The 333387-nt window shown below is 31.1% G+C and carries 320 protein-coding genes, 5 tRNA genes, 1 other RNA gene and 1 riboswitch; of the genes, 209 read left to right on the top strand and 117 right to left on the bottom strand.

Annotated features, from left to right (window positions below; all coding sequences use genetic code 11):
• Window positions 1-56: 56 nt before the first annotated feature.
• The 3 genes from ACFQ1U_RS09065 to folP are packed head-to-tail and all read right to left on the bottom strand — an operon-like array spanning window position 57 to window position 2432.
• Complete coding sequence (locus tag ACFQ1U_RS09065; protein ID WP_386107516.1) at window positions 57-761, bottom strand: GLPGLI family protein; 705 nt, start codon at window positions 759-761, stop codon at window positions 57-59.
• Window positions 762-793: 32 nt separating this feature from the next.
• Entirely contained in the window at window positions 794-1576 is a 783-nt protein-coding gene (gene cdaA, locus ACFQ1U_RS09060; RefSeq protein ID WP_386107513.1) for a diadenylate cyclase CdaA, read from the bottom strand.
• Between the two features lie 34 nt (window positions 1577-1610).
• Window positions 1611-2432 (bottom strand): dihydropteroate synthase, encoded by an 822-nt coding sequence (gene folP, locus ACFQ1U_RS09055; RefSeq protein ID WP_386107511.1) that lies wholly within the window; start codon window positions 2430-2432, stop codon window positions 1611-1613.
• A gap of 90 nt (window positions 2433-2522) precedes the next feature.
• Here folP and ACFQ1U_RS09050 point away from each other — a divergent pair, with 90 nt between their 5' ends.
• The 7 genes from ACFQ1U_RS09050 to ACFQ1U_RS09020 all read left to right on the top strand — a co-directional run bounded on the left by ACFQ1U_RS09050 (window position 2523) and on the right by ACFQ1U_RS09020 (window position 8014).
• The gene (locus ACFQ1U_RS09050; protein ID WP_386107509.1) at window positions 2523-3065 is read left to right on the top strand and encodes a DUF1599 domain-containing protein; all 543 of its coding nucleotides are present in this window, start codon (window positions 2523-2525) and stop codon (window positions 3063-3065) included.
• A gap of 23 nt (window positions 3066-3088) precedes the next feature.
• On the top strand, window positions 3089-4081 hold the full coding sequence (locus ACFQ1U_RS09045) for a DoxX family protein (protein WP_386107508.1): 993 nt from the start codon (window positions 3089-3091) through the stop codon (window positions 4079-4081).
• A gap of 51 nt (window positions 4082-4132) precedes the next feature.
• Window positions 4133-5149, top strand: coding sequence for an SRPBCC family protein (locus ACFQ1U_RS09040; RefSeq protein WP_386107506.1), 1017 nt, complete (start codon window positions 4133-4135; stop codon window positions 5147-5149).
• Between the two features lie 60 nt (window positions 5150-5209).
• Window positions 5210-5575: a fluoride efflux transporter CrcB gene (crcB, locus tag ACFQ1U_RS09035; protein WP_386107504.1), complete on the top strand. Its 366-nt coding sequence runs from the start codon at window positions 5210-5212 to the stop codon at window positions 5573-5575.
• A gap of 3 nt (window positions 5576-5578) precedes the next feature.
• The gene (locus tag ACFQ1U_RS09030; RefSeq protein WP_386107502.1) at window positions 5579-6283 is read left to right on the top strand and encodes a crotonase/enoyl-CoA hydratase family protein; all 705 of its coding nucleotides are present in this window, start codon (window positions 5579-5581) and stop codon (window positions 6281-6283) included.
• A 152-nt stretch (window positions 6284-6435) separates the two neighbouring features.
• Window positions 6436-6774 carry a P-II family nitrogen regulator gene (locus ACFQ1U_RS09025; RefSeq protein WP_386107500.1) on the top strand — a complete coding sequence of 113 codons (339 nt, stop codon included), beginning with the start codon at window positions 6436-6438 and terminating at the stop codon, window positions 6772-6774.
• Between the two features lie 7 nt (window positions 6775-6781).
• Entirely contained in the window at window positions 6782-8014 is a 1233-nt protein-coding gene (locus ACFQ1U_RS09020; protein WP_386107498.1) for an ammonium transporter, read from the top strand.
• Between the two features lie 65 nt (window positions 8015-8079).
• On the opposite strand, the gene ACFQ1U_RS09015 is transcribed toward ACFQ1U_RS09020, so the two are convergent.
• Window positions 8080-8691 carry a DUF1684 domain-containing protein gene (locus ACFQ1U_RS09015; RefSeq protein WP_386107496.1) on the bottom strand — a complete coding sequence of 204 codons (612 nt, stop codon included), beginning with the start codon at window positions 8689-8691 and terminating at the stop codon, window positions 8080-8082.
• 3 nt (window positions 8692-8694) lie between these two features.
• Complete coding sequence (locus ACFQ1U_RS09010) at window positions 8695-9228, bottom strand: DUF4252 domain-containing protein (RefSeq protein WP_386107494.1); 534 nt, start codon at window positions 9226-9228, stop codon at window positions 8695-8697.
• A 284-nt stretch (window positions 9229-9512) separates the two neighbouring features.
• Here ACFQ1U_RS09010 and ACFQ1U_RS09005 point away from each other — a divergent pair, with 284 nt between their 5' ends.
• The 3 genes from ACFQ1U_RS09005 (at window position 9513) to ACFQ1U_RS08995 (ending at window position 11435) form a co-directional block, all read left to right on the top strand.
• Complete coding sequence (locus tag ACFQ1U_RS09005) at window positions 9513-10712, top strand: MFS transporter (RefSeq protein WP_386107492.1); 1200 nt, start codon at window positions 9513-9515, stop codon at window positions 10710-10712.
• Between the two features lie 140 nt (window positions 10713-10852).
• Window positions 10853-11179, top strand: a complete 327-nt coding sequence (locus tag ACFQ1U_RS09000) for a nucleotide pyrophosphohydrolase (protein WP_386107490.1) — start codon at window positions 10853-10855, stop codon at window positions 11177-11179.
• Between the two features lie 7 nt (window positions 11180-11186).
• Window positions 11187-11435 carry a hypothetical protein gene (locus ACFQ1U_RS08995; RefSeq protein WP_386107488.1) on the top strand — a complete coding sequence of 83 codons (249 nt, stop codon included), beginning with the start codon at window positions 11187-11189 and terminating at the stop codon, window positions 11433-11435.
• A 28-nt stretch (window positions 11436-11463) separates the two neighbouring features.
• Here the strand turns inward: ACFQ1U_RS08995 and ACFQ1U_RS08990 are convergent, their stop codons facing one another.
• Window positions 11464-14571, bottom strand: coding sequence for a VPS10 domain-containing protein (locus tag ACFQ1U_RS08990; protein WP_386107486.1), 3108 nt, complete (start codon window positions 14569-14571; stop codon window positions 11464-11466).
• 42 nt (window positions 14572-14613) lie between these two features.
• Between ACFQ1U_RS08990 and ACFQ1U_RS08985 the strand changes: the two genes are divergently transcribed.
• The 4 genes from ACFQ1U_RS08985 (at window position 14614) to ACFQ1U_RS08970 (ending at window position 18836) form a co-directional block, all read left to right on the top strand.
• A complete protein-coding gene (locus tag ACFQ1U_RS08985) occupies window positions 14614-15849 on the top strand; it encodes a 3-phosphoshikimate 1-carboxyvinyltransferase (RefSeq protein WP_386107484.1) in 1236 nt (411 codons plus the stop codon).
• Between the two features lie 66 nt (window positions 15850-15915).
• Entirely contained in the window at window positions 15916-16965 is a 1050-nt protein-coding gene (gene queA / locus ACFQ1U_RS08980; RefSeq protein WP_386107482.1) for a tRNA preQ1(34) S-adenosylmethionine ribosyltransferase-isomerase QueA, read from the top strand.
• Between the two features lie 69 nt (window positions 16966-17034).
• Window positions 17035-18075 carry a 23S rRNA (adenine(2503)-C(2))-methyltransferase RlmN gene (gene rlmN, locus ACFQ1U_RS08975; RefSeq protein WP_386107480.1) on the top strand — a complete coding sequence of 347 codons (1041 nt, stop codon included), beginning with the start codon at window positions 17035-17037 and terminating at the stop codon, window positions 18073-18075.
• Window positions 18076-18077: 2 nt separating this feature from the next.
• Window positions 18078-18836, top strand: a complete 759-nt coding sequence (locus ACFQ1U_RS08970) for a hypothetical protein (RefSeq protein WP_386107478.1) — start codon at window positions 18078-18080, stop codon at window positions 18834-18836.
• On the opposite strand, the gene ACFQ1U_RS08965 is transcribed toward ACFQ1U_RS08970, so the two are convergent.
• Window positions 18814-19368, bottom strand: coding sequence for a hypothetical protein (locus ACFQ1U_RS08965; RefSeq protein ID WP_386107476.1), 555 nt, complete (start codon window positions 19366-19368; stop codon window positions 18814-18816). The two genes, ACFQ1U_RS08970 and ACFQ1U_RS08965, sit on opposite strands and share 23 nt — an antisense overlap.
• A 58-nt stretch (window positions 19369-19426) precedes the next feature.
• Between ACFQ1U_RS08965 and ACFQ1U_RS08960 the strand changes: the two genes are divergently transcribed.
• From ACFQ1U_RS08960 to ACFQ1U_RS08945, 4 genes are all read left to right on the top strand, one after another.
• Window positions 19427-20404: a polyprenyl synthetase family protein gene (locus ACFQ1U_RS08960; RefSeq protein ID WP_386107529.1), complete on the top strand. Its 978-nt coding sequence runs from the start codon at window positions 19427-19429 to the stop codon at window positions 20402-20404.
• Window positions 20405-20445: 41 nt separating this feature from the next.
• A complete protein-coding gene (locus tag ACFQ1U_RS08955) occupies window positions 20446-20865 on the top strand; it encodes an HYC_CC_PP family protein (RefSeq protein WP_386107474.1) in 420 nt (139 codons plus the stop codon).
• A 72-nt stretch (window positions 20866-20937) separates the two neighbouring features.
• Window positions 20938-23181, top strand: a complete 2244-nt coding sequence (locus tag ACFQ1U_RS08950) for a TonB-dependent receptor (RefSeq protein ID WP_386107472.1) — start codon at window positions 20938-20940, stop codon at window positions 23179-23181.
• A 53-nt stretch (window positions 23182-23234) separates the two neighbouring features.
• A complete protein-coding gene (locus ACFQ1U_RS08945) occupies window positions 23235-23603 on the top strand; it encodes a heavy-metal-associated domain-containing protein (RefSeq protein ID WP_386107470.1) in 369 nt (122 codons plus the stop codon).
• Window positions 23604-23636: 33 nt separating this feature from the next.
• Here ACFQ1U_RS08945 and ACFQ1U_RS08940 read toward each other — a convergent pair whose 3' ends face one another.
• From ACFQ1U_RS08940 to miaB, 11 genes are all read right to left on the bottom strand, one after another.
• Window positions 23637-24881, bottom strand: coding sequence for a sulfate adenylyltransferase subunit 1 (locus ACFQ1U_RS08940; protein ID WP_386107468.1), 1245 nt, complete (start codon window positions 24879-24881; stop codon window positions 23637-23639).
• 108 nt (window positions 24882-24989) lie between these two features.
• Entirely contained in the window at window positions 24990-25895 is a 906-nt protein-coding gene (gene cysD / locus ACFQ1U_RS08935) for a sulfate adenylyltransferase subunit CysD (RefSeq protein WP_386107466.1), read from the bottom strand.
• Between the two features lie 10 nt (window positions 25896-25905).
• A complete protein-coding gene (locus ACFQ1U_RS08930) occupies window positions 25906-26514 on the bottom strand; it encodes a phosphoadenosine phosphosulfate reductase domain-containing protein (protein WP_386107464.1) in 609 nt (202 codons plus the stop codon).
• Window positions 26511-26765, bottom strand: a complete 255-nt coding sequence (locus ACFQ1U_RS08925; protein ID WP_386107462.1) for a DUF2061 domain-containing protein — start codon at window positions 26763-26765, stop codon at window positions 26511-26513. The genes ACFQ1U_RS08930 and ACFQ1U_RS08925 overlap by 4 nt, the downstream gene beginning before the upstream one ends.
• A 235-nt stretch (window positions 26766-27000) precedes the next feature.
• Entirely contained in the window at window positions 27001-28638 is a 1638-nt protein-coding gene (gene groL, locus ACFQ1U_RS08920) for a chaperonin GroEL (protein ID WP_386107460.1), read from the bottom strand.
• Between the two features lie 83 nt (window positions 28639-28721).
• Window positions 28722-28997, bottom strand: a complete 276-nt coding sequence (locus ACFQ1U_RS08915) for a co-chaperone GroES (RefSeq protein ID WP_386107458.1) — start codon at window positions 28995-28997, stop codon at window positions 28722-28724.
• A 182-nt stretch (window positions 28998-29179) separates the two neighbouring features.
• On the bottom strand, window positions 29180-29521 hold the full coding sequence (gene secG / locus ACFQ1U_RS08910) for a preprotein translocase subunit SecG (protein WP_386107456.1): 342 nt from the start codon (window positions 29519-29521) through the stop codon (window positions 29180-29182).
• A complete protein-coding gene (locus ACFQ1U_RS08905; RefSeq protein WP_386107453.1) occupies window positions 29521-30237 on the bottom strand; it encodes a hypothetical protein in 717 nt (238 codons plus the stop codon). Before ACFQ1U_RS08905 ends, secG begins: the two co-directional genes overlap by 1 nt.
• On the bottom strand, window positions 30231-30737 hold the full coding sequence (locus ACFQ1U_RS08900; protein WP_386107451.1) for an LptE family protein: 507 nt from the start codon (window positions 30735-30737) through the stop codon (window positions 30231-30233). The genes ACFQ1U_RS08905 and ACFQ1U_RS08900 overlap by 7 nt, the downstream gene beginning before the upstream one ends.
• Before the next feature lie 21 nt (window positions 30738-30758).
• On the bottom strand, window positions 30759-31985 hold the full coding sequence (locus ACFQ1U_RS08895; RefSeq protein ID WP_386107449.1) for a sigma-54 interaction domain-containing protein: 1227 nt from the start codon (window positions 31983-31985) through the stop codon (window positions 30759-30761).
• Between the two features lie 74 nt (window positions 31986-32059).
• Window positions 32060-33514, bottom strand: coding sequence for a tRNA (N6-isopentenyl adenosine(37)-C2)-methylthiotransferase MiaB (gene miaB, locus ACFQ1U_RS08890; RefSeq protein WP_386107447.1), 1455 nt, complete (start codon window positions 33512-33514; stop codon window positions 32060-32062).
• 201 nt (window positions 33515-33715) lie between these two features.
• Between miaB and topA the strand changes: the two genes are divergently transcribed.
• The 7 genes from topA to ACFQ1U_RS08855 all read left to right on the top strand — a co-directional run bounded on the left by topA (window position 33716) and on the right by ACFQ1U_RS08855 (window position 43163).
• Window positions 33716-36202 (top strand): type I DNA topoisomerase, encoded by a 2487-nt coding sequence (gene topA / locus ACFQ1U_RS08885; protein WP_386107445.1) that lies wholly within the window; start codon window positions 33716-33718, stop codon window positions 36200-36202.
• A gap of 34 nt (window positions 36203-36236) precedes the next feature.
• Complete coding sequence (locus ACFQ1U_RS08880; protein ID WP_386107442.1) at window positions 36237-37397, top strand: formimidoylglutamase; 1161 nt, start codon at window positions 36237-36239, stop codon at window positions 37395-37397.
• 92 nt (window positions 37398-37489) lie between these two features.
• Entirely contained in the window at window positions 37490-38869 is a 1380-nt protein-coding gene (gene porK, locus ACFQ1U_RS08875; RefSeq protein ID WP_386107440.1) for a T9SS ring complex lipoprotein PorK/GldK, read from the top strand.
• Between the two features lie 59 nt (window positions 38870-38928).
• Window positions 38929-39576: a type IX secretion system motor protein PorL/GldL gene (gene porL / locus ACFQ1U_RS08870; protein WP_386107438.1), complete on the top strand. Its 648-nt coding sequence runs from the start codon at window positions 38929-38931 to the stop codon at window positions 39574-39576.
• A gap of 38 nt (window positions 39577-39614) precedes the next feature.
• On the top strand, window positions 39615-41147 hold the full coding sequence (gene porM / locus ACFQ1U_RS08865; protein ID WP_386107436.1) for a type IX secretion system motor protein PorM/GldM: 1533 nt from the start codon (window positions 39615-39617) through the stop codon (window positions 41145-41147).
• A 21-nt stretch (window positions 41148-41168) separates the two neighbouring features.
• Window positions 41169-42047 (top strand): type IX secretion system ring subunit PorN/GldN, encoded by an 879-nt coding sequence (porN, locus tag ACFQ1U_RS08860; protein WP_386107434.1) that lies wholly within the window; start codon window positions 41169-41171, stop codon window positions 42045-42047.
• 72 nt (window positions 42048-42119) lie between these two features.
• The gene (locus tag ACFQ1U_RS08855) at window positions 42120-43163 is read left to right on the top strand and encodes an NAD(P)/FAD-dependent oxidoreductase (RefSeq protein ID WP_386107432.1); all 1044 of its coding nucleotides are present in this window, start codon (window positions 42120-42122) and stop codon (window positions 43161-43163) included.
• Here ACFQ1U_RS08855 and ACFQ1U_RS08850 read toward each other — a convergent pair.
• Window positions 43144-43554 (bottom strand): DUF983 domain-containing protein, encoded by a 411-nt coding sequence (locus ACFQ1U_RS08850; protein WP_386107429.1) that lies wholly within the window; start codon window positions 43552-43554, stop codon window positions 43144-43146. The genes ACFQ1U_RS08855 and ACFQ1U_RS08850 overlap by 20 nt on opposite strands.
• Before the next feature lie 121 nt (window positions 43555-43675).
• On the opposite strand from ACFQ1U_RS08850, the gene ACFQ1U_RS08845 reads away from it, so the two are divergent.
• From ACFQ1U_RS08845 to ACFQ1U_RS08830, 4 genes are all read left to right on the top strand, one after another.
• The gene (locus ACFQ1U_RS08845) at window positions 43676-45592 is read left to right on the top strand and encodes an ABC-F family ATP-binding cassette domain-containing protein (protein WP_386107427.1); all 1917 of its coding nucleotides are present in this window, start codon (window positions 43676-43678) and stop codon (window positions 45590-45592) included.
• Between the two features lie 380 nt (window positions 45593-45972).
• Window positions 45973-46917, top strand: a complete 945-nt coding sequence (locus tag ACFQ1U_RS08840) for a 1-aminocyclopropane-1-carboxylate deaminase/D-cysteine desulfhydrase (protein ID WP_386107425.1) — start codon at window positions 45973-45975, stop codon at window positions 46915-46917.
• A complete protein-coding gene (locus ACFQ1U_RS08835; protein WP_386107423.1) occupies window positions 46914-47747 on the top strand; it encodes a glucosaminidase domain-containing protein in 834 nt (277 codons plus the stop codon). Before ACFQ1U_RS08840 ends, ACFQ1U_RS08835 begins: the two co-directional genes overlap by 4 nt.
• Window positions 47747-48262 carry a gamma carbonic anhydrase family protein gene (locus ACFQ1U_RS08830; RefSeq protein ID WP_386107421.1) on the top strand — a complete coding sequence of 172 codons (516 nt, stop codon included), beginning with the start codon at window positions 47747-47749 and terminating at the stop codon, window positions 48260-48262. Before ACFQ1U_RS08835 ends, ACFQ1U_RS08830 begins: the two co-directional genes overlap by 1 nt.
• Window positions 48263-48398: 136 nt before the next feature.
• Here the strand turns inward: ACFQ1U_RS08830 and ACFQ1U_RS08825 are convergent, their stop codons facing one another.
• The gene (locus ACFQ1U_RS08825) at window positions 48399-48866 is read right to left on the bottom strand and encodes a hypothetical protein (RefSeq protein WP_386107418.1); all 468 of its coding nucleotides are present in this window, start codon (window positions 48864-48866) and stop codon (window positions 48399-48401) included.
• 89 nt (window positions 48867-48955) lie between these two features.
• Between ACFQ1U_RS08825 and ACFQ1U_RS08820 the strand changes: the two genes are divergently transcribed.
• Window positions 48956-49936, top strand: a complete 981-nt coding sequence (locus ACFQ1U_RS08820) for an endonuclease/exonuclease/phosphatase family protein (RefSeq protein WP_386107416.1) — start codon at window positions 48956-48958, stop codon at window positions 49934-49936.
• A gap of 32 nt (window positions 49937-49968) precedes the next feature.
• On the opposite strand, the gene ACFQ1U_RS08815 is transcribed toward ACFQ1U_RS08820, so the two are convergent.
• Window positions 49969-50041, bottom strand: a tRNA-Phe gene (locus ACFQ1U_RS08815).
• Window positions 50042-50100: 59 nt separating this feature from the next.
• Window positions 50101-50173 (bottom strand) — tRNA-Phe (locus ACFQ1U_RS08810).
• A gap of 111 nt (window positions 50174-50284) precedes the next feature.
• Between ACFQ1U_RS08810 and ACFQ1U_RS08805 the strand changes: the two genes are divergently transcribed.
• The 8 genes from ACFQ1U_RS08805 to ACFQ1U_RS08770 all read left to right on the top strand — a co-directional run bounded on the left by ACFQ1U_RS08805 (window position 50285) and on the right by ACFQ1U_RS08770 (window position 58697).
• Window positions 50285-51016, top strand: coding sequence for a type III pantothenate kinase (locus tag ACFQ1U_RS08805; RefSeq protein WP_386107414.1), 732 nt, complete (start codon window positions 50285-50287; stop codon window positions 51014-51016).
• Window positions 51009-52280: a hypothetical protein gene (locus tag ACFQ1U_RS08800; protein ID WP_386107413.1), complete on the top strand. Its 1272-nt coding sequence runs from the start codon at window positions 51009-51011 to the stop codon at window positions 52278-52280. Before ACFQ1U_RS08805 ends, ACFQ1U_RS08800 begins: the two co-directional genes overlap by 8 nt.
• A gap of 13 nt (window positions 52281-52293) precedes the next feature.
• Window positions 52294-53619, top strand: a complete 1326-nt coding sequence (locus ACFQ1U_RS08795) for a hypothetical protein (protein WP_386107411.1) — start codon at window positions 52294-52296, stop codon at window positions 53617-53619.
• 9 nt (window positions 53620-53628) lie between these two features.
• Complete coding sequence (lptC, locus tag ACFQ1U_RS08790; RefSeq protein ID WP_386107409.1) at window positions 53629-54201, top strand: LPS export ABC transporter periplasmic protein LptC; 573 nt, start codon at window positions 53629-53631, stop codon at window positions 54199-54201.
• Entirely contained in the window at window positions 54201-54398 is a 198-nt protein-coding gene (locus tag ACFQ1U_RS08785) for a hypothetical protein (RefSeq protein WP_386107407.1), read from the top strand. The genes lptC and ACFQ1U_RS08785 overlap by 1 nt, the downstream gene beginning before the upstream one ends.
• The gene (locus ACFQ1U_RS08780; RefSeq protein ID WP_386107405.1) at window positions 54398-55690 is read left to right on the top strand and encodes a hemolysin family protein; all 1293 of its coding nucleotides are present in this window, start codon (window positions 54398-54400) and stop codon (window positions 55688-55690) included. The genes ACFQ1U_RS08785 and ACFQ1U_RS08780 overlap by 1 nt, the downstream gene beginning before the upstream one ends.
• Before the next feature lie 105 nt (window positions 55691-55795).
• Window positions 55796-57928: a peptidylprolyl isomerase gene (locus ACFQ1U_RS08775; protein ID WP_386107402.1), complete on the top strand. Its 2133-nt coding sequence runs from the start codon at window positions 55796-55798 to the stop codon at window positions 57926-57928.
• A gap of 205 nt (window positions 57929-58133) precedes the next feature.
• A complete protein-coding gene (locus ACFQ1U_RS08770) occupies window positions 58134-58697 on the top strand; it encodes a hypothetical protein (protein WP_386107400.1) in 564 nt (187 codons plus the stop codon).
• A gap of 53 nt (window positions 58698-58750) precedes the next feature.
• Here ACFQ1U_RS08770 and lpdA read toward each other — a convergent pair whose 3' ends face one another.
• Entirely contained in the window at window positions 58751-60151 is a 1401-nt protein-coding gene (lpdA, locus tag ACFQ1U_RS08765) for a dihydrolipoyl dehydrogenase (RefSeq protein ID WP_386107398.1), read from the bottom strand.
• Between the two features lie 98 nt (window positions 60152-60249).
• Here lpdA and ACFQ1U_RS08760 point away from each other — a divergent pair, with 98 nt between their 5' ends.
• Window positions 60250-60699, top strand: a complete 450-nt coding sequence (locus ACFQ1U_RS08760; protein ID WP_386107396.1) for a heme-binding domain-containing protein — start codon at window positions 60250-60252, stop codon at window positions 60697-60699.
• Window position 60700: 1 nt separating this feature from the next.
• Window positions 60701-61933 carry a glycosyltransferase family 4 protein gene (locus tag ACFQ1U_RS08755; protein ID WP_386107394.1) on the top strand — a complete coding sequence of 411 codons (1233 nt, stop codon included), beginning with the start codon at window positions 60701-60703 and terminating at the stop codon, window positions 61931-61933.
• Window positions 61934-61961: 28 nt separating this feature from the next.
• On the opposite strand, the gene ACFQ1U_RS08750 is transcribed toward ACFQ1U_RS08755, so the two are convergent.
• From ACFQ1U_RS08750 to ACFQ1U_RS08735, 4 genes are all read right to left on the bottom strand, one after another.
• Window positions 61962-63983 carry a M3 family metallopeptidase gene (locus ACFQ1U_RS08750; protein ID WP_386107392.1) on the bottom strand — a complete coding sequence of 674 codons (2022 nt, stop codon included), beginning with the start codon at window positions 63981-63983 and terminating at the stop codon, window positions 61962-61964.
• A gap of 179 nt (window positions 63984-64162) precedes the next feature.
• Window positions 64163-64642: a 5-(carboxyamino)imidazole ribonucleotide mutase gene (gene purE, locus ACFQ1U_RS08745; RefSeq protein WP_386107390.1), complete on the bottom strand. Its 480-nt coding sequence runs from the start codon at window positions 64640-64642 to the stop codon at window positions 64163-64165.
• 61 nt (window positions 64643-64703) lie between these two features.
• Window positions 64704-65867 carry a 5-(carboxyamino)imidazole ribonucleotide synthase gene (locus tag ACFQ1U_RS08740; RefSeq protein WP_386107388.1) on the bottom strand — a complete coding sequence of 388 codons (1164 nt, stop codon included), beginning with the start codon at window positions 65865-65867 and terminating at the stop codon, window positions 64704-64706.
• Between the two features lie 63 nt (window positions 65868-65930).
• The gene (locus ACFQ1U_RS08735; protein ID WP_386107386.1) at window positions 65931-66338 is read right to left on the bottom strand and encodes a Rieske (2Fe-2S) protein; all 408 of its coding nucleotides are present in this window, start codon (window positions 66336-66338) and stop codon (window positions 65931-65933) included.
• 109 nt (window positions 66339-66447) lie between these two features.
• On the opposite strand from ACFQ1U_RS08735, the gene greA reads away from it, so the two are divergent.
• Both greA and ACFQ1U_RS08725 read left to right on the top strand, forming a co-directional pair.
• Window positions 66448-66921 carry a transcription elongation factor GreA gene (greA, locus tag ACFQ1U_RS08730; RefSeq protein WP_386107384.1) on the top strand — a complete coding sequence of 158 codons (474 nt, stop codon included), beginning with the start codon at window positions 66448-66450 and terminating at the stop codon, window positions 66919-66921.
• 83 nt (window positions 66922-67004) lie between these two features.
• Entirely contained in the window at window positions 67005-67397 is a 393-nt protein-coding gene (locus ACFQ1U_RS08725) for an HIT family protein (protein WP_386107382.1), read from the top strand.
• A 23-nt stretch (window positions 67398-67420) separates the two neighbouring features.
• Here ACFQ1U_RS08725 and ACFQ1U_RS08720 read toward each other — a convergent pair whose 3' ends face one another.
• On the bottom strand, window positions 67421-68575 hold the full coding sequence (locus ACFQ1U_RS08720; protein WP_386107380.1) for a sensor histidine kinase: 1155 nt from the start codon (window positions 68573-68575) through the stop codon (window positions 67421-67423).
• A 78-nt stretch (window positions 68576-68653) separates the two neighbouring features.
• On the opposite strand from ACFQ1U_RS08720, the gene ACFQ1U_RS08715 reads away from it, so the two are divergent.
• Both ACFQ1U_RS08715 and ACFQ1U_RS08710 read left to right on the top strand, forming a co-directional pair.
• On the top strand, window positions 68654-69514 hold the full coding sequence (locus ACFQ1U_RS08715) for a flavin reductase family protein (protein WP_386107378.1): 861 nt from the start codon (window positions 68654-68656) through the stop codon (window positions 69512-69514).
• Between the two features lie 7 nt (window positions 69515-69521).
• Window positions 69522-69887, top strand: coding sequence for a DUF3127 domain-containing protein (locus ACFQ1U_RS08710; RefSeq protein WP_386107376.1), 366 nt, complete (start codon window positions 69522-69524; stop codon window positions 69885-69887).
• Between the two features lie 48 nt (window positions 69888-69935).
• Here ACFQ1U_RS08710 and ACFQ1U_RS08705 read toward each other — a convergent pair whose 3' ends face one another.
• The 3 genes from ACFQ1U_RS08705 to ACFQ1U_RS08695 all read right to left on the bottom strand — a co-directional run bounded on the left by ACFQ1U_RS08705 (window position 69936) and on the right by ACFQ1U_RS08695 (window position 72466).
• On the bottom strand, window positions 69936-70196 hold the full coding sequence (locus ACFQ1U_RS08705) for a DUF1456 family protein (protein WP_386107374.1): 261 nt from the start codon (window positions 70194-70196) through the stop codon (window positions 69936-69938).
• Between the two features lie 11 nt (window positions 70197-70207).
• On the bottom strand, window positions 70208-70840 hold the full coding sequence (locus ACFQ1U_RS08700; protein WP_386107372.1) for a YqaA family protein: 633 nt from the start codon (window positions 70838-70840) through the stop codon (window positions 70208-70210).
• A 63-nt stretch (window positions 70841-70903) separates the two neighbouring features.
• Entirely contained in the window at window positions 70904-72466 is a 1563-nt protein-coding gene (locus ACFQ1U_RS08695; RefSeq protein ID WP_386107370.1) for an NAD(P)/FAD-dependent oxidoreductase, read from the bottom strand.
• A 64-nt stretch (window positions 72467-72530) separates the two neighbouring features.
• Here ACFQ1U_RS08695 and ACFQ1U_RS08690 point away from each other — a divergent pair, with 64 nt between their 5' ends.
• Window positions 72531-73910 carry a short-chain fatty acid transporter gene (locus ACFQ1U_RS08690; protein ID WP_386107368.1) on the top strand — a complete coding sequence of 460 codons (1380 nt, stop codon included), beginning with the start codon at window positions 72531-72533 and terminating at the stop codon, window positions 73908-73910.
• The gene (gene aat / locus ACFQ1U_RS08685; RefSeq protein WP_386107365.1) at window positions 73911-74552 is read left to right on the top strand and encodes a leucyl/phenylalanyl-tRNA--protein transferase; all 642 of its coding nucleotides are present in this window, start codon (window positions 73911-73913) and stop codon (window positions 74550-74552) included. It abuts the gene before it with no gap.
• Window positions 74553-74576: 24 nt separating this feature from the next.
• Here aat and ACFQ1U_RS08680 read toward each other — a convergent pair whose 3' ends face one another.
• The 3 genes from ACFQ1U_RS08680 to ACFQ1U_RS08670 form a co-directional block, all read right to left on the bottom strand.
• A complete protein-coding gene (locus ACFQ1U_RS08680; protein WP_386107363.1) occupies window positions 74577-76160 on the bottom strand; it encodes a hypothetical protein in 1584 nt (527 codons plus the stop codon).
• A 104-nt stretch (window positions 76161-76264) separates the two neighbouring features.
• Entirely contained in the window at window positions 76265-78193 is a 1929-nt protein-coding gene (locus ACFQ1U_RS08675) for a CocE/NonD family hydrolase (RefSeq protein ID WP_386107361.1), read from the bottom strand.
• Window positions 78194-78311: 118 nt separating this feature from the next.
• Window positions 78312-80816: a zinc-dependent metalloprotease gene (locus tag ACFQ1U_RS08670; protein ID WP_386107359.1), complete on the bottom strand. Its 2505-nt coding sequence runs from the start codon at window positions 80814-80816 to the stop codon at window positions 78312-78314.
• Between the two features lie 191 nt (window positions 80817-81007).
• Between ACFQ1U_RS08670 and ACFQ1U_RS08665 the strand changes: the two genes are divergently transcribed.
• Window positions 81008-82957 (top strand): YgiQ family radical SAM protein, encoded by a 1950-nt coding sequence (locus tag ACFQ1U_RS08665; protein ID WP_386107357.1) that lies wholly within the window; start codon window positions 81008-81010, stop codon window positions 82955-82957.
• Window positions 82958-83044: 87 nt separating this feature from the next.
• Here the strand turns inward: ACFQ1U_RS08665 and ACFQ1U_RS08660 are convergent, their stop codons facing one another.
• From ACFQ1U_RS08660 to ACFQ1U_RS08625, 8 genes are all read right to left on the bottom strand, one after another.
• The gene (locus ACFQ1U_RS08660; RefSeq protein ID WP_386107355.1) at window positions 83045-83722 is read right to left on the bottom strand and encodes a type 1 glutamine amidotransferase domain-containing protein; all 678 of its coding nucleotides are present in this window, start codon (window positions 83720-83722) and stop codon (window positions 83045-83047) included.
• A 71-nt stretch (window positions 83723-83793) separates the two neighbouring features.
• Window positions 83794-84387, bottom strand: a complete 594-nt coding sequence (locus ACFQ1U_RS08655) for a Crp/Fnr family transcriptional regulator (RefSeq protein WP_386107353.1) — start codon at window positions 84385-84387, stop codon at window positions 83794-83796.
• Window positions 84388-84391: 4 nt separating this feature from the next.
• Window positions 84392-84934, bottom strand: a complete 543-nt coding sequence (locus ACFQ1U_RS08650) for a sigma-70 family RNA polymerase sigma factor (RefSeq protein WP_386107351.1) — start codon at window positions 84932-84934, stop codon at window positions 84392-84394.
• A gap of 342 nt (window positions 84935-85276) precedes the next feature.
• Window positions 85277-86890, bottom strand: coding sequence for an amidohydrolase (locus tag ACFQ1U_RS08645; RefSeq protein ID WP_386107349.1), 1614 nt, complete (start codon window positions 86888-86890; stop codon window positions 85277-85279).
• Entirely contained in the window at window positions 86890-87243 is a 354-nt protein-coding gene (locus ACFQ1U_RS08640) for a DoxX family protein (protein WP_386107347.1), read from the bottom strand. Before ACFQ1U_RS08640 ends, ACFQ1U_RS08645 begins: the two co-directional genes overlap by 1 nt.
• Window positions 87244-87245: 2 nt before the next feature.
• A complete protein-coding gene (locus ACFQ1U_RS08635; RefSeq protein WP_386107344.1) occupies window positions 87246-88682 on the bottom strand; it encodes a M20/M25/M40 family metallo-hydrolase in 1437 nt (478 codons plus the stop codon).
• A gap of 40 nt (window positions 88683-88722) precedes the next feature.
• Window positions 88723-90492, bottom strand: a complete 1770-nt coding sequence (locus ACFQ1U_RS08630) for a hypothetical protein (RefSeq protein WP_386107341.1) — start codon at window positions 90490-90492, stop codon at window positions 88723-88725.
• 7 nt (window positions 90493-90499) lie between these two features.
• Entirely contained in the window at window positions 90500-93517 is a 3018-nt protein-coding gene (locus ACFQ1U_RS08625; RefSeq protein ID WP_386107339.1) for a tetratricopeptide repeat protein, read from the bottom strand.
• A 125-nt stretch (window positions 93518-93642) separates the two neighbouring features.
• On the opposite strand from ACFQ1U_RS08625, the gene ACFQ1U_RS08620 reads away from it, so the two are divergent.
• Entirely contained in the window at window positions 93643-94329 is a 687-nt protein-coding gene (locus tag ACFQ1U_RS08620; protein ID WP_449343028.1) for a cell division ATP-binding protein FtsE, read from the top strand.
• On the opposite strand, the gene ACFQ1U_RS08615 is transcribed toward ACFQ1U_RS08620, so the two are convergent.
• From ACFQ1U_RS08615 to asnB, 8 genes are all read right to left on the bottom strand, one after another.
• Entirely contained in the window at window positions 94319-95428 is a 1110-nt protein-coding gene (locus ACFQ1U_RS08615) for a hypothetical protein (protein ID WP_386107337.1), read from the bottom strand. The two genes, ACFQ1U_RS08620 and ACFQ1U_RS08615, sit on opposite strands and share 11 nt — an antisense overlap.
• Before the next feature lies 1 nt (window position 95429).
• Window positions 95430-96500 (bottom strand): glycosyltransferase, encoded by a 1071-nt coding sequence (locus ACFQ1U_RS08610; protein WP_386107335.1) that lies wholly within the window; start codon window positions 96498-96500, stop codon window positions 95430-95432.
• A gap of 195 nt (window positions 96501-96695) precedes the next feature.
• Window positions 96696-97178, bottom strand: coding sequence for a GNAT family N-acetyltransferase (locus tag ACFQ1U_RS08605; protein ID WP_386107333.1), 483 nt, complete (start codon window positions 97176-97178; stop codon window positions 96696-96698).
• 75 nt (window positions 97179-97253) lie between these two features.
• Window positions 97254-98180 carry a malate dehydrogenase gene (gene mdh, locus ACFQ1U_RS08600; protein WP_386107331.1) on the bottom strand — a complete coding sequence of 309 codons (927 nt, stop codon included), beginning with the start codon at window positions 98178-98180 and terminating at the stop codon, window positions 97254-97256.
• Window positions 98181-98301: 121 nt separating this feature from the next.
• Complete coding sequence (locus ACFQ1U_RS08595) at window positions 98302-100146, bottom strand: hypothetical protein (protein WP_386107329.1); 1845 nt, start codon at window positions 100144-100146, stop codon at window positions 98302-98304.
• A gap of 107 nt (window positions 100147-100253) precedes the next feature.
• Window positions 100254-101288 carry a DUF6588 family protein gene (locus tag ACFQ1U_RS08590; protein ID WP_386107327.1) on the bottom strand — a complete coding sequence of 345 codons (1035 nt, stop codon included), beginning with the start codon at window positions 101286-101288 and terminating at the stop codon, window positions 100254-100256.
• Window positions 101289-101397: 109 nt separating this feature from the next.
• Window positions 101398-103335 carry a DNA topoisomerase (ATP-hydrolyzing) subunit B gene (gene gyrB / locus ACFQ1U_RS08585; protein WP_386107325.1) on the bottom strand — a complete coding sequence of 646 codons (1938 nt, stop codon included), beginning with the start codon at window positions 103333-103335 and terminating at the stop codon, window positions 101398-101400.
• Window positions 103336-103622: 287 nt separating this feature from the next.
• A complete protein-coding gene (asnB, locus tag ACFQ1U_RS08580; protein ID WP_386107323.1) occupies window positions 103623-105284 on the bottom strand; it encodes an asparagine synthase B in 1662 nt (553 codons plus the stop codon).
• A gap of 368 nt (window positions 105285-105652) precedes the next feature.
• Between asnB and ACFQ1U_RS08575 the strand changes: the two genes are divergently transcribed.
• The 10 genes from ACFQ1U_RS08575 to trpA are packed head-to-tail and all read left to right on the top strand — an operon-like array spanning window position 105653 to window position 113466.
• Window positions 105653-107044, top strand: a complete 1392-nt coding sequence (locus ACFQ1U_RS08575) for an anthranilate synthase component I family protein (RefSeq protein ID WP_386107322.1) — start codon at window positions 105653-105655, stop codon at window positions 107042-107044.
• Window positions 107045-107056: 12 nt separating this feature from the next.
• Window positions 107057-107602 carry an alpha/beta hydrolase gene (locus ACFQ1U_RS08570; protein WP_386107320.1) on the top strand — a complete coding sequence of 182 codons (546 nt, stop codon included), beginning with the start codon at window positions 107057-107059 and terminating at the stop codon, window positions 107600-107602.
• Complete coding sequence (locus ACFQ1U_RS08565; RefSeq protein ID WP_386107318.1) at window positions 107580-108161, top strand: anthranilate synthase component II; 582 nt, start codon at window positions 107580-107582, stop codon at window positions 108159-108161. The genes ACFQ1U_RS08570 and ACFQ1U_RS08565 overlap by 23 nt, the downstream gene beginning before the upstream one ends.
• A gap of 5 nt (window positions 108162-108166) precedes the next feature.
• Window positions 108167-109153: an anthranilate phosphoribosyltransferase gene (trpD, locus tag ACFQ1U_RS08560; RefSeq protein WP_386107316.1), complete on the top strand. Its 987-nt coding sequence runs from the start codon at window positions 108167-108169 to the stop codon at window positions 109151-109153.
• A 1-nt stretch (window position 109154) separates the two neighbouring features.
• Complete coding sequence (gene trpC / locus ACFQ1U_RS08555; RefSeq protein WP_386107314.1) at window positions 109155-109943, top strand: indole-3-glycerol phosphate synthase TrpC; 789 nt, start codon at window positions 109155-109157, stop codon at window positions 109941-109943.
• Window positions 109944-109954: 11 nt separating this feature from the next.
• The gene (locus ACFQ1U_RS08550) at window positions 109955-110464 is read left to right on the top strand and encodes a hypothetical protein (RefSeq protein ID WP_386107313.1); all 510 of its coding nucleotides are present in this window, start codon (window positions 109955-109957) and stop codon (window positions 110462-110464) included.
• A complete protein-coding gene (locus ACFQ1U_RS08545) occupies window positions 110461-111090 on the top strand; it encodes a phosphoribosylanthranilate isomerase (protein ID WP_386107311.1) in 630 nt (209 codons plus the stop codon). The genes ACFQ1U_RS08550 and ACFQ1U_RS08545 overlap by 4 nt, the downstream gene beginning before the upstream one ends.
• A 42-nt stretch (window positions 111091-111132) precedes the next feature.
• Window positions 111133-112308, top strand: coding sequence for a tryptophan synthase subunit beta (gene trpB / locus ACFQ1U_RS08540; RefSeq protein WP_386107309.1), 1176 nt, complete (start codon window positions 111133-111135; stop codon window positions 112306-112308).
• 42 nt (window positions 112309-112350) lie between these two features.
• Complete coding sequence (locus ACFQ1U_RS08535; RefSeq protein WP_386107307.1) at window positions 112351-112647, top strand: GIY-YIG nuclease family protein; 297 nt, start codon at window positions 112351-112353, stop codon at window positions 112645-112647.
• A 51-nt stretch (window positions 112648-112698) separates the two neighbouring features.
• Window positions 112699-113466, top strand: a complete 768-nt coding sequence (gene trpA, locus ACFQ1U_RS08530; protein WP_386107305.1) for a tryptophan synthase subunit alpha — start codon at window positions 112699-112701, stop codon at window positions 113464-113466.
• A 53-nt stretch (window positions 113467-113519) separates the two neighbouring features.
• On the opposite strand, the gene ACFQ1U_RS08525 is transcribed toward trpA, so the two are convergent.
• Entirely contained in the window at window positions 113520-114164 is a 645-nt protein-coding gene (locus ACFQ1U_RS08525; protein ID WP_386107303.1) for a DsbA family oxidoreductase, read from the bottom strand.
• A 136-nt stretch (window positions 114165-114300) separates the two neighbouring features.
• On the opposite strand from ACFQ1U_RS08525, the gene ACFQ1U_RS08520 reads away from it, so the two are divergent.
• The 3 genes from ACFQ1U_RS08520 to recQ all read left to right on the top strand — a co-directional run bounded on the left by ACFQ1U_RS08520 (window position 114301) and on the right by recQ (window position 120283).
• On the top strand, window positions 114301-114849 hold the full coding sequence (locus ACFQ1U_RS08520; RefSeq protein WP_386107301.1) for a TlpA family protein disulfide reductase: 549 nt from the start codon (window positions 114301-114303) through the stop codon (window positions 114847-114849).
• An 81-nt stretch (window positions 114850-114930) separates the two neighbouring features.
• Window positions 114931-118098, top strand: a complete 3168-nt coding sequence (locus ACFQ1U_RS08515; RefSeq protein WP_386107299.1) for a S41 family peptidase — start codon at window positions 114931-114933, stop codon at window positions 118096-118098.
• A gap of 79 nt (window positions 118099-118177) precedes the next feature.
• Window positions 118178-120283, top strand: a complete 2106-nt coding sequence (gene recQ, locus ACFQ1U_RS08510; RefSeq protein ID WP_386107527.1) for a DNA helicase RecQ — start codon at window positions 118178-118180, stop codon at window positions 120281-120283.
• 51 nt (window positions 120284-120334) lie between these two features.
• On the opposite strand, the gene ACFQ1U_RS08505 is transcribed toward recQ, so the two are convergent.
• Together ACFQ1U_RS08505 and ACFQ1U_RS08500 are read right to left on the bottom strand one after the other, a co-directional pair.
• Window positions 120335-120955 (bottom strand): hypothetical protein, encoded by a 621-nt coding sequence (locus ACFQ1U_RS08505; protein ID WP_386107297.1) that lies wholly within the window; start codon window positions 120953-120955, stop codon window positions 120335-120337.
• A complete protein-coding gene (locus tag ACFQ1U_RS08500; protein WP_386107295.1) occupies window positions 120939-121421 on the bottom strand; it encodes an RNA polymerase sigma factor in 483 nt (160 codons plus the stop codon). Before ACFQ1U_RS08500 ends, ACFQ1U_RS08505 begins: the two co-directional genes overlap by 17 nt.
• A gap of 123 nt (window positions 121422-121544) precedes the next feature.
• Here ACFQ1U_RS08500 and ACFQ1U_RS08495 point away from each other — a divergent pair, with 123 nt between their 5' ends.
• The 6 genes from ACFQ1U_RS08495 to ACFQ1U_RS08470 are packed head-to-tail and all read left to right on the top strand — an operon-like array spanning window position 121545 to window position 124713.
• On the top strand, window positions 121545-122051 hold the full coding sequence (locus ACFQ1U_RS08495) for a GbsR/MarR family transcriptional regulator (RefSeq protein WP_386107293.1): 507 nt from the start codon (window positions 121545-121547) through the stop codon (window positions 122049-122051).
• Window positions 122052-122089: 38 nt separating this feature from the next.
• Window positions 122090-122437, top strand: coding sequence for a hypothetical protein (locus ACFQ1U_RS08490; RefSeq protein ID WP_386107291.1), 348 nt, complete (start codon window positions 122090-122092; stop codon window positions 122435-122437).
• 14 nt (window positions 122438-122451) lie between these two features.
• A complete protein-coding gene (locus tag ACFQ1U_RS08485) occupies window positions 122452-122850 on the top strand; it encodes a DoxX-like family protein (RefSeq protein WP_386107289.1) in 399 nt (132 codons plus the stop codon).
• A complete protein-coding gene (locus tag ACFQ1U_RS08480; protein WP_386107287.1) occupies window positions 122834-123571 on the top strand; it encodes a DUF2071 domain-containing protein in 738 nt (245 codons plus the stop codon). Before ACFQ1U_RS08485 ends, ACFQ1U_RS08480 begins: the two co-directional genes overlap by 17 nt.
• The gene (locus ACFQ1U_RS08475; protein WP_386107285.1) at window positions 123562-124314 is read left to right on the top strand and encodes a class I SAM-dependent methyltransferase; all 753 of its coding nucleotides are present in this window, start codon (window positions 123562-123564) and stop codon (window positions 124312-124314) included. The genes ACFQ1U_RS08480 and ACFQ1U_RS08475 overlap by 10 nt, the downstream gene beginning before the upstream one ends.
• Window positions 124315-124317: 3 nt before the next feature.
• Window positions 124318-124713, top strand: coding sequence for a hypothetical protein (locus ACFQ1U_RS08470; RefSeq protein ID WP_386107283.1), 396 nt, complete (start codon window positions 124318-124320; stop codon window positions 124711-124713).
• A 205-nt stretch (window positions 124714-124918) separates the two neighbouring features.
• On the opposite strand, the gene ACFQ1U_RS08465 is transcribed toward ACFQ1U_RS08470, so the two are convergent.
• The 4 genes from ACFQ1U_RS08465 to ACFQ1U_RS08450 form a co-directional block, all read right to left on the bottom strand.
• Window positions 124919-125434, bottom strand: coding sequence for a DUF4348 domain-containing protein (locus tag ACFQ1U_RS08465; protein ID WP_386107281.1), 516 nt, complete (start codon window positions 125432-125434; stop codon window positions 124919-124921).
• 98 nt (window positions 125435-125532) lie between these two features.
• Entirely contained in the window at window positions 125533-128958 is a 3426-nt protein-coding gene (locus ACFQ1U_RS08460; protein WP_386107279.1) for a methylmalonyl-CoA mutase family protein, read from the bottom strand.
• Between the two features lie 70 nt (window positions 128959-129028).
• The gene (locus ACFQ1U_RS08455) at window positions 129029-129352 is read right to left on the bottom strand and encodes a hypothetical protein (RefSeq protein ID WP_386107277.1); all 324 of its coding nucleotides are present in this window, start codon (window positions 129350-129352) and stop codon (window positions 129029-129031) included.
• A gap of 18 nt (window positions 129353-129370) precedes the next feature.
• Window positions 129371-130264, bottom strand: coding sequence for a LysR family transcriptional regulator (locus ACFQ1U_RS08450; protein ID WP_386107276.1), 894 nt, complete (start codon window positions 130262-130264; stop codon window positions 129371-129373).
• 77 nt (window positions 130265-130341) lie between these two features.
• Here ACFQ1U_RS08450 and hutH point away from each other — a divergent pair, with 77 nt between their 5' ends.
• The 3 genes from hutH to ACFQ1U_RS08435 are packed head-to-tail and all read left to right on the top strand — an operon-like array spanning window position 130342 to window position 134391.
• Window positions 130342-131832, top strand: coding sequence for a histidine ammonia-lyase (hutH, locus tag ACFQ1U_RS08445; RefSeq protein WP_386107274.1), 1491 nt, complete (start codon window positions 130342-130344; stop codon window positions 131830-131832).
• Window positions 131833-131846: 14 nt separating this feature from the next.
• Window positions 131847-133841, top strand: a complete 1995-nt coding sequence (locus ACFQ1U_RS08440) for a urocanate hydratase (protein WP_386107272.1) — start codon at window positions 131847-131849, stop codon at window positions 133839-133841.
• Window positions 133842-133854: 13 nt separating this feature from the next.
• The gene (locus ACFQ1U_RS08435) at window positions 133855-134391 is read left to right on the top strand and encodes a DUF4136 domain-containing protein (RefSeq protein WP_386107270.1); all 537 of its coding nucleotides are present in this window, start codon (window positions 133855-133857) and stop codon (window positions 134389-134391) included.
• An 89-nt stretch (window positions 134392-134480) separates the two neighbouring features.
• Here ACFQ1U_RS08435 and ACFQ1U_RS08430 read toward each other — a convergent pair whose 3' ends face one another.
• Window positions 134481-135566 (bottom strand): hypothetical protein, encoded by a 1086-nt coding sequence (locus tag ACFQ1U_RS08430; protein WP_386107268.1) that lies wholly within the window; start codon window positions 135564-135566, stop codon window positions 134481-134483.
• A gap of 257 nt (window positions 135567-135823) precedes the next feature.
• On the opposite strand from ACFQ1U_RS08430, the gene ACFQ1U_RS08425 reads away from it, so the two are divergent.
• The 3 genes from ACFQ1U_RS08425 to ACFQ1U_RS08415 all read left to right on the top strand — a co-directional run bounded on the left by ACFQ1U_RS08425 (window position 135824) and on the right by ACFQ1U_RS08415 (window position 136957).
• On the top strand, window positions 135824-135988 hold the full coding sequence (locus ACFQ1U_RS08425; protein ID WP_386107266.1) for a DUF5522 domain-containing protein: 165 nt from the start codon (window positions 135824-135826) through the stop codon (window positions 135986-135988).
• An 8-nt stretch (window positions 135989-135996) separates the two neighbouring features.
• Window positions 135997-136701 carry a DUF4197 domain-containing protein gene (locus ACFQ1U_RS08420; RefSeq protein WP_386107264.1) on the top strand — a complete coding sequence of 235 codons (705 nt, stop codon included), beginning with the start codon at window positions 135997-135999 and terminating at the stop codon, window positions 136699-136701.
• A 70-nt stretch (window positions 136702-136771) separates the two neighbouring features.
• Window positions 136772-136957 carry a Lacal_2735 family protein gene (locus ACFQ1U_RS08415; protein ID WP_386107262.1) on the top strand — a complete coding sequence of 62 codons (186 nt, stop codon included), beginning with the start codon at window positions 136772-136774 and terminating at the stop codon, window positions 136955-136957.
• Here the strand turns inward: ACFQ1U_RS08415 and ACFQ1U_RS08410 are convergent.
• The gene (locus ACFQ1U_RS08410) at window positions 136937-137728 is read right to left on the bottom strand and encodes an ABC transporter substrate-binding protein (RefSeq protein ID WP_386107260.1); all 792 of its coding nucleotides are present in this window, start codon (window positions 137726-137728) and stop codon (window positions 136937-136939) included. The genes ACFQ1U_RS08415 and ACFQ1U_RS08410 overlap by 21 nt on opposite strands.
• Window positions 137729-137764: 36 nt before the next feature.
• On the bottom strand, window positions 137765-138538 hold the full coding sequence (locus ACFQ1U_RS08405; protein ID WP_386107258.1) for a LytR/AlgR family response regulator transcription factor: 774 nt from the start codon (window positions 138536-138538) through the stop codon (window positions 137765-137767).
• Between the two features lie 237 nt (window positions 138539-138775).
• Between ACFQ1U_RS08405 and ACFQ1U_RS08400 the strand changes: the two genes are divergently transcribed.
• Together ACFQ1U_RS08400 and ACFQ1U_RS08395 are read left to right on the top strand one after the other, a co-directional pair.
• Window positions 138776-141997 (top strand): SusC/RagA family TonB-linked outer membrane protein, encoded by a 3222-nt coding sequence (locus ACFQ1U_RS08400; protein ID WP_386107256.1) that lies wholly within the window; start codon window positions 138776-138778, stop codon window positions 141995-141997.
• Window positions 141998-142008: 11 nt separating this feature from the next.
• Window positions 142009-143499 (top strand): RagB/SusD family nutrient uptake outer membrane protein, encoded by a 1491-nt coding sequence (locus ACFQ1U_RS08395; RefSeq protein ID WP_386107254.1) that lies wholly within the window; start codon window positions 142009-142011, stop codon window positions 143497-143499.
• Window positions 143500-143753: 254 nt separating this feature from the next.
• Here the strand turns inward: ACFQ1U_RS08395 and pyrF are convergent, their stop codons facing one another.
• Window positions 143754-144566, bottom strand: a complete 813-nt coding sequence (pyrF, locus tag ACFQ1U_RS08390) for an orotidine-5'-phosphate decarboxylase (protein ID WP_386107252.1) — start codon at window positions 144564-144566, stop codon at window positions 143754-143756.
• Window positions 144567-144627: 61 nt separating this feature from the next.
• Between pyrF and ACFQ1U_RS08385 the strand changes: the two genes are divergently transcribed.
• From ACFQ1U_RS08385 to ACFQ1U_RS08345, 9 genes are all read left to right on the top strand, one after another.
• Window positions 144628-145701 (top strand): ABC transporter permease, encoded by a 1074-nt coding sequence (locus ACFQ1U_RS08385; RefSeq protein ID WP_386107250.1) that lies wholly within the window; start codon window positions 144628-144630, stop codon window positions 145699-145701.
• Window positions 145702-145717: 16 nt separating this feature from the next.
• A complete protein-coding gene (locus ACFQ1U_RS08380) occupies window positions 145718-146203 on the top strand; it encodes a TlpA family protein disulfide reductase (protein WP_386107248.1) in 486 nt (161 codons plus the stop codon).
• A 35-nt stretch (window positions 146204-146238) separates the two neighbouring features.
• Window positions 146239-146730, top strand: a complete 492-nt coding sequence (locus tag ACFQ1U_RS08375; RefSeq protein ID WP_386107246.1) for a TlpA family protein disulfide reductase — start codon at window positions 146239-146241, stop codon at window positions 146728-146730.
• 15 nt (window positions 146731-146745) lie between these two features.
• Window positions 146746-147258 (top strand): TlpA family protein disulfide reductase, encoded by a 513-nt coding sequence (locus tag ACFQ1U_RS08370; RefSeq protein WP_386107244.1) that lies wholly within the window; start codon window positions 146746-146748, stop codon window positions 147256-147258.
• Between the two features lie 2 nt (window positions 147259-147260).
• Window positions 147261-148022: a triose-phosphate isomerase gene (gene tpiA / locus ACFQ1U_RS08365; protein WP_386107243.1), complete on the top strand. Its 762-nt coding sequence runs from the start codon at window positions 147261-147263 to the stop codon at window positions 148020-148022.
• Window positions 148023-148856, top strand: a complete 834-nt coding sequence (gene prmA, locus ACFQ1U_RS08360) for a 50S ribosomal protein L11 methyltransferase (RefSeq protein WP_386107241.1) — start codon at window positions 148023-148025, stop codon at window positions 148854-148856. It abuts the gene before it with no gap.
• Between the two features lie 7 nt (window positions 148857-148863).
• Complete coding sequence (locus ACFQ1U_RS08355) at window positions 148864-149139, top strand: ATP-dependent Clp protease adaptor ClpS (protein WP_386107239.1); 276 nt, start codon at window positions 148864-148866, stop codon at window positions 149137-149139.
• Window positions 149140-149143: 4 nt separating this feature from the next.
• Entirely contained in the window at window positions 149144-149416 is a 273-nt protein-coding gene (locus ACFQ1U_RS08350) for a hypothetical protein (protein ID WP_386107237.1), read from the top strand.
• A 1749-nt stretch (window positions 149417-151165) separates the two neighbouring features.
• Window positions 151166-151999, top strand: coding sequence for a M57 family metalloprotease (locus tag ACFQ1U_RS08345; protein WP_386107235.1), 834 nt, complete (start codon window positions 151166-151168; stop codon window positions 151997-151999).
• Between the two features lie 53 nt (window positions 152000-152052).
• On the opposite strand, the gene ACFQ1U_RS08340 is transcribed toward ACFQ1U_RS08345, so the two are convergent.
• The gene (locus tag ACFQ1U_RS08340; protein ID WP_386107233.1) at window positions 152053-152451 is read right to left on the bottom strand and encodes a hypothetical protein; all 399 of its coding nucleotides are present in this window, start codon (window positions 152449-152451) and stop codon (window positions 152053-152055) included.
• A gap of 429 nt (window positions 152452-152880) precedes the next feature.
• Here ACFQ1U_RS08340 and ACFQ1U_RS08335 point away from each other — a divergent pair, with 429 nt between their 5' ends.
• The 5 genes from ACFQ1U_RS08335 to ACFQ1U_RS08315 all read left to right on the top strand — a co-directional run bounded on the left by ACFQ1U_RS08335 (window position 152881) and on the right by ACFQ1U_RS08315 (window position 157488).
• Window positions 152881-154137, top strand: coding sequence for a tyrosine-type recombinase/integrase (locus ACFQ1U_RS08335; RefSeq protein WP_386107231.1), 1257 nt, complete (start codon window positions 152881-152883; stop codon window positions 154135-154137).
• Window positions 154138-154176: 39 nt separating this feature from the next.
• The gene (locus ACFQ1U_RS08330) at window positions 154177-155856 is read left to right on the top strand and encodes a hypothetical protein (RefSeq protein ID WP_386107229.1); all 1680 of its coding nucleotides are present in this window, start codon (window positions 154177-154179) and stop codon (window positions 155854-155856) included.
• A 90-nt stretch (window positions 155857-155946) separates the two neighbouring features.
• Entirely contained in the window at window positions 155947-156315 is a 369-nt protein-coding gene (locus tag ACFQ1U_RS08325; RefSeq protein ID WP_386107227.1) for a helix-turn-helix domain-containing protein, read from the top strand.
• Window positions 156305-156592, top strand: coding sequence for a hypothetical protein (locus ACFQ1U_RS08320; RefSeq protein ID WP_386107225.1), 288 nt, complete (start codon window positions 156305-156307; stop codon window positions 156590-156592). The genes ACFQ1U_RS08325 and ACFQ1U_RS08320 overlap by 11 nt, the downstream gene beginning before the upstream one ends.
• Window positions 156593-156594: 2 nt before the next feature.
• Window positions 156595-157488 carry a hypothetical protein gene (locus ACFQ1U_RS08315; RefSeq protein WP_386107223.1) on the top strand — a complete coding sequence of 298 codons (894 nt, stop codon included), beginning with the start codon at window positions 156595-156597 and terminating at the stop codon, window positions 157486-157488.
• 19 nt (window positions 157489-157507) lie between these two features.
• On the opposite strand, the gene ACFQ1U_RS08310 is transcribed toward ACFQ1U_RS08315, so the two are convergent.
• From ACFQ1U_RS08310 to ACFQ1U_RS08290, 5 genes are all read right to left on the bottom strand, one after another.
• Window positions 157508-157762 (bottom strand): hypothetical protein, encoded by a 255-nt coding sequence (locus ACFQ1U_RS08310; RefSeq protein WP_386107221.1) that lies wholly within the window; start codon window positions 157760-157762, stop codon window positions 157508-157510.
• Window positions 157763-157999: 237 nt separating this feature from the next.
• A tRNA-Arg gene (locus ACFQ1U_RS08305) sits at window positions 158000-158073 on the bottom strand.
• Window positions 158074-158133: 60 nt separating this feature from the next.
• Entirely contained in the window at window positions 158134-158361 is a 228-nt protein-coding gene (locus ACFQ1U_RS08300; RefSeq protein ID WP_386107219.1) for a putative signal transducing protein, read from the bottom strand.
• Window positions 158362-158372: 11 nt separating this feature from the next.
• Window positions 158373-158525 (bottom strand): SsrA-binding protein, encoded by a 153-nt coding sequence (locus ACFQ1U_RS08295; protein ID WP_386107217.1) that lies wholly within the window; start codon window positions 158523-158525, stop codon window positions 158373-158375.
• Between the two features lies 1 nt (window position 158526).
• The gene (locus ACFQ1U_RS08290; protein ID WP_386107215.1) at window positions 158527-158832 is read right to left on the bottom strand and encodes a hypothetical protein; all 306 of its coding nucleotides are present in this window, start codon (window positions 158830-158832) and stop codon (window positions 158527-158529) included.
• A 550-nt stretch (window positions 158833-159382) separates the two neighbouring features.
• Here ACFQ1U_RS08290 and ACFQ1U_RS08285 point away from each other — a divergent pair.
• Window positions 159383-160324 carry a calcium/sodium antiporter gene (locus ACFQ1U_RS08285; protein WP_386107213.1) on the top strand — a complete coding sequence of 314 codons (942 nt, stop codon included), beginning with the start codon at window positions 159383-159385 and terminating at the stop codon, window positions 160322-160324.
• A 68-nt stretch (window positions 160325-160392) separates the two neighbouring features.
• Here the strand turns inward: ACFQ1U_RS08285 and ACFQ1U_RS08280 are convergent, their stop codons facing one another.
• Window positions 160393-161406 carry a glutamine synthetase beta-grasp domain-containing protein gene (locus tag ACFQ1U_RS08280; RefSeq protein ID WP_386107211.1) on the bottom strand — a complete coding sequence of 338 codons (1014 nt, stop codon included), beginning with the start codon at window positions 161404-161406 and terminating at the stop codon, window positions 160393-160395.
• Between the two features lie 631 nt (window positions 161407-162037).
• On the opposite strand from ACFQ1U_RS08280, the gene ACFQ1U_RS08275 reads away from it, so the two are divergent.
• The 10 genes from ACFQ1U_RS08275 to rpsU all read left to right on the top strand — a co-directional run bounded on the left by ACFQ1U_RS08275 (window position 162038) and on the right by rpsU (window position 171528).
• Complete coding sequence (locus ACFQ1U_RS08275) at window positions 162038-162940, top strand: hypothetical protein (RefSeq protein WP_386107209.1); 903 nt, start codon at window positions 162038-162040, stop codon at window positions 162938-162940.
• Between the two features lie 61 nt (window positions 162941-163001).
• Window positions 163002-163907: a hypothetical protein gene (locus ACFQ1U_RS08270; RefSeq protein ID WP_386107207.1), complete on the top strand. Its 906-nt coding sequence runs from the start codon at window positions 163002-163004 to the stop codon at window positions 163905-163907.
• A 54-nt stretch (window positions 163908-163961) separates the two neighbouring features.
• Window positions 163962-164414: a hypothetical protein gene (locus ACFQ1U_RS08265; protein WP_386107205.1), complete on the top strand. Its 453-nt coding sequence runs from the start codon at window positions 163962-163964 to the stop codon at window positions 164412-164414.
• 6 nt (window positions 164415-164420) lie between these two features.
• Complete coding sequence (locus ACFQ1U_RS08260) at window positions 164421-165167, top strand: CsgE family curli-type amyloid fiber assembly protein (protein WP_386107203.1); 747 nt, start codon at window positions 164421-164423, stop codon at window positions 165165-165167.
• Between the two features lie 45 nt (window positions 165168-165212).
• The gene (locus tag ACFQ1U_RS08255) at window positions 165213-165620 is read left to right on the top strand and encodes a curli assembly protein CsgF (protein WP_386107201.1); all 408 of its coding nucleotides are present in this window, start codon (window positions 165213-165215) and stop codon (window positions 165618-165620) included.
• Window positions 165621-165630: 10 nt separating this feature from the next.
• Window positions 165631-166971, top strand: coding sequence for a CsgG/HfaB family protein (locus tag ACFQ1U_RS08250; RefSeq protein WP_386107199.1), 1341 nt, complete (start codon window positions 165631-165633; stop codon window positions 166969-166971).
• An 11-nt stretch (window positions 166972-166982) separates the two neighbouring features.
• Complete coding sequence (locus ACFQ1U_RS08245) at window positions 166983-168491, top strand: carboxypeptidase regulatory-like domain-containing protein (RefSeq protein ID WP_386107197.1); 1509 nt, start codon at window positions 166983-166985, stop codon at window positions 168489-168491.
• Between the two features lie 101 nt (window positions 168492-168592).
• The gene (locus tag ACFQ1U_RS08240; protein ID WP_386107195.1) at window positions 168593-169771 is read left to right on the top strand and encodes an AIR synthase related protein; all 1179 of its coding nucleotides are present in this window, start codon (window positions 168593-168595) and stop codon (window positions 169769-169771) included.
• 254 nt (window positions 169772-170025) lie between these two features.
• Window positions 170026-171102, top strand: a complete 1077-nt coding sequence (gene prfA / locus ACFQ1U_RS08235) for a peptide chain release factor 1 (RefSeq protein ID WP_386107193.1) — start codon at window positions 170026-170028, stop codon at window positions 171100-171102.
• A 237-nt stretch (window positions 171103-171339) separates the two neighbouring features.
• Window positions 171340-171528, top strand: a complete 189-nt coding sequence (gene rpsU / locus ACFQ1U_RS08230) for a 30S ribosomal protein S21 (protein WP_386107191.1) — start codon at window positions 171340-171342, stop codon at window positions 171526-171528.
• A 473-nt stretch (window positions 171529-172001) separates the two neighbouring features.
• Here rpsU and ACFQ1U_RS08225 read toward each other — a convergent pair whose 3' ends face one another.
• Window positions 172002-172688 (bottom strand): hypothetical protein, encoded by a 687-nt coding sequence (locus ACFQ1U_RS08225; RefSeq protein WP_386107189.1) that lies wholly within the window; start codon window positions 172686-172688, stop codon window positions 172002-172004.
• A 341-nt stretch (window positions 172689-173029) separates the two neighbouring features.
• On the opposite strand from ACFQ1U_RS08225, the gene ACFQ1U_RS08220 reads away from it, so the two are divergent.
• The 9 genes from ACFQ1U_RS08220 to ACFQ1U_RS08180 all read left to right on the top strand — a co-directional run bounded on the left by ACFQ1U_RS08220 (window position 173030) and on the right by ACFQ1U_RS08180 (window position 181207).
• Window positions 173030-173200 (top strand): hypothetical protein, encoded by a 171-nt coding sequence (locus ACFQ1U_RS08220; RefSeq protein WP_386107187.1) that lies wholly within the window; start codon window positions 173030-173032, stop codon window positions 173198-173200.
• Window positions 173201-173243: 43 nt separating this feature from the next.
• Window positions 173244-174920, top strand: coding sequence for an ATP-binding protein (locus ACFQ1U_RS08215; protein WP_386107185.1), 1677 nt, complete (start codon window positions 173244-173246; stop codon window positions 174918-174920).
• A 4-nt stretch (window positions 174921-174924) separates the two neighbouring features.
• Window positions 174925-175590 (top strand): response regulator, encoded by a 666-nt coding sequence (locus ACFQ1U_RS08210; RefSeq protein ID WP_386107183.1) that lies wholly within the window; start codon window positions 174925-174927, stop codon window positions 175588-175590.
• A 237-nt stretch (window positions 175591-175827) separates the two neighbouring features.
• Complete coding sequence (locus ACFQ1U_RS08205) at window positions 175828-176202, top strand: hypothetical protein (RefSeq protein ID WP_386107181.1); 375 nt, start codon at window positions 175828-175830, stop codon at window positions 176200-176202.
• A gap of 151 nt (window positions 176203-176353) precedes the next feature.
• Window positions 176354-176749, top strand: a complete 396-nt coding sequence (locus tag ACFQ1U_RS08200) for a TerB family tellurite resistance protein (RefSeq protein ID WP_386107179.1) — start codon at window positions 176354-176356, stop codon at window positions 176747-176749.
• A gap of 3 nt (window positions 176750-176752) precedes the next feature.
• Window positions 176753-178030: a beta-carotene 15,15'-monooxygenase gene (locus tag ACFQ1U_RS08195; protein WP_386107177.1), complete on the top strand. Its 1278-nt coding sequence runs from the start codon at window positions 176753-176755 to the stop codon at window positions 178028-178030.
• Window positions 178031-178034: 4 nt separating this feature from the next.
• A complete protein-coding gene (locus ACFQ1U_RS08190; protein WP_386107175.1) occupies window positions 178035-178988 on the top strand; it encodes a hypothetical protein in 954 nt (317 codons plus the stop codon).
• Between the two features lie 578 nt (window positions 178989-179566).
• Entirely contained in the window at window positions 179567-179875 is a 309-nt protein-coding gene (locus tag ACFQ1U_RS08185) for a TM2 domain-containing protein (protein ID WP_386107173.1), read from the top strand.
• A 231-nt stretch (window positions 179876-180106) separates the two neighbouring features.
• Complete coding sequence (locus tag ACFQ1U_RS08180) at window positions 180107-181207, top strand: type I restriction-modification system subunit M (RefSeq protein WP_386107171.1); 1101 nt, start codon at window positions 180107-180109, stop codon at window positions 181205-181207.
• 50 nt (window positions 181208-181257) lie between these two features.
• Here ACFQ1U_RS08180 and ACFQ1U_RS08175 read toward each other — a convergent pair whose 3' ends face one another.
• On the bottom strand, window positions 181258-182340 hold the full coding sequence (locus ACFQ1U_RS08175; protein WP_386107169.1) for a hypothetical protein: 1083 nt from the start codon (window positions 182338-182340) through the stop codon (window positions 181258-181260).
• A gap of 95 nt (window positions 182341-182435) precedes the next feature.
• Between ACFQ1U_RS08175 and ACFQ1U_RS08170 the strand changes: the two genes are divergently transcribed.
• Window positions 182436-182699 (top strand): helix-turn-helix domain-containing protein, encoded by a 264-nt coding sequence (locus ACFQ1U_RS08170; RefSeq protein ID WP_386107167.1) that lies wholly within the window; start codon window positions 182436-182438, stop codon window positions 182697-182699.
• On the opposite strand, the gene ACFQ1U_RS08165 is transcribed toward ACFQ1U_RS08170, so the two are convergent.
• Complete coding sequence (locus ACFQ1U_RS08165) at window positions 182675-182992, bottom strand: hypothetical protein (protein ID WP_386107165.1); 318 nt, start codon at window positions 182990-182992, stop codon at window positions 182675-182677. The genes ACFQ1U_RS08170 and ACFQ1U_RS08165 overlap by 25 nt on opposite strands.
• Window positions 182993-183122: 130 nt before the next feature.
• Here ACFQ1U_RS08165 and ACFQ1U_RS08160 point away from each other — a divergent pair, with 130 nt between their 5' ends.
• Genes ACFQ1U_RS08160 through ACFQ1U_RS08130 form a run of 7 tightly spaced genes read left to right on the top strand, consistent with a single transcriptional unit; the run spans window position 183123 to window position 195325 of the window.
• Window positions 183123-185540, top strand: coding sequence for a type I restriction-modification system subunit M (locus tag ACFQ1U_RS08160; RefSeq protein WP_386107163.1), 2418 nt, complete (start codon window positions 183123-183125; stop codon window positions 185538-185540).
• On the top strand, window positions 185531-186811 hold the full coding sequence (locus ACFQ1U_RS08155) for a restriction endonuclease subunit S (RefSeq protein ID WP_386107161.1): 1281 nt from the start codon (window positions 185531-185533) through the stop codon (window positions 186809-186811). The genes ACFQ1U_RS08160 and ACFQ1U_RS08155 overlap by 10 nt, the downstream gene beginning before the upstream one ends.
• Window positions 186802-187287 carry a hypothetical protein gene (locus ACFQ1U_RS08150; protein WP_386107159.1) on the top strand — a complete coding sequence of 162 codons (486 nt, stop codon included), beginning with the start codon at window positions 186802-186804 and terminating at the stop codon, window positions 187285-187287. Before ACFQ1U_RS08155 ends, ACFQ1U_RS08150 begins: the two co-directional genes overlap by 10 nt.
• 3 nt (window positions 187288-187290) lie before the next feature.
• Window positions 187291-189108: a DUF262 domain-containing protein gene (locus ACFQ1U_RS08145; protein WP_386107157.1), complete on the top strand. Its 1818-nt coding sequence runs from the start codon at window positions 187291-187293 to the stop codon at window positions 189106-189108.
• A complete protein-coding gene (locus tag ACFQ1U_RS08140) occupies window positions 189101-191578 on the top strand; it encodes a GmrSD restriction endonuclease domain-containing protein (protein WP_386107155.1) in 2478 nt (825 codons plus the stop codon). Before ACFQ1U_RS08145 ends, ACFQ1U_RS08140 begins: the two co-directional genes overlap by 8 nt.
• A complete protein-coding gene (locus ACFQ1U_RS08135; protein WP_386107153.1) occupies window positions 191575-194604 on the top strand; it encodes a type I restriction endonuclease subunit R in 3030 nt (1009 codons plus the stop codon). The genes ACFQ1U_RS08140 and ACFQ1U_RS08135 overlap by 4 nt, the downstream gene beginning before the upstream one ends.
• Complete coding sequence (locus ACFQ1U_RS08130) at window positions 194594-195325, top strand: M48 family metallopeptidase (protein WP_386107152.1); 732 nt, start codon at window positions 194594-194596, stop codon at window positions 195323-195325. The genes ACFQ1U_RS08135 and ACFQ1U_RS08130 overlap by 11 nt, the downstream gene beginning before the upstream one ends.
• Here the strand turns inward: ACFQ1U_RS08130 and ACFQ1U_RS08125 are convergent.
• Window positions 195285-195671 (bottom strand): hypothetical protein, encoded by a 387-nt coding sequence (locus ACFQ1U_RS08125; RefSeq protein WP_386107150.1) that lies wholly within the window; start codon window positions 195669-195671, stop codon window positions 195285-195287. The two genes, ACFQ1U_RS08130 and ACFQ1U_RS08125, sit on opposite strands and share 41 nt — an antisense overlap.
• A gap of 384 nt (window positions 195672-196055) precedes the next feature.
• Window positions 196056-196453: a transfer-messenger RNA gene (gene ssrA / locus ACFQ1U_RS08120) on the bottom strand.
• 283 nt (window positions 196454-196736) lie between these two features.
• On the opposite strand from ssrA, the gene ACFQ1U_RS08115 reads away from it, so the two are divergent.
• Window positions 196737-197945: an NAD(P)-dependent oxidoreductase gene (locus ACFQ1U_RS08115; protein WP_386107148.1), complete on the top strand. Its 1209-nt coding sequence runs from the start codon at window positions 196737-196739 to the stop codon at window positions 197943-197945.
• A gap of 34 nt (window positions 197946-197979) precedes the next feature.
• The gene (locus ACFQ1U_RS08110) at window positions 197980-198198 is read left to right on the top strand and encodes a DUF3820 family protein (protein WP_386107146.1); all 219 of its coding nucleotides are present in this window, start codon (window positions 197980-197982) and stop codon (window positions 198196-198198) included.
• Here the strand turns inward: ACFQ1U_RS08110 and ACFQ1U_RS08105 are convergent.
• The 4 genes from ACFQ1U_RS08105 to ACFQ1U_RS08090 form a co-directional block, all read right to left on the bottom strand.
• Window positions 198185-198817, bottom strand: a complete 633-nt coding sequence (locus tag ACFQ1U_RS08105; protein ID WP_386107143.1) for a DUF1361 domain-containing protein — start codon at window positions 198815-198817, stop codon at window positions 198185-198187. The genes ACFQ1U_RS08110 and ACFQ1U_RS08105 overlap by 14 nt on opposite strands.
• Window positions 198818-198879: 62 nt before the next feature.
• Window positions 198880-200247 carry a cell envelope integrity protein CreD gene (gene creD, locus ACFQ1U_RS08100; RefSeq protein ID WP_386107141.1) on the bottom strand — a complete coding sequence of 456 codons (1368 nt, stop codon included), beginning with the start codon at window positions 200245-200247 and terminating at the stop codon, window positions 198880-198882.
• A 52-nt stretch (window positions 200248-200299) separates the two neighbouring features.
• On the bottom strand, window positions 200300-200599 hold the full coding sequence (locus ACFQ1U_RS08095; RefSeq protein WP_386107140.1) for a winged helix-turn-helix domain-containing protein: 300 nt from the start codon (window positions 200597-200599) through the stop codon (window positions 200300-200302).
• 11 nt (window positions 200600-200610) lie between these two features.
• Window positions 200611-201219: a hypothetical protein gene (locus ACFQ1U_RS08090; protein WP_386107138.1), complete on the bottom strand. Its 609-nt coding sequence runs from the start codon at window positions 201217-201219 to the stop codon at window positions 200611-200613.
• A gap of 130 nt (window positions 201220-201349) precedes the next feature.
• Between ACFQ1U_RS08090 and ACFQ1U_RS08085 the strand changes: the two genes are divergently transcribed.
• Entirely contained in the window at window positions 201350-201655 is a 306-nt protein-coding gene (locus ACFQ1U_RS08085) for a DUF1801 domain-containing protein (RefSeq protein WP_386107136.1), read from the top strand.
• Here ACFQ1U_RS08085 and ACFQ1U_RS08080 read toward each other — a convergent pair.
• Complete coding sequence (locus tag ACFQ1U_RS08080) at window positions 201652-202608, bottom strand: transglutaminase domain-containing protein (protein ID WP_386107134.1); 957 nt, start codon at window positions 202606-202608, stop codon at window positions 201652-201654. The two genes, ACFQ1U_RS08085 and ACFQ1U_RS08080, sit on opposite strands and share 4 nt — an antisense overlap.
• Before the next feature lie 26 nt (window positions 202609-202634).
• On the bottom strand, window positions 202635-203453 hold the full coding sequence (gene kdsA / locus ACFQ1U_RS08075) for a 3-deoxy-8-phosphooctulonate synthase (protein WP_386107132.1): 819 nt from the start codon (window positions 203451-203453) through the stop codon (window positions 202635-202637).
• A 67-nt stretch (window positions 203454-203520) separates the two neighbouring features.
• Between kdsA and ACFQ1U_RS08070 the strand changes: the two genes are divergently transcribed.
• The 3 genes from ACFQ1U_RS08070 (at window position 203521) to ACFQ1U_RS08060 (ending at window position 206713) form a co-directional block, all read left to right on the top strand.
• Window positions 203521-204489 (top strand): M20/M25/M40 family metallo-hydrolase, encoded by a 969-nt coding sequence (locus tag ACFQ1U_RS08070; RefSeq protein WP_386107130.1) that lies wholly within the window; start codon window positions 203521-203523, stop codon window positions 204487-204489.
• A 108-nt stretch (window positions 204490-204597) separates the two neighbouring features.
• Window positions 204598-206085, top strand: coding sequence for a S8 family peptidase (locus ACFQ1U_RS08065; RefSeq protein ID WP_386107128.1), 1488 nt, complete (start codon window positions 204598-204600; stop codon window positions 206083-206085).
• Between the two features lie 109 nt (window positions 206086-206194).
• Entirely contained in the window at window positions 206195-206713 is a 519-nt protein-coding gene (locus tag ACFQ1U_RS08060) for a DUF4136 domain-containing protein (RefSeq protein WP_386107126.1), read from the top strand.
• Between the two features lie 37 nt (window positions 206714-206750).
• Here ACFQ1U_RS08060 and ACFQ1U_RS08055 read toward each other — a convergent pair whose 3' ends face one another.
• From ACFQ1U_RS08055 to ACFQ1U_RS08035, 5 genes are all read right to left on the bottom strand, one after another.
• Complete coding sequence (locus ACFQ1U_RS08055; RefSeq protein ID WP_386107124.1) at window positions 206751-207224, bottom strand: hypothetical protein; 474 nt, start codon at window positions 207222-207224, stop codon at window positions 206751-206753.
• A gap of 19 nt (window positions 207225-207243) precedes the next feature.
• Window positions 207244-213591, bottom strand: a complete 6348-nt coding sequence (locus ACFQ1U_RS08050) for an alpha-2-macroglobulin family protein (RefSeq protein WP_386107122.1) — start codon at window positions 213589-213591, stop codon at window positions 207244-207246.
• A gap of 142 nt (window positions 213592-213733) precedes the next feature.
• Window positions 213734-215806 (bottom strand): OmpA family protein, encoded by a 2073-nt coding sequence (locus ACFQ1U_RS08045; protein ID WP_386107120.1) that lies wholly within the window; start codon window positions 215804-215806, stop codon window positions 213734-213736.
• A gap of 12 nt (window positions 215807-215818) precedes the next feature.
• The gene (locus ACFQ1U_RS08040; RefSeq protein ID WP_386107118.1) at window positions 215819-216772 is read right to left on the bottom strand and encodes a PorP/SprF family type IX secretion system membrane protein; all 954 of its coding nucleotides are present in this window, start codon (window positions 216770-216772) and stop codon (window positions 215819-215821) included.
• Between the two features lie 18 nt (window positions 216773-216790).
• Window positions 216791-219685: a gliding motility-associated C-terminal domain-containing protein gene (locus tag ACFQ1U_RS08035; RefSeq protein ID WP_386107116.1), complete on the bottom strand. Its 2895-nt coding sequence runs from the start codon at window positions 219683-219685 to the stop codon at window positions 216791-216793.
• Between the two features lie 213 nt (window positions 219686-219898).
• On the opposite strand from ACFQ1U_RS08035, the gene ACFQ1U_RS08030 reads away from it, so the two are divergent.
• Window positions 219899-221251: a UDP-N-acetylmuramate--L-alanine ligase gene (locus ACFQ1U_RS08030; RefSeq protein WP_386107114.1), complete on the top strand. Its 1353-nt coding sequence runs from the start codon at window positions 219899-219901 to the stop codon at window positions 221249-221251.
• Here ACFQ1U_RS08030 and ACFQ1U_RS08025 read toward each other — a convergent pair.
• The 7 genes from ACFQ1U_RS08025 to trkA form a co-directional block, all read right to left on the bottom strand.
• Window positions 221226-222293 (bottom strand): nucleotidyltransferase family protein, encoded by a 1068-nt coding sequence (locus ACFQ1U_RS08025; RefSeq protein WP_386107112.1) that lies wholly within the window; start codon window positions 222291-222293, stop codon window positions 221226-221228. The two genes, ACFQ1U_RS08030 and ACFQ1U_RS08025, sit on opposite strands and share 26 nt — an antisense overlap.
• Window positions 222283-223407: a hypothetical protein gene (locus tag ACFQ1U_RS08020; RefSeq protein ID WP_386107110.1), complete on the bottom strand. Its 1125-nt coding sequence runs from the start codon at window positions 223405-223407 to the stop codon at window positions 222283-222285. The genes ACFQ1U_RS08025 and ACFQ1U_RS08020 overlap by 11 nt, the downstream gene beginning before the upstream one ends.
• Window positions 223408-223468: 61 nt before the next feature.
• Window positions 223469-223636, bottom strand: coding sequence for a hypothetical protein (locus ACFQ1U_RS08015; protein ID WP_386107108.1), 168 nt, complete (start codon window positions 223634-223636; stop codon window positions 223469-223471).
• Window positions 223637-223652: 16 nt separating this feature from the next.
• Window positions 223653-225806, bottom strand: coding sequence for a T9SS type A sorting domain-containing protein (locus tag ACFQ1U_RS08010; protein WP_386107106.1), 2154 nt, complete (start codon window positions 225804-225806; stop codon window positions 223653-223655).
• 75 nt (window positions 225807-225881) lie between these two features.
• Window positions 225882-226574: a phage tail protein gene (locus tag ACFQ1U_RS08005; RefSeq protein WP_386107104.1), complete on the bottom strand. Its 693-nt coding sequence runs from the start codon at window positions 226572-226574 to the stop codon at window positions 225882-225884.
• 100 nt (window positions 226575-226674) lie between these two features.
• The gene (locus ACFQ1U_RS08000; protein WP_386107102.1) at window positions 226675-228174 is read right to left on the bottom strand and encodes a TrkH family potassium uptake protein; all 1500 of its coding nucleotides are present in this window, start codon (window positions 228172-228174) and stop codon (window positions 226675-226677) included.
• Window positions 228174-229520, bottom strand: a complete 1347-nt coding sequence (trkA, locus tag ACFQ1U_RS07995) for a Trk system potassium transporter TrkA (protein WP_386107100.1) — start codon at window positions 229518-229520, stop codon at window positions 228174-228176. The genes ACFQ1U_RS08000 and trkA overlap by 1 nt, the downstream gene beginning before the upstream one ends.
• Window positions 229521-229645: 125 nt before the next feature.
• Here trkA and radC point away from each other — a divergent pair, with 125 nt between their 5' ends.
• The 4 genes from radC to ACFQ1U_RS07975 all read left to right on the top strand — a co-directional run bounded on the left by radC (window position 229646) and on the right by ACFQ1U_RS07975 (window position 233089).
• Window positions 229646-230332, top strand: a complete 687-nt coding sequence (gene radC / locus ACFQ1U_RS07990) for a RadC family protein (RefSeq protein ID WP_386107098.1) — start codon at window positions 229646-229648, stop codon at window positions 230330-230332.
• 54 nt (window positions 230333-230386) lie between these two features.
• Entirely contained in the window at window positions 230387-230773 is a 387-nt protein-coding gene (locus ACFQ1U_RS07985; RefSeq protein WP_386107096.1) for a hypothetical protein, read from the top strand.
• A 106-nt stretch (window positions 230774-230879) separates the two neighbouring features.
• Window positions 230880-232187, top strand: a complete 1308-nt coding sequence (locus tag ACFQ1U_RS07980) for a polysaccharide deacetylase family protein (protein ID WP_386107093.1) — start codon at window positions 230880-230882, stop codon at window positions 232185-232187.
• On the top strand, window positions 232184-233089 hold the full coding sequence (locus ACFQ1U_RS07975; protein WP_386107091.1) for a hypothetical protein: 906 nt from the start codon (window positions 232184-232186) through the stop codon (window positions 233087-233089). The genes ACFQ1U_RS07980 and ACFQ1U_RS07975 overlap by 4 nt, the downstream gene beginning before the upstream one ends.
• Here the strand turns inward: ACFQ1U_RS07975 and ACFQ1U_RS07970 are convergent.
• Together ACFQ1U_RS07970 and ACFQ1U_RS07965 are read right to left on the bottom strand one after the other, a co-directional pair.
• The gene (locus tag ACFQ1U_RS07970; RefSeq protein WP_386107088.1) at window positions 233069-234337 is read right to left on the bottom strand and encodes an oligosaccharide flippase family protein; all 1269 of its coding nucleotides are present in this window, start codon (window positions 234335-234337) and stop codon (window positions 233069-233071) included. The genes ACFQ1U_RS07975 and ACFQ1U_RS07970 overlap by 21 nt on opposite strands.
• Window positions 234334-235440 carry a glycosyltransferase gene (locus ACFQ1U_RS07965; protein ID WP_386107086.1) on the bottom strand — a complete coding sequence of 369 codons (1107 nt, stop codon included), beginning with the start codon at window positions 235438-235440 and terminating at the stop codon, window positions 234334-234336. The genes ACFQ1U_RS07970 and ACFQ1U_RS07965 overlap by 4 nt, the downstream gene beginning before the upstream one ends.
• A 65-nt stretch (window positions 235441-235505) precedes the next feature.
• Between ACFQ1U_RS07965 and ACFQ1U_RS07960 the strand changes: the two genes are divergently transcribed.
• From ACFQ1U_RS07960 to ACFQ1U_RS07945, 4 genes are read left to right on the top strand one after another with little or no spacing between them, the layout of a single operon-like run.
• Window positions 235506-236195 carry a YjjG family noncanonical pyrimidine nucleotidase gene (locus ACFQ1U_RS07960; protein WP_386107084.1) on the top strand — a complete coding sequence of 230 codons (690 nt, stop codon included), beginning with the start codon at window positions 235506-235508 and terminating at the stop codon, window positions 236193-236195.
• A 33-nt stretch (window positions 236196-236228) separates the two neighbouring features.
• Entirely contained in the window at window positions 236229-236771 is a 543-nt protein-coding gene (locus ACFQ1U_RS07955) for a hypothetical protein (protein ID WP_386107082.1), read from the top strand.
• 2 nt (window positions 236772-236773) lie between these two features.
• The gene (locus ACFQ1U_RS07950; protein ID WP_386107080.1) at window positions 236774-238168 is read left to right on the top strand and encodes a DUF5723 family protein; all 1395 of its coding nucleotides are present in this window, start codon (window positions 236774-236776) and stop codon (window positions 238166-238168) included.
• Window positions 238169-238173: 5 nt separating this feature from the next.
• Entirely contained in the window at window positions 238174-238911 is a 738-nt protein-coding gene (locus ACFQ1U_RS07945) for a hypothetical protein (protein ID WP_386107079.1), read from the top strand.
• Window positions 238912-238934: 23 nt separating this feature from the next.
• On the opposite strand, the gene ACFQ1U_RS07940 is transcribed toward ACFQ1U_RS07945, so the two are convergent.
• Entirely contained in the window at window positions 238935-240206 is a 1272-nt protein-coding gene (locus tag ACFQ1U_RS07940; RefSeq protein WP_386107077.1) for a replication-associated recombination protein A, read from the bottom strand.
• 78 nt (window positions 240207-240284) lie between these two features.
• On the opposite strand from ACFQ1U_RS07940, the gene ACFQ1U_RS07935 reads away from it, so the two are divergent.
• Entirely contained in the window at window positions 240285-241010 is a 726-nt protein-coding gene (locus ACFQ1U_RS07935; protein ID WP_386107075.1) for a rhomboid family intramembrane serine protease, read from the top strand.
• A gap of 12 nt (window positions 241011-241022) precedes the next feature.
• On the opposite strand, the gene rlmB is transcribed toward ACFQ1U_RS07935, so the two are convergent.
• From rlmB to ACFQ1U_RS07900, 7 genes are all read right to left on the bottom strand, one after another.
• On the bottom strand, window positions 241023-241760 hold the full coding sequence (gene rlmB, locus ACFQ1U_RS07930; protein ID WP_386107073.1) for a 23S rRNA (guanosine(2251)-2'-O)-methyltransferase RlmB: 738 nt from the start codon (window positions 241758-241760) through the stop codon (window positions 241023-241025).
• 73 nt (window positions 241761-241833) lie between these two features.
• On the bottom strand, window positions 241834-242715 hold the full coding sequence (locus ACFQ1U_RS07925) for a hypothetical protein (RefSeq protein WP_386107071.1): 882 nt from the start codon (window positions 242713-242715) through the stop codon (window positions 241834-241836).
• A gap of 16 nt (window positions 242716-242731) precedes the next feature.
• Complete coding sequence (locus ACFQ1U_RS07920) at window positions 242732-244129, bottom strand: RagB/SusD family nutrient uptake outer membrane protein (protein WP_386107069.1); 1398 nt, start codon at window positions 244127-244129, stop codon at window positions 242732-242734.
• 3 nt (window positions 244130-244132) lie between these two features.
• Window positions 244133-247258 (bottom strand): SusC/RagA family TonB-linked outer membrane protein, encoded by a 3126-nt coding sequence (locus ACFQ1U_RS07915; RefSeq protein ID WP_386107067.1) that lies wholly within the window; start codon window positions 247256-247258, stop codon window positions 244133-244135.
• 133 nt (window positions 247259-247391) lie between these two features.
• Entirely contained in the window at window positions 247392-248876 is a 1485-nt protein-coding gene (locus tag ACFQ1U_RS07910) for a SusD/RagB family nutrient-binding outer membrane lipoprotein (RefSeq protein ID WP_386107065.1), read from the bottom strand.
• Window positions 248877-248892: 16 nt separating this feature from the next.
• The gene (locus ACFQ1U_RS07905; protein ID WP_386107063.1) at window positions 248893-252063 is read right to left on the bottom strand and encodes a SusC/RagA family TonB-linked outer membrane protein; all 3171 of its coding nucleotides are present in this window, start codon (window positions 252061-252063) and stop codon (window positions 248893-248895) included.
• An 89-nt stretch (window positions 252064-252152) separates the two neighbouring features.
• Window positions 252153-253748: a hypothetical protein gene (locus tag ACFQ1U_RS07900; protein ID WP_386107061.1), complete on the bottom strand. Its 1596-nt coding sequence runs from the start codon at window positions 253746-253748 to the stop codon at window positions 252153-252155.
• Between the two features lie 177 nt (window positions 253749-253925).
• Between ACFQ1U_RS07900 and rpsL the strand changes: the two genes are divergently transcribed.
• The 48 genes from rpsL to ACFQ1U_RS07660 all read left to right on the top strand — a co-directional run bounded on the left by rpsL (window position 253926) and on the right by ACFQ1U_RS07660 (window position 286609).
• Window positions 253926-254306, top strand: coding sequence for a 30S ribosomal protein S12 (rpsL, locus tag ACFQ1U_RS07895; protein ID WP_105004300.1), 381 nt, complete (start codon window positions 253926-253928; stop codon window positions 254304-254306).
• 30 nt (window positions 254307-254336) lie between these two features.
• Window positions 254337-254813: a 30S ribosomal protein S7 gene (gene rpsG / locus ACFQ1U_RS07890; protein ID WP_320417894.1), complete on the top strand. Its 477-nt coding sequence runs from the start codon at window positions 254337-254339 to the stop codon at window positions 254811-254813.
• 5 nt (window positions 254814-254818) lie between these two features.
• Complete coding sequence (gene fusA / locus ACFQ1U_RS07885) at window positions 254819-256936, top strand: elongation factor G (protein ID WP_386107059.1); 2118 nt, start codon at window positions 254819-254821, stop codon at window positions 256934-256936.
• Between the two features lie 4 nt (window positions 256937-256940).
• On the top strand, window positions 256941-257246 hold the full coding sequence (gene rpsJ, locus ACFQ1U_RS07880) for a 30S ribosomal protein S10 (RefSeq protein WP_075342599.1): 306 nt from the start codon (window positions 256941-256943) through the stop codon (window positions 257244-257246).
• A gap of 306 nt (window positions 257247-257552) precedes the next feature.
• Complete coding sequence (gene rplC, locus ACFQ1U_RS07875; protein ID WP_386107057.1) at window positions 257553-258170, top strand: 50S ribosomal protein L3; 618 nt, start codon at window positions 257553-257555, stop codon at window positions 258168-258170.
• Window positions 258170-258799, top strand: coding sequence for a 50S ribosomal protein L4 (rplD, locus tag ACFQ1U_RS07870; protein ID WP_386107055.1), 630 nt, complete (start codon window positions 258170-258172; stop codon window positions 258797-258799). The genes rplC and rplD overlap by 1 nt, the downstream gene beginning before the upstream one ends.
• 8 nt (window positions 258800-258807) lie before the next feature.
• Window positions 258808-259095 (top strand): 50S ribosomal protein L23, encoded by a 288-nt coding sequence (gene rplW, locus ACFQ1U_RS07865; RefSeq protein ID WP_386107053.1) that lies wholly within the window; start codon window positions 258808-258810, stop codon window positions 259093-259095.
• Window positions 259096-259110: 15 nt separating this feature from the next.
• A complete protein-coding gene (gene rplB, locus ACFQ1U_RS07860) occupies window positions 259111-259935 on the top strand; it encodes a 50S ribosomal protein L2 (protein WP_386107051.1) in 825 nt (274 codons plus the stop codon).
• A 6-nt stretch (window positions 259936-259941) separates the two neighbouring features.
• Window positions 259942-260220 (top strand): 30S ribosomal protein S19, encoded by a 279-nt coding sequence (gene rpsS / locus ACFQ1U_RS07855; RefSeq protein ID WP_386107049.1) that lies wholly within the window; start codon window positions 259942-259944, stop codon window positions 260218-260220.
• 7 nt (window positions 260221-260227) lie between these two features.
• Window positions 260228-260632, top strand: a complete 405-nt coding sequence (gene rplV / locus ACFQ1U_RS07850) for a 50S ribosomal protein L22 (protein WP_386107047.1) — start codon at window positions 260228-260230, stop codon at window positions 260630-260632.
• 11 nt (window positions 260633-260643) lie between these two features.
• Window positions 260644-261357: a 30S ribosomal protein S3 gene (gene rpsC, locus ACFQ1U_RS07845; protein ID WP_386107045.1), complete on the top strand. Its 714-nt coding sequence runs from the start codon at window positions 260644-260646 to the stop codon at window positions 261355-261357.
• A 20-nt stretch (window positions 261358-261377) separates the two neighbouring features.
• Window positions 261378-261809 (top strand): 50S ribosomal protein L16, encoded by a 432-nt coding sequence (rplP, locus tag ACFQ1U_RS07840; protein ID WP_386107044.1) that lies wholly within the window; start codon window positions 261378-261380, stop codon window positions 261807-261809.
• Window positions 261810-261820: 11 nt separating this feature from the next.
• Entirely contained in the window at window positions 261821-262012 is a 192-nt protein-coding gene (rpmC, locus tag ACFQ1U_RS07835; RefSeq protein WP_386107042.1) for a 50S ribosomal protein L29, read from the top strand.
• An 18-nt stretch (window positions 262013-262030) separates the two neighbouring features.
• A complete protein-coding gene (rpsQ, locus tag ACFQ1U_RS07830; protein WP_075342609.1) occupies window positions 262031-262288 on the top strand; it encodes a 30S ribosomal protein S17 in 258 nt (85 codons plus the stop codon).
• A gap of 1 nt (window position 262289) precedes the next feature.
• On the top strand, window positions 262290-262658 hold the full coding sequence (rplN, locus tag ACFQ1U_RS07825; protein WP_386107040.1) for a 50S ribosomal protein L14: 369 nt from the start codon (window positions 262290-262292) through the stop codon (window positions 262656-262658).
• Between the two features lie 14 nt (window positions 262659-262672).
• Window positions 262673-262981, top strand: a complete 309-nt coding sequence (rplX, locus tag ACFQ1U_RS07820) for a 50S ribosomal protein L24 (RefSeq protein WP_386107038.1) — start codon at window positions 262673-262675, stop codon at window positions 262979-262981.
• 2 nt (window positions 262982-262983) lie between these two features.
• The gene (gene rplE, locus ACFQ1U_RS07815; RefSeq protein WP_386107036.1) at window positions 262984-263535 is read left to right on the top strand and encodes a 50S ribosomal protein L5; all 552 of its coding nucleotides are present in this window, start codon (window positions 262984-262986) and stop codon (window positions 263533-263535) included.
• Window positions 263536-263539: 4 nt separating this feature from the next.
• Complete coding sequence (gene rpsN / locus ACFQ1U_RS07810; RefSeq protein ID WP_068363324.1) at window positions 263540-263809, top strand: 30S ribosomal protein S14; 270 nt, start codon at window positions 263540-263542, stop codon at window positions 263807-263809.
• 344 nt (window positions 263810-264153) lie between these two features.
• Entirely contained in the window at window positions 264154-264552 is a 399-nt protein-coding gene (gene rpsH / locus ACFQ1U_RS07805; RefSeq protein ID WP_386107033.1) for a 30S ribosomal protein S8, read from the top strand.
• A gap of 19 nt (window positions 264553-264571) precedes the next feature.
• A complete protein-coding gene (rplF, locus tag ACFQ1U_RS07800; RefSeq protein WP_386107031.1) occupies window positions 264572-265117 on the top strand; it encodes a 50S ribosomal protein L6 in 546 nt (181 codons plus the stop codon).
• A 14-nt stretch (window positions 265118-265131) separates the two neighbouring features.
• Window positions 265132-265482: a 50S ribosomal protein L18 gene (rplR, locus tag ACFQ1U_RS07795; RefSeq protein WP_386107029.1), complete on the top strand. Its 351-nt coding sequence runs from the start codon at window positions 265132-265134 to the stop codon at window positions 265480-265482.
• A gap of 8 nt (window positions 265483-265490) precedes the next feature.
• Entirely contained in the window at window positions 265491-266015 is a 525-nt protein-coding gene (rpsE, locus tag ACFQ1U_RS07790; RefSeq protein WP_386107525.1) for a 30S ribosomal protein S5, read from the top strand.
• An 11-nt stretch (window positions 266016-266026) separates the two neighbouring features.
• Window positions 266027-266209 carry a 50S ribosomal protein L30 gene (gene rpmD / locus ACFQ1U_RS07785; RefSeq protein WP_386107027.1) on the top strand — a complete coding sequence of 61 codons (183 nt, stop codon included), beginning with the start codon at window positions 266027-266029 and terminating at the stop codon, window positions 266207-266209.
• 11 nt (window positions 266210-266220) lie between these two features.
• The gene (gene rplO, locus ACFQ1U_RS07780; RefSeq protein ID WP_386107025.1) at window positions 266221-266673 is read left to right on the top strand and encodes a 50S ribosomal protein L15; all 453 of its coding nucleotides are present in this window, start codon (window positions 266221-266223) and stop codon (window positions 266671-266673) included.
• A 12-nt stretch (window positions 266674-266685) separates the two neighbouring features.
• Complete coding sequence (gene secY / locus ACFQ1U_RS07775; protein WP_386107523.1) at window positions 266686-268008, top strand: preprotein translocase subunit SecY; 1323 nt, start codon at window positions 266686-266688, stop codon at window positions 268006-268008.
• Between the two features lies 1 nt (window position 268009).
• Window positions 268010-268225, top strand: coding sequence for a translation initiation factor IF-1 (infA, locus tag ACFQ1U_RS07770; RefSeq protein WP_015482241.1), 216 nt, complete (start codon window positions 268010-268012; stop codon window positions 268223-268225).
• A 12-nt stretch (window positions 268226-268237) separates the two neighbouring features.
• Window positions 268238-268354 carry a type B 50S ribosomal protein L36 gene (gene ykgO, locus ACFQ1U_RS07765; protein ID WP_010181906.1) on the top strand — a complete coding sequence of 39 codons (117 nt, stop codon included), beginning with the start codon at window positions 268238-268240 and terminating at the stop codon, window positions 268352-268354.
• Window positions 268355-268356: 2 nt separating this feature from the next.
• A complete protein-coding gene (gene rpsM / locus ACFQ1U_RS07760) occupies window positions 268357-268722 on the top strand; it encodes a 30S ribosomal protein S13 (RefSeq protein ID WP_386107021.1) in 366 nt (121 codons plus the stop codon).
• Window positions 268723-268757: 35 nt separating this feature from the next.
• A complete protein-coding gene (gene rpsK, locus ACFQ1U_RS07755) occupies window positions 268758-269144 on the top strand; it encodes a 30S ribosomal protein S11 (protein ID WP_068703467.1) in 387 nt (128 codons plus the stop codon).
• A gap of 80 nt (window positions 269145-269224) precedes the next feature.
• Window positions 269225-269830, top strand: a complete 606-nt coding sequence (gene rpsD / locus ACFQ1U_RS07750) for a 30S ribosomal protein S4 (protein WP_386107018.1) — start codon at window positions 269225-269227, stop codon at window positions 269828-269830.
• Between the two features lie 98 nt (window positions 269831-269928).
• Window positions 269929-270921 carry a DNA-directed RNA polymerase subunit alpha gene (locus ACFQ1U_RS07745; protein WP_386107016.1) on the top strand — a complete coding sequence of 331 codons (993 nt, stop codon included), beginning with the start codon at window positions 269929-269931 and terminating at the stop codon, window positions 270919-270921.
• A 63-nt stretch (window positions 270922-270984) separates the two neighbouring features.
• Complete coding sequence (gene rplQ, locus ACFQ1U_RS07740; protein ID WP_386107014.1) at window positions 270985-271482, top strand: 50S ribosomal protein L17; 498 nt, start codon at window positions 270985-270987, stop codon at window positions 271480-271482.
• Window positions 271483-271573: 91 nt separating this feature from the next.
• Window positions 271574-272689 (top strand): glutamine-hydrolyzing carbamoyl-phosphate synthase small subunit, encoded by a 1116-nt coding sequence (gene carA, locus ACFQ1U_RS07735; RefSeq protein ID WP_386107013.1) that lies wholly within the window; start codon window positions 271574-271576, stop codon window positions 272687-272689.
• A 126-nt stretch (window positions 272690-272815) separates the two neighbouring features.
• A complete protein-coding gene (gene eno / locus ACFQ1U_RS07730) occupies window positions 272816-274102 on the top strand; it encodes a phosphopyruvate hydratase (RefSeq protein WP_386107011.1) in 1287 nt (428 codons plus the stop codon).
• A 188-nt stretch (window positions 274103-274290) separates the two neighbouring features.
• The gene (locus tag ACFQ1U_RS07725; protein WP_386107009.1) at window positions 274291-275577 is read left to right on the top strand and encodes a citrate synthase; all 1287 of its coding nucleotides are present in this window, start codon (window positions 274291-274293) and stop codon (window positions 275575-275577) included.
• Window positions 275578-275636: 59 nt separating this feature from the next.
• A complete protein-coding gene (locus ACFQ1U_RS07720) occupies window positions 275637-276551 on the top strand; it encodes a dimethylarginine dimethylaminohydrolase family protein (protein ID WP_386107007.1) in 915 nt (304 codons plus the stop codon).
• 65 nt (window positions 276552-276616) lie between these two features.
• A riboswitch (TPP riboswitch) is annotated at window positions 276617-276712 on the top strand.
• Between the two features lie 64 nt (window positions 276713-276776).
• On the top strand, window positions 276777-276980 hold the full coding sequence (gene thiS / locus ACFQ1U_RS07715; protein WP_386107005.1) for a sulfur carrier protein ThiS: 204 nt from the start codon (window positions 276777-276779) through the stop codon (window positions 276978-276980).
• Window positions 276981-277015: 35 nt separating this feature from the next.
• Window positions 277016-278875, top strand: a complete 1860-nt coding sequence (gene thiC, locus ACFQ1U_RS07710; protein WP_386107003.1) for a phosphomethylpyrimidine synthase ThiC — start codon at window positions 277016-277018, stop codon at window positions 278873-278875.
• A gap of 65 nt (window positions 278876-278940) precedes the next feature.
• A complete protein-coding gene (locus ACFQ1U_RS07705; protein ID WP_386107001.1) occupies window positions 278941-279540 on the top strand; it encodes a thiamine phosphate synthase in 600 nt (199 codons plus the stop codon).
• A 9-nt stretch (window positions 279541-279549) separates the two neighbouring features.
• Window positions 279550-280320 (top strand): hydroxymethylpyrimidine/phosphomethylpyrimidine kinase, encoded by a 771-nt coding sequence (locus ACFQ1U_RS07700; protein WP_386106999.1) that lies wholly within the window; start codon window positions 279550-279552, stop codon window positions 280318-280320.
• Window positions 280313-280960, top strand: a complete 648-nt coding sequence (thiE, locus tag ACFQ1U_RS07695) for a thiamine phosphate synthase (RefSeq protein WP_386106997.1) — start codon at window positions 280313-280315, stop codon at window positions 280958-280960. Before ACFQ1U_RS07700 ends, thiE begins: the two co-directional genes overlap by 8 nt.
• A gap of 17 nt (window positions 280961-280977) precedes the next feature.
• Window positions 280978-281748, top strand: a complete 771-nt coding sequence (locus ACFQ1U_RS07690; RefSeq protein WP_386106995.1) for a thiazole synthase — start codon at window positions 280978-280980, stop codon at window positions 281746-281748.
• A 6-nt stretch (window positions 281749-281754) separates the two neighbouring features.
• Window positions 281755-282864 carry a 2-iminoacetate synthase ThiH gene (gene thiH, locus ACFQ1U_RS07685; RefSeq protein ID WP_386106993.1) on the top strand — a complete coding sequence of 370 codons (1110 nt, stop codon included), beginning with the start codon at window positions 281755-281757 and terminating at the stop codon, window positions 282862-282864.
• 11 nt (window positions 282865-282875) lie between these two features.
• Window positions 282876-283931, top strand: coding sequence for a molybdopterin-synthase adenylyltransferase MoeB (gene moeB / locus ACFQ1U_RS07680; RefSeq protein ID WP_386106991.1), 1056 nt, complete (start codon window positions 282876-282878; stop codon window positions 283929-283931).
• A 62-nt stretch (window positions 283932-283993) separates the two neighbouring features.
• Window positions 283994-284929, top strand: a complete 936-nt coding sequence (gene ctlX, locus ACFQ1U_RS07675) for a citrulline utilization hydrolase CtlX (RefSeq protein ID WP_386106989.1) — start codon at window positions 283994-283996, stop codon at window positions 284927-284929.
• Between the two features lie 72 nt (window positions 284930-285001).
• Window positions 285002-285676 (top strand): PrsW family intramembrane metalloprotease, encoded by a 675-nt coding sequence (locus tag ACFQ1U_RS07670; RefSeq protein WP_386106987.1) that lies wholly within the window; start codon window positions 285002-285004, stop codon window positions 285674-285676.
• Between the two features lie 78 nt (window positions 285677-285754).
• Window positions 285755-286117 carry a hypothetical protein gene (locus ACFQ1U_RS07665; protein ID WP_386106985.1) on the top strand — a complete coding sequence of 121 codons (363 nt, stop codon included), beginning with the start codon at window positions 285755-285757 and terminating at the stop codon, window positions 286115-286117.
• 108 nt (window positions 286118-286225) lie between these two features.
• Complete coding sequence (locus ACFQ1U_RS07660) at window positions 286226-286609, top strand: hypothetical protein (RefSeq protein WP_386106983.1); 384 nt, start codon at window positions 286226-286228, stop codon at window positions 286607-286609.
• A 52-nt stretch (window positions 286610-286661) separates the two neighbouring features.
• Here the strand turns inward: ACFQ1U_RS07660 and pafA are convergent, their stop codons facing one another.
• Window positions 286662-288296, bottom strand: a complete 1635-nt coding sequence (gene pafA, locus ACFQ1U_RS07655) for an alkaline phosphatase PafA (protein ID WP_386106981.1) — start codon at window positions 288294-288296, stop codon at window positions 286662-286664.
• A gap of 140 nt (window positions 288297-288436) precedes the next feature.
• On the opposite strand from pafA, the gene ACFQ1U_RS07650 reads away from it, so the two are divergent.
• The 6 genes from ACFQ1U_RS07650 to ACFQ1U_RS07625 all read left to right on the top strand — a co-directional run bounded on the left by ACFQ1U_RS07650 (window position 288437) and on the right by ACFQ1U_RS07625 (window position 294327).
• Window positions 288437-289177 (top strand): MlaE family ABC transporter permease, encoded by a 741-nt coding sequence (locus ACFQ1U_RS07650; RefSeq protein WP_386106979.1) that lies wholly within the window; start codon window positions 288437-288439, stop codon window positions 289175-289177.
• Complete coding sequence (locus ACFQ1U_RS07645; RefSeq protein ID WP_386106977.1) at window positions 289177-289938, top strand: ABC transporter ATP-binding protein; 762 nt, start codon at window positions 289177-289179, stop codon at window positions 289936-289938. The genes ACFQ1U_RS07650 and ACFQ1U_RS07645 overlap by 1 nt, the downstream gene beginning before the upstream one ends.
• 127 nt (window positions 289939-290065) lie before the next feature.
• Window positions 290066-290138, top strand: a tRNA-Lys gene (locus ACFQ1U_RS07640).
• 40 nt (window positions 290139-290178) lie between these two features.
• Window positions 290179-290261: transfer RNA gene (locus tag ACFQ1U_RS07635), tRNA-Tyr, on the top strand.
• A gap of 136 nt (window positions 290262-290397) precedes the next feature.
• Entirely contained in the window at window positions 290398-292803 is a 2406-nt protein-coding gene (locus ACFQ1U_RS07630; protein ID WP_386106975.1) for a TonB-dependent receptor, read from the top strand.
• Between the two features lie 48 nt (window positions 292804-292851).
• Window positions 292852-294327: a DUF389 domain-containing protein gene (locus tag ACFQ1U_RS07625; RefSeq protein WP_386106973.1), complete on the top strand. Its 1476-nt coding sequence runs from the start codon at window positions 292852-292854 to the stop codon at window positions 294325-294327.
• Window positions 294328-294414: 87 nt separating this feature from the next.
• Here ACFQ1U_RS07625 and ACFQ1U_RS07620 read toward each other — a convergent pair whose 3' ends face one another.
• Genes ACFQ1U_RS07620 through pdxH form a run of 3 tightly spaced genes read right to left on the bottom strand, consistent with a single transcriptional unit; the run spans window position 294415 to window position 296483 of the window.
• Window positions 294415-295308: a Ppx/GppA phosphatase family protein gene (locus tag ACFQ1U_RS07620; protein ID WP_386106971.1), complete on the bottom strand. Its 894-nt coding sequence runs from the start codon at window positions 295306-295308 to the stop codon at window positions 294415-294417.
• Window positions 295309-295316: 8 nt separating this feature from the next.
• A complete protein-coding gene (locus ACFQ1U_RS07615; RefSeq protein ID WP_386106969.1) occupies window positions 295317-295805 on the bottom strand; it encodes a SixA phosphatase family protein in 489 nt (162 codons plus the stop codon).
• Between the two features lie 30 nt (window positions 295806-295835).
• On the bottom strand, window positions 295836-296483 hold the full coding sequence (gene pdxH / locus ACFQ1U_RS07610; RefSeq protein ID WP_386106967.1) for a pyridoxamine 5'-phosphate oxidase: 648 nt from the start codon (window positions 296481-296483) through the stop codon (window positions 295836-295838).
• Window positions 296484-296613: 130 nt separating this feature from the next.
• On the opposite strand from pdxH, the gene ACFQ1U_RS07605 reads away from it, so the two are divergent.
• The 4 genes from ACFQ1U_RS07605 to yaaA all read left to right on the top strand — a co-directional run bounded on the left by ACFQ1U_RS07605 (window position 296614) and on the right by yaaA (window position 300790).
• A complete protein-coding gene (locus ACFQ1U_RS07605) occupies window positions 296614-298770 on the top strand; it encodes a TonB-dependent receptor (RefSeq protein WP_386106965.1) in 2157 nt (718 codons plus the stop codon).
• A gap of 98 nt (window positions 298771-298868) precedes the next feature.
• Window positions 298869-299288: a DUF2141 domain-containing protein gene (locus ACFQ1U_RS07600; RefSeq protein ID WP_386106963.1), complete on the top strand. Its 420-nt coding sequence runs from the start codon at window positions 298869-298871 to the stop codon at window positions 299286-299288.
• 1 nt (window position 299289) lies between these two features.
• Entirely contained in the window at window positions 299290-299910 is a 621-nt protein-coding gene (locus ACFQ1U_RS07595) for a tetratricopeptide repeat protein (protein WP_386106961.1), read from the top strand.
• 121 nt (window positions 299911-300031) lie between these two features.
• Complete coding sequence (yaaA, locus tag ACFQ1U_RS07590) at window positions 300032-300790, top strand: peroxide stress protein YaaA (protein ID WP_386106959.1); 759 nt, start codon at window positions 300032-300034, stop codon at window positions 300788-300790.
• A gap of 37 nt (window positions 300791-300827) precedes the next feature.
• Here yaaA and ACFQ1U_RS07585 read toward each other — a convergent pair whose 3' ends face one another.
• The gene (locus ACFQ1U_RS07585; RefSeq protein ID WP_386106957.1) at window positions 300828-302255 is read right to left on the bottom strand and encodes an L-serine ammonia-lyase; all 1428 of its coding nucleotides are present in this window, start codon (window positions 302253-302255) and stop codon (window positions 300828-300830) included.
• Window positions 302256-302340: 85 nt separating this feature from the next.
• Window positions 302341-302682 (bottom strand): DUF2853 family protein, encoded by a 342-nt coding sequence (locus ACFQ1U_RS07580; protein ID WP_386106955.1) that lies wholly within the window; start codon window positions 302680-302682, stop codon window positions 302341-302343.
• A 251-nt stretch (window positions 302683-302933) separates the two neighbouring features.
• On the opposite strand from ACFQ1U_RS07580, the gene ACFQ1U_RS07575 reads away from it, so the two are divergent.
• On the top strand, window positions 302934-304274 hold the full coding sequence (locus ACFQ1U_RS07575) for a tetratricopeptide repeat protein (RefSeq protein ID WP_386106953.1): 1341 nt from the start codon (window positions 302934-302936) through the stop codon (window positions 304272-304274).
• On the opposite strand, the gene ACFQ1U_RS07570 is transcribed toward ACFQ1U_RS07575, so the two are convergent.
• From ACFQ1U_RS07570 to ACFQ1U_RS07560, 3 genes are read right to left on the bottom strand one after another with little or no spacing between them, the layout of a single operon-like run.
• Complete coding sequence (locus tag ACFQ1U_RS07570) at window positions 304271-304951, bottom strand: leucine-rich repeat domain-containing protein (RefSeq protein ID WP_386106951.1); 681 nt, start codon at window positions 304949-304951, stop codon at window positions 304271-304273. The genes ACFQ1U_RS07575 and ACFQ1U_RS07570 overlap by 4 nt on opposite strands.
• Window positions 304948-305529, bottom strand: coding sequence for a hypothetical protein (locus ACFQ1U_RS07565; RefSeq protein WP_386106949.1), 582 nt, complete (start codon window positions 305527-305529; stop codon window positions 304948-304950). Before ACFQ1U_RS07565 ends, ACFQ1U_RS07570 begins: the two co-directional genes overlap by 4 nt.
• Window positions 305530-305546: 17 nt before the next feature.
• The gene (locus ACFQ1U_RS07560; protein ID WP_386106947.1) at window positions 305547-307271 is read right to left on the bottom strand and encodes a sodium:solute symporter family protein; all 1725 of its coding nucleotides are present in this window, start codon (window positions 307269-307271) and stop codon (window positions 305547-305549) included.
• 126 nt (window positions 307272-307397) lie between these two features.
• Between ACFQ1U_RS07560 and pfkA the strand changes: the two genes are divergently transcribed.
• From pfkA to ACFQ1U_RS07545, 3 genes are read left to right on the top strand one after another with little or no spacing between them, the layout of a single operon-like run.
• Window positions 307398-308384, top strand: coding sequence for a 6-phosphofructokinase (pfkA, locus tag ACFQ1U_RS07555; RefSeq protein ID WP_386106945.1), 987 nt, complete (start codon window positions 307398-307400; stop codon window positions 308382-308384).
• Between the two features lie 28 nt (window positions 308385-308412).
• The gene (gene gap, locus ACFQ1U_RS07550; RefSeq protein ID WP_386106943.1) at window positions 308413-309405 is read left to right on the top strand and encodes a type I glyceraldehyde-3-phosphate dehydrogenase; all 993 of its coding nucleotides are present in this window, start codon (window positions 308413-308415) and stop codon (window positions 309403-309405) included.
• A gap of 45 nt (window positions 309406-309450) precedes the next feature.
• Window positions 309451-309813, top strand: coding sequence for a methylglyoxal synthase (locus tag ACFQ1U_RS07545; RefSeq protein ID WP_386106941.1), 363 nt, complete (start codon window positions 309451-309453; stop codon window positions 309811-309813).
• Here the strand turns inward: ACFQ1U_RS07545 and ACFQ1U_RS07540 are convergent.
• From ACFQ1U_RS07540 to ACFQ1U_RS07530, 3 genes are read right to left on the bottom strand one after another with little or no spacing between them, the layout of a single operon-like run.
• On the bottom strand, window positions 309810-310721 hold the full coding sequence (locus ACFQ1U_RS07540; RefSeq protein ID WP_386106939.1) for a glutaminase: 912 nt from the start codon (window positions 310719-310721) through the stop codon (window positions 309810-309812). The genes ACFQ1U_RS07545 and ACFQ1U_RS07540 overlap by 4 nt on opposite strands.
• Before the next feature lie 8 nt (window positions 310722-310729).
• On the bottom strand, window positions 310730-311110 hold the full coding sequence (locus ACFQ1U_RS07535) for a RidA family protein (RefSeq protein WP_386106937.1): 381 nt from the start codon (window positions 311108-311110) through the stop codon (window positions 310730-310732).
• Window positions 311111-311120: 10 nt separating this feature from the next.
• The gene (locus ACFQ1U_RS07530; RefSeq protein ID WP_386106935.1) at window positions 311121-313898 is read right to left on the bottom strand and encodes a putative LPS assembly protein LptD; all 2778 of its coding nucleotides are present in this window, start codon (window positions 313896-313898) and stop codon (window positions 311121-311123) included.
• Window positions 313899-314004: 106 nt separating this feature from the next.
• Between ACFQ1U_RS07530 and ACFQ1U_RS07525 the strand changes: the two genes are divergently transcribed.
• The 12 genes from ACFQ1U_RS07525 (at window position 314005) to ACFQ1U_RS07470 (ending at window position 325103) form a co-directional block, all read left to right on the top strand.
• Entirely contained in the window at window positions 314005-315228 is a 1224-nt protein-coding gene (locus ACFQ1U_RS07525; RefSeq protein ID WP_386106933.1) for an N-acetylmuramoyl-L-alanine amidase family protein, read from the top strand.
• A 66-nt stretch (window positions 315229-315294) separates the two neighbouring features.
• Complete coding sequence (locus ACFQ1U_RS07520; protein ID WP_386106932.1) at window positions 315295-316260, top strand: MlaD family protein; 966 nt, start codon at window positions 315295-315297, stop codon at window positions 316258-316260.
• 6 nt (window positions 316261-316266) lie between these two features.
• On the top strand, window positions 316267-317583 hold the full coding sequence (locus ACFQ1U_RS07515; RefSeq protein ID WP_386106930.1) for a 4Fe-4S dicluster domain-containing protein: 1317 nt from the start codon (window positions 316267-316269) through the stop codon (window positions 317581-317583).
• Between the two features lie 127 nt (window positions 317584-317710).
• A complete protein-coding gene (locus ACFQ1U_RS07510; protein ID WP_386106928.1) occupies window positions 317711-318490 on the top strand; it encodes a (Fe-S)-binding protein in 780 nt (259 codons plus the stop codon).
• Window positions 318491-318503: 13 nt separating this feature from the next.
• Window positions 318504-319115 (top strand): hypothetical protein, encoded by a 612-nt coding sequence (locus ACFQ1U_RS07505; RefSeq protein WP_386106926.1) that lies wholly within the window; start codon window positions 318504-318506, stop codon window positions 319113-319115.
• Between the two features lie 8 nt (window positions 319116-319123).
• Window positions 319124-320017, top strand: a complete 894-nt coding sequence (gene menA / locus ACFQ1U_RS07500; protein ID WP_386106924.1) for a 1,4-dihydroxy-2-naphthoate octaprenyltransferase — start codon at window positions 319124-319126, stop codon at window positions 320015-320017.
• 22 nt (window positions 320018-320039) lie between these two features.
• On the top strand, window positions 320040-320861 hold the full coding sequence (locus tag ACFQ1U_RS07495; protein ID WP_386106922.1) for a DUF4349 domain-containing protein: 822 nt from the start codon (window positions 320040-320042) through the stop codon (window positions 320859-320861).
• A gap of 4 nt (window positions 320862-320865) precedes the next feature.
• The gene (locus tag ACFQ1U_RS07490) at window positions 320866-321543 is read left to right on the top strand and encodes a metal-dependent hydrolase (protein WP_386106920.1); all 678 of its coding nucleotides are present in this window, start codon (window positions 320866-320868) and stop codon (window positions 321541-321543) included.
• Window positions 321544-322059 carry an SRPBCC family protein gene (locus ACFQ1U_RS07485; protein ID WP_386106918.1) on the top strand — a complete coding sequence of 172 codons (516 nt, stop codon included), beginning with the start codon at window positions 321544-321546 and terminating at the stop codon, window positions 322057-322059.
• Between the two features lie 6 nt (window positions 322060-322065).
• Window positions 322066-323097, top strand: coding sequence for an o-succinylbenzoate synthase (locus ACFQ1U_RS07480; protein ID WP_386107521.1), 1032 nt, complete (start codon window positions 322066-322068; stop codon window positions 323095-323097).
• 10 nt (window positions 323098-323107) lie between these two features.
• Window positions 323108-324064 carry a CPBP family intramembrane glutamic endopeptidase gene (locus ACFQ1U_RS07475; RefSeq protein ID WP_386106916.1) on the top strand — a complete coding sequence of 319 codons (957 nt, stop codon included), beginning with the start codon at window positions 323108-323110 and terminating at the stop codon, window positions 324062-324064.
• On the top strand, window positions 324045-325103 hold the full coding sequence (locus tag ACFQ1U_RS07470) for an AMP-binding protein (protein ID WP_386106914.1): 1059 nt from the start codon (window positions 324045-324047) through the stop codon (window positions 325101-325103). Before ACFQ1U_RS07475 ends, ACFQ1U_RS07470 begins: the two co-directional genes overlap by 20 nt.
• 9 nt (window positions 325104-325112) lie before the next feature.
• Here the strand turns inward: ACFQ1U_RS07470 and ACFQ1U_RS07465 are convergent, their stop codons facing one another.
• The 4 genes from ACFQ1U_RS07465 to ACFQ1U_RS07450 all read right to left on the bottom strand — a co-directional run bounded on the left by ACFQ1U_RS07465 (window position 325113) and on the right by ACFQ1U_RS07450 (window position 329755).
• Window positions 325113-325715 carry a hypothetical protein gene (locus ACFQ1U_RS07465; RefSeq protein ID WP_386106912.1) on the bottom strand — a complete coding sequence of 201 codons (603 nt, stop codon included), beginning with the start codon at window positions 325713-325715 and terminating at the stop codon, window positions 325113-325115.
• A gap of 98 nt (window positions 325716-325813) precedes the next feature.
• Window positions 325814-326536 (bottom strand): YebC/PmpR family DNA-binding transcriptional regulator, encoded by a 723-nt coding sequence (locus tag ACFQ1U_RS07460; protein WP_386106910.1) that lies wholly within the window; start codon window positions 326534-326536, stop codon window positions 325814-325816.
• 37 nt (window positions 326537-326573) lie between these two features.
• On the bottom strand, window positions 326574-328217 hold the full coding sequence (locus ACFQ1U_RS07455; protein ID WP_386106907.1) for an acyl-CoA carboxylase subunit beta: 1644 nt from the start codon (window positions 328215-328217) through the stop codon (window positions 326574-326576).
• Between the two features lie 59 nt (window positions 328218-328276).
• Window positions 328277-329755, bottom strand: a complete 1479-nt coding sequence (locus ACFQ1U_RS07450) for a helix-turn-helix domain-containing protein (protein WP_386107518.1) — start codon at window positions 329753-329755, stop codon at window positions 328277-328279.
• Window positions 329756-329882: 127 nt separating this feature from the next.
• On the opposite strand from ACFQ1U_RS07450, the gene aceB reads away from it, so the two are divergent.
• Entirely contained in the window at window positions 329883-331478 is a 1596-nt protein-coding gene (aceB, locus tag ACFQ1U_RS07445; protein WP_386106905.1) for a malate synthase A, read from the top strand.
• 81 nt (window positions 331479-331559) lie between these two features.
• Window positions 331560-333182 carry an isocitrate lyase gene (locus tag ACFQ1U_RS07440; RefSeq protein ID WP_386106903.1) on the top strand — a complete coding sequence of 541 codons (1623 nt, stop codon included), beginning with the start codon at window positions 331560-331562 and terminating at the stop codon, window positions 333180-333182.
• Window positions 333183-333387 lie beyond the last annotated feature (205 nt).

Here is a 333387-nt window from a genome sequence, read left to right as displayed (position 1 = left end):
ACCAGAGAAGCTAGCTTCTCTGGTTTAAATATATTTTTTAAAACTGTCAACCTATTTTAGGACGACTCATCCCTGTATCTTTTTATTCTCATCATTTTAGTCATTTCATCGGAACTTAATTCTTGACCTTGTGGCAAATCTAATGGTATATCTGTGCAGCTATTAATAATTATTTTTTCAGCATAATAAGAAGCTGTTTTTCCTTTATGAAATTCTAAGATAACACCAGGTAAGCCTCCAAAACCAATTGGGCCATACGAGTGAGGTATTTCTTCTGTAAACCAAGCGTAGTTGGTAATATATTTACCACTTCTTTTATTAAAAATTTTATTATATGCTTTTTTACAAACATATCCTTTAATATTTTTTTGTTCTTCAGTTATTACCCAATTAGTAGTTTTTTTAACTTGACTTACGTTATAATGTTGGTAATCTAAAAGTTTTGTGTAATAAGACTGTTTTTTTTGATTTTGATAAAAAGGTGAATAGTATCCAAGTAATACTCTAGTTAATTTAGGACTAGTGCTAATAGTTGTATCAAGTGAATTGTCTATTAATAAGTTTTCAATGTATTTAAAGTATGATTTCTCTTTATTAAAAAGAAGTTCAAACTTCATGTAAGAGGCGTTTTTAGTGTGTGTTTTTATAAAATCTGCCTTAGATTTTTTTGGATTGTGTAAGTTTGCTGAATAAGTAATTTTAGAATTTTGAGAGCTTACTGCAATACTTGTAAAAAGTAAAAAAATAAATAGATGTTTCATAGCTTGTAATTTTAATAACAAGTTATGAAATATTATTCAGATAAATCTTTTTTTAACTTTTCGTTAAGTTGATCTTGGTTTTTATAAAGAACAAATTCTCCGTCTTTTATGTAAGAAATTTCTCCTGTTTCTTCAGAAACTAAAAGACATACAGCATCTGTTTTTTCAGTAACACCAATAGCAGCTCTGTGTCTTAACCCAAACCGAGCAGGTATTTTTGAGTTTTCAGATACAGGTAAAATTACACGCGTAGCAATAATGTAGTTATCTCTAATAATAGTGGCACCATCATGCAAAGGGCTATTTTTATAAAAAATACTTTCTAAAATAGCATCGGTAACTAAGGCATTCATTTTATCACCAGAATTAGCTATAAAATCAAGCTTATTAGTTCTTTCTATAACAATTAAGGCGCCTGTTTTTTCTTTAGAAAAAGCAGTGAATGTTTTTAAAATAGTATCAACATCGGTATCAGCATTAATTTCTGATTGTAAAAATTTTAATTGATTTAAAAATCCACGTTTAGTTTTAAAGTTAGTGGTACCAATCATTAATAAAAATTTACGTATTTCTTGTTGAAAAACTATAATTAAAGCAATTACACCACCAGAAAGTAAATACCCTAAAATACCACTTAACATTTCCATTTGTAAAGCTTGAGTAACTTTCCAAATTAAAAAAATTAAAGCAATACCTATTACAATATTAATAGCAACGGTACCTTTTAATAGTTTATAAATGTAGTAGAGTAATACAGCAACAAGAATGATATCTAAAACATCTAAAAAGGAAAAGTGTAAAAAGTCTAAATTCATTCTTGTAAATAGGTTTTAGGTAAATGTACTAATTTTATTGAATTTTACTTACAATTTTTACAGCTTCAACTGCTTCTTTTACATCGTGTACACGTAAAATATTAGCACCGTTTAAAAGGGCAATGGTGTTGGCAACTGTAGTTGCGTTTAAAGCATTAGCAGCATCAGTATTTAATGTTTTATAAAGCATTGATTTTCTTGAAACACCTGCTAAAATTGGAGCGTCCAAACTTTTAAATAATGATAATTTTTGGAGAAGCTCAAAATTATGATCAATGGTTTTTCCAAAACCAAAACCAACATCAATAATAACATCATTAACTTTTAAATTGTGTAATTTAAAAAGTTGTTCTGCAAAAAAAGTAATAAGTTCTGTAGTTACATTTTTATATTGCGGATTTTGTTGCATGTTTTGCGGGGTGCCTTGCATGTGCATTAAAATGTAAGGAACTTGATGTTTTGCAATAGTAGCAAACATGTTATTATCCATTTTACCACCAGAAATATCATTAATTACAGCGGCACCATGTTTAAGTGTAGTGTCAGCCACTTTACTTCTAAAAGTATCTACCGAAATAACAATGCTTTTAAAATTGTTTACAAGTAAATCTATAATTGGAACTATACGTGCTAATTCTTCTTCTTCGGAAATATGAGCTGCTCCGGGTCTAGATGAATAGGCACCAACATCTATAAAAGTTGCACCTTGTTGTAACATAGTATCAACTTGTTGCAATATTTCATCGTTATTTTTGTATTTTCCACCATCATAAAAAGAGTCGGGAGTAATATTTAAGATTCCCATAACCTTGGGAGATGAAAGATCAATTAAATTACCAAGGCAATTTATGGTCATAATTGTATAGTTTTTTGTAAATTTTCAGGTAAAAATAAATGATTAACTTTTGTTTTGCTATTTTTACATGATTTTTTCAGAAGATAGCTAATGCAAAATACATCAAAACAGTACGATACGGTAATCCAGGAATGTAGAAGTTTATTTGTTAAAAAAATGAGCGATTATGGAAGTGCATGGAGAATTTTACGTTTACCATCATTAACCGATCAAATTTTTATCAAAGCACAACGTATTCGTCAATTACAAGAAAATGATGTAAGAAAGGTTGATGAAGGGGAAAAATCTGAGTTTATAGGTATTATTAATTATTCAGTTATGGCTTTAATTCAGCTAGAATTAGGTGTGGTAGATCAGCCTGACTTAACTACTGAGGAAGCAACTAGCTTGTATGATAAGCAAGTTACCATAACTAAAGAGTTAATGGAAAATAAAAATCATGATTACGGTGAGGCTTGGAGAGATATGCGTGTAGCTTCATTAACTGATTTAATTTTACAAAAACTATTACGAGTAAAACAAATTGAGGATAATAAAGGTAAAACGATAGTGTCTGAAGGAATAGATGCTAATTACCAAGATATGATAAATTATGCTGTTTTTGCAATGATTCATCTTTCTGAAGAAAAATAAACAAAATTTAATTCCCCATAATTATGTTAAAATTACTTACCCACATTTCTAGAGTTCTTGTAGGACTTTTATTTATTTATTCTGGATTTGTAAAATTGGTAGACCCTATTGGATCTCAATACAAATTTGAAGAATATTTCAGTGCAGATGTATTAAACTTAGAGTTTTTAATACCAGTTGCCCTTGCTTTTTCTGTGTTGTTAATAGTTACAGAATTAGTTTTAGGTGTTATGTTACTAGTTGGTTATAAGCCAAAATTTACGGTTTGGAGCTTGTTTGGTTTAAATCTTATATTTTTATTTTTAACCTGGTATTCATACGCATATAATAAAGTTACAGATTGTGGTTGTTTTGGAGATGCAATTAAGTTAACGCCTAAAGAAACATTTTATAAAAACATTATTTTTATGGTTTTTATTATCATTTTAATAGTGGGTGTGCGCTTCATAAGGCCATTAATGTCAAAAAAAATAGCCTCTTATGCTACTTTCGGTTCTGTAGTTATTTCATTATTAATAGCATTTTATGTATTAAATCATTTGCCTATTATTGATTTTAGAGCCTATGCAGTGGGAACAAACATAGAGGAAGGAATGATGTTTGGACCTAACGGAGAAGAACCAAAAATTCATGACTTTGAAATTGGAACTGGAGAAGGTGATATGATGGAAGAAATGTTGTCTCAAGATAAAGCTCTCTTAGTTTTAATGACTACTGTTAAAAAAGTTAATAAAGAAGGATTAAAGGCCGTTTCAGAAGTAGCCGCTAAAGCTCAACAAAACGGTTATAAAGTGTACGTGTTATCATCTGCAGAAATGGTTTTTGATGCTAATTATGGTGAAACAGCAAAGTTAGATGCTTTCAAAAAAGAGTATAATTTACCATACACATTTGGTAGCTGTGATGAAAAGGCTATAAAAACGGCTGTTAGAGCTAATCCTGGTATTATTGCAGTTCATAAAGGTATTATTGCAGCGAAGTATAACTGGAATGATGCTGATGAATTAGAGTTTTAATATTCATTTTATTTTGTACATTTAGGCTGATTAACTTAAAATCAGCTAACTATGAAATTTCTAAAATACCTTTTGTTACTTATTTTGGCGCTTGTGGTAATTGGTTTGTTGTATGTGTCAATGCAACCTTCTGATTACAATGTATCTAGGTCAAAAGTAATTAACCGTCCTGTTTCCGATGTTTTCAACACAATTAATGATCTAAAAACTTGGGAAAAGTGGGGGCCATGGCACGATGAAGATAGTACTATTGTTATTACTTATGGAGATAAAACTGTAGGTGTTGGAGCAAGTGATAGTTGGACTAGTAAAGATGGACCTGGAAGTATGACTACTGTTGCTTTAGAGCCAAATAGTTCAATTTTACAAGAAATGCGTTTTGGAGATAATGAACCAAGTGAAACACTCTGGAACTTTGAAGAAACGTCTGAAGGAACTAAAGTTACTTGGACCATGAAGGATGATAAAGCTCCTTTTATGTTTAAAATATTTTCTGCGATATCTGGTGGTTGGGATGCAATGTTAGGTCCTATGTTGGCTAAAGGATTAGATAATTTAGAGGCTTATATTGAAACTATTCCAGTTAAATATACATTAAGTAAAATTGAAGAGAAACAAACGGAAGATCAATATTTTATAGGGTATAGACATGCTATGAAAATTGATCAAGAAGCTATTATGAAAACTTTTAACGATGATATGCCAAAGGTAATAGAGCATTTGGTTGCTTCTGGAATCAGTTATGATAGCTTTACATCTGGAGCTTTGTACTTTAATTGGGACGAAGAAAATGGAGAAACAGAAATGGTAATCGGAGCAGCAATAAATAAAGAAGTTCCAACCAAAGATAGTATGGAGTTACTAAAAATTCCAGCATCAAAAGTAGTTACTTTAAGTAAGTGTGGAGGTTATGGTGATGGAGATTATGAAGCTCACACTGCTATTAATACTTACTTATCTAAAAATAATTTGGAAATTAACCTGCCAATTTATGAGTTGTATGTTAATGATCCCTCAAAAGTAAAACCATTAGAGGTGCAAACGGATATTTATTATCCTGTAAAATAAAATACAGATACTTTTTTGAAAACCTCACAGAATTGTGAGGTTTTCTTATTTTCGTAACTTATGAAACAGCTATTATTAGTTTTTGTTGGAGGTGGAATTGGTAGTACAGCTCGTTACTTTGTTAGTAAGCTTTTAAACAACTCACAAGTACTACCATTAGGTACAATGCTTGTAAATGTAGTTGGAAGTTTTTTAATAGGAGCTATTTTAGGTTATGCCATAAAACAACCAACACAACAAAACTTAGTGTTATTGTTAGCAACGGGGTTTTGTGGTGGTTTTACCACATTTTCTACCTTTGCTTATGAAAACCAGTTATTATTAAAGTCGGGAGATTACACCTCATTTCTATTCTATACTTTCGGAAGTGTTATAGCTGGTTTAATCGCAGTTTTTTTAGGAATTTTATTAGTAAAATATTTATAAACAATGAACAATTTAGTACACTATTCATCAGAAGATAATTATGCAATTATAACTATTAAAAATGGTAAAGTAAATGCTATTTCACATGAGGTAATTGCAGAAATAAATGAGTGTTTAGATAAGGCATTAGAAGATGAAAAAGTAGTAATTTTAACAGGGCAACCAGGTATTTTATCTGGTGGATATGATTTAAAGGTGATGACTCAATCATTAGATGCGGCTAAAGAGCTTGTTTCTAAAGGATCAGAATTGTCACACAGGTTATTATCTTTTCCATTACCTGTAATTGTAGCATGTTCTGGTCATGCAGTAGCAAAAGGAGCCTTTTTATTATTGTCTGCAGATTATAGATTAGGAATAGACGGAGATTTTAAAATTGGTTTAAATGAAGTAATGATTGGTATGACAATGCATAATGCAGGTATTGCAATAGCTAAAAATAAATTAACGTCAGTTTATCTTGATAGAAGTGTTAATAATGCTGAAATGTATTCACCAAAAGATGCTGTTGCCGCTGGTTTTATAGATAAAACTGTTCCTCAAGAACATTTATTACCAACAGCTATAAAAGTAGCACAAATGTTTGGTCAATTAAACTTAAAAGCCCATGCAGCAACCAAGTTAAAAGTTAGGAAAGAATTTTTAGAGAATTTGCAACTTTCTATTGATTTAGATAAAAAAGAAGAGTTATCTTTCAGTAAAAAGTAAGAATATCATAAAAAAACACCATGTAATTTAATAACTCCTTTTTTTAAGGGGTTATTTTTTTTGATTTAATAAAAATGAAGTAACAGTCTCATTTTCTTTTGATTATATAGGGGCTTCTGCTATTTTTATGGCTTCTTTAACAGATCTTAACAATGAAAAAAATTGAAGCCATTATTCGCAAATCTAAGTTTGAAGAAGTTAGAGATGCGCTCCATGAAATTGAAGTAAACTTTTTAACGTATTGGGATGTAACAGGTGTTGGTAATGAACAAAAAGGACATGTTTATCGCGGTGTTACTTATAGTACTACAGATATTCCAAGAAGAATGTTGTCTATTGTTGTTTCTGATCATTTTTTAGATAAAACATTAGAGGTTTTATTAAAGGCAGCCTATACAGGCGAGGTAGGTGATGGGAAAGTTTTTGTATTACCAGTAGAACAAGCTTACAGAATTAGAACTCAAGAAAAAGGTACAGAATCACTTCAATAATAATAACATGGACAATACACTTTTTACAGCAAATAATATTTGGATGATGTTATGTATTGCATTAGTTTTTATAATGCATTTAGGTTTTTCACTGTTAGAAATAGGATTAACTAGAGCCAAAAATACGGTTAACATATTATTTAAAAACGTTATCATTATTATAATAGGATTGCTAACCTATGCTTTACTCGGATTTAATTTAATGTACCCCGGAGCTGAATTTGCTGGAGGTTTTGCTGGCTTTTCTGGTTTTGGATTATCATTACCAGAAAATGGTTTAACTGCCGCATATTATAACGGACAATATACATATTGGACAGAGTTTCTTTTTCAAGCAATGTTTGCTGCAACAGCTGCTACTATAGTTTCTGGGGCGGTTGCAGAACGTGTTCGTATAGATAGTTTTATTATATTTTCAACTATTTATGTAGGAATCATCTATCCAATAGTAGGTATGTGGAAATGGGGTGGAGGATTTTTAGAAAAATTAGGTTTTTATGATTTTGCAGGTTCTACCATTGTGCATTCGGTAGGTGGTTGGGCAGCTGTAGTAGCTGTTTGGTTGCTTGGAGCAAGAATTGGTAAGTTTAAAAAAGGTAAAATTAGTGTAATTGCAGGACATAATTTACCATTGGCAACTGCAGGTGTATTCTTACTTTGGTTTGGTTGGTTTGGCTTTAATGGAGGTTCCGTTTTATCAGCAGATCCTGGTAAAACCTCATTAGTATTAGTAACAACTTGTTTGGCAGCTGCAGCAGGTGGTTTTGGTGCTTTTTTAGTTTCATATTTAAAGTACAAGCAAAACGATTTATCAATGCTTTTAAACGGTGTACTAGGTGGATTAGTAGGAATTACTGCTGGAGCAGATGTAATGGGTGTTTCAGATGCTATTATTATTGGTTTTATTGCTGGAGTTTTAATTGTATTGGCAGTAGCCGCAATAGATCGTTTAAAGTTAGATGATCCAGTTGGAGCAATTTCTGTACATCTTGTATGCGGAATATGGGGAACTTTAGCAGTTGGTATTTTTGGAAAATTAGCTGGTTTTAATCAGTTCTTAAACCAACTTATAGGTGTAGGTGCTGTAGCTGTTTTTTGTGTGTTAACTTCTTTTATCATTTTATATGCGCTTAAGTTATCTATAGGTTTAAGAGTAAGTCAGCGTGAAGAGTTAGAAGGGTTAGATATTCATGAACATGGTATGGAAGCTTATTCAGATTTTAGAATGAATGGGCATTAATGCTCTTTTATATAGTTAGTGTGGTAAAAATAAAGCCTTCTTTGTATAAGAAGGCTTTATTGATTTTATGGTTTTTCATAAGCTTTTACTCCAGCTTCAATAGGTATATCTAAGTAATTTTCTGAAGGGGTTATCGGGCATGAATATTCTTTATTATAAGCACAATATGGATTATAAGCTTTGTTAAAATCAATAGTTATTTGTGTACCTTCTTTGTTTTCATCAGTAGTGAGAATTTCCACATATCTACCTCCTTTATAAGTTGACCTTCCGTTAGTTTTATCTAAAAAAGGTAAAAATAAATAGTCTTTATAAATTGGTTCTGGAGCTTCATCTTTATAAATATTTAAAGAAAAATTTTTACCATCAATATTAAAACTAACAACGCCGTACTTTTTGTATGCTACAATTCTTTCTGTAGTAGTTTGAAATGGGATAACAGGACTGTTAGGTGTTTTAGTTAATTGAGCTGTTATCTTAAATTTATTATCAATAGGAAAAAAAGCTAATCCTTTAAATTTTTTTAAATCTGTTTTGGTAAGTGGTGATTTTGATGCGTCTTTAAAATCGCTATTCATTTTTTTTTGAAACGGAGAATCACCTATAATAGTTCTTTTACCATTTGAGTCACATGAAATAAGTAAACAGCTTACTATGAATATAAAAAAAGATCTCATAAGTTATTGTTGATACGGATTAAATCCTTTGTTTATAGGAGTTTGAAAGTTATTCTGAATTAATTTATCTGAAAGTTCTTCAAACTGATTGGTTTCTGAAATACGCTGAAGCTCATTGGGGTTAAAATTACCTTTTAAATAAAAAGCAGACGCTTTTTGTGGCGTTGCATTAAAAATTATAGCCTGTTTAACAATATCGCCATGTTCTATTACAGCTACAATTTTGGTTTTTTCTACACTATTTTTTCTAATAATATCTTTGTAATTGGATGTTACTAGATTTATTTGTTGAATTAATTCTTGTTGTTTAGCAGGTGTTATCTCATTAAATGTAATAAACTTAAAGTCGTTTACCTTTCCAAATAAACCGTTCATTTCTGGAGAGATAGAGCCTAATAGTGTTTTCATAAAGTTTGGAACTTGAAAAGCAGTAACGCCTATATCGTTTTTATGTTCATTAAAAAAAGATTGAAAGCTTTTTGTACTTCCGCAGGCAATCAATGCAATAAAAACAGATAAGAATAATAATTTTTTCATCAGTAAAAATTTAACAAAAACAGGTGTTTAAGCGAATTTCTATAAAATTCAGTTAAGAAACAAACATTTAATATACAACCAATAGATATTTTACTTATGTTTGCTTTGTAAAATATTAGAAATGAGAACAATTTGTACATATAAGCAATGGGAATCGGTAGTTAAACTACCATTAAGTAGGGCTTTTTATGTATAAATTATAATTTTATAAACATTACGATTATATACAAGTCCGACTTATTTAAGTCGGACTTCTTTTTTTATATACCTAACAACTAAAAACTATGAAAAATTTAATTTCTAACTATGTAAATACTTTCAAGGGGTTATCGAAAGAAGTTTGGTGGTTATCATTAATAACACTAATTAATAGAGCAGGAACAATGGTTATTCCTTTTTTATCATTGTATTTAACTCAGAGTTTAAACTTTACATTAAAAGATGTAGGTTGGATTATGTCTTTTTTTGGTTTAGGTTCTGTTGTAGGTTCATGGTTAGGAGGTAAGCTAACAGATCAAATAGGTTCATATAAAGTGATGTTAGGAAGCTTGTTATTAACAGGTGTTTTATTTGTTTTGTTGCAGTTTGTTACAACTTTTGAAGAGTTTTGTGCTTCTATTTTTATATTGATGCTGGTGGCTGATACTTTTAGACCAGCTATGTTTGTAGCGCTTAGTGCTTACAGTAAACCAGAAAACAAAACAAGATCGGTAACACTAATTCGTTTAGCTATTAATTTAGGTTTTTCTGCGGGGCCAGCTGTTGGCGGATTCATTATAACAACCTTAAGTTATAAAGGTTTGTTTTGGGTTGATGGAGTTACTTGTGCATTAGCAGCAATATTATTACTTAATGTTTTAAACCCTAAAAAAGCAAGAGTATTAGATGAGGTTAAAAATGATAATCCTGTTTCAGTGTATTCAGATAAAATATTTTTAGTTTTCTTAATAGCAATGATGATTTTTGGAGTAGTGTTTTTACAATACTTCTCTACTATTCCGTTGTATTACAAAGAAGTACATTACTTGTCAGAGTTCCAAATAGGACTGTTAATGGGAATGAATGGTTTTGTAATTTTTGCTTTAGAAATGCCATTGGTAAAATGGCTAGAAAATGGAAGGTATACCAAAATAGGGCTTATGATTTTTGGAGGTATTCTACTGGCATTAAGTATATTGGTTTTTAACGTAACAAGTTGGTCGGGAATATTGGTAATAGGTATGCTAATGATGACAATAGGAGAGATGATTGCTTTTCCTTTTTCTAATGCTTTTGCAATGGAGAGCGCAAAAAAAGGAAATCAAGGTGAATATATGGCATTGTATAGTGTAGCATTCTCTATTGCTCATATTTTTGGTCATAATTCAGGTATGCATCTTGTAGAAGAGGTAGGTTTTGAGACTACTTGGTATGTAATTTTTGCATTATCATTATTAAGTGGAGTTTTTCTTTTAATAGTTAAAAAGGCTAAAAAGAAATCTTAACTTAAAATCAGGTTATTTTTAAGTTTAAAAAAGTACTATCTCTCTATGTCTTTTAAATTTAAAAAGATATAATTAATAAGAAGTAATTAACTATGCGTTTTAAATCAAGAATATTATTTTTGACTTAGAAATTTAGAATTATGAATATACAAGACGCACAAAAACAAGTTGATGATTGGATAAAAAATCACGGAGTTCGTTATTTTAATGAGTTAACAAACATGGCTCAGCTTACTGAAGAAGTAGGAGAAGTTGCTCGTATTATTGCTCGCAGATACGGTGAACAAAGTGAAAAAGAGAGTGATAAAAATAAAGATTTAGGTGAAGAACTTGCCGATGTTATGTTTGTAGTTTTATGTTTAGCCAATCAAACAGGTGTTAATTTACAAGAAGCGTTTGATAAAAAGTTAGACTTAAAAACTAAACGAGATCACGATCGTCATCACAATAACGAAAAATTAAAGTAACACATTTATGAGATTATTAGATAAGTTTCAGCAAAAAGCTTTTTGGATTAATGTATTTAAAGTTGGACTCCCGTTTTTTTTAATAGTTACCGTTTTTTCTTTGTTAATGGCGTCATACGGTAATTTTTCATTAACAGATTTTGAAGCAATGAACGAAACATTATTTTCCGAAGGAAAATGGATTCGTTTTTGGTTGTCAAAAATAGTTATTAGTTTAGGGTACGGAATGTATGTTACCAATAAAAATATGAAATAAAAAAAGCGACCAATTGGTCGCTTTTTTGTTAATTTAATTGAATAAAATCTATTTGACTTTCTTTAATTTTTTGGTTTAAGGTAGCTACCTTAGTATTAAAAATAGTTGAAAGTTTATCAAGCTCTATATTGATCTCTTTAGTAATTTCATTTTTAAAATCAATAGCTTGTTGAGTTGGAGCATAATTTCCAATTCTAGTCAAAGAATTTAAATGAGCTAACTTATTGTTTAAACGAATAGGGTAATTTAAAGGGTCTTGTCCGCTTTTACTTTTAGTTTGATATAATGTTTCCTCTATAACAGTTATTTCTTTCACTAAATCATTGGCATAAGTTATTAGTTCTTTATGTTTTTCTTTGTCTTTTATTGATTTTTTTAAGGTTTCTACTTGTTTTTTTATGCTTTGAACATTTTTTAAAGCTTTGTGGATTTCAGTCATTTTTGAATTAATATCGTTAATAAAATCAAACTGAGCTTTCATGTCTGCCAAAGTAGCTTCAGAAGTAGGGTTTCTTAGTATCGAAAAGTTTTTACTAACAGATGTGTCGTTATGAGTTAAGGTAACTTTATAATTTCCTGGTAAAGCCATTGGTCCTGACAATGAAGCCCACCATAAAATCATGCCTTTTACTCTTTCTGCACCAGGGTACATCATGTTCCAATAAAAAATACTATTTCCTTCTTTTACAGTAAGTTTTTCTTCATCTTTATCAGAATTTGGTTTGTTGCTATATTTTTTAATCAAATTATTTTCACTGTCATAAAAAGATAAAGATACTGTGTCTTTTTCATCTACTTTAGGCAAGTAATAGTTAATAGCAACGCCACCAGGGTGGTTTGTTCCTTGAGTTTTAGATGTTCTTCCTCTGCCTCCGGCTAAATTAAAAGCATCTTTAGGTTGATATAAAATAACTGCCTCATTTTTATGCATGGTTGTAGCTTGATGCAACGGGGTTAAATCATCAATAATCCATAATGATCTACCTTGCGTAGCCGCAATTAAATTATCATTTTTTATGGTTAAATCTGTAATTGGAACAATAGGTAAATTTTGCTGAAAAGATTGCCAGTTTTTACCATCATTAAATGAAATGTACATTCCTTTTTCTGTACCGGCATACAATAATCCTTTTCGTTTAGGGTCAGCACGTAGAGCACGAGTAAAATCTTCCTCTGCAATTCCTTTTGTGATTAGTTTCCATGATTTTCCATAATTTTCTGTTTTGTATATATATGGTTTGTAGTCACCAGATTTGTATTTTGTACCTACAATATAGGCACCTCCTTTAGTAAATGGATCAACTTCAATACAATTAATCATCATCCAATCAGGCATTTGTTTTGGGGTAACATTGGTCCAGTTTTCTCCATTATTTTTAGAAATATGTACTAATCCATCATCAGAACCAGTCCATAGTAAACCGTTTTCATACGAAGATTCAGTTGCAGCGAATATTGTGCCGTAGTATTCAACACCAGTATTATCTTTAGTAATAGGCCCTCCAGACGGTCCTAGAGTTTTTGGGTCGTTTCTTGTTAAATCAGGACTAATAACTTTCCATGATTGTCCTTCATTTTCGGTAACATGTAAATGATTAGAGGCAGCGTATAATCTTTTTTTGTTATTAGGAGAGAAAAAGATAGGGAAGTTCCACTGAAAACGGTATTTAAAATCTTCAGCACCATGTCCCATTGGGTCGTCTGGCCATACATTAATAGCTCTCGTTTCGTTAGTGGTATGATTTTTTCTAGTTAATAATCCACCATAACTACCACCATAAACAATATCATTATTTAAAGGGTCTACTGCAATATGAGCACTTTCACCACCAGCAGTACTTTCCCAGTCAGATTCTGATATAAAGCTGCCTTGAGTTCTGTGAGCTATTCTAATGGTAGAGTTATCTTGTTGTGCGGCATAAATTCTGTATGGAAAATGATTGTCTGTAGTAACTCTGTAAAATTGCGCTGTTGGTTGATTATAGTATGTGCTCCAATTCTCACCAGCATCAAAAGAAATTTGTGCTCCACCATCATCACCAATAATCATTCGTTGATTGTCTTCTGGAGCAATCCACAGGTCGTGGTGATCACCATGAGGAGCATTGTACGTTTTATAGGTCTTACCACCATCAGTAGATTTATGATATCTTACATTTAACACGTATAAAATATTTTCATCTTGACTATCTGCGTATAAACGAGTGTAGTACCAAGCACGTTGTCTTAATTTTCTTTCTTTATTGATTAGTTTCCAAGTTTTTCCTGCGTCGGTAGATTTATAAACTCCACCATTTTCATTTTCAATAAGTGCCCAAACAATATCAGAGTTTACCGGTGAAACTGTAATGCCACTTATTCCCCAAATTCCTTTAGGTAATCCATTGTTAGCAGAAATGATTACCCAAGTTTCACCACCATCAGTACTTTTCCATATTCCTGAACCTTCACCACCGCTTGATAAGCTGTAAGGAGTTCTTCTTACATTCCAAGTAGAGGCATATAAAATTCTTGAGTTATTAGGATCGATAATTAAATCAACTGCACCAGCATCTTTACTAGAAAACAAAACTTTTTTCCAGGTTTTTCCTCCGTTAGTTGATTTGTAAACCCCTCTTTCATTTGTTGGTTTGTATAAATCACCCATTACAGCGGCGTAAACAATGTCTGGGTTTTGAGGATGTATTCTTACACGAGCAATATGTCTTGAATTAGGAAGTCCCATATGTTGCCATGTTTTACCAGCGTCTATAGATTTCCAAATGCCGTCGCCAGATGATACATTACCACGAACCGTTTTTTCACCCATACCAACATAAATCACATTATTATCCCATTCGCTCACAGCTATAGATCCTACTGAGCCACCAAAAAATCCATCAGAAATATTTTGCCAAGTATTACCCGCATCGTTAGTTTTCCATACACCACCACCAGTACTTCCCATGTAAAAGAGGTTGGGCTTCTTAGCAACACCAGTTACAGCGCAACTTCTACCACCTCTAAACGGACCGATATTTCGCCAAGTAATTGCACTAAAATGTTCTTTAGAAAATTGGTTATCGTTTTTTTGAGCATTAACTTTGTTGTTTGGCCAAAAGAGAAGACCGCACAACAGTATTAGTAGTTTTTTCATTTTTGAGTTAGTTGATTAAAAGCTAAATATAAAATTTTATTGATGGATTTATTGTTAAAGAAAACTAAAAACGAGCTGGATGTTAATGAAATAACTATTTCTGGTTCTAAAAGTGAGAGTAATCGATTGTTAATTTTACAGAAATTATATCCGGAAATAACTATAGAAAATCTATCAGATTCAGATGATACAGTACATTTAAAACATGCTTTAACCACAAATGACAAAATAGTAGATATTGGTCATGCAGGTACAGCTATGCGTTTTTTAACTGCATATTTTGCACGTACAGAAGGAGTTGTTAAGACACTTCAAGGTTCGGAAAGAATGCATAACAGACCAATTGAAATTTTAGTAAATGCACTACGAAGTCTGGGAGCAGAGATATCTTACATAGAAAAAGAAGGATATCCACCACTAGCCATTAAAGGAAAGGAAATAACAAAAAAATCAGTTGTTATTAATGGAAATGTGAGCAGTCAATACATATCAGCGTTATTGTTAATAGCCGCTAGTTTACCAGAAGGATTGATTATAACATTAGAGGGGGAAATAACATCTGTACCTTATATAAAAATGACATTAAGCTTGTTAGAACAAGCTGGTATAAGCACAATATTTACTAACAATGTTATTGAAGTAAAACCTCAAAAAGAAATATCGAATCAAGTAATGACTGTTGAAGCAGATTGGAGTTCAGCTTCTTACTGGTTTTCATTCATAGCATTGAGTGAGGTTGGTGCAAAAGTTACCTTATCTGCTTATAAAGAAGAAAGTTTACAAGGTGATAGTTGTTTAGTGGCTATTTATGAAAAATTAGGAGTTACTACAAAATTTGAAAAAAACACTATTACTTTAACAAAAAATAATGCAGTAGATACTTCTTTAGAATTAAATATCGATTTAAAAAATGCACCAGATATTGCGCAAACTATAGCTGTAACTTGTTTTGGGTTAGGCATAGCTTGTAATTTAACTGGATTACACACCTTAAAAATTAAAGAAACAGACAGGTTAGAGGCGTTAAAAGAAGAATTAACAAAGTTGGGCGCAACAATAACTGTAACAGATGAAAGTTTACACTTAAAACCATCAACAGAAATTAAAGAAAATATAGCAATTGCTACTTACAATGATCATAGAATGGCAATGGCATTTGCACCGTTAGCTTTAAAAGTACCAATAAAAATATTAGATGCAAAAGTGGTAACAAAATCTTACAGAAGTTTTTGGGATCATTTTCAAAAAGTTGGTATTCAACAAACAATTGTAAAATAAAAGTAAAAATGCTTGACAACGCCTGTCTCGAAGTCGTATATTTGCCCTCGTTAATTAAATAATACAATGAAATTATCTCAATTTAACTTTGACTTACCAGCTGAATTATTAGCTGAATACCCATCAGAACATAGAGACGAGGCTCGTTTAATGGTATTAAACCGTAAAGAGCAAACTATAGAACATAAATACTTCAAAGACTTAATTAATTATTTTGATGAAGGAGATGTAATGATGTTAAATAATACCAAAGTTTTTCCAGCTCGTATGTTTGGTAATAAAGAAAAAACCGGAGCTAGAATTGAGGTGTTTTTATTACGTGAATTAAACGCTGAACATAGATTATGGGATGTGTTAGTAGATCCAGCACGTAAAATTCGTATAGGAAATAAGTTATTCTTCGGTGAAGATGAAAGTTTAGTAGCTGAGGTTATAGATAATACAACTTCAAGAGGAAGAACTTTACGTTTTTTATATGATGGATCATATGAAGAGTTCCGTAAAAAATTATTAGAATTAGGAGAAACTCCATTACCAAAATATATTAAAAGAGAGGTTGAGCCAGAAGACGAAGATCGTTACCAAACAATCTTTGCAAAGCACGAAGGTGCTGTAGCAGCTCCAACAGCTGGGTTACACTTTTCTAAACACTTAATGAAGCGTTTAGAAATTAAAGGAGTAGATTTTGCAGAGATGACATTACACGTTGGTTTAGGTACATTTAACCCGGTAGAGGTAGAAGATTTATCTAAACACAAAATGGATTCTGAACAAATTATTATTACTGAAGATGCTTGTAAAACAGTAAACAACGCATTGGAAGAAAAACGTAAAATTTGTGCTATTGGTACTACAGTAATGCGTACAGTAGAATCTTCTGTATCAGCAAGTCATCGTTTAAATCCGTATAATGGTTGGACTAATAAATTTATTTTTCCTCCTTATGATTTTAGTATTGCTAACTGTATGGTAACTAACTTTCATACACCGAAATCTACATTATTAATGATGGTTTCTGCTTTTGCAGGGCATGATTTTATAATGAAAGCATATGAAGAAGCCGTAAAAGAAAAGTATAAATTCTATTCTTATGGTGATGCAATGTTAATTTTATAATAAGTACAACATTTATAATATCAACCTCACAGTGTAATTACTGTGAGGTTTTTTCATATTTTTACAGTAATGAAGCCAAAGAAAAAAGATATACGAGCCTTAACTAAAGAACAATTAAGAGATTTTTTTGTTGAACATGGTGATAAAGCTTTTAGAGGAAATCAGGTTTATGAGTGGCTTTGGCACAAAGCAGCACATACTTTTGATGACATGACTAATATTTCTAAAGCTACAAGAGAAATGTTAGACGAACACTTTGTGATAAATCACATTGAAGTAGATGCTATGCAAAAAAGTAATGACGGTACTATAAAGAATGCCATTAAGTTACATGATGGTTTAGTGGTAGAGTCTGTTTTAATACCAACAGATACTAGAACAACAGCTTGTGTATCAAGTCAAGTAGGTTGCAGTTTAGATTGTAAGTTTTGTGCAACAGCACGTTTAAAAAGAATGCGAAACTTAAATCCTGATGAAATTTATGATCAGGTTGTAGCTATTGATAAACAAAGTAGGTTATATCATAATCATAAATTAACAAATATTGTATTTATGGGAATGGGAGAACCTTTAATGAATTATAACAACGTTATAAAAGCTATAGATAAAATTACTTCTCCAGAAGGTTTAGGTATGTCTCCAAAAAGAATCGTAGTTTCTACATCAGGAGTACCAAAAATGATTAAAAAAATGGCTGATGATGAGGTTAAATTTAACTTAGCAGTATCACTTCATTCTGCTATTGATGAGGTAAGAACATCAATAATGCCTTTTAATAAAAACTTTCCGTTAATAGATTTAAAAGAAGCTTTAGAGTATTGGTATGCAAAAACCAAACGAAAAGTAACTTATGAGTATGTTGTTTGGAATGGTATTAATGATAGAAAAGAAGATATTGATGCTTTAGTTCGTTTTTGTAAATACATACCATCTAAAGTAAACTTAATAGAATATAATCCGATAGACGATGGTGAGTTTCAACAAGCTTCAGAAAGAGCTTTGAATAATTATATCTCTAATTTAGAGATGAATGACATTACAGTTAATGTTCGTAGGTCTAGAGGGAAAGATATAGATGCTGCTTGTGGTCAATTAGCAAATAAGCAATAACTATGACAAAGCTTACATCAAATTTTATATCAGAAGTTATTAAAACATTAGGGGTTTTAATGGTTATTGTAGCTTTAGGTTTATTTATTGATAGTAAGTATGTTGCTGAAAATATTTTTAAACACGCACAATGGATTAATAACGTATTGGTAACCCTAGTTTTTGGGGTTTTGTATTACCAAGCTACTTCAAGAACAAGAGAACAGTTATTATATGCCTTAGTAATAGCCATTGTAGGAGAATATTTGTTTTCAATTGTTTTTGGAATGTATACTTATCGTTTAGGGAATATACCCCACTATGTTCCTCCAGGACACGCAATAGTATTTGTATTGGTGTATTATTTTAGTAGAAAACCAAAGATTAAGGCAAATAGAAAAAAAATAGAACAATTATGTGCCTATTTAATTATTCCTTTTTCACTTTTTTTTCTGTTTTTTTATAAAGATGTATTTGGTTTTATATGCACAATATTAGTTTTTTATTGGTTAAGAAAATATCCAACAGAACGAATGTTTTATTTAACTATGTATTGCGTTGTTGCAATTTTAGAATTAATAGGAACAAGTTTTGAATGTTGGAAGTGGCCTGTGATTGCCTTTAATACTTTTGATTTTTTACCAAGTGCAAATCCTCCAGCTGGCATAAGTTTATTTTATTTTGGACTGGATAGAGCTACCGTTTCTATTTATAAAAGAAGACATAAAGAAACTTGGAAACGATTTAAAAGAATACAATCTATAGCTGTTTTATCAAAGTAGCAGTCTGGAAAACGGTAATTGGGTATCCATAAACTTTTGGAATACTATCAGCAATACCACCAGTTTTTATTTTTTGTAATGTAGGTGCAAAAATTATCTCAAAAGCTACTTTGTCATCTAAAAACTCCATACGAGTGTTTAGTAAGTTTCCTTGAACTTCAAAAAAACTATGTAACGTATTTTTATGATAGTAAGACGGTAAAATAATACCATTATTTTCATCAATATTAAATAAACCGTTTTTCTGGTCTTTTATCACCAAAGTATAATTTCTAGGTTGATTATTGTAAATAAGTGAGTATTCATATTTATGACTACTATCGGTCTTTTTTAAATGATACTCCATTGGTATTTCCTGTTTACCTTTTAACGTTTTTATAAACAAAGTACCTTTATAAATGCCGGTATAATCATTAGGAAAAATAAGTGTTTTATTTTTTTCTTCAGATGAAATATTGCTGTTTTTTTTAGTTGAATTGCATCCTAAAATTAGAATACTGTTAATTAATAGTATAAATTTTACTAATTTCATAAGAAAGTATTTTTTCAAAGATAACCAATCGAAATATATTTTCTACTTTTGATGATTGATGAAAGCAGTTGAGCAAATAAAACTTCCCATTGCTAAAGAAATGGAGCTCTTTGAAACAAAATTCAAAGACGCAATGTTATCTAAGGTCCCTTTATTAAACCGAATAACCTACTATATTGTTCGTAGAAAAGGAAAACAAATGCGACCAATGTTTGTGTTTTTAGTAGCCAAAATGGTATCAAATGGAGGCTTCGATGAACGTACATACAGGGGAGCTTCTATAGTAGAACTTATTCACACAGCCACTCTTGTTCATGATGACGTAGTTGATGATAGTAATCAACGCAGAGGTTTTTTCTCTATCAATGCACTCTGGAAAAATAAAATAGCCGTTCTAGTAGGAGATTTTTTACTATCAAAAGGGTTATTACTTTCTATAGATAATGAAGATTTCGATTTGTTAAAGCTTATCTCAATAGCTGTTAGAGAGATGAGTGAAGGTGAGCTATTACAAATAGAAAAGGCCAGAAAGTTAGATATTACAGAAGATGTTTATTTTGAAATAATACGTCAAAAAACAGCAACGTTAATAGCAGCTTGTTGTGGTATAGGTGCAGCATCTGTAGGGGCAAAAAATGAAATAGTGCAACAAATGCGTAAGTTTGGAGAATACATTGGTATTGCTTTTCAAATTAAAGACGATTTGTTTGATTATACTGATGATAAAATAGGCAAACCTACAGGTATAGATATTAAAGAACAAAAAATGACGTTACCTTTAATTTATACACTTAACAATGCAACCAATGAAAAAAGAAAATGGTTAATTAACTCTGTAAAAAACTACAATACCAATAAAAAACGTGTGAAAGAAGTTATAGCTTTTGTCAAAGAAAGTGGAGGCTTAACTTATGCAGAAAAAATAATGTATAGTTATAAAGATAAGGCAGTTGCAATTTTAGAGAATTACCCAGACTCTGATTATAAAAAATCATTATTGCAAATGATTGATTACGTGGTAGAAAGAAAAATTTAACACTATCATATTTACAAATTTTGTATTTTTGTATCCCCAATATGAAACAATACATAACTAAAATAGCATCTATAACCATAGCATTTTTGGTGTTTCTCTCAACGTTTTCATTAACGATTGAGAAGCATTTTTGTGGTGATTTTTTAGTAGATGTTTCCTATTTTGGAAAAACAAAAGGTTGTAATCCAGCTTTGGATGTCGACGATTGTGATTCACCAGAAATTATTAAACAGAAAGGTTGTTGTAAAGATGAAGTTCAAAAAATAAAAATTCAGGATGAACTACAACTTCAAAAAAATAAAAAATTTGAGCTAGAACAGCAACAGTTTATTTTAGCTTTTAATTTAAGCTATGCAAATTTATTTGTTGATTTATCACAACAAATAATTCCTCACAAATATTATTCCTCACCTCCAATAATTACTGATATTCAGTTGCTTCACGAGGTATTTATCATATGATTCACATCCTTTACAAGACTACATAGTCTATAAAACAGGATGTTTATTAACAATGATAAATAACAATTAACAATGATAAAAAATATTTTATTCAGTGCTTTAGCACTGTTTACTGTGCAAGTGTTTGCACAACAAACCTTTAGGGGAATGATAATGGATAAAAATAACCCTAAAGATAATTTGGGAGTTATGGGAGCTAATGTATATTGGTTAAACACTTCTGTAGGAACTACAACCAATGAAAAGGGATGGTTTGAGCTTCCTTATAAACCAACGTATAAAAAATTAGTAGTCAGTTTTGTGGGATATAAGACTGATACTTTAGAAATTAATGATTTAAAGCCAATTCATCATTTTATTACTGAAAACACAACTTTAGATGAAGTGGCAGTAACAGTTCAAAAGAAGGCAACAGCAAAATCATATTTACAAACTCAAAATGTATTCACTGTAAATAGTGATGAATTGCTAAAAGCAGCGTGTTGTAATTTAGCTGAAAGCTTTGAAACTAATCCATCTATAGATGTCAATTTCTCTGATGCTTTAACAGGAACTAAGCAAATTCAAATGTTAGGTTTAAATAGTCCTTATTTAATGATTGCACAAGAAAATATACAGATGGTTAGAGGTGCTTCTCAAGTATATGGATTAACATTTACACCTGGTACTTGGATAGAGAGTATACAAATTACTAAGGGAGCAGGAAGTGTTGTAAATGGCTACGAAAGTATTTCTGGACAAATTAACGCTGAATTAGTAAAACCTTTAACAGATGATAAACTATTTGTTAATGGTTACGGAAATTTAAATGGTCGTTACGAAATTAATACGCATTTAAATAAAAAGCTTTCTGAAAAATGGCAAACAGGTCTATATGTTCATGGAAATTATAGGGGTGAGAAGTTTGATAATAATAACGATTCTTTTTTAGATATGCCGCTAGCAGAACAAATAAACGTTATGAACAGGTGGCAGTATGCCAATAATGAAACGGGTTGGGTTAGTTTTTTAAATATTCGATATTTAAATGATGCTAAACAAACTGGTCAGATTAATTTTAATCCATTTCAAGATAAAGGAACTACAAACGCTTGGGGAAGTGAGATAAATACAGAACGTATAGATACTTCAGTAAAATTAGGTTATGTTTTTCCTGAGATGCCTTTTCAAAGCATGGGTTTACAATTAGCCTACAGTAATCACGATCAAGATTCTTATTTCGGATTAAGAACATATAATATTCAGCATCAGAGTGTTTATTCTAATTTTATTTTTAATTCTATTATTGGAGATACTCGACATAAATTTAAAACAGGAGTAAGTTTTACTCATGATAATTATGATGAATATGTGGTAAATGATAATTTTAGAAGGTCAGAGAATAGCATAGGAGCTTTTTTTGAATACGCGCATGACAATAATGATAATTTTAGTTTAACAGCAGGTTTGCGTTTAGATCATCATAATCTACTTGGTACTTTTTTAACTCCACGCTTACACGCACGTTATGTTCCTTGGGAAAAAGGAGTGTTGAGAGCTTCTGTTGGAAGAGGTAAAAGAAGTGCCAATATATTTGCCGAAAATCAACAGTTGTTCGCTTCATCAAGAAATATCATAATTAATAATGAAGGTGGAAATATTTATGGTTTAAACCCAGAAACAGCTTGGAATTATGGAGTTTCATATTTACAAGGGTTTAATTTGTTTCAAAGAAAAGGTGATATCACTTTTGATTTTTACCAAACTAACTTCGATAATCAAATTGTAGTAGATTGGGAGAATCCACAACAAATTTCATTTTATAATTTAAATGGAAGTAGTATTGCCAATAGTTTCCAGGTAGAGATAAATTATGAACCTGTTAAGCGTTTAAATATAAGAACAGCATATAAATATTTTGATGTTTCTACAGACTATGCTTCTGGAAATTTATCTAAACCACTACAACCTCAAAATAGATTTTTTGCCAATGTTTCTTATGATACCAAACAGGAAGCTAGAGAAGGTCATTGGAGATTTGATGTAACATATAATTTTAACGGAGAGCAAAGATTACCTAATACAAGTAGTAATCCAGAGGCGTATCAATTACCTTCAAATGCACCAACATACAGTTTATTAAATGCACAAGTAACAAAAGTGTTTTCTAATAAATTTGAAGTGTATGTAGGAGGTGAAAATATTACAAACTACAAACAGGTGAATCCTATTTTAGGAGCTGATAATCCATTTGGAACCAATTTTGATAGTACTATTATATATGCTCCAATATTTGGAAGTGGATATTACGCTGGTTTCCGATTTAACATTGATTAATAAAGTATAGTATAACATTTTCAAAACCTTAGAAAAAATAAAATTTAATACGTATGAAAAAAATAGTCACAATTTTAGTAATAGTGCTAACCATAGTAACTGCACAAGCTCAAAAAAAGAAAAAAAATGCCAAAGTTGCTGTTGAAGTTAACGGCGTTTGTATGATGTGTAAAAGTAGAATAGAAAAAGCTGCACTAAACACAAAAGGAGTAAAGTTTGCTAATTGGGATGTAAGCTCTCATCAGCTTACCGTTATAATGGATGAACGTAAAACCAATAAGCAAACCCTTTGTACTAACGTAGCTAATGTTGGGCATGATAATGAACTCGCAAAAGCGCCTCAAGATGCTTATGACAATTTACACGGGTGTTGTAAATATAGAGATGAAGAGATTTTAAAAGATCATCAAAAGAAAGATTAAAAAAAACTCCCAAGTGAAAGCTTGGGAGTTTTTTTATTTTATAAAACCAACACCCGCAGTGTTGTTAGTTTTAGCATCTATAAGTATAAATGCACCATTAGATTTATTGTTCTGATAACTATCAACAAATAATGGTTTACTAGTTTTTAAGGTGATTTCTCCAATTTCATTTAAAGTTAGTTCACTCGGATTTTCTTCTTTACCAGAGAAATCGGTATGAATTAAAGAAGTTAAACTAGTAATTTTAGCTTGAGCATCATTTATACCATGCTTAATATAGTATTTATTAAAAGCCTGTAATGGTGTTTTGTCCATCCAACAAATAGTAGCTTCTATTTGTTTGGTAATATTTGGTTGTTGTCCGTTTTTAACAATCATATCACCACGGCTTACATTTACATCATCTTCTAAAGTAACAGTTATAGAGCTTCCACTTTTAGCAGTAGTAAAACTTCCATTAAAAAATTCAATTGATTTTACTTTAGATGAAGTTTCAGAAGGTAAAATTATAACATCATCTCCAACACTTAAGTCGCCACCATACAATTTACCTGCGTATCCTCTATAATCATGATATTCTTCAGTTTTAGGTCTTATAACCGTTTGAACAGGAAAACGAGCCTGGGCAGTTTTTTGATCACTAACTTCAATGGCTTCTAAATAGTCTAGTAAGCTTTTTCCAGTATACCAATTAATGTTTTTAGAAGTAGCTACTACATTATCCCCATGAAGCGCAGAAATAGGTACAAAATGGATATTTTGGTCTTTATAATCACTTTTTTCAGCCAAAGCAAGTATTTCATTTTTTATGCTAATGAATTTTTCTTCAGAATAATCTACTAAATCCATTTTGTTTACTGCTACAACAATATTTTTAACACGTAAAAGATTGTTGATAAAAAAGTGTCTGTAAGTTTGTTCAACCACACCGTTTCTGGCATCTATCAAAATAATAGAAGCTTGAGAGGTAGAGGCACCGGTAACCATATTACGCGTATATTCAACATGGCCTGGTGTATCTGCAATTATAAAACTTGTAGTATTGGTTGAAAAATAAATATGAGCAACGTCAATAGTAATTCCTTGTTCACGCTCGGCAACCAGACCGTCTGTAGCTAAAGAAAAATCTAAATAATCAAAACCACGTTGCTTACTTTTATCTTCTATTTCTTGTAATTTATCGTCTGTTAAAGATTTGGTATCATATAAAATCCTACCAATTAATGTACTTTTTCCGTCATCTACGCTTCCAGCGGTTGCTATTTTTAGTACGTTCATGTTTTTATGCTGTAAGCCTTAAGCTATTTGCTATTGGCTATTTTTTAATTCTTAATTTGTTTTAAGCTTTAAGCATGTACCCTAAAGCGAAATTTTCAAAAGAAAATTTTAAAAATACCCTTGTTGTTTACGTTTTTCCATGGCAGCCTCTGATCTTTTATCATCAATACGAGCTCCTCTTTCTGAAATTGTTGATGCTTTAATTTCATTAACAACAGCGTTAATATCTATTGCGTTGCTTAACACAGCGGCAGTGCAACTCATATCACCAACGGTTCTAAAGCGTACCATACGCTCTTCAACTTTTTCTTCCTCATCACGGTAAACAACATCGTCGTTTACAGACCAGATTAAACCGTCTCTTACAAAAGTTTCTCTTTTATGAGCAAAGTAAATAGATGGAATTTCAATGTTTTCTTTTTGAATGTACGACCAAACATCTAACTCTGTCCAGTTAGAAATTGGAAATACACGTACATTTTGACCTAAATCAATACGTCCGTTTAACATATCAAATAGCTCTGGACGTTGATTTTTTTCATCCCACTGCCCAAAATCATCTCTTACAGAAAAAATACGCTCTTTTGCTCTAGCTTTTTCTTCATCTCTTCTAGCACCACCAATACAAGCGTCAAAGCCAAATTCTTCAATAGCATCAAGTAGAGTTTCTGTTTGTAGCATATTTCTACTCGCGTATTTACCCGTTTCTTCTTTAACTTTACCAGCGTCTATATTGTCTTGTACATTTCTAACAATAAGTTCAACTCCGAGTTCTTTTACTAATCGATCTCTAAAATCTATAGTTTCAGGAAAATTATGTCCGGTGTCAATGTGCATTAAAGGAAAAGGTATTTTAGCAGGGTAAAAAGCCTTTTGAGCTAACCTTACTAGGGTAATACTGTCTTTTCCTCCAGAAAATAATAAAACAGGTTTTTCAAACTGTGCTACTACTTCGCGAAATATATATATTGCTTCACTTTCTAAGGTTCCTACTCTCAATATATCGTTATTCATAATTTAGTTTTTAAGCATGTAATCCACATTCTCTGTTGTTTTCTACTTTTGTTGGATCAAAATATTTAAATTCGTTGGGTAAATCATTATCGGAAAGATAGGTGTCTAAATCTTCATCAGTCCAATTATAAAAAGGACTCACTTTTAAAATGCCATCTTTACTTTTAGATACGATATCAATACTATTTCTAAAAGCCGTTTGTCCTTTTCTAAGGTTTGTAAACCAAACATCCGGTTGGTGCTCAGCCATAGCTCTACTAAAAGGCTCTAGTTTAACTTGATCTGTAAATAAAGCATGCTTAGGATCGTCAATAGTTGGTAATCCAAGTGTAATATTTCTATGTGCTACCGTTTGTTTTGGAACATATAACTGCACATTTAATTGTAATTGATGAATTACGGCTTCTGCATGTTTATAAGTATGTGGTGTATTATAACCAGTGTCACACCATATAACTTTAATATCCTCATTTTGTTGAGTAACCAAATGCAAGATTGCTGCTTCGTATGGTCTGAAATTTGTTGTGATCACAGGTTTTTTAGCATTTGATAATGCCCATTCAACAATTTCTTGAGGTGTTTTATGCTGAAGTTCTTTGTTTATTGTTTCTAAGTTCATTTTCTGCCCCATTTTATGTTGTTCCAAATTCGTTCATGAAAAAAATAAAGAATCATTTTTGATATTAATTCTATACCTCCAATTGATAAAGCAGTGTTAATTTGTCCAGTAATAAACCATGATATGGTTATGGTATCTATGGTGCCGAGTAAGCGCCAACTAACAGATTTTACAATGCTTCGGACGGGAGACTCTGAATGTTTATCTTCTTTATAGTTTGTGTTTTTATCTACTAATTGATCTAATATCATTTTAAACTCTCCCTTTTTAATTTAAGGATTTTAAAATCCGTCAAATATACATATTAATCTAGAAGAAGCCAGTGTTTTTACCTTGTCTAAATAAAAATAAATGGTTGAACTTCTAAGATTTTATCATAGTTTTAATAGAACTGTAATTTTAGGTATGTTTTTTTCAAGAATTCAAAAAAAATGAGACTGAATTTTCACTCAGTCTCATTAAAAATTTATGTTAATTCTGTGAATTTTACATCATTCCTGGCATTCCACCACCCATTGGAGGCATTCCACCACCAGCTGGTCCTTCTTCTTTAATATCTACTAAAGCACATTCAGTAGTTAAAATCATGCCTGATACAGAAGCTGCATTTTCTAATGCAACACGGGTTACTTTTTTAGGGTCGATAATACCCGCTTCTAACATATCTACATACTGCTCAGTTTTTGCATCGTATCCAAAGTTAGTAGCACCTTCTAATACTTTGTTAATTACAACTGAACCTTCTCCACCAGCATTCTCAACAATAGTTCTTAATGGAGCTTCAATAGCTTTGTTTACTATTTGAATACCTGTAGTTTCGTCTAAATTGTCAGAAGTTAATGTTTCTAATACTTTTTTAGCACGTACTAAAGCTACACCACCACCGGCAACTATACCTTCTTCAACAGCAGCACGAGTAGCGTGTAAAGCATCATCTACACGGTCTTTCTTTTCTTTCATTTCTACTTCAGAAGCAGCACCAACGTATAATACAGCAACACCACCTGCTAATTTAGCTAAACGCTCTTGTAATTTCTCACGGTCGTAGTCAGAAGTGGTAGTTTCAATTTGTGCTTTTATTTGGTTAACACGAGCTTTAATTTGCTCTTCGTCACCAGCACCGTTAACAACAGTTGTATTGTCTTTATCAATAGTTACTGTTTCAGCAGTTCCTAATAAATCTAAAGTTGCGTTTTCTAAAGAGAAACCTCTTTCTTCAGAAATTACAGTACCACCAGTTAAAATAGCGATGTCTTCTAACATTGCTTTTCTTCTATCGCCAAATCCAGGCGCTTTAACAGCAGCGATTTTTAATCCACCTCTTAATTTGTTTACAACTAAAGTAGCTAACGCTTGTCCGTCTACATCTTCAGCAATAATTAATAATGGACGACCAGATTGCGCTACTGGTTCTAAAATTGGTAAAATCTCTTGTAAGTTAGAAATCTTCTTATCAAATAATAAGATGTATGGGTTTTCTAACTCAGCGATCATTTTATCAGCATTTGTTACAAAGTAAGGAGATAAATAACCTCTATCAAATTGCATTCCTTCTACAACATCCACATACGTATCTGTTCCTTTTGCTTCTTCAACAGTAATAACTCCTTCTTTACCAACTTTTCCAAAAGCAGTAGCGATTAAATCACCAATTACTTTGTCATTATTTGCTGAAATAGAAGCAACTTGTTGAATTTTTTCTGAAGAATCACCAACTTCTTTAGCTTGCTTAGCTAAATCTTCAGTTAAAGCTGCTACAGCCTTGTCAATTCCTCTTTTTAAATCCATTGGATTTGCTCCAGCAGCAACGTTTTTTAATCCTTCCTTAACGATTGCTTGTGCTAAAACGGTAGCAGTTGTTGTACCATCACCAGCTAAATCGTTAGTTTTAGAAGCAACTTCTTTTACCATTTGTGCTCCCATGTTTTCAAGAGCATCTTCTAATTCTACTTCTTTTGCTACAGAAACTCCATCTTTAGTTACATGAGGAGCTCCAAAAGATTTAGAAATAATTACATTACGACCCTTTGGTCCTAAAGTTACTTTTACAGCATTTGCTAATGCATCTACACCACGTTTTAATCCGTCGCGAGCTTCAATATCAAATTTTATATCTTTTGCCATTTTATTAAGTTTTAGGGTTTCAGTGTTTCATTTTATAATAAACATTGAAACAAATTGGTGAATTGTTTGTTACATTAATTGATTTAGATGATCGCTAAAATATCAGACTCTCTCATCATTAAATAATCAGTACCTTCTAATTTTAATTCTGTTCCAGAATATTTACCATATAATACAGTATCGCCAACTTGAACCGTTAAAGGTTCGTCTTTTTTACCGTTACCAACGGCAACAACAGTTCCTTTTTGTGGCTTTTCTTTTGCGTTATCAGGTATAATAATTCCTGAAGCTGTAGTAGTTTCTGCTGCAGCTGGTTCTACTAGAACTCTATCTGCTAAAGGTTTAATGTTTAATCCCATTTTTTTATTATAAAATTTATGATTAGTCTATTTTTTTAAACAGTTTATATGTTTTCAGAAATTATGCCAACTACTAAAAACTGACATTTTTTCGGAGATTGATTTACCTTGTTTTCTAGTGATAAAAAAAAATGCCAACGTGTCATTTACGTTGGCATTTTAAAATATTTTTTTCTGAAAGACTATTGAACAGAATCAGTAGCTGTTTCTGTAGTAGTTTCAGCAGGAGTAGTGGTAGTTGCTTCAATACCATCTAATGTTTCTTCTAATTGAGGTGCGTTAGCGCCATTTCCTCTTGGAATAGCAAAGTTTGATATTAAAATTAAAGCAAACATAGCAATAGCTAACGTCCAAGTAGTTTTATCTAAAAAGTTGTTGGTGTTTTGTACACCACCAATGTTTTGACCACCACCGCCAAATGTTGAAGACAATCCTCCTCCTTTAGGATTTTGAACCATTACAATTAAAATTAGTGCTACTGCCACTATCAATATTAAAACTAAAAGTAAGTTATAGGTTGTCATTATTTTATATTTTGTAAAATTTGAATTCTTTTAATCTGGTCTGCAAAGAAACTACTTTTTTCTGGATATTTCAAACTTAAAATTTCGTATGCTTTTACAGCACTGTCATATTTCTTTTGTTCTAAGTAAACTTTGGCTAAAGTTTCTGTCATTAACTGAGGTTTAGCACTCGTTTCTAGTGGCTTTAAAGGGGCAGTTTTACTAACAGGTGCAATTTTAGGATTACTTGCTATAAAACGTTCTATTATTTTATCTTTTTCAGATTTTTCTTCAGGTTTCTCTTCATTTTCACTTCTGATGATGGGACTTGCAGTAGTAGCTAACTGAAGCCATTGGTTAAATGAATGTGTTTCTGATTTTGTAAAAGGAATTGGTTTACCTATTTCTAGATCGATACTTGCTTTTTCTTCTTCAGAAACAATAATTTCATTATTATCTGCTACACTATTTTCTTTTTCATTAGAGGTACTTACTTTAGAGAAATCATTATTTGTAATAAAATTAAAAAGTACAGATCTGTCGGTAGTGTAAGCGGCCGTAGCTTTTAGCTCATTGTTGTATTTAAAACTAGCTTGCTGCTGTAAATACTTAAGATATACAGCTCTTGCAGCTTGAAAATACGGATGTGCATCAATAACCAATTTGATTTCTTTGGCTTGTTGCGAGGTAACGGTTAATGGATTAGTTATGGTATGTAAAAAATCTGATTTTACCATTTTGCAACCGAAGCGTTAAAGATATCTTGTGTTATACGTTCAATAATTTCATCAAAAGCAGAATCTAAAACAGCGCCTGTAAGCTGTTGAGATGCGGCATAATCAAAATAAAAAGAAAATCTTTTTTCAAAATTGTCTTTCTCTACTAACTTATTTGTAAATCTTACATTTACCGTAATAGTAAGCCTGTTTTGAGCAGCTGTTTGATTAGAGGTTGCACTCATTGGCGTAATTCGATAGTCAACAATTTCTCCTTCAAAATGTAAATCACCACTATTATTAACTAGTGTTAAATTAGTTTGACGTGTAAATAAATCTTGTAAATCTTGAGTAAAACGTTGACTTAGAGAAGGCTCAATTAAAGGGGCCTGATTCGGAAAAAAATCTACTTGAATTGTTTTAGCATCACCAGTATCTCCTCCTGTAAAAGAGTATACACCACAACTAATAATGGTTGTTAAGGTTACTAATAAAACAAGTATGTGTTTAATTTTTTGCATGAAGTAAATGTAACAAATTGATTATAACTCGTATTGTTTAATTTTTCTGTATAGGGTTCTTTCAGAGATACCTAATTCTTTTGCAGCTAATTTACGCTTACCGTTATTTTTTTCTAAAGATTTTTTTATCATTTCAATCTCTTTGTCTTGTAATGATAAGCTTTCATCTTCTTCTATAGTTTCAGCAAAATCATAAGTAGATGTACTTTCTGTTTTAGGAATAGGAACAACTTCTATATCATGGTGTAGTTGTTCTTGATCTTCGTAAATACGTTGAATTAAATGACTGTTTTCTTCTTTAACCTCTTTAATACTTCCAGTTTGCATTAAATCTAAGGTTAATTTTTTTAAATCATTAATATCATTACGCATGTCAAACAAAATTTTGTACATAATATCTCTTTCTGTAGCAAAATCATGTTGATTGTTATTGCTTCCTCCAACAATTGCTGGCAAGTTCGGACTGTAACTTGGTAAATAATTGCTTAAAATTTCTGCTGAGATTAGCCTGTTTTCTTCCATAATTGAAACTTGTTCGGCAATATTTTTTAATTGACGAATGTTTCCTGGGAAACGGTAGCCTAATAGCATTTTAGCAGCATTATCATCTAATCGGATGGCTGGAAATCTATTTTTTTGAGCAAAGTCCGAAGCAAATTTTCGAAATAGTAAATGAATATCTTCTCCTCGTTCACGTAATGGAGGTAGTGATATTTCTATAGTACTTAATCGATAATATAAATCTTCTCTAAATTTATTTTTGTTGATAGCCTCTTGCATGTTAACATTAGTAGCAGCAACAATTCTAACATTTGTTTTTTGTACTTGAGAAGAACCAACTTTTATAAACTCACCATTTTCTAAAACGCGTAATAAACGTACTTGTGTAGTTAATGGCAACTCACCAACCTCGTCTAAAAAAATGGTTCCGCCATCAGCAACTTCAAAGTAACCTTTACGGGTTTGTGTTGCTCCTGTAAATGCACCCTTTTCGTGTCCAAAAAGTTCACTATCAATAGTTCCTTCTGGGATAGCTCCACAGTTTACGGCAATATATTTTGCGTGTTTTCTGTGAGATAATTGATGAATTATTTTAGGAATACTTTCTTTACCAACACCACTTTCACCAGTAACTAGTACAGAAATGTCTGTAGGAGCAACTCTCACAGCTTTTTCAATAGCTCTGTTGAGTTGAATGTCGTTACCAATAATTCCGAAGCGCTGTTTAACTGCTTGTAAGTTTTCCATATCTTTTTTTATAGCCTAAAAGAAAAGAGAAAGAGACAGGTAAAGCTTTACGTTGCTCTTTCCCTTTTCAAATATTAGTTATTATCAGAGTACCCTACGGCGGTACCTTTTAAAGTGGTTGAAGTACAATCTTCAATTTTTACATTCACAAAATCTCCCATTTTATAATGTTCTTTAGGAAAAACAACTACAGTGTTTTGTGTGTTTCTTCCTTTCCACTCATTTTCATTTTTCTTAGAAGTTCCTTCGATTAAAACTTCTTGAATTTTACCAACATGTTCTTTAGCTCTAAATAAACTATGCTCTTGTTGTAAGTTGATAATTTCTTGTAAACGACGTTTTTTAACTGCTAAAGGTACATCATCTTCCATTTTTTTAGCAGCCAATGTTCCAGGTCTTTCAGAGTAAGCAAACATAAATCCAAAGCTATATTTTACTTTTTCCATTAGGTCTAAAGTATCTTGATGGTCTTCTTCTGTTTCACCACAGAAACCAGCAATCATATCTTGACTTAAGTTCATTTCTGGAATAATTTTATAGATGTTTTCTACTAATTCTATATATTCCTCACGAGTATGTAAACGGTTCATGGCTTTTAACATGTTATTACTTCCACTTTGAACTGGTAAGTGAATGTATTTACAAATGTTTTTATGTTTTGCCATTACATGAATTACATCTAATGTCATGTCTTGAGGATTAGAAGTAGAAAAACGAAAACGCATTTTTGGAAACTCTGTAGCACACATATCTAATAATTGTGCAAAATCTACAGCAGTAGCTTTGGCCATTTCTGAAGCGTTTTTAAAATCTTTTTTTAATCCGCCTCCATACCATAAATATGAATCTACGTTTTGACCAAGCAAAGTAATTTCTTTAAAATTCTTTTCTTGCATAGATCTTATTTCTTCGATAATACTTTGCGGATCACGGCTACGTTCACGGCCACGTGTAAATGGTACTACACAAAAAGTACACATATTATCACATCCGCGGGTAATAGACACAAATGCAGAAACTCCGTTTGAGTTTAAACGTACAGGAGAAACGTCTGCATAGGTTTCTTCTTTGGATAAAATAACATTTACCGCATCTCTTCCTGCTTCAACTTCTTCCACTAAGTTAGGTAAATCCCTGTAAGCATCTGGCCCAACCACCAAGTCAACTATTTTTTCTTCTTCTAAAAACTTAGCTTTTAAACGTTCTGCCATACAACCTAACACACCTACTTTCATGGTTGGATTGTGCTTTTTTGCATGATTGTATTTTTGCAGTCTGTTTCGAACTGTTTGTTCTGCTTTTTCACGAATTGAACAAGTGTTAACTAAAACTAGGTCGGCCTCGTTAATATTTGATGTAGTGTTAAAACCATTATCAGATAAAATAGAAGCAACAATTTCGCTATCGTTCATATTCATTTGGCAACCATAACTTTCTATAAAAAGTTTTTTGGTATTACCTTCCTTGACCTCTGTTAATAAAGGTTTTCCTTGTTTCTTTTCGTCTATAACTTTTTCAGTCTGTTCCATATTCGTAAAATCACTCTAAATAGTCCGCAAAGATACAACCAAAAATGATATACAATGACAAATTGTCATAAAATTAACAGGTAAAATTTACTTTAAATTGAAGTTAATTCTTTCAAAAAGAGTTTCAATAAAAAAAAACTCTCTACTTTTGCAGTGTAAAATCGCCTAATTTAGGCGGTAAATTAGTTAATTGATACGTACATGGCAAAGAATTTAGTGATAGTTGAGTCACCAGCAAAAGCAAAGACAATAGAAAAATTTCTTGGTAAAGATTATCAGGTAGAGTCAAGCTTTGGGCATATTGCAGACTTGCCTTCTAAAGAGTTGGGAGTTGATGTTGAGAAAGATTTTAAACCAAAATATATTGTTTCTTCTGATAAAAAAGCAGTTGTTAAAAAATTAAAAGACTTAGCAAAAAAAGCAGAAACTGTTTGGTTAGCTTCCGATGAGGATCGAGAGGGAGAAGCTATAGCATGGCATTTGGCTGAACAATTAAAACTTACTAAAGAAAACACGAAAAGAATTGTTTTTAACTCAATTACTAAAAATGCTATTTTAAAAGCCATAGAGAATCCGCGTACAATTAATTATAATTTAGTAGATGCTCAACAAGCACGTAGAGTTTTAGATAGAATTGTTGGTTACGAATTATCTCCTGTTTTATGGAGAAAAGTTAAGGCAGGTTTATCGGCAGGTAGAGTGCAATCTGTGGCAGTACGTTTAATAGTAGAGCGTGAACGTGAAATAGAAAACTTCACACCAATAGCATCATACAGGGTAGATGCAGAGTTTGTTAATGAAGATGGTAAATCATTTAAAGCTAAGTTGCCAAAGAATTTTGAAACAAAAGAAGAGGCAGAAAAGTTTTTAAGCTCATGTTTGTCGGCATCTTTCAAAGTTGATGACTTACAAACTAAGCCTGCAAAAAAGTCACCAGCAGCACCGTTTACTACATCCACACTACAACAGGAGGCTTCTAGAAAACTTGGTTTTCCTGTAGCAAAAACAATGATGGTTGCTCAGCGCTTATATGAGGCCGGTTTGATTACTTACATGAGAACAGATAGTGTAAATTTATCTAATGAAGCAAAACAAGCTGCAGAAGAAGAAATTACAAAATCATATGGTAAAGAGTACAGTAAGCCAAGAAATTACGCTACAAAGGCAAAAGGGGCTCAAGAGGCTCACGAGGCCATTCGCCCTACTAATATGGGACAGCATGAAATTTCTGTTGATTATGATCAGAATAGATTATACAGTTTAATTTGGAAGCGAACCTTAGCTTCTCAAATGAGCGATGCCCAATTAGAAAGAACAAGCTTAAAAATTAGTAACGATAAAAATAAGCAACGTTTTTCTGCAAACGGGGAGGTAATTACATTTGAAGGCTTTTTAAAGGTTTATCTAGAAGGTACAGATGATGAAGATGTAGAGCAAGATGGAATGTTACCGAAAATGAAAGTAGGAGAAAATTTAAATAATGAATTTATAACTGCTACTGAAAGATATACAAGACCACCAGCAAGATTTACAGAAGCATCTTTAGTAAAACGACTAGAAGAACTTGGAATTGGTCGTCCATCAACATATGCGCCAACCATTTCAACAGTTCAAAGAAGAGGTTATGTAGAAAAAGGAACTGCTGAAGGTACCGAAAGAAATTATGCACAGTTAGTTTTAAAAGACGCTTCGGTTTCTGAAAAACAACTAACAGAAAAGGTAGGAGCTGATAAAGGAAAGCTAATGCCTACAGATATTGGAAATATTGTAAACGACTTTTTAGTTGAGAATTTTTCAAATATTTTAGATTATGGTTTTACTGCAAAAGTAGAATCAGATTTTGATGAAATTGCAGAGGGTAAAGAAGATTGGACCGCAATTATTAAAGATTTTTACAAAGATTTTCATCCTACAGTAAAAGATGTTGAAGAAAATGCAGAAAGAGCAAGCGGACAGCGCTTACTTGGGGTAGATCCAGAATCTGGTAAAAATGTATATGTGCGTTTAGGTAGGTATGGAGCAATGATTCAGATAGGTGAGGTTACAGATGACGAAAAACCAAAGTTTGCAAGTTTGCAAGGAGATCAAAATATGTCAACCATCACTTATGAAGAAGCGATGGATTTGTTTAAGCTTCCTAAAACAGTTGGAGAGTATGAAGGTACAGAGGTTGTAGTTTCAAATGGAAGATATGGGCCATTTGTTAAGTTTGACTCTATGTATGTTTCTCTTGATAAAAATGAGAATCCAATGTCTGTTGATTTAGATAGAGCCATCGAGCTCATAGAAGCTAAAAGAAAAGCAGATGCGCCAATAGCACATTATGAGGATTTACCTGTGCAAAAAGGAGTGGGAAGATTTGGGCCTTTTTTAAAATGGAACGGAATATTTATCAACGTAAATAAAAAGTACGATTTTGATAATCTGTCTCAACAAGATATTGAAGAGCTTATAGAAGATAAAAAGAAAAAAGAGCGAGAAAAGGTAATCCATAACTGGGAAGATGTTGGTGTTAGAGTTGAAAAAGCAAGATGGGGTAGGTTTAATGTGATTAAGGGTAAGATTAAAGTAGAGTTGCCTAAAACCACAGAAATAGAAAAACTTACGAAAGAAGAGGCTGTGAAAATGATTGATGAAAAAACACCAAAGAAAAAAACAACCAGAAAAAAAACAACAAAAAAGAAATAAATTTATATATTGCGTTCATTCATAATCCCCAATAATGAATCAAGATTTTTTATCACCTATTAACGGCCGAGTGGCTGAAAACATAACGTTTCAGTCCGATAACTGTTTTGGAAAAACAGTTCGTATCTACACGGACCAATCTGGGTTTCCAGAGTTGGATGGTGTTGCTTTGGCAATTTTAGGAGTTAAAGAAGGAAGGAATTCTATTGATAACGAGGGTTGTGGTGAGAACTTATCTGCAATTCGTGAAAAACTTTATGGTCTATTTCCTGGTAATTGGTCAACTCAAATAGCTGATATAGGTAATATAGAGCCTGGAAATACTGTTGAAGACACTTACTTTGCAGTTTCAAATACAATTAGTGAGCTTTTAAAACTTAATATACTGCCTATCGTTATAGGTGGAGGTCAAGATATAACCTATGCCAATTATAGAGCATATGATGTTTTAGAGCAAACCGTAAATTTAGTGTCAGTTGATAGTCGCTTTGATATTGGGTTATTGAGTGATGAATTAACATCAAAATCTTTTTTAAATAAAATTATTATGCAAAAGCCTAATAATTTATTTAATTACAGTAATATTGGCTATCAAACTTATTTTAATCCTCAGGAAGAAATAGAATTGCTACACAAACTGTATTTTGATGCTTATAGATTAGGTGAGGTTAAAAACCTTGAATTAGTGGAGCCTATCATGAGGGATGCAGATATTGTTAGTATTGATATTGGAAGCGTAAGGCAAAGTGAAGCGCCTGCTAACAACAATACATCACCTAATGGGTTTTATGGAGAGGAGTTATGTGCAGTAGCTCGCTATGCAGGAATAAGTGATAAAGTGACATCATTTGGTGTTTATGAATACAATCCAAGGTATGATGTTAATAATCAAACAGCACATTTAATAGCACAAACTATATGGTACTTTATAGAGGGTGTAAATCAAAGAGCAAATGATTACCCATATGCTACCAAAGAAAGTTATCAAAAATTTAGTGTGGTTCTAGAAGATGACGACCCAATAAATTTTTATAAAAGTGATAAAAGTGGGCGCTGGTGGATGGAAATAAATTTAATTACAGATAATAAATACAAAAGACATGCGTTAATACCATGTGCGTATCAAGATTATATGAGAGCATTGGAACAAAAAATTCCAGATAGATGGTATAAAGCATTACAAAAGCTAACATAAATAATTTATATTTGTAGTTCGTAGTTTCAGATATAGTTACTTAATTAGAAAGAAATTAATTTAAAAGTTACGAGCTTTTTAAGAAAAAAAATATGAAGAAAGTAGTATTACTTACACTATTGGTGGCGATCGTTTACAGTTGTGGTTCCAACGGCGACAGAGGAGAGTTAGTAGGAGTGAAATCAAAGAGAAAATGGTTTGCAGAAAAACCATACGGAATGGTTTACATTAAAGGAGGGTCGTTTACGATGGGTAAACAAGATGAAGATCCATTAGGTGCAATGAATGCTCCAACAAGAACAGTTACTGTTCAACCCTTTTATATGGATGAAACAGAAGTTACTAATAGTGAATATAAATCTTTTGTTTTTTGGGTTCGTGATTCCGTAACTAGAACAAAGCTTGCCTATCAGGCAGAATTTGTGTCTGGTGTTAATGGAGATCCAGCTGCAGGAGGTAACTCTAAACCGCAAGGGATTCAATTATATGCTTTTGCGTCTAACGATACTGTTAAAGAGTCTGCTTATGATAAATACATGAGAGAAAACTATTATGAGTTGTCAGAAGGTATGGATTCTTTAAGACCTTTAAATTGGGAAGAAGAAATTATTTGGGATAGAGAAGAATTTCCTGATGCAGATTATGTAGAAGTAATGGATTCTCTATATATCAAAAAAGATGAAGCTTTAAACGGTATAAGAACTTTTAATACAAAGTTGTTAAACTACAGGTATTACTGGTTTGATAATGAGGAAGCAGCTCGTACAGGAAAAAATAGGAAGGATTTCTTAAAAAGTGAAGTGTTAAACGTTTACCCAGATACTACAGTTTGGATTAAAGACTTTAATTATTCATATAATGATCCAATGCATCAAGAGTACTTTGCTCACCAAGCTTATGATGAGTATCCAGTAGTTGGTGTAAGTTGGAAACAAGCAAGAGCTTTTTGTCACTGGAGAACCAAGAAGAAAAATGCGTATCAAAGAACTCGTAAAGGTTTAGGTTTAGTGTCAGCATTTAGATTGCCAACCGAAGCAGAATGGGAATACGCAGCTCGTGGTGGTTTAGATTATGCTAAATATCCATGGGGAGGCCCAAGTACCACAAGTGATAGAGGTTGTTTCTTAGCAAACTTTAAGCCTGTACGTGGAGATTATGCTGCTGATGGCGCCTTGTATACAGTTGAAGCAATGTCATACAATCCTAATGGTTTTGGATTATATAATATGGCAGGAAACGTAGCAGAATGGACAAATACAGCTTATAATCAAATGTCTTACTACATGGGGTCTACAATGAATCCAAATGTAGAAAATAGAGAAAATCAACGTAAAATTGTACGTGGAGGTTCTTGGAAAGATGTAGCTTATTTCTTAGAAGTAGGTTCTCGTGATTGGGAATATGCAGATACAGCTAGAAGTTATATTGGATTCAGAACTGTACAAGACTATTTAGGAACTAAGAAGAATTAGACAAACAAGAAAAATCATAAATAAATATTAATAAATCCCTTAATTAAAAATCAAAAATTATGGCACAATCAAAAGCAACTAAAAAAGCGTTTAACATGGCTTACGGTTTCGGAGCCGCTATCGTAATTGCAGGAGCATTATTTAAAATTATGCACTGGCCATTTGGAAACCTAATGTTAATAATTGGAATGACAGTTGAAGCATTAGTATTCGCATTATCAGCATTCGAACCAGTAGAAGATGAATTAGATTGGACAAAAGTTTACCCTGAATTAGCTGACGCATCAGCTTCATCAGCAAGAGGTAAGAAAACTAAAGAAGCTACTCCTGAAGAAGCTCAATCTTTATTATCTCAAAAGTTAGATAATATTTTAAAAGACGCTAAGTTAGATGCTCAATTAGTATCTAGTTTAGGTGATAGTATTAAAAGTTTTCAAGGTGCTGTTGAGCCATTAGCATCTGCATCTCAATCTATTTCAGCTACTAATAGCTATAACGAACAAATGTCTAAAGCTGCATCTCAAATGGCATCTTTAAACAGTTTATATCAAACTCAGGTTGAAAACGCTTCTAAACAAGCAGAGTTAAATTCAGCTATGGTTGAAAATTCTCAACGTTTACAAGAGCAAATGCAATCTTTAGCAACTAACTTATCTTCGTTAAACGGAGTATATGGTGGAATGCTTTCTGCAATGGCTACTAAATAATTAGTAATTTTATTAACCATTAAAAACTAATTAATAGTATGGCAGGAGGTAAACAGTCACCAAGGCAGAAGATGATTAACTTAATGTACCTTGTATTCCTTGCAATGATGGCAATGAGTATGGGTAAAGAAGTTTTAGCTGCCTTTGGTTTAATGAATGAAAAGCTTATAGATGCTAATCAAAGAGCAACTGAGCAAAACCAAAAAGCTTATCAAAGTTTAGCGTTAAAAGCTGCAGAGCAAGCTAAGCAATATGGTGAAGCAAAAGAGAAAACAGATGCTTTAAAAGTTAAAGCAAATGAATTATATGCATACGTAGATGATTTAAAGTCTAAAATGACTGCGGATGTAGAGGACAAGAATGATTATCAAGTAATGGATAAATCAGACTTCTTAGATTCATATTTCTTTGAAGGTGGCACTATTACTGCAAAAGGAAAAGAATTTGTTTCTAAGATTGATGAATTCAGAAAATCTGCATTAGAGATTTTAGGAGAATCTGATATAGCTTCAGTAGTAAAATCTCGTTTCGATACAGATCCTGTAACAAATAGAGAAGGTTTACAGTTAAACTGGTTAAATTATAACTACGAAGGGTTTCCTTTAATTGCTTCATTAACTAAGTTAACTCAAATTCAAGCAGATGTTAAAGCAACAGAATCAGATGCTTTATCAACTTTATTAAGAGGAGAGTTAGAAAGTGCAGTTTCTATGACTAACTACGATGCAATGGTAGTTTTTGATAAAAATGCATACTATCCTGGTGAACAATTATCTGGTAAGATTGTATTAGGTAAAAATGACCCTAATTTAACAGCTGAAAAAGTTGTAATTAATGGTAAAGATTGGCCAGAAGATAAAATTAAAGCAGGACAAGTTATATTAGATGGTGCTGCTGGTGGAGTAGGTGATAGATCTATTGAAGGTAGTTTTTTCTTTAAAGAAAATGATTCTTTAGTTGAAATTCCAATCAAAGGTGGTTATTCGGTTATCCCACGTCCTAACGAAGCAGTAATTTCTGCAGATAAAATGAATGTTGTATACCGTGGTTTATCTAACCCAATTACAATTTCTATGCCTGGAGTTCCTTCAAATAAGGTTTCAGCTTCTGCAAAAGGATTACGTAGAGTTAAAGGAGATAGTTACATGATGACTCCAGGAGGAGGAAATGAAGTGACTATAAACGTTACTGGAACTTTACCTGATGGTAAAAAAGTAACTTCAAGAAAGAAATTTAGAGTAAAGGATATTCCACCAGCTGTAGGTATGGTTAGAGGTCAGTATGGTACTGTTCCTATGCCTAAGTCTAGTGCAGGAAAAACAAGAATTGCAGCAGGTTTGCCAGATTTCTTATTTGATTTAAAATTAAACGTATCAAGTTTTAAGATAAAAGTACCAGGTCAGGTAGCAATTCCATGTTCAGGTACAACTTTAAATGCTAGAGCTAAAAAAGCTTTACAAAAAGCTAGAAGAGGAGACGATGTAACAATTTTTGATATTAAAGCATCTGTGTCTGGCTCTAATTATAAAATTAAAAAGGTATTACCTGTAGTAATTAACATTACTAATTAATAGTAAATTAAAAAGAATAGTATGAATTGGAAGCGTTTTTATGTGGTTATTATAGCTCTAGCTACTACTGGAGTAGTGAATGCTCAAGCCAACCTTTTAAATGCTAAAAAGGTAGAAGAATTGGGTAAAAAGACTCAAGCAGAAATTGACTCTGACGATGATAAGCCATTACCATATGGTTATATTAGCGATAGAGACGTGCTTTGGTCTAAAGTGGTGTGGGAATATGTAGATTTAAACCAGAAAATTAATTTACCATACTATTATCCAGTTGATACTGCTAGTGCATTAAGTACACGTAGATCTTTATTTGATACTTTAATGAAAGGTATTAAAAACGGAGATATTACAGAAGTGTATGAAGACTCTTACTTTACTACCAAAATCGGTTACGATGAAGTTAAACAGATGACTGTTAACGAGCGTGAAATTGATGGTGGTGTAGAGCAAGGAGGATACGTTGATGTATATAATGTAAAAGCTCAAGATATTAAAGGATACTTGATAAAGGGTATTTGGTATTTTGATAAGCGTGGTGGAGAATTGAAATACCGTATGCTTGCTATTGCACCAATGGGTCCAGATGTACAAGTAATGGGAGTCGCAGAAATTGATGATTCTGATGAAGTTTTTGAATTGTTCTGGGTATTTTTCCCAGATGCACGTGAAACACTTCATGCATCTAAAGTTTTTAATCCTAAAAACTCTGCACATCCAATATCTTATGATAACTTGTTAAATGCACGTAGATTCAATTCTACTATTGTTAAAGAAGAAAACCTTTACGGTGACCGTAAAATTGAAGATTATGTTCGTGGGAATTCATTATTCCAGTTACTTGAAGCGGACAGAATTAAAGAAGGAATACGTAACCGTGAAATGGATATGTGGAATTATTAATTCTACAAATAATATTATTACAAAAGGACTCTATTTTAGAGTCCTTTTTTTATTAATATGTATTTTTGCAGCATGAATGTAGATTATATTGTGGTTGGTTTAGGTTTGGCCGGATTGGCTTTTGTAGAAGAGTTAATTAATCAAAATAAATCATTTATAGTTTTTGAAGATGCTTCACAAACTTCTTCTTTAGTTGCAGGTGGAATGTACAATCCTGTTATTTTAAAAAGATTTACTCCAGTTTGGAATGGTCATGAGCAACTTCAGCTTGCACTTCCTTTTTACAAGAAATTAGAAGATAAATTTAATACACAATTTGATTTTAAGTTCACAACAAAAAAAATGTTCACTTCAGTTGGAGATGAAAATAATTGGTTTATAGCTTCAGATAAGCCCGTTTTAGCTCATTATATGCTGCCTAATGTAAAAAAGGATGTTATACCAGGTGTAATTGGAGAATACGGTTATGGTGAGCTAACAGGAACTGGAAGAGTAGACACAGATTTACTATTACAAACCTACAGAAGTTATTTAACAGAAAGAAATGAGTTAATTACAAATTCTTTTGATTATTCTTTGTTGAATATTGAAGCCAATTATTATGAATATAATAGTATCAAAGCTCAAAGAATTGTTTTTAGTGAAGGGTATGGTTTGTCAAAAAATCCATTTTTTAACTATTTACCATTAAACGGAACAAAAGGAGAGCTTATTACTATTCATGCACCAGGTTTAGATATTGATTTTTTGTTAAAATCAACACTATTTGTTTTTCCACTTGGAAATAACTTTTTTAGAGTTGGAGCAACTTTTAATTGGACAGATAAAACGGGTACTCCTACCGAAGAAGGAAAACAAGAATTAATAGAAAAACTAGAAAAGGTAATTAATGTACCTTACCAAATAATTAAGCAATCCGCAGGTATTCGCCCAACCGTTAAAGATAGAAGACCATTAGTAGGTGAACATCCAACACATAAAAACATGTATGTTTTAAATGGTTTAGGAACAAGAGGGGTGATGATTGCTCCAACCGTTGCTAAACAGTTATTTAATACTATTGAAAATAATATTCCATTAGATGATGAAATAAATATTACTCGTTTTGAAGAGTAGATTTTTCAGAAGTATTTGAATATTTCTCATCATAACTAACAAAAATATTAATCCATATAATTCTTGACAATCGTAATGTAACTGGACCAAGAATTAAAGATATAATTACAATGCTAATAAAGCTGTGTAAAATACTCATGCCTAAAAAAACTTTAGCTATTATGAATATGGCTATAAAAAGCGCAACTGCTAAAGCATAGTTTACATACATGGCTCCAAAGAAAAAAGAAGGTTCCATCATGTATTTTAAGTTACAATTAGGGCAGTTATCTTCAATTACAGCAACTTTTTTAGGGTTATAAGAAAGTTTGTGTTTATAAAAAGCACCTTCATGACATCTTGGGCATTTATAATTCAAAATACTGTATAATTTATTTCCTTTTTTAAACATAGTTTTTTAGTTAAAAATATTAGGTTAAGTGTGTGTTTTGTAAGTTTGTGCAAATTTCATCAAAAAATAGATATTTCTGGGTAACAACTGTTACAAAAGAAATAAATAATAACATAGTTTTATGCTTAATGTACATAATGTAGGAGTTAGTTTTATGGGGTCTGATTTGTTTTCGGGCATTACTTTTAAATTGAATAAAGGCGATAGTGTTGGTTTAATTGGTAAGAATGGTGCCGGAAAGTCTACATTACTAAAAGTCTTATCAAAAGATATAGAGCCTAGTACTGGAGATTTAGCTTTTGATAAAGACATTAAAATTGGATTTTTACGTCAGGATATTGATTTTGTTCAAGGAAGAACTATTTTAGAAGAAGCCTATCAAGCTTTTGAGGAAATTAAAGAAATAGAACAACAATTAACAGTAATAAACCAACAACTAGCAGAAAGGACAGATTATGAAAGTGAAAGTTATAATCAATTAATTATTGATTTGAACGAACTCACAGAACGTTATGAATTATTAGGAGGTTATAATTACCAAGGAAATACCGAGAAAATTTTACAAGGACTAGGTTTTCAAAGAGATGATTTTGACAAATTAACAGATACTTTTTCTGGAGGCTGGAGAATGCGTATAGAATTGGCAAAATTATTATTACAAAACAATGATATTTTACTATTAGATGAGCCTACCAACCACTTAGATATTGAATCGATTATTTGGTTAGAAGGTTTCTTAAAAAATTATTCAGGAGCAATAGTTTTGGTATCTCATGATAAAATGTTTTTAGATAATGTTACCAATAGAACCATTGAAATATCATTAGGTCAAATTTACGATTATAAAAAGCCTTACTCAGAGTTTTTAAAATTACGTGCTGAAATAAAAGAGAAACAACTTCAAACTCAAAAAAATCAACAAAAAGAGATTGAGCATACAGAAAAGTTGATAGAAAAGTTTAGAGCTAAGGCAAGTAAAGCTGCCATGGCACAATCATTAATAAAAAAACTTGAAAAAGTTGAACGTATAGAAGTAGACCAAGACGACAATGCGGTAATGAATGTTCGTTTTCAAGTATCTAAAGAGCCTGGAAAAATTGTCGTTGAAGCAGAAAAAGCTTGCAAAAGTTACGGCGATAAACATGTGTTAGAAAATGTAGATATGATGATTGAACGTAACGCCAAAGTTGCGTTTGTAGGTCAAAACGGACAAGGAAAATCCACCTTAGCTAAAATGATGGTTGGTGAAATACCATATACCGGAAGTATAAAATTAGGACATAATGTAGAAGTAGGATACTTTGCTCAAAATCAATCTGAATACTTACCGCAGGAAAAAACAGTATTAGAAATCATGGAAGATGCTGCAAATGATTCTAATCGAGCACGAGTACGAGATTTATTGGGGGCTTTTTTATTTAGTGGAGAATCTGTAGATAAAAAAGCAAAAGTATTATCGGGAGGTGAAAGAAACCGTTTAGCTTTATGTAAGTTATTATTATCGCCATTTAACGTGTTGATAATGGATGAGCCTACTAACCACCTAGATATTGCTTCTAAAAACGTTTTAAAACAAGCATTACAAAATTTTGATGGTACTTTAATTGTGGTTTCCCACGATCGTGATTTTTTACAAGGTTTAGTAAATAAAGTTTATGGTTTTAAAGACAAAGAAATTAAAGAGTATTTAGGAGGTATTGATTTCTTTTTAGAGCAACATCAAATAGAAAGCTTACGTGAAGCCGAAAAAAGAACTGTTGTAAAATCAGGTAATGATACCACTAAAAAAGAAGCTTATAAACTATCAAAAGAACAAGAAAAAGAGCTGAAAAAATTAAAAAATAAATCTTCAAAAATAGAAAAGCAAATAGCCGATCTAGAAGAAAAAATAACCAAAATTGATTTAGAATTAGCTCAGAATTATGAAGAAGTATCTTCTAAACCTAACTTTTTTGAAAACTATAAAGCTAAAAAAAGTGAATTAGATAATTTAATGTTAGCTTGGGAAGAAGTAGAGGAGCAAATAGCTAGTTTTTAGGGTTTATGAGTAATTATTAGACTAATTTTCAAAGAAAATTTATTTTTTAGGTGTAAAAGTCCATTCATTTAGTTTTCCTGATATTAAATAATAGAGCCAAATTATAACGCTATAAATAACTGCTGTATAGATTTTTAATTCTGTTACATTTTCATTTTTAATAAATGAAAAAGCTATACTTATTGACACACTAATAAAACAAGCAAGAAACAGAAATAATATTTTGTTAATTATGTTTTTCATAATAATCAAGTTTAACTTCTGGTTTATGAATTTCAATTCTCGATTGGGTTTAAGTTTATTATCCAAATATATTGAAATAAATTAGTCATTTAATCAAATATATTTTTACATAATTAAAACAAATGGTTTTTCAGATCATGAATTTTTTTACTCAAACAATACCAACTCAAAATCAACAAATACATCTTCCTTTATTAAAAGATAAAGAAATAGAATTGTGGATTAAAAGAGAAGATAAAATTCACGAATTTGTATCCGGAAATAAGTTTAGAAAGTTAAAGTACAATATAGCTTTAGCAAAAGAAAGTAAAAGTAATACTGTAATTACTTTTGGAGGAGCATACTCCAATCATATCGTAGCAACAGCAGTTGCAGGAAACATGAGTAATATTGATACTGTTGGGATTATTAGGGGAGAAGAATTAGCTAATCAGTTTGATAATTTACTTAAAAACAATCCAACAATTCAAAAAGCTCATGAAAACGGAATGAAGTTTGAATTTATTTCTAGAGCACAATATAAAGAGAAGTCAAGTAAAGCTTTTACGTCTTATTTATTAAACAAATACCCAAATGCTTATATTGTTCCAGAAGGAGGTACTAATGATGAAGCAATTAAAGGTTGTGAAGAAATCTTGACACAACAAGATCAAAATTTCAATTATATTTGTGTGCCTGTTGGTACAGGAGGAACAATTTCGGGGTTGATTAATACTGCAAAATTTAATCAAAAAATAATTGGCTTTCCTGCGTTAAAAGGTGATTTTTTAAATGATGATATTCAAAAGTTAACAACAGTAAAAAATAATTGGAGTATAAATACAGACTATCATTTTGGGGGTTATGCAAAATACAATAGCGATTTAATTCGTTTTATTAACGAGTTTTATCAAAAAACAAGCATTGCTTTAGATCCGGTTTATACAAGTAAAATGCTATATGGAATTATAGATATGATTGGTAAAAATTATTTTAATAAAGGAACCAAAATATTAGCAATTCATACGGGAGGTTTACAAGGAATTAAAGGGTTTAATTCAATGTTACAAAAAAAGAATTTAGAGATAATTAAGGTTTCATGAAGTTAAGAATATTCTTATTAATTGGTTTAGCAATAACAGCCGCAAGTTGTGGATCAAAAAAAGTAGTGACTACAACACCAAGAACAAAAACAGTAGTTGTAAAAGACAATCCTATTCCGTTAAATAAAACAAAATTACCAGTTTTAACACCCGAAAAAAGAACGGCTAAAACTACTATAAATAACACGCAAGATTATGTAAATAAATTTGCTCCAATTGCTATTAGAGAAATGCATAAGTATAAAATACCAGCAAGTATTACGTTAGCACAAGGTATTTTAGAGTCTGGAAGTGGAAGAAGTCCATTAGCAATTAGATCTAATAATCATTTTGGTATTAAATGCCATAAAGGATGGAAAGGTAAAAGTGTTACTCATGACGATGATGAAATAGCAGAATGTTTCAGAAAGTATAAGTATCCAGAAACATCTTATGAAGACCATTCTCAATTTTTAACCTCAAGAAAAAGATATGCTGGTCTATTTAGATTAAAAACTACCGATTATAAGAATTGGGCTTATGGCTTAAAAAAAGCGGGTTATGCTACGGACAGAAAATATCCGGTTAAACTAATCAGTTTAATAAGAAAATATAATTTACATCAGTATGATTATGTAACACCTAAGCAATTAGAGTTAGGAGCCTATGGTAAAGTTCCAACAGAAACAAGATCGGAGTCTACAGCTCAAAAAAATTATCATACTGTGGTAAAAGGCGATACGTTGTATTCAATTGCTAGAAAATACAATACAAGTGTAGCTTCAATAAAAAAAGCCAACGGTTTACGAAGTAATACTATAAGTATAGGACAACAATTAAAAGTTAACTAATGCCAGTAATTTTACCAGTAAAAGATAAATACCCACAAATTCCTACAGATTGTTTTTTGGCACCAAATGCAACCATAGTGGGTGATGTAAGTATGGGAGCCAACTGTAGTATTTGGTTTAATGCAGTTGTAAGAGGTGATGTTCATTTTATAAAAATGGGAAATCAGGTAAATATTCAAGATGGTGCTGTTATTCATGCTACTTATCAAAAATCACCCACAACAATTGGTAACAATGTATCTATTGGCCATAATGCTATAGTTCATGGTTGTACAATTCATGATAATGTTTTAGTTGGTATGGGAAGTATTATTATGGATGATTGTATAGTGGAAAGCAATACCATAATTGCCGCCGGAGCTGTAGTTACTAAAAATACCGTTGTTAAAAGTGGAAGCATTTATGCGGGAGTTCCTGCTAAAAAAGTAAAAGATATTTCACAGGAATTAATATCTGGAGAAATAGATAGAATAGCTAATAATTATGTAGAATATTCAAGTTGGTTTAAAAAATAAGTATTTTGGGCGTTCCCTTCGGTGCGGGCTTTTCGCGTTACACGGTAACTTGCTGCAATCCCTAACGCAAAAACCGTAACACATAAAAGCATTACGGTTTTTAAAAATCAAAATATTAATCAACCAATTAAATCTATTATTCTTGATCAGGTGCATCATGATGTGAACGCTGATGCTTTTTGTGTTTTCCTTTTTTCATTCTTTTTTTCTTACCATGCTCTTTTCTAGCCTGCATTTTTTCAAAACGTTCATATTGTTGATTATTTAAAATACGCTTCATTTCTTTTTTAAAAGCAATTTTTTGATCCAACATTTTGTTTTTGATGTCAAATTGTTCATTTAAGCTTGGTTTTTCATTGTTTTCCCTCGCTTTTTTTCTTTGTTCATGTAATTGCTTTTTAAAAGCATATTTTTCAGCTAGTATAGGTTTTATTTTAGCTTGTTGATCTTGCGATAAATCTAATTGTAAAGTCATTTTTTTTACAGCAAGTTCTGTTTGTTGTGCTACGGTAAATTTTTCTTTGTGGTCTTTCTTTTTTTTCTGTGCTTGTGTAGAGAAAATTACTCCGGTAATTAAAACTACTAAGGTTATAATTTTTTTCATGCTTTAGGAATTATGATATTTATACTTAAGACCTTCTTAATTTAAAAAGGTTTAAATTTGGTAAAAGCTTTAACACTATTTTATCAATTATGAAAAAACTATTCAAGTTTATACTATTTACTACTTTACTGGTAATGATATTAGTAGTAATATTCTTTTTTTGGGCATCTTCACCAACTTTATCTTCTAGAGCGTATAGCGAGTTAAAAGAATATGAAACAAGTCAAATAAATGAAAATGACAGTGTTTTTAAAGTAGTAACCTACAATATTGGCTATTTAAGTGGAATGACTAATAATAGGGCTGTAATAAAGCCCAAAAAGTTATTTGATGATAATTTAAACCTGGTTATATCAGAATTTAAAAAAGAAAATCCATCTATAATTGCATTTCAAGAAATTGATTATGATGCTAATAGGTCTTTTAATGTAAATCAAGAAAAAGAAATTAGCCAAAGTTTAGGCTATCAGTATGCAGCAAACTCAATTAATTGGGATGAAACCTATTTGCCATTTCCATATTGGCCACCAAGCGTTCATTTTGGTAAAGTTTTATCTGGGCAATCGGTTATAAGTAAATGTCCAATTATATCACAAGAAAGAGTTGTTTTAGAGCGTGTAAAAGAGAATCCTTTTTACAGGGAAGCTTTTTATTTAGAAAGGTTAGCACAAGTTGTAAAAATGTTAATTAACAAACAAGAAGTGGTTTTAATTAATGTCCATTTAGAAGCGTTTAATTCAACAACAAGAAGAAATCAGTATAAAAAAGTAGTATCAATTTTTAAAAAATATGCAAAAGAGTATCCAACAATATTGTTAGGAGACTTCAATTCAGAAGCAAGAAATAAAAAAGGAGCTATTCAAGAACTTTTATCAGATAAAGATGTTGGATGTGCTGCTTTTAATTTAGAAGAAATTAAAAACACGTTTAATAGCATTCAGCCAGATAAAAGAATAGATTATATTTTTTTTACAAAAAATACGATACAGTATTTAGAAGGAGATGTTTTAGAGAGGTTTGGAGAGGCTTCAGATCATTTACCTGTAGCAATGAGCTTTAAATTAAAATAAAAAAAACCGAACATTTGTTCGGTTTTTTTATGTGGTGCCTCCAGGAATCGAACCAGGGACACAAGGATTTTCAGTCCTTTGCTCTACCAACTGAGCTAAGGCACCAGCTGTAATCAAAAGCGCTTGGTAAAATTAAGCTCGTAATAAACTACGAGCTTAATTTGTGGTGCCTCCAGGAATCGAACCAGGGACACAAGGATTTTCAGTCCTTTGCTCTACCAACTGAGCTAAGGCACCAATTAGCTGCTTTTGTTTAGCGGATGCAAATATACAATCGTTTTTTAATTTTACAAAGTAATTACTTTAAAAAAATGTATTGTAAATTTACACACTTCATAAAATTAAAGAATGAATTTAATATTAGATGTAGGGAATACAAGAGTTAAACTAGCTGTTTTTAAGGAGGATACTTTAATGGAACAGGAGGTTTTTGATAAGGAGGAAATTGTATCTGAGGTTCAAAAAAAATGTAATAAAAATAAAATTTCAGGAGCTATTATCTCTTCCGTAGCAAAATTATCAGATGATAAAATCAAAAAAATAGAAGAAATTGTACCGTTGGTAATATTAAATCATGCTACAAAAATCCCTTTTGTAAATAAATATGCTACTCCAACTACTTTAGGAGTAGATAGAATAGCGTTGGCTGCTGCTGCAGTAGTAAAATATCCTAAACAAAATGTTTTAGTTATAGACGCAGGTACATGTATAACTTTTGATTTTATAAATGAAAAAGGAGAGTTTTTAGGCGGGGCAATTTCACCAGGTTTAAAAATGAGGTACGAAGCGCTTCACAATTATACAGCTAAACTTCCTTTGTTATCAGCAGAGATACCAAAAAATTTTATTGGAGACACTACCGTAAGCGCAATTCACTCAGGAGTAGTTAACGGTTTGTGCAATGAAATAAAAGGAATAATTCATCAGTATCAACAAGAATTTTACAATTTAACAGTAGTTTTAACAGGAGGAGATACAAATTTCTTGGCTAAACAATTAAAAAATGGCATATTTGCCCATCCAAATTTTGTTTTGGAGGGATTACAAACAATTTTGAATTATAATACAACGAATGATTAATAGACTTCTTGTAGCCTTTTTAGTGCTTACAACAGTAAGCTTGTCAGCGCAAAGAAACAACTCGTCACCATATTCTTTTTTTGGGATAGGTGAAAACTTCAAGCCTAAAACTGTTGAGCAAGCTTCAATGGGAGGAATTGGAGTAGCTATGAAAGAAAACCAATACTTAAACTTTATAAATCCTGCTGCAACGGCAGATATCCGTGTTTCAACTTATGGTTTAGGAGGTTTAGTTTCTTTTTTAACCTTAAAAGAAGCTGATGCATCACAATCTGGTAACACAACAAGTTTACAATATATAGCTTTAGGTTTTCCTATCGGTAAAAAAGCTGGTTTTTCTGCTGGTTTACAACCCTCAACTACTGTTGGATATTCTTTAATTAATGAGATGTTAGATGTAGATGGTGAAATTACTGAAATTACCAGAAATTCTGGAAACGGTGGTACTACAAGATTGTACGGAAGCTTTGGAATGTATGTTTTTGATGGTTTTTCATTAGGTATTGAAGCAGCTTATACGTTTGGTACTATTGAAAGAGAAGTATTAAACCAAAGAGCCAATGTAGCTCTAGCTACTAAATATTACGAAGAAACAACTATTCGTGGCGGAGAAGTTAAATTAGGTGCACAGTATAAAACCAAACTTAAAAAAGGTTTAGAGTTAAGTACAGGAGCTGCAATTAAATTTTCTAACGAATTAAATCAAACAGGTAATAAAAGCTTATACAGTTTATCTTTTAGTAATAGCGGATTTGAAATTCCTAGAGATACTGTTTACAGCGACCCTTATAAAGGAACCTTTAAAAACCCTATACAAACAATTATCGGATTTGGTTTAGGTAAGCAAAATAAATGGTATGTGGGCTTAAATTCAGAATTCCAACAAGCATTTCAAGATACTTCAAACAGTGCCAACTATGCTTTTGAAAACTCAATTAGAACATCTATTGGTGGGTATTATATTCCTAAAATAAATTCAATATCTAGCTATTGGGATAGAGTTACATATAGAGCTGGATTACGTATTGAAAATACTGGTTTATTAATCAGAAATGGAAATAATTATGAGCCAATAAATGACTTTGGCATAAATGTTGGTTTAGGGTTACCATTGCCAAAACAACTATCTAATTTAAATTTAGGTTTTGAATACGGGCAAAGAGGAACAACCAACAATAATTTAATTAAAGAAAACTATTTTAATGTTCGATTAAGTTTATCTTTAAACGATATTAATTGGTTTAAAAAGAGAGAAATAGATTAACGAAAACTGATATATGATGAAACAACTTACGTATGTAATAGCAAGTTTATTTTTGTTTGTAGGTGTTAACAATATTAACGCACAAGCAAGTCAAGATTGTACTATTAAGTATAATTTATTAAAAGGAGATGTTAAAACTAAAAAGTATGCTGAAGCAAAAAAGAATTTACACCCTTTAATGGCAAACTGTCCAACATTATCAGTTAATATCTATAAGTATGGTGCTATTGCCGCTGAGAAGACTAAAGATCATGCACTAGTTACTAAAGTTTATGAAACAAGGTTAGCAAACTTTCCAAATAAAGATGCTGCAAAAGCACATAGTGATTATGCAGATTATTTAATTAAAAATAATTTATCTACAGATGATGAAATTTTTGCAATTTTAGAAAAAGCATATAAAATTTCTCCTAAAGATATGAGTGTAAAAAATATTTACAGATATTTCCAAGGAGTAACTGATAGATATAAAGATACTGACCCGCAAAGAGTTTTTAATGCGTATGATGATGTAATGGAGTCTGTTGAAGAAAAGTTAGATGATTACACTAAAAAATTAGCACCGTTACAAGCTAAAGAAGAAGCAGGAACTTTAGATGCCAAAGAAACAAGAAAATTAAAAGCTTACACTATTAACTCTAAAGCGTTAGGTAAAGTTGAAAGTGGTTTAGATAATATGATTTCTGAAATAGCAACTTGTGAAAGATTAATACCTATTTACTCTAGAGATTTTGAAGCTAATAAAACAGATGGAGTATGGTTAAAAAGAGCTGTGTCTAGAATGTATAACAAAGGTTGTCAAACAGATCCTTTATTTGAAAAGTTAGCTACAGCTTATGCAGATGTAACTCAATCTGCAGATGCTTATAACTTTTTAGCAGGAGTTTTAGATAAAAATGGAGACGCTAATGGTGCTGCTCAAATGAGAGAAAAAGCATTTAACTTAGAAACAGATCCGTTTAAAAAGGCTAAATTGAAATTAATTGCAGCGCAAGAATCTAGAGATAGAGGTAGGTTAAGTAAAGCAAGAAGTTTAGCTTATGAAGCTTTAAAATACAATCCTAACTTAGGTAAAGCATATTTATTAATAGGAGCAATGTATGCACAGAGTGCTAACTCATGTGGTAGTGATGAATTTGAAAAGCGTATGGTTTATGTAGCTGCATTAAACATGGCTTACAAGGCTCAAAGAGTAGATCCTAGCTCAAACGCAGGAAGATACATTAAAAATTATAAAGGTAATGTACCATCTAAAAAGTTGATTTTTACCAAAGGTGTTGCTTCTGGTAGCTCTCATAAAATTGGATGTTGGATTGGTGAAACAGTTCGTGTACCATAATCTATTTACATGAATAGTTTTTCAAGAAATACTATAATTAACATTGCTGTCATTAGTTTGATAGCAATGTTTTTTTCTTGTACTAATAATACACAAAAGGTTCGAGATTTTTTAGCAGATAAAAATATGCCAATAGGGATATCTAAAAATGCTTACCATGTTTACAAAGATTCTGGGCGAATAACTTCTCGATTAAAAACACCTCTTTTACACGATTTTTCTAATAGGAAAGAACATCCTTATAAAGAGTTTCCAAAAGGAATATTAATAACTACCATTAGTGATAATGGTTTAGATTCTACAACTGTTTCTGGAAACTACGCTATAACCTATGACAATACTGCGATATCTGAAATAAAAGGAAATGTAGTGGTGTTTAATCATAAAGACAAGATAAAACTTGAAACCAATCAACTTTTCTGGGATCAAAAAGAAGCCTATTATTTTACAGAAGATGGTTTTAGATTAACTACACCAAAAGACACTATTAATGGTTACGGTTTTGAATCTAGTCAAGATTTAAAAAAATGGATAGCTAAAGATATTACAGGTGATATAGAGGCAGATCAAAACGAATTATAATGAATAAATTTTGGAAATATGTACAGTATGGCTATGTTGTTGTAGCTGTAGTGTTACTAATAGATGCAATACTAAACTGGAATACTAATAGAGGACAATCTTATTTTAGTATTGGTTTTGCTATTTTTATGTTGTTAGTTTTCTTATTTAAACGTAATTTTAGAAGAAAATTAGAGCAAAGAAATAAGCAACGTTAATGACTGTAGACTTAATTATAATTTTTATATCTATTTTATTTTCAGCCTTCTTTTCAGGTATGGAGATAGCGTTTGTATCGGCAAACAAATTACACATAGAATTAGAGAAAAAGAAAGAAGGTTTTCTTCCAAAGATTCTTTCAAAAATAACAGAGAAGTCATCTAAATTTATTACCACCATGCTAGTCGGTAATAATATTGCTTTGGTTATTTACAGTTATTTTATGGGAGAGGTGTTAATGACTTGGTTTCAGTCTTTCTTACCTACCAATTATACGTTAATTAATTATTTATTAAATGATATTCAGTTAATAACCCAAACATTAATTTCTACACTTTTAATTTTAGTTACTGCTGAATTTTTACCTAAAGCAATTTTTAGAATCTACGCTAACGAAGCATTAAAATTGTTTTCGCTACCAGCATATTTCTTCTTTGTTTTATTTTATTTCATAACAGAGTTTATCAATAAAATTTCTGACTTCTTTTTACATATCTTATTTAGAGCAAGAGAAGATGAAGTTCAAACAGAGTTTAGTAAAGAAGAATTAGGAAACTATATTTCGGAACAATTAGATTCTGGTAATGATGATGATATCATGGATTCTGAGATACAAATATTTCAAAACGCACTGGAGTTTAATAAAGTTAAGGCACGTGAAATTATGGTGCCAAGAACAGAAATTCTAGCGGTTGAAGTACATGAAACGGTAGCCAATCTTAAAAATTTATTTATAGAAAGCGGATATTCTAAAATACTAGTCTATAAAAGTTCATTAGATGATATTTTGGGATATGTAAATGCATTTGAGTTGTTTAAAAGGCCTAAATCAATCAAATCCATTCTGTTGCCAGTTGAAATAGTACCAGAATCAATGATGATTAATGACGTTTTAAACAGTTTAATGAAAAAAAGAAAAAGTATTGCCGTAGTTGTTGATGAATACGGAGGTACATCAGGTATTATTACTGTTGAAGATGTTGTAGAAGAATTATTTGGTGAAATAGAAGATGAGCATGATAGTCAAGAGTTATTAGAAGAACAAATTAGCGAATCTGAATATCATTTTTCTGCACGTTTAGAAGTTGATTATGTTAATGAAGAATATGGATTAAACATACCTAAAGAAGATGCATATGAAACTTTAGGAGGCTTCATAATAAACCATACAGAAAATATTCCTGAGCAAGGGGAAGAGTTGGTTATAGACAATTTTCATATCAAAATAACCAATGTAAGTTCTACAAAAATAGATTCAATTTATTTTTCTTTAGATCCTAATGAAGATTAAAACACTTCACATATCTATTAAACAAGCTGTAAAACAGCCAAAAAAACATTGCATTATTAAATGTGAAATTGTATTTTCGCACACTGTTAATAAAATAAATCACATATGGCAATTTTATCGAAAATTAGAGAACGTTCTTTGTTCTTAATTCTTGTAATAGGTTTAGCGCTATTTGCGTTTGTATTAGATCCATCTACTTTAACCGACTTTTTTAGCGCAAGTAAAGTAAACGAAGTAGGAGAAGTAAACGGAGAATCAATCTCGCGCCAAGAGTTTGCAGAAGCTTTAGAAAACTATAAAGCTCAAACAGGAAATCAACTGTCTGAAATGCAAGCTGCAAAAAATGTATGGAATAATTTATTAAGACAAAAAATATATGAAACTCAGTTAGCAGAAGCAGGTATTACTGTGGGTGAAACTGATATCATGAATGCTTTATACGAAGCACCATCTGTACAAAATGATCCAAGATTCCAAACTTCAGGAATTTTTGATAAAGATAAGTTGAAAGAACACTTAGCTACAATTAAGGCAGATAACAATACTGAGTGGAGTGCTTGGCAAAACTATATGGCCTCATTAAAGAGTAACCTACAAAAAACAGCTTATGATAATTTAGTGGCTGCAGGTTTAGGGGCATCTTTAAAAGAAGGAGAAGCTCAATACTTTACAGAAAATACAAAAGTATCTGGAAACTTTGTTTATGTTCCTTTTACATCTGTTGCTGATAGCTTAGTTCAAGTAAAGAAAAGTGAAATTGAAAGTTACATTAATAACCATGCTAACGAATATCAAGTTGAAGCATCTAGAGACGTTAAATACGTGAAATTTGATATTACAGCTACTCCAGAAGATGAAGAAGCAATTAAAACTGAGGTTGCAAAGTTATTAGAAGATAGAGAAGAGTATAGTAATGTTACCAAAGGTAATATTACCGTTAAAGGTTTAAAGTCGGTTACAGATTATAAAACGTTTTTAGATGAAAACAAATCAGACTTACCATTAAACGAAAGCTTACAATTTAAAGTTCAAGTTCCTCAAACTATTGCAGAAGATATTTTCAATGCAAAAGAAGGAGATGTTTTTGGGCCATACAAAGACAACGGATACTTTAAAATTTCTAAAGTAACTAACATTACACGTGTACCAGATTCAGTAAAAGCTAAACATATTTTAATACCATTTGTGGGGTCTCGTTCAGCTAGTGCAGAAACTACGTTAACTGAAGATCAGGCAAAAGCACAAGCTGATAGCTTACTAGCTGTTGTTAAGGCTAACAAATCTAAGTTTGCAGAGTTAGCTAAAGAATTATCTGCTGATAAATCAAATGCTGAAAAAGGTGGTGATTTAGGTTGGTTTACCTATAACACAATGGTACCTGAGTTTAGAGATTTTGCTTTTGAAAGTGATAAAAATGAAATGGGTGTTGTTAAAACAGCTTTTGGTTTCCATATAATTCATGTTGAAGATCAAAAGAATTACCAAAATGCAGTTAAGTTAGCTACATTTGCTCGTAAAATAGAAGCTTCAGAAGCTACAGAAAATAAAATTTTCCAAGATGCTGAGACTTTTGCGCAAGGTTTATCTAACGGAGGAGATATTGATGCTTTAGCTAAAGAAAGTAATGTAAGTGTTTTACCAGCTGTAGGTTTAAAAGTTTTAGATGAAAATGTACCTGGTTTAGGAAATGAAAGACAACTTATTTCTTGGGCTTTTGGAAGTGATGTTGAAATAGGAGATTTCAAAAGATTTGATGTAAATGGAGGATACGTTGTAGCTACTGTTACAGATAAAACAGCTAAAGGATTAATGCCAGTTGACAAAGCAATTAGTAAAGTTCGTCCTATTATAGCAAACCAAAAGAAAGCAGAGATTATTAAAGGTAAGTTAACAGGTAGCACACTTGAAGAAATAGCGTCAGCAACTAAACAAACTGTAAGAACAGCTTCTGATGTAAACTTACAGTCTCCAACAATTACTGGTGTAGGTTTTGAACCAAAAGTAGTTGGAGCGATGTTAAATGCTAAAGAAAATGAGTTGTTTAACAAAGTAGTGGGTGATAGAGGTGTATTTGCTTTTGTAGTTACTAAAAAAGAATTACCAACAAAATTACCTAACTATGATTCTTACAGAAAAAGAATCGCTAACCAAAGAAAAAATCAGACTTTCATGATGTATGAGGCAATTAAAAAAGCCGCTAAAGTAGAAGACAATGTTGGTTCTTTTTATGGTTTATAATTTTAATTCAATTTAAATGATAAAAATCCGAGTATCAATACTCGGATTTTTTTATGCATAAAATCAAACAATCCATTTATAAAGAGAATCAATGTGTATTTTTAATTAAACAATATCTTATTGTTAATTTTGTATTTAAAATCTTAAATTAAATGATAATATTTGATTTAAATGGGTTTTTATTGTTGATTTAATAATTTAGGTTTTGAATGCAGTTTTTATTTACGGTAAACAATACAAAAGAGAGTTGCTATTACCTCACAAAGAAGTAGTGAGACTTCAAAACTTTCTTAAATCCACTACAGGTAATGATGTGCTAATTCTCAATACAAACTTGGGGGTAGAAATCTATTATGAATGTATTGTAGATTGTTCAGAAATGATTGTTAGTTCATTTTTGTTACATATCTCAAAAATTGATAAGAATCGTAATAATTTTAGAATTGTTACTATAAAATCTGATAAAGAAATTTTAAATAGAGCTGAGTTAATATTTTCTAAACTAGTTATGATGCCTATTATTTTTAAGAGTTATACAAAAAGTACCTGCTGTCAATTAAATAAGAGTTATGAGACAAATAAACTACTTACAAACAAATTGTTTGTATTATGGAAACAGGTTTTACAGCAGCAATTAACACGTAAGTTACACTATGGAAAAACTAAAGAGTTTTTAGACAATTTACATGATTTATATTTAGAAAATTCATGCAAAACAGCTATAAAATCACTAATAATAAAAGCAATGAGTAGTGTAAGGTATAATTAATAAAAAAGCGGCTGTATAAGCCGCTTTTTTAATTTAATAAGATATCATGTATCTTAACTATTTAAAGGTTTTCCATCCCATGCTGCTTTAGCCGCTTCTTTAACAGCTTCTGAGTATGTAGGATGACCATGACAAATACGAGCAATGTCTTCAGCAGAAGCTCTATATTCCATAGCAACAGCCATTTCCATAATTAAATCTGCTACACGAGCACCTACCATGTGTACTCCTAAAATTTCATCAGTATTTTTATCAGCTAACACTTTAACAAAACCATCAATATCTCCACTGGCTCTAGATCTACCTAAAGCACGCATTGGAAATTTACCAGCTTTATATTCAATTTTAGCATCTTTTAATTCTTGTTCTGTTTTTCCAACAGCAGCAACTTCAGGCCAAGTATACACAATACCTGGAATTAAGTTGTAATCAATGTGTGGTTTTTCTCCAGCTAAATGCTCCGCTACTACTACACCTTCTTCTTCAGCTTTGTGAGCTAACATTGCACCTCTTACAACATCACCAATAGCATAAATATTACTTACATTAGTTTGTAAATGATCATTAACGTCAATTTGACCTCTTTCATTTACTTTAACACCTGCATTTTCTAATCCTAAACCTTCTGTATAAGGTTTACGTCCTACAGATACTAAACAATAATCACCTGTAAAAGTTACTTCTTCTCCTTTTTTGTTAGTTGCTTTAACAATTACTTCTTCACCGTTTCTTTCAACAGAAGTAACACCATGACTAACATTAAATTTCATTCCTTGTTTCTTTAAAACTTTTTGAAGTTCTTTAGAAACATCTTTATCCATTGTTGGAGTAATGCTTGGAGCGTATTCAATCACGCTAACTTCTGCTCCTAAACGCTTATACACAGAGCCTAATTCTAATCCAATTACTCCACCACCAATTACTAATAAATGTTTTGGAACTTCTTTTAATTTTAAAGCTTCTGTAGAGGTGATAACACGCTCTTTATCTATAGAAATAAAAGGTAAAGTAGATGGTTTAGAACCAGTTGCTATAATAATATTTTCACCTTCAATTACTTCAGAAGAACCATCGTTTTTGGTAACTTTTACATGAGTAGCATCTTCAAAAGAACCTAAACCTTCGTAAACATCAATATTGTTTTTGTCCATTAAAAACTTGATACCGCCAGTAGTTTGCTCCACTACTTTAGCTTTACGATCTACCATTTTGCCAAAGTCAAAAGTTGGATTTTCAACAGAAATTCCATGCTCTTCAAAATGGTGAACAGCATCATAGTAGTGGTGTGAACTGTCTAATAATGCTTTTGAAGGAATACAACCAACATTTAAGCATGTACCACCTAATGTTGCGTATTTTTCTATAATTGCTACTTTTTTACCTAATTGTGAAGCTCTAATCGCAGCAATGTAACCACCAGGACCAGAACCTATAACGATGATATCGTATTTCATTTTTTAATATGATTTTTTCATTACAAAAGTACAATTATTTACCTTAAAAAAACAATCAAGATTATTTACTATTTTTGAGCAACTAACAAAGAACAATTATGAGCAAATTTGAAAAATTAGCCTTAGCGATAGTCGCTATTTTAATAACGGTACAATTTATTCAGCCAGAAAAAAATCAAGGTAATTATGACTTAAAACCCTTTTTAGCTGAAACTACTCCAAGTAATGAGGTGAAAAGAATGTTATTTAACGCTTGTTTTGATTGTCATTCTAACAACACCCAGTATCCTTGGTATTTCCAAATAACTCCGCTTAATTTTAGAATAGCACACCATATTGAAGAAGGAAAAGAACATTTAAATTTTTCTGATTGGAATAGTTATAATAAAGACCAAAAAGAACATGCTTTAGAAGAGGTGATTGAAGTTATGGAAGAGCATGAAATGCCTTTAAAAACATACACTTGGTTACATAAAGAAGCTAAATTAACAGAGGCTCAGGTTACACAAATTATTGATTGGGCGAGAGCAGCAAAAGCACAACAATAGCTTGAAATCTGTTTTAATTATAGGTTTTGTTTGGTTAGAAAAAACAACGGGAGCAGGTAATAGAATGTTTCAGTTGATAGAAACTTTTTTAGCCCAGAATTACGAGATAACATTTGCTTCAGCCGCGCAAAAAACAGTATATTCTATTGATTTATCAAATCTTGGAATTAATGAAAGACCAATTACATTAAATTCGGATTGTTTTGATGATTTTGTAAAAAACTTACAGCCAGATTTTGTTGTTTTTGATAGATTTATGACGGAAGAGCAATTTGGATGGCGAGTTTCAGAATACTGCCCTAATGCTATCCGAATTCTAGATACTGAAGATTTTCATGCATTACGAAAAACAAGGCAGGAAATAATTAAAAAAGAGGAAAAATTTGAGTTAAATCATTTATTAGAAAGTGATATAGCTAAAAGAGAAATAGCCTCTATTTTACGTAGTGATATCAGTTTAATTGTATCTTCTTTTGAAATGAAAATTTTAAAAGAGTTTTTTAAGATTGATGAAAATTTGGTATTTCATTTACCATTTATGTTGTCAAGTATAAATGATGAAATAAAATTAAATTGGGCATCATATGAAGAAAGAGAACACTTTGTGTTTGTAGGAAACTTTTTTCATCAACCAAATGTAGATACAGTTTTACAGTTAAAAAAGCTATGGAAACTTATAAGGAAGCAATTACCTAAAACTGAAGTTCATATATACGGAGCTTATGTTTCACAACAAATACATCAATTACACAAACCAGAAGAAGGATTTATTATTAAAGGTTTTGCTGAGGACGCTTTAGAAGTTGTGAAAAAAGCGCGTGTAGTTTTAGCACCAATCCGATTTGGCGCAGGAATTAAAGGAAAGCTTACTGAAGCTATGCTTTGTGGAACACCAAGTGTAACCACTTCACTAGGTGCAGAAGGAATGCATGAAGATTTACCTTGGAATGGTTTTGTTGAGGATGATTGGAATAATTTTGTTGATAAAGCTGTTGAGTTGTATTCCAATAAAACCATTTGGACAGCATGTCAAAAAAACGGAATTGAGATCATCAATCAGTTATATGATAAAGAAAGATTAAGAAAGACTTTTATTGAAAGAATTGAATCAACACAACAAAACCTAACTGAACATAGAAAACAAAACTTTTTAGGTAGTTTGTTACAACATCAAACATTGCAAGCCACAAAATATATGAGCAAATGGATTGAGGAAAAAAATAAAAAACAGTAATAGTAATTATTACTGTTTTTTATTCATATTATTTTAATAATCCAGCTCTTTTCAGTAAGGCTTCTGGTTTTGGTTCTTGTCCTCGGAAACGTTTGTATAAATCCATAGGTTTTTCGGTTCCACCTTTAGATAAAACATGTGTTTTAAACTTATCTGCTACTTCTTTATTAAAAATTCCTTTTTCTTGGAAATACTCAAATGCATCAGCATCTAAAACTTCTGCCCATTTGTATGAATAATATCCAGCAGAATATCCTCCTTGAAAAATATGAGAAAATGCTGTGCTCATACAGTTCTCTTCTACATCAGGGTATAATTGTGTAGTAGCAAAAGCTTCTTTTTCAAATAGTTTAACATTATTAATGGTGTCAGGAGCTTCATGTGTATGCCACCTCATATCTAACAAGCCAAAACTTAACTGACGTAATGTTTGCATGCCTTCATTAAAAGAAGCAGATTCTTTAATTTTTTCTATGTATTCAATAGGAATAGTTTCTCCTGTTTCGTAGTGTTTTGCAAATAATTCGAGCGCCTCTTTTTCATAACACCAGTTTTCTAAAACCTGGCTTGGTAATTCTACAAAATCCCAATACACAGAGGTTCCTGATAAACTTTTATAAGTAGTGTTAGCAAGCATTCCGTGTAAAGCATGACCAAATTCGTGAAATAATGTGGTTACTTCATTAAAGGTTAATAATGATGGTTTTGAGGCTGTAGGCTTTGTGAAATTACAAACAATGGAAACTTGAGGACGTTCATTAACGTTATTCTTAATTTCTTGAGATTTATAGGAAGTCATCCAAGCTCCGTTTCGTTTTCCTGATCTTGGATGAAAATCAGCGTAAAGGTATGATACAAATTGACCGTCTTTATCAGTAACATTATACGTTTTTACATCTTTATGATAAACATCAATAGAATTGATCTCTTCAAACTGTAAACCAAACAATTTCTCTGATACGGTAAATACACCATCAATTACATTCTCAAGCTTAAAATAAGGTTTTAAGGCTTCTTGATCTAAGTTGAAAAGCTCTTTTTTTAGTTTTTCTGCATAAAAAGCACTATCCCATTTTTGGAGTTTATCAATATTGTCTAACTTTTTTGCATAGGTTTCAAGTTTCAAGAACTCTTCTTCGGCAGCAGGTTTCGCTTTTTCTAATAAATCATGTAAAAAGGAGAAAACCTTATCAGGTGTTTCGGCCATTCTTTCTTCTAAAACAAAATGCGCATGTGATTTGTAGCCTAATAAATTGGCTCTTTTATGACGAAGTTTAACAATGTTTAAAACAATTTCTTCATTATTAAATTCATTGTTTTGGAATCCTTTTTTACCAAAAGCTATCGATAACTTCTTACGTAAGTCTCTATTTTTAGCATACGTCATAAAAGGAATGTAACTAGGGTAATCTAAGGTAATTATCCAACCGTCTTTATCTCTTTGCTTGGCTATTTCTCTAGCAGCTTCTTTGGCATTATCAGGCAAACCATCTAAATCATTCTCATTTGTTAAATGCATTTCGAAGCTATTCGTTTCTGCTAAAACATTTTCGCCAAATTGTAAAGATAATTTTGCTAACTCGGTATCTATTTCACGTAATTCAGCTTTTTTATTTTCTGCTAAATTAGCGCCATTTCTAGAAAAACTTTTATAGTTTTTCTCTAATAACATTTGTTGTTCTGTGGATAAATTTAAATTGTTGCGTTGTTCATATACGTTTTTAACTCTATCAAACAATGCCTCATTTAACATCATATCGTTTTTAAATTCGCTTAACCATGGAGAAATTTCTTTAGCAATAGTCTGAATTTCTTTATTGGTTTCTGCAGAATTTAAATTGAAAAAAATACTGGTAATTCTACCTAGTTTTTCACCTGCTGCATCAAGCGCTTCAATGGTGTTTGAAAAATTTGGTTTTTCAGCGTTTTTAGTAATAGCCTCAATATCAGCTTTTGCTAAAGCAATAGCTTCTTTGATAGCAGGTTTATAATCTGTTTCTTTTATAGAAGAAAAAGGAGGTGTATTAAATTTTTGTAATAATGGATTCATTTTAAAGCTTTTTAATAATGATTAGTTAGCTCTTAAAACAAAGTTATCAATTAAAAAATGAATAGTAAGGTATAATTTATGGATTATATAAATTCTAACACTTTATAAATTTAAAGATGTAAACATGAAATTTAAATATAAAGAGTGTAAAAAACGCAAGCTAATCAGCTTGCGTTTTTTTATTTTTTTACTCGTTCAGAAGCTTTTTCAACTTTAAGTTTTAACCCTTCTTTATAGGCAATAATTTTATCTAATATGCACTTGTCAGAAGCGCCAATAATTTGTGCGGCTAATATTCCTGCATTTTTTGCGCCATCTAATGCTACAGTAGCTACAGGAACACCTCCTGGCATTTGTAAAATAGATAACACAGAATCCCAACCATCAATAGAGTTTCTACTTTTTACAGGAACTCCAATTACAGGTAATGGACTCATACTTGCTACCATTCCTGGTAAATGAGCAGCACCACCAGCACCAGCAATAATAACTTGAATTCCTCTTTTATGAGCATTATTAGCATAATCAAAAAGTTTTTCTGGAGTTCTGTGAGCAGAAACAATATCTACTTCTATTTGAATGTCCATACTTTCTAATATATCAATAGCCTCTTGCATTATAGGAAGATCTGAATCGCTTCCCATGATAATTCCTACCATATTCTTATTTTTTATTAAACACAATTAATACAATTGTGCTATATAATGAGTTAGTTGTGATTTAGTTTTGTTTTGAAATTACTCGTACCGTTTCTTTTACTTGTTGCGCTATTTCTCTTGCGTTGTTAATGTTTTCATGTACAATAGTTACATGCCCCATTTTTCTGAAAGGTTTAGTTGTTTTTTTACCGTATATGTGAGGAGTTACTCCATCTATGGCAATAATTTTTTCAATGTTTTCATAAATTACATCTCCAGTATAACCTTCTTCACCTACTAAATTTACCATAATACCTGCAACTTTACTATTAGTATTGCCTAGTGGAAGGTTTAAAATACTGCGTAAATGTTGTTCAAATTGGTTTGTGTAACTAGCTTCTATACTGTAATGTCCAGAATTATGAGTTCTTGGAGCAACTTCATTAACTAAAATTTCATCGTTTTGTGTTTGAAACATCTCTACCGCAAGTAAGCCAACAAAATCAAAAGCATCTGCAACTTTTAGCGCTATTTCTCTAGCTTTTTTAGCAACAGATTCATCTATTCTAGCAGGACAAATTACGTATTCAACTTGATTTGCTTCTGGATGAAACTCCATTTCTACAACGGGGTAAGTTTTTATTTCACCACTTTTATTACGAGCAACAATAACCGCTAATTCATTTTTAAAAGGAATTAATTTTTCAGCAATACATTCTGCTGTTGGTAAGTGATCTAAATCTGATACTTTTTTTATAACCTTTACTCCGTTACCATCGTAACCAAAACGTGCAGATTTCCACACAAAAGGTAAGGAAACCGCATCATTATTTATTGCATGTTTTAACTCTTCTATAGATGCAAAGCGAGAAAAATCTGCTGTTGGAATATTATGATCTTTATAAAAAAGTTTTTGAGAAGCCTTGTTTTGAATAGTTTTGATGTTTCTCGGTTTTGGATAAATGGTTAGCCCTTCTTTTTCTAGTTTTTCAAGAGCTTCAATATTAACATTTTCAATTTCAATAGTTAATACATCTACTTTTTTACCAAAATTATAAACGGTATCAAAATCTAATAAATCACCTTGATGAAATTCGTTGCATATTTTAGCACAAGGTGCCGTTTCAGAACTGTCTAAAATAGCGGTATAAACATCAAATTTTTGAGTTTCCGATAGTAACATTCTTCCTAACTGACCGCCACCAAGAACGCCCAGTTTAAAGTTTGACGAAAAATAATTTTTCACGTTGTATTGTTTGTTGTGTTGTTAGCACAAAAATAACAATCTTATTGGGTTGCAGAAATGATTTTAGCGAGTAATTTGAAGCCTATCACTACCGGTTTGAGAAACGGTATACTCTAAGGCAGAGCAGCCTTCACCATCTTGAGGCACTCCTCCTTGTAAATAATTATATTGTTTTCCGCTGCAAGAACACTCTAAAATTAAGCCATCAAATTGCATAGGAGTGTTACAGTCACGTTCTGGGCATTGTAAATCGAAAGCTCTATATCTAGAGTTTCCACGAATTAGCAATATTCTTCTTCCGCTTAAATTAGTTTCAGTATATCCGTTGGGTACTTGTAAATCTACAAACTCTGGATTACTCAAATTAACGGTTGCATTTATGGTAATACCTTCAAAACAGTTATTAATAATTGGTCTGTCACTGCAACTAAGTAATACTAAAAGAATGGCTAAAACCGCTAAATTTTTCATAAATGTTATTAGATAGGTAATTTTACAACGCAACGAATTTACAAATATTTTGTACATTTGTTACAGATCTCATTCCAAACGGTATGAGATTTTTTAAATTTTAGAGCTTATGAGTAACGTATCATATTACACGGAAGAAGGATTAAAAAAATTAAAAGACGAACTTGCACACTTAGAGCAGGTAGAGCGTCCGAGAGTATCACAAGAAATTGCAGACGCAAGAGATAAAGGAGATTTAAGTGAGAATGCAGAATATCATGCAGCTAAAGAAGAGCAATCTTTATTAGAAACTAAAATCGCTAAACTTAAAAATGTAGTTGCCAATGCAAGAATTATTGATGAAAGTCAATTAGATACATCAAAAATTTTAATTCATTCGAAAGTAAAATTAAAAAACACTACTAACGGAATGGAGTTTAACTACACGTTAGTTGCGGATAGTGAGAGCGATGTTAGAAATGGTAAATTATCTGTAAATTCACCTATTGGTAAAGGTTTACTAGGAAAAACTGTTGGTGAAATTGCAGAAATTCAAGTACCAAACGGTTTAATGAAATTTGAAATTGTAGAAATTTCAAGATAATAATTATTACCATTATATTTCATCGGGTTTTAGTGTTTTACTAAACCCGATTTTTTTATTTTTACAAGTAAACGAATCATATTATGGCAAGTATTTTTACAAAAATTATAAATGGTGAGATACCATCTTATAAAGTAGCAGAAGATGATAGGTTTTTTGCTTTTTTAGATATTAACCCAAATGCAAAAGGGCATACCTTGGTTATACCGAAAAAGGAAGAAAATAAAATTTTCGATTTATCTAAAGATGATTATTTAGCATTAAATGATTTTGCATACAGAGTTGCAAAAGCGATAGAAAAAACAGTTTCTTGTGAGCGCATAGGAATGAGTGTAATAGGTTTAGAAGTACCTCATGTTCATATTCACTTAATACCAATTAACGTTATGGATGATATGCGCTTTATTAATAAAGTAAAGTTAACAGATGACGAGTTTAAGACGTTAGCTAAAGAAATTGCAGCCAATTTTAAATAGTATAAGAAACCTAAAAACTACTTTTAAATTGCTTTATTTAAAACAATTTCAAAAGTAGTTCCTTTGTTGGGTTCAGACTTTAATACGTGAATTTTTCCTTTATGGTAATTGTTAATTATTCTTTTAGATAAAGACAGTCCTAAACCCCAACCTCTTTTTTTAGTAGTAAATCCAGGTTTAAAAATTTGTTTAAATTGTGATTTTGGAATTCCTTTTCCGGTGTCGCTCACAAAAATTTTAACCTGCTTTTCATATTCTTTAATTATCACATTAATTTTACCTTTTCCTTGCATGGCATCTACAGCATTTTTAATTAAATTTTCTATAACCCATCCATAAAGTTCATTGTTAAGTAATACATTAATGATAGAGTTTTGGGCTTCAAAATTAAAACTAATTTGTGTTGAGGTTCGAGACTTTAGATAATCATATGCTTTTTTTGTTTCCTCTACAATATTTTGTTTTTGTAACTCTGGAAGTGATCCTATTTTTGAAAAACGATTAGCTATTGTACTTAATCTATATACATCTTTTTCAATTTCTGAAATATAATCTTTACTAACATTTTCTGTTTTTAAAATGGCTATCCAACCTAGTAAAGATGATAAAGGTGTACCTATTTGATGTGCGGTTTCTTTAGCCATTCCTGTCCAAAGTTTATTTTGTTCAGCTATTTTGTTAGAGCTAAAAAACTGATAAACTACAGATAAAAATAAAACAAGAATTAATAATAAAGCTATAGGATAATAGGTTAACTTGTATAATAAATCTGAATTTCTATAATAAACAAATTGCTTTTTATCTTTTACATAATTAATAGTAATAGGAGCGTTTTGTCTTTTCATAACCAATAGTTGTTTTTTTAAATAAATACTATCGGTAGCTTTTTTTTCATTTAAGTTATGATAAGAAATAATTGCATCATTTTCATCAGTCAGGATTAGCGGGATTCCTTTAATTTTTTCAAGTACTTTATTTTCAAGATTAAAACTAGCATTTAAATCAGTATTACTTTCAAATTCTTTAATAGCAGAGGCAAAGATTTCCATTTTACTTCTTTCATCTTGTTTAAAACGCTGAAAAAATACGTAGGTATTCCATAATATTAATGAAACAATAATGAATGAAATAATCATTGCAAAACGCTTAAACCAGAAAGTATTGTTAAAATAACTCATCAATCAAATATAAACTATTCTAGTTATAACTTAATTTCTAAAAGCGTAGTATATTTACAGTAACCAAAAAAACAAAACATGTTAACAATAAATCCTAAAGATATATCAACAGGTAAATTACATGGATATTTACTAGGATCGGTAGCACCTAGACCAATTGCTTTTGCGAGTACTGTAGACGTCGATGGAAATCCTAATTTATCACCATTTAGTTTTTTTAATGTTTTTGGAGCCAATCCTCCAACATTGGTGTTTTCACCAGCAAGAAGTGTAAGAAATAATACCACTAAACATACTTTAGACAATGCAGAAGCTACTAAAGAAGTTGTAATTAATGTAGTTAATTATGATATTGTACAACAAATGTCTTTAAGTAGCACCATGTATCCTAAAGGGGTTAACGAATTTGAAAAAGCCGGTTTAACCATGTTACCTTCAGATGAAGTAAAACCTTTTAGGGTAGCAGAATCTCCTGTACAGATGGAATGTAAAGTGGTAGATATTATTTACACAGGATCTGAAGGTGGTGCGGGTAATTTAATTGTTTGTGAGGTAGTAAAGCTTCATATAAATGAAGATGTTCTGGATGAAAACGGACAAATAGATCATTATAAAATTGATTTAGTAGCCAGAGCAGGAGGGAATTTTTATTCAAGAGCCAGAGAAGGTTTTTTTGAAATTCCAAAACCACTGACTACTTTGGGTATTGGAGTAGACCAAATGCCAGAACCCGTAAAAAATAGTTCTATATTAACAGGTAATAATTTAGGGGTTTTAGGAAACGTAGAAACATTACCTAGCCAAGAAAGTGTTAATAACTTTAGTAAAGAACATCCAGAGTTTGTTGGTATTTCAGAAGAAAAAAAACATACATTTGCACAGCAATTTTTAGAAAAAAATGATGTAGAAAGTGCTTGGAAGGTACTTTTAATTAAATAAATAGGAAATGGAAGTAATTGGGAAAATTAAGTTAATTAACGAAACACAAACTTTTGGAAGTAACGGGTTTAGAAAAAGAGAGTTAGTAGTAACTACTGATGAGCAATACCCACAAATGTTGTTAATTGAGTTTATTCAAGATAAATGTGATTTATTAAACAGCTTTCAAGTTGGTCAAGATGTAAAAGTATCTATTAACTTACGTGGTAGAGAGTGGATTAATCCACAAGGTGAAGCAAAATACTTTAACTCTATTCAAGGATGGAGAATAGAAAGTTTAGCAGCAGGTGCGCCGTCTAACGTGCCACCAGCACAATCTTTTGAACCAGCTCCAGATTTATCTGCAGATGAACCGGACGATTTACCTTTCTAAAATATAAATATTAGAAAAAAATAAAAGAGCGCTATGAGCGCTCTTTTTTTATGTTGTTGTTTTTTTATTGTTAGGCTTCTTTTCAGGCATTGGACCTCTTAAATGAATAATTAATCCGTTTAAAAAGTTTCGTAAAAATTGATCACCACATTTCATGTATTTAGGGTGATCTTCTTTTCTGAAAATTGCGTTTATTTCAGATTTGGATACTTTAAAATCTACCAATGCACAAATTTCTATAATATCTGTATCTTTTAGTTTATGAGCTACTCGTAGCTTTTTAAAAACATCGTTATTTGTTAATGCCATATTTTTTAAGTTTAACTTACCATATTAAAAATTGCCCAAGCATAAATTGCAAAACGAACAAAACGAAAAAGTCCAAAAGCAACTACACTTTTAAAAGGATATTTAATCATACCTGCGGTTAAACAACTAATGGCAAATGGTAAGGGTAAAAGTGCACCTACTAAAATTAAAAAACCACCCCATTTGCTGGTGTTTTTTAGGTGCATTGCCATTTTAACTTCTAAATAATTTTTAACGGCTGCTATTTTTAATGATGCTCTACCAATAAAATATGCTGTTAATCCTCCAAAATAAGATAATGTAGCTAAAATAGCTAAATTAATTACTGGCTCAGGAGTTTTTTTAGACCAAGCAATAAAAATTTCAGGAGGAATTAATCCTAAAATAGTTTCAGAAATAAAAAATGTAATTAAAACACCAACTCTTGAAAAGGTTTCGGTCATCGTTTGTAAACCATCATTAATATTGTAAACATATTTGTTAAACAATACCAAAGCAACAACAACTATAACTATTGGCCAAAAAGCTTTTTTTAAGCTTTCCCATATAAACATATAAAACCCCGTTCGCTGATAATAATTATGCAAACGTTTCATATGCGGATTTTTATTTCCTTTTTTCTTCTTTTTAGGTTTGTTAGTCATTATTAGACATCAAAAAAAATTAAAAAGCAAAAATACCACCAAATCTAACGTTTCACCAAATAATTAACGTTTATATTTTGCGGTGGCCGCTTCTGCACATCGCTCACCATCCATAGCGGCAGAAATAATACCTCCCGCATAGCCGCCTCCTTCACCACAGGGAAAGAGTCCTTCAATAGTGGGATGTTCTAAACTCTCATTTCTTGGAATACTAATTGGTGATGAGGTTCTTGATTCTACCCCAATAATATTAGCTTCAGAAGTATAATAACCGTGCATTTTTTTGCCAAAAGCAGCAAACCCTTTACGTAATCGTCCTCCAATAATTTTAGGCATTAAAGAGTGTAATGGAGCAGAATTTAAACCAGGTTGATAAGAAGTTTCGTTTAAACTTGTTGAAAATTTACCTTCTACAAAATCTGTTAATCTTTGTGCTGGAGCTACTTGTGTTTTGCCACCTGCATTAAAAGCTAGTTTTTCTAAATCTTTTTGAAATTGTAAACCTTTTAAAGGTCCCAAGTGATCATATTTGGGTAAATCTTTATCAACATTAATTTCAACAACAATTCCTGAATTAGCAAATTTATTATTTCTTCTAGATGGAGACATCCCGTTTACTACAACTTCTCCATTAGCAGTTGCTGCTGGAACTATAAAACCACCAGGACACATACAAAAAGAGTATACCCCTCTGTTATTTACTTGATGTACTAAACTATATGCCGCTGCTGGCAATAATTCATCGCGCTCACCACTACAGCTATATTGAATTTGATCTATTAGTGTTTGTGGGTGTTCCACACGAACTCCCATAGCAAATGATTTAGCTTCGATTAAAATATTTTTCTTGTGAAGAAGTTCAAAAATATCACGCGCAGAATGTCCAGTAGCTAAAATAACACTAGTAGCACTCATTTCTGTTGTGTTATTTAAAATTAAAGCTTTAACTGCATTTTGTTGAATTATAAAATCGGTTACACGAGTGTTGAAGTGAATTTCACCACCATATTTTAAAATTGTTTCTCTAATATTTTGAATGATTTTAGGAAGCTTATTGGTCCCAATATGCGGGTGTGCATCTACCAAAATTTGATCAGTTGCACCATGGTAAACTAAGTTTTCAAAAATTCTTCTAACATCGCCACGTTTTAAACTTCGGGTATATAATTTACCATCAGAGTATGTACCTGCACCACCTTCACCAAAACAGTAATTAGAATCACTATTTACATCATGAAATTGATTTATAGCTCTTAAATCTCTACGACGGTCTTTTACATTTTTTCCGCGTTCTAATACAATAGGTTTATAACCAAGTTCTATACACCTCAGTGCAGCATACATTCCAGCAGGTCCAAAGCCAATAATATGAATTTCTGGAGCATTGCTTACATCTTTATAATCAAAAATATAATCTGGAGTTGTAGGTATTGGTTCATTTACATAAACGGCTATTTTGTAGTTAAAAACAACTTCTTTTTTACGAGCATCTATAGATTTTCGTAAAACTTTAACTCCTGAAATAGTTGTTAAAGGAATGTTTAGCTTTTGAGCCGCTTTTTTTTCTAGTATTGAAGTTTTACGTTCCTCAACTAAATTAACACGGACTTGAATCTCTTTTACCATGCTGCAAAATTAGTTAAAAACCAATTGAGTGTATTTATTATTTTAGCAAAACAAATGATAATGCATGAAAGTTACGCAACGCATAGAGTATTTTTTTGAAAAATATTTACCTTCACCTTTAACAATAGCAGTGTTGTTAACCTTGCTAACTATGGTGTTAGCTATTTTTTTTACAAAACCTGAAAGTACTTCATTAAGTAGTTATAGTTTAGAGGTTTTAGGTTATTGGCAGCAAGGAATTTGGTCTAATAATTTGCTTGTTTTTGCATATCAAATGATGCTTATATTGGTTTTGGGACACGTTTTAGTACTTAGAAAACCTGCAAGTAACCTAATATTAAAAATTACAAAATATTGTAATGACACAGCTTCTAGTGCAGCCATTGTAATTGTAGCTACGATGTTGGTGTCTTTTTTTAATTGGGGGTTGGGTTTAATTTTCGGAGCATTATTAGCCAGAAAAGTGGCAGAGCACGCCCAGCAAAATAATATACCATTAAACTACCCTATAGTTGGAGCAGCAGGTTATATTGGATTTTTGGTTTGGCATGGAGGAATTTCTGGATCAGCTCCAATAAAAATTAATGAAGATGGACATTTGCTTAGTTTAATGAAATCTGTTTCATCTGAAAAAATATTAACTCAATTACCACAAAACATTCGTTATAGCGATACTGTTTTTAGTAGTTGGAACCTTATTATATTTTTTACAGTATTAATTACAGTAGCGTTTACTTTTTATTTTTTAGGGAAGAAAGCGAATCCTACAATTATTAATCTACCTAATTATGAGATGAATAAAGAAATTAAAATAACTACTAATGCTGAAAAATTAGATGCTTCAAAATGGATAGCATATTTTTTTGGAGGTGTAATTTTTATTAGTTTTATATATGTTTATAGGTTAGATATCTTACAACTTAAAATAACCCCTAATCTAATTAATTTTTTCATGTTAGGTTTAGGCTTAATCTTACACGGAAGCATTCAAAAGTTTAGTAATGCTGTTGGTGAGGCCATATCTGATATTTCAGGAATTTTAATTCAATTTCCGTTATACTTTGGAATTATGAGTATAATGAACACCTCTGGAATGGTAGGGTTAATCGCCAATTTTTTTGTGTCTATTTCAAACCCAACAACACTTCCAATATTTACTTTTTTTAGTGCAGGTTTAGTTAATATTTTTGTGCCAAGTGGAGGTGGACAATGGGTGGTTCAGGGGCCAATTGTAGTAGAATCAGCATTAACTTTGGGAGTTCCATTACCAAAAGCTATTATGGCTTTAGCTTATGGAGACCAAGTTACTAATATGTTACAACCATTTTGGGCACTTCCGTTATTAGGAATAACAAAATTAAAAGCAAGAGAGATTTTACCATATACTTTAATTGCAATGGTGGTTGGAAGTATGGTATATTTATTAGGATTAATAATTTTTTAAATGTATTGGATAGGAGAGGAGTTGGTATTTCCACCTCATGAACTAGCAACTGAGGATGGTGTATTAGCTATTGGTGGAGATTTATCTGTAGAAAGATTAGTTTTTGCTTATGCAAACGGAATTTTCCCCTGGTTTAATGAGGGTGAGCCTATTGTTTGGTATTCGCCGTGGGAGCGTATGGTTTTATTTCCAGAATCCGTAAAAGTTTCTAAATCGATGAAGCAAATTATCAAAAAAGGAACTTTTACAATTACAGAAAATACAGCTTTTAAAGAGGTGATAAAAAACTGTAAAATAATAGAAAGAAAAGATCAAGAAGGCACCTGGATTACTAATGATATGGAAGAAGCATACCTTAGTTTGTACAACAAAGGTTTTGCAAAATCGATAGAAGTTTGGCAAACTAATCCAGATTCCTCTAAAATACTAGTAGGAGGTTTGTATGGTGTAGATTTAAAAAATGGTGTTTTTTGTGGAGAGAGTATGTTTAGTAAAGTAAGTAACGCCTCAAAATTAGCATTTATCCATTTAGCAACTAAAGGAGGTTATCGATTAATTGATTGTCAGGTTTACAATAGTCACTTAGCTAGTTTGGGAGCTGATGAAATACCCAGAAAAGAATTTTTAAAATTTTTAGAATAAAAAAGCCGCATATAGCGGCCTTATTTAAATACTTAATTTTAGAATTTGAGAATTCTTATTCTTTTTTCCTAAAAATATAATTTCTTGTTTGTTAGATGAAATCAATCCATTGTACACTTTATAATATACTTTAGAGTCTTTCCTATCTATTAGTTTTTTAAAATCAATTTCTCCATTATTACTAACAGAAATTACATAAAGATTTGAGTTTTTAGCAGAAGTATCTCTAAACGAAATTCGATCACCACTTAATTTTTTAATTCTATCTGAACAATTGATAAAAAAGTAAGTTTTATTTCCAGCAGAAAATGGTGTAAATGATGAATTTAAAGTACCTGTTTGCGCTTTATTTATATTTCTTGCCCATTTTAACTTACCAGCAGTATCTAAACGAAAAGATATAATGTCATCAAAATGATGAACAGTAGTAGTACTAACAGAGCCATTAGGTCCAGAAGTAGTGTGAACAGTAATATAATCTTCTTCTGCATTGATGACTAAATCACCATTATCTAGCCTTTCAATGTTTTTAAACTTAATATTTCCTAATCCTTTTTTCATTTTTCTTTTTTTCTTACCGGCTCTATCACCATATTTATCTGTCATAAAAGTTTCAGAAAAAGGATTAAACACTTTAGTATTCATTGATAAATTTGTAGGATCTAAATTAAAAATACAAACACCATTATATACGGCTTCTTTTCTGTTTCCATAAAATCCTACACAAGATAATTTTCCGTTATTTTTAACTATAGATAGACTACCAATAAATTTATCAGGAGTTTTAAAACTTACGTTATTTTCACTGTCTTTATCAATTTTAGTTAATTCAAAGTGATAATTAGATTTTCCATCTTTTTTAGCTTTTCTACTATTGTTTTCATAAGATTTTCCTAAGAAATATGCAGCGCCATTATCATCGTCTACTTCTAGGTTATTGTATACAAAATACTTGTCTTTTATGTTTTTAGATATTAGTTTGCTGTATATTAATTCTAAATCATTGTTAAAAACAAAGACTTTATTTCTCTCTGTATTTTTATCTTTTAAATCAAAATTTATGGCAAAGTAATTTTTATTTTTAGACATAATTACTTCTCCTAAATGATTTTTATCGTATTGGTTTTTATGATTTTTGTAAAAGAAGGGTATTAAGGCTAAATCTAAGTAATCATTTATATTATCTTTAGAAATAGATATAAGTTCTTTGGTGGTAAATGAGAGTTTGTTAATATCAGAGATTAATACGTTGTATTTTACATTACTCTCTTTATCAAAACGATTTCTAATATATTCTATTAAATGTATTTTATTGTTTTTAATAAATGCACCTTCAATAGAGCCCCAGTCTACTTTATGTTCAACTTCATCAATGAGTTTTAAGTTTTTATCGAAATGTTGTATAAAATAACCTTTTACTCTTCTTGCAGGAAATCCTCCTAAATAACCTCTTACAGTAATAATACCGCCATTTCCATCTTCAATAGTTTCACTAAGAAAACTATGTTTTTTTCGGTCTTTAAAGATGTCACTTTTTGTTATTTTAAAATCTTGACTGAAAGTAGCTCCAGTAATTAATGCAAAAAAAAGAAGAATAATTTTTTTCATAGATTTTTTAATTTTTATTAGGGCAAAAATATTATTTGATTTTAAAACACCAAACCCTTAAACAATAATGTTTAAGGGTTTGGAAATATCTTTTTAAATAAATATTATTCTATAACTGTAAATTCAATACTAGAGTCTGTAAAAACAGTATGAGTTTGAGTTTTAAAGTCCTTTTCATCTGCCTTATAAATATTGTCAACATAGGTTTGTGGATTTAAATCTATTAAAGGAAACCAAGTACTTTGAACTTGAATTTGAAGTTTGTGTCCTTTTTTAAACGTATGAAAAACATCTTGTAATTTTACATTTACACTTGTTTTTGTATTGGGTACAAAAGGTTCTGGTTTTTCAAAACTATTTCTATACCTACCTCTTAAAACTTCACTTCTTACCATCATGTGGTAATTACTCATTTTTAAGTGATTTTGCATTTTATCATTAGTTTCTTCGGCATCAGAAGGGTGAACATCTATCACTTTTACAATCCAATCTGCTGCAGAACCTGTAGTAGCTACTTGTAATTTAGCTAAAATATCTCCAGCCATTGTTAGGTCTTCTTCTAAAACAGGTGTTTCAAAAACCAATACATCTGGTCTTCTTGCAGCAAAACGCTGGTCATCGGTCATGTATTTACGTGGCGTAAATACTGTTTTGATATCTTCAGAATACGGAACAGGATTTTTAACATCACTAACAAAATTAATTTTTGAAATTCCTTTAACAGATGAGGTTAATGTATTATTGTCAGCTAAATAAAAAGATTTTTTCTTAGCATTTTTTGGAGGCCAAACATCATATGATTTCCATGATTTTTTACCTGTATCAAACACATAGGCTTCAGGTAACCCTGAGTTTTTATCGCCTTCACCTTTTAAGAAATGAGTAAAGAATGGAGTTTCTATTTCTTTTTGATAATTTATAGAAATTGAGTCACCAAAATAATAATTACCTACAATATTTTGAGGTTTTGTTCTCGCCCAGCCACCATGATCCCATGGTCCAAAAACTAACGTGTTATAATTTTCTGGATTGTGTTTTTCAATATTTTTATAGGTTTCTAAAGGTCCGTATAAATCTTCTGCATCAAACCAGCCACCAACAACCATGGTAGCTACACTTGGTTTTACGTTTTTTAAATGCTGAATAATACCTTTACTTTGCCAAACACTATCGTAATTTGGATGCTCTACTATCTCTTTCCAAAAGAAATCATCAATTTTATCGGGGTTATTATTTGCGGTAGGATTGTCTACTTTATCGTATTGAAAAAACGTGTTTAAATTTTTTAAAGGGCCAGCGTCTAAAAAGAATTGATATTGATCTTTTGTACCTAAACTAGGTAACGAGTACCATGCAGAGTCTGTTGGAGCATCTTTATAAGTTCCAAATAATGAAACAGCTCTAAAATAACTCAACATAAAAGCACCATTATGATGGAAATCATCAAAGTAAAAATCACCAATACATGCTTGAGGTGAAGAAGCTTTTAAAGCAGGGTGCGCATCTATAACAGAAACAGTTGCATAATGACCTGGGTACGAAATCCCCCAAGTACCCACGCGGCCGTTGTTATGTGATACATTATTAACTAACCAATCAATAGTGTCATAAGTGTCGGATACTTCATCTGATTCTTTTTCAGATTTATTAGGTTTGTAAGCACGCATATTGTCATAAACTCCTTCACTTAGCCATCTACCACGAACATCTTGATAAACAATAATGTATCCATCTTTCATTAAGTGTTCATTAGGCCCTATACGTTTTCTCATTTTACCTTCACCATAAGGTCTTCCACTGTAGGGAGTTCTTTGTAGTAAAATTGGGTAGTTTTGCGTAGTGTCTTTTGGTTTGTATATGGTGGTGTGTAATTTTATACCGTCACGCATTGCAATATCTACCTCTGTTTTGGTATAATTATCTTGTACGTACGTGTCTTTTTTTTCTGTTTCTACAGATGTTTTTTCTGTCTTTTTTTCACAGCTCAGAAATAGGAGGCAGGTGATAGCGAGTAGTTGTATGTATGTTTTCATAATAATTGATAAGATTAGAGATGGTTATAAAAGTAGCAATTCTTTTTTATAATTTTTTAAAAGAAAAAAGCACCAGTAAAATAATATTTACTGATGCTTTTAAAGTTGGGGAACTTGATTATTTCTTTGGGTTTAAAATAGCTTCAATTCTATCTGAAGCATCTTGTAAATGGTAACGAGTCATTGTATTTCTAGCATTAGGAATACTTCTTTTAATATCTCGCTGTAGCCTTTTTAATTCACCTCTAACAACTGGTTTAATATCAGATTGACTAATATTTACAGCTGTTTGTTTAAAGTAACCACCAGAAGACCTTGGGCTTCTTTGGTCTTTAGCTTCGTTTAATAAATAATTTAAACGATCTAAATGAGCACGTTGTAAGTTTCTTCTATACGGGTCAATAGTTTTGTTATTGTAAAGTTCTGACCAAATACCTTTTCTTAAATCGGTCATTAGCTCTAAAATAGTGTACGCTTTCTTATCATTAATAACTTCATTTTCAATAACACGAGTTAATCTTCCTGTTTTTAAAATTCGGTTTAATGTTCTTACTTGTAATCCTCTAATTCTTTCTACAGAACCTGAATATTGAGTTTTAGAAATGATATTTTGATCTATTAACCAATTTGGAGTTGCAAATAGCTCTTTATTTACAAAGCTCATGGCTCTTTTCTGGTGTTCTTTAGGAACATGAGTATATACAGCTCCTGATTGATCAGAAGTTTTATAGTATTCATATACACCACCAATATTAGAGCTTACGTGTCCCATGTATCTGTTAAACTGACCAATAAGCTGTCCATACATGGTTTTTAACTCATCATAGTTTTCACCATCTTCAGAAGTCCATTCTTCTAAACGAGGTAAAATTCTTTGTAAGTTTTTAATACCATAGCTACTAGCTTTCATTGCATCTGCACCTAAATCTTCAGTTTGAGAACTAGGATCAATAATATTTCCTGCTTGTTGATGTCCAAAACGATATAAAGGATCTCCAGCCTTTTCTTTAATCCAACCTTTTAAAATAGGTTTTTCTTCTTCTGCTGAGGTGTTTAAAATTGGGCGGTACCCCCAATTAATAGCGTATTTATCATAAGGTCCAATATTTGGCATAAGCGCTACACCCTTGTCTTCTGGTTGAGCTACGTAATTAAAACGTGCATAATCCATAATAGATGGCGCAGTTCCATACTTTTGAGTAAATGTAGCTGAGCGTAAAGAATCAACAGGGTACGCTACAGAACTCCCCATATTGTGTGGCAAACCAATAGTGTGACCAACTTCATGAGCAGATACAAAACGAATTAAACGTCCCATAATTTCATCCTTAAATTGATTACTTCTTGCTTCAGGATTAATAGCAGCAGTTTGGATAAAGTACCAGTTGTGTAATAAGGTCATTACGTTATGATACCAGTTGATGTCAGATTCTAAAATTTCACCTGAACGAGGATCGCTCACATGAGGACCATTTGCATTTGGTATTGGAGAAGCTAAATATCTTACCACAGAATAGCGAACGTCTTCTGGGCTCCAATCTGGATCTTCTTCTTTACTTGGAGGATCTTTAGCAATAATTGCGTTTTTAAATCCTGCTGCTTCAAAAGCAACCTGCCAATCTTCAATACCTTGTTTTATGTATTTACGCCATTTTTTAGGAGTGGCTCTATCAATATAATAAACAATAGGTTTTTTAGGTTCAACTAATTCACCTCTGTTAAATTTAGCAATGTCTTCATCTTTAACCTCTAAGCGCCATCTGTCTAAATAAGTTACAGATTTACTTTTTTGTACATCTAGACCATAATCAGTTTGTGAACTTGTAAACCATCCAACACGTTCGTCAAAATAACGTCTTTTCATAGGTGTTTTAGGTAATAAAATCATAGAATTACTTAATTCCATGGTTACAGAACCAACACTAGAATTAGCTGGAGGATTGCCCGCTACATAAGTTTTTACGTTTCTTACTTCAATATTTTGTGGATAACTGCTAATTCTATCTATATAAGATCTAGACTTATCCATTTTAGATATTTTGTAAGATTTTCTTCTTCTTTGAGGAAAACCAATGGCTTTTACATCTCCATCAAATAATGGAGATGCGTCAATAACGGTAGCTGTTGAATCTTTACTAAATGCTTTAATAGGAAAAGCAAATAAAATTGGCTCAAAGTTAGAGTTTACTACAGCTTCGTGAACAGGTAAAATGGTATCTGCAACAACATTATGAGATACTACTTTTAATAAAATTTGTTTTTTGTTTTTTACCCAACGTAATACCTGAGTGTTTTGTTTACCACCGCCAAAACCAATACCGCTTGCTGTTTTAGCAATTCTGGTAACCATTAACATTTCTCTGTTTAGTAATGAGTCAGGAATTTCAAATAGGTATTTATTGTCTAGTGAATGTACTTTAAATAAACCATCATCAGTAGTATGTTTTTTGGTTACTACCTTAGCATAAGGTTGTATTCCTTTTTTAGGTTTACTATCTTTTTTAGCAGCTACAGGAGGCTTTTTTTTATCGTTTTTCTTTTTTCTTCTTTGTGCTTCAGTAGGTAAGGTGAAGCTTAAGAAAAAGGCTACGATAAGAACTTTTGAGAGTAATTTTCGTGTCATTATTAATTGTTTGAATAAAAAACCGAAATTACCTAAAAACTCTTGCTAGCTATCTTAATGAAATGTTAAACCATTTAATAATAATTTAACATTTAGCTGTTTTTATTGAAAAATGAATAATTTTAAAATTAAATAGAGTTCTATCATGATTGTAACGGTATGTTATTAAAACGTTGTACCTTTGCAACGGCATGAGAATGAGACGACTTTCAGATTGGTTACCAACTACAAAAAAGGAGGTAGATTTAAGAGGATGGGATGAATTAGACGTAATCCTGTTCAGTGGAGATGCATATGTAGACCATCCAGCATTTGGGCCGGCAGTAATAGGCCGTATCCTAGAAAGCTATGGGTTAAAAGTAGCTATTGTACCACAACCTAGTGTACACGATAACTTACAAGATTTTACAAAATTAGGTAGGCCAAGATTATTTTTTGGTGTTACTGCTGGTTGTATGGATTCTATGGTAAGTAACTATACTGCTAGTAAGCGTAGAAGAGACAAAGATGCATATACTCCTAACGGAGATAAAGGTTTTAGACCAGATTATGCAACTACGGTTTATACTAAGATATTAAAAGAAAAATTTCCTGATGTTCCTGTTTTAATTGGAGGAATAGAGGCTTCATTAAGACGTGTAACTCATTATGATTACTGGTCTGATAAGCTATTACCTTCTATTTTAGAAAGTTCTGGAGCTGATATGTTAGTGTATGGAATGGGAGAACAACCTTTACGCGAGTTAGTAGAGTTGCTTGAAAGAGGTGTGCCATTTGAAAGTTTAAAAACAATCAAACAGACAGCCGTTTTACTACATGAGGATGAAAAAATACCAAAAAATAAAAATTGGAAAGATGTAGAAATAGCTTCTCATGAGGTTTGCTTGAAAGATAAAAAGGCCTATGCTTCTAATTTTAAGATAATCGAGCAAGAGTCTAATAAATTATATGCCCGAAGAATTTTTCAAAAGGTAGGTAGTAAAACTTTAATGATAAATCCTCCGTTTCCAACTATGACAGAGGAGGAGATTGATGCTTCTTTCGATTTGCCATTTACTAGAATGCCGCATCCTAAATACAATAAACGTGGACCAATACCAGCTTATGAAATGATTAAGTTTTCGGTAAATATTCACAGAGGATGTTTTGGAGGATGTAGTTTTTGTACAATTTCAGCACACCAAGGTAAATTTATAGCAAGTAGAAGTCAAGAGTCTGTTTTAAAAGAAGTAGATGAACTTACTAAAATGGAAGGCTTTAAAGGGTATTTATCGGATATTGGTGGGCCATCTGCAAATATGTATAAAATGAAAGGTAAAGTACAATCTATATGCGATAAGTGTGTAGCGCCAAGTTGTATTTCACCTGTAATTTGTAGTAATTTAGATACTTCTCATAAACCATTAACAGAATTATACAAAGCTGTAGATTCTCATCCAGATGTTAAAAAATCATTTATAGGAAGTGGTATTCGTCATGATATGTTGGTGCCTGAGTTTAATAAAAACGCAGATCCTAAAGAGTTAGATGATTACACAGAAGAAGTAATGACAAAACACGTTTCTGGTCGTTTAAAAGTAGCACCAGAGCATACATCTGATCCTGTTTTAAAATTAATGCGTAAACCATCATTTACGTACTTTCATAAGTTTAAAGAACGTTTTGATAAAATTAATAAGCGTAAAAAATTAAATTTACAATTAATACCTTATTTTATATCTAGTCATCCTGCGTGTGAGCCTGAAGATATGGCAAATTTAGCAGCAGAAACAAAAGATATGGGCTTTCAGTTAGAGCAGGTACAAGATTTTACACCTACACCAATGACTGTTGCTACGGTAATTTACTATAGTGGATATCATCCATATACATTACAACCAGTAAATACACCAAAAACAAGAAAAGAAAAGTTAGATCAGCACAAGTTTTTCTTTTGGTATAAAAAGGAAAACAGAAAGTGGATTAAAGATACTTTAACAAAGGTGGGAAGAACAGATTTGTTAAAGAAATTATTACCAGGTGATGATTCTTGGAGAAAAAATAAACCAGGAAAAACCAAAAATACGTTTAATGATACGGTTACAAGTGTAAAGGAATCTAGAAGACGTAATAAAGGGTTTAAAAAGAAAAGAAGACGTTAAAAATAAAAAGGCTATCAATAATTTGATAGCCTTTTTGAAAAATAATAGTCTCCCCTTTAATTAAAATATAGTTTGTGTGGCACTATATTAATTAAGCTTTTTTAACAAGTATTCTGCAACTAATTCAGAAGAAGCAGGGTTTTGCCCTGTAATTAAATATCCATCTTCAATGGCAAAAGGTTTCCAATCGTCAACTTTACTGTAGTTACCACCGTTTTCTTGTAGCATATCTTCTACTAAAAAAGGAACTACATTAGTAAGTTGTACAGCTTCTTCTTCTGTATTACTAAATCCTGTTACATTTTTATTTTTTACTAATGGCTCACCATTAATTTTTGTGTTTTTAAATATAGCCGGAGCATGACATACTGCACCTACTGGCTTGTTATTGCTATAAAACTGTTCAATTAATTCGATAGAATTTTTATCCTCAGCTAAATCCCATAAAGGACCGTGTCCGCCTGGATAAAAAACAGCATCAAAATCGCTTTCTTTTACAGAAGACAAAGTAAGGGTGTTCGCAATTTTACCTTGTAACTCCATGTCTTTGTAATATCTTTCTGTAGCAGGTGTTTGAAAATCTTCCAATTCACTTTTTGGATCAATTGGAGGCTGACCACCTTTTGGAGAAGCAAGAGTAATATCTACGCCATTATCTGCTAAATAATAATAAGGGCTTGCAAATTCTTCTACCCAAAATCCAGTTTTTTCGTTGGTATCTCCTAATTGATCATGACTAGTTAATACAAATAATACTTTTTTCATAAGAGTTGGTTTTAATTTATATGCAAAATTAAAAAGCTTCCCTCTTTTAAAAATTGATGTATGGTAATTAATCAGTTTTTGGCAATTTCTTTCCTTATTCTACTTAAGCTTTCTGTAGTAATACCCAAGTAAGATGCTATATGATAGTTTTTGATGTGTTTTTCGATATCGGGATATTTTTTTAAAAATAAAAGATATCTTTCTTTGGCACTATTGGTTAGGTTTGCCAGTATTCTTTTTTCGTGTCTAACTAATGCTTTTTCTATTTTTTTTCTGAATAGACGTTCTATTTTAGGACTAAAATTATAAATGGCTTCAAAATTAGCTTTAGTTATTTTAAACAAATATGCGTCTTTAATACATTCTGTATATAAAACAGCTTTTTGATCTCCAAAATAGGCTATATAATCGCTAATCCACCAGTGTTGAATTGCAAACTGTAATGTATGTTCTTTCCCATGTTCATCTATATAATAAGTGCGTAAACATCCGTCATGTACATAATATTGATAGTTTATATGATCTTCTTGTTTAAAAAGTATTTCATCTTTTTGTACTACAACTGCTTCAATCTTATCATAAATAAAATTTTTTTCTTCTTCAGATAGAGTTACTCCGTAGAAAATATCATCAAACGGAATGGTATGTGTGAGTGGTGTTTTCAAATAATTAAGAATTACAAACTTTACAATCTTCTTTTTCTTGTATTTCGCCTACTAATTTACCTTTTTTATTAATTTCAAATCCACAACAATCAATAAAACCTTTAGCAATTAGTTTTCTTGCTCTTTGAATTTGCGATTTTGTAGTTGGTATATTTTGATGTAATTTTTTGGCTACTTCTTCTTGTTTTAGCCCTTTAATATCAGCTAAAAAAAGAGGCGTTCTATATTTTTTTGGTAAGTTTTTGATTATACCTTGTAAGCAATCTTTTTCTGTATGTTGATTTAAGAGAGTTTCTGAAACTTGCTCAATAACTGGTGTAGCTATTTTGTTTTGATTCTTTTTAAAATAGTCATTAACGGTATTTCTAGCAATGCTGAAAATCCAAGATTTTACAGCCTGTTTATTTTTTAACGTATTTAGTTTGGTGTGCACTTTAATAAAAACATCTTGCAGTAAATCATCAGTCACAAAATGATGATGCGTTTTGCTAAAAATGAATTGTTTAACATCATTATGATATTCTTGCCAAATTTGCTGTGTTGTCATTTTATAAATTTACTAAAAATGGATGAGTAACTAAAAAAGAGAATTGTATTAAACTCAATACAATTCTCTTGATTTCAAATACTAACAATTACAGTTAGTACAAGTACAATTTACACATGTGCAATTTGAACAATTTCCTGATTTACATCCGTTGCAATTACAATTGCAATTGTTTTTATAATGTGTCATAACATATTAAATTTTTATTATTTATTAAGTAGACACTTTTTTTGTAAAAAAGATGCAAAAAAATATGATTTTCTTGCAAAGTTAGCGTGCAGTCTTTTGGCTAATCATGTTTTCCCTTAATTATAACCCAACCACACGCCAACAGCAATACTATTATTTAACTTTTTCTCCATTAATATAAGTTGCTAAAACTTTAGTTTTTGGAACATCGTTAACTGTTATTTTCATAATATCTTGATCTAATAGTATAAAGTCTGCAAACTTTCCTGGTTCAATACTCCCTTTTTCATTTTCTTCAAAATTTGCATAAGCATTCCAAATAGTCATACCTTTTAAGGTTTCTTCTCTAGTTAAAGCATTTTCCATTTGGTATCCGTTTTCTGGATAATTGTTTAAATCTTTACGAGCTACAGCTGCATAAAAAGTTAAAAATGGATTTACGTTTTCTACCGGATAATCGGTACCTAATGCTACTTTGCCGTAGGTGTTTAATAATTTTTTAAAAGCATATCCGCCTTTAATTCGTTCTTTTCCTACTCTGTCTTCTGCCCAATACATATCTGATGTTGCATGTGTAGGCTGTACAGAAGGAACTACATTTTTAAATAAATCAAAGTCAGGAGCGTCTACAATTTGTGCATGTTCAATTCTCCATCGTCTATCAGTTTTGTTTTTTAAAACATCTTGATATGTTTTTAAAATTAAGTAATTGGTAGAATCACCAATAGCATGCGTATTCATTTGATAGTCAGAAGCAGCAATTTGCTCAGCTATTTCCTTGTACCTTTCTGGAGGATAAATTAAAGCTCCAAAATGATTGTCACGATCTGTATACGGTTTTTTCATGGCAGCGCCTCGTGAACCCAATGCACCATCACCATACACTTTAAAAGAACGTACATTTAGTCTATTTGTTTTAATAATTCCTTTTTTTGTGTAATAATCAAGGTTTTTTTGAGTGGCAGATACCATAGCGTACATTCTTATTTTTAAGGTGTTACTGTTTTGTAAGCTATCTATTAACTCAATTACAGGTTGATCTAAACCAGCATCTACTACAGTAGTTAATCCGTAGTCAAAATTAATTTTTTCAGCATCTAATAAACCTTGTATTTGTTGTGATTTAGTTGGGGCCGGAACTTTAATGAAATCCATTGCGTTGTCTATTAAAACACCGGTTAGCTTTCCGTTTTCTTTAATAAACTCGCCACCCTCAACAGTAGCATTTGCAGAAATGTTAGAAATTTCTAATGCTTTTTGGTTTACTAACATAGCATGACCATCTACACGAGTAATGGCTACAGGTGTATCTGGAAATATACTGTCGAGTTTGTTTTTTGTAGGAAACTCTTTAATTTCCCAGTCATTTTGATCCCAACCGCGACCAGTAATGAAGTTAACATTTTTTTCTTTTTGAAAATCAACCAATTTTTGCAGAACTTCATCATAACTTTTAGTGCCAGTAACATCTACTTTTTGTTGTTGAAGTCCTAATCTATAAAAATGACAGTGTCCATCAATAAAACCAGGAAATACGGCTTTATTATTTGCATCAACAATATTATTTGCGCTATATTTTTCTTGGATTTCTTCATTAGATCCAACAGCTATAAATTTTCCGTCTTTAACAGCAAAACTTTGGGCAGTTTCAAAGTTTTTATTAACGGTATAAATAGTAGCATTTTTTACAATTAAGGAAACTTCTTGTTTTGAATTACAAGAAAAAAGTAGTCCTATGGTTGTTATGGTTAATAATATTTTTTTCATTAGTTTGAATATATTAGATAAGCTATGTATAGTAGTACAAATTGAAAAGGTAATCGGATATAGGCTATTTTTTTTGAACCAATTGCAGGTTTTTCTCTAAAAACATCCCAAACATGTAATGGTAAAAAAATCAACATTAAAATAAAGAATCCAATACCAGCTTTGTTATAAGTTTGAGGTAGTAAAAGGCCAACACCGACTATAATTTCAAAAAGGCCGGCAATATAATTTACCCATAGTTTAGGTAAAAAATTAGGGATGAATCGATTAAAAATTTTAGGTTTAATAAAGTGCATTACTCCAGCAAACACTAAAAAAGATCCTATTACAATTCGTAAAATAAGTATTAACATTCTTAAGGCTTTACTTTATCATCAGTATATAAATACTTGTCCATTAAATAAACTAAACTAGCCATAGATGCACTTCCTAGTTCAAGTTCACGTTTGTTTACTTTATCAAAAGTATCGGTTACAGTATGATGATAATCAAAATAGCGTTGAGAGTCTGGACGATATCCTACTAAAGTAACTTCATTATTTTTTAAAGGAGAAATATCTGCACCACTACCACCTTTTATTAAATCATGTAAGCCATAAGGAGCTAATAATTTTTTCCAGCTTTTAACGAGTTCTGTGTTATTCTTGTTAGCATCTATAGAAAAACCTCTTGGTGTATGACCACCTGCATCACTTTCTAAACCTGCCACATGAATTTCGTTATTTAATTTAGCTTGCTTAGCATATTCTTTCGCTCCACGAGTTCCGTTTTCTTCGTTCATGAAAAATACTACTCTGATTGTGTTTTTTGGTTTGATGTTATTTTTTTTCAATAAATAAGCAACCTCTAATGATTGAACTACACCTGTTCCGTCATCATGAGCACCTTCTCCTAGGTCCCAAGAATCTAAGTGACCGCCAACAACAATAATTTTTTCTGGATTTTCAGTACCTTTTATTTCTCCAATAACATTATGTGAAGGAGCATCTGGTAAGGTTTTACAACTTTGTTTAAAATAAAATTGTAAGTTTGGATTTGCTTTTAAATCGTTACTTAGGTTTTCAGCAGCTCTGGAGCTAATTGCTGCTGCAGGTATTTGTTTATCTTCAGGTAAATCACCATAACTCATTGTACCGGTATGCGGATAATCGTTAATACCATTGGTCATAGATCTTACTATAACAGCTTTAGCACCTAATTCACCACATACACGCGCACCTGAAAAACGTTGTCCAACACAACCGCCATATGCTTGAAAAGTATTTATTAAAGTTTCATCAAAGGCACCATTGAAAAATACAATTTTTCCTGAAAGTTGATCCCCCATTTTTTTAGCCTCATCAAGACTTTTAACTTCAACAACCTCACCAGTAATACCATTTTCTGGAGTAGCAATAGAGAAACCTAAAGCACATATTGGTACTTGCTTTTGTTGATTGTTTATTGTGTAGTATGCCTGTTCTTTTTCACCACGAACCCAATGTGGCACCATAACAGGTTGAAGCCATACAGAATCTAATCCAACATTTTTCATTAATTGCTCACCCCAAACTACCGCTTTGGCTGCTTCTGGAGATCCAGATAAACGTCCGCCAATATTTTGAGTTAAATCTCGCAACCACTCATAAGATTTACCTTCGGTAAGAGCAGTATTAAAGAATTGTTTTATGTGAGTGCTATCTTTTTTTTCTTCGGAAGATAAAGCCGATGTAGTAATAGTATTAGTTGAATTTTTTTCTGCACATGCACCTAAAATGGCAATGGCAGAAACTAGGGTTATAATTTTTTTCATTGTAGTTGATTTATAACCCTAAATCTACGAAAAAAGTGGCTTAAAAAATAGCGTCAAATTTCCAGACTACTCCACCAATTATTTGAACTCCTTGTACATTAAAGTTTATATGCTTTTCATAGCTATTATTCATAATATTATTAGCTCTTAAAAACACTGAAAAAATATCGTTAATATGATATCCACCATTAACATTTATATCAATATAACTTTCTAAGTTAATATCACTAGGGTTGTTATCATTAAAAGAAATACTAGGTCTATCTCCTACAAAATAGATATTTGCACCAGCATACCATTTACTTGTTTTATAATGCCCAAAAACATCTGCTTTTATTTGAGGTAATCCCCAAGGGTCTGTTTGTAGGTCTGTAGTATAGTTATTAAACTCTGTATGTAAACCTAAGGTTAGCTCTTTACTATAATCATAGTTAATTTCACCAGTAATACTAAGGGTGTTTATATTATCGTAAATAGTGGTAAAAGAGTTTCCATATTCGTAACTTTTATAAGAGAAACCATTAATATCTCCAGTTGTGATACCGTTAGATTTAGATCTATTAACTACAAATAAAGCTTTATTTTCTTCGTTTTTGAAACTAGCCTGTACATTATAGTTTATTTTACTAGATAAAATTCCTCGTAATCCACCAAAGGCATTAAAAACCTGGTTGGTTTGCTGAATGTTTTGAGTAGGAGATAGGTAGGGCATTTCACGTGATAAGCTTCTGTAAGAGTTTGTATATAAATCACCATTAGCACCTATATATAAATTTGCCAATTTACCAATAACAGGATAATTTACTTCAACATCTGGATAAATGAAAAATTGATTTTTACTATTTGCTACATCCATACTAAAATATCCTTTAGCTCCTACTTTAATATCAAATTCATTAAAAGCAAAGTTGTAAAAAGGATGGATGCCTACATTAAAAAACTGATGTTTTATTTCATTAATATCATCATAAGAACGAGCAAAAGTACCTCCTAAAAAGTTAAGGGATGTTTTAACTTGTAAGTCTTCTAATTCTAATCCATACCTACCTAAAGGAAAAGCAAAATCAGCGGTTAATAAAGCGTTTAATTCACTGCTTTCATAATCGTCAGAAAATAAACTTATAGCCGCATCTACTTTATTTATATAACTATCTTGTAATGAAACTCCTCCAAAAAACTTGTAATTTTTATAGGTTTGTTGACTTTCTATGCTGTTAATAACAAATTCTTGGAAATCATATCCTTTAGGTAGTCCGTACCAGTTATACATATCTCTTTCTCCCTTAAAGCCCATATGCCAATCGAAGTAACGTTGCTCTTGTTTAAAAAATAAATCAACGTCTATGTTATAATAACTACTACTTAATATAGTTTCAGGAACCGGATCATTAGTATAAATAAAATTTAGTCCAACAGCATATTCACCATCATATGGAGTGTAGTTATGCATGTACATTTCTACGAAAGGAGTTGTGTTGTTACCAAAGCCAGCAGAAAAATAATTATCGAATAACCTTTCTTGTTTTCCAACATCAATTCCTTTTAATGTTCCGCTTTTAGGAACGAATGTAGAAGCTACAGGAACAGATTTAATTTGATAGTTAAGTTCTTTCTTTTGGATGTCTTTAGATAGGCTAACTACAGGTTTTCTTTTTATTTTAAAGGCATCTGTAACTTTTGGAGCATATGTTGTAATTACATTTACGACCTCAGTTTTTATGGTGTCTTTTTTTTGAGTATTAGGTGTTTGTTCTTGAGCAAAAACAATGCTTCCAATAAACAAACATACTAGTGTTATTGTGTTTTTCATTACCAGATTAGTTTTGAGAGTTTATTGATTCGTTTGTTTTAGCTTCTTTATTTTTAATATTATTAAGTTCATTTTTAGCCTCTTCTACTAAGTCTTTAAACTGCGTAAAGTTTTTAATAATGTTTTCTAAAATATAAGTTGCTTGATAGGCGTCTTTTAATGCGTAGTAATTTTTAGCCATAATTATATAGCTTTTTACACCCCAATACTTATAGTTTGAATAATTAGCAATTAAATTTTGAATTTCCTCGTTAGATTCCTGATATGCTTCAGTATCGTGTAAAAAATAGGCTTGATAATATAATGCTTCAGCTTTTAACTCACCTGTAGCGGTTTTATTAACTTCATTATAATATTCTTCAGCAGTAAAAAAGTCGTTAGTTTTAAAAGCAGAACGAGCTATAATAATTTTAGCATCTTCTTCTACAATTTGATCAATCTTTCCGCTGGTTAACACCTTTTCCGCATAGGCTACAGCTTGCTCGTAATTATCACTTAAATAATATCCTTTCATAAGGTTACTTTGAGCGTAAATTTTATTTTGAGCATAATTTGCTTCTTTGTCTAGTCTAGCTAATAAAGTCATTGCATTGTCCCAATCTTCAGACTCTAAATAGATTTGAGATAATTTAGATAAAGACTCTTCGGTAAATTCATTTTTTTCCTTTCCTACAACATAGGTGTAATGCGGGATAGCCCTGTTACTTTCTTTAGATTTTATATAAGATTGAGCTAAGTAAAAATGTGCTTTTAATGCATGCAAACCATTAGGAAAATCTAATAAGTATGTGTTAAAACCGTCAATAGCTTTGGAGGTATTACCTTCTAAAAATTTATTTTCGGCGGCTTCATAACTAGCGTTGTCAATATCGCTATTACTAACATTTACAAACTGAATGTTTTTAACCCAAGCGGCATATTCATCAACTTTACTAATATCTATATATACATTTCGTGCATTTGTAACTGCTTGTTTTGCTTCTGAAGCATTCGGGTATTTTTCTACCACTTCTTTAAATTTTTCAATAGCAGCTGTGTATTTACCTTGGCCATAAAATAATAAACCTTGGCGAAGTAATACCGAAGGTATGTAACTGCTACTAGGATGGTTATTTAAAAGTTGGTTATATGTTTTATTTGAAGCTGATGTTTTGCCTAAACTTGTGTATGTATTGGCTAACTCAAACAATGCATCATCTTGCAAGTTAGAGTCTTCATAATTTTTAATTAATAATTGAAGATTTTTTGTTTTAGCAAAAGCATCTCCAGCTAAACCAGTACTCATAGCTTTTTGATACAAAGCATAATCTGCACCTGTACCTGCTTCATCAATAACTTTTTGGTAAGCTTTAATAGCATCGGAATAGTTTTTAGAAGCGTAATACGAGTCTCCTAAACGGTTAGATGCATCATCATTTAAATCTGTATCTTCAGACTTTTGATTTAAAAAAGCAATAAAAGCATGTGTTGCCTTATCATAGTCTTTAAGTTTAAAATAAGCATATCCTTTATTGTATTCTAATGTTTTAATTTCTTCAATAGAGCTATCGTTAACCTTGTTAAAGGCTGTAACAGCTTCAGAGAAATTACCTAATAAATAATCTGTTTCAGCAAGCCAAAAATAGGCTTTACTTTGAATGTCACTTTTAATAGCTTTAGTTGCTGCTTTAAAATATGGCTTAGCTTGATTTAATTGCTGTAAATTAAAAAGTTGAATTCCTCTGTATAATGAAATTTCATTAGCTAAATTATTATTAGCTTCAGAGCTATTGTTTTTTAAGTACGATAAGGCTCCTTGATAATCTTGTTGATATAAATAAGAGGTAATTAATAAATTACTAATTTCTTGTTTGTTTTCTGAAGTTGGATATTTAGCCAGGTATTCTTTTAAAACCTCTGGAACACTTTTGTAAGGATTTCCTTCTTCATAACTTAATTTTGCATAGTTAAAATCAGCATCTGCAGTTATTTGTGGATCATAATCCATTTCAGCAGCATTTTTAAAAGCGTTTAGAGCTTCTGATTTTTTATCTGTTTGAAGGTAACATTCACCTAAATGATAGTAAGCATTTTGAGAAACTTTACTTTGACCGCCAATAATTTTGGTAAAGTAAGTTACAGCATTTTCAAAGTCGCCTTGTTTATAATAGGCGTAACCTAAGTAGTAAAAATCAGTATTATTCCATTTCCCTTTTTTTCCTTTATAATTTAATAAATGCGGGATGGCTTTATCATATTTACCAAGGTTAAAGTAACTTTCTCCAATAACTTTAGAAATATCAGAGATTTGCTTTTTTTCTGCTGTAGGTAAGATTTTTTCACCAATCTGAACGGCTTTTTCAAACTTTCCGCCCTTAAAAGCCATATCTAACAAGTAATAATTCGCTTTAGATTTGTAAGTTTCATTATCTGCTAATTCACTCAAATTATCTTCAGCCTCACCAAAGTTTTCTTGTTTATAAGAGATATAACCATAATAATAACGTGCATCATTACCATACAAAGGGTTTCCTAAAAGTTTACCAAATCGTTCTTTCGCATCTGCTAGATAGTTAGAAACTAATAAGGCGTAGCCCATTTTATAATTCATTTCATTTCTATCTTCAATACTTAATAAACTCTCGTTTACTTTTTGATACCATTTAAGCGCATGAGAAGCTTTTCTGTTTGCAAAGTAATAATTACCAACATTTAAAAAAGCCATCTCTTTTTTACTACTGTACGGATGGTTTTTTACAAAAGCCATCACTTTATCTTCAGCATTAATTTGTCCTATTTTAATAGCACACATAGCCTCATAATAATCGGCATCAGTTTTTAAATTATTTTGTTTATCGATGTTTTTAGAAACCGATTCAAATAATTTTTGTGCACCTGCATAGGCTTTATTATTGTATAAAGCAACAGCTCTGTGATAATCGGCTATAGTATTGGTTTGAATTTCTGTTTGTTGTCCCCAAGTTGTCAGAAACCAAAATCCGGCTAATAAGCTAGTTACGAATTTTTTAATTGGTTTTAATATCATAGTAATCGTTATGTAAGGTTTATAACGTAATTTTATTCAATTTGTTGGATAATTTTTATTCAAAAATATAAAATGTACCGATAAATCAATAATAAATAATAGATTTGTAAAAACCGATTATTTTTATGCAAGAACCAATTTTACAGCTAGAGAATGCAGATATTTATCAACGTGATAACTTAGTGTTGTCAAAAGTAAACTTTACCTTAAATAAAGGCGATTTTTATTATTTAATTGGTAAAACAGGAAGCGGTAAAAGTAGTTTGTTAAAAACATTGTACGGTGATATTCCTTTACAACGCGGGTTAGGTAGTATTGTAGGCTTCGATTTAAAGAAATTAAAAGAAAAAGATATTCCTTTTTTAAGAAGAAATTTAGGTATTGTTTTTCAGGACTTTAAACTATTAAATGATCGTAATGTATTTGATAATTTAGAATTTGTACTTAAAGCTACGGGTTGGAAAGATAAAAATGAGCGTAAAGACAAAATTTATGAGGTTTTAGATAAAGTAGGAATGAAAGAGAAGTACTACAAAAAAACTTTTGAGTTGTCTGGAGGAGAACAACAGCGTGTTGCCATAGCACGTGCGCTATTAAATGATCCTGAATTAATTTTAGCAGATGAGCCAACGGGAAATTTAGATCCTAAAACATCATTAGAAGTAATGGAGTTGTTAAACGAAATTCACCAGAGTGGAAAAACAATTTTTATGGCTACACATGATTATCAGTTAATTGTGAAGTTTAAACAAAAAACTGTTAAATGTGAAGGAGGTAAGTTATTTGAAGTAGTTCAACAAGCTACTGTTTAAAAATAACTTGTATGATTTTTTTTGCTGATTCAGTAGGTGAAAAGTTAATCATATTTTTTTTGCGTTTTTCGATGTTCTCTGATGTAAAATCTTGATTCATTAAGTTTTTAACATGATATAAAAACTCCTCTTTAGTGTTCGCTAAGTAACATAAGTTCTCAAGACCAGTATCACTAAGTATTTTTGAATTTCCAATGATATGTTTTCCTTTGTATAAGGCATTTATTAACTTTAGTTTGATGCCTGTTTTTTGGAACGTATACAGTAGGTTTATATGACTATTTTCAAAAAGTTTATCAAAATCTTTATTGTTGTTAATTCTTACAAATTCAATATTAGGGTATCGTTTTATCGTATTTTGAATTCTTGAGTTTATTGTGCCGCTAGCAATTTTTAAAGGATACTCAGCGTTTTTAAAAATATCAATTAAAAATAATGCAGCATTAACATTATCTGAGGTTCTTAAATCTCCGTGCCATAATAAGTATTTGCCTTTTTTGCTTAAATGATTTTTAAATTCAGAATTATGAAAAACAGGTATGTAAGTTGATTTTTTACCATATTTATTAAGGAAATAGTCTTGTTCTGAATGGGAGATGGTTAAAATACCTGTTGTTTTATTTATTATTTTTTCATAAAGTTTTAGTTTCCAAGACTCTGTTATGAAAAATATTTTTTTAATAATATTTTTCTCACTGTAAGCTAATCCTTTGTAATACAGATGCTCAATGTTATGTGTTCTTACATATGTTTTTTTTGATAAATACTTACAATAAAAACTAGTATGTAGGCCTTCAAATAATACAGGATAGTTATCGTTTTGTAAGTTTTCTAAAAGCTTTTTATTAGTTCTAGATTTAACTATGTAAGGAGTAGTGGAGAAAACTAAAAAAGGAGAATTTTTTCTTTTATAGTAGGTTATACTTTTGCAATATTTTTCTAGTTCTGTGCTTTTTTCACGACTGTATTCAAATAGATGTAAATGAATTTTTATTCCAGCACTATGTAAGTGTTTAATTTTGTAATACACATCAATAATACCACCGTAATTTGGAGGATAAGGTATGTCAAATGAAACTATATGTAGCGTTTTATCCAATTTAATTAAAAAATCTAGTAAGTTTTTTAGCTTCTTTCTCCCAAATTAATTCCTTTTTTGCTTTTTGTAATTTTGATAAGAAATTTATAGTACACATTTGGGTAATTTGATTTGCCAATTGTTGAGGTTCTCTTGAATACACAATTTCACCAATATTATACTGTTTAACTATCTTTTTCATTTCGGGTAAATTTGAAACTAAGACAGGAACTTCAGCCTGTACGTAATCAAAAATTTTATTAGGTAATGCATAACGATAATTCAGTCCTAAATCTTCTTCTAAAGAAATACCAAGACTTGCATTTGGGGTGATTTTTTTTAATTCTTTTGGGGTAACTTTTCCATAAAAAAGCACTTTGTTTTCTAGTTTTCTCTTACTAACATGATTCTTTAAATCGCTTATAATGTCACCATCGCCAATAATTAAGAAAATATAATTATCTAAAAACTCCATAGTGTCTATCATAAGCTCCAAACCACGCCCTATGTTTACAGCACCCTGATAAATAATTATGTTAGAGTTAATTTCTATCTTTTTTATATTTAATTGCTTTTGATAGTAAGGTAGGTTTTTTATGGTGATGAAGTTAGCGTTGTAATTTTTTTGATAATAATTGGCGATGCTATCACTCACAGTAATACCATTTTTGATTTTAGGTATTAAAAATGATTCTAGTTTTTTCCAGAACCATTTAATTCTTTTCCTGTAAACTAGTTCAGGTATTTCTGAAAACAACTCGTGGCTATCAAAGATTAATTTTTTATTTTGAATTTTACTAACTAAATAATTAGGGAGTAAGGTATCTAAATCATTTGAGAATAAAACTTCTTTTTTATGTGTTAAGAGATAGCAAAATAACCTAATGTTATATTCAATATAAAAAAGAGGACCTTTGTTGAAAAGTAAATTAAAACGCTTGGTAGTATAGTTTCTTTTTATTTCTGTACTTTGATTTAATAACCTTCCAATTAAAACTACCTCATAATCATTTGCATGTAAAAAATTACATGTTTTCATAACTCTTTGGTCAGTTGTTAAATCATTAGATACAGATACTATAATTCTTTTCAAAATAGTACTTTTTGGCTTAAAAATATAAAGAAAAACCCGCTTCAAATACATGAAGCGGGAAAATTGCTATGAAAAACTATGAAAAAGAAACTAAAAGAATGTTTCTCAATAGTTTAGACGAATATGTTGTTGTATTCTTACAGGAACTTTTTATTTTAACAAAAAATTAGCCTTTTGTGATTGATATTTAGAACTCTAAAGCTTTTTAAGCATCCATACATCACAAGATGAATGTCCTGAATTACCTAGCGGACTACTTAAATACTCAAAACCAGCTTCTTCATACATTTGTATGGCTTTTTTAAACAAAGGTAAACTTTCTAAGTAAATGGTATTATATCCTAACTCTTTAGCAGATTTGATTGATTTTAAAAGTAATTCTTTACCAATTCCCAAACCTCTAGCTTTATCAGATAAGTAAAACTTAACCAATTCTCCACAATCATTATCCAATCCTTCAGTAGGGAAGATGCCACAACATCCAACAGCAATATTATTAACTTCTGCTACCCACATTATTGACTTTTTCGTTTTAAAAAGTTCAAACAAAGCGTCTGTAGAGGTATCAGTATACACTGTACCTTCTTTAGGAGCATCAAATTCATAAAAAACATTACGAATCATAGTGGCTAAATCTTTGTTGTGATTTGGTTTTATAGTTGTGTAGTTAATATTCATTTTTTTAGTTTTAAAAATAATAAAAAAAGCAACCTAACTTCTAGGTTGCTTTTTAAATTTTATAATGAGTTAGTTTTATAATTCTAACGCTTTATTGTTGTTTTTAACTGCTTCAGCAGAGGCTGCTAAGTTTTCTTTTTCAGCATCACTTAAGTTGATTTCAACAATTTTTTCAATACCATTCTTACCTAAAACAACAGGTACTCCAATACATAAATCAGATAATCCGAACTCTCCGTCTAATAACGTAGAACATGGGAATATTTTTTTTGTATCACAAGCAATAGCTTGTACCATTCCAGATACAGCAGCTCCAGGTGCATACCAAGCTGAAGTTCCTAATAACCCAGTTAAGGTTGCACCACCAACTTTAGTATCTTGTTTTACTTGCTCTAATCTTTCTTCTGATAAAAATTCAGAAACAGGTACAGAGTTACGAGTAGCTAAACGTGTTAAAGGAACCATACCCTTATCAGAGTGACCACCAATAACCATTCCGTCAACATCAGAAATAGGAGCTCCTAAAGCTTCAGCTAATCTATATTTAAAACGAGCAGAATCTAAAGCACCACCCATTCCAATAATTCTATTTTTAGGTAAACCAGTTGTTTTGTGCACTAAATACGTCATAGTATCCATTGGGTTAGAAACTACAATGATAATTGTATTAGGAGAGTTCTCAATTAAACTAGCAGATACTGATTTTACAATACCAGCATTAATACCTAATAATTCATCACGAGACATACCAGGCTTACGAGCAATACCAGAAGTAATTACACAAATATCAGAGCCAGCAGTTTTGCTATAATCTCCTGTAGTTCCAACAATTTTAGTATCGAAACCATTTAATGAAGCAGTTTGCATTAAATCCATAGCTTTACCTTCAGCAAAACCTTCTTTAATATCTACTAATACTACTTCAGAAGCGAAATTTTTAATAGCAATGTACTCGGCACAACTAGCACCTACAGCACCTGCTCCTACAACTGTTACTTTCATTTTATATGTTTTTTATTGAAAATTATTTTTAAGAATAACAAAAATAGCTATTTACCCAATGATATAAAAGAAAACCCATTGATATTTCAATGGGCTTTTACTTTAATAGATTAAAAAACTTTTAAAATTTATGAGCAGAGATTAAATGATTTTTCTCATTTAAAAATACTACATTGTCTACCTCATCAATTACATAGTTAGGTGTTTTGTCTAGTAATTTGATTTCGGTTTCTATTTTACCAGTAGCCTTATTTACTTTGATTATTTTATGATAAGAAGGAGCGTCTTCTTTTTTTATTTTAGTAACAATAAACTGACTGTCTTTTGTTTTTTTAGAGTTAAAATAACGTGTATTTGTAACATTGAATAACTCTGTGTTACCTACAGAAGCACTAACAACATTTGAGCTTTCAGATCTACTGTCGTTTTGGTCTGATGAAGTCATATAGGCTCCGTTAGATAAGCTGCTTAATGTTTTTATGTTTTCCATAGAGCCTTTGATGTCAAGATCCACTCCAGCCATGTTTAAACCAAATTGAGCCACACTCATTAAACCATTGATAGAAGAAGCTGGCTTGTAATAGTCAGAATATTTTACAGTACCATTAGGTTGTAGTAATGACATGTGTTGATCTGTATGTAATAAATATCCAGCACCTTTAATGTATTCAGCTTCTAAAGGTGTTTTTCTTTTAACTTCTTTAAGTTGAATATCTTCAGCAAATAATTCAATTTCACCAGTATTTAAGTCAAATTTGTATCCTTTTTTATTTTCAAAAAGAATTACTTTTTTCTCCGTTTCATCAAATGTAACCGCTGGAATAGATTTAAATTTAACATCTCTTCTCCAAACATCTTTACCCTTTTCAAAATCTAAAATATTAGATCTTTCTGTAGAAATATATAAAACTCCTTTATCTGTTGGAGTAATGTAATATGCATATCCTTTAACATCTGTATCCCATATTTTTTTTCCTTCTTCAGATACAAGGGCTATAGATCCTTTCTTTTCATCTTTACCAATGGCAATCATTCCTTTTTCATGAGGGATTACTTCTTGTAAAAAATCGATTTTAAAACTTTTTTTCCACTTAAATTGATTAGTTTCTGGAATAATTATATTAAAACCTTCAGTTTCAACTAAAATTAATTCCCCTGCTTTGTTAGGTCTTACATCAATTAAAGTTCCTCTTAGTTTTAACTTACCAGGAGTGATGTCTTCTCCGTTATCAGGGTTTAAAACTTTTAATTTATTTGATTTTTTTACACCAACATATAAGTTGTTGTTTTTATTTGAGTAAACTAATGCATTTACTCTTTTTTTAGCTTTGTATTTCCAAAGCTCTTTTCCGTTTGTAAAATCAAGTCCATAAATTTCGTCTTTTAAACCAACAACTAAGTTGTTTTTGTTTGTGAAGTAAGGACCATGATCTATAAAAGAGTTTCCTAAAAGTTTTTTAAACAAACCACTCACTTGACCTAAATCTGTAATCCACTTAACGCTACTTGAGTTTAAGTCGAAGTTCATAAGTTTACGATCTTTGTCAGCTAAAAGTTCAAATAAAATAACTCCTTTTTCACGTAGAATAGTGTAATCTTTAATTCTATAATTTTCATCTTTAGTATCAAAAACTACCTCACCATTACTTGAGTTTAATATAAGCCCTCTAGTTTTTCCTATAATTGGACTGTATTCTATATAAAAAAACGGAAGTCCATCAATGTTTATAAATGAGTTTTTATCTACTGCTTTAAACTCATTGTTTTTCCAAATAACTTCACCTGTTTTATTATTTAAAACAACTAATCCTTTTGCTCCAGAAGCAATAATGTTTCCGTCACTACATTGTTCTATCCATCCAACTTCATAAAGTTCTTTTTTTAGGTCTAATTCCCATAGTTTATCTTGTGCATTTGATAAAAAAGATGAGATGAAAATAAATAACAATAAAATGTTCTTTTTCATGTTTGTGTGTGTTTAAATGTTTTTAAAGTGCGAATATATTTATAATTAATTTTATAAAAAAAAGCTCATTGAATAACAATGAGCTTTTGACTTTTTATTTTTTAAAATTATCTAAAACTAAAAGCAATACCTGCGTTTACCGCATTGTATTCTTGTAAAGTATAATCTGCAAATATTTTAAAGAAACCTAAACTTATTCTCGCTCCTAAAGTTGTTCTAAAACCATTAGCATCAAAATCTAAATTTAGTGGATCTTGTAACGTTCTTTCAGTGTTACTTAGGTTGTATCTTACTGTATAAGTACCTAACATATCTAAAGAAGAAGAACCACCAGTATATCCAATACCACCGTATAAGTTAATTACAGGGAAGTTTAAAGATGCAATAGCTTGAACAGTGTATGCGTTTAAGTTGAAATCTACAAGACCATTTTGAATGTCAATATTATCGCTAGGATCGTCATCTGTAATAGTGTAATCAACTCCCATAGTTGTATATGTTGCTAATAACGATACATGCAAAGGTGTTTTATCCATTGGTCCAAACCAATCTGTAATTTCTTTTTTTAAACCGATACCGAACAGGCCTCCTTTAACATCATCATTACCAACTTTTGGAACAAACCTAAGGATTACGTCAGACTTGAACGGTAAGCCTAAGCTTGCTTGAATTACAGGTGTAGGTACAGCGTTGCCTGGTAAATCTTCTTTTATACCACCTGGCATGTCGAAAGTTCCAGTATATTGTATTGTTGTTCCATTAAAATCTTCTTCAAAAGTAACAGTTGCAGAACTACCGTCGTTTTCAGAACCAGCAATGGTGGCAGATGTAATGTTTCCTCCGTTTAACTGATTAACCGAAGTTAAATTTGATAATGAAAACATTTCATCCTCAGAAGGAATAAATGATCCGTTTAAGCTGAAAGAAAAGTCAAATCCAAACTTCTTATGAACTTTAGCTGTATGGTACCATCCGTTATTCATACCGTAAATAAGTCCTTTCATTGCAGGATTCATATATGCATTTGTAAGTCTATTTGCATCTTCTTTACTAGCAAATAATAAACCTTCAGGACCATTTTGAGCAAAAGAGTTTATACTAACTGTTGCTACCAATAAGAATAAAAAAATATTTTTTCTCATAATTTGAGGGGGTGTTTAATTTATAGCTAAAATATAAAAAGTTTTGTTAATGCTTTTTTCATTTTTGTTGTTAAATAAAAAACCTCATCAGTAAAGATGAGGTTTTGGGTTAAGCATCAATATTTGCATATTTTGCATTCTTTTCTATAAATTCTCTACGAGGAGGAACTTCGTCTCCCATTAACATAGAAAATACTCTGTCTGCTTCTGTTAAACTATCAATAGTTACTTGGCGTAAGGTTCTAAATTCAGGATTCATAGTAGTATCCCATAATTGTTCGGCATTCATCTCTCCAAGACCTTTATAACGTTGAATGTTAACACTTCCGCCCATTCTTTGCGCTATTAAATCTCGCTGATTATCATCCCAAGCATATTCTCTTTTTTGTCCTTTTTTAACTAAATATAAAGGAGGGGTTGCAATATAAACATAACCTTGTTCTACCATTTCTCTCATGTAACGGAAGAAGAATGTTAAAATAAGTGTTGCAATGTGAGAACCATCTACATCGGCATCACACATAATTACAACTTTATGATAACGTAATTTGGTTAAGTTTAATTCTCTTGGATCTTCTTCTGTACCAATAGATACTCCTAAAGCTGTGAAAATATTTTTTATTTCTTCATTTTCAAAAACTTTATGTTGCATTGCTTTTTCTACGTTTAAGATTTTACCTCTTAAAGGAAGAATGGCTTGGAAGTTACGGTCACGACCTTGTTTTGCAGTTCCACCTGCAGAATCACCCTCTACTAAGAATATTTCACAAGTAGCTGGATCTGTTTCAGAACAGTCAGATAATTTACCAGGTAAACCTCCAATGCTCATAACTGTTTTACGTTGCACCATTTCACGGGCTTTACGTGCGGCGTGACGAGCTTGTGCTGCTAAAATTACCTTTTGCACAATAGTTTTAGCATCATTAGGGTTTTCTTCTAAGTAATCAGTAAGCATTTCTGATACTGCTTGTGATACTGCTGAAGTTACCTCGCGGTTTCCTAATTTAGTTTTTGTTTGTCCTTCAAACTGAGGTTCTGCAACTTTAACAGATACAATTGCTGTTAATCCTTCACGGAAATCATCACCCGCAATGTCAAACTTTACGTTTTTTAGTAACCCAGATTCGTCTGCATATTTTTTTAAAGTACTTGTTAGTCCTCTTCTAAAACCAGATAAGTGAGTACCACCTTCGTGTGTATTAATATTGTTTACATAAGAATGTAAATTTTCTGCATAAGAAGTGTTGTAAACCATGGCAACTTCTACAGGAATACCATTTTTTTCTCCTTCCATGGCAATTACACCTGCTGTAAGTTGCTCACGAGTGCTGTCTAAATATTTTACAAATTCAGATAAACCTTCGTTACTGTGAAATGTTTCAGAAATAAAGTTTCCTTCATCATCTTTATTTCTTTTATCTGTAATAACTACAGTAATTCCCTTATTAAGGTAAGCAAGTTCACGCATACGAGCAGCTAAAGTGTCGTATACAAATACTGTAGTTTGTTGAAAGATAGATTTGTCTGGTAAAAAAGTAACTTCAGTTCCTGTTTTATCGGTTTCTCCAACAGTTTTTACAGGGTATAAAGTTTTACCTCTTTCATATTCTTGTTCCCAAATTTTACCTTCTCTATGAACGGTTGCTTTTAAGTGGTCAGATAAAGCGTTAACACAACTTACCCCAACTCCGTGTAAACCTCCAGAAACTTTATAAGAATCTTTATCAAATTTACCACCAGCACCAATTTTAGTCATTACAACTTCTAATGCAGATACTCCTTCTTTTTTGTGTAATCCAACAGGAATTCCACGTCCGTTATCTCTAACAGTAATAGAGTTATCTTCATTTATATCTACAGAAATCTGATCACAGTGCCCTGCTAAAGCTTCATCAATAGAGTTATCTACAACTTCGTATACTAAATGGTGTAAACCACGTACACCAACATCACCAATATACATGGATGGACGCATACGAACGTGCTCCATTCCCTCAAGTGCTTGAATACTATCGGCGGAATAATTATGTTTTTTCTCTTCGCTCATTATGTCAATAAATTTTGTTATTGCTATTCAAAAAAAAATCGCTCCTAAAAGCGATCGATTTCTTACAAATTTACATTTTTAAATGATTAAAACTAGCTTTTTAAGAGTTTTTATTAGTTAGTTATCAACATTTGTGGTGTGATTTAAAAGTGTCTTAAAACGCATTAAAATAGTGTTTTGATGCAAATGAAGAGATTTTAAACGTGTGAGTTTTTTTATAGATGAAAAAAATCCCGCAAATGCAGGATTTTTACACAACTAAAATTTAAAAATTTTACCGAGCGTTGTTAATATGCGTCTTCATGAACCATTTTTATTGCTCGGCCACTTGGTTCATTTTGGTTTCTAAAACTTTCATCCCAAGCTAAAGCAGTAGGAGTACTACATGCTATAGACGGAACAGATGGTGCTGTTAAGGCAGCAGTTTCACTAGGAAAGTGTTCTTCAAAAATAGAACGATAATAATATTCCTCTTTAGTTCTTGGTGTTTGAACCGGGAAACGATGATGTGCATTTTTAATCATTTCATCCGTTACTTCTTTTTCTACTAAATCCTTTAAGGTATCAATCCAGTTATAACCAACACCATCAGAGAATTGTTCTTTTTGTCTCCAAGCTACTTCTTTTGGTAAATAGCTTTCAAAGGCTTTACGTAACACCCATTTTTCCATTCGTTCACCATTAATCATTTTATCTTCTGGATTAATTCGCATGGCAACGTCCATAAATTCTTTATCTAAAAACGGTACTCTACCTTCAATTCCCCAGGCCATTAGGCTTTTGTTGGCTCGTAAACAATCGTATTGATATAGTTTATCTAACTTTCTAACGGTTTCTTTGTGGAACTCTTCTGCGTCTGGAGCTTTGTGGAAATATAGATATCCACCAAAAATTTCATCAGCGCCCTCACCAGATAGTACCATTTTAATTCCCATAGATTTAATAACACGAGCCATTAAATACATTGGAGTAGATGCTCTAACTGTGGTGATGTCGTATGTTTCTAAATTATAAATAACATCTTTAATAGCGTCTAATCCTTCTTGTATGGTAAAAGTGATTTCATGATGGATTGTTCCAATATGGTCAGATACCTTTTTAGCAGCTGCTAAATCTGGAGAGCCTTCTAATCCTATAGAAAAAGAATGTAATTGTGGGTACCATGCTTCGTCTTGATCTCCACTTTCTACTCGCTTTGCTGCATATTTTTTAGCAATTGCTGAAGTGATAGAAGAATCAAGTCCGCCAGATAGTAATACTCCGTATGGTACATCACTCATTAACTGACGGTGAACTGCTGCTTCTAAAGCATCCCTTAACTCATCAATACTTGTTTGATTATCTTTAACGGCTTGGTATTCCATCCAATCTCTTTGATACCATTTCTGCAAACCATCCTCACGCGTATAATAATATCCAGGAGGAAATACTTCTATTTTATTGCATACACCTTCTAAAGCTTTTAATTCTGAAGCTACATAAAATGTTCCTTTTTTATCCCAGCCCATATATAAAGGAATAATTCCCATATGGTCTCTTGCTATCAAATATTCGTCAGTTTTTGCATCGTAAACTGCAAATCCAAAAATTCCGTTTAAATCATCTAAAAATTCAACTCCTTTTTTTTGATATAATGCAATGATAACTTCACAGTCTGATTTTGTTTGAAATTCATATGAATCTTCAAATTGCTTTCTTAATTCATTATGATTGTATATTTCTCCGTTTGCAGCTAAAACAAACCTTCTGTCTTTACTAAATAATGGTTGTTGTCCAGAAGTTGGATCTACTATTGCTAGTCTTTCATGAGCCATGATGGTTTTGTCATCACTATAAATACCGCTCCAGTCTGGACCTCTATGTCTGATTTTTTTAGACATTTCTAACAATTGAGGTCTTAAATCTTCTGATTTTTCTTTTAGGTCAAACGCACATACAATTCCACACATGATATTATATTTTTTTAATTATATCCTTATACTTACACTGCAAATAACAATATTTTAATTATTTTTTTAAACTGAATTTTAATTTTTAGTTAAAAAAATAAACTTTTTATAGTTTAATAGTTTCATAATGAAATTAATTATTGAGGTTAGGGGTGTTTTGACTTAAGAATGTTAATTTTAAATTTTTACATTCAAAAACTTGCGCAAAATCATTTTGGTTTTTAAATTTGCTGCATATGAAAATGTTACAATCAAATAACTGGTGGTGGAAATCTCTTAACTTACGTTAGTGAGACCACTTGTTATATATATAAATATTAACTAAAAGGCTTATCTCATGATAAGCCTTTTTTTATTTTACAAAACCAATGACAGCATTACAATTTAAAACACTTTGTAAAGAAAAAATTTCGGATACAGTAACGCCAGTAGGGTTGTATTTACGCTTAAGAGATAAATATCCTAATACCTTGTTGCTAGAAAGTTCAGATTATCATAGTAAAGAAGAAAGTTATTCTTTTATATGTATTGAGCCAATGGTTTCTTTTAAAGCTGATAAAGATGAATTTACTATAGCGGTTGATACTAAAGAAGTGGCTAAGCATACCATTAATAATAATTTTAATGATTTGTTTACAGATTTTTCAAACATGATTAGTTTAGATTGTGATGAAAAATTAAAAGCTTTCAACGGTTTATATGGATATACTACTTATGATAGTGTACAGTACTTCGAAACTATAAAATTATCAAATCCAGATGCGCCTTCTGCAATTCCTATGATGCAGTATAGTTTTTACAGGTTTGTTATTGCAATTAATCATTTTAATGATGAAATGCAACTACTTGAAAATTTAAAAGAAGGAGAGGTTTCTAGAATACATGAAATAGAAACTATTATAGAAGCACAAACATTCAATACTCAAAAGTTTGAAATTAATGGCGATGAAACTTCAAATGTAACTAGTGAAGAGTTTATTGAAAATGTAAAAAAAGCCAAAGCACATTGTAAAAGGGGAGATGTTTTTCAGTTAGTATTATCAAGACAGTTTCAGCAACAATACAAAGGAGATGATTTTAATGTTTATAGAGCATTAAGATCCATAAATCCTTCACCTTATCTATTTTATTTTGATTATGGTAGTTTTAAATTAATGGGGTCTTCACCAGAAGCACAAATAAAAATTAATGATGGAAAAGCTATTATCAATCCAATTGCAGGTACTTTTAGAAGAACCGGTAATATGGCAGAAGACATTAAGCTAGGTAAAAAATTATCTGATGATAAAAAAGAAACAGCTGAACATGTGATGTTGGTAGATTTAGCTAGAAATGATTTGAGTAAGCATGCAGAAAATGTAACTGTAGAGGTGTTTAAAGAAGTACAGTATTTTAGTCATGTAATACACTTAGTATCTACAGTACAAGGACAATTAAAAGGAGATCCTATAAAAATAGTAGGAGATACCTTTCCAGCCGGGACTTTGAGTGGAGCTCCTAAATACAAGGCTATGCAATTAATAGACCAATATGAAAACCAATCTCGTGGATTTTACGGAGGAGCTGTTGGTATTTTAGGGTTAAATGGCGATGTGAATTTAGCAATTGGTATTCGATCTTTTGTAAGTAAAAATAACGTATTGTATTATCAGGCAGGTGCAGGAATTGTTATCCACTCTAATGAAGAAAGTGAACTACAAGAAGTAAATAATAAGTTAGCTGCCTTAAAAAAGGCATTAACGTTAGCAGAAAAAATATAAAAAGTAAAAAACTTGAAACCTAAGCTACTTATAATTTCTGATTTATGGGGATTTTCAAATTCAAATTGGATATCTATGTATCAAAAGTTGCTAGTCAATTCCTATGATATTGTTTTGTATGATGCTCCAAAATTAGCAGCTATCAATGCTACTAATTTAACAGAAGAAGAAATACATAAACAGTTTGTAAATGGCGGAATTAAAAAAGCTGTAGACAAATTAGTAGCTACAGAAACTGAAAAAATAGATGTTTTAGCATTCAGTATTGGCGGAACTATTGTTTGGAAAGCTGCTTTAAAAGGGTTGAAAGTTAAAAGTTTACTATCAGTGTCATCCACTAGGCTGAGAAAAGAAACTAAAAAACCAAAAACAGAAATTCAACTTTTATTTGGTGAAAATGATATGTATAAGCCAGGTAAAGATTGGTTTAAGACCTTAAAAGTAAATTATAAAGTGATAGAAAAATTAAATCACAATATGTATAAAGAACAACAAATAGCAAACCTAGTTTGTGAAAACCTAAACATAACTCATCATGAAAATATTAATATTAGATAATTACGACTCTTTTACATACAATTTGGTACATATGGTAGAAAAAATTACCAATAAATATCCAGATGTATATAGAAATGACGAAATTTCTATTGAAGAAGTAGGTGCTTATGATCTTATCATGTTATCTCCAGGACCAGGTATTCCCGATGAGGCAGGTATTTTAAAAGAAGTGATTAAAACTTATGCAGGAAAAATTCCAATGTTTGGAGTATGTTTAGGTTTACAAGCCATAACAGAAGTCTTTGGTGGAACTATAATTAATATGAATAAAGTTTTTCATGGAGTAGCTACAGATATGAAAGTAACTAAACCAGAAGCTGTAATTTTTGAAGGTGTTCCAGAGGTTTTCCCTGCAGCACGTTATCATTCTTGGATTGCTTCTAAAGAAAACTTACCAACAGCGTTGGAGGTTACTGCCATAGATGAAGAAGGTGGAATTATGGCTATTAGACATAAAGAATATCAAATTAGTGCAGTTCAATTTCATCCAGAAAGTATTTTAACAGAGGTTGGAGAACAGTTAGTACGTAATTTTATTAATTCAGTTTCTAAAAATTAGTGTAAATGAAATCAATTTTAAATGATTTATATCAACATAAAAGATTATCAAAATCTGAAGCAAAACAGGTTTTAATCAATATTGCTAAAGAAACATATAACGATGCACATTTAGCTTCTTTTTTAACTGTTTTTATGATGCGCCCTATAACTGTGGATGAATTGTCAGGGTTTAGAGAAGCATTATTAGAGTTAGCAATAAAAGTTGATTTATCAGAATTTAATACCATTGATATTGTTGGAACTGGTGGTGATGGAAAAAATACATTTAATATCTCAACACTAACTTCTTTTATTGTAGCTGGTACAGGACAAAAAGTTGCCAAACATGGTAATTATTCGGTATCATCTCAGTCAGGATCTTCTGATATGTTAGAGAGTTTTGGTTATCAGTTTACGAATGATGAATCGGTATTAAAAACTCAGTTAGAAAAAGCAAATATTTGTTTCTTACATGCACCTAAGTTTCACCCGGCTATGAAAGCTGTAGGTCCAACAAGAAAAGCATTAAAGTTGAAAACCTTTTTCAATATTTTAGGACCATTAGTAAATCCTAGTTTTGCACAAAATCAGTTATTAGGAACTTTCAATTTAGAAGTAGCACGTTTATATAACTACATTTTACAAGAAGAAGGCACTAATTACGGTATTGTTCATGCATTAGATGGTTATGATGAAATTTCATTAACCGGAGCATTTAAGTTATTTACAAAAAAAGGAGAGCAACTAATTACTCCTGAGAGTTTAGGATTACAAAGGGTAGCACAATCAGCTATTTTTGGAGGAGACTCGGTAGCAGATGCGGCTAAAATTTTTAAAACTATTTTAAATGGAGAAGGCACAGAAGCTCAAAATAAAGTGGTTTTAACCAATGCTGCATTTGCCTTAACAATTATAGATGCTAAAAAAGATTTTTTAAGTGCTTTTGAAGAGGTGAAATCGTCTTTATTTGGAGGGAAAGCGAAAGAATGTTTACAAAAATTAGTGAGTTAAAATGACAATTTTAGAAAAAATAATAAATTTTAAAAAGCAAGAAATTGCTAAAATAAAATCAGAAATTCCAGTTAAAAAACTGGTTGAAAGTCCAAACTTTAAAAGAACACCAATATCATTAAAGGCATCTTTAACAGCGCAAAATTCAACAGGTATTATTGCAGAGTTTAAAAGACAATCACCATCTAAAGGTATTATTAACGATAAAGTTTCTGTTGCTGAGGTAACCAATGGATATTTAAATGCAAATGTGGCAGCACAGTCCATTTTAACAGATACTTCTTTTTTTGGAGGTACCATGGCCGATTTAATGGAGGCAAGAACTATAAATCAAATCAAACCAATTTTAAGAAAAGATTTTGTTATTGATGGCTTTCAAATTGTTGAGGCAAAAGCTATTGGAGCAGATGTTATTTTATTAATTGCGGCATGTTTAACCCCAGATCAATTAAAAAATTATGGGCAATTAGCTAATGATTTAGGATTAGAAGTTTTATATGAGGTTCATAACCAGGAAGATTTGGATAAAATTTCGGATTTAGATAATAAAATAATCGGAATTAATAATAGAGATTTAAAAACATTTAAAGTAGATCTTGAACACTCAATTGCATTAGCAAATCAAATTCCTGATTCGGCAATAAAAGTTTCAGAAAGTGGAATTAGTGATCCAAGAATTGTCACAGGACTAAAAGAATACGGATTCCAAGGTTTTTTAATTGGAGAAAACTTTATGAAAACCGATAACCCAGGAGTTTCGTGTCAAGAGTTTGTTAATCAAATTAGATAAACGAAAGTATTTTGAAAATAGAAAGTTATAAAATAGTTGGTTGGGATAATTTTGAAACAGGAATATTATTAGATGAAAATGCTGATTGGATTTTAATAAAATCCGTCCCTGAAAATTATCAAGTAGATGGATATAAATTCTTAAATAAAAATCATATAGAATCAAGGTTTGAAGCTGAAAACTCTGATTTAACTCGAAAAGTTTTAGAATTAAAAGGAATTGAAATTATAAAACCAAATATATTAAAACTTACAGATACTATTGAAATCCTTCAAAGTATAGAAGAAAAGTATGGTTGTTTTGAGTTTCAAGATGATGTTGAAGATGAATTGTTTTATGGTGTATTAGGAGATTTTAATAAAGAAAGTTTTTCAATAGATTTTATTAAATCGGATGGTACTATCGATTATGAGTTTGATGAAGTTTTTGAAGTAAATGAAGTTCGTACAATTACTTTTGATTCAGATTATTTTAATTCAATAAGACTATTATATAATTATTTTAAAGAGCATAAAAAATGAAGTTGAAAGTATGTGGAATGAAATATGTAGAAAATATAGAGCAAGTAGCAGCTTTAGAACCAGATTATTTAGGGTTTATTTTTTACGAGAAATCAAAAAGAAACTTTGAAGGAATTATCCCAAAAATTCCTAAAAACATAAAAAAAACAGGTGTTTTTGTCAACGAATACCCTGAGATAGTAATTTCATTAGTAGAAGAATATGGTCTAAAAGCGCTTCAATTGCATGGAGATGAAACACCATCATATATAGAAAACATAAAAAAACATTTGCCAAAGGTTGAAATAATAAAAGTTTTTGGAATTAAAGACTCATTTGATTTTTCAAAATTAACTCCATACGAATCTGTTGTTGATTATTTCTTGTTTGATACCAAAGGAAAAGAACGTGGCGGAAATGGTGTTGTTTTTAACTGGCAAGTATTATCAGGATATTCTTCTGAGAAACCGTTTTTTTTAAGTGGCGGAATAGGTTTAGATGAATCTTCGGTATTAACAGCATTTTTTAAAAGGGACGTATCTAAAAAATGTGTAGCCATAGATGTAAATAGTAAGTTTGAAATAGAGCCAGGTTTAAAATCTATTAGCAAACTAGAGGAGTTTAAAAGTAATTTATCAAAAATATAAAGTTACCTACCAAGTGTAACATATAAGAAAAGTAAATTTATCATGAAATATAATCCAGATAAAAATGGGTACTACGGACAATTTGGAGGCGCATTTATTCCAGAATTGTTACACCCAAATGTAAAAGAGATTGAAGATAATTATATTCAAATTATAGAATCTTCAGCATTTCAAGAGGAATATAAAGCATTGTTAAAAGACTATGTTGGTAGACCCAGTCCGCTATATTTAGCAAAGCGTTTATCTGAAAAATATGGAGCAACTATTTATTTAAAGCGTGAAGATTTAAATCATACTGGAGCTCATAAAGTAAACAATACTATTGGTCAGATTTTAATCGCAAAAAAATTAGGTAAAACTAATATTATTGCTGAAACAGGAGCAGGTCAACATGGTGTAGCAACTGCAACAGTTTGTGCTTTAATGGGATTAGATTGTACCGTGTTTATGGGGGAAGTTGATATTGAACGTCAAGCACCAAACGTTGCCCGTATGAAAATGCTAGGAGCAAAAATTATTCCTGCAACTAGTGGAAGTAAAACGTTAAAAGATGCAACTAACGAAGCCATTCGTTATTGGATTCAAAACCCAGAAACGTTTTATTTAATTGGTTCAGTTGTTGGTCCGCATCCACATCCAGACATGGTAGCGCGTTTACAAGCTATTATTTCAGAAGAAATGAAATGGCAGTTAAAAGAGAAAACAGGTAAAGAAAATCCAGATACTATTATTGCTTGTGTTGGAGGAGGAAGTAATGCAGCCGGAGCTTTTTATCATTACTTAGAAGATGAAGAAGTAGAATTAATTGCTGTTGAAGCAGCTGGTTTAGGAGTGAATTCTGGGGAAAGTGCAGCAACTTCTCAATTAGGTGAAGTAGGTGTGATTCACGGAAGTAAAACCATTTTAATGCAAGATGAATACGGACAAATTGTTGAACCTTATTCTATTTCAGCAGGATTAGATTATCCAGGAGTTGGACCATTACATGCTTTTTTACATGATACAAAGAGGGCTAAGTTTATGAATGCAACAGACGATGAAGCATTACAAGCTGCGTATGAGTTAACTCGTATTGAAGGAATTATTCCAGCGTTAGAAACTGCTCATGCTTTAGCGGTTTTACCAAAAATGGATTTAAAGCCAGATCAAACAGTGGTAATTAACTTATCAGGTAGAGGAGATAAAGATTTAGAAACTTATATCAAGCATTTGAAATAGATTGTCATTCCTGCGTAGGCAGGAATCTAAAAAAGGTAGGTTATGTTCAAGACAGTTCATCAATATTACGTGTATTTAATTACAAATAGAAAAGATGGCGTTTTGTATATAGGTGTCACTAACAATCTAGAAAGACGCATGTTTGAACATAAAAATAAATTAGTAGAAGGTTTTTCTAAAAGATATAACCTTACCAGATTGGTTTATTTTGAAACTTATCCTCAAATAACTAATGCTATTTTGAGAGAAAAAAGATTAAAAAAATGGAAAAGAAATTGGAAAATTAATTTAATAAATAAAGAAAATCCTAATTGGAATGATTTAGCTTCTGATTGGTAGAAGTAATAAATAGATTCCTGCCTACGCAGGAATGACAAAAAAACATTGAAAATGAACTCAATTCAACAAATATTTCAAAAACAAGAACATAATTTATTATCTATATTTTTCACTGCAGGATTTCCAGAATTAAATCAAACTGCTGAAATTATAGATAAATTAGGAAGTAACGGCGTAGATTTTATCGAAGTTGGTTTGCCTTTTTCTGATCCGTTAGCAGACGGACCAACAATTCAACATAGTAGTACTGTTGCTTTAAAAAATGGGATGAACCTAGATGTTGTTTTTGAACAATTAATAGCCATAAAAGATACAAATACTACTCCATTAGTATTAATGGGATATGTAAATCAAATCATAAAATACGGAGAAGAAGCTTTCTGTCAGAAAGTAGTAGCTTGTGGTATTGATACGTTAATTCTTCCAGATTTACCAATGGTAGAATACGAATCTCATTATAGAGCGTTATTCAAAAAATACGGATTAACAAATGTATTTTTAATTACACCGCATACCTCAGAAGAAAGAATTAGAAAGATTGATGATTTAACAGAATCTTTTATCTATATGGTAGCTTCTTCTGCAATTACAGGTGCTAAAGGAGAAATTTCTCAGCAACAAATCGATTATTTTGAGCGTATTAAAACCATGAATCTTAAAAGTAAGTTGATTATTGGTTTTGGAATCTCAGATAACAAAACATTTTCAAAAGCTTGTGAATATGGAAATGGGGCTATAATAGGTTCTGCTTTTATTAAAAATTTAGATGAAAATGGTGTTGAAGGCATTGAAGACTTTGTAAAGAAGATTAAAGGATAAATTATCTTCTTAAAAATAAACCTCATCATAATAAATTGATGAGGTTTATTTTTTTAATTCTGGGTGAAATCTGTAAGTATTTTCTTGAAAATTTCAACAGGTTGAGCACCAGTTACAGCTTCTTTTCTGTTAAAAACTATGGTTGGTACTGATGTTACTCCTAAATTTTGCCATTGTTGTCTAACGCTTTGTGTTTCGAAACGAGCATCATCATTATCTAACAGGGCCATTCCCTCGTCAGTATTTAAACCAACATCAGACAAAGCTTGTTTAAGAATAGTACGATCAGAAACATCTTTACGTTCACTAAAGAACATAGTTGTTAAACGCATTTTCAGTTCAGTTTGTTTATTAAACTTTTTAGCATATTCAAGTAAAATATGTGCTTCAAAAGTATTTACCATGCGCATACCTTCAAAATAATCAAAAGTAAAGTCAACATTTTTACCAGCTTCAATCATTCGTTGTCTTGAGGCTTCTTGTTGTTCAATTGTTGATCCATATTTTTGGGCAATATGCTCGGTTAAATCTTGCCCTTCTTTAGGCATTTGAGGATTTAATTCAAAAGGTTGCCATTCAATATCAATTTGATCTTCTATGTTTAGTTCATCTATGGCTTTTTGTAAATGTTTGTAGCCAATGGTACACCAAGGGCAAACAACATCAGAAACAATATCTATTTTTAAAGTTTTTTTCATGTAAGCTTCTATTTTAAATAGAACAATATTTTTTGTTCTAACACATTAGTAGTAAAATGGTCTGTTTTCTTACAAACATTTGTTAGTTTTATAAAGTTATTCAGACAAATTTTTCACAAACTTAAAACCATTAATTTTGAAAAAACATATTACTTGGTCAAACTTAATATTTGTAATAATTATATGCTTATTCTTTTATAAACCTTCAAGAGTTTGGTTTACTAGAAAATTGTCTTTTTCTCCATCAGTAAATAAAATATCTGCAGATAAAAAGATTACTAATTACAATTGGAATTTAAAAGGTTTAAATACAAATGATATCAATTTTGATAGTACAAAAGGTAAGGTAGTTTTTTTAAACTTTTGGGCTACTTGGTGTCCTCCATGTATAGCAGAATTTCCTTTTGTTCAATCATTTTATAATGATTATAAAAATAAAGTTGATTTCATTTTTGTTACTAATGAAAATTGGCCTGAGGTAGCGATTTTTTTTGAAAAAAATGGTTATGATGTTCCTACTTATCAAACGTTAAATGGTTACCCGTTAGGTTTACCTAATGTTAGCTCTATACCTACTACCTTTATAATTGATAAAAATGGAAATATTAGATTGGAAAAAACAGGTTCTGCAGATTGGAATAGTGAAAGTTTTAGAAAACAAATAGATAAAATGCTTAACGAATAAGCTATAAGTGTTAAAAAATCTTAAAAAATTTAACATCCTTTTATAAAACTTTAATTTCGTTAGTAAGAAAAAACAAACGAAATGCAATTAAAACAACTATTATCTGTTGCAGCGCTACTTCTTTCAAGCGTTGCTTTTTCCCAAAACAATTTTGTAGGAAATCCAGCTATTAGTCCAGATGCATCACAAATGGCATTTAGTTATGCTGGTGATATTTGGACTTATAACTTCAATACAAAACAATCTAAAAGATTAACGGTTCATGAGACCTATGATACTAGTCCTGTTTGGCATAGTGATGGTAAAACATTAGCCTTTTCATCTTCAAGAAAAAACAATAATAATATTTTTATAACTACCACATCAGGTGGCGTACCAACACAACTAACTTTTTACCCAACATCAAATGTGCCAACAGCTTGGAACAATAACGATGTGGTTTTTACAACAAAAAGAGTGTACGCAGGTCCAGAATGGGATGCACAGATTTACTCAGTAAATAAAAATGGAGAAACCCCTCAACGTTTAATTACTGCTTACGGAGCAATGGCATCTGTTTCACCAAATGGTAAGTTGATAGCTTATGTAAAAGGAGCTTGTAGAATTGCTAGAGAAGATTACGAAGGTTCTGCTCAAAGAGATGTATGGATTTACAATACACAAACAAATCAGTATAACAGAATAACAAATAGTAAAAAAAATGATCATACACCATTATGGGACGCTCAAGGAAACTTGTATTACATTAGTGCTAAAAGTGGTCGTTACAATATTTATAAACAGAAAATTTCAGAAAACGGAACTGCAGCAGGTGAACCAACTGCTTTAACTTCTCAAAAAGAAGATGGAGTTCAAACGTTTTCTGTAAGTAACAATGGAACTATTGTATATACTGTTGGTGTTGATACTTATAGGTTACAAAATGGAAAAGCGTCAGTTATAGATTTAGATTTACAATCAGACTCTCATTTTAATGAAGAAGTAACTAAAACTACTTCTAAAGGAGCAGATTCTTACGCGATATCTCCGGATGGTAAAAGCATAGCTTTTTCTGTAGATGGAGAAGTATTTGTAAAAGAAAATAATAAAGAGAAAAAAAGAGGAAACAATGTTAGTAAACATTTCTTTAGAGATAAAAGTGCAGGTTGGTTGGATGATAATACAGCAGTGTTTTTATCGGATAGAGACGGAATGTTTCAGTTGTATAGTGTAAAATCTGCTGATAAAAAAGTAAGCTTACATAGAGGATTAAAGTTAACTACCACTAAGTTAACAAATGAGAAAGAAGACGTTGAATCGTATATAGTATCTCCAGATAACAAAAAAATAGCTTATCAAGTTGGTAGAGGTAAGTTAATTATTGCAGATATTACTGATGGTAAAATTAAAAATAAAGTTGTTTTTGCAGATAGTTGGGATGCACCATCAAACGTATCATGGAGTCCAGACAGTAAATGGATTGCTTATTCTCAACAAGATTTAAATTTTGATAGCGAAATTTTTATTCAATCAGTCTCTGATAAAAATAAAAAAATGAATATCAGTATGCATCCAAGAAGTGATAGAAGTCCTGTTTGGAGTAAAGACGGTAAAAAATTAGCGTTTTTATCTAATAGAAGCGGAATTAATTATGATGTTTGGATGTTATGGTTACAAAAAGAAGATTGGGAGAAATCTAGAGTAGATCATTTAGAAGGAGATTATTTTGAGGCAACAGAAGATGAAGAGTCTAAAGATCAACAAGCTAAAAAGGATAAGAAAAAGAAAGAAGTAGTTGTAACTATAGATGAAGATAATATTTACGACAGGTTGGTTCAAGTAACTTCTTTACAAGATGATGAATTTGGATTAGCTTTTGCTAATGATAGTGAATTTTTATACTATTCAGCAACAGATCCATCAACCAAAAGAAGAAGTCTTTATAAAATAAAATGGGATGGAACTAAACCTAAAGCTGTAAAAGGTACAGCAAGAGCAGCTGGTTTAACTTTAACAAATGGCAAATTATACTTTATGTCGGGCGGTGTATTAAAGCAATTAGATACTAAGTCTGATAAAGTTACCACTTTAGCTCATAGTGTAACCTACACTAAAAATTATGCAAAAGAGCGCGAACAAATTTTTGAAGAAGGAATTAGAGCATTAACAGCAGGGTTTTATGATCCAGATTTTCATGGATATAATTGGAGCAAATTAGTAGCTAAATACAAACCTTGGGCTTTAAATGCCTCAACTTTTGAAGATTTTAGTTATTTCTACAACTTATTATTAGGTCAATTAAACGCAAGTCATATGGGGTATAGACCCTCTCGTTTATATGCAGAAGGTACTAATGAAAAAGTTGGTTTATTAGGCTTAGATGTTACAAACGTAGCTAAAGGTGTTAGAGTAAATTATGTATTACCTAATTCACCTGCAGATAAATTAAAAAGTAAATTAAATTTAGGAGATGTAATTACTCAAGTAAACGGTGTTAACATCAATAAAAACAGTAATTTTTATAGTCTGCTTAAAAATACTCAAGGAAATGAAGTTTTGTTAACATTACAATCTGGAAAAGAAGTTGTAATTAGAGCAACAAGAAGTATAAGAACTCAACAATACGAAGCCTGGGTAACTCAAAGAAAAGAATTAGTAAATAAATTTTCTAATGGACAATTAGGGTATATTCATATACAAGGAATGAACATGCCAAGTTTCGAACGTTTTGAACGTGAGCTAAAAGCAAGTGGTTATGGTAAAAAAGGAATTGTAATTGATGTTCGATATAATGGTGGAGGATGGACCACAGACAGATTAATGGCAGTTTTAAATGTAGATCAACACGCATATACCGTTCCTAGAGGAGCTACAAAGTCATTAAATAACAATAAAAAATTTGTAAACAATTATCCGTTTAATGAGCGTGCAATATTATCTGTAAACACTAAACCAGTAGTTGCAATGTGTAATGAAAACAGTTATTCTAATGCAGAAATTTTTTCACATGCATTTAAAAGTTTAGAATTAGGTAAGCTAGTTGGGCAACCTACTTTTGGTGCTGTTATTTCTACAGGAGGAAGAAGTTTACAAAACGGATATATTAGGATGCCTTTTAGAGCATGGTATGTTAAAAAATCAGGTAAAAATATGGAGAATGAGGCACCTGCGGTTCCTGATTATCTAGTTGAAAATAAACCAGGATGGAAAGATAGAGGAGAAGATGCTCAATTACAAAAAGCAGTAGAGGTTTTGCTACAGCAAATTTAATTTTCACTATTTTATAAATTCATTAAAGCGTAGTCATACAAGACTGCGCTTTTTTTATTAGTACTTTTGCCTTATGGAAATGATTTTGGAGAAAGATCTTTTAGCAAGATTAAAGTCGAATTTTGGATATGATAGTTTTCGATTAGAACAACAGAAGATTATTGAAAATATACTATCGAAGAATGATACGTTGGTGATTATGCCAACTGGAGGAGGAAAGTCAATTTGTTTTCAATTACCTGCACTATTTTTTGAAGGAATTACCTTGGTTATTTCTCCGCTTATCGCCTTGATGAAAGATCAGGTTGATAGTTTGAAAGCCAACGGAATTCCCGCAACATATTTCAATAGCAGTCAGTCTGACGAAGAACAAAAAGCAGTTTTTGATGCTGTTGTAAATAAAGAGGTAAAGTTGTTATATGTGGCTCCTGAAAGCTTATCTTTTCTACAAAATATTTTACATCAAAATTACATCAATTGTATTGCCATTGATGAAGCGCATTGTATTTCTTCTTGGGGGCATGATTTCCGACCTTCATACAAGCAATTGGCTTTCTTAAAAAAGTCGTTACCGGAAGTTCCTGTGGTAGCATTAACGGCGACAGCTGATAAAGCTACTCAGGAAGATATTTTAGAACAATTGGCTATTCCAAATGCTACTCGATTTATAAGTTCTTTCAATAGAGAAAATATTGCTTTAGAAGTTCGTCCAGCTAATGACAGAGTACAACAGATTGTGAAATTTATTGAAAGAAGACCGAACGAATCTGGTATTATTTATTGTTTAAGCAGAAAAGCTACGGAACAGTTAGCTGGCAAACTTAGGCAAAACGGAATTGATGCATTAGCTTATCACGCTGGTTTATCATTTGATGAAAGAGCAAAAACTCAGGAAGATTTTATCAAAGATGATGTTCAAATTATTTGTGCTACCATTGCCTTCGGAATGGGAATCGATAAATCAAATGTGCGTTGGGTGATTCATTATAACATGCCGAAAAACATTGAAGGTTATTATCAAGAGATAGGAAGAGCGGGAAGAGATGGATTGGCTTCTCATGCGTTGTTATTTCATAGTTATGCCGATGTAATTCAACTTCGTCAGTTTATTGCAAATACTGGAAATCAAGAAGTACAAGAGGCTAAACTTGATCGAATGAAACAATTTGCTGAAGCAACGGTTTGTAGAAGGCGAATTTTATTGAGTTACTTTGGTGAGTTAGTCGATACGAATTGTGGAAATTGTGATGTGTGTAAAAATCCACCACAATTTTTTGATGGAACTGTAATTGCTCAAAAAGCCTTATCTGCAATTTATAGATTAAAAGGAAAAGAAGCAATGGGAACTGTTATTGATGTTTTAAGAGGAGCAAATAATGCGTCAATCCACGAAAAAAACTATCAGCAGTTAAAAACCTTTGGAGTTGGTAGCGATATTTCTTGGAGAGATTGGCAACATTATCTAATTCAATTGATTAATCAAGGGTTTTGTCAGATTGCTTTTCATTTAAATAATGCTTTACAACTGACATCTTTTTCTGAAAAGGTATTATTTCAAGGTGAAAAAGTTCAATTAACAACACCAGTTGAGGTAACTAAAGAAACTCCAGCAAAAGTAAAAGCTACGAAAAAGAAGAGTGCAACGAAGGATAGTTTATTTGAGCGATTACGAAAGTTACGCTATCGAATTGCACAAGAGGAAGATATTGCAGCTTACCTTATTTTTAGTGATGCGACCTTACGAGAGTTAGAAACGCAACGTCCACAAACAGATGATGAATTTTTAGCGATTAGCGGAGTCGGACAGCGTAAATTGGAAGTTTATGGAGGAGAGTTTATGGAGGAAATTAAATCATTTATAAAAGAGAAGAAAAAGGGAAAAAAGGATACAACATTAGAAACGTATAAATTATATCAAGAAGACTTTACCATTGAGGAAATAGCTATTAAACGAGGATTAAAAGAGCAAACCATCTTTTCTCATTTGGCAAAATTATATTTAGAGGGAAAAGATATTAATCTTGATAAATTTATTGATGTGAATACCTTGAAGCTAATTCAGAATGCAAAGAAAGTCTTACAAAATGAAACAGCGTTAAAACCGTATTTTGAGTTTCTTGAAGAAAAGGTTTCTTACGAACAAATTAGAATCGGATTGACAATACTTCAAAAAAAGTCAATATAAAATACAAAGAAAAACCGTCAGCTTATTTTTTAAGATGACGGTTTTTTTCTCTTAATCTTCTTTTAAATTTTCAATTTCGTGTATTAAATCATTCAGTTTTGAAACTAATGTTCCGTATAGTAACTGATTCGAAACTTTAAAAACAAATAGACAAATAATTGCAATAATTAAGGCTACTGAAGCTCCTATTCCTAAAATTTCAATGAATGTAGTATCAGAAGAGATAAATCGTGATAAGAAGCTTTCTTCCTTCAGAAAAAATCCGAGAATAAAAATGGATAATACTAAAAGCGGTAGCACAAAAATGAACATTCTTTTAGTAGCTTTAGTTACCGAATTCATCACATCTCTATAGTTTTTTAAATAGGTTAAATTATCGGATTTTACATCCAGTTTTTCAAACCTGCTTAATAACTTAGTGTTAAAATAATACAAGCATAAAATTAAGATAGTTCCGTAGAGTCCAATGATAGTTTCATTTAGAAGAATTCCACCAATGGCTACAATTCCGGAAATGGGCAATAATCCTTTATTATCAAATTCATAGGTTCGTTTAATTTTATGAATAATTGATTTTGATTTTTGATTGTAAAGATTATTAATTTTTGGAGCTACGATAGCATTTTCATTGATAAACGCTTCGTTCCATATTTTTTCAATTGATTTTTCCATCTAGTAATTCTTTTAATTGTTTTTTAATTCTGTTTATGCGAACTGCAATATTGTTAGCGCTTGTTCCAATAATAGCAGCAATTTCTTTGTACGGATTTTCCTCTAAATGAAGAAGAATAATAGCACGATCTACTTCTGATAATTTTTTGATAGCATCGTACAGCAAATTCAAGTCTTCATTCTCAAAAGCATGATTGTTTTCTGAGGATTCAGTGAATGAATCACTTGGATACGGTTTGTTTTTGTTCTTCTTAGAAAGTGTCAAGCAAACATTTAAGGTCACTCTGTAAATCCATGTGGACCATTTTGATTTCTCTTGAAACGCTTCTCTACTTTTCCAAATTTGTAAACAGGCTTCTTGATAAAAATCTTCAAAATCCTCCTGTGAATCAGTATAAGCTCTGCAGATTTTTATAATAATTCCAGCATACGGTATAATTGAAGAGGTGTAAAAATCAGTACTCAAAATTTATTGTTTACAGGGTTAGTAAATTCAGAATTAAAAATATTACAGGAAAGGTAATTAAATTTAAAATATTTTATTTTCAATAATTTTTGAAAGTTTAGAATTTAGTTCTATATTTGTCCTATGAAATTAGAAGACGCAAAAATAAAATACATTCATACTTGGGGTAGTTTAGCTACAAGTTGGGGAATTAATAAAACCATGGCACAAGTTCATGCGTTGTTATTAAGTTCAACAAAACCTTTGTCTGCTGAAGAAATTATGGAAGCGTTAAAAATTTCAAGAGGGAATGTGAACATGAACGTTCGTGCATTAATTGATTGGGGAATTGTTCGTAAGGAATTGGTTGTTGGAGAGCGAAAAGAATTTTTCGTTGCTGATAAAGATATTTGGGAACTTTTTAAGCAAGTAACGAAAGAACGTAAAAAAAGAGAGATAGAGCCAGTTCTAAAAATCCTAGATGAATTGAAGAGTGGAGTAGAGGAAGATTCAGAGGAAGCCGAGACTTTCAAAAAGTTAATGAATGATCTATCAACTGTTACCAATACAGTAAATGGAATTTTGGATAAAGCGATTAAGGCTGATGAGCATTGGCTTTTATCGAATTTTACCAGAATGATAAAAAAGTAAAAAAATTTAAAATTAAACTTTCAATAATTTCTGAAACTATGAAAATAATAAATAGAGTTTTAGTGGTGATTTTATCATTTTTAATAATAGCTGCAGTATTTGATCAAAATTATCTAGCAATTGCAGCATTATTAGCTATTCCGTTAGGGTTTCTTCAACTGTTATATTGTATATCGTTAGGACTAAAATGGGAAACGTTAAAGATTAAACAAAAGTATTTTGTAGGAATATATTTACTAACTGTGTTAGCTTATTTTATTTTTTTATTTAAATCATCTAATGTTAATTTTAATAGTACACTTGTAGAAATAATACTTTTAGGTCTACCTATACTTCTAGCTTTTAGTTTAACTGTTTTTTGGGAGTTAAATAATAAAGATGCTTAATATTATGTATTCTGATGAGATATAAGATAGTCTATAAAATTATAAAACTAATAAGTGTTTTAGTTTGGTTTGTAAATGGAATTTATTGTAAAATATTGGATCAAGTTCCTAGGCATCAAGAAATAGTGAAGAAAATTATTAATGAAGAGTATTCAGGAGAGCTTACTTTAATAATAGGTTTACTTGAAGTTGTAATGGTTGTATGGATACTATCAAATTACAAATCAAGATTAAATGTAATTATTCAAATAACTGTAGTAATGATTATGAATATTGTAGAGTTACTATTAGTAAGAGATCTTTTGCTTTGGGGTAAATACAATGTAGTTTTTGCAATCTTATTTACAGTTATACTTTATATAAATGAATTTCAATTAAAGTCAAAATTAACTAAGTATGTTACCATCACTTAAAAATCATCCTTTTTCCGTAGAAGCTTTTTTTGAAAGTTCAATAGTCATAACATTTGCTATTCCAAAAGAGCATCTAGAAAATTTAATTCCAAATTGTTTAGAGTTGGAAACTTTTGATAATAAATGGGCTTTTTTAGCTGTAGCAATGGTTCAAACAAAAGATTTAAAACCTAAAGGCTTCCCAAATTTTTTAGGAAATGATTTCTTTTTAATAGGGTATCGTGTTTTTGTAAGGTATTACAATCAAAAAGGAAAAAGATTTAGAGGGTTATACATTTTAAAATCAGAAACAGATAGTAAAAAAATGAAATTTGCAGGTAATATCTTTACTCATTATAATTATTCAACAACAGATATACATAGGAAAGAAAGTAAACAATTAAATCAGATTTATTCTAAAAAATCTGATTTTCAAATAACTTTTAATAAAAATAAAAGTGATATTTCTTTACCTAAAAATTCACCTTTTTCAACATGGAAAGAAGCAAGAAAATTTGCAGGACCACTTCCTTTTACATTCACTGTAAACAAAGAAAAAAATGAGGTATTGATTATTGAAGGACTAAGAAAAAACTGGAAACCTAAGCCTATAGAAATAATTGATAGTAATTTTTCATTTATAAGAAATTTAGGTTTTACTAATGCAAAAATTGCAAATGCATTTATAATCGAAAATATACCATATTATTGGAAAAAAGGGAAAGTTGAATTATGGAAATAAAAAGAAGGAAATTTCAAGGAGTTTTAAATATACTCAGCTTTAATAGACAATTTTATTTTTTTGGTCTTTTAGTATTAGGTTTAATTATGCTGTTTCAATATGTTTTTAACTGGGAGTTTGAGTTAGTATTATTGATAATCGTTGGTTTTTTATATGGCTTGTTAGCACCACTTTTAGTTTCTGCTTATGTGTATGATTTTTCAAAATTCTATGAATTTAATTGGTTGAATGATTTACAATTAAATAAAAATAATAATTTAAACATAGTGAATATTAATGCTGGGTTTGATGAAACAAGTTTTATTCTAAAAAATAAGTTTCAACAATCAAATTTAAAAGTATTTGATTTTTATGATGAATCAAAGCATACAGAGCAAGCGATAAAAAGAGCTAGAAAAGTAAGTTTGGTCTATCCAAATACCCAAAGAATAAATACTAATGCTATTCCGATAAATGAAAATACAGTGGATATACTTTTTTTACTTTCATCAGTTCACGAAATTAGAAAGAATAAAGAGAAAATTGTTTTTTTCAATGAGTGTCGAAGAGTTTTGAAGCACAATGGAAAAATCGTAATTGTAGAACACTTGAGGGATTTGCCAAATTTCTTAGCCTTTTCAATCGGTTTTACTCATTTCTTTTCAAAACAAACTTGGAAAAAAGTATTCAAAAAAACTAACTTAAAATTAAAAGAAGAAATAAAATTTACACCATTTATGTCGGTGTTTATCTTAAATAAATAAAAAATGGAAATTCATCTAAATATTATTGGTTATATGTTAATGCTTCTAGCTTTTATACATATTATTTTTCCAAAATATTTTAATTGGAAAGAAGAGCTAAAACATCTCAGTTTAATGAATAGACAAATGATGTTTGTTCACACTTTTTTTATAGCGCTAACCGTATTTTTAATGGGATTAGCTTTAGTATTAGAGAGTGACGATTTAATCAATACTAAACTTGGAAGAAAAATTATTTTTTGTTTTGCAATTTTTTGGTCTATCAGGTTATTTATGCAATTATTTGTGTATTCACCTAAACTATGGAAAGGCAAAAGGTTTGAAACTATTGTGCACATTTTTTTTACAGGTTTTTGGGTGTATATAAGCGCAGTTACATGGATGATATGGAATCAATAAAATTTAAAAAGGTATGAGTTTTTTAAAAGCAGAATGGAGAAAATTAATAATGGTTAACTATGAGGTTAATCCTAATGTTATTAGAAGGTTCTGAAATTACGGTCGAAAATAAAATTATATTATAAAAAACAAAAACCTCACAAATCTGTGAGGTTTTGAAGTGATAAAAATATATTATGAAAGTAAAACTTAATTGTGGGAACTATTATATTCCAGAATCCCATTTTTTTATTAAGAACCATTTTCCATTAAACCCTTTAAAATAATACTTTGAATTACCTCCAGATTCAACACCGTACCAATGTAACATTCTCTCGTTTGTTGGTTGAAACTTTAAATCATAATTGTCATAAATTTGAGTTCTTTCACTAGCACTATTAATATAAAATGAATTGTATTTCCATTCGTCTTTGTTAATTTTAATTAAAATTTCTTTCATTGAATCAATGTTAGTTGTACGATATTCTAGAGGGAATTTAACTCGATTCTTTTGAAATATTGAATCTACCATAAATGAGTAAAAAAAATTATTAAAATCTTCATTTTTGTATGTTTTTATGGTTGTAATTTCAATTCTATTTTTTAATTCTTGATTATCCTGCTTTAACAAATTTAGTTGAGTTTTAAGACTATCAATTGTTTTATGATGTTTTCTTTCATTATTTATTCCTTTACATCCTGTTAAAAATGTAAAAAGAAAAATTAAAATCAAATTTTTCATTTTATTATAATTATAGACGGCAATATAGATTAAATATAAAAAACAAAAAACCTCACAAATCTGTGAGGTTTTTAATAATTATCTAAAGGCATTGCCTTTTACATGTTTCGTCTGTATTGACCACCCACTTCAAATAACGCTGAGGTAATTTGACCTAAAGAACATACTTTGGTAGCTTCCATTAGCTTTTCGAAAATATTTTCATTTTGAATGGCTGCTTGTTGCACTTTGGCTATTTCTTTAGTCACCTTTTCTTTATTGGCCTTATTTAGGCTTTCCTTAGTCTTAATTTGGAATTGCTTCTCCTCTTCCGTAGCTCTAATCACTTCCGCAGGCTGAACCGTTGGAGATCCTTTAGAACTTAAGAAGGTGTTTACACCAATAATTGGGAATTCACCTGTATGCTTCAACGTTTCGTAATATAAACTCTCTTCTTGAATTTTAGAACGTTGATACATGGTTTCCATTGCTCCTAAAACTCCACCACGTTCAGTAATTCTATCGAATTCAGTTAATACTGCTTCCTCAACTAAATCGGTTAATTCCTCAATAATAAATGAACCTTGAATTGGATTCTCATTTTTAGCTAATCCTAATTCTTTGTTGATAATTAATTGAATTGCCATTGCTCTACGTACACTTTCTTCTGTCGGCGTTGTAATCGCTTCATCATACGCATTTGTATGTAATGAATTACAGTTATCATAAATCGCATATAATGCTTGTAACGTAGTTCTAATATCATTGAAATCAATTTCCTGAGCATGTAACGAACGTCCAGAAGTTTGAATATGATATTTCAACATTTGTGCACGTGCGTTGGCTCCGTATTTATATTTTAAAGCTTTTGCCCAAATCTTACGAGCAACACGTCCGATTACAGCATATTCTGGATCGATACCATTTGAGAAGAAGAACGATAAGTTTGGTCCAAACTTATTTATATCCATTCCTCTTGATAAATAGTATTCTACATAGGTAAATCCGTTAGCTAAAGTTAATGCTAATTGCGTAATAGGATTTGCTCCAGCTTCTGCAATATGATAACCAGAAATCGATACAGAGTAGAAGTTACGTACGTTTTTCTCAATAAAATATTCTTGAACATCTCCCATTAAACGTAAAGCAAATTCCGTAGAGAAAATACAAGTATTTTGAGCCTGATCTTCTTTTAAAATATCTGCCTGAACTGTTCCTCTTACTTGCGATAATGTACTGGCTTTAATTTCAGCATATACATCAGCTGGTAAAACTTGATCTCCAGTAATACCTAATAATAACAATCCTAATCCATCATTTCCTTCTGGTAAGTCTCCATTATATTTAGGTCTGTCAATTCCTTTATCGTCGTATAACTCTTTTAGTTTTGCTTCAACTTTATCTTCTAAACCGTATTCTTTTATGTATTTTTCACAATTCTGATCAATAGCAGCATTCATAAAGAACCCTAAAAGCATTGGTGCTGGTCCATTGATTGTCATTGATACAGAAGTCATAGCATGACTTAAATCGAATCCAGAATATAATTTCTTCGCATCATCTAAACAGCAAATAGAAACTCCGGCATTACCAATTTTTCCATAAATATCTGGTCTGTGTCCAGGATCATTTCCATAAAGTGTTACAGAGTCAAATGCAGTAGATAAACGCTTTGCTGGCATTCCTAAACTAACATAGTGGAATCGTCTGTTGGTACGTTCTGGTCCACCTTCACCAGCAAACATTCTAGTCGGATCTTCTCCAGTTCTTTTGAAAGGATATAATCCTGAAGTATATGGGAATTCTCCAGGAACGTTTTCCTGTAAATTCCAGCGTAATAAATCTCCCCAAGCTTGATATTTCGGTAAAGCTACCTTTGGAATTTGACTATGTGACAGTGACTCGCTGTGGGTTTCAATTTTAATTTCCTTATCCCTAACTTTAAACGTGTAGATAGGATCTTTATATTTTTGAACTTTAGTCGCCCAGTTTAAAATGATTTCCCAGTTGTATGGGTCTAAATTCATTTTTACGCGATCGAACTCAGCAACTAATAATTTTAAAAAGTCGCTATTATCATCTGTTTTTTGAAGAGAAGTTTCATCAATTCCAGATTTATCTATAGTCACAGTTCCTTCAGAAACACTTTCAATGGTTTTGAAGATTCCGTATAATTTTTGAGCTACTTTCTCTTGTTCATCAACAGTTTTATCATAAGCCCTATTGTTCTCAGCAATTTCTGATAAATAACGAGTTCTTGCCGGTGGAATTACAAATATCTTTTCAGACATTTCTTTTGTAATTTCAAAAGTAGATTTTAAATCAGCTCCCGTTTTCTCAACAACTTTATCCATAATCGCTTTATATAACGAGTTCATTCCTGGATCGTTAAATTGAGAAGCAATAGTTCCAAAAACTGGCATTTCATCCATTGGAATATCCCAAAGATTGTTATTACGCATGTATTGTTTCTTCACATCACGTAACGCATCTAACGCACCTCTTTTATCAAATTTGTTGATAGCCACTAAATCAGCAAAATCAAGCATGTCGATTTTCTCTAGCTGAGTTGCAGCCCCAAATTCTGGAGTCATCACATATAAAGAAGCATCTGAATGTTCGATGATTTCAGTATCAGATTGACCAATACCTGAAGTTTCTAAAATGATTAAATCGAACTCAGCAGCTTTTAAAACTTCAACAGCTTCGTTCACATATTTGGATAACGCTAAATTAGACTGACGAGTTGCTAAAGAACGCATATATACACGTTCATTATTAATAGCATTCATACGAATTCTATCTCCTAATAAAGCTCCACCTGTTTTTCTTTTTGAAGGATCAACAGAAATTAAACCGATTGTTTTTTCTGGGAAATCAATTAAAAAACGACGAACTAATTCATCCACTAAACTAGACTTTCCTGCTCCACCTGTTCCTGTAATTCCTAAAACAGGAGTTTTAGATTTTTCATTTTTTTTATGGATAAGATCCATAGATTCTTTGGCTACTTTAGGGAAGTTTTCTGCAGAAGAAATAATTCTCGCAATACTACCTACATTTTTTTCTTCTAAATGGTTAATCTCTCCATTTAAAACATCACCAATGGCGAAATCAGATTGTTGTACAAGGTCGTTAATCATACCTTGTAACCCCATTTCACGTCCATCATCAGGAGAATAGATACGGGTAATTCCGTAATCCATTAATTCTTTAATTTCTTCAGGAAGAATAACGCCGCCGCCGCCGCCGAAAATTTTAATATGACCAGCGCCTTTTTCTTGCAGTAAGTCATACATGTATTTAAAGTACTCGTTGTGTCCACCTTGATAAGAAGTCATTGCAATAGCATTTGCATCTTCTTGAATAGCACAGTTTACTACTTCTTCAACACTTCTATCATGTCCTAAGTGAATAACTTCAACTCCTGTAGATTGTATAATTCTACGCATGATATTAATTGCTGCATCATGACCATCAAATAATGAAGCTGCTGTTACAATTCTTACTTTATGCTTTGGTTTATAAGGTGTAATTTGTTCCATTCGTAAATTGAGTTGTTTGTAAGACCTGCAATTTACGGATTTATTAAAAAATGTACCGAATTTTAAAAGATTATAAATACTTTATAAATGCCCATTTTTTTCTTTCTTGTAGGTAATTTAAGTTGTTTTCATGCCTATATGCTTCGCGTTCAAAGCTTAAGTTTCTGTAAGCTAGGTCTTTGTTTTTGTATATGATGAGTTTAAAACACCATTCAAAAAAATATAAAAAGTAAAAAAAGACGATAAAAAGTTCTAATTGTTGTTTTAAATGAATCTTTTCGTGGTTAATTAACTTAGCATCTTCCTTCAAATCTTTCCTTTTTAAAAAGATAAAAGGATAAAACGTAAGTCCTTCATAGCCTTTTGGGACGATATATTTTGAGATAAAAATCAAAATTTAGTCATTTTTTATTCAAATATATAAAGATTTAATGGTTTCTATAAGTGATTCTAAAACAGGATTCCGATTATGTTCATCCCAAACTACCGACAATGTTGTATGTTGATTGATGTTATCCAATTCAATAAATTGAACATTCATATTATATCCTAATCGTAAAGATTTCGGTACAATAGATAATCCAAAACCGTTTTCTACTAATTTATATATCGACGCTGCATGTATTGTATTATGTGAAACAATTGGAGCAAATCCACTATCTGTAAAAATTTGCATCACTTTTTCATAATAAGAAGGACTGTAAGAAGGATCAAATAGAATGAAAGATTCATTTTTTAATTCTTGTAAACCTTTAAAGTTTTGAGAACTGATTTGATGATTTTTGGGTAGCACCAAACAAAAGCTCTCTTTAAGAATAGGTTGAATAGTTAAGCCTCTAGGGACGGTATCTAATCTCACAAAACCAATATCTATTTTTTGATGCAATAAATTATCAATTTGTTTTTGGTTGTCCATTTCCGTTAAACCAAACTGAACATTAGGGTGTTTTTCTTTGAATTTTACTAAAACGTTTGGAATAATTTCTTGCATGGCAGATCCTACATAACCAAACTCTAATTTTCCTTGTTTTCCATCATGAATAAGCTTCGCATGATTAATAATGTTATCTAAATTTTTCAAGTTCCGGGTAAGTTCAGACTTCAAATACCTTCCAGAAGGAGTCAAAACAACCTTTCTGTTATGTCGTTCAAATAACTGGACACCTAAATCATCTTCCATTTGTTTAATCTGTCTACTTAGTCCAGGTTGAGATATAAACAATCGATCAGCTGCTTTTCTAAAGTGTAATTCTTCAGCTACAGCCAAGAAGTATTTCAGATGTCTTAATTCTAATTGATAACTCATAATTATTAAATATTGATAAAAATGATATTATTAAGCATCAAAAATAAAGGTAATTTTGTATAAAACGAACTAGAAACATGTTTAAATACGGAATAGATCACCTAACAGTAGATAAAGTTTTAGCTATTGCAAATGGTAATTTGAAAGCAGAAATTACTGATGAAGCTAAAAAGAAAGTGAATGAGTGTAGAAAAAAGGTTGAAACCATGGCAAATTCTAATGCTGCGGTTTATGGAATAAATACAGGATTCGGACCTTTATGTGATGTACAAATTACACCTGAAGAAACAAGTAAACTTCAAGAGAATTTATTGATTACACATGCTGTTGGTGTGGGTGAACCTATTGATAAGTTATTATCCAAAATCATGATGATTTGTAAAGTACATGCATTGTGTCAAGGGTTTTCAGGTGTGCGTTTAGAAATGATCAATCGTATTATTTATTTCATAGAAAGTAACATTTTACCGGTAGTTCCAGAGCAAGGTTCAGTTGGTGCTTCTGGAGATTTAGCTCCTTTATCTCATTTATTTTTACCATTGTTAGGAGAAGGAGAATTTTGGGTTGAGGATCAGATTTTACCTGCAAAAGAAGTTTTAGCTAATCATAATTTAGAGCCTTTAACCTTAATGGCTAAAGAAGGATTAGGATTAATTAACGGAACCCAGTTCATTTTATCACATGCAATTATTGGGTTAAAGAAGATGGAGTATCTTTTAGATTTAGCTGATGTTGCTGGAACAATGAGTTTAGAAGGGTTTCAAGGAAGCGCTTCACCGTTTAGAGCAGAGCTTCATACTATTCGTCCTTTTGAAGGAAATATAAAGGTAGCAGAGCGAATTCGCATGTTATTAAAAGATTCTCAAAATGTTGAAAATCATTTAGAATGTGATCGTGTGCAGGATCCATATTCTATCCGTTGTATGCCTCAGGTTCATGGAGCATCAAGAAATGCATTCAATCATTTGAATGAGTTAGCTGAAATAGAAATGAATTCGGTGACAGATAATCCAATTGTATTGAGTGAAACAGAAGCAATATCTGGAGGAAACTTTCACGGCCAGCCTTTAGCAATGGTTTTAGATTATGTTTCTATTGCTGCTGCTGAATTGGGTAATATTTCAGATAGAAGATGTTATTTATTATTAGAGGGAAAGTATGGTTTGCCAAGATTGTTAACTGAAGCGGGAGGTTTGAATTCTGGATTTATGATTCCTCAATATACTACAGCAGCTTTGGTAACAGAGAACAAGTCTCTTTGTTTTCCGCCTTCGGCTGATAGCGTTCCAACTTCATTAGGACAAGAAGATCATGTTTCAATGGGAAGTATTTCAGGAAGAAAATTCAATCAGATTTTAGGTAATTTGGAGAAAATATTAGCCATAGAATTAATGTATGCAGCTCAAGCTATGGAATTCAGAAGACCGAATACATTTTCAGAAATTATTGAAGAAAATTTCAAATTAATTAGAAGTAAAGTTGCTAAGTTAGAAGAGGATCGCGTATTAAAAGATGATATTAATGCAATGATTAGTTTAGTGAAAGAAAAAGTATTTATTGTAGCATAAAAAGTAAGTAAATCATGACATTTAAAGAACAGATTAAACAAGGAATACCAAGTGTTTTACCATCAAAAAAAGAGTATGATACAACCATTAATCATGCTCCAAAAAGAAAAGAAATACTTACTAAAGAAGAAAAGCAATTAGCTTTAAGAAATGCCTTACGCTATTTCGATAAAAAACATCACGAAGAATTATTACCTGAGTTTTCTGAGGAACTAGAAAAGTATGGTAGAATATACATGTATCGATTCCGTCCTGATTATGAAATGAAGGCGAGAGCAATTGAAGAGTATCCAGGAAAATCTACGCAAGCAAAATCTATTATGCTGATGATTCAGAATAACTTAGATTATGCAGTTGCACAACATCCTCATGAATTAATTACGTACGGTGGAAATGGTGGAGTTTTCCAAAACTGGGCTCAATATCTATTAACAATGCAATACTTATCTGAAATGACAGATGAGCAAACGTTAGTAATGTATTCTGGTCACCCAATGGGATTATTTCCATCTAATAAAAATGCTCCGAGAGTCGTAGTTACCAATGGAATGATGATTCCTAATTATTCTCAACCAGATGATTGGGAAAAGTTCAATGCGTTAGGTGTTACTCAATACGGACAAATGACAGCGGGAAGTTATATGTACATTGGCCCGCAAGGAATTGTTCACGGAACAACAATTACTGTTTTAAACGGATTTAGAAAAATTGGTAAATCTCCAAAAGGAAATGTATTTGTTACAGCTGGTTTAGGAGGAATGAGCGGTGCACAACCAAAGGCAGGAAATATTGCTGGGTGTATTACGGTTTGTGCGGAAGTAAATGAAAAAGCAGTTCATACGCGTCATTCTCAAGGATGGGTTGATGAAGTGATTTCTGATGCAAATCTTTTAGTTGAAAGAGTTCAAAAAGCCAAAGAAAATAAAGAAGTAGTTTCCATTGCCTATTTAGGAAATGTTGTAGAGGTTTGGGAAAAGTTTGATGAAGCAAATGTGTATGTTGATTTAGGTTCAGATCAAACTTCTTTACATAATCCTTGGGCAGGAGGTTATTATCCGGTTGGATTATCATTCGAAGAAGCAAATGATATGATGGCGAATAATCCGGAAGAATTCAAATTAAAAGTTCAAGAATCTCTTCGTAGACAAGCAGCAGCTATCAATAAGCATACAGTAAAAGGAACCTATTTCTTTGATTACGGAAACGCCTTTTTATTAGAGTCGAGCAGAGCAGGAGCAGAGGTAATGAATGACAACCCAACATTAGGAAGGGAATTTAAATATCCGAGTTATGTTCAAGATATTATGGGTCCAATGTGTTTTGATTATGGGTTTGGTCCATTCCGTTGGGTTTGTGCTTCAGGAAAACCAGAAGATTTAGCAAAAACCGATCAAATTGCATGTGAAGTTCTAGAGGAAATCATGAAAGATTCTCCAAAAGAAATTCAGCAACAAATGGCGGATAATATTCAATGGATTAAAGGGGCTCAAGAAAATAAATTGGTTGTAGGTTCTCAAGCAAGAATTTTATACGCTGATGCAGAAGGGAGAATTAAAATTGCCAAAGCATTTAATAAAGCAATTAAGAAAGGAAAAATTGGTCCAGTTGTTTTAGGTAGAGACCACCACGATGTTTCTGGAACCGATTCTCCTTACAGAGAAACTTCTAACATTTATGATGGTTCTAGATTTACCGCAGACATGGCTATTCATAACGTAATTGGAGATAGTTTTAGAGGAGCAACTTGGGTGTCAATTCACAATGGAGGTGGAGTTGGCTGGGGAGAAGTAATTAACGGAGGATTTGGCATGCTTCTTGATGGTTCTAAAGGAGCGTCAAAGCGTTTAAAATCGATGCTTTTTTGGGATGTAAATAACGGAATCGCAAGAAGAAGTTGGGCTCGAAACGAAGAAGCTGTTTTTGCAATTAAACGTGCTATGCAGGCAGAGAAAAAACTTAAAGTTACTTTGCCTAACCTAGTAGACGATTCTTTGTTTAACAATTTTTAAAAACTCTATTATTATGAAGTATGTAAAAATCTTACCTATTTTATTGGTGTTAATTACTTCTTGTAGTTCTGTTAAAGTAGCTACAGATTATGATACAAAAGCAAATTTTAATAAATATCAAACATTTGCTTTTTATAAACCTGGTATCGATAAAGCTCCTATTTCAGATTTAGATAAGAAAAGAATTATGAGAGCTATTGAGGCTGAATTAATTGCCAAAGGAATGCAAAAATCCTCAACTCCTGATGTATTGGTAAGTATTTTTACAAAGTCTAGAGAGCGTGTTAATATTAACGATAATAACTGGGGGTACGGTTATGGTTGGGGATGGAACCCTTGGATGTGGAATGGAGCTAATAGATTAAATGTAAACCAATATACTGAAGGAACTTTATTCCTTGATGTTATAGATGCAAATAAAAAAGAACTAGTTTGGCAAGGTATAGGAACTGGAGCATTATCTCTTAGAGATGTAGAAAGAAAAGAAGAAAAAATTAAAGAATTTGTGAAAGAAATTCTATCTAAATATCCTCCAGGATCAAAAAAATAATTTGACATAATAATATAATTACAATAAAACGCAAGATGTATATCTTGCGTTTTATTGAATATTCTAAAAATTCATGTTTTTAAAATATATTAGTCTTGATATATTTTAATAACGCTAATTGTATTTCCAATATAGTTTGATACAAAAGCATGAGTACCATCAGGGCTGATAGAAATTGCTCCAGGAGCTTGTCCTACATTGATTGTTTTAGCATATAGTTTGTTAGTGGCTAAATCAATAACATTTACAGTTCCTTGGCCTGCTGTTAAACCAGTAAAACTTGGTGCTCCATCTCTGTATAATGTATTATAATTAGATACAAGACCGTATTTACCATCTTTAGTAATAGCAAATCCAGAAGGTTGTATACCACTTGTAGAGATTTCTTTTATCGTATTACTTTCAAGGTTTAAAACACTAACTGTGGTACCGTAAGGAGCAAAATTATTACTTCCGAAATTTGTAATATATGCGTTTTTACCTTTAGCATCAATTTCAATAGAAAAAGGACCAAAAAAGCCTTTAATTTCATTAACAATTTCATTTGTATTTGTAGATATCTGTAATACAGTTCCTGTGTCTGGGTTACCAGTAACATAATTTGCTACATAAATAGAATCTCCGTTTGGAGTAATTGCTATAGAGGCTGGAGCAGCAGGGAATACTCCATATGGATGTAGTTGTATTCTTTTGGTAATAACCTCATTGTCTAAGTCAACAACAGAAACTGTATTTCCTTCACCAGAAGGTCTAGTTGAAATAGCTCCGTAATTTATAACATAGCCAGTACTTCCGTTAGGAGTTATAACCATTGCAGAAGGACCGTTAAATCCATCAATAACATTCATAACTTTATTAGTATCTGTATTTATTACACTAATAGTTGTGCTGTTTGAATTTAGTACGTATAACTTTTTTTCGTTTTTTGATAAGGTAAGGCCAAAAGGTTGATTAAAAGATTCATCGGCTATTGTTTCTAAAGGCATGAAGTTCTTTGCATCGACGAGTGTTACAGTATCACTACCGTCTATAGAGTAATTGTTACTATTTGCTACATAAAGATTTTTAGAGTCAGATGTGATAGCCATAGCAGCAGGGCTAACACCTACATTAGTAGTGCCTATAACTTCTCCACTTAAATTATCGTCAATAATAATGATTTCGTTTTTACTCATTTTAAAAAAGTTTAGTTATTCATATTCCTTATGGCTTTTCAGATTTCGCCATGTAATCAGAGATCTATTTGTGATTACTATCCAAATTTGAAAAAATTAAAGATTGAATTATTTAAAAAGATAATAAACGCTACTATTAAAAGTATAAGAGATGTTAATTAAGGTATAAAAAAGAGAAGGAATCGATTTTGTATAGTTATTTTAAAGATACAGTATATAAATTTTTAGTTTTAGCGTATCTTTTTAATATTTGTAATATGAAAAAAATCTTAAAACCAGAACCCCACGAATATTATGTAAATGAACAAGGTTATAGGGTTTTTAAAGAAGAATATCATTTAAGACGAGGATATTGTTGTAAAAGTGGTTGCAAGCACTGTCCATATGGTTATGATAAAAACACAGATACCTTTAAAAAATAATACATATCATGAAAAAAATTACAGTAGTTTTAACTTTATTACTTTTTGTAGGTTGTAATGAATTGCAACAAATTGTTAACCAGTTACCTCAAGGAGGTTTGTCCCAAGAGCAAATAGGCCAAGGTTTACGTCAGGCTTTAAATAATGGTATTGAGCATCAAGTAACAAAACTAACCGCTAAAAACGGTTTTTATAAAAACAATCTAGTTAAAATATTATTACCTAAAGAATTGAAAGTGGTAGATGATGGTTTGCGTAAAATAGGTTTAAGTAGTTTGGCAGACGAAGGTATTAAAGCCTTAAATAGAGCGGCTGAAGATGCAGTTAAAACAGCAACTCCAATTTTTGTGAGTGCTGTTAAAGACATTACCTTTACAGATGCTAAAAATATTTTATTAGGAGATAAAAGAGCAGCAACTTCTTACTTAGAGAGTAAAACTACTACGGCGTTATACAATAAGTTCAATCCTGTAATCAAAAATTCTTTTTCAAAAGTAGGAGCAGATAAGATTTGGGCTAACTTAATAAATAAATACAATAGTATACCTTTTGTAACTAAAGTGAACCCCGACCTAACAGATTATGTTACTAATGAGGCTTTAGATGGAGTATTTACAATGATTGCAGTAGAGGAAGAAGGTATTAGGACAAAAGTTGGTTTAAGAGATACAGATTTATTAAGAAAAGTTTTTGCACTTCAAGATAAATATTAATTATAGTTAAACACTTGGTTTTCAATTAAATATTTTATTATATTTATATGAAAGTTTAAGTTTTAACAGTATGTCACGTGTAAATCAATTAAGTAGGTACAGAAAGCATCTAGAGGAGCGCTACCATAAATTGGTAGAGCGTTCAAATGAATATAGATATATTGATGAAGTTCAAAGTGATTTGGCTTCCTACAAAGCAATGAAAGTTTTAGAAAAAATTAACAGAGTCAGGTATTTAGATAATTCTGTTATGTAATTTTTTGAAATAATCAAATGCTTTTAATAACCTAGATCCATACCATGAAAACATTTCACCATCAACAAAAATAGTTTTAGCATGGTGTGTGAATCTGCCTATTTCAAAAGCATGTTCTTCTTTAAAGGGATAAGGCTCAGAAGATAGTAATACAAAGTCGGGATCTCCTTCTAGCCTAATTTTTTTTAACTCAATTTCAGGATATCTACTTTTTGAATTATAAATATTATCAAAGTTATTTAAAGTTAATAAATGATTGATAAAATTATTATTTCCAGCAACCATCCAAGGATTTCTCCAAATAAAATATGCTACTTTCTTTTTGGGCATGTTATGGATGAATGTTTTAAAATCGTTAAGTTTAAAGTTTATTTTCTGAGTAATTTTATCAGCTTCTGTTCTACAATTAAATAAGTTTCCATATTGATGAATAAGCTCCAAACAATCATCCAAAGTGTAAATGTCGGAAACATGAACAGGTGCAATTTTTTCACATTCAGCTACAATTTCCTCAGTATTTTCTTCTTTGTTACATAGAATTATATCAGGATTAAGTTTTTTTATAACATTAATCTTAATATTCTTTGTGCCACCAACAATTTTTTTATTTTGTTTCAGGTAGTATGGATGAATGCAAAATTTAGTTATCCCCACAACTTTTTCTTCCAATCCTAAGTCAATTAGTAGTTCTGTTTGACTGGGTACTAATGAAACAATTCTTTGAATAGGTTTTTTAATAATTAATTTTCTTTTTAGCTGATCTGTATACATATTGCAAAAATAGCAGATTATTGCAATTAAACAGATTTACTTAACCCCCATGTATTCTTGAAAATCTTTTTTGTAACCTTTACTTACTCTAAAAGTAGCTTTAGTATCTTTAATTTTTACATCTGTTTCACCATAGTTAGAAGATATAATTTCTTCTATAAAATCAGAATTAATAATTGTAGACCTATGAACTCTAATAAATTTATTTGAATTTATCCTAGAATGGATACTCGCTAGCGATTCACGTAATAAGAATTTTTTATTATCTTCTGTGAAAATTTCAATATAATAACCTGATGCTGTAATATATTTGATACTATCAGGTTCAAGAAAATATATTTTATTTCCAGATTTGATATTAATTTTTTTGCATTCAGAGTTTTCATTTCCCTTTACAATAGATAAAATGTCTTCTAAACTAGATTGAACCTTAATGAGTTCTTCTTTACGTTTATATTCTTGAATCTTTTCAATGGTTTTATTCAAACGTTCTTTTTCAAAAGGTTTGGTAATAAAATCAAAAGCAAAATAATCAAAGGCTTTAGATGCGCACTCATTATTAGAGCTAACGAAAACAAATAAAGGTTTTATAGTAGCAGATATTTTGTCGATTATATCGAATCCTGAAATATTTTTAATTTCTGTATCTAAAAAAACTACATCTGGTTTAAGATAATTGATGTAATCTATCGCTTCAACACCGTTTGAAAATTCTCCAGCGATTTCTATAAAACCATAGCTATTTAATATTGTTTTAAGATTTTTTTTAGCGATTTCATTATCATCAATAATAATGCATTTAATATTCATTTTTTATGGGGTAAAAAAGTTGATTAAAAGTGCGCTAATGTACTAAAGAATGGGGGTTTGAGCGATATACATAGTTTTATTTAACATTCCAATAACTAATAATTAACAAGCTTTTTGTTTAACTGTTAAAGTTAGTTTTCTGCTTCAAAAAACAAGTTGTTTGCATCAAAGTAGTGTTAATATCAATTAGGTGAAAATATATTTAGAACCTCTTAATCAATAAAAACAAATAATTTTATGAATTTATGTATTAAAAAAGCAATGCATTTGCTGTTTTTTTTAGGTATTATACTTAAAGTACATGCACAAGAAAAAACGGTAAGCGGAACTGTATCTGACGTTGCGGGTCCATTACCAGGTGTAAGTGTAATAGTTAAAGGAACCACCAAAGGTGTTGAGTCTGATTTTGATGGTAGGTATACTATTAAAACACAAGTAGGAGCAACATTGGTATTTAGTTTTGTAGGAATGCAAACTACAGAGGTTGTTGTTACAGAAAGTAATGTAATTAATGTAGAGTTAAAGGAAGATTCAAATGTTTTAGATGAAGTTGTAGTAGTAGGATATGGAACTACAACTAAACAGTCATTTACAGGTACAGCTAAAGTTGTTAAAACCGAAGATTTAGAAGCAAAAAGTGTTTCTAACGTTTCTCAAGCATTAGCTGGAGAGGTTGCTGGTGTAAATGTGATTAATACATCTGGACAGCCAGGAACTGTAGCTACAATTCGTATTAGAGGTTTTGGATCAGTAAACGGTAACAGAGATCCTTTATATGTAGTTGATGGTGTTCCTTTTTCTGGTTCAATAAATTCAATTAATCCATCAGATATTGCTTCTACTACAGTATTAAAAGATGCATCTGCAACGGCTATTTATGGTTCTAGAGGAGCGAATGGTGTAATCATGATTACTACAAAAGCTGGTAAATCAGGCGCTACTTCTGTTGAGGTTGATTTAAAAACAGGTGTAAACTTTCAGTTTTTACCAAGATATGATGTAATTAGTTCACCAGATGAGTATCTTGAATTATCATGGCAAGCAATGGCAAATAGAGGTTTAGATATTGATCCTACTACAGATCCAGTAGCTTATGCTAACGCAAATTTATTTTCAGGTAACACGGGAATAGGAATCCCAAGAACTTTTAACTATTTTACATCTTCTGATGTTTCAGAGATTATAGACCCAGTAACTGGAAAGATTAGACCTCAAGCAAGAAGAAAATATACACCAGAAAATTGGAATGATTATGCATTTCAACCTTCTATAAGAACAGAGGCAAATATAAAAATGAGTGGTGGTGATGAAAAAACTAAATATTTTAGTTCTTTTGGTTACTTGGATGATAAAGGATACTCTATTAACTCAGGATATAAGAGATATGCTTCAAGATTAAATTTATCACACAAACCAGCTGAATGGTTAACAGCTAAAGCTAATATAGGATATACTTTAGGTAAAAGTATTCAAAATGGTCAATCAGAAGATTCAGGTAGTATTTTCTGGTATGCTGATAATATTCCTTCAATTTATCCACTATTTTTAAGAGATGCTGATGGGAATTTTGTGGAAGACCCTAAATATGGAGGAAATCAATATGACTATAGAGATAGAGGCTTTGGTGGAGGTACTAATGCTATTGGAAATGCTGTTCTTAACTATATTGGGTCTGAGCGTCACTCGTTAAATGGTAACTTTTCATTTAAAGTTGATTTAGCGGAAGGTTTAGAGTTCGAAACTCAATATGGAGCTCAGTACTATAGTGATATTTACAACAATGTTCAAAATCCTTTTTATGGTTTTGCTGTACAACAAGATGGTTCTCTATACCAAGAAAAAGCTAGTGCTTTAACACAAAACTTTTTAAATATCTTTAGGTATAATAAAACTTTTGGAGACCATAATATTTCAGCTTTAGTTGCTCACGAAACAAACCAAACAGAATATGAGGTAAGTACGTTGAGTAAAAATAAGATAGTGAATTTACAAGGTGGGTTAACTGATGCTAATAATTATGTAGTAACATCTTCACCTTCAACTGGTTTTTCAACTAAAACAGCATTAGAGAGTTATTTTGGACAGGTTTCATATAACTATTTAAGAAAATATTATTTTTCGGGTGCTATTCGTCGAGATGGTTCTTCTAGATTTTTTACAGATAAGTGGGGGACATTTGGTTCTTTAGGGGCTTCATGGGTAATTTCTGAAGAAAGCTTTATGTATGATGTAAAGTTTATAAACTTTTTAAAGTTAAAAGCTAGTTATGGTATTTTAGGAGACCAAGCAGGGGTAGACATTTACTCTGGGCAAAATACGTATACTATGGGTAATTTAGGAGGTGAAATTTCTTTAAGACCTAACGCTGTTCAGAACCCTAACTTAACATGGGAAACTTCAAAGATGTTCCAAACTGGTTTAGAGTTTACTTTATTTAATAATATTATTGATGGATCTGTTGATTACTACATTAAGAATACAGAAGATTTAATTTTTGAAACAAGATTATCACCATCTACTGGAAACGCAATTTTGGATGTTAATGATGGTAACCTAGTTAACTCTGGATTTGAATTTGATTTAACAGCTCATTTAGTTAAAAAGGAGAATTTTAAGTTAGATTTTGGCGTAAATGGAGAGATGTTTAACAACGAATTAAAAGAAATGCCTATTGATCCAGCTAACGGAGAAAGAAAAGTATTGGATATTTCTGGTGTTTATGGTAGAGCTAAAGGTAGAGGTATTTATGATTTCTACATGAGAGAGTGGGCTGGTGTTGATCCTCAAACTGGAAATCCTTTGTGGACTCAATATTATCATGATGCAAATCGAAACGAAGCCTATGATGAAGGAGAAGGAATAGGAAGTTTGTATGAATATCAAGCTTTAAACCCAGGTAATGCTATTAGTAAAACCACTACTAGTACCTATAGTGATGCAACTCAAAAGTTTTTAGATAAATCTATTATTCCAACAATTAGAGGTTCTTTTAGATTTAATGCTAAAATTCACGATTTTACAGTAAGCACCTTATTTGGATATAGCTTAGGAGGTCACTCATATGATGGGGTGTATGCAGGTTTAATGGATAATGATCAAATAGGAGCTAATAACTGGCATACTGATATTAGAAACAGCTGGCAAGAACCAGGTGATGTTACAGATGTTCCTAGGTTAATGAGTGATAGAAATGTACAGGTGAACTCTACATCGTCAAGATTTATTACTTCTACAGATTACTTATCATTGAGTAATGTTAGAATAGGTTATACAATACCTTCTAATTTTATTGAAAATTCTGGAGTTAAGTCTTTAGATTTATGGGTTTCTGGAGACAACTTGTTCTTATTAAGTGCTAGAGATGGATTTAATCCTACTACATCAGAAACAGGTGCTTCTGACGTATATCGTTACCAACCTTTAACAACTTTAACTTTTGGAGTTAGAGCTAAATTTTAAAATAAATGAAAATGATTAAAAAGTATATAAAATCAATAGTTTTAGCAACTTTTGCCTTAACGGTTTCAAGTTGTGGGGACGAATTGCTAACAGAAACTCCTACAGAAAACGTTTCTGTAGATGATGTTGTTTCTAGTGGTGAAATTTATCCAGATGTATTAGATGGAACTATTAGAGGTATTTATGAAATGATGTTCCAAACAGGAACAGGTGGTACAACTGCTCATGAAGATTATGGTCAAAAAGGTTATGATGTAATTTCTGATTTATTATCAGGAGATGTAGCTTTAGCAAGAAATACATATAATCGTTACAGTAGAGTTGCTCAATTAATAGCAACAGAAGACTTTACCATAAATACCCCTAATTATATTGCTTGGAGATATTATTACAGAGTTATAAATGCGTGTAATTTAGTAATTGAATCACTAGGCGGAAATGAAGCTGTTATCACAGATGTAAATAGAGAACCTATTGGTCAAGCGAAAGCAGTAAGGGCTTATGCGTATTTTTACTTAAGTCAGTTATATATTAATGAATATTCAGCAGCATCAACAGTATTACCAGTTTATATTGAAGGTAATGATAATGCAAAACCTCAAAGTACAACTCAAGAGGTTTATGAGTTAATGATTAGTGATTTGGAGCAATCAATTGTGTTGTTAGATTCTTATTCTAGAAGCTCATTATATCAAGTTAATAAAGATGTTGCTAAAGGTTTATTAGCTTATGTATATGCATCAAGAGGTGAAGGAGAGGATAATTTAAAAGCTAGAACTTTAGCAGAAGAAGTTATTAATTCAGGAGCTTATCCTATAACATCTAGAGAGAATGTAGTAGGAGGTTTTAATAATGTAGAAGAAAACCCGAGTTGGATGTGGGGAGTTGACTTAACCATAGATAATGGATTAGATTTAATTTCTTGGTGGGGTCAAATGGACTATTTTACTTTTAGTTACCAATCATTTGGAGATAGAAAAGTTATTGACAAAGGATTGTTTGATGCTATTAGAGATAATGATATCAGAAAAACTCAGTTTTATAACGATGCTACATCTTCAGCTTATTTAATGCCTTTAAATAAATTTTATCATGAAGATAGGACTTTTAGAGGTCAGAGAAATATAGAAGCTGATTATATCTACATGAGAGTGGATGAAATGTATTTGCTTTCTGCAGAAATGGCAGCTAAAGAAGGTTTAGAAACAGAGGCTAAAAATCGTTTAAAAGATATTTTAGCTGAAAGATTTGAAGATCCTGCTGATTATGCTTACGTAGATGCTTTATCTGGTCAAGATTTATTAGACGAGATTTATTTACAAACTAGAATTGAGTTTTGGGGAGAAGGGAAAAGTTATTTAGCTTTAAAACGTAACAAAGAAACTTTAACTAGAGGTGAAAATCATATCTATTTAAGTGGAGAGTCGATTGAATATAATGACGATAGATTAACGTTAGAAATTCCTCAGTCGGAAGTTCAAAACAATCCATTCATAAATTAATTTTGCAGTATTAATTGCAAGAGATAATCCCCCAATACTAATAAAAAGCCGAGATTTAATCTCGGCTTTTTTTATTCGTATGTTAAAAATGTTTGCTTAATTCAAATTATAGGTAAAACAAATCAAATTGAATGGCTTGAGCACAAAGTCCTAGTACTTTTGAAGTAGTTAAAACCATTAAACTTTTGTCTTCATTGGTTTAACTATTTGAATTAATTAGGTTAAGTCAAGGTATTCTCATGCTTTGACTTTTTTTATTCTAAAATAGTCTGCATTTGCGCTTGTAGTTGTTGTGCGTTTTTAGCAGCTGCCTCGGCAAAATCATCTTCATTAGAGGCGTAAATTATACCACGAGATGAATTGATTAATAATCCTATAGAGTCATTCATTCCGTATTTACAAACTTCTTCTAAATTACCACCCTGAGCACCAACTCCTGGAACTAATAAAAAGTTATCTGGAATAATTTGTCTGATTTCTTTAAAGTACTTAGCTTTTGTTGCGCCAACAACGTACATTAAATTATGTGCGTTTTTCCAGGTTTTTGAGGTTTTTAAAACTGTTTTGTAAACTTCCTCACTATCAATTTTTTGAGTCTGAAAATCAAATGCACCTTGATTTGAAGTTAGTGCTAATAAAATAGTATGTTTATCTTCAAAAGCTAAAAAGGGTTCTACAGAATCTTTTCCCATATATGGTGCTACTGTAACAGAATCAAAAGAAAGATCTTCAAAAAAAGCTTTAGCATACATTGTTGAAGTGTTACCAATATCACCTCTTTTTGCGTCAGCTATTGTATAAATTTCAGGGTATTTATGGTTAATGTAGTTAATTGTTTTTTCTAAAGATTGCCAGCCTTTTATACCGTAAGCCTCGTAAAATGCGGTGTTTGGTTTGTAAGCGACACAGAGATGATGGGTAGCATCAATAATGGCTTTGTTAAAAGTGAAAATAGGATCTTCTTCTAAAAGTAAACGTTTGGGTATTTTATTAATATCTACATCAAGTCCTATGCATAGAAATGATTTTTTTCTATGAATTTCATCAATTAATTGTTGTGTTGTCATGGTTGTTGTTAAAAGTTGAACAAAGGTAATTATTTTAAACTTTCTACTATATTTGTTTTTAATGTTTCAATTTATACTTAATAAACTTTTTTACGGGTTTTTAACACTTTTTGGAGTGGTAACGGTTGTTTTTTTGTTGTTTAACGTTTTGCCGGGCGATCCTGCGAGAATGCTTTTAGGACAAAGAGAAGATTCCGAACAATTAGAAAATATTAGAAGAAAATATGGATTTGATAAACCTGTATTTACGCAATACTTATACTATTTAAATGATTTATCTCCACTTTCTTTTCATAGTTCGAATATTGACGATTATACACATTTATCTACTGATAAATATAACTTTATCTCGCTTGTTTCTGTAAGTAATGTTGATGTTGTATTAAAATCCCCTTATTTAAGAGAGTCTTTTCAGAAGAATGGAAAAAAAGTAAGTTCAGTAATATCAGAAACTTTACCCAACACAGCAATTTTAGCATTTGTTGCTATTGCTATAGCTATAGTTTTAGGGGTTATATTAGGTGTTTTTTCTGCATTGTTTAAAAACTCTATTTTAGATAAGTTAATTGCAGTTTTTAGTACGCTTGGTATGAGTGTTCCTTCCTTTTTTTCAGCCATTTTATTTGCTTGGTTTTTTGGTTTTGTGCTTCATGAATTTACAGGCTTACAAATGACTGGAAGTTTGTATGAGGTTGATGATTTTGGAGAGGGAGTTTTTATTCAATGGAAAAATTTATTATTACCAGCCCTGGTTTTAGGAATTCGGCCACTAGCTGTCATTATTCAATTAATGAGAAACTCATTACTAGAAACCTTGTCTCAAGATTATGTAAGGACGGCAAAAGCAAAAGGACTAACGCCCTATCAAATTATTAAAACACACGCTTTAAAGAATTCTTTAAATCCAGTTATTACCGCTGTTTCTGGATGGTTTGCATCTATGTTAGCTGGAGCTGTTTTTGTTGAATATATTTTTAATTGGAATGGTCTAGGTAAAGAAATAGTAAATTCGTTAAATATGCTAGATTTACCTGTTATTATGGGAGCTGTTTTAGTAATAGCAAGTCTTTTTATAGTTATTAATATTTTAGTAGATATTCTTTATTCTTGGTTAGATCCGAGAGTAAGATTATAAACAATCAATTTATTTTATGAAACAAATTTTTATGTATCTGGTAATGGCTTTAACAAGCTGTTCAACAGAAAATCCTGTTGTTTTTTCAGAAAAGGCATTAAACGATACTTTTATTACTCAAGACAGTAAAAAAATAAGGTTTGAACAAATAATTAACCAATACAAAGGAAAAAAAGTAGTAATTGATGTATGGGCTTCTTGGTGTGGAGATTGTATTAAAGGAATGCCAAAGCTTCAACAATTACAGCAAGATTTTCCAGAGGTAGTTTATTTGTTTTTATCATTAGATTATACGATAGATGAATGGAAGTTTGGAATTAAAAAATATCAGGTTCAAGGAGCGCATTATTTAATGCAGTCTGGCTGGAAAGGAGATTTTGGGAGTTTTTTAGGTTTAGATTGGATTCCAAGGTATATTGTGATAGATGAAACTGGGGAAATAGCAGTTTTTAAGGCTGTTCATGCCGATGATGAAAGAATACTTGGTGCTTTAAAAAATTAATGTACATTAGTACGAAACACATAAATCCCTTAAAAATGAGAAAATTATTAGCAATTGTAACCATTTTTGTTTTGGTAGGCTGTATCAATACAAAAGAAGAACCAGTACCGTTTTCTAGTGAAGCATTAGCAGATACTTTTATTGGAGAAGATGAACAACCAATTACACTTCAAGAGGTGTTAAACAAGTATAAAGGAAAAAAAGTAATGCTAGAAGTTTGTGCTTCTTGGTGTAAAGACTGTATTTTAGGTTTACACTACGTAAATAAATTAAAAGAAAAATACCCAGATGTAGCCTTTGTATTTTTGTCGTTAGATAGAACTTTACCAAGATGGAAACGAGGTATTGAACGATTTGATTTTAATGGGGATCATTATTTCTTAAAATCTGAATGGGACGGAGCTTTTGGTGAATTTATCAATTTAGATCAAATTCCTAGATACATGGTAATTAATGAAGTTGGTAATATATCATTAATGAGAGCCCATAAACCACAAGATCCTAAATTAGAGAAAGCCCTTCAATAAACAAAAATATATATCATGAAAAAACTAACCATCATAAAATCAATATTAGCAGTATTAACAATTTTCGTATTTACAGCTTGCGGAACTTCTTCAAAAGGAGAAAAATTACCAACAGGCGCATTAAAAGGTAAATTTTTGACTTTAGATGAAGAAGAAATTCAGTTTAAAGAAATTATGCAAAAATACGAAGGTAAAACTGTTTTTGTAGAAGTATGTGCCTCTTGGTGTAAAGAGTGCATACTAGGTTTACCACATATTAACAAGTTAAAAGAGAAGAATATCGATGCAGTATTTGTATTTTTGTCGATAGATAGAGATGTAGCACAATGGAAAAGAGGAATTGAGCGATTTGATATCAAAGGAGAGCATTACTTCTTGCCAAGTGCATTAAAAGGAAGTTTTGCTCAAAGTCTTCAAATTGATAAAATTCCAAACTACATGGTCATCAATAAAAAAGGAGAAATTGTGGTTTCTGGAATAACAGATCCTACTGATACTCAACTTAAACAAGCTTTAGAAAACAACTAACTATGAGACATAAAATTGTTGCAGGTAACTGGAAAATGAACAATAACCTTATTGAGACAGAAGAACTTATTAAGGATTTAAAAAATGAATTAAAAACAGTAAAGCTAAGTGAAGAAACTAGGGTAATTATAGCGCCAAGTTTTGTAAACTTACATGCAGCAACAAAAACAACAGAGGAAAGTTTAATTGAGGTTGCTGCGCAAAACATGCATTTTGCTGAAAATGGAGCCTACACAGGAGAAGTGTCTGCAGCAATGTTAACCTCTCTAGAGGTAAAAACTGTAATATTAGGTCATTCAGAAAGAAGGTCTTATTTTAATGAGGCAGATGATATTTTAGTTAAAAAAGTAAATACTGCATTGAATAATGAATTAGAAATTATTTTCTGTTTTGGTGAAAGTTTAGAAGATAGAGAGCAAGATAATCATTTTAAAGTAGTAGAATCTCAGCTTAAAAATGCATTATTTCATTTAAAATCATCAAATTTTACTAAAATAGTGTTGGCTTATGAACCAGTATGGGCTATTGGAACAGGTAAAACGGCGAGTGCAGATCAAGCTCAAGAAATGCATAGTTTTATCAGAAAATTACTAGCAACTCAATACAATCAAGAATTAGCAAACAGCGTTTCTATTTTATACGGAGGTAGTGTAAAGCCTGCTAATGCCGAAGAAATTTTTTCTAAACCAGATGTTGATGGAGGTTTAATAGGAGGAGCATCATTAAAAGCAAAAGATTTTACAGCAATAATAAAAGCAATTTAATTGGATAATATTTACATAGAGTACAATTTTACAGTACAACCAAAAGAGCCAGCAACCGAAATTTTAATAGCAGAACTAGGTAATGTTGGTTTTGAAAGTTTTGTAGAAAATGAAGAAGGAGTAACAGCTTATATTCAAAAAAACGAATGGAGTGAAGCTGTTTTAGATGATATTTTTGTGTTAAACTCACCTGAGTTTACAATTGAATTTACATTAAAAGAGGTTGAACAAACCAATTGGAATGCAGAATGGGAAAAGAATTTTAGTCCTATTCAGGTAGATAATATTGTAAGTGTAAGAGCACCCTTTCATGAAAATCCAAACTTACCCTATGACATTGTTATAGAGCCAAAAATGAGTTTTGGAACTGGTCATCATGAAACTACACACATGATGTTGCAACATTTAATCGATTTAGATTTAGAAGGTAAAAAAACATTAGATATGGGTTGCGGAACAGGTATTTTAGCAATTTTTGCTGAAATGAAAGGTGCTCAGCCAATAGACGCTATTGATATAGATAATTGGTGTTATATCAATTCATTAGAAAATGTTCAACGTAATAAATGCAATCAAATAAGCGTTTATGAAGGAGACGCAGCTTTATTATCAGAAAAAAAATATGATGTTATTATTGCAAATATTAACAGAAATATTTTATTGCATGATATGCAAACATATACCAATTGTTTAAATAACAACGGGGTTCTTCTATTAAGTGGTTTTTATAAGGAAGATATTCCTATTATAGATGAAGAAGTAAGTAAATATAATTTAACACAACATAAAGTTATTGAACGTAATAACTGGGTTGCTGTTAAATATGTTAAATAAGATGAAGATGAGTACAATTGAAAAAATTCAAGAAGAATTAGATGTTCTTTTACAAGAAGAAAAAGAACATGAAATCATTTTGTATAATGATGACGTTAATACTTTCGATTTTGTAATTGATAGTTTAATAAGTGTGTGTGAACATACCTTAGAGCAAGCAGAGCAATGTACAATTTTAGTACATTATAAGGGTAAATGTACTGTAAAAACAGGATCTTATAAAGATTTAGAACCTCGATGTTCTATGTTGTTAGATTTAGGATTATCAGCAGAAATTCAATAATTAAATGGAAAATGTTTTAAGATATTATGAGTTTTCTGATTTTTTTAAAGATGAATCTGGAACTTTTTCAGGAAATAATATAGCGTACACAGAGCTTAATAGTGAACATTTTTTAATTTTTGAGCAAGAAAATGAAAACTATAACCTATATGTATCAAAGTTTTCTTCAAAAAATGAAATTGGTAAATCTTCACCAGAAATTTTAGAAACACTTGTAAATAAGTATGATAAATCTAAATCTGAACATAGGGTTGTTTTAAGAAAGTACTTATATTAAATTTTTAAAACGTTTTTTTGAAAGTTTTTTACTTTTTATGTGACCAATTAAAAAATATGGTGTCATAATAGTGTAATACATTAAAAAAGACGTTCATTAAAATACATAATCCCCAAGGCAAGCTTCTTTAAGTAAGTGTCTTAGATAATACATATTCTGAACAAAGAAGCTTTTTAAAAAGACAAAACAATATTTAAAATAGTAGTAGTTAGTTTTTATACTAAGTTTGGTTAGACGAAGGGCCTTGAGCGAAAGTTCAAGGTCTTTTTAATTTATTTAAATATTGTTGTGACCAATTAAAAAATAATGTGTCTTACTAATGTAAGAGAAAAATAAATGTTCATTAAATAATATAGTATTTCAAATAATCCCCAATTATTTAAATACACACAATCCCCAAATCAAGCTTCTTTAAGTAGGTTACTTAGATAATATATATTCTGAACAAAGAAGCTTTTAAAAAGACAAAACAATATTTAAAATAGTAGTAGTTAGTTTTTATACTAAGTTTGGTTAGACGAAGGGCCTTGAGCGAAAGTTCAAGGTCTTTTTTAGTTTATTATAAATATTGTGACCAATTAAAAATAATGCTTCTTATTAATATAAGAGATGATAAACGTTCATTAAAATTATACCATTATAAAGTTTAGACAAGAAACTTTTACATTAATAGAAATTATTTTTATTATAATTAATCTATGTGACTTTTTAAAAATTAATGTGTCTTAAAAGTGTAATAATATTGTAAATGATCATTTGAATTATTTGAATATATGTTTTTAATAATCCCCAAGAACTTTAAATGCATTTATTTCCCACTATAAGCTTCTTGAAGTGAGTAAGTTTTTATGAAGAAGAGTAAAGAAGCTTTTTTTAATTGAATAGTTATAGTAGATTTAAAAATAGTAGTAGTTAGTTTTTACACTAAGTTTGGTTAGATAAAAGATCTTGATTTTTTTTTCAAGGTCTTTTTTTGTGACTTTTTAAATATTTAAGGGTCTTAATTATGTGATGTTACTTTAGTGTTTTCATAAGTTTAAAATTTTATCATCATATATCTCCATATATTAGCTTCTTTTAGTAGGAAACCCCTTGGTTGGTATATTATTTACTACCCTCTGAAAAAAGAAGCTTTATTTTTTAAATAAATTTTTATACTTAATTAATGAGAAGGGTGTGTACATGTATTTTAAATACCAAGGAATAGTTATTTAACTTGGTAGTTATTATTCAGTTTTCATTGCGTATAATTTCTGTTTGTTTTTTAACAAAACTTTAATGTTTAATTTTTTAGTAATTAATGTATGTTAATTTATTTTAACAAATATGTTATGTTATTTTTTATTTTTTTAAATATTAGGGTGAAAATTGTTATTAGTATAAAGTTTGCATTTTGAATTTATAAAATTATTGGTCCTTTTGATTTTTGGTAAGATAATTTGTTTGGAAATATTATTCTTTTAAAGCTCTATTAAGTTTATTTCATGTTTGTATTTTTTAAATTCTGATTATTAGTTTTTTAAATGTGTTGTGTAGGCTTTTATTACAGCTTGCTTTATTTGTTGTATGATGAGTTAATTTTTTTTACAAGTTTTTTTTATTTCCTTTTTGTTGTAATATTAAACAATTAAGTTCTATTTTAAACATTTATCATAAATATGTTAGTATTTTAACTTATGTTAATTTGTTAATATATTCGTAATATATTTGTTAAAATTCTAATTATTAACAATCAAATATTTAAAAACAATGAAAAACTTTAGAATTCCCCGAGTGGCGCTATTATTATTAGGAGCAAGTTTCTTTGCTTGTCAATCTGAAAAAACAGAAATGCAAGAAGATTTGCAAAATGGAATTTCTCCAGAAATTGTATCTAAGTTAGCTGATTATGACATGAACACTAACGGTGTTACAAAGGTAGACTTTTTGTTACCTGACGGAAGTACTCAGCCAATGTATCAAGTAGAAGGAGATATTCACATGACTGAAAAACAAATCAAAGGTTTAAATTCAGTACAAGGATTATCAGCTAGAAACTACCATACTAATAACTTAGTAAACCAAAACACAACAATCAATATAATTGGTTACACTGGTGGAGGTGGTTATGGTTTATCTAGTAAAGAGAGAACTGCTTTACAATGGGCTGTAAACAATTATAATAGATTAAACTTATCTATTAGTTTTAACTTAACTTATGGAACAAATTATGGTCCACAAGATATGGTTGTGTATCACAATCCAAATCAAAATGGTGCTGGAGGTTCTGCTGGATTCCCAGAAGGAGGTAAGCCTTTTAAGTTTGTACAAATTTATGGTTTAAACAATTACGACACTAATGTTGTAGAGCACGTAATAACTCACGAGATTGGTCACTCTGTAGGTTTCCGTCATACTGATTGGTTCTCTAGACAAAGTTGTGGACAAAACGTAAACGAAGGTACAGCAGGTGTTGGTGCTAACCCAATTCCAGGAACTCCTTCAGGTTACGATCCAACTTCTGTAATGATTGCTTGTTTCAATGGTTCTGATGATGGAGAGTTTGGTCAGTACGATATTGTAGCGTTAAACTATTTATACTAATTAGTTTAGTTAATTTAGAAAAGAAATCCCGAGCAATGCTCGGGATTTTTGTTTTAATAGAAAACTTTTTGAGAAAAATCAACTACTTGATAGTTTTTATCTAATAATTTTACCTTAATCATTGGGTATTTTATGGAGTTGTCTGGGTTTTCAACACTTAAATTAATGTCTTGCGTATTTACTTCAGTTTCTTCTTCGTTTTTAATTAAATAATATTTGTTGTTTTTAAAACGAAGAGTCACTAAATTAGAAGCTAATTTTACTTCATCTTCATTAAATAATTCAACTTCAATGTATTCTGTGCCATGCATTTCATAAATGTCAACCTGAACATTATAACTTTCTTCGGTTCTTTCTACATAAGAATAAAAAATAGTTCCGTCTCTATCTTGAGAAAAGATACTTGTTATTGAGGTTAGGGATAAAATTAATAAAAGGGTAATTTTTTTCATTATTAAATTTTTTACAATGTTAGTAGAAAAATTAAAACTAACAAAAGCATTTGTTTTATAATTACAAATAGTGTTCCAAAGTAGATGCAAAATATTTTTTTGGAAGAGTTGAAGAAATTAAAAACTTAAGGGTTTGTTGAAAATAATAGCTTAAAGTAAATTCTTAAACCAAAAAAACCATACAATTTATTGTATGGTTTTTGTAATTTGTGACCTCGGCAGGATTCAAACCTGCAACCTCTTGAGCCGTAATCAAGAGGATTGATATTATTTCTTTATGTTTTTTGTTTGATTCACTTGAATAAGCCTTGGTTTTAAAGGGTATAATTGTTTTCAAATATAATTCTATTATTTGTTTGTTTTGTAGTTTTTTGTGCAAATGTTATGCAAATTTTGTGCAAATGGTTATTTTTATAGAAAATGTAAAGCATGGTTTTAGCACGAATATCAATTGTTTTAGATACTAGAAGAAAAAAACTAAATGGAGTTTATCCTGTAAAAGTTAGGGTTTATCATAAAGCAACCCAAAAAACAAGACTTTACAGCTTAGGGATAGATTTAAACAAAGATGATTTTGAAGATATTTGGAAAAAAAGAGATTCAGTTAGAGGGCGAAAAAAGAAAATTAGAAGATTATTTCAAGAGGCTGAAAACAGGGCAAATGATTTAATTGATGAAATGGATGTTTTTGATTTCGATATATTCGAGATGAAGTATTTTAGAAAATCAACAGATAAGAATAGTGTTAAATACCATTTTGAAAGAATAATTCAAGGTAAAAAAGAACTAAATAAGATTAACACAGCAGATTCTTACAAGTACACAATAGCATCATTAAAAGAATATAGTGAAGAATACGCAAAAAATAATGTAGGTATTGAAAAGCTTACTTTTAATCATATTACGGTAGATTGGTTAAAGGGGTATGAAAAATCAATGTTAGAAAGAGGAAAGTCAATTAATAGCGTTGGTATCTATTTAAGAACCTTAAAGGCTGTTTTTGGCTATGCAGTAGATTGTAAAGATATAAGTGAAGATATAATTCCTTTTGGTAGTGCAAAAAAAGGAAAGTATCAAATCCCAAAAGAAACTAAAGTAAAAAAGGCATTAACTTCTTTACAATTAAAAACATTTTTTGATGCTGAGGTGTTAAATGATAGTGAGCAGGAGGCAAAAGATTTTTGGTTTTTTAGTTACTTTTCAAATGGTATGAATTTTAAAGATATTCTATTACTTAAACATTCCGATTTAGATAGTGAAAAATTTAGTTATTACAGAGCTAAAACCATTGATAGACTAGCTGAAAAACAAGCAATAAATGTGTATTTAAACGACTTTACCAAGCAGGTTATAAGTAAGTATGCTAACAAAAATAAAAACGGCTATTTGTTTAATATAGTAAGCTTAAAAGATGATGTAAATGAAAGTCATAAAAAAGTTAAAAACTTTACTCGAAAAGTAAATACATACATTAAAAGAATAGCAAAAAGAAACGGTTTACCAAATGATATTTCGACCTATTGGGCAAGGCATTCTTTTGCAACTAATTCTATTAGAAAAGGCGCATCAATGGAGTTTATGATGGAAACATTAAATCATAGTAGCTTAGATGTAACCAAAAAGTATTTTGCAGGGTTTGAGGATGAAACCAAAAAAGAGTTTGCAAAACGATTGTTAGATTTTTAAAAGTATCAATATCTTTATTGCTAAAGAATAAAAGACGTTATGAATAAGGAGATTTTTAAAGATGGTTTTATTAATTGTCTAAACTTATTTGAAATACCAGAAAAATATAATTTATGTTTTTTAGGAGTACAAACTGAAATATTTGAACAGTTTGAGCATTATGATTTTTTAAGTGTAAAAGAGTTATTAGATAAAGAGGTAAATGTTGTTAATGAAATTCGGTATGTTAATAATTTATCTATTCGTGATTTATTAAATGAGTTTATAGATGATGAGGATTTGATAAAGAATATGATTAACAACGATACTGGATTTGTAAAGTGCTATTTTATTACTGGCGTAATACAAGATTTATTAATTGATATTTATAAAAAAGGTAAAGGTTTAGCAATTTTACCTTTTAAAATGTATGAAAATGAATATTCTAATTTATTAAAGGGGTATTTAAAAAATAGTTTTGATAATGACGAGTTAGATTTTATAAAACAAGAATTAAGTAAGATTGATTTAATAACTGTAGAGTTAGATAAATCAATTTATAATAAAGTTTTTATTAATGGAGTAGGAGATGAGGATTGTGATTTTAAAATCATGTTAAAGTCTAGTTTAGAAAAAAGAAAAAGGTTTTTAAATAGTAGAAAAGAATATGTCTTGAATATTGTTAAAAAGGAACTTTTATTAAAAAATGATAATAAAAGAAACTATCTCCAAAAAATAGAACATTATAAGGAGTCTTACAGTTTTTTTGCTTTAGAAATAGTTAAAGATAAATTCAATGAAGATAAGCAGATTAATAGTTTATACTATTTGGATAATTTAAATCATTTCAAATCCGATTTGTTAAAAAGGATTGAAGTAAATAAGGTAATAAATGTTCAAGTAAAAACAGAGCTAAAATTCTTTTGCAATGATATATTTAAAATATTTAATGATATTTTCAGTCTTTTTAACATTATAAACAATTATTCTTTAAATGAAGATAATAGCCAAAACTTAAAAAATGGGATTAATAGGTATGAAAGTTATATTGAAAATGATTTCAATGATTTAGAACGATATGTTAATTACTTAAAATCATGTTTGTTTTATTATTCTAGTAAAGAAGTATTGTTTATAAAGGGTTTTTTTACTACTTCAATTAATGAATTGATTTTCTTTTTTAAAACTGAATTTGGTATTCGATTAAATGATTCTCCATTAAAATTAAACATAAGTAACTTTTTAACTGCTGTTGAAAATAGTGTTTCGGTTAGTGAATTAAAGCTGTTAGATAAAGATGTGACAATAAGTAGTAATAAACCAAGTGAAAAACAAAACAATGTTTTGGAGTCTTTAAAAGATGTGTCAAGTATTGATTTAAGAAAAAAGATAGAAGATTATTATAGCTTTTTGTTGGAGGAAGATGAGAATAAAAAGAGACAAAGATTATCAGATTCAGATTTTAATAAATTTGTTAATTGGTTAGTTTATTTTTATGAAAACGATTGTAAAGTGCCTGAAATAGACGAACCAATCAATGATATCTATGCTAATAAAGGACTTATAAGATTCTCGTTAATGGACTTTTACAAAAATAAGATGGCTAAAGGTAACTATTGTGATGCTTTATTTGATTTTTATAGGTGTGTCTTTTATCCTTATCGTAATGAAAATACGGATACTATAAAGAAAAACAGAGTGCTTCCCGAATACAGAAAAATAGTCAATAGCTCTAATTAATTCCAAAGGTTACGTAAAACCGTAAACTCGTATAATTTAACCGTATTTACGTTTTGAAGCTTTGTGTTATAACATTTAAAACAATAACACATGAATTTAGAAACGTTATCTTTTGAAATGCTACCACAGGCAGTAGCAATCTTACTTAATGAGGTAAGTGAATTAAAAGGTTTATTAAAAAAAGAAAAAGAAACTAAGCCAAGTCAAGAACCCGAAGAACAATTTTTTAATGTTCAACAAACTGCTAATTTTTTAGGCTTAACCACAGCAACCATTTACTCAAAAGTTTCAAGAAATGAGCTGCCAGTAATGAAAAGAAACGGACGTTTATACTTTTCAAAATTGGAGTTATTAGCTTATTTAAAAGAGGGGAAAGTAAATCAAGAAAACTCATCAATTACAGATGAGCTTGAAGAATTATTTAACTTAAATAAAAAAGGGTTGCGCAATGGAAAATAACCAAATGAACAACCCGAATAAAAGACAGGGTAAAGTTAGTGAATTAAAAGCAGTTTATAAGGCTTTTTTAGAGAAACCCCGCACGATGAAAGAGGTAACTATTGTTACTGGCATTGTAAGAGAATCAATATGTTGGTATTGTAAAGAATTAAGGGAATCAAGCAGGTTGTTTTTTTTAAGAAAACGTAGGTGTACTATTACAAAAGAATTAGTTAATGAGTATACTACAAACCCTGATTTAGTTGAAGATGATAATCAATTAGATTTGTTTGATTAGTTATGCCAGTAGATTATACAACCTTATTACTAAGGGGGTGTAACGCTGATGAGGTATTAAATAACCCTTTGCTCGATTTTAGTTTGAATTATAATGAGCATGGGGTTGTTATTGATAATAAAAGAGTTGCAAAATATCATTTTTGTAAAGTAATTGTTTTTGATAATGGTACGGTATTGTTTAAAGGTAGTTTGCATAAAATGTATAACTCAATAAAAAATATACGTGCGCCAAATTTTAGTTTAAATAATACTTATAATGGTTTTAATGGTAATACATTTACCTTAGAAAATATCAATTTTATTATCATGCACCTTGAAGTGTTATTTCAGTTGTCAAGGCATAATTTTGTAATAAGAAAAATAGAAATAGGGTTGAATATTCAAGTTTTTTTCAATCCTAAATTATTAATAGATGGACTTTTAGAGATAGGAGGTAAACCGTTTGAATTTAAGTATAATAATCATTTTGCAGTTTGTGAAAAAAGTGAGTATTACTTAAAAGTTTATGATAAAAGTAATCAATACGGTTTAGAAACCTCAACTATAAGAATAGAGCTTAAATCAAGAAAAACAAGGGTATTTCAAAAGGCTAACTTTAATACATTGGCAGACTTAACGGCTTGTAATTTAGATGTTTCTTTAAATAAGCTTTTAGATTGTTGGAATAAGGTTTTAATGTATGATTTTACAATAAATGAAACATTATTAACTACAAGACAAAAAAACGCTTTAAATAATAAATTTCAGCACGTTAAATACTGGCAAAGTTTATCATCAAATAATAAAGATAAGCCAAGAAAAGCCTTTAATGATATAGTAAAAAACTATTCAGATAATATTCAAGAACAAATAGCTCAAACAATAAAAATGACTAAGATTTCACACTTCAATTAGATAGTGATTTCTTAGTCTTTTAATGCATCCTTTCTGTATAAATTAGAAAATAAATAACTCCTATTATACTTGGGATTACAATTAAAAAGGTAACAAGTAAATTAGTGTTTCTTCTTACTTTTTCCATCTTACTAACTAATAATTGATTAGTAAGTAAAATTTCTTTTTGGATTTCGGTTTCAGTATAATCTTGATATTTCTCAAGAAAAACTTTTTTTCTAGGGCTTAATTTTTCTTTCCCTTTTTTATATTCAACTTTTTTAGAATTTTCCATAGTTATATTATTAGTTCGTTTTGTTGCTAATTTACAAACTAAATAATTGATAGTTAATAGGTTTTTCCCTTTGTTTTTCGCACTATAAAAAGATTAAAGATTTTTTTCAGATACCTTATGCGTGTAAGAGTGGAAAGGTTTGTTTTAAAAAGCTAAAAAATGCTTTTTGTGTCAAATTTTGTGCAAATGGAAAATAAAAAAAGGGCTTCAATCTCTTGAAACCCTTGTAAACGTTAGTGACCTCGGCAGGATTCAAACCTGCAACCTCTTGAGCCGTAATCAAGTGCACTATTCAGTTATGCTACGAGGCCGTTTTGCGGGTGCAAATATAAGAATGTTTTTTAAAATGTAAAATATAAATTAAGTTTTTTTTAATTTTCTACTTCTAATTTAAAATCTTCAACAGTTTTTCTAGCTTTTTCAAGGTCTGAATCTAAAATAAACACTTCTACAGATTCTTCTAAAACCCCAAAACCAGCAAGTCTACCAGATTCTTTTTTATCTTTAATAATACTTTTTACACCTATTTCGTCTAACATTAATTGTAGTTTGTTTACTAAAATGCCAGACCCTGTATATACTTTTATATGTTTGCTCATAATTATAATTTTTAATCTAAAGCATTCATAGTTACATACGCACGCCAACCAATAAGGGCGAGTTGTAGTTTTGAAGCTTTAGCAATGTCTATTTCTTTTTTAGTTAAAGAAGGCAGTAAGCTTTTATTTAACTTTGCAATCAATTTAAAGATTTGTTTTTTCATCTTACTTTAAATTAATAACAATAACTCCATTTTTGCCTTTTTCACCATATTTATCTGTTGCTTTTTTATCTTTCAAAACAGTAAGGCTGCTAATAGCCTTAGGATTGATTTTTTTCAACCTTTCATATGGGTATTCAATACCGTCAACAATATATAATACCTCATTAGCATTTTTAATACCGCTATTTAAAAGTGTTTTTTGATGTTTATCGGTTTTAATATTTTTAATTTTTAAGCTGTCAATTTCTTGCCCATAAAAAGTAAAAGAGGTTAGTAAAAGCGCAATTATAAATATAGATTTTTGCATAAAAATTCATTTTATATAAAGTTACACAAAATGAATTAAAGTACGAAGAAAAAGACTTCGTACTTTTTAATTCCAAATAATTAAACGTTTGTTTTTTAAAATATACTGGTAATAAAATCAACAGTAGCATTAGCAATTTCAAGTATGATAATAATCATGTTTTTAGTAGTTTTTAGTTAGTAATTTAGTTTAATTCCGGAATTGTTTTTTCAATATATAATTTAGCAAGCTTAGCGTCCAAATATTTATATAAAAATTAATTATTTTGAGTTGTTTTCTGAAGTGTAAAATGAGTATATGGTTATAATTTAATACTATTATACCTTTATTTATGTTTTATTTTGTAATTGTAAAATTTAATTTATATATAAAAATGTAATATTCTAAAGGGCTTTTTTTAAGCCAGATTAAAAAGTAAAGGGATTTATATTATTAAAAAGTGTTTTTTTGCCAAATTCATCATTTATATTTTTAAAAATGATATAAATTCAGTTTGTAATTTGGGTACTTGGCTTTGGTCAAAAAAGTTATCTTCGCAAAAAATATTTTTATGAGTATTGTATATATTATTGGAGGTTTAATTTTATTAGTTTTAGGAGGTAATTGGTTGTTAAAAGCAGCTGTTGGATTATCATTAAAATTAAATATTCCAAAAATTGTTATTGGTATGACGGTAGTTTCTTTTGCTACCTCTGCTCCAGAATTAATAGTAAGTGTTAAATCAGCTCTAAACGGAGCTACAGGTTTAGCAGTGGGGAATGTAATAGGTTCTAATATTGCTAATTTGGCTTTAGTTTTAGGAGTCACTACCATCTTGTCTAGTATTGATGTAGAAAAAAGTTTTTATAAAACAGATTGGCCAGTAATGATGATAGCTTCTTTAATGCTGTATTTTTTCATTGTATTTGATCGAACAATTCAGCAATACGAGGGAATTATTTTATTTGTAACATTAATCGCTTTTTTAGTGTATTTATTAAGATTTCAAAAACAAGCGGTTGTTGATGAAATGCCAGAAGATGATGAAGCTTTGCCATTATTTAAAATAGTTTTGTTTTTAGCAATAGGAGGTTTTGGCTTATGGGCTGGTTCTGAATTATTAATTAATGGCTCAACAACACTTGCAAAAAAAATGGGTGTTTCTGATGCTGTCATTGGTGTAACAGTTGTTTCTGTAGGGACAAGTATACCTGAGTTAGCAGCTTCTATTATAGCGGTTCTGAAAAAAGAAAAAGCAATTTCTTTAGGAAACCTAGTGGGATCAAATGTATTTAATATTTTGGCAGTTTTAGGAATTACAGCCATTATTACACCAGTAGAAGTAAAAGAAGATGCTTTAAGCTTAATAAATAATGATATTTATTGGATGTTAGGAATTTCATTTGCAGTATTACCATTGGTTTTCTTTCCGAGAGGTATGCGTTTAGGTTGGCGTGATGGAATTATTTTATTAATATCTTATGTTATTTTTGTATCACTTACCATTATGTAACATCTTGTAAAGTTTAAACATAAAAAAAACCTGCTGAAAGCAGGTTTTTTTATGTTTATAAGACTAGCTTATTTAATGTTTGCACTTTTTACAGTTTCAACAATTCTACCAGCTACTTTATATGGATCAGCGTTAGATGCTGGACGACGGTCTTCTAACCAACCTTTCCAACCTTTCTCAACAGTAATAATAGGAATACGGATTGAAGCACCTCTATCTGAAATACCATAACTAAAATCGTTAATAGATGCAGTTTCATGTAATCCTGTTAAACGTTGGTCGTTATATTCACCATAAACAGCAATATGTTCTTTCGTAACAGGTCTAAAAGCTTCGCATACTTTCTCATAAATTTCTTGGCTACCACATGTTCTTAATAATGTGTTAGAGAAATTCGCGTGCATACCAGAACCGTTCCAATCACCTTTAACTGGTTTTGGGTGGTATTCAATATAATAACCGTATTTTTCTGTTAATCTATCTAATAAGTAACGAGCAACCCAAATTTCATCACCCGCTTTTTTAGCACCTTTAGCGAATAATTGGAATTCCCATTGTCCAGAAGCAACCTCTTGGTTAATTCCTTCAAAATTTAATCCAGCAGCTATACATAAATCAGCATGCTCTTCTACAAAGTCTCTTCCGTGAGTGTTTTTACCACCTACAGAACAGTAGTACATACCTTGTGGTCCTGGATATCCTCCAATAGGGAAACCTAAAGGTAACTGAGTATCTTTGTCCATGATAAAATATTCTTGTTCAAAACCGAACCAGAAATCATTATCATTATCATCAATTTTAGCTCTTGCATTAGTAGGGTGAGGAGTTCCATCTGCACTTAAAACTTCGGTCATAACTAAAAAACCGTTTTCACGTGCAGGGTCTGGATAAATGGCAATTGGTTTTAATAAACAATCAGAATCATTACCTTCTGCTTGTTTTGTAGAAGATCCATCAAAAGACCAAATCGGACAGTCTTCTAATTTACCACTAAAGTCATCAATAACTTTAGTTTTACTTCTCATGTTTTGAGTTGGATAGTAACCATCTAGCCAAATGTACTCTAATTTAGATTTACTCATTGTGTTGTTATTAGTTTTATTAATTGACAAATATATGTTTTTAACTTTTTATATGATTCGTTTTTTTTTTGATATATCTGATTTTTATGATTTTACAATAAAAACTTTCTAAAAATTAAAATCCTTTTAAAAAGGTGGTATTTTTTAATTTTAATATTGAATTTTTAATGATTTAATTACTTCTTTTTTAAATAATAAGGAATTTTACCGTAAATGAATAAGGGGGATTTAAAGGGGATAGTACAGGAAAAATCCCCTTTTTATTTTTTTTAAAAGCAATCATAAAAATGAACGAAACCTCTTGTAAATACAACGAAAATGTACTTATTTAAAGCATTTTAATAGATGTTAAACCGCATGGTTATTAAAATGAAAAGTTAAAACATAGGAAAACTTTTATATTTTAGCAGTGTTATAACAAACAAACTATATATAGTTATTATAGTACAGTTTTGTAAACTGATGAAAATGTAATAGATACTCCTTACCATTACATTTTTTTCCCTTTAATTTTATTTTACCCTTCAAAATTTATTAAAAGCATTCCCTTTGAGTCATGTTATAAAATCGCATGGTTTAAGTTTAATGGTATGCCAAATTTTTAACTAACGTATTTTAAAATTATTTAATCATGAAAAAAATTTTATTTATAGCTTCATTTTTAGCTACAGGAGTATTATTAGCTCAATCAACTACACCAGCACCAATATCAATCGTTAAAGATGGAATTTCTAGCGTAGGAAGAACACCTATAGACTGTGCAGATTGTACAGTAGACCAATTATCAGGTAAAGTAATGGCTGTTAACCCAGGAGAAAACAAAGTGAATATCGAACAAATGGGATTTGATAATGCTGCTGTTGGACACCAGAATGGGGGAACAGGCAACGGATCTATGATTTATCAAAACGGAACGTATAATTCATCAAGAGTTACTCAATATGGTAATGATAATAGAGGGTTTGTTACTCAATATGGAGAGGGGAATTCGAGTGATTCTTATCAAGCAGGAAACGGAAATTATTCTGATCAGAATGCATTAGGTACTGATAACAGTGCTAGAATTGCTCAGGTAGGAAACGGAAATGCTGCTACTCAAAACCAAACAGGGATGTCAAATGCAGCTTCAGCTAGCCAAGGAGCTGTTGGAAATATTTCTGTTCAAAATCAAAATGGTGAGTATAATAGTGCTGAAGTTGTACAATTAGGGTTTGACAATCAGGCACAACAAAACCAAGTTGGTTCTTTAAACTTTGCAAACGCATATCAAACAGGAGCTAGCAATGTATCTGTTCAAAATCAAGAAACAGAAGACGATGGCTGTAACTTCTCTACAACAAATCAAGTGGGAGATGCTAACAAGTCTTGTGTTGATCAATTTGCAGGAGCAGGTGGAATTAACTGTAGTCTTGTAAATCAGTTTGGAGAAGGAAATAGCGCAGTTGTAGATCAAAATGCTATAAATGCTGCTAATAATTCTTGTGTTTTACAAGTTGGAGTAATGAACAAAGCTCAGGTTATCCAAGGAAAATAATACTAGGAGAGTAGAAGGTTTATTATAAACTTTCTACTCTTTTAATTTTAAAATGTACAATATGAAAGTTGTGAAAAATATTTTTTTAGGAATAGCCTTAGCGGTATCTGGTGTTGCACTAGCACAAGCGCCAGCACCTGTATCAATAGTTAAAGATGGGGTGTCATCTGTAGGAAGAACGCCTATTGATTGTGCAGACTGCGAAGTTGATCAGATTGATAAAAAGTTTATGGATACCGATGGGTATGAAAATAAAGTAGCTATTCAACAAGTTGGAGGAACTAACCAGGCGTTTGCTCGTCAGAAAAACGGTATCAATAACGGAGCGTCTATCAATCAAGATGGTGTTGATAATTATGCAAGGACAGCACAGTTTGGTAATGATCATAGAGTTTTTGTAACGCAATATGGTGAAGGAAATACAGGTAGAACTTTACAGAGAGGAAGAGGGCAGTATGCAGAACAAAATGTAGTTGGTGAATTTAATAATGCGTCTATTCGTCAGTACAGAAGAAGAAATGAAGCGATACAAAACCAAGAAGGTACTTACAATGTTGTTTCTGCTTACCAAAGAGGTGTTGAAAACGTATCGGTTCAAAATCAATCAGGTGCTTATAACAGTGCTGAGGTAGTTCAAAATGGGAATGCTAATGCAGCACAACAAAACCAATTAGGAACGTATAATTTTGCCAATGCTTATCAAACAGGTGCAGGAAATGTTTCTGTTCAAAGTCAAGAAACCGCAGATGACGGATGTAACTTTTCAACAACAAATCAAGAAGGAGAGAGTAATACATCGTGTGTTGATCAATTTGCAGGTGCTGGTGGTTTAAACTGTAGTTTAGTAAATCAGTTTGGAGCAGAAAACAGTACAGTTGTAGACCAAAATGCTATGAATGCAACTAATAACTCTTGTGTTTTACAAGTTGGAGTAATGAATAAAGCACAAGTTATTCAAGGTAAATAGTACTTTATTAAGTAGAGAGGTTTTCCTCTCTACTTTTTTTAATTTTTTAAAATAATGAAACAATTACACACCCTAATAATCTTGTTATGTATGCTATTTGTTGGTTTAGTATATGCGCAAGATGATGAAAAATTACCAAGCTTTTTCTCAACTGAAAATGAGTTTACAACCACGCAACTACCTGTTTTAATTAATGGGGCAGATTATTTGCAAGTAAACAGTAATTCAAAGGCAACAACGCTTCAGTCATCAATTTATTTACAGCAAATTGGGGAAAAGAATGAGGTGTTCATTCAAAGTCAAACAGCAACCTCACAACTAATAATTCAAAAAGGAGATGTTAATAATTATTTATACAAAGATTATCAGTTTGACCCAGCTATAAAACTAGGTGTTTTACAACACGGAAAAAATAATTTTTTAAAAATACATGGAGCAAATTCTATTATAAATAATGCTAAGATTATACAAAGTGGAGGAGCTCAAATAACAATTACTAGTTTTTAATAAACCATGAAAAAGAAGATAAGTATTCTATTATTTATACTAGGTTTTTTATGTAGTGAAGCGCAAGAACAAGCAGTTTCAGTAGACGGAGCTATAAAATTGATTAAAAAAGACAATTTTTTAAACCTAAGAGCACAAATTATTAATAAAAAAGATGTGTATGTAGATGAGCTTACCTATAACTTTTTAACTATCAAAAAAAACGAAAAAGGAAATTATTTTAAAAATAACCAGTCTGGAGATTTTTCGCTTAGTCCAAAAGAAGAGAAGTACTTATCAACAGTCAGGATTAGCTTAACTGATAAAGAACAGTTACGTGTTTTTTTATTTATAAAGCATAAAGATAAATTGTTAAGAAGAGATACTCTATTTATCAATGTACCAGAAAAACCAAAAGTTGCTGCAAAAAGAAAAACCAATCAACAACCAAAGCAGATAGATGAATCACAATTTTTTATTAAAGGAGTGGTGATTGATGAAGCTATTACTAGAATAGGAAAAGATTTTCATGATTTTTTTTACCAAGAATATCTTGTGTCTGGTAGAAAATATCCATTCATAATTAAAATATCAGAAAAACCTGCTATGGGACGAAGCAGTATTATTGCTGTAGAAGCTCATGGTACCAAAATACACGAATTTTTTGCCAAACCAGAAGAAGAGTATTTAAAACAAAACGTAGCACTTACTATGAGGCGCTTAACCAGTTTTGTAAGAAGTAAAGGCAATAATTTATTCAATAGAAGAATTTAACGATACCATATATAAATACAAACAAACTAACTAACCAATTACATTATGAAAACACAATTACTCTTACTGTTTTTTTGTATGTCCAGTCTTGTCTATTCGCAAGATATTGTATACAAACCCATAAGTCCTTTTTTTGGAGGAGATTCTTTTAATTATCAACAAATAATGGCTTCTGTAAATGCTCAAAATGATTTTACAGAAGAAAGTCAATCTGGTTTTAACGAGCAAAGTGAGTTAGATAATTTTACAGATAGTTTAAATAGAAGATTATTAAACTCGTTATCACAAAGTTTATTTCAAGAACAATTAGGTGATGCAGAGCTTACTGTTGGTACTTATTACTTTGGATCATTATTGGTTGAAATCACACCAGGCATAGATGGTTTAAACGTAAGTATTTTAAATACTCAAACGGGGGAACAAACACAAATAACAATTCCAGGAAACGGTTAAAATATTTACTATGAAAAAGGGTATTATATGGGTATGCCTACAACTTATGTTAGTATTAACAAGTTGTGGAGCATACTTAAATCAGCCGTTTGTGCAATCGAGGGCACGAATAGGAGAAAACACATCACCAGCATCAATAATACAACAATATCCACCTAGTGAAAAAATTGTAGTAGGTGTTTATAAATTCAGAGATCAAACAGGGCAATATAAACCTGTACAAAACGGATCTACTTTTAGTACTGCAGTTACACAAGGTGGTACAACTATTTTATTAAAATCACTAGAAGAATCTGGGTGGTTTAGACCTATTGAACGAGAGAATATTGGGAATTTGTTAAATGAACGACAAATTATCAGAAATACACGCCAAGAGTATGCTAACGGAAAAAAGGTAACAATGCCACCGTTACTATTTGCGGGTACAATTATAGAAGGAGGCGTAGTTTCATACGACTCAAATATTATAACAGGCGGGTCTGGTTTACGATATTTTGGAGTAGGCGCATCCAATCAATACAGACAAGATAGAATTACGGTGTATTTACGAATTGTATCTACCTCTACCGGAGAAATTTTAAAGAATGTGTATGTATCAAAAACAATATTATCACAAGGAATATCTGCAAATTTATACAGGTATGTTTCTTTAAGAAGATTGTTAGAGGCAGAAACAGGGGTTACTAAAAATGAACCGGCGCAATTAGCAGTTAAAGAAGCTATAGATAAAGCAGTAGAGCTTTTAATTATAGAAGGTGTTGTAGATGGTGTTTGGAAACCTAGCGGCGGTAAAAAAGCAGTAGATGTTATAACAAACTATTACCAAGAAGAGAAAACACTTGCAGATAACACGTTACTTTTTAATAGGAAGCAAGAAGTTAGACGAGCACGAAACTCCATGAGTGCTTTGGCAGGTGTTAGTAGAATAACAGGTGACTATTCCAACCCTGAGTTTGCCTTCGGATTCGATTTAAAATTTAAATATTTATTTAATAATCCAAGATTAAGTTTTGGAGGATCTGTAGGTAGGTTTGAAATAAAAAATACAGGAATTTTTCACGAAGCATTTTTAACGTCTTCTATAAATTTTGAATACAACATTTTACCATACGATAAATTAACTCCTTATGTATATACAGGTTTTGGTTCTGTATCAAAAGTAAATTTAGATAATACCTTTTTTAAACTTCAGTTAGGCGGAGGTTTAGAGTATTTACTAACCAATAAAATAGGATTAATGCTAAATGCTGAAAGTATTTTTATGCTTTCTGATGATTTAGATGGGCAATCTATTGGTACAAAAAATGATCAAATTTGGAGAGTAGGCGCCGGAATTAATTTCTATTTCTAAAAATTGAAAAGATGAAAAATATAATAAAATTAACAATACTATTCTTAGCTATTCATCTATGCGTTAGCTGTGGAGAAGACGGAACCATCGGATTAGAAGAATACGGAAACTTAACGGGTAAAGTTGTTACCAAAACAAACTTCGAGCCCATAGCAAATGCAAAAGTAACATTATCACCCACTAACAATACTGTGTTTACAGATGAAGAAGGAAACTTTGAATTTACAGGAGTTGTAGCACAAGATTATTCAGTACAAGCCAACAAAGAAGGTTATTTGGATAGTTTTGAGCCGGCTACAGTAGTAAAAGATGGCGCTATAAGTGTGGTGATTGAGATGGATGTTTCTACAGCATTAAATCAACCACCTTCGGTACCAGAGTTAATAAGCCCAGCAGATGGGGTTAATAATTTAGAAAATACCGTACAGTTAGTTTGGTCTTCATCAGATGTAGACGATGATGAGCTTCGTTACACCATTATTTTGCAAAATGACTTTAATAATGAGATAATAACGCTAGATAACCAAATAGATACTGTGTTAACATTGCAAAGTTTACGTTTTGGTGCCAAATATATCTGGCAGGTAATAGCCAATGATGGTATAAATGAGGAGGTGATTAGCGGAACAAAATCATTTACCATAAAACCAGATCCTGGAAATAGATTTTTTTACACTAAAAATAGTAATGGTAATAATGTGGTGTATTCAGGAAATTTTTCTGAAGATAATGGAGTTACTGACGAATTGATGTTAACGGACAGTAGCAAAAATTCTTGGAGACCCAGAAAAAATAATACAGCAGGCTTGGTAGCTTTTTTACAAACAGACAATAATCAAACACATATATATACCATGCAGCCTAACGGTGATGAGGTGCAAAGAGTTACGTCAACAATTCCTGTAGCAAGTTTTAACTTAAACGAAGTGGATTTTGCATGGTCTGCAGATGGAGGCAGGTTGTTATATCCCAACTTTGATAAATTGTATGTAATTAATAAAGATGGCAGTGGCTTGCAGTTACTACATCAAAACCCAGACGGAAAATTAATAACTGAATGTGATTGGAGTGAAGATGGAAGTAAAATTGTAATAAAAGCAAATAATTCTAGTGGATATGACGGCGATATTTATACAGTAGATACCAACGGGAATATTTTATCGAGAATTGTATCTGATGCTGTGGGGGCGTTAGGAGGGCTGCAATTTTCAGTAACTGGTAACAAAATATTGTATACCTATGATATTTCAGAGTTTCAATCGGCCAATTACAGACAATTAAATACACATATATTTATTTATGATGTACTAACCGCTACTACTTTTGATGCTTCTTCAGAAAAACTTCCAGGCACCAATGATTTAGATCCTCGTTTTTCACCAAATGAAGCAGAAATTATTTTTGTAAATACCTCAAACGATGGTATTTCATCAAAAAACATCTACAAAACAACATTAGTTACAAACAACATAACAAGAACGCAAGTTTTCCCAGATGCGTTTATGCCCGATTGGAAATAAACAGCATCACCCAACCGAGAGCCGAATGTGTAAAAACATTCGGTTTTTTTATGGTTTACATCTTCAGAAAAACTAAATTTGCCCAACAACAACACAACACCATGAGTAAAGAAGTTTCTAAACGCTATGCGCAAAGAGGAGTATCTGCCTCTAAAGAAGATGTTCACAACGCTATTAAGAACATTAACAAAGGTCTTTTTCCTAAAGCATTTTGTAAAATAGTACCCGATTATTTAACCAATGATGATTCGTATTGCCTAATTATGCATGCTGATGGTGCTGGTACCAAATCATCATTAGCTTATATGTATTGGAAAGAAACAGGTGATATATCTGTATGGAAAGGGATTGCGCAGGATGCTTTAATTATGAATATAGATGATTTATTATGTGTAGGAGCTACAGATAATATTATGTTATCATCAACTATTGGAAGAAACAAAAATTTAATACCAGGAGAGGTCATTTCTGCCATTATTAATGGTACAGAAACGTTAATTGAAGAGCTTAAAGAGTTTGGCGTAACCATCCACTCTACAGGAGGAGAAACAGCAGATGTAGGTGATTTAGTTAGAACTATTATTGTTGATTCTACAGTAACTGCACGAATGAAAAGAACAGCGGTAATAGACAATGCCAACATTAAAGCTGGAGATGTTATTGTAGGTTTAGAATCTTTTGGTCAAGCAACATATGAAAAAGAGTACAATGGCGGCATGGGAAGTAATGGTTTAACTTCTGCTCGTCATGATGTTTTTTATAAAGAATTGGCAACTAAATATCCAGAAAGCTTTGATGCGGCAGTACCGTCTGACTTAGTATATGCTGGATCGGTTAAACTAACCGATGAGGTGCCTAATTCACCGTTAGATGCGGGGAAGTTAGTTTTATCACCAACAAGAACGTATGCGCCAATAATTAAGGCTATTTTAGCCAAGTATTCTTCAGAAGAAATACACGGAATGATTCATTGTTCGGGAGGTGCACAAACAAAAATTTTACATTTTATAGACAATTTACATGTTGTAAAAGATAATATGTTTGAGGTACCGCCATTATTCAAATTAATTCAAGAGCAATCAAAAACCGATTGGAAAGAAATGTACCAGGTTTTTAACTGTGGACATCGTATGGAGTTATATGTTTCGCCAGCAGTAGCTGAAGATATAATTGCTATTTCTAAATCATTTAATGTAAATGCTCAAATAATAGGAAAAGTAGAAGCATCTGCAGAAAAAAAGCTTACTATAAAAAGTGAATATGGTACTTTTGAGTATTAGAAAAATTCATCAATAAAATCTTTATAAAGGTACAGACTGGGGTCAATAACTTGGCCCCATTTTTTTGTGATTTATTTTAAATAGTAAATAAAGTATTGCTGTGCTTTTTACCAATATTTTCTAATTCTTTAGTTTCCATTCATGGCATTTTAGATACGGGTAAAAGTAATCATAAACTTTAGGTAATGCGTAGTATTAATTTTAGTTTAAAATCCAATAAAAAATCGTAAATTCGCACTCCAACAAAAGATACTATGTTAGACAAGTTACAGATAGTAAAACAACGTTTTGATGAGGTGTCAGATTTAATTATTCAGCCAGATATTATCTCTGATCAAAAGCGTTATGTACAATTAAATAAAGAATATAAAGACCTTGGAAAGGTGGTTAAAAAAGCCAACGAGTACGAAGGTTTACTTAATAATATTGAAGAGGCAAAAGAAATTATTGCCGATGGGAGCGATGCCGAAATGGTAGAAATGGCAAAAGCCGAAATGGACGAAGCCAAAGAAAGAATTCCTGTTTTAGAAGAAGAAATTAAATTCTTATTAATTCCAAAAGATCCTGAAGATGGTAAAAATGCAGTAGTAGAATTACGTGCAGGAACAGGAGGGGATGAAGCAAGTATTTTTGCTGGAGATTTATTTAGAATGTATTCTAAATATTGTGAAGGTAGAGGCTGGAATGTATCTATTGTTGATTATTCTGAAGGTACGAACGGAGGATTTAAAGAAATTCAGTTTGAAGTTAGTGGAGAAGATGTGTACGGAACTTTAAAGTTTGAAGCCGGAGTGCACCGTGTACAACGTGTACCACAAACAGAAACACAAGGTAGAGTGCATACATCTGCAGCTACGTGTATGGTTTTTCCAGAAGCTGAAGAATTTGATGTAGAAATTAATCCAAAAGATGTTCGTATTGATTATTTCTGTTCATCAGGGCCTGGAGGACAGTCTGTAAACACTACATATTCTGCGGTACGTTTAACGCACATACCTACAGGTTTAGTAGCACAATGTCAAGATCAAAAATCTCAGCATAAAAATAAAGAAAAAGCGTTTAGAGTATTACGTTCTCGTTTATATGATTTAGAGCTAGCAAAAAAGCAAGCTGAAGATGCAGAAAAAAGAGGGTCGATGGTAACATCAGGAGACAGATCTGCAAAAATTAGAACTTATAACTATCCACAAGGTCGTGTTACCGATCATAGAATAGGTTTAACACTGTACGATTTACAAAATATAGTTAACGGAGATATTCAAAAAATTATTGATGAATTGATGTTAGCAGAAAATACTTCTAAATTAAAGGAATTAGGAGAAACTATTTAAAAAAAGCTCAACCATTTGGTTGAGCTTTTTCGCTATAATTTGTAAGGTTTTATTATAAATTGTACTTTCGCGCCAGAGTTATATTATCTACAGAGAAGGTTTTCTTCAATTTTTAGTTTCGCTTCCTATTTAAATTAAAAATTTATCAAAACATTTTCAGCTTTTTCATGAGGTAAATTTAGTTCTAAGTAACCTACAAACATGTGGGCTGATGTTTTATTAATTAAAAATTTTTATATGTTAAGAATTATAGTAAAAGAAGGTGAAAATATAGATAGAGCCTTAAAAAGATACAAGCGTAAATACAGAAACGTTAAAGTATTACAAGAGTTAAGAGACCGTAAGCAATATGTAAAGCCATCGGTTTTAAGAAGAGCAGAAATTAAAAAAGCAGCTTATAAAGAGCAACTTTTTAAAGAAGAATAGAAAAAAAGCAACTCATATTGAGTTGCTTTTTTTTTTGATATTGTCCCGTTTTGAAATAGCGTTGCATTAAAATTGAGGTATAGTAAAAATGATTTTGCCAAATTATGCAGAGAGATTCTACTTTTTTAAAAGCTTAAAGTAGTTTAAGGTCTTGGTTACTGTTTTCTCACATGTGCTCAAGTTCTATCTAAATATGGTATTAATTAAGCTTGGTAGAATTAAACTTTTTTCTATGTTAAAAGATTTCCGAACAAGACTTTTTAGAATCAGATTTATTTCTAATCTAATTTTTTTCCATTTTGTGGTTGTAGTAATTTTAATCATGGTATTTGACTAAATTTAAAGACCATTATTTGGTTTGATGTAAAACTATAATATAAAATATTTCAATATTCAGTTTGGTTTTACCTTTTATGAAAATTACATGCAGTATGAATCAATAAAATAATTACATATAAAGTAGTGAGTTTATTTTAATAGGTTTTGCATATATATTTTTTTATCATATATCTAGTGATTGGTTTTAAGGTTTTTCCTGTTTCTGGATGTAAACCCAATGAAGTAAATAGGTCTAATTTTCCGTTTCTATTCTTTTCATACCAAACCTTTACATTTCCTTTATCATCAAAAAAATTGGTATCACAAGTTGCTTCAATTTTTTTGAAATTGTTAATTCTTTCTTCTTTAAACAATTTAAGTTGATTCAATTTGTATTTTTTTGTATCGAAATCAACCTCTTCATAATGATCTACTTTCCAAACCATCCAACGTTGTTGATCAACAGTAAAAAAATAAACCATTATTAAACATATCAATACAGTTAATGAAATAAGCAAGGGTTGCTTAAATTTAAAAATAGTATTCGAAAAACTAGCATTAACTCTTCCTTTTTCATTTAAATTATTTGATTCTAAAAAAGCATTGTAATTATCATACCCCAAATAGTCACATAATGCTTTTAATACATCAACTTGTTTGATTTTTGCTTTATTATTATAAATATCTCTTAACCTCTTATCCCCAAAACAAACCTTATAATCATCCAATAACAACTCAGAAAGTCTTTTAGATGTTTGAGTTTTAGTCAAATTTAAACCTTCATTTTTAAAATGATCATTCTTCATTTTATCAAAAGCCAATTGAATTAATACGTTATGCATTTTAGTTAGTTTTTATGAAAGAATAACTAGGAAAAAAACAGGAAATACAATTCCTAAAACTTTCTCATTTGTTTCCTAATTTATTCCAGACTTCCAGGAATGTAACAGCTTGATTTGTACTGAACTTGATGTTGATGCTTATTCAAATATAAAAAGAAATATGAACATCATCAATTCAAACTTTAGTCGTGTGTATTGAACTTTAAAAGGGAAGTACAAGTACTTTACACACTTCTAATCACTTCCCAAAAAGGCCTTTTTAAATGGTGTTTAACACTCATTAATATTCGATAAAAACTATCGAACAAGAAAACTATTGTCAAAAATTTAAATAAGAAAAGATGAAAAAAACAATCATATTTTTATTAGCCCTTATGTGTATTACAAGTTTTACATCGTGTACAATTGATGAAAGTGAGGAGTTAATTTTAGATGAACAATTACTGCAAAACACCGGTGGAGATGATGAAGGTGATACACCACCACCACCGCCACCTGCAACAGTAGGATAATTTTAAAAAGTATAACTTAAAATTAGTTTATTATTTTAGAGGAATGAAAAAGATTAAAATTTCATTCCTTTTTTTAGTATTAGTTAGCGGATCATTAACTCCAACTTTTTTACATGCTCAATCTGCTAATGATAGTTTGTTGTATTATTATAATTCATTTTATCAAACCGAAGATAAAGCAAAAATAATATCAGTGTATAAATATTATGAAAAGCATAAAGATTGGAGTTTAAAGCAAAATGATACACTAACGGCAATTCAAAGTTTACGATTTTTAACCATTATTCAGAAGAAATTAGGCGTTTTTAATGATGCTGAATCGTCTGCAGTACATGGATTAAAATTAGCAAACAACTACTCGGATACATCTGCCATATTAAAAGAAGCAAAATCAGGATTGTTGATAGATTTAGGAATTATTAATAGACATTTTCGAAATTATGAAAATGCTTTGATGTATTATCAAAAAGCATTAAAACTTACACATAAAAAGACTTCTAAAAATATTATTCTTAATAACATTGCATATATATACAAAGAAAAGAAAGAATACACTAAAGCTTATAAATTCTTTGATGATGTATATAAAAGAAGCATAGAAAGCAATGATAAAAAGCAAATAGCTAGATCATTAAGTAATCTAGGTCATGTTAAATCAAAATTAACCAAAACAGGAGGTTTAAATGATCTCAAAAAAGCATTAGAAATACGAAAAAACATAAACCACATACCAGGAATCATAGCGAGTTATCTTCATCTTTCAGAATATTATTTGGATATAAAGCAAAATTCAAAAGCATTAAAATATGCTTTTAAAGTTCTAAAAATAGCCAAAGAAAAAGGAAATATCAACTACAAATTAGATGCCCTTTCACTCATTTCTCAGATTCAAGGGAACGAATATGTTCTTGAATACAAAAACATGATTGATAGTATTGCTGTAGCTAAACAAACAAATGAAAATAAATTCGCTGCGATGAAATATAATTTTTCAGAAGAAAAAAGAAAAGCAGAGAAGGTAAAACGACTTTTAGCTGAAGTGAAATTGAAAGAGGAAAAGCAAAAAAGAATGAAGTTAATCTATTTAATAATCGGGTTATTAATTCTTATCGTTTCTATTTTCTCATATTATATCCTTAAAATTAGACATAAAAAAGAGGTAATACAACAAGTTTATAATACTGAAACACGAATCTCAAAAAAAGTACATGACGAAGTTGCAAATGATATGTTTTACATTATGAGCAAACTTCAAAATGAAAATATTAATGAAAAGGTTATAGATGAGCTAGAAGAGGTTTACATTAAAACTAGAGATATTTCTAAAGAAAATAGTAGGATTAGCACAGATGGCAACTTTAGTGAGCATTTAGAAGATTTATTCTTGAGTTTCAATGAGAACCATGTTCAAATAATAACAAAAAATAGTAAAAATATTAATTGGGAGAAATACTCTGATGAGTTCAAAACTGTAATTTTTAGAGTTATTCAAGAATTGTTAGTAAACATGAAAAAACATAGCAAAGCTTCAATAGTAGTCATTAATTTTAATCAAACAAGAAACACACTACAAATTGAATACAATGATAATGGAGCAGGTACTACCTTAAAAAAGTTAAATGGACTATACAATGCGGAAAACCGTATTAAATCAATAAAAGGAAGTATTATTTTTGATTCAAAACCTAATGCAGGGTTTAAAGTAAAAATCACTATTTAAAAAGATGTTTAGTAAAGTACTCATATCTGATGATTTAGGAAGTATTAATGAAGGTGTTACTTCAGTTTTAAATGAATTAAATATTAAACTTTTCGACAAAGTACAATACTGTGACGATGCCTACTTAAAACTAAAAAAAGCTAAGATTGATAGTAATCCTTATGATTTAATAATTACTGATCTATCTTACATACCAGATCATAGAGAGCAACGATTTTCTTCAGGTGAAGAATTAATTAAAGCCATTAGAGAGGAAGGTTTTAATTTAAAAATAATTGTTTTTTCAATAGAAGATAAAATTCAAAAAGTAAGAGCATTACTAGAAAAATATAATATTAATGCGTATGTATGTAAAAGTAGATACGGCTTAAAAGATCTGAAGTTAGCAATTGAAAAAGTGAATAATAATGAAACATGGGTTTCAAATCAAGTACAACAAGCACTTAGTAAAAAAACGACATTAGAAATTACGGATTATGATGTAAACTTACTAGAATCGCTCGCTAATGGACTATCTCAAGAAGAAATTAGTATACAATTTAAAAACAAAAATTTATCTCCAAGTAGTTTAAGTTCCATTGAAAAAAAATTGAATAAATTAAAAATACAATTCAAAGCAAATAATGCTATCCATTTGGTATCAATAGTCAAAGATTTAGGTGTTATATAATAAGATTACTAAAACTTTATAAAATTAAAAAAACTTAACTCTTAATATTACTTTTAAAGAGTTCTGTCTTCTTAATAATTTAAGGTTGAAAACTTTACCTATAAGGTTTTTATTTAAAAAGTGATTTAAGTTTGTTAAAATGGATTCCAAAACCACTAAAAAAAATGGGGCGTTACCAAAAAAGCCAAATGAGTAGGGTAAAAATAAATTAGAAAATAAATTAGAAAATAAATTAAAATGAAAAAGCACTTATTTTTATTATGTATTGTTAGTATGTTATCAAGTTGTTCATCAGATGAAAATGAATTAGAAAACCCTATAATTGGAACGTGGCAACAAATAGATTTAATCATTAACAACCAAAGTTCTGATTCAGAATGTATAGAAAAAAACACAATTACATTTAATAGTGATTTTTCCTTACGTTGGCTACGACACACACAACCTAACTGTAATCTTGATGACGGAGGGTATACAGGAACTTGGGAAAAAATTGACGATACTAACTATAGTTTGAGAACAGATGAAAATTTTATTCTCACAAAAAATGGAAATGAGATTTCTATTCAAGAATCGAATAACAATTCAAGAACTTGGATATTTAAAAAGTAGAATAGAACATTATCAAAATCAAAAAATCAATCAGTTAGCATAATTAGTTATTTATTTTGATTAGTATAAGTTAAGTGAGCCTTACGGGAACCCGTAAGGTTTTTTTTGTCTGTTAATTTAAGTTTGTTAATCAATCAATTACCCTGTTATTATGCACGAAATTTCTGAAGAACTAAAAGCTCATTTCTTACGACTATACAGTATGGCTTTCACAGATGATAACTTTCATCAATTAGAACTTAAAATGCTGTATCGTTTTGCCGAGGAGAGAGGAATTCCTAAAGAAACTTTGGATACATTATTGTTAAATCCATCTTCTGTTGAAAAAAGCATTCCTAATGATCTTATCGAAAAAATCACTTACTTATATCAATTATGTGAAATGATATGGGCTGACGGTAAAGTAGATGAAAATGAAAGAAATAATTTAAAAAAATACATTCGCTTATTTGAGTTTGAAGAAGAAAACATAGAAGAACTTGCAGAATATCTATTAAATGCTGTCAATAAAAATATCAAATTAGAAGAAGTTTTAAAACAACTATAAATCATGATAAAAAAACTGAAAGATTTGGTAAAAACCAAAACAGAAGAAAAATCAAATGAATTAGATAGTGGTAGAGTGATTCAATTAGATGAGCGTGAACGAAAGCAAACTTATCATGAAGCTGGATTTAGAGATAGTACAAGAAACTTTGGAGATAAAATAGCGCTGAACATTTGTCTTCAAGCCATATATGCTAAGTTTCAAAATGAAGAAAAAATAAATAAAACAAAGCAAAACGAATACAACGAACCATATTTATCAGAAAAATCAGAAAAAGAAACTGAGATAAAAACAAAATCAGTTGTTTTTGATAACATATCTGAAAAAATTGAAAAGCGAAAAAAAGGTATAGAAAACCTAAAACATGAAATAGCAGATATTCCAAACAACCCTGAGAAATATGGGATTGATGCCAAAAAAGGGGCTTCGTTAAAATTTTGGATAGGAATTATACTTATTGTTCCTATTAGCATCTATTTAATAACTTTTTATGTATCAACATCTTATTCTGCATTCTTTAAACAATTTGAAATAGGTGATGGCGTGATGCAATCCATTCTGGATGCGAATGCATTTACCAAAGCGTGGTCTGATGGCCCATTGGAAGGATTGTTTGTAACCTTTATTCCCTTTGTGTTTATGGGATTAGGTTTTTTGATCCATATGTTTGGTGAAGTAAAAAACACCTCCAACACATTAAAAGTAATAAGTTTATTTATAGTGACTTTTGTATTTGATGCCATTTTAGCCTATCAAATAGAAAACAACTTATATGATTTATCAAAAAGCATTTCATCTCCAGAATTCTCGCTACCTATTGCCTTTCAAAAAGTAGCTTTTTGGGGAATCATTTTTGCAGGGTTCATTGTCTATGTAATTTGGGGCTTAGTGTTTGATTTTATATTGAAAGAACACAAGGAGAAAGACAAAATAAAAATGGCGATTGATGCAAGAGTGAATAAAATTAAAATTGAAAAAGAAAATATTGATGGTTTAGAACATAAACTACACGATATTAAAGAAGATATTGAAACTATTAAAGGAAGAATAGAAGAACTAAAAAGGCTTATAAATGGTGTCATTATTCCTGTTAAAGAATATCATTTATACGCTTCTGAATACATGCAAGGTTGGATCACATCAATTAACCAAAACTTGCATGGTTCTTTTACCAAAAAGCAAGATTTAATTCATGAATGTAATGAAACCTATAAAACACATATTATTGAAGTAGGTTCAAATAATGAATATCAAAATAAAATCTTTTTATCTCAATCTTAATACCATGAATAACTTAAAAGTATATAAAATCATTAAATTAACTACAACTCTTCTACTTGTGTTGCTATTAGTAGAATGCAAAGCAGAAAATACATCTGAAATAAAAAAAGAAACTGAAGCAAAAGAAAACAAATCTACTTCTGATTGTCCTAATTACTTACTTAAAAACAAAGAAAACAACTGGAATGTAAGCATATTATTGGATCTTTCAGATAGAATTAGTGAAACAAAGTATCCAAATCCAACTATGGAGTATTTTCAAAGAGACTTAGGATACATCCAAACTATAGCTACAAGTTTTTTAGACCATATAAAGACAAAAAAAATGGTGTTAATGAATGATTACATGCAGCTGTATTTTGAACCTGAACCTGCTGATGCATCAATTAATGAAAAGGCAAAACAATTACAAATTTCATTTGATAAAAATCTCACACAAAAACAAATTAATGAGTTTGAAAATAAATACGCTGCTATTCCATCTGAAATCTATTCAATTGCAAGGAGTAATAGTACATATTTAGGATCTGACACTTGGCGCTTTTTTAAAGACAAGGTAAAACGATATTGTATTAAAGAATGTAATAGAAATATTCTTGTAATACTAACTGATGGTTATATGTTTCATGTAGATAGTAAATTAAAAGAAAATAATCGTACATCTTACATTACTCCAAAAACATTAAGAAATTTCGGCTTGAATACTAGCTCTTGGGAAAATAAAATGAAAGAGAAAAATTTTGGGTTTATTCCTGCTAACTCTAATCTAGAAGAATTAGAAGTATTAGTTTTAGGAGTAGTTAATCATGATAAAAAAGCAAACCCATATGGCTTTGATATCATGAAAAAGTATTGGGAAAATTGGTTTGATTCAATGGGAATAAAAAAGTATCAGGTATATGGAGCTGAACTTCCTGCAAATATGGAAAATACGATAAACCAGTTTTTAAATAACTAACCTATAAAAAAGCGAAGTCGACATATAGTAAGCTATTTAGTAGTATTCTTAATCTGCTCATTGTCATGCACCAATGCTCAAACTGTTTATTTAACAAAGTCTGGTAAAAAATACCACAAAAAGGAATGCAGGTTTTTAAAATATTCAAGCATAGAGATTGAGGTTCAAAAAGCTATTTCTTATGGTTTTTTACCTTGTAGAGTTTGTAAACCAATTTATTCAGTAAGTAAAGAACTAAAAAAAAGAAACACAAGCACTCAATGCCTAGGGAGAACAAAGTCAGGAAAAAGGTGTAAAAGACTAACTAAAAACACCTATAATAGGTGTTTTCAACATCAAGCTTATTAATGTTTGTAATTGTAATCAATACGTTTGAGTTGTTAACTTAATTTATTCACATTAAAAAAAGCCATTATAAATCCTTGAATACTAAAACAAAAGTCAACCTTTAAAAAATTTAAAACATTAAAAAGTTAACTATATAAAAGAGTTCTATACAATTTGTAAAAAAATATTGAGTCGGAATTTGCTGAAAAATGACTATAAACGGAAGTAAGCTAATTTAAACATTTATGAAAATGAATAAACATTATTTACAATCTAAATTAAAATCTACTGGAACAGCCTATGTATTATGGTTTGTTCTTGGTGCTCACTATGCCTACTTAGGAAAATGGGGAACTCAAATCTTATATTGGATAACATTTGGTGGAATCGGAATTTGGGCTCTTATTGACCTTTTCACAATGTCTAGTAAAGTGAATAAACATAATGCTATGATTTTTCAACAAATAGAAGAAATTGATAAAAAAGAAAAAGACGCTGACCACGCAAGAAATATGGCTATGGTGGCTGCTGCAACTGGAAATAGAGCTAAATTAGAATAAAAACTGTATACAACATTGATTATAAGAAATTGCTTGTACTCACCTACTCCTGAAAATTCTCGTGGATTTTCAGTTTGGTGTGTACTTGCAAAGTTAAGTACTAACGCACGCAACTACTCATAGCCAGAACCGTTAAAAACTTTTTTTCTTTATTACAGTATTACTGCAATTATTTCTACCTTGCTTTTATTATTTTAGAACTTTAAAAAAATAGCTAATTAATCTTTTACAATGTCTTCAACAAAAATTACGTTATCACAACTTGAACAATACTTATCAAAGGCTGCATGGATATTAAAAGGTCCTGTGGATGCCTCAGATTATAAAGTTTATATTTTTCCACTGTTGTTTTTTAAAAGATTGTCAGATGTATATGATGAAGAATATCAATTAGCTTTAGAAGAATCTGATGGAGATATTGAGTACGCTTCCTTACCTGAGTTTCATAGATTCGAAATCCCAGATGGTTGTCATTGGAAAAATGTAAGAGAAACCACTACTAATATAGGATTAGCTATTGAAAAAGCTCTTCGTGGAATTGAGCAGGCTAATCAGGAGTCTTTATTTGGAATTTTTGGTGATGCACAATGGAGTAACAAAAATAAACTTTCTGATAGGCTGTTAATCGATTTAATAGAACATTTTTCACAATACACTTTATCAAACTCAGTAGTAGATCCAGACATTTTGGGTAACGCATATGAATATTTGATAAAGCACTTCGCTGATCTTACAAATAAAAAAGCAGGAGAATTTTATACCCCACGTTCTGTAGTACATTTGCTAGGTTTAATTCTAGATCCTCATGAAGGAGAAACTATATATGACCCTGCTTGTGGTACTGGAGGTATGTTATTAGAATGTGTAGACCACTTAAAGGACAATAACGAAGACTACAGAACACTTAAATTATTTGGTCAAGAAAAGAACTTAACCTCAAGCTCTATTGCTAGAATGAATATGTTTCTTCATGGTATTGAAGATTTTCAAATAGCTCGAGGAGACACCCTTAGAGATCCAGCCTTTTTTGTTGCAGATGGTCTCAAAACTTTTGATTGTGTTATTGCCAATCCACCTTTTTCTTTGAAACAATGGGGAGCAGAAAACTGGGTAAATGATCCTTATGGACGAAATATAGCTGGTGTACCACCTAAAGGAAATGGTGACATGGCTTGGGTACAACATATGATTAAATCAATGAATAGTACTGGGCGAATGACCGTGGTTTTACCACATGGTGCTTTATTTAGAAAAGGGGCTGAAGATGAGGATTATTTCGGAGAGAACTTTATGAAAATATTAGATTATGAAGTTGTTAGTGTGTTTAGTTAATTTATTTACTGAAAAGTGCTAAAAATTTAAAATTTTTAGCACTTTTTACTTTAGTATATACCTAACATTTGTTTGGAGTTATTAAGAACAGTATCAAAATAAATTTTATCTTCTAAGGTTTTTGTATCAAGAAGCTTTTGAAAATCGTAATAATTACCATCATTATTACCGTATAGGGCTCTAATTTTTTTGTCAATTAACTTTACTTTTTTAGTATTTTCTATCCACTCAGACCTTTTACTATTGGTTAAGGTGAAATTTTTATGAGCTAAAATTCCGTTATACATTTTCTTTAAATAAGGTTCAGCCTGTTTTAAGTAGAGTTTAACTTTTCTTTTTGTCTCAATTTCTATTTTAGATAATTGTTTTGGTGCTCTTTCTACCATATATTCATTATAAATGTCTATGGTATTATTATAAAAATCTGCACCAGAACCATCTACACTTTTGTAGTATTTGTAAATTGTATAATTGTTGTCAACTATTTTATCTAAAACTTGATTTCTATATGTATTATCTTTAATATTATTCTTTGTTGCCACATTAACTTTTCCTGCAACAATATATTTCCCCTTAATTTGTGTAAAGATATTAGCAGGTGATAGATATTTTAAATTCACTGTTTTTTTTGGAACCTTAGCCCATAATTCTCTCTCGTTTAATTGCTCTAGATTGATTGGCTTTCCTTTTAACCTTTCCGACTCTAATTTTGCTCTTTCTAGCAAATCTGAATTATTAAATTCAATACCTCTAAAATGTGAAGTCCACATATCTTGACGTTTTAGTAAATCGAAAGTTGATTTAAAATTACTTAATATATTTTCTCTTTCAACTCTTAATTCTTTCTTCCTTTTTTTTCTTTGGTCTTTATCAAGGTTTTTAAGTTCATCAAATTGCTTATTTAGTTCTTCATAGTTTAAGATGAAGTTTTCAATAGTTTTATTATACTTTCCATCATGTAGAGGTCTTCTATATTCAGCATTATAATCTGGAACTTTAAGTTCTCCTTCTTTTAAAATGTAAAAACTGTGATTCTCTATATCTTTAAATTCAAAACTTTCTTGGCAATAAGATGTTGTAATGCTTAAAATGTGTGATAATAAATAAATTATCAATATTGTCTGTCTTTTCATAAAATCTTTAATTTTTTATTAAACAAATGTATCAAAAGGTTATGATATATCATAACCTTTTGATTTGTTTAAATCTAGAACTTGTCATTATAATTATGACAGATTCAGAAAAGGAATATCTAAAAGCTATAGGAAAGAGAATATCAAAGTTGAGAAGAGCAAATGGCTTTAGTCAATTAGATGTATGTGCAATAATTGAAATGGAAAAACCTAATCTCTCAAGTATAGAAAATGGTAGACAAAATTTCACAGCTTTAACATTAAAGAAAATTGCTGAAGCTATCAATGTTGACGTAAAAGATTTTTTTATTGATGAGAAAAATGAAGCTGATAATCAATCTTGTTCTGGTAGTATATAACTAGCAGAATACTGAAGATTTTCTTTTAAAGCTTTATAGTTTTCAAAAACCCTTCTATACCAAAATTTTTCATCAGGGTATTCTTCCATTACTCGTACATCATAATATTCTCCATCTTTCCATGGTTCAATACCTGATATTGTAATGCCATACTTTTCAATTCTATTTAAAATAATTTCAAAATCAGACTCATTAAAGTAGTAGATATATGGGCTGTCAAACCCGTTATTTAAATTAACTAGTCCTTTGTAAAGGTTTTCTACTAAATATTTATGTTTTTTTGTAAATGTCATATCTTACAAAGTTACAAGATATAGCTTATTATTCTTTAAAATTATTGTTTGTTGCTGCTATTATTGATACATTTAGAGTCCTTAAAAAATGAAGTGAAAAACTTTTTTATCTAAAAACAAACTAGCTAAAATGGCAATTAAAAAATCGGATTTATACAGCTCTTTATGGGCAAGTTGTGATGAGTTACGTGGCGGAATGGATGCTTCTCAATACAAAGATTATGTACTAACAATGCTTTTTGTAAAGTATGTGTCAGATAAGTATGCGGGTAATCCTATGAGTTTAATTGAAGTGCCTAAAGGAGCTTCATTTGATGATATGGTAGCTTTAAAAGGACAACCCGATATTGGCGACCGAATCAACAAAGAAATTCTTAGACCTTTATTTGCAGCCAATGGTTTAGAAGGAGCTATGGAATTAGCCGATTTTAATGATGATGAAAAATTAGGTTCGGGAAAAGAAAAAGTAGACCGCTTATCTAAACTTATTGCCATATTTGAGCATGAAGGTTTAAACTTTAAAAATAACCGTGCTGAAGATGATGATATTCTTGGAGATGCGTACGAGTTTTTAATGCGTCATTTTGCAACCGAGTCTGGAAAAAGCAAAGGACAGTTTTATACTCCCGCAGAAGTATCTAGAATTTTAGCCAAAGTAATAGAAGTAGATAAAGCAGATAGACCATCCTATACTGCATATGACCCAACCTGTGGTTCGGGTTCTTTATTATTAAAAGTTGCTGATGAAGCTCCTAATGGCTTAACCTTATACGGACAAGAAAAAGATATTGCTACCAAAGGGTTAGCTATTATGAATATGTGGCTTCATGGGTATCCAGAGGCTTCTATTGCAAGTAAAAACACCATTGCTTCTCCACAATTTAAAGATGACGGACAATTAAAGCGTTTCGATTTTGTGGTAGCAAATCCACCGTTTTCTGTAAAAAACTGGACAAGTGGTATTGTACCTATGAATGATGAATTTAATCGTTTTAAAGGCTACGGAATTCCTCCAGAAAAAAATGGAGACTACGCTTTTTTACTGCACATTTTAGCCTCGTTAAAAAGTACAGGAAAAGGTGCTGTTATTTTACCGCACGGGGTACTTTTTAGAGGAAACGCAGAAGCAGAAATTAGAAAGAACATACTAGAGCGTAAGTGGATTAAAGGAATTATTGGTTTACCCGCAAACTTGTTTTATGGTACAGGTATTCCCGCATGTATTATTGTGTTAGACAAAGAACATGCTAACGACCGTGAAGGTGTGTTTATGATAGATGCTAGTAAAGGCTTTAGTAAAGACGGAAACAAAAACCGTTTACGAGAACAAGATTTACACAAAATTGTAGATGTATTTAACTCACAAACCGAAGTAGAAAAATACGCTCGTTTTGTGCCTTTTTCAGAAATTGAAAAGAATGAGTACAACTTAAACATACCTCGTTATATTGATACTCAAGAAGCGGAAGACATTCAAGATTTAAACGCACATTTAAACGGAGGTATACCACAAAAAGATGTAGATGCCTTACAAGCATATTGGACTGTGTACCCAAATTTGAAACAAGAATTATTTAGCACCTTAAGAGAGGGTTATTTACGCTTAAATGTAGCAAAATCTGAGATTAAGAATACAATTTACCAACACCCAGATTTTATTAGCTATAACGATACGCTAGACACTATTTATAAAGAATTCACCACAGCAAACCATGCCTTTTTAAATAGTATTGATATTACTACCAAACCCAAAGCCTTTATTAAAACCATTGCAGAAGATTTACTTACACGTTATGCTAATAAAGCGCTGATTAACAACTATGATGTGTACCAGCATTTGTTAGACTATTGGAATACCATTATGAAAGATGATGTGTATTTGTTAATAGAAGACGGTTGGGTAGCCAAAACTAAGCGAATTATTGAAAAAAATAAAAGTGGTAAAGAAGTAGATAAAGGGTGGACGTGCGATTTATTACCTAAGCAATTAATAATAGATACCTACTTAGTCAAAGAGCAACAAGCATTACAAGCTGTAGAAGCTGAGTTAGAAACCATACAAGCCAATAGTACAGAATTGATAGAAGAACATGCTGGCGAAGAAGGATTGCTAAATGAAGCTACCAACGATAAAGGTAGCATTACCAAAACCACCCTAAGCAAGTTTATAAAAGAGATTAAAGGCAACCCAACCGAAGCAGAAGCCTTAGCCGTAGCTAACCAATTATTGAAGCTTTTTACTAAAGAGGCTAGTTTAAAAAAGGATATTAAAACAAAAACAGCTGTTTTAGATGAACTTTGTTTAGCGCAATATGGAAAACTAACTGAAGAAGAAGTACACCAGTTGGTAGTAGATAAAAAATGGTTAGGAAGTTTACAGGCTACTTTACAAACGGAAATTGACGCCATTTCTCAACGTTTAACCAGCCGTATTAAAGAATTAGCAGAACGTTATGAGAATACGTTAACCGAATTAGATAGCACCACCAATGAATTGGAAAACAAGGTAAGTGAGCATCTTAAAACAATGGGATTGGTATGGAATTAGTAACGAAACAGGGTTTTAAGAAAACTGAAGTTGGAACTCTCCCAAGTGATTGGAGAGTAAATCCTTTAGAGTATTATTTCAAGTACATCTCATATGGCTTTACTAACCCTATGCCTACATCTAATAGTGGGATTTATATGATAACAGCCAAAGATGTAAACTATGGCAAAATATTATACAATTCAGCGAGACTAACACCAGAGTGGGCGTATAATAAGTATTTAACAACTAAAAGCAAACCAATTAAGGGTGATATTCTTTTAACCAAGGATGGTACTTTAGGTCGATTGGCATTGGTTGATGACAAGAAAATATGTATTAATCAATCGGTTGCTGTAATTAGACCTAATGAAAAGGTTGATTCATTGTTTTTGAAAAAATTACTTGAAAGTAATTATTACCAAAGGGTTATGATAGAAAATGCTGGAGGTTCTACCATAAAACACATTTACATTACAATTGTAAATAAGATGCATATAGGTGTTCCACCAACCCTAAAAGAACAAAAAGCCATAGCCACTGCTTTAAGTGATGTAGATGACCTTATTACTAGTTTAGAAACCTTAATAGCTAAAAAACAAGCCATAAAACAAGGTGCTATGCAACAGTTGTTAACGCCTCCGCACAAAGGTGGTAAACGCTTACCTGGGTTTTCTGGTGAGTGGGTGGAGAAAGTTATTGGTAAAATAGGAATTACCTATGGAGGGTTATCTGGAAAATCAAAAAAAGATTTTGAAGATGGGAAATATCCATATATCACCTTTTTAAATGTGATGAATAATGTAGTAATAGATACATCAATTTTTGAATACGTTCATATAAAACCAGGAGAGCAGCAAAACAAAGCGAGAAAAGGCGATTTATTTTTTAATACTTCATCCGAAACACCAGAAGAGGTTGGAATGTGTGCAGTTCTGAATGAGGACATAGGTGAATTGTATTTGAATAGTTTTTGTTTTGGTTTTAGATTGAAAGAGGATAGTAATGTTTATGCATATTTCTTTTCTTATTTAATCAATTCTTCTATTGGTAGAAATTTGTTTTTATCCTTAGCTCAAGGAGCTACGAGATATAACCTTTCTAAAAGTAATTTTAATAAACTTATAATAGAAGTTCCTTCAAAAAAAGAACAAAAAGCTATCGCTGAAATCCTTTCCGATATGGATGCTGAAATAGAAGAATTAGAAACTAAAAAAGCTAAATACCAACAACTCAAACAAGGTATGATGCAAGAGTTGTTAACAGGTAAAACAAGGTTAGTATGTGTTTAGTTTTTTATAACAACTGGGAGTTTTATACTACAGCAATTGAAATTGCTGTTACAATTGGGCTAGGTATTATTGTTTGGTATTCAACTAAAAAGTTTAATAATAATCAGCTTGAAATAGCTAATCATCAACTTCAAAAACAACTGTTTAGTGAATTTAACCAACGGTATGATGTATTAAATGACCACCTAGAAAAGATATGTAAGTTCAATTCTTTAGAAGAATTACAATCTAAAAAACCAAAAAAATATAATTTCCTAAGAAACAAACTCAACGATTATTTTAATCTCTGTGCCGAAGAGTACTACTGGTTTAAAAAAGGACGTATAGATAAAGATGTTTGGCTTTCTTGGGAAAAAGGAATGAATTCATGGTATGCTAATTATCCTATAATTAGAGAAGCATGGGAAGAAGAATATAATTTATTTGGAGCAACATCTTTTTATTTAAAACCAGGAGAAAACTTTTTTAATAGTTAATGTATGGAAACAAAATTGAAAGAAAGAGAAAAAACAAATATCATAGCTATTAAAGAGCTAAAAGGCTTACAATTTTATGTAGAAGATTACCAAAGAGGTTATAAATGGGGAGCAAAACAAGTTACAGAGCTCTTAGACGATATAAACAGTTTTAAAAAAGAAGACCAAGCTTTTTATTGTTTACAACCAATTGTTGTTAAAGAAAGAGAAAAAAATAAGTTTGAACTTATAGATGGGCAGCAACGGTTAACTACTACATATATTATTTTACAATGTTTAGGTATAACCCTTTTTAATTTAGATTATAAAACTCGTAAGCAAAGTGAAGAGTTTTTGAATAAGGTTAAAAATCTTGCAGTGGTTGATTTAAATAAAACCAAACTAAATATAGCCTGGGGAGATTACGTAGCAGAAAGTCCAAAAGAATATGATAATGTCGATAACTATCATTTTTTTTGTAGCTATCAAATAATTACAAATTGGCTCCAAGCTTTAAACTTTTCAGAAAAAGAAACCTTTACCAAAAACTTGTGTACTTATACGAAAGTGATTTGGTATAATATTAAAAGTGAATTAAGTCCAGAAGAAATTTTTATCAATTTTAATCAAGGAAAAATTCACTTAGAACAAGCTGAATTAATAAAAGCACTTTTTGTATTGTATTTAAAAACAGAACCAAATCTAGAAATTAGAGCTTTTAAAACCAATCAATTTGCAGAAGAATGGAATACTATTGAGAACCAATTACAAGATGATTCTTTTTGGTATTTTGTGAGTAATGATACATCAGATAAACGAAAAGCTAATCGAATTGATTTACTTTTTGATATAGTAAAAAAGAAGCCTAAAAAAGAACAAAGTAACTTATTTGCCTACCATAAGTACTTACACCAATTAAATACAGAAACTTTAAAAAATAAAGATTGGCAAGAGGTTAAAAACTTGTTTAACTTGTTGTTAGAATGGTTTCAAAACAGAACCATGTATCATTACTTAGGATTATTAATTCACTTAGAAATAAAATCCATTAGTGAGGTATATCAAGATTACCTAGAGCATGAAGATATAAAAGATAAGCTAGATTTTGAAAAACAGATAAAGCTATGGATAGCTGATAAAATTAATATAAGCAACCCCGATAGTAAGTATAATTTATCTAATTTAGTGTATCAAACACCTAAACAAACACACACTATTCTTGTTATCCATAATGTAGCAACATACCATACCAGTGATACTAATTATAGGTTTCCTTTTGACAAATTAAAAACTCAAAAATGGAGTTTAGAACATATCCATGCTCAAAAATCTGAAGAGTTTAAAAAAGTATTAGAAATCCAAAACTGGATAAGTGATATAAAATTATTGCTCAACGATGCAAATAGTACATTCGATTTAGAGGAACAATTAAATATTTTAGAAGAAGAAATTTTAAAACATAAACCAGATGATATCATTCCAAAATCAATAAAACGTAGAATTAATGAACTTAGTAATTTATTAGATAAAAAATTAGACACACATAGTATTAAAAACCTGTGTTTATTAGATAACACAACCAATAGCAGTCTGAGTAATTCTAATTTTCAAGATAAAAGAAAAAGTATTTTACAAATTGATATGCAAGGAGGAATTGTTAAAAGCAATGGAAAAAAACAAAAAACTTTTATTCCTATTTGTACCAAAAATGTGTTTTTAAAATATTATACAAAAAACACCAATGCTATTAATTTTACATTTTGGGGCTATGAAGATAGAAAAGATTATGAAGAAGCTTTAGAGCAAAATATTACTAACTTTTTGAATTTGAGTAATGACTGAAGATAATAATATAAAAACATTTTGGGAAGTTATTCAAGAAAATCAAATTGAAATTCCAGTAATACAAAGAGATTATGCACAGGGCAGGCAAAATGACCGTGTGAACCAAATAAGAGAAGATTTTGTAGAAGCATTAACTCTAGTTCTATTAGGTCAAGGGGAAGAAATATTACACCTTGATTTTATTTATGGTAGAATTCAAGGTAAAGACCAGGAATATATTCTAGCTAGAAATAAAGAGGCTGTAGAAAATGTACTAAAAGCAGTACAAGGTTATGCGGGTACACTAAATATGAATATTGGTGTGGAAATAACCCATAAGGAAAATGAATCTTCTAAATTAACTTATAGAAAACTCATTCCTTTAGACGGGCAGCAAAGACTTACAACTCTCTTCTTGTTACATTGGTATATTATTCAACGTTTAAAGCAAAAAGATGTAGGTAATCAACTAGCATACCTTGAAGGTTTTAAGTATAAAACAAGAAAAAGTACTGCCGAGTTCTGTAATTACTTAATTCACTTAAATAAAGAGGATGTACAAAACTTATTTGTTGTTGATAAGAAAATATCACTACAAATTGAAAAATCAACTTCGTTTTTTAGAGTATGGAAACATGACCCCTCGGTAAAAGGAATGCTAGTCATGTTGGACGCAATTGATAATAAGTTAAAGTATACTTCAGAAGAACAATTAATGTTAATGTGGGAGAACTTAACAACTAATAGAAAAATCACCTTTGATTTTCTGGATTTAGATGAGTTAGACCAAACTGATGAGCTGTACGTTAAAATGAATGCAAGAGGCAAGCAGTTGTCCGATTTTGAGCATTTTAAAGCGTGGTTGCAAGAGTTGATAAACAAAGACGATAGTATAGTAATAAAAAATATAAATTGGGAAAAAGATATAGACACTACTTGGTTAGATTTATTTTGGACACACAAAGCAGCAAAGGTGTTTCAAGTAGATGACGCAATATATAATTATATTAAAAGTATAAACCTTTATGAGTATATCATAGGTAAAAATGAAATTGAGATTAGTAATAATCTTATAGATAAGATTAGAGAAACTAATAAAGAAAAGAATTTTATTACGCTTAAAACATATAAAGAACATCAATTTTTCACTTCAAAAAGCTTAGATTTTTTATTCAATACACTTTCTAAAATTTCTAGTAATAAACTTCAAAAGTTAATAAGAAGTTTAGATACAATTTGTTGTTATCCATTTATAAAAGGAAGGAATATAAATGAGTTCCTTTTAAACAATAATCAAAATTTGTCTTTATGGGATAGAACATATTACTATGCCTATATTTTATTTGTAAATGATGTAGATGATTTTGAAAATGAAACAATAGTTAAGCAATTTCAAACATGGATGCGGATTTGTAGAAATTTAATTTACAATACATACATTCAAAATCCAGAAACATTTATTAAGGCAGTTAAATCTGTCCATGAGCTTTCTAATTTTAAATTTTCTATTGAAGAGAAAATAATTGAAGCTGATTTCAAAGTTTCATTTTTTGAATCTCAAGCCAAAGAAGAAGTTAGAAAATTAAAGTATTTCAAAAAGGGTGATAATTGGAAATATAAAATATTGGAATATGAAAACCATAATTACTTTCAAGGGCAGATAAACTTCTTGTTTAACATGCTAGAGAATGACAGCGATAACTTCGAATTATTTAAATCGTATGGAGATAGGTTAAGTGATATTTTTCAATTAGATATTGAAAAAGAGAATCATTTGTTGCAAAGAAGTTTATTAACTCAAGGAAATTATACCGTTGGTTTATCTGGACAAAAACGTACCTTTTGTAAGTCGGACAAAGGAAATTTGAGAGCTTTGAATGATAATTGGAGAAAAGTATTTAATGATGAGAGGAGATTAAAAACCTTGAAAACCTTGTTAGATGATAAACGACCATTTAGAGATATTGTAGATTCTTATTCAGGATTAGATTGGCGTAAATACTTTATTAAGTATCCTTCGGCTATAACATATTGCAAAAACAGATTTTTTGACTTTGACCATAATCTTGATGTTAGATTATTAAGTGGTAGTACTTATAATGGTAAACATACTGATTTGTATTTGTTTGTTTTGTTTAAAAAACTAGAGGAACACGAAGAATTTGAAGGTTTAAGTTTTATTCATAAAGATGTTAATAACTATAGAACTGAGTCTAATTTCCCAAGTATTGAAGTTTTGAATGATGAAAGAATAATCATTACCATAAATTATAGTTATAATCTTTTAGAGAATAATAAAGGGTTTGAGATAAAATTAGAAGATGATTCATTGTTATCTGAATTTAGTAACACCTTTAGTAAATATCAGTCTGTTAATGAAAAACATATATTTCAAGTTGTTAATGATATTTCAGAAATGGATACTATGCAAGATAGTATCATAAAGAATCTATTAACCATAGATTCGGTTTTTAAAAATAGTATATGAAAAGCATAGGTAAATCAGAAAGAGAAACACAAAATAGAATAGTACAACTATTCCAAAGTAAACTAAACTATTCATACCTGGGAAATTGGGAAGACCAAGAACGTAAATATCCCGTAGAAGAAGAGTTGCTTTTAAAATATCTTATAAACAAAGGCTATTCTACAACGCTTTCAGAAAAAGCTATTTCCATTTTTATGAGAGCAGTAACCAATCTTTCTGATGATTTATATGAATCTAATAAAGAAGTTTACAAGCTATTGCGTTACGGAATATCTGTAAGAGAAGAGTTAGGTAAACAAAAAGAAACGGTTTGGCTAGTTGATTGGAAGAATAAACAGAATAATGACTTTTCAATAGCAGAAGAAGTTACTGTCAAGGGAAAACATAATAAAAGACCCGACATTGTTATTTATGTAAACGGAATTGCTTTAGGTGTTATAGAACTTAAAAGAAGTAAAGTTGGTATAGAACAAGGTATTCGTCAAAATAGAGATAATCAAAAGCCAGAATTTATTCAACAGTTTTTTACCACTATGCAATTGATTTTGGCGGGTAATGATACTCAAGGAATCCGCTACGGAACCATAGGTACTCCAGAGAAGTATTATTTAAAATGGAAAGAAGAAAGTGTTGAACAATATGATTATTTATTAGATAAACACATTATACAATTATGTGAAAAAGAACGATTACTAGAGTTAATTCATGACTTTGTTGTGTATGATAAAGGAGCCAAGAAACTAAGTAGACCTAACCAATTTTTCGGCATCAAAGCAGCCCAAAATAATATAAGGACAAAAACAGGTGGTATTTTATGGCATACTCAAGGTTCTGGTAAGTCTTTAACCATGGTTTGGTTAACAAAATGGATTAGAGAAAATGTAAAAGATAGTCGTGTGTTAATTATTACCGACCGTCAAGAATTAGATGGTCAGATTGAGAAGTTATTTACGGGTGTTGAAGAAAAAATATACAGAACAAAAAGCGGTAGAGATTTAATTAGTGTTCTTAACCAAAAAACAGAAATGCTAATCTGTAGCTTGGTGCATAAATTTGGGCGTAATGATGAAAGTGGTGATTATGATTCTTACATTGAGGAATTAAAACAAAGTTTAGGGTCAGATTTTAATGCCAAAGGAGATATTTATGTTTTTGTAGATGAATGTCATCGTACACAATCTGGAAAACTTCATGATGCCATGAAATCCATTTTACCAAATGCCTTGTTTATTGGTTTTACAGGTACACCACTATTAAAAAAAGACAAACAAAAATCAATTGAAGTTTTCGGTGCTTATATTGGTAATCCCTATAAATTTGATGAAGCAGTAGAAGATGGTGTTGTGTTAGACTTACTTTATGAAGCAAGAGATGTAGAGCAATTTGTAACCGACCAACAGAGTATTGATGAGTGGTTTGAAGCTGAAACTAAAGGTTTGACAGATTTAGCTAAAATAGAGCTAAAAAAGCGTTGGGGAACCATGCAAAAAGTATTAGGTTCTAAATCACGATTAGAAAAAATTGTATTTGATATTGTAAAAGATTTTAAAGTAAAACCCAGGCTTTCATCTGGAGAAGGGAATGCTATGTTGGTATCGGGTTCTGTATATCAAGCCTGTAAATATTATGAACTTTTTCAGCGTTCTGGTTTTAAAGAATGTGCAATTGTAACTTCATATCAACCGCATCATGCAGATATTAAAGGAGAAGATACAGGTGAAGGTTCTCCAACCGATAAGCTCTTAAAATATGAGGTGTATACTCAAATGTTAAAGGGAAAATCTACAGAAGAATTTGAAGAAGAAGTAAAGGCTACTTTTATTAATGAACCAGCTAAAATGAAACTACTCATTGTTGTAGATAAATTACTCACTGGTTTTGATGCCCCATCTGCAACGTATTTGTACATTGATAAAAAGATGCAAGACCATGGTTTATTTCAAGCTATTTGTAGAGTAAACAGGGTTGATGGAGATGAAAAGGAGTATGGTTACATAATAGATTATAAAGATTTATTTAAAAGCTTAGAAAGGTCTATTTCTGATTATACTTCTGAAGTTTTTGATAATTATGATGAAGATGATGTAAAAGGGTTATTAAAAGACAGACAAGAAGAAAGTAAAGACCGTTTAGAAACAGCATTAGAAGCTGTAAGAGCATTATGTGAGCCAGTACACCCTAAAGACGAACCAAGCTACATAAGATATTTTTGTGGTAATACAGAAAATCCTTCAGATATAAAGAATACTGAAGAAAAAAGAGTACTATTATACAAAGCCGTAGTTTCTTTAATTAGAGCATATGCTAATATTGCTAATGAAATGTATAAAATTGGATTTTCTGATGCTGAAGCTAAAAAGATAAAAGATGAAGTACAATATTATTCTGATTTAAGAGATACAATTAAGCAAGCTAGTGGTGATTATTTAGATTTTAAACGATTCGAACCAGGAATGCGTCAATTAATGGACATGTATTTAGACGCAAAATCTAGCCGTAAACTATCAGATTTTGAAAATCAAACCCTGGTAGATTTAATTGTAAATGTATCAGAACCAGGTTCGTCGTATTTAACAAAATCAAAACAACAAGCAGTTGCTGAAACAATTGAAAACAATGTTCGTAAAGTAATTATAGAAGAATCTCAAGCTAATCCAAAGTATTATGAAAAAATGTCTAGACTATTAGATGAATTAATACAATTACGCAAAGAGGAATCTATTTATTACGAAGAATACCTAAAAAAAATTAAAGAATTAGCTGAGAAAGTAGCGAATACAAATAACTCTAATGAATATCCTAAATCTTTAGATACAAAAGCTAAAAGAGCTTTATATGATAATTTAAATTTTGATGAGTCATTAGCATTAACATTAAATAATGTAATTATTGAGAATAAATTAGATGGTTGGAAAGATGGAGGAATTAAAGAGAAAAAGTTAATGTTAGCAATAAATATGGTAATTTCCGATGTAGATAAGACGTTAGAGTTGATGGAAATAATTAAAGCACAGAATGAGTATTAGTCAAGAAAAGATAGGAATTTCAAATATTGAAATTGATGTGGTAAGAAAGAATATAAAGAACATGCACTTAGCTGTGTATCCTCCAACAGGAAGAGTTAGATTATCTGCGCCACAAAAAACAGATTATGAAGTTTTACGATTATTTACTATTTCGAAATTAGGTTGGGTAAAAAAACATATTAAGAACTTTAATGAACAACCAAGAGAGACTAAAAGGGATTATATATCTGGTGAAAGTCACTACATACAGGGTAAAAGAGCATTATTAAACCTTATAATAGAACAAAATGGTAAAAATAGAGTTGAGTTTGATGGTGTTAAGCAGGTGAATTTTTATGTAAAAACCAATACAACTCATGAGCAAAAAGCTAAATTGATGAAAGAATGGTATCGAAATGAATTAAAAAAACAAATACCTTCATTAATAGAAAAATGGGAAAAAATCATTGGAGTAAAACCTAGCAGTTGGGGAGTTAAACAAATGACAACTAAATGGGGTTCATGTAATGTAGAAGCTAAAAGAATATGGTTAAATCTTGAATTAGCAAAAAAACCTACAATCTGTCTAGAGTATATAATAGTTCATGAATTAGTTCACTTATTGGAAAGAAATCATAACGATAAGTTTGTTAGTCATATGAATACTTTTATGCCTAAATGGAGACTATATAGGGACGAACTCAACAGCTTACCTGTAGCTCATAATGATTGGGGGTATTAAATATATTAGGTTTTTTTTTTGTATTCATAACAATATCCCAATAATAATTATTGTTAATACTTTCTAATAATAATAATTCTTTATTAGCTTTTGGGTCAAAGGCTTTTTCTTGACCAAGGAATAAAAAATCAGAGTTTGGGTTACCAAAGCCAATATAAAAAGGATTGGCAAGTAGCTTCAGTTCTTTTTCATCTAAACAGTTTGATAAATTAGACCAAATAATTACCCTTTTGTTTTCATCTTTTTCATTAATTAATATCTCCATCATTTCTATTGCCTTTAAAGGCAATTCTAAGTTTTTTATATATTCAAAATATTTTTTTTCACTTAATAATGTTTCATCCATATGCTTCTAATTTGTGTTATACTTTAATATAACAATCTTTTTAAAGAAAAAGTCAATTTTTGTCATCTAGCCTTATAAAACTGTACAAAATACTTTCACTATATAATTATATACGTGATGACTTTAAAGTATTATTATAAAAAGTGAAACAAAAAGTGATATGTAACTAGTACCTTTTTATTACTATATAAAATAATTAATACTTCATTTGTATTAAGACCTTATTAAACTAAGTAACAAAAGAAATTTACATATACTTTGCTATATTTGAAAAAAGTTTTCTAGAAAGAAAATGAAGTTCTGAGACGGTTTTTATTAAAAAATTATACTATAGAGCACCACTGAAATAAAAAACCTCGCAAAATCAGTGTTTTACGAGGTTATTTGTGGAGACGCCGAGAATCGAACTCGGGTCCAAACAAGCAGTTCCATAGCTTTCTACATGCTTAGTTCTTATCTAAATTTTCGACTATCAGCTGGTTAAGAACCACCTACCTTTAGCTTATCTTCTTAAATTTCAAAAACCTGTCGAAGCGCCAAGTTTTCTATGTTTACTTTTACGATGCCCAAAAATGAAACGCCGCAAACCAAGGCTTTTCGTGGACATTTAGCTTGCGCACCTTGTGCGCCGAGGCATTAAATCTTACTATAATTCAGATTAAGCAGCTAAAGCGTAGTTATCTTCGCCGTTTATAGTGTTGAAATAAGTTTAACGAGTTGTCATTTCACTCCTCGGCATGCTTACCATTTCACTGATCTTGCTGTCAAAACCAGTCGTCCCCAATATGTCAAAAAACTACTAATAAAAAGCAAAAACTATACCTTTTATTAGGGCGTTCGGACGGGCTTTCGCTACTCGTTTTTTTAGTTACAAATCACGTTGTTTTTTGTAATCTAAAAAGAACTCAAACATATATACTGCAATGAAGGCAGTATAACCGCTCTATCCCTAACGCACATCCGAAAAAAAATAATCGGACAGCAAATATAAAAAAACAATTTTGTGCAAAGCTATAAAAAGCATTATTTTCGCAACACTTCAAAAACAAACAAACAGCAAAAAACATGAAATTCGGAATTATAAAAGAACGTAAAAACCCACCAGATAAAAGAGTTGTTTTTTCACCAGCCAAATTGCAAGAGCTTACACAACAGTTTCCAGAAGCAAAAGTAGCTGTGGAGCGTTCAGATATTCGAGTTTTTGCAGATAGTGCTTATCAAGATTTAGGAATAGAAGTAACTAACAACCTATTAGATTGTGATGTGTTGTTGGGTGTAAAAGAAGTACCTGTGGAAGCTTTAATTCCCAATAAAAAATACTTTTTCTTTTCGCACACCATAAAAAAGCAGCCATACAACCGTAAGTTATTAAAAGCAGTTTTGGATAAAAAAATAGCACTGTATGATCACGAAACAATAGTTCGTGAAAACGGAGCTCGATTAATTGGTTTTGGTAGGTATGCAGGAATTGTTGGTGCTTACAATGGTTTTAGAGCTATAGGTTTGCAATCAGGAGCGTTTTCTTTACCTAAAGCAGAAACGCTAGAAACCCAGCAAGATTTAATAAATGAACTTAAAAAAATAACATTACCTCCCCTAAAAATTGTTTTATCAGGAAGCGGAAAAGTTGCTTACGGAGCTAAAGAGATGCTTGATGCGATGGGGATTCAAGAAGTATCAGTATCTGACTATTTATCCACTAGCTTTGATACTCCTGTATATTGTTTAATTGATGTTTTAGATTATAATAAACGTAAAGACGGACAATTATTAGATAAATACGATTTTTATAATAACGGACATGAATACGAGTCTGATTTTATGAAGTTTGCAAAAGTATCTGATTTCTTTATTGCAGGTCATTTTTATGCAGATGGCGCTCCATATTTATTTACTAGGGAGGATGCTAAAAAAAGTAATTTTAAGATTAAATATGTAGCTGATATTTCATGTGATATTGATGGGCCAGTGGCATCAACAATACAACCATCTACAATTGCAGATCCTGTGTATGGTTACGATCCAATTACAGAATCAGTGGTTCCTTATCAGCAAGAGAATGCCATAGTGGTAATGGCCGTAGATAATCTGCCTTGTGAGTTACCTAAAGATGCAAGTGAAGGTTTTGGAGAAATGTTTTTAGCGCATGTAATACCTGCTTTTTTTAATAATGATAAAGATGGTATTTTAGCAAGAGCACAAATGACAACTAATGAAGGAACGTTAACCGAACGTTTTGCGTATTTACAAGATTACGTAGACGGAAAAGAATAATTCACTTTATTTCCCGCGAAAGCGGGATTTTTTTATGGTACCAGACAAACAGTTTTTAATAGATACAGCCAATATGAGAATGCCTTTTGGAAAATACAAAGGCACGTATTTAATAGATATACCTGAATATTACATGGTTTGGTATAAAAACAAAGGTTTTCCGCAAGGTAAACTTGGAAAAATGATGGCGTTAGTTTATGAGCTGCAATTAAACGGATTGGAAGAAATATTAAGAAAAATTAGACACTCTTAGTCGCTAATTGTACATTTTTACTAATTTCAAACAGTAACTTTATAAGCAAACCAATAGCTAATGTTATTCCCCAAGCTTTTTCATCGGTAAAACTAAATAAGGTCTCTTTAAAAATAGTACCAGGTTTTGTTACTATATCCCAAGAATTAAAACGTAAAAATCTGCCCAGATACACACCGTAACCACACAGTAAAAAAATTCCGTTCATTATATTGTTTAGTGTTTCACTTTTATAATGTAGCTGTAAGGTGTTGTAAATTTTTTGAGTAGATAATAAGGTTAATACCAATCCGGTTACAGCGTAACTAAATACCAACAGTATATCGAACCAAATCATAGATGCAGACGGATTTTGTAAATGTATAAAATCGGTAATTAAATAAGGAGAATTAGGTAAAAAGAGTAACCAAACTGCTAATAAAACATACATGGCTTTATTACGTTTTTTTCTTTTTTCTATAAGTAAAGAAATGCCATAGGGAAGTATGGCTAATAGTAAGTTCCATAGTAAAAAACTAAAAAATATAGATTGCGTTATATGTACTCTTAATAATTGAAGAGTAATACAAAATATAATAAGTATTCCGAGATATTGCTGTGTTTTGTTTATAGTTTTCATATGATTTTTTTAAAATCAAAACCTCTAATTGAAGAGGTTTTGATTGATTAACTACTTATTAATTATCCGTTATTCCAATCTATTTTTCTAGAAGCATACATTACAGCAGCTAGAATTATAAATAAACCAATGCTTCCAACCAGTAAAGCATAGTTTTCTAATTGAATAATTACAAAAATAAAACTGTATAAAATGATTAAGCTACCTCCGATAAAAAGAGGAAATTTGGTGTTTTTAAGTATAGATTTTGAGTATAAAGTAATTAATGCAACAACAGCCACACCAGCAATTAGATATGCTTTTAAAAAGCTACTATGCTCTGTAATTGATATTAATAAAGTATAAAACATAATTAAGGCAATTCCTACCATTAAATATTGAAACGGGTGGATGTTAATTTTACTCATAGTTTGTATTAAAAAGAATATTAAAAAGGTTAAAGCAATTACTAAAAAACCATATTTAGTAGCACGTTCATTTTTTTGAAACTCATCAACAGGAATTTTAAAGTTCACTCCAAAAGCATACTTGGTTAATTTAGGTAAGTGATTAAAAGATTGTTGTGCAAAAGGCCTGTTTATATCTAACACTTTCCATTTTGCATCAAAACCATTATCGTTAATCTTGTCTGGGTTGTAAGGAATATATTCTCCTAAAAAGTTAGCCGTTTTCCAATTCGATTTAATATTAGCGGTGGTTTCTTTTCCAATTGGTACAAACCTAATTTGTTCACTCCCATTAACATTCATTGTTAGGCTAAAGTCAATCGGGTTCAGGTGCGGTAAATCGTTTTTAGCAATTGTTTTGCTTTCCAAAGTAAACAAGTTATTACGATGCTCTTTTTGGGAATTGTTTTGATTGTTTCCAGAGAAGTTATATGAGTTTTTATGTATTTGTATAGCAATTTTACTATTTACTCCTTTAACGTTAGAAGTTTGAATAATTAATTTTGCTTTTTGCCAAAGAATATCTTTGGGAGCAATTTCTACATCAGAAAAATCAGGAGTGGTAAATGTACCTTTAAAATTAATGTTTGTTTTATACACTGCAGTATTATATATCCCTCTGCTTTTTGATTCAGGATTTATAGTGGCATTTATATCCAATACTTCAGGAAAAAAGTAAGCCTCATTAATAATTTCTTCGGTTTCTTTTTGATGTGTTTTAGTTTCAGGAAGGTAAATAGTGGTTTCTTTATAGGTTTTGTACGGAATTTTTAAAATAGGTCCGTATACCAATACTTCTTTTCCCCATTTTTGATTTATTTCATTAACAACTGTTTTTTGTCTGTACATTCGTTCGTTTACAAGATCTTTGATGTACGATAATGGTATAAGTAGCATAATAACTAAAAAGCCAACGATAGCCATTCTAGCACTGATGGATGTTTTAATCCATTTTCCAAATTTTCCGTTTTTGTTTGTATTCATATTTTAGTGTTTTAAAAGAACTTTGTATTTCAAAGTGTTTGTATAAAAAAAATTAAGTGTTATTTTTTAGTAATTTTTCCAGCGCATTAATGTGCTTTTTAAATTCTATTTTACCTACATCGGTAGCATAGTATTTCGTATTAGGTTTTCTACCTATAAACTGTTTTTCTATTCTAATAAATTCAGCTTTCTCAAGTGCTTTTATATGGCTTGCTAAATTGCCATCGGTTGCACCAAGTAATTCTTTTAGTGTTGTGAATTCTGCATACTCATTTACCATTAAAATGGACATGATTCCCAACCGAATTCTATGATCAAAAGCTTTATTTATATGTAATAAAATATTTTTCAAAAGATGCTGCGCTATTTTCTATCGTGTTTAATATACATGATTATACCATAAATTATGTGCATAAACCCAAAGCCTATTACCCAAAACCAAAATCCGTAGCCAACGTAATAAGAGGCTAACAAACCTAAAACAATTTCTGTATAACCTAAATATTTAATGTCACCAATGGTATATTTTGAAGCATTTACCAAAGCTAAACCATAAAACAATAGCATTAAACCACCTGTTTGTCCGTATCTGTGTTGACTTAAAATAATTAACACGTAAATACCACCAGCTACAAGTGGCGTTAAAAAATTTAGTAATAAACGCTTGGTTGTAGCATCCCAAATTTTATCATTATTTTTTTTAGCTTTTTGAGTAGTTAAATAAATAGCCGTTCCCACACTGGCAATAAGTACCAATGCCATGGTTAAGAGGATGGTTCTAAAAACCCAGCCATCTAATAGTAAAGTTCCGTACGAGTAATTTGTAACTATGTAATAGGCATAAAATGCACCAATTAAGGCGTAAATTCCTGCTAAAATACCTGATAAACCACTTAAAGAGATAAATCGGGTTGATTTATTCATGAGGTTTTTAATTTCTGATATGTCTTTTAAATAATCTTCTGAACTCATAATAAAGAACTTTGAAAAACAAAGTAAATCAATATAATTTAATTTTACAATACTTTTTTTTAATTATTTTTGGATAGAAATGAATCCGGCAGAAAACTACATTATAACTAGAAAATAACCTTTTAAAAGTATGTTGTTACAAATTCAAGTACTTATAGAAAATACTTTTCCTGAGGCAACACTTGAGTATAAATGGAAAATTCCAAATTATTATTACCATGGAAAACCGTTGTGTTATTTAAATGCTTCCTATAAAAAAGGTTTTGTAGATGTTGGCTTTTGGGCTAAAAATGGATTGAAAGATTTTGAAGCTCATTTACACAGTGAGGGTAGAAGTGTCGTAAAATCATTACGATACTTTTCTGTGAATGATATAAACGCAACCATATTAATTGCTGTTTTACAAACATCTTATAATGAAAGAAAAGCTAATTAATCTATTAAAAAAGTTAAAACAACTTCATTGTCAATAATTAAAAATAAGTATTGGGCGTCTGCTGGAGGTTTTACAGTAATTATTTGTTGGTTTTGTTTATTAATTACAGAAACTTTTTGTGCATATGGATTGCCTAAAAAACCTACACGAACATCGGATGCAGGCGGTAGTTTGTTAACTAATATAGTTACCAATCCGTTGTTGTTTTTTTGAAGTTTACCCGTATTAGGTTTTACTAATACAACATCAGATTGAAGAAAAGGTGTTTTGTAAATGGGTTGATTAAAAAATAGTTCTTTAGTAATAGAACCTGCTTGAAGGTTCCATATAGATTTTTCTGCTAAGTGCGTTTTGAGTAGTTTGTTTTTTGGGATGTTAAAGTAATATTGATTAAATTGTCTTTTCCATTTACCATTTACTTCAAAACCTGCTCCCCAAGTGGTATCTATAAAAATCCATTCATCATTTAATTTTACAGCATTCCAGGCATGGTTTGCTTGTGCCAATGGTTTTCCTAAGTATGCGTACGTTGGTTTTACATAACCAGCAACTACTTCATTTTCTATAGATAGTAAATCACATATTTTAGAAAATGTTTGTGCGTAGCCTTCGCAAACTCCTTTTCTGCTTTGGAGCGTTTTTTTAACGGTATTGTTTTTTATAGCTAATAATTTCTGATTTTTCTCTTCTTCAGTTTGATAGCTAAATCGGAATTCTTTACGAGTTGGATTGAAAAATTCTTCCAAATCATAACGGATGTTTTTAGTAATCCAACAATACACCGCCTTTATTTTAGCATCATTAGTTTTAAAATCAGTATTAATACGATTGGCTAATTTTTCAGCAGTTAAAAGTCCGCTGTATGTATCAGTAACAGCTTTAACCTCTTGCATACTTTGTGCAAGTGTGCAAAAGGAAAACAATAGAAATAGAAAAGTGCTATATAATTTCATAGTTTAAGGCAGCACAAAAACTATGCCTATAAACCATTAACTGTTTTACGAATGGTTACTAGGTTGGTTAGTAACTTTTCTAAATGGTTTAAGTGTAGCATATTTGCTCCGTCAGATTTTGCGTTTGCAGGATCAAAATGAGTTTCCATAAATAAACCATCTACATTATTAACAACGCCAGCACGTGCAATGGTTTCAATCATATCTGGTCTTCCGCCAGTAACACCACTACTTTGATTAGGTTGTTGTAAAGAGTGTGTAACATCTAAAACAGTTGGAGCATATTGTCTCATGGTTGGAATCCCTCTAAAATCTACAATCATATCTTGGTAACCAAACATTGTACCTCTATCAGTAATCCATGCTTTTTCATTACCGCTATCATGTACTTTTTTTACAGCATGCTGCATGGCTTCCGGACTCATAAATTGTCCTTTTTTTAGGTTTACCACTTTACCTGTATTTGCAGCAGCTACTACTAAATCTGTTTGACGAACTAAAAAAGCAGGTATTTGTAAAACATCAACATATTCAGCGGCTTTTTCAGCATCACTTACTTCGTGAATATCTGTAACGGTAGGAACATTAAAAGTTTCAGAAACCTTTTTTAAAATTTTTAATGCTTTTTCATCTCCAATTCCTGTAAAACTATCAATTCTACTGCGGTTAGCTTTTTTAAAACTACCTTTAAAAACATACGGTATTTCTAATTTATTGGTAATATTCACCACTTTTTCAGCAATGCGTAAGGCCATATCTTCACCTTCAATAGCGCAGGGGCCAGCCAATAAGAAAAAGTTACCAGCTTCTGTATCTTTTAAATTAGGAATAAGAGATAAATTCATTGTTAATTATTTTTAGCAAAACTACGAAATTAAATTGGCTATCTTTAAACTTTAAAATGAAATCAAAATGAAAAAAACAATCCTATTTTTCACAGGTTTATTAGCCTTGACTTCTTGTAAAACAACTAAAGAAGAAAAACCTGTATTAGCACAACATGTTGCAGTACAAAAACAATATGAAATAGATAGTTTAACTGTTAAAAAACACCTTTATACATTGGCTTCTGATGAAATGGAGGGAAGAAAAGCAGGGACAGAAGGAATAGAAAAAGCAGCTCAATATATAGAAAAAGAATTTGAAAGAATTGGACTTACTACTTACAAAGATTTAACAAGTTATCGTCAAAGCTTTGAGCACAAAGGGGCCAATATGTTTAACGTAATTGGAGTTTTAGAGGGTAGCTCTAAAAAAGATGAGTTTGTAGTTGTTTCTGCTCATTATGACCATTTAGGAATGAAAAAGAGTGGTGATGATAAAATATACAATGGTGCAGATGATGATGCTTCTGGTGTAGCTGCGGTATTAACTTTAGCAGAATATTTTAAAAGCAGAGGGACAGAAAGAACTGTATTATTTGTAGCATTTACTGCAGAAGAAATGGGACTTGTAGGCTCTAAACATTTTGGAAAAGATGTTAATCCGACAGATTTTGTAGCAGGAATTAATATAGAAATGATAGGTAAAACCTCTAGTTATGGTCCTAAAACGGCATGGTTAACTGGTTTTGATCGTTCTGATTTTGGAAAAATAATTCAGAAAAATTTAGAAGGAACAGGTTATAAATTGTATCCAGATCCATATCCTAAATTTAATTTATTTTTTAGATCTGATAATGCATCTTTAGCACGTTTAGGAATTCCGTCACATACCTTTTCAACTGGTCCCATAGATAAAGATCCTCATTACCATAAAGTAACTGATGAAGCTAGTACTTTAAATGTATCTAATATCACAGAAACAATTAAAGCAATAGCCTTGGGAACTACTACTATTATTAATGGTACAGATACGCCTACTAGAGTAGTTGTTGAATAACGTTTTTGTGTATATGTTAATTTTTTTACTAAAAAATTAACAATATCTCTAAAAATTATGTTAAAAATTGATATATTCGCGAGGTTTAAATTTTAAAAATCATTATCAATGAAAAGAATTCTACTAAGTCTAGCGACGGTTGCTGTACTGTTTTCATGTTCAAAAAATGAAGAAGTCCCTGTTCAAGAACAGCAACAAGATCAATTATCTAAACAAGAAATAAATGCAAAAATTAAAGCATCTATTGAAGAAACTGGTGATTTTTTCTGGAGTAATTCTGATGTACATACAATTTGGAGTGCATTGCAACACGGAGAAAACTTATTAACCATTGGGTATGGTGCCTCAAAATCAGAATTTCAAAAAAGTGCTTCATCTGAAAGCATTAAAAATGATATTATCAATTTAGTAAATCAAATTGAAGGAAGAGAACAAGCTTCTAAAGAAGCAAAAGAGTATTATGCTGATGAGGTGGTAAATTTTATAGATATTAAAGTATCAAATAAAGAAACAATAGCTACTTTATTAAAAGATCCTAGAGTACGTTATATAGAGCCAGCTGCTTACAGTGTTTTTGAAAGTAATAATGAAGTTCAAGAAAGATCTGAAGCTTCAGGTTGTGGATATTCTTCCACTAATTTAGCATCTGCCGATTATAGAACAGTCGCTCCAGGCGCTAGAGTACCATGGTCATTTGATGCACATAACATTCCAGCAGCATGGAACTACAGTACTGGTAGAGGAGTTACAGTAGCTGTAATAGATACAGGTCTTTCACCAGAGCAACGTTGGATGAATCAATATTTTAACGATGGATATTCATCAGGAAGAAGCGTTCAAAAATATGGAACTTTTGTAGATTCATGGTGGTCGTGGTCTAATAATTACGACGGTGTGAATGATAAATGTGGTCATGGAACAAGTATGGCGTCTGTTGCAACAGCTCCAAGAAATAACGATAACTTACCAGTTGGAGTAGCTTACAATGCCAACTTAGTAACGTATAGAGCTGTTGAAAATGTTGTTATTGATGATTATCATGAAAGAAGAGGGGTAGCAGAGGCATTAACAGCTTTAGGTAATAGAAGTGATGTTAAAGTTATATCGATGTCTATTGGTTCTCCTTTTAGTATTGGAAGAGTATCAGATGCAGTAAAATATGCGTATAGCAGAGGTAAAATGATTATTGCTGCCGGAGGAACATCTACATCTTTCACAACTTGGTATGGAGTTATTTTTCCAGCAAATATGGATGAAGCTGTTGCTGTAACAGGTGTTAAGGAAGGGCAGTATGATAATTGTGATATTTGTCATAAAGGCTCAAAAATTGATTTTACCATTCAAATGCAACGTACTAATGGTACTAATAATAATATTCCTATTTTAAGTTACTATGATCAACAATCTAGCTATGTTGGAGGTTCTTCTGTAGCTACAGCTACTACTGCTGGTATTGCTGCACTAGTATGGGCAAAAAATCCATCATGGTCTAGAAGTCAAGTGTTAGAAAAATTACGTCAAGCATCAGATTTTTATCCAAATAAAAATTCAGAGTTTGGTTACGGAAATATAGACGCATTGAAGGCTGTACAATAAGAAGCCCCCAGTGATAACCTAACTATTAAAAATTAACTAACCAATCGAAAGAGTCTCGCAGTAATGTGAGGCTTTTTCAATTTTATGTATCTTAGTAAAAAGTAATTTTATGAAACGTTTTTTACTACTTATTTCTATTTTATTAGTTGGATGTTCTTCCAATAAAGTTGTTTTTGATTATGATAACTCTATCAATTTTAATAACTATAAAACATTTGATTTTTTTGAAGACGCAGGAGAAGGATTGAGCGAGCTGGATATAAAGAGAATAAAAAGTGAATTAACCGAACAACTATTAGTTAAAGGTATTAGTCAAAAAGAGAATCCAGATTTTTATATTAACTTTTTAGCAAACACTAAAGAAGAACCCTCTAGAAATTCTATTGGGATTGGTTTAGGTAGCGGAGGTAGTAATGTAGGTTTTGGGGTATCTGGAGGTATTCCTATTGAGCGTAATAAATTAGTACAAGAGTTAACAGTTAATTTTGTGAAGAACGAAAATAATGATTTGATTTGGCAAAGTATTGCTAAAGGTGTTTTAAAAGAACAAACAACTCCTGATGAACGAGATGATTACTACAAAAAAATAATTACTGAAGTAATAAAAGGATATCCACCCAAAAAATAAAAACCTCTGCTTTTGCAGAGGTTTTTATTTAAAAGTTTTAGAATTGGTAACGAATACCTAAACCAAAGTCTGAATTAAATCCATCATAATCATCATTAAAGCCAATTTCTGGTCTAAAATCCAATGATATTAATAAAGGGATATCAAAATTATATTCAATACCAATTACACCAGCTCCGAAAATAAATGTGTTTGAATAGTCTGTATTTTTATTATTCCAAGTTCCTACACCACCACCAACACCGGCGTACCAATTAAATTGATTTTCTAACTGCCACACCCATTGATATAAACCAGTAGCTTTAAAACCACTAAAGTTATTATTACCGCGTAAGCCTAAATCTACTTCTAAACGGTTGTTGCTACTTAATTTACGTTGGTAAGAAATTTCACCTCCAAAACCATTGTTATCTCCAAAACGTAAACCAATAGCGTTTTCGGAAATACTTTGAGCTTTTACACCAACAAAAGCAGTTAGCACGAATGCTACAGTTAAAATTGCGTTTTTCATGTTTAATTATTTAGTTTAATTATTTTACGGTTATTCTAGTTCCGTTAGAGTGACTAGTGAATTCTGGTGCGTACATACTTTGTATGGTGGTTACACCAGCACTAAAATTACCTTTGTTATTCACTCTAACATCGTATTCAAATATATAAATTCCTTTTGGTAAACGATCAAAAAAGAAATTTGTTGCAGCATCTTTTGTACTTTGATAATAGCCTAATCCATCTTGCCATTTATAAGTTGATAAAACATCTACAGGTTCAAAGCTAGCAGCACGCTTGTCTTTCATATGAATAAAACTCATGTCTCTATCCGCTTTTAATTCAATTCTAACAGTCACCAAATCACCAACTTCTAAGGGTGTTTTATTTGTTATGACTTTTAATTGCTTTCCAGTGTCAGAATTTACTTTTTTAAACAGCTTTTTCTCTAATTGTAAAGGTGTTTTTGCAGCGGTAATTTTATCAAGATCTTCAAAATATTGCCAATATAAACCAGCCCAAGCAATGCCCTCGCTATTCTTAGTTAAGGTAACACTTCCCAAGTTTTTTGAAATTTCGTTAGCGTTCCATGAAGTTTTAAAATAACCAGTACCAGCTTCTACTTTAACATCGGCTAGCTTGTCTGCATTAATTTTTTGATTTCCTACAGAAATATCTAAATTATTTGAAACAGATAGCCAATCAGATCCTTTCAATAATAAAGAATAAATAGCATTAGTGGTGGCCTTAGTGGTACTCCATTTATTCACCTGTTTGTTTTTAAGTAACCAAACTTTTAGTAAATCTATGGTTTTAGTATCATTTTCAATTTCAGAAAAAGTTTCAATTAACAAAGATTGCGTTTCTATAGGCGCTTGATGCCAGTACCAACCTGCTTTATTTTCTTTCCAGTACATTCCTAATTCATCTGATATAATACTAGTTTCTTTTAAAGATTTTACAATTTTTAAAGCAACATCACTATTGTTTAATCGGTGTTGTGTTAAGGCTATTTGTCCTTTGGCTAATAAGTTGAAATCAGTCCAATAAGTAGCCGTTTGTTTTTGATAATATGAAACAGCTTTACTTGTTTTTGTGTTTAATGCCATTTCATTAAAAAAACTTCTCATGTACAAATATTGTATGATAAAGTAGTTTACGTTATTCTTAGCTAAAAAGTTCTTAGAAGCAGTTTCGCCTTCTTTATCTTTAATGATTTCGGCATTTTTTAATAACTCGTTATAAGTAGCTACAATTTCATTGTCTAAAAATGCAACAGACTTTTTAAGTAATTTTTGAATCTTACTATCGTTATTAGCAATTCCTAATTTGTTTAAATGACCAAAACCAGTAGTGATATGATTGGTAATGTATATATTAGGATAATTACCGCCTTTAAACCAAGGGAATCCTCCGTTATTTAATTGTAGGTCAGATAGTTTATGAATAGCTTTAGATAGGTTGTTTTCTAGTTTGTTAAGTTCAAACAGCAAAGCAATTCTTTTTTTCTGTTCTTTTTCTGATTGCGCACCGCGTAACCAAGGTGTTTCTTGGATTAATAAAGACTTTAATTCCTGATTTTTTTCTAAGTTACTCAACATAGCATCAGAATTTTTCCAGCTTTCAAAAACCGTTTTAATTTTTGGGTTTTTATTGATAATATGACTAGCCAATGAGTTTGCGTAATACCTAGAAAATGTTTGTTCAGCACACTCAAACGGATATTCCATTAAATACGGAAGCGCTTGAACAGCGTACCAAACGGGGTTTGAGCTAACCTCAAGTGTTAATTTATGATGTGATAACGTAGTTGAGGTATAATTTTTAAGTTTATCTAAGTTAAAGTTTTTTGTTTGATTGCTTCCAATCCACATAGGTAAGGTTTCTGTAACTAACATTCTGTTTGGTAAAACAGGAAGAATGTTTTGTTCACCATCACTAAAATTGCCTGCTTGCGCAACAATTTTATATTTTACAGAACTTACAGTGGGTGGTATTATTAATTGCCATGATACTTGTGTATTTCCTTTAGAATCAACACTGAAACTTTGCTGTTTATCTGTATTTTTAAGGGCTACATCAATATTTTTTCCTGTAATAGCATCCGTTAGAAACAACTGAGCGTTTCCTGATAACTTACTTTTAGTAAGGTTACTTATTTTAGAGCTTAAGGTAATGGTATCACCTTCACGCAAAAATCTCGGAGCATTTGGAGTTACCATTAGCTCTTTTTGAGAAACAGCTTCAAGTGTTTTTGTAGCATACTCTAAATTTTTAGTATGTGACAAAAGTTGCAATTTCCATGTAGTTAATGCTTCTGGAGTTGTGAAGCTAAAACTTACGTTACCTTCTTTATCGGTAGTTAAATGCGGGTAAAAGAAAGCTGTTTCTTGTAAGTTTTTTCTTGCTTTAATTTGGGATAATGATTGTTTATTTTCAGTTACTTCATCGATCTCTGAATCAGCCTCAGAATTAACAGTTTCTAAATTTTCTGATACTGTTACTCCAGCTGCTTTACCTTCTAGCACTTTACTCATTTTTTTTCTTTTCTGTGTACCATAGCCAACAACTACAACTTCATCAAGTGTATTACTTCCCTCCATTAAAATATAAGCCTTATTAAAATCTTCCACAGTTAATTCAATTGTTTCAAAACCAACATAGTTAAATTGTACAATATCACCTTTGTTTACTTTGATTTCAAAATTGCCATCAAAATCTGTTTCTGTTCCATAGTTTGTACCTTTTATAAGTACACTAACACCTGGTAACGGACCAGTTTCATCTTCAACCACCCCAGATAAAGTTCCGTCAAATTTAGTTCTCTGCATGGTAAGTTTTCTAAGGTAATTTTTATATACCCACTTATTATTATTAAGGCTAAAACCAAACCAATTAAATGTATTGCGTTTTTGGTTAGGAATGTAAATTGACTTTTTTTGAGGGTTTGTAATGGTATTAAAATTAATGATTCCTATACTAGCGTTTGCACTAGCATAATTAGTAACATAATAGTTTTTTAAGTTAAAAGGATTAAATGTCCAATTATTTGTAGCAAATTGATCTAAAGACGCATCGTACATACTTGCAAGTATTTCTGCAAGTACAACATCTTTTTTGGGGCCTTTAATGTTAAAACTCCATTTTTCTAGTGAATTTGGTGATATTTTATCTCTAAATGTATTAGTAGTAATTTCAATTTCTTTAGAAGGATAAGGAACCTCTATTTTATAAGATGAAGCATAAAAACTATTTCTGTAAATGTAATGATAAGTAATACCAAAACCGCCTAAATCATTTTTGGTAACAGGTATTTTAATTTTTTTATAACTTTTATCTAAATTAAAATAATGCTTAGAAAATATTTTATTGTTTTTTTCTACAAATAAGGTTAAGTGTAAATTAGTAGCATTAGAGCTAACCGTAAGTTCTACTTCATCGCCAGGTTTAAATTCTTTTTTATTGGTAGATATATTAAAAATCTGATTATCAGCTGGAAGTTTATCAGTGTCAGCATATACGTCAAAATATAAAATATCGGATACCGACTGATTTAATGAATCTTTTACATCTAGCGTAATAATATATTTACCAGATTTCCATTTTTTTATTTTACTCAATACAATTTTCTTCTCAGCTATAGAGGAGAATTGTTCTTCAAAAACTAGTTTTTCTTTTCCCCAGTTATGAAAATCATCTTCATTGGTATAACTTTCATACGGAAACTTTTTAGTAAACTGGTCTTTAGCAATGATTTGATAATCTGGGTTTTGCCAAGGTCTTTTTCTGTAAATATTTTCAGGAGCTTTTAACTTGAATATTTTAATTGTTCCAGATGCTTTTACTTTTTCTCCATTAAGATTATTTATACTAATATGGATTGGAGTACTATTTGATTTTTTATTGATTCGAGTGTCAAATTCTATATTCGGTATCATAGTGTGATATCCTACTTTAACATTTGTAGTCGAAGTTCTTGTTTCTCCATTAATATCTATAACATCAGCAGTAATTTCATAGGTAAAAATTGGCTGGTTTTTTACGGCAACACTTTCGTCTGGAAGTGCTTTGAACTTAATAAAATATTCTCCATTGCTGTTGGTTACTGTTTCTCCATAAGTTATTTCTTGAGGAGCGCTATTAAAACTTGGTTTTCTCCAATATGACCACCAATACCATCTAGGATATTGAACTTTTCTATGAACCCTGTAAACAACTTTAGCATTACTTATAGAAGCGCCAGAATAAGCATTGGCGATTCCTGTAACAGTAACAGAATCATTAACCTTGTATGTTTTAGTTACTGGTTTAAATTCGGTTTGAAATTTTGGTCTTTTATATTCTTCAACAGCAATACTTTTATAAAACCTTTTAGTATTAATAATAACCTCAATATTAAAATTACCAGTAAGTCCAATTTCAGGAATTTTATATTCCTCAGAAAATGAGCCAAAATCATTGGTTTTAAGTTCTAGTTCTTTTATAAGTTGTCCGTTCGCATCTTTAAAGTTTACAAACAGATAATCATGTGCTAAAACTTCAGATTTATTTTTGAATTTTTCTAGTGCGATACCTTTAAAATAAACAGTTTGTCCAGGTCTGTAAATAGCTCTGTCTGTAAAAATGCTAACATTTGTGATAACATTGTTATCATGATAATTATTGTTATATCTTCTTGTTAGATAGATATTATCAAAGTAAGCAACATCATCGTTAAAAGTAAGTTTGGCTGATACATTATAATAATCTTTATTATAAGTATGGCTTACAAAACCGTTGTTATTAGTGGTTAGTTTTTTATTTATTTTATTTCCGTATCTGTGTTTTTTATTACTTAATTGAATTTTTACATTTGCTAGTGGTTTACCATTTAATCGGTTATAAACTCTAAATATATTTTCGTTATTTTTTTTATCGGTTACTAAAACTAGGTTGGTAACTTGTATTGTTTGAGTTTTAATAATTACTTCGTTAGTATCTGAATTATTTTTAGCAACTATTAAAAATTTTCCCTTGCCAAGTTTTGGTAAAACAATTTCTGAACTGTGTTGTTGATAATCTTTTTCGTTTTTTAATTTTTCTTGAAAATTAGCAACTTGTTTTAGTTTTGCTATAAAATTTATTTTTTCTTCTTGTTTGTAGATAGCTTTAAAACTCTCATCTTGTTTTTCAGATATTGAGTAGATTGTCACATCAAGTTCATCAATATTTTTATAAGTAACTAATATTTTAGAAAATACTTGGCTTGGCACATGTTCTTCAGCCTTAATAGCTAAGGATTTTTGTGTAATATCATTAAGTAAATTAGTACACAGTTTAGCAGCTTTAGTTTTTGGAAACTTATCGATTACTTTTTTGCAAATTTCTACCGCATCTGCATTTTTAAATTGATGATTCTTATTATTTGCAGCATGGTAGGTATTAGCTTTTTCTCTATACAATAAAGCGATTCTGTGGTCATATAAACCACTAATTTCATGATTTTTATGCTGCTGAGCTGTTTGTTGTAATGTTTCTAAATATAATTTATTTATATTGTTAAAAGATGCATGTTTTTTCACAAAATCTAAACGCAATAAATCAACATCAGCTAGTGCATTTACGTTATTTTTTGATAAATGATATTTGATTAGTTTTTTATAAATTTTTAAAGCATTTAATTGAAGGGATAACGAATCTTTACTAGTGATTTTCATATCGCTAAAATGATTAGCATCACAAATTAAGTCGCTATCTTTTAACTTAAATTGATAAGATGGCTGGGTAATGTTGGTTTCATTAGTTTGATAAAATTCTAAGGCATTATGAGCTAAAAAGTCATACAAAGTAGGTCTGTATTTTTCAGCGTTCTTATCAATATCAATAATATCACTAAAAGTTTTTACAGGAATTTTTTGTAGCTTTTCACTATCGTTTATTGATAGTTGATAATATTTATGAATTTCTTTAAAAAGTGTTTGTAAATCCCAAGTTCTAAAATCATCAATATTCACCTTGCTGTTGGTGTTTGTACGGTTGTAAAAACGCCATCTATTCTGATTAAAATATTGCCAGTATAAATTGGCTAAAATATTTTCCAGTACATTTTTAGTAGGAAATTTAGCATTGTTAATATGTTTTTTTAAATCATTAACAATCTTTAATTGTGCATCCTCTTCTAGGATTAAAGAAAACTTACTTTTAAAAATGAGTGCTTTAATTATTTGAGGAGAATTATTTGTTAGATCGGCTTTTTTATAAATGTTTTCAACAACTTTTAAAGCTGATTTTGGAAGATTATCTAGTTCATACTTATGAACTTCACTCCATAATTCTTCATAATTCTCCTGTGCATTTAATGTGATAGAAAATAAAAAAAGAGTAAGTAGTATTGGTGTAAGTTTTTTCATAACGCTGTTTTAATTGGGTTTCTTAAATTACAAGTTATGTGTTAATTACACAATTATAATGCGTAAATTAGTTTGTAACTTAAGTGTTTAGTTATGAAAAACAAAAAACGAGCCATTATAGACTCGTTTTATTATTTTTATGTTAAAATATTCTTTTAATTACAAATTCTGATCGCCTGTTAACCTCATGTTGTTCTTCAGTACAAGCGTCTTCCGTTTTACATTTTATAAGTGGTTTTGTTTCACCATAACCAATTGCAGAAATCCTGTCTGGTTCAATACCTTTTTCCATAAAATACATTCTAACAGAGGTTGCTCTTTTTTGAGAAAGCTCTTTGTTGTATCTGCTATTTCCTCTAATATCTGTATGCGTGCCTATTTCAACAATCATATCTGGATATTTTTTCATTAAGTCAATTACTTTATCAATGGCTTTTTTAGTATCTCTTCTTAAGTACCATAACTTATAATCAAAATTAACTTCTTCTGTTTTGACTATAATTTGGCCTTTTTCTTTTACAATATTGTCTTCATTAGCTATAACATCTTCTGTTTTTTGTTTTTGCTGAAGCTTTAATTTTTCAGCATTTTCTATTTTCAGCTGCTCTTCTTGTGCTTTTTTAAGCGCAAGAGCTTCTTTCTCCTCTTTAGCAATTTGTTCTAAAGATTTTAAAGTTAAAGATGCGTTGTTAGTTTTATTTCGAGTTTTATCGGTACTAACTGTTTTTTGATTTTTGGTATAACCGTCTTTACTAGCCTTTATGGTAAAAGAACTGTTACAAGCCACTTCAAAATTAAATTTACCATAAGAATCGGTTAGTGTTTTTTGAAGCTCTACCTCATTCTCATATATAACAATTAAGGTGTTTGGAAGAAGTTCTTTAGTGTCAATATCTGTAACTGTACCTTCAATAATTTGCTTACACTTTTTAATAATTAAAGGCTTTTGTTCTGTTATTTGATAAATATCATCACCACCTTTACCACCGGGTCTGTTTGAAGCGAAAAATCCTTCTTTAGTAGTTGAGTTTATGAAGAATGAAAAATCATCGTATCCAGAGTTTACAGGAAATCCAACGTTATCTGGTTTGCTAAATTTAGTATCATTGATTGTAGATACAAATACATCTAAAGATCCAAAACCAGGATGTCCGTTCGATGAAAAATATAACTTATTGTCTTCACTTACAAACGGAAATTGCTCTTTCCTTTTTGTGTTAATGGTTGGTCCAAGGTTTATTGGTTTCCCGTAACTTCCATCATTATTTATAGTAACTGCGTAAATATCAAAAGAACCTAAACTTCCGGGCATGTCAGAGGCAAAGTACAATGTTTTTTCATCAATACTTAATGCAGGATGTTCTGTAGAATAATCATTACTATTAAAAGGTAAAGAGGTTATGTTTTTCCATTCACCATCTTCAAACTGTGCTTTGTAAATTTGTAAATGGGTTACTTTTTTACTGTCTTTTTTACGTTTTCCTTTTACAAGGTTGTTACGAGTAAAATAAGCTGTTTTTCCGTCTTTTGTAAATATAATGTTAGCCTCATGAAGTTTAGAATTTAAACTTGTAGCGAAATGAGTAGCAATACTATCACCTAAATGAATATTATTTTTATGTACTGAATAAAAATCTAAATAATGTTGTCCGTTCCACCCATACATTTTATCTAAAAATGAGCTTTCCTTTTTTGGAGCAGAAAAAACAATATCATTTCCGAATGCAATGGCTCCAAATTCAGAGTTTGGTGTATTAATACCTACATTTTTAATTTGATAACGTTCTCCTATTGCTTTTACATTTTCTAAATAGGTTGTAGCTTCCTCAAGATTTTTTAAACCTTCTTCATTTTTAGAATTTGTGTAATAATAATGCATCATTTTATAGGCATTATTATATTTATTTTTAGCTTTTAATGTGGTAACATACCTAAAATATTCTTCTTCTGTAACTAACTTTCTGTAGTTTTTAATTAGGTATTTATATAAATCAGAAGCTCTTTCAAGGTTGTTTACATAGTAATGACAATCTGCTAAATTCTTAATTACTTCAAAGCTTTTTTTATTTTCAAAAACTTGTTCGTAAATGGGAATAGCTTCATTATAATAAGCCCTTTCAAAATATTTATTAGCTCTCTCTAATCTTTGAGAACTTTGAGCATTCGTAATAAAAACGTTACATAATGCTATTAAAATAAGTAGTGTTTTTTTCATTATGTGCATGTTTTAAAAGAATCTTGGTGATTTATCAAAGCCTTTTTTCAGTCCGATTAAATCTAAATCATACAACACCATAATTTCATGTGTTCCGGAGTTGTAGTTGTTTAAATTAGAGGTTGTGTAATCAAAGGCATATCCTATTCTTAATGTATTTGTAGCTCTTACATTAAACATGGCACTGAAAGAGTCGTTTATCCTGTAAGCCAAGCCACCTTCAAAACGGTTGTTAAATAATACATTTAATGAGGTGTCTAATACAATAGGTGAGCCTTTTACAGCTTTTGCTAAAATTGCTGGTTTTAATTGTACCATGTCACTTAGTTGATACACATAACCAGCGGTTAAAAACATATGAATTTCTTCACCACCAATACTATTAACTCCACGGTTTTCTTCTAAATGTTTACTTTGTAAAAGGTTAGGAGCAGAAAGACCTACGTAATAATTTTCTGTATAATAAAAGGCACCAAAACCAAAGTTTGGAAAAATACTATTTTGATTATCAAATGCATCATCACTAGTTATACTTCCGTTTACAGGGTCGTCATCAGGAAACCTAAATCCGTTAAAATTGGTATTAAAACTAGTAAAACCAGCTTTTAATCCTAATGAAAGTTTTTGTGACTCACTTAGTTTTAAAATATAAGCGAAATCAGCATAAAAATTATTTTCTTTCAAAATATCTTCTCCAATATTATCGGTTACTATAGATAAGCCAACTTCAATTTTATTACTTAGAGGTGCGTGCGCAAATAAATTATAAGTTTTTGGAGCACCTACTGCATTTGTCCATTGTGAACGATGCATAAAACCAAAATTAATAACCCCCAAATCTGACGTAGCATATGCTGGGTTCACTACACTTTGGTTATACATATATTGTGTATACTGAGCATCTTGTTGAGCGTAACTAACAAAAACGGATGTTAGCACTACAAGAAATATGATTAATTTTTTCATTTATATTATATTCAGAATTTACTTACTTAAATAAATTCTTCCTTGTTTAGGCTTTAAATTATTTTTGTTGTACTTAAGAACATAGAAGTAAACACCGCTTGTAGCATCATTACCTGTTCCGTTGTTTTTACCATTCCATTCAGGTTGGTTTATATCTCCTTTAAACATGGATTGACCGTAGCGATTGAAGATTTCATATTCATAATCTGGATAGAAATATTCGATGTAAGGAATGTAATAAGTATCATTTACAGTATCGTTATTAGGCGAGAATCCGTCTGGGATAAAAAAGTCATAATCTTCAGGATTACATTCAGATAATACTACACTAATAGTGATTTTATCACTCTCACAACCTGTATTTGGATCTATACTAGCTACATAATACACAACACCTTCTTCTAATAAAGTAGTGCTGTCAATTTCATTTTCATTTTCCGAAGCGTCATACCAAATTAATTCAAAACCTTCATTTATAGTTATTTGTTCTTCCAACGTTAAAATTGTAGGATTGTCTAAAGCACACATAAGAGTACTACCTATAAATTGTGGAGTAGGAGGTGCAACTACAGTAACATTAAATTGTAACCTTGTAGCGCTTTCGCAGGTTCCTACACTTTCAACAGCATAATAACTTGTATTATTGATTAGTGTTGTTGAAGGGTCTAAAATATTTCCTCCCGTTTCACTATCGTACCAAACTACTGTTCCGTTGATGGCTGTAGCATCCAAATTAGCCAATGTTGCATTATCACTACTACAAAAAACAGGATTCACTTCGTTACTTGTAATGGTATTGGTTGTGATTATATTCACAATAACGATAGATCTATCTGAACTTTGACAGTTATTTGTAGGATTGGTAGCTGAAACAAAGTAATCTTCACCATCAATTAATACGGTATCAATATCTAGAGGTGATGTAGCATCTTCGCTTTCATACCATACTAAATTCTCGCCTTGGTCAACAACAATATTATTTATTGTAGGTCCGTTTGGAGTATAATTATCAAAACAAAAAGTTTGTGAATTATTTAATACTGGGGCATCTGGAATTCCTCCGATAGAAAAGTATTCTGTTATTTCAAAATCAAAAGTTGTTCTACATGGGTGCGTATCGTTTTGAGTACTACGTAGAATAATTTCATAGTTACCCGGATTTAAATTGGTAATATTAACTTGATTGTTTACCTGTCCGCCTCTAAACACAACTTCTAAATCTTCTAAAAGTGTAGGATTTCCAACTTCACGAACTTCATAAGTAACGGTATATTCTCCGTTTGATAATAATGGAGCATCTATAACAGTCACAACATTTGTTGCATTACATTGATTATCAATAGCAACACTTAATTGAATATCATCAGGCACTAAACTTGCTGTAAAGTTTAAATTAATGCATTCAAAACCATTATTGTTAGGTGCATTAATTACTAAATTGTAATCGTTTGAGGTATTTGGATAGCTGGAGATATCTATTGGTAAATTAGCAATACCGTTAGAAAAAGTAATTTCTTGATTTTCAACTAAGGTAGATTGTCCAGAACCAATATGTGTAATTGTATAATTTATAGGAATGGTTTCGTTTGCAGGATTTCCTGTATTGTCTAAAAAGTTTTCTATAGATATATCTACAAAATCTTCTTCAAAACATAATTCTTCTATACTTGCAGTTGCGTTGTATACAACAAAACTACCCTCAGCAATTGTTAAAGAATCACAAATAAGTCCGTCTACATTACTAATATTTACAGCTGAAACAGTATACATTCCAGGTGTTGTAATTGGAGATGGATCTATAGCTATTTGTCCTTGAGTGGTTACAGCTAAATCTTCAACAATTTCCGTGTGTATTACCTCATTATTGGCATTTCTAATTTCTAATTCAAAATCATGAGAAAAAGGAATGTTTAAAAGGTTGGTGTATGAAATGTCAATGTTTAATGGAGCACCAAGACAATGATTGTTAATTTCAAACTGTCCATTAATGTTCGTTATAGAGATGGTTACTGAAGAAGATTCTTCATCACAAACACCATGATCTGGATAAACAGTGTAAGTGAAAATATAATCACCTACGCCAAAATTATCATAAATTTCTTGTAAGTTAATTGTATTGTCTGAAGGTGAGGTTATTTGACCTGTAGCGCTTCCATCACTCCAAATTCCGTTAGCGTCTTCACCAACTATGAAATCGTTTAAATTAAGATTTGTAAAAGGAGAGAAGTCTTCATTTTGACAAAATATTAAAATCCCATCATCACCAGCCTCAGGTGAGCGATGTACTTCTAAAACCACGGTTGCAAACTCAGGCAAACAAGTATCAACAGCATCTACGGTATACGTAAATGTGTAAGTTCCAGGACCGGCTTCATGCGCATTAAATATATTCTCGCTTAAATGACCTGTTAAAGTAGCAGGAGCTTCTTCCCAAGTTCCGTTAATATCTGCTCTAATATTTGTTAATTCATTATCTAAAAAAGTAAATAAATTAACCGCAGAATCATCACTACAGGCATTAGCCCCCCCATCAATATTATCTTCACCAGGATAACCACCAAGGTTAATAGTTACCGAAGCACTTTCATTACAGGTTTCATTGGTATATGTAAAAATATGAGTACCAAACCTGTTAATAAGCCATAAATTTACTTCACCTGTGGCAGAGTTTAATAAGCTTGTGTTAATAGGGTCTTCACTAGACCAAGTACCTCCGGTAAGTGGAGTACCGTTTAATTGACTGAATAAGTCAAAGTTTTCTAAGCTAGCATCTTGTTCTTTATTACAAATAGTAACAGTATTATCTTGTCCAGCACATTGTGCTATTACTGTACTTGTATGCAATAGAATTGCTGAAAAAAGCAACAGAGAAACCAGCCTAATTGTAAAATTAATTAGGTAATTTTTTTTCATGTAATTTAATTAAATGTTAAAATGGAAGATACTATGTGGTAGTACATTTAATCCAACGCGCAAAAGTGCGTCTTTTTTTTAGATTACACAATTATTAATTAGGAGTTTAGCTATTTTTGCTAGCTTTTCATGAAGTTTATAGCTTAATGTTTAACTTTTTTGAAGCGTTATGTTTTTTTAGACTTCATTATCTTTACACCTAAATATTTTTACATGAACATTCATTTTATAGCTATTGGAGGAAGTGCAATGCACAATTTAGCCATTGCATTACATAATAAAGGATATAAAATAACAGGAAGTGATGACACAATTCATGATCCGTCTAAAACTAGATTAGAAGAAAGAGGATTGTTACCAAAAGAGTTTGGGTGGTTTCCAGAAAAAATATCGTCTAATCTTGATGCTATAATTTTAGGAATGCATGCTAAAAAAGATAATCCAGAGTTATTGAAAGCTCAAGAATTAGGATTAAAAATTTATTCTTATCCAGAGTTTTTATATGAGCAATCTAAAAATAAGACTCGTGTAGTTATTGGAGGTTCTCATGGGAAAACAACCATAACTTCTATGATTTTACATGTGATGAATTATCATGATAAAGAAGTAGATTATATGGTTGGAGCCCAGTTAGAAGGCTTTGAGACTATGGTGCATTTAACTAATGAAAATGATTTTATTGTTTTAGAAGGAGATGAGTATTTAAGTTCACCAATAGATATGCGTCCAAAGTTTCATTTATATCAGCCTAATATAGCTTTAATAAGTGGAATTGCTTGGGATCATATAAATGTTTTTCCGACTTATGAAAACTATGTAGACCAATTTACAATATTTACCAATTCACTTACTAATGGTGGTATTATGGTTTATAATGAGGAAGATAATGAAGTAAGAGAAATAGTTGAATCAGCAACTAATGCCATTAAAAAGTATCCATATACGATTCCAAAGTATTTTATAGATAATGGTATTACCTATTTAGAAACTAATGAAGGAGATTTACCATTAGAGATTTTTGGCGAACATAATTTACAGAATTTGGCAGGTGCAAAATGGATTTGCCAGCATATGGGAATAGATGAAGACGATTTTTATGAAGCTATTGTAAGTTTTAAAGGAGCGAGTAAGCGCTTAGAAAAGATAGCTGAAAACTCATCAACTGTTATATTTAAAGATTTTGCGCATTCTCCATCAAAAGTATTGGCAACTACTCAGGCTGTTAAAAATCAATATAATGATAGAATTTTACTAGCTTGTTTAGAATTACATACTTATAGTAGTTTAAACGCATCGTTTTTAGCAGAATATGAAGGAGCTTTAAGTAATGCAGATAAAGCCGTTGTGTTTTATTCGCCTCATGCGGTAAAAATAAAACAATTAGATGAGGTTACTAAAGAGCAAATAGCAACTGCTTTCAATAGAGAAGATTTGATAATTTTTACATCACCTGAAGAATTTAAAAAATTTTTATTTGCTGAAAAAATTAACAATACAGCATTGTTGTTAATGAGTTCTGGAAATTACGGAGGTTTAGATTTTAACGAGTTAAAAACATTGATTTAATTTTACTAACAGTATAGTTTCTAAACTTTTTATTATAAAGTGATTTTATAATAATACCTGCTCTGTGTTTGAGTAAAATTTTAAATTGAGTTATTTTTTTAAAGCGACCGTATTTTTCAGGATTTTCTAACCAATACCATTGCTTTTCGACAAACTTATTGGCATTTTCTGAATTTTGATATGTAATAGACTTAGGTTTGTTAAAAAGTAAATAAGAGCTGTAAAGAAAATTATTAAGAACATCAGCGTGATTAAGTTGCTTTATGGCTTGGAGCGAATCCGTTTTTTTAGATTGTAAAAACAAATCATAAGCATTTCTTAAAGCAATACTTTTGAACTGATAGCCTTTATCGTTTAATTGTTTATTAATACACGTTAATACTAAGCTGTTTTGTGCGCTTAAAAGATGAAAGTTGTTAATTTTTCTAAAAGATTTTGAAACAAATTCATAGTCGAATTCATTAAATTTTTCATGACTAACCATTGCTTTGTGCACCTCTATGGATGCTATTTTACCACTTTTAACCATTTTAGGATAATGCCTATGTTCAATAGGAGTGTTTTTATGAATAGGGTTGTGCTCAGAGTAACCATGTTCTTGTAGTATTTTAATTGTAGTTTTATAATGTTTATCTTCAACTAAAAAATCAATATCTCCAACCATTCTTTCGGTAATATCATTATAAAGTCCTTCAAGTAAATTAGCGGTACCTTTTAAAAAAATAGGTATAATCTTATGTTTTAGCAAGATGTTGTTAATTTCATGAGCTTGGGTTATAATTTGTTGATTTCGGTTTCTGTTCAAATCAGAAATATGAATCATGTAGTTCACTAACTCATTGGGAACATAATTTAATAAATTAGCTCTTTTTAAATTACAATACAATGCAGGAAAAACATAATGAGTAGTACTAACCTTAACCACAAAATCCCAGTTAATATCTGTATTTAGCAGTTGATGCTCAATCTCTTTTTTGTTTTTAGATTCATGATTGATAGTTAGGCATTTACTTATAAAAAGGAGTGTGTTTTTATAATTCATTATTAAATATTTTTTTTACCGTACTTATCATTTTGTTATTATTACTATAGGTTAGTTGATAACAATTAGTTTTAGAAAACCATTGTAAAAATGAGGTTGCTGCTTTTTCACAATGATTAAGCCACGTGTCTGGAATTAATTGAATAAAAGCCTCTTCTTTATTTATTTTATTAATATTAATTTCTGAATCTTTTTCATACTTAATAAAAACTAAATTATTACACGGAAGATGAGTTGAATAATCATTATTGTTAGGTGGTAGATACCTAACAATTTTGTTCAATTTTTTGAAATGATATTCTGCTGCATGTTCTAATTCAGGATACATTGATGTTAAAACTGGTAGGGCCGTTTTTTTTATTGATATAGCAGAAGGGAAACTAAAAACATTTTGTGATTTTTTATCAATAGGGACAAAATCATCTGCTAAACATATATAGCCATTAGCTTGTAAGATTGATAATGAAGTACTTTTTCCGTTACCAGAGTCTCCTAAAAACAGTATAGATTCTTTTCCATTAGATAAAGCTGATGCATGAAAAATACCCATCCATTCTTTTTCTTCTTTCTGATGGATTTTTTGAATTAACTCCATAGAAAATTTACCCTGAAAAAAATGAATCTCTTTTTGATGCCACGATCCAATATGAGACCCATTAACTATTAAATGAGTTTTTTCATTTTTTGAAAACACTTCAAAAAGATGTTTTTCTTTTACATTGGTAGATACTAAATGAGCAAATTTTGGGTGAATTAATGATAATTCATATTCACTTTCAAAGCAAACTTTTATTATTATATCATTTATTTTGTAGCACTTTATAACATCATAAGCTAAAGGAGTATCGATGTTTTCTTGAAGTTTATTTTCATCATTTTTAATAGTATTGTTTAAAAATTGATGTTCAAGTTCTTGTATAAAAAGTTTCGCCTCTTTAGTAGGTATGTTTAATTCATCACTTAATTTAGAGGCAATGTTATTTATAGGGATTTTACTGTCTAAATCAATTAAAATATCAGCAGTTTTATTTTCTAACAATACATATTGATTGGTTTTACGTAACCAAGTAATAGTTTTGTTATCAATTTGTTGCGTTAAAATGTTTTTTTTCATGTTAAAAGTAAAAAATCCTCAAAGTATATTGAGGATTTTTTTTCTAAATTCTGTAAAGTAATTAAAAATCAGTTCCTGGATCTTCTGGGCTTTGCGCTTGCGCCTTTTTAGGATTTAAAATTGAATATGTTCCAAGAGCTGTTAAAGCAGCATATTTACCATAGTTACCTATTTTTTTAAGTGCCTCTTTACGTGATATATCTTCTTGTTGTTTTTTGTTATTTTTCATGTGAGTAGGGGTGTTTTTATTTAAAGATTAACTTTTGAGTCTTAGTTCCTTTTTCTGAGGTAACCTTAACAATATATACTCCTGCAGGTAGTGTTGGAGTGCTTATTTTACTATATCCATTAGAGTTAACAGTTGTTTTAAACACCTCTTTACCAATTAAAGAATAAACAAGTACATTACCCTTAGCTTGTAACCCGCTTATGGTAATTTCATTAGAATTTGATTTGTATATACTGATATCGTTATTGTTTTTAATAATATCATCAGTACTTAATCTATTAACACTTAAATGTAGATAAAATTTACCCACTCCATTTAAAGAGTTTTCAATATTTATAGAAGTGCTATTTTCAGATAAGTTGTAAAATTCACCAGTTTCTCTGTCTTCTAAATAAATAGATATTCCAGTAGGTAAGTTTACATTATTTACAGAAAAAGTTATTTGTTTCCCTGCATCTGCAATAACTCCAACAGGTATAACTCTTGTTTCAATATCATTTTTAGGTAGTGTTTGGATAGCTAACTTTTTACCATCATTATTAGATAATAACTCTGTAAAGACAGCAAAGTTTTGTGTAGTACCACCAAACATACTGCTGTCGTAACCGTTATCAAATCCAGTAGTTTTATTGTCTACAAAAAATACTTTAGTATTACTTATGTTACTATCGCTTTGAATTATTAATTCAAGTTTATCTAAGTTTTGTCTCATAAAAGTATCTGATGCTTGGTGACTTTGATTAGACGTTGTAAAAGTTACATTTCCAGAACCACTTGCATTTACAAAAAATCCCTGTGACGGAGCTATTTGAATAGGACTAACAGCATTATAAGTTACATATTGTGTGCCATCCCATAACCATACCGTTTCTTCCGATAATAAACTGGTATTTGCAGAAGTGAATGTAGCTGAATTTACATATGCAGTATAAGGATTACCTACTAGATTAAAGTTATTTCTAGTTCCTGTTGCAATTGGAAAATTAATATCTGAAGAATTAATAGTACCTGTGATTGAAATATCACCAGCTGCAGCTAATTTCATAGATACTCCTGAACCAGCTACTAATGGTCCTGTAGAAGATGCGGTAGCATAAACCCATGGTGAAGTACCGTTATTGGTGAATGCTCCAATTCCAATATTACTTCCACTACCTGTAGCAAAAGCATGATTTGCGATAATGTCTTCCTGTGTTTCTCCAGCTACTGGAGCTGAAACTAAATACCAATTTGTGGTTGGTAAATTTCTAGTGTATGTTGCATCGCCTGTTACACTTGCATTAGCAATTAATGAAGCACCAGAAGCTATGTTAATAAACTTCACGCTTGCTGGTGAGTTAATAGTAGGGAAATTAGTAACACCAGTGCTTGGTATTAGAACACCATAACCAGAAGTAGGAGTTTCCCCAGCCATCCAATTTAAAGAGTTAGACCAATCATTATCAGTCGCACCATTCCAAACAAATACTACTTCGAATCCACAATTTGAAGGTTGGTCTCCGTTATCATTTAAATTAGTAGTATTCCAGTTACTACTATTATGAATATTAGCTCTAAGTACAGAAGGAACCCCTTTAATAGTTGCACCAGAAGCACAGTTAAAAATTCCATTATCAGCTTCAGGTTCAATATTAAAAGCTGAATTAGCTAAGGTATCAAATATAGCTGGTTTAGCAGATGTTGTTGTTGAAGTAGCGTCAGCATCCCAAGCCCCATTCATGTGTATAGCAGCGATAAACCCTGTTTGGTTGCTTACAGAAGGAGTATTTGCTGGATCATAAGCAAAAATTTGATCTCCTGAAGTTGAAAGAGCTAAGCCATTACCAGTAACGGTTCCTGCTGAGCTATCATCAGCTAATTTTGCTGCTAAACTAGCATCGATCGACACCTCAGTACCAGCAGGAAGATCAAGTCCAAAAGTAAAGGTAACAGTGTTTTCCCCTGTTCTAAATCCACCGGCTGCTAACCATCCATTCTCTGTAAATTCAATTTGTTCGCCTGAACTTACGTCTCTTAGTAATAAGAAAGTGAATTGATCATTTTCTCCTGAAGGATTAGATAAAGCATCTGATTGGTAGGCTGTAAATACTATATCACCTAAAGCCCATTGAGCTTGTAAATTAATGGTACATAATAGTAGCATTAAAATGCATAGTAATTTTTTATACATAGTTTTTTAGTTAAGAAGTTAATTAACAGCAATATACTATAATTATGGTAATTGTTGTTATCTTATAATTAAAAATTAATCTCTGGAAGGAAATACACCATTAATACAAATTATGTAATTGATTGTTGTGTATGGCTGTCTATTGTCAAAAGATTGACTGCCTCCATTATTACCAACTGTTACTGTGCCACTGGCGTTGATGATGGCTGTTGCATTAAAAGGTTTTAAATTAGTGTCTGGATTTGCATTTGAATAAACGTTTAGTTCCTCACCTGAACTAGTTTCTATTTTGGCAAAAGATGATGTGTTTCCAGGTTCAGCTGTGTTTCCTGTATCATCAACAGCGGGAATTGAGATAGAAATGTTAGTTGGCGTTCCTCCATCGGAATTAAATGTAGCCCCGTGACTGTGAACAGGCATTTCTAATAAAGATAAAGTTTTGAACTCAGTACCACCTTTTTGTCCGATAATAGCAGTTTGTAACCCTGGACCATTTCCAGTTCCCCTAGGTATACGACCTCTTAAGTCAGGTAAAGCAAATGTTGTTCTTCCGTCACCCCCATAAATAGTTCCTATAATAGCAAATAAAGCTTGATTTTGTGCTATTGGAAGTAATTGACCTTGGCAAAGTGCCCATCCTCTAGGAACAAAATTTCCCGCAAACATTTTAACTTCTCCTAGAAATCCCTCTTGTTGAGCATTTATCGACGAGTTAGATAAAAAGAAACAAATAAATAAAAGCCCGATTATTTTTTTTAATGAATTCATGATTGTTAAGTATTGGTTATTAATTACTCAAAACTATATTATCATGAAGTTAAATTGTTTAAAAAGGTTACAAGCGTATATTTTTTAGTTACAAGCGTAATTAGTTTGTTCTCCAGAAAAAAGGGGTAAATAAAACTAAAACAGTAAAGAGTTCTAATCTACCAATAAGCATCAAGAAAGAGCAAACCCATTTAGCTCCTGAAGATAAATGTGCAAAATTATCAACAGGGCTTACACTTCCTATAGCTGGACCAATATTACCTAATGATGAAGCACATGCTCCTAAAGCAGATTTTATGTCTAAGCCAAACATAGCTAACACTACAGAACCTAAAATAAATATAAGCATGTAGATGATAAAGAATGATAATATGTTAAATACAATACTTTGGTTAACAGCTTTTCCATCGTATCTAACAGGAATAATTGCGTTAGGATGTAATGATTTTTTAAATTCTAAAAAACTATTTTTAAGCATTACAATGTGTCTAACAATTTTAACACCTCCTGAGGTAGAGCCTGCAGAACCTCCAACAAAAAATAATGCAAAGAAAATAGCCGTTATAAAGAAGCTCCATTGTGTGAAATCTGCCGTAACAAACCCAGTAGTAGTAACCACAGAAATTACTGAAAATAACGAGTGTCTAAAAGCGCTTTCATACTTCCCAAGTGTCATTGGATGTGTAATTGTTGTTTTAAGTGTAGGATCTTGAAAAAAGATAATTCCACCAGTAATAAGTAAAGAAATACCTACTATTCCGAAGAAATAATAATTAAACTCTTCACTTTGAATTACTCTCTTAATTTTTCCTTTTAAAGCAAAGTAGGTTAGTACAAAATTAGTACCGGCAATAAACATAAAAATGATAATAATATACTGTATTAACGGATTTCCATTCCAATGAGCAACACTAGCATTTTTAGTAGAAAAACCACCCGTACTAACAGTTGCCATTGCATGATTTATTGCATCATACCAAGTCATACCGGCAACTTTTAATAAGAAAAACTCTACAATTGTTAATCCGAAGTAAATTAAATATAATCTTTTGGCAGTATCTGTAATTCTAGGGTGTAATTTATCAGCAGATGGGCCTGGGGCTTCTGCCATGAATAACTGCATACCTCCAATTCCTAGGAGCGGTAAAATAGCAATAGTTAGCACAATTATACCCATACCACCAATCCAGTGCGTTGCACTTCGCCAAAAAAGAATTCCTTTAGGCATTGCTTCAATATCGGTTAATATTGAAGATCCGGTAGTGGAGTACCCAGATATAGTTTCAAATAAAGCATTGGTAATTGAAGGAATACTACCAGTGAGTAAATAGGGTAACATACCTGTTAGTGTTAAGGTTAACCAACCTAAAGTAACAATTAAAAAACCTTCTTTTTTTTGTAGGTTTTTAGTTTTTGGTTTGTTAAAAAAATAAAGAATTAACCCTAAGCTAATTGAAATAATACCAGCAGTTAAAATACCTCCAGTAGATTTTTCATTGTAGTATAAGCTAAAAGGAATAGCAAACAGCATAAATAATCCGTTGATGGCTGCTGTTACTCCTAAAAATCTGTAAATTAACTTGTAATTTAAATTTTCCATTATTTAAAAAAGTCTTCAACAATAGTAATAGCTTCAGGTAAACAGAATACAATTACATTATCACCTGGTTTTATTTGCATATTACCAAAAGACATTAACGCTTTTCCGTCTCTAATAATTCCACCAAAAACGGCTTCTCTAGGAAAACGTAAATCTTTAATTGGTTTTTCGGTTACTTTAGCACCTTCACTTACTTGAAATTCAAAAACTTCTGCATCTATATTGTGTAAGTTAGCTAGTGCTAAAATATCTCCTTTTCTTATGTGTTTAAATATGTTACTAGCAGCAATTAATTTTTTATTGATAAGGGTGTCTATACCAATAGTTTGTGAAATATTGATATAATCCATGTTTTCAACTAAGGCTACCGTTTTTTTAACACCTTTAGATTTAGCTACTAAACAAGACATGATATTGGTCTCAGAATCACCTGTTACAGCAATGAATGCATCCATTTCACGAATATTTTCTTGTTCAAGTAATTCTAAATCTCTACCATCTCCGTTAATTACCAACGTATGACGTAATTCTTCAGCTAAAACAGTGGCTCTATCTCTATTACGTTCAAAAAGCTTCACTTTAAAGTTCTCTCTACAAAGATTTCTAGCTGTTTTTTTACCAATACTACTACCTCCTAAAATCATTACGTTTTTAATGTCAACGTGTTTTTTACCAATTATAGGATATAGCTTATCTAGGCTGTAGTTAGGAACAGAAAAATAAACTTGATCATTTATTTTATAACAAGTGTCTCCACGTGGTATTATGGTTTGATTTACACCTTCACGCTTAATAGCAATAGTAATAAAATCAACCATGTTAAATTTATCTTTAGCTTCTTTTACAGTCATGTCAACAATAGGAGACTTGTAGCACAAGGTAGTTCCCATAACGTTGAATAAACCATTTTCAAAGGCAACAGTATCATTAAAAGAAGATTGATTTAACAGCAAGTTAATTTCCTTGGCAGCTAATTCTTCTGGTGATATCATAAAATCTACCCCATAATCTTTAAAGTTGATAACATCATTTCTTAAAAATTCAGGATTATTAATACGAGCAATTGTTTTTTTAGCTCCCAAAGCTTTACCAATTACAGCAATGGTGAAGTTGGTATTTTGACTTTCAGTAACAGCCAATAAAAGATCTGCATTTTCAATACCAAGATCTTGTAAATGCTTAACAGATGTAGCATCACCTCTTTTTGTAAATACGTCTAAATGATTGTTAATGTAATTCAATTTATCACCATCAAAATCGATAATGTATGTGTCGTGAGACTCGTAGGATAGTAATTTAGCCAAATGAAAACCGACGTCTCCAGCCCCGGCTATAATAATTTTCATATAAAAATTAAATAATAAAAATAGTTTACAAATATACGATTTTAAATTGTAATAAGTTGATGTGTCTGCTATCTGTTTATTAGGTTAAGATGAATTGTTATATTTGTTAGATAAGAAAAATTGATATGGAAAAGTTAACTATAAAGTCTTGGTCTTTACATGATAGACCCAGAGAGAAACTACTGCATAAAGGGAAAAAAATAGTTTCTAACGCAGAGCTTATTGCTATTTTAATAGGATCAGGTAATAGAGAAGAATCAGCAGTAACATTATCTAAAAAAATATTAGCTCATGTTAATAATAATCTAAATAATTTAGCAAAACTATCTATTGCCGAGTTAATGAAGTTTAAAGGTATTGGAGAGGCAAAAGCTATAGCAATTATTACGGCATTAGAATTAGGTAAAAGAAGACATTTTGAAACTACTGAAATAGTACCTAAAATTACCTGTTCTAATGATGTAAATAAACTAATGGTTCCGTTAATTGGTGACTTAAACCATGAAGAATTTTGGGTTTTATATTTAAATAATTCTAATAAAGTAATTTTTAAGCAACAATTAAGTAAAGGAGGTTTAACAGCTACCATTGTAGATATACGTCTGGTGTATAAAAAAGCTATAGAATTATCAGCAGTAGGAATGATTGTTTGTCATAATCATCCATCTGGTAAATTAAAACCAAGTAATGCAGATATTCAATTAACACAAAAGATAAAAGAAGCTGGTGTTACCTTAGATATCAAATTATTAGATCATTTAATTGTTACTGAAAAGAATTATTTTAGTTTTGCAGATGAAGGTATGCTTTAAAATTAAAGTAAATATGCCATAAACTGTTAGAAAAGAAAATTTTTAAAAAAAGCTATGAAACAATTTATATTATTATTTTTTTCTATTGGAGTCTTAAATGCTCAGAATGATAATTCCACTCAGTTGGATAACAAGTTAATTCCATTACATATTTTAAAAAGTGAAAAGTTTCAAGATTCATTAGGTATTAAAAACACTTCATTGAACTTCAATATCTCTAAATCAAACCAAATTTCAGTTTATAATGAAACTACTATGTTAAATGACTTTTATGCCAGTTCAATAAAAGGTTCAACTTATGTAAAGTCTAAAAAAGTATCAGCAAACACGACTTTAAGAGGTACTAAGGTGGATGCATTTAACCCTTATGGCGTTTCAAACTCTAAAGAAGGTGTAATAATGGGAGCTTTTGGTGTGCTTTTAAAAAAAGTTAAAAAGTAAATTTTCTTTTTTAATTAGGAGTACACAATTAATAGCGTTAATAACTCAAGATAAAAACAGTATTTTAGCTGTAAATATTAGTTTTTTCTGTTTTAGTTTTATTGAATTGATACTCATTTATACACATAAAATAACACCACGCGTTCGTTATATTTTTAAGCATATTTTTACAAGAATATTACTTATAGATATCGATTTCACTACAAAAGTAGAAGAATTTGTAGCTTTTAACGGGCCAAAGATTTCTTATACAAATGTAGCTTTAGGTAAAGAGTTTTTTATAAAAAGTGCTCATTTGCTTTTTGAGCAAGGTGTAAATGATGTAGAGGTAACCATGGGAAAATGGGATAAAGTACCCTGTTTTTTTGGAGTAGGATCTAAATCAAGTATTCCGTTTGATATTTTTTCAGCAAGTTTTTATTTAATTACTCGTTATGAAGAATATTTACCTCATGTAAAAGATAAACACGGAAGATACTCAGCTGAAGAAAGTTTAGCATATCAACAAGGTTTTTTGGAGAAACCATTAATAGATATTTGGGCTTATAAGTTACTAAAAACCCTAAAAGAGAGATTTCCAGACTATACGTATCCGTTAAGAAAATATAAGTTTATAGCTACTATTGATGTAGATAATGCCTTTGCCTACAAATACAAAAGTATTGTTAGAACTATTGGTGGTTTTTTTACAGATGCATATCAGTTAAAAATATTTAATATGTGGGATCGAATAGCAGTTCGATTCAATATTAAAAAAGATCCTTTTGATACTTATAAAGAAATTTTAAAGCTTAAAAAAGAACATAATATAAAAACGATTTTTTTCTTTTTAATAGGAGATTATTCTTCGTTTGACACTAATATTTCGTATGCCAAAGGAAAATTTAAGCTCCTTATTAAAGATATGGTAGATTATGCTAGAGTTGGTTTACATCCTTCGTATTATACCATTCACAATGCTACTTTATTAAAAAAAGAAAAAGAACGATTAGAGGGCATAACAAACATGCCCATGATACGATCTAGACAGCATTTTCTGAGGTTTAGTTTACCTAAAACCTATCAACAATTAATAGATTTAGAAATATTAGAAGATTATTCAATGGGGTATGCAAATCACGTTGGTTTCAGGGCTAGTACCTGTACACCTTTTTATTTTTATGATTTAGATTATGAAATTCAAACCCCGTTAAAAGTATTTCCTTTTGCTTTAATGGATACAACATTAAATTTACATTTAAAACTTACACCTAGGCAATCTATAGGGAAAATTAGAGAGTTGTTAAATGAAGTAAAAAGAGTTAATGGTACTTTTATTCCTTTATTTCACAATGAGAGCTTAAGCAATTATTTATATTGGAAAGGTTGGCAAAGAGTTTATGGAACTATGGTAAAAATGGCAGCAAAAAAATGATCCAACTTCTTTCGAGAAAACAAATAAACATTGAAAAATATGATACATGTATAGCCAATGCAACACAGTGTAATGTTTTTGGCTTCTCATGGTATTTAGATATAGCTTGTACTAATTGGAGTGCTTTAGTTTTAGATGATTATGATGCTGTAATGCCCATTCCTTGGCGTAAAAAGTTATTTACCAAATATGTTTACCCACCTTTTTGGATTTTAGAATTAGGTATTTACTCCAATGAAGTAGTTGATGAAAATGAGTTTTTAATTGCTTTATTCGATAGCTTTAATTTTGTAGAAACTCGGCTGAATACACATAATAGTTTTTCAATGTTTTTACCCTACAGAAAAGTGAGATCATTTCAATACATTTCTTTGAATAAAACATATGATTTAATTGTAAATAATTACAGAAAAGATCGTAAAAAAGACTTAAAAAAAGCATTAAAGCATGATTTAACAGAGAAATGGAATGGAGATGCACGAAAGTTTATTCAGTTATATCAAAAAAACATAGGTAAAAGAGTAAAAAAGTTACGAGAGAAAGATTACCAAAATTTATACGAGTTAATAAAAGTTAGTCAACAAAAAAAAGTAGGTGATTTGTTGTCTATTTATAATAAAGACGGTGTTTTAGTAGCGGCTGGATTTTTCCTAAAATATCAAGGTAAAGTGAGTATTGTTGCATCTGCTACGGATTTAAAAATGAGAAAAAACGGAGCAAATACTTTTCTAATAGATAGAGCTATTTATAAATACGAGCCTCATTATAAAGAGTTTAATTTTGGAGGGTCTTCAATGAAAAATATCGCTAAATATTTTCTGAGTTTTGGAGCAAAAAATCAGCAATATTATTTCTTGAAGTATAATAATTTGTCAAAAATTTTAAGATTTTTTAAGCGATAAAAATTTATAATAATTAAAATGAAAGCAAATTAAGGTTGCAATTCCTGTTCCCCACATTAACACAGCCGATGTTATGGCAGCTCCCATAATTCCGTACTTAGGAATTAAATATTGATTCCCAAAATAATTTACAATAAGTGCAATTACTGCGATGTAATAATTGATTTTTACTTGTCCAATTGCGGAGAGAAGATTTCCATACAAGCCTCTAAAAATTAGTATACCACACACACCCAAACATAAAATAATAAAACTTTGAGAGTAAGTTGTTAAGTTACTATCAAGCAATGATAAGAGTTGATGCTGAAATATTAAGCTTATACTTAAAAATACAATGCTAGTTAGTAAAAATAATAGGATATAACTTTTTATATATTTAAAAATATAGCTTTTTGAGGTTATTTTTTCTGTAAAAGAAACAAAATCTGTTGTAATAAAAACCCTTGGTAAGAATAACATGCTAAACGGAATTAAAGAAATGTATTTGTAGTTTGTAACCATTTCAGGCTTACTCATTATACTACCAATTAGTAATATATCAATAGAAAATAGCAGTGTAGAAGTAAGGTTAGATAAGCCTCCAAAAAAACCATATCTCCATAACTCTTTAGTGTTTTTTAAATTAGCTGTTGTATTGTTTTTTAAAATATTACTATTAGAAATAAAAAAAAGAACTGTAATCGTAGGTGTTAATAATAAAGCCAAAGCGTATCCAAAGGCATTGTAAAAACTACTTAAGGCGGTTATTAAAAACACATGAAGCAGATGATTTATAATTTCAACATAGGCATATTTTTTATTATTATGTTGAAGCCTGTATTGTATTTTGATAGTTTCAAGAAAAAAATAAGGTAAAATTGAAAAAGCTAATAACGGTAGGTATGTAGTTGTGTTTTTTATTGAAAAAGGATACACAAAACCTACTACAGATAAACCAATAACTAGTATACAACTAGCTAAAGTTCCTTTTTTAATTACGAATTGAAGAAGCTGCTGTTTATAATTTTTATCATCATTTAAAGCTCCATACCTAATGAGAGATTGAGGTAATCCTAAACCTACCATGGGAAGTATAAAAGTAATAATTGTCCAAGCAAATAAAACTTCACCTAACTCTTTATTTTCTATAAGTTGAATGGCAATCCAAGAGCTTAAAAAAGATAATACTCTGGAAATGATTGTTGCTGCAAAAATATAACTACCAGCTCTTTTTAAAAAACTTTGTATAAAATTAGCAATTAGTTTCACGTTATACTTTTGTAGAGGTTATTAAAAGCATTTGCAATAGCAATTTTACTAAAATTGTTTACTGCATAGTTATGCATTTCTTCGGGATTAAAACTACCATAATTATTATACACTTCTTCCAATTTTTGGATTAACAATTTTTGATTGTTTTTAGGAATAAGAAAACCAAATTTTTCTGGAAAATGTTCTTTAATACCGCCAACATCTGTAGAGATTACGGGGGTTCCACAAGAAAAGCTTTCTAAGATTACACATGGTAGATTTTCATAATTGCTAAATAAAACAAATATATCAGCCTTATTAAAATAATCAGGAACATGATTGTGAGTTACATGTTGAACGCATTCAACCTTTTCTTTAATACCCAATTCTGTAGCTTTTTGTAAATACTTATGAGATCCGTCACCAAGTAATATTAATTTATAATCAAAATTAAGCTTACTAACCGCTTTAAGTAATCCGCTTACATTTTTATGAGAATCAATCATGTTAGATACGTGAAGAATAGTAAAAGAACTAGATTTATTCTTTTTTTGAGGTTTAAATAGCTCAGTATCTACTACATTCGGAACAATGTTGTAGTTGCCATGAAACCCTAAGTTAATCATCGCATTAGCTAAATCTTTAGAAACAGGGCATAAATACTTTGCTCTTTTAGCAATTATTTTTCCTATTAATTTATGAAGCCAATTTACTTTTTCATTATTAGTCTTTAAATAACCAGTCCAATGTTCAGTAATAACATATGGTTTTTGATTAAAGAAAGTAAAAATGCCAAACGGATACATTTTATTTAAATGGATAACGTCAAATTCGCCAATTAGCTCCATTAATTTTTTAAAAGTTTTTATAAATAAAAAAACTTTTAAAACAGGGTTTTTAGTTGGTTTTACATAAGCAATATATGTGTGAACGTTATTAATTTTTTGGTATGTAAGTTCTGTATCTTTTTGAAGGCTTTTATCTGTAATAATATGTAAAACGGATACTTTATTATGTAAGCTAACAGCCTCTGCATGACGTTGTATAAAATCACCATTAGTTGGTAATACTCTAGATGGATACCAACCGCATAAAAACAATATGTGTTTTTGAAGTGTCAATAAATTGTTGTTAAATTAAACACGAATTTAGCGTATATTATTTAATATACCTGTATTTTTGATTTATGGATAATATAAAACACATCTTTTTTGATTTAGATCATACACTTTGGGACTTCAATAAGAACTCTAAATTAACCTTTCAGCAAATTTTTAATGATCAAAATATGGCTATGGATATGAACGCTTTTGAAGAAGTTTACATGCCTATTAATGAGCGTTACTGGAAGTTGTATAGAGAAGAGCGTGTAAATCAATCTTCATTACGTTATGGAAGATTAAAAGATACTTTTGATGCATTATCTTTAAGGGTAAAAGATGAAACAATTAATCTAATTGCTAAAGAGTATATTAATAACCTTTCTAGCTTTACGCATTTAGTTGAAGGAACTATAGATTTATTAGATTACCTAAAACAAAAGTACCAGTTACATATTATTACCAACGGCTTTGATGAAATTCAATACAAAAAGCTAAATAATTCTAACATAGCTGATTATTTTGATGTAATTGTAACTTCTGATAGTGTGGGAGTTAAAAAGCCTAACCCTAGAGTATTTGAGTACGCTGTAAAATCTGCAAAATCAATAGCGCAAGATTGTGTTATGGTTGGAGATAGTTATGAGGCAGATGTATTAGGATCTTTCAAAACAGGTATGATTCCTATTCACTTTAGTGACAATAATATTCATCAAATTCCCGACAAAAACTTTATATCCGTACCTAAGTTAGCAGATATTAAACAATATTTGTAGCTTGTGCCACGTTGAAAGTAAAATACATTTATAATGAAAACTTATAGTAAATTTATTCTTTTTTTACTGATAGGGCTATGTTTTTCGTGTGTTAAAGACATAGATTTTAATCAAGCAGAGGACTTTGAAATCAATCCAGCAGTGCCTGTATCTTTAGTAAAGTTTGATTTAGTTCAAACAGATTTTTATGATGAGAATAACTTTCCCATCACAATTTTTGAAGATGAGGTTGTTTTTACTGCTTTAGATAATTCTACAGCACAAGAAGATTTAAGAAGAGTTTTGTTAAATTTTGAAGTGCTCAATGAGTTTAATAGAAATTTTAGATTAGAAATACTATTTGTTGATGAAGCAGATGTTGCTACTTATGATCCAATAACCTTAGTAGTAGATGCTAATAACCAAAATTACACCTACGAAGAAGATATTATAGTTTCTAGTAATCCTTCATTTTTAAATTCTAGAAAAATACGAGTAACATTAACTGTTTTAGCAAGCGGAGGCTCTATAGACCCTAACACACCCAGAAGGTTAGAATTCAAATCAGCAGGAACCTTTTACTTTACAATTGATTAGTTATGAAAAAGTCAGTTTTATTAATAATTGCCTTAGGATTTTTATTTTCGGTTCATTCTCAAAATAAACAAATTTTATACGGTTTTGATAAAATTCCGCAAGGTTTGTTATTAAACCCAGGAGCAGAAACAACCTATAAATATCATATTGGAGTTCCTTTTTTATCGGGGAATTCTGTAAACGGAAATATTTCAGGATTAACAATAGCCGATGTTTTTAGAGATGACGGAATTGGTATTTTTGCAGGTACAGACTTTAATGTTAAGCTTAGAAATGCTATTGCAGGGATTTCAAATGAAGACTATGCAGCTATCAATACACAGGTAGAAATTTTAAACGGAGGTTATAAAATTAATAAAAGAGATTATTTAAGTGTTGGTTTTTATTCAGAAGCAGATGTGTTTTTTACATTACCAAAAGATTTATTTACTCTTGCCGATGAAGGGAATGCAGCTTATTTAGGAAGATCTTTTTCTTTATCTCATACTAGTATTAAGGCAGATGTTTTAGGTGTTTTGCATGCAGGTATTTCCAGAAGAATAAATAATCAACTTACAGTTGGTGCAAGGTTAAAAATTTATTCAGGATCCGTAAACATCACATCAACCCATAACGAAGGAACATTCACTACAAGAGAAGGTCAAGACAATATTTATGAACATTTGTTACAAAATGTTGATGCAGGTATCTATAGTTCAGGGATATTTAATGAAAATAATGAATCTATAATTTCTGCAGGTAGTGCTTTTGGAAACACTTTTTTTGGAGGGAATTTTGGTTTAGGTTTTGACGTTGGTTTTACCTATCACTACAACGAACAAGTTGAGTTTACAGCTAGTTTAGTAGATGTAGGTTTCCTAAGTTATTCCAAAAACACTAGAAATGCTACAGTAAAAGGAAGTTATACTTTTTCAGGAGTAGAGTTTGAATACGATAATCAAAATACAGATTATTGGCAGAATTTAGAAGATGACTTTAACAGCCAGGTAGATACTGATGAGAATAACGATTCTTATTCAGTTATAAGACCAATTAAGTTTTTTAGTTCAGGAAGATATAGCTTTGGAAAAAGTAGAAATAATAATACATGCCACGATATTACTTTTAAAGATTTTTATGACAATGCAGTAGGAGGGCAGTTGTATGCAGTGTACAGACCAAATGGGGTTCGATTTGCTTTCACAGGATTTTATGAACGTAAGTTTTCTAAATATTTAAATACAAAATTCACCTACACTATTGATGATTTTTCAGCAAGTAACTTTGGTGTCGGTTTGTCTGTAAATGTGTGGAAACTTAATGTATATGGAATGGTTGATAATGTTTTTCAACTTTCGGATGTGGCAGATTCACATAGATCTACCGCACAATTAGGTATTAACTTTATATTCAATTAATTTATATGAAAAAATTAACCTTATTATTTCTTTTAACAACATTTTCAATATCGGCTCAACAGTCTGTAAATAGCTATAAATATATAGTTGTTCCTAAGCAGTTTTCATTTGTAAAATCAGTAGATAAATATCAAACTAGTTCATTAACTAAATTTTTATTTAATAAATATGGTTTTACTGCTTTTATGAGTGATGATGAGTTACCATCAGATTTATTTGCAAACAGATGTCTTGCTTTAACAGCAGAAGTAGAAGATGAGTCTGGGATGTTTTCTACAAAAAATAAAATAGTTTTAAAAGATTGTTTTAATAAGATTGTTTTTACATCCAAAGTTGGTTTTAGTAAAGAAAAAGATTATAAGAAAGCTTATCATGAAGCTATTAGAGATGCATTTAAATCTGTAAAGGCATTAAGCTATAAATATACACCTGTTAAAAATCAAAAGGTGTCAAGTCAAGCTCCAGTCGCTATTTCAAAGCATAATGAAAAAGTTATTCCAAAAGAAGAGACAGAGGTGAATACGGATGCTACTAATGTACTATATGCTCAGTCTATTAAAAACGGATATCAATTAGTTAATACAAAACCTTCTGTGGTTTTTCAGGTGCTAAAAACATCAAATCCTAATGTTTTTATTTTAAATAACAAAAAAGGGCTTTTGTTAAAAAAAGGAAGTGTTTGGGTTGCAGAGTATTATTCAGATAATGTATTTACATCGGAAATGTATACTATAAAATTTTAAAAGAGCGCGATTTTGCGCTCTTTTTAGTAATTGTATTTATCTTTCCAACGTTGTTTTAAAAGTTCTCTAAAACTATTTTCGCGAGCATTATTTCCGGGTTCATATATTTTGGTATTTTTAATCTCTTCTGGTAGAAACTCTTGCGAAATAAAGTTTCCAGGATAATCATGTGAGTATAAATAATCTTTTCCGTAGTCTAAATCTTTCATCAATTTAGTTGGTGCATTTCTTAAGTGAAGAGGTACAGCTAAGTCACCAGTGTTTTTTACGATGTTTTGAGCTTGTCCTATCGCCATATAACTAGCGTTACTTTTAGGAGAGTTTGCTAAATATACTGCGCACTGACTTAATATTATTCTTGATTCTGGATATCCAATAACAGATACGGCTTGAAATGTATTATTTGCTAAAATTAAAGCAGTAGGATTAGCGTTTCCAATATCTTCTGATGCCGAAATAAGCATTCTTCTAGCAATAAACTTTACATCTTCACCACCTTCAATCATCCTAGCAAGCCAATATACGGCTCCGTTAGGATCACTACCTCTTATTGATTTTATAAACGCAGAAATAATATCATAATGTTGTTCTCCTGTTTTATCATACCTAACTGTATTTTTCTGAATTTTAGCTAAAACCATTTCATTGGTTATCACTATTTCCTCCTCAGGCGCAGTTAATAAGTCAAATATGTTTAAAAGTTTACGTGCATCACCACCAGATACTTGTAATAAAGCATCTGTTTCTTTTAGGGTAATTTTTTTATCTTTTAATAGTGTATCCTCACGCATTGCTCTTTCTAATAAGGCAATTAAATCATCTTTATCAAAAGAATTTAAAATATATACTTGACAACGAGAGATTAGTGCCGGGATTACTTCAAAACTTGGGTTTTCTGTAGTTGCACCTATCAATGTAACCCATCCTTTTTCAACAGCGCCTAATAATGAATCTTGTTGTGATTTACTAAAACGATGAATCTCGTCAATAAATAAAATAGGATTTTTCTGTGTAAATAAACCACTACTTTTTTTTGCTTTTTCGATAACCTCCCTTACATCTTTTACACCAGAACTTATAGCGCTTAGAGTGTAAAATGGTCTCTCAGATTCAGAGGCTATAATGTTAGCAAGTGTTGTTTTTCCTATACCAGGAGGTCCCCATAGTATTAAAGAAGGTATAATTCCCTGTTTAATGTGATTGGTTAATATTCCGTTATCACCAACTAAATGTTGTTGACTAATATAATCTTTAAGTTTTTTAGGACGTATTCTTTCTGCCAAAGGTGCATTCATAAGGTAAAAATAACAAAGTTTTCTGACAGAATTTGTTTATTTCCTATTTGGATGCATTTTTGTTACCTTTAGTTTATTATGAACAATAATTCAAACTTATCCTATTCTAATGATATTTTTATGATTCCCTTCTTGTGGGTTTTTATTTTATGGTTTGTGTATTATTTAGAACTAAGATTCGACTGGAATTTTAATAAGTATGGTATTTATCCTAGAAATTTTTCTGGTTTAAAGGGGGTTTTCTTCAGTCCTTTTATTCATGGAGATACGCAACACCTTTTTAATAATTCTGTCCCTCTATTTGTTTTAGGAACAAGTATTTTTTATTTCTACAGAAAAGTTTCCCTTAAGTTGATGATTTTTGGTACTCTGATAACTGGTGTGTTAACATGGTTGATAGGTCGTGAGTCTCATCATATTGGAGCAAGTGGAGTTGTTTACCTACTTTTTAGTTTTGTTTTTTTTAGCGGAATAATTAAAAAACATTACAGATTAGTAGCTATGTCTTTAATTATCATCTTCTTATACGGGAGTATGATATGGTATGTTTTCCCAGTTAAAGAAGGTATTTCATGGGAAGGCCATTTATCTGGTTTTTTAGTAGGTTTATTTTTTGCATATGTATATCGAAAACAGGGATTAGTTAAAGAAAAATTTCAATTTACTAAAACAGCATTCGACGATATGTTTGATGAAGATGGAAATTATATTCCACCATCTATTATAGATGAAACAGAAGAAGAATCGTTACCAAATTTTACTTATCAATATGTTTACAAACCTAATAAATCAGATCAAGAGTAGGAGGTAAGTTAATTACATCCTTTGTCTTACTGCTTCGTATAAAAAAGCACCACAAGCTACTGATACATTTAAAGATTCAATTTCTCCTAATAAAGGTAATTTAGCTTTATAATCAGCCATTTTTAAAACAGAATTGCTTACACCTTTGTGTTCAGAGCCCATAACTATTGCCATTGGTTGATTAAAATTAATAGAATAAACAGAATCCTCTGTTTTCTCTGTAGCAGCAACTAATTTTATATTTGATGCTTGTATGTGAAATATAGCATCTTTTATATGATCTACTTTGCAGATTGGAACCTTAAAAGCGGCGCCAGCTGATGTTTTTATAGTATCAGCATTAACTGGAGCACTACCGTTTTTTTGTATGATAATACCATCTACTCCAGTACACTCAGCAGTTCTTATAATAGCTCCAAAATTTCTAACATCAGACAATTGATCTAGCAATAAGAATAAAGGTTTATCTTTTTTTTCTAAAACGCTATCAATTAATATTTCTAATTCATAAAATTCAATAGGTGATATCTTTGCAACTGCACCTTGGTGGTTATTGTGTTTTGATAAACGGTCTAACTTTTCAGTAGGAACAATACTTGATGAAATTTTATTTTTCTTTAATAATTTTTCTAACTGAAAATATAAATCCCCTCTTAAACCTTTCTGTAAATATACTTTATTAATTGATGAGCCACTCTCTATTGCTTCAATAATAGCTCTAATACCAAATATAGTAGTGTTTTGTTCCATGCTGCAAATGTAGTCAAATTATTACATAAAAAAACCACCTCGACAGAGGTGGTTTTAAATATGTTCTATTATTTTATCTAGTTAGAGTCTCTCTCCAGATAAAACCTGGTACTCCGAAATAACCAGAAACAGGATCTTGACCAGCATAGAAAATCTCAAAATTTAATTCAAAAGTGTCTGAACAAGAAAAATACTTTCCACTACCTTGAACATAGTAGTCATATGGTGAACCTAAATATAATGCAGTAGCAGTATATGTGTAAGGTATTGTTACATCACCAGTTATAGGATCTATTTGTAACTCAATTTCACCTTCTTGGATTATTTCCTCAGCCCAATATTCAGGGTTTTCAATCCAAGCATGACCAATCCCTACAACAGTAACAATTGATCCATCAGATGAAGCAACCATTTGCGTATCTAAAGGTCCTCCCACAGAGCTATACCAATTATCTGTTCCATTATATGTCCCAACAATATTTTCATATACAATAGGACAATCATTATCAATTATATTAATTACCTGGCTTACGTTATTAACACCTTCACCAGCCAAACCAACAGGTACAGAACTAGAACTGTCTAAAGTTAAAGTAACAACAAGATTACCATCTACAAAAATATTGTCAACTGGTTTTATTGATATAGTAGTGCTATATTCACCAGCTGCTATCTCTACAGATCCGTTATTTTCATCAATAAATCTTGTGTTATCTTCAGATGATAATGTATAGTTTACTGTAATACCATTTTCATTGGTTTCTCCTCCAAATTTCACTGTTACATTTACACCATCTTCATCATCTTCTGCCAAATTTGGAACAGATCCATCAATTTGAATAAAACCATTAGGTGTGTTTAATATAACTAAATCCTCGTTTTTACAAGAAACTAATGATAGTATACTTACAGTCATAAGTAATACTATTTTTTTTATGTCATAAAATTTTCTCATTATTTATTATTTTAAATTAATAACCTGGATTTTGAACCATGTTTGGATTAGCGTTGATTTCAGCAGCAGGTATAGGTAATGTAAATCTTGGATCAGTGTTTACTATTTGACATGCATTGTCTAAATTTCCACAATCTAAATCTATTCTCTCTAAGTTTCTGTTAAGTCTTTTTAAATCTAAATATCTGTGACCTTCATAAGCTAACTCTAATCTTCTTTCTTTTAAAATCACATCTAAAGCATCACTCAAATTTGCATATGATTCAAGTGCAGTGTTAGAACCATATCTTGCATCTCTTAATTCTTTTAATGTATTTCTTGAAGCTATAAAATCACTATTTCGTGCTTCTACTTCAGCTTTTATTAAATACATTTCAGAAACTCTAAATACTTTAACATCTGCTAAGAATTCAACGGCAGTTCCTGGATATTTGTTTATTTTATGTACATTGTTAGCTGGATCACTTTCAAAAACATTTAATAAAACGTTATATCTTACATCAGCAGGATCTAACTCATTAAATAATGAATTTGACATTTCCATAAAAGGTCCACCTCCAAAGAAGTGCCAAATATTACCTGGTCTTGCATCTGCAATTGTCCTAGCTGCTTTAAAGATAACCTCAGTGTTATCATTATCATTGTACATAGAAACATATTGATTTCTATCAGCAAGATCATACGAGTTAATTAAATCATTAGCATTATTTAAAGCCATTGTATAATCACCTGTAAATAAACCAATTCTTGCTTTTAAAGCTTTTAAGAAATCAGTAGTTACATATTTGTTATTTGTTGCAGATTGATCTAATAGCCCTTGAGCCACTGTTAAGTCATCATTGATTAATGTTAATACTTCAGAAACAGTATTTCTTGGTAAAGTCTGAGTAGTCACATTAATATCAACAGCAGGAACACTTAAACCATTTGGATCTAAATAATCAGGCGTGTAATACTGAAATAATTCAAAATGAGCAAAAGCTCTTAAAGCATAACATTGCCCCAATATATTATTAAGTTCAGATTGTCTACCATCGATGTCAATTGAACCAGAAGCAGCAGCGTCTATAACTCTTGTTGTTTCATTAATCATAGTATACCTGTTAATCCAAATAGTTGATGCTATTCCAGTATTTGGATCCATAACTAATCTATGTAAACTTAGTTGCTGACCACCATTATCAAACCCAACTTTTGTATTATCAGTAAAAATTGAGTTTAAAGTAATTGTGTTATTGCCATATCTACTGTAAGCAGCATTTAAACCGTTCTGTAAATCATCTACAGTTCTGAAAGCAGTTTCAGGAACTAGTGCATTATTTGGTATAATTTCAAGCTTATCTTCACAAGACAGAAATGTAAATGCAGTTGTCATTAAGGCAAAGCCTAATATATATTTTTTAATATTTTTCATTTTTTATAATTTTAAGTCAACACCTAAAGTAAATGCTCTTGAATTAGGGAAAGAGAAAAAATCATTAGTTGTAAAAGGATCGAATTCCGGATCAAAACCTCTCCATTTAGACCATGTTAATAAGTTCTCTCCTTGAATGTATAATCTTACAGAACTGAAAGGACTATCTTTCATTAAAGAGTTCGTTAATTCATACCCTATAGAAATATTTTTTAATCTTAAATATGAAGAGTCTTCTAAATATCTATCTGAAAGTAAGTTTCTTGTAGATCCTGAAGCTAATGAAGGAATTCCAGTAATGTCACCTGGTTGTTCCCATGCGTTCAGTAAATTTGAAGAAACATTTGCAATTCCTATTAATCCTGGATCTTCAACTACACCTAAAGTACCATTATATCTGTAAACTTCAGCAGCAAATGTAAATTGAGCAGCTACATTAAAACCTTTGTGAGTGAAATTTGTATTGAATCCTCCTTGATATTTAGGAACTGATGATTTTCCAGTAAATACTCTATCTGCTGGGTTATAAGTTTCAGTAACATTTCCATCTCTATCCAAGTATAATGGTCTTCCGTTTGCCGGATTAACACCAGCCCATCTAACAGCATAATATTCATTATAAGATCTACCAACAGCTTCAGGTGCTCTTTGACCAGGGTTCAATATAATATCTCCATTTGCATCTGGTTCTACACCATCCAATTCAAGAATTTCATTTTCATTATATGAAGCATTAATACCAATCGTCCACTCAGTATCTTCATTACTGATAACTTTATAATTCATTACAGTTTCTAAACCTCTGTTCTCCATCGATCCAATGTTAGCATCTACATCAAAGAATCCTGAAATTGGGGACACTAGCCTACTACCAAATAAGTCAGTAGTTTTATTTTTATAAGCATCAAAAGACCCTGTTAATCTATTTTTAAACATTTTAAAATCAACACCGATGTTAGCTTTAGCCGTTTGTTCCCATCTTATATCTTCATTTCCAAGTTGACTAGGGAATAAACCTACACTACCATTGTATCCACCATCAGTATTGAACTGATCATAAGATACATCTAAACCTAAATAGTAAGCAGATAGTAATCTGTCATTTCCTGTTATCCCGTAACTTCCTCTTAATTTTAAGTCATTTAATATATCACTTGGTTTTAAAAGAGATTTGGTAAGGTTCACAAATCCACCAGCTGCCCAAAATATACCATATCTGTTTTTGTCAGAAAACCTTGAAGATCCGTCACGTCTGATTGTAAAATCAACACCAGCAATTTTATCATAGTCATAAGTAGCTTTACCAATTAATGAAAATTGTGATACGTTAACCTTAAATGAACCTAATGTAGGAATGTAGAAATAGTCATCAACGCCGTCTTCGTTTGGATCTTCAACGGTAGTACCAGCAACAAAACCAGCACCTGTTCCTTCTAAACCAGGTACTAAACCTGTTTGAAAATAACTAAATCCATTGTTTTCAGAGTATAAAAATTCTGATACGGCTAACAATGAGTAGTTGTGTTTATCATCAATAGTGTCTTCATAATTTAATCTGATGTCAACATTCATTCTAGTGTCTCTGTTAAATGCTTCAGATTGAGTTCCTTGAAAGTCAGCGTTTTCATCATTTGCTTGACTACCTCTAATACTATTTGTTGGTTGTAATTGATAGTTAGTTGTTTCGATCATATCAGCTCCAAATCCAACATATCCCATCAATTTATCAGTGAATTGATATTGAGCGTTTAAACCACCAGTCAATCTTAATTCAGTGGTTCTGTTTTTATCAAATTTAGATACATTTAATGCAACATAAGGTGTGTTTAAAAACCCTGAAGCATCATCATAATTTGGATTACCAATATAATTTAAAGAACCATCAGCATTGTATGGCGATAAATACGGTTTAGCAACAAAAGGAACTAGAAATGGGTTACTTAATGAACCACTACTAGCACCGCTTGAAATACCTCCTGCAAAATCTGACTTACTAAAACCTACAGCTAGATTTGAGTTTAATGTAAATTTATTTTTTTTGTAAGTATTATTTGTTCTGAATGTGAATCTTTGTAATCCAGATCTTAAAGCAATACCTTGTTGTTCAAAATAGCCTAAAGAAGTATAAGAAGTTAAATTTTCAGAACCAGTACTTAAAGATAAATCATGTGAATTGAAATTTCCAACTCTTAATAACACATCAGTCCAGTCAGTGTTAGTAGCAGATATTCTTGCTATCTCATCGTCAGTTAATGGAGTACCACCAGATACACCTAAAACCTCACCTACATATGAATTATATGCACCTGAACCAGGTCCTGAATCTGAAGATCTCTCAATTCTTAATAGCTGTTCCGAATTAGCTAAAGTGAAATTTGGCTTTTGTTTGAAAGAAAATCCACTACGACCAGAGTACCTAATTTGTAAGTTTTGATTTGTCTTACCTGTTTTTGTTGTAATAACTATAACACCACCTGTTGCACGGTTACCGTAAATAGCTGTAGCAGATGCATCTTTTAATACAGATATAGAAGCAATGTCATTTTGATTAATAGATCTAAAATTATCTTCATCTACTGGTATACCATCTATAATAAATAGAGGTTCCGTATTACCACTTAAAGAATTTACCCCTCTTAAAAGTATTGTACTATTTCCTCCTGGCTGACCATTACCCGTTGAAATATTTAAACCAGGTGACTGTGCTTGCATTGCTTGCACAAGCGATCCTGTAGGTCTATTTTCAACATCCTCAGCTTTCAATACTGTAACAGATGATGTTACTGTTTCTCTACTTTCAGTACCATAACCAACAACGATTACTTCTTCTAATAGATTGTCATTTTCTAAAACAACATTGATAGTATTCGAAGTACCAACAATTTTTTCAGAGGTCTTCATTCCTACAAAACTAAACACTAATATATCACCAGCTTTAGCTCTAATAGTAAAATTACCATCGAAGTCTGTTTCAGTACCTGAAGTAGTTCCTTTTTTAAGTACACTTACACCTGGAAGTGGCCCTGTTTCATCAGAAACCGTACCAGACACAGTTTTTTCTTGTGCAAATGAAATTTGCACTATTAACACCAGTAAAAGTGTTAAAATTCCATTAAACTTTGTTCTCATTTATTTAATTATTTGAATTAATTATTCGCTAAAATCTTAAATTTATCTTAAATAACCAATATTTTTAACATAAAAAAACGCCTTGCGATAGCAAGGCGTTAATAATTTTCATAATATTTTATGATTATTTCCTTTAGTCTACATCCCACCAAAGTTTAGTGAATAATCCATCTTCACCCTGAGCGGAAATAGCTTCATCATAATTTGCTTTATTTTGATTTTGTTCTGCTACAGGATATGCATGTCTAACAGGAATTGAGTTACCATTTAATGCATCTACAGCAGGAGTTAGCATAGGGTAGTCTAACTTTCTCCATTCTGCCCAAGCTTCATAAGGTTGGTAAAACAATGCAATCCATTTCTGTTCTGCTATTTGACTTAGAGCATTCGCTGGGTTATAGATTACGTCACTTTCTAACATATATGCATCAATATCAGCTGCATCAACACCCCATTGTTCTAAAGAAGAACGTACTCCTTCTTCATAGTACATTTGAGCGCTACCTGAAATCCATCCTAATAATGCAGCTTCTGCTTTACTAAAAGAGATTTGAGCATAAGTATACATAGGTAAATCTCTCTCTCCATTAAGAATTAAATCATCATTCATAAATGAAACATCTGCATTAGGAATGGTACCAGCATCAGCCCAACCATATCTAAGTCCTACATAAGTGCCTGTAGATTGAGCTGGTTCAGCAAACATTGGTAATCTTGGATCGTTAAGGTCTTGAAGTCTATCAACCAAAACGTCACTCAAACATTCATCAGTTCTACCAGCATCAACATAATCATCCTGATACGGGTTGTCGTAAGCATCATTTGAAATTGAAGGGAACATTATGTTTTCAGAAGTTGAAGCAATTGCTCCATTCATAGCCTCATTAAATTTTGTTGCAGCTAAACCACTAGAACTAGGATAAACTTTCGAAAGTCTAATAGCCATATTCATTTTTAATGTATTGGCAAATTTTCTCCAAGAAGCCATATCTCCACCAAATAAAATATCTCCTTGAGGGCCTGCTCCGCTATCCATTTGAGCTAATGCTTCATCTATTTTATCAAATAAATCCGTGTAGATAAATTCTTGAGAGTCATATTTTGATTTAGATGATGCTACACCTCCAAATGCTTCACTGTAAGGTAACATACCCCATCTATCTGTAGCCCATTGGAAATAATATGCCCAAAGAATTTTAGCTACAGCTATTTGGTTATTATTAGAACCGTATGCTGCTGCTGCTTCTCGAGTATCAGCATTAGTATTTAACTCAATTATTTGCAATAAATTAGGGAAAACTTTATTGTAAATATTAACAGTTCCATCTACACCGGTTCCGCTACCAGTAACATTCCAGTTAAAGTTAATGGTTTGGTATCTAGACTCCTCAGTATATTGTGTTTGAGATAAGTGCTGTACATATAATGATGGAGTTGCAGTTCCGCTTAAGCTAACTGTTCCAACTATTTTTGATTGAGCCCCAGTTAAGAGAGAGGCGCTTAATGGTGTAGCAGGGTTGTTTGTGTCAACTCCTGTGTCACCAAAATCATAGCTTTCACAACCAATAAGTAACAAAGTAAAGGTAGCTGCTGCTATCAAGCTTTTTATTTTTTTCATTTTTTTAATTTTTAAATTAAAATTTAACTTTAACATTTAAACCAAAAGTTCTACTACTTGGTAACTGACCACCTTCTTCCCAACGTAAACCGTTAGCAGATGTGTTCTCTATTTCAGAAGGATCAATTCCATCTACACTAGAATAAATAAGCCATAAATTATTTGCAAATGCATTTAAAGAGATACTTTCAACAAAAGTGTTTTCAAACATAGATGCAGGTAAATCATACCCTAAAGATAATTGACGTAATTTAACATAAGTTGCATCATAAATCCATCTTTCATGTAAAGCAAAAAGTCTATTCCAGTATGTTTGAGCTTCAACATAATATGAGGCAGGTTGTCCAGAGTTAGAATCTACTCCGTCAATAAATACACCACCAGTATTTGCGTTAGCTGTTTCTCCATAAATTACATTAAGGTTAACAGCATTAGGATCTGCTGAAGTAGGAGCAGGAACATTAACACCACTAATATCATTTCTTACAGGATTACCTGCTGCATTGTTACCAACAGTTGTATCTAATAAACCTGAGTAATGACCAAACATTTGTGATACTGAGAAGAATTTACCTCCTTTTTGAAAGTCAAACTGAGCGTTTAAAGTGAAGTTTTTGTATTTGATAGTGTTATTAAAACCACCAGTAAAGTCAGGTAATAGATTACCTAAGTATTGGTTTTCTTCAAAAACAATTCTTCCTTGATCATCTAATAACATGTTGTTATTTTCATCTCTTGAAATTTTTCTACCGTAGATAGCACCCCATTCTTCACCTTTTCTAGATTGAATAGTTAAACCTCTCCAAGTAGTGTCTAAAATCTGATTCTCTATTTCTTCACCAGTTTCAGGATCTGTGTAAAGATCATTCGTTACTCTTTTTAAAGTAGCGAAGTTTACTCCTAAGTTCCATTCAAAATTATCGTTTTTGATTGGAGTAGCATTTAAGGCAAGTTCTATACCTGTAGATGTTGACTTTCCTGAGTTAATTCTTGATCCGAAGAAACCAGAAGCAGGAGATAAAGGAACTGTGATTGGAGTGTCTTGATCTTTTCTGTTGAAATATGTGAAATCAACACCTAATCTGTTGTTTAAAAATTGTAATTCTGTACCAACTTCAAATTCAGTTCTTACACCACCTTCTATTAAAGGGTTTGCTTGGTTTGAATTATTGTAAAAAGGTACAGTACCATTATAGTTTGTACCTAACTGATATGTTTGTGTAGTACTACCAAATGCTACTAAACTTGGAGCTTGTGCATAACCAACTCTTAATTTACCAAATGATAATACGTCTCTGTTATCTATCAATTTACTAAATAAGAAACTACCAGACCCTCCATAAGTAATGATTCTATTCATATCAGGGTTTGCGTTAGAGTTCCAGTCACCTCTGATAGACCCATCAAGATATAGCATGTCTTTATAACCTAAAGATAATGTTGCGAATAAACCATTGTTTTTTGCTTGAGAATTATAAGCTGTATATTCAGGTCTATCTTTAGAAGATGCAATTGTAAATACTCCAGGTATAGTTAATCCTCCTACAGTAGATGCAGTTATACGTCTTTGTTTATCTTGTCTTAACTCTATACCTGCAGTAGCAGAAAGATCAAGGTCTTCACTAAGATCTTTTTGGTAAGTCGCAGCAGTAAAGAATTCAAATGATGATATTGTATTTTCTTGTTCTGTGTATGACGTTTGATTTAATCCACCAAAACCAACTCTAGCATCACTTCTGTAAGTGTTTACAGTTCTTCTTAATTCAACATTTAAATTAAGATCATTGTTAACTTCATAATTTAAACCAAAGTTTCCAAATGTAGCATCTTTGATTTGATTTTTAGTATTGTTTTCAGTTTCAAAGAACGGAGAGTCCCAATATAGAGGCGCAGTATTATTTGTGCTTCTCATGTTCCAAGTGTACCATTGACCATTTTGGAAGTCATTTCTTCTAAGTCTGTCAATGTCTACTTGTCTTTGCCACCATTGATTAAAGTTAGAAGCTACACCACCATATCCTCCGTTAGGATCGTTTACTGTAGTTCTATTTTGATAATTAACATTTGTGTAAACTTCAAGTTTATCATTAATATCATAACTAGCACTAACACTAACTTGCTTAAGTTGTCTCTCTGAGTTAGGCATAACTCCTTCGATATCAACATTTCTAAGTACTGTTTTTAAGTTGTAACCCTCGCCTCCTTTCGTGAATGAAAGGGTAGTGTTATTGGTAACACCAGTATTGAAGAAATTTTGAATGTTATCTGGATTAGCTGACCATGGTCTTAATTCACCAAATTCTGCAGAACCTGGAATCCAGCTATCCCAATGTCTAACCAAAGTACCATCTAATCTAGGTCCCCATGATTCATCAGCTGCATAATTAGGAATATTTTGACCATTTAATGTGCTAAATTGTTGAGTATAACCTCCACCATATTCGTTTTGATAGTTAGGTAAGATATATACATTTGAAACTTGTAAAGATTGATCTAAAACTACAGAAGATTTTCCTAATTTTCCTCTTTTAGATGTAATAACAACAACCCCGTTTTTACCAATAGGCCCGTATAAAGCAGTAGCAGCACTACCTTTAAGAACACTTAAGTCTTCAATATCATCAGTGTTAATGTCAGCTGCATTGTCAACTTTAACACCATCAACAACGTAAAGTAAATCTTGTTCACCTCTTAATCTTACTAAAGCATTCCCAAAACCAGAACTTGGAGCTCCTAGAATTTGTACACCGGCTACTCTACCAGCAATTGAATTGTTAATATCAACTTCTCTGGTTTGTGTTAATTGTTCTGCCTTTACTGTTTGTTGAGCAAAACCTAATGATTTTTTCTCTCTTTTGATACCTAATGCTGTAACAACCACTTCATCTAATACGTTACCGCTCTCTAGAGTAACTGAAAGATTATTAGAGCTTGAAACAGCTACTTCTTTTGTTTGCATTCCAACAAAACTAAAAACTAAAATGTCTCCAGTTTTTGCTTGGATGGAAAATTTACCATCAAAATCAGTTTCTGTTCCCTGAGAAGTTCCTTTTTTAAGGACACTTACTCCAGGAAGAGGCCCAGTTTCGTCAGAAACAGTTCCTGAAATTGTTCTGTCTTGTGCAAAGGATATATGCACGACAAACGCTAGTAGTAGCGTTAAAATCCCGTTAAACTTTGTCTTCATTATTGTAATTTATTTGAATTATTTGACAGCTAAAATCATAAATATTTATTAAATAACCAATTAAATAGTTAAATAAATGCTAATTGACATCAAAAAATATTTTTCACACTAATGCCTATTATAGCGTTGTTGTTTTTGTTTGTTATGAGAGGTTTAGTGATGTATATGCTTGTAGTGTAGTTTCTTGCGTTTAAAGAGTATCCAATTCCGCCACTGAGATAAGTTCGATTTGTAAGTCCAATATCTGTTAGGAGTGTAATTGTATTTCTGTTTAAGTTAATTCTGTACTCAGTATTGAGATAAGAGTATTTTGAAGTAAAAATGCTTTCTTCTAAAAAACCTCTTATAGAGTTTATACCGCCAATTCTGTAAAGTTCATTGTTTAAATAACTGTTTGATAGCAAGATGCCAGTTTCATTTTTGAAGTATAAATGATGTTTGTGATTTAATTTAAATAAATAATCTGTAATTAAATCGAGTTTTATTTGTCTAGTATTTTCTGAGTCGATTTTTCTTGAACCAAAAAGTGCTTTAAAAGATAAGCCTAATTTTTTATCTGTAGTGTTATTGTAGTACATATAGAAATCCGCAATTAAGCCTATAAAATGACTATTAAAACCAGTTATTTGGTCTGTGTTGTAATTTGTTGAGGATGTTTGAGATTGATACGCTATTCCAAGACTTATTTTGTTGTTGATTTCTCTTAGTATAGAACTGTTAAAATTTGTGTTTATAAAACTGCTATCCTGTTTATATAATGAGAAGTCTAACGTTAGAGAGTAATTACTGTTTAAGATATAAGGGTTTTCAAGTTTAATGTTTAGGTTTTGTCTCTCGTTACCATTCGCTTTCCAGTTTAGATTAAATTGTTCGCCTCCATTTAAGGTATTGTTTAATTCTAGGTCTATGTTTCCTGTGAAAATAATTTTGCCATTATCGGAATTGAAATTCATAATACCATCAAAAGAATTTGCCTTTTTTTTCTGTAGATAGAGATAAAGTAAGGTAGAGTCTTTTGAGAAAAGTGTTTCAGATGGTTTGATTTCAGATATAAATTTAATCTTCTTTAGATAATTTGAAATATTCTGCGTATTTTTAGTTGAATATATTTTTTTTCTCTTGATTAAATTTTTAATGTATTTGTTTGGGAATTTTTCATAACCTTTAACTATAATTCTGTCTATAAACCTTTTTTTGTTGTAATTGATTACTAAATCTGATGTTAGTGTGTCTTCTTTGATTGTTTGGTTTGTAAGTTTTGTAGATGAAAAAGAATATCCTTGGTTTTCGAGTTTCTTATTTAGGCTATTTAGAAATTCTTCTAGTCTTTCAGGTTTTATAATTTTAATTCGATTGTAATATATATTTAGTTCATCTTCTATGTAAATTTTAATAAAGTTGATTTTGTTTTTAGTTGTTATGTATACATATGTAGAAGAATCTCTTTTTTGCAGACTGTCTATTTTGTAGTTTAAAAAACCATATTTTGTTAGGTTTTTATGTAATGAGATATTAAGGCTATCGTTATTCTCTCGTATACTTGAAGAGATTTTGTCAAGTGTTTTTTGATGGTGTTTGTTATTTGTGATTATTTTGATGTTGTTTATATTCTGAGCAGCTACTGAGGTGTTTAAGAGTAGTAGAGAGCAGTTAAAAAAAAACAATATTAAAAAATGGTGTCTCAAAAGATTAATTTTAGATTATCAAAAATATATTTTTTGATTAATTGTACGGTTAAAAAAGCGTCTTAATAAAAAAATAACTTACTGATATTTGATTAATTGGATATTAATCGTACATTTGCACACTCTTAAAATAAGAGTAAAATTTTAATACAAACGAAAAATAGTAATTAATTTAGTATGCCAACTATTCAACAATTAGTTCGTAAAGGAAGAACCAAAATAACTAAGAAGAGTAAATCGGCTGCTTTAACGTCATGTCCTCAAAGACGTGGAGTTTGTACACGTGTTTATACTACAACACCAAAAAAACCTAACTCAGCAATGCGTAAAGTTGCTCGTGTTAGATTAACAAATGGTAATGAAATTAACGCGTACATCCCAGGTGAAGGACACAACTTACAAGAGCACTCGATAGTATTAGTTAGAGGTGGAAGGGTAAAAGATTTACCAGGTGTTAAATACCACATTGTTCGTGGTGCATTAGATACTGCAGGTGTTGAGGGAAGAACTCAACGTAGATCTAAGTACGGAGCAAAACGCCCAAAAGACAAAAAGTAGTTTATTAAGTAACTTTTTTAATGTAGAGACATGAGAAAAAGAAGAGCTAAAAAAAGAGTTTTGTTACCGGACCCAAGATTTAACGATCAATTAGTTACACGTTTTGTGAATAACTTAATGTGGGATGGTAAAAAATCTGTAGCGTTTAAAGTATTCTATGATGCAATTGATATCGTAGATCAAAAGAAAACTGACGAGGAAAAGTCAGCTTTAGAAATATGGAAAGATGGTTTATCTAATGTAATGCCACATGTAGAGGTTCGTTCTCGTCGTGTAGGAGGTGCTACATTCCAGATTCCAATGCAAATTCGTCCAGACCGTAAAGTATCTATGGCTATTAAATGGATGATTAGCTATGCGCGTAAGCGTAACGAAAAAACAATGGCACAACGTTTAGCTGCTGAAATTTTAGCTGCTGCTAAAGAAGAAGGTGCTGCTGTTAAGAAAAGAGTAGATACTCACAAAATGGCTGAGGCAAACAAAGCATTCTCACACTTTAGATTTTAATAAAAATGGGTAGAGATTTAAAATACACAAGAAATATTGGTATTGCTGCGCATATTGATGCTGGTAAGACTACAACTACAGAGCGTATTCTTTATTATACAGGAGTATCTCATAAAATTGGAGAAGTACATGATGGTGCTGCTACAATGGACTGGATGGAGCAAGAGCAAGAAAGAGGTATTACAATTACTTCTGCTGCTACAACTTGTACTTGGAATTTCCCAACTGAGAATGGAAAGCCAACTGCTGATGCTAAAGGATATCACTTTAATATTATTGATACTCCAGGTCACGTTGATTTTACCGTAGAGGTAAACCGTTCTTTACGTGTTTTAGATGGGTTAGTATTCTTATTCTCTGCAGTTGATGGTGTTGAGCCACAATCAGAAACTAACTGGCGTTTAGCTGACAACTATAAAGTGCCTCGTATGGGGTTTGTTAACAAGATGGACCGTCAAGGGTCAAACTTCTTAGCAGTTTGTCAGCAGGTGAAAGATATGTTAGGTTCTAACGCAGTGCCAATCGTTTTAAATATTGGTGATGAGGCTGACTTTAAAGGAATTGTTGACTTAGTTAAAAACCGTGCTATTGTTTGGCATGATGAAACTCAAGGTTCTACATTCGATGTTATCGATATTCCTGAAGATTTAAAAGAAGAAGCTAGAGAGTTACGTGGTAAGTTAATCGAAGAGGTTGCTGCTTATGACGAGAACTTATTAGAAAAATATATGGAGGATGAAGACTCTATTACAGAAGATGAAATTCACGCTGCTTTGCGTGCTGCTGTAATGGATATGTCTATCATTCCTATGGTTTGTGGTTCTGCATTTAAAAATAAAGGGGTTCAGTTCTTATTAGATGCTGTATGTCGTTATTTACCTTCTCCATTAGATAAAGATGCGATTGTAGGTACAGATCCAAATACTGGTGAAGAGATTTCTCGTAAACCAGACGCTAAAGAGCCATTTGCTGCTTTAGCATTCAAGATTGCTACAGATCCTTTCGTTGGTCGTTTAGCATTCTTCCGTGCATATTCTGGTCGTTTAGATGCAGGTTCTTACATCTTAAATAACCGTTCAGGTAAAAAAGAGCGTATTTCTCGTATCTACCAAATGCACTCTAACAAGCAAAATGCTATCGATTTTATTGAAGCTGGAGATATTGGTGCTGCTGTAGGATTTAAAGATATTAAGACTGGTGATACTATGTCTGATGAGAAGAATCCTATCATTTTAGAATCAATGGACTTCCCAGACCCAGTAATCGGTATTGCTGTTGAGCCAAAAACTAAAGCTGATGTTGATAAGTTAGGTATTGCCTTAGCTAAATTAGCAGAAGAAGATCCAACATTTACTGTTAAAACTGATGAAGCTTCAGGACAAACTGTAATATCAGGAATGGGTGAGTTACACTTAGATATTATTGTTGACCGTTTAAAGCGTGAGTTTAAAGTTGAAGTAAATCAAGGACAACCACAAGTTGAGTACAAAGAAGCGTTAACTGCTGTAGCAGATCACAGAGAGGTTTATAAAAAACAATCTGGTGGACGCGGTAAATTTGCTGATATTGTATTTACAATGGAGCCTGCAGATGAAGGTACAACAGGATTACAATTCGAGTCTATCATTAAAGGTGGTAACGTACCAAAAGAATTTGTTCCTTCTGTAGAGAAAGGTTTCAAAGAAGCAATGAAAAACGGACCATTAGCAGGTTACGAAATGGATTCTATGAAGATTACTTTAAAGGATGGTTCTTTCCACCCTGTAGATTCTGATCAGTTATCTTTCGAATTAGCTGCTAAATTAGGTTACAAAGCTGCTGCAAAAGCTGCAAGAGCTGTAATCATGGAGCCTATGATGAAATTAGAAGTGTTAACTCCTGAAGAAAACATGGGTGATATTGTTGGTGACTTAAACAGAAGACGTGGTCAAGTTAATGACATGAGTGATCGTAACGGAGCAAAAGTTGTAAAAGCTATCGTTCCATTATCAGAAATGTTTGGTTATGTAACTGCATTACGTACATTATCTTCTGGTAGAGCAACTTCTACTATGGAATTCTCTCACTACGCAGAAACTCCAAGTAATATTTCAGAGGAAGTAATAGCTAACGCAAAAGGTTAAAAAAATGAGTCAAAAAATTAGAATAAAGTTAAAATCTTACGATTATAATTTAGTAGACAAATCTGCTGAGAAAATCGTTAAGACAGTTAAAAGTACTGGAGCGGTAGTTAACGGACCAATTCCATTACCAACACATAAAAAGATTTTCACTGTATTACGTTCACCACACGTAAACAAAAAATCTAGAGAGCAATTTCAATTATCTGCTTACAAGCGTTTATTAGATATCTATAGTTCATCTTCTAAAACTATTGATGCTTTAATGAAACTTGAATTGCCAAGTGGAGTTGAAGTTGAAATCAAGGTATAAGTAGATTAAAATCAATAACTTTCGGTTTAATTTTGTTAAACCGAAAGTTTTTTATACTTTTGCACACCGAATTCTTGTTCAGTGTGTATTTTTTTATACTGAAATTGAGTTCAGTAGACATGTCCGGAGGGTTACGCGAAGGAAAAACGGTAAAACACATTTAAAGAGCTAAAGTGTTTTACGCTCTTTTTTTAGTTTAACAAAAAGGGTGTGTCGTTTAAAATGAAACTTTTGTTTCAAACAATTATTATTAATTGACGCGCTGGATCATAAAATAGTAGATCTATCGTCATAAATCAAACAAATATGTCTGGGTTAATAGGAAGAAAAGTAGGAATGACCAGCTTATTCGATGAGAACGGGAAAAATATTCCTTGTACTGTAATCGAAGCAGGTCCTTGCGTTGTTACCCAAGTCAGAACCGAAGAGGTGGATGGCTATAACGCTTTACAACTTGGTTTCGATGACAAAAAAGCAAAGAGTTCTAATAAAGCATTAGATGGTCACTTTGCAAAAGCTGGCACAACTGCCAAAAAGAGAGTTGTTGAATTTCAAGGTTTTGATGGAGATTACAAATTAGGAGACTCTGTAACTGTTGAATTATTTGCTGAAGGAGAATTCGTAGATGTTTCTGGGGTTTCTAAAGGTAAAGGATTTCAAGGTGTTGTGAAAAGACACGGTTTCGGTGGAGTTGGTCAAGCAACACACGGTCAGCATAACCGTTTAAGAGCGCCAGGATCTATTGGTGCAGCTTCATACCCTGCAAGAGTATTTAAAGGAATGCGAATGGCAGGTCGTATGGGTGGAGAGAAAGTTAAAGTTCAAAATTTAAGAGTTTTAAAAGTGGTTCCAGAAAAGAATCTTTTAGTAGTAAAAGGTGCTATTCCAGGTCACAAAAACACTTACGTAACTATCGAGAAATAATGAAAGTAGCAGTATTAGATATCACAGGAAAAGATACTGGTAGAAAAGTTGAACTTTCTAACGAAGTATTCGGTATAGAGCCAAACGATCATGCAATCTATTTAGATGTTAAGCAGTATTTGGCTAATCAAAGACAGGGAACTCACAAAGCTAAAGAAAGAGCTGAGATCGCTGGAAGTACAAGAAAGATAAAAAAACAAAAAGGTACTGGTACAGCGCGTGCAGGTAGTATCAAGTCTCCAGTTTTTAGAGGTGGAGGACGTATCTTCGGTCCAAGACCAAGAAACTATTCTTTCAAGTTAAATAAAAATTTAAAGCGTTTAGCACGTAAGTCTGCTTTAAGTTTACAAGCAAAAGATAACAACTTAGTAGTTATTGAAGATTTCAATTTTGAAGCTCCAAAAACTAAAGAGTTTGTTAATGTATTAAAAGCTTTAGGATTAGATTCGTCTAAATCATTATTTGTGGTGAATGAATCTAATAAAAACGTGTATATTTCTTCACGTAACTTACAAAATTCTAAAGTAGTAGATGCATCAGGAATTAATACTTATACCGTTTTAAACGCTAAAAAAGTAGTTATAGCTGAGAGCACTATAGAAGGAATTCAATCTAACTTAAGTAAATAGGACACGAAATGAGTATTTTAATTAAGCCTATTATTACAGAAAAAGCAACTAACGATACCGAAAAATTTAATCGTTATACGTTTGTTGTAAGAAAAGATGCTAACAAAATTCAAATTAAAGACGCAGTAGAACAAGCTTACGGAGTAACTGTTTCAACTGTTAGAACTTTAAACCACCCAGCATTACGTAAAACTAAATATACTAAAAAAGGTTTAGTATCTGGTTTAACTAGTGGTTATAAAAAAGCTGTGGTTCAGTTAGCAGAAGGAGAAATTGATTTTTATAACAATCTATAAGAATAATTAAGACAAATGTCAGTTAGAAAATTAAAACCAATAACACCAGGTCAGCGTTTTAGAGTTGTAAATGGGTTCGACACCATTACTACTGATAAGCCGGAAAAGTCATTGTTGGCACCGAAAAAGAGATCTGGAGGTCGAAACAATCAGGGTCGTATGACTACACCAAACAGAGGTGGAGGTCATAAGAGAAGATATCGTATTATCGATTTCAAAAGAAATAGATTTAACGATCCTGCTACAGTATTAACTATTGAGTACGATCCAAACCGTACAGCGTTTATCGCTTTAGTTCAATATGCTGATGGAGAAAAGCGTTATGTAATTGCACAAAACGGATTAAAAGTAGGTCAAACTATCGTTTCAGGAAAAGAAGCTACACCAGATGTTGGTAATGCTATGTTCTTAAGTGATATTCCTTTAGGAACAACTATTTCTTGTATCGAATTACGTCCTGGTCAAGGTGCTGTTATGGCTCGTTCTGCAGGTTCTTTTGCTCAATTAATGGCAAGAGATGGTAAATATGCAACTGTTAAGTTACCTTCTGGTGAAACAAGATTAATCTTATTAACTTGTTTAGCTACTATCGGAGTTGTATCTAACTCAGATCACCAATTATTAGTTTCTGGTAAAGCTGGTAGATCTAGATGGTTAGGTAGAAGACCAAGAACTAACGCAGTTAGAAAGAACCCAGTTGATCACCCAATGGGAGGTGGTGAAGGACGTTCTTCTGGAGGACATCCAAGATCTAAGAACGGTATACCTGCTAAAGGTTATAAGACTAGATCTAAGACTAAGGCTAGTAACAAGTATATTATAGAACGTAGAAAGAAATAATAAACCATGGCAAGATCATTAAAAAAAGGACCGTACGTTCACTATAAATTAGAAAGAAAAGTGTTAGCTAACGTAGAGTCAGGTAGCAAATCTGTTATCAAAACTTGGTCAAGAGCAAGTATGATTACTCCTGATTTTGTTGGACAAACAATTGCAGTTCACAACGGACGTCAGTTTGTACCAGTTTACGTTACAGAAAACATGGTAGGTCATAAATTAGGCGAATTTTCACCAACACGTTCATTCCGTGGACACGCTGGTGCAAAAAATAAAGGAAAAAAATAAGTAGGAAATGGGAGTTCGTAAAAAAAATATGGCATTACAGTTAAAAGAAGCTAAAAAGTCTCGTGCTTTTGCAAAGCTTACTAACTGTCCTACATCACCAAGAAAAATGCGCTTGGTAGCAGATTTAGTTAGAGGAGTAGAGGTTGAAAAAGCTTTACAAATCTTAAAATTCAGTCCAAAAGAAGCATCTCGTAACTTAGAAAAGTTATTATTATCAGCTATTGCTAACTGGCAAGCTAAAAATGAAGATGCAAGTATTGAGGATGCTGGATTATTTGTGAAATCTATTTACGTAGATAGCGCAGGAATGTTAAAGAGATTAAGACCAGCTCCACAAGGTCGTGCACACAGAATTCGTAAGCGTTCTAATCACGTTACTTTAGAGTTAGGAACTAAAAATAACAGTAATTAATCAAAGTAGAAATGGGACAAAAAACAAATCCAATAGGAAATCGTTTAGGAATCATCAGAGGATGGGAATCTAACTGGTACGGTGGAAATGACTACGGCGATAAAATTGCTGAAGATGATAAGATAAGAAAGTATATTAAAGCTAGATTATCTAAAGCAAGCGTATCTCGAATCATTATAGAGCGTACTTTAAAACTTGTAACCGTTACTATCACTACTGCACGTCCAGGTATCATCATTGGTAAAGGAGGTCAAGAGGTAGACAAGTTAAAAGAAGAGCTTAAAAAGATTACAGGTAAAGAAGTTCAAATTAATATTTTCGAAATTAAACGTCCAGAATTAGACGCACAATTAGTTGCAGCTAGTATTGCACGTCAAATTGAAAATAGAATTTCTTACAAGAGAGCTACAAAGATGGCTATTGCAGCAGCAATGCGTATGAACGCAGAAGGTATTAAAGTACAACTTTCTGGTCGTTTAAACGGAGCTGAGATGGCACGTTCTGAGCACTATAAAGAAGGAAGAATTCCTCTATCTACTTTCAGAGCTGATATCGATTACGCACTTGTTGAGGCACATACTACATACGGAAGAATCGGTGTGAAAGTATGGATAATGAAAGGTGAGGTTTATGGAAAACGTGAATTATCTCCATTAGTTGGTTTATCTAAGCAAAAAGGTAACTCAGGTAAAGGTGGTAAGCGTCAACCTCGCAGAAGAAAATAATTTTTAAAAAAAAATTAAAGATGTTACAGCCAAAAAGAGTAAAATTCCGTAGAGTTCAGAAAGGGAAAGGGAATATGAGTGGTAACTCTGGTAGAGGCCACCAACTTTCTAACGGGATGTTCGGTATAAAATCATTAGACCAAAATTTACTTACGTCACGTCAAATTGAAGCAGCTCGTATTGCGGCAACTCGTTATATGAAAAGAGAAGGGCAGTTATGGATTAAAATTTTTCCAGACAAGCCTATCACTAAAAAGCCTTTAGAGGTACGTATGGGTAAGGGTAAAGGTGCCCCAGATCATTTCGTAGCTGTTGTTAAACCAGGTAGAATTTTGTTTGAAGTTGGTGGTGTACCAATGGAAGTTGCAAAAGAAGCTTTACGTTTAGCAGCTCAAAAACTTCCTGTAAAAACGAAGTTTGTGATCGCAAGAGACTTTGATTATAACGCTTAATTCTATTAGATATGAAACAATCAGAAATTAAAGAATTATCAACAGCTGACTTACAAGACAAGCTAGGAGCGTTGAAGAAAAATTATACTGATCTTAAGATGGCACACGCCATAACTCCATTGGAGAATCCATTAGAGTTACGAAGCTTAAGAAGAGCTGTTGCAAGAATTGCAACAGAATTAACAAAAAGAGAATTACAATAATTCTAGTCAGTTTTAAAGATGGAAAAAAGAAATCTTAGAAAAGAAAGAATAGGTGTTGTATCTAGTAACAAAATGGAGAAATCTATAGTTGTTTCTGAGGTAAAAAGAGTAAAACACCCAATGTACGGTAAGTTCGTATTAAAGACGAAAAAGTACGTTGCTCATGACGAGAATAATGATTGCAACATTGGAGATACAGTTAAAATAATGGAAACACGTCCATTAAGTAAATCTAAGCGTTGGAGATTAGTAGAAATCCTAGAAAGAGCGAAATAATATGTTACAAACAGAATCAAGATTAAAAGTAGCTGATAACACTGGAGCAAAAGAAGTTTTAGTGATTAGAGTTTTAGGAGGAACAAAAAAACGTTATGCTAGCGTTGGAGATAAGATTGTTGTAACAGTTAAATCTTCAACTCCTAACGGATCTGTAAAGAAAGGACAAGTTTCTAGAGCAGTAGTTGTTCGTACAAAGAAAGAAGTAAGACGTAAAGATGGGTCTTACATCAGATTTGATGATAATGCGTGCGTATTATTAAACCCAGCGGGTGAAATGAGAGGTACACGTGTATTCGGTCCTGTTGCTCGTGAGCTACGTGAAAAACAATTCATGAAAATAGTATCATTAGCACCTGAAGTGCTTTAAAATCGAATAATAAGATGAAGAAGTTTAAAATTAAATCAGGTGATACTGTTAAAGTAATAGCAGGAGATCACAAAGGATCTGAAGGTAAAGTTTTACGTATTCTAAAAGACCAAGATAGAGTAGTAGTAGAAGGTGTTAATATGGTGTCTAAGCACACTAAGCCATCTGCAACTAATCCACAAGGAGGAATCGTAAAGAAAGAAGCACCTTTACATATATCAAACGTAGCTTTAGTAGAAAATGGTGAAGCAGTAAGAGTTGGTTATAAAATGGAAGGTGATAAGAAAGTAAGATTTTCAAAAAAATCAGATAAAGCCATATAATCATGAGTTACGTACCAAGATTAAAAGCAGAATATAAGAGCAGAGTTATTAAAGCTCTTACTGATGAGTTTGGCTATAGCAACGTTATGCAAGTACCTAAATTACAAAAGATAGTTGTAAGTAAAGGTGTTGGAGCTGCTATTGCCGATAAAAAATTAATTGACTACGCTATTGACGAGTTAACAACTATTACAGGTCAAAAAGCAGTACCAACAATATCTAAAAAAGACGTTGCAAACTTTAAATTACGTAAAGGTATGCCAATTGGGGCAAAAGTTACTTTACGTGGTGATGTTATGTTTGAATTCTTAGATAGATTAATTACTGCTTCTTTACCACGTGTAAGAGATTTTGACGGTATCAAAGCGAATGGTTTTGATGGTAGAGGTAATTACAACTTAGGTATTACTGAACAAATCATCTACCCAGAAATTAATATTGACCAAGTGAAAAAAATTAGTGGTATGGATATTACTTTTGTAACATCTGCACAAACTGATAAAGAAGCGAAGTCTTTATTAACAGAATTAGGTTTACCATTTAAAAAGAAATAATAAGATGGCTAAAGAATCAATGAAAGCGCGTGAGCGTAAAAGAGCAAAAACGGTTGCTAAGTATGCTGAAAAAAGAAAGGCTTTAAAAGAAGCTGGAGATTATGAAGCATTACAAAAGTTACCTAAAAACGCTTCTCCAGTTAGAATGCACAATCGTTGTAAGTTAACTGGACGTCCAAAAGGTTATATGCGTCAATTCGGAATTTCTCGTGTAACATTCCGTGAGATGGCTAACCAAGGATTAATTCCAGGAGTTAAAAAAGCAAGCTGGTAACAGTTTACTTTTTCTAAATATTAAAAAGGTATGTATTAAATACATACCTTTTTTGTTTTTTACTGATTTTTCTACTCTTTTACAATGTGTAAAAGCTTAATTTATAAAACACTTTGATTTTCAAAAAGTTTGTGTATATTTGCACACTGTTTTCACAGGGTAAATTATGCCTTTTTATAACCTAATGTTCAGAAGTTAATTTTGATAGGTGTCTTAAAGTGTTGTTTATCAGTGTGAAGCAGAAAATAAACGAATATTAACTGGTTTCAGGTTTAGTGATTACGGCTATATATCCGTAGGAACAATAGAAATTACTAAAAACCAAAACCGCAAATTAATTTTTTATGTATACAGATCCAATCGCGGATTTTCTTACTCGAGTACGTAACGCAATCGCTGCGGGACATAGAGTAGTGGAAGTTCCTGCTTCAAAATTGAAGAAGGAAATGACGAAAATTTTGTTTGATCAAGGTTACATTTTAAGTTATCAATTTAACGATGATTCTGTTCAAGGATCTATCAAGATAGCTTTAAAGTATGACCGTGAAACAAAAGAATCGGTTATCAGAAAGATTCAAAGAATCTCTACACCAGGTTTACGTAAATACGTAGGTGCTAAAGAAATGCCTAGAGTATTAAACGGACTTGGAATTGCAATTATCTCTACTTCTAAGGGTGTGATGACTAACAAGAAAGCACGTCAAGAGAATGTTGGAGGAGAAGTATTATGTTACGTTTACTAGTATTTAAACATTTTGTACAATGAGTAGAATAGGAAAAAATCCAATCGCATTACCACAAGGTGTTGAAGTAAAAGTAAACGACAACGTGGTTACAGTAAAAGGTAAGTTAGGAGAGTTAACACAAGAGTTATCTTTTGATATTACTTTAAAACAAGAAGATGGTACATTAGTTATAGAAAGACCATCTGATAGTAAAGAACACAAAGCAGCTCACGGTTTATATCGTGCTTTGATTAATAACATGGTTGAAGGTGTAAGTCAAGGTTACACTAAAGAGTTAGAGTTGGTAGGTGTAGGTTACAGAGCTTCAAACCAAGGGCAAAAATTAGATTTAGCTTTAGGTTTTTCTCATAACATAGTATTAGAATTAGCACCTGAGGTTAAGGTTGAAACAGTATCTGAGAAAGGTAAAAACCCAATCGTAAAATTAACTTCTCACGATAAGCAGTTAGTAGGACAAGTAGCTGCTAAAATTCGTTCTTTCCGTAAGCCAGAGCCTTACAAAGGAAAAGGTATTAAGTTCGTAGGTGAAGTAATTAGAAGAAAAGCAGGTAAATCTGCATAATAATTTATAGTGTTATGGCATTATCAAAGCTTGAAAGAAGACAACGTATAAAGTATAGAATTAGAAAAATAGTTACTGGTACAGCTGAAAAACCAAGATTATCTGTTTTCAGAAGTAACAAAGAAATCTATGCTCAATTAATTAATGATGTAGAGGGTGTTACAATAGCATCTGCTTCATCAAGAGATAAAGAAATTACATCTGGTTCTAAAGCAGAAGCTGCTCAAGCAGTAGGAAAAGCTATTGCTGAGAAAGCTACTAAAGCAGGAGTAGAAACTGTTGCTTTTGATAGAAATGGTTACTTATACCACGGTAGAGTAAAAGCATTAGCAGACGCTGCAAGAGAAGCTGGTTTAAAATTTTAAGAAATTATATTATGTTAGGATATAAAAACGTAGAAAGAGTAAAACCAAGCGGATTAGAGCTTGTAGATAAATTAGTTGGTGTACAACGTGTTACCAAAGTAACTAAAGGAGGTAGAGCTTTTGGTTTTTCTGCTATTGTTGTAGTAGGTGACGGTAAAGGTGTTGTAGGTCACGGTTTAGGAAAGTCTAAAGATGTATCTTCTGCAATTGCTAAAGCAGTTGAAGAAGCTAAGAAGAATTTAGTTCGTATTCCTTTATTAGACGGAACATTACCACACGAACAAAAAGGTAAATTTGGTGGAGCAAAGGTTTTTATTAAGCCTGCTTCTCACGGTACCGGAGTTATTGCTGGTGGTGCTGTACGTGCGGTATTAGAGTCTGTAGGAGTACATGACGTATTATCAAAGTCTCAAGGATCATCAAACCCTCACAATGTTGTAAAAGCAACTTTTGATGCATTATTACAATTACGTAGTGCAGAAACTATCGCTAAGCAAAGAGGAATTTCTTTAGAGAAAGTATTTAACGGATAAATTTTAAGACGATGAGTAAAATTAGAGTTACACAAGTAAAAAGCCAAATCGGTCGCCTTAAAAAACAAAAGTTAACCTTAGAGGCGTTAGGTTTACGCAAAATGAACCAAACTGTAGAGCATGATGCTACTCCTACAATTTTGGGTATGGTAAATAAAGTTCAACACTTAGTTTCTGTAGAAGAAATTAAATAAGATTTAACAAGATGAGTTTACATAACTTAAAACCAGCTGCTGGGTCAAACAAGAACAAAGGAAAGCGTGTAGGACGTGGAGAAGGTTCTGGTAAAGCTACAACTGCTGGTAGAGGACATAAAGGAGCAAAATCTCGTTCAGGATATTCTCGTAAAATTGGATTTGAAGGTGGTCAAATGCCTCTTCAAAGACGTGTGCCTAAGTTCGGATTTACTAACATTAATCGTAAAGAATATGTTGGTGTTAACTTAGATAAATTACAAGAATTAGTAGACAACGGAAGAATTACTGATACAGTAAACATGGATGTTTTAGTAGAAAACAGACTAGCACGTAAAAATGATTTAGTAAAAATCTTAGGACGTGGAGAGTTAAAAGCTAAATTAAACATTACTGTACATAAATTTACTGCAACAGCAAAAGCGGCTATCGAAGCAGCAGGAGGTGAAGCAGTTTCACTATAAGAATTGTAAATGATGAATTTTATAAATACTTTAAAAGACATTTGGAAGATTGAAGAGTTAAAAGAAAAGTTACTTTTAACATTAGGTTTAATCGCTGTATACCGTTTTATGGCTTCTGTACCATTACCCGGTATAGATCCTACTCAGTTAGCTGCTTTAAAAGAGAGTACAGACGGAGGTCTTTTAGGAATTTTAAATGCATTTACAGGTGGGGCATTTGCTAGAGCGTCAGTTATGGCACTTGGTATAATGCCTTACATTTCTGCATCTATTGTAGTTCAGTTAATGGGTATTGCTGTACCTTATTTACAAAAATTACAAAAAGACGGAGAAAGTGGACGTAAGAAGATTACACAAATTACAAGATGGTTAACAATTGCAATTACAATGTTCCAAGGACCAGCGTATATTACTGCAATTAAAACCCAATTTGGATTACCAGAATCTGCTTTTTTAGTGAGTGGTTTCACATTCTGGGTATCATCAATGATTTTATTAACTGCCGGAACTATTTTTGCAATGTGGTTAGGTGAGCGTATAACAGACAAAGGAGTTGGTAATGGAATTTCATTATTAATTACTGTAGGTATTATAGCTAACTTTCCAGTAGCATTTTTACAAGAAGTTGTTTCTAAAACACAAAACGCTGGTGGCGGTGGAATTATGATGATTTTATTAGAAGTTGTTGTATGGTTTGTAGTAATCTTGTTAACGGTATTATTAGTAACAGCTGTGCGTAAAGTAGCAATACAATATGCACGAAGAACTACTGTAACAGATATTAAAGATGTAGACGGAGCACGTCAGTACATTCCTTTAAAATTAAATGCAGCAGGTGTTATGCCAATTATTTTTGCACAAGCAATTATGTTTTTACCAATTGCTTTAGGTCAAAAATATCCTGCATTAAGTAGTTTAACTGATAATTTCGGATTAGCATACAATGTTATCTTTGCTATTTTAATTATTATTTTTAGTTATTTCTACACAGCTATTACTATTCCTACGAATAAAATGGCTGAAGATTTAAAAAGAAGTAGTGGTTTTGTACCAGGTTTTAAACCAGGAGAAGAAACAGCAGATCATTTAGATTCAGTATTATCTAAGATTACTTTACCAGGATCTATATTTTTAGCTGCTTTATCTATCCTACCAGCAATCATTGTAAAGTTTGGAGTTACTCAAAACTGGGCAATGTTTTATGGAGGTACCTCATTAATCATTATGGTTGGTGTAGCAATAGATACCATTCAGCAAATTAATTCATATTTATTAAACAGTCGTTATGACGGTTTAATGAAAACTGGAAACAGTAACAGAAAATCATTAAAATAATATGGCTAAACAATCAGCAATTCAACAAGACGGAACAATTACCGAAGCATTATCTAATGCTATGTTTCGTGTAGAATTAGAAAATGGGCATATTGTTACGGCTCATATTTCAGGAAAGATGCGTATGCATTATATTAAACTTTTACCTGGTGATAAGGTAAAGTTAGAAATGAGCCCTTATGATTTAACTAAGGCAAGAATTACTTACAGATATTAAAAAACAAAACTGATGAAAGTAAGAGCATCATTAAAGAAAAGAAGTGCCGACTGTAAAATTGTACGCAGAAAAGGCAGATTATATGTAATTAACAAAAAGAATCCTAGATTTAAACAAAGACAAGGGTAGTTATGGCAAGAATCGCAGGTATAGATATTCCAAAGAATAAAAGAGGTGTAATCGCTTTAACTTACATCTTTGGTATAGGAAGAAGTAGAGCTAAAGAAATTTTAGCAAACGCAAATATAGACGAAAGCATCAAGGTTCAAGATTGGAATGATGATCAAATTGCTGCTATTCGTGAGCAAGTTGGAACTTTCACTATCGAAGGTGAGTTACGTTCTGAAGTTCAATTAAACATTAAGCGTTTAATGGACATCGGATGTCAAAGAGGTATTCGTCACAGATTAGGTTTACCTTTAAGAGGTCAAAGAACTAAGAATAACTCTCGTACGAGAAAAGGTAAGAGAAAAACTGTAGCTAACAAGAAGAAATAATCGTTAGGTTATTTTTTTACTAATAGTAAAGAATTATGGCAAAGTCTAAAGTAACAAAAAAACGTAAAGTTGTAATAGAATCAGTTGGTGAGGCTCACGTAACTGCATCTTTTAACAATATTATTATTTCTTTAACTAACAAAAAAGGAGATGTTATCTCTTGGTCATCTGCTGGTAAAATGGGCTTCAGAGGTTCTAAAAAGAATACTCCTTACGCTGCTCAATTAGCTGCAGAAGATTGCGCAAACGTAGCTAAGGAAGCTGGTTTACGTAAAGTAAAAGTTTATGTTAAAGGACCTGGTAACGGTAGAGAATCTGCAATCAGATCTATCCATAATGCAGGTATCGAAGTGACAGAAATTATTGATGTTACTCCTATTCCTCACAATGGATGTCGTCCACCAAAAAGAAGAAGAGTATAATTTATATTTTAACCAAGTAGGAACAAGGTTATCGAAGGAGTACGCCTTAATTCATAACCCCTACTTATAACAATTAAGAAATGGCAAGATATACAGGACCAAAAACTAAGATTGCTCGTAAGTTTGGAGAAGCAATTTTTGGAGATGATAAAAACTTTGAAAAAAGAAATTATCCTCCAGGACAACATGGATTAGCAAAAAGAAGAGGTAAAAAATCTGAATATGCTATCCAATTAATGGAAAAACAAAAAGCTAAGTATACTTACGGTATCTTAGAGCGTCAATTCCGTAACATTTTCAAAAAGGCACAAGCTTCAGGAGGTATTACAGGTGAGGTTTTATTACAATTATGTGAATCTCGTTTAGATAACGTTGTTTTCCGTTTAGGTATTGCTAACTCACGTAGAGCAGCTCGTCAATTAGTTTCTCACCGTCACATAACTGTAAACGGTGAAATCGTTAACATTCCATCATACAGATTAAGAGCTGGAGATGTAATTGCTGTAAGAGAAAAGTCTAAATCTTTAGAGGCTATCGAAAATGCTTTAGCAGCTAACAGTAATGTTTACGAGTGGTTAACTTGGAATGCTGATTTAAAATCTGGAACTTTTGTAAAAGCACCAGAAAGATTACAGATTCCTGAAAACATCAAAGAACAGTTAATCGTAGAATTATATTCTAAATAATAAATTAATCATATTGGTATTTGGCCAAAGGGTTTGTTCGTACTTCTTCAAACTTATAAACCGCGCAACTAAATAACAATTAAAACGAAGAAACACACATGGCGATTTTAAATTTTCAAAAGCCCGATAAAGTTATTATGATTGAATCTACCGATTTTTCCGGTAGATTCGAATTCAGACCTCTTGAGCCAGGATTTGGTTTAACTGTAGGTAATGCTTTACGTAGAGTATTATTATCTTCATTAGAAGGTTTTGCTATTACATCATTACGTTTAGATGGTGTTGAGCACGAATTTTCTACAATAGAAGGAGTAGTAGAAGACGTAACTGAAATTATCTTAAATTTAAAACAAGTTCGTTTTAAAAAGCAAATAGAAGAGTCTGATAGAGAAACTGTTTCTGTTACCATCTCAGGTAAAGAACAGTTAACTGCAGGAGATTTACAAAAGTTTATTTCAGGTTTTCAAGTTCTAAATCCAGATTTAGTTATTTGTAACATGGATAAATCTGTAAAGTTAAATGCAGAAATAACAATTGAAAAAGGTAGAGGTTTTGTTCCAGCTGAAGAAAACAAAAGACCAGGTGCTGCTTTAGGTACTATTTTTACAGATTCTATTTACACTCCTATTAAAAATGTAAAATATGCTGTAGAAAACTATCGTGTTGAGCAAAAAACTGATTATGAAAAATTAGTTTTTGATATCGATACAGATGGTTCAATTAACCCTAAAGATGCATTAACTGAAGCTGCTAAAATCTTAATTCACCACTTCATGTTATTCTCTGATGAAAGAATAACTTTAGAAGCTGATGAAAAAGCACAAACAGAAACATATGATGAAGAGTCATTACACATGCGTCAGTTATTAAAAACTAAGCTTGTAGACATGGATCTTTCTGTACGTGCTTTAAACTGTTTAAAAGCTGCAGAAGTAGATACTTTAGGAGATTTAGTATCATTTAACAAAAGCGATTTAATGAAGTTTAGAAACTTTGGTAAAAAATCATTAACCGAATTAGAAGAGTTAGTGATTAGTAAAAACTTAAGTTTCGGAATGGATTTAAGCAAATATAAATTAGATAGAGATTAAAAACCTTTCATAATTTGCTCCTCAAAAAGGGTAGAGCAAGATGAAAGCTAAAAAACAAAGGTCATGAGACACGGTAAAAAAGTTAACCATTTAGGTAGAAAAACTGCGCATAGAAAAGCTATGTTAGCAAATATGGCTTGTTCATTAATTGAGCACAAGCGTATTAATACAACTGTTGCTAAAGCTAAAGCTTTACGTACTTTTGTTGAGCCTTTAATTACTAAGGCAAAATCAGAAAACAATACTACTACTGAGCAAAGTACGCACAACAGACGTGTAGTATTTAGTTATTTACGTAATAAGTATGCAGTTACTGAATTATTTAAAGAAGTAGCTGTTAAGATAGGTGACAGACCAGGTGGTTACGTTCGTATTATCAAGTTAGGAAATCGTCAAGGAGATAACGCTCCAATGGCAATGATTGAATTAGTTGATTACAACGAGCTATATAACCCTAAAGGTAATAAAGCTAAAAAATCTACTCGTCGTAGCCGTCGTGGAGGAGCTAATAAAGCAGCTGCACCAGTTGCTGATGTTGAAACTTCACAAGAGGAAGAATAAGATGAAGATTTTTATCTATCATATCAAGGGACAAACATTTAATGTTTGTCCCTTTTTTTATAATTTTACACTAAAATACACAACACACTAAATGAAGTACACTAATAGAAAAAAAGCTTTAGTTCTTTTACAAGACGGAACCATATTTTATGGTAAATCTGTAGGTATTGAAGGAACAGCAACCGGAGAGATTTGTTTTAATACAGGTATGACTGGTTATCAAGAAATTTTCACAGACCCATCTTATTTTGGACAACTTATGGTTACAACCAATGCACATATTGGTAATTATGGAGTGCATAAAGATGAGATTGAATCTGAAGGAATTAAAATAGCTGGTTTAATTTGTAGAAACTTCAGTTTTACACATTCAAGACAAGATTCTGAAAGTGATTTGTTAACATGGTTTCAAGAGCATAATTTAGTTGCAATTTCTGATGTAGATACACGTGCATTAGTATCATATATCAGAGAAAATGGAGCTATGAACGCAATAATTTCTACGGATGTAGACAATATAGAAGCGCTTAAAAAACAATTAGCAGACACTCCAAGTATGGAAGGTTTAGAATTAGCTTCTAAAGTTTCTACTAAAGAGCCTTATTTTATTGGTGATGAAAATGCAACTTTTAAAATAGCAGCTTTAGATATAGGTATAAAAAAGAATATTTTAAGAAATCTAGCTAAAAGAGATGTCTATATTAAAGTATATCCATACAATACTAAGTTTGAAGAATTAGAGTCTTGGAATCCTGATGGTTATTTTATTTCTAACGGACCTGGTGATCCAGAGCCTTTAATAGATGCTCAAAATGTTGCAAAAGAAATAATTAAAAGAGATTTACCTCTTTTTGGAATATGTTTAGGTCATCAAGTTATAGCTTTAGCTAATGGAATATCTACCTATAAAATGCATAACGGGCATAGAGGTATTAACCATCCAGTTAAAAACTTATTAACAGGTAAAGGAGAAATAACTTCACAAAACCATGGTTTTGCAATTAGTAGAGAAGATACAGAAGCAAACCAAGATATAGAAATAACACATGTGCATTTAAATGATGATACTGTAGCTGGTATTAGAATGAAAAATAAGAATGTATTTTCTGTTCAATATCATCCAGAAGCTAGTCCTGGTCCGAATGATGCACAATATTTATTTGATGAATTCATAGAAAACATTAAAAAAGCGAAAGTAAACGCATAAATAGATTCCCGCTTAGGCGGGAATTTCATTTTGAAAACGATTTCGCAAAATAGCTTAAAAAACAACCTAAATACAGGTAGCATTTTGTAAATTAGCTACCCTATAACAAACAAAAAAGAAACAACTATGAGCATGATTGTAAACGTTTACGCTCGTCAAATTTTTGACTCGAGAGGAAATCCAACTGTAGAAGTTGATGTAACTACAGAAAATGGTGTAACTGGAAGAGCTGCAGTACCATCTGGAGCATCTACAGGAGAGCACGAGGCTGTAGAGTTAAGAGACGGCGGTGATACATACATGGGTAAAGGAGTTTTAAAAGCAGTAGAAAACGTAAATACATTAATAGCACAAGAATTATTGGGTGTGTCAGTTTTTGAACAAAACTTAATTGATCAAATCATGATTGATTTAGACGGTACTCCAAATAAATCAAAATTAGGAGCTAATGCTATTTTAGGAGTATCATTGGCTGTTGCTAAAGCTGCTGCTAATGAATTAAGAATTCCGTTATACAGATATGTTGGAGGTGTAAGCGCTAATACATTACCTGTTCCAATGATGAATATTATAAATGGAGGTTCGCATTCAGACGCACCAATTGCTTTTCAAGAGTTTATGATTATGCCGGTTAAGGCTCAAAACTTTACACAAGCAATGCAAATGGGCTCGGAAGTATTTCATCATTTAAAAAAGGTATTACACGATCGTAATTTATCAACAGCGGTTGGAGATGAAGGAGGTTTTGCTCCAACACTAGATGGTACCGAAGACGCACTAGATACTATTGCATTAGCCGTTAAAAATGCTGGGTATAAATTAGGCGATGAAATTATGATTGCATTAGATTGTGCTTCGGCAGAGTTTTATGTAGATGGAAAGTATGACTATACTAAATTTGAAGGAGATAAAGGAAAAGTTAGAACTAGTAAAGAACAGGCTGATTATTTAGCTGAATTAGTAGCTAAGTATCCTATTATTTCTATTGAAGATGGAATGGATGAAAATGATTGGGATGGATGGAAATACTTAACAGAAATTGTTGGGGATAAAGTTCAATTAGTAGGTGATGATTTATTTGTAACTAATGTAGAACGTTTATCTAGAGGTATTGAAAACAATACGGCCAATTCAATTTTAATTAAGGTTAATCAAATAGGTACTTTAACAGAAACAATAGCAGCAGTAAATATGGCACATAATGCAGGTTATACATCAGTGATGAGTCATAGATCAGGAGAAACGGAAGATAATACTATTGCTGACTTAGCTGTTGCACTTAATACAGGTCAAATTAAAACAGGTTCTGCATCACGTTCAGACCGTATGGCTAAGTATAATCAGTTATTAAGAATAGAAGAAGAGTTAGGAAGCGTGGCTTATTATCCGCAAAATAATGCGTTTAAAATCTAACAAACTTTAAAAATACGTTTAAATAAAACCTTGTAAATCAAATTACAAGGTTTTATCTTTTTTACGACATTATGAAATAAGAAAACGCTATTTTTTCATATTAAAAATCTATGCATTATCATTTTTAAAATACTTTAAAAAATGGTATCTTCGTGCTTCACTTTAAATCAATTAAATAACAAGTAAAAATGTCAGAAATAGCTAAATTACAAATTGGTGAAAATACCTATGAGTTTCCAATTATTACTGGAACCGAGAACGAGAAAGCAATAGATGTAAAAACATTGCGTGGTGCTTCAGGTGGAGTAATTACTATAGACCCAGGTTTTAAAAACACAGGTTCTTGTGAGAGTGCTATTACATTTTTAAATGGTGAAGAAGGAGTATTACGTTACCGTGGTTACTCTATTGAAGAATTAGCTGAAAAAGCTGATTTCTTAGAAGTTGCTTATTTGTTAATTTTTGGTGAATTACCAACAAAATCAGAATTAGATAAGTTTTATAACGATATTTTAGACGAAGCAATTGTTGATGACGATATCAAAAAGATAATTGATGCATTTCCAAAGAATGCTCACCCAATGGGGGTATTATCTTCATTAACATCTGCGTTAACTGCATTTAATCCATCTTCTGTAAATGTGGATTCAGAAGAAGATATGTACAAAGCAATTGTTAAAATATTAGGAAAGTTTCCAGTATTAGTTGCTTGGACAATGCGTAAAAAACAAGGATTACCATTAAACTACGGATCTCGTAAATTAGGGTATGTAGAGAATGTATTATCTATGATGTTCCAAAAACCTAATGATGAGTACGATTTAGATCCTGTTGTTGTAAATGCTTTAGATAAATTATTAATTTTACATGCAGATCACGAGCAAAACTGTTCTACATCTACAGTAAGAATTGTAGGTTCATCTCATGCAGGTTTATTTGCATCATTATCTGCAGGTATATCAGCATTATGGGGGCCATTACACGGTGGTGCTAACCAAGCGGTATTAGAAATGTTAGAAGCTATTAAAGCTGATGGAGGCGATACTAAAAAATATATGGGTAAAGCTAAAGATAAAGAAGATCCATTCCGTTTAATGGGATTCGGACATAGAGTTTATAAAAACTTTGACCCTCGTGCTAAAATTATCAAAAAAGCTGCCGATGAAGTTTTAGGTAAATTAGGTGTTAATGATCCTATTTTAGACGTAGCAAAAGGTTTAGAACAAGAAGCTTTACAAGACGACTACTTTGTAAAACGTAAATTATATCCAAACGTAGATTTTTACTCAGGAATTATATACAGAGCTATGGGAATTCCTGTAGAAATGTTTACTGTAATGTTTGCATTAGGTCGTTTACCAGGATGGATTGCTCAATGGAGAGAAATGCGTTTACGTAAAGAACCAATCGGACGTCCACGTCAAGTTTATACAGGAGAAAACTTACGTCCATTTGTATCAATTGAAAACAGATAATAAACAAACAATACTAAAAAATGTCATTCACATAGTGTGAATGACATTTTCTTTTTTATATGCTACAGTTAAATATTAAAAATGAAACCTCAAGGTTAAGAGCAGTAGTTTTAGGTACTGCCGAAAGTAATGGACCAACACCAACTATTGAAGAAGCTTACGATCCTAAATCTTTAGAGCATATCAAGGCAGGAACTTATCCTGTAGAAGAAGATATGGTAAAAGAAATGGAGGCTTTTTTAAAAGTATTTCAGAAATATGATGTTAAGGTGTACAGACCAGAAATTATAAAAGACTATAACCAGATATTTTCAAGAGATATTGGATTTGTAATTGAAGATACCTTTATTAAAGCAAATATTTTACCAGATAGAGAAAGAGAATTAGAGGCTATTCAATATGTAATTGACCAAATAGATCCAGCAAAAGTAGTTAGACCACCAGAAGAAGTACATATTGAAGGTGGCGATGTAATGCCTTGGAATGATCATATATTTATAGGTACTTACAAAGGTTCAGACTATAAGAATTACATTACAGCCAGAACTAATATGGCAGGTGTAACATATATAAAAGAACTATTTCCAAATAAAATTGTAAAAGAATTTGATTTAGTAAAGTCTAAAATAGAACCAAGAGATAATGCATTACATTTAGATTGTTGTTTTCAACCCATAGGAAAAGACAAAGGTATTATCTATAAAAGCGGATTTAGAGAAGAGGCTGATTACATGTATTTGGTGAACTTATTTGGTAAAGAAAATTTATTTCATATTGAGAGAGAAGAAATGTACAATATGAATTCTAATATTTTTTCTATTGCAGAAGATGTGATTGTATCAGAAAAAAACTTTACTCGCTTAAATACTTGGTTACGAGACAAAGGATTTACTGTTGAAGAAATACCATATGCTGAAATAGCAAAACAAGAAGGGTTACTAAGGTGTTCAACCTTACCGTTAATAAGAGATTAAAATTTAGGAGCGATATTATCGCTCCTTTTTTTATACCTTCATTTTAAAAGCTTATATTTGTTATAAATAAACTTTAGGAGTAGCTAGATTATCTAGTTTGAGAAATATCCTTAGAACCTGATTTGGTTAACACCAACGTAGGGAAAAGTAGTCTTTTCAAAAAGACAACACATGAAAAAGGTGTGTTGTGTTTTATCACTTCTAGAGTTTACTTAAACTGTTTTCATGATAACAATTAAAGTAAACGATAATACAAAACAAATTCAAGAACAATTAACCGTAGCTAATTTAATTGATGAATTAAAAATTCAATCAAACGGAATTGCTATTGCCATTAATAACAGTATTGTCAAAAAAGAAGATTGGCATAATGTGCAAGTAGTAAATAATGATAACATTTTAATTATTCAATCTACTCAAGGCGGTTAAATCTAACTACAACTAAGCTGAATAACTTATTAATTATGAAGAAAAAAGACACAGCACCAAAACAAGACGGAATAACAAGAAAACCTTTTCCAAATTCACAGAAAATATATGTAAAAGGAAAAATTCACCCAGAAATAGAAGTAGCAATGCGTGAAATTACATTGAATGATACCGTAGATTCAATGACTAAAAAGCGCACACCAAACGAACCAGTAACTGTTTATGATACGTCTGGACCGTATACTGATCCGAATAAAGAAATCAATATTCATAATGGTTTGGAACGAATTCGTGAAGAGTGGATTTTAAATCGTGGCGATGTTGAAGAGTTAGATGCATTCACTTCGGAATATTGTAATGAAAGACTAAATGATGCGAGTTTAGATCATTTACGCTTCAATTTAAAGCACAAACCAAAACGTGCGAAGAATGGAAAGAATGTTACTCAAATGCATTATGCAAAACAGGGGATTATTACCCCTGAAATGGAGTACGTAGCTATTCGTGAAAATCAACGAATAGATGAAATGACACGTTTGTCTAAACAACATCCGGGTCAAGATTTTGGAGCAAGTATACCTGAGAAAATTACACCTGAGTTTGTTAGAGATGAAATAGCTAGAGGAAGAGCTGTAATTCCATCAAACATTAATCATCCAGAAGCAGAACCGATGATTTTAGGGCGTAATTTCTTAGTCAAGATAAACGCAAATATTGGAAATTCAGCAACTACATCCTCTATTGAAGAAGAAGTAGAAAAAGCTGTTTGGGCTTGCCGTTGGGGAGCTGATAATATTATGGATTTATCAACAGGAAAAAATATTCATGAAACACGTGAGTGGATTATCCGAAACTCACCTGTTCCAGTAGGAACGGTACCTATTTATCAAGCATTAGAAAAAGTAAATGGGGTGGCAGAGGATTTAACATGGGAAATTTTCAGAGACACGTTAATTGAGCAAGCAGAGCAAGGAGTAGATTATTTTACCATTCATGCAGGAGTGCGTTTGGCATATGTACCAATGACAGCGAAGCGAATTACAGGAATCGTATCTCGAGGCGGATCCATTATGGCAAAATGGTGTTTAGCACATCATAAAGAGAGTTTTTTATATACGCATTTTGAAGAGATTTGTGAAATTATGAAGGCTTATGATGTAGCGTTTTCTTTAGGAGATGGATTACGTCCAGGATGTATTGCAGATGCTAATGATGAAGCTCAGTTTGCTGAATTAGAAACTTTAGGAGAGTTGACTAAAATTGCATGGAAACACGAAGTGCAGTGCTTTATTGAAGGTCCAGGTCACGTACCAATGCACATGATTAAAGCAAATATGGATAAGCAATTAGAGGCTTGTGGAGAAGCTCCATTTTATACATTAGGTCCTTTAACCACTGATATAGCACCTGGTTATGATCATATCACTTCAGGTATCGGAGCCGCTATGATTGGATGGTACGGAACAGCTATGCTTTGTTATGTAACTCCAAAAGAGCATTTAGGTTTACCAAATAAAGAGGATGTAAGAACGGGAGTTGTAACCTATAAATTAGCAGCACATGCTGCGGATTTAGCGAAAGGTCATCCTGGAGCACAACATAGAGACGATGCATTGAGTAAAGCACGTTTTGAATTCCGATGGGAAGATCAATTTAACTTAAGTTTAGACCCAGAGTTAGCCAGAGAATATCACGATGAAACATTACCTGCAGAAGGAGCAAAAATAGCCCATTTCTGTTCTATGTGTGGACCGAAGTTTTGTTCAATGAAAATTACTCAGGAAGTTAGGGATTATGCTGCTAATAAAGAGTTAGAAGAGGCAAAAGCCTTGGAACAAGGTATGAAAGAAAAATCTGAAGAGTTTAAAGAAAAAGGTTCAGAGGTATATTTATAAGAATTACAACAATTGATCAAGAACTTCATAAGTTTGTAATCCATAATTATCAATATAATTTGTTTATGCTAATAGTTCTGACTTCAGAAAAAAAGATACAAAATGAAGCAGCACTTTTAAACCAACTTTTCGAAGAAGGTTTAGAAGTGTTGCATTTAAGAAAACCAAGTTTTTCTGTTGATGAATATCGACGATTACTTAATGAAATAGATCCGAGGTTTTATAATAGAGTTATGATTCATCAATTTCATGATTTATGTACAGAATTTGTTTTAAAAGGAATACATATTCAAGAACAGCCTAGAATCGATTTACAAGAAAGACTAGAAGGTTATGTATCTATTTATATGTCAGAAGGGTTTAAGGTCAGCAGTTCTTTCCATGATCCGAAGGTGTTGAAAGAATGTGATATCAACTTTGATTATCATTTACTAAGTCCCGTTTTTTCTTCTATATCTAAAAAAGGGTACGAAGGAAAAGGGTTTGATGTAAATTCCATTACCAAAGAAATCATTGGAATGGGAGGAGTAAATGCTGACACAATTCCAGAAGTTTTTAAATTAGGATATTCAGGAATTGGTGTTTTAGGAGGTGTTTGGAATTCAGAAAATCCAATACATAGTTTTAAAGAAATTAATCAACAATACAACAAAGTGTATTTGTAGTTTTTACACATGAATAATCATCAATACATTTTAACAATCGCAGGTTTGGATCCTTCCAGCGGAGCAGGTTTAACATCAGACCTTAAAACTTTTGACGCTCACGGATTGTATGGTTTGTCTGTGTGTACGGCCATTACCGTTCAAAATGATATTGATTTCAAACATTGTGTTTGGACTGATGAAGAAATCATTTTAGCACAAATAGCATGTTTATTGGATCGTTTTTCTATTAATACCGTCAAGATTGGAATTGTTCCTTCTTGGAAAATAGCGTTATCGATTGTGATTTTATTAAAAAAGCACAATCCTGAAATTACCATTGTTCTAGACCCTGTATTAAAAGCAACCGCAGGATTTACATTTCACTCAAATGATGATTATTCGGTCTTTGAGCAAGTGATATCGCATTGCTCATACATCACTCCGAATTATGAAGAGTTGAAAGCAATTTTTCCAGATAAAAATATTGATCAAACTATTGAGGCATTGGCTGAATTAACAAATGTATATGTGAAAGGCGGACATAGATTGGATAAACCTGGTTGGGATGAATTATATTACAATAAAATTGTTAAAATGAATATTCCACCTGCAGTTGATAATGTGTATCAAAAACATGGAAGCGGTTGTGTGTTATCATCAGCATTAGCGGCAAATTTAGCGTTGTCAATTCCTATGGAAGATGCGTGCAAAAACGCTAAATATTACACAGAACAATTTTTAAATTCCAATAAAACATTATTAGGAACTCATTCATTCAAAGCCAGAAAAAATGATTAGTAAACTACACTATATTTCACAAGGAAACACTCCAGAAGAGCATTTACAGCATATACAAAATGCCTGTACAGCAGGAGCGGAATGGGTTCAATTACGACTCAAAAATGTTTCTGAAACGGTTGTTTTACAAACTGCTGAAAAAGCTCGTGAAATAACGAGTCATTTTCAAACACGTTTAATTATCAACGATCATTATAAAATAGCCAAAGAGGTAAAGGCGGATGGTGTTCATTTGGGGAAAACGGATACGTGTCCGTTAGTAGCAAGAGAATATCTTGGGAAATTATATACTATTGGAGGAACAGCCAATACACTAGAAGATTGTCAAGTATTAATTAACAAAAAGGTAGATTATATTGGTTTAGGACCATTTCGATTTACCACAACCAAAGAAAATTTAAGTCCGGTTTTAGGAACTGTAGGTTATAAAGTCATTCTAGAGGAATTACAATCTGACATTCCAGTTATTGCTATTGGGGGAATTATACTTGAAGATGTTTCTGAATTGGTAAACACAGGAATACATGGAATTGCAGTTTCAGGAGAAATTACCAAGAATTTTAATTCCATATCAAAGTTTCATCAAAAGCTACAGTCTGGAAGTGCTCAAGAGCAAGTGTACAAGTTACCAAAAAGGTAAACAAAACAACAAACAACATGAATCAAACATTACAAATAGCTGATAAAACATTTACTTCTCGTTTATTTACAGGAACAGGTAAGTTCAGTTCTTCAAATTTAATGGAAGAAGCCTTAATAGCTAGTGAAAGTGAACTAGTAACGGTAGCTTTAAAGCGTGTAGATGTTCAAAATGAAGAAGATGATATTTTAACTCATTTAAGTCATCAACGAATTAACTTATTACCCAATACATCTGGAGTTAGAAATGCGAAAGAAGCTGTTTTTGCTGCGGAATTATCTCGTGAAGCTTTAGAAACGAATTGGGTAAAACTAGAAATTCATCCAGATCCAAAATATTTATTGCCTGATCCAATAGAAACGTTAAAGGCAGCTGAGGAATTGGTAAAAAAAGGATTTGTAGTTATGCCATACATTCACGCAGATCCTGTTTTATGCAAACGTTTGGAAGAAGTAGGAATACAATGTGTAATGCCACTCGGAGCTCCAATAGGAAGTAATAAAGGGTTAAAGACTCTAGAATTTCTTGAAATTATTATTGAACAATCTAATGTCCCAGTTATAGTTGATGCAGGAATAGGTTCTCCCTCTCACGCCGCTCATGCCATGGAAATTGGAGCTGATGCTGTTTTGGTGAATACCGCAATTGCCGTTTCTCAAAATCCTATTGCTATGGCGAAAGCCTTTAAAATGGCTGTAGAATCAGGAAGAATGGCATACGAGGCTAAGTTAGCCCCCATTAAAAATCATGCAGAGGCAAGTAGCCCGTTAACATCGTTTTTAAGTTAATTATAAATGAATACTTTCGTAAATACTTTCGATAATTATGATTGGGATTCAGTAATGCAAGATATTCTTTCTAAAACATCATTGGATGTAGAAAGAGCTTTATCCGCTTCAAAAAGAGATGTAGAAGATTTCAAAGCATTAATTTCTCCTGCGGCAAAGCCGTATTTGGAAAAAATGGCACAATTGAGCAATCAATTAACCAAAAAACGTTTTGGAAACACTATTCAAATGTATGCTCCCATGTATTTGAGTAACGAATGCCAGAATATTTGTACGTATTGCGGATTCAGTTTTACCAACAAAATTCCAAGGAGAACACTAACTGACGAAGAAATTATTCAAGAAGCTTTATTTTTGAAGAAGAAAGGTTATGATCATATTTTATTAGTAACTGGCGAAGCGAATAGAACTGTCGGAGTTGATTATATTAACAAGGCAATTCAATTAATAAAACCGTATTTTTCAAATATTACAATTGAAGTTCAGCCGTTAGACCAAGATGAATATGAACTGCTCATACAAAACGGATTATACGCAGTATTGGTTTATCAAGAAACCTATCATAAAGAAGAATACAAAAAGCATCATCCGAAAGGGAAAAAATCTAATTTTGAATATCGTTTAGAAACTCCTGATAGACTCGGAAAGGCAGGAATTCATAAAATTGGATTAGGAGCTTTGTTTGGTTTGGAAGATTGGCGAGCTGATAGTTTTTTTACAGCCTTACACTTAAAATATTTGCAAAAGCAATACTGGAAAACGAAGTATTCTATATCTTTCCCAAGATTACGTCCGCATTCAGGAGGTTTAGAGCCAAAAGTTGAAATGACAGACTCAGATTTGGTACAGTTAATCTGTGCCTATCGATTGTTTGATGAAGATGTAGAGTTGTCTATTTCCACCAGAGAGAGTGAAGTCTTTCGTAATCATATTGTACAATTAGGAGTTACTTCTATGAGTGCTGAGTCAAAAACAAACCCAGGAGGTTATTCTGTAGAACCACAATCTCTTGAACAATTTGAAATTTCTGATGAACGATCTACGTCAGAAATTACTGAGATGCTACAAAAACAAGGTTTAGAAGTAGTTTGGAAAGATTGGGAACATTTTAGTTAAGCCAAAAAAATATGTTAACATCGGAGGAAAAACAACAATATAATCGTCATTTAATTTTAAACGAAATAGGTGAAAACGGACAGCTTTTACTAAAAAAAGCTAAAGTTTTAGTGATTGGTACTGGTGGTTTAGGATGTCCTGTGTTGCAATATTTAACAGCTGCTGGAGTTGGGAATATTGGAATTATTGATGATGATGTGGTTGATCAATCGAATTTACAACGTCAAATTTTATATACCGTAGACGATATCGGTAAATCAAAAGCAATAACTGCCGCCGAACGATTGTCTAAATTGAATCCATTTGTCAATTTCAAGGTATATAACGAACAATTGAATTCGGTAAATGCACTTTCAATTTTTAAAGAGTTTGATATTATTGTAGATGGAAGCGATAATTTTGAAACTAGGTATTTGTCAAATGATGCCGCAGTTCTTTCTGGAAAACCTTTGGTATATGGATCTATTTTTAAGTTTGAAGGACAAGTAAGTGTTTTTAATTACAAGAACAGTGCAACCTACAGATGTTTGTATCCAACACCACCAAAACCTGGAGATGTTCCCAATTGTTCAGAAATTGGTGTGATGGGCGTTTTGCCTGGAATAATTGGTAGTTTACAAGCTAATGAAGTTATTAAAATAGTTTGTGGGATAGGAGAGGTTTTAGCGAACAAATTGATGATGTTTGATGTGTTATCCATGCGTCAATTTACTGTTAAATATTCAAAATCATTAGAAGCTGAGGTTAAAAAGCTACACGATAATTATGCTGTTTTTTGTGGTATTCCTCAAATAGATAAAGAAATTACGTTAACTGAATTAGAAAGTAATAGAGACGATTATAATTTATTAGATGTTAGAGAAAATTGGGAGCGTAAAGAGAAGCATATCGGAGGAATTCATATCCCATTAGGAGAACTTCCAAATCGATTAAATGAAATTGATATAGACAAGCCTGTTGTGGTGTATTGTAAATCAGGTATGCGAAGTAAAAGAGCTATAGAATTATTGAGAACTAAATTTTTACAGACAGATTTTATTAATTTAAAGAATGGTTTGTCAAATTAGTATGTTTTTTTTGAAGATTTCAAAATAAAGCTCGATTTTTGCGCCAATAAAACAACCATACATTGAAACAAACAACCAATACCATATTAATGATTCGTCCTGTAGGTTTCAGGATGAATGAGCAAACTGCAGTAAATAATTATTATCAAAAGGTTTTAGAGAATGTACTACCATCAACGGTAAATGCAAAAGCCCAAGAAGAATTTGATAATTATGTGGAGAAGCTTAAGAGTTACGGAGTAAATGTTATTGTTGTTTCAGATACGGTAGAAACAGATACTCCAGATTCTATTTTTCCGAATAACTGGATTTCTTTTCATCAAGATGGAACGGTAGCTTTATATCCAATGTTTGCTGAAAATCGTCGTTTAGAAAGAAGAGAAGATATTTTAGATATTTTAGAAGAACAAGGTTTTCTTATTGAAAATGTAGTAGATTATACTTCCGCAGAAGCATCAGATGTGTTTTTAGAAGGAACAGGAAGTTTGTTGTTAGATCGTGAGAATAAAAAAGCGTACTGTGCGCTTTCACCGAGAGCCGATGAAGAATTATTCATCGAGTTTTGTGAAGATTTCGAGTATACCCCAGTTGTATTTACGGCCAATCAAACAGTCAATGGAGAGCGAAAAGCAATTTATCACACTAATGTTATGATGTGTTTAGCTGAAACTTTCGCTGTGATTTGTTTGGATTGTATTGATGATAAGAAAGAGCGAAAAAATGTGGTGAAGCAGTTAAAAGAAGATGGTAAAGAAGTAATTACCATTACGGAAGATCAGGTTAATAATTTCGCTGGAAATATGTTGCAAGTAAGAGGAGCTAATGATGAGCGTTTTCTAGTAATGAGTCAAGCTGCTTATGATTGTTTATCGAAAGATCAAATCAATAAAATTGAAAAACATTGTAAAATTATATCAAGTTCCTTAGATGTTATCGAAGGATGCGGTGGAGGAAGTGCTCGCTGTATGATGGCGGAGGTTTTTCTCCCTAAAGCATAAGATATTTATTTAAAAGCCTGTTTATAAACAGGCTTTTGTATTTTTAAAATATTAAAACTGTATCTTTCTGCTATGAATTTACTACTATTAGCAATAGCACCTATTGTTATAATTATTTTATATATCTATTTAAAAGATACTTTAGATAAAGAACCTATAAAATTATTATTGATAAATTTTATTTTAGGAGCTTTTGTAAGTGTATTAATAACATTAGTATTAGGATATTTTTTAGATAAAACTTTTCCAGTAACAAATGCACAAAACATTTATCAAATATTTATAAAAGCATTTGTAGTTGTTGGTTTTACAGAAGAATTTTCAAAGTATGTTATTTTGAAACTTTACGCACAACCACATAAAGAATTTGATGAACCTTATGACGGTATTATGTACGCAGTAATGGTTTCTATGGGGTTTGCAATGTTAGAAAATATACTGTATGTATTTAAATACGGATTTCAAACTGGTATTACTCGAGCTTTTACAGCAGTACCTGCTCATGCAACATTTGCAATATTAATGGGATATTTTATGGGAAAGGCGAAGTTTTCAAATAATAGAGCCTATTATAATTTATTAGGACTATTTATAGCCACTGTTTTTCATGGAGCATATGACTTTTTTCTATTTATAAATTACATTCCAGGTATATCTGTGGGAGCATTTTTGTCTTTATTTTTAGGGTTCTTTTTAGCAAACAAGGCAATAAAAATTCATCAAACTCATAAAAGTTTAGTAGAGTAATAATAACTGTGACTTTTTAGATAAAATTGTGTCATATATATGTAAAGCAATTAAAAATCCTCAATTACATTAATATATATGAAATCTTTTATTACAACTATAATATTTCTTTTGATGACTTTATCAGCCACAAATTCATTTGCTCAAACAATTGATTCAAGAAATAAAGTTGAGTTTATAGATGAATCATCATCAACAAGTAATTTAAACGCTATTAAAGCTATTGTTAAAGAAACTCCTAAAGGAAGTATTAAGATTAAAAGTTTAGAAAAAGAACCTGTAAAAACATCAAAAAAAGTAATTTCAACCAAAAAAGGACAAGATATATCTGTAGCTGATTTAGAAAAGATTGCAAATCAAAGATCTAACATGCGCTACAGAAATGTAAGGAAAAGATCCAACAAATGTTTTGTTGAAAATGCTGATTGTAAAAAAAAGTAACAAAAAATTAACATATTTCTTTTCTAGTTACATAATTTTTTGTTATCTTTAGTTCGCTAAATAGATAATAATATTTTAGCTTTTCATAATTTTTAAAGTCCCCTAAAAATGAAAAAAGCAAATGTAATTAAAGTAGCAATGCTATTGCTATTTTTTGCAAGTCAATCCCTACTTGCACAATCAGACTCCAGAAGGCAGTTGGATTTAGGTCCGGAGCAATCTTCAGGAAGCAACTTAAACTCAATTAAGGTTGTTTCTGACAAGGAGAAGGCTTCAATTAAGATTAAATCTTTCAACTACAAAGGTAAAGGAACCCCTAAGAAAGTTAAGAGTACTAAGAAAGGTCAAGACTTGTCTCTTGAAGACTTAGAGAAATTAGTTCAGCAAAAAACGAACTTACGTTATAGAAATAAAAGAAATAAACCTATTCCTGAAAAATGTTTCAAAGAAGAAACGGACTGTGATAAGTCAAGTAAAGAGAAAAAGGAATAATCAGAAAAGCGCCCCTTCAAAGGCGCTTTTCTGGATTTTATATGTATGTTTATTATTTTAAAGCTTCCTTAACAACACTACCGGTATTTCCGTTAGGAAATTCTATATCTAATAAACTGCACATTGTAGGCGCAATATCTATAATACTATAGTTTTTATTAGATTTTCCCTTTTTAATTCCGTTACCATAAAATATAATCGGTACATGTGTATCATATGAATAAGCAGAACCGTGCGTTGATCCTTTTTTGGAATAACTTATGGTAGCAGGTGAAGGAATTAATAAAACATCACCAGAAAACTTTTGATTATATCCGTTTTGCAAAGCGTGTAAAAGGCCTTTGTCAAAATAGGCACTTTGTAAAGTTTCTGCTGTTACAGACTTATATATACCTTGATAATTTATAACCTCAGATGCTATTACTTTTGTAACTTCTGTATAAGATAATTTTAATTCTTTAAGTCTTTGTTTATTAAGAAAAATTTGAAAATTAGAGATGTTTTCTACTAAATCATCAGCATTAAAATACTCTTTAGTTATACTGTTAATGTATTCATTAAATTTTTTATAGCTAAAATAACCAGCAGGTATTTTTACAGATTGTAAGTAAGAAGGTACTTGAACTGCAGCATGATCTGCTGTTAAAAATAAGGTGTAATTACCGCGACCAACTTCTTTATCTAAAAAGTTAAAAAAGTCTTCTAAATCTTTATCTAGTCTTAGGTAAGTATCTTCAATTTCTTTTGAATCAACCCCAAATTGGTGTCCAACATAATCTGTAGATGAAAAACTAACCGCTAAAAAATCTGTAGTTTTATTTTTACCTAACTGTTCACCTTTTATAGCAGCTTTAGCAAAATCTACAGTAAAAGTATTACCTGCAGGTATGGCTTTTAAAATACTAAAGTTGTTATTTTTACCTCGTAAAGCTGGAATGTCATGAGGAAAAACAGGTTTTTCTTCACCTTTAAAGGTCTCTTCATAATTATTATCATCAGCAATACTCTCTGAGTAAGTATTTATATCGTATAAAGTTTCCCAAGGTTTCTTTAATAATTCATCAGCTCTTCCAGAGTTGTTAAATTCATTCACCCAATTTGGTAAGTTATCTTGGTAGAATGTAGATGATATCCATTGACCTTTACTACCTCCATCATACCAATAAGCAGCATTTGCAGTATGACCAGCAGGTAAAATGGCAGATCTATCTTTAATAGCAATTCCAATAGTTTTTCCTTGCATTTGTTGTGCTAATTTTAACTGATCAGTTATTGTGGTAGTTTGCATCCTGTAAGGAGATTTTTTCCCGCCATCACCATCGTTACCAACTGTGTTATATTTTGAATCATTTACACAGTAAATAGATTGTTTTTCATATTTATCATACCAGTTATTTCCTATAATACCGTGATTATTTGGTGTAGTACCAGTATAAATAGATGTATGACCAACAGCTGTATAGGTTGGGATGTAATTATAATGGGCATTTTCTAAAGAAAACCCATTAGAAAGTAAGCGTTTAAATCCGCCATTTCCATATTTGTCTTCAAAACGAGTTAAATAATCATAACGCATTTGATCAACAACAATACCTACCACTAATTTAGGTTTATTAGGTTTTTTGGTATTGATTTTACAAGCTAATGTGCTAAACAATAGTATGTAAAGTAAATAAGCTTTTTTCATGAAGTATCTTGTTATTTTGCTCCAAAAGTACGTAAAATAGTATGTTTAGCTTTTAATTAATGTTAATTTAATAAGATATTTTAATTTTTCATCTCTTTTAATATTCTTTACTACCTTAGCAAAAAAGTACATATTGTTACATGAACTATATTGAGCATATTGGAAAGTATTTTGTAATGCTTAAACAAGTATTTAAAAAACCTCAAAGAGCCCGTGTTTTTAAAGAGGTATTGTTTAGAGAAATAGAAGAGTTAGGTATAAAGTCTCTAGGTATAATAGCTTTTATATCCTTTTTTATAGGAGGTGTAATAGCCTTACAAACAGCCTTAAATTTAGAAAGTCCCTTTATACCAAGATCATTAATAGGATTTGCAGCTAAGAGATCTATAATATTAGAATTTGCGCCTACTTTTTGTTCCATTATTTTAGCAGGAAAAGTAGGTTCATACATAACTTCAAGTATTGGCACAATGCGTGTTACCGAACAAATAGATGCATTAGAGATTATGGGAATAAACTCTTTAAACTATTTGGTTTTGCCAAAAATTATAGCTACTATTTTCTTTTATCCTTTTTTAATTGTGTTAGCTATGTTTTTAGGAATTTTAGGTGGTTGGGTAGCTGGCGTATTGTCTGGACTATTTTCTGGAGCCGACTATGTAATTGGAGTACAAACAGATTTTAACCCGTTTTTAATTACTTATGCACTCATAAAAACATTAGTTTTTGCCTTTTTAATAGCAACAGTTCCGTCGTATCATGGTTATTATGTAAAAGGAGGATCTTTAGAAGTTGGTAAGGCTAGTACACAATCGGTGGTTTGGACCATAGTAATTATTGTAATTGCTAATTATTTCTTAACGCAAATGCTATTAACGTAATGATAAATGTTAACGATATTCATAAAGGCTTTGGTGATGTAACGGTATTAAAAGGAATATCAACATCTTTTGAAGCTGGTAAAACAAGTTTAATTATAGGTTCGTCTGGAGCCGGAAAAACAGTATTCTTAAAAAGTTTACTTGGTTTACATACACCAGAAAAAGGAACTATTGTTTACAATGGTAAAATTAATACCGAAATGTCTATAGAAGACAAAAGAGAATTTAGAAAGGAACTTGGAATGGTATTTCAAGGAAGTGCACTTTTTGACTCTCAAACGGTGGAAGAAAACGTAATGTTTCCTTTAAAAATGTTTACTCAAAATACAGTGGAAGAAATGTTAGAACGAGTAAATTTTGTTTTGAAGCGAGTAAACCTTGAAAACTCTAACTATAAATTTCCAGCAGAATTATCAGGAGGTATGCAAAAAAGAGTTGCCATTGCAAGAGCCATCGTAATGAATCCAAAATATTTATTTTGTGATGAACCAAATTCAGGATTAGATCCGCGTACTTCTATATTAATCGATAATTTGATTAAAGAGATTACAGAAGAGTATAAGATAACAACTGTGATTAATACTCATGATATGAATTCTGTTATGGAAATAGGTGATAAGATTGTTTTTTTGAAAGATGGATTGAAAGCTTGGGAAGGAAGCAGCAAAGAAATTTTTAAAACAGAGAACCAGGCAGTGGTAGATTTTGTGTATTCTTCTAATTTATTTAAAAAAGTAAGAGAAGCTTATTTAAAAGAATAAAAAATAAAATATTGATTTTTAGGAGGTAATAAATTAACCTTAATTTTTTTTAAAATTTCTTTTAAAAAATGTTTGCAGAACCAAAATAAGCCACTATATTTGCACCCGCAAACAGTGAAACACAAATGACCGGGTAGCTCAGTTGGTAGAGCATCTCCCTTTTAAGGAGAGGGTCCTGGGTTCGAGCCCCAGCCCGGTCACTAAGCTTCTCTACAGAGAAGCTTTTTATTTGAAACTTTTGGGGAGATTCCAGAGCGGCCAAATGGGACGGACTGTAACTCCGTTGTCTTTCGACTTCGCAGGTTCGAATCCTGCTCTCCCCACAATTTCAATTTATTTAGGGGATTTGAAAAAGCATCTGCATTAAACAGATGCTTTTTTATTTCTTAACATTTACTTGTTTATTGAAAGTTTGTTTTTGTTGAACAAAACGTATCTTTGTTGATAAAACTCATTATCATGATAAGATCATTATCTACCCTAATCTTATTTTTTATAAGTCTCTTGGTTATTAGTCAAGAAACAGGTATTGTTAAAGGAAAAGTAATAGACGCTAAAACTCGAGAGGTTTTACCTTTTGTAAATGTTTTAATAACCGGAACCCAAATTGGAGCAGCTTCAGATGAAAACGGAGTTTTTGAAATAAAGAATGTTCCTGTGGGGTATGTAAATCTTCAAGCATCATTTGTAGGTTATGATTCTGAAACCACCCAAAGTTATTTAGTAACCAAAGAAAAAATACCTTTTGTACTGATAGAGTTAACTGAAAATTCGAATACCTTAGATGAGGTAGTAGTAAGCTCTCCTTTGTTTAAAAGAACAGCAGAAAGTCCATTATCGGTTCAAAGTTTAGGAGTAGAAGAAATTGAAAAGAACCCTGGAGGTGATAGAGATGTTTTAAAGGTAATTCAGTCCTTTCCAGGTGTAGCATCAAATCCTGGATTTAGAAATGACATCATAATTAGAGGAGGGGCAACTTCAGAAAATAAATTTTATGTAGATGGAATAGAAGTTCCAGTAATTAATCACTTTCAAACTCAGGGAGCCTCTGGTGGACCTGTAGGTATTATCAACACAGATTTAATTAGGAATGTAAGTTTTTATTCAAGTGCTTTTCCGGCTAATAGAGGAAATGCATTAAGTTCTGTAATAGAGTTTACTCAAAAAACCGGTAGTTCAAATCAGTTTGAAGGGAGAGCAACTTTAGGTACTTCAGATGCAGGAATTACCTTACAAGGTCCGCTATCTAAAAATACCACTATAATTGCATCTGCAAGACAGTCATATCTTCAATTTTTATTCAAGTTAATTAAGTTACCTTTTTTACCAACGTATAATGATTTTCAACTAAATATTAAATCTAAAATAACGGATAAAAATGAAATCTCAATTTTTGGTTTAGCAGCTATAGATGATTTTGAATTAAATCAAGAAGTTAATGATGGAGTTACAGATGAAGAAACTTTAAAAAGAAATAGATATGTTTTAGCTAATATTCCTGTACAAACACAATGGAATTATACTTTGGGTACTTCTTACAAACACTATGGTAAAAACAGCACACAAACTTTTGTGTTAAGTAGAAATGAATGGAAAAATGAAGCTATAAAATATCTTGATAACACCTATGAGCCTCAAGATTTATTATTTAATTATGAGTCTAAAGAGATAGAAAATAAATTTCGTTTTGAAAATGATTGGCGATTATCAAACGGTATCAATGTTAATTTTGGTGTAGGTTTACAACAGGCTACTTATCAAAATGCAACTTTTCAGCGTTTCGCTAATGCTGATGGAGAGCAGTTGTTTAACTTCGATTCTGAGTTTTCAATGTTTAAATATGCATTGTTTGGTCAAGCATCTAAAAAAGTATTTAATAATAAATTACAGTTATCAATTGGTTTTAGGACGGATGCAAATAATTATAATGAAGACATGGAAAACCCATTTAACCAGTTTTCTCCAAGATTTTCTTTCTCATATAAAATGGCTGATCGCTTGTATTTAAATGGATCTGTGGCAAAGTATTATCAATTACCTGCTTATACAATTTTAGGTTTTAGAGATAATAATAATACATTAGTAAATAAGCCCAATGTAAAATATATCTCATCAAATCATACGGTTGGAGGTCTTGAATTTAGAGCAGACACGAATACTAAATTCACTTTTGAAGGTTTTTATAAGCAGTATGATGATTATCCTTTTTCTATTAAAGATAATATTAGTTTAGCTAATTTAGGAGCAGATTTTGGAATAATTGGTAATGAGGCAGTAATATCTAACAATCAGGGGAGAGCTTATGGTTTTGAATTACTAGCGCAAAGAAGATCAATTAATGGTTTATATGGAATTGCTTCATACACATTTGTTAAAAGTGAATTTAAAGATGCGTTGGGTAATTTTGTGCCATCTACTTGGGATAATAGACATTTACTTACTTTAACTGCTGGAAAAAAACTAAAACGAAATTGGGAGATAGGAGCAAAATTTAGATTAGTAGGAGGTAGGCCTTATACTCCTTATGATTATGAAAATTCAGCCATTATAGAGAATTATAATATCAATAATCGTGGTATTTTAGATTTTACACAGCTTAATACAGAGCGTTTTGATACGTTTACCCAATTAGATGTTAGAGTGGATAAAACCTGGTACTTTAAAAAGTTTGCCCTTAACTTTTATGTAGATGTTCAAAATGTTTACGCTTCAGTTACGCAGCAGCAATCTATTTTACTTCCTTTATTAGATAATAATGGAAATAGAATTATAGATCCTAACGATAATTCAAAGTATTTATTAGAAGAAATTGATAATTCTGATGGTAATGCTTTACCTAGATTTGGATTTATTGTTGACTTTTAAAATGTATTTATTATTTGAGTATATTTGATACTATCAATAATAATATAAATGGATAATAACAAAGAAAAGGAAACCGTTGCAACACCTTCAGAAGCAGGTACAGATGCAACAAAAAAAGAAATAACGAAAGATGCTCAAGGCTTATTTCAAAATATAAAAACGTTTTTATTTGAACTTTTAGATTTTAGAAACGATACCGATCAAGAAGCAACTATAGAGGCTATTAAACAAGATATCTCTTTTAAAGGAGCAACAGCTTGGATTTTAATATGTTCAATTTTTGTAGCATCTATAGGTTTAAATGCTAATTCTACAGCAGTGGTAATTGGAGCCATGTTAATATCTCCGCTAATGGGACCAATATTAGGTATTGGAATGTCATTAGCCATTAATGATATTGATACTTTACGAAAGTCATTAATCAACTTAGTTATTATGATTGTACTAAGTTTATTAACAGCTTTTACATTTTTTTATCTTTTTCCATTAAGTGAAGATACTTCGGAGTTGTTAGGTCGTGTAAGGCCAGATATCAGAGATGTGTTAATAGCATTTTTTGGTGGTTTAGCGTTAATAATTGCAAGAACAAAAAAAGGAACCATCGCTTCGGTAATTTTTGGAGTAGCTATTGCAACAGCCTTAATGCCACCGTTATGTACTGCTGGTTATGGTTTAGCTAAGGGTAATTTAATATACTTTTTGCAAGCTTTATATTTGTTTACCATTAATACTATTTTTATTGCTTTAGCAACATTTTTAGTACTGAAGTTATTGCGTTTCACCATGATTCGTTATGTGAATTCAGCAAAACGTAAAAGAACGGCTCAATTAGCTTCATTAGTAGCATTAGTGGTAATGATACCTGCTTTTTTAACTTTTATGCAAGTTTATAGAGAGAACGGAATAAATACCCAATTAGCAGAATTTTTAAGAAATGAAATCAAATTGAATCCTTCATATCAATTATTAGATGACTCTTTTATTATGGAATCAAAAGAGTTACAATTAAGTTTCTTTAATGAAATATCTGAAGGGGAAGTAAATTCATTAAAAAATAGTTTAATGACTGATCCTCGTTACAGTAATTTAAAGGATATAAAATTAAGTATCAAAGGAAGTAATACAAAAAGCTTCGATTTAATATCAAGTGCTTATACGGATGCAAGGGAAGAGTTAGAACAAAATAAAAATATTATTTCTGGTTTAAATAAAGAAATAGAGGACTTAAAACAAACGATTTCTTCTTTAAATCAACGTATCGATAAAACCGAAAAAGATAGAAATGCTCAGTATATCCCATTTAGTACAGTAGCTAAAGACGCTAAAATTAGATATAACGATATTCTAGAAATTAGTTTTTCTAAAGTATTAAGTACAAAAGATTTTATAAAAGTGGATACCATGCCTGAAATGATTATAAAATGGAGTAAAAAACTTTCTGAAACTGATAGAAAAAAGAAACAAAAAGAATTGCAATTATGGTTGCAGAAAGAGTTAAAGTTAGATACTCTTCTAATTAAATAAATAAAAAAAGGTTTGGCTATACAAAGTCAAACCTTTTTTGTATTCAAGTTATAAATATCTTTTTAATAAAGTATTTTGTTACTTTGATTATAGTTTATCAAAGTAGAGACTTTTAATTATACCGTCTGATAATCCAATTTTTGGCACATATATTTTACGAGCATTACTCCACTTCATTGCAGATAAATAAATTTTAGTTGCAGGAACTATAACATCTGCTCTATCAGGATTTAAACTTAATTCAGAAATGCGTTCTGAGTAGCTCATTTTTTTTAGAAATTGATATTGAGCATTTAAGTAAATATAAGAAATTGGTTTTCCTATCTCTCTGCCAGACATTTTAAAGATCTTGTTGATATTACCACCAGATCCTATTAAGCTAATTCGTTTTAAATCTTTAGTATTGGTCTTAATCCATTCTTCAACTTTTTTGAAGATTTTTTTATTTTTCTCTTTAGAATTATTTATTAATCTAACAGTACCAATTTTAAATGATTTTGAGTTAATAATTTTGCCTTTTGAGAATACGGTAAATTCAGTACTACCTCCACCAACATCTACGTATAAATAGGTATCGTCAGAGTTTATTAGATTGTTTAAATCGGTAAAAGAGATAATTGCAGCTTCTTTTTTACCGTCAATAATATCAATATTAATACCTGTTTTTTCTAATATTTCAGTACTAACTTCCTGACCGTTTTCTGCTTCACGCATTGCAGATGTAGCACAAGCTTTGTAGCGCTCTACCCCGTGTACAGACATAAGTAGGTTAAATGCTTTCATGGCATCTAGCATTCTGTTTTTATTACTATCAGAAATTTTTCCATCCACAAAAACATCTGCACCTAAACGAATAGGTACACGTATTAAAGAAGATTTTTTAAACTTAGGTTCTTTATCTTTCTCTTCAATAACGTTGGCTATTAGTAAGCGTATTGCGTTAGATCCTACATCAATGGCTCCGTACTTCTTTATCTTCAAGGGTAAAATTATTTATGATATTTAGGAAACTCTACTAAAACAGTTGTTCCTTTTTTAATGTCTTTCCAATGTTTTTCTTTAAATTCTATACCTACTACACCACAGGTTGTAACATGAGCTATAGGTTTGTTACCAAACTTATTTACAAACGTGTTTATTCCGTGGTCATGACTAAAAATAATGGCGCTATCAAAACTATCATCTAAAGCTTTTACTGTTTTTACTAAGTATCCATCGCTAAAACTATAGAGTTGCTTACTAATTTTTAAGTTAGCTAATGGATACGCAAAATTTTCACAAAAAATAATACCAGTATGTAAAGCTCTGTTAGCGCTACTTGATATGAAAATATCTGGTCGTTTTATATTTTTTGCTAAGTATTTAGATATTAAATGAGCGTCATTAATTCCTCTTTCTTTAAGAGGTCTGTCATGATCTTTTACACTGCTATAATTCCAAGATGATTTAGCGTGTCTTACAATATAAATTGTTTTCATTTAGTTTTAAAGATGATTCAAATATAAATATTAAGGAGCTAAACGTTCAATTTTCCAAGAAAAATCTTTTTGTAAGCTGTATCGAATTCTGTCGTGCATTCGGTTGGGTCTTCCTTGCCAAAACTCAATAGAAATAGGATTAACTATAAAACCACCCCAATGAGGAGGTCTTGGTATTTCTGTATTTTGATATTTCTTCTCATATTTCTCTAAGTTGTCAATCAAGGTTTCTTTGTTAGGTACAACTTCACTTTGGTTTGAAGCCCAAGCTCCTAATTTACTTCCATCTGGTCTCGATTCAAAGTATCCGTCAGATAAATTATCAGCTATTTTTTTTGCAGTTCCTTTAATAATAATCTGTTGTTCTAAACCAGGCCAGAAAAATGATAAGCATACATGGTTATTGTAGCTTATGGCTTTTCCTTTTTCGGAGTTATAATTGGTGTAAAATATAAATCCTTCATGCGTGTATTTTTTTAATAAAACCACTCTATTTTTAGGAAAACCATCATTGCCAATTGTAGCAATATTCATGGCGTTGGCCTCATCAACCATTTCAGATTCATCAGCATTTAAAAACCAGTCTCTAAATAGTTCAATAGGATTATCAGGACAATTGGTTTCTAAAAGTTCAAATTTGTCATAAGACTTTCTGTAATCACTTAAATCATGCGACATAATCACTAATATTTATAAAGTAAAATTACAACAATATATACAATTCATCGGTGTTTTTTTACAACTCGGTTTTTCTTTTTAGGCTTTTTTTTTAATCGCCATCATATTTGTAGTGATAAAAAATAAACCAATGAAACCACTAATTACTATTTTTACACTATTAATCACATTTTTAAGTATTGCTCAAACAACTATTACAGGTAAGGTAACAGATCCAAAAGGAATTGCAATTGAGGGAGCAAATGTTTATTTAAAAGGGACTTATGACGGTACTTCAACTAATGAGAAAGGAGAGTTTAGTTTTGAAACACACGAGATAGGCAAGCAAACTTTGGTGGTTTCTTTTATCTCTTTTGAAACATTTTTCAAATCAAATGATGTATCTCAATTATCTAATTTAAAAATTAAATTAAAGGAAGATGTTAACACATTAGATGCTGTTTTAATTAATGCAGGAAGCTTTGAAGCAGGAGATAATGCAAAAGTTACGGCTTTAAAACCTTTAGATGTTGTTACAACTGCAAGTGCTTTAGGAGATGTAATAGGCGCTTTTCAAACTTTACCAGGAACTTCGGCAAATGATGATGATGGTCGATTATTTGTTAGAGGAGGAGATGCTGAAGAAACACAAATTTTTGTGGATGGATTGCGTGTGTTTACTCCATATTCTCCAACAGCCAATAATATTCCAACCCGAGGAAGATTTTCTCCTTTTTTATTCAAAGGAATGACTTTTTCTACAGGAGGTTATTCTGCAGAGTACGGTCAGGCTTTGTCTGGCGTGTTAACTTTAAATACTATTGATCAACCAGATCAAGAAAAAACAGAAATTCAATTAATGACTGTTGGTGCTGGTATAGGGAATACTCAAATTTGGGGCAAAAATTCATTCAGTATTAATACTTCTTATATAAACCTAGCTCCCTATTTGTGGGCGTATTCTGATAGAAATACTTGGAACAAACCTTTTGAAGGGTTTAGCGGAGAAATGGTTTATAGATATAAGCCCAATGATGATGCTTTGTTAAAACTTTACGGAGCCTACAGCGGAACACGCTTTGATGTAATTCAACAAGATATAAATTTTAACAACGGATTTAGATTTGGTTTACAAAACCATAACATGTATGTGAATGGATCATACTCTCAACAGCTAAATGATAATTGGAATGTTTCTGGAGGGTTCAGTTTTACTCATGATAATTCAGATATTAATCTACAACAAGATATAGTTGATAATCAAGAGAATGCTTTGCATGCTAAAATTAAATTAAAAAAGCATTTTTCAAATCGTTTTAAATTAAGTTTTGGAGCAGAGTTATTTAGTAGGGTATTTGAAGAAATATATGAGTCCAATCAGGGTTCTTTGTATAAAAATCAATTCACAAATAACTTATTAGCAACATTTGCAGAATCGGATGTTTACTTTTCTAAAAAGTTAGCTGCAAAATTGGGTGTTAGAGTAGAGAAAAATTCATTGTTAAATCAATTTACTTTTTCTCCAAGAGTTTCTTTAGCCTACAAATCAGGTAAAAATTCACAGTTTTCTATGGCATACGGTCAGTTTTATCAAGACCCAAAGAATGATTACATAAAGTTTGATTCTAATTTACAATCAGAGAACGCTCAACATTATATTTTAAATTATCAATTCGTAAAAAATAAACAAATTTTAAGAGTTGAAGGTTATTACAAATCATATGATGATTTGGTCAAATATTCTGGAGATTTTGCTGGAGCTACCTCAAATTATAATAATTCAGGAAACGGGTATGCAAAAGGTGTTGATGTATTTTGGCGAGATAGTAAAAATATTAAGAATTTAGATTATTGGGTATCGTATTCTTTATTAGATACTAAGAGAGATTATAGAAACTTTAGCTCAGAGGCAACTCCAAACTTTGCATCAAAACATAATATTTCTTTAGTAGGAAAATATTGGATAGATGCCTGGAAAACACAACTTGGTTTTTCATATACTTTTGCTTCGGGTAGGTCATATACAAATCCTAATAAAAACGGATTTTTAAATCAACAAACAAAAAACTATAACAGCTTAAGTTTAAATGCAGCCTATTTGATTAGTCCGCAAAAAATACTGTACTTTTCGGTGAACAATGTGTTAGGTACTCAAAATGTTTTTGGATATAATTATAAAAATGAAGCTAATGCTGATGGGGTTTATGAAAGACAGGCAATTGTACCTAATGCAGATCGTTTTTTCTTTGTTGGTTTCTTTTGGTCTATCAGTAAAGATAAAAAAAGTAATCAGTTAAATAATTTATAAATAATTACAACTGAGTAATAAAATTCAACAGTTCGGTAAAGTAATTGATAAAACTAACTTAAATCAATAGATATTTACAGTATAAAAATAAAAAAACTATGCAACGATTCATTTTATTAGCAGCCTTTTACGTATTAAGTTTTATAAAAGGTTACGCACAAGACGCTCACAGTATAACAGTTAATTTTAAAGGCTTAGAAGCAAATAAAGGAGATGTGTATGTAGCTTTATACAATACCGAAGCCTCTTTTTTAAAAACGCCTTTTAAAGGAGCTATTGTTAAGGTAAACAATTTAAAAGCCACTGCTGTTTTTGAAAATATTCCAGCTGGTGAATATGCTATTTCAGCTTTTCATGATGAAAATGATAATAAAAAAATGGATACACGAATTTTTGGGATTCCAAAAGAACCAATAGCAATTTCAAATGATGCCAAAGGTTTTATGGGGCCTCCAAAATATAATGACGCAAAGTTTACGGTTGATGAAGACAAGAATTTAACGGTTAAATTTAATTAACATGAAAAAAATTATAGGAATATTAGTTTTAATGGTTTCTGTAACTGTTACAGCGCAAAGCAAGTATGAAAAAGGAATGCAAAAAGCATTCAGTTTATGGCAAGCAAATAAAATTACGGAAGCTTCACAACTATTTGAAAGAATAGCAAATGCAGAAAAACAAAATTGGCTTCCGGCATATTATGTGGCAACTATCGAAATTACCAGTAGTTTTGGAGTAAAAGAAGAAGCTGTATTAGATGCTAAATTAAAAAAAGCTCAAACTTTTTTAGATAAAGCAAGTGCTATTTCTCCTAAAAACCCTGAAATTATTATCAATCAGGCTTTATTAAATACGGCTTACATAGCTTTTGATGGACAGAAATATGGAATGACATTATCTCAGAAAAACAATCAATTATATAGTGAAGCCCTTAGTTTAGCACCTAAAAATCCGCGGGTAATTTTAGGAAAAGCAGAATGGGATATGGGAGCAGCTCAGTTTTTTGGGCAATCTACAGAACCTTATTGTAAAGATGTTGTAAAAGCTTTAGCCTTATTTGAAGAAGAAAAGTTACCTAAATTCTATCCGTCTTACGGAAAACAAAGAGCTGAGGAAATTATTAAAAAATGTAAAAGCTAATGTGAAACGAACTCAATTGAGTTCGTTTTTTTTGAGGTTATATCAATATAAAATAAACTTATTATAGTAAGTTGTGTACTTTTTAAGTCCTTGTTATTTTTACACAAAAGAAGATTCAATTATGAAAATCATTATATCACCAGCAAAATCATTAGATTTTGAAACGAAATCGCCAACAAGCTTACATACACAACCAAGGTTTTTAGAACATTCAGAGAAATTGAATAAAAAGCTTAAAACATTATCAAGAAAAAAACTTTCAGACTTAATGAGTATTTCTGATGATTTAGCAGATTTGAATTATGAAAGAAATCAAAATTGGACTACTCCTTTCACTTCTGAAAATGCAAAACAAGCTGTGTATAGTTTTACTGGTGAAGTGTATAGAGGATTAGATGCTACTACTATAGATGAGAGTAAAATACCATTATTACAGGATAAGCTAAGAATTTTATCTGGACTATATGGTTTATTACGTCCGTTAGATTTAATTCAGCCTTACCGTTTAGAAATGGGAACTAAGCTGAAAGTAGGTTCTGCAGATAATTTGTATAAATTTTGGGATACTCGTTTAGCGGAATCTTTAAATGATGAAATGACAGATGATGAATTACTTGTGAACTTAGCTAGTAACGAGTATTTTAAAGCATTACCTAAAAAAGCGTTGAAAGTACCAATGATAACTCCTGTTTTTAAAGACTTTAAAAATGGACAATATAAAACCATTATGACGTACGCTAAAAAAGCTAGAGGTTTGATGCTGCGATATATAATTGATAACGATGTAGAAACTATAGAAGATTTAAAAGGGTTTAATACAGATGGCTATAGTTTTTCTGAAGAATTATCTGAAAAGAATAATTTAGTATTTACGAGGTAATAAAAATCCCAAAACTTTGTTTTGGGATTTTTTTATTTTAACAGTCAGCTAGTTTTACAGATACTGCTAAACCACCTTCAGATGTTTCTTTATAGTTTCTGTTCATGTCTTTAGCTGTTTCCCACATAGTATCTATTACTTTATCTAATGGAACTTTAGATTCTTTAGGGTCTGTTTCTATAGCAAGCTCGGCAGCATTTATTGCTTTTATAGCCCCCATAGCATTACGTTCAATACATGGAATTTGAACCAAACCACCAATAGGATCACAAGTTAAGCCTAAATGATGTTCCATTGCTATTTCGGCAGCCACTAAACATTGAGAAGGTGTACCACCTAATAATTCAGTTAATGCAGCTGCGGCCATCGCAGAAGAAACTCCAATTTCTGCCTGACAGCCACCCATTGCTGCTGAAATTGTTGCATTTTTCTTGAAAATACTTCCAATTTCACCGGCTACTAACAAAAACTTTTTAATGTGCTCAAAATTTGCTTCATGATTTTCAATAACCAAATAGTACATTAAAACAGCAGGAATAACTCCTGCACTTCCGTTTGTTGGAGCAGTAACAACCCTACCTAAAGAAGCATTTACTTCATTAACAGACAAGGCAAAGCAACTTACCCATTTTAAAATTTCTCTAAATTTAACTTCGGTATTTCTAATAGCACTAATCCATTCTTGTTGGTTGTTGTAGTTAGCGCCTTTAATTAGTTTTTCATGCGTTGCAAAAGCACGGCGTTTTACATTTAAACCACCCGGTAACGTGCCTTGAGTGTGACAACCAATATACATACACTCTAGCATAGTGTTCCAAATACGTTCAAGTTCTGTATTAATTTCTTCTGCTGGTTTTAGCACTAATTCATTTTCAAAAACAATATCAGAAATGTTTTTTTGATGAATTTCGCAGTACTTTTCTAGTTCAACAGCTCTGTTTATAGGAAACGGAAAGTTCTGTTTAGTTATTTCTATATCAGAATCTTTTTCAATAGTTTCTTGAATAACAAAACCGCCACCAATAGAATAATAGGTTTCTGTAGAGATTTCATTATTGTTTTCATCAAAAGCTCTAAAGGTTAATCCATTTGAATGAAAAGGTAAAAAATCTCTATTAAAACGAACATCTTCAAATGAAAATACGATGTTTTTTTCGAAATTAAATCGGAGTATATGTTGTTGATTGATTTCGTCAATAATACTTTGAATTTCATCAACAGGAATAAACTCAGGATCAGTGCCACTTAAGCCTAATAAAACGGCTAAATCGGTTGCGTGTCCTTTTCCTGTTAAAGATAAAGATCCGTACAGATCTACCTTTACAGTACTCACTTGGTTAAATAGCTGCGAAGCTTTAAGAACTTGAATCCATTCTTGCGCAGCGCGCCACGGACCTAAAGTATGAGAGCTAGATGGTCCTACGCCTATTTTTAGCATATCAAATACGCTAATAAATTGTGCCATATATTACAGTTGTTTGTATCGCAAAAATAAAAAATCCCGTTTTGATATTTTCAAAACGGGATTAATTTTGTTAACGGTGTGTATATTACATTCCGTACACAGATTCTTTATCGAATTTTTTAACTAATAAATAGTATACTACTGCACGGTATTTATTTCTTTCAGATTTTCCAATTCTTTCTACAACTTCAGCAATTGCTTCGTCTAATTCAGGTCCGTCATTTAAACCTAATTTTTTGATTAAGAAATTCTTTTTTACAGTTTCTAATTCCTTTGGATCTGATCCAGATACTGTTTCAGCATCTCTTTTGTAGATAGAAGGTCCTAAACCTTTGGTTACTGCTCTTAATAAATCAGTATTAGAACGCATGTTTTTATCGTCCATAAACTTTTTATACAGCTCTACTTTTTCATCAAATTTGCTCATGATAATTTTTTAAAGGTTATAACTATTTAAATATTTAGCATTTAAACTTCTCAAATATATAAAAATAATTAAGCAAATCAAATAAACTATGTAAGCTTATAAGTTTTTATTAGACCAATAAAACACTAACAAAATTGTTAATTATTTTGTTGAAAACTAAAAGTAGGTTTTGTGCTTCAAAGCCTTTTGTGTAGTAAGTTTATAATGTAATTCAAATAAAATAGCCTATGTCTCTATCAAAATTTGAATCGATGCTGAAAACCAACGATGTTTACTTTTTTGACGCCACAGAGTTTGAAGATATTGTTCACCATTACTTAAACATAGGAAAACTTTCATTAGCTAGAAAAGCGGTAAAGTTAGGTTTAGAACAACACCCAGCCTCAGTAATTTTAAAATTACTGCAGGTGGAAATTTTAGTGTTTGAAGATAACCTAGATGCAGCTGTAAAATTGTTAACTGAAGTTGAAGCTGTAGAACCTCACAATGATGAGGTTTACTTACAAAAAGCTACTATTTTATCTAAAAATAGCAAGCATAAAGAAGCTGTTTCCATTTTAAAAGAATCTTTAGATTATGTGGAAGATCCTGTTGACGTTTGGGCCATGATGGGGATGGAATACATGTATTTAGATGATTATGAAAATGCGCGTTTAAATTTTGCAAAATGTATAGATGTTGACTATGAAGATTATTCATCATTATACAACATCGTATATTGTTTTGAAATGCAAGACAAACAGGAAGATGCTGTACGATTTTTAAATTCTTATGTAGATAAAAATCCTTACAGTGAAGTTGCATGGCATCAGTTAGGAAGGCAATATTTTGAATTAGGTAAGTTTAATGAAGCCTTAAGAGCGTTTGATTACGCTGTTTTAATAGATGATAGCTTTATTGGTGCTTATGTTGAAAAAGCAAAAACGTTAGAACAGCTTGAGAATTTTGAAGAAGCTATAGAGAATTACATGGTTACGTTGGAGTTAGATGACCCTACGGCTTTTGTTTACAGTAGAATAGGAGAATGTTATGAACAGCAGCAAAACTTTGAAGAAGCTATAAAGTTTTACAAAAAAGCAGTTCACGAAGATCCATTGTTAGATAGAGGTTGGGTATTACTTACAGATGCTTATTATTCATTAAAAAATTACCATAAGGCATTATATTATGGTCAAAAAGCTGTAGAGATTGATGATGCTAACCCTGTTTACTGGCGTAAATTAGCTAATATTTATATTCAATTAGAGCTTTATGAAGAGGCTGCCAATGCTTTAATGCATTGTGTTGATTTAGGAGATATTGATATAGATGTTTATGTTGCTTTAGCGGATGTATTGTTGTTTTTAGGTAACTATGATGATGCGTTGTCAATACTTGTAAAAGCAAAAAGCACTTACAAAGAATTTGCAGAAATTGAATATAGACTGTGCAGTGTTTTTATGATGATTGATAAAATTGAATATGGATTATTACATTTAAAAAATGCTTTGGCTATAGATTATGAATATCATCATATCATTAAAGACTTATATCCTGTAATATTTAATAATGAGTTAATACAGCAAACTATTTTAAATTGGAATTCTAATTAATCCCATATAATTTTACAGTTACTAGGTGTTTGAATTTTGATTCTTCCTTGCTCGTAATCATCAAACTGATTATTTTTTATATTTAATAATTGTAACCTTTTAAGTCCGCCAATATTGGTAGATATTTTATAAAAATTATTATTGTGCAATTTTAAAGCTCTTAAATTAGTTAAGTAGTTAAAAGATGCTGGTAAAAAAGCAATAATATTGTGCTGTGCATACAGTTTTTTTAATTGTTTAAGTTCTCCAAAGTCTAAAGGTAGTTCGGTAATTTTATTGTACTGAATGTAAAGTTTTTCAAGGTTTTCCAACTCTATAATCTCATCAGGTAATTCGGTAATTTCATTGTAACTTAGGCTTAAATGTTCTAATGAATTGGCTTTGTATATTTGATTGGGAATGGTTGTTAATTTATTCTTAGAAAGATTAAGATATTTTAGTTTAGGTAAATCAAATAATAAAGGATCAATAGTTGTGATTTTATTGTTTTTTAAATTTAATTTTTCTAAGTTTTTTAATTTATAAATAAGTTCAGGTACTTCAGTTAAGTTTTGCTCAGCTAAGTTTAATTCAACCACATTCTCAGGATGTAACATGGCTTCAGAAATAGAAGTGAAAACGCTATTTTGAGAAAAAGTAAGTATGGGTAAAAACAATAAAATCAGTAACTGTTTCATTTTTTAATCTTTATTTTTTTGGTGTTTTCTAACCTAAATTCATACAAAGCTACTAACTTATTTTGTATGTTCTTTTTCCATACTTTAAGTTTTTCTTTATCGTTTCCAAAGTTTGTATCGTTATTGAGTTTAGTTCTTTCTATTGCTAGTTCTGCCAAAATTTCATCATGTAATTTTTTTACTTCACTAAAACCTCTAGATATTTTTTTCTTATTAAATAATAGACTTTTTCGCAGCTCTCTGGCATAAACTTCAGATAAATCAAATTGAACTTGATGATAGTCTAAATAGTATTGGATGTCATCTGTTTTGGAAACATCTATCCATGAAGCATTTTTAATAAAAATATTCTGAACCCTATGGTTTAAGTTTCTTTTTAAAAAATCAAAACCCTGACTTTCATAATTTATTGTAAACTGACTTTCTAAAATTCTGTTAGAGTTGTTCTCTATTTTTAACTGAAAATCATCAATTTTTAAATGATCAGTTTCGCTCCATATTTTATGATTCGGATTTGTTTCTTGAGCAATTGTGTTAATTGTTATAATTAAAAGACACAGTTGAATTACTTTTTTCATAATCATTAAAGATATAATTATAGTTTTTTCCAGATTTGCTGTAAAAATATCATCGAAATAATGGTTAAAGCGGTAAGTGTTAAAGCTAATGTTGTATTACCATAAATCCAGTTACCTGTAGCAAATAAAAAACTGTAAACACCTATTGTTCCTGCTATAAAAGCAGCTATTTTAACACCTATGTTTTTAAATTTATACTCGCCTTCAAAAATTAGTTGATTAAATTTTTCTAGCGTTTCTTTATCAGTAGGGTGTGTAAGTAGTGTTACAATTATCCAACCTACTGTAGTAATAAAAACACCAATTATTAATTGCCAATAACCTGGTATTTCAAAAATAGGTGTTGCTAGTTTTTTATTGATAAAAAAGAAAACTGCTAAAACAAAAGAAATGGCCATTGCAGCTATTTCACTGTAAGGATTTATTCGATGCCAAAACCAACGTAAAATGAATAAAAGTCCAGTTCCTGCGCCAATTTGTAGTAATAAATCAAAAACATCTTTAGCTGATTGTAAAAAGAATGAAAACAATGCAGCACAAATCATTAATACTATTGTTGTTATGCGTCCAACTATAACTTTTTGTTTTTCTGATGCATTTTTATTTATAAATCTCGCATAAAAGTCATTAACCACATAAGAGCTTCCCCAATTAAGTTGCGTTGAAATGGTACTCATAAATGCTGCAATTAAAGAAGTGAGTACAATACCTAACAAACCTGCAGGTAAATAGGTCATCATGGCAGCATACGCAACATCTTGACCTTGCATTTCTTTAGTTAAATTAGGGAAAGCGGTATTCATGCTGTCTAAGCTTGGAAAAATAATTAAAGAAGCCAATCCGACTAAAATCCAGGGCCAAGGGCGTAAGGCATAATGTGCAAAATTAAAAAATAAGGTAGCCCATGTAGCATTTTTTTCGTCTTTAGCAGCAAGCATTCTTTGGGCAATGTAACCACCGCCTCCAGGTTCTGCACCAGGGTACCAAGTACTCCACCACTGAACAGCAAAAGGAATAATAAATAAAGTGATTAAAGCTTCAGTATTTGAAAAGTCAGGAAGTAAATTAAGTTTGGTATTAACATTAGCATGATTAAGAAGGTTGTTTAGTCCTCCAATTTCAGGTAGGTTAATAATATAAATTGTAGCCCATACAGAGCCAATCATAGCAATTAGAAACTGAACAAAATCGGTTAGTAATACCCCTTTTAATCCACCTAATGAAGAATATATAACAACAATTACAGAAGCATAAATAAGCATTTCAACTTGAGAAATACCTAAAAGTATAGCTGCAATTTTAGCACCAGCTAAACAAACACCAGCCATAGTAATAATGTTAAAAACAACCCCTAAATACAAAGCTCTAAATCCTCTTAAAAAACCAGCAACTTTACCAGAATACCGAAGTTCGTAAAATTCTAAGTCTGTTGTAATGCCAGATTTTCTCCAAAGTTTAGCATAAAAAAATACAGTTAACATTCCTGTTAATAGCATAGCCCACCATACCCAGTTTCCTGAAACTCCATTGTTTCTTACCAATTCTGTAACTAAACCAGGAGTATCAGCAGCAAAAGTTGTAGCTACCATAGATACACCAAGAAGCCACCAAGGCATATTTCTTCCAGATAAAAAGAATTCATTACTGTTTTTTCCAGCAGATTTAGCGGCCCAAATCCCTATGAATAAAGAAATTAAAAAGAAGCTAATAATAATAAAGTAATCAATAGTAGAAAGTGTCATGTGTACGATTTATAACTAAAATGTAAATAAATAAAATAAAAGTTAATTCTTTATTAAATCGAAAACGATTTCGCATTTTTTTTAATATTAATGATAAATATTGAGTAAATTTGATATTCGATTTTTATGGGAAATAAGATAAAAAAAATAGCAGTAATGACCTCAGGAGGCGATTCTCCAGGAATGAATTCCGCAATTAGATCTGTAGTAAGAACTTGTGCTTATTACCGAACTGAATGTGTTGGGATTTACAGAGGTTATCAAGGAATGATAGAAGGCGATTTTATAACCATGACCGCCAGAAGTGTAAATAATATCATTCACAAGGGAGGAACTATTCTTAAGTCAGCTCGATCAAAAGAATTTATGACTCCAGAAGGTAGAAAAAAAGCATATGAGCATTTAAAAGAGCATAAAATTGATGGCTTAGTAGTAATTGGAGGAGATGGTTCTTTTACAGGAGGCGTTGTTTTTAATAATGAATATAATTTTCCAGTAATAGGTATTCCAGGAACTATTGATAATGATATTTATGGTACGTCTCATACTTTAGGCTATGATACAGCTTTAAATACAGCTATGGAGGCTATTGATAAAATTAGAGACACAGCTTCTTCTCATAACCGATTATTTTTTGTAGAAGTTATGGGGCGCGATGCAGGTTTTATTGCTTTAAATGCAGGTGTTGGTGCTGGTGCTGAAGAAATATTAATACCAGAGGAAGATTTAGGTTTAGAAAGAATGTTAGAGTCTTTAAAAAAGAGTAAGCGTTCAGGAAAATCTTCAAGTATAGTTGTAGTAGCAGAGGGTGATAAATCAGGAAAAAACGTGTATCAGTTAGCGGAGTATGTTGAAGAAAATATGCCAGAATATGATGTGCGTGTATCTGTTTTAGGGCATATGCAACGTGGTGGATCTCCAACTTGTTTTGATAGAGTTTTAGCAAGTAGAATGGGAGTGAAGGCAGTAGAGCTTTTAATAGATGGTAAAAGTAATTTAATGGTTGGGTTACAAAATGATAAAATAACTACTACCGATTTAGATAATGCAATTAAAGGTCAGTGTGATATAGATATGGAACTATTAAGAGTTTCAGATATCATGACCACATAGAAATAATTAAACAAACAATTAATTACAAATGATTAAAATAGGAATTAACGGTTTTGGTAGAATTGGACGTTTAGCGTTTCGTTCTGCTATGCAAAGAGATAATGTACAAGTTGTAGCAATTAATGATTTATTAGACGTAGAATATTTAGCATATTTATTAAAGTATGATTCTGTTCACGGGCGTTTTAATGGTACTGTTGAGGTACAAGACGGTCATTTGGTTGTTAATGGTCAAAAAATTCGTGTAACTGCTGATAGAAATCCTGAGAATTTAAAGTGGGATGAAGCTGGTGCAGATTACGTAATTGAATCAACAGGTTTTTTCTTAACTAAAGAAAAAGCTAGTTTGCATATTAAAGGAGGAGCTAAAAAGGTAATAATTTCTGCACCATCTAAAGATGCTAATATGTATGTAATGGGTGTAAACCATAAATCACTTTCTGCTGATGAAACAATAATATCTAATGCATCTTGTACTACTAACTGTTTAGCGCCATTAGCTAAAGTAATTCATGAAAAATTTGGTTTAGTAGAAGGATTAATGACAACTATTCATTCAGCAACTTCTGGGCAAGACGCTGTAGATGGACCAAGTTCTAAATGGAGAAGAGGTAGATCTGTGTTAACAAATATGATACCAACAACTACTGGAGCTGCAGTTGCTGTAACAAAAGTAATTCCTGAATTAGATGGAAAATTAACAGGTATGGCAGTACGTGTTCCAACTGCAGATGTGTCTATTGTTGATTTAACTTTTAGAACTGAGAAAAATACAAGCTTAAAAGAAATTTTAGCTACATTAAAAGAAGCTTCAGAAGGAGAACTTAATGGAGTTTTAGGATATACTGAAGATGAGGTAGTTTCACAAGATTTTGTTTCTGAAACAAGAACTTCTGTTGTTGATGCTGGAGCGAGTTTAGAGTTGAATGAAAACTTCTTTAAAGTAATTTCATGGTACGATAATGAATTTGGATATGCTACAAAAATTGTAGATTTGCTGGAATACGCAGCATCATTATAAAAAAAATGAATCCCGCGTAAAGCGGGATTTTTTATTATACAATATATGGAAATAGCAGTTATAGCTCATGACGGAAAAAAAGCTGAAATGGTACAGTTTTTAAATGAACACAAAGAAATATTACGTCAAAAAAATATCACTTTAATAGCAACTGGTACCACAGGAAGTCAGGCAGAAAAAGCAGGTTTTGAGGTATGTAAATACTTATCTGGGCCTATTGGTGGTGATGCGCAAATAGCATCTAGAGTAGCCGAAGGATTGTGTAATATGGTTCTGTTTTTTAGAGATCCATTAGCAAAGCATCCGCATGAACCAGATATTTTTATGTTAATGCGTTTATGTGATGTACATAACGTGCCATTGGCAACGAATCCTGCTACAGCAGAATTATTAATTAAAGCAGTTTAAAAAATAGATTGCTCGGTAAGTGTTGTAAAATCTTCTAAAAAACGCATGCCTTTATATGAATTTCCTTTTTCATTTAGTTTAGGACTCCATGTAACGATGCTGTATTTACCAGGATGAATTGCCATAATACCACCACCAACTCCACTTTTACCAGGGATTCCTACCCGAAAAGAAAATTCACCAGATTCATCATAAAATCCGCAGGTTTGCATTATTGCATTTACTCTTTTAGTTTGACTTTTTGTGAGTATTTCTAAGTTAGAATGTAAAGTTTTACCTTGGTTTGCTAAAAATAAAAATAGTTGCGATAGTTCTTCACAGCTGGCTTCTAAAGAACATAGCTTAAAGTAAAAATCTAAAACAACTTCAGGTTCGTTATCAATATTACCTAATGACTTTATAAAATTACATAAGGCAACATTTCTATACCCCGTAAGCTTTTCTGATGCAGCAATTTTTAAAGAAAATTCAACTTTATGATCAGATAAATTAGCAATAAAAGCAAGTAAATCTTCTTCTGGATTTTCAAGATTGCTAATAAGCATATCGCATATTACCAAGGCACCAGCATTAATAAATGGGTTTCTTGGTATACCGTTATCGGCTTCTAATTGAAGTAATGAGTTAAATTTTGTTCCAGAGGGTTCAACGTCAACTCTTTTCCAAATAGTTTCTCCTAAAATTTTATAAGCTAGACACAAAGAGATGACTTTAGAAACACTTTGTATAGAGAATTTCTCTTGATAATCACCTAAACCAAAGTTAAAGTTTTGTGTTGTAGAAATATGAACTCCAAATTTATTAGGATTTATTTTGCTTAATTCAGGAATATACGAAGCTACTTCACCTTGGGGAGCAACAGCCTCTATTTTAGTATATACCTTTTGAATTAAGTGGTTGTAATTCATTTACGTGATTATTTAACAGCAATCATGCTTATTTCTACATTAACAAATTTTGGTAGGTTAGCAACTTCTACGGTTTCTCTTGCTGGTGCAGTAGCTTCATCAAAATAAGTGGCATATACTTCGTTAATTTTAGAAAAGTTATGCATATCAGAAATGAAAATTGATGTCTTTATAACGTTTTCAAATGTCATTTCAGCGGCTTCTAAAACGGCTTTCATGTTTTCCATTACTTGTTTTGTTTCAGCTGATATATCACCTAAAACTAATTCACCAGTTTGTGGATGTAATGCAATTTGACCTGAAGTATATAATGTGTTTCCTGATAATACAGCTTGATTATATGGCCCAATTGGAGCTGGTGCTTTACTTGTAGTTATGATTTTTTTCATGTTGGTTGTTTTAAAATAAAACTCTATCTGGTGGTTTGTTTTTCTCCCATTTTAAGTCACTTAACATTGAAGATTTTACCCCAATAAAAAAGTTATATGAAGTTCTGGTTCCAAAAGGAATCCAGTTAAAATTAAATCGCCAGCTATCTAAATCTCTCGAAAAATTTAAACGAGTGTATGAAAAAGCACCGTCTAAAATATCATAACCAGAGGCAAAACCTACTTTCCATTTAGGAGTAAGTTCTACATCACCTGTAAAACCTAATGTATGTGATTGAATACCTACGTTATTATATCCGTTATTGGAATAGTTAGCAGAATATACAAAACTTATATTCCAAGGAATATCTGCGTTATATAGTTTAGCAACCTTATCTTTATCATCATCATTACCAGAACCAGGTTGATTAGGGAAACCATTTGTTGGGTTTATTTCTCTGTTATAAACATCAGGAGGATTATTTTGTGCTCCATTACCACTTTGTTTATCGTCTTTTTTGTCATCTTTTTTAAAGTCTCTACTAGAAAAACTATAATTAGCAGTTAAACTAGCTTGTTCAATTCTAAAAAGATGTGGGTTGAATTTATCAATAGTTACTCCTTCATTAGTTACTTGATATGGATCTAAACTAGCAGATAAGTTAACCGCCATTTTGTCTTTGAAGAGACGTGTTCCTGCAGAAACACTTACATTACTCCATCGTAAACTATCAGCAGCAATGTTATAACTGGTACTAAAGTTTAAGTTATTTAAAAGAGTGATTTTTTTATCTTCTTCATCGCTATCAGGATCATTATTTGCTACTTTAGCTTCTAAAACATTATTTACACTAATTCCAATAGCATTTGATAAACCACTACCAGGAGTGCCATAAATTCCTCCTTCAAAGGGTGAATATGTAGTTAGTCCACTAGCATTTGTTGGTGTGTTTAAAATAGTGGTAATTAAATTAGGATCTGTAATAGGTTGGCCGTTTTCATCAACCAAATCAGGTGAATAAGTTGTAAATCCTCCAGGATTGGCGTTGTTTACATACGTTTGGTTGTGCTTGGCAGCAAAATCAGGTCGGTAACTCCAAGAAATAGAAGGGCGAATAGTGTGTCTGATGGCTTTTAATTTTCCTTTGAATCTGAAATTACCATAAATGTTTGTAGACATTGATACACCAACATTATATTCATTAAATCTTGTAAAACCGTTAATGGTATCATTAACAACGCTTGCTTCTTCAGCATCATATCGTTTGTTTATTTTACTAAAGTACCAAACATCTTTATAGTTTAGGTTAGGTGAAAGAGTAAAGTATTTTAAAGCTTTAATATTAGTATTGGCACTTATATTGTGTTGTATACCTGTTTTAGCTTCTCTAAACATTTTTTCAGTAAAAAACTCTTCATCTGTAGTGTTAACACGATATTCACCACGTAAACTGTAATTCACACCAATTTTTTGCAATGCATTTTTTTTAACTCCTTTGTTAGCAAAAGGATAAATTCTATCCATGTTAACTTGAAGCGATGGTAATGTCATATTAATAGCTTCAGTGTTGGAGTTTTGACTATGAGTCATAGTCACGTTCATGTTAAACGGAGTCCCAACGAATTTTCTGTAATAACTAATGGATGAATTAAAAGTGTTAGTTAAAAATTGCGATTGATCAATTTCATTGAAAGATTCTCTGTAAAAACGACTACTACCTAGATTAACAGAGGCTGATAATCTTGAATTAGGACTTGATTTACTGTCTTGACTATGAGACCATCTAATATTGTAATTACTGGTTTTAGAATAATCAGAAAAACCACGAATACTATTTATTAAGTTTTGGTATCTAAAACTTAAGCCACCAGAATATTTATAACGCACATAGTAATTTGTATCAAAATTTAAACCCCAGCTTCCGTTAGAATATGCATCACCAGTAACCTCTAAATCAAAATAATCATTAATAGCAAAATAATATCCTCCGTTTTGTAAAAAGAAACCTTGTTGATTGTTCTCTCCCCATGAAGGTATGATAAATCCAGAAGTTCTTTTATCTGAAAGAGGGAAATACGCAAAAGGTAAATAAACCGGGGTAGGAACATCAGCTAGTACTAAATTACTACCTCCTACAATAATTTTTTTACCAGGAACTAATTTAGCCTTGCTTGTAGCAATGTAATAGTCTGGAATTTTCTTTTGAGACGTTGTAAACCTTAATTTACGCATGTAAATAGTAGAGTCATTTACACGTTTTGTTTTTTCGCCATAGGTAATCATTTCTCCTTGAACGGTTTTTACTCCATATACCAAGGCTTTTTCAGTTTTGTAATTAAATAAGATAGAATCTTGCTCAGATTCTTGATTACCTTGTTTAAAAACAGGTCGTTGAATATATCCGGTGCTATCTTTAATACCAGTGGCGTAAACGGTACTGTTTTTATAATCAACAATAATTTTTCCAGCTTTTAAATCAATGTCTTGATAAGTTACATGCGCATTGTTGTATAGTGTAAGCGTTTTATTCTTTGCGTTTTGAATGGTGTAATCTTCAGCATCATGAGTAATAATGCCTTCTATGGCTTCTTTAGGTTTTTTAATAGAGTCGTTTTGAACGGTGTCTATTTTCTTGTTAAGTAAGCTATCTTTCTTAATTGTAGGAATACTGTCAAGAGAAAGTTCAGATTTGTTAGGTTTAGTATTCAGTGCTTTTACTGTAGTTTTTTTGCCAAGCTCTTGTGGAATACCTGTTTGAAAACAAAAAAGATATATAAATAAAACTATGTAAGATAGATTTGCTTTCAATTCTATAAATACTATTTTTGTGTTAAGTAAAAGTATGGCTCAATATTTGGAGAACCAAATTATAAGTGCCAAAATTAGTTAATTTTTATTGATGCAATTCTTAAAATTGAACAAATATATAAATCCGAGTATAATAGTAACTTTTTTCTTTTTAATTTCTTTTATAGTAACACCTTCACAGTTAGTTGCTCAAAAGAAATATAAAGTAGTTTTAGACGCTGGTCATGGAGGGAAAGATCCAGGGAATTTAGGAAGCGGCTATCAAGAGAAAAAAATTGCGTTAAAAGTAGCTTTATTAGTAGGTAAAGAACTACAGAAGAAAAACGACATAGAGGTAATTTACACCCGTAAAAAGGATGTTTTTGTTGAGTTACATAATCGAGCTAAAGTAGCAAATACGAATAAGGCAGATTTATTTGTTTCTATACATTGTGATGCTTTTCATAAAACAGATCCTCATGGAGCAGGTACCTACGTGCTTGGTTTACGAGGAAATAAAGGAAATTTAGAAATTGCAAAACGAGAAAATGCGGCTATTTTATATGAGGATGATTATAAACAAAACTATGATTATGATCCTAACTCTCCTGAATCTTTAATTGGTTTGTCTGTTTTACAAGAAGAAAATTTAGATGAGAGTTTAGCTATTGCAGGTTTAATTCAAAATAACTTTGTAAAAGCAAAAAGATATAACAGAAATGTTAAGCAAGATAACTTTTTAGTTTTACGAGAAACGGTAATGCCAAGTGTTTTAATAGAGCTTGGATTTTTAACCAATAAGGCAGAAGGAAGGTTTTTAAATTCAGCAGCCGGCCAGCAAAAAATGGCTAAAGCAATAGCGCAAGCAATAGAAAGATATATTAACCAGCTAAAACTTAATACGGTTAAAGATATTGTTGAAGATGAAGTTGTGGTTAAAGAAACGGTAAAGTCAACAACAGGAACTTCTGTTTCAGAAACCAAAAAAATAGTAGAAAAAATACCTCCAAAAAGGGAGACGCCAAAAAAAGTTGTAACTACGCCAAGTAAAACTCAAAAAGAGGTTCAGAAAACAATTTCAGCATCAGAAAAAGGAATTTTATACAGAGTTCAAATAGCAGCATCTAAAAAATATTTGTCATTAAGACCTTATAATTTTAAAGGTTTAGAAAACGTAGAAATGCTAGAAATAGATGGCTATTTTAAATATTATCATGGTAAAACTTCTGATTATGAGTCTTTAAAAGAGGTTTTAAAAGAGGTTAAAAAGCGTGGGCATTCCGGAGCATTTATTGTGGCATTCGAAAACGGAGTAGTTATTCCATTATACAAAGCTTTAAAAAAGCGCTAATTTAGATAAAATCTAATCTAATCTACCGAAAATTATTAGTACTTTCGTGTTTGGTAAATTTTGATTATGTCAAAGGAACTAAAAACAGGTATTATTTCGGTAATCATTATAGCGCTTGGTATATGGGGCTATAATTTCTTAAAAGGGCAAGATTTGTTTAGTCCAAATTCACGTCACTTTTACGTAGAATATAAATCTATTAATGGATTAAACAGTGCAAGTATTGTTACCATTAATGGTTTACAAGTAGGTAAGGTGGAGGAAATCTCTTTCAATGAAAGTCCAGAAAAAAAAGGTACTTTGTTAGTGAAACTTAATTTAGAAAACGATTTCAAGTTTTCTAAAAATAGTGTTGCTAAGATTTACTCAGCTGGTTTAATGGGTGGGCAAAATCTTGCAATCATTCCTAATTATGAAGGTGAACTTGCACAATCTGGAGACTATTTACAAGGAGAAATAGAATCAGACTTATTTTCATCTGTAGGTGAAAAATTAAATCCAATTCAAGCAAAAGTAGAAAACGTACTTGTTCATTTAGATTCTTTAATTGTAGGTATGAATCAAACCTTAAATAAAGAAACTAGAGAAAGTATTACAAGAAGTATTCAAGGTTTTGAAGGTACATTGGCTAACGTAAACAAAACAGTTACATCACTTAATAAAATGTTGGAGGATAACAAAGTTAAGATTGATGTTACTTTGGATAATACTAAGAAAATCACTGAAGACTTCTCAAAAGTATCTGCAGATTTAGCAGACGTAAACTTAGGCCAAACTGTTAAAAAGTTAGAAACAACTTTAGAAAATGTAAATGGAGTTTTAGCTCAAGTAAATAGTGGAGAAGGAACTTTAGGAAAGTTAGTTAAAGATGAAAAGATGTATACAAACTTAACTAATGCATCTAAAGAGTTAGAAGAGCTTTTAAGAGAAATGAAGCTAAATCCAAAACGTTTTGTGCATTTTTCATTATTTGGGAAAAAGCCAAAACCATACAACGAAGAGAAAAATCAACAAAACACAAGTAATCAATAATTCAAAATGGAAAAATATTTATCTAACATTTTTTTCGCACTCATTTTAATAGCAGGTATCGGATATTTTGTAATGAATGTTCGAAAGCTTATTCGTAATATCAAATTAGGTAAAGACGTTGATAGAATGGATAATAAGCCTGAAAGATGGAAAAACATGGCTAAAATAGCTTTAGGTCAATATAAAATGGTACGTCGTCCGCTATCTGGTATCTTACATATAGTAGTATATATTGGATTTGTATTAATTAATATTGAGTTATTAGAAATAGTTATTGACGGTCTTTTTGGAACACACAGGGTTTTTCAGCCTATTATAGGTAACGGTTTATACGGATTTTTAGTAGGAACTTTTGAAGTGTTAGCATTATTAGTTTTAGCTGCCGTAGTTGTATTTTGGTTACGTAGAAATATTCATAGAGTTCAACGCTTTTGGAACAAAGAAATGGAAGGGTGGCCAAAAAATGATGGTAATATTATACTGTATTTTGAAATAGTATTAATGTCGTTATTTTTAGTTATGAATGCTACGGATGTTCCTTTTCAGCAAGCAGGAGCAGGAAATGTAATTTCTCAATTCATAGCACCATGGTTTAATGGTTATTCACCAGAAGCTTTACATACAATAGAAAAAACAGCATGGTGGCTTCATATTGTAGGTATCTTAGTGTTCTTAAATTACTTATACTATTCTAAACACTTACACATTTTATTAGCTTTCCCAAACACTTTTTTTGCTAATTTAAAGCCTAAAGGACAGTTTACTAATGTTGAAGCGGTAACTAATGAAGTGAAAATGATGATGGATCCAAATGCAGATCCGTATGCAATGCCTGAAGAAGGAGCTGAAGAAGAAGTACCAGCAAAGTTTGGAGCTTCTGATGTAACTGATTTAAACTGGGTTCAGTTAATGAATGCATATACATGTACAGAATGTGGTCGTTGTACATCATCTTGTCCAGCAAATTTAACAGGGAAAAAGTTATCTCCTCGTAAAATTATGATGGATACTCGTGATCGTTTAGAAGAAGTTGGAAAGAATATTGATGCTAATGGAGGAGAGTTTAAACCAGATGGCAAACAACTATTAGATGATTACATTACAAGAGAAGAGCTTTGGGCATGTACAAGTTGTAATGCTTGTGTACAAGAATGTCCTGTAAATATTGATCCATTGTCGATTATTATGGAAATGCGTAGATATCTTGTAATGGAAGAATCAGCTGCTCCTCAAGAATTAAATATGATGATGACTAATATTGAAAACAACGGAGCACCTTGGCAATATAGTCAAATGGATAGATTAAACTGGAAAGACGAATAACAGTTCTTTCTAACAATAAAATACACGGTTTACAACCAGAAAAAACAATTATTAATTTATAATTATGACTAAAGAAGAACAATGTTTTGTAATTCTTAATGCATAGTTTCCAAATTTTACAATAATTATGAACGTACCAACAATGGCAGAAATGATGGCTCAAGGTAAACAACCAGAAGTTTTATTTTGGGTAGGTGCTGCAGGTAGTTATGATGATAGAGCCAAAAAAATCACCAAAGCGTTTGTGAAAATATTACAACAAGCAAACGTAGAATTTGCTGTTTTAGGAACAGAAGAAAGTTCAACAGGTGACGCTGCAAAAAGAGCAGGAAATGAGTTTTTATTTCAAATGCAAGCAATGACGAACATTGAAATTTTAAATGCATATGAAGTTAAAACCATCGTAACTTGTGATCCTCATTCATTTAATACGTTAAAAAATGAATATCCTAGTTTAGGAGGAAAATATGAAGTTTATCATCATACACAATATATCAGTAAGTTAATTGCTGACGGTAGATTAAATATTGAAGATGAAAACTTAAATGGTAAAAGATTAACTTTTCACGATCCATGTTATTTAGGTAGAGCTAATGATGTTTATGAAACGCCTCGTGATTTAATTAGACGTTTAGGAGTTAAAATGACTGAAATGAAGCGTCATAAATCTACTGCTTTATGTTGTGGAGCTGGTGGTGCTCAAATGTTTAAAGAGCCAGAACCAGGAAGTATGGATATTAATATCTTACGAACTAAAGATGCTTTAGAAACGAATCCTCAAATTATCGCAACCGGGTGCCCGTACTGTAATACAATGATGACTGATGGAGTAAAGTATCATTTAAAAGAAGATCAAATTGTAGTAAAAGATATTGCAGAGTTAATTGCAGAGGCAAACAATTTATAAATTAACATAGGCTATGAAAAAGAATATACTTTTATTATGCTTTTTTGTTTGTACTAGTTTGGTACTTCATGCACAAGAAACAACTTTAGAAAAAGTAGGTAAAGAAACATGTGAGTATTTTACTAAAAACTCAAAAGAGCTATCTAAGTTATCTCCAGATGAAAAAACAGCAAAATTAGGTTTACAGATGCTTTTTTTATACAATAAGTATGAAAAAGAATTAAATGCAGAAGGAATTCAAGTTGATTTTGGTGATGAACGATCAGCTGAAAAGCTAGGTGAAAAAATAGGAATGGAGATGGCTAAGTATTGTCCAAATGTGTTAATTACATTATTTGGAGATATGGCTGATGAAGAAGAAGATGTTGAATTTATGATTGAAGGTACTATTAAAAGTATTGAAGTTGATGAGTTAAGTACATTGGTAGTAAAAGACTCTCAAGGAAAAACTCAAAAATTTGTTTGGTTAGATAACTTTGAAGGTTCTGATGACCTTATTGAGAAGTATAATAAGGTTAAAGGAACAGAGGTTCAGGTTTATTATAAGAATTTAGAAGTTTTTTCACCTAAATTAAAAGAATACATAGTTAGAAAGAAAATTTCTAAACTAGTTATTACAGACTAATATATTTTATGTTAAAAAATTATATAAAAGCGGCAAGGTTAAGAACTCTGCCGCTTTCTGTTTCAGGTATTATAACAGGGAGTTTAATTGCAGCTTCCCAGCAAAGTTTTAATTATGTAATTTTTATTTTGGCAATTTTAACAACTGTAGGTTTTCAAGTGTTGTCTAATTTTGCTAACGATTATGGCGATGGAGTAAAAGGAACAGATTCTAATAGAGAAGGAGAAGAACGAATGGTAGCTTCTGGAGCCATTTCTCCAAAACAAATGAAAAAAGCAATTAAAGCAACCATAATATTTACCTTATTAGTTGCTGTTTTGTTAATTTATAAGGCTTTTGGTAAGGATAATTTTCTGTATTCTTTATTGTTTTTAGTATTAGGATTATCATCTATAGTAGCTGCAATTAAATACACAGTTGGTAAATCAGCTTATGGTTACAGTGGTTTTGGAGATGTTTTTGTTTTTGCTTTTTTTGGTTTATTAGCTGTTGTAGGTTCTTATTTTTTATACACCCAACAATTAAATTTCACAATTTTTCTACCTGCATTTTCGATAGGCTTACTAAGCACGACTGTTTTAAATCTTAATAATATGAGAGATAGAGCAAATGATGCTAAAGTTGGTAAGAACACTTTAATAGTTAAAATAGGAAGTGAGTTTGCTAAATATTATCATTATTATTTAATAGCAGCTTCGTTTTTGTTTGCTACATTGTTTGTGGTTATTCATTACAGTAAACCAATTCAGTTTTTATATGTAATAGCATATATTCCTCTTGTAAAACATGTAATTTTTGTTTCTAAAAATAGTAAAGAGGCACTTTTGGATGGAGAGCTTAAAAAAGTTGCATTAAGTACCTTTTTGTTTTCAATTTTATTAGGTTTAGGTCAAATTTTGTAACTTAGAGAGCCAATTTAAACCTATGAAAATTATAACTCATATTCTTTTTTCTTTCATTGTTTTGCTAGGCTGTTCAGGTAACTCTAATTCTTTTGAAGATGGTAGTATCACTATTCCTGAGCCCTCAAACATAGCTTACGATATAACTGAGGATGTGAAAACAAAATCGGTTTCAGGTGATTTTCAAGAATCAAAATCCATAGAAAGAAAATTAATAAAAACTGGTAATATATCTTTTGAAACATCAGACATATCCAATACAAGAAATCGAATTGAAGAGGCTTTAAAAAAGGTTAAAGGCTATATTTCTGAAGATAATCAGTATAAAAACGGTAATAATGTTAATTATACTATTACGGTTCGAGTTCCTGCTGATAGCTTCGATACTTTTTTAAATGATATTTCTAAAGATGTAGACAAATTTGATCATAAAAATATATCAGTAAATGATGTTACAGAACAATTTCTAGATGTTGAAGCGAGGTTAAAAGTTAAAACAGCATTAGAATTACGTTACAATAATTTACTTTCTAAAGCTAACTCAGTAAAAGATATTTTAGAAATAGAAAGAGAACTCGCAAAAGTAAGGTCGGAAATAGAATCTATACAAGGAAGACTTAACTATCTTCAAAATCAAGTAGGCTATTCTACCTTACAAATTTCATACTATAAAATAACCTACGGATCTAGCAGTAGTTCAAGCTTTGGTACCCGTTTAATAAATGCTTTTATTAACGGAGTAGACAATGTAAAATGGTTTTTATTAAGTTTAGTGAGTATTTGGCCATTTTTATTGCTAGGTTTTATTACGCTAATTATTTTAAAAAAACGCAAACAACTTTAATTATATGAAAATTACATATTACGGTCATGCTTGTTTTGGAATTCAAGCAGGAGAGACACATATTTTAATAGATCCTTTTATTACAGGTAACCCATTAGCCTCAAATATTGATGTAGAAAGTATAAAAGCAGACTATATATTAGTTACTCATGCGCATCAAGATCATGTGTTAGATGTAGAGGCTATAGCTAAAAGAACAGGCGCAACTATTGTTTCTAATTATGAAATCATTATGCACTACTCAGCTAAAGATTTAAAAGGGCATCCAGTAAATCATGGAGGAACGTATAAAACGAAAGATTTTTCTGCTAAATATGTAAATGCTATTCATACCTCTTCTTTTGCAGATGGATCTTATGGAGGACAACCTGGAGGATTTGTAATCACTTCTGATGAAAAATCAATTTATGTAGCAGGAGACACAGCATTAACAATGGATATGAAATTAATTCCGATGCATAATAAAATTGTAGCTAGTATTTTACCAATAGGGGATAATTTTACTATGGGAGTTGATGATGCAATGTTAGCAAGTGATTTTGTAGAGTGCGATAAAGTTATAGGTTGTCATTTTAATACTTTTCCTCCCATTGAGATAGATACTCAAGTAGCAAAAGATAAATTTGCTAGAAGTCAGAAAGAATTAATTTTATTAGAAATAGGAGGCGAGATTACATTATAAATGAAAACAATTAAAATTATTTTAGGAATTATTACTGCTTTGGTAGTAGTATTTTTTTCAACAGGGTTGATAGTTAAAGAAACAACATATACTACAGAGGTATCAGTGAATAAACCTTTAGAAGAAGTATTTGCTTCTTTTAATAATATTAACACGGTAAAAAAATGGATTCCAGAATTACAATCTATAGATACTTTAGAGGTTAAACCTGGTAAAATAGGTAGTACTTTTAAAATGGTAGTAAATAATAACGGAGAACAAGTAGTTATTAAAGAAAAAGTATTGGCGTATGTTCCTAACGAAAAAGTAACGTTAAATTATGATGCAGGGAATATGTTAAAGGTAGATGATTATACATTTGCTTATAATAATGGTGTTACTACCATAACCAATGAATCTAGTTGTACGAGTAATAAATATATTTTAAGTTGTCTATTTCCGTACTTTAAAGGCACATTTAAACAACAAGACCAAGGATATTTAAATAATTTTAAAACATTTGTAGAAAAACAATAAATCTTGATTTTAGCATCTTTTCATAAGTATATTTTAAATTTTAAGCAACCTAGTGGTACATCTAGAGGAGTTTTAAGAACCAAAGAAACTTTTTTTCTAGAGCTATGTAAAGGCGATAAAAAAGGAGTTGGCGAATGCGGTCTTTTTAGAGGTTTAAGCGCAGATGATAGAGAAGATTATGAAGAAAAGTTACAATGGGTTTGTGATAATGTTAATTTAGGAAAAGAGGCTCTTCTAAATGCGTTAATAGAGTTTCCTTCAATTCAATTTGGTATAGAGCAAGCGTTTTTATCATTAGCATCAAATGACCCATTTGTATTGTATCCATCAAAATTTACAAAAGGATCAGAATCCATACATATAAATGGTTTGATTTGGATGGGAGATCGCTCATTTATGAAATCTCAAATTCAACAGAAAATTGCAGACGGGTTTTCATGTATTAAAATGAAAATTGGAGCAATTAATTTTGATGAAGAGTTAGCATTACTTAAGTATATTAGAAGTGAATTTACAGCTAAAGATATAGAATTAAGAGTAGACGCAAACGGAGCGTTTTCTCCCAAAGAAGCATTGTTAAAATTAGAAAAACTTGCTGCATTTAATTTACATTCTATAGAGCAACCTATTAAACAAGGTCAGTTTGACGAAATGGCATCTCTTTGCACAAAAACTCCGTTACCAATTGCGTTAGATGAAGAGTTGATAGGAGTTTTTAAACAAGAAGATAAGAAACAATTATTAAGTCATATAAAGCCACAATACATTATCTTGAAACCAAGTTTAGTTGGCGGAATTCAAGGAAGTACAGAGTGGATTTCTATTGCTGAAGAAAATAATATTGGCTGGTGGATAACCTCTGCATTAGAGAGTAATATTGGGTTAAACGCCATATCACAGTGGACTTATGCGTTGCAAAATAAAATGCCACAGGGTTTAGGAACTGGTAGTTTATTTACCAACAACATTAATAGTCCTTTACAGGTTAAAAATGGAAGTTTACACTACAATACATCCTTAAAATGGGATTATAAATAAACAAATAATAATGAATTTTATACAACAAGCTTATAAAGGTAAAAATGAATGGTATCATTATTTTGCGACTATTTTAATAGTTTTTATCGGTTGGCAAATAATAGGAGTTTTACCTTTGTTTACAACAGCAGTAATGTATTCTTCAGATATGGGAGAGTTTATGACTGCTGCAAATACAGGGTTCACATCGTTAGGGATTGATAAAAATTTATTTTTATTTCTGATGATTATAACTTTTGTTTTTGGATTAGTAGGCTTATTACTATCAGTAAAGTTTGTTCATAAAAGACCCGTTAAAACTTTAATTACCTCAAGAGATAAAATAGATTGGAAACGTTTTTGGTTTGGTTTTTTATTATGGGGTTTTATTGCTGGAATAGTTACTTTAAGTGATGTTTTTATAAGTCCAGAAGACTTTATTAGCAACTTTAAACCTATTCCTTTTTTTACATTGTTATTAGTTGCTATCCTTTTTTTACCTTTTCAAACGAGTTTTGAAGAATTGTTGTTTAGAGGTTACTTAATGCAAGGTTTTGGTACCTGGTTTAAAAACAGGTGGCTGCCATTAATAATTACTTCTGTAATATTTGGACTTTTGCATGGTGCTAATCCAGAGGTCGAAAAACTAGGTTACATCTCTATGGTATTTTATATCGGGACAGGTTTATTATTTGGTATAACTACATTAATGGATGAAGGAACAGAGTTAGCACTTGGTTTACATGCTGCTAATAATATTATTGCGGCAATTTTAGTAACTACAGACTGGACTGCTTTCCAAACAGATGCTCTTTATATAGATACTTCAGAACCTTCTGTTGGTTTTGAAATGTTTTTTCCTGTATTAATTTTATATCCAGTTTTACTATTAATTTTTTCTAAAAAGTACGGATGGACAAACTGGAAAGATAAACTTATAGGTACCATTAAAAAACCAAATACAGGAAGTGAAGAAACCTTTTCATAAAGCCTTTAAACTGAACGGAAAAAGTTTTACAACTGTTGAAGAAGTACTTTTTTTAGCAAAAGAGACTTCTGCAGATGTATATCAATTTTTATTGCATTGGTTTTCAGATGATCCATTTGTAACAGTCCAAACTTCAGGATCAACAGGAGCGCCTAAAGAAATTAAAATTAAAAAAGAATTCATGATGAATTCAGCAAAGGCAACAGGTGCTTTTTTTAGTTTAGAAAATGGTTGTAAAGCATTACTTTGTTTATCTGCAGATTACATAGCTGGTAAAATGATGTTGATAAGAGCTTTAGTTCTAGGCTGGGATTTGTATGTTGTGCCAACTTCTAGTAACCCGTTAAATGAAGTAAAAGGAGAGTTTGATTTTGCAGCAATGGTTCCTTTACAACTACAAAACTCTTTAAGTCAAATTTACAGAATTAAAAAACTGATAGTTGGTGGAGGTGTAGTTTCTAACACATTAATTAATCAAATACAGAATTTTAATACACAGATATTTGCTACCTATGGAATGACGGAAACAGTTACGCATATAGCTGTTAAAAAATTGAATAATAATCATGTTATACCAGCTTATTATGAAGTATTACCAAATGTTACAATTTTTAAAGATGTTAGAAATTGTTTAGTGATAGATGCTCCAAAAGTTTCTGATGAACTAGTAGTGACTAATGATGTTGTTCAATTAATTTCAGACAAGCAATTTGAATGGTTGGGTAGGTTAGATAATGTAATTAATTCTGGAGGAGTTAAGCTACACCCAGAAAAAATTGAAGAAAAACTCTCAGAAATAATTCCCTTTCGCTTTTTTGTAACTGGTATTAAAGATGAGTATTTAGGAGAGAAACTAATTTTAATTATTGAAGGTGATTTAAATGAAATTGATAAAGAAAAACTTAAAAAAATTGTTTTAAAATCTTCAAAATTATCAAAGTTTGAAAAACCTAAACTGTTTTATTTTTTAGATAGTTTTATAGAAACTGGCACAAAAAAAATCCAACGTGCTAAGACATTGGATTTGTTAAAGTTGTAAAAAAAAATATTATCGGTTAACATCCAAAAAACGGTCTGTTTCAAAAGCTTCTTTATACTCACTTAAAGATAAAGAGAACTTTTCGGCATTGTAATTAGATGCTTTGTCAATTTTATATATTTTACTTTTTCTACTTATTTCCATAGAGTTGGCTACCACATATACTGAGTCATTTGTTACTGCTGTTATTTTTAATGTTGAATAACCGTTACCGGAAGATTTGTATTCAATAATATCATTAATCATAGGTTGATTTATGTAAGTAACTACATCTTTTTGATGTTGATTGCTTACGTAAAAAATAAAAGCAATTAATCCTGCAATTATAAAAGAACCAATCCAATGCGTAATTGGTGTTTTAGTGTTTCGGTGAACATTATCATGTGCCATTTTTAGTTGTTCACTCATTTCTTTTTTTTCAAAAGTTGCTTTACAGTGGTTACATTCAGAAAACCCTTTTTTATTTATAGGAAAAACAGGAATCCAGTATAAATAAAAATATTTTCCAAAAATACTAATGTTATGAGAGGTTTGTTGATCACAATGAGCACACTTAATACCACTTACTTTTTCGCTGTGAAGGTGAGTACCTTTAGTTCCGTAGAAAATCATAGTTACGTTTTTTTATTGAGATAAATATATGTAAACTACCGGAAATAAAAAACCCAACGTAAATCGTTGGGTTTAAATAAATATCTTTTAAGCGTTTTTTATTCTTCCATTGAGTGGTAAACATTGTTTACATCATCATCTTCTTCTAAACGCTCTAATAATTTGTTAACTTCTTCCTTTTGCTCATCTGTTAAAGCAGTGGTAGTAGTTGGGATTCTTTCAAATTCAGAAGAAACAATTTCAATATTATTGTCTTCTAAATACTTTTGTATTGAGCCAAACTGTGTAAATGGTGCATATAACATTACAGTATTGTCCTCATCATCTTGGAAAACTTCTTCAACTTCAAATTCAATCATTTCTAATTCAAATTCTTCTAAATCCATTCCAAGAGTTTCTTCCTTTATTTTAAAGTTAACTACATGGTCAAACATAAAAGCAACAGAGCCAGATGTACCTAAGTTACCATTGCATTTATTAAAAGAAGCTCTAACGTTAGCTACAGTTCTGTTATTATTGTTTGTTGCAGTTTCAACAAGTACAGCAATTCCATGAGGAGCATACCCTTCAAATAAAACTTCTTTATAGTTTTCTGTGTTTTTATCACTTGCTTTTTTAATTGCACGTAATACGTTGTCTTTAGGCATGTTTGCTGCCTTCGCATTTTGAATAACAACACGTAAACGAGCGTTTGTTTCTGGGTTTGGTCCGCCTTCCTTAACCGCCATCACAATATCTTTACCAATTCTGGTAAAGGTTTTTGCCATTGCAGACCAACGTTTCATTTTTCTTGCTTTTCTAAACTCAAATGCTCTTCCCATTTCTTTGTATATCGATTAAAAAATTTGTCAAAAATAATTAAACTTGAATAACTCCCAAATTAAATTGCTTTTCAATAGGTGCATGATTTGCAGCTTCTATTCCCATTGAAACCCATTTTCTGGTATCCAGTGGATTGATAACAGCATCTGTCCATATTCTGGCAGCTGCATAGTAAGGAGAAATTTGTTTGTCATAACGCGATTTAATTTTACTAAATAAAGCTTCTTCCTTTTCTTTAGTAATCTCTTCGCCTTTTTTCTTTAAAGCAGCAGTTTCTATTTGTAGTAAAACTTTAGCTGCTGAAGCGCCGCTCATTACAGCTAATTCGGCACTTGGCCATGCAGCTATTAATCTTGGATCGTAAGCTTTTCCACACATGGCATAATTTCCTGCACCATAAGAATTGCCAACTACAATAGTAAATTTAGGAACTACAGAGTTACTTACGGCATTAACCATTTTAGCTCCGTCTTTAATAATTCCGCCATGCTCAGATTTGCTTCCTACCATAAAACCAGTTACATCTTGTAAAAAAACTAGTGGAATTTTCTTTTGGTTACAGTTAGCAATAAAACGAGTTGCTTTATCAGCAGAATCTGAATAAATAACTCCTCCAAATTGCATTTCACTTGGTTTAGTTTTCGCACCTTTAGACTTTACAATTTTACGTTGATTAGCAACAATTCCAACAGCCCAACCGTCAATTCTTGCATAGCCCGTAATAATGGTTTGACCGTATCCAGCTTTGTATTCATCAAATTCAGAATTATCTACCAGTCGCTCAATGATTTCCATCATATCGTACTGTTCATTTCTAGCTTTTGGTAAAATTCCAAAAATTTCATTCTCGTCTTTTTTTGGAGGAAATGCTTCAGCGCGATTAAAACCAGCTTTTTCATAATCGCCAATTTTATCCATTACATTTTTAATTCTATCTAAAGCATCTTTATCATCTTTGGCTTTGTAGTCGGTTACACCAGATACTTCACAATGAGTGGTAGCACCACCTAACGTTTCGTTATCAATACTTTCTCCAATAGCAGCTTTTACTAAATAACTACCAGCTAAAAAAATACTTCCTGTTTTATCTACAATTAAGGCTTCATCACTCATAATTGGTAAATAGGCACCTCCAGCAACACAGCTTCCCATTACAGCAGCAATTTGAGTTATTCCCATACTGCTCATTACTGCATTGTTTCTAAAAATTCTTCCAAAATGTTCTTTATCAGGAAAAATTTCATCTTGCATAGGTAAATAAACACCTGCAGAATCTACTAAATAAATAATCGGAAGTTTATTTTCTATAGCTATTTCTTGGGCGCGTAAATTCTTTTTTCCAGTAATAGGAAACCAGGCACCTGCCTTTACAGTAGCATCATTAGCTACAACAATACATTGCTTACCTTTAATATAGCCAATTTTAACAACAACACCTCCAGATGGGCATCCGCCGTGCTCTTTATACATTCCTTCTCCAGCAAAAGCACCAATTTCTATTGCTTTGCTAGAGTCGTCAAGTAGATAGTCAATACGTTCTCTGGCGGTCATTTTACCTTTTTCGTGATGTTTAGCTATTCTTTTTTCGCCGCCTCCTAATTTTATTTTTGCTAATCGTTGTTTTAGATCAGAAACCAATAATTTATTGTGATCTTCGTTTTTATTGAAGTTGATATCCATAGTTGTTTGTTTGGCTCGCTAAAATAAGAAAATAGCACTTAAACATCAATAGTTAAATGCTATTCGAAAGAATTAATAATTTTGGCTACAGTTTCAGCAATTTTGTCATGGTTTTGTTGTTTTTCTAATCGCCATGGTTCGGCTACTCTTTCTTTACATTTTACAACAGAACAAGTTTCACAAGTAACTCCAACCAATTGTTTAGAAAATGTGTCTTCTTTTAAAAATTTAATTTTACGCTTTAAATGTGGTGATAAAAGCAGTCCAATGCTTATACTTCTATGAATTCCTTTTTTAAACGGATCTTTATTTGCTGAGGAAAGCACTAAATATTCGTTTTGAGAATTTTCATAAGAGGAGATTTGAATACCGAATGCAGATTTTTCATGCTTAGTAATTTTAAAATCTTCAATAGTTTTTAAAGAAATCCACCTTCTACAATAATGTTCGTTGTTTCTGTTAGAATGGGGGGATTGTTGCTGAGTAATGTGTAATTCTTTACTTAATCTGTAAGAACCCGATCCTTCTTTATGAGTAAAACGTAGGAAAAATAGGTTTTTAATATTGAAAGCTTTTGGTAATATGTTTGTTAAACGCTGATAAAATGTTTCATCTGAGCAGTTATAACTTTTGATGATTTTATGTAGACTTAGCGGTTGCCATTCTTTTTGGTTAAATAAGTCAGTTAACTTTGTAATTAAACTTTTTTTAGGAATAATTAATGCACCTGCAAAATAAGACGCTATAAAATTATTTAAAACCTGATCGAAACTGTCAAATTTTATCCAAGGAAACGTGTATAACCTATTTTCTATGTTTAGAAAGTTGTAGGCTAGCTCTTTAGCATAAATAAAAGTTTTTTGTGCCTCGGTTATGTCTTTACTAAGTAATAAAGTATTACTTTTTGGGATAAAAATATTACGTAAATCACCCAAATTATCAAATTTATCAAGTTCAGTATTATTGATTTTATAAGAAAATTCTTCCACTAAAATTTCTTCTAAGTAAGAAGAAGTGATAGGTTTTTCTAAGTCAATTTGATAAGCTTTTGCAAACTTTTCAACGTCAGCTTCTATGTCTTCAAAATAATTATTATGTGCTTCTTGATACGAACGAAGAGATGCTAAAAAAAAGCTTTCTCTTGTTAGGTTGTAATTTTGGGCAATTTTAATAATTGTACTTATAAATGCATTTACTTTAGCGGGTGCATTAGCTACAATATCTATAAGATTGTTTTCTTGAATACCAAAAAGCTCTAGTGGAATTTCTTTTAAAATTTTAGATTGTAAAATTTCTCCAATAGGAGCTAGATTTTTATCAAGTTTTAATGAGACTAGATGATCATAAGGAACCTCGAGGCTTTCTGCTAAAATGATTATTTTATCTGTTTTTGGGTATTTTTTTCCTTTTTCAATCTCGTTTAAATACGATTTTGATAACCCAGTAATTTTGGATAGTCCGAACAAAGATAAGTTTTTGTCGGTTCTAATTTGTTTCAATTTTAAGCCAAAAATAAGGCGTATATATTCATCTTCCATAATCATAAAATCAAATATAGCTTATTGGCGAATAATAAAAAAATTAAAGAATTTTAAAATTTAGCGAACGTTCGCTTGTGGCGTTTAAAAAAAAGTTTTAATATTGCGTATATCAAAACAATAAGTCATGAGCATTCAAACCATATCTAAAGAAATTACATACGTAGGTTTTGACGAAACTACTTATGAGAATTTGTTAACTAAAGAAGCTGTAGCTTTTTTATTAGCGTTACATAAAGAGTTTAATTCGGAAAGATTAAATTTATTAAAGGAACGTGAAAAACAGCAAGCTTTTTTTGACGCAGGTAATTTTCCAAGCTTTCCGGTAGCGACTAAAGAAATTAGAGAGTCTGACTGGGTTTGTGCACCATTACCACAAGATTTGTTAGATAGAAGAGTTGAAATCACTGGGCCTGTAGATCGTAAAATGGTAATTAACGCATTAAATTCTGGGGCTAAAACTTTTATGGCTGATTTTGAAGATAGTAATTCACCAACTATTCAAAATGTTTTAAACGGTCAACAAAATTTATTGGATGCAAATACGAAAACGATTTCGTTCTATAATTCACAAAAAGATAAGACATATCAATTGAACGAAAATACAGCAGTGTTATTAGTAAGACCTAGAGGTTTGCATTTAAATGAAAAACATTTATTGGTAGACGGAAAGGAAATGTCGGGTTCATTGGTTGATTTCGGACTATACTTTTTTCACAATATACAAGTGTTATTAAATCAAGGTTCTGCAACCTATTTTTACCTACCAAAATTAGAACATTATTTGGAAGCCAGATGGTGGAACAAAGTTTTTGTTTTTGCACAAGATTATTTAAAAGTTCCTCAAAAAACCATAAAGGCAACAGTTTTAATAGAAACCATTACAGCTAGTTTTCAGTTGGATGAAATTATTTACGAATTGAAAGATCATATGGCTGGTTTAAATTGTGGGAGATGGGATTATATCTTTTCCTACATCAAAAAATTTAGAAATCATGAAGGATTTGTAGTTCCTAATCGTGCTCAAGTTACCATGAGTTCACCTTTCATGAAAGCATATTCATTAAGGGTAGTGCAGCGCTGTCATAAAAGAGGAGTACATGCTATGGGAGGTATGGCAGCTCAGATTCCTGTTAAAAATGATGAAAAAGCTAATAAAGCTGCATTTTCTAAAGTTGAGAATGATAAATTACAAGAGGTTCAAAATGGTCATGACGGAACATGGGTAGCACATCCTGGCTTGGTTCAAACTGCTTTAGATGCGTTTAATAAATTTATGCCAACTCCGAATCAGATAGATAATAAAAGAGAAGATGTAGAGGTAACTGAAGCAGACTTGGTAGCATTACCAATTGGAACGATTACAGAAGAAGGTATTCGTCAAAATATTAATGTTGGAATATTATATATAGAAAGCTGGTTGTCTGGAAACGGAGCAGCAGCATTGTATAATTTAATGGAAGACGCTGCAACAGCCGAAATATCAAGAACTCAGGTTTGGCAATGGTTGCAAAACAATGTAAAGTTAGCCAACGGTACAATATTTACTAAAGAAATGTATCAGCAACTTAAAGAGGAAGAAATAGAAAAAATTAAAAATTTAGTTGGAGAATCAGCGTATAATTCAGGAAGATTTTCATTGGCTATTGAATTATTTGACGATTTAGTATTGTCAGATGAATTCACAGAATTTTTAACATTACCAGCATACAAACACATCTAAATAAAAAAGCCCCATAAATGCGGCAACATTTAACGGGGCAAGCTATTTATTATTAAATAACTCATTTAACAATACAAATTTATGAAAAATTTAGCGCAAGCAAACTATAGTTCTGCTTTAGAAACAGTAAAAGCTTTAAAAAATAAGTTCGGGAGTACATGGAGTGCAATTACTCCAGAAAGTGCAGCTAGAATGGTAGCGCAGAACAGGTTTAATACCGGTTTAGAAATAGCAAAATATACCGCTTCAATAATGCGTAAAGACATGGCTGCTTATGACGCTAATCCTGCTAACTATACACAATCATTAGGGTGTTGGCATGGTTTTGTTGCTCAACAAAAAATGATTTCAGTTAAAAAACATTATAAAACAACAGATAAGAAGTACCTATACTTATCTGGTTGGATGGTTGCTGCTTTACGTTCAGAATTTGGACCTTTACCAGATCAATCTATGCACGAAAAAACAGCTGTGCCTGCTCTAATTGCAGAAATTTATGACTTTTTGCGTCAGGCTGATGCTATTGAATTAAATGATTTGTTTAGAAGATTGGAAAACGGAGAAGATGTACAAGAGCAAATAGATAATTTTGAAACTCATGTTGTTCCGATTATAGCAGATATTGATGCAGGTTTTGGAAATGAAGAAGCTACATATTTACTGGCAAAGAAAATGATTCAAGCTGGAGCTTGTGCCATTCAAATAGAAAATCAGGTTTCAGATGCTAAGCAATGCGGTCATCAAGATGGTAAAGTAACTGTGCCCCATGAAGATTTTATTGCAAAATTAAATGCTATACGATATGCATTTTTAGAGTTAGGCGTTGATGAAGGAATTATAGTTGCGAGAACAGATTCTGAAGGTGCTGGTTTAACTCAAAAATTACCAGTAAGTCAAGAGCCAGGTGATTTAGCAGCACAATATTTAGATTTTGTAGAATGTGAAGAGGTTTCTCTTGATGAGGTAACTAATAATGAAGTATTACTTAAGAGAGATGGAAAACTTGTTCGTCCTGTTAGGTTAGCAAATGGCTTATATAGGTTTAGAGAAGGTACAAATATTGATAGAGTAGTGTTGGATTGTATTACTAGTCTTCAAAATGGAGCTGATTTACTTTGGATTGAAACCCCAACACCGCATGTGGGGCAAATAGCAAATATGGTGAATAGAGTAAGAGAAGTTGTACCAAATGCTAAATTAGTATATAACAATTCACCATCTTTTAACTGGACATTAAATTTCCGTACTCAGGTATACGATGCTATGGTATTAGCGGGTGAAGATGTTTCTGAGTATGATAGAACAAATTTAATGGATGCTCAATATGACGGATCAGAGTTGTGTAGAAGAGCTGATGAAAAGATTAGAACATTCCAGGTAGATGGAGCAAGAGAAGCAGGTATATTTCATCATTTAATTACATTACCAACTTACCACACAACTGCATTACATATGAATGATTTAACAGAAGGTTATTTTGGAGAAGAAGGAATGTTAGCTTATGTAAAAGGTGTTCAAAGACAAGAGATTCGTAAAGGTGTGTCTTGTGTAAGACACCAAAGAATGGCAGGGTCTGATTTAGGAGATGATCATAAAACATTCTTTTCAGGAGATAATGCATTAAAAGCAGGAGGGGAGAAAAATACCTCAAATCAATTTGAATCTAAATGCGTATCAGTTTCAAAAGAACCTGTTACCTTATAAAGTAAACTCTAAAACTGTTAAGTTTTAGTTAGTTGTTTGTTTACATATATTCTAGTTTGAAAAAAAACGCTACCGAATTTTGGTAGCGTTTTTATTTTATTGATTATGTAATATTATTTGTTTTAATAGGAAATGAACTCCGATTTTATTTGAAATTTCATAATACAAAAATACGGATAGTTGAAAGAATAACTATCCGTATTTA

The organism is Tenacibaculum geojense (assembly GCF_042676005.1).
GTDB lineage: Bacteria > Bacteroidota > Bacteroidia > Flavobacteriales > Flavobacteriaceae > Polaribacter > Polaribacter geojense.
This window is presented reverse-complemented; position numbering and strand designations above follow the sequence as displayed.

Bases quoted from the DNA above. Each gene is read 5' to 3' on its own strand.
- ACFQ1U_RS07575 (WP_386106953.1), top strand. From the start codon at position 302,934: ATGCTGAAAACCAACGATGTTTACTTTTTTGACGCCACAGAGTTTGAA.
- ACFQ1U_RS08450 (WP_386107276.1), bottom strand. From the start codon at position 130,264: ATGAGTTATCAATTAGAATTAAGACATCTGAAATACTTCTTGGCTGTA.
- ACFQ1U_RS08085 (WP_386107136.1), top strand. From the start codon at position 201,350: ATGTTGTTACAAATTCAAGTACTTATAGAAAATACTTTTCCTGAGGCA.
- ACFQ1U_RS08220 (WP_386107187.1), top strand. From the start codon at position 173,030: ATGAAAAAAACAATCATATTTTTATTAGCCCTTATGTGTATTACAAGT.
- ACFQ1U_RS08465 (WP_386107281.1), bottom strand. From the start codon at position 125,434: ATGAAAAATTTGATTTTAATTTTTCTTTTTACATTTTTAACAGGATGT.
- ACFQ1U_RS08240 (WP_386107195.1), top strand. From the start codon at position 168,593: ATGAGTAAAGAAGTTTCTAAACGCTATGCGCAAAGAGGAGTATCTGCC.
- ACFQ1U_RS08595 (WP_386107329.1), bottom strand. From the start codon at position 100,146: ATGAAAAAGAACATTTTATTGTTATTTATTTTCATCTCATCTTTTTTA.
- rpsJ (WP_075342599.1), top strand. From the start codon at position 256,941: ATGAGTCAAAAAATTAGAATAAAGTTAAAATCTTACGATTATAATTTA.
- ACFQ1U_RS08015 (WP_386107108.1), bottom strand. From the start codon at position 223,636: ATGAAAAATAACAAAAAACAACAAGAAGATATATCACGTAAAGAGGCA.
- ACFQ1U_RS08060 (WP_386107126.1), top strand. From the start codon at position 206,195: ATGAAACGTTTTTTACTACTTATTTCTATTTTATTAGTTGGATGTTCT.
- rplO (WP_386107025.1), top strand. From the start codon at position 266,221: ATGAGTTTACATAACTTAAAACCAGCTGCTGGGTCAAACAAGAACAAA.
- ACFQ1U_RS08735 (WP_386107386.1), bottom strand. From the start codon at position 66,338: ATGAAAAATTTAGCGGTTTTAGCCATTCTTTTAGTATTACTTAGTTGC.
- ACFQ1U_RS08690 (WP_386107368.1), top strand. From the start codon at position 72,531: ATGAAAGTTACGCAACGCATAGAGTATTTTTTTGAAAAATATTTACCT.
- ACFQ1U_RS08295 (WP_386107217.1), bottom strand. From the start codon at position 158,525: ATGAAAAAACAAATCTTTAAATTGATTGCAAAGTTAAATAAAAGCTTA.
- queA (WP_386107482.1), top strand. From the start codon at position 15,916: ATGAAATTATCTCAATTTAACTTTGACTTACCAGCTGAATTATTAGCT.
- pfkA (WP_386106945.1), top strand. From the start codon at position 307,398: ATGGGAAATAAGATAAAAAAAATAGCAGTAATGACCTCAGGAGGCGAT.
- ACFQ1U_RS07945 (WP_386107079.1), top strand. From the start codon at position 238,174: ATGAAAAAATTAACCTTATTATTTCTTTTAACAACATTTTCAATATCG.
- rplR (WP_386107029.1), top strand. From the start codon at position 265,132: ATGGCATTATCAAAGCTTGAAAGAAGACAACGTATAAAGTATAGAATT.
- ACFQ1U_RS07580 (WP_386106955.1), bottom strand. From the start codon at position 302,682: ATGAGCAAATTTGATGAAAAAGTAGAGCTGTATAAAAAGTTTATGGAC.
- ACFQ1U_RS07920 (WP_386107069.1), bottom strand. From the start codon at position 244,129: ATGAAAAATATTAAAAAATATATATTAGGCTTTGCCTTAATGACAACT.
- porN (WP_386107434.1), top strand. From the start codon at position 41,169: ATGAATTGGAAGCGTTTTTATGTGGTTATTATAGCTCTAGCTACTACT.
- ACFQ1U_RS08405 (WP_386107258.1), bottom strand. From the start codon at position 138,538: ATGAATATTAAATGCATTATTATTGATGATAATGAAATCGCTAAAAAA.
- kdsA (WP_386107132.1), bottom strand. From the start codon at position 203,453: ATGAATTTATCTCTTATTCCTAATTTAAAAGATACAGAAGCTGGTAAC.
- thiS (WP_386107005.1), top strand. From the start codon at position 276,777: ATGATAACAATTAAAGTAAACGATAATACAAAACAAATTCAAGAACAA.
- thiE (WP_386106997.1), top strand. From the start codon at position 280,313: ATGATTAGTAAACTACACTATATTTCACAAGGAAACACTCCAGAAGAG.
- ACFQ1U_RS07660 (WP_386106983.1), top strand. From the start codon at position 286,226: ATGAAAAAAGCAAATGTAATTAAAGTAGCAATGCTATTGCTATTTTTT.
- greA (WP_386107384.1), top strand. From the start codon at position 66,448: ATGAGTAACGTATCATATTACACGGAAGAAGGATTAAAAAAATTAAAA.
- ACFQ1U_RS08050 (WP_386107122.1), bottom strand. From the start codon at position 213,591: ATGAAAAAACTTACACCAATACTACTTACTCTTTTTTTATTTTCTATC.
- ACFQ1U_RS08845 (WP_386107427.1), top strand. From the start codon at position 43,676: ATGCTTAATGTACATAATGTAGGAGTTAGTTTTATGGGGTCTGATTTG.
- ACFQ1U_RS09015 (WP_386107496.1), bottom strand. From the start codon at position 8,691: ATGAGATCTTTTTTTATATTCATAGTAAGCTGTTTACTTATTTCATGT.
- ACFQ1U_RS08035 (WP_386107116.1), bottom strand. From the start codon at position 219,685: ATGAAAAAAAATTACCTAATTAATTTTACAATTAGGCTGGTTTCTCTG.
- ACFQ1U_RS08930 (WP_386107464.1), bottom strand. From the start codon at position 26,514: ATGAACTTAGAAACAATAAACAAAGAACTTCAGCATAAAACACCTCAA.
- ACFQ1U_RS07605 (WP_386106965.1), top strand. From the start codon at position 296,614: ATGAAACCACTAATTACTATTTTTACACTATTAATCACATTTTTAAGT.
- rplQ (WP_386107014.1), top strand. From the start codon at position 270,985: ATGAGACACGGTAAAAAAGTTAACCATTTAGGTAGAAAAACTGCGCAT.
- ACFQ1U_RS08630 (WP_386107341.1), bottom strand. From the start codon at position 90,492: ATGAAAAACACAATAACACTAGTATGTTTGTTTATTGGAAGCATTGTT.
- ACFQ1U_RS08700 (WP_386107372.1), bottom strand. From the start codon at position 70,840: ATGACTAACAAACCTAAAAAGAAGAAAAAAGGAAATAAAAATCCGCAT.
- ACFQ1U_RS07465 (WP_386106912.1), bottom strand. From the start codon at position 325,715: ATGATTTTCTACGGAACTAAAGGTACTCACCTTCACAGCGAAAAAGTA.
- ACFQ1U_RS09040 (WP_386107506.1), top strand. From the start codon at position 4,133: ATGAAATTTCTAAAATACCTTTTGTTACTTATTTTGGCGCTTGTGGTA.
- lptC (WP_386107409.1), top strand. From the start codon at position 53,629: ATGAATAGTTTTTCAAGAAATACTATAATTAACATTGCTGTCATTAGT.
- trpB (WP_386107309.1), top strand. From the start codon at position 111,133: ATGAAATATAATCCAGATAAAAATGGGTACTACGGACAATTTGGAGGC.
- ACFQ1U_RS07905 (WP_386107063.1), bottom strand. From the start codon at position 252,063: ATGAAGACAAAGTTTAACGGGATTTTAACGCTACTACTAGCGTTTGTC.
- ACFQ1U_RS08850 (WP_386107429.1), bottom strand. From the start codon at position 43,554: ATGTTTAAAAAAGGAAATAAATTATACAGTATTTTGAATTATAAATGC.
- rpsQ (WP_075342609.1), top strand. From the start codon at position 262,031: ATGGAAAAAAGAAATCTTAGAAAAGAAAGAATAGGTGTTGTATCTAGT.
- ACFQ1U_RS08355 (WP_386107239.1), top strand. From the start codon at position 148,864: ATGAGTACAATTGAAAAAATTCAAGAAGAATTAGATGTTCTTTTACAA.
- ACFQ1U_RS08205 (WP_386107181.1), top strand. From the start codon at position 175,828: ATGAAAAAGCACTTATTTTTATTATGTATTGTTAGTATGTTATCAAGT.
- purE (WP_386107390.1), bottom strand. From the start codon at position 64,642: ATGGTAGGAATTATCATGGGAAGCGATTCAGATCTTCCTATAATGCAA.
- ACFQ1U_RS08420 (WP_386107264.1), top strand. From the start codon at position 135,997: ATGAAAAAAATTACAGTAGTTTTAACTTTATTACTTTTTGTAGGTTGT.
- trpA (WP_386107305.1), top strand. From the start codon at position 112,699: ATGAACTCAATTCAACAAATATTTCAAAAACAAGAACATAATTTATTA.
- ACFQ1U_RS08535 (WP_386107307.1), top strand. From the start codon at position 112,351: ATGTTCAAGACAGTTCATCAATATTACGTGTATTTAATTACAAATAGA.
- ACFQ1U_RS08775 (WP_386107402.1), top strand. From the start codon at position 55,796: ATGGCAATTTTATCGAAAATTAGAGAACGTTCTTTGTTCTTAATTCTT.
- ACFQ1U_RS08195 (WP_386107177.1), top strand. From the start codon at position 176,753: ATGATAAAAAAACTGAAAGATTTGGTAAAAACCAAAACAGAAGAAAAA.
- ACFQ1U_RS08200 (WP_386107179.1), top strand. From the start codon at position 176,354: ATGCACGAAATTTCTGAAGAACTAAAAGCTCATTTCTTACGACTATAC.
- ACFQ1U_RS08895 (WP_386107449.1), bottom strand. From the start codon at position 31,985: ATGGAAAACTTACAAGCAGTTAAACAGCGCTTCGGAATTATTGGTAAC.
- ACFQ1U_RS08325 (WP_386107227.1), top strand. From the start codon at position 155,947: ATGAATTTAGAAACGTTATCTTTTGAAATGCTACCACAGGCAGTAGCA.
- ACFQ1U_RS08260 (WP_386107203.1), top strand. From the start codon at position 164,421: ATGAAAAAGAAGATAAGTATTCTATTATTTATACTAGGTTTTTTATGT.
- porL (WP_386107438.1), top strand. From the start codon at position 38,929: ATGGCACAATCAAAAGCAACTAAAAAAGCGTTTAACATGGCTTACGGT.
- ACFQ1U_RS08505 (WP_386107297.1), bottom strand. From the start codon at position 120,955: ATGGAAAAATCAATTGAAAAAATATGGAACGAAGCGTTTATCAATGAA.
- ACFQ1U_RS08175 (WP_386107169.1), bottom strand. From the start codon at position 182,340: ATGAAAAGACAGACAATATTGATAATTTATTTATTATCACACATTTTA.
- ACFQ1U_RS08125 (WP_386107150.1), bottom strand. From the start codon at position 195,671: ATGGATGAAACATTATTAAGTGAAAAAAAATATTTTGAATATATAAAA.
- ACFQ1U_RS08695 (WP_386107370.1), bottom strand. From the start codon at position 72,466: ATGGTAAAAGAGATTCAAGTCCGTGTTAATTTAGTTGAGGAACGTAAA.
- ACFQ1U_RS09005 (WP_386107492.1), top strand. From the start codon at position 9,513: ATGAAAAATTTAATTTCTAACTATGTAAATACTTTCAAGGGGTTATCG.
- ACFQ1U_RS08475 (WP_386107285.1), top strand. From the start codon at position 123,562: ATGGAAATAAAAAGAAGGAAATTTCAAGGAGTTTTAAATATACTCAGC.
- ACFQ1U_RS07940 (WP_386107077.1), bottom strand. From the start codon at position 240,206: ATGAATGCACCTTTGGCAGAAAGAATACGTCCTAAAAAACTTAAAGAT.
- topA (WP_386107445.1), top strand. From the start codon at position 33,716: ATGGCAAAGAATTTAGTGATAGTTGAGTCACCAGCAAAAGCAAAGACA.
- ACFQ1U_RS08375 (WP_386107246.1), top strand. From the start codon at position 146,239: ATGAGAAAATTATTAGCAATTGTAACCATTTTTGTTTTGGTAGGCTGT.
- ACFQ1U_RS08080 (WP_386107134.1), bottom strand. From the start codon at position 202,608: ATGAAATTATATAGCACTTTTCTATTTCTATTGTTTTCCTTTTGCACA.
- rpsG (WP_320417894.1), top strand. From the start codon at position 254,337: ATGAGAAAAAGAAGAGCTAAAAAAAGAGTTTTGTTACCGGACCCAAGA.
- ACFQ1U_RS09045 (WP_386107508.1), top strand. From the start codon at position 3,089: ATGTTAAAATTACTTACCCACATTTCTAGAGTTCTTGTAGGACTTTTA.
- ACFQ1U_RS08650 (WP_386107351.1), bottom strand. From the start codon at position 84,934: ATGACAACACAGCAAATTTGGCAAGAATATCATAATGATGTTAAACAA.
- ACFQ1U_RS07985 (WP_386107096.1), top strand. From the start codon at position 230,387: ATGAAACAATTTATATTATTATTTTTTTCTATTGGAGTCTTAAATGCT.
- ACFQ1U_RS07460 (WP_386106910.1), bottom strand. From the start codon at position 326,536: ATGGGAAGAGCATTTGAGTTTAGAAAAGCAAGAAAAATGAAACGTTGG.
- ACFQ1U_RS07955 (WP_386107082.1), top strand. From the start codon at position 236,229: ATGAAAACTTATAGTAAATTTATTCTTTTTTTACTGATAGGGCTATGT.
- ACFQ1U_RS07975 (WP_386107091.1), top strand. From the start codon at position 232,184: ATGATCCAACTTCTTTCGAGAAAACAAATAAACATTGAAAAATATGAT.
- ACFQ1U_RS08250 (WP_386107199.1), top strand. From the start codon at position 165,631: ATGAAAAAGGGTATTATATGGGTATGCCTACAACTTATGTTAGTATTA.
- eno (WP_386107011.1), top strand. From the start codon at position 272,816: ATGAGCATGATTGTAAACGTTTACGCTCGTCAAATTTTTGACTCGAGA.
- ACFQ1U_RS08410 (WP_386107260.1), bottom strand. From the start codon at position 137,728: ATGTATACAGATCAGCTAAAAAGAAAATTAATTATTAAAAAACCTATT.
- ACFQ1U_RS08825 (WP_386107418.1), bottom strand. From the start codon at position 48,866: ATGAAAAAAATTATAACCTTAGTAGTTTTAATTACCGGAGTAATTTTC.
- ACFQ1U_RS08970 (WP_386107478.1), top strand. From the start codon at position 18,078: ATGACAAAGCTTACATCAAATTTTATATCAGAAGTTATTAAAACATTA.
- ACFQ1U_RS08440 (WP_386107272.1), top strand. From the start codon at position 131,847: ATGACATTTAAAGAACAGATTAAACAAGGAATACCAAGTGTTTTACCA.
- ACFQ1U_RS08670 (WP_386107359.1), bottom strand. From the start codon at position 80,816: ATGACACGAAAATTACTCTCAAAAGTTCTTATCGTAGCCTTTTTCTTA.
- ACFQ1U_RS08000 (WP_386107102.1), bottom strand. From the start codon at position 228,174: ATGGAAAATTTAAATTACAAGTTAATTTACAGATTTTTAGGAGTAACA.
- ACFQ1U_RS08300 (WP_386107219.1), bottom strand. From the start codon at position 158,361: ATGAGCAAACATATAAAAGTATATACAGGGTCTGGCATTTTAGTAAAC.
- ACFQ1U_RS08490 (WP_386107291.1), top strand. From the start codon at position 122,090: ATGAAAATAATAAATAGAGTTTTAGTGGTGATTTTATCATTTTTAATA.
- ACFQ1U_RS08005 (WP_386107104.1), bottom strand. From the start codon at position 226,574: ATGAATTCATTAAAAAAAATAATCGGGCTTTTATTTATTTGTTTCTTT.
- ACFQ1U_RS07645 (WP_386106977.1), top strand. From the start codon at position 289,177: ATGATAAATGTTAACGATATTCATAAAGGCTTTGGTGATGTAACGGTA.
- ACFQ1U_RS07585 (WP_386106957.1), bottom strand. From the start codon at position 302,255: ATGGCACAATTTATTAGCGTATTTGATATGCTAAAAATAGGCGTAGGA.
- ACFQ1U_RS07745 (WP_386107016.1), top strand. From the start codon at position 269,929: ATGGCGATTTTAAATTTTCAAAAGCCCGATAAAGTTATTATGATTGAA.
- ACFQ1U_RS08245 (WP_386107197.1), top strand. From the start codon at position 166,983: ATGAAAAATATAATAAAATTAACAATACTATTCTTAGCTATTCATCTA.
- ACFQ1U_RS07485 (WP_386106918.1), top strand. From the start codon at position 321,544: ATGAAAACAATTAAAATTATTTTAGGAATTATTACTGCTTTGGTAGTA.
- ACFQ1U_RS07545 (WP_386106941.1), top strand. From the start codon at position 309,451: ATGGAAATAGCAGTTATAGCTCATGACGGAAAAAAAGCTGAAATGGTA.
- ACFQ1U_RS08070 (WP_386107130.1), top strand. From the start codon at position 203,521: ATGAAAAAAACAATCCTATTTTTCACAGGTTTATTAGCCTTGACTTCT.
- rlmB (WP_386107073.1), bottom strand. From the start codon at position 241,760: ATGGAACAAAACACTACTATATTTGGTATTAGAGCTATTATTGAAGCA.
- rpsU (WP_386107191.1), top strand. From the start codon at position 171,340: ATGTTAAGAATTATAGTAAAAGAAGGTGAAAATATAGATAGAGCCTTA.
- ACFQ1U_RS08840 (WP_386107425.1), top strand. From the start codon at position 45,973: ATGAATTTTTTTACTCAAACAATACCAACTCAAAATCAACAAATACAT.
- radC (WP_386107098.1), top strand. From the start codon at position 229,646: ATGGAAAAGTTAACTATAAAGTCTTGGTCTTTACATGATAGACCCAGA.
- ACFQ1U_RS08660 (WP_386107355.1), bottom strand. From the start codon at position 83,722: ATGAAAAAAGTATTATTTGTATTAACTAGTCATGATCAATTAGGAGAT.
- rpsN (WP_068363324.1), top strand. From the start codon at position 263,540: ATGGCTAAAGAATCAATGAAAGCGCGTGAGCGTAAAAGAGCAAAAACG.
- ACFQ1U_RS07495 (WP_386106922.1), top strand. From the start codon at position 320,040: ATGAAAATTATAACTCATATTCTTTTTTCTTTCATTGTTTTGCTAGGC.
- ACFQ1U_RS08345 (WP_386107235.1), top strand. From the start codon at position 151,166: ATGAAAAACTTTAGAATTCCCCGAGTGGCGCTATTATTATTAGGAGCA.
- secG (WP_386107456.1), bottom strand. From the start codon at position 29,521: ATGACAACCTATAACTTACTTTTAGTTTTAATATTGATAGTGGCAGTA.
- rpmC (WP_386107042.1), top strand. From the start codon at position 261,821: ATGAAACAATCAGAAATTAAAGAATTATCAACAGCTGACTTACAAGAC.
- ACFQ1U_RS08105 (WP_386107143.1), bottom strand. From the start codon at position 198,817: ATGAAAACTATAAACAAAACACAGCAATATCTCGGAATACTTATTATA.
- ACFQ1U_RS08565 (WP_386107318.1), top strand. From the start codon at position 107,580: ATGAAAATATTAATATTAGATAATTACGACTCTTTTACATACAATTTG.
- rplD (WP_386107055.1), top strand. From the start codon at position 258,170: ATGAAAGTAGCAGTATTAGATATCACAGGAAAAGATACTGGTAGAAAA.
- ACFQ1U_RS09050 (WP_386107509.1), top strand. From the start codon at position 2,523: ATGCAAAATACATCAAAACAGTACGATACGGTAATCCAGGAATGTAGA.
- cysD (WP_386107466.1), bottom strand. From the start codon at position 25,895: ATGAATAACGATATATTGAGAGTAGGAACCTTAGAAAGTGAAGCAATA.
- ACFQ1U_RS08170 (WP_386107167.1), top strand. From the start codon at position 182,436: ATGACAGATTCAGAAAAGGAATATCTAAAAGCTATAGGAAAGAGAATA.
- ACFQ1U_RS08030 (WP_386107114.1), top strand. From the start codon at position 219,899: ATGAACATTCATTTTATAGCTATTGGAGGAAGTGCAATGCACAATTTA.
- ACFQ1U_RS08960 (WP_386107529.1), top strand. From the start codon at position 19,427: ATGAAAGCAGTTGAGCAAATAAAACTTCCCATTGCTAAAGAAATGGAG.
- ACFQ1U_RS07915 (WP_386107067.1), bottom strand. From the start codon at position 247,258: ATGAGAACAAAGTTTAATGGAATTTTAACACTTTTACTGGTGTTAATA.
- ACFQ1U_RS09010 (WP_386107494.1), bottom strand. From the start codon at position 9,228: ATGAAAAAATTATTATTCTTATCTGTTTTTATTGCATTGATTGCCTGC.
- ACFQ1U_RS08710 (WP_386107376.1), top strand. From the start codon at position 69,522: ATGGAAGTAATTGGGAAAATTAAGTTAATTAACGAAACACAAACTTTT.
- moeB (WP_386106991.1), top strand. From the start codon at position 282,876: ATGTTAACATCGGAGGAAAAACAACAATATAATCGTCATTTAATTTTA.
- ACFQ1U_RS08290 (WP_386107215.1), bottom strand. From the start codon at position 158,832: ATGCAAAAATCTATATTTATAATTGCGCTTTTACTAACCTCTTTTACT.
- ACFQ1U_RS08780 (WP_386107405.1), top strand. From the start codon at position 54,398: ATGACTGTAGACTTAATTATAATTTTTATATCTATTTTATTTTCAGCC.
- ACFQ1U_RS08545 (WP_386107311.1), top strand. From the start codon at position 110,461: ATGAAGTTGAAAGTATGTGGAATGAAATATGTAGAAAATATAGAGCAA.
- ACFQ1U_RS08425 (WP_386107266.1), top strand. From the start codon at position 135,824: ATGAAAAAAATCTTAAAACCAGAACCCCACGAATATTATGTAAATGAA.
- ACFQ1U_RS08955 (WP_386107474.1), top strand. From the start codon at position 20,446: ATGAAACAATACATAACTAAAATAGCATCTATAACCATAGCATTTTTG.
- folP (WP_386107511.1), bottom strand. From the start codon at position 2,432: ATGACCATAAATTGCCTTGGTAATTTAATTGATCTTTCATCTCCCAAG.
- recQ (WP_386107527.1), top strand. From the start codon at position 118,178: ATGATTTTGGAGAAAGATCTTTTAGCAAGATTAAAGTCGAATTTTGGA.
- ACFQ1U_RS07720 (WP_386107007.1), top strand. From the start codon at position 275,637: ATGCTACAGTTAAATATTAAAAATGAAACCTCAAGGTTAAGAGCAGTA.
- aceB (WP_386106905.1), top strand. From the start codon at position 329,883: ATGAGCATTCAAACCATATCTAAAGAAATTACATACGTAGGTTTTGAC.
- ACFQ1U_RS08995 (WP_386107488.1), top strand. From the start codon at position 11,187: ATGAGATTATTAGATAAGTTTCAGCAAAAAGCTTTTTGGATTAATGTA.
- thiH (WP_386106993.1), top strand. From the start codon at position 281,755: ATGAATACTTTCGTAAATACTTTCGATAATTATGATTGGGATTCAGTA.
- ACFQ1U_RS08340 (WP_386107233.1), bottom strand. From the start codon at position 152,451: ATGAAAAAAATTACCCTTTTATTAATTTTATCCCTAACCTCAATAACA.
- rpsC (WP_386107045.1), top strand. From the start codon at position 260,644: ATGGGACAAAAAACAAATCCAATAGGAAATCGTTTAGGAATCATCAGA.
- miaB (WP_386107447.1), bottom strand. From the start codon at position 33,514: ATGGAACAGACTGAAAAAGTTATAGACGAAAAGAAACAAGGAAAACCT.
- ACFQ1U_RS08210 (WP_386107183.1), top strand. From the start codon at position 174,925: ATGTTTAGTAAAGTACTCATATCTGATGATTTAGGAAGTATTAATGAA.
- ACFQ1U_RS08350 (WP_386107237.1), top strand. From the start codon at position 149,144: ATGGAAAATGTTTTAAGATATTATGAGTTTTCTGATTTTTTTAAAGAT.
- ACFQ1U_RS08165 (WP_386107165.1), bottom strand. From the start codon at position 182,992: ATGACATTTACAAAAAAACATAAATATTTAGTAGAAAACCTTTACAAA.
- ACFQ1U_RS08215 (WP_386107185.1), top strand. From the start codon at position 173,244: ATGAAAAAGATTAAAATTTCATTCCTTTTTTTAGTATTAGTTAGCGGA.
- crcB (WP_386107504.1), top strand. From the start codon at position 5,210: ATGAAACAGCTATTATTAGTTTTTGTTGGAGGTGGAATTGGTAGTACA.
- ACFQ1U_RS08950 (WP_386107472.1), top strand. From the start codon at position 20,938: ATGATAAAAAATATTTTATTCAGTGCTTTAGCACTGTTTACTGTGCAA.
- cdaA (WP_386107513.1), bottom strand. From the start codon at position 1,576: ATGAATTTAGACTTTTTACACTTTTCCTTTTTAGATGTTTTAGATATC.
- ACFQ1U_RS07595 (WP_386106961.1), top strand. From the start codon at position 299,290: ATGAAAAAAATTATAGGAATATTAGTTTTAATGGTTTCTGTAACTGTT.
- ACFQ1U_RS07670 (WP_386106987.1), top strand. From the start codon at position 285,002: ATGAATTTACTACTATTAGCAATAGCACCTATTGTTATAATTATTTTA.
- ACFQ1U_RS09030 (WP_386107502.1), top strand. From the start codon at position 5,579: ATGAACAATTTAGTACACTATTCATCAGAAGATAATTATGCAATTATA.
- groL (WP_386107460.1), bottom strand. From the start codon at position 28,638: ATGGCAAAAGATATAAAATTTGATATTGAAGCTCGCGACGGATTAAAA.
- ACFQ1U_RS08045 (WP_386107120.1), bottom strand. From the start codon at position 215,806: ATGAAAAAAACACTACTTATTTTAATAGCATTATGTAACGTTTTTATT.
- ACFQ1U_RS08945 (WP_386107470.1), top strand. From the start codon at position 23,235: ATGAAAAAAATAGTCACAATTTTAGTAATAGTGCTAACCATAGTAACT.
- ACFQ1U_RS07935 (WP_386107075.1), top strand. From the start codon at position 240,285: ATGAACAATAATTCAAACTTATCCTATTCTAATGATATTTTTATGATT.
- ACFQ1U_RS09065 (WP_386107516.1), bottom strand. From the start codon at position 761: ATGAAACATCTATTTATTTTTTTACTTTTTACAAGTATTGCAGTAAGC.
- ykgO (WP_010181906.1), top strand. From the start codon at position 268,238: ATGAAAGTAAGAGCATCATTAAAGAAAAGAAGTGCCGACTGTAAAATT.
- ACFQ1U_RS08255 (WP_386107201.1), top strand. From the start codon at position 165,213: ATGAAAACACAATTACTCTTACTGTTTTTTTGTATGTCCAGTCTTGTC.
- lpdA (WP_386107398.1), bottom strand. From the start codon at position 60,151: ATGAAATACGATATCATCGTTATAGGTTCTGGTCCTGGTGGTTACATT.
- rpsD (WP_386107018.1), top strand. From the start codon at position 269,225: ATGGCAAGATATACAGGACCAAAAACTAAGATTGCTCGTAAGTTTGGA.
- ACFQ1U_RS08320 (WP_386107225.1), top strand. From the start codon at position 156,305: ATGGAAAATAACCAAATGAACAACCCGAATAAAAGACAGGGTAAAGTT.
- ACFQ1U_RS08110 (WP_386107146.1), top strand. From the start codon at position 197,980: ATGGTACCAGACAAACAGTTTTTAATAGATACAGCCAATATGAGAATG.
- ACFQ1U_RS07450 (WP_386107518.1), bottom strand. From the start codon at position 329,755: ATGGAAGATGAATATATACGCCTTATTTTTGGCTTAAAATTGAAACAA.
- ACFQ1U_RS08180 (WP_386107171.1), top strand. From the start codon at position 180,107: ATGTCTTCAACAAAAATTACGTTATCACAACTTGAACAATACTTATCA.
- ACFQ1U_RS08010 (WP_386107106.1), bottom strand. From the start codon at position 225,806: ATGTATAAAAAATTACTATGCATTTTAATGCTACTATTATGTACCATT.
- ACFQ1U_RS07925 (WP_386107071.1), bottom strand. From the start codon at position 242,715: ATGAGAAAATTTTATGACATAAAAAAAATAGTATTACTTATGACTGTA.
- ACFQ1U_RS08065 (WP_386107128.1), top strand. From the start codon at position 204,598: ATGAAAAGAATTCTACTAAGTCTAGCGACGGTTGCTGTACTGTTTTCA.
- ACFQ1U_RS08415 (WP_386107262.1), top strand. From the start codon at position 136,772: ATGTCACGTGTAAATCAATTAAGTAGGTACAGAAAGCATCTAGAGGAG.
- menA (WP_386106924.1), top strand. From the start codon at position 319,124: ATGTTAAAAAATTATATAAAAGCGGCAAGGTTAAGAACTCTGCCGCTT.
- ACFQ1U_RS08880 (WP_386107442.1), top strand. From the start codon at position 36,237: ATGAATCAAGATTTTTTATCACCTATTAACGGCCGAGTGGCTGAAAAC.
- ACFQ1U_RS08480 (WP_386107287.1), top strand. From the start codon at position 122,834: ATGTTACCATCACTTAAAAATCATCCTTTTTCCGTAGAAGCTTTTTTT.
- ACFQ1U_RS07950 (WP_386107080.1), top strand. From the start codon at position 236,774: ATGAAAAAGTCAGTTTTATTAATAATTGCCTTAGGATTTTTATTTTCG.
- ACFQ1U_RS08855 (WP_386107432.1), top strand. From the start codon at position 42,120: ATGAATGTAGATTATATTGTGGTTGGTTTAGGTTTGGCCGGATTGGCT.
- ACFQ1U_RS08020 (WP_386107110.1), bottom strand. From the start codon at position 223,407: ATGAAAAAAAACATTTTAACGCAACAAATTGATAACAAAACTATTACT.
- rpmD (WP_386107027.1), top strand. From the start codon at position 266,027: ATGAGTAAAATTAGAGTTACACAAGTAAAAAGCCAAATCGGTCGCCTT.
- hutH (WP_386107274.1), top strand. From the start codon at position 130,342: ATGTTTAAATACGGAATAGATCACCTAACAGTAGATAAAGTTTTAGCT.
- ACFQ1U_RS08720 (WP_386107380.1), bottom strand. From the start codon at position 68,575: ATGAGTTATTTTAACAATACTTTCTGGTTTAAGCGTTTTGCAATGATT.
- ACFQ1U_RS08025 (WP_386107112.1), bottom strand. From the start codon at position 222,293: ATGAATTATAAAAACACACTCCTTTTTATAAGTAAATGCCTAACTATC.
- ACFQ1U_RS08635 (WP_386107344.1), bottom strand. From the start codon at position 88,682: ATGAAAAAAATTATAACCCTAGTTTCTGCCATTGCCATTTTAGGTGCA.
- ACFQ1U_RS07440 (WP_386106903.1), top strand. From the start codon at position 331,560: ATGAAAAATTTAGCGCAAGCAAACTATAGTTCTGCTTTAGAAACAGTA.
- rlmN (WP_386107480.1), top strand. From the start codon at position 17,035: ATGAAGCCAAAGAAAAAAGATATACGAGCCTTAACTAAAGAACAATTA.
- ACFQ1U_RS07510 (WP_386106928.1), top strand. From the start codon at position 317,711: ATGAACGTACCAACAATGGCAGAAATGATGGCTCAAGGTAAACAACCA.
- ACFQ1U_RS08485 (WP_386107289.1), top strand. From the start codon at position 122,452: ATGAGATATAAGATAGTCTATAAAATTATAAAACTAATAAGTGTTTTA.
- ACFQ1U_RS08675 (WP_386107361.1), bottom strand. From the start codon at position 78,193: ATGAAAACATACATACAACTACTCGCTATCACCTGCCTCCTATTTCTG.
- mdh (WP_386107331.1), bottom strand. From the start codon at position 98,180: ATGAAAGTAACAGTTGTAGGAGCAGGTGCTGTAGGTGCTAGTTGTGCC.
- ACFQ1U_RS08990 (WP_386107486.1), bottom strand. From the start codon at position 14,571: ATGAAAAAACTACTAATACTGTTGTGCGGTCTTCTCTTTTGGCCAAAC.
- ACFQ1U_RS08160 (WP_386107163.1), top strand. From the start codon at position 183,123: ATGGCAATTAAAAAATCGGATTTATACAGCTCTTTATGGGCAAGTTGT.
- ACFQ1U_RS07700 (WP_386106999.1), top strand. From the start codon at position 279,550: ATGAATAATCATCAATACATTTTAACAATCGCAGGTTTGGATCCTTCC.
- creD (WP_386107141.1), bottom strand. From the start codon at position 200,247: ATGAATACAAACAAAAACGGAAAATTTGGAAAATGGATTAAAACATCC.
- infA (WP_015482241.1), top strand. From the start codon at position 268,010: ATGGCTAAACAATCAGCAATTCAACAAGACGGAACAATTACCGAAGCA.
- aat (WP_386107365.1), top strand. From the start codon at position 73,911: ATGTATTGGATAGGAGAGGAGTTGGTATTTCCACCTCATGAACTAGCA.
- ACFQ1U_RS07625 (WP_386106973.1), top strand. From the start codon at position 292,852: ATGGATAATAACAAAGAAAAGGAAACCGTTGCAACACCTTCAGAAGCA.
- ACFQ1U_RS07910 (WP_386107065.1), bottom strand. From the start codon at position 248,876: ATGAAAAAAATAAAAAGCTTGATAGCAGCAGCTACCTTTACTTTGTTA.
- ACFQ1U_RS08380 (WP_386107248.1), top strand. From the start codon at position 145,718: ATGAAACAAATTTTTATGTATCTGGTAATGGCTTTAACAAGCTGTTCA.
- ACFQ1U_RS08830 (WP_386107421.1), top strand. From the start codon at position 47,747: ATGCCAGTAATTTTACCAGTAAAAGATAAATACCCACAAATTCCTACA.
- rplB (WP_386107051.1), top strand. From the start codon at position 259,111: ATGTCAGTTAGAAAATTAAAACCAATAACACCAGGTCAGCGTTTTAGA.
- ACFQ1U_RS08265 (WP_386107205.1), top strand. From the start codon at position 163,962: ATGAAACAATTACACACCCTAATAATCTTGTTATGTATGCTATTTGTT.
- secY (WP_386107523.1), top strand. From the start codon at position 266,686: ATGAATTTTATAAATACTTTAAAAGACATTTGGAAGATTGAAGAGTTA.
- ACFQ1U_RS08280 (WP_386107211.1), bottom strand. From the start codon at position 161,406: ATGAGTAAATCTAAATTAGAGTACATTTGGCTAGATGGTTACTATCCA.
- rplV (WP_386107047.1), top strand. From the start codon at position 260,228: ATGGGAGTTCGTAAAAAAAATATGGCATTACAGTTAAAAGAAGCTAAA.
- rplN (WP_386107040.1), top strand. From the start codon at position 262,290: ATGTTACAAACAGAATCAAGATTAAAAGTAGCTGATAACACTGGAGCA.
- ACFQ1U_RS08805 (WP_386107414.1), top strand. From the start codon at position 50,285: ATGAATTTAATATTAGATGTAGGGAATACAAGAGTTAAACTAGCTGTT.
- ACFQ1U_RS08055 (WP_386107124.1), bottom strand. From the start codon at position 207,224: ATGAAAAACGCAATTTTAACTGTAGCATTCGTGCTAACTGCTTTTGTT.
- ACFQ1U_RS08795 (WP_386107411.1), top strand. From the start codon at position 52,294: ATGATGAAACAACTTACGTATGTAATAGCAAGTTTATTTTTGTTTGTA.
- ACFQ1U_RS08225 (WP_386107189.1), bottom strand. From the start codon at position 172,688: ATGCATAACGTATTAATTCAATTGGCTTTTGATAAAATGAAGAATGAT.
- trkA (WP_386107100.1), bottom strand. From the start codon at position 229,520: ATGAAAATTATTATAGCCGGGGCTGGAGACGTCGGTTTTCATTTGGCT.
- ACFQ1U_RS08965 (WP_386107476.1), bottom strand. From the start codon at position 19,368: ATGAAATTAGTAAAATTTATACTATTAATTAACAGTATTCTAATTTTA.
- ACFQ1U_RS08605 (WP_386107333.1), bottom strand. From the start codon at position 97,178: ATGAATATTAACTACACAACTATAAAACCAAATCACAACAAAGATTTA.
- ACFQ1U_RS07455 (WP_386106907.1), bottom strand. From the start codon at position 328,217: ATGGATATCAACTTCAATAAAAACGAAGATCACAATAAATTATTGGTT.
- rpsK (WP_068703467.1), top strand. From the start codon at position 268,758: ATGGCAAAGTCTAAAGTAACAAAAAAACGTAAAGTTGTAATAGAATCA.
- ACFQ1U_RS08590 (WP_386107327.1), bottom strand. From the start codon at position 101,288: ATGAGAAAAAATATTTTTTTATTCTTATTGGTAGCAACAGTTAGTATA.
- pafA (WP_386106981.1), bottom strand. From the start codon at position 288,296: ATGAAAAAAGCTTATTTACTTTACATACTATTGTTTAGCACATTAGCT.
- ACFQ1U_RS08430 (WP_386107268.1), bottom strand. From the start codon at position 135,566: ATGAGTAAAAACGAAATCATTATTATTGACGATAATTTAAGTGGAGAA.
- ACFQ1U_RS07540 (WP_386106939.1), bottom strand. From the start codon at position 310,721: ATGAATTACAACCACTTAATTCAAAAGGTATATACTAAAATAGAGGCT.
- ACFQ1U_RS07520 (WP_386106932.1), top strand. From the start codon at position 315,295: ATGTCAAAGGAACTAAAAACAGGTATTATTTCGGTAATCATTATAGCG.
- ACFQ1U_RS08145 (WP_386107157.1), top strand. From the start codon at position 187,291: ATGGAAACAAAATTGAAAGAAAGAGAAAAAACAAATATCATAGCTATT.
- rplC (WP_386107057.1), top strand. From the start codon at position 257,553: ATGTCTGGGTTAATAGGAAGAAAAGTAGGAATGACCAGCTTATTCGAT.
- ACFQ1U_RS08725 (WP_386107382.1), top strand. From the start codon at position 67,005: ATGGCAAGTATTTTTACAAAAATTATAAATGGTGAGATACCATCTTAT.
- rplX (WP_386107038.1), top strand. From the start codon at position 262,673: ATGAAGAAGTTTAAAATTAAATCAGGTGATACTGTTAAAGTAATAGCA.
- ACFQ1U_RS08400 (WP_386107256.1), top strand. From the start codon at position 138,776: ATGAATTTATGTATTAAAAAAGCAATGCATTTGCTGTTTTTTTTAGGT.
- tpiA (WP_386107243.1), top strand. From the start codon at position 147,261: ATGAGACATAAAATTGTTGCAGGTAACTGGAAAATGAACAATAACCTT.
- rplE (WP_386107036.1), top strand. From the start codon at position 262,984: ATGAGTTACGTACCAAGATTAAAAGCAGAATATAAGAGCAGAGTTATT.
- ACFQ1U_RS08515 (WP_386107299.1), top strand. From the start codon at position 114,931: ATGCAATTAAAACAACTATTATCTGTTGCAGCGCTACTTCTTTCAAGC.
- ACFQ1U_RS08760 (WP_386107396.1), top strand. From the start codon at position 60,250: ATGAGCAAATTTGAAAAATTAGCCTTAGCGATAGTCGCTATTTTAATA.
- ACFQ1U_RS08925 (WP_386107462.1), bottom strand. From the start codon at position 26,765: ATGATATTAGATCAATTAGTAGATAAAAACACAAACTATAAAGAAGAT.
- ACFQ1U_RS07515 (WP_386106930.1), top strand. From the start codon at position 316,267: ATGGAAAAATATTTATCTAACATTTTTTTCGCACTCATTTTAATAGCA.
- ACFQ1U_RS08985 (WP_386107484.1), top strand. From the start codon at position 14,614: ATGGATTTATTGTTAAAGAAAACTAAAAACGAGCTGGATGTTAATGAA.
- ACFQ1U_RS07615 (WP_386106969.1), bottom strand. From the start codon at position 295,805: ATGAAAACAATTTATATTGTAAGACACGCTAAATCATCTTGGAATTAT.
- rpsL (WP_105004300.1), top strand. From the start codon at position 253,926: ATGCCAACTATTCAACAATTAGTTCGTAAAGGAAGAACCAAAATAACT.
- ACFQ1U_RS08800 (WP_386107413.1), top strand. From the start codon at position 51,009: ATGATTAATAGACTTCTTGTAGCCTTTTTAGTGCTTACAACAGTAAGC.
- ACFQ1U_RS08940 (WP_386107468.1), bottom strand. From the start codon at position 24,881: ATGAACGTACTAAAAATAGCAACCGCTGGAAGCGTAGATGACGGAAAA.
- ACFQ1U_RS07690 (WP_386106995.1), top strand. From the start codon at position 280,978: ATGAATCAAACATTACAAATAGCTGATAAAACATTTACTTCTCGTTTA.
- ACFQ1U_RS07475 (WP_386106916.1), top strand. From the start codon at position 323,108: ATGAATTTTATACAACAAGCTTATAAAGGTAAAAATGAATGGTATCAT.
- ACFQ1U_RS08470 (WP_386107283.1), top strand. From the start codon at position 124,318: ATGGAAATTCATCTAAATATTATTGGTTATATGTTAATGCTTCTAGCT.
- ACFQ1U_RS07600 (WP_386106963.1), top strand. From the start codon at position 298,869: ATGCAACGATTCATTTTATTAGCAGCCTTTTACGTATTAAGTTTTATA.
- ACFQ1U_RS08575 (WP_386107322.1), top strand. From the start codon at position 105,653: ATGACAGCATTACAATTTAAAACACTTTGTAAAGAAAAAATTTCGGAT.
- ACFQ1U_RS07535 (WP_386106937.1), bottom strand. From the start codon at position 311,110: ATGAAAAAAATCATAACTACAAGTAAAGCACCAGCTCCAATTGGGCCA.
- ACFQ1U_RS08680 (WP_386107363.1), bottom strand. From the start codon at position 76,160: ATGAAAAAAATTATTCTTCTTTTTTTTGCATTAATTACTGGAGCTACT.
- asnB (WP_386107323.1), bottom strand. From the start codon at position 105,284: ATGTGTGGAATTGTATGTGCGTTTGACCTAAAAGAAAAATCAGAAGAT.
- ACFQ1U_RS08645 (WP_386107349.1), bottom strand. From the start codon at position 86,890: ATGAAAAAAATATTATTAACCATAACAACCATAGGACTACTTTTTTCT.
- ACFQ1U_RS08155 (WP_386107161.1), top strand. From the start codon at position 185,531: ATGGAATTAGTAACGAAACAGGGTTTTAAGAAAACTGAAGTTGGAACT.
- ACFQ1U_RS08915 (WP_386107458.1), bottom strand. From the start codon at position 28,997: ATGGGATTAAACATTAAACCTTTAGCAGATAGAGTTCTAGTAGAACCA.
- ACFQ1U_RS08900 (WP_386107451.1), bottom strand. From the start codon at position 30,737: ATGCAAAAAATTAAACACATACTTGTTTTATTAGTAACCTTAACAACC.
- ACFQ1U_RS07705 (WP_386107001.1), top strand. From the start codon at position 278,941: ATGCTAATAGTTCTGACTTCAGAAAAAAAGATACAAAATGAAGCAGCA.
- ACFQ1U_RS08785 (WP_386107407.1), top strand. From the start codon at position 54,201: ATGAATAAATTTTGGAAATATGTACAGTATGGCTATGTTGTTGTAGCT.
- ACFQ1U_RS08460 (WP_386107279.1), bottom strand. From the start codon at position 128,958: ATGGAACAAATTACACCTTATAAACCAAAGCATAAAGTAAGAATTGTA.
- rpsM (WP_386107021.1), top strand. From the start codon at position 268,357: ATGGCAAGAATCGCAGGTATAGATATTCCAAAGAATAAAAGAGGTGTA.
- ACFQ1U_RS08090 (WP_386107138.1), bottom strand. From the start codon at position 201,219: ATGAGTTCAGAAGATTATTTAAAAGACATATCAGAAATTAAAAACCTC.
- rplP (WP_386107044.1), top strand. From the start codon at position 261,378: ATGTTACAGCCAAAAAGAGTAAAATTCCGTAGAGTTCAGAAAGGGAAA.
- ACFQ1U_RS07490 (WP_386106920.1), top strand. From the start codon at position 320,866: ATGAAAATTACATATTACGGTCATGCTTGTTTTGGAATTCAAGCAGGA.
- ACFQ1U_RS08820 (WP_386107416.1), top strand. From the start codon at position 48,956: ATGAAAAAACTATTCAAGTTTATACTATTTACTACTTTACTGGTAATG.
- ACFQ1U_RS08835 (WP_386107423.1), top strand. From the start codon at position 46,914: ATGAAGTTAAGAATATTCTTATTAATTGGTTTAGCAATAACAGCCGCA.
- ACFQ1U_RS08140 (WP_386107155.1), top strand. From the start codon at position 189,101: ATGACTGAAGATAATAATATAAAAACATTTTGGGAAGTTATTCAAGAA.
- ACFQ1U_RS07570 (WP_386106951.1), bottom strand. From the start codon at position 304,951: ATGAAACAGTTACTGATTTTATTGTTTTTACCCATACTTACTTTTTCT.
- ACFQ1U_RS07650 (WP_386106979.1), top strand. From the start codon at position 288,437: ATGAACTATATTGAGCATATTGGAAAGTATTTTGTAATGCTTAAACAA.
- ACFQ1U_RS08750 (WP_386107392.1), bottom strand. From the start codon at position 63,983: ATGAATCCATTATTACAAAAATTTAATACACCTCCTTTTTCTTCTATA.
- ACFQ1U_RS08130 (WP_386107152.1), top strand. From the start codon at position 194,594: ATGAGTATTAGTCAAGAAAAGATAGGAATTTCAAATATTGAAATTGAT.
- ACFQ1U_RS08665 (WP_386107357.1), top strand. From the start codon at position 81,008: ATGAGAATGAGACGACTTTCAGATTGGTTACCAACTACAAAAAAGGAG.
- ACFQ1U_RS08715 (WP_386107378.1), top strand. From the start codon at position 68,654: ATGTTAACAATAAATCCTAAAGATATATCAACAGGTAAATTACATGGA.
- ACFQ1U_RS08040 (WP_386107118.1), bottom strand. From the start codon at position 216,772: ATGAAAAAATTAATCATATTTCTTGTAGTGCTAACATCCGTTTTTGTT.
- ACFQ1U_RS07560 (WP_386106947.1), bottom strand. From the start codon at position 307,271: ATGACACTTTCTACTATTGATTACTTTATTATTATTAGCTTCTTTTTA.
- ACFQ1U_RS08905 (WP_386107453.1), bottom strand. From the start codon at position 30,237: ATGGTAAAATCAGATTTTTTACATACCATAACTAATCCATTAACCGTT.
- fusA (WP_386107059.1), top strand. From the start codon at position 254,819: ATGGGTAGAGATTTAAAATACACAAGAAATATTGGTATTGCTGCGCAT.
- ACFQ1U_RS08640 (WP_386107347.1), bottom strand. From the start codon at position 87,243: ATGTTAATACTTATTTTACGAATTGTAATAGGATCTTTTTTAGTGTTT.
- ACFQ1U_RS08150 (WP_386107159.1), top strand. From the start codon at position 186,802: ATGTGTTTAGTTTTTTATAACAACTGGGAGTTTTATACTACAGCAATT.
- ACFQ1U_RS09020 (WP_386107498.1), top strand. From the start codon at position 6,782: ATGGACAATACACTTTTTACAGCAAATAATATTTGGATGATGTTATGT.
- ACFQ1U_RS08190 (WP_386107175.1), top strand. From the start codon at position 178,035: ATGAATAACTTAAAAGTATATAAAATCATTAAATTAACTACAACTCTT.
- ACFQ1U_RS08285 (WP_386107213.1), top strand. From the start codon at position 159,383: ATGAGTATTGTATATATTATTGGAGGTTTAATTTTATTAGTTTTAGGA.
- ACFQ1U_RS09025 (WP_386107500.1), top strand. From the start codon at position 6,436: ATGAAAAAAATTGAAGCCATTATTCGCAAATCTAAGTTTGAAGAAGTT.
- porM (WP_386107436.1), top strand. From the start codon at position 39,615: ATGGCAGGAGGTAAACAGTCACCAAGGCAGAAGATGATTAACTTAATG.
- ACFQ1U_RS08370 (WP_386107244.1), top strand. From the start codon at position 146,746: ATGAAAAAACTAACCATCATAAAATCAATATTAGCAGTATTAACAATT.
- ACFQ1U_RS08310 (WP_386107221.1), bottom strand. From the start codon at position 157,762: ATGGAAAATTCTAAAAAAGTTGAATATAAAAAAGGGAAAGAAAAATTA.
- gap (WP_386106943.1), top strand. From the start codon at position 308,413: ATGATTAAAATAGGAATTAACGGTTTTGGTAGAATTGGACGTTTAGCG.
- ACFQ1U_RS07565 (WP_386106949.1), bottom strand. From the start codon at position 305,529: ATGAAAAAAGTAATTCAACTGTGTCTTTTAATTATAACAATTAACACA.
- ACFQ1U_RS08115 (WP_386107148.1), top strand. From the start codon at position 196,737: ATGAAATTCGGAATTATAAAAGAACGTAAAAACCCACCAGATAAAAGA.
- ACFQ1U_RS08135 (WP_386107153.1), top strand. From the start codon at position 191,575: ATGAAAAGCATAGGTAAATCAGAAAGAGAAACACAAAATAGAATAGTA.
- pdxH (WP_386106967.1), bottom strand. From the start codon at position 296,483: ATGTCGCATGATTTAAGTGATTACAGAAAGTCTTATGACAAATTTGAA.
- ACFQ1U_RS08275 (WP_386107209.1), top strand. From the start codon at position 162,038: ATGAAAAAAATTTTATTTATAGCTTCATTTTTAGCTACAGGAGTATTA.
- ACFQ1U_RS08395 (WP_386107254.1), top strand. From the start codon at position 142,009: ATGATTAAAAAGTATATAAAATCAATAGTTTTAGCAACTTTTGCCTTA.
- ACFQ1U_RS08335 (WP_386107231.1), top strand. From the start codon at position 152,881: ATGGTTTTAGCACGAATATCAATTGTTTTAGATACTAGAAGAAAAAAA.
- ACFQ1U_RS07960 (WP_386107084.1), top strand. From the start codon at position 235,506: ATGGATAATATAAAACACATCTTTTTTGATTTAGATCATACACTTTGG.
- thiC (WP_386107003.1), top strand. From the start codon at position 277,016: ATGAAGAAAAAAGACACAGCACCAAAACAAGACGGAATAACAAGAAAA.
- porK (WP_386107440.1), top strand. From the start codon at position 37,490: ATGAAGAAAGTAGTATTACTTACACTATTGGTGGCGATCGTTTACAGT.
- pyrF (WP_386107252.1), bottom strand. From the start codon at position 144,566: ATGACAACACAACAATTAATTGATGAAATTCATAGAAAAAAATCATTT.
- trpD (WP_386107316.1), top strand. From the start codon at position 108,167: ATGAAATCAATTTTAAATGATTTATATCAACATAAAAGATTATCAAAA.
- ACFQ1U_RS08270 (WP_386107207.1), top strand. From the start codon at position 163,002: ATGAAAGTTGTGAAAAATATTTTTTTAGGAATAGCCTTAGCGGTATCT.
- ACFQ1U_RS08435 (WP_386107270.1), top strand. From the start codon at position 133,855: ATGAAGTATGTAAAAATCTTACCTATTTTATTGGTGTTAATTACTTCT.
- ACFQ1U_RS07505 (WP_386106926.1), top strand. From the start codon at position 318,504: ATGAAAAAGAATATACTTTTATTATGCTTTTTTGTTTGTACTAGTTTG.
- ACFQ1U_RS07725 (WP_386107009.1), top strand. From the start codon at position 274,291: ATGTCAGAAATAGCTAAATTACAAATTGGTGAAAATACCTATGAGTTT.
- ACFQ1U_RS08620 (WP_449343028.1), top strand. From the start codon at position 93,643: ATGCAAGAACCAATTTTACAGCTAGAGAATGCAGATATTTATCAACGT.
- ACFQ1U_RS08705 (WP_386107374.1), bottom strand. From the start codon at position 70,196: ATGGCATTAACAAATAACGATGTTTTTAAAAAGCTACGAGTAGCTCAT.
- rplW (WP_386107053.1), top strand. From the start codon at position 258,808: ATGAGTATTTTAATTAAGCCTATTATTACAGAAAAAGCAACTAACGAT.
- yaaA (WP_386106959.1), top strand. From the start codon at position 300,032: ATGAAAATCATTATATCACCAGCAAAATCATTAGATTTTGAAACGAAA.
- carA (WP_386107013.1), top strand. From the start codon at position 271,574: ATGAAGTACACTAATAGAAAAAAAGCTTTAGTTCTTTTACAAGACGGA.
- ACFQ1U_RS09000 (WP_386107490.1), top strand. From the start codon at position 10,853: ATGAATATACAAGACGCACAAAAACAAGTTGATGATTGGATAAAAAAT.
- trpC (WP_386107314.1), top strand. From the start codon at position 109,155: ATGACAATTTTAGAAAAAATAATAAATTTTAAAAAGCAAGAAATTGCT.
- ACFQ1U_RS08525 (WP_386107303.1), bottom strand. From the start codon at position 114,164: ATGAAAAAAACTTTAAAAATAGATATTGTTTCTGATGTTGTTTGCCCT.
- ACFQ1U_RS07630 (WP_386106975.1), top strand. From the start codon at position 290,398: ATGATAAGATCATTATCTACCCTAATCTTATTTTTTATAAGTCTCTTG.
- rpsH (WP_386107033.1), top strand. From the start codon at position 264,154: ATGTATACAGATCCAATCGCGGATTTTCTTACTCGAGTACGTAACGCA.
- gyrB (WP_386107325.1), bottom strand. From the start codon at position 103,335: ATGAGCGAAGAGAAAAAACATAATTATTCCGCCGATAGTATTCAAGCA.
- rplF (WP_386107031.1), top strand. From the start codon at position 264,572: ATGAGTAGAATAGGAAAAAATCCAATCGCATTACCACAAGGTGTTGAA.
- ACFQ1U_RS08330 (WP_386107229.1), top strand. From the start codon at position 154,177: ATGAATAAGGAGATTTTTAAAGATGGTTTTATTAATTGTCTAAACTTA.
- prfA (WP_386107193.1), top strand. From the start codon at position 170,026: ATGTTAGACAAGTTACAGATAGTAAAACAACGTTTTGATGAGGTGTCA.
- ACFQ1U_RS08185 (WP_386107173.1), top strand. From the start codon at position 179,567: ATGAATAAACATTATTTACAATCTAAATTAAAATCTACTGGAACAGCC.
- rpsS (WP_386107049.1), top strand. From the start codon at position 259,942: ATGGCAAGATCATTAAAAAAAGGACCGTACGTTCACTATAAATTAGAA.
- ACFQ1U_RS07665 (WP_386106985.1), top strand. From the start codon at position 285,755: ATGAAATCTTTTATTACAACTATAATATTTCTTTTGATGACTTTATCA.
- ACFQ1U_RS08315 (WP_386107223.1), top strand. From the start codon at position 156,595: ATGCCAGTAGATTATACAACCTTATTACTAAGGGGGTGTAACGCTGAT.
- ACFQ1U_RS08625 (WP_386107339.1), bottom strand. From the start codon at position 93,517: ATGATATTAAAACCAATTAAAAAATTCGTAACTAGCTTATTAGCCGGA.
- ACFQ1U_RS08495 (WP_386107293.1), top strand. From the start codon at position 121,545: ATGAAATTAGAAGACGCAAAAATAAAATACATTCATACTTGGGGTAGT.
- ACFQ1U_RS08385 (WP_386107250.1), top strand. From the start codon at position 144,628: ATGTTTCAATTTATACTTAATAAACTTTTTTACGGGTTTTTAACACTT.